The 450,582-nt window shown below is 70.2% G+C and carries 420 protein-coding genes, 2 tRNA genes, 1 pseudogene and 7 riboswitches (1 of these 430 only partly in view); of the genes and pseudogenes, 264 read left to right on the forward strand and 159 right to left on the reverse strand.

Annotated features, from left to right (window positions below; all coding sequences use genetic code 11):
• On the reverse strand, nt 1–110 hold a 110-nt coding region (locus BLT25_RS15610; protein ID WP_305367623.1), incomplete at its 3' end, for a superoxide dismutase [Ni].
• A gap of 54 nt (nt 111–164) precedes the next feature.
• Here BLT25_RS15610 and BLT25_RS15615 point away from each other — a divergent pair.
• The 4 genes from BLT25_RS15615 to BLT25_RS15630 all read left to right on the forward strand — a co-directional run bounded on the left by BLT25_RS15615 (nt 165) and on the right by BLT25_RS15630 (nt 4,702).
• Nucleotides 165–527 carry a S24 family peptidase gene (locus tag BLT25_RS15615; RefSeq protein ID WP_091047690.1) on the forward strand — a complete coding sequence of 121 codons (363 nt, stop codon included), beginning with the start codon at nt 165–167 and terminating at the stop codon, nt 525–527.
• A gap of 177 nt (nt 528–704) precedes the next feature.
• Nucleotides 705–1,898: an NAD(P)-dependent malic enzyme gene (locus BLT25_RS15620; protein WP_091047693.1), complete on the forward strand. Its 1,194-nt coding sequence runs from the start codon at nt 705–707 to the stop codon at nt 1,896–1,898.
• Nucleotides 1,899–2,019: 121 nt separating this feature from the next.
• Nucleotides 2,020–2,988, forward strand: coding sequence for a zinc-binding dehydrogenase (locus tag BLT25_RS15625; RefSeq protein ID WP_091047696.1), 969 nt, complete (start codon nt 2,020–2,022; stop codon nt 2,986–2,988).
• Between the two features lie 184 nt (nt 2,989–3,172).
• On the forward strand, nt 3,173–4,702 hold the full coding sequence (locus BLT25_RS15630; RefSeq protein WP_091047697.1) for an MDR family MFS transporter: 1,530 nt from the start codon (nt 3,173–3,175) through the stop codon (nt 4,700–4,702).
• Between the two features lie 4 nt (nt 4,703–4,706).
• Here BLT25_RS15630 and BLT25_RS15635 read toward each other — a convergent pair whose 3' ends face one another.
• Complete coding sequence (locus BLT25_RS15635) at nt 4,707–5,366, reverse strand: TetR family transcriptional regulator (RefSeq protein WP_091047700.1); 660 nt, start codon at nt 5,364–5,366, stop codon at nt 4,707–4,709.
• A 146-nt stretch (nt 5,367–5,512) separates the two neighbouring features.
• Between BLT25_RS15635 and BLT25_RS15640 the strand changes: the two genes are divergently transcribed.
• From BLT25_RS15640 to BLT25_RS15650, 3 genes are read left to right on the forward strand one after another with little or no spacing between them, the layout of a single operon-like run.
• Complete coding sequence (locus tag BLT25_RS15640) at nt 5,513–6,607, forward strand: flavin reductase family protein (RefSeq protein WP_091047702.1); 1,095 nt, start codon at nt 5,513–5,515, stop codon at nt 6,605–6,607.
• Between the two features lie 23 nt (nt 6,608–6,630).
• On the forward strand, nt 6,631–7,755 hold the full coding sequence (locus BLT25_RS15645; protein ID WP_091047704.1) for a fatty acid desaturase family protein: 1,125 nt from the start codon (nt 6,631–6,633) through the stop codon (nt 7,753–7,755).
• Complete coding sequence (locus BLT25_RS15650) at nt 7,752–7,985, forward strand: hypothetical protein (RefSeq protein ID WP_256328621.1); 234 nt, start codon at nt 7,752–7,754, stop codon at nt 7,983–7,985. Before BLT25_RS15645 ends, BLT25_RS15650 begins: the two co-directional genes overlap by 4 nt.
• 87 nt (nt 7,986–8,072) lie before the next feature.
• On the opposite strand, the gene BLT25_RS29935 is transcribed toward BLT25_RS15650, so the two are convergent.
• A complete protein-coding gene (locus BLT25_RS29935; protein ID WP_008362094.1) occupies nt 8,073–8,249 on the reverse strand; it encodes a DUF6104 family protein in 177 nt (58 codons plus the stop codon).
• A gap of 12 nt (nt 8,250–8,261) precedes the next feature.
• On the reverse strand, nt 8,262–8,948 hold the full coding sequence (locus BLT25_RS15660) for a TetR/AcrR family transcriptional regulator (protein WP_218131371.1): 687 nt from the start codon (nt 8,946–8,948) through the stop codon (nt 8,262–8,264).
• Nucleotides 8,949–9,034: 86 nt separating this feature from the next.
• Here BLT25_RS15660 and BLT25_RS15665 point away from each other — a divergent pair, with 86 nt between their 5' ends.
• A complete protein-coding gene (locus BLT25_RS15665; RefSeq protein ID WP_091047712.1) occupies nt 9,035–11,203 on the forward strand; it encodes an MMPL family transporter in 2,169 nt (722 codons plus the stop codon).
• A 166-nt stretch (nt 11,204–11,369) separates the two neighbouring features.
• Here BLT25_RS15665 and BLT25_RS15670 read toward each other — a convergent pair whose 3' ends face one another.
• Nucleotides 11,370–15,113 (reverse strand): multifunctional oxoglutarate decarboxylase/oxoglutarate dehydrogenase thiamine pyrophosphate-binding subunit/dihydrolipoyllysine-residue succinyltransferase subunit, encoded by a 3,744-nt coding sequence (locus BLT25_RS15670; protein WP_091047714.1) that lies wholly within the window; start codon nt 15,111–15,113, stop codon nt 11,370–11,372.
• A 220-nt stretch (nt 15,114–15,333) separates the two neighbouring features.
• On the opposite strand from BLT25_RS15670, the gene BLT25_RS15680 reads away from it, so the two are divergent.
• Complete coding sequence (locus BLT25_RS15680) at nt 15,334–16,011, forward strand: hypothetical protein (protein WP_143033771.1); 678 nt, start codon at nt 15,334–15,336, stop codon at nt 16,009–16,011.
• Entirely contained in the window at nt 16,008–16,955 is a 948-nt protein-coding gene (locus tag BLT25_RS15685) for an LCP family protein (RefSeq protein ID WP_091047722.1), read from the forward strand. The genes BLT25_RS15680 and BLT25_RS15685 overlap by 4 nt, the downstream gene beginning before the upstream one ends.
• Before the next feature lie 2 nt (nt 16,956–16,957).
• Here BLT25_RS15685 and BLT25_RS15690 read toward each other — a convergent pair whose 3' ends face one another.
• Nucleotides 16,958–17,806, reverse strand: a complete 849-nt coding sequence (locus BLT25_RS15690) for an alpha/beta fold hydrolase (RefSeq protein WP_091047724.1) — start codon at nt 17,804–17,806, stop codon at nt 16,958–16,960.
• 50 nt (nt 17,807–17,856) lie between these two features.
• On the opposite strand from BLT25_RS15690, the gene BLT25_RS15695 reads away from it, so the two are divergent.
• Complete coding sequence (locus tag BLT25_RS15695; RefSeq protein ID WP_091047727.1) at nt 17,857–18,621, forward strand: lysophospholipid acyltransferase family protein; 765 nt, start codon at nt 17,857–17,859, stop codon at nt 18,619–18,621.
• Nucleotides 18,622–18,628: 7 nt separating this feature from the next.
• On the opposite strand, the gene BLT25_RS15700 is transcribed toward BLT25_RS15695, so the two are convergent.
• From BLT25_RS15700 to BLT25_RS15710, 3 genes are all read right to left on the reverse strand, one after another.
• A complete protein-coding gene (locus BLT25_RS15700) occupies nt 18,629–18,913 on the reverse strand; it encodes a MazG-like family protein (protein ID WP_091047729.1) in 285 nt (94 codons plus the stop codon).
• Nucleotides 18,914–19,053: 140 nt separating this feature from the next.
• On the reverse strand, nt 19,054–19,401 hold the full coding sequence (locus tag BLT25_RS15705) for a VOC family protein (protein WP_091047732.1): 348 nt from the start codon (nt 19,399–19,401) through the stop codon (nt 19,054–19,056).
• A gap of 38 nt (nt 19,402–19,439) precedes the next feature.
• Nucleotides 19,440–20,111, reverse strand: coding sequence for an acetoacetate decarboxylase family protein (locus tag BLT25_RS15710; protein WP_091047735.1), 672 nt, complete (start codon nt 20,109–20,111; stop codon nt 19,440–19,442).
• Nucleotides 20,112–20,150: 39 nt separating this feature from the next.
• Between BLT25_RS15710 and BLT25_RS15715 the strand changes: the two genes are divergently transcribed.
• The 3 genes from BLT25_RS15715 to BLT25_RS15725 all read left to right on the forward strand — a co-directional run bounded on the left by BLT25_RS15715 (nt 20,151) and on the right by BLT25_RS15725 (nt 21,752).
• The gene (locus BLT25_RS15715; protein WP_091047739.1) at nt 20,151–20,357 is read left to right on the forward strand and encodes a DUF4287 domain-containing protein; all 207 of its coding nucleotides are present in this window, start codon (nt 20,151–20,153) and stop codon (nt 20,355–20,357) included.
• 178 nt (nt 20,358–20,535) lie between these two features.
• On the forward strand, nt 20,536–21,258 hold the full coding sequence (locus BLT25_RS15720; RefSeq protein ID WP_176883968.1) for a methyltransferase domain-containing protein: 723 nt from the start codon (nt 20,536–20,538) through the stop codon (nt 21,256–21,258).
• Nucleotides 21,255–21,752: a hypothetical protein gene (locus BLT25_RS15725; protein WP_091047744.1), complete on the forward strand. Its 498-nt coding sequence runs from the start codon at nt 21,255–21,257 to the stop codon at nt 21,750–21,752. The genes BLT25_RS15720 and BLT25_RS15725 overlap by 4 nt, the downstream gene beginning before the upstream one ends.
• A 43-nt stretch (nt 21,753–21,795) precedes the next feature.
• Here BLT25_RS15725 and BLT25_RS15730 read toward each other — a convergent pair whose 3' ends face one another.
• Together BLT25_RS15730 and BLT25_RS15735 are read right to left on the reverse strand one after the other, a co-directional pair.
• Nucleotides 21,796–22,464, reverse strand: coding sequence for an HAD family hydrolase (locus BLT25_RS15730; RefSeq protein ID WP_091047747.1), 669 nt, complete (start codon nt 22,462–22,464; stop codon nt 21,796–21,798).
• A gap of 91 nt (nt 22,465–22,555) precedes the next feature.
• Nucleotides 22,556–22,628, reverse strand: a tRNA-Arg gene (locus tag BLT25_RS15735).
• 86 nt (nt 22,629–22,714) lie between these two features.
• On the opposite strand from BLT25_RS15735, the gene argS reads away from it, so the two are divergent.
• Together argS and lysA are read left to right on the forward strand one after the other, a co-directional pair.
• Entirely contained in the window at nt 22,715–24,379 is a 1,665-nt protein-coding gene (argS, locus tag BLT25_RS15740; protein WP_176883970.1) for an arginine--tRNA ligase, read from the forward strand.
• Nucleotides 24,376–25,764, forward strand: a complete 1,389-nt coding sequence (gene lysA / locus BLT25_RS15745; RefSeq protein WP_091047751.1) for a diaminopimelate decarboxylase — start codon at nt 24,376–24,378, stop codon at nt 25,762–25,764. Before argS ends, lysA begins: the two co-directional genes overlap by 4 nt.
• Nucleotides 25,765–25,870: 106 nt before the next feature.
• On the opposite strand, the gene BLT25_RS15750 is transcribed toward lysA, so the two are convergent.
• Nucleotides 25,871–26,443 carry an ASCH domain-containing protein gene (locus BLT25_RS15750; protein WP_091047754.1) on the reverse strand — a complete coding sequence of 191 codons (573 nt, stop codon included), beginning with the start codon at nt 26,441–26,443 and terminating at the stop codon, nt 25,871–25,873.
• A gap of 81 nt (nt 26,444–26,524) precedes the next feature.
• On the opposite strand from BLT25_RS15750, the gene BLT25_RS15755 reads away from it, so the two are divergent.
• From BLT25_RS15755 to prfA, 8 genes are all read left to right on the forward strand, one after another.
• Nucleotides 26,525–27,187: a hypothetical protein gene (locus BLT25_RS15755; RefSeq protein WP_176883972.1), complete on the forward strand. Its 663-nt coding sequence runs from the start codon at nt 26,525–26,527 to the stop codon at nt 27,185–27,187.
• A gap of 69 nt (nt 27,188–27,256) precedes the next feature.
• Nucleotides 27,257–28,216: an alcohol dehydrogenase catalytic domain-containing protein gene (locus tag BLT25_RS15760; protein ID WP_091047759.1), complete on the forward strand. Its 960-nt coding sequence runs from the start codon at nt 27,257–27,259 to the stop codon at nt 28,214–28,216.
• 107 nt (nt 28,217–28,323) lie between these two features.
• A complete protein-coding gene (locus tag BLT25_RS15765) occupies nt 28,324–29,637 on the forward strand; it encodes a homoserine dehydrogenase (RefSeq protein ID WP_091047761.1) in 1,314 nt (437 codons plus the stop codon).
• The gene (gene thrC / locus BLT25_RS15770; RefSeq protein ID WP_091047764.1) at nt 29,637–30,704 is read left to right on the forward strand and encodes a threonine synthase; all 1,068 of its coding nucleotides are present in this window, start codon (nt 29,637–29,639) and stop codon (nt 30,702–30,704) included. The genes BLT25_RS15765 and thrC overlap by 1 nt, the downstream gene beginning before the upstream one ends.
• A gap of 3 nt (nt 30,705–30,707) precedes the next feature.
• The gene (gene thrB / locus BLT25_RS15775) at nt 30,708–31,610 is read left to right on the forward strand and encodes a homoserine kinase (protein WP_091047765.1); all 903 of its coding nucleotides are present in this window, start codon (nt 30,708–30,710) and stop codon (nt 31,608–31,610) included.
• Nucleotides 31,611–31,822: 212 nt separating this feature from the next.
• The gene (gene rho / locus BLT25_RS15780) at nt 31,823–33,601 is read left to right on the forward strand and encodes a transcription termination factor Rho (protein WP_305367622.1); all 1,779 of its coding nucleotides are present in this window, start codon (nt 31,823–31,825) and stop codon (nt 33,599–33,601) included.
• Between the two features lie 133 nt (nt 33,602–33,734).
• Nucleotides 33,735–33,947: a 50S ribosomal protein L31 gene (gene rpmE, locus BLT25_RS15785; RefSeq protein ID WP_008362128.1), complete on the forward strand. Its 213-nt coding sequence runs from the start codon at nt 33,735–33,737 to the stop codon at nt 33,945–33,947.
• Nucleotides 33,948–34,033: 86 nt separating this feature from the next.
• On the forward strand, nt 34,034–35,113 hold the full coding sequence (gene prfA / locus BLT25_RS15790; RefSeq protein WP_091047771.1) for a peptide chain release factor 1: 1,080 nt from the start codon (nt 34,034–34,036) through the stop codon (nt 35,111–35,113).
• A 67-nt stretch (nt 35,114–35,180) separates the two neighbouring features.
• Here the strand turns inward: prfA and BLT25_RS15795 are convergent, their stop codons facing one another.
• Nucleotides 35,181–36,158, reverse strand: coding sequence for a sunset domain-containing protein (locus BLT25_RS15795; RefSeq protein ID WP_091047772.1), 978 nt, complete (start codon nt 36,156–36,158; stop codon nt 35,181–35,183).
• A 175-nt stretch (nt 36,159–36,333) separates the two neighbouring features.
• Here BLT25_RS15795 and prmC point away from each other — a divergent pair, with 175 nt between their 5' ends.
• From prmC to BLT25_RS15870, 15 genes are all read left to right on the forward strand, one after another.
• Nucleotides 36,334–37,191 carry a peptide chain release factor N(5)-glutamine methyltransferase gene (prmC, locus tag BLT25_RS15800; RefSeq protein ID WP_091047775.1) on the forward strand — a complete coding sequence of 286 codons (858 nt, stop codon included), beginning with the start codon at nt 36,334–36,336 and terminating at the stop codon, nt 37,189–37,191.
• The gene (locus tag BLT25_RS15805; protein ID WP_371113343.1) at nt 37,188–37,919 is read left to right on the forward strand and encodes an L-threonylcarbamoyladenylate synthase; all 732 of its coding nucleotides are present in this window, start codon (nt 37,188–37,190) and stop codon (nt 37,917–37,919) included. Before prmC ends, BLT25_RS15805 begins: the two co-directional genes overlap by 4 nt.
• Complete coding sequence (locus BLT25_RS15810) at nt 37,919–39,094, forward strand: glycosyltransferase family 4 protein (RefSeq protein ID WP_091047778.1); 1,176 nt, start codon at nt 37,919–37,921, stop codon at nt 39,092–39,094. The genes BLT25_RS15805 and BLT25_RS15810 overlap by 1 nt, the downstream gene beginning before the upstream one ends.
• 162 nt (nt 39,095–39,256) lie before the next feature.
• On the forward strand, nt 39,257–39,625 hold the full coding sequence (locus BLT25_RS15815) for a hypothetical protein (protein WP_143033772.1): 369 nt from the start codon (nt 39,257–39,259) through the stop codon (nt 39,623–39,625).
• A gap of 113 nt (nt 39,626–39,738) precedes the next feature.
• Nucleotides 39,739–40,545, forward strand: a complete 807-nt coding sequence (atpB, locus tag BLT25_RS15820; protein ID WP_218131372.1) for a F0F1 ATP synthase subunit A — start codon at nt 39,739–39,741, stop codon at nt 40,543–40,545.
• 86 nt (nt 40,546–40,631) lie between these two features.
• Entirely contained in the window at nt 40,632–40,838 is a 207-nt protein-coding gene (locus tag BLT25_RS15825; RefSeq protein ID WP_091047785.1) for an ATP synthase F0 subunit C, read from the forward strand.
• A 26-nt stretch (nt 40,839–40,864) separates the two neighbouring features.
• The gene (locus tag BLT25_RS15830; RefSeq protein WP_091047787.1) at nt 40,865–41,401 is read left to right on the forward strand and encodes a F0F1 ATP synthase subunit B; all 537 of its coding nucleotides are present in this window, start codon (nt 40,865–40,867) and stop codon (nt 41,399–41,401) included.
• A complete protein-coding gene (locus tag BLT25_RS15835; protein ID WP_091047789.1) occupies nt 41,401–42,213 on the forward strand; it encodes a F0F1 ATP synthase subunit delta in 813 nt (270 codons plus the stop codon). Before BLT25_RS15830 ends, BLT25_RS15835 begins: the two co-directional genes overlap by 1 nt.
• A 79-nt stretch (nt 42,214–42,292) precedes the next feature.
• Nucleotides 42,293–43,933 carry a F0F1 ATP synthase subunit alpha gene (gene atpA, locus BLT25_RS15840; RefSeq protein ID WP_091047792.1) on the forward strand — a complete coding sequence of 547 codons (1,641 nt, stop codon included), beginning with the start codon at nt 42,293–42,295 and terminating at the stop codon, nt 43,931–43,933.
• A 3-nt stretch (nt 43,934–43,936) separates the two neighbouring features.
• On the forward strand, nt 43,937–44,863 hold the full coding sequence (locus tag BLT25_RS15845) for a F0F1 ATP synthase subunit gamma (RefSeq protein ID WP_091047793.1): 927 nt from the start codon (nt 43,937–43,939) through the stop codon (nt 44,861–44,863).
• 26 nt (nt 44,864–44,889) lie between these two features.
• Nucleotides 44,890–46,326, forward strand: coding sequence for a F0F1 ATP synthase subunit beta (gene atpD / locus BLT25_RS15850; RefSeq protein WP_091047796.1), 1,437 nt, complete (start codon nt 44,890–44,892; stop codon nt 46,324–46,326).
• On the forward strand, nt 46,326–46,718 hold the full coding sequence (locus BLT25_RS15855; protein WP_045547377.1) for a F0F1 ATP synthase subunit epsilon: 393 nt from the start codon (nt 46,326–46,328) through the stop codon (nt 46,716–46,718). The genes atpD and BLT25_RS15855 overlap by 1 nt, the downstream gene beginning before the upstream one ends.
• A gap of 51 nt (nt 46,719–46,769) precedes the next feature.
• Nucleotides 46,770–47,186: a DUF2550 domain-containing protein gene (locus BLT25_RS15860; RefSeq protein WP_256328622.1), complete on the forward strand. Its 417-nt coding sequence runs from the start codon at nt 46,770–46,772 to the stop codon at nt 47,184–47,186.
• 103 nt (nt 47,187–47,289) lie between these two features.
• The gene (locus BLT25_RS15865; RefSeq protein ID WP_091047800.1) at nt 47,290–47,910 is read left to right on the forward strand and encodes a DUF1707 and DUF4870 domain-containing protein; all 621 of its coding nucleotides are present in this window, start codon (nt 47,290–47,292) and stop codon (nt 47,908–47,910) included.
• Between the two features lie 43 nt (nt 47,911–47,953).
• Nucleotides 47,954–49,114 carry an MFS transporter gene (locus BLT25_RS15870; protein WP_256328623.1) on the forward strand — a complete coding sequence of 387 codons (1,161 nt, stop codon included), beginning with the start codon at nt 47,954–47,956 and terminating at the stop codon, nt 49,112–49,114.
• Nucleotides 49,115–49,203: 89 nt separating this feature from the next.
• Here BLT25_RS15870 and BLT25_RS15875 read toward each other — a convergent pair whose 3' ends face one another.
• Complete coding sequence (locus BLT25_RS15875; protein WP_176883975.1) at nt 49,204–52,374, reverse strand: DEAD/DEAH box helicase; 3,171 nt, start codon at nt 52,372–52,374, stop codon at nt 49,204–49,206.
• A 376-nt stretch (nt 52,375–52,750) separates the two neighbouring features.
• Between BLT25_RS15875 and BLT25_RS15880 the strand changes: the two genes are divergently transcribed.
• Nucleotides 52,751–53,746 (forward strand): helix-turn-helix domain-containing protein, encoded by a 996-nt coding sequence (locus tag BLT25_RS15880; protein ID WP_091047805.1) that lies wholly within the window; start codon nt 52,751–52,753, stop codon nt 53,744–53,746.
• A 21-nt stretch (nt 53,747–53,767) separates the two neighbouring features.
• Here BLT25_RS15880 and BLT25_RS15885 read toward each other — a convergent pair whose 3' ends face one another.
• The gene (locus BLT25_RS15885; RefSeq protein WP_045547381.1) at nt 53,768–54,340 is read right to left on the reverse strand and encodes a cob(I)yrinic acid a,c-diamide adenosyltransferase; all 573 of its coding nucleotides are present in this window, start codon (nt 54,338–54,340) and stop codon (nt 53,768–53,770) included.
• A gap of 197 nt (nt 54,341–54,537) precedes the next feature.
• Between BLT25_RS15885 and BLT25_RS15890 the strand changes: the two genes are divergently transcribed.
• From BLT25_RS15890 to BLT25_RS15915, 7 genes are all read left to right on the forward strand, one after another.
• Nucleotides 54,538–54,846 (forward strand): STAS domain-containing protein, encoded by a 309-nt coding sequence (locus BLT25_RS15890; protein ID WP_091047808.1) that lies wholly within the window; start codon nt 54,538–54,540, stop codon nt 54,844–54,846.
• A 91-nt stretch (nt 54,847–54,937) separates the two neighbouring features.
• Nucleotides 54,938–56,965 carry a protein meaA gene (locus tag BLT25_RS15895; protein WP_091047810.1) on the forward strand — a complete coding sequence of 676 codons (2,028 nt, stop codon included), beginning with the start codon at nt 54,938–54,940 and terminating at the stop codon, nt 56,963–56,965.
• Between the two features lie 123 nt (nt 56,966–57,088).
• Nucleotides 57,089–57,535, forward strand: coding sequence for a DUF6069 family protein (locus tag BLT25_RS15900; RefSeq protein WP_256328624.1), 447 nt, complete (start codon nt 57,089–57,091; stop codon nt 57,533–57,535).
• 120 nt (nt 57,536–57,655) lie between these two features.
• A complete protein-coding gene (locus BLT25_RS15905; RefSeq protein ID WP_091047815.1) occupies nt 57,656–58,555 on the forward strand; it encodes an NAD(P)/FAD-dependent oxidoreductase in 900 nt (299 codons plus the stop codon).
• Nucleotides 58,556–58,603: 48 nt separating this feature from the next.
• Complete coding sequence (locus tag BLT25_RS15910; protein ID WP_091047816.1) at nt 58,604–60,193, forward strand: phosphodiester glycosidase family protein; 1,590 nt, start codon at nt 58,604–58,606, stop codon at nt 60,191–60,193.
• Between the two features lie 32 nt (nt 60,194–60,225).
• Nucleotides 60,226–60,402 (forward strand): hypothetical protein, encoded by a 177-nt coding sequence (locus BLT25_RS29940; protein WP_008362162.1) that lies wholly within the window; start codon nt 60,226–60,228, stop codon nt 60,400–60,402.
• An 80-nt stretch (nt 60,403–60,482) separates the two neighbouring features.
• Nucleotides 60,483–62,315, forward strand: a complete 1,833-nt coding sequence (locus BLT25_RS15915; protein ID WP_091047819.1) for a bifunctional metallophosphatase/5'-nucleotidase — start codon at nt 60,483–60,485, stop codon at nt 62,313–62,315.
• Nucleotides 62,316–62,466: 151 nt separating this feature from the next.
• Here BLT25_RS15915 and BLT25_RS15920 read toward each other — a convergent pair whose 3' ends face one another.
• Nucleotides 62,467–62,715: a hypothetical protein gene (locus BLT25_RS15920; protein ID WP_143033774.1), complete on the reverse strand. Its 249-nt coding sequence runs from the start codon at nt 62,713–62,715 to the stop codon at nt 62,467–62,469.
• An 89-nt stretch (nt 62,716–62,804) separates the two neighbouring features.
• A complete protein-coding gene (gene nucS / locus BLT25_RS15925; protein ID WP_176883977.1) occupies nt 62,805–63,479 on the reverse strand; it encodes an endonuclease NucS in 675 nt (224 codons plus the stop codon).
• 88 nt (nt 63,480–63,567) lie between these two features.
• On the opposite strand from nucS, the gene BLT25_RS15930 reads away from it, so the two are divergent.
• Nucleotides 63,568–64,734 carry a 3-hydroxyacyl-CoA dehydrogenase family protein gene (locus BLT25_RS15930; RefSeq protein WP_256328625.1) on the forward strand — a complete coding sequence of 389 codons (1,167 nt, stop codon included), beginning with the start codon at nt 63,568–63,570 and terminating at the stop codon, nt 64,732–64,734.
• A gap of 124 nt (nt 64,735–64,858) precedes the next feature.
• Here the strand turns inward: BLT25_RS15930 and BLT25_RS15935 are convergent, their stop codons facing one another.
• On the reverse strand, nt 64,859–65,365 hold the full coding sequence (locus BLT25_RS15935; protein WP_091047829.1) for an SRPBCC family protein: 507 nt from the start codon (nt 65,363–65,365) through the stop codon (nt 64,859–64,861).
• Nucleotides 65,366–65,427: 62 nt separating this feature from the next.
• Here BLT25_RS15935 and BLT25_RS15940 point away from each other — a divergent pair, with 62 nt between their 5' ends.
• The 4 genes from BLT25_RS15940 (at nt 65,428) to BLT25_RS15955 (ending at nt 70,673) form a co-directional block, all read left to right on the forward strand.
• The gene (locus tag BLT25_RS15940; protein WP_091047832.1) at nt 65,428–67,206 is read left to right on the forward strand and encodes a 3-hydroxyacyl-CoA dehydrogenase family protein; all 1,779 of its coding nucleotides are present in this window, start codon (nt 65,428–65,430) and stop codon (nt 67,204–67,206) included.
• A 154-nt stretch (nt 67,207–67,360) separates the two neighbouring features.
• Entirely contained in the window at nt 67,361–68,149 is a 789-nt protein-coding gene (locus BLT25_RS15945; RefSeq protein ID WP_091047834.1) for a hypothetical protein, read from the forward strand.
• A gap of 17 nt (nt 68,150–68,166) precedes the next feature.
• Nucleotides 68,167–68,955: an alpha/beta fold hydrolase gene (locus BLT25_RS15950; protein WP_091047837.1), complete on the forward strand. Its 789-nt coding sequence runs from the start codon at nt 68,167–68,169 to the stop codon at nt 68,953–68,955.
• Between the two features lie 26 nt (nt 68,956–68,981).
• On the forward strand, nt 68,982–70,673 hold the full coding sequence (locus BLT25_RS15955; protein ID WP_091047840.1) for an NAD(P)/FAD-dependent oxidoreductase: 1,692 nt from the start codon (nt 68,982–68,984) through the stop codon (nt 70,671–70,673).
• Between the two features lie 22 nt (nt 70,674–70,695).
• Here BLT25_RS15955 and BLT25_RS15960 read toward each other — a convergent pair whose 3' ends face one another.
• Nucleotides 70,696–71,349, reverse strand: a complete 654-nt coding sequence (locus BLT25_RS15960; protein WP_091047843.1) for a TetR/AcrR family transcriptional regulator — start codon at nt 71,347–71,349, stop codon at nt 70,696–70,698.
• A 44-nt stretch (nt 71,350–71,393) separates the two neighbouring features.
• On the opposite strand from BLT25_RS15960, the gene BLT25_RS15965 reads away from it, so the two are divergent.
• Nucleotides 71,394–72,821, forward strand: coding sequence for a serine hydrolase domain-containing protein (locus tag BLT25_RS15965; RefSeq protein WP_091047844.1), 1,428 nt, complete (start codon nt 71,394–71,396; stop codon nt 72,819–72,821).
• Here BLT25_RS15965 and BLT25_RS15970 read toward each other — a convergent pair.
• Genes BLT25_RS15970 through BLT25_RS15980 form a run of 3 tightly spaced genes read right to left on the reverse strand, consistent with a single transcriptional unit; the run spans nt 72,745 to nt 75,747 of the window.
• Complete coding sequence (locus tag BLT25_RS15970; RefSeq protein ID WP_091047847.1) at nt 72,745–74,121, reverse strand: pyridoxal phosphate-dependent decarboxylase family protein; 1,377 nt, start codon at nt 74,119–74,121, stop codon at nt 72,745–72,747. The two genes, BLT25_RS15965 and BLT25_RS15970, sit on opposite strands and share 77 nt — an antisense overlap.
• A gap of 19 nt (nt 74,122–74,140) precedes the next feature.
• On the reverse strand, nt 74,141–74,803 hold the full coding sequence (locus BLT25_RS15975; RefSeq protein ID WP_091047850.1) for a response regulator: 663 nt from the start codon (nt 74,801–74,803) through the stop codon (nt 74,141–74,143).
• The gene (locus tag BLT25_RS15980) at nt 74,800–75,747 is read right to left on the reverse strand and encodes a sensor histidine kinase (protein WP_091047852.1); all 948 of its coding nucleotides are present in this window, start codon (nt 75,745–75,747) and stop codon (nt 74,800–74,802) included. The genes BLT25_RS15975 and BLT25_RS15980 overlap by 4 nt, the downstream gene beginning before the upstream one ends.
• Nucleotides 75,748–75,849: 102 nt before the next feature.
• Here BLT25_RS15980 and BLT25_RS15985 point away from each other — a divergent pair, with 102 nt between their 5' ends.
• Complete coding sequence (locus BLT25_RS15985) at nt 75,850–77,136, forward strand: ArsB/NhaD family transporter (protein WP_091047855.1); 1,287 nt, start codon at nt 75,850–75,852, stop codon at nt 77,134–77,136.
• Here BLT25_RS15985 and BLT25_RS15990 read toward each other — a convergent pair.
• Nucleotides 77,118–77,669, reverse strand: a complete 552-nt coding sequence (locus tag BLT25_RS15990; protein ID WP_091047857.1) for a CGNR zinc finger domain-containing protein — start codon at nt 77,667–77,669, stop codon at nt 77,118–77,120. The two genes, BLT25_RS15985 and BLT25_RS15990, sit on opposite strands and share 19 nt — an antisense overlap.
• A 38-nt stretch (nt 77,670–77,707) precedes the next feature.
• Here BLT25_RS15990 and BLT25_RS15995 point away from each other — a divergent pair, with 38 nt between their 5' ends.
• Nucleotides 77,708–78,670 carry an EamA family transporter gene (locus BLT25_RS15995; protein ID WP_091047859.1) on the forward strand — a complete coding sequence of 321 codons (963 nt, stop codon included), beginning with the start codon at nt 77,708–77,710 and terminating at the stop codon, nt 78,668–78,670.
• 55 nt (nt 78,671–78,725) lie between these two features.
• On the opposite strand, the gene BLT25_RS16000 is transcribed toward BLT25_RS15995, so the two are convergent.
• The 4 genes from BLT25_RS16000 to mce all read right to left on the reverse strand — a co-directional run bounded on the left by BLT25_RS16000 (nt 78,726) and on the right by mce (nt 83,333).
• Complete coding sequence (locus BLT25_RS16000; protein ID WP_091047861.1) at nt 78,726–79,922, reverse strand: AI-2E family transporter; 1,197 nt, start codon at nt 79,920–79,922, stop codon at nt 78,726–78,728.
• On the reverse strand, nt 79,919–81,088 hold the full coding sequence (locus BLT25_RS16005) for a coiled-coil domain-containing protein (protein WP_143033775.1): 1,170 nt from the start codon (nt 81,086–81,088) through the stop codon (nt 79,919–79,921). The genes BLT25_RS16000 and BLT25_RS16005 overlap by 4 nt, the downstream gene beginning before the upstream one ends.
• A 319-nt stretch (nt 81,089–81,407) precedes the next feature.
• The gene (gene ccrA, locus BLT25_RS16010; protein WP_091047866.1) at nt 81,408–82,748 is read right to left on the reverse strand and encodes a crotonyl-CoA carboxylase/reductase; all 1,341 of its coding nucleotides are present in this window, start codon (nt 82,746–82,748) and stop codon (nt 81,408–81,410) included.
• 135 nt (nt 82,749–82,883) lie between these two features.
• Entirely contained in the window at nt 82,884–83,333 is a 450-nt protein-coding gene (gene mce / locus BLT25_RS16015) for a methylmalonyl-CoA epimerase (protein ID WP_091047869.1), read from the reverse strand.
• 144 nt (nt 83,334–83,477) lie between these two features.
• On the opposite strand from mce, the gene BLT25_RS16020 reads away from it, so the two are divergent.
• From BLT25_RS16020 to BLT25_RS16035, 4 genes are all read left to right on the forward strand, one after another.
• Nucleotides 83,478–84,665, forward strand: a complete 1,188-nt coding sequence (locus tag BLT25_RS16020) for an acetyl-CoA C-acetyltransferase (RefSeq protein ID WP_091047871.1) — start codon at nt 83,478–83,480, stop codon at nt 84,663–84,665.
• Between the two features lie 12 nt (nt 84,666–84,677).
• A complete protein-coding gene (gene meaB / locus BLT25_RS16025) occupies nt 84,678–85,643 on the forward strand; it encodes a methylmalonyl Co-A mutase-associated GTPase MeaB (protein ID WP_176883980.1) in 966 nt (321 codons plus the stop codon).
• 99 nt (nt 85,644–85,742) lie between these two features.
• The gene (locus tag BLT25_RS16030) at nt 85,743–86,249 is read left to right on the forward strand and encodes a PH domain-containing protein (RefSeq protein ID WP_091047876.1); all 507 of its coding nucleotides are present in this window, start codon (nt 85,743–85,745) and stop codon (nt 86,247–86,249) included.
• Between the two features lie 23 nt (nt 86,250–86,272).
• Entirely contained in the window at nt 86,273–87,232 is a 960-nt protein-coding gene (locus BLT25_RS16035) for a co-chaperone YbbN (protein ID WP_091047879.1), read from the forward strand.
• On the opposite strand, the gene BLT25_RS16040 is transcribed toward BLT25_RS16035, so the two are convergent.
• Nucleotides 87,205–88,143: a LysR family transcriptional regulator gene (locus BLT25_RS16040; protein WP_091047882.1), complete on the reverse strand. Its 939-nt coding sequence runs from the start codon at nt 88,141–88,143 to the stop codon at nt 87,205–87,207. The two genes, BLT25_RS16035 and BLT25_RS16040, sit on opposite strands and share 28 nt — an antisense overlap.
• Before the next feature lie 73 nt (nt 88,144–88,216).
• Between BLT25_RS16040 and BLT25_RS16045 the strand changes: the two genes are divergently transcribed.
• The 3 genes from BLT25_RS16045 (at nt 88,217) to BLT25_RS16055 (ending at nt 95,883) form a co-directional block, all read left to right on the forward strand.
• Nucleotides 88,217–89,146: an EamA family transporter gene (locus BLT25_RS16045; protein WP_091047883.1), complete on the forward strand. Its 930-nt coding sequence runs from the start codon at nt 88,217–88,219 to the stop codon at nt 89,144–89,146.
• Nucleotides 89,147–89,284: 138 nt separating this feature from the next.
• A complete protein-coding gene (locus BLT25_RS16050; RefSeq protein ID WP_143033776.1) occupies nt 89,285–92,452 on the forward strand; it encodes a family 78 glycoside hydrolase catalytic domain in 3,168 nt (1,055 codons plus the stop codon).
• Nucleotides 92,453–92,466: 14 nt separating this feature from the next.
• Nucleotides 92,467–95,883 carry a glycosyl hydrolase gene (locus BLT25_RS16055; protein ID WP_091047889.1) on the forward strand — a complete coding sequence of 1,139 codons (3,417 nt, stop codon included), beginning with the start codon at nt 92,467–92,469 and terminating at the stop codon, nt 95,881–95,883.
• Between the two features lie 8 nt (nt 95,884–95,891).
• On the opposite strand, the gene BLT25_RS16060 is transcribed toward BLT25_RS16055, so the two are convergent.
• Entirely contained in the window at nt 95,892–96,635 is a 744-nt protein-coding gene (locus BLT25_RS16060; RefSeq protein WP_091047891.1) for an NUDIX domain-containing protein, read from the reverse strand.
• Between the two features lie 133 nt (nt 96,636–96,768).
• On the opposite strand from BLT25_RS16060, the gene BLT25_RS16065 reads away from it, so the two are divergent.
• Complete coding sequence (locus BLT25_RS16065; RefSeq protein WP_091047893.1) at nt 96,769–97,650, forward strand: RNA polymerase sigma-70 factor; 882 nt, start codon at nt 96,769–96,771, stop codon at nt 97,648–97,650.
• Between the two features lie 66 nt (nt 97,651–97,716).
• Nucleotides 97,717–98,907: an MFS transporter gene (locus BLT25_RS16070; protein WP_091047896.1), complete on the forward strand. Its 1,191-nt coding sequence runs from the start codon at nt 97,717–97,719 to the stop codon at nt 98,905–98,907.
• A 157-nt stretch (nt 98,908–99,064) separates the two neighbouring features.
• On the opposite strand, the gene BLT25_RS16075 is transcribed toward BLT25_RS16070, so the two are convergent.
• A complete protein-coding gene (locus tag BLT25_RS16075; RefSeq protein WP_091047898.1) occupies nt 99,065–100,108 on the reverse strand; it encodes an NAD(P)-dependent alcohol dehydrogenase in 1,044 nt (347 codons plus the stop codon).
• A gap of 352 nt (nt 100,109–100,460) precedes the next feature.
• The gene (locus BLT25_RS16080) at nt 100,461–103,874 is read right to left on the reverse strand and encodes a M36 family metallopeptidase (RefSeq protein WP_091047901.1); all 3,414 of its coding nucleotides are present in this window, start codon (nt 103,872–103,874) and stop codon (nt 100,461–100,463) included.
• 157 nt (nt 103,875–104,031) lie between these two features.
• On the opposite strand from BLT25_RS16080, the gene BLT25_RS16085 reads away from it, so the two are divergent.
• The 14 genes from BLT25_RS16085 (at nt 104,032) to BLT25_RS30720 (ending at nt 113,526) form a co-directional block, all read left to right on the forward strand.
• Nucleotides 104,032–104,811, forward strand: a complete 780-nt coding sequence (locus BLT25_RS16085; protein WP_091047904.1) for an enoyl-CoA hydratase/isomerase family protein — start codon at nt 104,032–104,034, stop codon at nt 104,809–104,811.
• Nucleotides 104,812–104,816: 5 nt separating this feature from the next.
• Nucleotides 104,817–105,152, forward strand: a complete 336-nt coding sequence (locus BLT25_RS16090; RefSeq protein ID WP_091048804.1) for a hypothetical protein — start codon at nt 104,817–104,819, stop codon at nt 105,150–105,152.
• 110 nt (nt 105,153–105,262) lie between these two features.
• Nucleotides 105,263–106,063 (forward strand): electron transfer flavoprotein subunit beta/FixA family protein, encoded by an 801-nt coding sequence (locus tag BLT25_RS16095; protein WP_091047906.1) that lies wholly within the window; start codon nt 105,263–105,265, stop codon nt 106,061–106,063.
• A 23-nt stretch (nt 106,064–106,086) separates the two neighbouring features.
• Nucleotides 106,087–107,040, forward strand: coding sequence for an electron transfer flavoprotein subunit alpha/FixB family protein (locus BLT25_RS16100; RefSeq protein WP_091047909.1), 954 nt, complete (start codon nt 106,087–106,089; stop codon nt 107,038–107,040).
• A gap of 133 nt (nt 107,041–107,173) precedes the next feature.
• Nucleotides 107,174–108,460 carry a phospholipase D-like domain-containing protein gene (locus BLT25_RS16105; protein WP_091047911.1) on the forward strand — a complete coding sequence of 429 codons (1,287 nt, stop codon included), beginning with the start codon at nt 107,174–107,176 and terminating at the stop codon, nt 108,458–108,460.
• Nucleotides 108,461–108,480: 20 nt separating this feature from the next.
• Nucleotides 108,481–109,386: a phosphotransferase family protein gene (locus tag BLT25_RS16110; protein ID WP_091047913.1), complete on the forward strand. Its 906-nt coding sequence runs from the start codon at nt 108,481–108,483 to the stop codon at nt 109,384–109,386.
• 51 nt (nt 109,387–109,437) lie between these two features.
• Nucleotides 109,438–109,851, forward strand: coding sequence for a hypothetical protein (locus BLT25_RS16115; protein ID WP_091047915.1), 414 nt, complete (start codon nt 109,438–109,440; stop codon nt 109,849–109,851).
• A 68-nt stretch (nt 109,852–109,919) separates the two neighbouring features.
• On the forward strand, nt 109,920–111,170 hold the full coding sequence (locus BLT25_RS16120; RefSeq protein WP_091047918.1) for a glutamate-5-semialdehyde dehydrogenase: 1,251 nt from the start codon (nt 109,920–109,922) through the stop codon (nt 111,168–111,170).
• 30 nt (nt 111,171–111,200) lie between these two features.
• Nucleotides 111,201–111,362, forward strand: a complete 162-nt coding sequence (locus BLT25_RS29945) for a hypothetical protein (protein WP_160027856.1) — start codon at nt 111,201–111,203, stop codon at nt 111,360–111,362.
• Nucleotides 111,363–111,373: 11 nt separating this feature from the next.
• Nucleotides 111,374–112,036 (forward strand): nicotinate-nucleotide adenylyltransferase, encoded by a 663-nt coding sequence (nadD, locus tag BLT25_RS16125; protein ID WP_091047919.1) that lies wholly within the window; start codon nt 111,374–111,376, stop codon nt 112,034–112,036.
• Nucleotides 112,033–112,407: a ribosome silencing factor gene (gene rsfS / locus BLT25_RS16130; protein ID WP_091047921.1), complete on the forward strand. Its 375-nt coding sequence runs from the start codon at nt 112,033–112,035 to the stop codon at nt 112,405–112,407. The genes nadD and rsfS overlap by 4 nt, the downstream gene beginning before the upstream one ends.
• Nucleotides 112,408–112,415: 8 nt before the next feature.
• Nucleotides 112,416–113,036: a histidine phosphatase family protein gene (locus BLT25_RS16135; protein ID WP_176883983.1), complete on the forward strand. Its 621-nt coding sequence runs from the start codon at nt 112,416–112,418 to the stop codon at nt 113,034–113,036.
• Between the two features lie 63 nt (nt 113,037–113,099).
• Nucleotides 113,100–113,172 (forward strand) — tRNA-Ala (locus BLT25_RS16140).
• A complete protein-coding gene (locus tag BLT25_RS30720) occupies nt 113,131–113,526 on the forward strand; it encodes a DUF255 domain-containing protein (protein ID WP_256328663.1) in 396 nt (131 codons plus the stop codon). The genes BLT25_RS16140 and BLT25_RS30720 overlap by 42 nt, the downstream gene beginning before the upstream one ends.
• Before the next feature lie 279 nt (nt 113,527–113,805).
• Here BLT25_RS30720 and BLT25_RS16150 read toward each other — a convergent pair whose 3' ends face one another.
• Entirely contained in the window at nt 113,806–114,798 is a 993-nt protein-coding gene (locus BLT25_RS16150) for a GlxA family transcriptional regulator (RefSeq protein ID WP_091047922.1), read from the reverse strand.
• Between the two features lie 70 nt (nt 114,799–114,868).
• On the opposite strand from BLT25_RS16150, the gene BLT25_RS29950 reads away from it, so the two are divergent.
• The 12 genes from BLT25_RS29950 (at nt 114,869) to BLT25_RS16205 (ending at nt 129,172) form a co-directional block, all read left to right on the forward strand.
• The gene (locus BLT25_RS29950) at nt 114,869–115,021 is read left to right on the forward strand and encodes a hypothetical protein (RefSeq protein ID WP_176883985.1); all 153 of its coding nucleotides are present in this window, start codon (nt 114,869–114,871) and stop codon (nt 115,019–115,021) included.
• Between the two features lie 460 nt (nt 115,022–115,481).
• Nucleotides 115,482–116,342, forward strand: coding sequence for an MlaE family ABC transporter permease (locus tag BLT25_RS16155; RefSeq protein WP_091047923.1), 861 nt, complete (start codon nt 115,482–115,484; stop codon nt 116,340–116,342).
• Nucleotides 116,339–117,190 carry an MlaE family ABC transporter permease gene (locus BLT25_RS16160; RefSeq protein WP_218131373.1) on the forward strand — a complete coding sequence of 284 codons (852 nt, stop codon included), beginning with the start codon at nt 116,339–116,341 and terminating at the stop codon, nt 117,188–117,190. Before BLT25_RS16155 ends, BLT25_RS16160 begins: the two co-directional genes overlap by 4 nt.
• A gap of 33 nt (nt 117,191–117,223) precedes the next feature.
• On the forward strand, nt 117,224–118,030 hold the full coding sequence (locus BLT25_RS16165) for an ABC transporter ATP-binding protein (RefSeq protein ID WP_091048810.1): 807 nt from the start codon (nt 117,224–117,226) through the stop codon (nt 118,028–118,030).
• A gap of 10 nt (nt 118,031–118,040) precedes the next feature.
• Complete coding sequence (locus BLT25_RS16170; protein ID WP_091047925.1) at nt 118,041–119,291, forward strand: MlaD family protein; 1,251 nt, start codon at nt 118,041–118,043, stop codon at nt 119,289–119,291.
• Nucleotides 119,291–120,736: an MlaD family protein gene (locus BLT25_RS16175; protein WP_091047926.1), complete on the forward strand. Its 1,446-nt coding sequence runs from the start codon at nt 119,291–119,293 to the stop codon at nt 120,734–120,736. Before BLT25_RS16170 ends, BLT25_RS16175 begins: the two co-directional genes overlap by 1 nt.
• Nucleotides 120,733–121,998: an MlaD family protein gene (locus BLT25_RS16180; protein ID WP_091047929.1), complete on the forward strand. Its 1,266-nt coding sequence runs from the start codon at nt 120,733–120,735 to the stop codon at nt 121,996–121,998. The genes BLT25_RS16175 and BLT25_RS16180 overlap by 4 nt, the downstream gene beginning before the upstream one ends.
• On the forward strand, nt 121,998–123,284 hold the full coding sequence (locus BLT25_RS16185) for an MlaD family protein (protein ID WP_143033777.1): 1,287 nt from the start codon (nt 121,998–122,000) through the stop codon (nt 123,282–123,284). The genes BLT25_RS16180 and BLT25_RS16185 overlap by 1 nt, the downstream gene beginning before the upstream one ends.
• A complete protein-coding gene (locus BLT25_RS16190) occupies nt 123,284–124,540 on the forward strand; it encodes an MlaD family protein (protein WP_091047933.1) in 1,257 nt (418 codons plus the stop codon). Before BLT25_RS16185 ends, BLT25_RS16190 begins: the two co-directional genes overlap by 1 nt.
• Nucleotides 124,537–125,859, forward strand: a complete 1,323-nt coding sequence (locus tag BLT25_RS16195; protein WP_218131375.1) for an MlaD family protein — start codon at nt 124,537–124,539, stop codon at nt 125,857–125,859. The genes BLT25_RS16190 and BLT25_RS16195 overlap by 4 nt, the downstream gene beginning before the upstream one ends.
• On the forward strand, nt 125,856–128,132 hold the full coding sequence (locus BLT25_RS16200) for an RND transporter family protein (protein ID WP_091047935.1): 2,277 nt from the start codon (nt 125,856–125,858) through the stop codon (nt 128,130–128,132). Before BLT25_RS16195 ends, BLT25_RS16200 begins: the two co-directional genes overlap by 4 nt.
• Nucleotides 128,129–129,172, forward strand: coding sequence for a peptidyl-prolyl cis-trans isomerase (locus BLT25_RS16205; protein ID WP_091047938.1), 1,044 nt, complete (start codon nt 128,129–128,131; stop codon nt 129,170–129,172). The genes BLT25_RS16200 and BLT25_RS16205 overlap by 4 nt, the downstream gene beginning before the upstream one ends.
• A gap of 19 nt (nt 129,173–129,191) precedes the next feature.
• Here the strand turns inward: BLT25_RS16205 and BLT25_RS16210 are convergent, their stop codons facing one another.
• Complete coding sequence (locus tag BLT25_RS16210) at nt 129,192–131,507, reverse strand: CoA transferase (RefSeq protein ID WP_091047941.1); 2,316 nt, start codon at nt 131,505–131,507, stop codon at nt 129,192–129,194.
• Between the two features lie 69 nt (nt 131,508–131,576).
• On the opposite strand from BLT25_RS16210, the gene BLT25_RS16215 reads away from it, so the two are divergent.
• Nucleotides 131,577–132,464, forward strand: a complete 888-nt coding sequence (locus BLT25_RS16215; protein WP_091047942.1) for an enoyl-CoA hydratase-related protein — start codon at nt 131,577–131,579, stop codon at nt 132,462–132,464.
• Nucleotides 132,465–132,522: 58 nt separating this feature from the next.
• On the opposite strand, the gene BLT25_RS16220 is transcribed toward BLT25_RS16215, so the two are convergent.
• Nucleotides 132,523–133,260 (reverse strand): SDR family NAD(P)-dependent oxidoreductase, encoded by a 738-nt coding sequence (locus BLT25_RS16220; protein ID WP_256328626.1) that lies wholly within the window; start codon nt 133,258–133,260, stop codon nt 132,523–132,525.
• A 110-nt stretch (nt 133,261–133,370) separates the two neighbouring features.
• Here BLT25_RS16220 and BLT25_RS16225 point away from each other — a divergent pair, with 110 nt between their 5' ends.
• The 17 genes from BLT25_RS16225 (at nt 133,371) to BLT25_RS16305 (ending at nt 151,415) form a co-directional block, all read left to right on the forward strand.
• Entirely contained in the window at nt 133,371–134,312 is a 942-nt protein-coding gene (locus BLT25_RS16225; RefSeq protein ID WP_091047948.1) for a PDR/VanB family oxidoreductase, read from the forward strand.
• A gap of 85 nt (nt 134,313–134,397) precedes the next feature.
• Nucleotides 134,398–135,915 (forward strand): class I adenylate-forming enzyme family protein, encoded by a 1,518-nt coding sequence (locus BLT25_RS16230; RefSeq protein ID WP_091047950.1) that lies wholly within the window; start codon nt 134,398–134,400, stop codon nt 135,913–135,915.
• Nucleotides 135,916–135,966: 51 nt separating this feature from the next.
• Nucleotides 135,967–136,773, forward strand: a complete 807-nt coding sequence (locus BLT25_RS16235) for a crotonase/enoyl-CoA hydratase family protein (RefSeq protein WP_091047953.1) — start codon at nt 135,967–135,969, stop codon at nt 136,771–136,773.
• 1 nt (nt 136,774) lies between these two features.
• Complete coding sequence (locus BLT25_RS16240; RefSeq protein WP_091047955.1) at nt 136,775–137,995, forward strand: NAD(P)/FAD-dependent oxidoreductase; 1,221 nt, start codon at nt 136,775–136,777, stop codon at nt 137,993–137,995.
• Between the two features lie 76 nt (nt 137,996–138,071).
• A complete protein-coding gene (locus BLT25_RS16245; protein ID WP_091047957.1) occupies nt 138,072–139,280 on the forward strand; it encodes an aromatic ring-hydroxylating oxygenase subunit alpha in 1,209 nt (402 codons plus the stop codon).
• Entirely contained in the window at nt 139,277–140,158 is an 882-nt protein-coding gene (locus BLT25_RS16250) for a GNAT family N-acetyltransferase (RefSeq protein ID WP_091047959.1), read from the forward strand. Before BLT25_RS16245 ends, BLT25_RS16250 begins: the two co-directional genes overlap by 4 nt.
• A 124-nt stretch (nt 140,159–140,282) precedes the next feature.
• Entirely contained in the window at nt 140,283–141,779 is a 1,497-nt protein-coding gene (locus tag BLT25_RS16255; protein ID WP_091047961.1) for an aldehyde dehydrogenase family protein, read from the forward strand.
• A gap of 2 nt (nt 141,780–141,781) precedes the next feature.
• Nucleotides 141,782–141,991 (forward strand): ferredoxin, encoded by a 210-nt coding sequence (locus tag BLT25_RS16260; protein ID WP_091047964.1) that lies wholly within the window; start codon nt 141,782–141,784, stop codon nt 141,989–141,991.
• A 25-nt stretch (nt 141,992–142,016) separates the two neighbouring features.
• A complete protein-coding gene (locus BLT25_RS16265; protein ID WP_091047966.1) occupies nt 142,017–143,234 on the forward strand; it encodes a cytochrome P450 in 1,218 nt (405 codons plus the stop codon).
• A gap of 46 nt (nt 143,235–143,280) precedes the next feature.
• Nucleotides 143,281–143,670 (forward strand): SCP2 sterol-binding domain-containing protein, encoded by a 390-nt coding sequence (locus BLT25_RS16270; RefSeq protein ID WP_091047968.1) that lies wholly within the window; start codon nt 143,281–143,283, stop codon nt 143,668–143,670.
• 12 nt (nt 143,671–143,682) lie between these two features.
• Nucleotides 143,683–144,801 carry an NDMA-dependent alcohol dehydrogenase gene (locus BLT25_RS16275; RefSeq protein WP_091047971.1) on the forward strand — a complete coding sequence of 373 codons (1,119 nt, stop codon included), beginning with the start codon at nt 143,683–143,685 and terminating at the stop codon, nt 144,799–144,801.
• Between the two features lie 9 nt (nt 144,802–144,810).
• Complete coding sequence (locus BLT25_RS16280; RefSeq protein WP_091047973.1) at nt 144,811–146,469, forward strand: FAD-dependent oxidoreductase; 1,659 nt, start codon at nt 144,811–144,813, stop codon at nt 146,467–146,469.
• Nucleotides 146,470–146,548: 79 nt separating this feature from the next.
• A complete protein-coding gene (locus BLT25_RS16285; RefSeq protein ID WP_091047976.1) occupies nt 146,549–148,033 on the forward strand; it encodes an acetyl-CoA acetyltransferase in 1,485 nt (494 codons plus the stop codon).
• 22 nt (nt 148,034–148,055) lie between these two features.
• Nucleotides 148,056–148,373, forward strand: a complete 318-nt coding sequence (locus BLT25_RS16290; RefSeq protein WP_091047978.1) for a hypothetical protein — start codon at nt 148,056–148,058, stop codon at nt 148,371–148,373.
• On the forward strand, nt 148,370–148,807 hold the full coding sequence (locus tag BLT25_RS16295; RefSeq protein WP_091047981.1) for a Zn-ribbon domain-containing OB-fold protein: 438 nt from the start codon (nt 148,370–148,372) through the stop codon (nt 148,805–148,807). The genes BLT25_RS16290 and BLT25_RS16295 overlap by 4 nt, the downstream gene beginning before the upstream one ends.
• A complete protein-coding gene (locus BLT25_RS16300; protein ID WP_091047984.1) occupies nt 148,804–149,979 on the forward strand; it encodes a thiolase C-terminal domain-containing protein in 1,176 nt (391 codons plus the stop codon). Before BLT25_RS16295 ends, BLT25_RS16300 begins: the two co-directional genes overlap by 4 nt.
• An 11-nt stretch (nt 149,980–149,990) precedes the next feature.
• On the forward strand, nt 149,991–151,415 hold the full coding sequence (locus BLT25_RS16305; protein ID WP_091047986.1) for an aldehyde dehydrogenase: 1,425 nt from the start codon (nt 149,991–149,993) through the stop codon (nt 151,413–151,415).
• A 51-nt stretch (nt 151,416–151,466) separates the two neighbouring features.
• On the opposite strand, the gene BLT25_RS16310 is transcribed toward BLT25_RS16305, so the two are convergent.
• Nucleotides 151,467–152,600 (reverse strand): acyl-CoA dehydrogenase family protein, encoded by a 1,134-nt coding sequence (locus BLT25_RS16310; protein ID WP_091048814.1) that lies wholly within the window; start codon nt 152,598–152,600, stop codon nt 151,467–151,469.
• Nucleotides 152,601–153,331: 731 nt separating this feature from the next.
• Between BLT25_RS16310 and BLT25_RS16315 the strand changes: the two genes are divergently transcribed.
• Nucleotides 153,332–154,606, forward strand: coding sequence for an HNH endonuclease signature motif containing protein (locus tag BLT25_RS16315; RefSeq protein WP_091047988.1), 1,275 nt, complete (start codon nt 153,332–153,334; stop codon nt 154,604–154,606).
• A gap of 270 nt (nt 154,607–154,876) precedes the next feature.
• On the opposite strand, the gene BLT25_RS29955 is transcribed toward BLT25_RS16315, so the two are convergent.
• Both BLT25_RS29955 and BLT25_RS16320 read right to left on the reverse strand, forming a co-directional pair.
• Nucleotides 154,877–155,047 (reverse strand): hypothetical protein, encoded by a 171-nt coding sequence (locus BLT25_RS29955; protein ID WP_176883986.1) that lies wholly within the window; start codon nt 155,045–155,047, stop codon nt 154,877–154,879.
• 180 nt (nt 155,048–155,227) lie between these two features.
• The gene (locus tag BLT25_RS16320; RefSeq protein ID WP_091047991.1) at nt 155,228–155,908 is read right to left on the reverse strand and encodes a TetR family transcriptional regulator; all 681 of its coding nucleotides are present in this window, start codon (nt 155,906–155,908) and stop codon (nt 155,228–155,230) included.
• Nucleotides 155,909–156,083: 175 nt separating this feature from the next.
• Here BLT25_RS16320 and BLT25_RS16325 point away from each other — a divergent pair, with 175 nt between their 5' ends.
• The 6 genes from BLT25_RS16325 to BLT25_RS16350 are packed head-to-tail and all read left to right on the forward strand — an operon-like array spanning nt 156,084 to nt 163,017.
• Entirely contained in the window at nt 156,084–157,259 is a 1,176-nt protein-coding gene (locus tag BLT25_RS16325; RefSeq protein WP_091047993.1) for a thiolase family protein, read from the forward strand.
• Nucleotides 157,260–157,301: 42 nt separating this feature from the next.
• On the forward strand, nt 157,302–158,069 hold the full coding sequence (locus BLT25_RS16330; RefSeq protein WP_091047996.1) for a 3-hydroxyacyl-CoA dehydrogenase: 768 nt from the start codon (nt 157,302–157,304) through the stop codon (nt 158,067–158,069).
• 1 nt (nt 158,070) lies between these two features.
• The gene (locus BLT25_RS16335; protein WP_218131376.1) at nt 158,071–158,742 is read left to right on the forward strand and encodes a hotdog domain-containing protein; all 672 of its coding nucleotides are present in this window, start codon (nt 158,071–158,073) and stop codon (nt 158,740–158,742) included.
• A gap of 35 nt (nt 158,743–158,777) precedes the next feature.
• Nucleotides 158,778–159,956, forward strand: coding sequence for an acyl-CoA dehydrogenase family protein (locus BLT25_RS16340; RefSeq protein WP_091047998.1), 1,179 nt, complete (start codon nt 158,778–158,780; stop codon nt 159,954–159,956).
• Nucleotides 159,953–161,035 (forward strand): phosphotransferase family protein, encoded by a 1,083-nt coding sequence (locus tag BLT25_RS16345; RefSeq protein WP_091048000.1) that lies wholly within the window; start codon nt 159,953–159,955, stop codon nt 161,033–161,035. The genes BLT25_RS16340 and BLT25_RS16345 overlap by 4 nt, the downstream gene beginning before the upstream one ends.
• A complete protein-coding gene (locus BLT25_RS16350; RefSeq protein ID WP_091048003.1) occupies nt 161,014–163,017 on the forward strand; it encodes an NADPH-dependent 2,4-dienoyl-CoA reductase in 2,004 nt (667 codons plus the stop codon). Before BLT25_RS16345 ends, BLT25_RS16350 begins: the two co-directional genes overlap by 22 nt.
• On the opposite strand, the gene mftR is transcribed toward BLT25_RS16350, so the two are convergent.
• The gene (gene mftR, locus BLT25_RS16355; RefSeq protein ID WP_256328627.1) at nt 163,018–163,626 is read right to left on the reverse strand and encodes a mycofactocin system transcriptional regulator; all 609 of its coding nucleotides are present in this window, start codon (nt 163,624–163,626) and stop codon (nt 163,018–163,020) included.
• A 126-nt stretch (nt 163,627–163,752) separates the two neighbouring features.
• Here mftR and mftA point away from each other — a divergent pair, with 126 nt between their 5' ends.
• The 9 genes from mftA to BLT25_RS16400 all read left to right on the forward strand — a co-directional run bounded on the left by mftA (nt 163,753) and on the right by BLT25_RS16400 (nt 172,161).
• Nucleotides 163,753–163,866 (forward strand): mycofactocin precursor MftA, encoded by a 114-nt coding sequence (mftA, locus tag BLT25_RS16360; protein ID WP_091048007.1) that lies wholly within the window; start codon nt 163,753–163,755, stop codon nt 163,864–163,866.
• Between the two features lie 2 nt (nt 163,867–163,868).
• Nucleotides 163,869–164,141 carry a mycofactocin biosynthesis chaperone MftB gene (gene mftB, locus BLT25_RS16365; protein WP_176883989.1) on the forward strand — a complete coding sequence of 91 codons (273 nt, stop codon included), beginning with the start codon at nt 163,869–163,871 and terminating at the stop codon, nt 164,139–164,141.
• A gap of 12 nt (nt 164,142–164,153) precedes the next feature.
• A complete protein-coding gene (mftC, locus tag BLT25_RS16370; protein ID WP_091048011.1) occupies nt 164,154–165,365 on the forward strand; it encodes a mycofactocin radical SAM maturase in 1,212 nt (403 codons plus the stop codon).
• A 28-nt stretch (nt 165,366–165,393) separates the two neighbouring features.
• A complete protein-coding gene (mftD, locus tag BLT25_RS16375) occupies nt 165,394–166,644 on the forward strand; it encodes a pre-mycofactocin synthase MftD (protein WP_091048013.1) in 1,251 nt (416 codons plus the stop codon).
• A gap of 2 nt (nt 166,645–166,646) precedes the next feature.
• A complete protein-coding gene (gene mftE, locus BLT25_RS16380) occupies nt 166,647–167,318 on the forward strand; it encodes a mycofactocin biosynthesis peptidyl-dipeptidase MftE (RefSeq protein ID WP_091048015.1) in 672 nt (223 codons plus the stop codon).
• The gene (locus BLT25_RS16385) at nt 167,315–168,124 is read left to right on the forward strand and encodes a mycofactocin-coupled SDR family oxidoreductase (protein WP_091048018.1); all 810 of its coding nucleotides are present in this window, start codon (nt 167,315–167,317) and stop codon (nt 168,122–168,124) included. The genes mftE and BLT25_RS16385 overlap by 4 nt, the downstream gene beginning before the upstream one ends.
• The gene (mftF, locus tag BLT25_RS16390) at nt 168,121–169,584 is read left to right on the forward strand and encodes a mycofactocin biosynthesis glycosyltransferase MftF (protein WP_091048019.1); all 1,464 of its coding nucleotides are present in this window, start codon (nt 168,121–168,123) and stop codon (nt 169,582–169,584) included. Before BLT25_RS16385 ends, mftF begins: the two co-directional genes overlap by 4 nt.
• Nucleotides 169,585–169,768: 184 nt before the next feature.
• Nucleotides 169,769–171,445, forward strand: coding sequence for an amidase (locus BLT25_RS16395; RefSeq protein WP_091048022.1), 1,677 nt, complete (start codon nt 169,769–169,771; stop codon nt 171,443–171,445).
• Nucleotides 171,442–172,161 (forward strand): gamma-glutamyl-gamma-aminobutyrate hydrolase family protein, encoded by a 720-nt coding sequence (locus BLT25_RS16400; RefSeq protein WP_091048026.1) that lies wholly within the window; start codon nt 171,442–171,444, stop codon nt 172,159–172,161. Before BLT25_RS16395 ends, BLT25_RS16400 begins: the two co-directional genes overlap by 4 nt.
• On the opposite strand, the gene BLT25_RS16405 is transcribed toward BLT25_RS16400, so the two are convergent.
• A complete protein-coding gene (locus tag BLT25_RS16405; RefSeq protein WP_091048027.1) occupies nt 172,158–172,664 on the reverse strand; it encodes a MarR family winged helix-turn-helix transcriptional regulator in 507 nt (168 codons plus the stop codon). The genes BLT25_RS16400 and BLT25_RS16405 overlap by 4 nt on opposite strands.
• Before the next feature lie 181 nt (nt 172,665–172,845).
• Here BLT25_RS16405 and BLT25_RS16410 point away from each other — a divergent pair, with 181 nt between their 5' ends.
• From BLT25_RS16410 to BLT25_RS16430, 5 genes are read left to right on the forward strand one after another with little or no spacing between them, the layout of a single operon-like run.
• Nucleotides 172,846–174,291 carry an APC family permease gene (locus BLT25_RS16410; RefSeq protein ID WP_091048030.1) on the forward strand — a complete coding sequence of 482 codons (1,446 nt, stop codon included), beginning with the start codon at nt 172,846–172,848 and terminating at the stop codon, nt 174,289–174,291.
• Nucleotides 174,292–174,322: 31 nt separating this feature from the next.
• Nucleotides 174,323–175,675, forward strand: a complete 1,353-nt coding sequence (locus BLT25_RS16415; RefSeq protein WP_091048031.1) for a glutamine synthetase family protein — start codon at nt 174,323–174,325, stop codon at nt 175,673–175,675.
• Nucleotides 175,676–175,700: 25 nt separating this feature from the next.
• Entirely contained in the window at nt 175,701–176,666 is a 966-nt protein-coding gene (locus tag BLT25_RS16420; RefSeq protein ID WP_256328629.1) for a PDR/VanB family oxidoreductase, read from the forward strand.
• Nucleotides 176,667–176,680: 14 nt separating this feature from the next.
• Complete coding sequence (locus tag BLT25_RS16425) at nt 176,681–177,703, forward strand: aromatic ring-hydroxylating oxygenase subunit alpha (RefSeq protein ID WP_091048034.1); 1,023 nt, start codon at nt 176,681–176,683, stop codon at nt 177,701–177,703.
• Between the two features lie 4 nt (nt 177,704–177,707).
• The gene (locus BLT25_RS16430; protein WP_091048036.1) at nt 177,708–178,598 is read left to right on the forward strand and encodes an LLM class flavin-dependent oxidoreductase; all 891 of its coding nucleotides are present in this window, start codon (nt 177,708–177,710) and stop codon (nt 178,596–178,598) included.
• Here BLT25_RS16430 and BLT25_RS16435 read toward each other — a convergent pair.
• Entirely contained in the window at nt 178,552–179,493 is a 942-nt protein-coding gene (locus tag BLT25_RS16435) for a LysR family transcriptional regulator (protein ID WP_143033778.1), read from the reverse strand. The genes BLT25_RS16430 and BLT25_RS16435 overlap by 47 nt on opposite strands.
• A gap of 111 nt (nt 179,494–179,604) precedes the next feature.
• On the opposite strand from BLT25_RS16435, the gene BLT25_RS16440 reads away from it, so the two are divergent.
• Nucleotides 179,605–180,693 carry a class I SAM-dependent methyltransferase gene (locus BLT25_RS16440; protein WP_091048041.1) on the forward strand — a complete coding sequence of 363 codons (1,089 nt, stop codon included), beginning with the start codon at nt 179,605–179,607 and terminating at the stop codon, nt 180,691–180,693.
• Between the two features lie 11 nt (nt 180,694–180,704).
• Here the strand turns inward: BLT25_RS16440 and BLT25_RS16445 are convergent, their stop codons facing one another.
• Nucleotides 180,705–181,973 carry a cytochrome P450 gene (locus tag BLT25_RS16445; RefSeq protein ID WP_256328631.1) on the reverse strand — a complete coding sequence of 423 codons (1,269 nt, stop codon included), beginning with the start codon at nt 181,971–181,973 and terminating at the stop codon, nt 180,705–180,707.
• A gap of 169 nt (nt 181,974–182,142) precedes the next feature.
• On the opposite strand from BLT25_RS16445, the gene BLT25_RS16450 reads away from it, so the two are divergent.
• From BLT25_RS16450 to BLT25_RS16495, 10 genes are all read left to right on the forward strand, one after another.
• Nucleotides 182,143–182,961 (forward strand): acetoacetate decarboxylase family protein, encoded by an 819-nt coding sequence (locus BLT25_RS16450; RefSeq protein ID WP_091048044.1) that lies wholly within the window; start codon nt 182,143–182,145, stop codon nt 182,959–182,961.
• Entirely contained in the window at nt 182,958–184,454 is a 1,497-nt protein-coding gene (locus tag BLT25_RS16455) for an aldehyde dehydrogenase family protein (RefSeq protein WP_091048045.1), read from the forward strand. The genes BLT25_RS16450 and BLT25_RS16455 overlap by 4 nt, the downstream gene beginning before the upstream one ends.
• Entirely contained in the window at nt 184,447–185,406 is a 960-nt protein-coding gene (locus BLT25_RS16460) for a DODA-type extradiol aromatic ring-opening family dioxygenase (RefSeq protein ID WP_091048048.1), read from the forward strand. Before BLT25_RS16455 ends, BLT25_RS16460 begins: the two co-directional genes overlap by 8 nt.
• A gap of 21 nt (nt 185,407–185,427) precedes the next feature.
• Entirely contained in the window at nt 185,428–186,288 is an 861-nt protein-coding gene (locus tag BLT25_RS16465; protein ID WP_091048049.1) for a fumarylacetoacetate hydrolase family protein, read from the forward strand.
• A 12-nt stretch (nt 186,289–186,300) separates the two neighbouring features.
• Nucleotides 186,301–187,233 (forward strand): TIGR03619 family F420-dependent LLM class oxidoreductase, encoded by a 933-nt coding sequence (locus tag BLT25_RS16470; protein ID WP_256328632.1) that lies wholly within the window; start codon nt 186,301–186,303, stop codon nt 187,231–187,233.
• Nucleotides 187,234–187,247: 14 nt separating this feature from the next.
• A complete protein-coding gene (locus BLT25_RS16475) occupies nt 187,248–187,955 on the forward strand; it encodes a type 1 glutamine amidotransferase (RefSeq protein ID WP_091048822.1) in 708 nt (235 codons plus the stop codon).
• Nucleotides 187,952–188,758: an SDR family NAD(P)-dependent oxidoreductase gene (locus tag BLT25_RS16480; RefSeq protein WP_091048054.1), complete on the forward strand. Its 807-nt coding sequence runs from the start codon at nt 187,952–187,954 to the stop codon at nt 188,756–188,758. Before BLT25_RS16475 ends, BLT25_RS16480 begins: the two co-directional genes overlap by 4 nt.
• On the forward strand, nt 188,758–190,101 hold the full coding sequence (locus tag BLT25_RS16485; protein WP_091048056.1) for an aldehyde dehydrogenase family protein: 1,344 nt from the start codon (nt 188,758–188,760) through the stop codon (nt 190,099–190,101). Before BLT25_RS16480 ends, BLT25_RS16485 begins: the two co-directional genes overlap by 1 nt.
• Nucleotides 190,102–190,287: 186 nt before the next feature.
• Nucleotides 190,288–191,190, forward strand: a complete 903-nt coding sequence (gene purU / locus BLT25_RS16490) for a formyltetrahydrofolate deformylase (protein ID WP_091048058.1) — start codon at nt 190,288–190,290, stop codon at nt 191,188–191,190.
• A 28-nt stretch (nt 191,191–191,218) separates the two neighbouring features.
• Nucleotides 191,219–193,723: a GcvT family protein gene (locus tag BLT25_RS16495; RefSeq protein ID WP_091048061.1), complete on the forward strand. Its 2,505-nt coding sequence runs from the start codon at nt 191,219–191,221 to the stop codon at nt 193,721–193,723.
• A gap of 68 nt (nt 193,724–193,791) precedes the next feature.
• On the opposite strand, the gene BLT25_RS16500 is transcribed toward BLT25_RS16495, so the two are convergent.
• A complete protein-coding gene (locus tag BLT25_RS16500; protein ID WP_091048062.1) occupies nt 193,792–194,490 on the reverse strand; it encodes a GntR family transcriptional regulator in 699 nt (232 codons plus the stop codon).
• A gap of 111 nt (nt 194,491–194,601) precedes the next feature.
• Between BLT25_RS16500 and glyA the strand changes: the two genes are divergently transcribed.
• From glyA to BLT25_RS16550, 10 genes are read left to right on the forward strand one after another with little or no spacing between them, the layout of a single operon-like run.
• Nucleotides 194,602–195,897 carry a serine hydroxymethyltransferase gene (glyA, locus tag BLT25_RS16505; RefSeq protein ID WP_091048065.1) on the forward strand — a complete coding sequence of 432 codons (1,296 nt, stop codon included), beginning with the start codon at nt 194,602–194,604 and terminating at the stop codon, nt 195,895–195,897.
• Entirely contained in the window at nt 195,897–197,114 is a 1,218-nt protein-coding gene (locus BLT25_RS16510; RefSeq protein ID WP_091048066.1) for a sarcosine oxidase subunit beta family protein, read from the forward strand. The genes glyA and BLT25_RS16510 overlap by 1 nt, the downstream gene beginning before the upstream one ends.
• 12 nt (nt 197,115–197,126) lie before the next feature.
• Complete coding sequence (locus BLT25_RS16515; protein ID WP_091048069.1) at nt 197,127–197,417, forward strand: sarcosine oxidase subunit delta; 291 nt, start codon at nt 197,127–197,129, stop codon at nt 197,415–197,417.
• Complete coding sequence (locus BLT25_RS30475; RefSeq protein ID WP_091048070.1) at nt 197,414–200,317, forward strand: 2Fe-2S iron-sulfur cluster-binding protein; 2,904 nt, start codon at nt 197,414–197,416, stop codon at nt 200,315–200,317. Before BLT25_RS16515 ends, BLT25_RS30475 begins: the two co-directional genes overlap by 4 nt.
• 4 nt (nt 200,318–200,321) lie before the next feature.
• On the forward strand, nt 200,322–200,942 hold the full coding sequence (locus BLT25_RS16525) for a sarcosine oxidase subunit gamma (RefSeq protein ID WP_256328633.1): 621 nt from the start codon (nt 200,322–200,324) through the stop codon (nt 200,940–200,942).
• A complete protein-coding gene (locus BLT25_RS16530) occupies nt 200,942–202,315 on the forward strand; it encodes an L-serine ammonia-lyase (protein ID WP_091048075.1) in 1,374 nt (457 codons plus the stop codon). The genes BLT25_RS16525 and BLT25_RS16530 overlap by 1 nt, the downstream gene beginning before the upstream one ends.
• 24 nt (nt 202,316–202,339) lie before the next feature.
• Complete coding sequence (locus tag BLT25_RS16535) at nt 202,340–203,227, forward strand: bifunctional methylenetetrahydrofolate dehydrogenase/methenyltetrahydrofolate cyclohydrolase (RefSeq protein WP_091048077.1); 888 nt, start codon at nt 202,340–202,342, stop codon at nt 203,225–203,227.
• Nucleotides 203,224–204,081 carry a dihydropteroate synthase gene (gene folP / locus BLT25_RS16540; protein WP_091048080.1) on the forward strand — a complete coding sequence of 286 codons (858 nt, stop codon included), beginning with the start codon at nt 203,224–203,226 and terminating at the stop codon, nt 204,079–204,081. The genes BLT25_RS16535 and folP overlap by 4 nt, the downstream gene beginning before the upstream one ends.
• Entirely contained in the window at nt 204,078–204,932 is an 855-nt protein-coding gene (locus BLT25_RS16545) for a methylenetetrahydrofolate reductase (RefSeq protein WP_091048082.1), read from the forward strand. The genes folP and BLT25_RS16545 overlap by 4 nt, the downstream gene beginning before the upstream one ends.
• Nucleotides 204,929–206,248, forward strand: coding sequence for a bifunctional folylpolyglutamate synthase/dihydrofolate synthase (locus tag BLT25_RS16550; RefSeq protein ID WP_256328634.1), 1,320 nt, complete (start codon nt 204,929–204,931; stop codon nt 206,246–206,248). The genes BLT25_RS16545 and BLT25_RS16550 overlap by 4 nt, the downstream gene beginning before the upstream one ends.
• 154 nt (nt 206,249–206,402) lie before the next feature.
• Here the strand turns inward: BLT25_RS16550 and fdhA are convergent, their stop codons facing one another.
• Nucleotides 206,403–207,614, reverse strand: a complete 1,212-nt coding sequence (gene fdhA, locus BLT25_RS16555) for a formaldehyde dehydrogenase, glutathione-independent (RefSeq protein ID WP_091048085.1) — start codon at nt 207,612–207,614, stop codon at nt 206,403–206,405.
• Nucleotides 207,615–207,853: 239 nt separating this feature from the next.
• Here fdhA and BLT25_RS16560 point away from each other — a divergent pair, with 239 nt between their 5' ends.
• From BLT25_RS16560 to BLT25_RS16570, 3 genes are all read left to right on the forward strand, one after another.
• On the forward strand, nt 207,854–208,636 hold the full coding sequence (locus BLT25_RS16560; RefSeq protein ID WP_091048087.1) for an IclR family transcriptional regulator: 783 nt from the start codon (nt 207,854–207,856) through the stop codon (nt 208,634–208,636).
• A gap of 265 nt (nt 208,637–208,901) precedes the next feature.
• Complete coding sequence (locus BLT25_RS16565) at nt 208,902–210,152, forward strand: aromatic ring-hydroxylating oxygenase subunit alpha (RefSeq protein ID WP_091048089.1); 1,251 nt, start codon at nt 208,902–208,904, stop codon at nt 210,150–210,152.
• 18 nt (nt 210,153–210,170) lie between these two features.
• Entirely contained in the window at nt 210,171–211,337 is a 1,167-nt protein-coding gene (locus BLT25_RS16570) for an FAD-binding oxidoreductase (protein ID WP_091048091.1), read from the forward strand.
• A gap of 54 nt (nt 211,338–211,391) precedes the next feature.
• Here the strand turns inward: BLT25_RS16570 and BLT25_RS16575 are convergent, their stop codons facing one another.
• The 3 genes from BLT25_RS16575 to BLT25_RS16585 all read right to left on the reverse strand — a co-directional run bounded on the left by BLT25_RS16575 (nt 211,392) and on the right by BLT25_RS16585 (nt 213,956).
• Nucleotides 211,392–212,066, reverse strand: a complete 675-nt coding sequence (locus BLT25_RS16575) for a GntR family transcriptional regulator (protein WP_091048826.1) — start codon at nt 212,064–212,066, stop codon at nt 211,392–211,394.
• Nucleotides 212,067–212,127: 61 nt separating this feature from the next.
• Nucleotides 212,128–213,366 (reverse strand): anthranilate synthase component I family protein, encoded by a 1,239-nt coding sequence (locus BLT25_RS16580; protein WP_091048093.1) that lies wholly within the window; start codon nt 213,364–213,366, stop codon nt 212,128–212,130.
• Nucleotides 213,363–213,956: an anthranilate synthase component II gene (locus tag BLT25_RS16585; RefSeq protein ID WP_091048095.1), complete on the reverse strand. Its 594-nt coding sequence runs from the start codon at nt 213,954–213,956 to the stop codon at nt 213,363–213,365. The genes BLT25_RS16580 and BLT25_RS16585 overlap by 4 nt, the downstream gene beginning before the upstream one ends.
• A 56-nt stretch (nt 213,957–214,012) precedes the next feature.
• Here BLT25_RS16585 and BLT25_RS16590 point away from each other — a divergent pair, with 56 nt between their 5' ends.
• From BLT25_RS16590 to BLT25_RS16605, 4 genes are all read left to right on the forward strand, one after another.
• A complete protein-coding gene (locus tag BLT25_RS16590) occupies nt 214,013–214,531 on the forward strand; it encodes a RidA family protein (RefSeq protein ID WP_091048097.1) in 519 nt (172 codons plus the stop codon).
• Nucleotides 214,532–214,713: 182 nt separating this feature from the next.
• Nucleotides 214,714–216,462 carry a BCCT family transporter gene (locus BLT25_RS16595; protein WP_091048100.1) on the forward strand — a complete coding sequence of 583 codons (1,749 nt, stop codon included), beginning with the start codon at nt 214,714–214,716 and terminating at the stop codon, nt 216,460–216,462.
• A 29-nt stretch (nt 216,463–216,491) separates the two neighbouring features.
• Nucleotides 216,492–218,801 (forward strand): FdhF/YdeP family oxidoreductase, encoded by a 2,310-nt coding sequence (locus tag BLT25_RS16600; RefSeq protein ID WP_091048829.1) that lies wholly within the window; start codon nt 216,492–216,494, stop codon nt 218,799–218,801.
• A gap of 90 nt (nt 218,802–218,891) precedes the next feature.
• Nucleotides 218,892–220,184: a hemolysin family protein gene (locus tag BLT25_RS16605; protein WP_091048102.1), complete on the forward strand. Its 1,293-nt coding sequence runs from the start codon at nt 218,892–218,894 to the stop codon at nt 220,182–220,184.
• Here BLT25_RS16605 and BLT25_RS16610 read toward each other — a convergent pair.
• Nucleotides 220,135–221,109: a 2-hydroxyacid dehydrogenase gene (locus BLT25_RS16610; RefSeq protein WP_091048104.1), complete on the reverse strand. Its 975-nt coding sequence runs from the start codon at nt 221,107–221,109 to the stop codon at nt 220,135–220,137. The genes BLT25_RS16605 and BLT25_RS16610 overlap by 50 nt on opposite strands.
• 25 nt (nt 221,110–221,134) lie before the next feature.
• Nucleotides 221,135–222,049, reverse strand: a complete 915-nt coding sequence (kdgD, locus tag BLT25_RS16615) for a 5-dehydro-4-deoxyglucarate dehydratase (protein ID WP_091048106.1) — start codon at nt 222,047–222,049, stop codon at nt 221,135–221,137.
• 212 nt (nt 222,050–222,261) lie between these two features.
• On the opposite strand from kdgD (BLT25_RS16615), the gene BLT25_RS16620 reads away from it, so the two are divergent.
• The 6 genes from BLT25_RS16620 to BLT25_RS16645 are packed head-to-tail and all read left to right on the forward strand — an operon-like array spanning nt 222,262 to nt 228,485.
• Nucleotides 222,262–223,815, forward strand: a complete 1,554-nt coding sequence (locus BLT25_RS16620) for an ABC transporter substrate-binding protein (RefSeq protein WP_091048832.1) — start codon at nt 222,262–222,264, stop codon at nt 223,813–223,815.
• A 31-nt stretch (nt 223,816–223,846) separates the two neighbouring features.
• On the forward strand, nt 223,847–224,776 hold the full coding sequence (locus BLT25_RS16625) for an ABC transporter permease (protein WP_091048109.1): 930 nt from the start codon (nt 223,847–223,849) through the stop codon (nt 224,774–224,776).
• Between the two features lie 13 nt (nt 224,777–224,789).
• A complete protein-coding gene (locus BLT25_RS16630; RefSeq protein WP_091048111.1) occupies nt 224,790–225,746 on the forward strand; it encodes an ABC transporter permease in 957 nt (318 codons plus the stop codon).
• Nucleotides 225,747–225,790: 44 nt separating this feature from the next.
• Complete coding sequence (locus BLT25_RS16635) at nt 225,791–226,750, forward strand: ABC transporter ATP-binding protein (RefSeq protein WP_091048834.1); 960 nt, start codon at nt 225,791–225,793, stop codon at nt 226,748–226,750.
• A complete protein-coding gene (locus BLT25_RS16640; protein WP_091048114.1) occupies nt 226,747–227,760 on the forward strand; it encodes an ABC transporter ATP-binding protein in 1,014 nt (337 codons plus the stop codon). Before BLT25_RS16635 ends, BLT25_RS16640 begins: the two co-directional genes overlap by 4 nt.
• The gene (locus BLT25_RS16645; protein ID WP_091048116.1) at nt 227,760–228,485 is read left to right on the forward strand and encodes a sulfite exporter TauE/SafE family protein; all 726 of its coding nucleotides are present in this window, start codon (nt 227,760–227,762) and stop codon (nt 228,483–228,485) included. Before BLT25_RS16640 ends, BLT25_RS16645 begins: the two co-directional genes overlap by 1 nt.
• Here the strand turns inward: BLT25_RS16645 and BLT25_RS16650 are convergent.
• The 5 genes from BLT25_RS16650 to BLT25_RS16670 form a co-directional block, all read right to left on the reverse strand.
• Complete coding sequence (locus tag BLT25_RS16650; protein ID WP_218131377.1) at nt 228,482–229,498, reverse strand: 2-hydroxyacid dehydrogenase; 1,017 nt, start codon at nt 229,496–229,498, stop codon at nt 228,482–228,484. The two genes, BLT25_RS16645 and BLT25_RS16650, sit on opposite strands and share 4 nt — an antisense overlap.
• Before the next feature lie 50 nt (nt 229,499–229,548).
• Nucleotides 229,549–230,361 (reverse strand): IclR family transcriptional regulator, encoded by an 813-nt coding sequence (locus tag BLT25_RS16655; RefSeq protein WP_091048119.1) that lies wholly within the window; start codon nt 230,359–230,361, stop codon nt 229,549–229,551.
• A 21-nt stretch (nt 230,362–230,382) separates the two neighbouring features.
• Entirely contained in the window at nt 230,383–231,321 is a 939-nt protein-coding gene (locus tag BLT25_RS16660; RefSeq protein ID WP_091048121.1) for an alpha/beta fold hydrolase, read from the reverse strand.
• A 112-nt stretch (nt 231,322–231,433) separates the two neighbouring features.
• Complete coding sequence (locus BLT25_RS16665) at nt 231,434–233,125, reverse strand: MSCRAMM family protein (protein ID WP_091048123.1); 1,692 nt, start codon at nt 233,123–233,125, stop codon at nt 231,434–231,436.
• A 288-nt stretch (nt 233,126–233,413) separates the two neighbouring features.
• Entirely contained in the window at nt 233,414–234,007 is a 594-nt protein-coding gene (locus BLT25_RS16670; protein WP_091048125.1) for a TetR/AcrR family transcriptional regulator, read from the reverse strand.
• A 94-nt stretch (nt 234,008–234,101) separates the two neighbouring features.
• On the opposite strand from BLT25_RS16670, the gene BLT25_RS16675 reads away from it, so the two are divergent.
• Nucleotides 234,102–234,584, forward strand: a complete 483-nt coding sequence (locus BLT25_RS16675; protein ID WP_091048127.1) for a DoxX family protein — start codon at nt 234,102–234,104, stop codon at nt 234,582–234,584.
• Here BLT25_RS16675 and BLT25_RS16680 read toward each other — a convergent pair.
• The 8 genes from BLT25_RS16680 to BLT25_RS16715 form a co-directional block, all read right to left on the reverse strand.
• Entirely contained in the window at nt 234,568–236,031 is a 1,464-nt protein-coding gene (locus BLT25_RS16680; protein WP_091048129.1) for an aldehyde dehydrogenase family protein, read from the reverse strand. The two genes, BLT25_RS16675 and BLT25_RS16680, sit on opposite strands and share 17 nt — an antisense overlap.
• Before the next feature lie 38 nt (nt 236,032–236,069).
• The gene (locus BLT25_RS16685) at nt 236,070–237,569 is read right to left on the reverse strand and encodes a GMC family oxidoreductase (RefSeq protein WP_091048131.1); all 1,500 of its coding nucleotides are present in this window, start codon (nt 237,567–237,569) and stop codon (nt 236,070–236,072) included.
• 144 nt (nt 237,570–237,713) lie between these two features.
• The gene (locus BLT25_RS16690) at nt 237,714–238,664 is read right to left on the reverse strand and encodes a PDR/VanB family oxidoreductase (protein ID WP_091048133.1); all 951 of its coding nucleotides are present in this window, start codon (nt 238,662–238,664) and stop codon (nt 237,714–237,716) included.
• Nucleotides 238,665–238,695: 31 nt separating this feature from the next.
• On the reverse strand, nt 238,696–239,442 hold the full coding sequence (locus tag BLT25_RS16695; RefSeq protein ID WP_091048135.1) for an SDR family NAD(P)-dependent oxidoreductase: 747 nt from the start codon (nt 239,440–239,442) through the stop codon (nt 238,696–238,698).
• Nucleotides 239,439–239,966, reverse strand: a complete 528-nt coding sequence (locus BLT25_RS16700) for an aromatic-ring-hydroxylating dioxygenase subunit beta (protein WP_091048138.1) — start codon at nt 239,964–239,966, stop codon at nt 239,439–239,441. The genes BLT25_RS16695 and BLT25_RS16700 overlap by 4 nt, the downstream gene beginning before the upstream one ends.
• On the reverse strand, nt 239,959–241,257 hold the full coding sequence (locus BLT25_RS16705) for an aromatic ring-hydroxylating oxygenase subunit alpha (RefSeq protein WP_091048140.1): 1,299 nt from the start codon (nt 241,255–241,257) through the stop codon (nt 239,959–239,961). The genes BLT25_RS16700 and BLT25_RS16705 overlap by 8 nt, the downstream gene beginning before the upstream one ends.
• Nucleotides 241,254–241,646 carry a hypothetical protein gene (locus BLT25_RS16710; protein ID WP_091048142.1) on the reverse strand — a complete coding sequence of 131 codons (393 nt, stop codon included), beginning with the start codon at nt 241,644–241,646 and terminating at the stop codon, nt 241,254–241,256. Before BLT25_RS16710 ends, BLT25_RS16705 begins: the two co-directional genes overlap by 4 nt.
• A gap of 28 nt (nt 241,647–241,674) precedes the next feature.
• On the reverse strand, nt 241,675–242,820 hold the full coding sequence (locus tag BLT25_RS16715) for an acyl-CoA dehydrogenase family protein (protein WP_091048144.1): 1,146 nt from the start codon (nt 242,818–242,820) through the stop codon (nt 241,675–241,677).
• A 176-nt stretch (nt 242,821–242,996) separates the two neighbouring features.
• Here BLT25_RS16715 and BLT25_RS16720 point away from each other — a divergent pair, with 176 nt between their 5' ends.
• The 5 genes from BLT25_RS16720 (at nt 242,997) to BLT25_RS16740 (ending at nt 247,302) form a co-directional block, all read left to right on the forward strand.
• Complete coding sequence (locus tag BLT25_RS16720) at nt 242,997–244,514, forward strand: PAS domain-containing sensor histidine kinase (protein ID WP_091048146.1); 1,518 nt, start codon at nt 242,997–242,999, stop codon at nt 244,512–244,514.
• Nucleotides 244,515–244,584: 70 nt separating this feature from the next.
• Nucleotides 244,585–245,109: a flavin reductase gene (locus BLT25_RS16725; RefSeq protein WP_091048149.1), complete on the forward strand. Its 525-nt coding sequence runs from the start codon at nt 244,585–244,587 to the stop codon at nt 245,107–245,109.
• Between the two features lie 14 nt (nt 245,110–245,123).
• Nucleotides 245,124–245,387, forward strand: a complete 264-nt coding sequence (locus tag BLT25_RS16730; protein ID WP_091048838.1) for a hypothetical protein — start codon at nt 245,124–245,126, stop codon at nt 245,385–245,387.
• Entirely contained in the window at nt 245,384–246,640 is a 1,257-nt protein-coding gene (locus BLT25_RS16735; RefSeq protein ID WP_218131378.1) for an amidase family protein, read from the forward strand. Before BLT25_RS16730 ends, BLT25_RS16735 begins: the two co-directional genes overlap by 4 nt.
• A gap of 17 nt (nt 246,641–246,657) precedes the next feature.
• Nucleotides 246,658–247,302 carry a response regulator transcription factor gene (locus tag BLT25_RS16740; RefSeq protein WP_091048153.1) on the forward strand — a complete coding sequence of 215 codons (645 nt, stop codon included), beginning with the start codon at nt 246,658–246,660 and terminating at the stop codon, nt 247,300–247,302.
• On the opposite strand, the gene BLT25_RS16745 is transcribed toward BLT25_RS16740, so the two are convergent.
• The 3 genes from BLT25_RS16745 to BLT25_RS16755 form a co-directional block, all read right to left on the reverse strand.
• Nucleotides 247,299–247,865 carry a nuclear transport factor 2 family protein gene (locus BLT25_RS16745; protein ID WP_091048154.1) on the reverse strand — a complete coding sequence of 189 codons (567 nt, stop codon included), beginning with the start codon at nt 247,863–247,865 and terminating at the stop codon, nt 247,299–247,301. The genes BLT25_RS16740 and BLT25_RS16745 overlap by 4 nt on opposite strands.
• Nucleotides 247,862–249,190, reverse strand: a complete 1,329-nt coding sequence (locus BLT25_RS16750; protein ID WP_091048157.1) for an MFS transporter — start codon at nt 249,188–249,190, stop codon at nt 247,862–247,864. The genes BLT25_RS16745 and BLT25_RS16750 overlap by 4 nt, the downstream gene beginning before the upstream one ends.
• A 108-nt stretch (nt 249,191–249,298) precedes the next feature.
• Entirely contained in the window at nt 249,299–250,606 is a 1,308-nt protein-coding gene (locus BLT25_RS16755) for an oxygenase MpaB family protein (protein ID WP_091048159.1), read from the reverse strand.
• Between the two features lie 61 nt (nt 250,607–250,667).
• Here BLT25_RS16755 and BLT25_RS16760 point away from each other — a divergent pair, with 61 nt between their 5' ends.
• The gene (locus BLT25_RS16760) at nt 250,668–251,270 is read left to right on the forward strand and encodes a TetR/AcrR family transcriptional regulator (RefSeq protein ID WP_218131379.1); all 603 of its coding nucleotides are present in this window, start codon (nt 250,668–250,670) and stop codon (nt 251,268–251,270) included.
• Nucleotides 251,271–251,290: 20 nt separating this feature from the next.
• Here the strand turns inward: BLT25_RS16760 and BLT25_RS30210 are convergent, their stop codons facing one another.
• From BLT25_RS30210 to BLT25_RS16815, 12 genes are all read right to left on the reverse strand, one after another.
• On the reverse strand, nt 251,291–251,995 hold the full coding sequence (locus BLT25_RS30210; RefSeq protein WP_218131380.1) for an MFS transporter: 705 nt from the start codon (nt 251,993–251,995) through the stop codon (nt 251,291–251,293).
• 24 nt (nt 251,996–252,019) lie between these two features.
• Nucleotides 252,020–252,613 carry an MFS transporter gene (locus BLT25_RS30215; protein ID WP_218131381.1) on the reverse strand — a complete coding sequence of 198 codons (594 nt, stop codon included), beginning with the start codon at nt 252,611–252,613 and terminating at the stop codon, nt 252,020–252,022.
• Between the two features lie 195 nt (nt 252,614–252,808).
• Nucleotides 252,809–253,261: a MaoC family dehydratase gene (locus tag BLT25_RS16770; protein WP_091048163.1), complete on the reverse strand. Its 453-nt coding sequence runs from the start codon at nt 253,259–253,261 to the stop codon at nt 252,809–252,811.
• Entirely contained in the window at nt 253,261–254,484 is a 1,224-nt protein-coding gene (locus BLT25_RS16775; protein ID WP_091048165.1) for an acetyl-CoA C-acetyltransferase, read from the reverse strand. The genes BLT25_RS16770 and BLT25_RS16775 overlap by 1 nt, the downstream gene beginning before the upstream one ends.
• A gap of 13 nt (nt 254,485–254,497) precedes the next feature.
• Nucleotides 254,498–255,346: an FAS1-like dehydratase domain-containing protein gene (locus tag BLT25_RS16780; RefSeq protein WP_218131382.1), complete on the reverse strand. Its 849-nt coding sequence runs from the start codon at nt 255,344–255,346 to the stop codon at nt 254,498–254,500.
• Between the two features lie 17 nt (nt 255,347–255,363).
• Nucleotides 255,364–256,101, reverse strand: a complete 738-nt coding sequence (gene fabG, locus BLT25_RS16785) for a 3-oxoacyl-ACP reductase FabG (protein WP_091048169.1) — start codon at nt 256,099–256,101, stop codon at nt 255,364–255,366.
• Nucleotide 256,102: 1 nt separating this feature from the next.
• On the reverse strand, nt 256,103–257,263 hold the full coding sequence (locus BLT25_RS16790; protein ID WP_091048172.1) for an acyl-CoA dehydrogenase family protein: 1,161 nt from the start codon (nt 257,261–257,263) through the stop codon (nt 256,103–256,105).
• A complete protein-coding gene (locus tag BLT25_RS16795; RefSeq protein WP_091048174.1) occupies nt 257,260–258,093 on the reverse strand; it encodes an HpcH/HpaI aldolase/citrate lyase family protein in 834 nt (277 codons plus the stop codon). Before BLT25_RS16795 ends, BLT25_RS16790 begins: the two co-directional genes overlap by 4 nt.
• Nucleotides 258,094–258,172: 79 nt before the next feature.
• Complete coding sequence (locus tag BLT25_RS16800; protein WP_091048176.1) at nt 258,173–259,432, reverse strand: CoA transferase; 1,260 nt, start codon at nt 259,430–259,432, stop codon at nt 258,173–258,175.
• Nucleotides 259,419–260,801 (reverse strand): MFS transporter, encoded by a 1,383-nt coding sequence (locus tag BLT25_RS16805; RefSeq protein ID WP_091048178.1) that lies wholly within the window; start codon nt 260,799–260,801, stop codon nt 259,419–259,421. The genes BLT25_RS16800 and BLT25_RS16805 overlap by 14 nt, the downstream gene beginning before the upstream one ends.
• A complete protein-coding gene (locus BLT25_RS16810; RefSeq protein WP_091048180.1) occupies nt 260,798–261,583 on the reverse strand; it encodes a CoA-transferase subunit beta in 786 nt (261 codons plus the stop codon). Before BLT25_RS16810 ends, BLT25_RS16805 begins: the two co-directional genes overlap by 4 nt.
• Entirely contained in the window at nt 261,580–262,524 is a 945-nt protein-coding gene (locus BLT25_RS16815; protein ID WP_091048183.1) for a CoA transferase subunit A, read from the reverse strand. The genes BLT25_RS16810 and BLT25_RS16815 overlap by 4 nt, the downstream gene beginning before the upstream one ends.
• 163 nt (nt 262,525–262,687) lie before the next feature.
• On the opposite strand from BLT25_RS16815, the gene BLT25_RS16820 reads away from it, so the two are divergent.
• Nucleotides 262,688–263,602: an acyl-CoA thioesterase gene (locus BLT25_RS16820; protein WP_218131383.1), complete on the forward strand. Its 915-nt coding sequence runs from the start codon at nt 262,688–262,690 to the stop codon at nt 263,600–263,602.
• Here BLT25_RS16820 and BLT25_RS16825 read toward each other — a convergent pair.
• Entirely contained in the window at nt 263,574–264,485 is a 912-nt protein-coding gene (locus BLT25_RS16825; RefSeq protein ID WP_091048188.1) for a LysR family transcriptional regulator, read from the reverse strand. The genes BLT25_RS16820 and BLT25_RS16825 overlap by 29 nt on opposite strands.
• A gap of 84 nt (nt 264,486–264,569) precedes the next feature.
• Between BLT25_RS16825 and BLT25_RS16830 the strand changes: the two genes are divergently transcribed.
• Genes BLT25_RS16830 through BLT25_RS16840 form a run of 3 tightly spaced genes read left to right on the forward strand, consistent with a single transcriptional unit; the run spans nt 264,570 to nt 267,752 of the window.
• Entirely contained in the window at nt 264,570–265,790 is a 1,221-nt protein-coding gene (locus BLT25_RS16830; protein ID WP_091048189.1) for a CaiB/BaiF CoA transferase family protein, read from the forward strand.
• 37 nt (nt 265,791–265,827) lie between these two features.
• On the forward strand, nt 265,828–266,976 hold the full coding sequence (locus BLT25_RS16835; RefSeq protein ID WP_091048192.1) for an acyl-CoA dehydrogenase family protein: 1,149 nt from the start codon (nt 265,828–265,830) through the stop codon (nt 266,974–266,976).
• The gene (locus BLT25_RS16840) at nt 266,973–267,752 is read left to right on the forward strand and encodes an enoyl-CoA hydratase/isomerase family protein (protein ID WP_091048193.1); all 780 of its coding nucleotides are present in this window, start codon (nt 266,973–266,975) and stop codon (nt 267,750–267,752) included. The genes BLT25_RS16835 and BLT25_RS16840 overlap by 4 nt, the downstream gene beginning before the upstream one ends.
• A 50-nt stretch (nt 267,753–267,802) precedes the next feature.
• Here the strand turns inward: BLT25_RS16840 and BLT25_RS16845 are convergent, their stop codons facing one another.
• Genes BLT25_RS16845 through BLT25_RS16860 form a run of 4 tightly spaced genes read right to left on the reverse strand, consistent with a single transcriptional unit; the run spans nt 267,803 to nt 272,130 of the window.
• A complete protein-coding gene (locus tag BLT25_RS16845; RefSeq protein ID WP_091048196.1) occupies nt 267,803–268,927 on the reverse strand; it encodes a glycosyltransferase in 1,125 nt (374 codons plus the stop codon).
• 52 nt (nt 268,928–268,979) lie between these two features.
• Nucleotides 268,980–270,056 (reverse strand): alcohol dehydrogenase catalytic domain-containing protein, encoded by a 1,077-nt coding sequence (locus tag BLT25_RS16850; RefSeq protein ID WP_091048198.1) that lies wholly within the window; start codon nt 270,054–270,056, stop codon nt 268,980–268,982.
• Entirely contained in the window at nt 270,053–270,526 is a 474-nt protein-coding gene (locus tag BLT25_RS16855) for a DUF4334 domain-containing protein (RefSeq protein ID WP_218131384.1), read from the reverse strand. Before BLT25_RS16855 ends, BLT25_RS16850 begins: the two co-directional genes overlap by 4 nt.
• Before the next feature lie 2 nt (nt 270,527–270,528).
• Entirely contained in the window at nt 270,529–272,130 is a 1,602-nt protein-coding gene (locus BLT25_RS16860; protein WP_091048203.1) for a succinic semialdehyde dehydrogenase, read from the reverse strand.
• Nucleotides 272,131–272,294: 164 nt separating this feature from the next.
• Here BLT25_RS16860 and BLT25_RS16865 point away from each other — a divergent pair, with 164 nt between their 5' ends.
• On the forward strand, nt 272,295–273,509 hold the full coding sequence (locus tag BLT25_RS16865) for an oxygenase MpaB family protein (RefSeq protein ID WP_091048205.1): 1,215 nt from the start codon (nt 272,295–272,297) through the stop codon (nt 273,507–273,509).
• Between the two features lie 4 nt (nt 273,510–273,513).
• Here BLT25_RS16865 and BLT25_RS16870 read toward each other — a convergent pair whose 3' ends face one another.
• From BLT25_RS16870 to BLT25_RS16880, 3 genes are read right to left on the reverse strand one after another with little or no spacing between them, the layout of a single operon-like run.
• Nucleotides 273,514–274,662 (reverse strand): TetR/AcrR family transcriptional regulator, encoded by a 1,149-nt coding sequence (locus BLT25_RS16870; RefSeq protein WP_218131385.1) that lies wholly within the window; start codon nt 274,660–274,662, stop codon nt 273,514–273,516.
• A 34-nt stretch (nt 274,663–274,696) separates the two neighbouring features.
• A complete protein-coding gene (locus BLT25_RS16875; RefSeq protein WP_091048209.1) occupies nt 274,697–275,641 on the reverse strand; it encodes an SDR family oxidoreductase in 945 nt (314 codons plus the stop codon).
• 59 nt (nt 275,642–275,700) lie between these two features.
• Complete coding sequence (locus BLT25_RS16880; RefSeq protein WP_218131386.1) at nt 275,701–276,036, reverse strand: hypothetical protein; 336 nt, start codon at nt 276,034–276,036, stop codon at nt 275,701–275,703.
• A 101-nt stretch (nt 276,037–276,137) separates the two neighbouring features.
• Between BLT25_RS16880 and BLT25_RS16885 the strand changes: the two genes are divergently transcribed.
• The 4 genes from BLT25_RS16885 to araA all read left to right on the forward strand — a co-directional run bounded on the left by BLT25_RS16885 (nt 276,138) and on the right by araA (nt 281,382).
• Entirely contained in the window at nt 276,138–277,154 is a 1,017-nt protein-coding gene (locus BLT25_RS16885) for a LacI family DNA-binding transcriptional regulator (RefSeq protein ID WP_091048210.1), read from the forward strand.
• A gap of 342 nt (nt 277,155–277,496) precedes the next feature.
• Nucleotides 277,497–279,134 carry a xylulokinase gene (locus BLT25_RS16890; protein ID WP_091048213.1) on the forward strand — a complete coding sequence of 546 codons (1,638 nt, stop codon included), beginning with the start codon at nt 277,497–277,499 and terminating at the stop codon, nt 279,132–279,134.
• Nucleotides 279,134–279,823 carry an L-ribulose-5-phosphate 4-epimerase gene (locus BLT25_RS16895; RefSeq protein WP_091048216.1) on the forward strand — a complete coding sequence of 230 codons (690 nt, stop codon included), beginning with the start codon at nt 279,134–279,136 and terminating at the stop codon, nt 279,821–279,823. The genes BLT25_RS16890 and BLT25_RS16895 overlap by 1 nt, the downstream gene beginning before the upstream one ends.
• 47 nt (nt 279,824–279,870) lie before the next feature.
• Nucleotides 279,871–281,382: an L-arabinose isomerase gene (araA, locus tag BLT25_RS16900; RefSeq protein ID WP_091048219.1), complete on the forward strand. Its 1,512-nt coding sequence runs from the start codon at nt 279,871–279,873 to the stop codon at nt 281,380–281,382.
• On the opposite strand, the gene BLT25_RS16905 is transcribed toward araA, so the two are convergent.
• The 3 genes from BLT25_RS16905 to BLT25_RS16915 all read right to left on the reverse strand — a co-directional run bounded on the left by BLT25_RS16905 (nt 281,370) and on the right by BLT25_RS16915 (nt 285,111).
• The gene (locus BLT25_RS16905; protein WP_091048222.1) at nt 281,370–282,350 is read right to left on the reverse strand and encodes an NAD-dependent epimerase/dehydratase family protein; all 981 of its coding nucleotides are present in this window, start codon (nt 282,348–282,350) and stop codon (nt 281,370–281,372) included. The two genes, araA and BLT25_RS16905, sit on opposite strands and share 13 nt — an antisense overlap.
• A gap of 77 nt (nt 282,351–282,427) precedes the next feature.
• A complete protein-coding gene (locus tag BLT25_RS16910; RefSeq protein WP_091048224.1) occupies nt 282,428–283,825 on the reverse strand; it encodes an FAD-binding oxidoreductase in 1,398 nt (465 codons plus the stop codon).
• Between the two features lie 38 nt (nt 283,826–283,863).
• A complete protein-coding gene (locus BLT25_RS16915; protein ID WP_091048226.1) occupies nt 283,864–285,111 on the reverse strand; it encodes an alpha-hydroxy acid oxidase in 1,248 nt (415 codons plus the stop codon).
• 76 nt (nt 285,112–285,187) lie between these two features.
• Here BLT25_RS16915 and BLT25_RS16920 point away from each other — a divergent pair, with 76 nt between their 5' ends.
• Nucleotides 285,188–286,309: an L-talarate/galactarate dehydratase gene (locus BLT25_RS16920; protein WP_091048228.1), complete on the forward strand. Its 1,122-nt coding sequence runs from the start codon at nt 285,188–285,190 to the stop codon at nt 286,307–286,309.
• Nucleotides 286,306–286,989, forward strand: a complete 684-nt coding sequence (locus BLT25_RS16925) for a FadR/GntR family transcriptional regulator (RefSeq protein ID WP_218131387.1) — start codon at nt 286,306–286,308, stop codon at nt 286,987–286,989. Before BLT25_RS16920 ends, BLT25_RS16925 begins: the two co-directional genes overlap by 4 nt.
• A 102-nt stretch (nt 286,990–287,091) precedes the next feature.
• Here the strand turns inward: BLT25_RS16925 and BLT25_RS16930 are convergent, their stop codons facing one another.
• From BLT25_RS16930 to BLT25_RS16975, 10 genes are all read right to left on the reverse strand, one after another.
• Entirely contained in the window at nt 287,092–287,916 is an 825-nt protein-coding gene (locus BLT25_RS16930) for an NAD-dependent epimerase/dehydratase family protein (RefSeq protein WP_091048230.1), read from the reverse strand.
• Nucleotides 287,913–288,962, reverse strand: coding sequence for a TRAP transporter substrate-binding protein (locus BLT25_RS16935; protein ID WP_091048233.1), 1,050 nt, complete (start codon nt 288,960–288,962; stop codon nt 287,913–287,915). The genes BLT25_RS16930 and BLT25_RS16935 overlap by 4 nt, the downstream gene beginning before the upstream one ends.
• A 39-nt stretch (nt 288,963–289,001) precedes the next feature.
• Entirely contained in the window at nt 289,002–290,297 is a 1,296-nt protein-coding gene (locus BLT25_RS16940; RefSeq protein ID WP_091048234.1) for a TRAP transporter large permease, read from the reverse strand.
• Between the two features lie 25 nt (nt 290,298–290,322).
• A complete protein-coding gene (locus BLT25_RS16945; protein WP_091048237.1) occupies nt 290,323–290,832 on the reverse strand; it encodes a TRAP transporter small permease in 510 nt (169 codons plus the stop codon).
• Nucleotide 290,833: 1 nt separating this feature from the next.
• Nucleotides 290,834–292,024, reverse strand: coding sequence for a hypothetical protein (locus tag BLT25_RS16950; RefSeq protein ID WP_091048240.1), 1,191 nt, complete (start codon nt 292,022–292,024; stop codon nt 290,834–290,836).
• 137 nt (nt 292,025–292,161) lie between these two features.
• Complete coding sequence (locus tag BLT25_RS16955) at nt 292,162–293,430, reverse strand: glucarate dehydratase family protein (protein ID WP_091048242.1); 1,269 nt, start codon at nt 293,428–293,430, stop codon at nt 292,162–292,164.
• Nucleotides 293,427–293,822 carry a universal stress protein gene (locus BLT25_RS16960; protein ID WP_091048245.1) on the reverse strand — a complete coding sequence of 132 codons (396 nt, stop codon included), beginning with the start codon at nt 293,820–293,822 and terminating at the stop codon, nt 293,427–293,429. The genes BLT25_RS16955 and BLT25_RS16960 overlap by 4 nt, the downstream gene beginning before the upstream one ends.
• Nucleotides 293,823–293,834: 12 nt before the next feature.
• Nucleotides 293,835–295,373, reverse strand: a complete 1,539-nt coding sequence (locus BLT25_RS16965; protein WP_091048247.1) for a tripartite tricarboxylate transporter permease — start codon at nt 295,371–295,373, stop codon at nt 293,835–293,837.
• Nucleotides 295,374–295,385: 12 nt separating this feature from the next.
• On the reverse strand, nt 295,386–295,916 hold the full coding sequence (locus tag BLT25_RS16970) for a tripartite tricarboxylate transporter TctB family protein (RefSeq protein ID WP_256328635.1): 531 nt from the start codon (nt 295,914–295,916) through the stop codon (nt 295,386–295,388).
• Nucleotides 295,917–295,945: 29 nt separating this feature from the next.
• Nucleotides 295,946–296,941 carry a tripartite tricarboxylate transporter substrate binding protein gene (locus tag BLT25_RS16975; protein WP_091048252.1) on the reverse strand — a complete coding sequence of 332 codons (996 nt, stop codon included), beginning with the start codon at nt 296,939–296,941 and terminating at the stop codon, nt 295,946–295,948.
• Between the two features lie 153 nt (nt 296,942–297,094).
• Between BLT25_RS16975 and BLT25_RS16980 the strand changes: the two genes are divergently transcribed.
• Nucleotides 297,095–298,006: a LysR family transcriptional regulator gene (locus tag BLT25_RS16980; RefSeq protein ID WP_091048846.1), complete on the forward strand. Its 912-nt coding sequence runs from the start codon at nt 297,095–297,097 to the stop codon at nt 298,004–298,006.
• A 536-nt stretch (nt 298,007–298,542) separates the two neighbouring features.
• Here BLT25_RS16980 and BLT25_RS16985 read toward each other — a convergent pair.
• A complete protein-coding gene (locus BLT25_RS16985; protein WP_091048254.1) occupies nt 298,543–299,817 on the reverse strand; it encodes an HNH endonuclease signature motif containing protein in 1,275 nt (424 codons plus the stop codon).
• 500 nt (nt 299,818–300,317) lie between these two features.
• On the opposite strand from BLT25_RS16985, the gene kdgD (BLT25_RS16990) reads away from it, so the two are divergent.
• Genes kdgD (BLT25_RS16990) through BLT25_RS17010 form a run of 5 tightly spaced genes read left to right on the forward strand, consistent with a single transcriptional unit; the run spans nt 300,318 to nt 305,797 of the window.
• Nucleotides 300,318–301,232: a 5-dehydro-4-deoxyglucarate dehydratase gene (gene kdgD / locus BLT25_RS16990; protein ID WP_091048256.1), complete on the forward strand. Its 915-nt coding sequence runs from the start codon at nt 300,318–300,320 to the stop codon at nt 301,230–301,232.
• 40 nt (nt 301,233–301,272) lie between these two features.
• Nucleotides 301,273–302,766 carry an aldehyde dehydrogenase (NADP(+)) gene (locus BLT25_RS16995; RefSeq protein WP_091048259.1) on the forward strand — a complete coding sequence of 498 codons (1,494 nt, stop codon included), beginning with the start codon at nt 301,273–301,275 and terminating at the stop codon, nt 302,764–302,766.
• The gene (locus BLT25_RS17000) at nt 302,763–304,091 is read left to right on the forward strand and encodes an enolase C-terminal domain-like protein (protein WP_091048261.1); all 1,329 of its coding nucleotides are present in this window, start codon (nt 302,763–302,765) and stop codon (nt 304,089–304,091) included. The genes BLT25_RS16995 and BLT25_RS17000 overlap by 4 nt, the downstream gene beginning before the upstream one ends.
• Before the next feature lie 28 nt (nt 304,092–304,119).
• Nucleotides 304,120–304,914, forward strand: a complete 795-nt coding sequence (locus BLT25_RS17005; RefSeq protein WP_091048264.1) for a sulfite exporter TauE/SafE family protein — start codon at nt 304,120–304,122, stop codon at nt 304,912–304,914.
• 58 nt (nt 304,915–304,972) lie between these two features.
• Nucleotides 304,973–305,797 (forward strand): ion transporter, encoded by an 825-nt coding sequence (locus BLT25_RS17010; protein WP_091048266.1) that lies wholly within the window; start codon nt 304,973–304,975, stop codon nt 305,795–305,797.
• Here the strand turns inward: BLT25_RS17010 and BLT25_RS17015 are convergent.
• Nucleotides 305,783–306,949 (reverse strand): ABC transporter substrate-binding protein, encoded by a 1,167-nt coding sequence (locus tag BLT25_RS17015; RefSeq protein ID WP_176883993.1) that lies wholly within the window; start codon nt 306,947–306,949, stop codon nt 305,783–305,785. The two genes, BLT25_RS17010 and BLT25_RS17015, sit on opposite strands and share 15 nt — an antisense overlap.
• Before the next feature lie 102 nt (nt 306,950–307,051).
• A riboswitch (cobalamin riboswitch) is annotated at nt 307,052–307,257 on the forward strand.
• A gap of 55 nt (nt 307,258–307,312) precedes the next feature.
• On the opposite strand from BLT25_RS17015, the pseudogene BLT25_RS30480 reads away from it, so the two are divergent.
• The 5 genes and pseudogenes from BLT25_RS30480 to bluB all read left to right on the forward strand — a co-directional run.
• Nucleotides 307,313–307,501 (forward strand): annotated as a pseudogene (locus BLT25_RS30480) (nitrite reductase); the annotation flags it as partial.
• A gap of 660 nt (nt 307,502–308,161) precedes the next feature.
• Entirely contained in the window at nt 308,162–308,815 is a 654-nt protein-coding gene (locus tag BLT25_RS29965; protein ID WP_218131401.1) for a precorrin-8X methylmutase, read from the forward strand.
• Entirely contained in the window at nt 308,812–310,362 is a 1,551-nt protein-coding gene (cobJ, locus tag BLT25_RS17025) for a precorrin-3B C(17)-methyltransferase (RefSeq protein WP_091048275.1), read from the forward strand. Before BLT25_RS29965 ends, cobJ begins: the two co-directional genes overlap by 4 nt.
• Nucleotides 310,359–311,111, forward strand: a complete 753-nt coding sequence (gene cobM / locus BLT25_RS17030; protein WP_091048849.1) for a precorrin-4 C(11)-methyltransferase — start codon at nt 310,359–310,361, stop codon at nt 311,109–311,111. The genes cobJ and cobM overlap by 4 nt, the downstream gene beginning before the upstream one ends.
• Nucleotides 311,111–311,737, forward strand: coding sequence for a 5,6-dimethylbenzimidazole synthase (gene bluB, locus BLT25_RS17035; RefSeq protein ID WP_091048277.1), 627 nt, complete (start codon nt 311,111–311,113; stop codon nt 311,735–311,737). The genes cobM and bluB overlap by 1 nt, the downstream gene beginning before the upstream one ends.
• A 190-nt stretch (nt 311,738–311,927) precedes the next feature.
• Here the strand turns inward: bluB and cbiE are convergent, their stop codons facing one another.
• The gene (gene cbiE, locus BLT25_RS17040; RefSeq protein WP_091048279.1) at nt 311,928–313,166 is read right to left on the reverse strand and encodes a precorrin-6y C5,15-methyltransferase (decarboxylating) subunit CbiE; all 1,239 of its coding nucleotides are present in this window, start codon (nt 313,164–313,166) and stop codon (nt 311,928–311,930) included.
• Between the two features lie 16 nt (nt 313,167–313,182).
• Nucleotides 313,183–313,324, forward strand: a riboswitch (cobalamin riboswitch).
• Between the two features lie 24 nt (nt 313,325–313,348).
• Here cbiE and BLT25_RS17045 point away from each other — a divergent pair.
• Genes BLT25_RS17045 through BLT25_RS17060 form a run of 4 tightly spaced genes read left to right on the forward strand, consistent with a single transcriptional unit; the run spans nt 313,349 to nt 319,633 of the window.
• Nucleotides 313,349–315,454 carry a VWA domain-containing protein gene (locus BLT25_RS17045; RefSeq protein WP_256328636.1) on the forward strand — a complete coding sequence of 702 codons (2,106 nt, stop codon included), beginning with the start codon at nt 313,349–313,351 and terminating at the stop codon, nt 315,452–315,454.
• Nucleotides 315,454–316,068 (forward strand): cob(I)yrinic acid a,c-diamide adenosyltransferase, encoded by a 615-nt coding sequence (gene cobO / locus BLT25_RS17050; RefSeq protein WP_091048282.1) that lies wholly within the window; start codon nt 315,454–315,456, stop codon nt 316,066–316,068. Before BLT25_RS17045 ends, cobO begins: the two co-directional genes overlap by 1 nt.
• Nucleotides 316,062–318,713, forward strand: coding sequence for a bifunctional hydrogenobyrinic acid a,c-diamide synthase/histidinol phosphate aminotransferase CobBC (locus tag BLT25_RS17055; RefSeq protein ID WP_091048284.1), 2,652 nt, complete (start codon nt 316,062–316,064; stop codon nt 318,711–318,713). Before cobO ends, BLT25_RS17055 begins: the two co-directional genes overlap by 7 nt.
• A complete protein-coding gene (locus BLT25_RS17060; RefSeq protein WP_091048286.1) occupies nt 318,710–319,633 on the forward strand; it encodes a cobalamin biosynthesis protein in 924 nt (307 codons plus the stop codon). Before BLT25_RS17055 ends, BLT25_RS17060 begins: the two co-directional genes overlap by 4 nt.
• Here BLT25_RS17060 and BLT25_RS17065 read toward each other — a convergent pair.
• The 3 genes from BLT25_RS17065 to BLT25_RS17075 all read right to left on the reverse strand — a co-directional run bounded on the left by BLT25_RS17065 (nt 319,621) and on the right by BLT25_RS17075 (nt 322,826).
• Entirely contained in the window at nt 319,621–319,980 is a 360-nt protein-coding gene (locus BLT25_RS17065) for a hypothetical protein (RefSeq protein WP_091048288.1), read from the reverse strand. The genes BLT25_RS17060 and BLT25_RS17065 overlap by 13 nt on opposite strands.
• A gap of 153 nt (nt 319,981–320,133) precedes the next feature.
• A complete protein-coding gene (locus BLT25_RS17070) occupies nt 320,134–321,828 on the reverse strand; it encodes a ribonucleotide reductase N-terminal alpha domain-containing protein (RefSeq protein WP_091048291.1) in 1,695 nt (564 codons plus the stop codon).
• Nucleotides 321,828–322,826 carry a ribonucleotide-diphosphate reductase subunit beta gene (locus BLT25_RS17075; RefSeq protein ID WP_091048293.1) on the reverse strand — a complete coding sequence of 333 codons (999 nt, stop codon included), beginning with the start codon at nt 322,824–322,826 and terminating at the stop codon, nt 321,828–321,830. The genes BLT25_RS17070 and BLT25_RS17075 overlap by 1 nt, the downstream gene beginning before the upstream one ends.
• 130 nt (nt 322,827–322,956) lie before the next feature.
• A riboswitch (cobalamin riboswitch) is annotated at nt 322,957–323,172 on the reverse strand.
• Nucleotides 323,173–323,261: 89 nt separating this feature from the next.
• A riboswitch (cobalamin riboswitch) is annotated at nt 323,262–323,445 on the forward strand.
• Between the two features lie 110 nt (nt 323,446–323,555).
• Between BLT25_RS17075 and BLT25_RS17080 the strand changes: the two genes are divergently transcribed.
• From BLT25_RS17080 to BLT25_RS17100, 5 genes are all read left to right on the forward strand, one after another.
• On the forward strand, nt 323,556–324,560 hold the full coding sequence (locus BLT25_RS17080; protein WP_256328665.1) for a FecCD family ABC transporter permease: 1,005 nt from the start codon (nt 323,556–323,558) through the stop codon (nt 324,558–324,560).
• A complete protein-coding gene (locus BLT25_RS17085) occupies nt 324,557–325,393 on the forward strand; it encodes an ABC transporter ATP-binding protein (RefSeq protein WP_091048297.1) in 837 nt (278 codons plus the stop codon). The genes BLT25_RS17080 and BLT25_RS17085 overlap by 4 nt, the downstream gene beginning before the upstream one ends.
• The gene (locus BLT25_RS17090; RefSeq protein WP_091048299.1) at nt 325,390–326,487 is read left to right on the forward strand and encodes an ABC transporter substrate-binding protein; all 1,098 of its coding nucleotides are present in this window, start codon (nt 325,390–325,392) and stop codon (nt 326,485–326,487) included. The genes BLT25_RS17085 and BLT25_RS17090 overlap by 4 nt, the downstream gene beginning before the upstream one ends.
• Nucleotides 326,488–326,518: 31 nt before the next feature.
• Nucleotides 326,519–326,584, forward strand: a riboswitch (cobalamin riboswitch).
• Nucleotides 326,585–326,640: 56 nt separating this feature from the next.
• Entirely contained in the window at nt 326,641–326,856 is a 216-nt protein-coding gene (locus BLT25_RS17095) for a CbtB domain-containing protein (protein WP_091048302.1), read from the forward strand.
• Complete coding sequence (locus BLT25_RS17100; protein WP_091048304.1) at nt 326,856–327,632, forward strand: CbtA family protein; 777 nt, start codon at nt 326,856–326,858, stop codon at nt 327,630–327,632. The genes BLT25_RS17095 and BLT25_RS17100 overlap by 1 nt, the downstream gene beginning before the upstream one ends.
• A 17-nt stretch (nt 327,633–327,649) precedes the next feature.
• Here BLT25_RS17100 and BLT25_RS17105 read toward each other — a convergent pair whose 3' ends face one another.
• The 6 genes from BLT25_RS17105 to BLT25_RS17130 all read right to left on the reverse strand — a co-directional run bounded on the left by BLT25_RS17105 (nt 327,650) and on the right by BLT25_RS17130 (nt 336,309).
• A complete protein-coding gene (locus BLT25_RS17105) occupies nt 327,650–328,300 on the reverse strand; it encodes a (2Fe-2S) ferredoxin domain-containing protein (protein WP_091048306.1) in 651 nt (216 codons plus the stop codon).
• A 50-nt stretch (nt 328,301–328,350) separates the two neighbouring features.
• On the reverse strand, nt 328,351–329,103 hold the full coding sequence (locus BLT25_RS17110; RefSeq protein WP_091048308.1) for a cobalt-precorrin-6A reductase: 753 nt from the start codon (nt 329,101–329,103) through the stop codon (nt 328,351–328,353).
• Complete coding sequence (locus BLT25_RS17115; RefSeq protein ID WP_256328637.1) at nt 329,100–330,827, reverse strand: cobyric acid synthase; 1,728 nt, start codon at nt 330,825–330,827, stop codon at nt 329,100–329,102. Before BLT25_RS17115 ends, BLT25_RS17110 begins: the two co-directional genes overlap by 4 nt.
• Nucleotides 330,824–331,609: a precorrin-6A synthase (deacetylating) gene (gene cobF / locus BLT25_RS17120; RefSeq protein ID WP_091048311.1), complete on the reverse strand. Its 786-nt coding sequence runs from the start codon at nt 331,607–331,609 to the stop codon at nt 330,824–330,826. The genes BLT25_RS17115 and cobF overlap by 4 nt, the downstream gene beginning before the upstream one ends.
• Entirely contained in the window at nt 331,606–335,244 is a 3,639-nt protein-coding gene (cobN, locus tag BLT25_RS17125; protein WP_091048313.1) for a cobaltochelatase subunit CobN, read from the reverse strand. The genes cobF and cobN overlap by 4 nt, the downstream gene beginning before the upstream one ends.
• A gap of 33 nt (nt 335,245–335,277) precedes the next feature.
• Nucleotides 335,278–335,395: riboswitch (cobalamin riboswitch) on the reverse strand.
• Nucleotides 335,395–336,309, reverse strand: coding sequence for a winged helix-turn-helix transcriptional regulator (locus BLT25_RS17130; protein WP_091048315.1), 915 nt, complete (start codon nt 336,307–336,309; stop codon nt 335,395–335,397). (Overlaps the previous riboswitch by 1 nt.)
• A 115-nt stretch (nt 336,310–336,424) precedes the next feature.
• Between BLT25_RS17130 and BLT25_RS17135 the strand changes: the two genes are divergently transcribed.
• Nucleotides 336,425–337,672 (forward strand): MFS transporter, encoded by a 1,248-nt coding sequence (locus BLT25_RS17135; protein WP_218131388.1) that lies wholly within the window; start codon nt 336,425–336,427, stop codon nt 337,670–337,672.
• A 4-nt stretch (nt 337,673–337,676) separates the two neighbouring features.
• Here BLT25_RS17135 and BLT25_RS17140 read toward each other — a convergent pair whose 3' ends face one another.
• Nucleotides 337,677–338,240 (reverse strand): GNAT family N-acetyltransferase, encoded by a 564-nt coding sequence (locus BLT25_RS17140; protein ID WP_091048320.1) that lies wholly within the window; start codon nt 338,238–338,240, stop codon nt 337,677–337,679.
• Nucleotides 338,241–338,297: 57 nt separating this feature from the next.
• Here BLT25_RS17140 and BLT25_RS17145 point away from each other — a divergent pair, with 57 nt between their 5' ends.
• Together BLT25_RS17145 and BLT25_RS17150 are read left to right on the forward strand one after the other, a co-directional pair.
• A complete protein-coding gene (locus BLT25_RS17145; protein WP_256328638.1) occupies nt 338,298–338,978 on the forward strand; it encodes an ArsR/SmtB family transcription factor in 681 nt (226 codons plus the stop codon).
• On the forward strand, nt 338,971–339,675 hold the full coding sequence (locus BLT25_RS17150; RefSeq protein ID WP_091048325.1) for an SRPBCC family protein: 705 nt from the start codon (nt 338,971–338,973) through the stop codon (nt 339,673–339,675). The genes BLT25_RS17145 and BLT25_RS17150 overlap by 8 nt, the downstream gene beginning before the upstream one ends.
• Here BLT25_RS17150 and BLT25_RS17155 read toward each other — a convergent pair.
• From BLT25_RS17155 to pcaH, 5 genes are all read right to left on the reverse strand, one after another.
• Complete coding sequence (locus BLT25_RS17155) at nt 339,657–341,090, reverse strand: phytoene desaturase family protein (protein WP_091048327.1); 1,434 nt, start codon at nt 341,088–341,090, stop codon at nt 339,657–339,659. The two genes, BLT25_RS17150 and BLT25_RS17155, sit on opposite strands and share 19 nt — an antisense overlap.
• A gap of 141 nt (nt 341,091–341,231) precedes the next feature.
• Nucleotides 341,232–342,383 (reverse strand): bifunctional 3-oxoadipate enol-lactonase/4-carboxymuconolactone decarboxylase PcaDC, encoded by a 1,152-nt coding sequence (locus tag BLT25_RS17160; RefSeq protein WP_091048329.1) that lies wholly within the window; start codon nt 342,381–342,383, stop codon nt 341,232–341,234.
• Nucleotides 342,380–343,639 (reverse strand): lyase family protein, encoded by a 1,260-nt coding sequence (locus BLT25_RS17165; protein WP_091048331.1) that lies wholly within the window; start codon nt 343,637–343,639, stop codon nt 342,380–342,382. Before BLT25_RS17165 ends, BLT25_RS17160 begins: the two co-directional genes overlap by 4 nt.
• An 8-nt stretch (nt 343,640–343,647) precedes the next feature.
• Nucleotides 343,648–344,199, reverse strand: a complete 552-nt coding sequence (gene pcaG / locus BLT25_RS17170) for a protocatechuate 3,4-dioxygenase subunit alpha (protein WP_091048333.1) — start codon at nt 344,197–344,199, stop codon at nt 343,648–343,650.
• Nucleotides 344,196–344,987, reverse strand: coding sequence for a protocatechuate 3,4-dioxygenase subunit beta (pcaH, locus tag BLT25_RS17175; protein WP_256328639.1), 792 nt, complete (start codon nt 344,985–344,987; stop codon nt 344,196–344,198). Before pcaH ends, pcaG begins: the two co-directional genes overlap by 4 nt.
• Before the next feature lie 96 nt (nt 344,988–345,083).
• Here pcaH and BLT25_RS17180 point away from each other — a divergent pair, with 96 nt between their 5' ends.
• The 3 genes from BLT25_RS17180 to BLT25_RS17190 all read left to right on the forward strand — a co-directional run bounded on the left by BLT25_RS17180 (nt 345,084) and on the right by BLT25_RS17190 (nt 347,834).
• A complete protein-coding gene (locus tag BLT25_RS17180; protein ID WP_091048338.1) occupies nt 345,084–345,827 on the forward strand; it encodes an IclR family transcriptional regulator in 744 nt (247 codons plus the stop codon).
• A gap of 160 nt (nt 345,828–345,987) precedes the next feature.
• Nucleotides 345,988–347,037, forward strand: coding sequence for a nicotinate-nucleotide--dimethylbenzimidazole phosphoribosyltransferase (gene cobT, locus BLT25_RS17185; protein ID WP_256328640.1), 1,050 nt, complete (start codon nt 345,988–345,990; stop codon nt 347,035–347,037).
• Between the two features lie 35 nt (nt 347,038–347,072).
• Nucleotides 347,073–347,834 carry an adenosylcobinamide-GDP ribazoletransferase gene (locus tag BLT25_RS17190; protein ID WP_091048341.1) on the forward strand — a complete coding sequence of 254 codons (762 nt, stop codon included), beginning with the start codon at nt 347,073–347,075 and terminating at the stop codon, nt 347,832–347,834.
• 165 nt (nt 347,835–347,999) lie between these two features.
• Here the strand turns inward: BLT25_RS17190 and cobU are convergent, their stop codons facing one another.
• A complete protein-coding gene (gene cobU, locus BLT25_RS17195) occupies nt 348,000–348,539 on the reverse strand; it encodes a bifunctional adenosylcobinamide kinase/adenosylcobinamide-phosphate guanylyltransferase (protein WP_091048343.1) in 540 nt (179 codons plus the stop codon).
• A 37-nt stretch (nt 348,540–348,576) separates the two neighbouring features.
• On the opposite strand from cobU, the gene BLT25_RS17200 reads away from it, so the two are divergent.
• Nucleotides 348,577–349,365 (forward strand): metallophosphoesterase family protein, encoded by a 789-nt coding sequence (locus tag BLT25_RS17200; protein WP_091048346.1) that lies wholly within the window; start codon nt 348,577–348,579, stop codon nt 349,363–349,365.
• 33 nt (nt 349,366–349,398) lie between these two features.
• On the opposite strand, the gene BLT25_RS17205 is transcribed toward BLT25_RS17200, so the two are convergent.
• The 7 genes from BLT25_RS17205 to BLT25_RS17235 form a co-directional block, all read right to left on the reverse strand.
• Nucleotides 349,399–350,160 (reverse strand): ABC transporter permease, encoded by a 762-nt coding sequence (locus BLT25_RS17205; protein WP_091048348.1) that lies wholly within the window; start codon nt 350,158–350,160, stop codon nt 349,399–349,401.
• The gene (locus tag BLT25_RS17210) at nt 350,157–350,942 is read right to left on the reverse strand and encodes an ABC transporter ATP-binding protein (protein WP_091048351.1); all 786 of its coding nucleotides are present in this window, start codon (nt 350,940–350,942) and stop codon (nt 350,157–350,159) included. Before BLT25_RS17210 ends, BLT25_RS17205 begins: the two co-directional genes overlap by 4 nt.
• Nucleotides 350,939–351,310, reverse strand: a complete 372-nt coding sequence (locus BLT25_RS17215; RefSeq protein ID WP_256328641.1) for a DUF1048 domain-containing protein — start codon at nt 351,308–351,310, stop codon at nt 350,939–350,941. The genes BLT25_RS17210 and BLT25_RS17215 overlap by 4 nt, the downstream gene beginning before the upstream one ends.
• A 2-nt stretch (nt 351,311–351,312) precedes the next feature.
• Entirely contained in the window at nt 351,313–351,642 is a 330-nt protein-coding gene (locus BLT25_RS17220) for a PadR family transcriptional regulator (RefSeq protein WP_091048355.1), read from the reverse strand.
• Between the two features lie 162 nt (nt 351,643–351,804).
• The gene (locus tag BLT25_RS17225) at nt 351,805–352,323 is read right to left on the reverse strand and encodes a hypothetical protein (RefSeq protein ID WP_091048357.1); all 519 of its coding nucleotides are present in this window, start codon (nt 352,321–352,323) and stop codon (nt 351,805–351,807) included.
• A 73-nt stretch (nt 352,324–352,396) separates the two neighbouring features.
• The gene (locus tag BLT25_RS17230; RefSeq protein ID WP_091048359.1) at nt 352,397–354,736 is read right to left on the reverse strand and encodes a WXG100 family type VII secretion target; all 2,340 of its coding nucleotides are present in this window, start codon (nt 354,734–354,736) and stop codon (nt 352,397–352,399) included.
• Nucleotides 354,736–355,044, reverse strand: coding sequence for a hypothetical protein (locus tag BLT25_RS17235; RefSeq protein WP_143033779.1), 309 nt, complete (start codon nt 355,042–355,044; stop codon nt 354,736–354,738). Before BLT25_RS17235 ends, BLT25_RS17230 begins: the two co-directional genes overlap by 1 nt.
• 234 nt (nt 355,045–355,278) lie before the next feature.
• Between BLT25_RS17235 and BLT25_RS17240 the strand changes: the two genes are divergently transcribed.
• Nucleotides 355,279–355,755 (forward strand): hypothetical protein, encoded by a 477-nt coding sequence (locus tag BLT25_RS17240; RefSeq protein WP_143033780.1) that lies wholly within the window; start codon nt 355,279–355,281, stop codon nt 355,753–355,755.
• A gap of 10 nt (nt 355,756–355,765) precedes the next feature.
• On the opposite strand, the gene BLT25_RS17245 is transcribed toward BLT25_RS17240, so the two are convergent.
• Entirely contained in the window at nt 355,766–356,785 is a 1,020-nt protein-coding gene (locus tag BLT25_RS17245; RefSeq protein ID WP_091048368.1) for an alpha/beta fold hydrolase, read from the reverse strand.
• A gap of 77 nt (nt 356,786–356,862) precedes the next feature.
• On the opposite strand from BLT25_RS17245, the gene BLT25_RS17250 reads away from it, so the two are divergent.
• Nucleotides 356,863–357,435 (forward strand): TetR/AcrR family transcriptional regulator, encoded by a 573-nt coding sequence (locus tag BLT25_RS17250; RefSeq protein ID WP_091048370.1) that lies wholly within the window; start codon nt 356,863–356,865, stop codon nt 357,433–357,435.
• Here BLT25_RS17250 and BLT25_RS17255 read toward each other — a convergent pair.
• Complete coding sequence (locus tag BLT25_RS17255) at nt 357,401–357,961, reverse strand: DUF6199 family natural product biosynthesis protein (RefSeq protein WP_143033781.1); 561 nt, start codon at nt 357,959–357,961, stop codon at nt 357,401–357,403. The two genes, BLT25_RS17250 and BLT25_RS17255, sit on opposite strands and share 35 nt — an antisense overlap.
• A gap of 36 nt (nt 357,962–357,997) precedes the next feature.
• On the opposite strand from BLT25_RS17255, the gene BLT25_RS17260 reads away from it, so the two are divergent.
• Nucleotides 357,998–358,483: a hypothetical protein gene (locus BLT25_RS17260; protein WP_091048377.1), complete on the forward strand. Its 486-nt coding sequence runs from the start codon at nt 357,998–358,000 to the stop codon at nt 358,481–358,483.
• Between the two features lie 10 nt (nt 358,484–358,493).
• Here BLT25_RS17260 and BLT25_RS17265 read toward each other — a convergent pair whose 3' ends face one another.
• Nucleotides 358,494–360,116: an alkaline phosphatase D family protein gene (locus BLT25_RS17265; protein WP_091048380.1), complete on the reverse strand. Its 1,623-nt coding sequence runs from the start codon at nt 360,114–360,116 to the stop codon at nt 358,494–358,496.
• Nucleotides 360,117–360,191: 75 nt separating this feature from the next.
• Complete coding sequence (locus tag BLT25_RS17270) at nt 360,192–361,076, reverse strand: oxygenase MpaB family protein (protein WP_091048383.1); 885 nt, start codon at nt 361,074–361,076, stop codon at nt 360,192–360,194.
• A gap of 75 nt (nt 361,077–361,151) precedes the next feature.
• Between BLT25_RS17270 and BLT25_RS17275 the strand changes: the two genes are divergently transcribed.
• Together BLT25_RS17275 and BLT25_RS17280 are read left to right on the forward strand one after the other, a co-directional pair.
• Nucleotides 361,152–362,246, forward strand: a complete 1,095-nt coding sequence (locus BLT25_RS17275) for a serpin family protein (RefSeq protein ID WP_091048385.1) — start codon at nt 361,152–361,154, stop codon at nt 362,244–362,246.
• 8 nt (nt 362,247–362,254) lie between these two features.
• Nucleotides 362,255–363,697: a protein kinase domain-containing protein gene (locus BLT25_RS17280; protein ID WP_091048387.1), complete on the forward strand. Its 1,443-nt coding sequence runs from the start codon at nt 362,255–362,257 to the stop codon at nt 363,695–363,697.
• A gap of 613 nt (nt 363,698–364,310) precedes the next feature.
• On the opposite strand, the gene BLT25_RS17285 is transcribed toward BLT25_RS17280, so the two are convergent.
• Nucleotides 364,311–365,585, reverse strand: coding sequence for an HNH endonuclease signature motif containing protein (locus BLT25_RS17285; protein ID WP_091048390.1), 1,275 nt, complete (start codon nt 365,583–365,585; stop codon nt 364,311–364,313).
• 472 nt (nt 365,586–366,057) lie between these two features.
• Between BLT25_RS17285 and BLT25_RS17290 the strand changes: the two genes are divergently transcribed.
• Nucleotides 366,058–367,245: an MFS transporter gene (locus BLT25_RS17290; protein WP_176883995.1), complete on the forward strand. Its 1,188-nt coding sequence runs from the start codon at nt 366,058–366,060 to the stop codon at nt 367,243–367,245.
• Here the strand turns inward: BLT25_RS17290 and BLT25_RS17295 are convergent.
• Both BLT25_RS17295 and BLT25_RS17300 read right to left on the reverse strand, forming a co-directional pair.
• Nucleotides 367,242–368,393, reverse strand: coding sequence for a glycerate kinase (locus BLT25_RS17295; protein WP_091048394.1), 1,152 nt, complete (start codon nt 368,391–368,393; stop codon nt 367,242–367,244). The genes BLT25_RS17290 and BLT25_RS17295 overlap by 4 nt on opposite strands.
• Complete coding sequence (locus tag BLT25_RS17300; protein ID WP_091048396.1) at nt 368,393–370,033, reverse strand: SLC13 family permease; 1,641 nt, start codon at nt 370,031–370,033, stop codon at nt 368,393–368,395. Before BLT25_RS17300 ends, BLT25_RS17295 begins: the two co-directional genes overlap by 1 nt.
• Before the next feature lie 112 nt (nt 370,034–370,145).
• Here BLT25_RS17300 and BLT25_RS17305 point away from each other — a divergent pair, with 112 nt between their 5' ends.
• The 7 genes from BLT25_RS17305 (at nt 370,146) to BLT25_RS17335 (ending at nt 380,284) form a co-directional block, all read left to right on the forward strand.
• Nucleotides 370,146–371,054 (forward strand): LysR family transcriptional regulator, encoded by a 909-nt coding sequence (locus tag BLT25_RS17305; RefSeq protein ID WP_091048398.1) that lies wholly within the window; start codon nt 370,146–370,148, stop codon nt 371,052–371,054.
• A 93-nt stretch (nt 371,055–371,147) separates the two neighbouring features.
• Nucleotides 371,148–372,230, forward strand: a complete 1,083-nt coding sequence (locus BLT25_RS17310; protein WP_091048400.1) for a tartrate dehydrogenase — start codon at nt 371,148–371,150, stop codon at nt 372,228–372,230.
• Between the two features lie 123 nt (nt 372,231–372,353).
• Nucleotides 372,354–372,785: a Fur family transcriptional regulator gene (locus BLT25_RS17315; RefSeq protein WP_091048403.1), complete on the forward strand. Its 432-nt coding sequence runs from the start codon at nt 372,354–372,356 to the stop codon at nt 372,783–372,785.
• Nucleotides 372,786–372,826: 41 nt separating this feature from the next.
• Nucleotides 372,827–374,977 carry a catalase/peroxidase HPI gene (gene katG, locus BLT25_RS17320; protein WP_091048404.1) on the forward strand — a complete coding sequence of 717 codons (2,151 nt, stop codon included), beginning with the start codon at nt 372,827–372,829 and terminating at the stop codon, nt 374,975–374,977.
• A 289-nt stretch (nt 374,978–375,266) separates the two neighbouring features.
• On the forward strand, nt 375,267–377,579 hold the full coding sequence (locus BLT25_RS17325; RefSeq protein WP_256328642.1) for a transglycosylase domain-containing protein: 2,313 nt from the start codon (nt 375,267–375,269) through the stop codon (nt 377,577–377,579).
• 73 nt (nt 377,580–377,652) lie between these two features.
• Nucleotides 377,653–377,766: riboswitch (SAM riboswitch) on the forward strand.
• Between the two features lie 45 nt (nt 377,767–377,811).
• A complete protein-coding gene (locus tag BLT25_RS17330) occupies nt 377,812–379,134 on the forward strand; it encodes an aminotransferase class V-fold PLP-dependent enzyme (protein WP_091048407.1) in 1,323 nt (440 codons plus the stop codon).
• 94 nt (nt 379,135–379,228) lie between these two features.
• Complete coding sequence (locus BLT25_RS17335; RefSeq protein ID WP_371113344.1) at nt 379,229–380,284, forward strand: lipoate-protein ligase small subunit; 1,056 nt, start codon at nt 379,229–379,231, stop codon at nt 380,282–380,284.
• Nucleotides 380,285–380,289: 5 nt separating this feature from the next.
• On the opposite strand, the gene BLT25_RS17340 is transcribed toward BLT25_RS17335, so the two are convergent.
• Nucleotides 380,290–381,114, reverse strand: coding sequence for an alpha/beta fold hydrolase (locus tag BLT25_RS17340; protein ID WP_091048411.1), 825 nt, complete (start codon nt 381,112–381,114; stop codon nt 380,290–380,292).
• Between the two features lie 178 nt (nt 381,115–381,292).
• On the opposite strand from BLT25_RS17340, the gene BLT25_RS17345 reads away from it, so the two are divergent.
• Nucleotides 381,293–382,123, forward strand: a complete 831-nt coding sequence (locus tag BLT25_RS17345; RefSeq protein WP_091048412.1) for an alpha/beta hydrolase — start codon at nt 381,293–381,295, stop codon at nt 382,121–382,123.
• A 9-nt stretch (nt 382,124–382,132) separates the two neighbouring features.
• A complete protein-coding gene (locus BLT25_RS17350; protein ID WP_091048415.1) occupies nt 382,133–382,936 on the forward strand; it encodes an MBL fold metallo-hydrolase in 804 nt (267 codons plus the stop codon).
• Here BLT25_RS17350 and BLT25_RS17355 read toward each other — a convergent pair.
• Nucleotides 382,933–385,677, reverse strand: a complete 2,745-nt coding sequence (locus BLT25_RS17355) for a helix-turn-helix transcriptional regulator (protein WP_091048417.1) — start codon at nt 385,675–385,677, stop codon at nt 382,933–382,935. The genes BLT25_RS17350 and BLT25_RS17355 overlap by 4 nt on opposite strands.
• A gap of 567 nt (nt 385,678–386,244) precedes the next feature.
• On the opposite strand from BLT25_RS17355, the gene leuS reads away from it, so the two are divergent.
• The 5 genes from leuS to holA all read left to right on the forward strand — a co-directional run bounded on the left by leuS (nt 386,245) and on the right by holA (nt 394,046).
• The gene (gene leuS, locus BLT25_RS17360; RefSeq protein ID WP_091048419.1) at nt 386,245–388,728 is read left to right on the forward strand and encodes a leucine--tRNA ligase; all 2,484 of its coding nucleotides are present in this window, start codon (nt 386,245–386,247) and stop codon (nt 388,726–388,728) included.
• A 51-nt stretch (nt 388,729–388,779) separates the two neighbouring features.
• A complete protein-coding gene (locus BLT25_RS17365; protein ID WP_091048422.1) occupies nt 388,780–389,640 on the forward strand; it encodes a DegV family protein in 861 nt (286 codons plus the stop codon).
• A gap of 127 nt (nt 389,641–389,767) precedes the next feature.
• A complete protein-coding gene (locus BLT25_RS30220; protein ID WP_091048424.1) occupies nt 389,768–390,655 on the forward strand; it encodes a helix-hairpin-helix domain-containing protein in 888 nt (295 codons plus the stop codon).
• On the forward strand, nt 390,652–392,940 hold the full coding sequence (locus tag BLT25_RS17375) for a ComEC/Rec2 family competence protein (RefSeq protein ID WP_091048427.1): 2,289 nt from the start codon (nt 390,652–390,654) through the stop codon (nt 392,938–392,940). Before BLT25_RS30220 ends, BLT25_RS17375 begins: the two co-directional genes overlap by 4 nt.
• Nucleotides 392,941–393,062: 122 nt before the next feature.
• The gene (gene holA, locus BLT25_RS17380) at nt 393,063–394,046 is read left to right on the forward strand and encodes a DNA polymerase III subunit delta (protein WP_091048429.1); all 984 of its coding nucleotides are present in this window, start codon (nt 393,063–393,065) and stop codon (nt 394,044–394,046) included.
• 210 nt (nt 394,047–394,256) lie between these two features.
• Here the strand turns inward: holA and rpsT are convergent, their stop codons facing one another.
• Nucleotides 394,257–394,517 (reverse strand): 30S ribosomal protein S20, encoded by a 261-nt coding sequence (rpsT, locus tag BLT25_RS17385; protein WP_091048431.1) that lies wholly within the window; start codon nt 394,515–394,517, stop codon nt 394,257–394,259.
• Nucleotides 394,518–394,826: 309 nt separating this feature from the next.
• Between rpsT and BLT25_RS17390 the strand changes: the two genes are divergently transcribed.
• Complete coding sequence (locus tag BLT25_RS17390; protein ID WP_091048434.1) at nt 394,827–396,686, forward strand: AMP-dependent synthetase/ligase; 1,860 nt, start codon at nt 394,827–394,829, stop codon at nt 396,684–396,686.
• Here BLT25_RS17390 and BLT25_RS17395 read toward each other — a convergent pair.
• From BLT25_RS17395 to BLT25_RS17430, 8 genes are all read right to left on the reverse strand, one after another.
• Entirely contained in the window at nt 396,671–397,624 is a 954-nt protein-coding gene (locus BLT25_RS17395) for a protein kinase family protein (RefSeq protein WP_091048435.1), read from the reverse strand. The two genes, BLT25_RS17390 and BLT25_RS17395, sit on opposite strands and share 16 nt — an antisense overlap.
• A 34-nt stretch (nt 397,625–397,658) precedes the next feature.
• Nucleotides 397,659–398,723: a WD40 repeat domain-containing protein gene (locus tag BLT25_RS17400; RefSeq protein WP_091048438.1), complete on the reverse strand. Its 1,065-nt coding sequence runs from the start codon at nt 398,721–398,723 to the stop codon at nt 397,659–397,661.
• A 15-nt stretch (nt 398,724–398,738) separates the two neighbouring features.
• Nucleotides 398,739–399,236: a DUF4919 domain-containing protein gene (locus tag BLT25_RS17405; RefSeq protein WP_091048440.1), complete on the reverse strand. Its 498-nt coding sequence runs from the start codon at nt 399,234–399,236 to the stop codon at nt 398,739–398,741.
• Nucleotides 399,233–400,303, reverse strand: coding sequence for a hypothetical protein (locus tag BLT25_RS17410; protein WP_091048443.1), 1,071 nt, complete (start codon nt 400,301–400,303; stop codon nt 399,233–399,235). Before BLT25_RS17410 ends, BLT25_RS17405 begins: the two co-directional genes overlap by 4 nt.
• Complete coding sequence (locus BLT25_RS17415) at nt 400,303–400,800, reverse strand: DUF4919 domain-containing protein (RefSeq protein ID WP_091048445.1); 498 nt, start codon at nt 400,798–400,800, stop codon at nt 400,303–400,305. The genes BLT25_RS17410 and BLT25_RS17415 overlap by 1 nt, the downstream gene beginning before the upstream one ends.
• Nucleotides 400,797–401,852, reverse strand: a complete 1,056-nt coding sequence (locus tag BLT25_RS17420) for a hypothetical protein (RefSeq protein WP_091048447.1) — start codon at nt 401,850–401,852, stop codon at nt 400,797–400,799. Before BLT25_RS17420 ends, BLT25_RS17415 begins: the two co-directional genes overlap by 4 nt.
• A complete protein-coding gene (locus BLT25_RS17425; protein ID WP_143033782.1) occupies nt 401,852–402,154 on the reverse strand; it encodes a hypothetical protein in 303 nt (100 codons plus the stop codon). The genes BLT25_RS17420 and BLT25_RS17425 overlap by 1 nt, the downstream gene beginning before the upstream one ends.
• Before the next feature lie 78 nt (nt 402,155–402,232).
• Complete coding sequence (locus BLT25_RS17430) at nt 402,233–403,804, reverse strand: alkaline phosphatase D family protein (protein WP_091048452.1); 1,572 nt, start codon at nt 403,802–403,804, stop codon at nt 402,233–402,235.
• A 188-nt stretch (nt 403,805–403,992) separates the two neighbouring features.
• Here BLT25_RS17430 and BLT25_RS17435 point away from each other — a divergent pair, with 188 nt between their 5' ends.
• On the forward strand, nt 403,993–404,436 hold the full coding sequence (locus tag BLT25_RS17435) for a hypothetical protein (protein WP_091048455.1): 444 nt from the start codon (nt 403,993–403,995) through the stop codon (nt 404,434–404,436).
• Here the strand turns inward: BLT25_RS17435 and BLT25_RS17440 are convergent.
• Nucleotides 404,409–405,653, reverse strand: coding sequence for an RNA polymerase sigma factor (locus BLT25_RS17440; RefSeq protein ID WP_091048458.1), 1,245 nt, complete (start codon nt 405,651–405,653; stop codon nt 404,409–404,411). The genes BLT25_RS17435 and BLT25_RS17440 overlap by 28 nt on opposite strands.
• A 24-nt stretch (nt 405,654–405,677) precedes the next feature.
• On the opposite strand from BLT25_RS17440, the gene BLT25_RS17445 reads away from it, so the two are divergent.
• The 5 genes from BLT25_RS17445 to BLT25_RS17465 all read left to right on the forward strand — a co-directional run bounded on the left by BLT25_RS17445 (nt 405,678) and on the right by BLT25_RS17465 (nt 411,021).
• Nucleotides 405,678–406,046 carry a YciI family protein gene (locus BLT25_RS17445; protein ID WP_091048460.1) on the forward strand — a complete coding sequence of 123 codons (369 nt, stop codon included), beginning with the start codon at nt 405,678–405,680 and terminating at the stop codon, nt 406,044–406,046.
• 61 nt (nt 406,047–406,107) lie between these two features.
• Nucleotides 406,108–407,019, forward strand: coding sequence for a glycoside hydrolase family 25 domain-containing protein (locus BLT25_RS17450; RefSeq protein WP_256328643.1), 912 nt, complete (start codon nt 406,108–406,110; stop codon nt 407,017–407,019).
• Nucleotides 407,020–407,080: 61 nt separating this feature from the next.
• Complete coding sequence (lepA, locus tag BLT25_RS17455) at nt 407,081–408,949, forward strand: translation elongation factor 4 (RefSeq protein ID WP_091048464.1); 1,869 nt, start codon at nt 407,081–407,083, stop codon at nt 408,947–408,949.
• 358 nt (nt 408,950–409,307) lie between these two features.
• Nucleotides 409,308–410,603: an HNH endonuclease gene (locus BLT25_RS17460; RefSeq protein ID WP_091048467.1), complete on the forward strand. Its 1,296-nt coding sequence runs from the start codon at nt 409,308–409,310 to the stop codon at nt 410,601–410,603.
• Between the two features lie 67 nt (nt 410,604–410,670).
• A complete protein-coding gene (locus BLT25_RS17465; RefSeq protein ID WP_091048470.1) occupies nt 410,671–411,021 on the forward strand; it encodes a hypothetical protein in 351 nt (116 codons plus the stop codon).
• Here BLT25_RS17465 and BLT25_RS17470 read toward each other — a convergent pair.
• Both BLT25_RS17470 and BLT25_RS17475 read right to left on the reverse strand, forming a co-directional pair.
• Nucleotides 411,008–411,589 (reverse strand): hypothetical protein, encoded by a 582-nt coding sequence (locus tag BLT25_RS17470; protein ID WP_143033783.1) that lies wholly within the window; start codon nt 411,587–411,589, stop codon nt 411,008–411,010. The genes BLT25_RS17465 and BLT25_RS17470 overlap by 14 nt on opposite strands.
• A gap of 45 nt (nt 411,590–411,634) precedes the next feature.
• On the reverse strand, nt 411,635–412,048 hold the full coding sequence (locus BLT25_RS17475) for a VOC family protein (RefSeq protein ID WP_091048475.1): 414 nt from the start codon (nt 412,046–412,048) through the stop codon (nt 411,635–411,637).
• A 100-nt stretch (nt 412,049–412,148) separates the two neighbouring features.
• On the opposite strand from BLT25_RS17475, the gene BLT25_RS17480 reads away from it, so the two are divergent.
• The 3 genes from BLT25_RS17480 to BLT25_RS17490 are packed head-to-tail and all read left to right on the forward strand — an operon-like array spanning nt 412,149 to nt 414,102.
• The gene (locus tag BLT25_RS17480; protein WP_256328644.1) at nt 412,149–413,093 is read left to right on the forward strand and encodes a helix-turn-helix transcriptional regulator; all 945 of its coding nucleotides are present in this window, start codon (nt 412,149–412,151) and stop codon (nt 413,091–413,093) included.
• Nucleotides 413,094–413,141: 48 nt separating this feature from the next.
• Nucleotides 413,142–413,618, forward strand: a complete 477-nt coding sequence (locus BLT25_RS17485) for a pyridoxamine 5'-phosphate oxidase family protein (RefSeq protein ID WP_091048480.1) — start codon at nt 413,142–413,144, stop codon at nt 413,616–413,618.
• A 31-nt stretch (nt 413,619–413,649) separates the two neighbouring features.
• The gene (locus BLT25_RS17490) at nt 413,650–414,102 is read left to right on the forward strand and encodes an NUDIX hydrolase (RefSeq protein ID WP_091048482.1); all 453 of its coding nucleotides are present in this window, start codon (nt 413,650–413,652) and stop codon (nt 414,100–414,102) included.
• Here the strand turns inward: BLT25_RS17490 and BLT25_RS17495 are convergent.
• Nucleotides 414,087–414,611, reverse strand: a complete 525-nt coding sequence (locus tag BLT25_RS17495; protein ID WP_256328645.1) for a cupin domain-containing protein — start codon at nt 414,609–414,611, stop codon at nt 414,087–414,089. The genes BLT25_RS17490 and BLT25_RS17495 overlap by 16 nt on opposite strands.
• Before the next feature lie 67 nt (nt 414,612–414,678).
• On the opposite strand from BLT25_RS17495, the gene BLT25_RS17500 reads away from it, so the two are divergent.
• Entirely contained in the window at nt 414,679–415,572 is an 894-nt protein-coding gene (locus tag BLT25_RS17500) for an aminoglycoside phosphotransferase family protein (protein ID WP_091048488.1), read from the forward strand.
• On the opposite strand, the gene BLT25_RS17505 is transcribed toward BLT25_RS17500, so the two are convergent.
• Both BLT25_RS17505 and BLT25_RS17510 read right to left on the reverse strand, forming a co-directional pair.
• The gene (locus tag BLT25_RS17505; protein WP_091048491.1) at nt 415,569–416,408 is read right to left on the reverse strand and encodes a hypothetical protein; all 840 of its coding nucleotides are present in this window, start codon (nt 416,406–416,408) and stop codon (nt 415,569–415,571) included. The two genes, BLT25_RS17500 and BLT25_RS17505, sit on opposite strands and share 4 nt — an antisense overlap.
• Entirely contained in the window at nt 416,405–416,896 is a 492-nt protein-coding gene (locus BLT25_RS17510) for a SigE family RNA polymerase sigma factor (protein WP_091048859.1), read from the reverse strand. The genes BLT25_RS17505 and BLT25_RS17510 overlap by 4 nt, the downstream gene beginning before the upstream one ends.
• An 87-nt stretch (nt 416,897–416,983) precedes the next feature.
• Between BLT25_RS17510 and BLT25_RS17515 the strand changes: the two genes are divergently transcribed.
• On the forward strand, nt 416,984–417,634 hold the full coding sequence (locus BLT25_RS17515; RefSeq protein ID WP_091048492.1) for an MOSC domain-containing protein: 651 nt from the start codon (nt 416,984–416,986) through the stop codon (nt 417,632–417,634).
• Here the strand turns inward: BLT25_RS17515 and BLT25_RS17520 are convergent.
• Both BLT25_RS17520 and BLT25_RS17525 read right to left on the reverse strand, forming a co-directional pair.
• Nucleotides 417,631–418,707: a hypothetical protein gene (locus BLT25_RS17520; RefSeq protein ID WP_091048496.1), complete on the reverse strand. Its 1,077-nt coding sequence runs from the start codon at nt 418,705–418,707 to the stop codon at nt 417,631–417,633. The two genes, BLT25_RS17515 and BLT25_RS17520, sit on opposite strands and share 4 nt — an antisense overlap.
• Entirely contained in the window at nt 418,704–419,201 is a 498-nt protein-coding gene (locus tag BLT25_RS17525) for a sigma-70 family RNA polymerase sigma factor (RefSeq protein ID WP_218131390.1), read from the reverse strand. Before BLT25_RS17525 ends, BLT25_RS17520 begins: the two co-directional genes overlap by 4 nt.
• 96 nt (nt 419,202–419,297) lie before the next feature.
• On the opposite strand from BLT25_RS17525, the gene BLT25_RS17530 reads away from it, so the two are divergent.
• Genes BLT25_RS17530 through BLT25_RS17555 form a run of 6 tightly spaced genes read left to right on the forward strand, consistent with a single transcriptional unit; the run spans nt 419,298 to nt 428,644 of the window.
• Nucleotides 419,298–419,810 carry an ArsR/SmtB family transcription factor gene (locus tag BLT25_RS17530; RefSeq protein ID WP_218131391.1) on the forward strand — a complete coding sequence of 171 codons (513 nt, stop codon included), beginning with the start codon at nt 419,298–419,300 and terminating at the stop codon, nt 419,808–419,810.
• Nucleotides 419,807–421,051, forward strand: a complete 1,245-nt coding sequence (locus BLT25_RS17535; RefSeq protein WP_091048502.1) for an MFS transporter — start codon at nt 419,807–419,809, stop codon at nt 421,049–421,051. The genes BLT25_RS17530 and BLT25_RS17535 overlap by 4 nt, the downstream gene beginning before the upstream one ends.
• Nucleotides 421,048–422,811 carry a serine hydrolase domain-containing protein gene (locus BLT25_RS17540; protein ID WP_091048504.1) on the forward strand — a complete coding sequence of 588 codons (1,764 nt, stop codon included), beginning with the start codon at nt 421,048–421,050 and terminating at the stop codon, nt 422,809–422,811. The genes BLT25_RS17535 and BLT25_RS17540 overlap by 4 nt, the downstream gene beginning before the upstream one ends.
• 53 nt (nt 422,812–422,864) lie before the next feature.
• Nucleotides 422,865–423,554, forward strand: coding sequence for a hypothetical protein (locus BLT25_RS17545; RefSeq protein ID WP_256328646.1), 690 nt, complete (start codon nt 422,865–422,867; stop codon nt 423,552–423,554).
• Nucleotides 423,551–425,077: a Y-family DNA polymerase gene (locus BLT25_RS17550; protein ID WP_091048509.1), complete on the forward strand. Its 1,527-nt coding sequence runs from the start codon at nt 423,551–423,553 to the stop codon at nt 425,075–425,077. The genes BLT25_RS17545 and BLT25_RS17550 overlap by 4 nt, the downstream gene beginning before the upstream one ends.
• A 12-nt stretch (nt 425,078–425,089) precedes the next feature.
• Nucleotides 425,090–428,644, forward strand: a complete 3,555-nt coding sequence (locus BLT25_RS17555) for an error-prone DNA polymerase (protein ID WP_256328647.1) — start codon at nt 425,090–425,092, stop codon at nt 428,642–428,644.
• 163 nt (nt 428,645–428,807) lie between these two features.
• Here the strand turns inward: BLT25_RS17555 and BLT25_RS17560 are convergent, their stop codons facing one another.
• A complete protein-coding gene (locus BLT25_RS17560; protein WP_256328648.1) occupies nt 428,808–429,491 on the reverse strand; it encodes a GNAT family N-acetyltransferase in 684 nt (227 codons plus the stop codon).
• A gap of 70 nt (nt 429,492–429,561) precedes the next feature.
• Between BLT25_RS17560 and hemW the strand changes: the two genes are divergently transcribed.
• Nucleotides 429,562–430,773: a radical SAM family heme chaperone HemW gene (gene hemW, locus BLT25_RS17565; RefSeq protein ID WP_091048514.1), complete on the forward strand. Its 1,212-nt coding sequence runs from the start codon at nt 429,562–429,564 to the stop codon at nt 430,771–430,773.
• An 89-nt stretch (nt 430,774–430,862) separates the two neighbouring features.
• Nucleotides 430,863–431,057 carry a PspC domain-containing protein gene (locus BLT25_RS17570; protein ID WP_091048517.1) on the forward strand — a complete coding sequence of 65 codons (195 nt, stop codon included), beginning with the start codon at nt 430,863–430,865 and terminating at the stop codon, nt 431,055–431,057.
• Between the two features lie 7 nt (nt 431,058–431,064).
• On the opposite strand, the gene BLT25_RS17575 is transcribed toward BLT25_RS17570, so the two are convergent.
• Both BLT25_RS17575 and BLT25_RS17580 read right to left on the reverse strand, forming a co-directional pair.
• Nucleotides 431,065–431,913 carry a DUF3097 domain-containing protein gene (locus tag BLT25_RS17575; RefSeq protein WP_091048519.1) on the reverse strand — a complete coding sequence of 283 codons (849 nt, stop codon included), beginning with the start codon at nt 431,911–431,913 and terminating at the stop codon, nt 431,065–431,067.
• A gap of 19 nt (nt 431,914–431,932) precedes the next feature.
• Entirely contained in the window at nt 431,933–432,205 is a 273-nt protein-coding gene (locus tag BLT25_RS17580; RefSeq protein WP_091048522.1) for a hypothetical protein, read from the reverse strand.
• A 197-nt stretch (nt 432,206–432,402) separates the two neighbouring features.
• Here BLT25_RS17580 and hrcA point away from each other — a divergent pair, with 197 nt between their 5' ends.
• From hrcA to BLT25_RS17625, 9 genes are all read left to right on the forward strand, one after another.
• Nucleotides 432,403–433,437, forward strand: coding sequence for a heat-inducible transcriptional repressor HrcA (gene hrcA, locus BLT25_RS17585; RefSeq protein WP_091048523.1), 1,035 nt, complete (start codon nt 432,403–432,405; stop codon nt 433,435–433,437).
• Between the two features lie 19 nt (nt 433,438–433,456).
• Nucleotides 433,457–434,650 carry a molecular chaperone DnaJ gene (dnaJ, locus tag BLT25_RS17590; RefSeq protein ID WP_091048526.1) on the forward strand — a complete coding sequence of 398 codons (1,194 nt, stop codon included), beginning with the start codon at nt 433,457–433,459 and terminating at the stop codon, nt 434,648–434,650.
• Nucleotides 434,651–434,668: 18 nt separating this feature from the next.
• Nucleotides 434,669–435,412, forward strand: coding sequence for a 16S rRNA (uracil(1498)-N(3))-methyltransferase (locus BLT25_RS17595; RefSeq protein ID WP_091048528.1), 744 nt, complete (start codon nt 434,669–434,671; stop codon nt 435,410–435,412).
• An 83-nt stretch (nt 435,413–435,495) separates the two neighbouring features.
• The gene (locus BLT25_RS17600) at nt 435,496–435,957 is read left to right on the forward strand and encodes a Gmad2 immunoglobulin-like domain-containing protein (RefSeq protein ID WP_091048529.1); all 462 of its coding nucleotides are present in this window, start codon (nt 435,496–435,498) and stop codon (nt 435,955–435,957) included.
• 15 nt (nt 435,958–435,972) lie between these two features.
• Entirely contained in the window at nt 435,973–437,025 is a 1,053-nt protein-coding gene (locus BLT25_RS17605) for a winged helix DNA-binding domain-containing protein (protein WP_091048532.1), read from the forward strand.
• Between the two features lie 91 nt (nt 437,026–437,116).
• A complete protein-coding gene (locus BLT25_RS17610) occupies nt 437,117–438,139 on the forward strand; it encodes a PhoH family protein (RefSeq protein WP_091048534.1) in 1,023 nt (340 codons plus the stop codon).
• Nucleotides 438,136–438,600, forward strand: a complete 465-nt coding sequence (ybeY, locus tag BLT25_RS17615) for an rRNA maturation RNase YbeY (protein ID WP_008363762.1) — start codon at nt 438,136–438,138, stop codon at nt 438,598–438,600. Before BLT25_RS17610 ends, ybeY begins: the two co-directional genes overlap by 4 nt.
• Before the next feature lie 17 nt (nt 438,601–438,617).
• Nucleotides 438,618–439,961: a hemolysin family protein gene (locus BLT25_RS17620; RefSeq protein WP_091048536.1), complete on the forward strand. Its 1,344-nt coding sequence runs from the start codon at nt 438,618–438,620 to the stop codon at nt 439,959–439,961.
• Nucleotides 439,945–440,280: a cytidine/deoxycytidylate deaminase family protein gene (locus BLT25_RS17625; protein WP_091048537.1), complete on the forward strand. Its 336-nt coding sequence runs from the start codon at nt 439,945–439,947 to the stop codon at nt 440,278–440,280. Before BLT25_RS17620 ends, BLT25_RS17625 begins: the two co-directional genes overlap by 17 nt.
• 24 nt (nt 440,281–440,304) lie before the next feature.
• Here BLT25_RS17625 and BLT25_RS17630 read toward each other — a convergent pair whose 3' ends face one another.
• Nucleotides 440,305–440,604 carry a hypothetical protein gene (locus BLT25_RS17630; protein WP_091048540.1) on the reverse strand — a complete coding sequence of 100 codons (300 nt, stop codon included), beginning with the start codon at nt 440,602–440,604 and terminating at the stop codon, nt 440,305–440,307.
• Nucleotides 440,605–440,726: 122 nt separating this feature from the next.
• On the opposite strand from BLT25_RS17630, the gene BLT25_RS17635 reads away from it, so the two are divergent.
• The 4 genes from BLT25_RS17635 (at nt 440,727) to BLT25_RS17650 (ending at nt 444,433) form a co-directional block, all read left to right on the forward strand.
• Nucleotides 440,727–442,118 carry an FAD-binding oxidoreductase gene (locus BLT25_RS17635; protein ID WP_091048541.1) on the forward strand — a complete coding sequence of 464 codons (1,392 nt, stop codon included), beginning with the start codon at nt 440,727–440,729 and terminating at the stop codon, nt 442,116–442,118.
• Entirely contained in the window at nt 442,115–443,419 is a 1,305-nt protein-coding gene (locus BLT25_RS17640; RefSeq protein ID WP_091048544.1) for a class I SAM-dependent methyltransferase, read from the forward strand. Before BLT25_RS17635 ends, BLT25_RS17640 begins: the two co-directional genes overlap by 4 nt.
• A 137-nt stretch (nt 443,420–443,556) precedes the next feature.
• A complete protein-coding gene (locus BLT25_RS17645; protein ID WP_091048547.1) occupies nt 443,557–444,093 on the forward strand; it encodes a pyridoxamine 5'-phosphate oxidase family protein in 537 nt (178 codons plus the stop codon).
• A 1-nt stretch (nt 444,094) separates the two neighbouring features.
• On the forward strand, nt 444,095–444,433 hold the full coding sequence (locus tag BLT25_RS17650; RefSeq protein ID WP_091048548.1) for a VOC family protein: 339 nt from the start codon (nt 444,095–444,097) through the stop codon (nt 444,431–444,433).
• Between the two features lie 10 nt (nt 444,434–444,443).
• Here BLT25_RS17650 and BLT25_RS17655 read toward each other — a convergent pair whose 3' ends face one another.
• Complete coding sequence (locus tag BLT25_RS17655; RefSeq protein WP_091048551.1) at nt 444,444–444,851, reverse strand: hypothetical protein; 408 nt, start codon at nt 444,849–444,851, stop codon at nt 444,444–444,446.
• Nucleotides 444,852–444,937: 86 nt separating this feature from the next.
• Between BLT25_RS17655 and BLT25_RS17660 the strand changes: the two genes are divergently transcribed.
• Genes BLT25_RS17660 through era form a run of 3 tightly spaced genes read left to right on the forward strand, consistent with a single transcriptional unit; the run spans nt 444,938 to nt 447,524 of the window.
• Nucleotides 444,938–445,738 carry a helix-turn-helix domain-containing protein gene (locus BLT25_RS17660; protein WP_091048552.1) on the forward strand — a complete coding sequence of 267 codons (801 nt, stop codon included), beginning with the start codon at nt 444,938–444,940 and terminating at the stop codon, nt 445,736–445,738.
• Nucleotides 445,739–445,788: 50 nt separating this feature from the next.
• Entirely contained in the window at nt 445,789–446,568 is a 780-nt protein-coding gene (locus tag BLT25_RS17665) for a siderophore-interacting protein (RefSeq protein ID WP_256328649.1), read from the forward strand.
• 11 nt (nt 446,569–446,579) lie between these two features.
• On the forward strand, nt 446,580–447,524 hold the full coding sequence (gene era, locus BLT25_RS17670) for a GTPase Era (protein WP_091048865.1): 945 nt from the start codon (nt 446,580–446,582) through the stop codon (nt 447,522–447,524).
• Nucleotides 447,525–447,656: 132 nt separating this feature from the next.
• Here era and BLT25_RS17675 read toward each other — a convergent pair whose 3' ends face one another.
• The 5 genes in view from BLT25_RS17675 to BLT25_RS17695 are tightly spaced (at most 59 nt apart) and all read right to left on the reverse strand, a layout consistent with a single transcriptional unit that may run on beyond the window.
• Nucleotides 447,657–448,502, reverse strand: a complete 846-nt coding sequence (locus BLT25_RS17675) for a septum formation family protein (protein WP_091048555.1) — start codon at nt 448,500–448,502, stop codon at nt 447,657–447,659.
• Between the two features lie 2 nt (nt 448,503–448,504).
• Nucleotides 448,505–449,338 carry a septum formation family protein gene (locus tag BLT25_RS17680; protein ID WP_176883999.1) on the reverse strand — a complete coding sequence of 278 codons (834 nt, stop codon included), beginning with the start codon at nt 449,336–449,338 and terminating at the stop codon, nt 448,505–448,507.
• A gap of 59 nt (nt 449,339–449,397) precedes the next feature.
• Nucleotides 449,398–449,886: a flavodoxin family protein gene (locus BLT25_RS17685; RefSeq protein ID WP_091048559.1), complete on the reverse strand. Its 489-nt coding sequence runs from the start codon at nt 449,884–449,886 to the stop codon at nt 449,398–449,400.
• Nucleotides 449,887–449,888: 2 nt separating this feature from the next.
• Entirely contained in the window at nt 449,889–450,497 is a 609-nt protein-coding gene (locus BLT25_RS17690) for a response regulator transcription factor (protein WP_091048562.1), read from the reverse strand.
• Nucleotides 450,494–450,582, reverse strand: the 3' portion of a protein-coding gene (locus BLT25_RS17695) for a sensor histidine kinase (protein WP_091048870.1). 1,036 nt of this gene lie beyond the right edge of the window; the window shows 89 of its 1,125 coding nt (coding positions 1,037–1,125); the start codon falls outside the window, past its right edge; the stop codon is at nt 450,494–450,496. Before BLT25_RS17695 ends, BLT25_RS17690 begins: the two co-directional genes overlap by 4 nt.

Genomic DNA, 450,582 nt, shown 5'->3' on the forward strand with positions numbered 1-450,582 from the left:
GCCTTGACGGACTCGGCCTCGATGCGGGCCTGGGCGGGGTCGTAGACGCCGCAGGGCAGGTCGCAGTGGGCCGAGACCTCGATGGTGGGAGCGAAAAGTCGCGCGAACATGCGGGTCCTCTCAAAGAGTGTTCATGTGTCCTACGGATTGCGACACTACTCCGCATGGAAGACATCGCGGCCAGGGCACCCCGACACAGCTGGGGGATGGCGAAGGTCGTAGGGGTCTCGATGGAGCCGACGCTGCGAGCGGGGGACCGGTTGTGGGTCTCCTACGGACGTACGCCGGTGCCCGGGTGCGTGGTCGTCGGACGGCTCGCCGACGGGGCGGTCGTGGTGAAGCGCGCGGTCGAGCGGCGTACGACCGTCTCCGGGCGCTCCGGGTGGTGGCTGCTCTCGGACAACCCGGCTGCTCCGGGGGTGATCGACTCCCGTCACCGGGGGCCGGTCGCGGACGCCGACGTGATCGGCGTCGTCGTGGCCCGACTGTGGCCGCGCCCACGCATCCTGGGGCAAGTCTCTGGATGAGGGCTCCAGATGAGGCCTTGGTCACCTTGTAGGAAACATCAACCGTTTCCTCCGGTAGCCTGTGGGAAACTGCCATCCGGGCATCACATCCCTGTAGATGGCGCCTTGCGCGGCTCCACCCCTCGGCTCGCGTTCGACCGCCCGACGTCCGAGTCCGTAGTTTCTGGAGGCCCCCCAATGACCGAGTCCACCCTGTCCACCGAGTCCACCGCCTATGACGGCGACCCGGTGTTCGAGCTTCACCGCGGCGGCAAGATGGCGATCGCCGCGACCGCATCGGTCTCCGACAGGGCATCGCTGTCGATGGCCTACACCCCCGGCGTCGCCCGGGTCTGCACCGCGATCGCCGAGAACCCGGAGCTGTCCCAGACCTACACCTGGGTGCCGAACACCGTCGCGGTCGTCACCGACGGCACCGCCGTGCTCGGTCTCGGTGACATCGGCCCGTCCGCCGCGATGCCGGTGATGGAGGGCAAGGCGGTGCTGTTCAAGGAGTTCGGCGGCGTCGACTCCATCCCGATCTGCCTGGACACCACCGACGTCGACGAGATCGTCGAGACCGTCATCCGGATGGCGCCCTCGTTCGGGGGGATCAACCTGGAGGACATCTCCGCGCCGCGCTGCTTCGAGATCGAGGACCGCCTCAAGGAGGCGCTCGACATCCCGGTCTTCCACGACGACCAGCACGGCACCGCCGTGGTCACGCTGGCTGCGCTGATGAACGCGCTGAAGCTGACCGGCCGCAACCCGGAGTCGACCCGCGTGGTCATCTCGGGTGCCGGCGCCGCCGGCGTCGCGGTCGCCAAGATCCTGCTCGAGTTCGGCATCAAGGACCTCGTCCTGCTCGACCGCAAGGGCGTCATCTCCTCGACCCGCTCGGACCTGACCGAGTCGAAGAAGGCGATCGCCGAGGTGACCGCGGACGTCACCGGCCGCTCGGGCTCGCTGGCCGACGCGCTGGCCGGCGCCGATGTCTACGTCGGCGTCTCCGGCGGCACCGTCCCCGAGGAGCTCGTCGCGACCATGGCGCCGCAGGGGATCGTCTTCGCGATGGCCAACCCGAACCCCGAGATCCACCCCGACGTGGCGCACAAGTACGCCAGCATCGTCGCCACCGGGCGCTCGGACTTCCCCAACCAGATCAACAACGTCCTCGCCTTCCCCGGCATCTTCCGGGGTGCGATCGACGTGCGCGCCTCCTCGATCACCGAGGGCATGAAGCTCGCCGCCGCGCAGGCGCTGGCCGCTCTGGTCGGTGACGAGCTGTCCGCGGACAAGATCATCCCCGAGCCGTTCGACCCGCGCGTCGGCCCCGCCGTCTCCGCTGCGGTCGCCGAGGCCGCTCGGATCGACGGGGTCGCTCGCGCCTGAGCGTTCCTTCGGCAGGGTATGCAGGCGAAGGCACACATCCCCGGCGGAGCTCCGCCGGGGATGTGTCCCGCGATCTGCACACCTTGATCGAGGACCCGCCCCGGTCGGTAGGGTCAAGCGCATGTTCGCTGCGTACGCCGAGAAGTTCTCATCCGACGATCCGATCTCCGGCCTCGTGCTGGGGGAGCGGCCCGATCCTGTCGCTCCGGACGGGTGGACGACGGTCACCGTCAAGGCGGCCTCGCTCAACCACCACGACCTGTGGTCGCTGCAGGGGGTCGGCCTCAAGGCCGAGGCGCTGCCGATGATCCTGGGCTGCGACGCGGCCGGGCTCGACGAGGACGGCAACGAGGTCGTGGTGCACTCGGTGGTCTCCTCGCCCGACTGGTCCGGCGACGAGACCCTCGACCCGAAGCGGTCGCTGCTCTCCGAGCGTCACCAGGGCACCTTCGCCGAGAAGGTCGTCGTGCCGCGACGTAACGTCGTGCCGAAGCCCGCCGGGATGTCGTTCGAGGAGGCCGCCTGCCTGCCGACGGCATGGCTGACCGCCTACCGGATGCTGTTCACCCAGGGCGGGCTCAAGGCCGGCGACTCGGTGCTGGTCCAGGGCGCCGGCGGTGGCGTCGCGACCGCGGCGATCACGCTCGCCCGGGCGGCCGGCCTGAAGGTCTACGCGACCTCGCGTGACGAGGCCAAGCAGAAGCGTGCCCTCGAGCTCGGTGCCCACGAGGCCCTGCCGTCGGGGGAGCGGCTGCCGGTCAAGGTCGACGCGGTGATCGAGACCGTCGGGCGCGCGACCTGGAAGCACTCGGTGCGCTCGCTGCGTCCGGGTGGAGCGATCATCATCAGCGGCACCACGTCGGGGGCGAACCTCGACGACGCGCTGCTGACCAACATCTTCTTCCTGCAGCTGAAGGTGATCGGCTCGACGATGGGCACCCGCAGCGAGCTGGCGAGCCTGGTCTCGCTGCTCGAGGCCACCGGCGCCCGCCCGCTGATCGACCGCACCATGCCGCTGACCGAGGCCAAGGCCGGCTTCGGGGCGATGCACGCCGGTGACCTCTTCGGGAAGGTTGTCTTCACGCTGTGACGCCGGCGGTGTGACGTACGGAATATCGTTCGACTCGCCCCGGTTCAGCAAGGGACCATTGAGTGTCACTGCCGGGGGGCTTGAAAGTTTCTCGTGGCGTGATGTCGAAATCGGCCCCGCCCGTTCGATCTATGTATGAGAGCGGGCGGCAACGGGCCCCTGCGTACGACCCGAGGAACTCGTCATGACTGCTGCCGTCACACCATCACACCGTCCGATCGACGGTGAGAAGCGGCGTACGCCTGCCGTCATCACCCTGCTCGTGCTGGCCACCTTCGTGGTGATCCTCAACGAGACGATCATGCTCAACGCGATCCCGAACCTGATGAACAGCTTCGGGGTCACCGAGCATGCCGCTCAGTGGGTCTCGACCGCGTTCATGCTCACCATGGCGTCGGTGATCCCGGTGACCGGCTGGTTCCTGCAGCGGGTGACGACCAGGACGGCGTACGCGACGGCCATGGCCGTCTTCATCGCCGGCACCCTGATCTCGGCGATCGCGCCGGTCTTCGGGATCCTGCTCGCCGGCCGGGTCATCCAGGCCGCGGGCACCGCGGTGATGATGCCGCTGCTGATGACCACGCTGATGACGGTGGTCGACGAGAGCGACCGGGGCCGGGTGATGGGCAACGTCACCATGGCGATCTCGGTCGCGCCGGCGCTCGGGCCGACCCTGTCCGGCCTGATCTTGGGCTTCGGCTCGTGGCGGCTGCTCTTCCTGCTGGTCCTGCCGATCGCCGTCGGCGTCGCCTGGTCCGGGCTGCGCCGGCTGGAGAACGTCAACGAGCCCGCGGAGTCCAGCGTGGACTGGGCCTCCGTGGTCATCGCGGCGCTCGGGTTCGGTTCGCTCGTCTACGGGCTGAGCCGCTTCGCCGAGGGTGAGGTCGGTCTTCCGCTGGCCATCGCGGCCTTCGGGGCTCTGCTGATCCTCGGGTTCGTGCTCCGTCAGCTCCGACTGCAGCGGGTCGGATCGCCGCTGCTGGATCTGCGCGCCTTCCTGCACCCCACCTTCACCAAGTCGCTGGTCCTGATGGCGGTCGCGTTCCTGGCGATGATGGGCTCGATGATCCTGCTGCCGCTCTACCTGCAGACCGTGCGCGGGCTCTCTCCCCTCTACACCGGTCTCCTGGTGATGCCCGGCGGTCTCGCCATGGGTCTCCTCGGGCCGACCGTGGGGCGGATCTTCGACAACTACGGCGGCCGGGTGCTCGTGATCCCGGGCTCAGTCGGCATCGTGGTCGCTCTCGCCGGGCTCTCGCAGATCTCGCTGACCACGCCCTACCTGCTCGTGCTGGTGCTGCACCTGGTCCTGATGGTCAGCCTGGCAGCTGCCTTCACCCCGGTCTTCACGTTGGGTCTCGGGTCGCTTCCCTCGCACCTCTACTCCCACGGCTCCTCGATCCTGGGCACGCTGCAGCAGGTCGCGGCCGCGTTCGGCACCGCCCTGGCGGTCACCGTGATGTCCGTACGCAGCGACCAGGTCATCGACGAGGTCGGTGCCGTCGCGGCCCAGGTGAGCGGTCTGCAGGCCGCGTTCCTGGTCAGCGCCGGGCTGGCTCTGATCGTGGTCGTGATGGCCGTGCTGCTGCCGGCTCGGGCCGAGGGACACGAGGAGACCGCTGCGGAGCCCGTCGAGGAGCCCGAGGCGGATCTCGACGCCGAGCTGGCCGAGCTGTGCGAGCACGGGCGCGAGCCCGCGGTGTGCGGCTGCTAGTCGGCTACGACTCCGAGCGCCACTGGTAGACACCGATCAGCAGCATCCTCAGCTGCGTGCGTACGGTGGCGACGATCTGCTCCTCCTGCTCGGGGCGGGTGGTGGAGAGGATCTGCTCCGCGGTCGCGACCAGGACGGTCACGAACAGCGACGAGAGCACGTGCAGGTCCTTGGCCGTCCAGGTGTCGGTGCCGGTCATCAGCGCGAGGTCGGTGGCGAGCTCGCGCTCGCAGAGCTCGATCTCTCGCCTGATGGCCTCGCGCACCGAACGTGGGCCGGCCACCCGCTCGCGGGCGATGAAGCCGAAGTGGTCGCGGCGCCGGTGGACGTGGTCGACGAGGGCATCGATCGAACCGTCGACAATGCGATGTCCTGAGCTTGTCGAAGGGTCCTGGTCGGCCCGCGCGTTGCGGCGTACGTCGCGGAAGAGGTCGCGCAGCGAGTCGAAGGACTCCTCGACCAGCGCCAGCCCGAGCGACTCGATGGAGTCGAAGTGGCGGTAGAACGCGGTCGGGACGATGCCGACCTGCTTGGCGACCTGGCGCAGCGACAGCGCCGTCAGCGAGCTGTCCGTGCATAGCTCCAGCGTCGCGTCCAGGATCGCTCGCCGGGTCCGGAGCTTGCGCTCCGCACGGCTCTCCGGCTCCGCACCCGTCTCGATCACCAGACCATCCTAGGCGCAGCGGTCGGTGGACCGTCAGGTGCACACCTGTACACCGTGATCTGGACCACGTCCGTGGCGTCTTGACGCGTGCAGTGATGACCCGCCATGGTTGTCGGTGTACAGATGTTCACTGAAAGGCGAAACACATGGCACTCGACCTCGGCGGCCGGATCCTCCGCTCCCGCACGGTTGCGGCGCTCGCCTCACCGCACGGCATCGACCGCTACCTGACCCAGATCGACCCGATGCTGGCCGCGCACGAGGTGCGCGCCCGCATCACCGACATCCACCCGGAGGTGAGCGCGCCTGGCGCGCCCCGGGTGGCGACCGTGACGCTCCAGCCCACCTCGACCTGGCGCGGCCACCGCGCCGGCCAGCACGTCAGTGTCGGCATCGACACGGGGGAGGGGCGGCGTACCACCCGCGTCTTCACCGTCTCCAACACCGAGGGCAAGCCGGGTGAGCCGCTCACGATCACGGTGCGCGCCCACGACGACGAGCACGCGACTCCCCACAGCATCTCCAAGTTCCTCACCGAGCGGGCCACCGTCGGCACCCTGGTCCACCTGTCCCAGGCCGAGGGCGACTTCGTCCTCCCCGACCGCGTGCCCGAGCACATCGTGCTGATCTCGGGTGGGTCCGGCATCACCCCGGTGATGTCGATGCTGCGCTCCCTGCAGCGGCGTACGCACCGGGGCATGGTCACCTTCCTGCACTGGGCGCCCAGCGCCGACCGTCAGATCTTCGCCGACGAGCTCGAGGAGATCCGTCGCCAGGGCCACGGCGTCGACCTGCACATCCTCCACACCGCCGACGGGGCGCCCTACCTCTCACCGGCGCTGCTCTCGAAGCTGGTCCCGGGATATCGGGACCTGCCGACCTGGGCCTGCGGGCCGGCGTCGCTCATCGAGGCGGCTCAGGCTGCCTACGTTGGCACCGAGTCGCTCCGCGTGGAGTACTTCAAGCCGCCCAAGAACGCCGGCGTGGCCGGCGGCGAGATGGAGTTCGCGCGCACCGGCAAGACCGTCGCCAACGACGGCGCCACAATCCTCGACCAGGCCGAGGCCGCGGGGCTGACCCCCGAGTCCGGCTGCCGGATGGGGATCTGCTTCTCCTGCACGACCAACAAGAGCTCCGGACGGGTCCGCAACGTCCTCACCGGCGAGACCTCCGAGCTCCCCGACGAACAGATCCGGATCTGCGTGAGCACGCCCGAGGGCGACTGCTCCGTGGACCTCTGACCCTTCCTCATTAGGAGACCCCCATGACCACCGTTGAGAACACCGGCAACCGCCGCCTCTCCGCCGAGGAGCTCGAAGCCTTCGGTGCCGAGATGGACGCCATCCGGCAGCGCATCGTCGCGGACCTGGGCGAGAAGGACTCGGCGTACATCTACGACATCGTCAAGAAGCAGCGCGCCTTCGAGCTCGCCGGCCGCGCGCTCTTCTATCTGCCCGTGATCGGCTGGGTTCCGGCCGTCGCCTGTCTGTCGATCTCCAAGATCCTCGACAACATGGAGATCGGGCACAACGTCATGCACGGCCAGTACGACTGGATGGGCGACCCCGACCTCAACTCGCGCATGTTCGAGTGGGACAACGTCTGCCCCTCCGACCAGTGGAAGTACTCCCACAACTACATCCACCACACCTTCACCAACGTCCTCGGCAAGGACCGCGACATCGGCTACGGCATCCTGCGGATGGACGAGGATCAGAAGTGGCACCCCTACTTCCTGGGCAACCCGATCTACGCGTTCCTGCTGATGATCTTCTTCGAGTGGGGCGTCGCGATGCACGACCTCGAGGTCGAGAACATCGTCGCCGGCAAGCGGAAGATGTCGGACAACGCCGAGCTGCACCGCGGCCTGATGAAGAAGGTCAAGCGCCAGGCGCTCAAGGACTATCTCCTCTTCCCGCTGCTCACCGGACCGCTGGCGCCGCTGACGTTCCTCGGCAACGGCGTGGCCAACCTGGTACGCAACATCTGGGCCTTCAACATCATCTTCTGCGGCCACTTCCCGGCCGGCGTCGCCTCCTTCTCCCAGGAGGAGTGCGAGGACGAGACCCAGGGCCACTGGTACTACCGCCAGCTCCTCGGCTCCGCCAACATCACCGGCGGGCGCATCTTCCACATCATGTCCGGGAACCTGTCCCACCAGATCGAGCACCATCTCTTCCCCGACCTCCCCGCCCGCCGTTACCCGGAGATCGCCGAGGAGGTCCGCGAGATCTGCGAGCGTTACGACCTGGCCTACAACACCGGCCCGCTGCACCAGCAGCTGTGGGGCGTCTTCAAGAAGATCTGCAAGTACGCCCTCCCCGACCGCAAGCGCCCCGTCGCCGACCGCGTCCAGGCCGCACCTGCTCTCGAAGAGGTCGCGGCATGACGCCTGACCAGCCACAATGGGTCGTCATGGAGCCCGAGCTGAGCAAGAACGAGATCCGCAAGGATGTCGCCCAGAGCGCCGTCGAGGTCACCGCGACCACCGTCGGTCAGGTAGCGGTCATCATCACCGGCGCCGTACGTGACGTGGCCGGTGCCATCGGCGGCATGGCCACCGAGCTCTTCGAGCTCCGCGCCGCGGCGAAGCGAGCCGAGAAAGACCTCGGCGAGTAGTCGCCCGCGTCGGCCGAGAAGTCACTGACGCCGGTCGAGTTGGCACGTACGTGCCAACTCGACCGGCGTCAGTGACTTCTCGGCTTGTCAGTCCTCGGGGTCGTCGAGGCGGGCCAGCCAGGTGGCGAGGCGCTCGATCGCCGTCTCGTGCTCGGGGTGGACGTCGACGAAGGCCTGGAGCTGCTCGGCCAGCCAGGCGAGGGTGACCTCCTCGTCGCCCCGACGGGTGACGAGCTCCTCGATGCCGCGGTCGGTGAAGTACATGGCCTCAGTCTTTCATTCTGCGTTCAGTGGGGCGTCGGAGGCCGGGCCTCCGGAGAGGCCGCGGACGACCATGCCGAGGGTGACGTTGATGAGCCGGTCGCGCTCGGGCACAGGGACGTGGCGGTAGGGGCCGTCGACGAAGAGGACCGACAGGCCGTGGACGGTGGACCAGGCGGCCGTCTCGGCATCGGGACGGAGCTCGGGCGCAAGCCAGCCGGCGTCGACCAGGTCGTCGAGAGCGGTCGTGAGGAAGGCGTACGGCGGGGCTTCCGCCAGGATCTGGGAGAGCTCCTCGGTCGGATGCCCGTCGTCCGTGGCGGGCCGGCAGAACGCGGTGCGGAACAGTCCGGGCTGGGCGAGGGCGAAGTGGACGTACCCCCGGCCGGCAGCCGCGAGACGCTGCACCGCGGCCTCGGCCGGGTGGGGTGCGGGGGTCTCGGCGGCCAGGAGCTCGAGGATCGTCGCGGTGAGACGGTCCATCGCCTCGTGCTTGGCGGCGTGGAGCAGGTCGGACTGGTTGGCGAAGTGGCGGTAGGTCGCGGTCGGGGTCACGCCGACGGCGCGGGCCGTGGCTCGGATGGTCACCGCGTCCGGGCCGCCCTCCTCGGCAAGCGTCGCGGCCGCATCGACCAGCGCGTTCCGGAGGTCGCCGTGGTGGTAGGGCCGGGCGCCCTCGTCCGAGCTCTCAGAGGATTTCACGGAATTCATGTTGACACCTGCCCACATCAAAGGGAAAGTTAACACCTGCAAAGTTTACGCCTGCCCACATTCATTCTGGAGGAATCGTGTTCCACCGACTCGGCACCCTCGTGGTGCGAAATCCGCGCCGGGTCCTGGTGATCGGCCTGGTCGCCCTCCTCGGCGCGATCTACCTGGCCACCTCGGCCTTCGGCAAGCTCGACGACGCCGGCTTCGACGACCCCGCCTCGGAGAGCAGCCGCGCGGCCACCGCGCTGGAGGAGGGCTTCGGCAACGGGGCCGGCTTCCTCCTGACCGTCAGTGCAGCGGACGGCGCGGTGACCGAAGGCACCGCTGCGAAAGACGCTCAGGTGCTCGTCGACCGCCTCCGAGCCGATGACGACCTGACCGACGTCGTCTCCTACCTCGATGCCCCCGGCCCCGGTATGACCTCGGAGGATGGCGCCCACGGACTGATCTCCGTCGGCGCCAAGAACCCCGACACGGTCGACGCCGCCGCGGTGATCGACCGCTACACCGACGAGACCGCGAACGACGGGGCCACGGTCCACGTCGGCGGCCAGCTCGCGACCTTCGAGGAGGTCGGCAGCCAGATCGGCGCCGACCTCGCCCTCGCCGAGGCGATCGCGATCCCGCTGATGATCGCGCTGCTGGTCCTCGCCTTCGGCAACGTCGTCGCCGCCATCGTCACGATCGGCGTCGGCGGGTTCGCCATCGCCGGCACCTTCGCCGAGCTCTCGGTGCTCGGCAACTTCACCGACGTCTCCATCTACGCCCTCAACCTGACGACCGGCCTCGGGCTCGGACTCGCGGTGGACTACGGCCTGCTGATGGTGGCGAGGGTCCGCGAGGAGCGAGCCGCCGGAGCGGAGCACGCCGACGCCGTCGTGCGCGCCGTGGAGACCGCCGGCCGCACGATCGTCTTCAGCGCCACCACGGTCGCCGTCTCGCTGGCCTCGCTGCTCGTCTTCCCGCTCTACTTCCTGCGTTCCTCGGCGTACGCCGGCATCGGGGTCATGGTGATCACGGCGGTGGTCGCGGTCGTGCTGCTCCCTGCCACGATCACCCTCCTGGGCGACCGGATCGATGCCCTCCGCGTCCCCGGCGTACGCGGTCTCCGTGGCGGCGCCGCCCCGTTCTGGACGCGGCTGGCCGGCTTCGTCACCAGACGGCCGTGGGTGGCGCTCCCGGTCGTGGCAGTCCTGCTCGCGATGGCCGCGCCGCTGGCCGCCATCGAGTTCGGCACCCCCGACGATCGGGTCCTCCCGGCATCGGCGGGGAGCCGTCAGGCCGGCGATCTGCTTCGCGAGGAGTTCGACGGCGACGGCACCAGCCCCATCCGCGTCGTGACCACCTCGAGCGTCGATGAGGAGAGCCTGGCGACGTACGCCGCCGATCTCTCCCGGGTCGACGACGTCGACCGTGTCGACACCCGCGTCGGGACGTACGTCGACGGTGCCCTCGCCTCGACGACACCCGCTCTCCCGCCCGGCGACGGCGCCGACGAGCTCGCCGTCGTCAACCAGCTCGACCGCCAGTCCGAGGAGGCGCGTGACCTGGTCCGTGACGTACGCGCCGTCCCCACCCCGGCCGGGACCGAGGCGCTCGTCGGTGGCGGCGCCGCGGAGCTGCTGGACTCCCTCGACGCGATCGGCGCCAAGCTCCCGTACGCCGTCGGCGGGCTCGCGATCGCGATGGTGGTGATCCTGTTCCTGTTCACCGGCAGCCTGATCCAGTCGCTACGGGCGCTGGTGCTCAACCTCATCGGCCTCGGCGCGACGGTCGGGACGACCGTGCTGATCTTCCAGGAGGGATTCGGTGCCGATCTCCTCGGCTTCACCGCCATGCCGCTCAACGTCTCGATGGTCGTCCTGCTGCTGGTGATCGCGTTCGGGCTGTCGATGGACTACGAGGTCTTCGTGCTCGGCCGGATCACCGAGATGCGCCGCCGCGGCCTGAGCAACGTCGATGCGGTGGTGCAGGGCCTGGCCCACACCGGTCGGATCGTCACCACGGCCGCCGCCCTGATCGCGACCAGCTTCTTCGCGTTCATGGTCAGCGACATCAGCTTCATGAAGTTCTTCGGCCTCGGGGTCGGGCTGGCGATCCTCATCGACGCGGTCCTGATCCGCGGCATCCTCCTCCCCGCAGCCATGCGGATGCTCGGGGAAGCTGCCTGGTGGGCGCCGCGCCCGTTGCGACGCCTGCACCGCAAGGTCGGGCTCAGCGAAGAGCCGGTCCCGGTCCCGGTCTGAGCCAGGACGTACGAAGCCCCCTCGGCCTTGTGGCCAAGGGGGCTTCGCGTGTGCTGATGTGTGGGTTTCGACTCGCGGTCACGGCCTCGCAAGCTCGGCCGTGCGCTCGCTCAACCCGCCATGCCGACGCGCAGCGCTCCTGCGTCGCGCTCCGCTGGCCAGGCGATCAGGCGAACGCGCGGTCGATGAGCTCCTTCTGCTCGACCGTGTGCCGCTTGATGGTGCCGACGGCAGTGGTGGAGGAAGCCGGGCGGGTGATCGGCTCGACCTCGCGGCCCAGCTCGGGAACCACGTTGAGGTAGTAGCTCGGCCATGGGCCCTGGTTGAAGGGCTCGTCCTGGACCCACTTGACCTGCGCGTTGGGGTACTTCGCGAGCTCGGTGGCCAGCTCCTCGGTCGGCCACGGGTAGAGCTGCTCGACGCGGACGATCGCGACGTCGTCGCGGTCCCGCTTCTTACGCTCGACCGTGAGGTCCCAGGTGAGGCGGCCGGAGACCAGCAGGACGGTGCTGACCTTCGAGGCGTCCGCCTCGGTGTCGGCGATGACCGGCTGGAACGAGCCCGAGGTGAAATCGGCCGGCTGGGAGGCGGCCTCCTTGCGGCGCAGCATCGACTTCGGGGTGAACACGATCAGCGGCCGGTGCTCGGCGCCGAGGGTGTGGGTACGAAGCAGGTGGAAGTAGGAGGCCGGCGAGGACGGCTGAGCCACGACCATGGCCTCGTCGGCACACAGCGTGAGGAACCGCTCGATGCGTGCCGAGGAGTGGTCGGCACCCTGGCCCTCGTAGCCGTGCGGCAGCAGCAGCACGACACCGGAGTCCTGGCCCCACTTGGTCTTGCCCGCGGAGATGTACTCGTCGATCACCGACTGGGCGCCGTTGACGAAGTCACCGAACTGCGCCTCCCACAGGACCAGCGAGTCCGGCCGGGCGACCGAGTAGCCGTACTCGAAGCCGAGAGCGGCGTACTCGGAGAGCAGCGAGTCGTAGACGTAGAACTTCGCCTGGTCCTCGGTGAGGTTGTTCAGCGGCGTCCACTCGTCGGCGTTCTTGCGGTCGATCATGGTCGCGAAGCGCTGCACGAAGGTGCCGCGACGCGAGTCCTGACCAGCCAGACGAACCGGGCGCCCGTCCATCAGGAGCGACCCGAACGCGAGCGTCTCGCCCGTGCCCCAGTCGATGCCGCCGTCGGTGATCTGGGTCGCGCGGCGCTGCAGCTGCGGCATCACCTTCGGGTGGACCGTGAAGCCCTCCGGCGGGGTGACGTACGAGTCCGCGATCCGCTTCAGCACGTCGTTGGTGATCGCGGTGACGGTCTCGCCGGCAGGCTTCTCGGGGTAGTCCGGGACGGTCTCCCAGGCCTGCGGCATCTTGTCGGCCTCGCGTACCTCGGTGAAGACCTGCTCCAGGCGCGCCTGGTAGGCGGCCAGCACCTGCTCAGCCTCGTCGATCGTGATGTCACCACGACCGATCAGCGACTCGGTGTAGAGCTTGCGGACCGAGCGCTTCTGCTCGATCAGGTCGTACATCATCGGCTGGGTGAACGACGGGTCGTCGCCCTCGTTGTGACCGCGGCGGCGGTAGCAGATGAGGTCGATGACGACGTCCTTGTTGAACGCCTGGCGGTATTCGAAGGCGAGCCGCGCGACGCGTACGCAGGCCTCCGGGTCGTCGCCGTTCACGTGGAAGATCGGCGCCTGGACCATCCGTGCGACGTCGGTGGCGTAGAGCGAGGAGCGCGAGGAGCCCGGCGAGGTGGTGAAGCCGACCTGGTTGTTGATGACCAGGTGGACGGTGCCACCGGTGCGGTAGCCACGCAGCTGGGACAGGTTGAGCGTCTCCGCGACCACACCCTGGCCGGCGAAGGCGGCGTCACCGTGGACCAGCAGCGGCAGGACCGGGAAGACCGCGCCCTGGTCGAGCACGTCCTGCTTGGCGCGGGCGATGCCCTCCAGGACCGGGTCGACGGTCTCGAGGTGGGACGGGTTCGCGGCGACGGAGACCTTGATCGTGTCGCCCAGGTCGGAGAGGAACTCGCCCTCGGCACCGAGGTGGTACTTCACGTCGCCGGAGCCCTGGACCGTGCGCGGGTCGATGTTGCCCTCGAACTCGCGGAAGATCTGGTTGTAGGACTTGCCGACGATGTTGGCGAGCACGTTGAGGCGGCCGCGGTGGGCCATGCCGATGGTGACCTCGTCCAGACCGGCCTCGGCGGCGGCCTCGCAGACCTCGTCGATGACCGGGATCGCGGTCTCGCCGCCCTCGAGGGAGAACCGCTTCTGGCCGACGAACTTGGTCTGCAGGAAGGTCTCGAAGGCCTCGGCCTCGTTGAGCTTCGACAGGATCCTGAGCTGCTCCTGGCGCGGGGTCTTGTCGTAGGGCCGCTCGACACGGTCCTGGATCCACTGGCGCTGCTCGGGGTCCTGGATGTGCATGTACTCGATGCCGGTGGTGCGGACGTAGGAGTCACGCAGGACACCGAGGATCTCGCGCAGCTTCATGAACGGCTTGCGGCCGCCGGCGAAGGAGCCGACCGGGAACTCGCGGTCGAGGTCCCACAGGGTCAGCCCGTGCGACTCGATCTGCAGGTCGGGGTGCGAACGCTGCTTGTACTCCAGCGGGTCGGTGTCGGCCATCATGTGACCACGCACGCGGTGGGCGTGGATGATCTCGCCGACCTTGACCTGCTTGGAGATCTGGTCGTCGTGGGTGGTGTCGATGTCCTGGTTCCAGCGGATCGGCTCGTAGGGGATCCGCAGCGACGCGAAGATCTCGTCGTAGAAGTCGTTCTCACCGAGCAGGAGCCGGTGGACCGTGGCCAGGAACTCGCCCGACTGCGCGCCCTGGATGACCCGGTGGTCGTACGTCGAGGTCATCGTCATGATCCGCGAGACCGCGCTCTTGGCCAGGGTGGCGTTGGAGGCGCCCTGGAACTCGGGCGGGTAGTCCATCGAGCCGACGCCGATGATCGCGGCCTGGCCCTGCATCAGCCGCGGCACCGAGTTGTTGGTGCCGATGCCGCCGACGTTGGTCAGGCTGACCGTGGTGCCGGAGTAGTCGGCCATGGACAGCTTGTTGTCCTTGGCCTTGCGGACGATGTCCTCGTACGCCGTCCAGAAGCCGGCGAAGTCCATCAGCTCGCAGCCCTTGATGGACGGCGCGACGAGCTGGCGGGTGCCGTCCTTCTTCTGCTGGTCGATGGCCAGACCGAGGTTGATGTGCGGCGGAGTCACCTGGGTCGGCTTGCCGTCGACCTCGGCGTAGGTGTTGTTCATCGCCGGCATCGCCTTGATCGCCTTGATGATGGCGTAGCCGATGAGGTGGGTGAAGGAGACCTTGCCACCGCGAGCGCGCTTGAGGTGATTGTTGATGACCGTGCGGTTGTCCCACAGCAGCTTGACCGGCATGTTGCGCACGGAGGTCGCGGTCGGCACCGAGAGCGACACGTCCATGTTCTTGGCCGTGGCGGCGGGGATGCCGCGCAGCGTGGTGTAGGTCGGCTCGTCGGTGACGGCGACGGCGGTCGGCTTCGGGGCGTCCTTGGGGGTGGGCGTCGCGGTGCCCTTGGCCGGCTCGGCGGCCTGCGCGGCCGGGCGCGGCTTCGCCTTGGGGGCCGGAGCTGCCTTGGCGGCCGGCGCCTCGGCGGAGGCGGGGGTGGTCGGCGCGGGCGCGGTGGCCGGCGCGGGGGAGACCGGAGCCTTGGCTGCAGGGGCGGCGGCCGCCGCCGGTGCCGCCGCGCCGTTCGGCGACGCGCCAGGCTGTCCGTTGGTCTCGAAGAACTTCACCCACACGGGGTCAACACTGCTGGGATCCTTCGTGTACTGGTCGTACATCTCCTCGACCAGCCACTCGTTGGCGCCGAATTCCGCTGGGATGTCGGCAGTGTTGGGGGACGGGGTGCCTGAGGACACGGCTTGATTCGCCTCTTCCGAATTTTCGCACTGTAAGAAATGGGTTGCCCACGGGCAAGGCTATCCCCACGAACACGCAAATGCCCGATGCAGGTTCTCCCTGTGGACAGGATGTAATCCGTCCCACATCTTGCGTTACCGACCGGGTGTACACGCAACCCGGGTCGGTATGCGTACAGTGGCCCGGTCCCGGAGCAGGTCTATGAGGCGGATTCCCCACATGACGAGCAGCAGTACGAGGCACCGCTGGCCAACCAGCCTGCGGGTCGCAACGGCACTCACGGCGGCGGCCCTGAGCAGCACCTTGGCGCTCACCGGATGCGGCGGCGAGCCCGACAAGCCGGCCGCCTCGCCGTCCCCGTCACCGACCCCCGCAGCCACGGTGAAGTCGGCCACGAAGCTCGTCCACGTGCAGGGCAGGTTCCCCAAGAGCCGGCACCAGGCGGTCGCCACCAATGTGGCCAAGGTCATCGACCGGTGGCTGCAGGCTGCGTACGTCGGGGGCGACTACCCGCGCGAGACCTCGACCTTCACCGCGAAGTCCTTCCCCGGTTTCTCGAAGGGCACGATCGCCCGGGCCGGCAAGCAGATGACCCTGATGAGCAACGCCACCATCGCTCCTCACATCGACGGGGTCGAGGTGGTCGCCAGCGACGTCCACGTCGATCTGCTGGCCAACAACAACTACCCGGTCGGCGCGGTCGCGCGGGTGCGGCTGGTCTACGACACCACAGGTGAACGTGAGTCGCGCCAGACCGTCCGCGGCACCCTCGACATGGTGCCGACCAAGACCTCCTGGGCCGTCTTCGGCTTCAACATCACCCGCGAGGAGAAGCTGGCACCGGACCCGTCTTCGGCGCCGTCCGCCTCGCCGAGCCCTTCGGGAGCGAAGTCATGAGCCGGATGACGACGTTCGTACGCCGCCGCCTGCTGACCACGCTGGCGCTGGGCGTGGTGCTCGCGCTGACCGCGGTCCTCGTGCCCGACGCCGAGGTCGCCGAGCCGCGCGCGGAGCTGATCGCGACCAAGTGGGCCAAGGGTCTCGACGTCGCCAAGTTCACCCGCAAGGGCGGCACGATCTGGGTCCTCGCCGTCGGCTCGGACGCCCGTCCCGGCCAGAAGGTCACCCGCACCCGTGGCGACGCGCTGCACCTGATCGGCTTCAACCCGTCCTCCGGCTACGCGACCGACATCAGCATCCCGCGCGACTCCTACGTCAACATTCCCGGCCACGGGCGCGACAAGATCAACTCGGCGCTGCTCTACGGGGGCCCGAAGCTGATGGGCCGCGCCGTCGGCGACCTCGTCGGCGTGCAGCCGCAGTACGTCTTCGTCACCTCCTTCTCCGGCATGAGCGACATGGTGATCGGGATCGGCGGCGTCGACGTCGACAACCCGCGTGCCTTCAGCGATCCGTACGTCGCCCGCTACGGCTTCAAGAAGGGCCGGATCCACATCAGCGGCCCGCACTCGGTCGACTTCGCGCGAGCCCGCAAGACGCTGCCCGGCGGTGACTTCGACCGCTCGGCCAACCAGTCCCGGGTGATCCGCGGCATCCACCGCAAGATCGTCGCCCGGCAGTACGACATCGGCTTCAAGGCCAAGGGCGTCTCGCTGGTGATGAAGAAGATGCACACCACCGGCCTCTCCGGCCGCGACCTCTACCAGCTCGCCAACGCGGTCGCCGCGATCAACCCGGGCAAGGTCCGCACCTGCGTCGTTCCCGGTGGGATCGGCAACGCCGGCGCCGCCAGCGTCGTCTTCCCCAACGTCGGGGCGGCCCGAGCGATGGGCAAGGACGCACGCAACGACGGCCGTCTCAACCGCGGCTGCCGGGGCTGAGGTCAAGGGTGCGCGGCGACGAAGTCGCGCACCAGCGGAGCGATCCGCTCGGGATGATCGGCGACCACCCAGTGTGAGCCGGCGACCTCGCGGACCGTCAGGTCCGCGACGTACGGCTGCGGGGCCTCGGTCGCCAGTGCCCGGCTGACGTAGACGTCACCGACCGGGGCGATGACCTGGACCGGGACGGTGACCGGCCGTGGCTGCGGTCGTCTCATCCGAGCGATGGCGTTGGCGCGGTAGAGCTCGAGGCCGTTGATCCGGTCGGCCTGGGTGCGGTCGACGGCGGACCCGCCGACGATCCGGTCGAGGACCCCCGAGCGCCAGGCGAGCTCGGGGAGCAACGGCGCCTGGAAGAGTCCGATGTAGGTCGACTCGGCGCCCTGCTTGAGGCGCTGGAGGACGCCGCGGGCGGTCCGCGAGGGCGTACGCAGCCACGCGCCGGTCTGGTCGAGGCTCGGCCCCGAGATCGAGGTGAACGATGCGATCCGCTCGGACGGTACGTTGCCGGCGACGGCCTCCCAGGTCTGGGTCGAGCCCCAGTCGTGGCCCAGCAGGTGCACCGGCGCCGACGGGCTGACCGCGTCGATGACGGACTGCAGGTCGGCGTTGAGCTGCTCGATCAGATAGCCCTCGCGTGTCGCCGGCGCCTGCGAGCTGCCGTGGCCGCGTACGTCGTAGGTCACCATCCGCAGCTCGCTGCCGAGGATCCTCACCAGCGGGAGCCAGACGCTGGCGTTGTCGGGGTAGCCGTGGACGCAGACCAGCGTCGGGCGGGTGTCGTCGGGAGACCCGAAGTCGGTGACGGCCAGTGCGAGCCCGTCGGTGGTCGCCACACGGAGGGTGCTCATGTGGCGAGGCTAGTCCGGCTGAGTTAAGGCCGACGTGACACGATTCGCCCATGGACATCAGCTATCCGGTCACGATCGCCGCTGCTCGCACCTGGTTCAAGCTCGGCGACATCAAGATCAACATGACCGGCGCGGAGCACATCCCCGAGTCGGGCGGTGCCCTGCTGGCGGTCAACCACCTCTCCTTCGTCGACTACATCATGGCCGGGTTCCCCGGGGCGGAGCGCGGCCGGCTGACCCGGTTCATCGCCAAGAAGGAGGTCTTCGACCACCCCGTCGGCGGCCCGGTGATGCGCTCGTTCCACCACATCCCGATCGACCGCAGCTACGGCGCGGCCGGGATGAAGAAGGCCGTCGAGTACCTCCAGAACGGTGAGATCGTCGGGATCTTCCCCGAGGCCACGATCTCGCGCTCGTTCATGATCAAGGACCTCAAGACCGGCACCGTACGCATCGCCGCCGACGCCGGGGTTCCGCTGATCCCCGTCGTGCTGTGGGGCACCCAGCGGATCATGACCAAGGGTCAGAAGGTCGACCTGTCGCGTCACAAGACGATCGGCATCGAGATCGGCCCGCCGCTGCCGGTGACCGGAGAGGACCCGGCCGCCGAGACCGCCGCGCTCCAGTCGCAGATGGAAGCCATGCTCGACAGGCTGATCAAGGCACACCCCGCCGACGAGCAGCCCCCGGGCTCGTGGTGGCTGCCGAAGGCGTACGGCGGCTCGGCGCCCACTCTCGAGGAGGCCGAGGCGATGTACGCCGAGGAGCGCAGGCTTCGCGCTCAGCGGAAGGCCGCGAAGCGGAAGAAGTCCTGAGCTCGCTCTAGGTCGGTGCGCCGGCGGTCATGTGCTCGGCCGTGGTCATCGCGGTGATCGCAACATCGAGGAGCTCGTCGACGACGTCGTCGTAGCTGTGGGTGTTGCCTGAGAAAGGGCTCAGTCGGGGGTTCTGTCCGGTGGCTCCGATGAGTGCGGAGATGGCCTCGCCGGCCTCTTCGCTCACCTTCGCAACTCTCCCCCAGAGAACGGCTTCCGCGTCGCGATCGCCCTGGGGCTCATCGAGCCACCGGGACAGATACGCGAGCAGAGCCGGCGTAGCGTCGGTCATGCGGTCGGAGTCTAGGGCGGTCCCGGTAATTCGGTCGAGCCTTAGGTTTCCGAGCCTGCGTCATCGCGAGGAACGAGCGATGGCGCAACGCGAGGAGGTCGAGCGAGCGAAGCGGGTCGAGACCTACCCTTCGAGCCCAGTTACTCAGCGGGCTGGTAGACCCCGAGCCGATTTCCGGACGGGTCGGTGAAGATGAACCGACGCCCGCCGGGGTAGTCGTAGGGCGCTTCTGTGATCGTGCCGCCGGCCTTCTCGACGGCCACGACAGCTGCCTCGAGGTCGTTCGTGCGGATCAACGGGAGCGGCGCGACGGGGGTCTCGGAGGCGTACATCCCGCCGTTCTCGTCCTTGCCGTCGGGCCCCGCGATCCCGGCGTACATCCCGCCGTAGTCGTTGAAGGACCAGCCGAAGGCGGACTCGTAGAAGGTGCGCGAGGTCGGGAGGTCGGTGACCGCGAGCTCGAGGTAGTCGATGTGGAGTGCATTCATGCCCATCGACGCTACTCGCGACCACCGACACTCAGGACTCAGCCGAAGGCGATCTCGAAGCCCTTGCCACGGAAGGAGCCGAGCTTGGTGGCGTCGCGGAGGTAGGCGAGCGGGCCGTCGGGGTCGAAGTTCCAGCTTCCGCGTGCGGGCAGGAGCTTGGCGCGGCCCTTCATGGTGAGCCAGGCGGTGTCGGGGTGCTCCTCGATGCCCGGCTGCTCCACGTTGCCCTGCATCGGGAGGCGCGGGGCGATCTGGGTGACATCGTTGAACTTGGCCGTCGCGATCGGGCCGTCGTCGTAGCTCGCCTCCCAGGTGTGGGTCGCCAGCGGTCCCTTGGTCGACGACCCTCCGCTGAACTTGGCCAGCCCCTTCGGGATCGCCCACAACGTACGGCCGCCGGCCACGGAGTCGGGGGAGTCCACCCAGATGTCGACGACGCTCACCGCCTTCTTCCCGTTGGAGGCGGTGATCACCCGTGCGGAGAGGAGCTCGTGGTAGGTCAGCGGGCTCGGCTCGGTGTAGTCGACCAGGGCGACGGCGTAGATGCCCTTCGGATGCTGCTCGTCGACGTCGTGAGCGAGCCGGTAGACCGAGAGCCACATCGATCCGTGCATGTTCCAGGGGGCTGGGGGATAGCTGGTCACGTGGGTCTCCCGAATTTCTGTTGTGGTCGTGTCGAAGCGGTCATGCTCGGTTCGACGCGTAGGCATGTGGCGATCGTCGCCACGATTTACCCAAGGAGACCAGAGATGACCGACCAGGTGAAGGGCCCCGCCGCCTACTTCCCGTCCATCGAGAAGAAGTACGGCCGCCCGATCGCGGAGTGGCAGCAGATCATCCGCGAGTGCGGGATCACCAAGCACATGCAGATCGTGGCCCACCTGAAGAGCGAGTACGACCTCGGGCACGGTCACGCCAACGCCCTCGTCGCTCACACGCTCGCCGAAGGTCTCTGACCGGGAGCCGACTGGGTACTCCGGGTGCGGCAGTTCGGGCATGAGGTTGACTTCGTCCATGCGCCCAGGCCCTTTGGAGATCACCGACCTGCTCTGGTCGGACTCAGGGGATCCGGTGCTTCGAGACGAGGCGGCCGAGCTACTGCGGTCTCGCGGGCAGAGGAGAGCGGCGCGGATCGTGGCACGGTTGCCCGAGCGAGACGGGGTGCTGGATGTGGCGGCGGTGGATGCCCTCGGGCTGAGGATCCACCGCGAGTTGCAGCGGTTGGGGGAGGAACTGCAGCTGGGGCGGCGGGTGGCGTCGGTGGTGGGTACGTTGCTTCCCACCGGTGACTCACCGGTGCGAGTGGTCGACGTGGGCTGCGGGCTCGGGCATGTCCTGCGGTCGATCGCCGCTCACGGGGATCTGCCCGAGCACGTCGAACTGGTCGGGGTCGACCTCAACCCCGTGCTCGTCTCCGAGGCCTCGCGACTCGCCACGATCGAGGGCGTCGGCTGCCGGTTCGTCTCCGGCGACGCGTTCGAGCCGGGGGTAGCGGTCGCGGACGGTGCCCGCACCGTGGTCGTGTCCAGCGGGCTCATGCACCATCTCGCCCCGGATGAGCTGTCCGGGTTCTTCGCCGCCCAGGCGCAGCTGGAGGTCTTCGCGTTCGCCCACTGGGACATCGCGCCGTGCCTGTGGTCGACCATGGGTGCCTGGATCTTCCATCAGGCGCGGATGCGTGAGCCGATCTCCCGCCACGACGGCGTGATGTCCGCACGTCGTGCCCATCCGGCCGAGACGTTGCTGGCGGCAGCGGAGCGAGGCGCGCCCGACTATGCGGTCGAGGTGCGTGAGGGATCGCGCTGGCACCCACGAGCGCTCGACGTGCTCCGCCCGCTCGTCGGGGTCCGCCGATGAGCCTGGCTGTTCTCGTCCTGCTGGGTGCTCTCGACGCCGTGTTCAGCGGGTTCCGCTCCGCGCAGGGTCGTAGCGGAATGGTCGACCACACCCGCGGGGATCGTGAGGGCATGGTGCGCGGCGCCGGCCTGTTCGTTCTGTTGTCGCTGCCCGCGCTCGCCGCTCTCGCGATCGACCTTCTGCGTAGGGGCGGCGGCATCGACGCGTACGGCTCGGCTGCCGACATCTTTCTCCTGTTCATTGCCCCGTTCGCAGCGATCGTCCTGCTCGCCCTGGCGACGTACGGACTGCTTCGCTGGGAGCTGAGATACCTCGCCTCCGCGGTCATTCTCGGCCCCTGCACGTTCCTGCGTCCGTACGTCGTGAGCGCAGCTGCCGTCGTCGCTGCCGTCATCGCGGGCGAGCCGGGCGTGGCGGTCACCGCGGCTCTCGCTGTCGTCGCGGTGCTCGCGGTGGAGCCGCTCCTCGACGCCCTCCAACGTCGCAGAACCTGAGGCTCCTGCTCTGCTGCCGCCGGCCTCGACGCCGGCCGAAGGATCAGAGGCGAACGCCGTGGGCTGCCAGCTGATCGCGGAGTGCGGCATGACTGGTGTGGTCGGCCGGCGCGTCGGTGCCCGCCACAGAGGCCTCGGCGTGGGACTCGAACGTCCAGTGGACGGCGGCCATGCCGATGGATCGGGCGGAGGCGACGTTGATCGCCTTGTCGTCGACGAAGACGATCTCGCGCGGATCGGCGCCGATGCGGGCGGCAGCGCGTCGGAAGAACTCCGGCTCGGGCTTGGCCACGCCGAGGTCGAAGGAGTAGCAACTCACGTCGAACAGGTCGTCGTAGCCGAGCGTGGTGCGCATGAACGTGCTGCGGTGCGGGGCCTGGTTGGTGCCGAGGTGCACTCCGTAGCCAGCTGCTCGCACCAGGCGTACGACATCGGCCGACTCGGGGTTGACCTCGACCCGGTTCCACACGGCGGAGTAGACGTCCTCGACCGGCGCGGTCGCGTCGTACTCCTCCAACAGGTCAGCGAGCATGGCGAGATAGTCGCCGTCCGCGCCGGCCTGCATCGGAGCCTCCTTCGCCCACGCGGCACGGAGGAACTCCTCGGCCCGGTCCCCGAGGAACGGCTCGGCGGCCGCGTACCAACCTCCGGGGAGGTGTTGGAGGACACCGTCGGCGTCGAAGATGACGTGGCGTGCTTCTGCTGTTTCCATGCTGCAGGCAGCGTGACATATCCACACGAATGCGCACCGCAGGTTCCGGTGAAAATGAGAGAAACCGCTGGTCACCCAGCGGTCTCATCTGTGCCCCCGGCAGGAATCGAACCTGCGGCCTACGGTACCGGAAACCGGCGCTCTATCCCCTGAGCTACGGAGGCGATGCACTGCGCGAGCAGTGCGAATGGAACCCTACAGGCTGGGACGGATAACGGTGAAACCGACTGGCGCTTATACGCTGGACCTCGTGACTCCTGAGCAGCTTTCCACCGCGGTCGTCGATGTCCTCACCGCGCTCGTCGACGAGGGTGCGATCACCCTTCCCGACGGCGTTCCGAGCACTGTCACGGTGGAGCGACCCCGGCAGAAGGGGCACGGCGACTACGCCACCAACGTGGCGCTGCAGCTGGCCAAGAAGGCGGGGATGAACCCGCGTGCGCTGGGGGAGCAGGTCGCCGAGAAGCTGAAGGCGACCGACGGGATCGCGGACGTCGAGATCGCCGGCCCGGGCTTCCTCAACATCTCCGTCGAGGCCGGCGCCCAGGGCAAGCTGGCGGGCGAGATCGTCGCCGCCGGGAAGGCCTACGGCAGCAACGAGGCCTTCGCCGGCCACAACATCAACCTGGAGTTCGTCTCGGCGAACCCGACCGGCCCGCTGCACCTCGGTGGTGTCCGCTGGGCCGCGGTCGGGGACGCGCTCGGTCGTGTCCTGGAGGCGTCCGGCGCCGAGGTCACCCGGGAGTACTACTTCAACGACCACGGCGGCCAGATCGACCGCTTTGCCCGGAGCCTGCTCGCCTGGGCCCAGGGCCAGCCGGTCCCGGAGGACGGCTACGGCGGTGCGTACATCGAGGAGATCGCCAAGCAGGTCCTCGCCAAGGAGCCGAACGCGCTCGAGAGCGACGACCCGCAGGAGGTCTTCCGCTCGATCGGCGTGGAGCTGATGTTCGCCGAGATCAAGCAGAGCCTGCACGACTTCAACGTCGACTTCGACGTCTACTTCCACGAGGACAACCTCCACAAGTCCGGGGCTGTGGAGCGCGCCATCGAGAAGCTCCGCGAGCTCGGCAACGTCTACGAGAAGGACGGCGCGATCTGGCTGGCGACCGAGAAGTTCGGTGACGACAAGGACCGTGTCGTCATCAAGGCCGACGGCAACGGGGCCTACTTCTCCGGCGACCTGGCCTACTACCTCGACAAGCGCGAGCGCGGCTTCGACCGGTGCTTCATCATGCTCGGCGCCGACCACCACGGCTACGTCGGCCGGATGATGGCGATGTGCGCCGCCTTCGGCGACACGCCCCACGAGAACCTCGAGATCCTGATCGGTCAGATGGTCAACCTCCTCAAGGACGGCCAGCCGATGCGGATGTCGAAGCGTGCCGGCACCGTGGTCACCATCGACGACATCGTCGAGGCGATCGGGGTGGACGCGGCCCGCTACGCGCTGGCCCGCTACTCCAGCGACTCCAACATCGACATCGACCTCGACCTGTGGGCCAAGGCCGACAGCGCCAACCCGGTCTACTACGTGCAGTACGTCCACGCGCGCACCTGCCGGATGATGGCCAACGCCGCCGACCTCGGCATGGCGATCGACCTCGACACCTTCGACCCGTCGCTGCTCGTCCACGAGCGCGAGGGCGAGCTGCTGCGTGCGCTGGCCGAGCTGCCACGTGTGGTCGCGACCGCCGCCGAGCTGCGCGAGCCGCACCGCGTCGCCCGCTACCTCGAGGACACCGCCGGGATCTTCCACCGCTGGTACGACGATGACGACTGCCGCATGCTCCCCAAGGGCGACGAGCCGGTGGCGCCCGTCAACCTGGCCCGGCTGGCGCTCGTCTCCGCCGCCCGCACCGTCTTCGCCAACGGCCTCGGCCTGCTCGGCGTCTCCGCCCCGGAGCGGATGTGAGCGGCCACGCCTCGCCGGGCTCGTTCACCGGCACGTCCCCGGTCTGGCTGAAGACCCCCGACGACGTCAACGCCCTCGTACCCGCGCTGTGGTCGGCGACTGCCGAGAAGGACGCGAGCGGCGTCCTCACTGTCGGTGGCGTCGCGGTGCCTGACCTGGTCGCGAACATCAACACACCTGCGTACGTCTTGGACGAGGCCGACTTCCGTGAGCGCGCCCGCGCGTTCCGCGACGCCTTCACGGGCTACGACGTCTACTACGCCGGCAAGGCGTTCCTGTGCACCGAGGTGGCGCGCTGGGTGGCGCAGGAGGGGCTCTGCCTCGACGTCTGCTCCAACGGCGAGCTCTCGGTCGCGTTGCGTGCCGAGGTGGACCCGGCCAGGATCGGCTACCACGGCAACAACAAGGCCCCGATGGAGCTGCGCCGGGCGATCGTCGCGGGCGTCGGGCGGATCATCGTCGACTCCTTCCACGAGGTCGAGCGGGTCGCCGAGATCGCCGCCGAGACCGGCATCACCGCCCGGGTGATGGTGCGGGTGACCGCCGGCGTCGAGGCCCACACCCACGAGTACATCGCCACCGCCCACGAGGACCAGAAGTTCGGCTTCTCGATCTCCTCGGGCGACGCCTTCGAGGCCGTACGCCGGCTGCTGGACGCTCCGAACGTCGAGATGCGCGGGCTGCACTCCCACATCGGGTCCCAGATCTTCGACTCCTCCGGGTTCGAGGTCGCCACACGACGGGTGCTGGCGCTGCAGGCCCGGATCCGTGACGAGCTCGGCACCGAGCTGCCCGAGATGGACCTCGGCGGCGGCTTCGGCATCGCCTACACGACCCAGGACGACCCCTCGACGCCCAAGGCCCTGGCCGAGGAGCTCACCGCGATCGTCGAGCACGAGTGCCGTGGCTTCGGCCTCGCGGTGCCGCACCTCTCGATCGAGCCGGGCCGCGCGATCGTCGGGCCCTCGATGTGCACCGTCTACACGGTCGGCACGGTCAAGGAGGTCGCCCTCGACGGCGGCGTCACCCGCACCTACGTGAGCGTCGACGGCGGGATGAGCGACAACATCCGCACCGCTCTCTACGACGCCGACTACTCCGCGACCCTCGCCGGCCGGTCCTCGTCCGCCGGGCCCGTGCTCGGCCGGGTCGTCGGCAAGCACTGCGAGGCCGGGGACATCGTGGTCAAGCACGAGTTCCTGCCCGCTGACATCGCCCCCGGCGACCTGATCGCGGTCCCCGGCACCGGTGCCTACGGCCGCTCGATGGCCTCCAACTACAACCACGCCCTGCGGCCCCCGGTCGTCGCCGTCCGCGACGGGGAGTCACGTGTCATCGTCCGGCGCGAGACCGAGGACGATCTGTTCGCCACGGATCTGGGCTGATCGGACGTGTTCCTTCGTCAAGGTATGCAGACGAAGGAACACATCCCCCGCTGAGCTCCGCACGGGATGTGAGCGCTGACCTGCATACCTTGACGAAGGAACAGCCTCACGCCCGCAGGGCCCGAAGCACCGCCCGCCCACGCGGCGAGAGGCGGTAGCCGACGGGGAGGGACTCGGTGAGGCCGAGCTCCTTGAGCCGGCGGATGTCGGCCTTGAACGGCTTCTTCTCCCGTCCGATCGAGGCCGCGATCGTCTCGGCGAGCTCGCCGGGGCGGGCCTCGATGAGCTCCAGGTGCTCGCGCGTCCACGGGCCGCGGCGGCTGCGTCGGTCCATGTCGGCCAGCTTCGCGATCAGCGCGTCGGTCTCCTTCCTCCCCGGGCGCTTCGCGCGCAGGGCGACGCGCTCGTCGTCGCCTCCGTAGCGCATCTCGATGCGGTAGACCTCGCCGTCCTTGCGGGACAGGAAGGCCAGCAGGTCCTCCAGGGTCGTGCCCGCCCGCCGGGCATCCTCCTCGGTCAGCGTGTCGCAGGACACCGGCGAGACGGAGACGAACTCGACCACGCCCATCCGGGTGCGCTGGCGGCCGCCGGCGACATGCATCGGACGTTTCCAGCGGCGGAAGGCGAGGTCGACCTCGCCGGTGCGGATGCGTTCGAGGTCGGCGTTGGGGAACAGCACGCACCCATCAAACCGCGTGGCGCAGGAAATTCGGTTTCGCCTTCCCGAAATCCCGTGGTCCGTGAGCCTACGATGGGGCGCATGCCGAGGGGGGTCTACTCAGAGAGACCGCTCGCGACGCCGTCCCAGGCGCCGCGAGCGTCTGTCGCCCGGCTGACGAAGGAGCGCCGCGACAGCGTGACCCGAGCGGCACAGACGTTCGGCTGGTCGGTGGTGACCGGCAAGGCCGCCGCGCAGCGGCCGGTGCGGTGGGAGGTGCTCGGGCCGGACGTACGTGCCGAACGCTGTGACCTCGTCGTCGACGGCACCTGCGACGGGATCCTCGTCGAGTACTGGCACGGCAAGGCGTCCCCCGGGAAAGGTCCCTGGCGGCCGGCGCGCTGGGTGGTGGTGCGGGTCCCCGCCCACCTGCCGAAGACGGCAGCGATGATCGGCCTCTCGCCCGGCTCGGGCAACGCCGGCACCGGCCGCGTGCCCACGCCGGTCTTCTTCCCGCCGGAGTTCCGTGCCAAGACCAACGTGACCACGCCCGACGGTGCCGTCATCGCCGCCGAGGAGGAGCACGCTCGCTCACTGTCCCGGTTCGCCAGCCACGTCGTCGACGAGCGGCTGTGGGTGGTGGCCCGCGACGACGCGATCACGGTCACCACCGACGTGGAGCCGGACGCGGAGGAGCTGCTCCGTCGCGTACGTCTGGCGCGCGATGTCGCCGTGGTGCTCCGGCCGATCGTGGAGCTCGCCTGAGGCTGAGCTCATCCAAGGCTTGGGGAAAGCCCTTGACCTCAAGTGAGCTTGAGCATGTTGACTCGAGACATGCGAGCGATCAGACAGCACGAGTTCGGCGGCCCGGAGGTCCTGCGCCTCGAGGAGGTGCCCGACCCGACACCAGGCCCGGGTCAGGTACGCATCAGGGTGGAGGCCGCGGGCATCCACCGACTCGACACCTCGATCCGAGCGGCCGACCTGCCACCGACGATGCCGCGACCGGAGCTCCCGATGACTCCCGGCCGCGAGGTCGCCGGCGTGGTCGACGAGGTCGGTGAGGGCGTCGACGCGACCTGGCTGGGCGCGAAGGTCGTCGCGCATCTCGGTCCGGGAAGCAGCGGCGGCTACGCCGAGCTCGCGGTCGCCGACGAGACCCAGCTCTATCTACGCCCCGACGGGCTCGAGTCGGCCGAGGCCGTGGCCGCGATCGGCACCGGTCGCACCTCGGCCGCGGTGCTCGAGGCCGCCCAGATCAGTCCCGACGACGTCGTCGTCGTCACCTCGGCGGCCGGTGGCATGGGCGCGATCCTGCTCCAGGGCATCCGCAACGCGGGCGCTCGCGCGGTCGGCCTCGCGGGCTCCGACGCCAAGCTCGAGATCGCCCGTGGCTTCGGCGCACAGACGGCGATCGACTACCGCACCGACGGCTGGTTGGAGAGGCTTCGCGCCGAGGAGCCCCGGATCACGGTCCTTCTCGACGGGCTCGGGGGTGAGGTACCCAGGCAGGTCTACGCCCACCTCGAACCGGAGGGGCGGATGGTCCGGTTCTCCGGCGACCAGGACGGCTACGAGGGCGCCGCGAAGATCGTCGACATCCTCGGCCCCTGGGTCCAGGGCCGGATCAAGGAGTTCGAGCAGGTCTCGCTCGAGGCCGCCGCGGACGGCACCCGCAGGCCGTACGTCGGATCGAGGTTCCCTCTTGCCGAGGCCTCGGCGGCCCATGCGGCCCTCGAGAGCCGTGAGACGACGGGGAAGGTCGTCCTGGTGACGCGGTCGAGCGGGTTGTGAAGCTGAGAGTGACCTATGGGCCACTCTCAGCTTCACAACTCCGCCCAGGTGTCCGCGCCTAGAGCGGAAGTCGGACCCTGGAGGCTGTCCCGGATACCCTTGGGCGCGTGAGCAGCAACAAGACGACCGCGCACGCCGTCGATCCCTTGGGCGTCGCCGTCCTCGGTTGCGGTGTGGTGGGGTCCCAGGTGGTCCGGCTCCTGCTCGAGGGCGACGCGGATCTCGCCGCCAGAGTGGGTGCGCCGCTGGAGATCAGGGGCGTGGCCGTACGTCGCCTCGACGCTCCTCGCGACGTCGAGGTGCCCGCCGAGCTGCTCACCACGGATGCCCATGGCCTGGTCGCCCGCGACGACGTCGACCTCGTGATCGAGGTGATCGGCGGCATCGAGCCGGCCCGCGGGCTCATCCTCGAGGCGCTGGAGAGCGGCGCCAGCGTCGTGACCGCCAACAAGGCCCTGCTCGCCGAGGACGGCCCGACGCTCTACGAGGCCGCCGAGAAGGCCGGCACCGACCTCTACTACGAGGCCGCCGTCGCCGGCGCGATCCCGATTCTCCGCCCCCTGCGCGACTCGCTGGTCGGCGACCACGTCACCAAGGTGATGGGCATCGTCAACGGCACCACCAACTACATCCTCGACAAGATGGACACCTACGGTGCCGGCTTCGAGGAGGCCCTCGCCGAGGCTCAGGAGCTGGGCTACGCCGAGGCCGACCCGACCGCCGACGTCGAGGGCTTCGACGCCGCCGCCAAAGCCGCCATCCTGGCGAGCCTCGCCTTCCACACCCGGGTGACCGCCAGCGACGTCTACCGCGAGGGCATCACCGAGGTGACCGCCGGCGACGTCGCCTCGGCCAAGGCCATGGGCAGCGTCGTCAAGCTGCTCGCGATCGCCGAGCTCGACGGCGACGACGTCTCAGCGAGAGTCCACCCGGTGATGATCCCGCGCACCCACGCGCTGGCGACCGTCCGCGGCGCCTACAACGCCGTCTTCGTCGAGTCCGCCTCGGCCGGCGACCTGATGTTCTACGGCCAGGGCGCCGGCGGCGACCCCACCGCGAGCGCCGTCCTGGGCGACCTGGTCACGATCGCCCGCAACAAGGTCCTCGGCACCCGTGGCTTCGGCGAGTCCGCCTACGCCGCCCGCGCGGTGCGCCCGATGGGCGAGACCGTCACCCGCTACCACGTCAGCCTCGACGTGGCCGACAAGGCCGGCGTGCTCGCCGCCGTCGCGACCGCCTTCTCCGAGCACGGCGTCTCGATCAAGGCCGTACGTCAAGAAGGCAGGGGAGAGGACGCCCAGCTCGTCGTCGTCTCCCACGAGGCCCCCGATGCCGCGCTCGCGGCGACCGTGCAGCACCTGCGCGAGATGGAGTTCGTCCGCGACGTCGCCTCGGTGATGCGCGTAGAAGGAGCAGTCTGATGACGACCAGTCAGTGGCGAGGCGTGATCGAGGAATACCGCACCCTCCTCGACATCCCCCAGGACACCCCGGCGGTGACGCTCGGCGAGGGTGGCACCCCGCTGGTCCACTCCGAGTGGCTCTCCGGGGCCACCAAGGGTGAGGTGTGGCTGAAGGTCGAGGGCCAGAACCCGACCGGCTCGTTCAAGGACCGCGGCATGACCGCGGCCATCTCGGTCGCCGTCCACGAGGGTGCCAAGGCGGTCGTCTGCGCCTCCACCGGCAACACGAGCGCCTCGATGGCCGCCTACGCCGCCAAGGCCGGGATCACCCCGGTCGTGCTCGTCCCCAACGGCAAGATCAGTGCCGCCAAGATGGCCCAGGCGCTGGTCCACGGCGCCGAGGTGGTCAAGGTACGCGGCAACTTCGACGACTGCCTCAAGCTCTCCCGCGCGCTCGCCGACAGCTACCCGGTCGCGCTGGTCAACTCCGTCAACCCGGTCCGCCTCGAGGGCCAGAAGACGGCGGCCTTCGAGGTCGTCGACCGTCTCGGTGACGCCCCCGACTACCACCTGATGCCCATCGGCAACGCCGGCAACCTGTCGGCCTATTGGCTCGGCTACGAGCAGTACGCTGCGGCCGGCCACGCCACCAAGACCCCGGTCATGCGCGCCTTCCAGGCCGAGGGCGCGGCCCCGCTCGTGCTCGGCCACCCGGTCGAGCACCCGGAGACCAAAGCGACCGCGATCCGCATCGGCAACCCGGCCTCGTGGCAGCTCGCCGAGGCCGCCGCCGAGAAGTCCGGTGGCCGTTTCCGCGCGCTCTCCGACGACCAGATCCTCTCCGCCCAGGCCCAGCTGGCCCGCAACGACGGCGTCTTCGTCGAGCCCGCCTCGGCCGCCGGCGTCGCCGGGCTCCTCGCCGACCTCGAGGCGGGGGAGACCTACGCCGGAGCCACCACGGTCATCACCGTGACCGGTCACGGGCTCAAGGACACCGCCACCGCGCTGGAGTTCTTCGGTGAGCTGCCCGAGATCATCATCGACGCCGACCTCGAGGCCGCGGCGGCCGCAGCCGGGCTCGCGTAGCTCATGACGTTCGTAGAAGGCCCCGTCACCGTCACCGTCCCGGCCACCTCCGCCAACCTCGGTCCCGGCTACGACTCGCTCGGGCTGGCGCTCGACCTGCGTGACGAGCTCACCGGCGAGGTCATCGAGGAGGGCCTGGAGGTCACCGTCGAGGGTGCGGGCGAGGGCACGGTCCCGCTCGATGAGTCGCACCTCGTCGTACGCTCGATGCGGGCCGCCTTCGAGATCATCGGCAAGCAGCCGGCCGGTCTGCGGCTGCACTGCCACAACCGGATCCCGCACGCGCGTGGGCTGGGCTCGTCCTCGGCCGCGATCATCGGCGGCCTCGTGCTCGCTCGTGCCCTGGTCGCCGGGGGAGAGCTGATCCTCGACGACGACACGCTCTTCCAGAAGGCCGCCGAGATCGAGGGTCACCCCGACAACGTCGCGCCCGCATTCCACGGCGGCTTCACGATCGCGGGTGACGATGACGGCTTCTTCGCCGTCCGCACCGCCGTCGACCCGAGGGTCAGCGTCGTCGTGTTCGTCCCCGCGACCGGCGTCGAGACCAAGGCTGCCCGCGGGCTGCTGCCCGAGACCGTCCCGCACTCCGACGCGGCGGCCGACGCGGGACGTACGGCCCTCCTGGTCGCGGCGCTGAGCGATGCGCCCGAACACCTGCACCGTGCCACCCGCGACTTCCTGCACCAGGAGTACCGACGACCCGCGATGCCGGAGTCGCTCGCCCTGGTCGACGAGCTGCGCGCCGACGGCGTCGCCGCGATCGTCTCCGGCGCCGGGCCCACGGTCCTGGCGTTCAGCAGCGGCGTCGAGTCGGCCGAGACGACCAAGCTCACCACCCGCTGTCCCGAGGGCTGGGCCTGCCATGCGCTGAGCGTCGACATGGACGGCGTACGCATCCTCTGACCCGCGTTCCGGGCCCCTGCTGTGAGGGGTGCCATGCGTGTTAGCCTGGGAATACATCCGTTGGGCCGTTCAGGCCTGCGGGCGTGCTATCCCCCTTTCGTGCCGTGCCACTTCGTTGGCGCGCATCGGTGCGTCAGGGGTTCTGACAAACGAGCCGTCGGCGTCGTACGCCGATCGGCGATACGTGGGAAAGGACTCACGTGACTGAAACCATGGAATCCACTGCGCCGGAGCCGAACGCAGCCCCGAAGAAGCGCGGTGGCCTTGGCGGAATGCTCCTCGCCGACCTCAAGGCGATGGCGAACGGAATGGGTATCAGCGGGGCGAACTCGATGAAGAAGGCCCAGCTGATCGAAGCGATCAAGGCTGCGCAGAGCAGCCGTGCGCAGTCGGCGCCGGCGGAGCGGGCCGAGAAGCCTGCCGCCGAGAAGCCCGTTGCTGAGAAGCCTGCCGCCGAGAAGCCTGCGGAGAAGACCGCAGAGAAGCCGGCCGAGACGGCCGAGAAGCCCGCGGAGAAGTCCGCCGAGGCTGCTGACGCCGGTAACGAGGGCGCCCAGCGCCCGCGTCGCCAGCGCAACCAGAACAAGAGCGGTGGTCAGGCCGGTCAGAGTGGCCAGTCCGGCCAGGGCGGTCAGGGTGGCCAGTCCGGTCAGCCCACCGGCGGTGGCCAGGGCAAGGGTCCGGTCAAGGCCGGGCAGCCCGCCGCCGAGAAGAAGAACGAGGACGCCCAGAAGGAGCGGTCGGCCGAATCGGCCGACGACGCGGGCGATGACGACGGCGAGGGTGGCAGCCGCCGCAACCGCCGCCGCCGTGGCCGCGATCGCGACCGCAACCGCCCGGGCCGCGGCGAGCCCGACACGACCGTCCTCGAGGACGACGTGCTCGTGCCCGCGGCAGGCATCCTGGACGTACTCGACAACTACGCCTTCGTCCGCACCTCCGGCTACCTGCCCGGACCCGACGACGTCTACCTCTCCCTGTCGCTGGTCAAGCGTCTCGGCCTGCGCCGTGGCGACGCGATCGTCGGTCAGGTGCGCCAGCCCCGTGAGGGCGAGCGCAAGGAGAAGTACAACCCGATGGTGCGCATCGACTCGGTCAACGGTGCCGACCCCGAGGTCGCCAAGCACCGCGTCGAGTTCGACAAGCTGGCGCCGGTCCACCCCGACCAGCGACTGCGCCTCGAAGGCGGTTCCGACCCGGTCACCGGCCGCGTCATCGACCTGATCTCGCCGATCGGCAAGGGCCAGCGCGGCCTGATCGCCTCGCCGTCGAAGGCGGGCAAGACGACCGTCCTGCAGGCGATCGCCGGCGCGATCACGGCCAACAACCCCGAGTGCCACCTGATGGTCGTGCTCGTCGACGAGCGCCCGGAGGAGGTCACCGACTTCGAGCGCAGCGTCAAGGGCGAGGTCATCGCCTCCACCTTCGACCGTCAGCCTGCCGACCACACCGTGGTGGCCGAGCTGGCGATCGAGCGGGCCAAGCGCCTGGTCGAGCTCGGCCACGACGTGGTCGTCCTGCTCGACGGGCTGACCCGCCTGGGCAAGGCGTACAACCTCTCCGTCCCGGCCTCGGGCCGCATCCTCGGTGGCGGCGTCGACTCCGCGGCGCTCTACCCGACCAAGCGGTTCTTCGGCGCGGCCCGCAACGTGGAGGACGGCGGCTCGCTGACCATCCTCGCCACGGCCGCGGTCGAGACCGGGTCGAAGACCGACGAGATCATCTTCGACGCGTTCAAGGACACCGCCAACTCCGAGCTGCGCCTGAGCGAGGAGTACGCGGAGGCCGGGATCTTCCCCGCCGTCGACGTCAGCGCCTCCGGCACCCGCCGCGACGACCTGCTCTTCGCCGGTGGCGAGGGCGACGCGGTGCGCAAGCTGCGTGCCTCGCTGGCCACGCTCGACGGTGCCAAGGCCGCCTCGGTGCTGGTCGACAAGGTCGCCGGTTCGGCCACCAACATGGTGCTCCTCAACGAGGTCGCCAAGAGCTGAGTGTGGTGTCCGCCTGGGGCCGTCGGGAATTATTGGCGGCCCCAGGCGTTCACATACACTGAATCCTCGGTGCCGGTTCACGTCCCGCAACCTGCGGCGGCGACCCGGAGCCCCATGTCTTGAGAGGAACCTCATGAAGTCCGACATCCACCCGACGTACGTCGAGACCCAGGTCACCTGCACCTGCGGCAACTCCTTCACGACCCGCAGCACCGTGGCCGAGGGCGCCATCCGCGCCGACGTGTGCTCCAACTGCCACCCGTTCTACACGGGCAAGCAGAAGATCCTCGACACCGGCGGTCGCGTGGCTCGCTTCGAGGCTCGCTTCGGCAAGCGCAACAAGTAGCTGCTTCCCAGCGCCGGCCCCCGCATCTGCGGGTGGCCGGCGCTGGTGTGTTTGGAGGGTTCACCGGCGTACGAAGCGAGGCGGAGATGTCACAGTTTGAAGCGGTCGAAGGACTCATCGACGAGCACGTCGGGCTGGAGAAACGGCTCGCCGAGCCGGAGACCCATGCCGACGCGCGCCTGGCGAAGAAGCTCAACCAGAGGTACGCCGAGCTGAGCTCGATCATCGACGCCTACCGCTCCTGGCAGCAGCTCGGTGACGACATCGAGGCCGCCCGCGAGCTGGCGGGGGAGGACGCCGCGTTCGCCGAGGAGGCCGAGGCGCTGGTGCCGCAGCGGGAGGAGGCCGAGGAGCGGCTGCGCCGTCTGCTCGTGCCCCGCGACCCGACCGACGACAAGGACGCCATCCTCGAGGTGAAGTCGGGGGAGGGCGGCGAGGAGTCGGCGCTGTTCGCCGGCGACCTGCTGCGGATGTACACCCGCTATGCCGAGCGTCAGGGCTGGAAGCTCGAGTTCCTCGACGCCAACGAGTCCGACCTCGGCGGCTACAAGTCGGTCACCGTGGCGGTGAAGGCGAAGGGGACCTCAGAGCCTGGCCGGGCGCCCTATGCGCTGCTCAAGTTCGAGGGCGGCGTGCACCGTGTCCAGCGGGTGCCGGTCACCGAGTCGCAGGGCCGCGTGCACACCTCGGCCGCCGGCGTCCTGGTGGTTCCCGAGGCCGAGCCCATCGATGTCGAGATCAACGACAACGACCTCCGCATCGACGTCTACCGCTCCTCTGGCCCCGGTGGCCAGTCGGTCAACACCACCGACTCGGCGGTCCGGATCACCCACGTCCCCACCGGCATCGTCGTCTCCATGCAGAACGAGAAGTCGCAGCTGCAGAACAAGGAGCAGGCCATGCGCGTGCTCCGCTCGCGCCTGCTCCAGGCAGCCCAGGACGCTGCCGACGCGGAGGCCTCCGACGCCCGCCGTTCCCAGGTGCGCACGGTCGACCGCTCCGAGCGCATCCGCACCTACAACTTCCCGGAGAACCGCATCTCCGACCACCGCACCGGCTACAAGTCCTACAACCTCGACCAGGTCCTCGACGGCGACCTGGAGCCGGTGATCGGGAGCGCGGTCGACGCCGACCTGGCTGCCCGTCTGGCCTCGCTCGACTCCTGAGCCGCTCAACGCCGAAGGGCGCAGTCACCAGGTGACTGCGCCCTTCGGTCGGCTCATCGGGGCGTGCTCAGGCGTTGGCCTTCTTCTTGAAGCCGATGACGAAGCCGGCGGCCTCGGCCGAGGACTCGCTGTCGAACCAGACCTCGGCCTGGGTCCGCTTGTAGGCCGTGCTGGCAGAGGTGTGGTAGCGCTTCGCGCCGTCCTTGCGGATGTTGCCCTTCACGACGTACGCCGGGTGCGGACTGGAGCCGTCCTCGAGCGGGTCGGCGCTGCCGGCGCCGTAGCCGCTCGCCGGCGGCAGCGGCTGGTCGGTCTCGACGGTGTCGGCCTTCTTGCTGCGGTCGTAGAAGTCGCTGCTCGCGCCCACGAACCCGGCCGCCTCGGCCGACTCCTCGGAGTCGAAGTAGACGGCTGCCTTCGTACGGCCGTAGTAGGGGCTCGCCGTCGTGTGGTACTTCTTCCCGCTGCTGCCCTTGATGTCGTACGCGGCATCCGGGCTGGTTCCGTCAGCAGCCGGAAGCACGGCGCCGGGGTAGGGAGCGCCGTTGGTCGCGGCGGGCGCCTCGGCCGCCGGGGTGGCCTCCGGCTCGGCCGGCACGGGAATCTCGTCAGCCGGAGCCTCGTCAGCCGGCGCCTCGGTCGTCTCGGGCTCAGCGGCGGCAGCGGCGGTGAGGCTCTCGGCCTCCGCGACGACAGCGGCGGTGTCCTCTTCGGTCACCTCGTCCGTGGCCTTCTCGGCGGCCTCGGCCTCGACGGAAGCCTCGGCGACCTCTTCGGCCGCGGGCTCCTCGGCCGCGGGCTCCTCGACTGCGGGAGTCTCCGCAGCGGGAGCCTCAGCAGCGGGCTCGGCCACGGACGTCTCGGCGGGGACGACGGCGGCCGGCTCGGCCTCGGCGGCCTCGGCGGCCTCGGAGGCCTCGGTGGCCGGGTGCTCCTTGTCCGCTCGATGTGCGGCCTTGGCGTCCTTGCGGATCGGACGTCCGAAGAAGAACCAGATCAGGAGGGCGAGGACGAGGATGAGTGCAAGCAGCAAGGGCCACTTCATGGGGTGATGTTTCCTTCCGGGGGATATCTCGGGTGTGGTGGTGGGGCAGCACAGCGCCCGCCGAGGTGTGCGGCCAGTCCCGCGTCCCCCGATATGACCGGAAGAACCGTTGAGGCGCCCGAACGTTACCCTCAGCGGGGTAAAGCATGACTAACACATTCAGGAGCAGTTGCCCATGACCGCCCCGCGCGCACTTCTGGCAAGTGCCCGAAAGCAGCTCGAAGAGGCCGGAGTCGAGAGCCCGGACGCCGATGCGGCCATCTTGTTGGCCCATGTCCTCGACACCGACCGCAACCGCCTCTTCCTCGTCGACGACGTGGCGGAGCATCACGAGAAGGCCTATGCGGACCTGCTCGCCCGCCGCGCGGAACGCGAGCCGTTGCAGCACCTGACCGGGGTTGCGTACTTCCGGCACGTCGAGCTCGCCGTCGGTCCCGGCGTCTTCGTGCCGCGGCCCGAGACCGAGCTGCTCGCCGGCTGGGCGATCGATCGGGCCACTGAGGTCGATCAGCCCGTCGTCGTCGACCTCTGCACCGGGTCGGGCGCGATCGCGAAGAGCATCGCCGACGAGGTCCCGGGCGCGCAGGTGCACGCGGTCGAGCTCTCCGAGGACGCCTATCCCTGGGCCGTACGCAACCTGACCGGCACCGGCGTGGACCTGCGGCAGGGCGACATGGCCGACGAGTTCACCGACCTGGACGGCAGGGTCGACGTGCTGGTCTGCAATCCGCCGTACATCCCGCTCGAAGCCTGGGAGTCGGTGGCGGCCGAGGCGCGCGACCACGACCCCGACCTTGCGCTCTTCTCGGGGCAGGACGGGCTGGACGCGATCCGCATCCTGGAACGGCGGGCCGCCGAGCTGCTCAGGCCCGGGGGAGTGGTCGGCTTCGAGCATGCCGACGAGCAGGGTCCGAACGCCGACAACGGCGGCGCTCCGGCGGTCTTCGCGGCCACCGGACGATGGCAGGACGTACGCGATCATCTCGATCTGGCAGGCCGTCCGCGCTTCACGACCGCACAACTGGCAACATGAGCACTGTGACTGAGCGCTACCCGATCGCGACCGAGGACGAGCAGACCGAGGCGGTCGATGCTGCTGTGGCCGCCCTTCAGGCCGGCGAGCTCGTGGTCGTACCGACCGACACGGTCTACGGCATCGCCGCCGACGCGTTCGACAAGGGCGCCGTGGCCGGTCTGCTCGCCGCCAAGGGCCGAGGCCGCTCGATGCCGCCACCTGTGCTGATCTCCAACGTCGCCACCCTGGACGCCCTCGCGACGCGGATCCCCGACTGGGCGCGCAGCCTCGTCGAGGAGCTGTGGCCCGGAGCCCTGACGGTCGTCTTCCACCAGCAGCCGTCGCTGCAGTGGGACCTGGGCGAGGCCCGCCAGACCGTGGCCGTACGCATCCCCGACTCCGACATCCTGCGCCGCATCATCGACCGGGTCGGGCCGCTGGCGACCAGCTCGGCCAACCGCACCACCAAGCCGGCCGCCACCAACGCGGACCAGGCCGACGAGATGCTCGGCAAGATGGTCAAGGCCATCATCGACGGCGGCGAGTCGCCCGTCGGCGAGGCGTCCACGATCGTCTCCGCCACCGGTGACGAACCGAAGGTTCTCCGGGAGGGTGCGATCAGCATCGACCGGATCAACGAGATCCTCGCCGAGCACGACGTCGCCATCCGTCGTCCGGGCGATCCGGACCCCGCCAACATGACCGAGACCGACATGCCCGCCACGGACGCCGACACAGAAGCCTGATGCGCGCCTACGTCCTCCTCTTCCTGGTCGCCGCCGTGGTGACCTACCTGCTCACCGTCGTCGCCCGCGAGTTCGCGACGCGCACGGGGGCCGTCGCGAAGGTCCGCGACCGTGACGTACACGCGGTTCCGGTCCCCTACATGGGCGGCGTGGCGATGCTGGGCGGCCTGGTCGCCGCCTATCTGGTCGCTCGCGAGCTGCCGTTCCTGGCCGACGCACCGGACTTCGTGCTGCAGGACACCGGCGTGGTGATCCTCGCCGGCGCGCTGATCTGCATCGTCGGTGTCGTCGACGACATCTTCGAGCTCGATGCGCTCACCAAGCTGGGCGGTCAGGTGCTGGCGACCGCGATCCTGGTGGGCTTCAACCTGCAGTACAGCCTGATCACGTTCCCCGACGGCACCCAGTTCTCCATCGACCCCGCCCAGGGCGCGCTGCTCACCGGGCTCGTCGTGATCACCGTGGTCAACGCGGTCAACTTCATCGACGGCCTCGATGGTCTGGCCGCGGGTGTGGTCGGCATCGGCGCGCTGGCGCTGTTCCTGTTCTGCTACCAGTTCACCCGGATCAACGACATCGGCCGCGCCTCGACAGCGGCCCTCCTGACCGTCGCGCTCGCCGGAGCCTGCGTCGGCTTCCTGATCCACAACTGGCATCCCGCCCGGCTGTTCATGGGTGACAGCGGCTCGATGCTGATCGGCCTGATCCTCGCCGCCAGTGCGGTCACCCTCTCGGGCTCCTACAACGCCGGCGGCCTGAACGTGAACGCCTTCGACGCCTCCACCGCGCTCCTGGTGACCTTCCTGCCGTTGCTGCTACCGCTGACGATCCTGGTGGTGCCGCTCGTCGACCTCGTGCTTGCCGTCGTACGCCGCACCCGCGCCGGCCGGTCCCCGTTCGCCGCGGACAAGAAGCACCTGCACCACCGCCTGCTGGAGATCGGCCACTCCCAGCGCCGTGCCGTCCTGATCATGTGGCTCTGGGCCGGCCTGATGTCCTTCGGCTCCGTCTTCGTGACCCTCTACCGCGGCCCCGTCGTCATCGTCGGCGTCATCGTCGCCACCGCCCTCATCGTGCTGCTCACCTTCGTCCTCCCAAAGATCCGCGGCGAGCGCACCGACAAGCTCCTCGAGGTCCCCGAGGACCTCACCCCGCTGGAGAACCAGCCCCGCTAGCGGTCCCTTGATCGATCAATTAGGGCACCCAAACACGCTTGTGATAGTTTTCACGAGCGTTCGGGATACGCTCCTGAACGCTTGAAATGCCCCCAGAGAGAACGGCCGCCGACGATGACGACCGCAACCAGCAAATCCAAGGTGCTGCGAGGTTCTGCCGCAGTGTCCGCAGTTGCTGTGCTCGCGGCCCTCGCGGTGGCCTTTGTTCTTGCCGGGACTGATGGTCTGACCGGTGCCGCGATCGGCTCGATCGCCACCGTTGTCGTGCTGGCGGTCGGGTCCTGGGCGATGTTCTGGGTCGCGGCGAAGTCGCCCGCCCTGTCGTTGCCCGCCGCTGTCGGTGTCTTCACTGTGTCAGGCATGGTTCTCTTCGTTGTCCTGCTGGTCGTTTCGCAGACCGGGGGAGACGCTGTCGTACGTTCGGCAGCCTTCTCGGTCATGGCGCTCACCGTCGCATGGACGACCACGTTTGCGTTCCTGGTGCGACGCGAGCGGATCCCGCTCTTCGACCTGCCCGGGGCAGACTCGTGACCCGCCAGTAGCGCCTGATATCGTCCGGGCCGTCGGGGGCGGCCGCCGGGATGATGCCCGAGCCTTTGAAGGCTCGCCACCCAGAATCGTAAGTTCAACAAACAGGAGACAGCGTGAAGTCGCTTGCCGCCACCGTTATGGCGTCGGAGTCGGGGCCTCATATCCCGGGGCCCGCGGACTTCTTCCTTCCGCCGATCGTCGGGTCCGGCGACTGGGCTCTGACCAAGGTGACCTTCCTGGTCCTGCTGTCCGTCGTGATCGGTTTCGGCTTCTTCTACGCCGCCTCCCGCAAGGCCGCCGTGGTTCCGAGCCGCCTGCAGTTCGCCGGTGAGTACGTCTACGGGATGGTCCGCAACTCCATCGCCCGCGACATCATCGGGTCGAAGGACTACATGAGGTTCGTGCCGTTCCTCTTCACGGTCTTCATCTTCATCATCATCAACAACTTCTACGGGATCATCCCGTTCGTCCAGTTCCCCACGATGTCGCACATCGGCTTCACCGTGGCGCTGGCCGCGATCACCTGGCTGGTCTACAACATCGTCGGTATCGCGAAGCACGGGTTCATCGGCTACCTCAAGCTCCAGACGGTGCCCAGCGGCGTCTCCGGGCCGATCCTTCTGATGATGGTCCCGCTGGAGTTCCTCTCCAACATCGTCGTCCGGCCGTTCACGCTGGCGATCCGTCTCTTCGCGACCATGTTCGCCGGCCACCTGCTGGTGGCGCTGTTCTCCATCGGTGGCGCCTGGCTGATCCTGCACTACGCCCCGACGTGGCAGGGCGTCGCCGCCGGTGTCTTCGCCTTCCTGCTGGGCATCTTCGTGTCCTTCCTGGACATGCTGATCATGTTCCTGCAGGCCTATGTCTTCACCCTGCTCTCGGCGATGTACATCGCCGGCGCAGTCGCGGACGAGCACTGATCCGTTCAGGCTCGGACTCAAACAGCTAATCCAACTCGACGTACAACAACTGACGCAGATCGCGTCACAACCGAAAGGAAATCCCCATGGAGGGACAGCTCGGAATCATCGGCCTCGGCCTCTCCGCCATCGGCCCGGGTGTCGGTGTCGGTCTGATCTTCGCCGCGTACGTCGCGGGTGTCGCCCGCCAGCCGGAGGCCCAGAGCCGCCTGCAGGCGATCGCGATTCTCGGCTTCGCGCTGTGTGAGCAGTTCTTCATCATCTCCTTGGCTCTCGCCTTCGTCCTTCGCTGACGTAGGGAACTACTGAAGGTTCCGACATGATCCTTACCCAGGTAACCGCTGCGGAGACCGAGATCAACCCGTTGGTCCCGCACGTCCCGGAGATCATCCTCGGTGTCATCGTCATCGCCATCCTCTTCGTGGGAGTCGCGAAGTTCATCGTTCCGAACTTCGAGAAGGCGTATGCCGATCGAACCGCGGCGATCGAAGGTGGCATCGAGAACGCCAACGCCAAGCAGGCCGAGGCTGACGCCAAGCTCGCCCAGCTGGAGGCCCAGCTGGCCGACGCTCGTCACGAGGCTGCCCGCATCCGCGAGCAGGCCCGTGAGGAGGGTGCCGCGATCAAGGCCGAGTTCCGCGCCGAGGCGCAGGCCGAGGCCGAGCGCATCGTCACCGCAGGCAAGGCGCAGGTCGAGGCCGAGCGCCAGGCGGCTGCTGCTTCGCTGAAGACCGAGGTCGGCTCGCTGGCCACCGGTCTCGCCGGTCGCATCGTCGGCGAGTCCCTCGACGACGACGAGCGTTCCAGCCGTGTGGTCGAGCGGTTCCTCGCTGACCTCGAGGCAGGGGTTCACTGATGGACTTCCGTGGAGCGTCGGCCGACGCAGTTGCCGCCCTGACCGAGGAGCTGAAGACCGCTGTCTCCGCCTCTCCTGAGGCGGCGGCGAAGGCGGCCGACACCCTCTTCGAGGTCTCCCAGACCTTCCGCGCCGAAGCAGCTCTGCGCCGCTTCGTCACCGACGCCTCGGTACCGGCAGAGGCCAAGACCGGCCTCGTCGGCGAGCTGTTCGGCGGGAAGGTCGACGCGACGGGCCTCGGTGTGGTCGAGTCGGCGGTCAAGCACCGCTGGACGCACGCCGGTGACCTGAGCGACGCGGTCGAGCGACTGAGCGAGATCGCCGCGGTTCGCAGCGCCGGCGACGAGGCCAAGCGCCTCGCCGACGAGCTGTTCGCGGTCCAGCAGGCCGTGCAGGAGACGCCGGAGCTGCGCGACGCGCTCTCCGACCCGGCTCGCACGACCGCTGACAAGGTCACGCTGGTCGACGACCTTCTCGGCGGCAAGGCGCTGGCGGCGACGGTCACCCTGACCAAGCAGGCGCTGGCCGGCACCTACCGCACGGCCACGGTCGCGCTGGGTGAATACCAGAAGGTCGCTGCCGCGGTCGCGGGCGAAGGCACCGCGGTCGTCCGCGTGGCTGCCCCGCTCTCGGAGGGTGACACCACCCGCCTGGCCGCGGCCCTCGCGCAGAAGTACGGCCGCAAGGTCCACCTGAACATCGTGGTCGACCCGGCCATCGTCGGCGGCATCAAGGTCTCGATCGGTGACGACGTCATCGACGGCACCATCTCCAGCCGCCTCGACGGGGCGCAGCGAGCACTCGCCGGCTGATCCGGCATCGCGGCCCCAACTGGCCGTATGACCCCTGTGTGACACAGACTTCGACGTAAGAACGAGAGAGAAGGCAGAGATGACGGAGCTCACCATCCGTCCCGACGAGATCAGGGACGCGCTGGCAAAGTACGTCGCGGACTACAAGCCCGAGGCGGCGAAGACCGAGGAGGTCGGCACTGTCGCGCGGACCGCTGACGGCATCGCCCAGGTCTCGGGCCTGCCCTCGGCCATGGCGAACGAGCTCCTCGAGTTCGAGGACGGGACCCTCGGTCTCGCCCTGAACCTCGAGACCCGCGAGATCGGTGTCGTCGTCCTGGGCGACTTCGACAAGATCGAGGAGGGCCAGTCGGTCCGACGTACGGGCGAGGTTCTCTCCGTCCCCGTCGGTGACGGCTACCTCGGCCGCGTCGTGGACCCGCTGGGCAACGCGATCGACGGCCTCGGCGACATCGAGACGGTCGGCCGTCGCGCCCTGGAGCTCCAGGCTCCCGGCGTGATGCAGCGCAAGTCGGTTCACGAGCCGCTCGCCACCGGCATCAAGGCGATCGACGCCATGACCCCGATCGGCCGTGGCCAGCGCCAGCTGATCATCGGTGACCGCGCGACCGGTAAGACCACGGTCGCCATCGACACGATCATCAACCAGAAGCAGAACTGGGACTCGGGCGACCCCGACAAGCAGGTTCGCTGCATCTACGTCGCCATCGGCCAGAAGGGCTCGACCATCGCCTCCGTGCGTGGCGCCCTCGAGGAGGCCGGCGCGCTGGAGTACACGACCATCGTGGCCGCTCCCGCGTCCGACTCCGCCGGCTTCAAGTACCTCGCCCCCTACACCGGCTCGGCCATCGGCCAGCACTGGATGTACGAGGGCAAGCACGTCCTGATCGTCTTCGACGACCTGACCAAGCAGGCCGAGGCCTACCGCGCCGTGTCGCTGCTGCTGCGCCGCCCGCCGGGCCGTGAGGCCTACCCGGGTGACGTCTTCTACCTGCACTCCCGGCTGCTGGAGCGCTGCGCGAAGCTCTCCGACGAGATGGGCGCGGGCTCGATGACCGGTCTGCCGATCATCGAGACCAAGGCCAACGACGTCTCGGCGTTCATCCCGACCAACGTCATCTCCATCACCGACGGTCAGATCTTCCTGCAGTCCGACCTGTTCGCGGCCAACCAGCGTCCGGCGATCGACGTCGGTGTCTCGGTCTCCCGCGTCGGTGGCGCGGCGATGACCAAGGCGCTCAAGGGCGTCACCGGCTCGCTCAAGGTCGACCTCGCGCAGTACCGCGCGATGGAGGCCTTCGCGATGTTCGCCTCCGACCTGGACGCGGCCTCTAAGCAGCAGCTGGCCCGCGGTCAGCGTCTGATGGCGCTGCTCAAGCAGCCGGCCTACTCGCCGTACCCGATCGACGAGATGACCGTCTCGCTGTGGCTGGGCACCACCGGCCGCCTGGACATCGTCCCGACCGCGGACGTGCTCAAGTTCGAGCAGGAGTTCCTCGACTACCTGCGACGCTCCCACGAGGGCGTCCTGGCCGCGATCCGTGAGTCCCTGAAGTTCGAGGACTCCACCGAGACCGCGCTCAACGACGCCTACAACGCCTTCCTCGACCAGTTCGAGACCTCGGACGGTGCCTCGGTCAAGCCGGGTTCCGCCAAGGAAGAGGCCCTCTCTGACGAGGACGTCGAGCAGGAGCAGATCGTCAAGCAGAAGCGGGGCTGACCCATGGCCGTGTCAGTGCGTGAACTCCGCGCGCGGATCAAGTCGACGGAGTCGATGAAGAAGATCACGCGCGCCATGGAGCTCATCGCTGCGTCCCGGATCATCAAGGCGCAGCAGCGGGCCAATGCGGCCGCGCCGTACGCCCGTGAGCTCACCCGCGCCGTCTCTGCGGTGGCGACCTACTCCAACGTGGACCACCCGCTGACCACCGAGCCGGAGGCGCCCACCCGCGCCGCCGTGCTGGTGGTCACCAGCGACCGTGGTCTGGCCGGCTCCTACTCCTCGAGCGTGCTCAAGGAGGCCGAGGGCCTGGTCGAGAAGCTCAAGGCCGAGGGCAAGGAGGTCGACCTCTACGTCACCGGACGCAAGGCGGAGGCCTTCTACAAGTTCCGCGGTCGCTCCGTGGCGCAGGCCTGGACCGGCTTCTCCGACCGACCGGACTTCGAGGCGGCCAAGGAGATCGGCGAGAAGCTGATCGAGGTCTTCGTCGAGGGCACCGAGGCCGAGAAGGCCGCCGCTCCCGGCGTCGACGAGGTCCACGTGGTCTACACGCGGTTCATCACCATGATGACGCAGAAGCCCACCGCCGTACGTCTTCTGCCTCTGGAGGTCGTGGAGGGCACCGAGGCTCCGGCCGAGGGCGAGGTCCTGCCGCTCTACGAGTTCGAGCCGTCGGCCGAGGCCGTGCTCGACTCGCTGCTCCCGCAGTACGTCGTGAGCCGGATCTGGTTCGCGCTGCTGCAGGCCGCCGCCTCCGAGCTGGCCCAGCGTCAGAAGGCGATGAAGTCGGCTACCGACAACGCCGACGAGCTCATCAAGAAGTTCACCCGGGTTGCCAACCAGGCTCGCCAGGCCGGCATCACCCAGGAGATCAGCGAGATCGTCGGTGGCGTGAACGCGCTCGCCGACGCCCAGGCTGCGAACGACTGAGAACCCACAGAAAGACTGACTAGAAAATGACCGCACAGGTTGACGAGAAGACCACGACGGGCCGCATCGCCCGCGTGATCGGCCCGGTCGTCGACGTGGAGTTCCCCGTCGACGCCATGCCGGACATCTACAACAAGCTCGAGGTCGAGGTCACCATCAGCGGTGAGACCTCCGTCCTGCCGCTCGAGGTTGCCCAGCACATCGGTGACGGCATGGTCCGCGCGATCTCGCTGAAGCCGACCGACGGCGTCGTCCGCGGTGCCACCGTGAGCGACACCGGCAACCCGATCACCGTGCCCGTGGGTGACGTCACCCTCGGCCACGTGTTCAACGCGACCGGCGACATCCTCGATGTCGACCCGGCCACGGTCGAGGTCAAGGAGCGCTGGGGCATCCACCGCAAGGCTCCGGCCTTCGACCAGCTCGAGTCCAAGACCCAGATGTTCGAGACGGGCATCAAGGTCATCGACCTCCTCACCCCCTACGTGACCGGTGGAAAGATCGGCCTCTTCGGTGGTGCGGGCGTCGGCAAGACCGTCCTCATCCAGGAGATGATCGCCCGAGTCGCCAAGAACCACGGTGGTGTCTCCGTGTTCGCCGGTGTCGGCGAGCGCACCCGTGAGGGCAACGACCTCATCCACGAGATGCAGGAGGCCGGCGTCTACGACAAGGTCGCCCTGACCTTCGGCCAGATGGACGAGCCGCCGGGCACGCGTCTTCGCGTGGCCCTCTCGGCGCTGACGATGGCGGAGTACTTCCGCGACGTCCAGGGCCAGGACGTGCTGCTGTTCATCGACAACATCTTCCGCTTCACCCAGGCGGGCTCCGAGGTCTCGACCCTGCTGGGCCGGATGCCTTCGGCCGTGGGCTACCAGCCCAACCTCGCCGACGAGATGGGTCTGCTCCAGGAGCGGATCACCTCGACGCGTGGTCACTCGATCACCTCGATGCAGGCGATCTACGTGCCGGCCGACGACTACACCGACCCGGCTCCGGCGACCACCTTCGCCCACCTCGACGCGACCACCGAGCTCTCCCGTGAGATCGCTTCGCTGGGTATCTACCCGGCGGTGGACCCGCTGACCTCGACGTCGCGAATCCTGGACCCGCAGTACATCGGTCAGGACCACTACGACTGCGCCGTGCGCGTCAAGCAGATCCTTCAGCGCAACAAGGAGCTGCAGGACATCATCGCGATCCTGGGTGTCGACGAGCTCTCCGAGGAAGACAAGATCATCGTCTCCCGCGCTCGCCGGATCCAGCGGTTCCTGTCGCAGAACACCTACGTGGCCAAGCAGTTCACCGGCATCGAGGGCTCGACGGTTCCGGTCAAGGACACCATCGAGGCGTTCAACAAGATCGCCGACGGTGAGTACGACCACGTCGCCGAGCAGGCGTTCTTCATGTGCGGTGGCCTCGACGACGTCGAGGCGAAGTGGGCCGAGATCCAGAAGAGCCTCTGATGACGGACGCACTTCAGGTGGAGCTCGTCGCTGCAGACCGTGTGGTCTGGAGCGGCGGGGCCACCATGGTCATCGCCCGAACGGTCGACGGTGATGTCGGTGTCCTGCGCGGTCACGCGCCGGTGCTGTCGGCACTCACCGAGGCGGTCGTGGAGATCACTCCGGAGGAGGGCACCGAGGTCATCGCGACCGTCGACGGTGGCTTCCTCTCGGTGGCCAACGACCGCGTCTCGATCCTGTCCGAGCACGTGCTGCTGGCGCACGAGATCGACCTCAGCCAGGCTGAGGTCGAGCTCGAGGAGGCCCGTCGCCTGCTCGGCACCAACAACGACGCCGAAAAGCGCATCCGGCGTGCCGAGGCACGCATCCGCGCTGTCGAGAAGGCCTCTTAGGGAAAGAGGGGCGATACCCGGATGGCATGGTGGGAGCTGCTGTTGGCCGTTGTGGCTGCATTGCTTCTGCTTGTCCTCGCCTATGGCATCGGGATCGCCGTACGCCGCCGTCTGCTCGCTCGCAACGGCGGCGTCTTCGAACTGAGCCACCGCGTCCGGGACACCAGTCCCGGACGCGGTTGGGTCATCGGCCTCGGCCGCTACTCCGGTGACGCTCAGCTGGAGTGGTTCCGGATCTTCTCGCTCTCGCCCAAGCCCAAACGGGTCTGGCGGCGCACCGAGATCACCTACATCTCCAGCCGGTCTCCTGAGGGGATCGAGGAGCTGGTCCTCTACCCCGAGAGCCTGATCGTGACCTGCGACGTCAAGGGCCAGCACATCGACCTCGCGATGGACCAGCAGACACTCATCGGCTTCCAGGCGTGGCTCGAGTCCCGCCCGATGCGGTCCACCTGGATCGTCTTCTGAGCGACTCCCTCCGACCGTCTCCGGCGCAACACCGGGGTCGGTCGGTTTGCTTTCGGGGGCTTCCCTGATTGTCCGGAGGGCGTCTGCGGCGGATCGTAGAGGTATGTCCTCAACTGCCCCGATCCCGACCCCGCCCACCCCGCCCACCCAGCCAGTCCCGTCGGCTCCGGTCGTCGGCGACGAGCTGCGCTGCACCGATGCCGATCGCGACCGTGTGGTCGACGTCCTCAAGTCCGCCTACGCCGACGGCCGGCTCGACCAGGCCGAGTTCGACGTCCGGTTCGACCTGACCATGAAGGCGAAGACGTACGCCACCCTGGAGCCGATCACCCGCGACCTGATCGCGCAGCCGACCCCGGCTCCGGCGCCGGCGAAGCCCGCCCGCGACCTGCTGCCGCCGCCGACCACCGAGGAGCGGCTCCTGGCTGCCCTCGCCCAGGCCACGACCTGGGTGCCGATCGTCGTCGGTCCCGCGATCCTCTACTACACCGTCGGCAAGCGTTCCGAGTTCGTGAAGCACCACGCCGCCGGCGCCCTCAACCTGCAGCTCACCCTGCTGGCGGTCACGATCGTGACCTTCGGGCTCGGTGGCGCGCTCTACGGGATCGCCTGGGTCCTGGCGACCGCCTTCGCGGTCGTCGCGCTCGCCGGCGCCCCGCTGCGTCAGCCGTGGGTGCTGCCGATCTTCGGGCGCGGTGGGCCGTACGAGAAGAAGCGGGACTGATCCCCGCACCTGGATGCGGCCCGAGGCGCACTAGCCTTTACCCGTGACGCCTCTCCGCCGTGCCCAGGCCGGATCGGTGGTGGCGTTCGCCACCAACGGTCTGCTGGCGGCGACCTTCATCTCCCGCATCCCCGCGCTCCGCGAGAGCCTCGGCCTGAACAACTCGGCCGTCGGCCTGATGCTGCTGGCGATGGGCATCGGCTCCGTTGCCGCTCTGCCACTCGCCGGGGGACTGGTGATGCGCTGGGGCGCCGCCCGGGTCGTACGCCGCTGCGCAGTGCTCTGTGTCGCCGCCCTGACCCTGGTGGCGATCTCCGGGAGCTGGCTGGAGCAGACGTGGCTGGTGGCGCTGTTCCTGGTCGCGTACGGCGTCGGCTATGGGGTCTGGGACGTCGCCATGAACGTCGAGGGGGCCGCGGTCGAGCGGCGCGGTGGCAAGACGCTGATGCCGCAGCTGCACGCGATGTGGAGCGTCGGCACCGTGCTCGGTGGGCTGCTGGGCATCGCCCTGGTGGGCACGCTGCCGACGGTGTGGCACATCGCCGGGGTCGCGGCCGTCGCGCTGGCCGTCTGCTGGTGGGGAACCCTGGGGTTCCTTCCGGCGGAGGCGCCCCCGGAGGGGCACTCGCCGCGGCGTGAGCTGATCGCCGCTTGGCGCTCGCCCCAGACGCTGCTGCTGGGGCTGATGGTGCTCGCCTTCGCCGCTGCCGAGGGGAGCGCCAACGACTGGGTGTCGCTGGCGATGATCGACGGCTACGACGTCAGCCACCGGGTCGGGGTCGCCTGCTATGCGGCGTTCGTCTTCTGCATGAGCCTTGCCCGCTTCGCGGGCGCGAAGGTGATCGACAGGATCGGTCGGCAGCCGGTCCTGATCGCCTCGGCGGCGCTGGCGGGGATCGGGATCGTGCTGACGGTGTTCGCCGGCACGTTCGGGCTCGCGCTGGCCGGGATCGTCCTGTGGGGCTTCGGCGCCGCCCTCGGCTTCCCTCTGGGGATCAGCATCGCAGCCGACGACGAGACCCGGGCCGCTGCTCGCGTCTCGGTCGTCTCCACGCTGGCCTACGGAGCCTTCCTCGGCTTCCCGCCGATCCTGGGCGCTGTGGGGGACCAGATCGGCACCCTGAGCGCGCTCCTGGTCGTCGCCGTCCTGATGGTGCCTGCGGCGGCGTTGGCGGCGACGGTGGCGCGGCGGCGACCCGTGTAACACGCTGTTCGTAGGACTATCCGGTCGTTCTGATAGGGCGAGTAGTCCTACGAACGACGTGTTACACGGGGAGGCCCATATCAACTCGGCTACACGAAGAGGGCGCGGATGTCGTCGGCGCCGATGGTGGAGCCCATGGCGCCTTCGCCGTCGACGACCTTCGCGAAGAGCTCGGCCTTGCGCTCCTTGAGCTCCATGACCTTCTCCTCGATCGTGTCGGTCGACACCAGCCGGTAGACCATGACGTGCTGGGTCTGGCCGATGCGGTGGGCTCGGTCGACGGCCTGGGCCTCGGCGGCGGGGTTCCACCAGGGGTCGAGCACGAAGACGTAGTCGGCCTCGGTGAGGGTCAGGCCGACGCCGCCGGCCTTCAGGGAGATCAGGAAGACCGGGGCGTCGCCGTCGCGGAAGCTCTCGATGACCGCACCACGGTCGCGCGTGCCGCCGTCGAGGTAGGCGGCGTCGATGCCGGCCTCGGCGAGCCGGGTGCGCGCCCGGCCGAGGAACGAGGTGAACTGGCTGAAGACCAGCGCCTTGTGGCCCTCGGCGGCGAGCTCCTCGATGTGGTCGACGAGGGTGTCGAGCTTGGCGGAGCCGACGTCGTCGTCCTCGGGGTCGACGAGACCGGGGTCGAGGGAGAGCTGTCGCAGCCTGGTCAGCGCGCTGAGGATCGCGACCCGGTTGTCGTTGAAGTCGTCGAGCAGGTGCAGGATCCGCTGCCGCTCCTTGGCCAGGTGGGCGTCGTAGATCTTGCGGTGGACCGGGTTGAGATCGACGCCGAGCACCTGCTCCTGCTTGGGCGGCAGGTCGTCGGCGACGAGCTCCTTCGTACGCCGCAGCAGGAACGGCCGCAGGCGGGTCCGGAACCGGCGCAGCGCGCCGTCGTCGCCCGACTTCTCCACGGGAGAGACCACCATGTCGCGGAACAGCCGCGGGCTGGGGTAGAGCCCCGGCGCCGTGATCGAGAGCAGCGCCCACAGCTCCATCAGCCGGTTCTCGAACGGTGTGCCCGTCACCGCGAGACGCCAGCGTGCGTCGATGCGGCGGGCAGCTGCGTACGTCTTGGACTGGTGGTTCTTGACCTGCTGGGCCTCGTCGAGGACGAGGCCGGCCCAGGGGCGCCCGGCGAAGGAGTCCTGCTCGAGCCGGAGGATGGCGTAGGTCGTGACGACGACATCCGCGCCCTCGCGGGCCTCGGCGACTGAGTCCATGCGCTTGCTCACCGTGCTCACCCGGAGGCCGGGGGTGTGGCGGCGGGCCTCCTGGACCCAGGCGGGTACGACGCTGGTGGGCGCCACCACGAGGTAGGGGGTGCGCGACTCCGGTTGTGTGTGCACGGCGTGGGAGATCGTGGCCAGCACCTGGAGCGTCTTGCCCAGACCCATGTCGTCGGCGAGGATCCCGCCGAGACCCTGCTCGTGCAGGAACGCCAGCCAGTGGAATCCGTCGAGCTGGTAGTGGCGCAGCTCGGTCGCCAGCCCGGTCGGCTCCGGCCGGGGGATCTCGCGAAGATCGCGCAGCGCCTGGGCGCGCTGGACCCATTCGGCGGCCTGCTGGTCGACCACGCCGAGCTCGGCGAGCTCGGCCCAGACGCCGAGGTCGTGCTTGCCGACCGCGATCCCGTCGCCGGTGCGCTCGTGGAGCTGTCCGGCGGCCTCGACGACGTTGCGCAGCCGGTCGAGCTCGGGGCGGTCGGTGGTGATGTAGGTGCCGCTGGGGAGGATCAGGTGGTCGTCGCCGCGGGTCAGCGCTCCGAGTACGTCGGGAAGCGGGACGGCCTCGGCGCCGATCCGGATCACGACCTGCAGGTCGAGCCAGTCCTGCCCGGCCACGGCAGCACCGTCGGGCGAGGTGATCTCGAAGGAGATCTCAGGGTCCTCGTCGGTCTCGCGGAAGTCGGGCCGCTCGACCTCGGTGACCTCGACGCCCTCGACCTCACGCAGCGCCGGCAGGTCGTGGATCGCGAGCGCGAGGGCATCGCCGTCGCGTACCTCCTGCTTGCGGAGCAACTCGGTGGAGACCTTGGCGCGCAGCACGGCCTCCTCGGCCGGGTCGCGGACCAGGCCGAGGTCCTCGCGGGAGTCCACCGGGTAGTGACGTACGCCGTAGGCCCAGGTCCAGCCGAGCGTGGCATGTGTCGAGCTGCGCCAGGTGACCGTCAGGGTCAGGCGGGGTGCGGGAGGCTCAGGGATGTCGAGGGAGCCGTCGGCCGAGCGCAGCGGCACCAGACGGGCCAGGGGGCCCAGCAGAGCGCTCAGCGTGCCGATCTCGGCCTCGGGGACGGTCAGCGGGTCCCGGGCGGTCACCAGCCGCTGCGCGTGGGTCGAGAGCGGTCCGGACAGATCAGCGAGATGGAGGACCCCGGCATCGAGCACGCCCACCGAGCGGGTCGGGCGACCGATCGGGAGCACCGTCGGGCCGGCGTAGACCCGGTCGGCGTGTGCCAGGCCGAAGCGGAGGACCGCCTCGCCGTCCTCGCGGCGCAGCTCGCCGGCGAGCGAGAGCGGCTCGTCGAAGACCACCACACCGCGTACGTTCTCGCCGGGCAGGACGGTCACACCGCCACGGATCGCGTCGCGGAGCAGGCTGACCGCGTGCTCGCCGAAGTCGGCGAGGCTGAGCGAGGAGCCGCGGGCGTAGAGCAGCCGGTCGGACCGCAGCTGGCGGGCCAGCTCCTGCAGGGGGAGCAGCTGGCTGCGGGGGAAGTCCTTGCCGGGCACCGCGTTGGGAATGTTGGCCCAGTCGGCACCGGTCTTCGCCCAGCGCTCGCGGTTGCCCATGCGCATCGGGCGCAGCTCGACGCTGGGGGAGCCGGCCACGGCCGACCGCGGGCTGTGCACGTCGATCTCGAGCGCCAGCGCGGGCAGGTCGTCCTCGGGCTTGTTGTCCTCGGCGAGCTGGCCCAGGAGCGTACGCAGCTCGGTCTCCCACGACGGACCCATCGGCGTCGCCGCGGTGCGGGAGCCGGCGAGGACGAGGCCGAGCGCGGCGCCGTGCTTGCAGTTGTTGTGCACGGGGCAGCTGCACGAGCTGGTCGCACTAACGACGCCGTTCCTGGAATCCAGGTTGAGGGTCACCCGGTAGGGCGCCGGGCTGGTGCCTCTGACCTCGGCTGCCGCGCGCAGAGCACTGCTGCCGATCTCGGTGACCCGGGGCTCACCGACCCGCCCCTGGGCGGCGTAGGCCTCGGCCCGCTCGATGGTCTGGGGGTCGAAGGTCTCGCGGAGCAGGTCGTTCGTGAGAGCTTCGAGCAAGGGCACCCGATCCATTCTTCCAGCATGAGGCGGGTTCTGCGACTTCGTGGACGCTCGTGGTGAGCAGCGTCTCGTTCGTTGCGGTGGCAGTGGTCTAGACCAGCGGCGCACCAGCAGGGGGTTGCCATGCATTCATCGGCGTGCATAGGCGCAAGCCCGACATCGGTCCCGGACAACCGGATCCGAACCGATAGCGACAACTTTGTCGCGGAAAAGTAAAGCCACCTCGATCCGAGCGGGGGGATCCGGACCGAGGTGGCGATGAATACTTTCGGCCAAGTTGCCGATGAATGCAAGTCGAACCGCCATGGCGGGAATATGACGTGTCGTATATCTGCCATGATGACTGTCGTTCGTTCCCCCGCCACGGAAGGCATCTCGGATGCTTGATGCGCTAGGTCTCGACAATCTCGAAGAGACGGTCTACCGCCAGCTGGTCGCCGCGCCGTCGGCCAACCTCGAAGAGCTGGCCGAGGCGGCCGACCTGGACGCCTATGCGGTCTCGGCGGTGCTGTCCGCGCTGGAGGGGAAGGGCTTGGTCGCTCGGGCCTCGGCGGGCCAGGACCGCTACGTCGCCTCCCCGCCGGCCGTGGCGCTCGGGGCGCTGCTCGTCCAGCGCCAGGACGAGCTACGTCGCGCGCAGGTGGAGATGACCGAGCTCGCCGGGCTCTATCGCGGCTCGGTCGCTCGCCGGGACGTCGCCGACGTCGTCGACGTCGTGCACGGCACCGAGGCGATCGCCCAGCGGTTCGCCCAGCTGCAGTACTCGGCCAAGAAGTGCATCCAGGCGCTGCAGAAGCCGCAGGCCGCGGTCGTCACCCGGGAGGACGCCGACGAGGCCGAGCGGGCCGCGCTCGAACGCGGGGTCAGGCACGACATCGTGCTCGAGCGTTCCGTCTTCGACACCCCCGGCATCTACGAGAGCATCGACTCCGGTCTCGAGATCGGGATCGAGCTGCGGGTGGTGCCGACGGTGCCGCTGCGTGCCTTCATCGTCGACCGGGAGATCGCGCTGATCCCGCTCATGCAGGGCTCGACTCCTTCGGGCGAGCACAACACGGTCCAGGACGCGCTGCTCCTCCACCCCAGTGGTCTTCTCGACGCGATCCTCGCCCTCTTCGACCTGATCTGGACCTCGGCTCCGAAGCTCGTCGCGACCCCCGAGGGCACGGTCGAGACGGCCGCCGACCGCCTCGAGCCGCTGGACACCAAGGTGCTCTCGCTGCTGCTCGCCGGCCTGACCGACGCCTCCATCGGGGCCCAGCTCGGGCTGTCGCTGCGTACGGTCCAGCGGCGGGTGCGCCAGATGATGGACCGCGCGCAGGTCGACACCCGCCTCCAGCTCGGCTACGAGGCGGGTCGTCGCGGGTGGCTGTGACATGTGCGCCCTTCGGGCGCGCTACCGCTCGCCGCCCGGAACCCACAGGACGTCGCCCTGCTCGCGGTTGGCGTGCCGGGCGAGGATGAAGAGCAGGTCGCTGAGGCGGTTGAGGTAGGTCAGGGCGAGCTTGTTCATCGTCTCGCCGTGGACCTCGTACGCAGCCCAGGCCGCCCGCTCCGCGCGGCGTACGACGGTGCGGGCCACGTGCAGGTGGGCCGCGGCCACGGTGCCGCCGGAGAGGATGAACGAGCGGAGCTTCTCCAGCGGCTCGTTGTAGTCGTCGCACCAGGCCTCGAGCCGGTCGATGTAGGCCTGCTCGACGCGGAGCGGGGGATACTCGGGGTCGGCGACGACCGGGGTGGAGAGGTCGGCGCCGACGTCGAAGAGATCGTTCTGGACGGTCGTGAGCACCTTCACGACGTCCTCGTCGATGCCGCCGTGAGCCAGCGCGACACCGATCGCCGCCCCGGCCTCGTCGGTCGTCGCGTACGCCTCCAGCCGTAGATCGGTCTTGGCGGTCAGGCTCATGTCGCCGAGCCGGGTCTCACCGGCGTCGCCGGTTCGGGTGTAGATGCGCGTCAGGTTGACCATGCGCTGAGCCTATGCGGACGGCCCATGTTCGGCGAAGATGGTCAAATGACAGAAAATAGTGACGGAAGTGACTAATGAGGCTGGTGAGGTGCAACCAATCGGATTCGCCACGCGTCATAGTGGGCGAGAGGGAGCGTCATGTGATGCGTAGGGCTTCTGTGTAGGGCAATCCACTTCCTGGGGGATGGAGGCAGGGCATGGAGATCTTGATCGACGGGCCGACGCTGGTGCTGAGCGGAGATTTCGACGTACGCAGCACCTGGATGGCACGCAGCGTGATCTACGACCATCTCGACTCGGTGGAGGGTGACGTCGTGCTCGACGTCTCCGGCGTGAACAGCGCCGATGTGACGGCGCTGAAGCTGCTCGCCGTCGCGACCCGGCAGGCCCATGCCGAGGGCCGCCGCCTCACCCTGCAGGGCTGCACTCCGGCGGTGCGCCGGATGCTCCACCTCTCCCGGCTCTATCGTGTTCTCGAGGTGGAGAACTCACCGCTCATCGCGTAGCGGGTGGTGGGTAAAGGAGTGGCCCGGTGAGTGACATCTTCCACACCGGGACCGGTTACTGATCGGTAACCGAGGGGCTAGCATGCCTCTTATGACGGACACCACGCCTTCCGAGCAGAGCCGCCCGGCGAAGGATCGCTCCTGGCTGATGCGGACGTACGCCGGCCACTCGACCGCCGAGGCGTCCAACGAGCTCTACCGCACCAACCTGGCCAAGGGCCAGACCGGTCTCTCGGTCGCCTTCGACCTGCCCACGCAGACGGGCTACGACCCCGACAGCGTCCTTGCTCGCGGCGAGGTCGGCAAGGTGGGCGTCCCGATCATGCACATGGGGGAGATGCGCAAGCTCTTCGACCAGATCCCGCTCACCGAGATGAACACCTCGATGACGATCAACGCGACCGCCATGTGGCTGCTCGCGATGTATCAGGTCGCCGCCGAGGAGCAGAACCCCGGGATGGACCCGGCCGAGGTGGCCGCCAAGCTGGCCGGCACCACCCAGAACGACATCATCAAGGAGTACCTCTCCCGGGGGACGTACGTCTTCCCGCCGGAGCACTCCCTGCGGCTGATCAGCGACATGATCTCCTACACGGTCCACCAGATCCCGAAGTGGAACCCGATCAACATCTGCAGCTACCACCTGCAGGAGGCCGGGGCGACGCCGGTGCAGGAGATCGCGTACGCGATGTGCACGGCCATCTCGGTCCTCGACCAGGTCAAGGCCTCCGGTCAGGTCTCCGAGGAGGACTTCGGCAAGGTCGTCGGCCGGATCTCGTTCTTCGTCAACGCGGGCGTGCGGTTCGTCGAGGAGATGTGCAAGATGCGCGCCTTCGTCGAGCTGTGGGACGAGATCACCCGTGAGCGCTACGGCGTCGAGGACCCGAAGATGCGCCGGTTCCGTTACGGCGTGCAGGTCAACTCCCTCGGCCTCACCGAGGCGCAGCCGGAGAACAACGTCCAGCGGATCGTGCTGGAGATGCTCGCAGTGACGCTGTCCAAGAACGCTCGGGCGCGTGCGGTGCAGCTGCCTGCCTGGAACGAGGCTCTCGGTCTGCCGCGTCCGTGGGACCAGCAGTGGTCGCTGCGCCTGCAGCAGGTGCTCGCCTACGAGTCCGACCTGCTGGAGTACGGCGACCTCTTCGACGGCTCGCCGGTCGTCGAAGCAAAGGTGGCCGAGCTCGTCGCGGGCGCCAAGGAGGAGATCGACCGGGTCCAGGCCATGGGCGGAGCGATCGCCGCGGTCGACACCGGCTACATGAAGTCGGAGCTGGTCTCCTCGCACGCGCGCCGTCGCGCCGCCATCGAGTCCGGTGAGGAGATCATCGTCGGCGTCAACAAGTTCACGACGACCGAGCCCTCGCCGCTGACCGCGGACCTGGACGCCGCGATCATGGTCGCCGACCCGCGCGCCGAGGAGGCCGCCAAGGCCTCCCTCGATGCGTGGAAGGCCGAGCGTGACGAGACGGCCGTCGCCGAGGCGCTGGCCGCGCTGGCCGCCGCCGCGAAGACCGACGCCAACCTGATGGCGGCGACGCTGGAAGCCGCCCGGGCGGGCGCGACCACGGGGGAGTGGGCCGGCACCCTGCGTGAGGTCTTCGGCGAGTTCCGGGCGCCCACCGGCGTCTCCGGCGCCGTCGGTGCCGCGGAGGCCGGAGCCGAGCTGTCGGCCGTACGCGACCGGGTCAAGGCCACCGGCGAGGAGCTCGGTGTCAAGCTGCGCATGCTCGTCGGCAAGCCGGGTCTGGACGGTCACTCCAACGGCGCCGAGCAGGTCGCCGTCCGGGCCCGTGACGCCGGCTTCGAGGTCATCTACCAGGGCATCCGGCTCACCCCGGAGCAGATCGTCGCCGCGGCGGTCGCCGAGGACGTACACGTCGTGGGGCTCTCCATCCTCTCCGGCTCGCACATGTCGCTCGTGCCGTCGGTGGTCGAGGGGCTGCGCGATGCGGGTCTGGGTGACGTACCCGTCATCGTCGGCGGCATCGTGCCCGAGTCCGACGCCAAGACGCTGATCGAGTCGGGGGTCGCGGCGGTCTACACGCCCAAGGACTTCAGCCTCACCGAGATCATGGCCGACATCGTCGAGGTCATCCGCAAGGCCAACGACCTCTCCTGAGTCGAGGATCGACACGGCTCCCTGAAAAAACTTCGGGAGTCGTGTCGATCCGGGTGCGTGGCCGTTCGTGACATGGGCAGAGGGAGGCGGACGGCGCCTCCCGCCACTCACGGGAGACCAGAGATGTCCACGATCACCACCGCCCAGCAGTCCACCCGCTCCACCCGCTCGACCCGCTCGACCGGAGACGCCCGTAAGCCTGTCTGGCTCCATGGCCTCGGTGCCACGGTCGTCGCCAGTGCGGTCGTCACCGTCCTCGCCGCTGCCGCCTCGGCGGCCGGGGTGAGCTTCGAGACCGCCAGCGGCACGATCCCGCTCGCCGGCTACGCCCAGCTGACCGCCCTCTTCTCGCTCATCGGGGTCGCGATGGCCGCGGTGATGGCCCGCGTGGCCCGCCGTCCGCGGCGTACGTTCGTGGTCACCACCGTCGTGCTGACCATCGCCTCGCTCATCCCTGATGTCACCTTCGGCTTCGATGTCGCCAGCGCGGCCGTCCTGATGGCGTTGCACGTGGTCGCTGCTGTCATCGTCATCCCGGTCCTGGCCCGGCGGCTGGCCGAGGAGCGGTGAGTTCGGCCTGGGGTCGAACGGGTCGTGTAACACGTCGTTCGTAGGACTACTCGCCCTATCTGATAGGGCGAGTAGTCCTGCGAACGACGTGTTACAGGGGTTCCCGGTAACGTGCGACGCATGCGGGTAACGGTGGTCGGAGCCGGAGTCATCGGGCTCTCGTGCGCGGTGCGGCTGCTGGAGGCAGGCCACGAGGTCGACGTGATCGGCCGGGAGCGGACGAGCGGGACCACCTCGGCGGTGGCCGGCGGGTTCTGGTTCCCCTACCTCGCCGAACCGCGCGACCGGGTGACGGCCTGGGCGACGGAGACCTTTCGCGAGCTCGCCCGGCTGGCCGAGGAGGAGCCGGAGGCAGGGGTACGCATGGTGCACGGCACCCAGCACAACCCCGAGGCCGACCTGTGGTGGGCCGAGCCGCTCACCGACCTGACCCTCACCGAGGACCGCGCGGAGTTCACCGTCCCGATCGCCGAGATGCCGGTCTACCTGCCCTGGCTCGAGCGGCGGGTCACCGAGGCGGGCGGCAGCATCACGACCGGGACCGTCGACGACCTGGCGAGTCTGGACGCCGACGTCGTGGTCAACGCGACCGGCCTCGGCTCGCGGGAGCTGGTCGGCGACACCAGCCTCTACCCGGTCCAGGGCCAGATCGTCGTCCTCGGGCCGGGCGCCGCCGAGGAGTGGCTGGAGGCCGATGGCGCCGACCCCTCCTATGTCTTCCCGCGCGGTGGCGACACCGTCGTCGGGGGTACGTCGGTGCCGCACGCCTGGGACCAGAGCCCGGACCCGCGTACGGCCGAGCGGATCCTGGCCGACGCCACCGCGGCCGTGCCGGAGATCGCGAACGCCGAGGTCAGGGCCCATCTGGTCGGCCTTCGCCCGGCCCGGCCCTCGGTCCGGCTGGAGCGCGAGGGGCGGGTCGTTCACTGCTACGGCCACGGCGGTGCCGGGGTGACGCTGAGCTGGGGCTGCGCCGCCGAGGTCGTGGAGCTCGTCTCCGGGCAACCGACGCAGCGCTGACGTACGGCGTTCAACGGGAGTTCAGCGGGCGCTCCTAGCCTCCCGCGCATGCCGAAGACCGCTCGCCTTCTCGCCAGTGGCGTCGCCCTGGCCGCCGTCGTCGCCGTCGTCCCGGGCGTCGCCCGCGCCGATGCGCCCGCCCACGCGCCCGCCCACTCCTGGACCGACCGGATCGAGTGGACATCGACCTCGCTCGCGGACGGGGTGACGCTGCGTACGGGCGTTCTCGATGACGTCGCCAGCGCTCCGTTCTGGACCGTCACCCTCCAGCATCCGGTGACCAGCTCGATCACCGGTGGCCCGGCCAATGCGGGCGTCGGCCCGCGCGGATGGGCCCAGGATACGGCTGACCGGCTGCGCGCGGCGGGCTACGAGCCGCGGCTCGACGACGTCCGCTGGCCGGACTACTCCGACACCCCCAGCGGACTGCAGGGCGTACGCGTGCGGACGGGGGAGTACGCGACGCAGGCCGAGGCTGGGGCCGCGGTCACGGCGCTCAAGGCGCTCGGCTTCCCGACCGCGGCGGCCGCATGGACCGGCTACGACGCGGACACCCCGGCCGACGCCCAGCAGATCCATGTCGCCGTCATCGACCAGCGGACGTACGACGGAGACGTCTACGGCACCCACCACGGAACGATCGCGCAGCGGCAGAAGCTGTCGGCCGTCGGTGGCGCCCTGGGCGCGACCGTGGCGGTCAACGGCGGGTTCTTCATCACCTCGGACGCCGACGGCTACCAAGGTGCCCCGGCGGGGATCGCGGTCTACGGCGGCCAGCTCGAGGCGATGGATGCCGGTTCGCGCACCGGCATCGTGCTCGGCAACGGGCCTGCGCGGATCACGCGCCTGAAGGCGAAGGTCGAGGTACGCAGCGGCGGATCCGTGCGGCCGGTCAACGGGATCAACCGCAAACCCGGCCTGATCCGCAACTGCGGCCGCCCGGGAGCCACGCCCACCACGGAGCCTCGTCAGGACGTGACCTGCCGGACCGACTCGGAGCTGGTGCTCTTCACGCCGCGGCTCGGCTCGGCGCTGCCTGCCGGCGAGGGCACCCAGGTCGTGCTCGACGCCGACGACCTAGTCACCGCCGTCGGCACCCGGGGCGGCACGGTGCCCGAGGGCGGCAGCGTGGTCCAGGGCATCGGTGCGGCCGGGGAGTGGCTCGCGGTCCACGCCACCGTCGGGAGCCGGCTGCCGGTGGCCGAGTCGGTCCGCGACGCCACGGGGCGCCGAGTCCCGCTGACCCCACGCACCTCGATCGTGAGTGCCGCCCCCAACCTCGTCACCGACGGGCGCACCGACATCGATGCGGCCGCGGAAGGTGTCATCGATCCCGCTGACCTGTCGTTCAACTACGCCTGGGCCGAGATCCGGCAGCCCCGCACGATGGCGGGCATCGACCGCCGCGGCCGGCTCCTGCTCGTGACCGTCGATGGTCGTCAGCCCGGTGTCTCCGAAGGCCTCACGGTCGCGGAGGAGGCGGTACTGATGAAGAGCCTGGGCGCCGAGGACGCGATGAACCTCGACGGCGGCGGCTCCACCGCCATCGCGACCGGCGGCACTCTCCTCAACCGCACCTCTGACGCGGCCGGTGAGCGGGCCGACGGGGACTTCATCGTGGCGGTTCCGGCGAAGTAAGGCTCCCCTAACCCTGCTGTTACCCTTCGAGCGTGGGTAAGAAGAGGAAGCCTCCCAAGACGGAGTGCTGCGTGTCGAAGTCGCGCTGCAAGCGGTGCCCGATCCGCATGCTCAAGGAAGGCACCCTGCCCGAGGGGATGACGGTCAAGAAGCGCCGTCTGGTGACTCTCGACGGCAAGCCGGTCAAGAAGAAGCATCTGGCTGCTTGACGGAAGGCGCCGCCAAGTTGCGCCCGAGGTGGTAGGAATTGCCTTGCATTCGATTACCTACTCGCGCAAGGACGTTACCGATGCCTCACGCCACCCGCCGCTCTGTCCTGTCCGGTGCAGCTGTCACAGGCGCCGCGGCGCTGAGCGCAGCCGGCTACGCCGCCCCTGCCCATGGTGCGAGCGGCGCAGGCAAGCCCGACACCGTCCGGCTGACCGTGCTCGGCACGACCGACCTGCACGGCAACGTCTTCAACTGGGACTACTACAAGAACGCCGAGTTCTCGAACAGCGCCGGCAACGAGATCGGTGTCGCCAAGGTCAAGACGCTGATCGACGCCGTCCGTGAGGAGCGCCGCGGCGAGCCGATCCTCACCATCGACGCCGGTGACACCATCCAGGGCACCCCGCTGGCCTACTACTACGCCCGGATCGACCCGATCACCGAGGGCGCGATCCACCCGATGGCGCGGGCGATGAACCTGGTCGGCTACGACGCCGCCGCGCTCGGCAACCACGAGTTCAACTACGGCATCGACACGATCCGGAAGTTCGAGGAGCAGGTGAACTTCCCGATGCTCGGCGCGAACGCGGTCGACCCGTCGACCAAGTTGCCGGTCTTCCCGCCCTACGTCATCAAGGAGTACCGCGTCGGCCGCGGTCGTCGCCTCAAGGTCGGCGTGCTCGGGCTCACCAACCCCGGCATCGCGATCTGGGACAAGGCCAACGTCGAGGGGAGGATGGAGTTCCCGGGGCTGGTCGAGCAGGCCAAGATCTTCGTACCCGAGCTCAAGAAGGCCGGCTGCGACCTGGTCATCATCAGCGCCCACTCCGGCGCCGACACCTCCAGCTCCTACGGTGACGACCTGCCCCCGGAGAACGCCGCCACCCTCGTCGCCGAGCAGGTGCCGGACGTCGACGCGATCCTCGTCGGCCACGCCCACCGGGAGATCACCGAGCGCTTCGTCGCCAACACCGAGACCGGCAAGCAGGTGCTGCTGACCGAGCCGCTCTACTGGGGCATGCGCGTCTCCGTGATGGACCTGGTCGTACGCCACGAGAAGCGTCACGGGCGGCCCCGCTGGGTCCTGGAGTCGGCGACCTCGCAGACGCTGAACTCCAACACCGTGGACCCCGACCCGGAGGTCTCGGCGGCTGTGCAGGAGCAGCACGATGTGGTGATCTCCTACGTCAACTCGGTCGTCGGCAGCTCGGCGGTGGAGATGCTGGCCGCGCGGGCGGTCGTCGAGGACGTACCCATCATCGACTTCGTCAACTTCGTCCAGGCCGATGCGGTCAAGGCCGCGTTGACGGGCTCGGACGCGGAGCTCCCCGTCATCTCGATCGCGGCGCCGTTCAGCCGCGCCGCGGCCTTCCCGGCGGGTGAGGTGACCGTACGCGACGTGGCCGGCCTCTACATCTACGACAACACCCTGATGGCGGTGCGCATCACCGGGGCCCAGCTCAAGGACTACCTCGAGTTCACCGCCCGCTACTTCAAGCAGGTCAGCGGCACCGGACCGTTCCCGATCGACGCCGTGACCAACGCGCCGACCGAGACCGCGCCCAACGGCACGCCCGACTACAACTTCGACACGATCGCCGGCCTGGACGCGGCCCTGACCTACGACATCGACATCGCAGGTTCGGTGGGGTCGCGGATCACCAGCCTCGCCTACGACGGCGTCGCGGTCACCGACGCCCAGGAGTTCGTGCTCGCGATCAACAACTACCGCCAGTCCGGCGGCGGCGGCTTCCCGCACGTCACCGACGCCACCGTGGTCTACAACCAGCAGGTCGAGATCCGGCAGCTGCTCATCGACTGGGTCACCGAGCACCAGGTCATCGACCCGGCCGCCTTCGCCTCGGTCGACTGGCGTCTCGTCTCCGGCGGCGAGCCCATCACGGTGCAGTAACTGCTGGTCGAAGGCCACTTCGTTCAGACCTCGGAGCCGCTAGGCGGAGGCGTGTCGAGACCAACACGGCCGCTGTCCCGGAAGACGGGATTGTGTTGGTCTCGACACGGACTCGCTGGCGCTCGTCCGGCTCGACCGACGCGTGGTCGTCTCAGCGGGGGTTGATCCAGTTGAGCAGCTGGCTCATCGAGATGAGCAGGTCGTCGAGCCGCCGCTCCACGCTGTCCAGGCGCGCGTTGACACTGTCGATCGCCGCGTCGGTGCGCTCCATCCGGCTCTTGATCGCATGGAACTCCGCCGTGTGCATCTGCTGCATCGTCAGGAGATCGATCATGATCGCCTCGACGTCGCTCACGGACAGGCGGCCCCCAACGCCATGCCCCGAGTAGTTCATGGACATGGCGTGAATCTTGTCACGCAGTTCCTACTCAAAGGTAAGAAAAAGTGTTTCCCCGACGTGAACTTGCCTGACCGTGCACCAACTGTTGGTCAGAAGAGTCTCTCGGTCGGATCGTCGAGGCCGCGCAGCGCGTCGTAGTCGACGATCGCGCAGGTGATGCCGCGGTCCTCGGCGAGCACGCGGGCCTGCGGCTTGATCGCCTGGGCGGCGAAGATGCCGCGTACGGGGGCCAGCAGCGGGTCGCGGTTGAGCAGCTCGAGATAGCGGGTCAGCTGCTCGACGCCGTCGATCTCACCACGTCGCTTGATCTCGACCGCGACCGACTTCCCCTCGGCGTCGCGGCACATCAGGTCGACCGGCCCGATCGCGGTCGGGTACTCGCGGCGTACGAGGGTCAGGCCCTCGCCCAGCGTCGCGGGGTGGTCGGCGAGGAGCTCCTGGAGGTGCTTCTCGACGCCGTCCTTCTGCAGGCCGGGGTCGATGCCGAGGTCGTGTGAGGACTCGTGGTGGATCTCCTCGATCAGGATGCGCAGGGTGTCGTCCGTCTTGGACGTCACCGTCCATTCGACGCGGCCGTCGTCGGACTTGCCCTCCGAGAGGGTGCAGGGCGGCGACATCCAGTTCAGGGGCTTGTAGGAGCCCCCGTCGGAGTGGACCAGCACCGATCCGTCGGCCTTGAGCATCAACACCCTGGTGGCCATCGGAAGGTGGGCGGTGAGCCGCCCCGCGTAGTCGACCTGGCAGGTGGCAACGACGAGTCTCACCGGGAGAACGTATCGCATGGCCCCGTGTGATCAGCGTCACGCCACCAGGGGTTACTCGCGGGTAATAAATTTGGCAGTCTTCCGTCGCATGACGGTTTCGACCCAGGGGTCCATCCACGACGTGCTCGTGCTGCCTTACCTCAACCACGCCATCCGCATGCTCGAGTCGGGCTACGCCACCGCCACCGACATCGACAACGCCATGCGCTTCGGCTGCGGCTACCCGAAGGGACCGCTGGCCACGGTCGACGAGATCGGCGCCTCCTCCGTACGCGACGCGCTGCTCGCCCGCTTCGAGGAGACCGGCGACAACCTGCACAAGCCCGCCGACCTGCTCATCAAGATCTCCGACGAGGCCGGGTCGTTCACCGGTGCGGCCGGGGAGGACGTACGCACTCCAGAGCTGCGCCACACGATCGAGAAGATCGGCGTGGTCGGCACCGGCACCATGGCCTCGGGCATCGTCCAGGTCTTCGCCCAGGCCGGGTACGACGTCGTCTTCGTCGGCCGCTCCCAGGAGAAGCTCGACGGGGTCGTCGCCGGCATCACCAAGTCGCTCGACAAGGCCATCGCGAAGGGCCGCTCGGACGAGGAGACCAAGGTCGCCGTGCTCGGCCGCCTGACTGGCAGCACCTCGCGCGAGGACCTCGCCGAGGCCGACCTGATCGTCGAGGGCATCGCCGAGGACCTCGACGTCAAGACCGAGCTCTTCAAGGACCTCGACCGGATCGCCAAGGCTGGCGCCATCCTGGCCACGACCACCAGCTCGATGCCGATCACCGAGCTCGCCAAGGTCACCGCGCGCCCCGGCGACGTCATCGGGATGCACTTCTTCAACCCCGCCCCGGTCATGAAGCTCGTCGAGGTCGTCACCACCGACCTCACCTCGCCCGAGGTCGACGAGACCGTGCGCGCGCTGTCGGCCGCGGTCAAGAAGGTCCCGGTCTCCTGCGGCGACCGCTCCGGCTTCATCGTCAACGCGCTGCTGTTCCCCTACCTCAACGACGCGGTCAAGCTGCACGAGTCCGGCGTCGCCATCGCCGAGATCGACGCCGCGATCAAGGAGACCGCGGGCTTCCCGATGGGCCCCTTCGAGCTCCTCGACGTCGTCGGCAACGACGTCTCCCTGGCCATCCAGTCCGAGCTCCGCAACGAGTTCGGCGAGCCCGGCTTCGACCCCGCCGCCCTGCTCGTCCAGAAGGTCCAGCAGGGCAAGCTCGGCCGCAAGACCGGCGAAGGCTTCCACACCTACTGATTCAGCCCAGGCCGAGAAGTCACGTACGTCGGCCGAGACGTCACCTAGGCGAATCGAGTCGGCACCTCGGTGCCGGCTCGATTCGCGCGCGTGACGCCTCGGCCGACGGGGGTGACGCCTCGGCTCAGGGTTGGGGGTAGCCGCGGCGTACGGCTCGTTCCAGGATCCCCAGGGTGGCGCGGATGGACTTCTGGTCGATGACCGGGAAGATCGGCTTCCACTCGGGGAGGGCGGTGGACCAGTCGCAGTAGGAGGTGACGCGGGTGTCGCCGGAGTCGAGCTGCTCGAGCTGATAGCCGAAGCGGTGGCCAATCGGGGGCTTGATGGTGCCGTCGATGGTCCATTCGATCGCCCGGTCGGGCTCGAACTCGGTGATGATCACGGTGACGTCGTACCGGCCCATCGGGTAGTCGCCGAGGGCTTCGCGGTCCATGTGGACGACGAACCGATCTCCGATCGCACCCATCCGCGATCCCTCCGCGGACTGGAGCATGCCGGAGGCGTCGATGGCGACGTGGCCGTCGGGGTCGACGAGGACGGCGAAGATGTCGGTGGGGGAGGCTGGGATGATCCGCTCGGCGTCGATGCGCTCGGCCTCGATGCGTTCGGCGGCCTGGGTCTGGTCTGTCACAGCGCCCGAATCTAGCGGCATCACCGGCGTGGCGGACCTCACCCCATGGCAGGATGCGGGGCATGAGTGAGCGCACGATCGAGACAGTCGGAGTCGTCGGCCTGGGCACCATGGGTGCCGGGATCGCGGAGGTGTTCGCCCGCAACGGGTTCACCGTGGTCGGGGTCGAGCGGGACGAGGAGGGCCTCGAGCGCGGCAAGGCTCACCTGGCGCACTCGACGGGACGCGCGGTCAAGCGCGGCAAGCTCAGCGAGGACGAGCAGGCAGAGCTGCTCGGTCGGATCTCCTTCGCCACCGACGCGACGGCGCTCAAGGACGTCGACATGGTCGTCGAGGCGGTCGTGGAGTCGCTGGAGCTGAAGAAGTCGATCCTCGCCACCCTCGACGAGATCGTGGCGCCCGAGACGATCCTGGCGACCAACACCTCCTCGCTGTCGGTGACCGAGATCTCGACCGCTTCCAAGCGTCCCGGCCGGGTCGTCGGCGTGCACTTCTTCAACCCGGCTCCGGTGCAGAAGTTCGTCGAGATCGTACGCACCGTGGTGACCGAGCCCGAGGTGCTCGAGGACGCTCGCGAGGTCGTCGGCAAGCTCGGCAAGTCGCCGGTGGTCTGCGGCGACCGGGCCGGGTTCATCGCCAACGCGCTGCTCTTCGGCTACCTGAATCACGCGGTCTCGATGTTCGAGGGCCACTACGCCACCCGCGAGGACATCGACACCGCGATGCGGCTGGGCTGCGGCTACCCGATGGGGCCGCTGGCGCTGCTGGACCTGATCGGGCTGGACACCTCCTACGAGATCCTCGACACGATGTACCGCCAGGGTCGCGACCGGCTGCACGCCCCCGCGCCGATCCTCAAGCAGATGGTCACCGCCGGGATGCTCGGGCGGAAGTCGGGCCGAGGCTTCTACACCTACGAGGCCGCCGACTCACCCGTCGTCGTCCCGGACGCGCTCACCCCGAGCGCCGACGCCACCCACGAGCTGCTCCGCCCCATCTCGAAGGTCGGCGTCGTCGGCACCGGGACGATGGCCTCGGGGATCGTCGAGGTCTTCGCCAAGGGCGGCTACGACGTGACGTACGTGGGCCGCAGCCAGGACAAGGTCGACGGTGTCGCCGCGCGGATCACCAAGAGCCTCGACAAGGCGATCGGGCGCGGCAAGCTGGAGGAGTCGGCGAAGCCGGAGATCCTCGGCCGGCTGACCGGCACGACCTCGCTGGACGACCTGGCCGACGTCGACATCGTCGTGGAGGCCATCGCCGAGGACCTGGCCATCAAGACCACGCTCTTCGAGAACCTCGACGACATCTGCAAGCAGGGCGCGATCCTGGCGACCACGACCTCGAGCCTGCCGGTCATCGAGCTGGCGAAGGTGACCAAGCGGCCCTCCGACGTCGTCGGGATGCACTTCTTCAACCCGGCGCCGGTGATGAAGCTGGTCGAGGTCGTCTCCACCGTAACCACGGACGAGGAGGTCGCCGAGACCGTCCGCGCCCTCTGCTCGCAGGTCGGCAAGTCGCCGGTCTCCTGCGGCGACCGCGCCGGGTTCATCGTCAACGCGCTGCTGTTCCCGTACCTCAACGACGCGGTCAAGATGCTCGAGGGGCACTACGCGACCGCCGACGACATCGACACCGCGATGAAGCTCGGCTGTGCGCTGCCGATGGGCCCGTTCGAGCTGCTCGACGTGGTCGGCAACGACGTCTCGCTGGCCATCGAGCGGGAGCTCTACCTGGAGTTCCGCGAGCCCGGCTTCGCGCCCGCGCCGCTGCTGGAGCACCTCGTCACTGCCGGCTATCTCGGCCGCAAGACGGGCAAGGGGTTCCGCGACTACAGCTGAGGCGTTCCTTCGCCGAGGCGGTGTCCTGAACCTTCGTCAAGGTATGCAGCTCAAGGCGCACATCCCGTGCGGAGTTCCGCGTGGGATGTGCGCCTTCGTCTGCATACCTTGACGAAGGAACACCCCCGACCACCCCGGCAGTACTCTGGGTGACGTGGGACTTCTGATCGCACTTCTCATCGTCGTCGCGGTGATCGGGACCGTGGTAGTGACCAGCAGGCGCTCGCAGGCGCGAGCGCTCGAAAAGCAGCGCGCCGATCTCGAACCGGTCAAGCAGCTCGCCTTCGAGGACGTGACCGCCTTCGGCGAAGAGCTGCAGAAGCTGGACCTGGACATGGCCGGCAAGGAGCTCGACGAGGGCGCCAACGCCGACTACCAGCGCGCGCTGGACGAATACGAGACGGCCAAACGCACCGTCGACAAGATGACCGCGCCCGAGGACGTCAAGCAGATCACCACGATCGTCGAGGACGGCCGCTATGCGATCGCGTGCGTCGAGGCGCGGGTAGCCGGCGAGCCGCTGCCGAAGCGTCGCCCGCCCTGCTTCTTCGACCCCCGCCACGGGCTCTCGACCGAGGACGTGGCCTGGGCGCCGCCGGGCGGCACCACCCGTGACGTACCCGCCTGTGCGCTCGACGCCGAGCGCGTCAAGGTCGGCGCGGAGCCTGACACCCGCAAGGTGATGGTCGGCAACGAGCGCGTCCCCTATTGGCAGGGTGGCCCGGCCTACCGGCCCTACGCCGCCGGCTACTTCGGCAGCTTCGGGCCGATGGACTGGATGTTCGCCGGGCTGATGTTCAGCGCGTTCGGCGGCTTCGACGCCTTCGGTGAGATCGGTGAGGGCATGGGCGACGCGATCGGTGGCCTCGGCGAGGGGATCGGTGACGCCTTCGGTGGCCTCGGTGAGGGCATCGGGGACATGTTCGACGGCTTCGACTTCTGAGTCTGTACGATCCCTCGGTGACTCTTCATACGCTCGAGCTCGGTGAGAGCGGCAGCCGCGTCGTCTTCCTGCACGGACTCTTCGGCCAGGGACGCAATTGGAACACCCTCGGCAAGCAGCTGGCCGACACGCATCGGGTCACGCTCATCGACCTGCCTCACCACGGCCGCTCCCCGCAGCCCGACAGCTTCGACTACCTCGAGGTGACCGCGGCTGTCGCCGAGCTGCTCTCTGCTGATGACGGGGCCGACGATCCCGCGACCGTGGTCGGCCACTCGATGGGCGGCAAGATCGCGATGCTGCTCGCGATCACCCGTCCGGAGCTGGTGGCGAAGCTCGTCGTGGCCGACATGTCCCCGGTCGTCTACGAGCGCGTCGGCGGCTTCAAGACGTACGTCGACGCCATGCAAGGCCTCGACCTGGACCGCATCACCCGCCGCGAGGAGGCCGATGCCGGGATGCAGGAGGCGGTCCCCGACCCGACGGTCCGCGGCTTCCTTCTGCAGAACCTGCGCCGCGACGGGGACAGCTGGCGCTGGGCGATGAACCTGGACGTCCTCGGCCGCGACCTCGACCGCATCGGCGCCTGGCCGACCGAGGAGCTGAAGGCGTACGAGCCGTACGACGGCCCCGTGCTGTGGGTGGCGGGTGAGCTGTCGAACTACGTCACCGACGAGTACGCGCCGGCGATGAAGGAGTGGTTCCCGCGCTACCGCAAGGTGACGATCAAGGGCGCCGGACACTGGGTCCACTCCGAGAAGCCGGAGACCTTCCTGGCCGCCCTGCGTCAGTTCGTCGGCGACTGAGACGCTCCGCGTCTACGCTGTGCGGCATGGAGCGCGACAAGCCCGTCATCGTGCTGGTCGGCAACGAGCATGCCGCCGTCATCGAGCAGGAGTTCAAGGCACGGTACGACCGTGACTACCGGATCGAGCCGGTGGTGGGTTTCGCTGCGGGTCTCGACCGGACACGCGCACTGGTGGCCGAGGGCGCGCAGATCGCGATGATCGCCGCCGAGCACGTGCTCGACGAGGGCACCTCGATCGAGTTCCTGCGCCAGGTGCCGGCCGTCGTGGCGACGGCGCGCCGTGTCGCGCTGGTCTCGTGGGAGGACTTCTCCGATGCTCTCGACGACCTGCGTGCCGCGGCGCTCGAGCGCGAGATGGACACCTACGTCCTCATCCCGCGCGGCCCGCGGGACGAGGAGTTCCACACGGCGCTGATCGAGCTGCTCTCGGAGTGGGGCTGGTCGGTGGGCAGGCCCCTGGTGACCGTGACCGACGTCGTGGCCGAGCCGGGCGACCGCGACGCGGCGGCGGTCCGGGACCTGCTGGAACGGATGGGCTTCCCGCATCGCTCGCTCGAGCCGGGTGACGACGAGGCCCAGGATCTCGTCGAGGCCGCGGGCCCGGGCGCGCGGCTGCCTCTGGTCCGTACCTTCACGGGTCGCGTGGTCTCCGGAGCGACGGCGGCGACGGCCGCCGAGGCCATCTACGGCGGGTTCGACGAGATCCCTGAAGGAGTGATCGCCGACGTCGCCATCGTGGGCGGCGGGCCGGCGGGCCTCGCGGCCGCCGTCTACGCGGCGTCGGAAGGCTTGGCGACGGTCGTCGTGGAGCGCGACGCGATCGGTGGCCAGGCAGGGTCGAGCTCGATGATCCGCAACTACCTCGGCTTCCCGCGCGGCATCTCGGGCATGCGCCTGGCCCAACGGTCCCGCATCCAGGCCAGCCGGTTCGGCGCGCGCTTCTTCACCGGGCGTCCGGCGACCGCGATCGAGCCCGGCCCGGTCGACGAACCCGAGCACCAGCACGTGCACGTGCGCGGCGCGCAGTTCTGCGCCCGTACGGTCGTGCTCGCGATGGGCGTGACCTATCGGCGGCTCGGGGTGCCCGCCGTGGACGACCTGGTGGGGGCGGGCGTCTACTACGGCGCCGCGACGTCGATGGCGCGCGAGATGCAGGGCCGCGACGTCTTCGTGATCGGCGGGGGCAACTCGGCCGGGCAGGCGGCCATCCACCTCGCCAAGTTCGCGAGCACGGTGACGATCCTGGTCCGGCGACACGACCTCGCGGAGACCATGTCGGCCTATCTGGTGCGTGAGATCGACGCGACGTCGAACATCGAGGTCCGGCCCCGCACCGTCGTCGCCGACGGCGGTGGCGACGGCCGGCTGGAGTGGCTGCGACTGGAGACCCTGGAGACCGGCGAGGACACCAAGACGTCCGCCGACGGCCTCTTCTGCTTGCTCGGCGCGGAACCCGACTGCTCGTGGCTGGCGGAGGGGGTGGCGCTCGACGAGGACGGGTTCGTCCTGACCGGCCGCGACGTGCCTCGCGACGCGTGGGTCGACGGGAACCCGCCGGCGAGTCTGGAGACGACGGTGCCGGGCGTCTTCGCCGTCGGAGACGTGCGCGCCGGGTCCATGAAGCGGGTCGCCTCCGCGAGCGGCGAGGGGGCATCGGTGCTCCCGCTGGTGCACGCCCACCTGGCGCAGCTGCGCGCCCGGGAGTTCGGCGCGTGAGCCCTGGGACGGTGGGCGAACCCTAGATGTGGCCCGCACTGATCGGCGGCTGAGACTCTCTCGCGCACGGGCCGCCGAACACGTCCGCCATCCGGGCGGCGATGGCGGCCCGCGCGCGACTCCGGGCACCGTCGTCCTGGTCGAGGAGCAGGCGCGCTGCGAGCCCCTGGGTCAGGGCGAACGACGCCTCCCCCTCGAGGACGCTGTCGATGTCGGGGGTGACCTCACCACACTCCATCCCATTCCCGACCGCCTGGGTGATCCGGTCGCGGAACCGCCGGTCGAAGGCACGCTGGTGCTCGGCCAGGGCCGGATTGTCGAGCGCGAGCCCCGCGAAGGCGTGCCGGAGATAGGTCTCGTCGCGGTGGGCGGGGCTCAGCGGAAGCAGCTCCAGCAACCCTGTGCCCAGCATGTGCTCGATGCGGGCGTGGTCGCGCTCTGCCCGGGCGATGGCCGCATCGACGCGAACCTCGATGTCGCTCAACAGGCGACTCAGGGTGTCCGCGAGCAGAGACTCCTTGGAGTCGTAGTAGTGCTGCACGAGACCGACGGAGACGCCCGCGGCTTTCGCGGTTCCGGCAACGGTCACCGAGCCGAGCCCGGAGGCGAGAGCGAGCTCGCGCACGCCTGTGGTGATCTGGGCACGTCGGCCGTCGTGGTCCGCGGTTCTGGGCATAAATCGAATGATAACAATATGGTGATACGGTTATTGTCGGCGGCATGGACATCTCTCGACTTCTGACAAGTGCTGTCGCCGCCCCTGTGGTTGTGATCAGCGTGATCGCCTCGCCGGCGTCGGCGGAGGATCCAGCGAAGGCGGACGCCGCTGTCGAGGCGTACGTCGAGGAGTGGCGCGAAGCCAACGGAGTGCCAGGTGCGGCAGTCGCGGTCGTCGACGGCGACGAGGTGCGGACCTACCTCTCTGGCGAGGACGGCGACGGTGACCCAGTCTCGACCGAGACCCCGTTCCTGGTGGGCTCGGTCGCCAAGACCTTCACCAGCGCGCTCGTTCTCGGCCTGGTCGAGGACGGCCGGATCCGGCTCGACGATCCGGTGAACCGGCATCTGACCTGGCTGGACGCGCCGACGATGACCGTACGCCAGCTGCTGACCCATACGACCGGCTACACCGCCGGTGACGGGCTCGCGGTCTCGGAGCGGTTCGACAACGAACCCGGTGCGCTGCGCCGGGCGGCCGCCGACCTCGAGCACCACGGCACGCCGGGGGAGTACGCCTACAACAGTGCCGACTACCTCGTCCTGGGGGCTCTGCTCGAGGAGATCACGGGCAGCTCGTTCGCGGCCGTCGCTCAGGAGGACCTCTTCGAGCCGCTCGGCATGACCGACACGGCCGCCGACGCGGACGGTGCCTCGACGCTCGCTCCGGGTCACCGCCACTGGTGGGCGTGGACGCGGTCCTACGACCCCGGCTTCGACGAGTCCGGTGCGCCTTACGGGTACGTCATCTCGACGCTCGACGACCTGGTCACGTACGCCCGCGCGCAGCTCGCGGGTCAGGTGCTGCCGCGCGGCATCGCGGGCGAGGCGTGGAGCATTCAGGAGGTCACCGGGCCGGGGAGGGGTTACGGCTACGGCTGGAGCATCGATGGTGGTGATCACCGTCGCGTCCACCACACCGGTGCCACCCCCGGCTACTTCGCCCACCTCTCCCTGATCCCGGGCGAGGATCGGGCCGTCGTCGTCCTGGCCAACTCCTACGCGGAGAAGCGTGCGCCGAGTCTGAGTGCGGCGGCCGCGGACATCGACGAGATCTTTGGCGGGGGGTCCGCGACGGTCAGGGCGGGCGACCCACTGCTGTCCGCGATGCCGTGGCTCCTGGCCGGGCTCCTCCCGATCGGCCTGATGCTCACGCTGGTCGCGCGCCACCTTCCGGCCTCGCCGCGGCTCAGATGGGTGTGCGCGGTGATAGCTGGGGCGGCCGCGGTGGGCCTGGCGCTGCTGCCGAGGCTGCTGGGCGGGACGCTCGGGTTCGCGATCAGCTGGCTGCCCGACCTCGCCATCGCTGTCGTGGCAGGCAGCGTGATGTTCCTGCTCGCGGCCGTATCGTGGGCTATCCGCCCGACAAGAGATGCCGGAACACCTCGACGATCCGGTCAGCATCCGCCTCGGACGTACGCCAGTTGCTGAACGCCAGCCGCAGGGCGGGCGTGCCGTGGTGGACGGTGGGGGTCAGGAAGGTCACCCCGGTCTCGGCGATGCGCCGGGCGAGGTCCGCGGGGTCGCCGGGGACCTTCAGGCAGACGATGTTGAGCCGGACCGGTGCGAGCAGCTCGACGCCGGTGATCTCGGCCAGCTGCTGCCCGACCCGGCGGGCGAGGGCGATGGTGCGCTCGACGATCTCGCGGTGACCGTCGCGGCCGTAGGCGCACAGGGTGAACCAGGCGGGCAGGGCGCGCAGCCGCCGTGAGCTCTCCGGGGTGAGATGGACGAAGTCGGGGTCCGTGCCGGGGACGCCGATGTAGGCCGAGGTGTTGCCGAAGACGCGGGCCTGAAGCTCATGGTGGCGGGAGAGCTGGAGGCCTGAGTCGTAGGGGACGTTGAGCCACTTGTGCAGGTCGACGCAGACCGAGTCGGCGCGGCCGAGACCTGCCACGAGGTGGGCGTGCGAGGGCGAGAGGGCTGCGAAGGCTCCGAAGGCGCCATCGACGTGCAGCCAGAACGGGAACTCCTCGCGGAGGTCGGCGATCGCGTCGAGGTCGTCGAAGTCGCCGGTGTTCACGGTGCCGGCATTGGCCACCACGATCGCGGGTCGGCCGTCCTGATCGCGCAGGGCGGCGCGCAACGCGTCGACGTCGATCGCGTCCCGGCCGGGGAGGAGCGCGACCGGGTGGAGGCTGTCCCTGCCCAGGCCGAGCACGGAGAGCGCCTTGGAGACGGTGGAGTGGGCAGCGCCCGACAGCACGACGACCGGACCGAGCGCCGCGACGCCCTGGGTCGAGACCGAGACGCCGAGCCGGTCCCCGATCCACTCGCGCGCCAGCGCCAGGCCGGTCAGGTTCGACATCGTCGCCCCGGTGACGAACGCGCCGGTGAAGTCGTCAGGTAGGTGGAGCAGGTCCCGGATCCAGCGCACCGACTCCCGCTCCAGAGAGCTGGCGGCGGAGTCCTGGACCGTGATCGTGTTCTGGTCGAAGACCGAGGTCAGCCAGTCGCCCGCGACCGCAGCCGGGGTCGCCCCGCCGGTGACGAAGCCCAGGTAGCGCGGGCCGGCACTCGCCGAGAGCCCCGGCGCCCAGCGGGTCTCGAAGCGGCGGAGGGCGGCCGCGCCGCCGATGCCCTGGGTCGGAAGCGGCTCGGCGTCCGCCGGCCGGGCCGTGGAGGTGACCGGCCGGTCGTCTAGTCCGCCGAGGATGTCGTGTGCGTAGTCCTGGACCGCGTCGAGGAGGTCGGGCATCCCGTCGAGGTCCGCGTAGAGCCGTGGGTCCATCCTTGGACGGTAAGGCATCTCAGGGCTCGATGAGACCTGCTCTGATGGCGTACCTGGTCACCTGGGTGCGATCGCGGAGTCCCAGCTTGGCGAGGATGTTCTCGCGGTGCCGCTCGACGGTCTTGTAGGAGATCGTCAGCTCGCGGGCGATCTCGCGGGTCGAGTGGCCCTCGGCGATGAGCTTGAGCACCTCGTCCTCGCGCTCGGTCAGCACCGTGCGCGGCAGGCTCTCGCCGCGGTTGAGACGGTCGAGGTAGTCGCGGACCAGCGCGCTCATCGCGCCGGGGTAGACGAAGGCCTGGCCGCTCATCGCGGTGCGGCACGCCTTGACCAGGTCCTCGTCGGCGACCGACTTGAGGACGTACCCGCTGGCACCGACCTTGAGCGCCTCGAAGAAGTACTGCTCGTTGTCGTGCATCGAGAGCATCAGCATCTTCGGAGGCGTACGCATCCGGGCGATCGTGCGCGCGGCCTGCAGCCCGGTCATCCGGGGCATGGCGACGTCGAGGATCACCAGATCGACCTCGACGTCGCGCAGCGCGGCGACGGCCTCGGCCCCGTCGGCGGCCTCGGCGACCACCTCGAGGTCCGGCTCGGCGTCGAGGATGAGGCGGACCCCGCGGCGGACCAGGGTGTGGTCGTCGGCCAGCAGGATCCGGATCTTCGCAGGCGTGGGAGTCACAGCGGCACCTCCAGGCGGACGGTGGTGCCGCGGCCGGGCGTGCTGGTCACGCTCAGGTCGGCACCGACGAGCAGGGCCCGCTCCCGCATGCCGCTGATCCCGGCACCGGCCACCAGGGCGGCGCTGCCGCGGCCGTCGTCGGAGACGGTGAGGACGACCTTGTCGCCGACCTTGCACAAGGAGAGCTCGGCGGTGGCGGCGTGGGCGTGGCGTACGACGTTGGTGAGCGCCTCCTGGGCGACCCGGTAGATCACCAGCTCGCGGTCCTGGGGCAGCTCGGGAAGCCCGCGGCCGATGGTGCGGCGTACGGTCGTACGGCCCAGGGCGCCGACGTCGGTGGCCAGCGAGGCCAGGGCGGCGTGCAGGCCGAGGTCCTCGAGCACGCCCGGCCGCAGCTGCCGGGCCACGCGGCGTACGTCGTCGATGCCGGTGCGCGCGGACTCGCGGACGGCGGCGAGCTCGGGGCGCACCGCCTCGGGCACCTGTCGCTCCAGCCCCTTGAGCCCCAGGAGTACGACGGTGAGCGACTGACCCACCTCGTCGTGGAGCTCCTGGGCGATCCGATGGCGCTCCGCCTCCTGCGCGGCGAGCGCCTTGGCGTTGCTGGTGCTCCGCTCGGTCTCCAGCCGGTCGAGCATCGCGTTGTAGCTGGCCACCAGACGGGCGCCCGCGCCCTTGCCCTCGGTCGTCAGGCGCTGGTCGGGGGAGAGGTGGTCGACCGAGTCCATGGTGCGGATCACGCGGTCGATCGGCGCCAGGCTGCGCAGCAGCAGGAGCGCGTTGAGGGTCGCCATCACGGCCAGCCCGACCGCCAGGATCACCGCCTCCGAGGCCAGGACGCGCTCCGAGACCCGGGCCGGGGACAGCGCCAGGACCAGGGTGCCGACGCAGAAGACCGTCCCGTTCGTCAGGCACACCCGCCAGTAGAGGGGTAGATGGCTCATACCGACAACCCTGACATGCTCTCTGGCCTGGACTTATGGGTGGCAGCACCCATTCGGATCCTGAGCGTGGTCGCGGAGAGTCGTTGGTATGGAGCTCAACGCATGATCGTGTACGCAGCGGTGGCCGTCTTCATCGTCACCTACGGCCTCATCGCCACCGAGCGCGTCCACCGCGTCGCCGCCGCCCTGGGTGGCGTCGCCGCGATGGTCGCGCTCGGGATCATCAACGCCGAGTCGGCCTTCTTCAGTCATGAGACCGGGGTCGACTGGGACGTCATCTTCCTGCTCTTCGGGATGATGGTGATCGTCGGTGTCCTCAAACAGACGGGCCTGTTCGAGTTCCTCGCGCTGTGGGCGGTCAAGCACTCCGGCGGCCGTCCGGCGCGGCTGGCGACGCTGCTGATCCTGGTCACCGCTGCGCTCTCGCCGATCCTCGACAACGTGACCACCGTGCTGCTCGTCACGCCGGTGACCCTGTCGGTCTGCGAGCGGCTGGGCCTACGCCCGATGCCCTACCTGATCTCACTCATCCTGGCCGCCAACGTCGGCGGCACCTCGACCCTGATCGCCGACCCGCCCAACATCATCGTGGCCAGCCGGGCCAACCTGACCTTCGACGACTTCCTGATCCACTCCCTGCCGCTGTGCCTGATCCTGCTGGTCGTGCTGATCGGTCTGGTCCGCGTGCTCTTCCGGCGTGAGTTCCGTGGCCGGGTCGATCTGGACGGCCTGATCGAGCCGCCCGCCTCGGCGATCCCGGACCGTGGGCTGCTCTACCGCTGCCTGGCCGTCCTGGCCCTGGTGATGCTCGCCTTCGGCCTGCACACCGAGCTCCACCTGGATCCGTCCATGGTCGCGATGCTCGGCGCCGGCGTGATGGTGGTCGTCTCCCGGACGCAGACCGAGGCGTTCCTCGAGGAGGTCGAGTGGTCGACGCTGGCCTTCTTCATGGCGCTGTTCGTGCTGGTCGGTGGCCTGGTCGAGGTCGGTGTGATCGGCTCGCTCGGGACGTACGCCGCCGAGCTGATGGGCGACAACGAGCTCGCCGGGGTGACCGGGCTGATGATCGGCTCGGCCGTCGTGGGCGGCTTCGTCGACAACATCCCCTACACCGCGGCGATGGTGCCGATCGTGGAGGAGATGGTCGCCTCGACGCCGTCCTCGGGCGCCGACAGCCCGCTGTGGTGGGCCCTCGTCTTCGGCGCCGACCTCGGTGGCAACACGACCGCCGTCGCCGCCGGCGCCAACGTGGTGGTGCTCGGCCTCGCTGCCAAGGCCGGCCATCCGATCAGCTTCTGGAAGTTCACCAGGTACGGCATCGTGGTGACGATCGTGACCCTCGCCGTCGCCTGGGTCTACGTCGCGCTGCGCTACTTCGTGCTCGCCTGACGTTCGCGATAGGCCGCGACCGCGTTGCGGTTGGTGCAGGTCGGCGAGCAGTAGCGCTTGGAGCGGTTGCGGGAGAGGTCGACGACCACGCCGGCACAACCGTCGTCGGCGCAGATCGAGAGCCGGGACAGCTCGCCCGCTCGGATGACGTCGACCATCGCCATCGCGGTCTCGACCGCGATCCGCGTGGCCAGCGGAGCATCGGGCTCGGTGGCGTGGATGTGCCAGTCGTAGGTCGTGTGGCGGACCAGCTGAGGTGTCGCGCGGTGCTCGGCGAGCATCTCGTTGGTCAGCCGCACGGCCTCGTCGCGCTCGGCGGTGAGCAGATCGCGCAGCCGGACGCGGAGGTCGCGGACCTCGTCGAGCTCGGCGCGGTCGCGGTCGTGCCGCCCCGTGAAGTCGTACGTCACGAAGAACTCGTCGAGGGCCGCCACGGTGGCCAGCTCGTCGACCGAGCCGGGGGAGAGCGCAAGGGTGTTCGCCAGCTCGGCTGCCGCCCGGAGGCTTACGTCCGTGTCATGGGTGAAAACCATGTTGACACATTACCGCGTCGGTGGGATTGTCATGTGCCATGACGACTTTGACCAATGACGAGGCGGTGCCGCAGAGCACGCAGAAGACGCCGCTGGTGGCTGCCGGACTGCTGATGGCGGTCGTCTCGGCGGTCACGTTCAGCCTCTCGGGGCCGCTGGGGCGTGGGCTCTTCGACACCGGCTGGTCGACGGGCGGGGTGCTCGTCTTCCGGGTCGGCATCGGTGCCGTCGTGCTGGCGCCCTTCGCGCTGCGCACGCTCGCCGGCAGGTGGAGGGGTGTCGCCACCAGTTGGCGGGTCGTGGTGGCGTACGCACTGCTGGCCATCGTGGTGCCGCAGTTCGCGTTCTTCTCGGCGGTGCAGTGGATGGCAGTCGGGCCGGCGCTCCTGCTGGAGTACATGGGGGTCGTGCTCGTCGTCGGCTGGATGTGGCTACGGCACGGCGAGCGGCCCTCGCGGCTGACGATGGTGGGCGCGCTGGTCGCGATCGCCGGGCTCGTGCTCGTCCTCGACCTGGTCAGCGGGGCGAACGTGCACCCGCTCGGCGTCCTGTGGGGCTCCGCGGCCGCCGTCGGACTGGCCGGCTACTACGTGCTCAACGCCCACTCCAGCACCACGCTGCCACCGCTCGCGCTGGCCTGGCTCGGCCTGACCGGCGCCACGGTCCTGCTCGCGCTGCTCTGCCTGATCGGGGCCATCCCGTTCGAGATGCATACCGCGCCGGTGGTCCTGGCGGGACTGGAGATGCCATGGTGGGGGCCGCTGATCGGCCTCGGTGTGCTGACCTGCTCGGTCGCGTACGCCACCGGCATCGCCGCCACCCGCACCCTCGGTTCGCGGCTCTCCTCCTTCGTGGGTCTCCTCGAGGTCGTCTCGGCCGTCGTCGTCGCCTGGCTGCTGCTCGGCGAGGCCCCCGGCCTCGTTCAGCTCATCGGCGGGCTGGTCGTGCTGGCCGGCATCATCGCGGTCCGGCAGGGAGAGCAGGCGACGGCCGTCTCCTGACAACGCGAAGCGCCGCACGCATCGGCTGCGTGCGGCGCTTCACAGGTGGTCGGGACTAGCGTTCGTCCTGTGCCCTGACGTAGACCTCGCGGACCAGCATCAGGATGGCGGCCGCTGTCGGGATCGCCAGCAGGGCGCCGACGACACCGAGGAGCGAGGCGCCGATGAGGGCCGCGATCACCGTGACCACGCCGGGGATGTCGACCGAGCGGGACATGACCCGCGGATAGACGACGTAGTTCTCGAACTGCTGGTAGGCGATGTAGAAGATCACCGCGATCAGGCCCGTCTTCAGGTCGGTCGTCGCGAAGGTGATCGCGCAGACGATGATCGCGCCGATGGTGGCCCCGATCATCGGGATCACGTCGGTGATCATGACGACGAAGGCCAAGGCGACAGCGTATTCGCCCATCCCGATGACGAAGAGCAGCACCAGGGTGGACAGACCGGCGCACAGTGCGACGATGAAGGCCCCGGAGACGTAGCCCCCGATGCCGTCGAAGACCCGGTCGCCGAGCTTGCCGACCCGCTCGCGGCGCGAGGCCGGAGCGAGGCGGTAGATGGCGTTCTTCGTCTGGTCGTAGGCGGCGATGAAGTAGAGCGTCAGGACAACGACGATGAAGCCCGTGACGAGCACGTTGATCACCGCCAGGCCCACGCCGAGCGCCCCACCGAAGGCACTGCTGACGAAGTCTCCGCTGGCGACGTAGTCCTGCACCTTGTCGAGGATCTGGTAGTCCTCGTTGAACTGCTGGATGCGCTGGTTGCGCTGGAGCTCGTCGATCCAGTCCGGGACGTTGGCCGAGATCTTGGCGACCTGGTCGCTGATCACCGGAACGAGCGCCACGAAGAAGAGCGTGAGAGCGCCCAGGACGCCGAGGATGACGCTCAGGACCGCCCACGGCCGCGAGAAGCCACGCCTCTGCAGGAACACCACCATCGGGTTGATCCCGGCGGCGATGAAGAGCGAGACCACTACCTGGAGGATCACGCTCCCCATCGTGGTGAGGAGGTTGCCCGCCGCGTAGGCCGTCAGCAGGCCGAGGCCCAGGAGCAGCCCGAACAGGTAGGGCGACTTCCGGTCGAACGGCGGTCCGGGCTTACCGAACCGCTTGTCCCGCTCGCTCTCCTCCTCCGGCTCCTCGAGGTCGATCGCGGCCTCGCTGTCGACCGTCACGTCGTCGCTGGAGTCGGTCTGGGCAGACGTCGTCTCAGGACCGTCGGCAGGACGGTCGGCAGCGGCGGCGCTCACCGGCTCTCGGTCGCAGTCTCGGGCTCGCGGATCGCGGTCTTCTCGGAAGGCTCGTCGTAGTCGTCGTAGTCCTCGTCGAGGTCGTCGTCGGAGCCGACCAGGGTGACGCTCTCGTCGACCTGGTCCACCAGCTCGCCGTCGACGATGTCCTCGTCCTCGGTGATCGGCTTCGGCGCCTCAAGCTCGGCCGGGTCCTCGGTCTTGCCGAACCCGGAGACCAGGTCGGTGAGCGAGGAGAGCTGAGCAGCGATCGCGTCGCGACGCTTGGTGAGACGGTCGACCTCGGCCTTGATGATCGCGTGGCCCTTCTCGGCCTCGACCGTCGCGGTGGAGGCGAGGTGGTCGGCCTCGGCACGAGCCTTGGACAGGATCGCCTCGGCGTCGCGGCGGGCGCGAGCGACGATCCCCTCGGACTCCTTGGCCAGCTCGGCGCGCTGGTCGGCGACGTGCTGGGCGGCGATCCGGGCCCGCTCCTCGGCGTCGGCGGCGCGGGTCTCGCCCTCGGTCACGATGCGAGCGGTCTCGGCCATCGCCTGGTCGTGGTGGTCGGCGGCCTCGCGGGCGAGACGCTCGCGCTCGACGGCGAGCATCCGCCGCGCCTCCTGGACCTCACGGTCGGCGCCGGCGCGGGCCTTCTCGACCTCGCGCTGGGTCGAGGTTCGCAGCTGGGTGACGTCCTGCTGCACGGCGAGCCGGACCTGGTCGGCCTCGCGCTTGGCGGCGGCGAGCAGCTCGTCGCTCTCGGCCTGCACCATCTTGCGGGCCTGCTGGACCTCCGCGGTCACCTTCTCACGGTGATCGTCGATCTCCTTGTAGTGCGTCGTACGCAGCGCCTCGATGTCACGCTGGGCCGACGCCTTGGTCGCGGCAGCCTCACGCTGGGCGGCCTCGCGGATGACCGCGGCCTCCTTCTCAGCAGACTCCTTGACCGCAGCGGCCTCCTCCTCGGCCAGCCGGAGCATCGCGCTCGCGCGACCACCCAGGGAGGCGTAGGACGGGGCCTCGTTGCCCTGGGTGGCAGCAGCCTTGAGGTCGGTGACCTTGCGCTCGAGCTCGGCGATGCGTCGCTGAGCGTTGCGCAGCGCCGACTGACCCTGGCCGTTGGCCTGGAGAAGCTGCTGCACCCGCGCGTTCACCGTGCCGGGGTCGTATCCGCCACGTCGCACGACCGGGAAGGCTGGGAGTGAGCCTGGAGCCGGTGGAGCCGAGTTGTGGCCGGAGCTGGGCGATCCGGAAGCGCCAGGAACCCGAGGGAGAACCTGTGTCTCCGTCGCGTCCTGGTCGGGCTTCTTCCGAGGCTCGGAAGCCTCGTTGAAGATGGATAGTCCCTCATTCGTCATTTGTGGCGGATTCCTCACACTTTAGGGGGGTTTGTGTCTTGCCCTCTGCTCCCAAAGGGCAAGACTACGGCCGGTCACCCCTCGCGCAAGGGGAGACCGGCCGTGAATCCAGTCTCAAATGGGCTATTTACCCGGGCCTGGTGTCTCAGATCCCGCGGAACAGGTTGATCTTGTCGATGTGGGCCGCGCGCTTCTCCTCGTCGAGGACGCCGAGGCCCTCCTCGGGGGAGAGGCAGAGTACGCCGACCTTGCCCTGGTGCTTGTTGTGGTGCACGTCGAGCGAGGCCTGGCCGACCTCCTCGAGGGTGTAGGTGCGCGAGAGGGTCGGGTGGATCTTGCCCTGCGCGATGAGGCGGTTGGCCTCCCACGACTCGCGGTAGTTCGCGAAGTGGCTGGAGATGATCCTCTTGAGGTTCATCCACAGGTAGCGGTTGTCGTACTCGTGCATGTAGCCCGAGGTCGACGCGCAGGTGGTGATGGTGCCGCCCTTACGGGTCACGTACACCGAGGCGCCGAAGGTCTCGCGGCCCGGGTGCTCGAAGACGATGTCGATGTCCTCGCCGCCGGTGAGGTCGCGGATGGCCTTGCCCAGCCGCTTCCACTCCTTCGGGTTCTGCTGGGTGCCGTCCTCGTTCCAGAACTTGAAGTCCATCTCGGAGCGGTTGATCACCATCTCGGCGCCCATGTTGCGCACGATCTTGGCCTTCTCCTCGTTGGAGACCACGCAGACCGGGTTGGCGCCGCCGTTGAGGGCGTACTGCGTCGCGAAGCCGCCGAGGCCGCCGGAGGCGCCCCAGATCAGGACGTTGTCGCCCTGCTTCATGTTGCCGCCGTTGGCGGAGACGAGCTGGCGGTAGGCGGTGCAGTTGACCAGGCCGGGGGAGGCAGCCTCCTCCCAGGTGAGGTGCTCGGGCTTGGGCATGAGCTGGTTGGCCTTGACCATCGCGACGTCGGCGAGGCCGCCGAAGTTGGTCTCGAAGCCCCAGATGCGCTGCGAGGGGTCCATCATCGTGTCGTTGTGGCCGTCGGGGGCCTCGAGCTCGACGCTCAGGCAGTGGGCGACGACGCGGTCGCCCGGCTTCCACTTGGTCACGCCCGCGCCCACGGCCAGCACGACGCCGGACAGGTCGGAGCCGACGATGTGGTAGTCGAGGTTGTGGCGGGCGCCGAGCTCGGACTCCTTGCCGTAGCGCTCCAGGAACCCGAAGGTGGAGACCGGCTCGAAGATCGAGGTCCACACGGTGTTGTAGTTGATCGCGGAGGCCATCACCGCGACGAAGGCCTCGCCCGGACCGAGCTCGGGCAGGGCGACGTCCTCGACGTGGAGGGACTTGCGCGGGTCCTTCTCCTTGGTCGCGACGCCCTCGAACATGTCGACCTCGTCCTTGTGGACGGTGGCGGCACGGTAGTGGTCGGGGATCTCGAGGTTCGCAAACTCCTCGCCGGGCGTATCGCCGGCGAGGATCGCGTCGAGGATGTGTTGCATGGTCGGCTCCTGCGTCGTCGTAGGGGTCGCGGTTGACTCTAGTTCGCTGGACATTACTGGTGAGTAACCGCAATGACCAGCCTGATGTGACACACGACTCTTGGATCGTTCATGTGCCCTGGTGGGCCCTGGGGGTCAGTGGGCGGAACTCGCGGCCGGCTCGACGAGCTCGACCAGGACGCCGCCGGCGTCCTTGGGGTGGATGAAGTTGATCCGCGAGTCGGCCGTGCCGCGTCGCGGTGCGTCGTAGAGAAGACGTACGCCGCGCTCCTTGAGGATCGCGGAGACCTGCTCCACGTCGGTGACCCGGTAGGCGAGCTGCTGCATGCCGGGGCCGTTGCGGTCGAGGAACTTGGCGATGGTGCTGTTCTCGTTGAGCGGGGCGAGCAGCTGGAGCTTGTTGTCGGAGTCGCCGATCGCGATCATCGCCTCCTCGACACCCTGCTCCTCGTTGGTCTCGCGGTGGGCGAGTTTCATGCCGAAGGTCGTCTCGTAGAAGTCGATCGCCGCATCCAGGTCGGCGACGGCGAGACCGACGTGGTCGATCTGGGTGAACAGGTGCGGAGGGATCTCTACCGATGTCATGGGCCTACTCTCCTTGAGCTCGGGTCCAACGGGCACAATGTGTGATGACAGCCACACCAAGCTGCAGTCAACACTCTTCCCACGGAGGTTACTAATAAGTAACCTCATGGGCGGATCAGCACCAGCAAACTTTTTGGAGGACCCATGTCCAACGTCATCGTCGCCGGGGCACGTACGCCGATCGGCCGCCTGCTCGGCGGGCTCAAGAGCCTGTCCGCGGCCGATCTGGGCGGCGTCGCCATCAAGGGCGCCCTCGAGAAGGCGGGTGTCTCGCCGGAGCAGGTCGACTACCTGATCATGGGCCAGGTCATCCAGGCCGGTGCCGGCCAGAACCCGGCACGCGCGGCCGGCATCGCCGGCGGGCTGCCGATGAACGTGCCTTCGCTCACCATCAACAAGGTCTGTCTCTCCGGCCTCAACACCATCGCGATGGCCGACCAGCTGATCCGTGCCGGGGAGGCCGAGGTCGTCGTCGCGGGTGGCATGGAGTCGATGACCAACGCGCCGCACCTGCTGCCGAAGTCGCGTGAGGGCTTCAAGTACGGGGACACCACGCTGGTCGACTCGATGGCCTACGACGCGCTCTACGACCAGCTCACCAAGCAGGCGATGGGCGGGCTCACCGAGCAGGTCAACGCCGAGGGTGTGAAGCTCACTCGCGAGGAGCAGGACGCCTTCGCCGCCACCTCGCACCAGCGCGCCGCCGCGGCCCAGAAGAACGGCGTCTTCGACGACGAGATCGTCCCGGTCTCGATCCCGCAGCGCAAGGGCGACCCGGTCGTGGTCAGCGCCGATGAGGGCGTACGCGGCGACACCACCGCCGAGTCGCTCGGCAAGCTCCGCCCGGCGTTCGCCAAGGAGGGCACCATCACCGCGGGGTCCGCCTCGCAGATCTCCGACGGTGCTGCCGCCGTCGTGGTCATGTCGAAGGAGAAGGCCGAGTCCCTGGGTCTGGAGTGGCTGGCGGAGATCGGCGCCCACGGTATGGTCGCCGGCCCCGACTCCTCGCTGCAGCTGCAGCCGGCCAACGCCACCGCCAAGGCCCTCGAGAAGGAGGGCATCACCGCCGCCGACCTCGACCTCGTCGAGTTCAACGAGGCGTTCGCCGCCGTCGGCATCGAGTCCACCAAGAAGCTAGGCCTCGACCCCGAGATCGTCAACGTCAACGGTGGCGCGATCGCCCTCGGCCACCCCGTCGGCATGTCCGGTACGCGTGTCGTGCTGCACCTCGCCCACGAGCTCAAGCGTCGTGGCGGTGGCACCGGTGCCGCCGCGCTGTGTGGCGGTGGCGGTCAGGGCGACGCCCTGATCGTGCGTGTTCCCAAGGCGTGAGCCATCGCTGATGTGAGCGACCTGGTCGCGCGCGCCCGGGGCGGTGAGCCCCGGGCGGTCGCGCGACTGGTGTCGTACGTCGAGAACGCCCCGGTCGGCGGGGGAGAGCGGCTCCGTGAGGTGATGGCCGCGCTCGCGCCTCACGGCGGGCACGCCCACATCGTGGGGCTCACCGGCGCGCCCGGGGTGGGGAAGTCGACCACCACCTCCGCGCTGGTCCGCGAGCTGCGCTCCGAGGGGCGCACCGTGGCGGTGCTGGCCGTCGACCCGTCCTCACCGTTCTCCGGTGGCGCGCTGCTCGGTGACCGGATCAGGATGACCGACCACGCCACCGACCCGGGTGTCTTCATCCGCTCGATGGCCTCCCGGGGCCACCTCGGCGGCCTGGCCTGGTCGGCCCCGCAGGCGATCCGGGTGCTCGACGCGGCGGGGTTCGACGTCGTGCTGGTCGAGACCGTCGGCGTCGGCCAGTCGGAGGTCGAGATCGCCGGGCTCGCCGACACCACCGTGGTGCTGCTCGCGCCGGGGATGGGTGACGGCATCCAGGCCGCGAAGGCCGGGATCCTGGAGATCGGCGACCTCTACGTCGTCAACAAGGCCGATCGCGACGGCGCGACCAAGGTCCAGCGCGACCTGCGCGGGATGCTGCGCCTGACCGACCGCACCCAGGGGGCCTGGACCCCGCCCGTCCTCACCGCCGTCGCCCAGGCCGGCAAGGGCCTGGCCGAGGTCGTCGGCGCGCTCGACGAGCACCGCGAGTGGCTGCGCTCCAGCGGGACGCTGGAGCTGCGGCGTACGCGCCGGGCCCGGGCCGAGGTCGAGGCCATCGCCGTCGAGACCCTGCGCGCGAGATGGTCGTCGGTGGGTTCGGCCGGCGACCTGGACGCCCTGGCGGCGGACGTGGTCAAAGGCGTACGCGACCCCTACGCCGCCGCGGACGTCCTCCTGGCCGAGGAATCGGTCGCTGAGGCCGAATAGTCGATTTTCGGCGTCAGGAACCGACTTCTCGGGGGAGGTTGTCCCGGCGTACGGCTTGTTTGTCGACTTCCGCACAGTGAGATCACTATCGTTGGTCGCGTGAACCTCTTCGGTGTCGACATCTCCAAGCACCTTCTGCGAGACGAAGGTGAGGTCGTCGTGGACGAGGTCACCCATCACTGGGTCTCCTACATCAAGCCGGTTGCCTTCGCGATCCTCGGGCTGGCGCTGATGATCGTGGCGGCGACGATCGACATGAACGTCGCCTGGATCCTGGTGCTGCTCGCCTTCGGGCTCGTCGGGTACGCATTCTGGCAAGCGCTCGTGATCAGCCGGGACCGGTTCGTGGTCACCAACATGCGCATCTTCCGCGTCCACGGTGTCCTCTCGAGCGAGCTGGCGACCATGCCGCTGGCGCGAGTCCTCGACATCACCGTGAAGCAGTCGTTCACCGGCCAGATCTTCAACTACGGCCACTTCGTCTTCGAGTCGGCCGCCCAGGAGCAGGGCCTCAACAACATCTACTTCGTCGGTCGGCCGAACGAGCGAGACCTGACCATCCAGCGAGTCGTCCAGCGTGCGGGCCTCCGTGGCAGCGTCGGTTAGACCGTCCTCATAGGATTGCCCCCATGACGCAGCAGCCGTTCTCCCGTCCCGGAGCCGTCGACCTCTCCGGGCTCGCCAGCACCACGCCCGCACAGGACGCCCCCTTCGGCGGTCCGGCCGATGCGGCTCCCGCTCAGGGGCGAAGTGCCGGCTCCTACACCGTCGAGGTCGACGAGCAGATCTTCCAGTCGGTGCTCGAGGCCTCGATGACCGCTCCGGTCGTCCTGGTCTTCTACTCGGCCTCCCGCGCTCCCGAGAGCGTCACCTATGCGGGCGACGTGTCGACGGTCGTGGAGGAGTACGACGGCCGCTTCCTGCTCGGCCTGGTCGACATCGACAAGAACCCGCAGATCGCGCAGGCGCTGCAGGTGCCCCAGGTGCCGCTGCTCTACATCCTGCTCGACGGCCGGCCGGTCACCCAGCCGATCCCGGGCGCGCTCAATCTCGAGGAGCTGCGTACGGTCTTCCAGCAGCTCGGCCAGCAGCTCACCACCCAGGGCATCGGCGGGCGGCACAAGCCCAACGCCCTCGGCGGTGCCGTGACGACCGAGGAAGGGGACGAGCCGGCGATGGATCCGCGCTACGCCCCGGCCCAGGACGCGCTGGAGCGCGGCGACATCGACGCCGCCGTGGCCGAGTACGAGAAGCTGATCGCCTCCAACCCCGCCGACTCCGAGGCCGCCGCCGGGCTGGCGATGGCCAAGGTGCTGCAGCGTACGCAGGGGGTCGACCTGCAAGCCGCCCGTGCCGCCGCCGCGGCCGCGCCCGACGACGTCGACGCCCAGACCCTCGTCGCCGACCTGGACCTGCTCGGTGGCCACGTGGAGGACTCCTTCCTCCGGCTGGTCGAGCTGGTGCGGCGTACGTCGGACGCCGAGCGCAACAAGGCGCGCGAGCACCTGCTGGGCCTCTTCGCCGCGGTCGGCAACGACGACGAGCGGGTGCTCAAGGGCCGTCAGTCGCTGGCCTCGGCCCTGTTCTGACCGGCCCTGTTCTCGGCGCCGTGCTGAGCCGCCAGCGCGGTCAGCACGGCGGTGACCGCCGGTGAGGCGGCCATCGTGCGCCGGTGCAGCGCGAGGATCTCGCGCGTGGGGACCGGGTCGACGACGCGTACGGCGACCAGGTCCTCACCGAGCGCCGCCCTGCCCATGCGGGGGACGAGCGCGATCCCGAGCCCGGCTCGCACCAGCGCCAGATGGCTGTCGAACTCCATCGAGACGTGCGCGATCCGGGGCAGCCCGCCGGTGCCGGCGTACATCCGGTTCAGCCACTGCCGGCAGATCGTGCCCTCCGGAGTCGCGATCCAGTCCTCGGTGACGAGGTCGTGCGGGGTCACCTTGGCGAGCTGGGCCAGCGGATGGTCGCGATGGGCGATCACGTCGGCGATGTCGCGGTGGAGCTCGGTGGTGACGAGATGGTCGGGGATGGACAGCGGCACGTCGCCCCAGGAGTGCACGACGCCGATCTCGCTGTGACCCGTCGCGACCAGGTCGACGGTGTCCCACGGCTCGCGTTCGGAGAGGGTGAGGGCGAGCTCGGGATGGGCGATGCGGAGCTCGCCCGCGACTGGCGCGACCAGTCCGCGCATCGCGGTCGAGAAGGCGGTCAGCCGCAGCCGCCCGGCCACGGTGGTCGCCTGCTCGTGCAGCCCGGACTCCAGCGACTCCATGTCGGCGAGCAGCCGCGACCCCTCATCGACCAGATGCCGGCCGGCGTGGGTGAGCATGACGCCGCGGCCGATCCGCTCCAGCAGAGGTACGCCGACCTGCCGCTCGAGCCGCTTGACCTGCTGCGACACGGCGCTGGGCGTGAAGCCCAGGGCGTCGGCGGCCGCGACCACCGAGCCGTGGGTGTCGATGGTGCGCAGGGCGACGAGCGAGGCGAGGTCGATCATGAAGAAATATTACGTCATCGAATGAAGAATCATTCGATGGTGCTTCATCGTCTTGGGGGTCATCGTTGATGGTGTGAACCGCCGTGACTCACTGCTCGCCGTCCTCGTCGCCGTCCTGTGGGGCTTCAACTTCGTCGTCATCGACTGGGGCCTCGAGACGCGCGAGGGGCATGCGGTGCCGCCGCTGCTGCTGCTCGCCGTGCGCTTCGTCCTGGTCGCGTTCCCGGCGGTCTTCCTGCTTCCGCGCCCGCAGGCGTCGTGGCGGGTGGTGGCGGCGGTCGGGATCTTCATGAGCCTGGGCCAGTTCGGGCTGCTCTACACGAGCATGGCCGCCGGGATGCCGCCCGGGCTGGCCGGCCTGGTGCTGCAGGCGCAGGTCGTGCTCACCATCGTCATCGCCGCCGGTGTGCTGCGCGAGCGGCCGACCCTCATGCAGGTGGTCGGCGTCGTCGCCGGCGCTCTGGGTCTGGTCGTGGTGGCGCTCGGGCGAGGCGGTCACGTACCCGTCGTCGCGCTGGTGCTGTGCCTGCTCGCCGCGCTGTCGTGGGCGATCGGCAACGTGATCTCCCGGGCGGCCAAGGTGCCCGGCGGACTCTCGTTGACGGTCTGGTCGGCCCTGGTCGTTCCGCTCCCGCTGCTGGCGCTCTCCCTGGTTCTCGACGGGCCGGAGGGGATCCGCGAAGGGGTGGCCGCCTTCGGCTGGGAGGCGCTCGTCTCCACGGTCTACACGGTGGTGCTGGCCTCGTTCGTCGGCTACGGGATCTTCAACTCGCTGCTCGCCCGGCACCCGGCGTCGTCGGTGGTGCCGTGGATCCTGCTGGTGCCGCCGGTCGCGATCGGCTCGGCGTGGCTGCTGCTCGGGGAGGTGCCGAGCGCCGGCGAGCTCGCCGGTGGCGCGCTCCTGGTGATCGGGGCGCTGGTCGCCCAGGGAGTCGTACGCCTGCCCCGGTCGTCCGGGGTCGGCGCGCCGCTCCCGGAGCTCGTCGAGAGCGAGCGTCGCTGACAGGCCCCGGACGTGGCCGCATGCGGCCAGTCTGCTGATGTGACTTCCGTCATAGATGTGACGTGAGACATACTCGACCTCCGTAGGAATTGAATCGTTTCAGGAGGTGCGATGAGAGCCCTGGTCAGCCTTGCGCTCGTGGCGTCAGCTATTGGTCTGATGCCGTCCGCGGCGGTGGCGAGCGGCCCGTCCGACGAGGTGGCCGCCCCGGTGCGGCTCAGCGTCGGAGGGGTGAGCGATCCGATCGGCATCGACGACCTGACCCCGGATCTGCAGTGGCGCAACGGCGTCGGGGTCGCCCGGCAGACGGCCTACCAGGTCCGCGTCGCCTCGACCCGCGGCCGCCTCGGCCGCCCCGACCTGTGGGACAGCGGCCGGGTCCGCTCGGCCTCGATGGCGACCTCCTACGCAGGCGACCGCCTCGGCTCCCGCGACGAGGCGCTGTGGCAGGTCCGCGTGTGGGACGCCGCCGGCCGCGTCAGCGAGTGGAGCAGGCCCGCCTCCTTCGAGATGGGTCTGCTCGACGAGTCCGACTGGCAGGGCGAGTGGATCACCGACCGACGTTGGGCGGAGCCGCTCCACCACGACGTCAGCATCGGCGCGCAGGAGACCCGCTACGTTCGCCTGACCGTGATCGACCTCGGCCGCCCCGGTGAGCCGCTCGACGACCCGGACTGGAAGCCGCGCCTCGAGCTCGGGGAGATCGAGGCCACCCTCGGCGCCGACGGTGCCAACCTGGCCGAGGGCGCCACCGTGACGGTCTCCGAGGAGAACTCCGAGCCGGGCGTGTGGGACCCCGCGTACCTGACCGACGGCAAGGTCACCACCGCGGACGACCCGCGCGGCTACCGCAGCGACTACCACCCCGAGACCGACGTCCAGGACCAGCCGATCGAGATCACGATCGATCTGGGCGAGTCGACGACGATCGACACGATCCGCCTCTACTCGCTGTGGGACGCGCCGAGCGAGTACGGCACCACGCCGAACTTCCCCCGCGACTTCCAGGCCTCCGTCTCCGCCGACGGCACGACGTTCACCAAGGTGGGGCCGCGCACCAAGGTCACCGCGATCTCCAACCTGCACACGGCCCCCGAGGCGCTGCCGGTGCTGGCCCAGGACTTCACCGCCCGCGGTGACGTCGCCTCCGCGCGCCTCTACGTCACCGGCGAGGGCGTCTACGACGCCTCGCTCAACGGACGACCGGTCTCGAAGGACCTGCTGCAGCCCGGCAACACCGAGCACAGCGTGCGGGTCCCGTATGCCACCTACGACGTCACCGGACTGCTCCGCAAGGGCAGCAACACCTGGGGGATCGAGCTCGGCAACGGGATCTACAACGTCTTCAACACCCCCGAGATCCCCAAGCGCTACATGAAGGCCGCCGCCGGGCACGGCGCCCCGCGGGCGATGGGGCAGCTCGAGATCACCTACCGTGACGGCCGGCGCCAGACGGTCGCGACCGGCTCCTCGTTCAAGTCGACCCTCGGCGAGGTGACCTTCTCGAACTGGTACGGCGGCGAGGACCACGACGCCCGGCGCGACCTCGGTGCCTGGAACGAGCCCGGCGCGAACCGTGCCGGCTGGCTCGACGCGGTCGACATCGGCGCCCCGGCGGGCGATCCGGAGCTGGTGGCTCAGCAGAGCCCGCCGATCCGCGAGGTCGACACCCTGGAGACCGTCGCCGTCAAGGAGCCGAAGGCGGGGACGTACGTCTTCGACCTCGGCACCAACTTCGCCGGTTGGCAGCAGCTGACGACCAGCGGACCGGCCGGGACCACGATCACGATGCGACCGGCCGAGAAGCTCAAGGCCGACGGCACCGTCGACCAGGGCAGCGTCGGCGGCGACATCCGGGACCGGTTCACCCTGGCCGGCACCGGCGAGGAGACGTTCACCCCGCGGTTCATGTATCACGGCTTCCGCTACCTCCAGGTCGAAGGCCTGACCACGCAGCCGACCACCGCGACGGTGAAGGGGCTGGTGCTGCGCGCCACCGACCGGGCGGTCGGCTCGTTCACCACCTCGGATGCCCAGATGACCGGGATCCACCGGATCATCGACCGCTCGGTGCAGTCGAACATGTACTCCGTCTTCACCGACTGCCCGCACCGCGAGAAGCTCGGCTGGCTCGACCAGACCAACCTGGTCTTCGACACCCTCGCCTACGGCTACGACGTCCAGGCGCACTACCGCAAGATGCTGCAGGACGTCGTCGACGCCCAGCGGGACAACGGGCTGATCCCGACCACGGCACCGGAGGACGCCCTCTTCGCCGGGGCCTTCCGGCACGACGCCAACTGGGGCGCGACCCTCGCGGTGTCGTCCTGGCAGATCTACCAGTGGTACGGCGACGACAGCGCCATGCGCGCCCACTGGCCGCAGATGGTCGAGTACGCCGACTACCTGGCCTCGATCGCGAACGGTGGCATCGTCTCCGGTGGCCTCGGTGACTGGATCACCCCGGCCTCGCCGGCCACACCGGCGCCGCTGACCCAGACCTGGGCCTACCACCGCATCCTCACCCACATGAGCCGGATCGCGGCCGCCCTCGGGCGCGACGGCGACGCGGCAGCGTACGAGAAGAAGGCCGGAGAGGTGGCGACCGCCTTCCAGGCGACCTTCTACCACCCGGAGACCGGCCTCTACGGCAACGGCGACCAGGCCAGCCAGGCCCTGGCGCTCCAGGGGAACCTGGTGCCGGCAGACCTGCGCGAGGGCGTGCTGGACAGGTTCGTGCAGCAGATCCGCGACGCCGACGACCACATCGTCGTCGGTGAGGTCGGCCTGTACGCCGCTGTCGACCTGCTCTCCCGGGAGCGGCTCGACGACGTGCTCCACGACTGGGTGCAGCGCAACGACGGGGTCAGCTACGGCAAGTTCCTCGCCGCCGGCGCGACCTCGCTGCCGGAGAGCTGGACCAGCTCCGGCGCCTCGCAGAACCACTACATGCTCGGCGCGATCGACGCCTGGTTCACCGGTGGGGTCGCCGGCATCACCCAGGCCGACGACTCGGTCGCCTGGAAGAAGGTCGTGATCGAGCCCGCGCTCGTCGGAGACGTCGCCTCCGCCTCGTCCTCCTACGACTCGGTCCGGGGCACGATCTCCAGCTCCTGGGTCCGGGCCGAGGGCACGGTCAGGCTCACCGCCACGATCCCGCCGAACACCACCGCGACCGTCCGGGTGCCCGTCACCGAGGGCCAGCGGGTCAGCGCGCCCCGAGGGGCCCGCAAGGTCACCTCGACCGTCTCCGGGTTCGCCGAGTTCGAGGTCGGGACCGGCACCTACACGTTCGTCTCCGAGTAAGGAAGTCAAGGACCATGATCAGACTCACCGGCATTCTCGCCGGCACCGTGGCCCTGGCGACGTCGCTCGCGCTCGGCACCGTACCCGCCGATCCCGCGGTGGCCACCCAGGCCTCGAACGAGGCCCAAGGCTTCGACCCGGCGTCCTTCGCCGACCCTCCGAAGGACAGCCGCCCGGCGTTCTACTGGTACTGGACGGGCAACGTGACCCCGGACGTCGTCGACGCGCAGATGGCGGAGATGCGTGACAAGGGCGTCTACGAGGCGGTCCTCTTCCCCTACGGCGGCGACAAGATGCAGCCGGCGTTCTTCACCGAGGCCTGGTTCGACATCGTCGAGCACGTCCTGCGGGAGGCGCAGCGCACCGGGATGCGGATCTGGCTGTTCAACGACAGCAACTTCCCCAGCGGCAAGGCGGGCGGCATCATCGCCAACGGCGGCACCGTCGGGGACAAGACGTACGAGCCGAGCCCCGAGCTGCGTCTCAAGGCGCTGCAGCGCTCGACCCGGGTCGTCGAGGGCCCGGCGACGATCGACCCGGCCGAGTCCAGCGGTCTCAGCGTCGAGGCCGGCCGGCTCGTCGTGGACGCGGCCATCCGCGAGGGCGCGCACCCGATCAGCTCGGGTGCGACCTGGGGCGACTACACCGCGACCGGGAAGGTCACGCTGACCGCCTCCGGCGCGCAGCTCGTCGTACGCGCCTCCGAGGACGGCAGTCGCGGCTACCTCGTCGACGTCGACGTGAAGGGCAAGGCGAGCGTCTGGCGTCTCGACGGCGGCTCGCGGACCCAGCTGACCACCGGCGTGAACACGCCGGGGTTCTCGCCGCGGCGGGAGCAGACGATCAGCGTCACCGTCTCCGGCGACCGGATCCAGCCGGTGATCAACAAGACCGTCCAGCCCGAGGCGGTCGACGCGACGTACGCCACGGGTGCTCCGGCGGTCAGTGCGGAGTTCGGCGGTGTCGGGATCGAGGACGCGGTCGAGGGCCTGCAGCGCGTGCAGTGGAACGACCTCAGCGTCACGGACCCGGCCGGGGCCGCACTGTGGTCCCAGACGTTCGAGGACAGCGAGGCGATCGGCGACTTCGGCGGTCCGCTGGTCAGGCTGGAGGACACGGTCGCGGCAGCGGCTCGTCCGACGGGATCGACCGACGGCGGCGACCTGGTCGAGCTCACCCCGAACCTCGAGGACGGCTCTTGGACGGTGCCGGCGGGGCGCTGGCAGGTGGACACCTTCGCGCACACGACCCTGGTCGACGACACCAGCGGCTACCACCGCGGCTATCTCAACCTGCTCGACCCCGACGCGACCGACCGGCTGCTCGAGGTGGTGCAGGGTGAGTACCTGCGGCGTTTCGGCTGGGCGATGGGCTCGGTGGTGCCGGGCTTCTGGGACGACGAGCCCTTCATCTCCTCGGCCGAGCCGTGGCCCTTCAAGCGGCTCGCCTGGTCCGACGGTCTCGCGGACCTGATCGAGGACGCGGGCGGGTCCCCGGGGGTCGCGTTCACCGCCGCCTCCGACCAGCTCGGCCGCACCGGTGAGCAGTACTCCGGGACGTACTGGCGCGCGGTCAACGACTCGTTCGCGACCAACTACTACCAGCGTCAGGCGACCTGGATGGGCAAGCACGGGCTGCAGCTGATCACCAACCCGCTGCTCGACGAGGAGGGCCCGCAGCAGCGGATGCACAGCACCGGCGACCTGACCAAGAACAACCAGTACGCCCAGGTTCCCGGCACCGACATGATCACCACCGACTACACGGCGGGCAAGCAGACCACCCTGATGCGCAACGCCGCCTCGGCGGCTCACCAGAGCGGTGCCGACCGCGCCCTGGTGGAGGTGTTCGGCAACTCCGGTTGGGGAGTCGCCCCGGAGTACATGCACGCCACGATCGGCGCCCTGGCCACCCGGGGAGCCAACTTCACCGCGCTGCACGCGATGTGGACCGACGAGAAGCAGGTCTACTTCGCACCCCCGTTCGGGCCCGCCAGCACCTACTGGGACGCGATGGGCGACGTCGATGCGTGGATCGGCCGGGTCATGGAGCTCGGCCGGGGGACCTCGCTCGCCGAGACCGCCCTGGTGCAGCCGCAGCGGGCCGCGGAGCAGACCCGCACCACCGATGCCGAGCACGGGCTCGACGACTCGCTCAGCTCGGCGGCGTTCGCCCTCGAGCGCGGCCAGGTCGACTTCGACCTGCTCAGCGACGGCTCGCTCTCGGGCGACCCGGGCACCCGCTTCCAGGCGCGTGCCGACGACGGCGAGCTGAAGGTCGGCAAGGCCCGCTACCGGATGCTGGTGCTGCCCACGACGCCGGTGCTCGACCTGGAGACGGCGAAGACCTTGAAGAAGTTCGTACGCGACGGCGGCCGCGTCGCCGCCGTCGGGGCGCTGCCGGAGCTCGAGGCCAATGGTCGCGACGCGGCGCTGGCGAAGGAGCTGCGGTCGCTGTTCGGTGCGGCCGCCGGCGGCTGGAAGCGGGTCGGTGACGGCCACGTCGCGGTCGTGTCCGACGTCGACGCGCTCGGTGGGCTGGCGGCCGGCGCCGGTGTCTCCGCCGCCGCGCTCAGCCCCGCCGCCCCGGCGGTGCGGGTGCTGCGTACCAGCCGGGACGGGGACGTCGCGTTCCTGGTCAACAACGAGAGCGACCAGGCGATCAGCACCTCGGCGACCCTTCCTGTCGACGGTGTGCCGGAGATCTGGGACCCGCGCGACGGCAGCACCGAGGTGGCCGCGACCTACGACGAGGGCGGGCGCGACGAGACCATCGTGCCGCTGCGGCTGGACCCCTACGAGACGCTCGCGATCGTCTTCCAGAAGGGCACCAGGGCAGGCGCGCACCTGGTCGGTGACCAGGTGGCGACGTCGGTGACCAGGCAGGGGAAGGCGCTCGAGGCGACCGTACTGCTCGACGAGCCCGGGACGACGGCGCTCATCGGCAAGGACGGGCCGCGGATCTACCGTGGCGAGGCCACGGTGACCGACCCGCTGGCACCGATCGCGCTGGACGGCCCATGGACGGTGAAGCTCGAGCGCGAGGGCGAGACGGAGCAGACCAGGCCGCTGGGATCGTGGACCACCATCGACCCCCGCTTCTCCGGGAGCGCCACCTACCGCACCTCCGTCGACGTCACCGCCGCCGACCTGGCCGGCCGGAGGATGAGGCTCGACCTCGGCGACGTGCGTGACATCGCGCAGGTCACCGTCAACGGGGTCGTGCTCCCGCGCGCGATGTGGCGGCCGTACGTCATCGATGCCACCGAGGCGCTCCGTGCCGGCACCAACACGATCGAGGTCCGGGTCACCAACACGCTGCTGAACCAGCGCGGCAAGGCCAACCAGGTCCCGCCGACCTCCGGCCTCCTCGGGCCGGTCAGCCTCCGTCCGCAGGCGGTGGTCGTCGCGGAGCTGAACCCGTCGAGGTGACGTAGGAGCTAGGGGCGGCCCGACTCGGTATAGGTCGGGCCGCCCTTCAGCGCTGCCAGGGCGGCCTCGACCCGGCGCGCGGTGAAGTCGGCGGCCCGCTCGCGGACCTCGTCGAGCGTGCAGAACGCCACCGAGCGGATCTCGCGCGGCTGGAGCGTGGTCTGCTCCACGATCGAGGCCGGGTGGACGCCGCCGTCGAAGACCAGGCAGACGGCGTCGTCCCAGCCGCCCCACGGCGGCAGCCAGTCGGTGAGGAGCAGGTTGCCGGCGGGGAGGACGAGGGCGAGCTCCTCCTCGATCTCGCGAGTGGTGGCCAGCTTCGGCGACTCACCGACCTCCACGATGCCGCCGGGCAGGTCCCAGTCCTTCTTGTAGGTCAGCTGGCACATCAGGACGCGCTCCTCGGCGTCGCGCACCAGCATCTGCCCGATCGCGCGCTTGCGTGGGAGAAACGAGTTGAGCAGCGCTCGGAAGCCCTCGGGAGCCTCCACCGGGGCGTCGCTCGCCACCCGGGCGTAGAGCATCCGGTCCTGGCCGCCCGCCACGCCCCGGAGCAGGCCCTCGCGGTGGAGCCCCGACCAGGTCGCGGTGCGCTGCTCGGTGACGTCGGCCGGGTCGACCAGCGCCTCCACCCGGTGATGGGTGAGCAGCGCGGCGGCCACCTCGCGGCGTACGACGTCGACGGCCTCGCCCGCGGCCCACTCGATCCGGGCAACGCCCTCCGCCACGGTCGTCGTCTCTGGCTCGCTCACGCGACAACCCTAGTGTCACAACCTGATAAGTGCCGGTGTCTGGATGGTGACGAGATGCAAGACACGAGACAGGAGCGAGGATGCCCAGCACGTTCAGGATCCCGGAGGCACCGGCGCCGGTAGGGTCGCGGTCATGAGTGACGAGGCCGCAACGGGAGTGTTCGTCGCTCACCGCAACCTGCTCTTCACGGTCGCCTACGAGATGCTCGGCTCGGCCGCCGATGCCGAGGACGTGCTCCAGGAGACCTGGCTGCGCTGGGCCGAGGTGCCGTTGGAGGAGGTGCGCGACCACCGCGCCTATCTGGTGCGGATCACGACCCGGCTCGCGCTCAACCGCATCCGGACGCTGTCGCGCCGCAAGGAGACGTACGTCGGTCCGTGGCTGCCCGAGCCGCTGCTGACCTCGCCGGACGTGGCCGAGGACGCCGAGCTCGCCGACTCGCTCTCGACCGCGGTGCTGCTGGTGCTGGAGACGCTCTCGCCGACCGAGCGGGCCGTCTTCGTGCTGCGCGAGGTCTTCGCGCTGGGCTACGACGAGATCGCGGATGCGGTCGACAAGTCGCCCGCCGCGGTGCGTCAGATCGCCCACCGGGCGCGTGCCCACGTCGCCGAGCGGCGGCCGCGCGAGTCGGTCTCGGCGGCCGAGGCGCGGCAGGCCCTGGAGCGGTTCCGCGACGCCGCGACCGGCGGAGACCTGCAGTCGCTGCTGGACGTGCTCGCCCCGGATGTCGTGCTCTTCTCCGACGGCGGCGGTGTGGTGCAGGCGGCCCGCAAGCCGATCCACGGCGCCGAGAAGGTGCTGCGGTTCTTCGCGGGGCTGGCGACGAAGTACGGCGTCCCCAGGTTCGAGCTCACCAGCGTCAACAGTGCCCCCGGGATGCTGCTCTACTTCGGCGAGGAGGTCGACGGCGTCGTCACCCTGCACGTCGAGGACGGCATGGTCACCGGCCTCTACTACGTGCGCAACCCCGCCAAGCTCAGCGGCGTCGCCGAAGAGGTCCACCTGGAACGCTGAGGCCGACGTCGGCGCCGACGCGGCGCGTGGGAGGGTGACGACCTACGTGCTGCTGGGAGGTTGTCGATGGAACAGCGGGTCGACGGGCGGCCGCTGCTCGCGGTGCTGATCACGCTCTGCGTGACCGTCACCGCGGCGTACGGCGTCCTCTACTACGCCTTCACCGTCCTGCAGCCGCAGATCGTCGACGCCACCGGGTGGTCGGCGGCCGCGATCACCACCGCGTTCTCCGCCGGCACGCTGGTGGGGGCCGTGGCGGGTATCCCGGTCGGGCGGGTCATCCAGCGCTTCGGGCCGCGGTGGGTGATGGCCGGGGCCAGCGCGCTGGGCGCGGCGTCGCTGCTCGTGGTCGCTGCTGCGCCCTCGTACTGGATCTTCGCGCTGGGCTGGCTGCTGGTCGGGCTCTCGACCGCGGGCACCTTCTACCCGCCGGCCTTCGCGGCGCTGACCCACTGGTTCGGTACCCGGCGGGTCGATGCGATCACGACGCTCACCCTCGCCGGTGGGTTCGCCTCGACGATCTTCGCGCCGCTCACCGATGCGCTGGCGGGGTGGGTGGAGTGGCGATGGACGTACGTGATCCTGGCCGTAGCCTTCCTGGTGCTGACGTTCGTGCCGAGCATCGTCGTGCTCGATCTCGCCTGGCAGCCGACCGCCCCGAGCCAGGACGGCCGACCCGTGCGGGACCGGGACGTGCTGCGGAGCAGCCGGTTCGTGCTGCTCACGATCGCGGGCACCCTGGTCTCGCTGGCCGTGTTCGCCTCGATCGTCCACCTGGTGCCGTTCCTCGTCGAGCACGGGCTGAGCGCGACCACCGCCGCCTGGGCGCTCGGGCTCAGTGGCGCCGGCCAGGTCGCAGGGCGTGCGTTCTACCCGATGCTGGCGCGGCGTTTCGGCGTCCGGGCGCGGATGATCGGAGGAGTGCTGTGGTTCGCGGTCTCCGTCGCGCTGCTTCCGCTGCTGCCCGCGGTCGGCTGGGTGATGATCGTCGTCGCGGTGCTCACCGGGACCGCCCGCGGGCTCTACACGCTCATCGCCGCCACCGTCGTCGGCGACGTGTGGGGCCCGGAGAGGTACGCCGCCCTCAACGGCGTCTACTCGGCTCCCGCCGGGGTCGCGGGCGCGCTCGCTCCTGCGGTGGGTGCCGCGCTCGCCACCGTGCTGGGCGGGTACGACGCGCTCTACTGGGTCCTTGCCGCGACCGTGCTCGTCGCCGCGTTGCTCGCCGGAGCTGCTCTGGCGTCGATGCCGGACTAGGGCGTGTCTCTCAAAGACACGGCGGCCGCGAGCGGCGTTTCGGGCCGATCTGGCAAGGCGGCGCTGCGAAGGCATCCTGGTGGCTGTCGAGCGGCGCCAACGCGGCCAGATCGGATGCGAAACGTCGCGTAGCGGGCGTGGATTTGGGAGACACGCCCTAGGGGACGACGACGGCGCGGCCGCGCAGCGTGCCCTCATGAAGTCGCCGGTACGCCTCCGGTGCCTCGTCCAGGGAGAACCGCTCCGTCTCCACGTGCACGAGCCCGGCGCGGGCCAGGTCGAGGACCTCCATCAGCTCCGAGCGCGAACCCCAGTAGGGACCCCGGATCACCGAGTCGTACGGCTTGGCGAGCATGCCGACCTGGGCGGTGGCGGAGCCGACGCCGACGATCACCAGGTCGCTCTCCACACCGATCACGGACGCGGCCAGGTCGACGGTCGGCTGGGCGCCCACGAAGTCGAAGACGGCGGTGACGCCGCGGGCGCCGACGACCTTGCGGATGTTGTCGGCGGCCGTCTTGTCGGACAGGAAGGCGTGATGCGCGCCGACGTCGGTGGCCAGGGCGAGCTTGTCCTCGCCGAGGTCGAGCGCGATCACGGTGGCGGGGGAGAGCGCCCGCAGCAGCTGGATCGCGACGTGGCCGAGGCCGCCGGCGCCGATCACGACGGCGGTCGAGCCGGCGACCAGCTTGGGCAGCGAGCCCTTGATGGCGTGGTAGGGCGTCAGGCCGGCGTCGGTGAGTGCCACGTTGGCGACCGGGTCGAGGTCGCCGAGCGGCAGCAGGTGGCGGGCGTCCGGCACGAGGACGTACTCGGCCATGGTCCCGTCGGTGCCGAGCCCTGGTGGGCTGATGTGGAGCTCGGCGGCACGCTCGCAGTAGTTCTCCTTGCCCTGCGCGCAGGGATAGCAGCGGCCGCAGCCCTGCGGCCCGTAGATCGCCACCGGCTCACCGTGCTCGATCCCGTGAGCGCCGTCGCCGAGTGCGTCGACGACCCCGACACCCTCGTGCCCGAGCGTCATCGGCAGCGGGTAGCCGAACGTGTTCCAGGCCTCCTCCGGCAGTCCCATCAGGAAGGAGTCGGAGTGGCAGGCGCCGGCCGCGGTGATCTTCACCCGCACCTGACCCGGTGCCGGCTCCGGCACCGGAACCTCGTTGATCTCCGGCGCAGCGCCGATCGTGACGTACCTCAGAGCCTTCATCGCACAGATCTCCAGACCGGCAGGACCCCCGCCCGCCGTCGGTTCAGTTCTACCCCGGGCGTACGCGACTGCGCCATCGCCACGCGTGCTCCCGCGCGATCGCGCTCGACGGCATGGGGGCGAGGACCCTCGCCTCGGATTCCGGGCGGGTGCTTCCGGATGCGCTGCTCGACGCCACTGTCCTGGTCATAGAAACCTGGTCATAGAAAGGCCCCGCTGGCGTCTCGGGTCACCAGCGGGGCAGTCACTACTGTGGCATGCCGGAGCCGCTTCGTCAGCAATTCTGCAAAAACTTGCAATGCAAAATGTTGGCGCGGGCGGGTTGCGGGTCTCTGCAACCCGCCCGGGTGGCCTACTGCCCGAAGACCTGCAGCTCGGCGGCGTGGACGATGGTGCCGCGGTCGGAGCCGGTCTTGCAGTCGGTCGTGGTGAGCGGGTCGGCGTCCTGCTCACCGGCGTAGCCGGCATAGCCCGTGCACTGGTTCTCCAAGGCCACCAGACGGACCGCCGCGGCGGAGGTGTCGGGGACGTCGAAGGTGCGCAGGTTGAGGTCGGGGGCGACCGGCCGCGGGCGCTTTCCGGGGAAGGCGTCGTCGGCCGAGGTGTAGAAGCGCTTCCAGGTCGCGCCGGCCGTGTCGCAGGCGGAGACGCACGCCTCCAGCGCGAACTTCCGCAGTGCGGTGAAGCGCGACCCCGAGTCGGCGTCGGTCTCGGTCGCCGGCGACAGGTAGGCACTGACCCCGACCGTCTTCACGGTGCGGGTCCCGCCGGCCAGGTCGACGGCGATCGAGGGCGTGGTGGCGTCCACGTCGTCCGCGGTCACCCCGCCCCAGTTGGTGCTCTCGGTGCCGTCGATCAGCGCGGCCGGGTTGCGCGAGCCCTCGGTCGAGGTGAGCACCTGGGCGCCGCTGGCTGCCGCGGCGAGGTTGGTCCCGGCCGCGAACGAGACGGTCTTGGTGATCTCGGCGGGGGAGACCGTGACCGTCTTGCGCTGGGCGCCTCCGGTGGCGGAGACGTAGAGGAGTTCGTACGTCCCCGGCACGAAGTGAGCCACCGACCCGAGAGCGGTGTCGGTGAGCGTGTCGGCGATCGGGGTGGCCCGCGCCTCGAAGCGACCGACGTAGACCTTCCCGGGCGCCGGCGCGGTGAAGGTGACCTTGACGTTGCGCGAGGCCGGCGAGGCGAAGCTCGGGGTCGGCTCGTCGCTGTCGGCGGTCGTGGTGGCGTACTGGCCCATGCCGCGGCGGGCGAAGGCATCGGCGATCACCTGGCGGTTGGCGCCGCCGAAGCGCATCTGGTCGGCGGCGAGGAAGGCGTCGCGGGCGTCCAGCATCGAGGTCGCACCCTGCTGGAGCAGGAACGAGTCGAAGACCAGCTGGATCCAACGGCGGTTGCCGGGGCACTTGTCAGCAGCCAGCGGAGAGGCTGTCGTCGTCCCGACCGAGCAGCGCCGCTGCAGGGCCTTGTCGGCGTAGGGGTAGGCGGCGTCGTACTTGTCGACCAGCGCCTTGCGGACCGACCACATCGTGCCGTTCCAGATCTCGCCGTCGGCGTGGACCTCGGGGCCGGTGGTGTCGAACCCGTAGTCGGAGAAGTTGAGCGGGTTCTTGTCGATCGCGAAGTCGCGGATCGCGGTCTCGGTGTTGCCGGTCGCGTAGGTGCCGACGGCCCACGGGGTGCCGCCGTTGTAGAGGTCGTGGGCGAACATGTGCTCGGCCCCGGCCAGGTCGCCCCACGACTCACCCATCGCGCCACCCTGCTCGGAGGTGATCCCGTCGTCGGGACCGCCGATCATCCGGTTGGAGATGGCGTGGGTGTACTCGTGGCCGACGATCCCGAAGTCCAGCGACCCGTCGGTGCAGGGTGCGTAGAAGGCGCCGGCAGCGGGCTGGAAGAGGTACTGGTTGGTGATCCCCGGCACCCCGTCCATCAGGGTCAGCTGGTTGGCGTTGTTGCGGCCGGTCAGCAGCCCGGTCTGCTCGATCACCTGCGAGTCGAGCGCGGCGGCCTGGGCGTTGCCGACCTCGGCGTCGAGGCCGCGGCCGCCACGGCCGAGGTTGTCGGTCTGCAGGTTGTAGTTCTCCTCGGTGAAGCCGAGGAAGTAGGACCAGTCGTGCATCCGGTTGTGGCTCGCGAACAGGTTGCCGACCACGTAGTTGACGTCGTTTCCGCCCGGGACCAGGTTGGTCGGGGCGCACCTGGCGTTGTTCCAGGCGTCGGTGAACTTCCCCGTGTAGTCACGCAACGGCGAGATCGGCGCCTGCTCGAGTCCACCTGCGGCCAGCGGGGAGAGCCAGCCCTCGTGGGTGTTGGCGTTGTTGCCGATGGTCGTCAGCGACGGCACCCCGACGGTCGTGTTGAGCAGCGTGTCCCATGGACCGGCGTTGGCCAGGCTCTTCAGCTCCGGCCCGGTGCACCCGGCCACCTTGGTCCAGCACGCGATCACGTCGTTGGCCGGGACCGCGGCGCCCCCGGTCGAGGCGGCGTCGGGGGTGCCGGGGAAGTAGGACCAGCGCGGGTTGCCGCCCGGCAGGCCACCGGTCTCCGCGCCGGCGTCGGAGGACGCGACGGTCACCGTGTAGCTGCCGAGGAGGAGCGAGTCGTCGAAGGGACAGACCTGGACCGCGTACGTCCCCGGGGCGATCTCGTCGGCGGTGTAGGTCGCGGCCTCGGGGCTGGTGAGCAGGTCACCCTCGACGAGCAGGGTCCCGTCGGGGGCGAAGAGCTTCACGGTGAAGTCGTCGGTCGGCAGGCCGATGGCGAGCGCGGCCAGGGTGCGGGTCTTGTCGTCGGAGATGTCGAAGGTGTGCTTCGGCCCGCAGGCGCCGAGCGCGGTGCCGGTGAACGGACCCTCGACGTCGTTCTCGTGGTCGACGTTGTCACGGCGCAGGAGCACCTCGCCGGTGACCGCGTCGACCAGCACCGTCTGCCCCAGCAGCGTGGCGGCGGCGGAGTCGACGACGGTGGCCTGGAAGACGGGGCGTACCCCCTCGCCGGGGACCGGCAGGGCACGCAGCCGCACCAGCTGGTCGGTCGCCAGGCCGGGGACGGTCAGCTTGGTCCAGTCGGTCAGCTTCGCCGCGAGGTCGGTGACGATCTCGCTGACAGCTCCGCCGGAGATCGGGCGCCCGGCCGAGGCCGCCGCCTTCAGCCACGCCTCGGTCGGGGTGAGCTCCGCCTCCGCGACCGAGCCGGTCACCTTGGACAGCGAGGAGGAGACGTAGGCGATGGCGCCGTCGGTCACGCCCACGGTGACCATCCCCTCGGTGGCGGCGGACAGACCGTCGTAGGTCTGCCGGAAGAGCACCGCATGACCGCCTCCGCCGGCCAGCAACTGGTCGCTGACGAGCTCGAGGTCGCCCATCTGGGCGGCGGTGAGCCCGAAGACCGCAGCGTTGTCGGCCAGGAATTCCCGGGCGGCGGCGACCGGGTCCGAGGAGCCGGCCGTGGCCAGCACGCCGTCGGCGGTGGTCAGCGAGGTCGGGGTCCCGTGGGCGTTCCAGCGGATGTCGACGGCCTCCAGGGCCCGGGCCGCGGACTCCTGGGCCGAGGTGGGCGGCACGCGGTCGCGTACGTCTTGGCCGGCATCGGCCTGGTGACCGAGCAGCCCGCCGGAGCGGGCTGTCTCGGCCGTGGCAGTGGCAGTGTCATCAGTAGTGGAGAGCGCGGCACCCGAGACCGGCGTCGCCAGTACGACAGCGCCGAGGGCGATGCTCAACGCGGCACCGAGGCTCACCCGGATGCGACTGGAACGTGTTTCGGTCATATGGGCCAAACGTCCCTTTACCGGCTCGGGTTACGCGATACACGCAACGCCTGTACCGCGAACCCGCAGACGAGAGACGGAGGGCACCCGATAGTGTTCCGGACACATGTAACCGGCTTCACAGGCAGGCCATCAACAGACAGGGGAGAGCGGCACGATGGGTGACTTCGTCAACCTCACCGTCGAGGACGGCATCGGCACGATCCGGCTCGACCGGCCGAAGATGAACGCGATCAGCTTCCAGGTGCAGGCCGAGCTGCTCGAGGTCGCGACCGAGGCGGCCGCCGACGACGACGTACGCGCCGTCGTGGTCTACGGCGGCGAGAGGCTCTTCGCCGCCGGCAACGACGTCAAGGAGATGGCCGGCCTCTCCTATTCGGAGATGGCCAAGCGGGTCGCGGGCGTACAGGCCGCGGTGACGGCCGTCGCCGAGATGCCCAAGCCGGTGGTGGCCGCGGTGACCGGCTACGCGCTGGGCGGCGGCTGCGAGCTGGCCCTCGCGGCCGACTTCCGCATCGCCGCCGACGACGCGACCTTCGGTCAGCCGGAGGTCCTGCTCGGCATCATCCCGGGTGCCGGTGGCACTCAGCGGCTGGCACGGCTGATCGGGCCGTCCAAGGCCAAGGATCTGATCTTCTCGGGCCGCTTCGTCAAGGCAGACGAGGCGCTTGCAATCGGCTTGGCCGACCGGCTCGTACCGGCGGCCTCGGTCTATGAGGAGGCGCTCGCGTGGGCGAGCCAGTTCAAGAAGGCGGCACCGTTCGCTCTGGCGGCGGCGAAGACGGCGATCGACAAGGGGCTCGGGGCGGACCTCGCCACCGGGCTGGCCATCGAGCAGCAGCAGTTCGCCGGCGTGTTCGCGACGCAGGACTCCCAGACCGGGATGGGATCGTTCCTGGAGAACGGCCCCGGCAAAGCCAACTTCGAAGGGAAGTGAAGCTCGTGTCCGACACCAAGACGTCCACCGGCCCGGGCATGGTCCACACCATCCGGTCCTACGCCGCCAGGGTGGTCTGGGTGATCGCGCTGCTCGCCGCGCTGGCGCTGGCGATCGGAGCGCTGATGATCGCGCTCAAGGCGAACCAGGACAACACCCTCGTGGCGTTCGTCCTCCACGTCGCCGACATCGCCGACCTGGGCCTGTTCTCGCGGGAGAACGGCATCAAGCAGTTCAGCGGTGAGGACGCCGAGATCAAGAACGCACTCTTCAACTGGGGCCTCGGTGCGCTGGCGTGGCTGATCGTCGGCCGCATCGTGGCCGGTGTGATCCGGCCCTGAGGCCATGTGACATTCTCAACGCGTAGGCACCTGTCATCGTATGTGACTGACGGGTAACATCGCTGGCGAACTACGACCATTCCAGGAGGGGCCGGCAAGGCCGCACCATCATGAACATTGTTGTGCTTGTGAAGTACGTGCCGGACGCGACCGCGGACCGGCAGTTCGAGGACGACTTCACCGTCGACCGCGTGAACGTCGACGGTCTGCTCTCCGAGCTCGATGAGTACGCGGTTGAGCAGTCGTTGCAGATCAAGGAGAAGCGCGAGGGTGAGGAGATCACCGTCACCGCGCTGACTGTTGGTCCCGAGGCGGCCGAGGCGGCTGTGCGCAAGGCGCTGCAGATGGGCGCCGACAAGGGCGTCCACGTCGTCGACGACGCGATCGCGGGCTCGGACTCCATCGCCACCTCGCTGGTGCTCGCGAAGGCGATCGAGAAGATCGGCGCCGAGACCAAGGTCGACCTCGTGGTCGGCGGTCTGGCCTCGACCGACGCCGGTATGAGCGTGGTCCCGGCGATGCTGGCCGAGCGTCTCGGTCTGCCGCAGGTCACCCTCGCTGCGGTCGTGGAGACCCAGGGCGACCAGGTCCGGATCAAGCGTGACGGCGATGTCGCGACCGAGGTCATCGGTGGCACGCTGCCGCTGGTCCTCTCGGTGACCGATCAGTCCGGTGAGGCCCGCTACCCGTCCTTCAAGGGCATCATGGCGGCCAAGAAGAAGCCGCTGGAGTCCTGGTCGCTGGGCGACCTGGGTGTCGAGGCCGCTCAGGTGGGTCTGGGTGCTGCCTACACCGAGGTTCTCGAGACGGCGGCGCGTCCGCCGCGTACCGCTGGTGAGATCGTCACCGACGAGGACGGCTCGGGCGCCAAGGCGCTGGCCGACTTCCTCGCGTCCAAGAAGTTCATCTGAGGCCGAGAAAGGATCTTTGAATCATGGCTGAAGTTCTCGTTCTCATCGACCACGTAGCTGGTCAGGTCAAGAAGCCGACCTACGAGCTGCTCACCCTGGCCGCCAAGCTCGGCGAGCCGTCCGCGGTCTACATCGGTGCTGCCGACGGTGCCGCTGGTGCCGCGGAGGCCGTCAAGGGCTACGGCGCCGAGAAGGTCTACGTCATCGACGACGCCCAGATCAAGGGCTACCTGGTCGCCCCGCGGGCCGAGGCGCTGGCGCAGCTGGCCGGCTCCGCCTCCCCGGCTGCGATCCTGCTGCCCTCCTCCGCGGAGAACAAGGAGGTCGCGGCCCGGCTGGCGATCAAGCTCGACTCCGGTCTGATCACCGACGCCGTCGACCTCGACGACTCCGGTGTGGCGACCCAGTCGGTCTTCGCCGGTAACTTCACGGTCAAGGGCAAGGTCACCAAGGGCACCCCGATCATCACGGTCAAGCCCAACTCGGCCGCTCCGGTCGAGAAGGCCGGCGCCGCTGCGGTGACCCCGTTCGAGGTGACCATCTCCGATGCCGCCAAGACCGCTCAGATCGTGGCCTCCCAGCCGCGTAAGGCCTCCGGTCGCCCGGAGCTGACCGAGGCCGCGATCGTAGTCTCGGGTGGTCGTGGCACCGGCGGCGACTTCTCCGCCGTCGAGGGTCTCGCCGACGCGCTCGGTGCCGCCGTTGGTGCCTCGCGTGCCGCGGTCGACTCCGGCTGGATGCCGCACACCTTCCAGGTCGGCCAGACCGGCAAGACCGTCTCCCCGCAGCTCTACGTGGCCAACGGGATCTCCGGTGCGATCCAGCACCGTGCCGGTATGCAGACCTCGAAGACCATCGTCGCGGTCAACAAGGACGAGGAGGCACCGATCTTCGAGCTCGTCGACTTCGGTGTCGTGGGCGACCTGCACACCGTCCTCCCGGCGGTCACCGAGGCCGTCAAGGCGGCTAAGGGCTGACCCTCTGAGCCTGGGACGTACGTCCCGAAAACCCGCCTCCGAGCACTGCTCGGAGGCGGGTTTCTTTCGGTTCGGCATCTAGTTCTCGGAATTGTCGTTGCGGGCCATACGTCGCTGGGTATAGTCCGGCCGCATGTGGGGGAATGTGCTGAGGTCGAGGAAGACCCGGAAGATCTCGATCGCTTCGGCTGTGGCCGGCTGCGTGGCGGCCCTGGTCGTTGCGACGATGTCCGTGGTCTCGACGCCCGCGACGGCGGCGACCTGGTCGCCACCGGCGGGTCCGTTCTTCAACAACCCGACCGGCGACGCGGCGCAGCGCAACTTCATCGTCCACCGGATCAACAACAGCGTCCGCTACGCGGCCAAGGGTTCCTACATCCGGTTCGTCACCTACAACCTGGACCGCGCCGACACCGTCGATCAGCTCATCGCCGCTCACAAGCGTGGTGTCCATGTGCAGATCCTGGTCAACCGGAAGATGTGGAGCAGCGGTGAGCGGAAGCTGGCCGCCCGCCTCGGCACCACGCGGTCCCGGCCGAGCTTCATCTACGGCTGCGCCGGTGCCTGCCGTGGCTATGACAAGGGCAACCTGCACATCAAGATCCACTCGTTCACCCAGGTCGGCACCAAGCGCAACGTCCTGATCAACAGCTCCGGCAACCTCGGTGGCGGTGCGGCCGGTTCGCAGTGGAACGACGCCCAGACGATCTACGCCAACGACAGCCTGTGGAAGACGTGGCTGCGGATGTTCAACGAGCTCAAGGCCGACCGGAAGGCCTCGCCGCGCTATGTGTCCTGGACCGGTGGCGGCACCTCGGTCGGCTTCCAGCGCCAGCTCCCGGGCACGACCAGCGACGAGATCTACGCCCGCAGCAGCGGTGACCGGGTGATCGACCGGCTCCGGCTGATCGGATGCCGGGCGCCGAGCGGCTACGGCACCAAGGGCAAGACGATCCTGCGGATCCACATGTACGCGTGGTACAGCCGCCGTGGCGAGCGCATCGCCGACGAGGTGGTCCGGCTGAAGAAGCGCGGCTGCGTGGTCCGGGTGATCGGCTCGGTGACCAGCGACGTGGTCTACCGCAAGCTGAAGGCGGTCGGCATCCCGGTGCGCGACGCCGCCTGGGACTGGGGCCAGAAGAAGTCGACCAGCGGCGACAACATCGTCTACGGCTCGCGCTGCTACTCCCACTACAAGTGGATGAGCGTCAACGGCCGCTTCGCGGACAAGGGCACCTTCAGCGTCTGGACCGGCTCGGAGAACTGGTCACCGCCGTCGTTCAGCAACGACGAGGTCACCTTCCGGTTCACCTCGAAGAGCTACTACCAGTCCTACACCTCCCGGTTCAACAAGATGTGGGACAGCCCGAGGGCGACCCACCGGGTCTACATCGAGCCGAAGAGCCGGCCCTGCGCCTGACCGTGCCCTAACCTCGCCGGGTGAGCTTTGGTGAACTCGGTGGGGGCCTTCGGCCGCTCGACGGCGGCTGGTCGGGCGAGACGTTTCTGGCGGAGGCCGGTGGGGAGAGGTCGGTCGTGCGGGTCTTCGCGGACCCACACCACCACCCGCAGGCCGCGGAGGTCCACGAGGCCCTGCACCGTCTGGTGCGAGGCCTCGTCCCGGTCCCGGACGTCTTGGAGGTACGCCGCGCCGACCCGGCCACGGGCACGCCGGCGCTGCTGGTGACCGAGTTCGTCGAGGGCGTACGCGGTGACCTGCTGCTGCCCGACCTCGACGAGGCGCAGCGAGATCGGCTCGGGCGTTGCCTCGGGGAGATCGCGGGCACCCTGGCCGGGATGCCGTTCCTGAGTGCCGGGACCTTCGCCGACAAGGACCTGCGGGTCGAGACGTTCGAGCTGGACCTGACCGAGTGGGTCGAGTCGTACGCCGAGCGTCTGGACTGGTCGCCGTCGGACCTGGAGGGGCTGCGGGACGTGGCCGCCGACGCCCAGGACCGGCTCTACACGGTCGCCCGGGTGAGCCTGGTGCACAGCGACCTCAACCCCAAGAACCTCATCCTCGACCCGGAGACGCTGCGGGTGCGCGCGGTGCTGGACTGGGAGTTCGCGCACGCCGGCTCACCGTTCGCCGACCTCGGCAACCTGCTGAGGTTCGACCGGGACCCGGCGTACGTCTCGGGGGTGCTGGCGGGCTACGTCGCGGTGCGTGGTGGCAACGCCACGGATGCCCTCGACCTGGCCAGGTCCGCGGACCTGGTGGCACTGGTCGAGCTCGGTGCTCGGCGTACCGCCAATCCGGTGGCCGCCCGGGCCCACGACCTCCTGCTCGCGATCGCCCGATCCGGGGATGTCCACACCGCCCCGGAGGGCGATGATCGCGGCTAGGATCGGAGCGCGCCGGACGGTGCCGGCGCAACCTGGGGGATGGTTGTGGGAGTGAGTGAGTTCGACGGGGCTCGGAGCCCCGCCGGAGGTTGGTGGCGTGGCTGGACGCCCTGGATCTCGGCGCTCGTGCTGTCTGCGCTGTTCGCAGCCGCGACGACGGGGATCGCGTTCGTGCGGAAGACGTATCAACCGCCGGTGGACTATCCGGCGATGGCCGACCCCGAGCCGACGGCGAGCGCGGCGGCCTCGCCCGCGCCTGCGAAGCAGGATCGCAGCGAGGCGCCGTCGACGCGGCCGACGGGCGCGGCCGCCGAGCCGACGCCGGTGAAGGCGCCTCGGAAGGTCCGGCCCTCGGCGTCCGGGTCGGCGAGTGGCGAGCCGATGGCGACGGCGGAGCCGTCCGAGAGCCCGTTCGACCCGCTCCGGGGTCTCGGTGTGCTGTTGGGCCTGGCCGAGGAGGACTGACCCGGCCGCGCGGTCCGTACGGCGAAAGGGTGGTGGCTGCCCACCCCGGACCGCCTAGGCTTTCTCACATGAGTGCAGAGGCAGTGATCCGTGAGGTGGCGGCGAAGGCACGAGAGGCGAGCTACGAGCTCGCGGTCGCCCCGCGCAGCGTGAAGGACGCGGCGCTGCACGCGATGGCCGACGCGCTCCTGGCGCGTGCCGACGAGGTGCTGGAGGCCAACGCGGCCGACGTCGCCCGTGCCGAGGCCTCGGGCAGCCCGGCCAACATCATCGACCGCCTCACCCTGACCCCGGAGCGTCTCGACGGCATCGCCGCTGCGCTCCGCGAGCTCGCCGCCCTCCCGGACCCCGTCGGTGACGTCGTACGCGGCAGCACCCTCGCCAACGGCCTCGAGCTGCGCCAGGTAAGGGTGCCGTTCGGCGTCGTCGGGATGATCTACGAGGCGCGCCCCAACGTGACCGTGGACGCGGCCGGGATCTGCCTGAAGTCCGGCAACGCGGCGCTCCTGCGCGGCTCCTCCAACATCGCCTCCAGCAACGTCGCGATCGCCGCCGTGCTCCGCGACGCCGTCGCCTCCGTCGGCCTCCCGGCCGACGTGATCCAGGTCGTGCCCGGGGAGGGCCACGACTCGGTCAAGGCGCTGATGCGGGCCCGAGGCCTGGTCGACGTGCTCATCCCGCGCGGTGGCGCCGGGCTGATCCGCAGCGTCGTCGAGGAGTCGACGGTGCCGGTCATCGAGACCGGGGTGGGCAACGTACACGTCTACGTCGACAAGGCTGCCGACCTCGAGAAGGCGGTCACGATCGTGGTCAACTCCAAGACCCAGCGCACCAGCGTGTGCAACTCCGCCGAGTCGCTGCTCGTGCACGCCGACATCGCCAAGGAGTTCCTGCCGATGGTGGTCCCCGCCCTGCAGGAGCGCGGGGTGCAGATCCAGGGCGACGAGGCCTTCTGCGCCTTCGACCTGGTCGAGCCCGCCACCGACGAGGACTACGCGGCCGAGTTCCTGGCGCTGAAGATCAGCGCCGCGGTCGTACCTTCCCTCGACGCCGCCATCGCCCACATCCGGCGCTGGTCGAGCGGCCACACCGAGGCGATCCTGACGGAGGACCTGGGTGCGGCCCGCCGGTTCACCGCAGCGGTCGACTCCGCGGCGGTCATGGTCAACGCCTCGACGCGGTTCACCGACGGTGGCGAGTTCGGCTTCGGCGCGGAGATCGGGATCTCTACCCAGAAGCTGCACGCCAGGGGCCCGATGGGGCTGCCCGAGATGACCTCGACGAAGTATGTGGTCACCGGGGACGGGCACGTGCGCTAGCAGCAGCAGCCACAAGGTAATCTGTGCGCCATGTCGAACTCTGTTGTGTCGAGTATCATCACCTCCGCTGAGCACGGGGCCGAGCACGGCACCTCTGGCATCGAGTGGGTCATCGGCGGCGGCGCCCTGGCGATCCTCGTCTTCGCTCTCCTGGTCCTGGTCTGGTTCGCCGGTGGCCGTGAGCACTCCTGAGCGCTGATCAGATGGGCAACGGGGGAGTGCCCGAACCAGGCCTCGAGGGCCTGAGCGGCAAGCGTCGCGTCGGGGTGATGGGTGGCACCTTCGATCCCATCCACCACGGCCACCTGGTGGCCGCCTCCGAGGTGCAGTCGTTCTTCGACCTCGACGAGGTCGTCTTCGTGCCGACCGGCGACCCGTGGCAGAAGGCCGACCGCGACGTGTCGCCGGCCGAGCACCGCTACCTGATGACGGTCATCGCGACCGCCGCCAACCCGCGCTTCACCGTGAGCCGGGTCGACATCGACCGGGCCGGCCGCACCTACACGCGCGACACGCTGCGCGACCTCGCCAAGGCGCTGCCCGACGCCGAGCTCTACTTCATCACCGGGGCCGACGCGCTCGCCGACATCTTCACCTGGCGCGACACCGACGAGCTCTTCGAGCTCGCCCAGTTCGTGGGGTGCACGCGCCCGGGCTACACCATGGATCCCGAGGTCATCGCGAAGATCCCCTCCGACCGCATCACCATGCTCGAGATCCCGGCGCTGGCGATCTCGTCCTCCGACTGCCGCGAGCGGCGTCACCGTGGCGAGCCGGTCTGGTATCTCGTCCCCGACGGCGTGGTGCAGTACATCGGCAAGCACGACCTCTACCGCAAGAATCCCTCAGACAAGGACCGCGTATGACCGCGACCGAGCACGCCATCGAGCTCACCATCACCGCCGCCCGGGCGGCCTCGGACAAGAAGGCCGGGCACATCCTGGCCTTCGACGTCAGCGACCAGCTGGCCATCACCGACGCCTTCGTGCTGGCCTCCGCCCCCAACGAGCGGCAGGTGCAGTCGATCGTCGACGAGGTCGAGCTGAAGCTGCGCGACCTCGGCTCCAAGCCGCTGCGCCGCGAGGGCCACAAGGAGGGACGCTGGGTGCTGCTCGACTACGGCGAGATCGTCGTGCACGTCCAGCACGAGGAGGAGCGCCAGTTCTACGCCCTCGAGCGGCTCTGGCGCGACTGCCCCTCGATCTCGCTGCCCGCCGACATCGTCTCCGAGGGCTGATCGCGCCCGTGACCCGTCGCATCGTCCTCCTCCGCCATGGCGTCACGCCCTGGAACGCCGACGGCCGCTACCAGGGCCAGACCGACATCGAGCTGGCCGAGACCGGCCACCAGCAGGCCAAAGCCGCCGCTCGTGCGATTGGGACGGCCTACGCCGTGACCCGCCTGGTCTCCTCGGACCTGATGCGGGCCCGCCAGACCGCTGCGTACGTCGCCGAGGAGACCGGCCTCGAGGCGGCGTACGACCCGAGGTTGCGCGAGGTCTGCGCGGGGGAGGCCGAGGGCATGAACCGCGCCGAGATCTTCGAGCGCTTCGGTGAGATGCCGGCCAGCTGGGAGCCCCACGGCGGGGAGTCCTGGCCCACGGTCGCGGCCCGCTTCAGCGGCGCGCTCCACGACGTCGCCGAGACCGTCGCGCCCGGCGAGACCGTCGTGGTCGTGGCTCACGGCGGCGCGATCCGGCAGGGCCTGGCCGCCTTCCTCGGCTGGGACCCGTCCGTCGTCACCACCCTCGCGCCGCTGACGAACTGCGCCTGGATCGAGCTCACCGCCAAGGAGTCCGCCCATGGACTCATTGCCTCGGCGCCCTGGCGACTCGCGACGTACGGAATGGGGGCCCCGATTTCGTGATCGGGAGAGCGTTCCGCTACTGTTCTTCTCGTTGCCCGGGTTGATCACCGGGACAACGCCAACGGGGGTGTGGCGCAGCTGGTAGCGCATCTGCATGGCATGCAGAGGGTCAGGGGTTCGAGTCCCCTCACCTCCACCGAAACACCAGATCAGGGCCGTGTTCCAGACCTTCTCAGAGGGCCAGGAACACGGCCCTGATCTCGTTGTTGGCGCGTTATTGGTTCCGGTTACGGAATCGCTGGCCAGATCCTGTTCAGGGGCGGGTTCGCATCGCCTGTTCACGTGCGTGCAAGGCTGGGGGAGTGGGCAACCGACTCGCCTCCGCGACCTCGCCCCACCTGCTGCAGCACGCTCAGACCCTGTGAGCTGGTGGGAGTGGGGGCCGGACACGTTCGAGGAGGCGCGGCGGCGGGGGATTCCTCTCCTCTTGAGCGTCGGCTATGCCGCCTGCCACTGGTGCCATGTGATGCTCGCGCCGCTCGGTGAGTGAGTGTGGACCCGGTTCACGCTCCGGAACATGGTATTCCGTGTCGTTCCGTGACGGCTGACCCCGCCTCATGCAGGGCCATACCTGTCCCGAATATGTGTCCTCGCGCCTTACCCTGAGCGGCAGCGAGCTAGCACCTCCCGGAGCGCGACATGCCTTCCGGATCCGAACTCCGTCTTCTACGAGTTGCGCCCGCGCGGGCGATTCTCGCCGCGAACTCCTACGTCGTCTTGGCGACCGCCGACGTCGACCAGGGTGCGTCGGTGTCCGTCGACACCGACCTCAGGGGATCGGACTCAACACCGGCCTGAGCGTCGCCCGGAAGGTGCGCCGACAGTCGGACGGTGAGATCCCGAACATCTTGGCGAACTGCTGCCGCATCGCCACGGCGCTGCCGAAGCCGCAATGGTGCGCGATCTCCTCGATGCTCAGGTCGGTCGACTCCAGCAGCTCCTGGGCGTGACGTACGCGTTCTCGCAGCAGCCACTGCAACGGAGTCGACCGGGTCTGCTCCTTGAACCTCCGGTTGAGGGTGCTCAGGCTCATCCCGGCGTGGGCGGCGATCTCGGCCAGCGTCGTCCTCTCCTCCAGTCGTTCCCGCAGCCACAGCAACGTGGTCTGCAGCGACCCGTGGTCGTCCGCGGGCTCGTCGTGCCGGATGTATGGCGCCTGCTCGCCGTCGCGCTGCATCGGTACCACCATGTGGCGGGCGACATCGGCGGCGACGGCGGCCCCGTGGTCGACCCGGACCAGGTGCAGGCACATGTCGATGCCGCTGGCGGCTCCGGCCGAGGTGATGACGTCGCCATGGTCGACGAAGAGCACATCGGCGTCGACCTCCACCCGGGGGTAGAGCACGGCGAGGTCGTGCGCGCGGGACCAGTGTGTGGCCGTACGTCGCCCGTCGAGCAACCCCGACGCCACGATGATCCGCGTGCCGAGCGATGCGATCCTGATGCCTCTGCGGTGGGCCTCGCCCAGCAGGCGCAGGGCCTCGGCGGACAGCTCCCGCGGCGTCCCGGTGGCCACGATCGTGTCCGCCTCCAGGGCTGCCTCCAGCGGGTGCGGCGGCGTGAACCGGTACATCTCGACATCGTCCACCCCGCAGACGGCCAGTTCGCTGCCGTCGCCACAGACCCGGACGTCGTACAACCGCGCACCGAACAGCTCGCCCGGTTCCTTGTCGCGTGAGTGCGCGGTACTGAACACCTGCAGCGGCATCGCCAGGTCCATGCTATGCACGCCGTCGAACGCGAGGACCGCGATCCGATGCATGACGATAATCTATCGAAGGTAGCCTTTTTCGTCACTGTTGTTTGCGTCGATCGCCCATCACGATCGACACATGCTGTTCGCAATCGCCCTGTCCGCCGTCGCAACTCTGGTCCTGCTGATCGCCGCGGGCTGGCTCACCGACGAGCTGCACGAGCGCCATGCGGCTGACTGGGCTCGCCGCGTCGCTGCAGCAAACGCTGAAGGAGTCGGTGCCCAGAAGTAGTCGGGATCTCCCGTGATGCCGGCTAGAGTCTGCTGCGCAGTCGCCCGCGGTTCAGGGCATCGGCCCAGGTCACAGACGTCGGCCGAGACTCCGCAAGGATTTCCGATGCGTCGAGAATCCGCACAACAGTGCAGGGGGTCAGGGGTTCGAGTCCCCTCACCTCCACCGAAACACCGCCTTGATCGCATTTGCGCGGCAGTGTCGAGTCCGGTCGTCTGTCGACGTCGACCCAGGGGCACATGCCTGCGGGCCCCGGCAGGATGGGAGCCGATGGAGTATCGCGAACGTAAAACTAATATCTATAGAAAAAAAACCTAAAGCCATACGGATTAACCCGTAACCTGCATCACATGACCTCGTTGAGTGTGATGCGCGTCGCACCTCGATGCGCCGGGCCGGAACCCGCCGTTGGCGGCCGTTCGGCCCGCCCTGCCAAGTTGCACGAGGAGCGCAGACAGGTATGAGCACAGGTGCTGCTGCCCCGCCGATCACCCGGCGTGGTCCTTACGCCAATCCGCTGTCCAACTCGCTCAAGTGGCTGCCGCCGAAGGTTCGGGGGCCGGTCATCGAGGCGGGCGGGATGGTCGACCTGCTCGTCAAGATCGTGAGGAGCGCGGTGCTGCATCCGCGCGGCTACTGGGTCGACGTCGCGGACGACATGTATCAGACCCTGAAGCAGGCCTCGCTTCCCATCGCCGCGGCGATCTTCGGGTTCCTCATCTTCATGTCGATCCTGACCGTCCAGTTCTTCGCGATGGCGGGAGCCACCCAGCTCTTCGGCCCGCTGCTCCTGCTGCAGGCGATGCGTACCTTCACGATGTGGATCGTCTCCATGGTGGTGGCGGGCGTGATCGGATCGGCGCTGACCGCCGACATCGGGGCCCGCAAGGTTCGCGAGGAGATCGACGCCATGGAGGTCATGGGCGTCGACCCGATCCGCGACCTCGCCGTCCCGCGAGTGGTCTCGCTGACGCTGCTCACGACCCTGATCTCGGTGCCGTCGATCATCGTCACGATCGTCTCGATGCAGGTCGGCGCCAACTACGTCGCCGGCCAGTCCAGCGCCGACTTCCACAGCAACCTGTTCGCCAACGTCTCGCCGGTGCAGGTGCTGGCCGTGGTCGCCAACTGCTTCCTGGTCGGTCTGCTGATCGGCACGATCTGCTGCTACAAGGGGCTCAACGCCTCCGGCGGTGCGATCGGTCTCGGTCGCGCCGTCAACCAGGCGGTGGTGCTCTCCTTCGTGGGGGTCTGGGTGCTGCAGCTCGCCTTCAACGCGCTGCTGCTCGGCCTCTTCCCGAACCTGGGGAACTTCCGATGACCGCCGCCGAGCCCGTACGTCCGGTCGCGCCGGTCGCGCCCGTCGCCACCCGGCGCCGCCGACCGGCCGCGCCGCCGAAGGGCCGCCTGGACGGGGTGGGGGAGTTCGTCGGCTTCGTCGGCAAGGTCTTCGCCGAGATCCCGGTCGCGATCCGTCTCTACCCCTCCGAGATCGTGCGGCACGCCAGCGCCATCGTCCGCGAGAACAGCCTGGTGATCCTGGCGATGCTCTTCATGATGGGCGCGGTCATGGGCCTGACCGCCAACTTCCTCTTCGCCAGCATCGGCATCGACTCCTACATCGCCGCCGTGAACTCGGTCGCCGGCGTACGCGGGATCATCCAGGTCGTCTTCGGTTGGATGGTCGCGGCGAAGATCGGCTGCGGCATCGTCGCCGAGGTCGGCGCGATGCGGATCTCGGAGGAGATCGACGCGATGGAGGTCATGGGCATCCGGTCGATCCCCTACCTCGTCAGCACCCGGGTGATCGCGGGGGCCATCACCATGCCGCTGATCTTCGTCACCTCGATGGTGGTCAACTTCTTCGCCGGGTTCCTCTTCAACGTACAGCTGCTGCAGACCGTGAGTCCGGGCGGATTCCAGTACTACCTGTTCCTGTTCCAGAACCCGCGCGACTTCATCCTCGCGGTCATCTGGGGAACGGTCCTGGGCGTCGTGATCCTCACCGTCGCGTCCTACTTCGGCTACACCGCCAAGGGCGGCCCGGTCGGCGTCGGCCTCAACACGGCGCGGTCGATGCTCGTCAACCTCGTCCTCGTCAGCCTCATCGGCATGGCGCTGGTCCAGCTCTTCTACGGCAACACCCCCAACGCACCGATCGGCAACTAGATGACTGGCGCGCCACGTCCACGGGAGGAAATGATGACCGCGAATCTCACGGTTCCGCACACAGGCTTCGAGCAGCAGCCGAACAGTCCGCACAGCATCGAGCTGGTCGGCGTCCGCAAGTCGTTCGGCTCCGGCAACATCCTCGATGGCATCGATCTGACATTCGTCCACAACGCCATCACCACGGTCCTCGGCCCGTCCGGCACCGGCAAGAGCGTGCTGCTCAAGCACATCGTCGGCCTGCTCGAGCCCGATGCCGGTGAGGTACGCGTCTTCGGCAGCGACATCTGGGGCGTCTCCGAGCACGAGCGCTACGAGCTGCGCAAGCGGTTCGGCGTGCTGTTCCAGGACGGTGCGCTCTTCGGGTCGATGAACATCTACGACAACATCGCCTTCCCGCTGCGCAAGCACACCAACCTCTCCGAGGCCGAGATCCGGGACACCGTGATGTTCCACCTCAAGGAGGTCGGCCTCGAGGCCGCCGTCGACAAGGCGCCGAACGAGATCTCCGGCGGTATGCGCAAGCGCGCCGGTTTCGCCCGCGCGCTGGTGATGCGGCCCGACGTGGTGCTCTTCGACGAGCCCGACTCGGGTCTGGACCCGGTCCGCACCAAGCTGCTCGGGCGGCTGATCCAGAAGGTCCACCGCCAGCACGGCGGCACCTACATCGTGATCACGCACGACATCCCGACCGCCCAGGAGGTCAGCGACCACGTGGCGGTGCTGTGGAAGGGGCAGATCGTGCACTCGGGCACCGCCGAGGAGACCTTCGCCTCGCAGGACCCGTTCGTACGCCAGTTCCTGGCCGGAGCCGCCGACGGCCCGCTCGGGATGGACTGAGGGGACGACGATGACAGCGATCCTTCAACGAGTCGGCGCCAAGGGTGTGATCGCCCTGGTGATCGTCGGCTCCCTCCTGACCTGGGGCGCGGTGAAGCTCACCGACGGGCCCGACTACAGCCTCACCCTGCTGATGCCCTCGGCCGGCTCGGCCTTCGAGGACGGCAGTGTCATGATCAACGGCCAGCGCGTCGGCCACGTCACCGACGTCGGCGTCCGCGACGGCCAGGCCGAGGTCAAGGTCGCCATCGAGGACGAGTACGCCCCGCTCCGCGCCGGCACCACGGCCCGGGTCAAGTGGGCCTCGGTGCTCGGCACCCGGATGATCGAGCTCGTCCCCGGCGCGAAGACCAACCCGGAGATGCCCTCGGGGCACCTGGTCACCGGCAACGCCGAGGCGGTCGACGTCGACGAGCTGCTCGCCACCCTCGACGCACCCACGCGCAAGCAGCTGCAGACCCTGGTCGCCCAGCTCAACAAGACCCTCGCCGGAACCAAGCCCGACCTGCGTACGACCCTCGCCAAGGCCGGGCCGACGGTGAAGGCCATCGCCGACCTGCTCAGCGCGATCGCTCAGGATGGGCCGGCGCTGAAGAAGATCATCACCGAGCTGCACGGGGTGACGTCCAACGTCTCCGCCAACGACGCCGAGCTCGCGGCGAGCATCAGGAACCTCGACACGCTCACCCGGCAGATCGCCGGCCGTCAGGCCGAGCTCTCCGCGAGCATCGAGAAGCTGCCCGAGACGATCGACTCGGCCACCACCGCGCTCGAGGCGGTGCCGGAGCCGGTCGACTCCACCCGGAAGGTGCTCCGCACGCTGCGGCCCTCGACCGACCGGCTCCCGGCGATCGCCAAGCAGGCCAACCCGGTGCTCGCCGACGTACGTCCCGCCCTGGCGATGCTGCCCGGCACGCTGAAGGACGCTCAGGAGCTGCTGCAGTACACCCCCGGCCTCGTCAACGACGCCAACGCCATCCTGCCGACCGCGACCAGCGCCCTGGAGCAGGCCGACCCGATGGTCTCCTACCTGCGGCCCTACACGCCGGAGCTGGTCGGCTGGCTCAGCAACTGGAACGGGGTCTTCGGCAGCCGGGACGCCTCGGGCCACTACGCCCGCGCGCTCATCACCGCCTCGGCGAGCAGCTTCGACCAGAACCCCGGCGTCATGCCGCCGGGCATGAAACAGGACGCACGGCCGCTGCCGGGCTCGATCGCCGGCCAGCCGTGGACCGATGCAGAAGGGGACGGGATCAACTGATGCTCATCTCGAAAGTCACCGTCATCTCCGCCACCATCGTGGTCGGCTCGGCGACGGCCGTCACCGGCACCAACCTGATGGCGTCCTCCCCGAGCACGACCGAGCTGGTCGGCTACTTCGAGGACGCCAGCCCGCTCGAGGTCGGCAACGAGGTCCGCACCTCCGGCGTCCAGGTCGGCAAGGTCAAGTCGATCAAGCTCGAGAAGGGGGTCGCCCGGGTCACCCTCGACCTCGACGAGGACGTGCTCCCGGTCCACGAGGACGCGAAGCTGCTGATCCAGCCGATCAACGCGCTCGGCGAGAACTACGTATCCATCGAGCCGGGCAAGGAGTCCTCGCCCTACCTGAGGAACAACACGGTCCCGCTGAAGCAGACCGACTCGGCCGTCAACCTCCAAGACGTCCTGGACACCCTCGACGACCCGACCTCGACCGCACTCGCGGCGCTGGTCAGCACGCTGGGCGAGGGCACCATGAACGGCGGCGGCCAGAAGATGGCCGACGCACTCAAGGCGCTCACGCCGCTGATGGAGAACCTCGACCAGGTCGGCGCCATCCTGGAGAGCCAGAACAAGGTGCTCACCGACCTGGTCGCCAAGGCCGACCCGGTTGCCGCCTCCCTGACCGGCGAGAACGGCAAGCAGCTCGACCAGCTGATCTCGCGTGCCCGGGAGACCCTCGACGCCCTGGCCGACGAACAGACCGCGCTCGAGGCGACCATCGCCGAGCTGCCCGCCACACTCCAGGAGGCCCAGCGCACGCTGACCTCCCTCGAGACGGTCTCCGAGACCGTCACCCCGACCCTGAAGAAGGCCCGCCCGGTCACCCGCGACCTGGCCGAGATCGCCGACGAGATCAACCGGTTCTCGCCCTACGCCGACCCCGCCTTCAACTCCTTCGGGCCGCTCTTCGCCGAGCTCGACGCCCTGCTGAAGAGGATCAAGCCGATCACCGAGGACCTGCGCGCCTCCGGCGACAACCTGCGTACGACCGCCTCGGACCTGCGCCCCGTGGGCGACGAGCTCCTCGACGAGCACCTGGGCGACCTGATGTCGTTCGTCACCAAGTGGGCGCTGAGCACCAACTCGCGCGACGGGCTGAGCCACTACTTCCGCGGTCTGGTCCACGTCACCCCCGAGGCGCTCAACTCGCTCGTCGGCGCGGAGGTGCTGCCCAACATCGGCACCCTCGGCGGGCAGGGCTCCGGGCCCACCCACGAGGGCGAGGACACCGACCTCGACGGGCCGCTCGTCGGCGACCTCGTCGACCCGCTGAACGGCATCAGCGGCGGGATCACCGGCTCCGCCGACGACCTCAACGGTGCCGTCGGTGGGCTGACCGGAGGCAAGGGCAACTCACCGAGCAACGACCCCGACAGTGCGACCGGACTCACCTCGTCGCAGGAGCAGAACCTTCTCGACCAGCTCATCGGAGGCCACTCATGAGCGCACGACTGCACCGACAAGACGCCCGTCGACTCCTCATCGGGATCGTCGCGATCGCCGCCGGCGGTGTCATCGCCTACGTCGGCACCCTCGTCCAGGGCGGCGGTGCGCTGCCGCTGAAGGACCACACCGAGGTCTCGGCGTACTTCGACGACGTCGGCACCCTGAAGCCGCAGCAGAACGTCACCCAGAACGGCATCCGCGTCGGCGTCGTCACCGGCATCTCCTACGAGAACGACCGGGCGCTGGTGAAGATGCGCCTGGACGGGGACCGCGACCTGTACGCCGACGCGACCGCCGCGGTCGGCAACGCCTCGGTCCTGGGCCGCAAGTTCGTCTCCCTCGATCCCGGCACGGCCAGCTCCGGCCTGCTCGGCGGGAAGCCGATCGCCGCCGAGCGGACCACGAGCTCGACCGACCTCAACACCGTGCTCTCCGCTCTGCCGCCCAAGGCCCGTGAAGGTCTGCAGGTCGGACTGCGCGAGGTCGGCGGGGGAGTCTCCGGCCACCAGAAGGATCTCTACAGCGCCCTCCAGGTCGCGCCCGGAATGCTGGACGACGCGACGGTCGTGCTCGACACCGCGTCCGACCCGAAGACCGACCTCGACGGTCTACTCGTGACCGGCGACCGGCTCGTCTCCCACATCCACGGGCACGAGCGGCAGATCCAGACCCTCGTCACCACCACCGACACGACCCTCGGCGCGGTCAACACCGACGACACCGAGCCGCTCCGCCAGACGGTGGCGCAGGCCCCGGCGACGCTGGTGACCGCCCGCCAGGGTCTGGCCGAGATCAACCCGGCCCTCGACGACACCGCCGATGCGGTCACCGAGCTTCGTCCCGGCGTCGACGACCTGGTCGAGTCGGTGCCGAACCTGCGCGACTTCCTGGTCGAGGCACCCCCGGTCGCGGTCACCGTGAAGAAGTTCGCCGAGGGATCCGCCGAGCCGGTCGGGACGCTGGTTCCGGCCGTCACCAAGGCCGAGCCGACCGTCGGCCGGGCCCGCAAGACGCTCGGCAAGACCGCACCGACGCTCGAGGTGCTCAGCCCGTACGCCCCGGACGCAGGCACCCTGTTCTGCGAGAACGACCTGCTCAGCGGCAACTACGGCCCGGACAAGCACTACTTCAGCGCGATGCTCGTCTTCCCCGGCGTCTACGTCGCCAGCCAGCCCGACCCGCTCGCGAACGTCGACCCGTACTCCGGTCCGGGCAAGGCGTTCTCCCACGGTCTGAAGTACGGAAAGGGGAAGTGCTGATGTCCGCGCTCACTCGGCGGGCGGTGATCCTCATCGCCGTCCTCGTCGTCGTCCTCACCGGCCTGGCGTTCAAGACCCAGCTCTCGCTGCTGCTCCGGTCGGGTGACACCATCCACGCCACCTTCGACCAGAACTACGGCCTGGTCTCCGGCAAGACGAAGGTGAAGGTCGCCGGCCTGCAGGTCGGCGTCGTCTCCGACGTACGCCAGGACGCCGACGGCACCACCCATGTCGACATGAAGATCGACGACGGCGTCAAGGAGCGGCTCGGGTCGACCCCGAGCGCCCGGGTGGAGCCGCTGACCGTCCTCGGTGGCCAGTACTCGCTGAACCTGGTGCCAGGCGGAGCGGGGGAGTACGCCGAGAAGGCGATCCCGAAGAGCCGCACCCACGTCCCGGTGGAGCTCGACGCGATCCTCGCCGCACTGCCGTCCGAGACCAGGAAGGACCTCCAGGGCACCATCAAGGAGGCCGGTGCGACCCTGTCGAACAAGAACCAGAAGTCGATCCGGTCCTTCGCCCACCAGGCACCGCAGGTGCTCGACCCCTCGACGAAGCTGGTCACCGCCGTCCAGGGCACCCGGCCGCACCGCGACCTGCCCGAGCTGGTCGGCAACGTGGAGAGCCTCGCGGCCACCCTCAACGAGCAGGACGCCGCGCTCGCCCGCAGCCTGGTGAACCTGAACACCACGACGACCACCCTCGCCGACCACAGCGACGATCTCTCCGCCACGATCGCGGGTCTGCCGACGGCCCTGGACGAGACCAAGGCCGCCACCGACCAGCTCACGCCGACGCTGCACCAGCTCGACCGCACCGCGACCGGCCTGCAGCCAACCGCGGAGGAGGTCGGCCCGCTGGTCAGGACCCTCGAGCCGATGCTCGAGGACACCAGGCCGGTCGCGGCCAAGCTGCCCGGGCTGCTCGAGGACGCCCAGCCGCTGGTCCAGGACCTGATCCCGACGGCCCGGACCACCAAGCCGATCCTGAAGGACATCAAGGGCCCGGTGATCGAGCGTGTCGACGGCCCCGTCCTGGAGTCCCTGGGCAGCACCTACCGGGGCACCGGACCGTTCAAGGACACCGGTGGCGGGGTCCAGTCGGACAACAAGTTCTACCAGGAGCTCGCCTACATGGTGACCAACCTCGACCGGGCCTCGATGACCCAGGACGCGCAGGGCAGCCTGCTCAACTTCCAGGCCGGCGTCAGCGCCGGCAGCGTCGCCCCGCTCAACCTGGACGACGCCCTCGCCCAGCTGATCCCCGAGCTGAAAGGTGAAAACTGATGGTGAGCCTCAGCACCCTCGCCGACCGGATCCGGAACACGCCGGGGCTCAAGCGCGACTCGATCGCGGTCGCCCTCGCGCTCGTCGCCGGCCTGGCCGCCACCGTCTACGTGCTCAGCAACCAGCACATCACGCTGCCGTGGCAGGACCGCCAGTCGGTCGCGATCGAGTTCACCGCGGCCCCCGGCGTACGTCCCGAGGCGGTGCAGGAGGTCCGGATCGCCGGGGTGCCGGTCGGCCGGATCACCGCGGCCGACCCGACCGAGTCCGGCACCGCCGAGGTCACCGTGGAGTTCGAGAAGGAGCAGCGGATCTACGGCAACGCCACCGCGATCCTGCGCACGAAGGCGCCGCTCAACGTGATGTACATCGAGCTCGACCCGGGCGGCCCGCCCGCGAGCCTGCTCGAGGACGGCGGGACGCTCCCGGTCGCGCAGACCAAGCGCGCCGTCCAGCCCTATGAGGTGCTCGACAAGCTCGACGCCCGCACGCGAGCGGCGCTGACCACCATGATCGACCAGACGCAGATCGGTCTGAAGGATGCGCCGACCACGCTCCCTGCAGGTCTGGACGCGACCACAGCGACCATGAAGCAGTGGGAGCCGGTCATCAACGCGCTCAACGAGCGGCGTGCGAACCTCTCCCAGCTGGTCACCTCGCTGACCACCATCTCGGAGTCCGTCGGCCACGACCGGCAGCGCCTCACCGAGCTGACCACCTCGATGGACAAGACGCTGAGCGCCGTGGCCAAGCGTGACAAGCAGCTCTCGGCGTCGCTGGACACGCTGCCCGGGTTCACCGAGCAGCTGTCCGGATCCATGGGCGAGGTCAACGACCTCACCGGTCAGCTCGACCCGACCCTGAAGGACCTCGACAAGGCCTCCGACACTCTCCCCGAGGCGGTCGAGAACCTCGACGGCACCGTCGGTTCCGTCCACCACTTCATCAACGGCGCCGCTCCCGTCGTCGACCGGGCCGGGCCCGTGGTCGACGACCTGCGTCCCTTCGTCGCCGACGCCAACCCGGCGCTGGCCGACCTGAAGCCGGTCGTCGGCTACCTGCCCCAGGCCACCAAGGAGCTGGTGCCCTGGATGGACGACCTGGCCGCCTTCACCTACCAGACCTCGTCCTCGTTCAGCCTCTACGACGCCAACGGCGGCATGGGCCGAGCCAACCTCCACGTCGACCTGACCAACCCCACCGGCGGCCTCGCCGACGAGGGCGTCGACCAAGGCAAGAAGGGAGACACCCCATGAGTGTCACGATGCGTTCGACCCCGACCGCCGGCTCCCGGTTCCGGCCGCGTACGTCGGTCGTGGTGATCCTGGCCATCTCGCTGCTGTGCGTCCTCGGCTTCGGCTACCTGTGGAAGGGGTCCGGCGGCACGCTCCCGGGCGGCGACGGCTCCTACCAGGTCTCCTTCGAGTCGGCCGACCTGAAGAACCTGCAGGAGGCCGGCGAGGTCCGGGTCGCCGGTGTCATCGTCGGCCGGGTCGCCTCCACGAAGGTCGAGGGACGCACCGCGCGCGTCGTGCTGGACCTCGACGACGAGGTGGCTCCGCTGCACCAGGGGGCCACCGTCCGGGTCGGCGTCAAGTCCGTCATCGGCCAGTCCTTCGTGGACGTGAAGGACGGCAACGGCGCCGAGATCGCTGACGGGACCACGCTGTCCCCGAAGTCGGTCGTCGCGGCCACCGACATCGACGAGGTCGTGCGTACGTTCACGCCGCAGACCCGTAAGCAGCTCGCCGCGGCCCTCACCGACCTCGGCGCCACCACCGACGGCACCCAGCAGAGCCTCTCGCAGGTGATGGAGGGGCTGGGTCAGATCGGCGGCACCGGCTACACCGCGGTCGACGCGCTCGCGGCGCAGAACGACGACCTGCAGTCCCTGGTGCAGGAGACCAACGCGATCCTGGCGGCGGCCGACACCAACCGCGGCGCGATCGTCTCGGTCATCGACAACACCCAGCAGATCACCCGGGCGACCGCCGGGCAGCAGGAGGCGCTGGCCGCCACGGTGCAGCGGCTGCCGGGGCTGATGAGCAGTGCGCGCACCGCGACCAGCTCGCTCGGTGAGCTCTCCGGCGACCTCAGCCCGGTCGTACGGTCCCTGGACCAGGCGGCGCCCGACCTCAACGCGGCGCTGGTCAACCTGCCCTCGGTCACCGCCAGCCTCGAGGCGCTGCTGCCCTACATGAACGGGGCGCTGAAGATCGCGCCGGAGACCGTGAACCAGCTGCCCGCGCTCTCGCGCAACCTGATCGCGATCACGCCCTACCTCGACCTGCTGCTGCGCAACATCAACCCGATGCTGACCTACATCGAGCCGTACGCCAATGACATCGGCTCCTTCTTCGGCAACTTCGGTGGCGCGTTCGACATCCCGCTCGAGAACGGGGTCGCGCCGGCGCGGTTGGCCACGATCTTCAACGAGTACTCCGTCCGAGGGAACCCGCTGAACCTGCAGACGATCAACCCGCTGCACTGGAACAACCCCTACCCGGCTCCGGGGCAGGCGGGCGACCCGGCACCGTTCACGGGCAAGGCTCCTCGGGTCGAGGAGAACAAGTGACCTGGAGGTCCGCGCTGCTGGTGCTCTTCGTCCTCGCGGCGGTGGGGCTGGGTATCTCGCGCGTGGAGGTCGACACCAAGGTCGACTCGTTCGTGCCCGCCGGTGACAGCGCGGACCGCCAGCTGCGGGCCTACCAGGACACGTTCGGCGGCGACGCCGTCGTCGTGGAGATGAAGGGCACCACCCAGCTCGGGCTGGTCCTGGACCCGACCGAGCTGGTGCGCCTGATCCGCCTCGAGGGGACGCTGGCAGGCCTGGCCGACGTGCACAGCGTCTATGGCCCCGGCACCGTCCTCAACCAGACCGCGGGATCCGTCAAGGGGATGCTGGCCCAGGTCGCCGGTGCGCGTGACCAGATCCGCAACGTGGCCGAGGCCAGGGCGCGGCGAGAGAACAAGAGCAGGGCCGAGGTCACCGCCGCCGGCGACGCCGCGCTCCTGCCCTTCGACCGCCGCTACGGCAAGCTGCTCGCCGAGGCGCTGCCGGTCGGCCTCCCCACCGTTCAGAACCAGAGGTTCGTCGCCTCGGTGCTGATGGACCGAGCCGGCAACCCGCGCCCCGAGTGGCGGTTCCTGGTGCCCACCGCCAAGTCGGCGACACTGCTGATCCGGCCCGAGCCCGGCCTGGACCAGGAACAGACCCGCCGCCTGGTGGCACAGGTCCGCAAGGCCGTACGCGACTCCGGGCTGAGCATCGAGCGCCCGGTCGTCTCCGGCGTTCCCGTCGTCGTCTCCGGCGTCGCCGATCGTGCGCACACCGAGATCCTCCGTCTCGGCGCGGTCGCGCTCGGTGCGGTCGCGCTGGTGCTCGTCTGCTCGGGCTGGAGCAGGCGGCGCCGCGACAGTCTCCTACCGCTCGGCTGTGCGCTTCTCGGCACCGCCACGACGGCCGCCGTCTTCGGCCTGCTCGGGGTGCCGCTCTCGCTCGGGGCCGCCGCGTTCCTGCCGGTGCTGCTCGGTGTCGGCAGCGACTTCCCGCTCTACCTGCTGCAGTCCGAGCGCGTCCGCGGGGTGCTGGTCACCGCGGGTGCCGCGGCCGCGGCCTTCGCCAGCCTCGCGCTGACCCCGCTGCCGTTCGTACGCGAGTTCGGCCTCGCCCTCGCGCTGGGCCTGGTGCTGACCGTGGGCTGGGCCCTGGTGCTGCGCCTGATGATCGGACGGATCGAGCCGCGAGCCGAGGCGGGCCGGGGTGAGGCGCGTCGCGGGCCGAGCCTGCCGCCCAAGGCGGTCCAGGGCGTCATGGTCGTGCTCGCGGCGGTCGCCGTCGCGGGCTGGGTGCTGTTGCCCGGGATGCGGATCCAGTCCAGTCCGGAAGAGCTCGCCAAGGGCGTACCCGAGCTGGCCGACGCCGCTCGCATCGAGCAGACGCTGGGCTTCTCCGGTGAGCTCGACATCGTGCTGCGTGGCAAGAACCTCGCCTCGCCCGAGGCGATCGCCTGGTCGCAGGAGGCGCAGAGCCTCGTCGTACGCGAGCACGCCGATCAGATGCGGCCGCTGCTGACCTACAGCCAGCTGCTCGCGTTCCTCGGGGGAGGCGCCACCGCGGCCCAGGTCAGCGCGGGCACCGAGGTCCTTCCCGACTACCTCACCGAGGCCGTGCTTGCGAGGAATCACCAGGCCGCTGTCTCCACCTACGGCATCACGCTCGACGACGTACGTGCCCAGCGCCGGCTCATCGAGTCATTGCGTCAAGAGCTGCCGGACCCGCCGAAGGGCTACCGGGTCGAGATCGTCGGCCTGCCGGTGCTCGCCGCCGACGGCCTGAGCGCGATGGAGGACGCCCGCTACACCGTCAACGCGGTCGGCATCCTCGTCGCCGCGCTCCTGGTCGGGCTCGGGCTGCGCTCGTGGCGGGCCGGCGTACGCGTCCTGGCCACCGCCCTGCTCGCCGCCGGCTGGCTCTTCGCCGCCGTCAGGCTCGCGGGCATCGACCTGAGTCCGCTCACGCTGGCCATCGGCGCGCTGGTGACGGTCACCTCCTGCGAGTTCGTCACCATGCTGGGCGAACGGCTGGGTGAACGACCGTTGCTCTCCTCGGCCGGGCGCACCGTCCTGACCGCGGCCGTCGCGGGCGCCGTCGGCTATCTCGCGCTGGGGCTCTCCGGCCTCACCGTGCTCCGCGACTTCGGGCTCCTGCTCGCCGCCGGCGTCGTCAGCTCGTACGCCGCGGCGCATCTGGTGGCCCGGGTGCTCCGCGCTCCCGAGTCCCGTCCATCGGGGACGGAAACGCCCGATACCCCACCCACACGAGAACTCCAGGAGGTCAGCGCATGACCCAGCTCGCCATCAAACCTCTCCACCTACGCTCGATGATCCCGTCCTGGTGGCCGCGACTGCTCGCCGTGGTCGTGGCGGTCGCCGTCGTCGGTGCGGGCGCGTTCCTGGCCGTGCAACGAGCCAACGCGCTTCCGTCCGACGCTGCGATGCAGGTCGGCGACCGGACCGTGAAGATCTCCGAGCTCGACAAGCGGGTCAAGGTGCTCGGCGGTCTCTACAACGTCAAGCAGCCCACAGAGGGGGCCAAGAAGGCCTCCTTCCGTCGCGACGCCGCCAAGTCGATGGCGGTCAGCCTCATCCTGGAGCGCGCGGCGAAGAAGAAGGACATCACGGTCACCCGCACCCAGGCGCAGCAGCAGCTGGACAAGGTGATCGAGTCGCAGATGCTCGGTGACCAGAAGACCTACGAGCAGTTCCTGGCCACCGCGGGGGTCACCGAGACCGAGGTGCTCTCCGAGATCACTCGCGTCATCGCGACCAGCCGCCTCTACTCCGAGATCACCGCGAGCGTCCCCGAGGTCACCCAGGCAGAGGTCCAGAGCTACTACGAGGACCACAAGACCGAGATGGTCACGCCGGAGCAGCGCGCGATCAGCAACATCGTGGTCGCCACCGAGGCGGAGGCGGACCAGGTGCTCGCCGAGCTCGGCAAGGGCACGGCGTTCGCAACGGTCGCCCGGAGCAGCTCGCGCGACTCCAGCACCGCCGCCAAGGGCGGCAGCCTCGGCGCCGTCCAGGCCTCCCAGCTCGAGGACACCTACGCCAAGAGCGCCTTCGCGGCCTCGCGCGGCAAGGCGTTCGGCCCGGTCCAGACGAGCAACGGCTGGAACGTCGGCCTCGTCACCGAGATCACCGAGCCGATCCCGGTCAGCCTCGACCAGGCCGCCCAGACCCTCACCCAGACCCTGACCACCCAGGCTCAGACCAAGGCCTGGAACAAGTGGCTCGGCCGCCAGATCAAGGCCGCCGAGGTCGAGTACGCCGACGACTACCGCCCCAAGGACCCGGACGCTCCGCCGAGCACCCCGGCCGGCTGAGGGCCGGGGCGCCCGGCGCTCAGGGCACGAAGACGACCTCGCGGTCCAACAGGTCCGCGAGGTCGTCTTCGTCGAGACCCAGCAGGTCCCGGCAGATCGACTCGGTGTCGGCGCCCGCCAGCGGGGCCGGGCCGAGCGTCGGCACCTCGAGCCGCTCGTACGCCGACGCCGCGTCCTCCGCCGGGAGGGTCTGCTCCAGGAGCGGGTGGCTCAGGGTCGTGTAGGTCCCGCGATGGGCCAGCTGCGGGTCGTCGAGGAGCTCGGGCAGCCGGAGCATCGGCGCCGCCGGCAGGCCGCGGCGCTGGAGCTCCTCGCCGACCTCGGCGGGGGAGCGAACGGCGGTCCACGCGCTCACCGCGTCGGCGAGGTCCTGCTCGCCGGCCGCCACCGCCTCGCGCAGCAGCTCGACCTCGGCCGGGTCGCGCGCGTCGATGACGCACCACTCGTCGTCGCCCGCGCAGGCGAAGACGCCTCCGAAGACCTCCCGGCCCCGGTTGCCGACCGCCGAGGCCGACCCGGGCCGCAGGCTCTCCAGCAGGGCCAGGTCGGCGAGCTGGTGCAGGACCACGTCGGACTGGGCCATCTGCAGGTGGCGCCCGCGGCCGTCGCGGCTCCGGGCGAGCAGCGCGGCCGCCACCGAGAGAGCTCCGAGGCGGGCGGCGACATGGTCTGGGAAGACCGTCACCCCGTCCCAGGACGCGGTGTCGCCGGCGGCGTACTTCCACAGGCTGGTCACCCCGCAGGCGGCCCGCACCAGCGGTCCGTAGCCCAGGCGCTGCGCCCACGGCCCCTCGGCGCTGAAGGCCGAGCTCTCCAGGACGATGATGCCCGGGTTGGTGGCGGCCAACGTCGTGAACCCGATGCCGAGGGAGTCGAGGGTGCCGGGCTTGAAGTTGGAGAGCACCACGTCGCTGCGCCGGGCGAGCTCGATGAAGATCCGCTTGCCCTCCTCGGTGCGCAGGTCCAGCCCGAGGCTGCGCTTGCCGCGGTTCCCCCACGCGAACGAGGCGTTCATCGCCTCGCCGTTCCGGGTCTGGCGCAGCCCGTCGGGGTAGCTGCGGCTCTCGACCTTGATCACCTCGGCGCCGAGATCGGCGAAGGCCCGTCCCGCCTCGGCACCGAACACGATGACGCCGAGATCGAGGACCCGGAGGCCGGCGAAGGGAGCCCCGCTCGTGGCCGGGACCGGATGGACGGGCCCCTCGCGCGGGGCCCACGCACCGGCCGAGGCGGTCTGCGTCGGCAGCCCCGGACTCGGCGTCCGGAGCCCGAGCAGGTGTCCGTCGGCGGCCAGGTAGCCGACCGGCACGGTCGCCGTCAGCCCGGGAGCCACCTCCGTGCGCGAGACGGTTCCGGCCTTGGTGAAGTGGTCCGCGGCCAGCGCCTCCCCGAGCGAGAGCACTTGGGCGAGCGGGATACCGCGCCTGGCCGCCTCATCGACCAGCTCGGCCGCGGTGCGGTCGGCGAAGAGCGCCTCGATGAGCGGCTCGAGACGGTCGGAGGCCGCCACCCGGGCGGTGATCGAGTCGTAGCTGGGGTCGGCGAACTCGGCCGGCTCGCCGAGCCAGCCGAACATGCCGCGCCACTGGCGCTTGGCGAGCAGGCACAGACGTACGAACCCGTCCGCGCAGCGGTAGATCGGGTAGGAGTCGGCCGGCGGACGGCCGCGCCGGAACTTCCCCGACCGCCCGGCCGCGGCCGATCCCTGCACGCCGAACGCCGGGTCGAGCCCGGTCGCCACCGCCTCGTGATGGGACAGGTCGATGGTCTGCCCGAGCCCGGTCCGTGTCCGCTGGGTGTGGGCGACGATGGCCAGCCACGCGGCCTGGGTGGTCGCGGTGGCGGTCGCGAGCTGCTCGGGCGGAACCAGCGGCGGCGCGCCCGGCCTGCCGGAGCGCGACATCGCCCCGCCGAGGGCGAGCAGCGTACGTCCGGTCGCCTGCCAGTCGCGTCGCGGACCGGTGAGGCCGAAGGGTGAGGAGATCACCGCGACCAGCCCCGGACGGGTCTCCCGCAGCTGGGCCAGCCCGATGGCGTCGGCCGTGGTGGGGGAGACGAAGACGATGTCCGCCTCCGCGACCAGCGCGCGGGCGTCCGCCCTGCCCTCGGGTGTAGCGAGGTCGGCGACCAGTGCCGACTTGTTCGCGTTGCGAACGCAGTAGGGCAGCGAGTGGCCGTCCACCACAGGTTCTTCGGTCCGGGTCCGGGCGCCCTGCGGGGGTTCGAGCTTGAGCGTCTCGGCGCCGAGATCCGCCAGCAGGCGGGCCGCGGCCTCTCCGACGGCGTCTCCCAGATCGGCGACGCGGACTCCGGTCAAGAGCAGTTCAGCAGCCATGGTGTTTCCTCCTGGTTTCAGATTAACCTAACGCCATACGGTTTATCTGCCAATGTCAGGAGCTTTGAGATGACTGCTGGTCCCGTGGTCGACTACCAGGTCGAGGGCAGGGTGGCGACCATCGCCCTCGATCGCCCCGCGCAGGGCAACGCGATGACGCTGCGCCTGTGCAGTGAGCTCGTCGACGCGATCGACCGGGCCGAGGCTGACGACGAGGTCGCGGTGGTCGTGCTGACCGGGAGGGGCCGCAACTTCTGTGTCGGTGCCGACTTGGACGAGGGGTTCCACCATGGTGACCGCGAGCCCTCGCCCGAGCATGCCACGTTCGTCGAGCGCTTCGGTGACGTCGACGGCGTACCCCGGGATGCCGGCGGTGTCGTCACCCTCCGGATGGCTGCGATGCTCAAGCCGGTCGTGGCCGCGGTCAACGGTGCCGCCGTCGGGGGCGGGGCATCGATGATCCTGCCCGCCGACATCCGGGTGGTGGGGGAGTCGACCCGGGTCGGCTTCGTCTACACCCGGCGCGGGATGATCGTCGAGTCGGCCGCGAGCTGGTTCCTGCCGCGGCTCGTCGGCACCGCCCGCGCCACCGAGTGGGTCCTCACCGGCCGCCTGCTGCCCGCCGGCGAGGTGGTCGCCGGCGGTCTGGCGGGGCGGGTCGTCCCAGACTCGGACCTCCTCGACACCGCGTACGCCATCGCCACCGAGATCGCCGAGCGGGCCTCGACCGTGGGGATCTCCCTGTCCAAGCAGCTGCTGTGGAGCATGTGGGCCGCGCCGAGCCCGTGGGAGGCCCACCGGATCGAGTCGCGCGGCGTCTACGAGCTGCCCGGCCTCGGCGACGTCGGCGAGGGTGTCGCCGCCTTCCTCGAGAAGCGCGACCCGGCCTTCCCGCTCCGGGTGCCTCGTGACTATCCCGCCTACGGTCCGCGGTGGCCGGATCCCGCTGAGAGCTGACCCCCGATCGCCGAGTCGGCGCGTCATAACGCGCCGACTCGGCGTCTGTGGCGGTTGGTCAGTAGGAGGTGAGGCCGCCGTCGACGCTGAGCGTCGTGCCGGTGACGTACGTCGAGGCCGGGCTGACCAGGAAGAGCATCGCGGTGTCGAGCTCGTGCTGCTCCCCGAACCGTCCGAGCATGCTCTGCTCGGCGACCATCTCGCGGAGCAGCTCTCCCTCGCCGGCGGTCATCTCGGAGTCGAAGTAGCCGGGGCACAATGCGTTGACCCTGATCCCGCGCCGAGAGGACCACTCACCCGCGAGATCGCGGGTCAGGCCGATGACGCCCGCCTTGCTGGCGGCGTAAGCGGCCTGAGGGAAGCGCGGCGCGACCTGCCCGAGCACGCTGGCCACGTTGACGATGGAGCCACCGTTCTCCATCCGGGCGGCGCACGCCTGGGCCATCCAGAAGGTGCCGTTGAGGTTGACGTCGATCAGCTGGCGGAAGCCCTCGGGTGTCTCCTTGAGCGCGGTGACGGCTGAGCCGAGACCGGCGTTGTTGACCAGGCCGTCGATGCCGCCGAACGCCGAGAGCGCGACGTCGGCGACGCGGGCGCAGTCGTCGGGGTCGGCGACGTCGGCGACCGCGATCGCCGGCTCCTGGCCGATCTCCCGCACCTCTTCTGCGAGGGCTTCGAGCCGGTCCTTCCGTCGGGCCGCGATCACCACGTTCGCCCCTGCGTGGGCGAGGGCGCGGGCGAAGCCTGCTCCCAGGCCGCTGCTGGCACCGGTCACCACCACGGTGCGGCCGTCCATGCGGAAAAGGTCGAGCGGGTTCATTGCCACCTCCGGGCGTCAAGTATGTATGGTGCTTCCCAAACCTAACATCATTAGATAAAGTGCTGCCAGGGAAGAGGTGAGGCGTGATGACCGAGGAAGCCAGAAGGGTCCGGGTGGCCGAGAGGCGGGACCTGGCCGACGGCGTCGTCGGCCTCGTGCTGGAGCCGCTCGCCGGGGAGCTCCCGGCATGGGAGCCGGGGTCGCACGTCGATGTCCTACCTGACGGTGGCGAGGTCCGGCAGTACAGCCTGTGCGGCCCGATCGGCGCCCGCGATCGTTATCGCGTCGCGGTGCTACGGGTCGAGGACGGCCGCGGCGGTTCGGTGCGCATCCACGACAAGCTCGCCGAGGGAGACGAGCTCGATCTCCGCGGCCCGCGCAACCACTTCCGCCTCGAGCCGGCCGACCGCCACCTCTTCATCGCGGGCGGCATCGGCATCACCCCGATCCTGCCGATGATGGCGGCCGCGACGGCCGCCGGCTCCGACTGGGGCTTGGTCTACGGCGGCCGCTCGCGCGGGTCGATGGCGTTCCTCGACGACCTCGAGGCGTACGGGGACCGGGTCGATCTGTGGCCCCAGGACGAACGCGGGCTGCTGGACCTGCCGGCGGTCCTCGGTGAGCCGGTGGAGGGCCGGCGCGTCTACAGCTGCGGTCCGGAGCCGCTGCTGGCCGCGGTCGAGCAGGAGATGCGTACGCGGCCGGGAGAGACCCTGCACATCGAGCGCTTCGCGCCGAAGGAGCCGGTCGAGACCGGTGGGGCCGCGTTCGAGGTCGAGGTCTCCTCGACCGGCGCGCGGGTCGCGGTCGCCGAGGACGAGAGCATCATCGACGCTCTGGCCGGTATCGGGATCGAGGTCGACTTCTCCTGTCGCGAGGGCACCTGCGGGACCTGCGAGACCGGGGTCCTCGGCGGCGTACCCGACCATCGCGACTCCGTGCTCAGCGACGACGAGCGGGCTGCGAACGACTGCATGATGATCTGCGTCGGCCGCTGCCGTACGGGCCCGCTCATTCTTGACCTCTGAATCGCTCTCGGGGCATTGACAGTGACGCACGTCACGGGTTACAAATCTGTTATCTACAGCCAATAGGTTTATTGAAGGAGATGCCATGAGCGCCACCATCGGTTCTGCACTTGCGTGGTGGGCGCGGACACAGCCGCACGCACCAGCCTTCGTCTTCGAGGACGAGACGCTCGACTACGCGACCGTCGAGCACTGGTCGAGCCGGTTCGCGCTCCGCCTCCAGGCCGAGGGTGTCCGGCCGGGGGACCGGGTGGGCCTGATGGCCCCCAACGACGTCCCGTGGCCGATCGCGGCCTTCGGGATCCTGAAGGCCGGCGCCGTCCTGGTGCCGCTCAACAGCCGGTTCACCGCCGCCGAGCTGCGCAAGGTGCTCGATGACGCCGGCGCGACAGCCGTGGTGACCGACGACTCGCTCGTCGCCACCGCCACCGAGGCCGGTGCGAGCGGGTCCCCGGTCACCGTCGTCCCCTTCGCCGACCTGACCGCGCTGCGCGAGGGCGACCCCGAGACCTTCCGCATCGACCGCGGCGAGGAGGACCCGATCTCGGTCATCTTCACCAGCGGCTCCACCGGGCGCTCCAAGGGCGTCGTCCTGACCAACCGCACGCTCCTCAACATCGTCTTCGAGGCCAGCCTGGTCGAGCAGGGCTTCCACCGCGGCTCGACCGCGCTCCTGGTGCTGCCGCTGGCGTTCACGCCGGGCCTGGTGTGGGGCATGCTGATGTCGACAGTGCTCGGCGGAAAGCTCGTGATCGAGAAGCAGCTGGTGCCCTCGCGGGCGGTCCAGCTCATCGAGGAGCACAGCGTCGAGGCCATCTTCGGCGTACCGCTGATCTACCAGGCGATCGCCGGAGCCCCGGAGTTCGCCGATGCCGACCTGTCCTCCCTCTCGACCGCCGTCGTCGGCGGTGCGGCCGTGCCGGGCGCCCTCCTGGAGGCGTGGGCGAAGAAGGACGTCGCGCTGCGCCAGATCTACGGCATGACCGAGGCCGGTGGCATCGCCACCTCGACCCCGGTCAGCGAGTTCCGCGACCACCCCGACAGCTGCGGCGCCGGCCACATCTTCACCGAGGTCGCCGTGATGACCGCTGCCGGCGAGCTCGCCGCTCCCGGCGAGACCGGCGAGCTGGTGATCAAGGGGCCGGGCGTCACCCCCGGCTACTGGGAGTCGCCGGACATCAACGCGCAGGTCTTCCGGGACGGCTGGCTGCACTCCGGCGACCTCGGGGTCTGCGACGAGGACGGCCGGATCAGGTTCGTCGACCGGCTCAAGGACCTGATCATCACCGGCGGCATCAACGTCTCGCCGGTCGAGCTCGAGCAGGTCCTGGCCGCGATCCCAGGGGTCGGAGAGGTCGCCGTGATCGCGGCCACCGACCCGAAGTTCGGCGAGACGCCGGCGGCGATCATCCAGGCGTCCGGCGACCTCACCGAGGAGGACGTGATCCGGGAGGCCTCGAAGGTGCTGGCCGACTTCAAGGTGCCCCGCTACGTCGTGCTCCGTGACGAGCCGCTGCCGCGGCTGCCCAGCGGAAAGATCTCCAAGACCGACATCCGCACCGAGTACGCCGACCTGGTCGAGCACTACCAGAAGGTCCGCTGACCCGCCCCGCATGACGATGCCCGACGACGTACGACGAGAAGGAAGCCATCCATGAGCACTGCCCAGGTCGAAGCCGACAACCAGATCGTCACCCTCGAGCGCAGAGGCCACGTGGCAGTGGCGACCATCCGGCGCGCGGAGGCGATGAACGCGGTCAACTCGGCGGTCTCGGTCGGCCTCGGCACGGCTCTGGCCGAGGCCGATGCGGACGAGGACGTACGCGTGCTCGTGGTCACCGGAACCGGGCGGGCCTTCTGCGCCGGCGCGGACCTCAAGGCGCTCTCGCGGGGCGAGCGGGTCGACGACCCCGACCACCCGGAGTGGGGTTTCGCCGGCTACGTACGTCACTACGTCTCGATCCCGACGATCGCGGCGGTCAACGGGTTCGCGTTGGGCGGGGGCACCGAGATCGTGCTCGCCTCCGACCTCGCCGTGATCGACGAGGGGGCCAAGCTCGGCCTGCCGGAGGTCAAGCGTGGCCTGATGGCCGCGGCCGGCGGCGTGATCCGTACGCAGCGGCAGGTGCCGCTCAAGCACGCCCTCGAGATCGCGCTCACCGGCGACCCGGTGAGCGCGGAGCGGGCCGTCGAGCTCGGCCTGGCCAACCGGGTCGCGCCCGCCGGCACCGCCCTCGAGGTCGCCCTGGAGCTCGCCGACCGCATCGCGGCGAACGCGCCGCTGTCGGTGGCAGCGACCAAGGAGGCCGTGCACCGCACGCTGGCGGCAGGCTCCGACTGGGACCAGGAGCCCTGGGACATCAACGACCGGGAGATGGCCAAGATCATGCGCTCGGAGGACTTCAGAGAAGGCACCAAGGCGTTCGCGGAGAGACGCGATCCCGAGTGGAAGGGTCGCTGACATGGCCGACCTCGAGCTGGTCGACGGGATCCGCCGGCTCGTCATCGTGGGCGCGTCCCTGGGGGCCGCCCGCGTCGTGGAGGAGGCCCGCCGGATCGGCTTCGACGGCGAGATCACCGTGATCGGCGAGGAGCCGCACGGACCTTATGACCGCCCGCCGCTCACCAAGGAGTTCCTCGCAGGGGAGGAGGAACCGGGGCCGTTCTGGCACCTGCCCGACCCCGAGTCGCAGGGGGTCACGCTCCACACCGGCACGAAGGCGCTCTCGCTGGACTCCCGCAACCGGCGGGTGCGCACCGACAAGTGGGACATCGACTACGACGCGCTGGTGATCGCCGTCGGCGCACAGCCGCGACCGCTCGACGTCGAGGGTGCCCAGCTCGACGGGGTCACCACGCTGCGTACGCTCGATCAGGCCCGCGCCATCCGCGAGGCCCTCGAGCCCGGCGCCCGTGTGGTCGTGGTCGGGGCCGGGTTCATCGGCGGCGAGGTCGCCTCCAGTGCCCGGGCTCGTGGTGCCGAGGTGACGCTGGTCGAGGCCCGGGAGCTTCCGCTGGTGGACGCGGTGGGCTCGTTGGTCGCCGAGCGGCTCGCCTACCTGCACCGGCAGTACGACGTCGACCTCCTCACGCACACCAAGGTGCGCCAGATCCGCGGCCACGGCCGGGCGGAGAAGGTGTCCCTCAGCGACGGCACCACGGTGCCGGCCGACCTGGTGATCGTCGGCATCGGCGTCGAGCCAGCCACCGGATGGCTGCGCGGCTCCGGGGTCGCGATCAGCGACGGCGTGGCCTGCTCTCCGTACCTGGAGAGCACGGTTCCCGGCGTCTACGCCGTCGGCGACGTCGCCCGCTGGGTCAACCCGTGGAACGGGCGCTCGACCCGGATGGAGCACTGGACCTCGACCGGCGAGCAGGCCGAGTTCGTGGTCCGCAACGCGCTCACCACCGACCGCCGCCCGTGCAGCATCACCCCCTACTTCTGGTCGGAGTGGTACGGCCACAAGCTCCAGCTCCTCGGCGAGCCCGCCGACCAGGTCGAGCTCATCGGCAACGGCGGCGCCACCGACCCGTTCCTCGCCCAGTACCGCTACGACGGCCAGCTGGTCGGCGCCTTCGGGTTCGACCGCACCGGGCCGCTCATGAAGCTGCGAACGGCCGTCGCCGAACGGCTCTCGTGGCAGTCGATGCTGCGCCGGCCCGAGGGCACCGCACGGACCTGACCCGCTGCGCCGGACCGGCCGGCGGCGTACACTCATCACTCGAAATACCTAAAAACATTAGTTAAGAGGAGGCGTCATGACGGACGACGTCAGCATCGACCGCGAGGCGCGGATCAGACGGGCGCTGGACCACCTACGCAACGACACCACCGACCAGTTCGAGAAGGTCGAGCCGTTCGAGGCGCACGAGTTCACCGACCCCGACCTGGCTGCGCGGGAGCGCGACCTGATCTTCGGCCGGGTGCCGACGATCGTCGCCCACGGGTCCGAGATCCCGAAGACGTACGACTTCAAGACCGTGCGGCTGCCGCGCAACAACATCATCATCACCCGGCAGCGCGACGGGGGAGTCAAGGCCCTGGTCAACCTCTGTCGCCACCGTGGCGGCCTCCTGGAGGGTGACCCGTGCGGCAAGCGCAGGCTCTTCTCATGCCCCTATCACCGCTGGTCCTACGACATCGACGGCACGCTGCGCACCATCACGCGGGACACGACCGTCGGTGACCTCGACCAGGCCGAGTACGGCCTCGTCGAGCTCCCGGCCGAGGAGCGCCACGGCTTCGTCTGGGTCGTCGACAACGCCGATGCGGAGATCGACGTCGCCTCCTGGCTGGGTCCGGAGATGGACGGGATCCTGGCCGGCTACGACCTCGGCGGCCTCGGCTGCATCCGGGCCGAGGGCTTCGAGGAGCCGGTGAACTGGAAGGTGATGCAGGACGCCTTCCTCGACGGCTACCACATCCAGTACGCCCACCCGAACTCCGCCGCGAAGTACATCCACACCAACGTGATGGTCTTCGAGGACTTCGATCGGCACTGCCGTTTCATCGCCCCCCGCAAGAGCATCGACCGCTGGCTGGAGGAGGAGCCCGGCGACCGCAGCCTCGTGGAGGACGTCACCGAGACCCACTTCCTCGGACCGAACAGCACCCTGCTCAAGCAGCCCGACCACTTCCAGCTGCTCACCTTCCGCCCGCACCCGACCTCGCCGACGCACTCGGTCATGGAGATGCGCCTGATCGTGCCGTCCGCGGACGAGGCCGGCATCACCCAGGAGCGCTGGGAGTACCTGTGGGAGAAGAACTGGCAGATCCTCCTCGCGGTGCTCCATGCCGAGGACTTCCCGGTGCTGCGCGACTCCCAGAGCGCCATGGGCAGCGCTGACGCGGGCTCGATGGTGCTCGGTCGCAACGAGGTCGCCAATCAGGTGTTCCGGCGCCTGCTCAAGCGCCTCCTGGCCGAGACCTCCGAGACGGATGAGACGGACGAGACGGGCGAGGCATGATCACCTACACGTGGCGCACGACGCTGGCCGACAACGAGGTGAAGGATGTCGAGAGCCTGCTCGAGGAGGCGGTCGAGTACGACGCCGAGGCGGGCTTCTCGACAGCCACCCCGACCACGGCGGGTCGCGGGGAGGTCCGCCACCTGCTGGTCTCGATCGCGCCGCCCGGCGAGCGCGGCAGCGTCGCGCTCGACCGGCTGCCGGACGTACCCGTCGTGGCGTACCTGCGGCTCGATGTGCGCGGGGAGGTCGCCGACGTCCAGCTCGTGGTGCGTCCCGAGTTCCGCTCCCACGGTATCGCCACGCTGCTGGCCGAGCTCCTCGACGAGCAGCCGACCGGCTGGTCCTCCGTCGAGGGCGTACGCCGCCTGCGGGCGTGGGCGCACGGCGCCCATCCCGCCGCGGAGCGGATGGCGCGTCGGTTCGGCGCCCGCGTCGACCATGCGCTCTTCAAGACCCTGCGCTTCATCGGCGGGTCCCGCCCCTTCGCCGGCGACGATGTGGGCGCTGCCGTCGAGCCCGCCCCCGACGGGCCGGCGGAGATGGTCGAGGGGCACCTGGCCGGCATCGCACCTGGCGAGCGGGAGGTGCTCGCGCGCGGACGGACCCGCCTGGCCACCCCTGCCGGAAGCGTCCTCGTCGGCGTCGACGAGAAGGATCCGGCGCGACAGCCGGCGTGTATCGCGCTCGACCCCGCAGGCGTGCCTGCCGGCGACGTCCGGGCGCTGCTGACGACCGCGCTCCTGCGGGTACAGGCCGACGGCGCCCGGGTCGCCCAGATGTATGTCGACGCCCTCTCCGAGGCCTTCGTGGGTGCCTCCCGTGGGCTCGGATTCCAGCACGACCAGTCGGACGTGCTCTATCTCAGGCCCCTCTGAGAACTGGCCGCCACGCCGTGTGCGGGGTAGGGCATTGACCGCGTAAACCTAATTGTATAAGTTTTGCGACTGTGAGGGGCGCCACACCGGCCCTCTCGTGCAGCAAGTGAACGAAGGACATGTGATGCGTGCATTCCAGAACTTGATCGGCGGCGAGTGGATCGACGCCGAGGGCGTGATCCCTGCCGACGACCCGTCCACGGGCGAGGTCTACGGGCTGGTCCCGGACTCCGACGCCGCCACCGTCGACGCCGCCGTCCGGGCCGCACGAACCGCCTTCGACGGCCCCTGGGCCCGGATGTCGGTGACGGACCGCGCCGAGGCGCTGCGCCGCCTGGCCGGTGTGCTGGAGAAGCGGTTCGACACCCTGGTCGAGGAGCTCATCATGGACACCGGCGCGACCGCCCGATTCGCGCCGATGCTGCAGGTGGGCGCCCCCCTGGCCCATCTGCGCGACTTCGCCGAGATGGCCCACCACCTGGAGACGCCGGAGTCGTTCCCGCTCCAGGCGGGGCCGGCGCTGGGTCAGTGGGAGCTGCACCGCGAGCCGGTCGGCGTGGTCGGGGCGTTCACGCCGTACAACTTCCCGCTCTTCATGACCGTCTGGAAGGTCGCCCCCGCGCTGCTCGCCGGCAACACGGTCGTCCTCAAGCCCTCGCCGCTGACCCCGATCGGCCCCGAGGCCCTCGCCGCCGCCAGCCTGGAGGCCGGCATCCCGGCCGGCGTGATCAACCTGGTCCACGGCGACCGGATCGCCGGCGAGGCGCTGGTCGCCCACCCCGACGTCGACCTGGTCAGCTTCACCGGCAGCACCGCGGTCGGCACCCAGGTGATGGCCTCGGCGGCGGCCACCGCCAAGGACGTCATCCTCGAGCTCGGTGGCAAGTCGGCCGGCCTGGTGCTGCCCGACGCCGACGCCGAGCTGGCCGTACGCGGCATGCTCTTCTCCAGCATGATGCACGCTGGTCAGGCCTGCGTCGCGCTGACTCGGATGCTGGTGCCGGACTCCCGCTACGACGAGTTCGTCGACCTGCTCGAGCAGCGCGCCAAGGTCCTGACCGTCGGCCACGCGGCCGAGTTCACCACCGATGTCGGCCCGGTCATCTCGGACGCGGCCCGCATCAAGGTCGAGAAGTTCGTCGCCGCCGGACTGGAGGCGGGCGCCCGGGCGATCGTCGGTGGCGAGGCCCCCGTGGGGGTGCCCGCCGGCGGCCACTACGTCAGCCCGACCGTCCTGGTCGACCTCGACAACGACAACCCGGCCGCGCACGAGGAGATCTTCGGGCCGGTGCTCTCGGTGATCCGCTACTCCGATGTCGAGGACGGGATCCGGATCGCCAACGACACTCGCTACGGCCTCGCCGCCGCGGTGTGGGGCACCGACCTGGTGCGGGCCCGCGAGGTCGCCCTGCGGATGAAGGGCGGGCTCACCTGGATCAACGACGCGGCCCAGGCCGACGTCACCAAGACTCCGCTCGCCGGACGTGGGATGAGCGGCGTCGGCCAGGAGAACGGCCGTGACGGCCTCCTGTCCTACACCAAGGTCCGCAGCCTCTACACGGCACTGGACACCGACATCGACCTGCGCGCCTACGGCGTCGTGGGCAGCGAGTGGGAGTGAGCATGAGCCAGGCATCGATCGACCGCACGATCTGCAAGGGCCACGGCCGCTGCTACATGCTGGCGCCCGCCGTCTTCGACGCCGATGACGAAGGCTTCGGCGTCGTCATCGACGAGGCCACGACGCCCGGCGATGTCGCCGCCCTCGAACGTGCCGTCAACAACTGTCCGGAGCGCGCGATCGCGTTCGCGTCCTCCGCAGCCACGCACTAGCCACCCGGAAGAAGGAGAGACCGTCATGAGCGAGCTCAAGGACGCCGAGAGCCCGGAGATCCAGACCGACTTCGACATCCACTCACCCGACATCGCCGACACCGTCTACGACGTGTACGCCGAGATGCGCGGCAAGTGCCCCGTCGCCCACAGCTCGCACTACGGCGGGCACTGGGTCGCGACGAAGTACGACAACATCCAGGAGGTTCTGAAGAACCCCACCGTCTTCTCCAGCGAGTCGGTCAACGTGCCCGGCACGATCGGGCAGGACGGGCCGATGATCCCGATCGAGGTCGACCCGCCCGACCACGGGATCTACCGCAAGCTGATCAACCCGCTCTTCTCGCCGAAGCGGATGGCCGCGCTGGAGCCGCAGATCCGCGACATCGCGAACGAGCTCATCGACGAGATGCTGGAGAACAAGCAGGTCGACTTCATCCAGGCGTTCGCCAAGGAGTTCCCGAGCCGGGTCTTCCTGGCGCTGATGGGCTGGAACCTCGAGGACAGTGCCCAGTTCAACCACTGGGCCGACACCATCGTGCTGGGGGAGCCCGGTGCCAGCGAGGAGCGCTCCACCGAGGTGCGGATGGCGGCCGCCATGGAGGTCTACGCCTACTTCGGCGAGATGATCGACGAGCGCGCCGAGTCCGGCGACGCCGAGGACATCACCCAGATCCTCATCAACGGCACCTTCGAGGACCGCGAGCTGACCCAGTTCGAGGTGCTCAACATCCTGTTCCTCTTCCTCATCGGCGGCCTGCACACGGTGCAGGGACAGCTGGCCCACTCGGTCATCTACCTGGCCGAGCACCCCGAGGTACGCAAGCAGCTCGTCGACGACCCCGGGCTGGTGCCCACCGCGGTCGAGGAGATGCTGCGCTGGGAGTCGGCGGTCTGCCCCGCCCGGGTCGTCAAGGAGGACTACGTCCTCGACGGCGTACAGCTGAAGGCGGGCGACAAGATCCTGATCCCGTTCGGCGCCGCCAACCACGACACCAGCGTCTACCCCGACGCCGACGTGGTCGACCTGACCCGCGACCCCAACCCGCATCTCGCCTTCGGAGCCGGCAACCACCGTTGCGTCGGCTCGCACCTGGCGCGGCTCGAGCTGCGCGTCGCCTTCGAGGAGCTGCACCGGCGGATCCCGGACTACCGCCTCGACCCCGACAACCCGCCGGAGCGTCACCTGAGCCAGGTCAAGGGCGTGGTCTCGCTCCCGCTCTTCCTCGGCGAGTCGATCTGACCCGTCGTACCCGCAATCTCGCATCCCAACCAAAGGAGTACCCAAGATGACCGTCAAGTTCGGAACCGTGGAGTTCTACCAGGCGATGGGCGATGCCCTCAACAACGACCCGGTCTGGGCCGACAAGGGCAAGAACATCGACTTCGACATGGCCTACAAGTACGAGGCGCCGCTCGAGGGCCAGTTCTTCGTCAGCTTCGACAAGGGCCAGGTGACCAGCGTCCGCGACGCCTCCCAGGAGGATCTCGACAACGCCGACTTCCTGATCAGCGGCTCCAGCGACACCTGGAAGGGCTGCTTCGACGGCAGCATCAACCCGACGGTCGCGATGACCCGGGGCAAGCTGCGCGTGCGCGGCAAGATGGCGCAGATGCTCAAGAACATGCCTGCGTTCATGTACATCCAGGAAACCATGGCGAAGATCGACTTCGAGTGAGGATCTGAGCAGATGAAGTCACGAGCAGCAGTTCTTCTCGACGGCCCCGGCAAGTGGGACGTCATCGAGGTCGAGGTCGACGAGCCCAAGGAGTTCGAGGTCCTGGTGCGGTTCTCGCACGCGGGCCTGTGCCACTCCGACGACCACTACGCCCAGGGCGACGTCCCCGCGATGGCCTACCCGTTCGCGGGTGGCCACGAGGGTGCCGGCGTCGTGGAGAAGGTCGGTCCCGGCGTACGCGATCTCGAGGTCGGCGACCACGTGGTCGCCGCCTTCATCCCCGGCTGCGGTCGCTGCACCTGGTGTGCGCGCGGCATGCAGAACCTGTGCGACAACGGCGCCTACATGATGCTGGGCACTCAGCTCGACGGCACCTTCCGCCTGCACACCGAGGACGGTCAAGACGTCGGCCAGTGCTCGCTGGTCTCGACGTTCTCGGAGTACTCGATCCTGCCCGAGTGGGGCGCGATCAAGATCGACAAGGACATCCCGCTCGAGATCGCCGCCCTGGTCGGCTGCGGTGTGCCGACGGGCTGGGGCTCCTCGGTCAACGCGGCCCAGGTCCGCCCCGGCGACGTCGTCGTCATCATGGGGATCGGCGGCATCGGGATCAACGCCGTCCAGGGCGCCAAGTTCGCCGGGGCGTCGCACATCCTCGCCGTCGACCCGGTCGAGTTCCACCGCGAGAAGGCGCTCGAGCTCGGTGCGACCGAGGCGTTCGTCAACATCGCCCAGGCCACCGACCGCGCCCAGCAGCTCACCAACGGGCAGGGCGCCGCCTCGGCGATCGTCACCGTCGGTGTCGCCAACGGCGAGCACGTCGCGGAGGCCTTCGCGGCGACCCGCAAGGCGGGCACCATCGTGCTCACCAGCATGTGCAACGTCACCGAGTACGGCATCCCGGTGAGCCTGTTCGAGCTGGCGATGTACCAGAAGCGGATCCAGGGCTCCCTGTTCGGGATGATGCAGCCCACCCGCGCCGTGCCGGACATCCTCCAGCTGTGGCGGGAGGATCACATCAAGCTCGAGGAGCTGATCACCCGCCGCTACGCCCTGGAGGAGATCAACCAGGGCTACGAGGACATGCACGCCGGGATCAACCTCCGCGGCGTCATCGACTTCAAGGCCTGACGAGGCGACATGACCCACGTCGTCACCCGAGCCTGCTGCAACGACGCCAGCTGCGTACCGGTCTGTCCGGTCAACTGCATCCACCCGACACCGGACGAGCCGGACTACGGCACCGCCGAGATGCTCTACATCGACCCCGATGCGTGCATCGACTGCGGTGCCTGCGTCGAGGCGTGCCCGGTCGGAGCGATCAGCGCCGACTACGACCTCGCCGCCGACCAGGAGCCGTACGAACGGATCAACGCCTCCTGGTTCGACGGCGACGGGCGGCGTGACTATGCGCAGGAGCCCGTCCCTTCCCGGCCCACCACGTGGGCCGGGCGGAGCGGGGAGCAGCTTCGGGTGGCGATCGTGGGATCCGGTCCAGCGGCGTCGTACGCGGCCGAGGAGCTGCTCTCGCGGCGCGGCCTCGACGTCGCCGTGGACATGTACGAACGGCTGCCGATCCCGGGCGGACTCGTCCGCTTCGGGGTCGCACCCGACCACCAGGACACCAAGCAGACCTCGGTCGCGTTCGCCCGGACGCTGAAGCGCAAGGGACTGCGGCTCTTCCTCAACACCGAGGTCGGCCGCGACATCACCGTCGACGAGCTGCGCGCGAGCTACCACGCCGTGATCGTCGCCGTCGGCGCCCTGGACGACAGGCGCCTCGGCATCCCGGGGGAGGACCTCCCCGGCAGCCACTCGGCGACCGAGCTGGTCGGCTGGTACAACGGCCATCCCGACTTCGCCCACCGCACCTTCGACCTCTCCAGCGAGCGTGCCGTCGTCGTGGGCAACGGCAACGTCGCCCTCGACGTCGCCCGGATCCTCGCCTCGGACCCGGAGCGGCTCGCGGGCACCGACATCGCCGACCACGCACTCGCGCAGCTGCGGGAGAGCAACGTCCGCGAGGTCGTCGTGGTCGGCCGCCGCGGACCGCAGGAGGCCGCGTTCACCACCAAGGAGCTGCTCGGCCTGATCCAGACGCCCGGGATCGACGTCGTCGTACGCAGCGAGGAGCTCACCCCGGCAGAGGCGGAGCCGGGGTCGGCCGCCGCCGAGAAGCAGCGCCTGCTGCAGGAGCTCTGTTCCCGGCCCCTGACCGAGCCCCGGCGGGTGGTGCTGCGCTTCCTGGCCTCGCCCGAGGCCGTCCTCGGCGACGACTGGGTGGCGGGCATCCGGCTGCAGGCCAACCGGCTCGAGGCGGATGCGTCCGGCGTGGTCCGCCCGGTGCCGACCGGCGATCTGGAGGAGCTCGCCTGCGGCCTGGTCTTCCGCTCGATCGGCTACCGCGGGTCAGCGGTGCCGGGTGTCCCCTTCGACGAGGTACGCGCCGTGGTGCCCAATACCGGCGGCCGCGTCCACGAGGCCGGGGAGCCCGTGCCGGGCCTGTTCGTGACCGGCTGGATCAAGCGCGGCCCGAGCGGGGTCATCGGCACCAACAAGCAGTGCGCCCGGGAGACCGTGGCCCACCTGCTGGCGGACTTCGACGCCGGCACCCTGCCTGCGCCGCAGCAGGCGTCCGACGACATCGAGTCGCGGCTGCCCGGCCACGTCGGGCTCGAGGGCTGGCGGCAGATCGACACCTACGAGACCGGCGCCGGCCGGGCGGCCCGACGCCCGCGGGTGAAGCTGGTCGACATCGAGGAGATGCTCACCGTGGCACGGTCAGGAGCTGGTGCATGAGCGAGCGCGAGCGAGCGAACATCGGTCCTTGCATGCCGCCGCGTCCGTATTCTGGCGCTTGCGCTACGGAGGCGGCGGCATGAGTCTGGACCCACGTACTCCCGTGCTCGTCGGCGGCGGGCAGCTCAACCAGCGTCCGGAGACCCTTGCCGAGGCCGAGGAGCCGGTCGACATGATCGCTCGTGCGGCCCGGCTCGCGGCCGCGGACGCGGGCGCGGCCGAGCTGGTCGAGCGGATCGACTCGGTCCGCGTCGTCGGGATGCTCTCGTGGCGCTACCGCGACCCGGGACTGCTCGTGGCCCAGCGGCTGGGGGCCTGGGTACGGCACACCGTCTACACCGGCAACGGCGGCAGCCATCCGCAGGCGCTGGTCAACGACGCCGCCGAGGACATCGCCGCCGGCCGCTGCGACGTCGTGCTGGTCGGCGGTGCCGAGGCGTGGCGGACGCGGATAGCGCTCAAGGCCTGCGGCGAGCGCCCGGACTGGACCCGGCAGGACGAGTCCGTGCCGGTTCCCGAGACCCGGCCCGACGTGCCCATGAAGGACCCGAGCGAGGTCGTGGCGGGGCTCGACCGCCCGGCGTACGTCTATCCGCTCTTCGAGCAGGCGATCCGGATCGCCTCGGGGCGAGGTGTCGACGAGCACCGCTCCGCGATCGCGGGGCTGTGGGCGAGGTTCAACGAGGTCGCGGTCGGCAACCCCGATGCCTGGGTGCGGCGGCGCTGCACCGCCGAGGAGATCGCCACCGTCTCGCCGGCCAACCGGATGATCTCCTCGCCCTACACGAAGCTGATGAACTCCAACAACAGCGTCGAGCAGGCGGCCGCGGTCCTGGTCTGCTCGGTCGAGGCGGCGCGACGCCACGGCGTCCCCGAGGACCGGTGGGTCTTCCTCCGTTCCGGGAGCGAAGCCTCCGACACCGCCCAGATCGCGGCGCGGCCTCGGCTCGACGCCTCGCCGGCGATCGCGGCTTCCGCGCGGACCGCACTGGACCTCGCCGGCCTCGCCCTCGAGGACCTGGGTCCGGTCGACCTCTACTCCTGCTTCCCCTCCGCGGTGCAGGTCGCGGCGAACGCGGTCGGGCTTCCGCTCGACGACCCCGGCCGCCCGCTGACCGTCACCGGCGGCCTCACCTTCGCCGGTGGACCGTGGAACAACTACAGCACCCACGCCATCGCCACGATGCTGCGCGAGGTGCGCCGCACCCAGCGCCCCGGGCTGGTCACCGCCAACAGCGGCTACCTGACCAAGCACGCCGTCGGCGTCTACGCGCCGACTCCCGGGGACGGGTTCCGCCGGGCCTCGGCGCAGGCCGAGGCGGATGCGGTCGCGCCCACCCCGGTTGCCTCGGACTACACCGGGCCCGCCGAGCTGGAGGCCTGGACCGTCGCCCACGACCGCGACGGCCGGCCGGCGACGGCGATGGCGGCGCTGCGTACGCCCGGAGGCGGCCGGACGCTGGCGCGCTCGGAGGCACCCGAGATCGCCGCGCGTCTCGTCACCGAGGACCTGGCCGGGACCAAGCTCGACGTCTCGGCAGACGCCACTTTCGACCTTCCCTGAAACCCCTACCGAGGAGAGCCTCATGACCGCATCCACTCCCGACTTCGAGGCGACCTACCGCCGGCACGTCGACGGCGTCGTCGCCGGCGACATGAAGTCCGTGCTCGCCGACATGGCCCCGGGCTCGGTCCCGTCGGTGTTCGAAGGGGTCCGCGTCCCGGGTGCCCAGGTCGACGCCGCCGAGATCCGCTCCGCCCGCGTGGACGGCGAGCGGGGGATCGGCGAGGCGGTCTACACCACCCCGGAGGGAACCATCGGCCTGCGCTCCGGCTGGGGGCTCGTCGACGGCGCCTGGAAGGCCGACTCGCTGGAGAACTTCGACCCGGCGAGCCAGGCATGACCGCTGCCACGACCGAGATCCTCCCGACCGGCCCCGCCCCCGACGACGGCGACCGCCCCTTCTGGGAGGGGCTCCGCGAGGACCGGCTCCTGCTCCCGCAGTGCGGCGCCTGCGGCCAGCGCCGCGCGCTCGGCCGGGCCATGTGCCCCGGCTGCTGGTCCTTCCGGACCGAGTGGTCCCCGGTCACACCAGCGGGCACCGTGCACACCTGGGTACGCAGCGCCCGCGCGTTCATGAGCGAGCTCGACGTCCCGGTCCCGTACGTCACGGTCCTGGTGCAGCTCGACGACGTCCCGGTGCGACTGCTGGGCATCCTCCTCGGCGAGGACCCGCGCCCGGCGATCGGTGATCGGGTCACGGGCGTGATCCAGCAGCCTGTGAACGCCGAGTGGCCGGTGCTCCGCTGGCGCTTCGCGGGGGAGGGGGAGCGATGAGCCTGCGCGGAACCACGGCGATCGTGGGGGTCGCCGACATCCACCACCCACGAGGCAAGGCACCGGTCGGCGAGCGCGAGCTCGTCCTCCAGGCGATCCTGGAGGCGTGCGCCGATGCGGGCATCTCGCCGCGTGACATCGACGGGTTCACCTCCTACGCCGGAGGCGACAACAGCGGGCCCGTGCTCGCCGCCGACCTGGGCGTGCGCGAGCTGCGCTGGTCGAGCATGGTCTGGGGCGGGGGAGGAGGCGGCGCTGCGGCCGCCATCGGCGCTGCGGCCGCCGCCGTCGCCACCGGCCAGGCCGAGTGCGTCGTCGCCTTCCGCGGGATGTCCCAGCGTGAGACCGGTCGCCTCGGCTACGCGAAGTACTACTTCGACAACAACTACCTGCCGCACGGTGTCGCCACCCCGGCCCACGTGTGCGCACTGCGTACGCAGCGGATGCTGGAGCACGACGGCGTGCCCCGCTCGGCGATGCGCAACCTCGTCCTGGCCGCCTACCAGCACGCCCAGAACAACCCGGGCGCCGCGGGCTACGGCAAGCCGCTCGACGAGGCCGGCTACGACGCCTCGCCCTTCATCGTCGAGCCGTTCCACCTCTTCGACTGCTCGCGCGAGAACGACGGCGCGGTCGCGCTCATCGTGGTCTCGGCCGAGCGCGCTCGCGCGCTGGGCCGCCCCGCGGCGTACGTCCTGGGGGCGGCGCAAGGGGCTCCGGGCGGCTACTCGGCGCAGAACGAGAACGACGAGCCCTACACCTCGGCGGGCTTCGCCGACTCCTCCTCCGGGACCGGCGTCGCCTCGCGGCTGTGGGCGCAGGCCCGGGTGAAGCCGGCCGAGGTCGACGTCGTCCAGGTCTATGAGAACTTCAGCGGCCCCGCGGTCGCCTCCCTGATCGACCACGGACTCTGCCCGCCCGGACCGGCGGCCGCCGAGGTGATGACCCTCGAGAACCTCACCGCTCCCGGCGGCTCGCTGCCGGTGAACACCTCCGGCGGCAACATCGCCGACTCGTTCGTCAACGGCATGGGCCTGGCCGTGGAGGCCGTCCGGCAGATCCGCGGGACCTCGACCAACCAGGTCGACCGAGCCGACACCTCGCTGTTCATCGGCGGGCCGATGGCACCGCTGGTCAGCTCGGTCCTCCTCGGCAGCGAACAGACCCTCTAAAGGAGCCCTTGATGTACGACCGCCCCCGACTCTTCATCGACGGAGACTGGACCGACCCGGCGAAGGGAACGACCTACGAGGTGATCGAGGCCGCCACCGGCGAGCCCTTCGCCACCACGGCAATGGCCACCGCCGAGGACGTCGACGCCGCCGTCGCCGCGGCGCGTGCGGCTCTGTCCGGTCCGTGGAGCCGGATGACGCAGTCTGAGCGGGCCCAGCTCCTCGGCGCCTTCGCCGCCGCGCTCGGTGCCCGCCGCAAGGAGACGGCAGCCCTGGTCACCCGGGAGAACGGCATGCCGATCTCCCTCTCGCACGTCGTCAACGGCATCGCTCCCGGCTTCATCACCGGCTACTACGCCGAGCTGGCGGCCTCGCTGAGCCTCGAGGAGACCCGGCCCAGCCCGACCGGCGGGAACACCCTGGTGGTCCGCGAGCCGGTCGGCGTGGTCGCCGCGGTGACCCCGTGGAACTATCCGCAGCCGCTCGCGGTGATGAAGATCGCCCCGGCGCTCGCGGCCGGATGCACGGTCGTGCTCAAGCCGGCGCCCGAGACCGCCCTGGACGCCTTCGTCTTCGCCGACGCCGCCGCGGAGGTCGGGCTGCCGCCGGGCGTGCTCAACGTACTTCCGGGTGACCGTGACGCCGGGGCCCACCTCGTCGAGCATCCCGGCGTCGACAAGGTCGCCTTCACCGGCTCCACCGGCGCCGGCCGGGTGATCGGCTCGACCGCCGGCCGGCTGCTGCGCCCGGCCACGCTCGAGCTCGGCGGCAAGTCCGTCTCGCTCGTCGCCGAGGACGCCGACCTCGAGCTGGTCTCCGCCAAGCTGCTGGAGGTCTCGCTGCCCAACAACGGCCAGACCTGCCACGCCGCCACCCGGATCCTGGCTCCGCGCAGCCGCTATGCCGAGGTGGTCGAGGCGGTCACCTCGACCGTGGCTGCGTTGACGGTCGGGGACCCGCTGGACGGGGCGACCCAGGTCGGCCCGCTCGTCTCACAGCCCCAGCAGCAGCGGGTCGCCGACTACATCCGGCAGGGCCGCGACCTCGCCCGCCTCACCACCGGCGGCGGCGTCCCCGACCGCCCGGGCTGGTACGTCGAGCCGACCGTCTTCGCCGACGTCGACAACGACTGCGTCATCGCCCAGGAGGAGATCTTCGGGCCGGTGCTGGTGATCACGCCGTACGCCGACGAGGACGAGGCGATCGCCCTGGCCAACGACTCCGACTACGGGCTCGGGGGAGTCGTGTGGAGCGCGGACGAGGAGCACGGCCTCGCCCTGGCGCGCCGGATCAGCAGCGGCACCGTGGGCGTCAACCACTACGAGCTGCACATCAACGCGCCCTTCGGTGGCGTCCGCTCCAGCGGCCTGGGCCGCGAGCTCGGTCCCGAGGGGCTGGAGCCGTACCTGGTCGCCAAGTCGATCTACCGCCGCTGAGCCGGCTCTCTGCTGGTCGAGCCTCCCAAGGCCCGACCAGCAGATCTGTTTTCAGCGCAGCAGGTCCTTGGCGACGATGTCGGTCATGATCTCGTTCGCGCCGCCGTAGATCCGCTGCACGCGCGCATCGACGAACGCCCGCGCGACCGGATACTCCAGCATGTAGCCGTAGCCACCGTGTAGCTGCACGCCGGCGTCGATGACCTCGTGCTGCAGGTCGGTGGCCCACGCCTTGGCCTTGGCCGCATCGACCGGCGAGAGGGTGCCGGCGTTCCACTCGCGTACGCAGCGGTCGATGTAGGCCCGGGAGACCTCGATCGCCGTGCGCAGGTGCGCCAGCTTGTGCGCGGGCACCTGGAAGTCGGCGATCCGGCGCCCGAAGGCGGTCCGCTCCTTGACGTAGTCGACCGTCCAGCCGAGCACCGCCTCGGCCGAGGCCTGCCCGGCGATGGCGATGCCGAGCCGCTCCAGCGGCAGGCTCTGCTTCAGGTACGCCAGTCCCTGACCGACCTCGCCGAGCAGGTTGTCCGCGGGCACGTGCACCTGGTCGAAGGAGAGCTCGGCGGTGTCCTGGGCGCGGAGCCCGACCTTGTCGAGCTTGCGGCCGCGGGTGAATCCGGGGGTGCCGTCCTCGACGACGAAGAGGCTGAAGGACTCCCCGGTGCGCGCGAAGACGATGACCAGGTCGGCCAAGATGCCGGAGGTGATGAACGTCTTGGAGCCGTTGATCAGCCAGCCGTCGCCGTCCGGCACCGCGCTCGTGGTGATCCCGCGCAGGTCGCTGCCCGCGCCCGGCTCGGTCATCGCGATCGCGCCGATCGTCTCGCCGGTCACGAACCCCGGCAGCCAGCGCTTGGCCTGCTCCGGCGTCGCGTGCCGCAGCAGGTAGTTCAGCACGATGTCGTCGTTGGTCGAGAAGCCCGACTGCAGCGAGCTGGCACCCACGCGGGCGATCTCGAGCTGCAGGATCATCCGGTAGCGGTAGTCCGTCTCACCCGGCCCACCGAACTCCTCCGGAACGGCCAGACCGAGAAGCCCCTGCCGGCCCGCGGCCAGCCAGGTCTCCCGGTCGATCTCGCGTTGCTCGTCCCAGCGCTCGAGGTTCGGCTCGACCTCGCGGGAGACGAACTCCCGGACCACCTCCCGGAACTCCTCGTGGTCCGCCTCGAACAGGTCGCTCTCCATGTCCATCCCCTTCCAGTAAATCTATCGACAGTAGGTTATTGGAAGACGGGTGTCTTCGCCAGGGGGTCACCCTTCCTTGCCGTGCGGCAACCATCCCGAGTTGGCGCGTTGTGCGTCAGGCGGCGTCGAGTCGGCGCGTCTGTCCCGCCGTGGGGTGTCGAGTCGGCGCATCTGTCCCGCCGTCGGGTGTCGAGTCGGCGTGTGTGTCTCGGTGTGGGGTGCTGAGCTTGTCTGGGCCTGGCCCCTCGCTGGTCGAGCCGCGAGCGCCAGCGAGCGTGTCGAGACCAACACGGTCGGGTTCCGGGTCTGGTCGGGGTGTTTCGACCTTGTTGAGTTCGTTCTGGCAGTTGTCGGGGACTGCTTCTTCGGGGGGACGTGGGCCGCCGACCCTTTCCTGGAGGGTGTTCTCGATCTGGTCCGGCGTCAAGGACGCCCTTCGGCCCGCCGGCTTCGCCGGCCGCTTCGCGGTCCTGGACTCCGGACCAGATCGAGAAAAGACTTGGCTGGCTATCGGGGCGGCGGCCCGGGTGTGGCGCGGAGGGGCTCTTGCTGGGACCAGTGGGGCTTGCGGGGGTGGAGGGGTGGCCCTTCGGGCCACTTACCATCCACAGAAGCGACGTCGTTCGCTCACCGCGAAAATAGCATCTGACCTGCACCTATAGGTGGCTAGGTATCCCCTTGCGGGCGTAGAATCAGACTCATCACGACACACCTCTGAGGGGAGGGAAGCGATGAGTCTCGAGCACGACGTCGACCACTGGGGAACCAACCCCGGTGATGCGATCGACACCGCTCTCGCTGCCATCGAGTCCTCCCTCCACGACCTGCTCGCCAGTGATCCCGCCTATTGGCGGACCTCGACGAAGAAGGACCTGCTGGCCCGGTTAGAGACCATCCAGGCACAGCAGGCCGCATTGAAGCTCCGAGTGCTCGCCTCGTCTGGCGATATCGCCCAGGAGACCGGGGACAAGGACGCCTCTGCCTGGATGCGCGCCGAGCTCCTCCTCGACAAGGCGGTAGCCAGGTCGCAGATCAAACTTGCCACCCAGGTCGCCACGTACGAGCTCGTCGCCGATGGCCTCGCCCAGGGTGTCGTCTCCCCCGACAAGGCCCGGGTCATCACGAAGGCCCTCGACAAGATCGAAGCCGACCCGCTCGCCAGCACCGAAGACCTGGCCCTGGCCGAGAAACTCCTGGTCGACTACGCCGGTCGGCTGACCGCGAACGAACTCCGCATCGTCGGGAAACGCGTCCTGGCCGAGATCGACCCGGCCCGGTTCGAAGGCGCCGAAGCCAAGGCACTCCTCGCCGAAGAGGAACGGGCCCAGCAGAAGACCGCGCTCCGGGTGTGGGACAACCACGACGGGACCGTCGGGTTCGACGGGGTGCTCCCGGCCTCGATCGGGATGAGGTTCAAGCGGCTGGTCGAGGCCTACGCCCAGCCCCGCAAACAGCAGCTCGTCGAGAAGGGCGCGGCGTTGCCGCCGTGGGAACGGCTGATGGGCCAGGGCTTCGCGCGGTTGTTGGAGGCCCTCGACCCCGCCGCGCTGCCCCGGCACGGCGGCGATGCCACCACCCTCAATGTGGTGATCTCCCTCGAGGAGCTCCGCAAAGACCTCGGCACCGCGACCCTGGGCTACGACGAGACCAACGGCACCACCATCACCGCCGCGGAGGCCCGGCGGATGGCGTGCAACGCCACCATCATCCCCTGGGTGCTCGGCGGAGAGGGTGAGGTCCTCGACGCCGGCCGAGCCAGTCGGTTCTTCCAGCCGATCCAGCGCAAGGCACTCCGGCTGCAGGCCAAGTGCTGCCAAGCCGAAGGCTGTGACATGCCACCGGAATGGTGCGACGCCCACCACCTGGATCCGTGGGCCGCCGGCGGCAAGACCAACCTGAAGGACGGCGCACTGCTCTGTCTCCATCATCACCGCCTGGCCCACGCCCCGGCGTACGTCCATGAGCGACTACCGGATGGCACGATCCGGTTCACCCGCCGACCGTAGAAAATGTGCTGCACGGGCAGATCTTGCCGACCCGCGTAGCGTCGCGCTTGGCGACAGACCACCTCGAGTCGGCGCGCACCGCGTCCTCGAGCGGGCCGATCAGCTGGACACGGGTGTGGTCGCGGGGAACTGTCCAGGACGACTACGCCGAACTGCTGCGCCAGCATGTGGATAACACTGAGTTTCGGATGGCGCTCGATGTGCTCAAGCGACCTGACGGTCGAAGGCACGGTGGCCGATTGGACCGGCCACGATCACAGGGCCCGGGGTTCAGCCGCAGCCGGAGGTCCCCGTGCCGGCGCCATCGGTGTCTATGCCCCACTCGCACAGCCACCCGTCGTGGCCGCCGGTTGATTCGAGGACGATGAGGGATGCGGCGAGGAAGGCCAGGCCTACGGAAAGGCCCACCACCCATGCGACCACTTTGATGAGGGTCTTCATGTGTGCAGTCTTTGTCGGCATCTCGCGAGCGTGCCGAATCGGCTGATGCAGTGCCCGATCTGGGGCACGGGGCTTCAGGCGCTCGCGATCGTGGGTGCAGCGTTGCGCCTGCAGGTTGGGTCGGCTGTCGTGGGCACGGGTCGTTGTCACCCGGGGAGCACGGTCGCCGGCTCCGAGGGGTCAGGCGGTCTGGGCGAAGTCGGGGTTCGAGGCGGGGGCGTCGGTGCCGGCGGCGGAGTCGATGCTGCCGAAGTGGGCGATGCCGAGGAGGTAGCTGCGTACGGTGTGCTCGAAGATCTGCTTGGTGTTGAGCTGGTTCGCGGCGCTGGCGGCGGTCAGGGCCGGGAAGCGCTCGGGGTCGGCGTGCTCGAAGCGGACCCGGGCGCGCGAGGGCGGCCGCATGGCCTCGGCGATCGCGGCACCGAGCGAGACCTTCTCCAGGCCGTCGAGGATCTGCACGTGCAGGTCGACCGGCACCCTGCACTCGCTCAGGTAGGTGGCGGCCTGCTCGTACATCTCGGTGAGCAGGTCGCGCGGCATGAACCGGAGCAGGATCGGGGCGGCGTTGCGGTGTCGCAGCACCGAGGCGCGGAAGTTCAGGGCGAGCTGGGTGAACCACTCCGCCCAGTCGTTCTGGCTGGGCTTGCGGGGCAGCGGGGTCTTGGCGACGATTGCGTGGGCCACTGCGGCGAGGATCTCGTCCTTGTCGCTGAAGTGGTGGTAGAGCGAGGGTGCCTTGACGTTGAGCTCGCGGGCCAGCCTCGGCAGGCTCAGGGCATCGATGCCGTCTCCGTCGATGATCTCCAGGGCGGCCTTGATGGTCGCCTCTCGACTGATCAGCGGTGTGCTCGGTCGTGCCATGGTGCCCTCCTCGGTCCTGCGGTCCTTCGATAACCGCATCACTTTAGATTCTTGCATGTCTTTACCGAATCGCCGACGGCTAGGGCGTGATTTGCTGGTTGCGCTCTTGTAAACCTAATGACAGAAGGTTTAGTGTGATCGCGATCCCATAGCTGTGAACATCAGGAGAGCCCCTATGACCAACGCCGTGATCGTCGACATCGCCAGGACAGCCTCGGGCAAGGGGAAGCCGGGGGGTGCGCTCTCCGGTGTCCACCCCGCCGACCTCTTCGCGACCGTCATCCGGGCACTGGTCGAGCGGAACGACCTCGACCCGGCCCTGGTCGAGGACGTCATCGGCGGTTGCGTGGTTCAGTACGGCGACCAGTCGCTCAACATCACCCGCACCGCCTTGCTCGCCGCGGGGCTCCCGATCGAGGTCCCCGGCACCACCATCGACAGGCAGTGCGGCTCCTCCCAGCAGGCCGCGCACTTTGCCGCCCAGGGCGTGATCGCCGGGGCGTACGACATCGTCATCGCGGGCGGCGTGGAGTCGATGAGCCGGGCGCCGATGGGCAGCTCGGTCGGCACCGGCGAACCCTTCGGTCCGCTGGCCGCGCGCTTCCCGAGCCTGCCCAACCAGGGCATCGGCGCCGAGCTCATCGCCGCGCGCTGGAAGATCGACCGCGACCAGATCGACGCCTACTCCGCCGAGTCGCACCGCCGTGCCGCGGCGACCGCGCTCTCCGGCAGCTTCGGTCCCGAGGTCGTCCCGGTGACGCTGCCCGACGGCAGCAGCCACGTCGTCGACGAGACCGTACGGCCCGCCACGACCGCCGACGGGCTCGGCGGGCTCAAGCCCTCGTTCTACAGCGAGGAGATGGCCGCCCGCTATCCCGAGATCGGCTGGCACATCACGCCGGGCAACTCCTCGCCGCTGACCGACGGTGCCTCGGCCGCGCTCATCATGAGCGAGGAGAGGGCCGCCGAGCTCGGCCTCACCCCGCGAGCGCGCTTCCACACCTTCGCGGTCTCCGGCTCCGACCCCGAGATCATGCTCACCGGCCCGATCCCGGCCACCCACAAGGCGCTGAAGAAGTCCGGCCTGAGCATCGACGACATCGACGCGTACGAGGTCAACGAGGCCTTCGCGCCCGTCCCGCTGGCGTGGGCGCAGGAGTTCGGCGCGGACCCGGTGCGGCTCAACCCGCGCGGTGGCGCCATCGCCCTCGGCCACCCGCTGGGCGGCTCCGGAACCCGCCTGATGACCACCCTCCTCAACCACCTCGAGGAGACCGGCGGCCGCTACGGCCTGCAGACGATGTGCGAGGGCGGCGGGATGGCCAACGCGACCATCATCGAGCGCCTCTGACCCCCTGCATCCCCCCGGCCTGAACCACTGGAAGGAAACAGCATGAACATCACCGGCAAGTCCGCCCTCGTCACGGGCGGCGCCTCCGGCCTCGGCCTCGCCACCGTACGCAGGCTCCACTCCGCAGGGGCACACGTCGTGATCCTCGACCTGCCCGGCAGCGACGGCAAGCAGGTCGCCGCCGACCTCGGTGAGCGCGCCGTCTTCGTGCCGGCCGACGTCACCGACGAGGAGCAGGTGCAGGCCGCCGTCGACGCCGCCGTCGCGGAGGCGCCGCTGGCCGTGACCGTGAACTGCGCGGGCATCGGCAACGCGATCCGGGTCGTCGGGAAGGACGGCTCGCCGTTCCCGCTGTCCGACTTCACCAAGGTGGTCAACGTCAACCTGGTCGGCACCTTCAACGTCCTGCGGCTCGCGGCCGCCGCGATGGTGGCCGGTACGGAGATCGACGGCGAGGAGCGCGGCGTGGTCGTCAACACCGCCTCGGTCGCCGCCTTCGACGGCCAGATCGGCCAGACGGCGTACTCGGCCTCCAAGGGCGGCATCGTCGGGATGACCCTGCCCATCGCCCGCGACCTGGCCAACCACCGGATCCGGGTCAACACCATCGCGCCCGGCCTGTTCCACACGCCGCTGTTCAACGCGCTGCCGGAGGAGGCCATCGACTCTCTCGGCGCCCAGGTGCCGCACCCCAGCAGGCTCGGCAAGCCGGAGGAGTACGCCGCCCTGGTCGGCCACATCGTCGAGAACCCGATGCTCAACGGCGAGGTGATCCGGCTGGACGGCGCGATCCGGATGGCGCCGCGCTGAGGTGGGCGGCGAAGCTGACGCCACGGTGACCGGCCACGCCGAACCCTGGGAGACCCGGATCGGCGTGCCCGAGTCGTTCACCGGGTCCACGCCCGGGACGGAGTCCGAGCTCCCGGGCGGGGAGGCGTGGGGACCGCTCGTCGAGGCGCTGCGTGGGTTCCTCGACGACCTCGCGGGCTCGCTGCCCGGTCAGGAGCGCGTCGCCGCGCTCACCCGCCAGATCGAGGAGTGGTCGGCGGACCTGCGGCAGGACCAGGTGCCCGAGATGCGCCAGGCCTTCGGCCATCGGGTCGATTTGCACGGCCGCGGTCAGGTGATGGCCCCCGCGTTCGTGCTCACCGACCGCGGCCAGGACAGCGTCGAGGGAACCGTGACCTTCGGACGCTATTTCCTCGGCGGTCACGGCGCCGTCCACGGGGGAGCGGTCGCGCTCCTCTTCGACGAGGTGCTCGGACGTCTCTCCGACACCTCCTCGCGACCGCCGGGGCGCACCGCCGGCCTGACGGTGAACTTTCGGGCGGTGACCCAGGTCGGCAAGCCGCTCACCGTCCGGGCCCGGTTCGAGGAGGAGTCCGGTCGCAAGCGCTACCTGGTGGGTGAGATCTGGGACGGCGACGTCCTCTGCGCCGACGCCCGCGCGCTCTTCCTCGGCCTGCGGGCCGGCCAGGACTGAGCAGCCATGAATCAGACTCAACCAAGGAGCATGTGATGACCGATGTGGCCGCGATCGCGGAGACCACACGAAAGCTGGTCGAGACCCACGTCCTGCCGGTGGAGGACGAGCACGACGGCGACGTCGAGGCCGCAGGCGGTGAGAGCCTGCGGGCCCGGCTGCAGGCCGAGGCCCGCGCCGCTGGGGTCTTCGCGCCGCATGCTCCGGTGGCGTACGACGGGCTGGGGCTCGGCATGGTCGATCGCGCCCCGGTCTTCGAGGCCGCCGGGCGCGGGCTGTTCGGCCCGATGGCGCTCAACATCAACGCGCCCGACGAGGGCAACATCCACCTGCTCGCCCACGTCGCCGACGAGTGGCAGCAGGAGTGGTTCCTGGCTCCGCTGGCCCGGGGCGAGGTGCGCTCCGCCTTCGCGATGACCGAGCCCTCCCCGGGTGCCGGTGCCGACCCCTCGGCGTTGACCACCCGGGCCGAGCGGATCTCGACGGGATGGCGGCTCAACGGGCACAAGTGGTTCATCACCGGAGCCGACGGGGCCGCCTTCCACATCGTGATGGCGCGTACGTCGGGAGAGCCCGGAGACACGGGCGGGGCGACCATGTTCCTGGTGCCCGCGGACGCCCCCGGCGTCGACCTGGTGCGCCACGTCGGCACCCAGGACCTCTCCATGCTGGGCGGGCACTGCGAGATCACCTACACCGACGTCGAGGTCGGCGAGGACGCGGTGCTGGGTGAGGTCGACGAGGGCTTCCGCTACGCCCAGGTGCGCCTGGGGCCGGCCCGGATGACCCACGTGATGCGCTGGACCGGTGCCGCCACACGTGCCCACGAGACGGCGGTACGTCACGTTGCCGGCCGTCGCGCGTTCGGGTCCCGGCTCGCCGAGCAGGGGATGGTGCAGCAGATGATCGCCGACAACGAGATCGACCTGGCCGCCACCAGGGCGCTGCTCCTGGCGGCGTGCCGTGAGCTCGACGACGGTGGTCGCGCGTCGGAGTCGACCTCGATCGCCAAGACCTTCGCCGCCGAGGCGCTCTGCCGGGTCGCCGACCGGGCGGTGCAGATGTGCGGTGGCCTGGGCGTCTCCCGCGATCTTCCGGTCGCCCGGATCGCCCGTGAGCTCCGGCCGTTCCGGATCTACGACGGTCCCTCCGAGGTGCACCGCTGGTCGATCGCCCGCCGCGCGGTGCGCCGGATCGCGGGAGCCGGGTCATGACGTCCGTGCTCACCGACTTCGAGCTGGGCGCGGTGCGCACGCGGATGCTGGCCGCCGGCGCCGAGGTCGGCCCCCGGCTGGAGGGCAGCCTCATCTCCGGCGGCCGCTCCAACCTGACCGTCCTCCTCCGCGACGGCGTACGCCGCTGGGTGCTGCGCACGCCTCCGCGACACGGCCGCACGCCGTCGGCGCACGACGTCGGCCGTGAGTTCCGGGTCACCAGGGGCCTGGCCGGCACCGACGTGCCGGTTGCGGCTCCGGTGGTCTTCTGCGACGACGAGGCGCTCCTGGGTGGCCCGTTCTCGGTGTGGGAGTTCGTCGACGGGGTGACCGTCCAGTCCCGCGACCAGCTCGAGGCGCTGGACCAGCCGGTCCTCGACGGGATCACCGACGCCCTGGTCGAGACCCTGGCCGCCCTGCACCGGGTGGACCAGGTCGCGGTCGGGCTGGAGCGTCTGGGCCGCCCCGATGCGTACGTCAGCCGTCAGATCGCCCGCTGGTCGGGCCAGTGGGAGCTGGTCGCCGCGCCCGGCGCCGAGGTGCGCGACGCCGCGGACGAGGTGCGCGCACTGCTCGTCGAGCGGGTTCCCGAGCAGCGGCACACCTCGATCGTCCACGGCGACTACCGCATCGACAACGCGCTGCTCGACCTGACCGGCGCCACGCCGAGGGTCGCGGCCGTCGTCGACTGGGAGCTCTCCACGATCGGGGATCCGGTCGCCGACGTCGCCACCATGTGCGCCTACCGGCACCCCGCCTTCGACCACGTCCTCGGCTTCCCGACGGCATGGACCAGCCCGCGGCTGCCCGACCCCGACGCCCTCGCCCGCCGCTACGAGCGCGCCGGCGGGGTCGAGCTCGACCACTGGCCGCTCCATCTCGGACTGGCCTACTACAAGATCGCCGTCATCGCCGCAGGCATCGACTACCGCTGGCTGGCCGAGGGCGCGCCGGAGGACGGCAACGACACCGCAGGATCCGCGGTCGGCCCGTTCCTGGAGGCGGCGCTGACCACCCTGACCGCCGACCGGCCGACCCCGCCGACACGAGGAGCACGATGTCCTTCGACCACCTGCTGAGCCCCCTGCGTCTCGGCACCCTGGACCTGCCCAACCGCGTCGTGATGGGCTCGATGCACACCGGGCTCGAGGATGCCGACGACGACGTCCCGCGCCTGGCCGGCTACTTCGCCGAGCGTGCCCGTGGCGGCGCCGGGCTGATCATCACCGGCGCCTACGCCGTCAACGCCGAGGGCCGTCTCGAGGAGGGCGCCGGCGACATCGCCACCGACGACCGGATCGACGCCCACCGCCCGATCACCGACGCGGTGCACGCCGAGGGCGGCCGGATCGCGCTGCAGCTCATCCATGCCGGCCGCTACGGCCGGCATGCCGCGAGCGTCGGTGCCTCGTCGATGAAGAGCCCGATCAACCCGTTCCAGCCGCGCGCGCTGACCACGGAGCAGGTCTGGCAGGTCGTGGACGACTTCGCCGCGGCCGCGGTGCGGGCTCGCGCCGCCGGCTACGACGCGGTCGAGATCATGGCCTCCGAGGGCTACCTGATCAACCAGTTCCTGGCGCCGCGTACCAACGACCGCACCGACGAGTGGGGCGGCTCCGCGTTCGCACGGATGCGGCTGCCGGTCGAGATCGTGCGCCGCATCCGGGCCGCGCTCGGGCCCGACTTCCCGATCGTCTACCGGATCTCGCTGCTCGACCTGGTCGACGGCGGCCAGACCTGGCAGGAGACCGTCGAGCTCGCCCAGGCTCTCCAGGCCGAGGGCGTGACCGCCTTCAACACCGGCATCGGCTGGCACGAAGCCCGGATCCCGACGATCATCACCCAGGTGCCACGGGGTGCGTGGCTGCGCTACACCCGGCTGCTGAAGGCCGCGGTGGACGTACCGGTGTGCGCCTCCAACCGGATCAACACCCCGCAGCTCGCCGACGACGCCGTCGCGAACGGCGACGCGGACCTGGTCGCGATGGCCCGGCCGCTGCTGGCCGACCCCGCCTTCGTGGCCAAGGCCGCCTCCGGGCGGGCCGATGAGATCAACACCTGCATCGCCTGCAACCAGGCCTGCCTCGACCACGGCTTCTCCGGCCTGGAGACCTCCTGCCTGGTGAACCCGCGCGCCTGTCGGGAGACGGTGTGGACCATCCGGCCCGCGACGAGACGCCGCAGCGTCGCGGTCGTCGGCGCAGGTCCGGCGGGCCTCGCCGCCGCGGTGACCGCGGCCGAGCGCGGGCTCGCGGCCACCCTCTTCGAGCGGGAGCAGGAGGTCGGCGGCCAGTTCCGGCTGGCGATGGAGGTGCCCGGCAAGGAGGACTTCGCCGACACGCTGCGCTACTTCCGCCGTCGTCTGGAGGTGCTCGACGTCGACGTACGCCTCAGCACGACCGCGGAGCCGGCCGATCTCGAGGGCTTCGACGAGATCGTCGTCGCCACCGGGGTCAGGCCGCGGCTCCCGCAGATCCCCGGGATCGACCACACCAAGGTCGCGAGCTACGCCGACGTGCTCGCCGGACGGGTGACGCCGGGCGAGCGGGTGGCCGTGGTGGGTGCCGGTGGCATCGGCGTCGACGTGTCCCACTGGCTCACCCACGACCCGAAGGAGGACCTCGACGGCTGGCTCGCGCGCTGGGGCGTCGACCCCACCCTGACCCGGCCCGGCGGGCTGACCGAGCCACGGCCGCACGACCCCTCGCGCAGGGTCACCCTGCTGCAGCGCAAGGCGACCGCGATCGGCAAGGGCCTGGGGAAGACCTCGGGCTGGGCGCACCGTGCGGTGCTCGGCCAGGCGGGCGTCAGGCTCGTCCCGGGTGCGTCCTACGAGCGCATCGACGACCACGGCCTCCACGTCGTCGTCGACGGGGTGTCGCGCACCATCGAGGCCGACACCGTCGTGGTCTGCGCCGGCCAGGAGTCGGTGCGCGACCTCTACGAAGCGCTGGTCGCCGCCGGGCGTACGCCGCACCTGATCGGTGGCGCGGAGCTGGCCGCCGAGCTGGACGCGAAGCGTGCGATCGCCCAGGGCACCTCCGTCGCGGCGGCGCTGTAGTCAGCCGGCGAGGTAGGAGCGCAGATGAGCCATCGTGGCGTCGAGCAGCTGGGGGAGCGAGGCGCTCTCGTCGGCCAACCAGGCCTGGTAGGCGGTCAGCGCGAGCGCCAGCGAGACCTGGCCGACGGTCTGGGGGAGCAGGTCGTCGGGCCGGGTGCCGGTGCGCTCGGCGACGTACTCGGCGATGACCTCGCGCCAGCTGGCGTAGCGGAGGACGGAGTGGGCCTGCAGTGCCGGCGTGGTCAGGATCAGGCGCATCCGGTCGCGGTGGCTGGGGCTGGCGTCGGTGGGGAAGTCGTTGAACGCGAGTACGCCCCGGTGGACCGCTTCGTGGAGCTGGAGCTCGGTGGGCGTGGCGCGCAGGATCTCGCGGAAGCCGTCGAGGGTGCGGTCGAACTGGCCCCAGGGGATGTCGTTCTTGGAGGGGTAGTAGCGGGTGATGGTGCGCCGGCCGACCCCGATCGCCTCGCCGATGTCGTCGAGGGTGGTGGCCTCGAAGCCCCGGGTCACGAAGAGCTGGAAGGCGGCCTGCTCGATCTCCGCGTGCGAGGTCGCGGCGGGGCGTCCGCGCAGCGAGCGCCGCGTCGTGGGGGCGGGGCTGGTGGGCACCTGCCGCAATCTACCGCAGCGGTCCGGGCAAAAGAATCGCTTGTTCCCGCGGACCCCTATCTTTTTGACCCTGAGTGTCATTAATGTGTTGTGAGTCACGTTCAACCGAGATGAAGGAGAGCTGTCATGAACCCTGAGGAGACAAACCAGGTCGTGGACGAGGCCCCGACCGAGGCTGTGCTGACCGAGGAGTCGCTGATCGAGGAGGTCTCGATCGACGGCATGTGCGGCGTCTACTGATCATGGCTGCCGTGAGCCTGGACAGCGCGTGGACGCTGTCGCCGTCGGTCGCGCTGCGACCGGAGCCCTTCGGGGCGCTGGCCTACCACTTCGGGAACCGGAAGCTGACCTTCCTCAAGCGTCCCGAGCTGGTGGCGGTGGTGCGCGCCCTGGGGTCGCACCCGGACGTGCGCGGTGCGCTCGTGGCATCGGGAGTGCCGGAGGGCCAGCACGCTGCGTACGTCGCTGCGCTCTCCGGCCTGGCCCGGACCGACATGATCCGACCTGCTGAGTAGAGGAGCGAGACGATGAAGCTGGTGGAGAACTTCGAGCTCGGCCTGGATGCGCCGATCTGCCTGACCTGGGAGCTGACCTACGCGTGCAACCTGGAGTGCGCGCACTGCCTCTCGAGCAGCGGCCGGCGCGACCCGCGCGAGCTGAGCACCGAGCAGTGCGAGGCGGTGATCGACGAGCTGCAGCGGATGCAGGTCTTCTACGTGAACATCGGCGGCGGCGAGCCGACCGTACGTCCCGACTTCTGGCACCTGGTCGAGTACGCCGTCGCCCACGACGTCGGGGTGAAGTTCTCCACCAACGGCGTCCGGCTCACCCCGGAGCGGGCGCGGTGGCTGGCGGGCAGCGACTACGTGGACGTACAGATCTCGCTCGACGGAGCCACCGCCGAGGTCAACGACCGGGTGCGGGGGACCGGGTCCTACGACACCGCGATCACCGCGCTGCGCAACCTGCACGACGCCGGGTTCCGCGACGCCAAGCTCAGCGTGGTCTGCACCCGGGAGAACATCGGGCAGCTCGACGACTTCAAGGCGATCGCCGACCGCTTCGGGGCGACGCTGCGGCTGACCCGGCTGCGTCCCTCCGGTCGCGGCGCGGACGTGTGGGACGAGCTCCATCCGCTTCCCGAGCAGCAGCGGGAGCTCTACGAGTGGCTCCTCGCCCATGGCGACGGCGTGCTCACCGGCGACTCCTTCTTCCATCTGGCCGCCTTCGGCCCCGAGGACGGGAGCGGCGCGCTGCCGGGTCTGAACCTGTGCGGTGCCGGCCGGGTGGTGTGCCTGATCGACCCGATCGGCGACGTCTACGCCTGTCCGTTCGCGATCCACGACCAGTTCTTGGCCGGCAACCTGCTCGCCGACGGCGGCTTCGACCGCGTGTGGAAGACCTCGGCGCTCTTCCAGGAGCTCCGTGAGCCGCAGACCGGTGGCGCCTGTTCCGGCTGTGCCCACTACGACTCCTGCCGCGGTGGCTGCATGGCCGCGAAGTTCTTCACCGGCCTGCCGCTGGACGGGCCGGACCCGGAGTGTGTCCAGGGGTACGGCGAGTCCGCCCTCGCCGGCGAGCGGACCATCCCCGCGGTCGGCCAGGACCACTCCCGCAGCGCCCCCAGCCGCAACGCACCGGTGCTGCTGACGCTCTCCCGGCGACGTCCGGACTCCGACCTCGCCCCACCGGTGAGTGCGTGCGCGGAGTCGCCGCTTGCCGGTTTCGCACCCAACTGACCCCTGACGAGCAGAAACGAGACAGCAGATGTCCTGGAAGAACCCCTGGAAGCAGAATCCGTGGTTCGAGTCCGTCGCGGTGGCGCAGGAGCGCGCCCGCAAACGGCTGCCGAAGCCGGTGTACGCCGCGCTGCTGGCCGGCTCCGAGCGCGGCCAGACGATCGCTGACAACCAGCAGGCGTTCGCCGACCTCGGGCTCGCGCCGCACGTGGCCGGCCATCACGACAAGCGCGAGCTGTCGACCACGGTGCTGGGCCAGGAGATCGGGTTCCCGGTGATCATCTCGCCCACCGGCGTACAGGCCGTCCATCCCGACGGTGAGGTCGCGGTCGCGCGGGCGGCGGCGGCCCGGGGGACGGTGATGGGCCTGTCCAACTTCGCCTCGAAGTCGGTCGAGGAGGTCGTCGAGGCCAACGCGGCGACGTTCTTCCAGATGTACTGGACCGGCGACCGGGACGTGATGATCCGGCGGATGCGCCGGGCCCACGCGGCCGGGGCGAAGGCGCTGATCGCCACCCTCGACTGGTCCTTCTCGATGGGCCGCGACTGGGGCAGCCCGGAGATCCCGGAGAAGGTCGACCTCTCCGCGATGCTCAGGTTCGCGCCGCAGGTGATGAGTCGGGGCAGGTGGCTGGCGGCGTACGCCCGCAGCGGCGGCATCCCCGACCTGACCGCACCCAACCTGGCACCGATCGCCGACGACGGCAGCCTGGGGGAGCCGCCCACGTTCTTCGGTGCCTACTACGAGTGGATGACCACGCCGCCGCCGTCGTGGGACGACGTGGCCTGGATGGTGCGTACGTGGAAGGAGCTGAGCGCGGACGCTTCTGGGGCAGGCAAGCCGTTCATGCTCAAGGGCGTCTGCCGGGTCGACGACGCGCTGCGCTCGGTAGATGCGGGCGTGGACGCGATCTCGGTCTCCAACCACGGCGGCAACAACCTCGACGGCACCCCGGCCACCATCCGGGTGCTGCCCCCGATCGCCACCGCGGTCGGTGACCAGATCGAGGTGCTCCTCGACGGTGGCGTACGCCGCGGCTCCGACGTCGCCAAGGCGCTCGCGCTGGGCGCCCGCGCGGTGATGGTCGGGCGTGCCTACCTGTGGGGCCTGGGCGCCAACGGCCAGGCGGGCGTCGAGAACGTCCTCGACATCCTCCGCAACGGCCTCGACTCCGCCGTCCTCGGCATGGGCAAGGCCTCCATCCACGAGCTCACCCCGGCCGACCTGGTGATCCCCGACGGCTTCGAGCTCGCCCTCGGCCACCGAGCAGCGGACTGACCGTGAGCCTCGCCGACCGCCCGTGGCCGGAGATCGTGCCCGGCGGCACCGTCCTGGTGCCGCTGGGCTCCACCGAGCAGCACGGACCGCACCTGCCGCTCGACGTCGACACGGTGATCGCGACCGCGGTGGCCGACGAGCTCGCCCCGCTCATCGGCGCCTCCGTCGCGCCGGCGGTGCCGATCGGTGCCAGCGGGGAGCACCAGTCCTTCCCCGGCACCATCTCGATCGGCACCGACGCGCTGACCTCCCTGATCGTCGAGCTCGGCCGGTCCCTGACCACCTGGGCCTCACGGGTGGTCTTCGTCAACGCGCACGGCGGCAACCTCGACGCGCTCGGTGCCGGGGTCAGAACCCTTCGGGCCGAGGGCCGCGACGTCGACTGGGTGCCGTGCCAGGTGCCGTACGCCGATCCGCACGCCGGCCTCACCGAGACCTCGCTGATGCTGCACCTGGCTCCCACGCGGGTCCGGCTGCGGAACGCCGCCCCCGGCAACACCCGTCCGCTGCGTGAGCTGCTGTCCCAGATGCGGGCCGGGGGAGTGGAGGCGGTCTCGGCCAACGGAGTCCTCGGCGACCCCACGGGTGCCAGCGCGGAGATCGGGAAGCGGATCCTCGCCGAGATGGTCTTCGCCGCCTACGACCGTCTTCAGATCGGCGCGGCCACCCGATGAGACCCGGCGCGACCGCAGCCGAGGCGACGACCCGAGTGGCGCTGGTGACCGGCGCGGCCCGCGGGATCGGCGCCGCCACCGTCCGCGGCCTGGTGGCCGAGGGCGTACGCGTCGTCGCGCTCGACTGGTGCGCCGGCGAGGACTCACCGGCCCGCTACCCGCAGGCCACGAAGGCGGACCTCGACACCCTCGTCGCCTCGCTCCCGGCCGGCTGGGTCGAACCGGTCGTCGGGGACGTACGCGACCCGGCGGTGCTGACCGCCGCGGTCGGCACCGCGAGCCGGAGGTGGGGACGGCTCGACATCGCGGTGGCGGCCGCCGCCGTGATCGCCGGCGGACGACCGCTGTGGGAGGACACCTCGCTCGACCTGCAGTGGCAGATCGACGTCGTCGGGGTCTGGAACACCGCGGCGGCAGCCGTCCCGGAGATGCTCGCCGGCCCCGACCCCAGCGGGTGCCGGTTCGTCGCGATCGCCTCCGCCGCGGGCTCGCACGGGCTGTTCCATCTCGCCGCCTACAACGCCGCCAAGCACGCCGTGGTCGGCCTGGTGAAGGGCCTGGCCGCCGACCTCGCCGGGACCGGGGTCACCGCGTGTGCCGTCTCACCGGGCTCGACCGACACCGCGATGCTGGCCGCGACCGCCGGCCTCTACTCGGTCGGTCCTGACGACCTCGCCGGACACCAGCTCCTGCGCCGCCCGCTCACCCCCGACGAGGTCGCGGCCACCGTCGTCCACGCCTGCTCCCGTGCGGGTGCCGCGCTCAACGGATCGGACGTCGCGGCCGACGGAGGCTTCGGCGGATGACGCTGCTGCCGGACGGTTTCACGGTGCGGGTCCGCGATGACGTACGACTCCTCCCGACACCCGAGGGTGGGTTGTCGCTGGTCGGCGGATCTCCGTTGCGGTCCATGCGCCTGGCGCCCGCCGCGGCCGGGCGCGTGGTCGACAGGCGGGTGCAGGTCCGCGACGCGGCCACCGACCTCGTCGCCCGACGACTGCTCGACGGTAACCTCGCCGACCCCGACGACCTGACGCCGGTCGCCCCGGCCGAGCTCACCGTCGTCGTCCCGGCCCACGATCGCCCCGAGCACCTCGACCGCTGTCTGGCCGCCCTGAGCGGGCTCGGCGTGATCGTCGTCGACGACGCCTCCCGTGACCCGGCCGCTGTCGCGGAGGTCGTACGTCGCCACGGCGCCACCCTCATCGCGCTGGCCGAGAACCGCGGACCCGCCGGCGCCCGCAACGCCGGCCTCGCCGGGGTCGCCACGGCCTACGTCGCCTTCGTCGACTCCGACGTGAGCGCCGACCCGGCGATGCTCGCGCAGCTGGCCGGCCAGCTCGCGGACCCTCGGGTCGCGCTGGCGGGGCCGCTGGTGCGGGGGCACACCGACAAGGTTCGGCCGTCGTGGTTCGAACGGCACGACGTTGCCGCCTCCTCCCTCTCCCTCGGCGCGAGGGCCTGCTCGGTCCGCTCGGGTGCGGCCGTCGGGTGGCTGCCGTCGGCCTGCCTGGTCGCCCGCACGACGACGATGAGGGAGGTCGGCGGCTTCGCCGCCGACCTCCGCGTCGGCGAGGACGTCGACCTGGTCTGGCGACTGGTCGAGGCCGGCCACGTCGTCCGCTACCAGCCCGATCTCGAAGCGCTGCACGAGGTCCGCGGCACAGTCCGCGGCTGGCTCGGCCGCAAGCTCGTCTACGGTTCCGGCGGCGCCGAGCTCGGCCGCCGCCACGGGGACGCGATCGCCCCGGCCGTACTCTCCCCGGCCATGGCCGCCGCCGGCGCCGCGATCCTCGCCTGCCGCTGGTGGTCGGCACCCGCGGCGCTCGCCTCGCTGGTCTGGGGCAGCCGCGTCGTCTCGGATGCTCTCCCCGACATCCCCGGCCGCCGTGGCCTCGCCTCCCGCCTCGCCGCGCGAGGACTCGGCTGGTCGCTGCGCCAGGAGTCAGCCCTCCTGCTGCGCCACTGGTGGCCGCTCACGCTGGTCGCCTGTCTGTTCAGCCGCACCGTGCGCCGCATGGTCCTCGCCGCGCTCGTCGTCGACACCGCCGTCGCCTTCTGTGAGACCGACGTCCGGCCCACGACCCTCCTCGGCCGCCGCCTCGACGACCTCGCCTACGGCGCCGGGCTCTGGCTCGGCGCCGCGCGGGCCAGGTCCGTTCGATGCCTCACCCCGCGCCTGGTGCGCCAGGGTGCCCGACAGCGGAGACGTTCGACGTCCGTTCCGGCTCAGCCGACGATGCCGAAGTCCCAGATCCTGCGGTAGACCGTGGCGCGGGCGACGTCGTTCGCGGTCCGGATGTTCGCGAACTGAGGCTGTCCCGGTCTCTCGTGCGGCTGTCCGCGGATCTGTGGACCTCCTCTTGCGGAGTGGCGTGATTCACAATACGTTCGGTCCCGAACGAGATCGTTCGTATCTGAATGACTTCCTATGTCGAGAGGACGTTGCCATGGCGTCTCCATTTTCCTCGGATGTCGGCACCCCGGGTTCCGAAGGACACGCCCAGCTGTCGCGGCGGTCGCTGGTTGCCGGTGCGTCCGCGGTGGGGGCGCTCATCGGCGTCGCGCCCGCCGCGGGGGCGGCGCCATCCGCGCCGAGCGTAGTGTGGCCCAGCGTGAAGCGGCCGGCGGACCTGAGCCGGATCGTCGCCTGGAGCGCGGCGGAGCTCTCCGTGGCGATCCGGCGCCGAACGGTCACCTGTGTCGAGGTGATGTCGGCGTACCTCGACCGGATCGAAGCGGTGAACCCGAAGGTCAACGCGATCGTCGCCCTGCGGCCACGCGCCGAGCTCCTGGAGGAGGCGGCAGGGAAGGACCGACTGCTGGCGGCGGGGACGTACCAGGGCTGGATGCACGGGTTCCCCCAGGCTGCCAAGGATCTCGCCAACGTCAAGGGCATGCCGACCTCGCTCGGCTTCTTCGGGCAACCCGGGGTGCCGGCCGCCTCGCCGGCGACGGCGGACGCGCTCGTAGTCGAGCGGATGAGGTCGGCGGGTGCGATCTTCATCGGCAAGACCAACACCCCCGAGTTCGGTCTGGGCTCGCATACCTACAACAACGTCTTCGGCACCACGTTCAACGCCTACGACCAGAGCAGGTCCGCGGGCGGCAGCAGCGGCGGCGCGGCCGTCGCGGTCGCCCTCCGGATGCTCCCCGTCGCCGACGGCAGCGACTTCTTCGGCTCCCTGCGCAACCCGCCGGGCTGGAACAACGTGCTCGGCCTGCGCCCGTCGTACGGCCGGGTGCCGGGAGTCGGCAACGAGCAGTTCGTGCAGCAGGGCGGGACCGAGGGTCCGATCGCGCGCACCGCCACCGACCTCGCCCTCTTTCTCGACACCCTCGCCGGGTACGACGTCCGGGCACCGCTGTCGATCGAGCGGGACGTCGAGCTCCGGCAGCCCGGCAAGCCGGGCAAGGTGTCGATGCGCGGGCACCGGGTGGCCTGGATGGCCGACCTCGGCGGCTACCTGCCCATGGACCCCGAAGTTCTCGAGGTGACCGGCGCGGCCGTCCACCGGATGCGGGGGATGGGCATCGAGGTCGACAAGGTCGACGCGCTCCCGACCGCTCCGGGGTTCGCGGGCAACGCCGACCTGTGGCCAACCTGGCTGGTCTTCCGGCACTGGCTGATCGGCGGCATCCTCAAGCCGCTCCACGACAACCCGCAGCTGCGGGAGAAGATGAAGCCCGAGGCGATCTACGAGGTCGAGGGGCTGCTCACCGGTGCCGACGGCAACCCCGCCATCTCCGGCATCGACGCGTGGAACGGGTCGGTGAAGCGTACGGCGATGTATCAGGCCTTCCGGCAGCTCTTCGAGACCTACGACTACGTCGTCCTCCCGACCGCGCAGATCTTCCCGTTCGACGCCGAGGAGACCTGGCCGAAGCAGATCCACGGCACGGCGATGTCGTCCTACCACCGCTGGATGGAGGTGACCGCGATCGGCACCCTGCTGGGGGCGCCCACGCTCGCGGTTCCGGGCGGGTTCAGCGGCGACGGCCTGCCGATCGGTCTCCAGGTCATCGGCCGCAACCACGACGACGCAGGTGTGCTCGACTTCGCCGCCGCGTGGGAGCGCGAGACGCGCTTCGTCGAGGACCACCTGCCACCCCTCATCGCCCGATGAGCCGCCGGCCGCTGATCGCGATCCCGGCGCGGTTCTCGGCGTCGGCCTCGGCGCTGCGCTACGGCGCCGACGTCACCGCGCGCGCCCTCCTCGACGCGGTGTACGCCGCCGGCGGCGAGCCGCTCGTCGTGCACCCGGTCGCGCCGGGTGCCGAGGTCGACGACACCGAGGTGGCTGCCCGGCTCTGGTACGCCGACGGCGTGCTGCTCCCGGGCGGCGGCGACCTCGCCGCCCGGTGGGCGGGCCAGGAGGCGCACGCGACGGAGTACGACGTCGACGAGGAGCAGGACGCCTTCGACCTGGCCGTCGCCCGGCACGCGCTCGGCTCGGGCCTTCCGCTGTTCGCGATCTGCCGCGGCAACCAGGTGGTGAACGTCGCGCTCGGTGGCGATCTGATCCAGGACCTGGGGGAGCGTACTCACCGGCACGTCGTCCACGAGATCGCGGTCGAGCCGGACGCCCTGCTGGCCGGCATCGTCGGGACGACGCCCAGGATCTCCTGCTTCCATCACCAGGGGATCGGGCGCCCCGGCGAGGGCATGCGTGCCGTGGCGCACTCGGCCGACGGTGTCATCGAGGCGGTCGAGCTCGCGTCCTCGCGCGGCTGGTACCTGGGTGTGCAGTGGCATCCGGAGGACACCGCGGCCACCGACCCGGCCCAGGCCGGGCTGTTCCGCGCCCTGGTCGACGCGGCCCGGGATCGCGCGATCTCCTAGGGGCTGTTCTGGCCCTCGGCTGCGTTGACGACGTCGCGCAGGGTCTTGGTCAGGGTGCTGACCCTGCGCTCGGCCAGCTGGCTGATGATCTCGGACTCGACCGCGTTGAACTCGGGGTAGATCCGCTCCATCAGCTCGGTGCCTTCGCTGGTGAGCCGCAGGCGGACCAGACGGCGGTCCTTCTCGTCGCCCTCGCGGGCGATCATGCCGCGGCCCTCGAGCGTCCTCACGACCCCGGTGAGGGTCGCCTTGGAGATGTCGGCGGACTCGGCGACGTGCCGGGTCTCCATGCCGTCCCAGATCCACACCACCCACAGGACCACGAAGCCCGTCCAGGTCATGTCGTGCTTGCGCAGCACCCGGTTGGTGAGCTCGCTGCGGACCGCGTTTGCGGCACGGAACAGGTTGGACAAGGCATTGGCGGCGGCGAAGTCCAGCGGCAGATTGCCCACGTGGTCCTTCATGGCGCGCTCGGTCTCCTCGAGCGTGTGGTGATCCGGCATGAGGTCAGCCTAATCAGCGCACCCGTCGATGTGATCGTTAGGAAACAAACATTTTCCTCAAAACATCGCCTTGGGGGATGGTGTGCTGGGTCACATTGGGATTATCGTACGGATCCGAACGATCCGGCGACGAGTGCCGGTGACCGCCGGCTCCGGTTGGCGCGAAAGCGAAGGAGTCCCCGTGTCGGACACCGTCAACACCACATTGCGCAAGAACGCGATCGGGGTCGGAGCCATCGTGTTCCTGGTCCTCGCCGCTGTGGCGCCGCTCACCGGAATGGTGGTCGTCGCCTCCCTGGCCATCGCGTTCGGCAACGGGGGAGGGGCGCCGTTCTCGTTCCTGGCGGTCGCCGCCGTCCTCCTGATGTTCGCCATCGGCTACGGCAAGATGTCGAGCCAGCTGGTCAACGCGGGCGGTTTCTACGCCTTCGTGGTCAAGGGGCTCGGGCGCCCGGCGGGCCTGGCCGCCGGCTACATCGCGACCATCGGCTACAACTTCTTCGTCGTCGGGACGATCGGCACCAGCGGCTTCTTCATGATGGTGCTGATCGACTTCCTCTTCGGCATCAGCCTGAACTGGTTCCTGTGGGGCGCCGCGTCGATGGTCGTGGCCTACCTGATGGCGGTCAGAGGCATCGACTTCAGCTCGAAGGTGCTGGGGGTGTCACTGGTCCTGGAGACCGCGATCCTGGTGATCTTCGACGTCGCGGTGCTGGTCAAGACCGGATACGACATCTCCGCCTTCTCCGCCGACGCGATCACCTCGGGCTCGCTGTCGATCGGCCTGCTGCTCGCCGCCACCGGCTTCCTCGGCTTCGAGGCCACGTCGCTGTTCAGCGAGGAGGCCAAGAACCCGCTCAAGACGATCCCCCGGGCGACCTACCTGGCGATCACCATCATCGGCCTGCTGCTCGCCGTCACCACGTGGGCCGTGGTCAGCGCCACCGGGGTCGCGCAGGCGCAGCAGACGAGCATCGACCACCTCGAGGCCGGTGACCTCGTCTTCAGCCTCGGCGCGGAGTACCTCGGCGAGTTCATGATGAAGGTGATGATGGTGCTGCTGCTGGTCAGCCTCTTCGCGGCGATGCTCGCCTTCCACAACTCGGCCACCCGCTACCTGTTCTCGCTCGGACGTGCCGGCGTCCTGCCCAAGGCGCTCTCCCGCACCAATGCGGCCGGATCGCCCGTCGTCGCCGGGACCCTGCAGGCCGGCTTCGCGCTGCTGGTCGCCGCCGCGTTCCGAATCGCCGGCCTGGACCCGATCCTGCAGGTGGTGCCCGCGATGCTCGGCTTCGGCACCCTCGCCATCGTCGTGCTGCAGGCGCTCGCCGCGCTCTCGATCGTCGTGCACTTCCGGCGTACGGGCGACCCGCGCATCTGGAGCACGCTCGTCGCGCCCGCGATCGGATTCGTCGGGCTCTCGTTCATCGTCGTGATGGCCGTGACCCACTTCGACGTCGTGGCCGGCTCCACCGAGAGGGCCATCACGAGCCTGCCGTGGCTGCTCGTGCTCGCTCTGGTCATCGGCGTCGGGCAGGCGTTGTATCTGCGGAACAGCCGGCCCGATGCGTACGACGGCCTCAACACCGACCTCGAGCGGTTCGACACCGCCGCCTCCATCCACTGACCCAGAACTGACGCAGAAGAAGGACTCCTCGATGGGACACTTTGACGAAGACGCCCTGCGCGAGCTGGCCGCCCAGCTCCGGGCCGACGACATCGACATCGTCCGGATCGGCTACAGCGACCTGATCGGCACCGAGCGCGGCCGCGACATCCTGGTCGACCGTTTCGACCGTACGGTCGGGGACGGCGTCGCGTTCTGCCGCTCCGTCTACGGCACCTCGCCGATGGGCGACGTGGTCGACATCGCCGGCGGGCTCTCGGCGGGACTGCCCGACATCGTCGCCTTCCCCGACGTCGCCACGGCGCGGAAGGTGCCGTGGGAGCCCGGCGTCGCGCACGTCATCGCCGACGTCTACAACCCCGACGGTACGCCCTCGGAGGAGAGCCCGCGGATGGTCCTCAAGCGGGTGGTGCAGCAGTTCTCCGAGCTCGGCATGACCCCGGTCGCCGGACCCGAGCTCGAGTTCTACGTCGTCGAGAAGGACGACACCGCGGTCAACGGCTACCGCCGCTACGGTGAGGCCACCGGCAACGTCTACGTGTCCGGCCTCAAGGGCGATCCGGAGAACCTGCTGCTGTCCTCGCTGCGCGAGCTGGCGGCGTACGACATCGACGTGGTCGCCGCCAACCACGAGTTCTCCAGCGGCCAGTTCGAGATCAACCTGTGGCACTCCGAGGCGCTCGACGCCGCCGACCGGGCCTTCCGGTTCAAGACCGCGGTCAAGGAGCTGGCCCGGCGCCGGGGCAAGATGGCGACCTTCATGGCGAAGCCGTTCAACGACGAGGGCGGTTCGGGCTTCCATCTCCACTTCTCCACGCTCGACGACGACGGCAGGCCGCTGTTCGACGACCCGGAGGGGGAGGACGGGCTCTCGAAGATCGCCCGCTCGGCGATCGCCGGTGTCCTGGCGCACGCGCCGGCGCTGGCCGCGATCAACAACCCGACCATCAACTCCTACAAGCGGTTCGGCCCCGACACGCTCGCGCCGTGGCTGGTCGACTGGGGCCTGGACAACCGCAGCGCGATGGTGCGCATCCCGCCGGAGCGCGGCCGGGCCTCACGGATGGAGCTGCGCCTCGGCGATGCCTCGGCGAACCCCTACCTCGCGATCGCCGGCCTGCTCGCGGCGGCGTACCTCGGCATCCGCGACGGCCTCGAGCCGCCCGCCAAGCTCGAGGGCTACGGCTACGACCTCGCCAAGGCGGACCGGCTGCCCGAGGACCTCTCGGCCGCGCTCGGTGCGCTCGAGGAGGACAAGGACCTCGCCGAGATCCTCGGGCCGGAGTTCGTCTCGACGTTCGTCGCCTACAAGCGCAACGAGCTGGAGCGCTTCGGCCAGTACGTGACCGACTGGGAGTTCCGGGAGTACGCCTACCACCTGTGAGGTGGCCGGCGGGAGGAGATATCAAGTGACGACGCAGCCCATCGTCCGCGAGTTCGAGGCGGACCTGACCATCGTCGAGGCGGTCGAGTCGGCCACCGACGTACTGACCCTGACCCTCGCGGCGGCCGACGGCTCGGCGCTGCCGCCGTGGACACCCGGTGCGCATGTGGACCTCGTCCTCGGCGACGGGCTGGTGCGGCAGTACTCCCTGTGCGGGAGCCCGTCCGACAGCGGCCGCTGGCGCGTCGGGGTGCTCCGCACCCCGGACAGCCGGGGCGGCTCCAAGGCGGTGCACGAGCTCGGGACAGGGAGCGTGGTCCGCGTCCGGGGGCCGCGCAACCACTTCCCGATGGTCGCCTCGCCGCGCTACCTCTTCATCGCCGGCGGCATCGGGATCACCCCGATGCTGCCGATGATCGCCGAGGCCGAGGCCTCCGGTGCCGACTGGCGCCTCGTCTACGGCGGCCGCTCGCGCTCCTCGATGGCCTTCGTGGACGAGCTCGCCGGGTACGGTGACAAGGTGACCCTGCTGCCGCAGGACGAGGCGGGCTTCCCCGATCTCGACGCCCTGCTGGGGGCGCCGGAGCCGGGGACGCTGGTCTACACCTGCGGCCCCACCGGCCTGCTGGACGCGGTCGAGGCCGGATGCGCGTCGTGGCCGTCGGGGAGCCTCCACCTGGAGCGGTTCGCCGCCAAGGCCGCCGAGCCGGACGCGGGCGGCGACAGCGAGTTCGAGCTGGTCCTCCAGCGCTCGGGTCTCACCCTGACCGTGCCGGCCGACAGGTCGGTCTTCGAGGTGTGCCGGGACGCCGGGGTCAGTGTCGTCGGGTCCTGCCTCGAGGGGGTCTGCGGCACCTGCGAGACCGAGATCGTCGAGGGCGAGGTCGACCACCGTGACTCGATCCTCAACGACGAGGAGAAGGAGTCCAACGAGTTCATGATGATCTGCGTCTCCCGGTGCCGGACCGACCGGCTGACCCTGGACCTGTGAGGAGGTACGCCGCCATGAGAGACCACGGCACCACCGGCTACCCGCACAACGCCTGGTACGCCCTCGCCGCCTCCACCGAGGTCGGCACCACGCCCTTCGGCACCCGCGCCCTCGGTACGCCGATCGTGCTCTTCCGCACGGGCGACGGCTCCGTCGTCGCCCTCGGTGACCGAGACGCGCACCGGCCCTACCCGCTCAGCCTGGGCAGGGTCGAGGGCGACACGATCGTCTCCGGCTACTCCGGGTTCGCCTACGACCGCACCGGTGCCTGCGTGCGGGTCCCGTCGCAGGCCCAGGTCCCCTACGGCGCGCAGGTGCCCGCCTACCCGGTCATGGAGGAGGGCGGGCTCGTCTGGGTCTGGCTCGGCGAGCGGTCGTTGGCCGAGCGCCGTCCGCCCGTCGCGACCCCGTGGCTCACCGATCCGGCCTGGGAGACCTTCGGTGGGCAGTGGGAGACCGCTGCCGACGTACGCCTGCTGCACGACAACTTCGCCGACATCACCCATGTCGCGGTCGTCGACCCCGTCATCTCACCCCCGGCACTCACCGGCGTCGCGCCGGCGCTCGAGGTCGAGATCACCGAGACGACGGTGCACTTCCACCGCGACTGGCCCGCGGCGCCGATGCCGGAGTGGCAGGCCAAGCTCACCGACGTGCCGCCCGGCGCCGCCTTCCCGCAGCGCGAGGAGGGCGCCTTCCTGGCGCCGGGGCTGTGGACCGACCGCTGGGACGTCCAGGTGCCCGAGGAGCAGGGTGGGCCGCAGACGTTCTGGTTCACCCATGCCGTGACCCCCGTCGACGGCGGCACCACGCGCCACATCTGGCGGGTGAGCCGCAACTTCGCCTCCGCTCCGGAGGTGACCGACATGATCCGGCCGATCTTCGAGTCCTACTACCTGAAGGTCCGCGAGATCCTCGAGACCATGCAGCGCGTCATCGACCGCGACGGCTACGGCGAGGACGTCAACGTCGCCGCCGACGCCGCTGCCCTGCAGGTCCGCAAGATCCTGCGCCGCCTGGTGGCCGACGAGGGCTGAGCCGATGGAGTACGGCGCGCACCTGCCGCTGCTCGAGCCGCTGGACCGGCCGGGCGGCGCGTGGGACGTGGCCGGACTGACGAGCTATGCACGAACGGCGCTGGAGCTCGGTTTCCGGGCGCTGGCCGCCAACGACCACCTGCACTTCCCACGGCCATGGCTCGACGGGATCGTCGCGCTGGCCGGTGTGCTCGAGGCCAGCGGCGACCTCACCCTCGCCACCACCGTCGCGCTGCCCGCGATCCGTGGACCCGCGGCGCTCGCGAAGGCAGCCGCCGCCCTGGACGTCCTGTCCGGAGGGCGGCTCGTGCTCGGCGTGGGCCCCGGCTCCTCGCCGACGGACCATGCCCTGGCCGGGCTGGAGTACGAGGACCGCTGGGCGGCCTTCGAGGCCTCGGTGCGCGCACTCCGGGCGCATCTGGGTCGGTCACCGGGCACTGGGGTGCCGGTGCTCGAGCCCCGGCCGGTGCGTCCGGACGGACCGCCGATCTGGATCGGAAGCTGGGGATCGCCGGCCGGGCTGCGCCGAGTCGCCCGCCTGGGCGACGGCTGGCTGGCTTCCGCCTACAACACGACGCCCGCGCAGGTCGCGTCCGGCCGGGCGGCGCACGGACTTCCCTGCGCGGTCGCGACGATGTGGACCTTCGTGACCGACGATGCGGGCGAGGAAGCGCGGTGGCTGGGCCGACTGGCCGCGCTGCTCCGCCGCACGGAGGACGACCTGCGTGGCCGGGTCCTCGTCGGCCCGCCCGGGAGGTGCGCGGCACTGCTGCGTGCGTACGCCGAGGCCGGCACGGACCTGCTGTTCGTGTGGCCCGTGGCCGACCACGAGCGTCAGCTCGAGCGCGTCATGCGTGAGGTCGTCCCTCTCGTGGGCGTCGCCGGCCCCGGGTGAGGTCGAGGAGGATCCCGGTCATCGCGGTGACCGGCGGCGGCACGGGCTCGCCAGGCGGGTGGGCGATGCCGATGCGGCGTACCGGAGCGTCGGTGGCCAGGTCGCGCACCACGACCCCGGGCGAGGGGAAGGACGCGGCGAGCCCGGGCACCACCCCGACACCGAGTCCGGCGGCCACGAACGCCTGCACGGCGCGGTGGTCGTCCGTGGTGAGCAGGGTGCGCGGCTCGAAGCCCGCGACCCGGCACCCGTGCAGCAGGATCCGGAACCAGGCGCTGCCCGGCCGTCCGCCGATCCAGACCTCGTCGGAGAGGTCGGCCAGGGACAGCGGCGTCGTGCGCCGCGCCAGCCGGTGGCCGTCGGGGAGCAGCACCCGGTAGGGATCGTCGAACAGCGGCACCGTCGCCAGCCGGCCGAGGGTGTCGTCGGGCGCCGTCGGGTTCTCGTAGACGACGGCGAGATCGAGCTCGCCCGCGGCGAGCCGAGGGAGCAGGTCCTGCATGTGGTCGTCCACCACGGTGAGCACCAGGTCGGGAGCGGCCGCACGCAGGCTCCGCACCGCCTCGGGGACGAAGGTCGTCAGCGCCGTCGGGAAGCTGCCCAGCCGGAGCCGTCCGGCCCGCCGGCCGCTGATCGCGGCGAGCGCCTGCTCCGCACCTTCCAGCTGGGCCATGATCGCTCGGCCGTGCCGGACCAGCACGGCGCCGGCCTCGGTGAGCTCGACCGGTCGGGTTCCCCGGTCGACGAGCGGCAGCCCGGCCTCGCGCTCGAGCGCCGCGACGTGCTGGCTGACCGCGGACTGGGTCAGGCCCAGCGCCCGCGCCGCAGCCGAGAACGAACCCTGGGCGGCAACCTCGCACAGGACGCGTACGCCTCTCACCTGGCCTATCAGCATCACTAATACCTCGTTAGGAACCTCCGTTGATCCTAATGCCGCGCGGTCCTAGCGTCAGGGCACCTTCCGAGCGGACCGACCGGTCGGAGGAGAAACCTGAGGGGGAGCATCATGAGCACCAGCCAGATCGACACCGGGGAGATCGACACCGGGGATATCGACACCGACAAGCTGATGGCGTTCGTCTTCCGCGCCGTCGGGGAGGTCGGGGCGACCCTCAACTGCGCGCTGGTGCGCATGGGGGACGAGCTCGGCTACTACCGCGACCTCGCCGAGCACGGTCCGACCACGCCCGAGGAGCTCGCCGCCCGGACGGAGACCGGGCTGCCGTACGCCCGGGAGTGGCTCAGCGCGCAGGCAGCCGGGGAGTTCGTCACCTTCGACGCCGCCACCGAACGCTTCACTCTGCCGCCCGAGCACGCCGTCGCGCTGACCGACGAGACCAGTCCTGCGTACCTGCCGGGCTTCTTCCAGATCGCCCTCGGCACGGCTCGCGACTCGCACCGGGTCATCGACGCCGCCCGGAGCGCCACCGGTCTCGGCTGGCACGAGCACAACGGCGACGTGCACGAGGGCTGCGAGCGGTTCTTCCGCCCGGGCTACGCCGCGAACCTCGTCCCGGCCTGGCTCCCGGCGCTCGACGGCGTCGTCGAGAAGCTCGAGGCGGGGGCGCCGGTCGCCGATGTCGGCTGCGGCCACGGCGCCTCCACCGTGCTGATGGCGACGGCCTTCCCGCGTTCGGTCTTCACCGGCTCGGACTACCACGCGGACTCGGTCGCCACCGCCCGGGAGCGTGCCGCCGTCGGCGGTCACCTCACCTTCGAGGTGGCCTCGGCGACGGAGTTCTCCGGCGACGGCTACGAGCTGGTGACCATGTTCGACTGCCTGCACGACATGGGCGACCCGGTGGGAGCCGCCCGCCACGTACGCAGCGCCGTCGCCCCCGACGGCACCTGGATGATCGTCGAGCCGGCCGCCGGTGACCACCTCGAGGACAACCTGAACCCGGTCGGCCGGGCCTACTACGGCTTCTCCACCCTCCTGTGCACGCCCGCCTCGCTGTCCCAGCCGGTCGGTGCCGCCCTCGGTACCCAGGCGGGGCCCACCCGGATCCGGGACGTCGTGACCGCAGCCGGGTTCACCAGGTTCCGGATCGCAGCGCAGACGCCGTTCAACAACGTCTACGAGGTGCGCCCCTGAACCGGCCGCGCTCAGTCGTTGGTGGTGACCTTGACCGGGAGGGTCTTGATCCCGTTGACGAAGTTGCTGCGGACGCGGCGTACCTCGCCGTTGAGCTCGATCGTCCTCAGCCGGGGGATGAGCTCCTCGAACATCAGCCGGATCTCCATCCGGGCGAGGTTGTTGCCCATGCACAGGTGCGGGCTGCCCTTGCCGAAGGTGACGTGGTCGATGTTGCGACGGGTGACGTCGAAGTCGTAGGGGCGCTCGAAGACGTCCTCGTCGCGGTTGCCGGAGGCGAACCACATGACGACCTTGTCGCCCTCCTTGATCTCCTGGCCGCCGAGCTCGACGTCGCGGGTGGCGGTGCGACGGAAGTGGTAGACGGGTGAGGCCCAGCGCAGGAACTCCTCGACCGCGTCCGGGATGAGCGACGGGTCGGCCTGGAGCTTGGCGAGCTGCTCGGGGTGCTCGAGGAGGGCGAGCATCGAGTGGGTGATCGTGTGCCGGGTGGTCTCGTTGCCGGCGACCACGAGGAGCAGGAAGTACGAGTCGTACTCGGAGGCCGACATGGCCTGGCCGTCCTCGGGGATCTTGTTGACGAGCTGACTGACCAGGTCGTTGCCGTCGCCGCCCCTGCGGTCCGCGGCGAGCTCGCGGCCGTAGTCGAAGACCTCCTGCGAGACGGGGGAGCGGAACGGCAGGTGCTTGTACTTCTCGCTCTCCGGGTCCGAGATCAGGATCTTCGCGTGCTCCGGGTCGGTGAAGCCGATGATCTCGTTGCCCCAGTCGATGAGCTGGCCCGTCTTCTCCTGAGGTACGTCGAGCAGCCGGGCCAGCACCTGGATCGGGAAGTCCGCGCTGACGTCGGCGACGAAGTCGAACTCGCCCTTGGCGAGCGCCGCGTCGACGGTCGCGCGGGTGATGTCACGCAGCAGCGCCTCGTAGTTGCGCATCAGGTTGGGCCGGCTGAACTCGCGCGAGATCAGCTTGCGCAGCGCGCGGTGGCGGACGCCGTCCATCTCGAGGATGGAGCGGCGCTCCTCCTGCAGGTCCTCGTCCACCTCCTCGAGGTTGACGAAGTTGGTCGAGGTGAAGGTCTCCGGGTCCTTGTCGACGGCACAGATGTCGGCGTGGCGGGTCACGGCCCAGAAGCCGCTGCCACCGTCGGTCTCACGCTGGAAGTGGACCGGGGACTCCTTGCGAAGAGTGTCGAGCATGCCCCAGGCCTCGGGGCCCGTGAAGCGGTCGAGATCGACGAGGTCGACATCGGCCAATGGGACGTAGGGCGGCTTGTCCACGGCTGGTCTCCATCCGTTCGGTGCGTTGCGGGGCAGCGCTTCTCCATAGATCGTTTGGATCCGAACAATATCTCCGGACAAGTTTGCTGGCAAGGGTGGTCTTTCGGTCCGGCTGTGACTATCGTACGGATCCGAACGATCTTTCTTCTCGACCTGAATCTGAGGCCCGATGAACAACACGAAGGGGTTCTTCTACCCCCGCACCGCGACTGGTCAGTCGTCCGTGATCCCGTCGCCGCCGTGGTACTACTCCGGCGACCTCCTCACGGTCGAGTACCGCACCGATCCGGCTCGCGTCGCCGAGCTCCTGCCTGAGCCGCTCGAGCTCGCCCCGGAGGATCCGGGTGCGGTGGCGCTGATCTGGGCCGACTGGCAGTCCTGCTCCGGCAGCCGTGAGGAGCTGCTCGACCCGGTGCGCTCGCAGTACAAGGAGGCGTTCGTCGTCGTCCGCTGCTCTTTCGAGGGCGTCACCTACTCCCGCTGCGTCTACATCTGGGTCGACAAGGACTTCGCGATCGCCCGCGGCATGCACCAGGGCTATCCCAAGAAGCTCGGCTCGATGTGGCAGACCCGGCCGCACCCCTTCGCCCACGCCGCCCCGCAGGTCGCCGCGGGCGGTGTCTTCGGCGCCACCCTCGCCGCCGGCGACCGCCGCTTGGCACAGGCCGTGCTCACGCTGCGCGAGGAGTCGCCCACCAACGGCTTCGTCAACGGCCACCCGATGGCCCACCACCGCGTCTACCCGGGCATCGCGAAGGACAGCCCGGATGCGTACGTCGAGCTGATCGCCTCCGGCGCGAGCTCCTTCGAGGCCGGGCCGGCCTGGACCGGCGACGTCGAGCTCGAGCTCTTCGAGTCCCCGACCGAGGAGCTCCACCGCCTCCCGGTCCAGGAGATCATCGGCGGCTACTACCGCCAGGTCGGCGTGGTCTGGGACGGCGGCAGCTCGCTCGCCGACCTCACCCCCGCGAAGGAGGCGGTCCGATGAGTTCAGACATCGCCGTGGTCGAGGGTGTCGAGGTCGACACCCGCCACTGGATCGGTGGCCGGCGGGTCGCCTCCGCCGCCACGTTCACCGACGTCTCGCCGATCGACGAGACCCCGCTCGCCGAGGTCCACGCCGGCACGGCGGCCGAGGTCGACGCCGCGGTCGCCGCGGCGCGGGCGGCCTTCCCCGCGTGGGCGGCCCTGTCGGTCAAGGAGCGCAGCGACATCCTGCGGGCCGTCGCCGACGGCATCGAGGCACGGATCGAGGACCTCTCCGTCGTCGAGACCCGCGACAACGGCTCGTTGCTGCGCTCGCACCGCCGCGGCGTCATGCCGCGCGTCGCGATGAACTTCCGCTCCTTCGCCGACTTCGCCGAGCACCAGCTCGGCCACCCCGACATGGAGGTGCCGGGCCGCGGCCACCGCGAGCGGATCACGTACGACCCGGCCGGCGTGGTCGCGATCATCACGCCCTGGAACGCGCCGCTCATGCTCGCCAGCTGGCGGATCGGTCCCGCGCTCGCCGCCGGCAACACCGTCGTCGTCAAGCCGCCGGAGTGGGCGCCGCTGACCGCGAGCCTGCTGGCCGACATCATGGCCGAGGCCGGCGTACCCGCCGGTGTGTTCAACGTCGTGCAGGGCACCGGCGTCGACGCAGGTGCACCGCTCACCGCGCACCCGGACATCAACCGGCTCGCCTTCACCGGGTCCGTCCCGACCGCCGGGGTCATCTCGAAGTCCACGGCGGCCAACATCGTGCCGTTGTCCTACGAGCTCGGGGGCAAGTCGCCGCTGATCGTCTTCGAGGACGCCGACCTCGACCTCGCGGTCGAGCTGGCGGTCGAGCAGTTCGACAACGCCGGCCAGGTCTGCCTCAAGGCGGCCCGGATGATCGTGCACTCCTCACTGGTCGAGGAGTTCACCGAGCGGGTCGTCGCGGGCGCCGCGCAGCTGGTCCAGGGCGACCCGCGCGAGGAGTCCACCGACGTCTCCGCCCTGGTCTCCCGGCGCCACTTCGAGCAGATCTCCGGGTTCGTCGAACGTGCCGTCGCCGACGGTGCCCGCCCCCTGCTCGGCGGCGGTCCCAACCGCGAGCTCGGCGGGCTCTACTTCCGGCCGACGATCCTCGTCGGCGCCGCCCCCGACGCGGAGATCATGACCGAGGAGGTCTTCGGTCCGGTCGTCACCATCGAGCCCTTCGACACCGAGGCGGAGGCGGTCGCCAAGGCCAACGACACCCGGTTCGGACTCGCCGCGACACTGGCCACCGGTGACCCGGAGCGTGCCGAGCGGGTCTCGAAGCAGCTGCGCGCCGGCACGGTCTGGGTCAACTGCTTCTTCGTCCGCGACCTCAACGCGCCGTTCGGCGGCAGCGGCCGCTCCGGGATCGGCCGCGAGGGCGGCATCTGGTCCTTCGACTTCTACACCGACATCAAGAACAGCGTCTTCTCGCCCACCGGCTGGGCGGGGCAGGGAGGTGGATCCGATGGGTGAGGTCGTCGGCGCGGGACTGATCGCGCACGTCCCCACGATCGTGCTGCCGGAGGAGGTCCGGCGAGAGCTCAACAACGGCGAGGACTCGACCCTGGTCTCGGGGCTGCAGCAGCTGCGGCGCGAGGTCTTCGACGTCGTCGACTACGACACGGTCGTCGTCCTCGACTCGCACTGGGCCACGACCGTCGAGTGGGTCGTGACGGCGCAGGACCGCCGCAGCGGGCTGTTCACCTCCGAGGAGCTGCCCCGCGGGATGTCCCGCCGGCACTACGACTTCCCCGGAGACCCCGAGCTGGCCCACCTGATCGCGAGCAGGGCTCCCGAGCACAGCACCTGGATCACCGCGATCGACGACCACTCGCTGCCGATCTTCTACGCGACCACCAACGTGTGGGAGTTCCTCGGCCAGGGCCTGCCCGACAAGAAGTGGATCTCGATCGGCGTCTGCCAGACCGCCGACGGGGAGGACGCCCTACGCCTGGGCCGGGCCCTCGGCGCGGCGATCGCCGAGTCGGACCGCAAGGTCCTCCTCATCGCGAGCGGCGCCATGTCGCACACGTTCTGGCCGCTGCGGAAGCTGCGCGACCACGAGGCGGCCGGCGTCGAGCACATCTTCACCCCCGAGGCCGCCGCGGCCGATGCCGAGCGCATCGACTGGTTCAAGCAGGGCGACCACGCCCAGGTGCTCGACACGATGGACGAGTTCTACCGGTTCAGGCCGGAGGCACGGTTCCAGCACTACCTGATGATGATCGGAGCCCTCGGCGAGGTCGACTGCACCGCACCGGGCCGCCAGTACGGCGAGTACGAGAACTCCGTGGGCACCGGCCAGGTGCACCTGTGGTTCGACCGACCCGAGGGTGGCTTCCCGGCCGCCCGCCCGACCCCGACCGACCCCGACTTCGTACGCCAGACCACTGCCCCGGGATCCGACATCCCGGCCGCCGGCTGAGCCCCGAGAGGAACCACCGAGATGACCACCGAACACCGCCGGATCCTCCTCGACGGCAACGCGGTCGACGTACGCCGTGAGGGTGAGAGCCTCGTCGCCGGCGACGGCCGCAGCGTCGCGATCGCAGACGCCACCCACCTGCCACCGGTCACGCCGAGCAAGATCGTCTGCGTCCACCTGAACTACTCCTCGCGGGTCGAGGAGATGCTGACGACGCTGCCGCCGGCACCGACGTACTTCCACAAGCCGGTCTCCGCGCTCAACGCCCACGACTCCGCCGTGGTCCGGCCGCAGGGCTGCAAGTGGCTCAACTACGAGGGCGAGATCGCGATCGTCATCGGGAGGACCGCGCGCAACATCTCGCCGGAGGAGGCGGGGGACTACATCCGCGGCTACTCCGTCGGCAACGATTACGGCCTGCACGACTTCCGTGACACCGACTCCGGCTCGATGCTGCGGGTCAAGGGCGCCGACACGCTGTGCCCGATCGGCCCCGGCATCGTCGAGGGCTGGGACTTCCACGACAAGCGGATCCGCACGATCGTCAACGGTGAGGTGCGCCAGGACGGCAACACCGACGAGATGAAGTGGGACATGCACTACCTCGTCGCCGACATCGCGCGCACGATCACCCTGCAGCCCGGCGACATCCTGATGTCCGGCACCCCGGCGATCTCGCGCACGGTCTACCCCGGCGACGTCGTCGAGGTCGAGGTCGAGGGGCTCGGCACCCTGCGCAACCACATCGTCGAGGGTCCCACCCCGATCCGCAGCGACGTCGGCGCCCAGCCGACCGAGAGCGAGGAGGTGCTCTCGACCGCCCAGGGTGGCGACTGGGAGTTCCGCGGCATCCGCAAGCCCGACCTGTCGAACACCCACTGAGGCGTCCTCCTGATGCCTGCTCCCCGGATGCTGATGATCCTCAGCGAGAACTGGACGATCACCGACGGCCGCAACCTGAACGACCTGGTCACCTGGTCCCGGATCGCCGAGGACACCGGCTTCGACTCGGTGATGATCTCCGAGCACGTCGTCCTCGGCCCCGACGCCAGCGACCTGGGCGTGATGGGCAACCCCCGTGACTACGCCATGCCCGGCAACCAGGACCCGCTGATGCCGTGGCCGAGCTCGCTGATGGTGTTCTCCGCGATCGCGAGCGTCACCGAGCGGATCCGGCTCGTCGGCGCCGCGGTGCTGGCCCCGCTGCGCCATCCGCTGATGCTGGCCCGCGAGCTGGGCACCCTCGACCTGATCTCGCGGGGCCGCCTGGTCGTCCAGCCCAGCGTGAGCTGGAGCAAGGACGAGTACGCCGCGCTCGACGTGCCGTTCCGCGAGCGCGGCAGGATCCTCGACGAGCAGCTCGAGGTGATGGATCTGGTCTTCAGGCAGTCGCCGGCCACCCACCACGGCCGTTACTTCGACTTCGAGGACATCTACCTCGAGCCGAAGGCCTTCCGCCCGGACGGGCCGCGGATGTGGTTCGGTGGTCAGCGCGCCCACGGCGCGGTCGTCGAGCGGCTGGTGAGGTACGGCCACGGGTTCCACCCGCTCGGGCGACCGAGCGCCGCGGACCTGCGGGTGATCCGGGACGCCATGGCGGCGGCCGGCCGGGACATGGCCGAGCTCGAGATGGTGGGTGGGGTGCGCTACCGCTTCCCCGACGACCACTCCCTGGCGGACCTGGGGGAGTCGATGGACTCCATCCCGGAGCAGCTCGAGCAGGGGTTCACCACGATGTGCATCAAGCCGTCGATGTACATCGACGACAAGTCCCAGATGGAGGCGTTCTGCAAGGACGTCATGAAGCGTGCGGAGGCGATGGCCTGATGACGACGGACCTGATGACGACAGAGACGAAGCGGCTGCTGCTCCTCGGACACGACTACCTGGCGGCAGGAGGGATCGAGGCGCGGTTCGCCGAGCGTGGCTACCAGCTCGAGAGGGTCCAGGTGATCCCGCCCGACCGCTTCGAGGACCCGGGCGTGGACGTCGACTTCCCGGACCCGCGCGACTACGACGCGGTCCTCGTGCTCGGTGCCCGATGGAGCGTCTACAGCGACCAGGTCGCCTCCTGGGTGAAGCCCGAGCTCGAGCTGCTGGGTACGGCGGACGAGGCCGGCGTACCGGTCTTCGGGATCTGCTTCGGCGGCCAGATGCTGGCCCAGGCACACGGCGGGGAGGTCGTCGCGTCGCCGGCGCCGGAGATCGGTCCGCAGGTCGTGGCTGGGATCCCGGCTGTCGCCGGGATCTGGACGCAGTGGCACCACGACCGGTTCGTCCCGCCGCCCGACGCGACGGTCGTCGGTGCCAACGCCGCGGCCCCGCAGGCGTTCGTGCTCCGGCGCAACCTCGCCGTGCAGTTCCATCCCGAGGTGGACGCGGACAGCGTCCGCGGTTGGGTCGAGGACGGCGGCGCCGAAGACGCCAGGGGCCGCGGGCTCGACCCCGAGGTGCTCCTGGAGCACGTCGCGTCCCTCGACGCCGACGTACGGGTCCGGGCGGCCGCGCTCGTCGACTACTTCCTCGACCAGGTGGCATCGAGCCGATGAGCAGGGTCGTCCTCGTCACCGGCGGAGGCACGGGCATCGGCGCCGCGGTCGCCCGGCTGCTCGCCCGGGGTGGCGACCGGGTCGTGATCTGTGGTCGCCGGGAGGCGCCGCTGCGCGCGGTCGCCGAGGAGACCGGCGCCCAGGTGATCGTCGCGGACGTGAGCAAGCCCGAGGGCATCGCGCGGGTCGTCGACGGCACGATCGCGACGTACGGCCGGCTCGACGGCCTCGTCGTCAACCACGGGATCATCCACGTCGGCCGGGTCGACGAGGTCACCCCCGAGCAGTGGGACGAGACACTGCGGGTCAACCTCACCTCGCCGTTCCTGCTGGTCCGGGAGGCGCTCCCGCACCTGCTGGCCGCCCGCGGCGCGCTCGTCGCGGTGTCCTCGGTCGCGGCGCTGAGGGCCAGCGACGGGATGGCGGCCTACTCCGCCAGCAAGGCCGGGCTGCTGCTGCTCACCCAGTCGCTCGCCGTCGACCACGGCCGCGACGGCCTGCGTGCCAACGCCGTGTGCCCGGGCTGGACCGAGACCGAGATGGGTGACATGGAGATGGCCGAGCTCGGTGCCGCACGCGGCGTCAGCGCCGACGAGGCGTACCGGCTCGCCACCGCGATCGTCCCGCAGCGCCGGGCTGCCCATCCCGACGAGGTCGCCGCCACGGTCGGCTGGCTGCTCTCCGACGCGGCGTCGTACGTCAACGGCGTCGTCCTGCCCGTCGACGGCGGTTCCTCCGTCGTCGACCCCGGCACCATCGCCCTCGACCCACGCGTGTCGATCGACCTGAACCAGGAGCCCTGATGACCGAGTACGCCGTCCGCAACCCCGCCACCGGAGAGCTGGTCGAGACCTATCCGACCGCCACCGACGCCGACGTGGCCGCGGCGGTCGCCGCCGCGACCGCCGCCTACGACACCTGGGGTCGCACCTCCACCGTCGCCGACCGCGCCGCGCTGCTGGCCCGCGTCGCGGAGCTGCACCGCGAGCGCCGCGACGAGCTCGCCACGGCGATCCACGAGGAGATGGGCAAGCCGCTGGCGAGCGCGGCCGGTGAGGTCGTCTTCTCCGCGTCGATCTACGACTTCTACGCCGAGCGCGCCGAGCGGTTCCTGGCCGACGAGGCGATCGACCTGCTGGGTGGCGAGGGCACTGCGGTCGTCCGGCGCAGCTCGGTCGGCCCGCTGCTCGGGATCATGCCGTGGAACTACCCGGTCTACCAGGTCGCCCGCTTCGCCGGCCCGAACCTGGTCACCGGCAACACGATCGTGCTCAAGCACGCGCCGCAGTGCCCGCGCTCGGCCGCCCTGCAGGAGCAGATCTTCCGCGACGCGGGCTTCCCCGACGGCGCCTACGTCAACCTCTACGCCACCAACGAGCAGATCGCCGACGTGATCGCGGATCCGCGCATCCAGGGGGTCTCGCTGACCGGCTCCGAGCGTGCCGGCGCCGCGGTCGCCGAGATCGCCGGTCGTCACCTCAAGAAGTGCGTGCTCGAGCTCGGTGGCTCGGACCCGTTCGTGCTGCTCTCCGCCGACGACCTCGACGCCACCGTCGAAGCCGCCGCGAACGCCCGGCTCTCCAACGCCGGCCAGGCGTGCAACGCGGGCAAGCGGTTCGTGGTCGTCGACGAGCTCTACGACGCGTTCATCGAGCGGTTCACCGCGCGCATCCTGGAGTCCGGCGCCAGCCTGGCGCTGTCCTCGGTCGCGGCGGCCGACGGGCTGGCCGCGCAGGTCGATGCGGCGGTGGCGGCGGGCGCCACCCTGGCGACCGAAGGCGAGCGGTCGGGCGCCTTCTTCCCCGCGGGCGTGCTCACCGAGGTCACGACCGAGAACCCGGCCTACCATCAGGAGCTCTTCGGCCCGGTCGCGATGGTCTTCCGGGCCGCCGACGAGGCGGACGCGGTCCGGATCGCCAACGACACCCCCTACGGCCTGGGCTCCTACGTCTACACGACCGACCCCGAGCAGGCCGCCCGCGTCGCGGACGCGCTCGACACCGGCATGGTCTTCGTCAACGCGGTCGGTGCCGAGGCGGCCGAGCTCCCGTTCGGCGGCGTCAAGCGGTCGGGGTTCGGCCGCGAGCTCGGTCGCTACGGCATCGAGGAGTTCGTCAACAAGAAGATGATCAGAACGGTCCGCTGACCGTCACGGCGCGCAGTCCGCTCCACAGACCGGCTCGCTCGTGCCTCGGCGCGGGGGAGCCGGTCTTCTGCATCTGAGGCGACCAGCCGTTCGGGACGTACAGACCCTTGACGGCGCTCTGAGAGCCGTTCTACGATCATTCTGATATATGAGTTGTGTATCATTACCGGCAATCAGGAGCCCAGCATGACCATCAGTCCGCCAAGCTCGACCGCTGTTGCGTCCGTGGCGACCGTCCCGACGGCGACGACCAACGTCCTCACGCTCTCCTGCCAGGAGCGCCCGGGGATCATGCAGGCGGTCACGAGCTTCCTGTACGACCGCGGCTTCGACATCCTCGAGCACCAGCAGCACGACGACCGGATGGGAGAGCTGTTCTTCCTCCGGACCGAGTTCGCCGCTGCCGACGGCGCCGACGTCGATGAGCTCACCGCCGCGTTCGGGCCGATCGCGGACCGGTTCGGGATGTCGTTCACGTTCCACGACGAGCGCAAGCCGCGGCTGCTGGTGATGGTCTCCAAGTTCGGGCACTGCCTCAACGACCTCATCTTCCGGTGGCGCGGGGGGACCCTGGACGCCGAGATCGCGGTCGTCGCCTCCAACCACGAGGACCTCCGCCCGATGGCGGAGGCGGCGGGCCTGGAGTTCATCCACATTCCGATCACGCCGGAGACCAAGCCGCAGGCCGAGCAGCGCATGCTCGACCTGGTCGATGAGTACGACATCGACCTGGTCGTCCTCGCCCGCTACATGCAGATCCTGTCCGACGGCCTCTGCCGCCAGCTCGAGGGACGCGCGATCAACATCCACCACTCGTTCCTGCCCGGCTTCAAGGGCGCCAAGCCCTACCACCAGGCGCACGCGCGGGGCGTGAAGCTCGTCGGCGCCACCGCCCACTACGTCACCGCCGACCTCGATGAGGGCCCGATCATCGAGCAGGAGGTCAACCGGGTCGACCACACCTACACCCCGCAGGCCCTGGCTCACGTCGGCCAGGACGCCGAGTGCCTCGCGCTCTCGCGCGCCGTCCGCTGGCACTGCGAGCACCGCGTCCTCATGCACGGCTCCAGCACCGTCGTCTTCCGCTGACCACCAACCCGAACCTCAGGAGTTGCTCATGCCATCCTCCCGCAGCACCGTTTCGCCCCGCACAGTCATCATCGGCGCCGGCATCGTCGGCACGAACCTCGCGGACGAACTCGTGTCCCGCGGGTGGTCCGACATCACGGTCGTCGAGCAGGGCCCGCTCAACCTGCCCGGCGGCTCGACCTCGCACGCTCCCGGTCTCGTCTTCCAGATCAACCCCTCCAAGACGATGACCCTGTTCGCCAAGTACACCGTCGAGAAGTTCATGGGCCTGGAGAAGGACGGCTTGAGCTGCTTCAACCAGGTCGGTGGTCTCGAGGTCGCGACCACCGAGGCCCGCGTCGCCGAGCTCTACCGCAAGCTCGGCTACGCGAAGTCCTGGGGGATCGACGCCCGGGTCGTCGGTCCCGCCGAGTGCAAGGACCTCTACCCGCACATCGACGAGTCGCAGGTCCTCGCGGGCCTGCACATCCCCACCGACGGCTTGGCCCGAGCGGCCCGTGCCGTCGACCTGCTCATCGAGCGTACGCGGGCGGCCGGCGTCACCTACCTCGAGCACACCACGGTCACCGGTGTCCTCCAGGAGGGCGGCCACGTCACCGGCGTGGAGACCACCGCGGGAGTCGTCGAGGCCGACATCGTCGTCTCCTGCGCCGGGTTCTGGGGCGTCGAGGTGGGGAAGCTGGCAGGCACCGACGTGCCGCTCCTCCCGCTGGCCCACCAGTTCATCAAGACCACGCCCGTCCCGGTCCTCGCCGGCAAGCACGAGCAGCCCGACGGGGCGACCCTGCCGATCCTGCGCCACCAGGACCAGGACCTCTACTTCCGCGAGTGGGGCGAGGGCTACGGGATCGGCTCCTACGCCCACAAGCCGATGCCGTACGTCGCCTCCGACCTCGGCCCGACCCCGGAGCACGTCGACCACGACAACATGCCATCGCGCCTCGACTTCACGCCGGAGGACTTCGAGGGCCCCTGGGACGAGTGCCGCAAGCTGCTCCCGTGCCTGCAGGAGGCGGAGATCGCGGAGTCGTCGTTCAACGGCATCTTCTCGTTCACGCCCGACGGCGGGTCGCTCGTCGGTGAGTCCCGCGACGTCGACGGCTTCTGGGTCGCCGAGGCGGTGTGGGTCACCCACTCCGCCGGCGTCGCCCGCGCGGTGGCCGAGGTGCTGACCACCGGACGCTCCGAGTACGACCTCGCCGACTGCGAGCTCAACCGCTTCGAGGAGACGCAGCTGGCCCCGGCGTACGTCAGCGAGACCTCGCAGCAGAACTTCGTCGAGATCTACGACATCCTGCACCCGCTGCAGCCCAAGGAGTCGCCGCGCGACATCCGGGTCAGCCCGTTCCACGCCCGCCAGGTCGAGCTCGGCGCCTTCTTCCTCGAGGCCGGGACCTGGGAGCGCCCGCACTGGTACGAGGCCAACGCGGCCCTGCTGGACCAGCTGCCCGAGGAGTGGAAGTCGCCGACGCGCGATGACTGGTCGGCCCGCTACCACTCGCCGATCGCGGCCGTCGAGGCGTGGAAGACCCGCACCGCCGTCGCCATGTACGACATGACTCCGCTGCGCCGCCTCGAGGTCTCCGGCCCCGGTGCCGAGACGCTGCTGCAGCGGCTCACCACCGGCGACGTGGCCAAGAAGCCCGGCGCGGTGACGTACACCCTGTTCCTCGACGAGGAGGGCGGGATCAAGAGCGACATCACCGTCGCCCGGCTCGAGGACGAGCTCTACCAGGTCGGTGCCAACGGCACGGTCGACCTGGCGTACCTGCGCCGGGAGGCCCGCAAGCTGCGCGCCGAGGACCCGTCGCTGGCCGCCCACGTCCGCGACACCACCGGCGGCACCTGCTGCATCGGCCTGTGGGGGCCGCTGGCCAGGGACCTGATCGCGAAGGTCAGCACCGACGACTTCACCAACGACGGGCTCAAGTACTTCCGCGGCAAGCGGGCCACGATCGGTGGGATCCCGGTCACGGCCCTGCGGCTGTCCTACGTCGGCGAGCTCGGCTGGGAGATCTACGCCTCCGCCGAGAACGGCCAGAAGCTGTGGGACGTCCTGTGGAACGCCGGCCAGGAGCACGGCGTCGTCGCCGCCGGCCGGGCCGCGTTCGGCGCGCTCCGGCTGGAGAAGGGCTACCGGTCCTGGGGCGCCGACATGACCACCGAGCACGACCCGTACGAGGCCGGTGTCGGGTTCGCGGTGAAGTCCGCCAAGGAGGATTTCGTGGGCAAGGCGGCGCTCGAGGGCCGCTCGGTGGAGACCTCGGCCCGCCGCCTGCGCTGCCTCACCATCGACGACGGCAAGTCCATGGTGCTCGGCAAGGAGCCCGTGCTGTCGGGCGAGACCGCGGTCGGCTACGTCACCAGCGCGGCGTACGGGTTCACGATCGGCAAGCCGATCGCCTACGCCTACCTGCCGGCGGAGATCGGTGAGGGCGACCAGGTCGAGATCGAGTACTTCGGTCAGCGGATCGCGGCCACGGTCACTCCGGAGCCGCTCTTCGACCCGACCATGAGCCGTCTGCGCGGCTGAGACCTCGGGTGTGGATCGGGCGCCGGCCGGGTGGGCCGGCGCCCGATCGCATATTTCGAACGACGCGGTCAGAGGACGCGGCGGACCTCGGTGGCGAAGCTGTCGATGTGCTCGCGGGTCAGCCGCTCGGCGCGCTCGGCGTCGCCGTCGGCGATCGCGTCCAGGAGCTGGGCGTGCTCACAGATGTGGGAGGCCAGGTCGGGGAGCTTGTCGACGACCAGGCACCAGATCCGCGTCGCCAGGTTGTCGTACCTGATCAGTACGTCCTCGAGGTGCTTGTTGCCGGTCGCTTGGTAGATCATCCGATGCACCGACATGTCGAGGCGCATCAGCGTGGACCGGTCCTCGCCGGTCGCGTCGAGCCGGCGCACCCGCTCGGCCATGGCCCGCAGCTCGGCCCGCATCGGCTCGGTGGCGGCGCTCGCCGCCCGGTTCGCGGCGAACGGCTCGAGCTGCTGGCGCAGGTCGGAGATCGCGCCCAGCTCGGTCACGTCGACGGCCGTCGCGAACGTGCCCCGGCGCGGGTAGGAGACGACCAGATGATCGGTCTCCAGGCGCTTGAGGGCCTCGCGCACCGGGGTGCGACCGAACCCGAGGGACTCCGCGAGCCTGCCGTCGTTGATCGGCTCGCCCGGCCTGATGTCGAGCATGATCAGCCGGTCCCGGATGCGCTCATAGGCCGCGTACGCCAGCGAGGTCACGGGGTTGATCGCTGGGCTGATTCCTGGGCCGCTCGCCGTCCGGACGGGTGTCTGAACGTCGGTCATTCGATGTCACCGCTTTCTGATCTGGACCGTTGACAGCGGTCTTCGCTACCAAGCATACTGGTCATCCAGAACTGATATATCAATCGTACTTCAAGAGTTTGGGAGTTCATCGTGGTTGACGTCCTGACCGCCTCGCTCGCGGACCTCGATCCCGAGGTCCGCGAGCAGATCGATGCCGAGCTGAGCCGCCAGCAGACGACGCTGGAGATGATCGCCTCGGAGAACTTCGCTCCCGCCGCCGTCATGGAGGCTCAGGGATCGGTTCTCACCAACAAGTACGCCGAGGGCTACCCCGGCCGCCGCTACTACGGCGGCTGCGAGCACGTCGACGTCATCGAGCAGCTCGCGATCGACCGCCTCAAGGCGCTCTTCTCCGCGGAGTACGCCAACGTGCAGCCGCACTCGGGCGCCCAGGCCAACGCCGCCGCGATGTTCGCCCTCCTCGAGCCCGGCGACACCATCCTCGGCCTCTCGCTGGCCCACGGCGGCCACCTGACCCACGGGATGAAGATCAACTTCTCCGGCCGCCTCTACCAGGTCGTTCCCTACGAGGTGAGCCGCGAGGACTTCCTGATCGACATGGCCGAGGTCGAGCGTCTCGCCCTCGAGCACCGGCCCAAGCTGATCGTCGCCGGCTGGTCCGCCTACCCCCGCCAGCTCGACTTCGCGGAGTTCCGCCGGATCGCCGACCTGGTCGGCGCGCGCCTCATGGTCGACATGGCCCACTTCGCCGGCCTGGTCGCGACCGGCCTGCACCCGAACCCGGTGCCCTTCGCCGACGTCGTCACCTCGACCACGCACAAGACCCTCGGCGGCCCGCGCGGCGGCGTCATCCTCAGCAACGACCCCGCCATCGCCAAGAAGATCAACTCCTCGGTCTTCCCGGGCCAGCAGGGTGGGCCGCTCGAGCACGTCATCGCCGGCAAGGCGGTCGCTTTCAAGGTCGCCGCGGAGCCCGAGTTCCGCGAGCGCCAGGAGCGTACGCTGCGGGGTGCCCGCATCATCGCCGAGCGGCTGCTCGCCGACGACGTCGCGGCCGCGGGGGTCACGGTGGTCAGCGGCGGCACGGACGTCCACCTCGTGCTGGTCGACCTGCGCGACTCCGAGCTCAACGGTCAGGACGGCGAGGACCGCCTCCACCGCATCGGCATCACCGTGAACCGCAACGCGGTCCCGTTCGACCCGCGCCCGCCGATGGTCTCCTCCGGCCTGCGGATCGGCACGCCCGCGCTCGCCACGCGCGGGTTCGGCGACACCGACTTCAGCGAGGTGGCCGACATCATCGCGGCCGCGCTGAAGGACGACTTCACCGAGGAGACGGCCGACGCACTGCGCGCCCGGGTCACGAACCTCGCCGAGAAGCACCCGCTCTACCCCCACCTCCTCGAGTCGAACGGAGCCGAGTGATGGCAGACCTGCTCCCCGAGCACCCCGACTTCCTCTGGCGCAACCCGGAGCCCAAGTCGTCCTACGACGTCGTCATCATCGGCGGCGGCGGGCACGGCCTGGCGACGGCCTACTACCTGGCCAAGAACCACGGCATCACCAACGTCGCCGTCCTCGAGCGCGGCTGGCTCGCGGGCGGCAACATGGCGCGGAACACGACGATCATCCGGTCCAACTACCTGTGGGACGAGTCGGCGGCGATCTACGAGCACTCCCTCAAGCAGTGGGAGGTGCTCCCCGACGAGCTCGACTACGACTTCCTCTTCAGCCAGCGCGGCGTGCTCAACCTGGCTCACACGCTGCAGGACGTACGCGACTCGGTGCGGCGCTGCGAGGCCAACCGCCTCAACGGGGTCGACGCGGAGTGGCTCGACGCCGACCAGGTGAAGGAGGTCTGCCCGATCATCAACACCAGCGACGACATCCGCTACCCGGTCCTCGGCGCGACCTACCAGCCGCGCGCGGGCATCGCCAAGCACGACCACGTCGCCTGGGCGTTCGCCCGCAAGGCCGACGAGCTCGGTGTCGACCTGATCCAGGACTGCGAGGTGACCGGGATCGTCAAGGACGGCAACCGGGTGGTCGGCGTGCAGACGAGCCGCGGCACGATCTCGGCCGGCAAGGTCGCACTGTGCGCGGCGGGTCACTCCAGCGTCCTCGCCGAGATGGCCGGTTTCGACCTGCCGATCCAGTCGCACCCGCTCCAGGCGCTCGTCTCCGAGCTCCACCAGCCCGTCCACCCGACCGTGGTGATGTCGAACCACGTCCACGTCTACGTCTCCCAGGCCCACAAGGGCGAGCTGGTCATGGGCGCGGGTGTCGACGCCTACAACGGCTACGGCCAGCGCGGCGGGTTCCACGTGATCGAGGAGCAGATGGCCGCGGCCGTCGAGCTCTTCCCGATCTTCGCCCGTGCGCACCTGCTGCGGACCTGGGGCGGCATCGTCGACGTCACGCCGGACGCCTCCCCGGTGGTGAGCAAGACACCGATCGACCAGCTCTACGTGAACTGCGGCTGGGGCACCGGCGGCTTCAAGGGAACTCCCGGGGCCGGCTGGACGATGGCGCACACGATCGCCCACGACGAGCCCCACGAGTACAACGCACCGTTCGCTCTCGAGCGATTCAGCACCGGTGCCCTCATCGATGAGCACGGCGCCGCCGCCGTGGCCCACTGAAAGGAGCCGACGATGATCCTCATCAGCTGCCCCGACTGCGGCGCCCGCGACGAGACCGAGTTCCACTACGGCGGTCAGGCCCACGTCCCCTACCCGGAGGACCCGAGCACCCTCAGCGACGAGGAGTGGGGTCGCTACCTCTTCTACCGCGAGAACACCAAGGGCATCTTCGCCGAGCGCTGGGTCCACAGCTCCGGCTGCCGCAAGTGGTTCAACGTCCTTCGCGACACCGTCACCTACCGCATCGCCGCCGTCTACCGGAACGGCGAGCCACGCCCCACCCTGGATGGAGACTCGCAGTGAACACGACGTCCCACCGCCTCACGGACGGCGGCCGCATCGACCGATCGACCCGTCTCGCCTTCAGCGTCGACGGCCAGGAGTACGCCGGCCACGCCGGTGACACCCTCGCCTCGGCACTGATCGCCAACGGCGTGCTCGAGTGCGGTCCCTCGCTCTACCGGCAGCGCCCCCGTGGCGTACTCGCCGCCGGGCTCGAGGAGTCCAACGCGCTGGTCAAGGTCCGGCGTCCCGGCGACTCGGTCGACGAGTCGATGCTCCCGGCCACGACCGTCGAGCTCGTCGACGGGCTCCGGGCCGACTACCTCAGCGGCCTCGGCGATCTCGACCCCGGCAACGACACCGCGGTCTACGACAAGAAGTACGTCCACACCGACGTCCTCGTCATCGGCGCCGGCCCCGCCGGGCTCGCCGCGGCGCGCACCGCCGCCGCCACCGGCGCCCGGGTGATCATCGTCGACGACCAGCCCGAGCTCGGCGGGTCCCTCCTCTCCACCCGAGCCCTCACGATCGACGGCGTCGACAGCGACACCTGGCTGCGCGATGTCACCGAGGAGCTCGCGGCAGCCGCCGAGGTCACGGTCCTTACCCGGACCAACGCCTTCGGCAGCTACGACGCCAACTACGTGATCGCCCTCGAGAGCCGGCTGGACCACCTCGACGCGTCCGCCAAGGAGGCCCTCGCCGGTCTGTCGCGACAGCGGCTGTGGCACATCCGGGCCCAGCAGGTCGTCGTCGCCACCGGTGCGCACGAGCGCCCGCTCGTGTTCGGCAACAACGACCGCCCCGGCGTCATGCTCGCCTCCGCGGTCCGCACCTACCTGAACCGCTACGGCGTGGCCGCGGGCTCCGACGTCCTGCTCGCCACCACGAACGACAGCGCCTACGAGGTCGCCGCCGACCTGTCCGCCGCCGGAGTCCGGGTGGCGGCCGTCGTCGACGCCCGCGGCGAGCGGTCCGAGGCCGCCCGTCGTGCCGAGGAGGCCGGCATCGAGGTCGTCCTCGGCTCCGCCGTCCTCGACACCGCCGGGGACCCGCGGGTCACCTCCGCGACGGTGTCTGCGATCGACGCCGGTGGCGCCGCGGTCGGCGAGCGGCGACAGATCGCCTGCGACGTCGTCGCCGTCGCCGGCGGCTGGAGCCCCGTGGTCCACCTGCACAGCCAGCGGCAGGGCAAGGTCCGCTGGGACGAGGACCTGGCCGGGTTCGTCCCGGCCGGCGATGTCGCCGGCCAGCAGGTCGTGGGGTCCGCCCGCGGCAGCTACACCCTCGACGCGTGCCTCGCCGAAGGACGGCATGCAGCGGCGACGGCGCTGCTCGCCACGGGCTTCGCCGGCGAGGCCCCGGCCGGGCCGCTCCCGGCAGCGACGGGTGACGGCACGACCCGCGCTCTGTGGCTCGCCGCCGAGGAGGGCGTACCGCTGGACGACCTGGTCGACCACTTCGTCGACTTCCAGCGCGACCAGACCGTGCACGACGTGCTCCGGGCGACCGGCGCCGGCATGCGCAGCGTCGAGCACATCAAGCGCTACACCTCGATCAGCACCGCCAACGACCAGGGCAAGACCTCAGGGGTCAACGCCATCGGGGTCATCGCGGCCGCCCTCAACGACGGGCGCAGCCCCGGTGAGATCGGCACGACGACGTACCGGGCGCCGTACGCTCCGATCCCGTTCGTCGCGCTCGCCGGTCGCGAGCGGGGCGACCTCTTCGACCCCGCCCGGCTGACCTCGATCCACCCCTGGCACGTCGCGCAGGGTGCCGAGATGGAGATCGTCGGCCAGTGGCTGCGGCCGTGGTACTACCCGCAGGCCGGCGAGTCGCTCGACGAGGCCGTGCTCCGCGAGTGCGCCGCGGTCCGCGAGTCCGTCGGCATGATGGACGCGACCACCCTGGGCAAGATCGAGGTGTGGGGGAGCGAGGCCGGTGAGTTCCTCAACCGGATCTACACCAACGCCTTCAAGAAGCTCGCCCCCGGATCCGCCCGCTACGGCGTCATGTGCACGCCCGACGGGATGATGTTCGACGACGGCGTCACGCTCCGCATCGACGAGGGCCGCTACTTCATGACGACGACCACCGGCGGGGCCGCCAAGGTCCTCGACTGGCTCGAGGAGTGGCACCAGACCGAGTGGCCGACCATGGACGTCAGCTTCACCTCGGTCACCGAGCAGTGGGCCACCGTCGCCGTCGTCGGCCCGAAGTCACGTGAGGTGATCGCCCGGATCGCCCCGGACCTCGACGTCAGCAACGACGCGTTCGGTTTCATGACGTTCCGGGAGACGACGCTCGCCTCGGGCATCCCGGCGCGGGTGTGCCGGATCTCCTTCTCCGGCGAGCTCGCCTTCGAGGTCAACGTCGAGACCTGGTTCGGTCAGCAGGTGTGGGAGGAGATCCACGCCGCCGGCCAGGACTGGGACATCACCCCGTACGGCACCGAGACCATGCACGTCCTCCGCGCGGAGAAGGGCTACCCGATCGTCGGTCAGGACACCGACGGGACGGTCACGCCCCAGGACGCGGGCATGGAGTGGATCGTCTCCAAGGCGAAGGACTTCGTCGGCAAGCGGTCCTACCAGCGGGCCGACACCTCCCGCACCGACCGCAAGCACCTCGTCTCGGTGCTGCCCGTCGACAAGTCCTTCAGGTTGCCCGAGGGCACCCAGCTGGTCGAGGCCGGTACGCCGATCACCCCTGCCGAGGGACCGGTCCCGATGCTCGGGCACGTGACCTCGAGCTACCACAGCGCCGCGCTAGGACGCTCGTTCGCGCTGGCACTCATCAAGGATGGCCGCAACCGCATCGGCCAGACCCTCGTCGCGCCGGTCGGGGACCGACTGGTCGACGTCGTCGTCGCTGAAACCGTCCTCTACGACCCGGAAGGAACCCGTCGCGATGGTTGAGACCATGATCGAACCGATCGACAAGAAGACCTCGGATCTGCGCGTCAGCCCAGCCCAGCACCTGCACGGCGACTTCCTCGTCGCCGGTGTCACGGGAGCCTTCGGGGTGCGGGTGCGCGAGGAGCAGTTCCTCACCATGGTGAGCCTGCGGGTGCCGGTCGGCTCGGCCGACAGGGACCGCCTGGCCCAGATCCTCGGCGCCGAGCTCCCCGCCCGCTGCGGTGAGGTCGCCACCGGCCACGACGTGGTCGTGATGTGGCTCTCGCCCGACGAGTACCTGGTCATCTCGCAGAGCGTGGCCGGCTCGACCTTGGCCTCCTACCTGCGCGCGGGCGTGTCCGAGGGTGCTGCCGCGGTCGTCGACCTCTCGGCCAACCGCACCACCCTCCGGCTCGAGGGCCCCTCGGCGCAGGCGGTCCTGGAGAAGGGCTGCCCGCTCGACCTGCACCCGAGGACCTTCGCCACCGGCACGGCGTTCGCCACCAACATCGGTCGTGTCCCGGTGCTGCTGTGGAAGGTCGACACCGACTCCTACCGGATCCTGCCGCGGGCGTCGTACGCTGACTACCTGGGCCGCTGGCTGATCGACGCCATGGCCGAGTTCAAGGTGCTGGGATCCGGCTGATGGCTCTGAGCGTGTTCGACATGTTCTCCGTCGGCATCGGGCCGTCGTCCTCCCATACGGTCGGCCCGATGCGAGCGGCGGTGCAGTTCACCGACGCACTCAAGGCTGGTTCGAGGCTCGACGCCGTCGCCCGGGTCCAGGTGGAGCTGTTCGGCTCCCTCGGTGCCACCGGCCACGGGCACGGCTCCGACAAGGCGGTCATCCTCGGTCTCGAGGGCAACCGGCCCGAGACCGTCGACACGGACAACGCCGACGCCCGGGTGGCCGAGGTCCGTGCCTCCCGGCGGCTGCGGCTCGCCGGCGCCCGAGACATCGAGCTCGACGCCGACGACGTCGTCATGCACCGCACCCGCACCCTCCCCGCCCACCCGAACGGCATGGTCTTCCGGGCCTTCGGTGCCACGGGGGAGGTGCTCCAGGAGAGCACCTACTACTCGGTCGGCGGCGGCTTCGTCGTGGACGAGGACGCAGCCGGCGCCGACCGGATCGTCGAGGACGCGACCCCGATCCCGTACCCGTTCACCACCGGCGCGGAGCTGCTCGCGGTCTGCGCCGAGTCGGGCAAGCGGATCAGCGACGTCATGATGGCCAACGAGCTGGCGTGGCGTACGGAGGACGAGGTGCGCCACGAGCTGCTGCACATCTGGTCGGTCATGCAGGAGTGCGTGCACAACGGGTGCACCCGCGTCGAACCCACGCTCCCCGGCGGACTGAAGGTCCCTCGTCGAGCCCCCGGCCTGTACGCCCATCTGCACGCCTCCACGGACGAGACCGACCCGCTCCGGGCGATGGACTGGGTCAACCTCTTCGCGCTGGCCGTCAACGAGGAGAACGCCTCGGGTGGCCGGATCGTGACCGCTCCGACCAACGGCGCCGCGGGCATCGTCCCGGCCGTGCTCCACTACTACGAGAAGTTCGTGCCCAGCGCCGACGAGGACGGGATCGTGAGGTTCCTGCTCGCCGCCGCGGCGATCGGGATCCTGTTCAAGATCAACGCGTCGATCTCCGGAGCCGAGGTCGGCTGCCAGGGCGAGGTCGGCTCGGCCTGCGCGATGGCAGCCGGCGCCCTGTGCGAGGTGCTCGGTGGCACCCCGGAGCAGGTCGAGAACGCGGCCGAGATCGGGATCGAGCACAACCTCGGGCTCACCTGCGACCCCGTCGGCGGGCTGGTGCAGATCCCCTGCATCGAGCGCAACGCCATCGCCAGCAACAAGGCCATCAATGCCGCCCGCATCGCCGCCCGCGGCGACGGCAGCCACCGGGTCTCCCTCGACGCCGCGATCAAGACCATGCGCGAGACCGGGGCCGACATGAAGATCAAGTACAAGGAGACCTCCCGCGGAGGCCTCGCCGTCAACGTCATCGAATGCTGACGGTCCCGCGAGAAGGAGAAGTGGATGACCACCACCGCAGCAAGGATCGACGGCAAGCGCGTCGCCGCTGATCTGAAGGCCGGGCTCGCCGTGCGGGTGAAGGCACTGCACGAGGCCGGGATCGACCCCGGTCTCGGCACCATCCTCGTCGGCGCCGACCCCGGCTCCCACTCCTACGTCGCGGGCAAGCACCGCGACTGTGCGGAGGTCGGCATCGCCTCGATCCGGATCGAGCTCCCCGCCAGTGCCTCGCAGGCCGAGATCGAGGCCGCGGTGCGGCAGCTCAACGACGACCCGGCCTGCACCGGCTTCATCGTCCAGCTGCCGCTGCCGCCCCATGTCGACACCCACCGGGTCCTGGAGCTCATCGACCCGGACAAGGACGCCGACGGTCTCCACCCCACCAACCTCGGCAAGCTCGTGCTCGGCACCCCGGCGCCGCTGCCGTGCACGCCGCGCGGGATCATCGAGCTGCTGCGGCAGCACGACGTGCCGATCACCGGCCAGCGGTTCTGCATCATCGGCTGCGGCCTGACCGTGGGCAGGCCGCTCGGGCTCATGCTCACCCGTCCCACCGAGCACGCCACCGTCACGCTGTGCAATATCGAGACCCGTGACGTCGCCGCCCACGCCCGGGCCTCGGACGTCATCGTCGCCGCGGCGGGCGTCGCCCACCTGGTCAAGCCCGACTGGGTCAGCCCGGGGGCCACCGTCCTCTCCGTCGGCATCACCCGCACCATCGAGGGCATCCTCGGCGACGTCGACCCGAACGTGGACGTCGTCGCTGGGAAGATGACCGGTGCCACCGGTGGCGTCGGACCGATGACCCGCGCCATGCTGCTGACCAACATCGTCGAGATCGCCGAACAGCAGCTGGCTGCCAGGGAGGCGACCGCCGGGGCGCTGACATGACCGCTCGTTGCCAGGTGATGGGCATCATCAACGTCACCCCCGACTCCTTCTCCGACGGCGGCAGGTTCCTCGAGGTCGATGCCGCGGTACGCCGGGGGTTCGAGCTCATGCGTGACGGCGCCGACCTCCTCGACGTCGGCGGCGAGTCCACCCGCCCCGGCGCCCAGCGGGTCAGCGAGGCCGACGAGCTCGCCCGCGTGGTCCCGGTGGTCGAGGCACTGTCCCGGGGCGGCTTCCCGGTCTCGGTCGACACCATGCGCGCCTCGGTCGCCCAGCGCGCCGTCGAGGCCGGTGCCGTCATCGTCAACGACGTCTCCGGCGGCCTCGCCGACCCCGGGATGCTGCCGTTCCTCGCCGAGGCGGACGTCACCTGCGTACTCATGCACTGGCGGGCGCACTCCACCCGGATGGACGACTACTGCTTCTACGACTCGGTCGTCGACGACGTCTGCACCGAGCTGCGTGACCGGGTCGACTCCGCGCTCGCCGCAGGCGTACGCCCCGAGCGCATCATCCTCGATCCCGGCCTGGGATTCGCGAAGACCGCCGCCCAGTCCTGGGAGCTGCTCTCGGCGCTCCCGGCGCTGCACGGTCTCGGATTCCCGCTCCTCGTCGGAGCCTCCCGCAAGCGGTTCCTCGCCGAGGCGGCGGCGTACGGAAGGCGTGAGTCGGACGTCCCGGCCGACCGGGACGAGGCATCGGACGCGGTGGCGGCCATCGCCGCGGCGGAAGGCGCCTGGGGCGTACGCGTCCACTCGGTCTCCGGCGCCGCGGCCGCCTCCCGGGTGGCAGCGCGCCTGCGTGGACCGACGGTGGCGGTGGATCTGGTCGGCGCCCGGGCAGCGAAGCGATGAGCCGTCGCTCCGATGCCGCGGTCGTACGTCGCCTGCTGCTCGCGGCTCGCTACGAGGTCCTGCCCACCGCGAGGATCGAGGAGGTCGTCACCACCTCCCTCCCCGTAGGCCGGACCGTCACCGTGACCGCCTCCCCGGCCAAGGGCCTGGAGGCGACCGTGGACCTGTCGATCCGGCTCGCGGAGCACGGCTACGACGTCGTGCCTCACCTCGCCGCGCGGATGGTCTCGAGCCGGGCCGAGCTCGCCGAGATCACCGCTCGGCTCAAGGCGGCCGGCATCGGGAAGATCTTCGTGCCGGCAGGTGACGCGGAGCGACCGGGTGAGTTCCCCGGCGCGCTGGAGCTCCTCGAGGCGCTCGTCGACCTCGGTGACCCGTTCGGCCACGTCGGGGTCGCCGGCTACCCGGAGGACCATCCGACGATCATCCACGACCGCCTGGTCCAGGCGATGTGGGACAAGCGCCACCACGCGACCGAGATCGTCAGCAACCTCACCTTCGACCCCGCCGCCCTCACCGACTGGGTACGCCGCGTGCGCGCCCGAGGCGTCACGACCCCGATCCTCGTCGGGCTGCCGGGCCCGGTCGAGCGCGCCAAGCTCCTCACCATGGCGACCAAGATCGGGGTGGGGGAGTCGACGAGGTTCCTCGCCAAGAACACGGGCATGTTCGCGCGGATCGCCGCGCCCGGTGGGTTCTCGCCGGAGCGGTTCCTCACCCGGGCGGCCCCGGACCTGGACGGGCCGGAGGCCGTGGTATCCGGCCTGCATCTGTTCACCTTCAACCAGGTCGTCGAGACCGAGGCCTGGCGCCGCGACCTGCTGACCCGACTGGGCGGAGACCCACAGTGACGACCATCGACTTCGACCTCGACGTCGCCGAGGTGGAGCAGCGGCTCCTCGCCCGCTGGCCCGAGACCAGGATCGCCCCGTCCCTGGAGCGCATCCGGGCGGTGACGGATGCGCTCGGCCGGCCGCAGCACGGCTACCGGTCGATCCACATCACCGGGACCAACGGCAAGACGAGCACCGCTCGGATGGTGGAGGCGATCCTGCTCGAGCTGGGCTCGAGCGTCGGCAGGTTCACCAGTCCTCATCTGGCCGACATCCGGGAGCGGATCAGCATCGGCGGCCGGCCGATCTCGCCCGACGGCTTCCTCCGGGCCTACCGGGACGTCGCACCGGCGGCCGAGGCCGTGGACCGGGAGAGTCCCACGCCGCTGTCGTTCTTCGAGATGACCGTCGCCATGGCCTACCGGGCTTTCTCGACCGCCGGCATCGACGTGGCGGCGGTCGAGGTCGGCATGGGCGGGATGTGGGACGCGACCAACGTCATCGACGCCCCGGTCGCCGCGATCCTCCCCATCGGCCTCGACCACGTCGACCAGCTGGGCCCGACCAGGCTCGACATCGCCGCGGAGAAGGCCGGGATCATCAAGCCCGGAGCGCTGGCCGTGACGGCCAGGCAGACCCCCGAGGTGGAGCAGCTCCTGCGGGCGCACGCCGACGCGCATCTCGCCAGGCTCCTGGTCGCGGGGCGCGACTTCGGGCTGGGCGGCCGGCGAGCGTCCGGCGCGGGCCAGATCATCTCGGTGAACGGCCTCGCGGGTCACTACCCCGAGGTGCCGCTGTCCCTGCACGGCCGGCATCAGGCGCACAACGCCGTGCTCGCCGTCGCGAGCGTCGAGGCCCTCCTGGAAGAGGCGATCCCGCTGGACGTACTGCGTCGGGCGCTGGGTTCGGCCCGGTCGCCGGGCCGGCTGGAGGTGCTGCCCGGAACCACCGCCGTGATCCTCGACGCCGCCCACAACCCCGACGGCGCCCGGGCCCTGGCGGCCGGCCTCTCCGACCTCGGCCCGCGTCCGACCGTCGCCGTGCTCGCCGCGATGGGCGACAAGGACCTCGCCGGCATGCTCGCCGCGCTCGAGCCCGTCGTGACCACGATGATCTGCACCCGGAACAGCAGCCCGCGGTCGCTGTCGTCCCGGGAGACCGCCGCCGCTGCGCGAGCGGTCCTCGGTGCGGACCGCGTCGTGGAGGTCGGCGACCTCGCCGACGCGCTCGTCGAGGCGACCGCGGCGGCCTCGACCCTCTCCACGGAGGCCCAGGTGCTGGTCACCGGCTCCGTCGTCACCGTGGGGGAGGCCCGCCGCCTGCTGGGCCTGTGACCGGCGGCTCGACCACGGCTGGTCGAGCCGCCGGAGCCGCTATGCGAAGGCGTGTCGAGACCAAGACAGTCCCCTCGGCGCTCGGGTCGGCTGTGTTGGTCTCGAGCCGGAGTCGCTCGTTCCTCACGACTCCGGCTCGACCGGCGAGTGCGGCTCAGCGCACCATGCCGTGCGGGTCGATGACGTACTTGGTCGCCGCACCCTTGTCGAACGCGGCGTAGCTCTCCGGAGCCTCGTCGAGGCTGATCGCCTTGGCGTTGACGGCGTCGGCGATGTGGGCCTTGTCGGCGAGGATCAGGTTCATCAGCTGGCGGTTGTACTGCTTGACCGGGCACTGACCGGTCACGAAGGTGTGCGACTTGGCCCAGCCGAGGCCGAGTCGCACACCGATCTGCCCCTGCTTGGCGGCGTCGTCGACGGCGCCCGGGTCGCCGGTGACGTACAGGCCGGGGATGCCGAGGGAGGCGCCCGCACGCGCGACGTCCATGATGTCGTTGAGGACGGTCGCAGGCTGCTCGGCGGCGTCGCGGCCGTGGCCACGGGCCTCGAACCCGACCGCGTCGATCGCCGCATCCACCTCCGGCTCGCCGAGGATGTCCGCGATGATGTCGGCCAGCGAGTCACCGGAGGACAGGTCCGCGGTCTCGCAGCCGAAGCTCGCGGCCTGCTTCAGCCGGTCCGCGTTCATGTCGCCGACGATGACGGTCGCGGCCCCGAGCAGCTGGGCCGAGTACGCCGCGGCGAGCCCGACCGGGCCCGCACCCGCCACGTAGACGGTGGACCCGGTGGTGACCCCCGCGGTGTAGGCGCCGTGGTAGCCGGTCGGGAAGATGTCGGAGAGCATCGTCAGGTCGAGGATCTTCTCCAGGGCCTGGTCCCGGTCGGGGAACTTCAGCAGGTTGAAGTCGGCGAACGGCACCATGACGTACTCCGCCTGGCCACCGATCCAGCCGCCCATGTCGACGTAGCCGTACGCCGCGCCGGCCCGTGCCGGGTTCACGTTGAGGCAGATGCCGGTCTTGCCCTCGTTGCACATGCGACAACGGCCGCAGGCGATGTTGAACGGGACCGAGCAGATGTCTCCGATCTCGTGGAAGAGGACGTCGTCGCCGATCTCGACGATCTCACCGGTGATCTCGTGACCGAGCGTCTGACCCACGGGTGCGGTCGTCCGGCCACGGACCATGTGCTGGTCGCTGCCGCAGATGTTGCTGGTCACGAGCTTGAGGATCACCGCGTGCGGCGCGGCGCGCTTGATGCCCAGGCCGCTGACGACGTCCTGGGGGAGCTCCAGCTTCGGGTACTCGATGGACTCGACGGCCACCTCGCCCGGCCCCTTGTAGACGACGACTCTGTTGTCTGCCATGGCGTCTCTTCTTCCTGCCCCCGGATGGGGGCGTCCGGCGTGATCAGGTTGCAGGGATGTTTCTCATAGCGAAACAAGAGCGCTATATGAAACAAACTAGACCGTCGACGGTGCCCGCATCAAGACCCTGGTCCGACTGATTTCAGGCCCTGTGCCGCGGTGCCTGGTTGCGCATGCCGCGCCGGACCGGCGGTAGGCGGCGGCGAGGAGAATCTGCGTGGGAGGCATACTGTTTCAGCATGAGCAACACGAGCGAAACACGGAGCACGACCGTTCACTCGGTCGACCGGGCCATCTCCATCCTCCAGGTGCTCGCCCGTCGGGGGGCTGTCGGCGTCACGCCGATCTCCGAGGAGCTGGGGGTGCACAAGTCCACGGTCTTCCGGTTGCTGGCGACGCTCGAGGCTCGTGGGCTGGTGGAGCAGAACAGCAGTCGCGGGCACTATCAGCTCGGCTATGGCGTCATCCAGCTGGCTGCGGGCGCGACCCGCAAGCACGACATCTCGGTCACGAGCCGGCCGATCTGCATGGCGCTGGCCGATGCGGTCGGCGAGACGGTCAACATCGTCATCAACGACGGCGAGGAGGCCATCACCATCGACCAGGTGATCGGGAGTGCCGAGATCACCTCGGTGAACTGGGTCGGTCAGCGGAGCCCCTTGCACACGACCGCGTCCGGCAAGGTCTTCCTGGCGAACATGCCGCCCGAGGACCGTCGGCGGATCCTGGAGGGTGGCCTGGAGTCCTACACCGAGGAGACGGTGGTCGACCCCGAGAAGCTCGAGGCGCAGCTCGCCGAGGTCCGCGAGCTGGGATATGCCTTCTCGGTCGACGAGCACGAGATCGGTCTGACGGGGGTGGCCGCGCCGATCCGTTCGCTGGGTGGCGGGGTGATCGCCGCCGTGGTGGCGTCGGGTCCGTCGTTCCGCATCACTGCCGAGAAGGCGCCCGAGCTGGCCGAGCACGTGCTCGCGGCGGCCGCGGCGATCTCCGAGCGGAACGGCTTCCCCAAGGCCGAGTGAACCGTGCCCGCCGAGGCGACGGCTCGGCACGTCGAGGGGCCCGCATGCCTGGTGCATGCGGGCCCCTCGCGTACGTCGTGACGCGGATGTAAATCCTCTGAGGGAATCCAGAGGACCCGTTGACAGCGTCTCGATGTGCACGCCAGAATCGTGTTGCGTTCTGCGCAGCAGTTTTGCAGAGTGAAACAACCGCCGTCTGGCGGACCGCCGTATCTGAACCCGGAATCTGCCCGGTTTGAGCGTGGGAGACATCAACGTGACGCGAATGAGCATCGAAACGACGCCTGTGGATCTGGCGTCCCTGGCGGACAGGCGAGCAACCGGCTACAGCCTGGAGGCGCCCTTCTACACCAGCTCGGAGATCTACGACCAGGATCTCGACGTCATCTTCGGCCAGCACTGGATCTTCGCTGTCGCCGAGGCGGAGATCCCGGATCCCGGTGACTACGTCACCATCGATGTGGGCGCCCACTCGGTCATCGTCGTTCGCGACGACGACGAGAACGTCCGTGCCTTCCGGAACGTGTGCCGGCACCGCGGGTCGCGACTGCTCGAGTCGGCCTGCGGGTCGATCGGCAACATCGTGTGTCCCTACCACCAGTGGACCTACCGGGTCGACGGCAGCCTCATCTTCGCCGAGTCGCAGGCGGACACGTTCGAGTACGACAAGTTCGGGCTCAAGCCGGTCAACGTCCGTGCCGTCGGCGGGCTGGTCTTCCTCTGCCTCTCCGACGAGGCGCCGGCCGACTTCGACGAGGTCAGCGAGTTCCTCGAGCCCTACCTCAAGCCCTACTCGCTCGCCTCGGCGAAGGTCGCCCATCAGACCGACATCGTCGAGGAGGGCAACTGGAAGCTGGTGATGGAGAACAACCGGGAGTGTCACCACTGCGACGCCTCCCACCCGGAGCTGGTGACGGCGTACTTCCCGATCAGCCGCTACGAGGCCAAGAATGTCCCGCCGCGCATGCAGTCGACCTTCGAGCGCTACCAGGTGGCGCAGGCGGAGCTCGAGAAGGCACGCGACGCCATCGGCTTCCCCCACGAGGAGCGTTGCGAGCTCGAGGGCCGTACGACGGGGTTCCAGCTCTCCCACCTCCCGCTCGACGGCGCGGGCGCGTCGTTCGGTCCGGACGGGCAGCAGCTCTGCGCGAAGCTCATGGGTTCCATCGAGGACCCGCGGTTCGGCGACCTGTCGCTGCACATGCAGCCCAACTCGTGGTTCCACTTCCTCGGTGACCACGCCGTCGTCTTCTCGGTGATCCCGCTCGCCGTCGACCGGACGCTGGTGCGGACGACCTGGCTGGTGAACCCGGAGGCTGTCGAGGGCGTCGACTACTCGGTCGAGTCGCTCACCTCCGTGTGGCGTGCCACCAACGACCAGGACCGAGTCCTGGTCGAGGGCACGCAGCGAGGAGTGGCGGACCCGGGCTACGTCCCCGGACCCTACTCCGTCGTCGAGGGTGAGGTCGATGCCTTCATCACCTGGTACGTCCAACGCGTCCGAGCCAACGCCTAGCCGCAGGTCGGAGGAGACATGACGATCTTGGAGACCGACATCCCGGCGGTGTCGGAGCCGAACTCGTTCGGCCTGCAGAACGGCCGCCCGGCCCCCGTCCGCAGCAAGCGGATGCTGGAGCCCTGCTGGGCCGAGAGCGACGTGATGGACCTGGTGTGCAGCCAGGTTCTGGCCGTCACCCATGACGTGAAGACCTTCGTCTTCACGACCCCCGAGCGACGTCCCTTCGACTTCGAGGCCGGACAGTTCATCACCATCCGGGTCGAGATCGACGGCGAGCTGATGACTCGTTGCTACACGATCGCCTCACCGCCGACCAGGCCCGACCGACTGGCCATCACGGTCAAGCGGGTCCCCGACGGCGTCGTGTCGAACTGGCTCCACGACAACCTCGAGCCCGGGGCGTGGATCTCGATGCACGCCCCGGCGGGTGCCTTCGTCCTGCCGGAGGAGGACGCACCGAAGTACCTGTTCCTCTCGGCGGGAAGCGGTATCACCCCGGTGCTCTCGATGACGCGGACCTTGTACGACCTCGGGTCCGAGGCGGACATCGTCTTCGTCCACAGCGCGCGTACGCCGGCAGACATCATCTACCGCGGTGAGCTGGAGGCGATGGCACGCCTGATGCCCAACCTGCGGGTGGTGGAGATCTGTGAGGGCGATGCCCCGACCGAGCGCTGGATGGGGCTGCAGGGACGCATCTCCAAGCCGGTGCTCGAGATCCTGGCCCCTGACCTCGGCGAGCGGGAGACGTTCATCTGCGGTCCCGCGGGCTACATGGCCGCGGCGAAGTCGCTGCTCGAAGAGCTCGACTACGACATGGGGAGGTATCACGAGGAGAGCTTCGACTTCGGCGCTCCCGAGGTGCCCGCCCCGAGTGCCGCGCCGCCGATCGAGCAGGACTCCGAGGAGGAGGCCGCGGCCGGGTTCTCGGTCGAGTTCGCGCGCAGCGGGCGGATGATCACGTGCGGTCCGGACGAGACCATCCTGGAGGCGGCGATGGCCGCCGGTATGCGGCCGATGGCCGCCTGCGGTCAGGGCATGTGCGGGACCTGCAAGGTGTCGATGCTCTCCGGAGAGGTCGACATGAAGCACAACGGCGGCATCCGGCCCAAGGAGATCGCCAACCAGAAGGTCCTGATCTGCTGCTCCAAGCCTCTGGGTGACATCCAGCTGGACTGCTGAAGCGTACGCAGCATGGGTGGCTGTCAGGTCGTGGACCTGGCAGCCACCCGGGCGTCAGAGCACCTGACGGATCTCGCTCTCGAAGCCGCCGATGTGCGCGAGGGTGAGCTCCTCGGCCCGGTCGGCGTCGCCGTCGGCGACGGCGGTGAGGAGCTGGGCCTGCTCGACGACGTGGTGGGCCAGGTCGGGGAGCCGGTCGATCACCATCCACCAGATCCTGATGGCCAGGTTGTCGTACCTGATCAGGATGTCCTCCAGGTGGGCGTTGCCGCTCGAGCGGTAGATCAGCCCGTGCGCGGCCTTGTCGACCTGCATCAGCGAGGTGCGGTCTCCGTCGACGAGCTTGCCCTCGCCGATCTGGGCCGCGAGGGCGCGCATCTGCTCGCGTTGCTCAGCGGTCGCGCGCTCGGCGGCCGCGCGTGAGGCGTACGGCGCGAGCTGGCGGCGGATCTCGGCGATCGCGCTGAGCTCGGTCGCGTCGATCGTCGTCGCGAAGGTGCCGCGACGAGGGAAGGAGTGGACCAGGTGGTCGGCCTCGAGGCGCTTGATCGCTTCGCGGACGGGCGTGCGGCCCATGCCGATGGCCGCGGCGATCTGGCCGTCGTTGATCGGCGCCCCCGGCCGGATGTCGAGCATCACCAGGCGCTCGCGGATGTACTGGTAGGCCTGCTCGGCGAGTGAGCCGGCGGGGGGACTCGCCGTCGTTGCCAGGATCTCGTCAACCGTCATCGAGTCGTGCCCCACTTGTCTGTTCCGGCCTGAGCGCTTTTTACCATCTTAGACTGATACATCAGTGGCCGGGCAACGGCGTGCCGAACACCCGCAGCAGCCGCTCGGCCTTCCAGCCCGACTCGGCGTACTCGTCGTGCGCGGTCGAGTGGACGGTGATCCCGCCTCCCGTGCCGAGCTCCCAGGTGCCGTCGCCGGGGGTGGTGAGGCTTCTGATCACGACACCGAGATCCGCCCGGCCGTCGGGCGCGATCCATCCGAAGGCGCCCGAGTAGACGCCGCGCGGGCTCGTCTCGACGCTGCGGATGATCTCCATGGTCCGCAGCTTCGGCGCGCCGGTCATCGAGCCGGCGGGGAAGAGGGCGCGCAGGGCCTCGAGGCCGGTGACGCCGTCACGCAGCCGGCCGCGCACGGTCGTCACGAGCTGGTGGACCGATGCGTACGACTCGACCGCCATCAGTGAGGGGACCGTCACCGATCCGGGCTCGCACACCATCGCCAGATCGTTGCGGAGCAGGTCGACGATCATCAGGTTCTCGGCGCGGAACCTCGGGTTCGACGCCAGGTCCCGGCGCAGCTCGTCGTCCTCCTCGGGGCAGGTCGCGCGCGGGGTGGTGCCCTTGATCGGCCGGGTCTCGATCATCCGGTCCCGGTCGATCGTGGCGTACCGCTCGGGTGAAGAGCTGAGCAGCCGGACGTCGTGGTGCTGGATGAAGCCTGCGTAAGGGGCGGGGTTGAGCTCGCGCAGGCGCAGGTAGGCGAGGGCCGGGTCGACGTCGTCGCGCACCTGGACCCGGTGAGTCAGGTTCACCTCGTACGTGTTGCCGGCCCTCAGCGCTCGCTGCACCTGGTCGAAGGCTCGCGTGTAGGCGGCTGGGGTCTCGGCGACCGATCGCGTCGCTCGGTGTCGTACGGCGCCCGGGGCCGCCGACCGGTCGAAGCCCGTCGTGCGCCGGGTCCGCATCCAGACCGCGTCGGGCATCGCGGGGTCGTCCGTGCGGCTCTTCCGGGCCGGGAGGTCCGGGCGGCACGCGTAGCCGAAGAAGCCGACCCAGATCTCGTCCGGGGGCGTACGGGCGAGCTCGTCCTCGAGGACGGCGAAGATGTCGGTGCCGACCGGGCGGACCTCCTCACCGCGGTGTCGGAGGACCTCGCCGCGGGTGGCGTCGTAGGTGAGGGAGACGTCATCGTCGCGCAGTGCCCCCATGATCGAGCGCCGGGTGTTCCCGGGTCCGGCGTCCAGCCAGAAGCAGCGCGGGCGGGTGCTCGCCATCTCGACGAACCGCTCCTCGGTCCTCATGCCGTCGCCGCGAGGAAGTTCGCGACCAGTGCAGCTCCGTGCTCGCTCAGGATCGACTCGGGATGGAACTGCACGCCCAGGTGAGGCAGTGATCGGTGACGTACGGCCATCACCACCGGCTCGCCGTCGCCGGCTTCGGTCTCGGCGATGACCTCGAGCTCGGGCGGGATGCTCGTCGCGGCGAGCGAGTGATAGCGAACCGCCGAGAACGAGGACGGTACGCCGGTGAACAGCGGGTCGCCGCGATGCCGGACCCGCGCGACGTCGCCGTGCGCGGGCGGGATCCGGTCGACGCGCCCGCCGTAGGTGGTCACGACGCCCTGCATGCCGAGACACACGCCGAGCACCGGGACCGTCCCCGCGCGGAGAACCTCGCCGCCGACGGCGAAGTCGCCGGGGTTCGCCGGATGCCCGGGGCCGGGGGAGAGTACGACGTGGTCGAACCCGAGCACATGGGCCGCTGTCGTCGTGTCGTGCTGGACCACGGTCGGGAGCGCTCCGGTGACGCCGGCGATCAGGTGCACGAGGTTCCAGGTGTAGGAGTCGTGGTGGTCGACGACGACGATCCGCGGAAGGACGGTGTGGGTCACGGGCCACCTCCAGAAGACACTGTCGACAACTAGTATATCAGTGCTAGGGTCCCACCATGTCGGAGCGTGCGAACCGGGTGGTGCGGCTGCTGGGCCCACGGAGATCGAACACGGCCGTGCCGCCGCCGGCCGCGGTGCTGGCCGAGCTCGGCCTGCCTGTCGGTGAGGTCGTACCGCCGGTGACGGCCCATGTGCCGGCGGTTCGCGCGGGGGCGTTCGTCTTCACCTCGGGGCAGCTGCCGATCCGGGAGGGCGAGCTTCTCGCCACCGGCAGCGTCGGCGACACCCTCGGTGTCGCCGATGGCCAGGCCTGTGCGCAGTGGTGCGTGCTCAACGCGCTCGCCGCGATCAAGTCCGAGATCGGGGATCTCGCTCAGGTGAAGCGTGTCGTCAAGGTCGTGGTCTACGTCGCCTCGGGCGCGCTCTTCACCGATCAGGCCCTTGTCGCCAACGGTGCCTCGGAGCTCCTCGGCCGGCTGTTCGGCGACATCGGGCAGCACGCGCGCTCTGCGATCGGCGTCTCGGCGCTGCCGATGGATGCGCCGGTCGAGCTCGAGCTCGTCGTTGAGATCTGACCCTTGCCCGCGTGATGCATCACATATAAGGTAACTGGTATATCAGTGTCTGGCTGTGTAGCGCCCCACCGAAGTGCCGCCGCCCGGAGCCCTCTGTGGCACCGACAGATGCTGCTCATCCCAAGAGCCCTCGATCGGAGTGCGTCATGAGATCACCCACAGGTAGCGGAGACCTTTCGCCGGTGGCGTCGCCACGCCACAGGTCCGAGAGCCAGAACGGGAGCCCGACCCATCCGGCCCTCGACTGTCCTCCCGAGGAGACGGCCAAGAACACCGGGGGTCTCGATCGCGTCGTCTTCGGCGTGACCGCGGTCATCGCGGTCGGCTTCCTGGTCTGGGGATTCGTCAGCACGGATTCGCTGGCGTCGGTCTCGGGGAAGTCGCTGTCGTGGGTGATGGACAACCTCGGGTGGCTCTTCGTCACCGCCGCGTCGACCTTCGTCGGCTTCGTGCTGTGGCTGGCTTTCGGCAAGTTCGGCAACATCCCGCTCGGCCGGGACGGCGAGGAGCCCGAGTTCCGCACGGTCTCGTGGGTCACCATGATGTTCAGCGCCGGCATGGGGATCGGGCTGATCTTCTACGGCGTCAGCGAGCCGATCAGCCACTACATCGCACCTCCTCCGGGCTCGGTGGGTGACGGCCAGTCCGAGAAGATCCAGACGGCCATGGCCACGACCCTGTTCCACTGGGGGATCCACCCGTGGGCGATCTACGCCCTGGTCGGGCTCGCGATCGCCTACAGCGTCTTCCGCAAGGGGCGCGGCCTGCTGATCAGCTCGGTGTTCGAGCCGCTCCTCGGGCGGCACGCGCACGGCGCTGGCGGCAAGGTCATCGACATGCTCGCGATCTTCGCGACGCTCTTCGGGTCGGCCGCATCGCTGGGTCTCGGCGCCCTCCAGATCCGCAGCGGGCTCGAGATCGTCGGTGGGCTCGGTCAGACCGGCAACGGCATCCTGGTCGCGATCATCGCGGTGCTCACCGTCGCGTTCGTCTTCTCGGCGGTCTCGGGCGTGGCCAAGGGGATCCAGTGGCTCTCGAACATCAACATGGTGCTCGCCGTCGGGCTGGCCCTGTTCGTCTTCCTGGCCGGTCCCACGGTGTTCATCCTCAGCCTGGTCCCGACGACCGTCGGGTCCTACTTCCAAGACGTCGCGATGATGTCGGCGCGCACCTCGGCCGAGGGATCCGAGACCGCCTCCTGGCTGTCGAGCTGGACCGTCTTCTACTGGGCCTGGTGGCTCTCCTGGACCCCGTTCGTCGGCATGTTCATCGCCCGGATCTCGCGCGGGCGGACCATCCGCCAGTTCGTGATCGGGGTGCTGCTCGTACCGTCGCTGGTGAGCCTGGCCTGGTTCGCCATCTTCGGCGGAGCAGCCATCGACCTGCAGCTGAACGGGGTGGACATCGCCGGAGCGGGTGGCGTGGAGACCCAGCTGTTCACCACGCTGGAGTCCTTCCCGCTCGCGACGGTGGCGAGCGTGGTGGTCATGATCCTGGTCGCGCTCTTCTTCGTCTCGGGTGCCGACGCGGCCTCGATCGTCATGGCCACGCTCTCCGAGCGCGGCTCCATCGAGCCGGCGCGGCCGACCGTGATCTTCTGGGGTGTCGCCACCGGCGCGGTCGCCGCGGTCATGCTCCTGGTCGGCGGCTCCGACGCGTTGAGCGGGCTGCAGACCATCACCATCGTCGCCGCGGTCCCGTTCGTGTTGGTCATGGTCGCGCTGTGCGTCTCGCTGGTGAAGGACCTACGCGAAGACCCGCTCGTCGTACGTGCCCAGTACGCTTCCAAGGCCGTCGAGCAGGCCGTCGTCTACGGGGTCTCGGAGCACGGTGACGACTTCGTCATCAGGGTCTCCCGCGATCCCGACGCGCCCGCCGATGAGTCGGCGGACGAGGACGAGGACGAGGAGCTGCCCAGGTCGGCCAGCTAGTACGAGTCGCGCGAAAGGGAACAGGTGTGGTGAAGCGAGACGCGAACGGCGCGTACTCCGTGGAGGAACCGGTGGAGGCGCTCAGCGTCACCGAGCCGAAGACCTGGGCCGCCGGTGTACCGGCAGTCCGGAAGGCGATGGAGTACGCGCTGACGCAGACGTCGGTGCGGCGTACGGCGCTGACACTGCTGAACCTCAACCAGGCCGACGGGATGGACTGCCCGGGGTGTGCCTGGCCGGAGCCGGGTCACCGGCACAAGAACGAGTACTGCGAGAACGGCGCGAAGCACATCGCCGACGAGGCGACCACGCGTCGGGTGACGCGGGAGTTCTTCGCGCAGCACTCGGTCGCCGAGCTCGACGGGAAGTCGGACTACTGGCTCAACCAGCAGGGCCGGCTGACCGAGCCGATGGTCAAGCGGCCGGGTGCCACCCACTACGAGCCGATCAGCTGGGAGGACGCGTTCGAGACCATCGGTCGTGAGCTCAACGGCCTGGACTCTCCCGACGAGTCGATGTTCTACGTCTCGGGCAGGCTCAACAACGAGGCCGCGTTCCTGCTGCAGCTCTTCGCTCGCGCGTACGGCACCAACAACCTTCCCGACTGCTCGAACATGTGTCACGAGTCGAGCGGCTCGGCGCTCAACGAGACGCTGGGGATCGGCAAGGGCAGCGTCCAGCTCGAGGACATCTACAACGCGGACCTGGTGTTCGTGGTCGGCCAGAACCCGGGCACGAACCACCCGCGGATGCTGTCGGCGCTGGAGGAGACGAAGCAGCGCGGCGGCAGGGTGATCGCGGTCAACACGCTGCCCGAGGCGGGACTGATGCGGTTCAAGAACCCGCAGAAGGCCCGGGGCGTGGTGGGCCGCGGCACCCAGATCGCGGACCAGTTCCTGCAGATCAGGCCCGGCGGTGACCTGGCGCTGTTCCAGATGCTCAACCGGCGTCTGCTCGAGTCCGACCGGGACGCGGGTGGCGGTGTCCTGGACTGGGAGTACATCGCGGAGTACACGACCGGCTTCTACGCCTTCGCCGAGCAGGCCCGCGCGATCACCTGGGAGACGGCGCTCGAGGCGACCGGCCTGACCCGCGAGGAGATCGAGGCGGTCCACGAGCAGGTGCTGGCCAGCCGTTCGGTCATCGTCTGCTGGGCGATGGGACTGACCCAGCACAAGCACGGGGTGCCGACGATCCGAGAGGTCGTCAACTTCCTCATGCTGCGGGGCAACATCGGCAAGCCCGGGGCGGGGGTGTGCCCGGTCCGCGGCCACTCCAACGTGCAGGGCGACCGGACGATGGGCATCTGGGAGAAGATGCCCGACTCCTTCCTCGACGCGCTCGGTGCCGAGTTCGGGTTCGAGCCGCCGCGAAAGCACGGGTACGACTCGGTCGACGGTGTCCGGGCGATGCGGGACGGGAGGGCGAAGGTCTTCGTGGGCGTCGCCGGCAACTTCGTCCGGGCGATCTCGGACAGCGATGTCGCCGAGGCCGCGCTGCGGAACTGCCGGCTGACGGTGCAGGTCTCCACCAAGCTCAACCGCTCCCACACGGTGGTCGGGGATACCGCGCTGATCCTGCCCACGCTGGGCCGCAGCGACGTCGACGTCCAGGCGAGCGGCGAGCAGTTCGTCACCGTCGAGGACTCGATGAGCTCGGTGCACGCCACCCGCGGCAAGCTCCCACCTGCATCGCCGGACCTGCTCAGCGAGGTCGCGATCGTCTCCCGCCTCGCACAGGCCACGATCGGTGACCGCCACCGCATCCGGTGGGCCGACTTCGAGGCGGACTATGGCCGGGTCCGTGACCGGATCGCCCGGGTGGTGCCGGGGTTCGAGGACTTCAACGAGCGGATCAAGGAGCCGACCGGGTTCGTCCTGCCCAACCCGGTCAACTCCGGCGTCTACCGCACCCCGAGCGGCAAGGCCGTCTTCACCCGCAACGACCTGACCTGGCTGGAGGCCCCGCCGGGTCACCTGATCCTGCAGACGCTGCGCTCCCACGACCAGTGGAACACCATCCCGTACGCCATGGACGACCGCTACCGCGGCATCCACCACGCCCGTCGCATCGTGATGGTCAACCCGGCCGACATCGACGAGCTGGGGCTGGCCGACGGCGACCGCGTCGACATCATCGGCGTCTGGGAGGACGGCGTCGAGCGGCGCGCGCCCGGGTTCACCCTGGTCGCCTACCCGGCGAGCCGTGGGTCGGCCGCTGCATACTATCCGGAGACCAACGTCCTGGTTCCGCTCGACAGCGTCGCCGAGGGCAGCAACACCCCGACGTCGAAGGGGGTCGTGGTTCGCCTGGCGGTCGCCGGAGCGAAGTCGGACTGACGCGGTCTCTGGCTGTAGATTCGTACCTGTGAAGAGGCCTCGAAGTTCCAACCGCCCACCCTGGATCGCAATGAAGGGTGGGCGGGCCTGATGGACAGCCAGACATTCCTCAGCATGGGACTGGTGCTGGTCTTCGTGCTGGTCGGCGGCGTCTTCGCCGCGACCGAGCTGGCGTTGGTGTCGTTGCGGGAGAGCCAGCTGGCCGCGATGGAGCGGCAGGGGCCTCGCGGTGCGCGGGTGGCGGAGGTCGCCCGCGACCCCAACCGCTTCCTGGCCGCGGTGCAGATCGGTGTGACCGTCGCGGGGTTCCTCTCCGCGGCCTACGGCGGGTCGACGATCGCTCCTGACGTGGCGCCCTACCTCGAGCGCCTCGGGATGGGGGAGGCGCTCGCCGAGACTACGGCGCTGATCGTGCTGACCCTGTTCATCGCCTACCTCTCGCTGGTGCTCGGTGAGCTGGTGCCCAAGCGGCTGGCGCTGCAGAAGTCCGCCGGCATCTCCTTGGCCGTCGCGCCCGTGCTGGACAGGTTCGCCAGCGTGATGCGACCGGTGATCTGGCTGCTCTCGGTCTCCACCGATGCCGTCGTACGCCTGCTCGGCGGCGACCCGAAGGCCTCGGCCGAGCAGGTCTCGGAGGAGGAGCTGCGCCAGATGGTCTCCACCAACCAGGACCTCGAGGAAGAGGAGCGCCGGATCCTCCGCGACGTCTTCGCCACCACCGAGACGACGCTGAAGGAGGTGATGCGCCCGCGTGGCGACGTCACCTTCATGCCTGCCTCGATGCCGCTTCCCGCGGCCGCGGAGAAGGTGCGCGACCTGCCCTACTCCCGCTACCCGGTGACCGGCGCGGGTTTCGACGACATCCTCGGTTTCCTGCACGTACGCGACCTGCTCGGTGTCACCTCGACCGACGAGCGCACGATCCGCGACGTCGCTCGTCCGGTGCTCGCCCTGCCGGGGAGCAAGCGGGTGATCCCGTCGGTCGCCACGATGCGCGAGGGCGGCACCCACCTGGCGATGGTCGTGGACGAGTACGGCGGCACCGACGGCATCGTGACCCTCGAGGACCTCGTCGAGGAGATGATCGGCGACATCCGCGACGAGTACGACCACGGCGAGGCCCGCATCCGCGACCACGGCGACCTGTCCCGGATCGACGGCGCGATGACGATCGAGGACTTCGCGGACACCACCGGCATCGAGCTCGAGGACGGCGGCTACGAGACCGTCGCCGGCTATCTCATCTCGCGGCTCGGCCACATCCCGCAGGTCGGGGAGGTGCTGGTCCTTCCGGGCGGCACCCTCGAGGTGGCCGCCCGGAACGGCAACCGGGTCACCGAGATCGCGCTGCGCCCCGAGGACCGACCTCCGGCACCGGAGTGAGGACCGTGCCGTCGGCGAGCCAGCGGTCCAGGTTGTCGAGGGTCAGCTGCTCCATGGCGGCACGGGTCTCGACGGTGCCGCTGGCCAGGTGGGGGAGGAGGACCACGTTGTCGAGGTCCATCAGCTCGGCGGGGACCGTGGGCTCCTCGGCGTAGACGTCGAGCCCGGCACCGGCGAGGCCGCCCTCGAGCAGCAGCTCGACCAGCGCCTCCTGGTCCACGACGGAGCCACGCGCGATGTTGATCAGGTAGCCGTCGGGTCCCAGCGCCTCGAGCACCTTGCGGTCGACGAGGTGCTGCGTACCGCTGCCGCCGGAGGTGGCGAGGACCAGGATGTCGACGTCGGCGGCGAGCTGTGCGGGGGAGGCGGCATAGGTGTAGGGGGAGCCGGGGACCTCGCTGCGGGAGTGGTAGGAGATCGGGCAGCCGAACGCCTCGAAGCGGGTCGCGATCGCCTGGCCGATCCGGCCCAGGCCCAGGATGCCGACCCGCTTGCCGGACACCTTGCGGGTCAGGGGGTAGGTGACGACCTCGGGCCAGTCGCCGCGGCGTACGAACCGGTCGGCGGCGCTGAGGCCGCGCAGGGTGTCGATGGCGAGGCCGAGTGCGGTGTCGGCGACGCAGTCGGTCAGCACGTCAGGGGTGTTCGAGACCAGCACCCCACGCGCGGCGGCGCCCTCGACGTCGGTGGTGTCGTAGCCGACGCCGAAGTTGATGACGGCGCCGAGCGCGGGCAGCTGCGCCATCAGCTCCGCCGGTACGCCGGTGCGGCCGGTGGTCACCACGGCACCGATCGAGGGGCCGTGCTCGGCGAGGAACGCGGCCCGGGTGTCGTCGGCCGGCAGGACCAGGGAGTCGTAGCGGTCGGTGAGGGTCGCGGCCAGCGACGGCTTGAGCGGTCCTACCTGGAGGATGCGGCGGGTCACGGTTCTCCTGTCGTTCGGGTGGCCGTCAGATGACGGTCTTGACGAGGGCGGTCAGCTCCGCCAGCTCCGGCTCGGTGAGGTCGGTCAGCGGGGGACGTACGGGGCCTGCCGGACGGCCGGCCGCGGTGAGCCCGGCCTTGACGATCGAGACGCCGTAGCCGGCCCCGCGGTCGCGGATCGCGATGTAGGGGACGACGAAGTCGCGGAGCCGGGCGAGCACCTCGTCGCGGTCGCGGTTGCGTACGGCGTCGTAGAACTCGACCGCCCACTGCGGCGCGAAGTTGAAGATCGCCGAGGAGTACGTGCTGACGCCGAGCTCCAGATAGGGGAGGGCGTACGTCTCGGCGGTGGGTAGACCGCCGACGTAGAGCAGGCGGTCGCCGAGGCGGGCGTTGAGCGTGGCCAGCAGGTCGATGTCACACACGCCGTCCTTGAAGCCGATGAGGTTGGGGAACTCCTCGGCGAGACGGACGACGGTGTCGGCGTCGTAGCGGGCGTTGGCACGGTGGTAGACGATCACGCCGAGCGAGGTGGCGGAGCAGACGCGGGCGACGTGCTCGTACAGGCCGCGACCGGGCAGCTCGGTGAGGTAGGGCGGCAGCAGCAGGATGCCGTCGGCGCCATCGGCCTCGGCGCGCTGCGCCATCGCGACGGCCTGGGAGGTGCCGTAGCCGGCCGCGCCCATCACCGGGGTGCCGTCACCGACCTCCTCGACCGTGGCCCGCAGGACCCGGGACACCTCGTCGTGGGTGAGCGAGAAGAACTCGCCTGTGCCGCCGGCGGCGAAGAGGCCGGCGACCTCGAAGCCGTCGAGGTGCTGCAGGTGCGCGCGGTAGCCGTCCTCGTCGAAGGCGTAGTCGGCGGTCGCGTGCGTCACCGGGAATGACAGCAGGCCGGCGCCGAGGGCGTCACGAAGCTCGGTGGGGGAGTAGCGGCCCATGGGGTCTCCTCAGGGGTTTCGACGACGTCGGAGATCCCGAGGCTAGGTAGCGATCGTGATACGCGTCCAACATCGTCGCTGCATCGCTCGATGCCCTATGGGCATTGCCTGACGTGCTTGACGTCACACAAAACTCGCTCGTACGGTTCATCCACGAATGACAACGACGTCCACATATGCAGACGTCGCCGATCGACTGGAGGAACAGTCGCATGAACTTTCGTCCCTCGCTGCGGTCCCGTTTCGGACTCGCAAGCGCCTCGCTCATGGCTGCCTCGCTCACCCTCTCGGCGTGCGGTGTCGCCAACTCCGACAGTGCCGGCGCCGCCGGCGACACGGTCCGGATCGTGCTCCCGCAGGAGCCGCCGACCCTCGAACCGTGCGATGCCAACCTGACCTCGACGGGCGTCGTCGTGCGCTCCAACATCACCGAGCCGCTGGTCGAGCGCGACCCCGCCTCCGGTGAGCTTCAGCCGCTGCTCGCCACGGAGTGGGAGCAGACCGAGCCCACCAAGTGGACCTTCACCCTGCGTGAGGGCGTGAAGTTCTCCGACGGCTCCGCCTTCGACGCCGAGGCCGCCGCGCACTCGATCGACCGCGCGGTCAACGGCACCTTCGGCTGCAACGTCGAGGGGTACGTCTTCGGTGACGACGATCTCCAGGTCAAGGCCGTCGACGCCACCCACCTCGAGGTGGTCACCGCCGAGGCCGACCCGATCCTTCCGCTGCGCCTCTCCTTCATCGAGGTCGTGCCCGCCTCGACCAGCGACACCGCCAAGGTGCGCGAGCCGATCGGCACCGGTCCCTACAAGATCGAGGACTGGCAGAACGGCACCAAGCTGACCCTCGCGGTCAACGACACCTACTGGGGTGAGGCTCCCGCCTTCAAGACCGCGGAGTACCAGTGGCGTGAGGAGGGCAGCGTACGCGCCGCGATGATCACCAACAACGAGGCCGACATCGCCACCGGCCTCGCGCCCGAGGACCTCTCCGGCGACGCCGCGGTCCGCTACCCGAACAACGAGACCACCGCGCTGCGGTCGACCGGGACGTACGCCCCGCTCGACGACATCCGGGTGCGCCAGGCGATCAACTACGCGATCGACCGCGAGTCCATCGTCGACAGCCTCTTCGAGGGCTACGCCGAGGTCGCCTCGCAGCTCGTGCCCGAGGGCGTCGTGGGCCACAACGCCGACCTGGAGCCGTGGCCGTACGACCCGGAGAAGGCCAAGTCGCTCATCGCCGAGGCGAAGGCCGACGGGGTGCCGACCGACACCAAGATCCGGCTGATCTCCCGCAACGGCCTCTTCCCCAAGGTCGGCGAGACCGTCGAGGTCGTCCAGAAGGCGCTCGAGGACATCGGACTCAACGTCTCGATCGAGATGATGGACACCGCCGCGTCGGTCGAGTACCAGTCCCGGCCGTACCCGAAGAACACCGGGCCGTACATCATCCTCGTCCAGCACGGCAACCAGGCCGGTGACGCCCAGTTCTCCGTCGACCAGTACATGCTCAGCGACGGCGCCCAGTCGACCTTCGGTACGCCGGAGTTCGACGCCCAGATCGGGGCCGCCGACAAGGCCGAGGGCGATGACCGCCAGACCGCGTTCGCCGGCATCTTCGCCGACGAGCCGGAGAAGGTCTCGCAGTTCGCCTACATCGCGCACATGACCGGGATCATCGGCGAGTCGGACAACGTCGAGTACGAGCCCAACTCGGCGACCGGCGACGAGATGCGCGTGACCGAGATGAAGCCGGCCAAGTGATCCCGGCCGCGACTCACCCAGGAGGTCACCGATGGTGACGTTCCTCCGCAAGCGGGCCCTCACCTCGCTGCTGCCGCTCGTCGTGGTGCTGCTCGGGGTGTTCTTCCTGGCCCGCCTCACCGGCGACCCGGCCAGTCTGTACCTGCCGGAGAACGCCACCGAGGCCCAGAAGGAGACCTTCCGCGCTGTCAACGGCCTCGACCTGCCGGTCTGGCAGCAGCTGGTCGACTACCTCCAGGGCATCCTCCGCCTCGACTTCGGCACCTCGCTGAGCACGGGTGAGTCCGCGGCCGCGATGGCGTTGCGGGCCTTCCCCGCGACGCTCCAGCTGGCGATCACCACGATGCTGATCGCGGTCGTCCTCGCTGTCGTGATCGGCTCGTGGGCTGCGTACCGACCGAACTCGCTGGCCGACCGGTTCGCGTCGTTCCTCTCGATGACCGCCGCGAGCGTCCCCGACTTCTGGCTCGCCATCATGGGTGTCTGGGTCTTCGCGGTGATGCTCGGAGTGCTGCCGACCTCGGGTGTCGATGCCGGGCTGCTGTCCTGGGTGCTGCCGATCGCGACCCTGCTGCTGCGCCCCGTCGGCGTGCTCACCCAGGTGGTGCGGGGCGCGATGGTGGCGGCCCTGTCGGCGCCGTACGTCCGGCTGGCGCGCAGCAAGGGTGCCGACAGCCGTCGGGTCGTCGCGCACCACGCCCTGCGCAACGCCGCCGCCCCGGCGCTGACCGTGGCCGGCGACCTGGCGGTCGGGCTGGTCAACGGTGCCGTGGTCGTGGAGTCGATCTTCGGCTGGCCCGGCATCGGCAAGCTGATGATCGACTCGATCACCGGCCGCGACTTCGCCATCCTGCAGGCGGCCGTGCTGCTCACCGCAGTGACGATCTTCCTGCTCAACATCGCCATCGACATCTGCTACGCCCTGCTCGACGCCCGTGTGCGCGACAAGGCGATGGTGTGAGGGAGGAGAACTGATGAGCACCAGCTACTGGCGGATGCTGCTGCGCGACAAGGTCGCGACCGTGGCCGCCGTGATCCTCTGCTTCATCCTGCTCGTGGCGGTCTTCGGGCCGGTCCTGCTCGGCAGCGAGGCCAACGCCCAGGACCTGACCCGAGGCAACAAGGCGCCGCTCGAGCTCGACGGCTGGCTCTACGTCCTCGGCACGGACTCGCTCGGGCGCAGCGTCCTGGCCCGGATCGTCGTCGCGACCCGGACCACCCTCGGCGTCGCCATCCCCGCGGTGCTGATCTCGCTGGTCGTGGGCTCGGTGATCGGCATGTGGGCCGGCTACCACCGCGGTTGGCGCGAGACCCTCGTGATGCGGATCGCCGATGTGATCCTGAGCTTCCCGTCGCTGCTGATGGCGGTCGTCGTGCTCTACGTCTACTCGCCCAGCCCGCGCAACATCGTGATCGTCCTGGCGATCACCCGCATCCCGATCTACCTGCGCACCGCGCGGGCGGAGTCGGCCGAGCTGCAGAGCCGGGTCTTCGTCGACGCGGCCCGTACGTTCGGGGCGGGGAGCTTCAGCATCATCCGACGCCACGTCTTCCCGATCGTGCTGCCGACGCTGCTGACGGTCGCCACCCTCGACTTCTGCTACGTCATGCTCGCCGAGTCGTCGCTGAGCTTCCTCGGCATCGGTATCCAGGCACCCGACGTCAGCTGGGGTCTGATGGTGGCCCAGGGGCAGAACTACCTGCAGACCGCCTGGTGGCTCTCGTTCTTCCCCGGCCTGGCCATCGTGATCGCGACGGTGTCCGCCGCCGTGCTCGCGGCCTGGGTGCGGCTGGCCACCGATCCCGCTCAGCGGTGGCGGCTCACCGTCCCGAGGCGGCAGCGTCGCCGCGCCACCCAGACCGCAGCCCCGACCGTCACCCCGACCGTCACCCCGACCGTCACCGAGACCGTTACGGAGGACGCCCAGTGAACAGCGCTCTGACCGAGAAGGCCGTCGCCCTCGACGTCGACGGCATGAGCGTCGACATCCGCACACCGCGCGGTGTCGTCCGAGCCGTCGACAAGGTGACCTTCCAGGCGCGCCGGGGCGAGACCCTGGCGCTGCTCGGGGAGTCGGGATGCGGCAAGTCGATGACCGCCACCGCGGTCGTCGGCCTGCTGGAGCCGGTCGCCGACGTGACCGAGGGTGCCGTCCGCATCACCGGCGACGGCGGCACCACCGATCTGCGGTCGGCCTCGGCGAGGCGCCGGCGCGACATCGCCGGCAAGGAGCTGGCGATCGTCTTCCAGGACGCCCTCACCGCGCTCAACCGCGTCTACACCGTGGGTACGCAGCTGGCCGAGCCGTTCCGGATCCACCGCGGCATGTCCAAGAAGGCCGCCCGCAAGGAGGCCATCGAGCTGATGCGCCGGGTCGGCATCCCAGAGCCGGAGACCCGGGTCGACTCCTATCCGCACCAGTTCTCGGGCGGTATGCGGCAGCGGCTGCTGATCGCGATCGGCGTGGCGCTCTCGCCGGCCGTGCTGCTCGCCGACGAGCCGACCACCGCGCTCGATGTCACGGTCCAGGCCCAGATCATGAGCCTGCTCAAGGACCTCCGCGAGGAGCGCGACATGGCGGTCGTGCTGATCACCCACGACCTCGCCCTGGTCTTCGAGCAGGCCGACCGGGTCGTGGTGATGTACGCCGGCAACGTGGTCGAGCAGGGCCTGGTCGAGGAGGTCTTCGGTGCCCCGAAGCACCCCTACACCGCGGGTCTGCTGGAGTCGGTTCCCGTGCACGCCGAGCGTGGCGCCGAGCTCAGGTCGATCGGCGGCTCGCCGCCCGAGCTGGCCGCGATCCCGGCCGGCTGCGTCTACCAGGACCGCTGCCCGATCGCCCGCGACCGCTGCCGTGAGGAGCGGCCCGCGGCCCGCGAGGTCGCCCCCGGCCACCTGTCCGCCTGCCACTTCCCCGACGAGGTGAACCGATGAGCGATGCACCCCTTCTCGAGGTCCGGGACCTCACCAAGATCTTCCCGGTGCGCCATGCCGGCAAGCGCAAGGAGCTGCGCGCCCTCGACGGCGTCACCCTCGACCTGCACCGGGGCGAGACCCTCGGCCTCGTGGGGGAGTCCGGCTGTGGCAAGTCCACGCTGGCCCGCACGCTGCTGATGCTGGAGACCCCCGACGGCGGCTCCGTACGCTTCGACGGGGTCGACCCGACCACGACCAGGGGCGCCGAGCTGCTGGCGTTCCGGCGCCGGGTGCAGATGGTGTTCCAGGACCCGTTTGCCTCGCTCAACGCCCGGATGTCGGCCGGTGACATCGTGAGCGAGCCGTGGCGTACGCACACCGGCCTCCACAAGACCTCGCGTGAGCGGGCGGCCCGGGTGCGGGAGCTGCTGGACCTCGTCGGGCTGCGGCCGGGCGACGCAGGGAAGTATCCGCAGGAGTTCTCCGGTGGTCAGCGGCAGCGCCTCGGGATCGCCCGCGCGCTCGCGCTCAACCCGGACGTGATCGTCTGCGACGAGCCGGTCTCCGCGCTCGACCTCTCGGTGCAGGCACAGGTGCTCAACCTGCTCAACGACCTGCAGCAGGAGCTCGGGGTGGCGTACCTGTTCATCTCGCACGACCTCTCGGTGGTGCGGCACGTGGCCGACCGGGTCGTGGTGATGTACCTCGGCCGGATCGTCGAGCAGGGTGAGACCGAGTCGACGTTCGAGCGGCCTCAGCATCCCTACACCGGGGCGCTGCTGTCGGCGGCGCCCTCGCTCGACCACGAGCGCCGGCGCGAGCAGATCATCCTGTCCGGCGAGATCCCCTCGCCGCTCAACCCGCCGTCCGGCTGCCGGTTCCGGACCCGCTGCTGGAAGGCGACCGACGAGTGCGCCACCGCGCTCCCGCCACTCGCCATCGATCCGGTCGACGGCGCTCACACGGCCGAGTGCTTCCATCCACTGGGGGCGGAGGAGCAGGAGCTGGCCGCGGCCCAGGTGGGCTGATGGGGCTCTCGCTCGGGTCCTTCGCGCTGGTCGCCGTCGCCGTCGTCCTGGCCTCGGCGCTCCAGGCCTCCATCGGCTTCGGGATGGGCATGCTCGCCGCCCCGGTCGTCGCCCTCGTCGATCCCGGGCTGCTGCCCGGCACGCTGGTGATGCTCGCCTTCGTGGTGACGGTCATGGTCGTCGTCACCGAACGGCAGCACATCGACCTCGGCGGCACCGGCTGGGCGCTGTTCGGCCGGGTACCGGGGACGATCGCCGGAGCGCTGCTCGTCGCGGCGCTGCCCGAGCGGGGTCTCGCGCTGATGCTGGCCGGCGTCGTGCTGCTCGGTGTCGCGCTCAACTCGCTCGGCTGGCAGCCGCGGCCGGTGCGCCGCAACCTCGTCACCGCGGGTGCGGCCTCGGGGCTGCTCGGCACCGCCACCTCGATCGGCGGGCCGCCGATGGCGCTGGTCTGGCAGCAGAAGCACGGCGCCGGGCTGCGCAGCTCGATGAGCACGTTCTTCCTGGTCGGCTCGGCCCTCTCGTTCCTCGCGCTGGCCGCCACCGGGTCCGTCGAACAGCGCACCCTGCTGGTCACCGCGGCGCTGGTGCCCGCCCCGTTCCTCGGCTGGGGGCTGTCGCTGCTGCTCAACAAGGTGATGTCGCCGGTGCGGCTGCGGCGTACGGCGATCGGGGTCTCGATCTTCGGTGCCGTCGTGCTGGTGGTCGACCAGCTCCTGGCCTAGGGCCTCCTCACCGGGTTGCGCAGCGGCCGGCCCTCGGCCAGGGCGTCGACGTTGTCGGTGATGTCCTGCGCACGCTGGGCGAACACCTCGGCGGTGTGGCCCGACTGGTGCGGGGTCAGCACGACGTTGGGCAGCTTGGTGAAGTCGAGGTGCGAGGGCGGCGGAGCGTCCGGGTCGCGGGGGTTGCGCCACCACACGTCGATCCCGGCGCCGGCGATCGTGCCGGCGGTGAGCGCGTCGTGCAGCGCCTGCTCGTCGACCACCGGACCTCGGGCGACGTTGATCAGCACGGCGCTGGACCGCATCGCGGCCAGGGCGGCGGCGTCGATGAGCCCGCGGGTCTCCTCGCTCATCGGCACGGTCACGACGACCACGTCGGAGGCGGCCAGCAGCTCGTGCAGGGCGGAGTCGGGGCCGACCCAGTCCAGCTCGACGCCCTCGGGCACAGGCGCGTCGGGGTTGCGGCGTACGGCTCGGACCTTCATGCCCATCGCGGAGCCGAGCCGGGCCACGCTGGAGCCGATCTCGCCGAAGCCGACGATGCCGAGCGTGCGGCCCGCGAGCACGCCGCCGAAGGGGTAGCCGCCGGACACGATCGCGTTGCTCCACACGCCGCGGCGCATGTCGGCCTCGGACCGCAGGACGCCGCGCAGCAGCATCATCGACACCATCATCACGTGCTCGGCGATGGAGCGGCCGTGATGGTAGGTGTTGGCCAGCCGTACGTCATCGGGCAGCGCCTCGAGCGGGATCTTGTCGACGCCGGCACCGGTGACGTGGACCAGCCTGAGCCGGGGCATCGAGGCCAGCAGCTCCGGCGTCGCCGGGGTGGCCGAGGAGCAGACCAGCACGTCGGTGGTCGGGGCGACCTCGGCGAACCGGGGGTCGTCTCCCCACGCGAACGTCCACCGGTGGGGGGAGTCGCCGTTGCGGGTCAGGACATCGGTGAACCTGGCCATGATCGGCTCGGTCACGAGCACGTTCAGCGGCGTGGACGGGGGAGTGGAGGGCACCCACTCATTCTGTCAGCGTCTACATCTGTGGACAAGGTCTCCATATGAAGTCACGACCAGGAAAGGGAGTTGCGGATCGGCCCCACCACACGGACGATCCGGTCCGCCGCCTGGCGCAGCGCGGCGATCACCTCGGCCTCGCGCTCGGGGGTGAGCCGGGCGATCGGGATGGAGGCGCTGATCGCGTCCGAGACCGCCTCGTCGTAGTCCAGCGCGACCGCGATGCAGCGCAGCCCGAGGGTGTTCTCCTCGTTGTCGACCGCGTAGCCGCGCAGGCGGGTCGCCTCGAGCTCGGCGGTGAGCGCGCCGCGGTCGGTGAACGTGTGCGGGGTGAGCGGCGTGAGCTCGGCCGGCAGGTGGTCGTCGACCTCCTTCTCGGGCTGCGCGGCCAGGACCGCCTTGCCCAGGGAGGTGGAGTAGGCCGGGAGCCTGCGGCCGACACGGCTGTAGGGACGTAGGTATTGCGAGGACTCGCGGGTGGCGAGGTAGACCACGTCGGTGCCGTCGAGACGGCCGAAGTGGAAGGTCTCGTCGAGCTGCTCGCGGAGCTCGACGAGGAACGGGGTCACTTGCGGGAGATAGGGGTCGGTGTCGAGGTAGCTGGTGCCGGCGAGCAGGGCCCGGATGCCGATGCCGTAGAGCGTGCCGGTCGCATCGCTGCGTACCCAGCCGTGCTTGGCGAGCGTTCGGAGCAGGGCGTGCAGGCTGCTGCGGGGGACCCCGAGCGCCTCGCTCAGCTCGCGCAGCCGCACCGGCCGGTTCTGGCGGGCGGCGAGGAACTCCAGGATCTCCACCGTGCGGGCGGCGGACTTCACCTCGCGTACCCCTCCGGTGGTGGCGTCGGGCGCGGCAGCGTCGTTCATGTCCGCAGGGTAATGCGCGGGTCAGATGCCCGTCCACGTATGAAGATCGTCTTCCGGCTCGGGGCCGGTGCGCAGCCGCCTCTGCCACGCATCGTGGTCCCAGGTGGCGGGTGCGGTGCTGCGTACGAACTGCTCCACGGTCATCACGAACCGGCCGGGGTCGGACCGGAACGGGAAGTGGCCGGCGCCGTGGAACACGTCGAGGGATGCGTACGGCATCGCCAACCGCGCCTGCCCGGCATGTCGGAAGGGGACGACTCCATCGCGGTCGCCCCAGATCATGAGCGTCGGGATGTTCTCGACCAGGTAGCTACGGTCGAGCATCGTGACGACCTGGCCGTGCCAGTCGACGACGGCGCGCAGGGTCCGGGCGAAGGCCTGTCGGGAGCGGGCGTCGGGCAGAGCGTCGATGATCCGGATCAGATCTGTGGCGTCGACGCCGAGGTCGTGATCCAGGCGGCGTAGCAGAGCGAGAGAGGCGGACAACCCGGTCCGCGAGATCGGCAGCCGCAGCAGCTGGAGCAGCTCCGGCGCCAGCGGCAGGGTCGCGAGCCGCAGCCAGGTCGAGACACCCCGCCCGGAGCCGCCGTTGGAGACCAGCACGACCCGCTCGACCAGATGCGGGTACTGGTAGGCGAGCTGCATCGCGACGCCGCCGCCGAGCGAATGGCCGACGAGGGTGACCCGTTCCACGTCCAGCACGGCCAGCAGGTCGCGCATGCCGTTGGCGAACCCGCCGATCGAGTAGTCGGCACGTGGCTTGTCGGAATCGCCGTGCCCGAGCAGGTCGGGGGCGATGACCAGGTGGTTCTCGGCGAACAGCGGCAGCACGTCGTCCCACGTGCGCGAGCTGTCGCCGATGCCGTGGATGAACATGATCGCGGAGCCTTCGCCGCCGGTGCGAAAGGCGCGCTTGTATCCGTGGATCACCCGTGACTGCTGCGCTATCGCCCGCGCCATGACTGCACGCTAGCCGCCATCGGTTTCGGGCATGTTGCGGCGGTGCCGCGACGGCGCAGGACGGGGCCGCCCGGTGAACCGGGCGGCCCCTGTGGTTGGGCGGAGTGGGGGATCAGGGATCGATCACGATCGTGCAGGTGACGGTCCGCGTGGGCGAGTCGAGCTCGATGCCCTCGTGGGTCACCGTGTCGTCCCATCCGGGGGCGGTGCCGGTGTCCGGCGTGGTGCCGGTGTTCTCGCAGGTCATCGACGTCAGGCTGGTCTCGCCCGAGCCGCCGTCACGGAAGTTGACCTGGATGTCGGCCAACGGCGGGTTGGTGAAGGTCGCGACGGCTGCGCCGGTCGGCTGGTTGTCGCCGCAGTTGGTCCCGGTGATGACCGTGACCGTCTGCGCGCCACCCGGTGCGTCGCCGTAGCCCGGCGGGGGCGACGTCTCGGTGACGTCGTAGTCGCCGAGCGAGAGGCCGGAGACGCAGACCTCGCCGATGTCGGGATCCTCGTCGCCGGTGCCGTTGTCAGTCACGCTGGCGCCGTCGTAGGCGAAGACCGCTCCGGCGTTGGTGACCGCTCCACCCTTGGTGCTGTTCTTCAGGATCTTCAGCGCCCCGAGCTGGAGCTCATTGGTGTAGGTGCAGTCGAGTACGTCGGTGTCCTCGTTGATCGCGAACGTCACCGTCGCGCCGTTGATGCTCGGTGTGACTCCTGTGCTGGCATCGCAGTTCACGCTGACGAAGTCCCAGTCGGGCGGGATCACGTCCTCGACGACGGTGTAGCCGGTGCCGAAGAGCACGGTCTTGCCGTAGTCCTTGACCCCGTCATCCTGGAGCGTGAACGTGTTCGCGGAGGTGGGATCGGTGCTGAACGCCTTGGTGTAGCCGAAGTTGGTGGCGTTGGGGTCCTCGTCCGGGAGCGTCTGCTTGCGGATGATCACCTGACCGCAGTTCTGCAGGTTGATCCCGACCGGTGCCACGAAGTCCTTCAGCTGTGAGGTGAAGGAGTCCGAGGACCGGCTCTTCAGCATCGCGCTGCCGAACGATGTGCACCTGTTCGGCTGGAACAGGAGCCGCAGATCGAGTTGCGCCTCACCGAAGGTCCGTGCCTGCTTCGAGCCGGAGGCGATCAGCCCATCGGAGTCCGCGGCGGGGATCGGCGAGGAGTTGATGGTACCGGCCGCGCACGGGGCGCCACCGCAGGTGGCGGAGGGGACGTCCAGGTCCGTGGTCGGACCCCAGGCGGTGCCGGTCCATCGGCGTGCGGAGATGTCCGCACGGGAGCCGCCCTGGTCGATGGCGTACTCGATGAGCAGGTCGCCGGCGGTGCGGACGACATTGGGTCCGGAGGCGCACTTGGTGCTGGACTGGTTGAACTCGAAGTCCATCAGCGTGGTGCCGCTCGGGTCGCTCACCCGGCTCCAGGCGAGGTTGAGGAACCCGGGGTGCGTTCCGGTGCCGGCTTCCCGGTAGACGTGGAAGCTCAGCAGGTCGCTCTTGTTCGGCGGGATCGAGTCGGTCACCTCGCCGGGACAGGAGGTGTCCTCCTTGACGCCTCCGGCGTAGGAGTTGTCGCCGGTGCCGTTGACCTTGTCGGTGGCCCGGATCTCGGAGACGTTGGCCCAGTCGAGCGAGGGGGCCGGGTCGTCGACCTTGAGGTTGGCGTCGACGTCGATCTCGAAGTTGCTGCCGGCGAGGCTGGCCTCGGGATGAGACGCAGCGGCACCGGAGGCGACGAGCGTCGTGGCGACGAGGGCGGTGGCGCTCAGCGCCGCCAACCTCTTGAAGAGCCTCGGGTTGGTGGCGCGAGGCATGAGTGGGCTCGGTATCGAGCGCATGGCGTGTCCCCTTTCAGAGACCTCGCGGTCGCTGTCTACGTGGGAGGGCGGGGCCCGCTACCCAGATGCGGTGCTCCGTCGGCGCGCGTGGCTGCGGCCTGGACGGATGTTGTCTTCAGCGGGGGCGGGGGCATCGGTCTTGGGGCGGCCCGACGCCCGGTCCTCGTTATCTGATCGTTATCCCGTCGGGGGTATTCGCGCATGCCGAAGATCGGGTATTCCGTCGGCGAATGACGCCGCGGGTCGCGAGCATGCCGCCGTGGATCAGTGCTCGCGGGGCGAGGCGGCTCCGTTCGGTTCGCGGAACATCATCGAGGCGGCACCGCGGACGAGTGCTGCGACCTCGTCGGGGGAGTCGGCCTCGATGGCACCGCTCGCCGCGAGCATCGCGAAGCCGTGCACGAGGGCCCAGGCGCCGAGTTCGGTCACCTCGGAGGAGACCTGGTCGGCATAGGTCGTGGCGACGCGGGCGGAGCCGCTCAGGCTGGACCAGGTCCGCTCGCGTGGCTCGGCGACGGAGGGGTCCTCGGCGTCGTAGAGCTCGGGTCGGAACATGACCTCGAAGTGGGCGCGGTGCTGCAGCCCGAAGCGAACGTACGCGACGCCCAGCTCGGCCATCGACCCCGACGACACGGTCTCGAGCTCCTCGGCGAGCATCGTGAAGCCCTCGGCCGCGAGGGCGGTGAAGACGCCTTCCTTGCTGCCGAAGTGGTGCGCCGGCCCCGCGTGCGAGACCCCGGCCCGGCGGGCGAGGTCGCGGAGGCTGAGGGCCGAGGGCCCGGACTCGGAGATCGCCTCGACGGCGGCGTCGAGGACGGCGCGACGCAGCGCGCCGTGGTGGTAACGGTCCGCGGGCATGGGGCGAGTCTAGGGGCGATATCTAGGCATTGACAAGATCGACCCTGCCGAGCCAGTCTTGTCACTGTCAAGTTCTGGGAGGAAGGGGAATCACATGGCTCCGTTGCTGATCCTGTCGGTCGTCACCGCCGTCGTCCTGCTCACCGGTGCGGGTGGCTCCAGGTCGTGGGCGCACGCCCTGCGCTACGGGCTCGCCGCGATGTTCACGGCCACCGGCGCCGCCCATTTCGTGGGGATGCGGGACGAGCTGATCGCGATGGTGCCGCCGGCGCTGCCCGAGCCCGGGCTGCTGGTGACGGTCACCGGCGTGCTCGAGCTCCTGGGTGCCGTCGGGCTGGTGTGGCGGCGTACGACCCGAGCGGCGGCGATCGCGCTCGGGCTGATGCTGATCGCGATGTTCCCCGCGAACGTGTACGCCGCGACCCACGGCCTCGCCACCGAGTGGCTCGACCACCTGGTGCCGCGCACGATCCTGCAGATCGTGTTCCTCGCCGCCGCCGTGGTCGTCGCCCGTGGTCATCACGCGCCGGCGACCACGGCCGCGACGGTCCATGGAGGTCTCAGAGCACCACGGTGACGGTCTTGCTCTCGGTGTTGGCGAGGATCCCGTCGTAGCCGCACTCGCGGCCGACGCCCGACGACTTCAGGCCGCCCCAGGGCAGCTGGGGCATCAGCGGGGACCAGCCGTTGACCCCGATGGCCCCGGCCTGGAGTCCCGCCGACATCGTGTGGGCGCGGGCGAGGTCCCGGGTGTAGATCGTGCCGGCCAGGCCGTAGTCGGTGTCGTTGGCCAGGGCGAGCGCCTCCTCGTCGGAGTCGAACGGGATGACGGTGGCGACCGGTCCGAAGATCTCCTCGCGAGCGATCGTCATCTCGTTGGTGCCGGCGAAGACGGTCGGTTCGACGAAGAAGCCCGCCTCCCCGAAGGCCTTGCCGCCGGCGACCAGCTTCGCGCCCTCCGACGAGCCCTTCCGTACGTAGCCGAGGACCCGGTCACGCTGGGTCGCGCTGACGAGCGGGCCGAGCGTGGTCTCCGGGGCGAACGGGTCACCGAGCACCTGAGACGAGGCCGCGCCGCCGAGGCCGTCCAGCACGGCGTCGTACAGGGAGCGGTGGACGAACACCCGGCTGCCGGCGGCGCAGGTCTGGCCGGAGTTCGCGAAGACGCCCATGCCGATCGACGGGAACACCAGGTCCAGGTCGGCGTCCTCGCAGACGATCTGCGCGGACTTGCCGCCCAGCTCGAGAGTGGTGCGCTTGAAGGTGTCGGCGGTGACCTTCTGGATCTCCCGGCCGACCTCGGTCGACCCGGTGAAGCTGACCTTGTGCACACCCCGGTGCCGGACCAGGGCAGCCCCGGTGACCGACCCCTCGCCGGGCAGCACCTGGACGACGCCTGCCGGGAAGCCGGCCTCCACGACCAGCCGCGCCAGGTGGAGGATCGAGAGCGAGGCGTCCTCGGCCGGCTTGATGATGACCGTGTTTCCGCAGGCCAGGGCGGGGGCGAGCTTCCAGCCGAGGATCATCAGCGGCGCGTTCCAGGGCACGATCGCGGCGATCACCCCGACGGGCTGACGCAGGGTGTAGGCGTGGGTCGGACGACCGAAGTAGCCGTCGTTGCCGATCTGCTCGCCGTTGATCTTGTCCGCCCAGCCCGCGTAGTAGCGCAGCGTGGCGACCAGGTTGGGCACGAACAGCATCTGCGCCAGCCCGTTCGGGACGCCCATGTCGAGCGAGTCGAGGTCGGCCAGGACGGACGCGTCACGCTCGACGAGATCGGCCAGCCGATGGATCAGGGCGGCCTTCCCGGACGGGGGTACGCCGGCCCAGTCCCCGTGCAGGGCGGACGTCGCCGCGGCGACCGCCCGGTCGACGTCCTCGGCCGAGGCCGCGGAGATCTCGGCCAGCGTGGCCCCGGTCGTCGGGTTGAGCGAGGTGAAGGTGCCGCCGGTCCCGGCGACGAAGGAGTCCCCGAGGAGGAGGTCGGTCGTGAGGTCGTGGGCGAGGTCGGGCGTGGTGGTCATGTGCGTGCTCCTGGTACGTACGGGGGATGGTGGCCGCGTCAGCGGCCGAGGATGATGTCGGCGGCACGTTCGGCGATCATCGCCGTCGGTGCGTTGGTGTTGCCGGTGGTGACCGCGGGCATCACGGAGGCGTCGGCCACCATGAGTCCCTCGACGCCGACGACGGCGAGATCCGGGGAGACGACGGCGTCGGCGTCCGTGCCCATCCGGCAGGTGCCCACCTGGTGGTGGTAGGTCTGTACGGAGCGCCGCACCCAGGCCTCGATGGCCTCGTCGCTGTCGTCGGTGCCGGGTCCGGGCTGGACCTCGTAGGCGCCCCACTCCTCGGCGAGCGGACCGGTCGCCGCGACCTGGCGGACCTGGCGTACGGAGGCGACCAGGGCGGCGACGTCGCGAGGGTCGCTGAGCACGCCGTAGTCGATGAGCGGCTCGACCTCCGGGTCGGTGCTCGCGATCGACACGGTTCCGGTGCTCCGGGGCCGGATCAGGGCCGCGTGCAGGGTGAAGCCGGACGGTGGACCGGTCATCTCCGGGTCGTAGTAGAACGGGATGGAGAAGTTGATCGGCTGGGTGTCGGGGACCGGCAGCGCCGGATCCGACTTCCAGAACCAGTGGGTCTGGGTGACCGGCTGCAAGGGCTGGGGCGGGTCGATCTCGCGCCTCTCGGTGCCGAAGATGACCGGGACCAGCCAGTGGTCCTGGAGGTTCGCGCCCACACCCGGCAGGTCGGCGAGGACCGGGATGCCCAGCGCCTCGAGATCCTTCGCCGGACCGATGCCGCTGCGCAGCAGCACCCCGGGTGAGGCGAGCGCTCCCGCCGCGAGGACGATCCGATCCGCCTCGATCGTGCGGCGCTCGCCGTCGATGAGGACGACGGCGCCGGTGGCACGACCGTCGGTGACGACGACGCGGTCGACGAGCGCACCGGTCAGGAGCGTGAGGTTCGGGTGGTCGAGCACGTCACGCACGTACGCCGCCCACGTCGAGAGGCGCTTGCCGTCACGCAGGTTCAGCTGCATCCGGGAGACGCCGTCCTGGTCACCGGTGTTGTAGTCCTCCACGAGCGGGAGGCCGGTGGCGACCGCGGAGTCGATGATCGCCTGCTGGATGGGGGAGAGGTCCGGCGTCACGCGGTCCATGAAGCCCTCGCCGGTCTCGAGGTTCGTCTCGATCCGGTCGAAGACCGGCCTCACCTCGTCCCAGGCCCAGCCCTTGTTGCCGGCTTCGGCCCAGCCGTCGTAGTCCCAGGCGGTGCCGCGCACCCAGATCGTGCCGTTGAGCTGGCCCGAGCCGCCGACGACCTTGCCGCGCGGGGACATGATCCGCCGGTCCCGGGCGTGCGTCTGGGGCGTACTGGACCAGCCCCAGTTCTCCGGGCCGCCCCACAGCTCGCCGACGCGGGAGAGGTCGTGGACGGCCGGGTTGGTGTCCATCCCGCCGGCCTCGACGAGGGTGACCCGGAGACCCGCGTCCAGCAGCCGGCGGGTCAGGACGGAGCCGGCGGTGCCCGCTCCGAGGATGAGAATGTCGGTGGTCAACTGCCGGCTCCTGTCACATGAACGGATGGGGGTCCGAGAGAGGTGCTGCGGTGCGCAGGATCACGCTAGAAGTGGTGCTCGAGGGCTCACTATGGGGACAAGGTGCAGCGGGCTAAGGGTTTCCCCGACCCCGGCGCCCGTACCTCAGTAGAGCTCGATCAGCAGGCGGTCGCTGGTGGCGCGTGAGACGCAGAGGGCCAGCTGGCTCTCCCGGTCGGTGGCGGTGAGGCAGTTGTCGCGGTGGTCGACGGTGCCCTCCAGCAGGCCGGAGACGCAGGATCCGCAGACGCCTTCCTCGCAGGACTTGAAGACCTCGACGCCGTTGTCCTCGAGCACGCCGAGGATGGAGCGGTCCGTCGGGACCTCGAAGGTCTCGCCGGTGTCGAGCTCGACGGTGAACGCGCGGTCCTCGCTGGTGTCGACCTCGGCGGCGACGAAGTTCTCCAGGTGCACCCGGGCCTCGCCGACCGCCTCTGCGAACGTGGCGACGACCTGGTCCATGAAGCCCTGCGGGCCACAGGTGTAGACGTGGCTGCGGGCGGTGAGCCCGGGGACGACCGTGGCGAGGACCTCCGGGTGCCGGTCCCTCGGCACACCGAGGTGGATCCGGACCCGGTCGCGGAACTCGGCGCGGCCCTCCAGGAGGCCGACGAACGCGGCCTCCTCGCGGGAGCGGGCGAAGTAGTGGAGCTCGAACTCAGCGCCACGGCTGTGCAGGTCGTACGCCATCGAGAGCAGCGGCGTGATGCCGATGCCGCCCGCGACGAGGACGTGCCGGTCGGCGTCGTCGGCGACCGCGAGCAGGTTGCGCGGCTTGCTCACCTTGAGGTGGTCACCGACCCGGACCTCGTGGATCGCCGCCGAGCCGCCCCGCGACGCGGGCTCCCGCTTGACCGCGATGAGGATCGACTCGGGATCGTCCGGCGGCATGCACAACGAGTACTGGCGGAGCATGCCGGTCGGTCCGACCACGTCGATGTGCGAGCCCGCCGGATAGGGCTTGAGGGCCTGGCCGTCGGCCCGCACCATCCGCAGGGTGCGGATGTCCGGTGCCTCCTCGGCGATGTCGACGACACGGAAGACGATGTTCGTCATCGGGTGCTCCTGATGGTGTTCGGTGTGCGGGTCAGCGGAGGTGGAGACCGCCGTTGGCGTCCCAGCAGGCGCCGGTGACGGACGCGGCGTCCGGTGAGGCGAGGAGGGCGACCATGTCGGCGATGAAGCGCATGCTCCCGAGGCGGCCGACCGGGATACCGGCCACGAGCCCGTCGAGCCCGTCGCCGAGGAGCTCGCGGACCATCGGGCTGTCCTGGGGACCGGGGGAGACCGCGTTGACCGTGACCCCGCGAGCCGCGAGCTCCCGGGCGAAGACCTTCGTCGCGGACAGCACCGCGCCCTTGGAGGAGGCGTAGTGCCCGCCGGTGGCGGTGCCGCCGTTCTGGCCGGCCAGCGAGGCGATGTTCACGATCCGGCCGTAGCCGGTCTCGGCCATCGCGGTCCCGAAGACCTGGCAGGCGTAGAAGGTGCCGTTGAGGTTGACCCGCATGACCTGGTCCAGCTCGTCCGGGGTGATCTCGAGCAGCGGCCGCGCCTGGGTGCGGGCGGCGTTGTTGACGAGGACCTCGACGCTGCCGAGATCGGCCACGACCGCGGCGTACAGCTTCTCGACGGCCGTCCGCTCGCCGACGTCCACGGTGTAGGCCCGCGCGTCTGGTCCTTGCGCGGCGAGCTCGGCGGCGAGCTCGGTCGCCGCCTCGGCCGAGATGTCGGCGATCGCGACCCGGTGCCCGCCGGCGTGCAGCCGGCGGGCGATCTCGCGGCCGAGACCGGTCGCCCCGCCGGTGACGACGGCGACCGGTGCCTGGGCGCTCACAGCAGGAACCCGGCCGCGGGGACCGCGTCGTCGGCGTCGACGAGGCGGACGACCTTGCGGACGATCCGGTCCTCCTCGGGGGTCGCGCCGAGCCGGATCACGTGGTCCACCTCGCCGGCCCACAGGTCGTGGCTGCCGCGCTTGTACGCGACCAGGACCTGGGCGGCGCGCAGCGACACCTCCTCGTCGGAGACGGCGGCCGGCACGAAGCGGGAGACCGTGCGTACGGTCGTGGCGGCGTCGACGGCCGCGATGGCGAAGCCCTCGGTCATCCGGGCCACGCGCAGCCGCCGCATCCGGGCGTCGTCGTAGACCATGTTCAAGATGTCGTCGAAGGACTCGGCGTCGCGGTCGATCGGGATGACGTAGACCGCGTCGTCGCTGTAGAGCGCCTGCCAGGTCTCGTAGTCCTTGGCGTCGAGGACGGCGGCCTCGCGCCAGACCAGCTCGATCGCGCGGACCACCCGCGGGTCGGCCACGGACAGCACCGGGGCGGGCATGGTCACAGCAACGGTCTCAGTCATCGCTCATCATCTGCTTCCACTGCTGGTACGCGGCACGCATGCCGGTCTCGTCGGTCACGTGGCTGGTGGGCCAGCCCTGGTCGGACGGCTTCTCGCGGCCCAGGCCGCGGTTGACCATGATCGGCATCTCGGGTGCGCCCTGGGCGCCGCGCTGGACGCGGTCCCAGCCCTCGGAGTCGTCCGGGGTGCCGAAGCCGAAGGGGCCCTGGAAGTGCTCGTGGGCGCGCAGCCGCTCCCGGTTGACCGGGTCCACGATCTCGGCCGGGCCGTCGGGGCCGAGGGCGACGTGCTCGACGTAGGTCTCGTTCACGCTGATCGGCCGGAGCACGCGGAGGAAGGAGATCGACATCGACACGTTCGGGAACAGGTTGAGGTTGAACCCGGTGCCGTGCACCGCCCGGACCAGCCGGCGGATCTCGGCCTCCTCGACCCCGCGCTCACGGAGGTCGGCGACCAGCGGGTCGAACCGGGGCTGCAGCGGCTCGCTGCCGTCGTCGGTCTCCAGGTCGGAGTGCTCGGGCACCATCTGCATCACCGAGTGGCCGTTGCCGAGGTCGTGCGTGACCGCCGTCGGGTCGGTCATGAACGACATCATCTCGGCGGTCTCGGCGTCGACCGAGGCCATCCAGGAGCGGTGCACGATCGGGAAGTGGTAGCCGTCGGTGGTGTTCTCGAGCTGGATCTTCCAGTTGCCCTTGAACTTGAACTGGTGGGTGCCGATCACCTTGATCGGGTAGCCGCCGCCCTGCGCCATGAACCGGTCGATCCAGAGCTTCACGTCGCCGAGGAAGTCCTCGAGCGGCTCGATGTCCAGGGCGTTCGTCGCGAAGACCATCCCGCCGTAGGACTCGGTGCGCAGCTTCTTCAGGCCGAGCCCGGACTTGTCCATCACGCCCTCGTAGCCCTCGGGGTACGGGATGCCGCGCAGCTGGCCGTCGAGGCCGTAGGACCACGCGTGGTAGGGGCAGGTGAAGCCGTTGGCGTGGCCGGAGCGCTGCTCGCACAGCGAGGCACCGCGGTGCCGGCAGCGGTTGACCATCGTGTGGATGTTGCCCTTGCGGTCGCGGGTCACGATGACCGGCTGCCTGCCGACGTACGTCGACTTGAAGCTGCCGGCCTTCGGCAGCTCGGACTCGTGGGCGACCCAGACCCAGGTGCTCTCGAAGACCTTCGTCATCTCCTGCTCGAAGATCTCCGGGTCGGTGTACATCCGCCCGGCGACCCGGTCCTCGAGCACCAGGTCGGCAGGGGGCAGGTCGTGAACGGTCTCGGCCGTGAAGTCGGTGGTCATCGGGCTGCGTCCTTCGTGGGGTCCTCGTACTCGCGTGGGGTGAGGGCGCGGCCGATCCGCGCCTCGATCTTGGCGAACTTCCAGAGCTTCCAGGGGCTCGTGCCGACGGTGATGGTCCGCAGCAGGCCGCAGGCCTCCTTGACCGTCTCCTGGGCGTCGACGTCGCAGAGCAGGTAGCAGGTCCAGGGCCAGCCGTCGGAGGGGCCGACCATGTGGGAGTCGTCGTCGATGTCGCCGATGAAGTCGACCCCGGGCAGCGCCTTGATGCCGTCCATCAGGCCGACGAACGCGGTCCAGACGTCGCCGGGCTCGACCCCGCCCTCGGGCAGGTCGAAGAAGTTCTGGTTGATGCCGATGCAGAACAGGACGCGGAGCGGCGGTGTGCTCACGGGCGGTCTCCTCTCGGGTAGGGGTGGCTCACTGGAAGCCGGGGACGGTGGGCGGCTGGCCCATCAGCACGGCGCCGGCGGCGTCGTACATCGCGGGGCCGAGGAACGCGTGCTGTTGGGGGACCAGGGCGTCACCGAGCAGCCACTGCAGGGGATGGCCCGTGCTGATCGCCCCGGTGCCGGACAGGTGGATCACCTGGTTCACGACCTCGGCCGCCGTCTTCGCGAGGTGCGTCGCGGAGAGCCGCAGCTGGGCGTTCTGCCGGCTCGTGGCCGGGTCGCCGGCGAGGACGGTCTGCCAGGTCTCCTCGCTGACCTCGAAGAAGTACGCCCGGGCGGAGCGCAGGTTCGCCTCCGCCTCCGCCAGACCGATCCGGTAGTAGGCGCGGTCGGCCAGCTTCGGCGCTCCGGTGACGCCGGTACGTCCGGCCCCGACCTCGGTGGCGAAGTCGAGGGCGGACCGGGCGACGCCGGCGCCGACGACGGCGAGCACCTGGGCGGCGTACGCGAGGGTGGGGTAGCGGTAGAGCGGCTCGTCCACGGTCGGCTCGCCCCCGCGGATGAAGGTCCACTCGCGCGGCACCTCGACATGGTCGACGGCGAGGTCGAACGAGCCGGTGCCCTTCATCCCGACGACGTCCCACTCCTGCACGATCTCGACCTGGTCGGGCCGCAGCAGGGCGGTACGCGGCTTCCCGGCCGTCGAGTCGTCGCCGGGGATGCCGACGCCGAGGATGTCGGCGCCCATGCAGCCACTGGCGAACTTCCAGCGGCCGTTGACCAGGAAGCCGGCCTCGGTCGGCTCGGCGTGCTGGACGGGGAACAGCCCGCCGGCGAAGCACACGTCCGGGCCGTCGGCGTAGAGCTCGGCCTGGGTCTCGAGCGGAAGAGCGGCGAGGTAGACCAGCGCCGAGCCGAAGCTCGCGACCCAGCCGGTGGAGCCGTCCACCGCCGCGATCCGCTCGATCCGCCTCAGGAACTCCGCGGGCGGCAGCGGATCGCCGCCGAACCGCTTCGGCGTCGAGGCGCGGTAGATACCGGTCTCCTTGAGCCGGGCCACGAAGTTCGGCGACACATAGCGCTGGTCGCGGAACTCCTGCCGGCGGCTGGTGAGCTCCACCAGGACGTCCTCGAGCGGGACCGTCGCTGGACGGCTCTCCTGGGTCTGGACCATCGGTTGCTCCTCATCGATCGGGTCTGCCCCCGACGCTAGGTTCGGGCCCGGGCAGCGTCGATTGGTCAATGCCTGCGGTGCCGGGGGATTCCCTCCCAGGGGCGTAGGGGATTTCTTCAGCACTCCCGTGAGGCGGGGGCTGCCGCAGACCGCGGCGCGCTCCTACGCTGGCCGGTATGCAGGTCGACTCCGCGGCACCCGAGCTGGTGACCGAAGACTTCGTCGCGATGATGGACGCCTCCAGCATGTGCGTGCTGATCCACGACGCCGGAACGAAGAACATCCTGTGGGCCAACCGCGCGGCCTGCGACATGCTCGAGTTCACCGTCGCCGAGATGCGGCCGCTCAAGGCCAACCACATGAGCAGCTCGGCGCAGCAGTACGACCGGGTTCTCGGCCGGGCCTGGCTCCAGGACGCCGTCGAGCTCGGGTCCAGCCGGATCGAGTGGCACTACCGGTCCCGGTCCGGGCGGATCATCCCGACCGACGCCATCGCCGTCCGGGTCGAGCTCGCCCAGGGGCCGGCGGTCATGGTGCAGTTCCGCGACATCGCCCGGGAGCAGGAGGTCGAGCGCGAGCTCAGGCTGACCACCTCCTACGTCGACGCGCTGGCGCGTCACACCTCGACGGTCGCGTTCATGCTGGACGAGGTGGGCGCCGTCCGCTTCGCCACCGACACGGCGCTCGGCTACATCGGTCTGACCGGTGACGACGACCCGCCGGCGGGACATCCGCTGACGACGTACGGACGGCTGCGGCGAGGTGGTCTGCCGGTGTCGTGGGAGGACACCGCGGCGGGTGCGGCGCCGGTCGGGCCGGTCCAGCTCGAGCTGCTCGGTGACGGCGCGAGCGCCATCTGGCTGGAGGGGAGCATCGAGCGGCTGCGCGTCCAGGAGGTCGACGCCTACCTGATGATCCTGCACGACGTCTCCGAGCGGGTCCGCGGCGAGGCGCGGCGTGAGCTCGAGCTGCGCCACGAGAACTACCTCGCCCGCTACAACGCGATGGGCGACATGGCCATGGCGATCGCGCACGAGCTCGGCCAGCCGCTGGCGGCGGCCGGCAACTTCATCGCCGGGATCCGTGGTCGCGCGAGCTCGCTGGCCCAGGCGGGGGAGCTGCCGCAGCGTTTCGCCGACCAGGTGGCGTACGGCCTGGACAGCGCCGCCCGGCAGATCGACCGCGCGACCGGGATCGTCAGCGCGCTGCGCTCGTTCGTCGGCCACCTCGAGCAGGTCGAGCAGGTCGTCGACCTCAACGAGGTGGTCCGCGAGTGCCTCTACTTCATCCGGCTCCGGGCGGCCGCGAGCGACGTGGACCTGCAGGTCGAGCTGGGCGACGCACCCGTTCTCGTCCGCTGCGAGCAGGTGCTCACCGGACAGGTGGTGATGAACCTGTGCTTCAACGCGATCGACGAGATGACCGCCTGCGACCGCGACGTACGCCGGATCGAGGTCACCGTGCGGACCACCGACGGGATGGGAGTGGTCACCGTGGACGACCACGGCCGGGGCTTCGTGCGCGACCCGTTCGCCGAGTCGTTCACCAGCAAGGAGGCGGGCAGCGGGATCGGCCTCGCGCTGAGCCACCGGATCATCACCCGCCAGCACGGCAGCATCTGGGCCGAGCACCGTGACGCCGGCGGGTCCCGCTTCGGCTTCGCGCTGCCCCTGGCCGAGGAGCCGGGCACCTAGGGGAAATCCTCAGCGGGCGGGGTGGAACTCTCGATATCTCGGCGCCGTGAGCCCGGCATAACGTCGAGACATGTCCGACGAGCTCACCACGAACCAGCGTGAATTCCGCGCCGCCATGGCGAACCTGTCGGCCGCCGTGAACGTCGTCACCACCGACGGCGTCAGCGGGCGGGCCGGGATAACCGTCAGTGCGGTGTGCTCGGTGACCGACACACCGCCGACGCTGCTGGTGTGTGTCAACCAGTCCAGCTACACCCACGACATCTTCCGTACGAACCGCCGGGTCGCCATCAACGTCCTGGGCCGTCAGCACGAGGAGCTCGCGATGCACTTCGCGGGCGCGACCGCGCTCTCGATGGAGGAGCGGTTCGCGCTCCCGGCCTGGGACCACGACCGCCACGGTGTGCCGGTGCTCGAGGATGCGGCGGCCGTCCTGGTCGGCCGCGTCGGGGCCGAGTTCACCCAGGGCACCCACACGGTGCTCTTCGTCGAGGTCGACCACGTCAGCGTGCACGACGAGGCCGGCGCGCTGCTCTACTTCCAGCGCGGCTTCCACCGGATCACACCCGCGACGCCGGTTGCGGCGAGCGCCTGAGGCAGGGGACGCAGATGAGCGAGCGTACGACGCTGATGTGCTACAACGACACGCACGGCTACGGCTGGCGCCACGTCGACCTCTTCGTCCACGACGCCGAGGGCCGTGAGCTCAACTGGGTCCACTGGCAGGTCCCGGCCGACGGCCCCGACGCCGCCGACGACGTCACCGCGCAGATCGAGCCGTCGTTGCGGCGTACCTCGGGGTGGCGGCACGCGGTGAGCGCCAGCGGCATGGACTACTGGGAGGCCGACGCGACCTGGGAGGACGAGGCGTGAGCGCGGCCCCGTGGTCACTGCGCGCGCTGGTCGAGGACCTGCGAGCCGGGCGGACCACGACCGGCGCGGTCTGGGCCAGGTTCCGCGAGCGGGTGGCGGAGACCGATCCTGCGTTGCGAGCCTGGGTGGCTCTCGCCGACCCGCCCCCGGCGCCCGGACCCGGACCGCTCGGCGGCATCCCGCTCGGCGTCAAGGACATCATCGACGTGGCCGGGCTGCCGACCCGCTGCGGTGCCGCGGTACGTTCCGACGCCTCGCCCGCGCAGGCGGATGCGGCGATCGTCTCGGCCTGGCGTGCCGCCGGCGCGCTCCCGGCGGGGAAGACCGTGACCACCGAGTTCGCCTTCTTCGCGCCCGGCCCGACCGCCAACCCCGCGGCGCCGGGACACACCCCGGGCGGTTCCTCGAGCGGATCGGCGGCCGCCGTCGCGTCCGGCCAGGTGCCGTTGGCGCTCGGCTCGCAGACCGCCGGCTCGGTGACCAGGCCCGCCGCCTACTGCGGCGTCGCGTCGCTGGTCATGAGCCACGGCCGGTTCCCGGTCGCCGGGGTCACCGGCCTGAGCCCGAGCCTGGACAGCCACGGCGTCATCGCCTGCTCGGTCTCCGACCTCGCCCTCGCCTGGTCGGCGCTCACCGGCGCCCCGGACCTGGGCGCTCTCGGAGGTCCGCCCCGGATCCTGCTCTGGGCCGCCGACCCGCTCGACGTCGTCGAGGAGCCCATGCGGGCCGCGCTCGCCGCGGCGGTCGAGCGGCTGCGTACGGCCGGGGCGACCGTGGACACCTTCCCCGAGGAGCGGCTCGTCGCCGACGTGACCCGCGCCCACCCGGTCGTGATGGCCTTCGAGGCCGCCCGCGAGCGTGCCGCGGAGCTGGCCAGGGCCGGGGAGATCAGCGATCAGCTCGCCCTGCTGCTCCGCACCGGGGACGCCACGTCTCTGGTGGACTACCGGGCCGCTTCCGAGGTCGTCGACGTCGGCGAGGAGACGGTCGCCCGGCTGCTGTCGTCCTACGACGTCATCCTCGGCCCGGCCGCTCCCGGGCCAGCGCCGCGCGGGCTCGACGCCACCGGCGACCCGGTGCTCAGCCGCGCCTGGCAGGCCATGGGCCTGCCGACCGTGACCGTCCCGGGACTGGCCGACGACCACGGGCTGCCGCTCGGTGTCCAGCTGATCGGCCCCGGCCGCGGCGAGACCGACCTGATCGGCCATGCTGCGTGGGTGGAACGACACCTGACCGGATCGGTCCGGTCCTAGAGTGAGGGTGGTGCCCCATGAACCCGTCCGACTCCGCACAGCCCGATGACCCGGTGGCTCCGGTGGTCCACATCGTCGATGACGACGAGGACCTCCGGCAGTCGCTGGTCTTCCTGTTCGAGAGCGTCGGCATCACCGCCTTCATCTACCCGGACGCACCCACGTTCCTCGACGAGATGGACCCGGAGGAGCCGAGCGTCGTCATCGTCGACGTACGGATGCCCGGGCTGAGCGGGTTCCAGCTGCAGGAGCAGCTGGTCGCGCGGGAGTATCCCGCGCCCGTGATCTTCTGCTCGGCCCACGGCGACATCCCGATGTCGGTGCGCGCCCTGCGCCAGGGTGCGGTGGACTTCCTGGAGAAGCCCTACGAGCCGCAGAAGATGCTCGAGGTCGTCCAGGAGCACCTGGCTGTCGCGGCTCGGCGCTTCGCCGAGGACCGGTGCCGCCGTGCCGTCTCCGCCCGGATCGACTCCCTCACCCCGCGAGAGCGCGAGGTGCTCCGCCTCGTCGTCGCCGGGCTCCCGAGCCAGCACATCGCGCGTCAGCTCGGGACCAGCGTCAAGACGGTGGACGTGCACCGCGCCCGGATCAAGGCGAAGACCGAGGCCGAGAGCCTGGGCACCCTCGTCCGGGACGTCCTGCAGTACCGCGTCACGGTCTAGTCCCGCTCGGGCGGATCCATCAGCACCGACGTCGACGGGTACGCCGAGGCGAAGCCGTCGGGCAGCGGCGCCACGAACACGTTCTCGGTGCGCGTGCGCGTGATCAGCCAGCGACCCTCACCCTCGCGCCGGAAGGCGTTGTCGAGCCGGCTCGAGCGCAGCAGCGCGGTGCCGTCGGCGTACAGCCAGGGCTGCATGTGGATCCACTGCCCCTCGGCGTGGTCGCCGTCGACGTGGAGCTGCTCCGAGGTCAGGTAGTGGGCGTTCAGCACCAGGGCAGGGGTCCGCTCGGGCGACCAGAACCGCTCGAAGTGGGCCCGGATCTGGTCATGACCCTCCGCCCGGCCGAACTGGCCGTCGTAGTACTCCCCGACGCCCTCCCAGACGGCGTCATGGGCGTAGAGATCCATGACGAGATCGATGCGCCGGGCATCGTCGGACACGCCCGCCTCGGGGCAGGGGGTGTCGCACAGGAACATGTAGCGGGCCTGGAGGCGGCGGATCTCCGCCTCCGCCTCCAGGACCGCCACCCGGCGCCGCAGCGCCTCCAGCTCGTCGGTCATCGACCTGTCCTCGTCCGGACCGGCGCGGTCTCGGGGAGCACCAGCAGGCACACGACGGTCACGGCCATCCCGGCGGCCAGGTAGTAGCCGACGGAGGAGGCCTGGCCGGTCCATTCGATGAGCCGGTTGGCGATCGAGGGGGAGAGACCGCCACCCAGCACCGCACCGACCTGGTAGGCGAGCCCGGCACCGGACTGGCGCTGCTCCGGTGTGAACAGCTCGGTGAGGTAGGTGATGAGCGGACCGAACAGGAAGCCGGTCAGCAGGAAGCCACCGGCGATGGCGAGCGCCCACGAGGCCAGCGTCCCCTGCTGGGCGATGGGGAAGAGGACCAGCATGTACGCCAGGACGGCCACCGCACCGGCGAGCATCACCGGCTTGCGTCCGAGACGGTCCGAGAGCCTGGCCCCGGCCACGACGGTGACGGCGTGCAGGGCGAGACCGGGCAGCGTGCACCACAGGACGGACTTGATCTCGAGGCCGAGTCCCTGCGGGGCGGGGGAGGCGGCGTAGGAGAGCATGAAGCCGGCCAGGACGAACATCACCGCGTTGAGTCCCATGTTGGCGCCGGCGGCCAGCAGCAGGCGGCGCCAGTTGTCGCGCAGGACGTTCCAGATCGGGATCCGGGCGATCTGCTGAGCCGTCTGCTCGGAGGCCAGCTCCTGGAACACCGGCGACTCCTCGAGCGCACGCCGGGCCCAGATGCCCACCAGGAGGACCAGGGCCCCGGCGAGGAACGGGATGCGCCAGCCCCAGCTCTGCACGGCGCTGGCCGGCAGGTAGAAGACGAGCACGAACGCGAGGTTCGCGAGGAGCGCGCCGAGGGGCGAGCCGAGCGCCACGAAGGCGCCGTACGCGGCTCGCTGGGTGATCGGGGCGTGCTCGACGGCCAGCACGGAGGCGCCGCCGAGCTCGCCACCGCGGGAGAACCCGTGCACCATCCGCAGCACGATCAGCAGGACCGGCGCGGCGACCCCGATCGAGGCGTACGAGGGGAGCAGGCCCATCAGGACGGTGGCGCCGCCCATCAGGTAGAAGGTGATGAGCATGGCCTTCCGCCGGCCGTGGCGGTCGCCGACCCAGCCCATCACGACGGCGCCGAGCGGCGCGACGACGTAGCCGAGGGTGTAGGTCGCCAGGCTCATGAACGAGGCGAACCAGGGATCGGTGTCCCCGGAGAAGAAGACGGCCGGGAAGACCAGCGCCGAGGCGACGGTGTAGATCGAGAAGTCGAAGAACTCCAGCGATGTCCCGGCGCCGGCGCCGATGGCCAGTCGTCTGGTCTGGGCAGGGGTGGTGCGTTCCGGTGCCGTGGTGTCGGTCATGCGGTCTCCTGGTGTGGTGTGGACCACAGCACACTAGGAATCGCGCAGGTCGACCGACCATTGGAGGAGTCTCGCCCCGTGGTGAGGGAATCCCTTACGCGGCCCCTCTCAGCCGGCCATCGTGCCGTGAGCCTCGGTCATCGCCTCGTCGACCCCGTACGCCGTCAGCCGCTTGCGCAGCACCCGGAGGGTGTAGGCGTCGAACGGCGCGTGGAGCCGGCCGGAGCAGGCGCGGGTGACCAGGACGTAGCGGCCGAGGACGAAGGGCGCGGTCGCGGCGACGAGGGCGCGGTCGAGCAGGGCGAGATCGACGCCCATCGTCCCGCTGCCGCGGCCGAACGCCTGGGTGAAGAAGGTCCGGCTCCAGGCGAGCTCGACACGGTCGGCGACCCGGTCGTAGGGCGTCCGTCCCGGGCGGAGATAGGCCGCGAGCGTGGAGCGCACCAGCTCTCCGCAGGTGGCGTCGTCGAAGTCGTGCCGCAGCGTCGCCGCCCGGGCGTGGAAGACCCGGACGATGCCCTCGGGGTCGGCGGGCAGGAGGTCCTCGGGCAGCCCCATGAGGAAGCAGCGATAGCGGACGAACTCGTGGATCGCGCGCTCGCGGGCGGTCCACTCGGTGCGGCCCTGGCGCACCGCGGCCGTGGCCAGGATGTAGATCGGGATCATGCCGGCGGGCATCTGGTCGACCTGCGGGACGGGGACGCCGAAGACCTGCTGGTCCCACTTCGCCGACCGCTTGAGCGCGTTGTAGCGGACGACGGAGTGCATCAGGCGTACGTGTGCGGTGGTCTCGAAGCCGACGCCGAAGCGGTCGAGGGCGCCCGGCAGGGTGGTGACGGCGAAGAAGCTGCTCGTCTCGATGACGCGCCGCGCGGCCCGCTTGTCGGAGAGCGCGCCGGTCAGCGCCATCGGCAGCGCGGCGTAGGTGTTGATGAAGGTGGCGAGGAACGCGCCGCGGATGATGAACGGCGCGAACAGCGCCGCGCTGACCCGGGAGTGCCGCGCGCCCTCCTCGACCAGGTCCATGTCGAGCCAGTCCGGCACGACCTCCATGGACGCGATGAACGTGCGCAGCTCCTCGGGTGCGTCCGGGACGGCGTCGACGCCCTCGCGACACGCGGTGGACAGCATCCGGATCAGGCCCTTCATGCCGTGGTCGTCGACCAGGGCGGCGTACGGGTCGGCGACGACGTCGCCGAGCATCGTCGCGGAGCGCATCAGCTCGACGACCTTCTCGTCGGCGAGCAGGCCGGCGCGGTCGTCGACGCCCCGGGGCAGCGAGGACCTCACGTCCGGGTCGGTGGTGAAGCGGTAGGGCGTCGCGGACAGGTCGACGTCGCCGTACATGTGCGGCTGGAGGACGGCCTGGGAGCGGACCCGCTCGGCCAGCTCGGGGTAGTGGAGCGTCGTCGTCATCACCCTCAACTTTCAGTCTGTTAGTTCCTATCTGACAGGTTGAAAGTTAGGCTGTCAAGCAATGAGTTCCGCAGTCACCCGCAAGCGCATGACCGGCCAGGATCGCCGCGAGCAGATCCTCGACGTCCTGCTCACGATCGTCGACGCCGAGGGGTTCCACGCCGCCACGCCCAACCGGGTCGCGGAGGAGGCCGGGGTGACCCGGCCCGTGCTCTACCAGCAGTTCGGCGACATGGCCGGGCTCTACGTCGCCCTCGTCGACCGAGAGTTCGCCCGCGCCGGGGAGCAGTTCGCCGCCGGGGTCGCCGCGCTGGACCTCTCGGACCCGTCGACCGTCTTCGTGGGGACCTTCCGGGTGGCGCTCGACTCGCTCGCGACCTCGCGCGCGACCTGGCGGCTGTTCCTGTTCCCGCCGCAGGGGGCGCCGCCGGCCCTGCATGCCCGGCTCGAGGAGTCCGAGGCCGTCGTGCGAGCCTTCCTCCGGCGGGGGCTGGAGTCGGTCTTCCCGAGCACCCCCGACCCGGAGATGGTGGCCCGTCTGCTGCACGCGTCGGGACGGGAGCTGCTCAGGATGCGGCTCGAGGATCCGGCCGAGGCGACCGAGGAACGCCTGATCGCCCTCGTCGAGCACCAGGTGGGGCTCCGCCTCGCGGCGCTCGACTGAGGGCGATCAGGCGTCAGGGGTCAGTGCGTGGCGGAAACCGTCGCGGGCTCGTCGGCCGCCGCCTCGGCGGTCTTCCGGCCGAGCAGCGCGCGGGAGCAGAACAGCGAGATCAGGGTGGTCACGACACCGAAGGCGACCGGCACCACGATGCTGCCGGAGGTGTCGAGGAGCCACTGCAGGATCATCGGCGTCGTCCCGCACAGCGCCCCGGAGAGGCCGTACGTCACCGAGATCCCGGTGTAGCGGACCCGGGCCGGGAACGCCTGGGCGAGCATGCCGGCCATGATCGCGTAGAACATCACGTCGGGGATGGTGGCCAGCACCGCGCCGATCATCGCCAGCGTCCAGTTCCCGGTGCCCATCAGCACGAACATCAGCGCGAGCGCGGGCACCTCGAGGGCGAGCAGGAAGGTGACCAGGGTGCGCGGGTTCCAGCGGGTGGCGAGCACCGCACCGAACGGCTGCACGAAGAACTGCACGAGGCTGGCGATCAGGATGATGGTCAGGAAGGAGTCCTTCCCGAAGCCGAGGTGGGTGGTGGCCCAGGAGAGCGCGAAGGTGTCGCGGGCGTAGACGACCACGAAGACGCACAGGATGCCGAAGACGCCGAGGGTCAGCTCGCGGGAGTTGCTGCGGAACAGCTCGATCACCGGGACCCGGACCACCTCGTTGCGCTCATGGAGGTCCTTCATCGCCGGGGACTCCTCGAGGCTGAGCCTGATCACGAGGCCGACCACGACCAGCGCGGCCTATGCCAGGAACGGCAGTCGCCAGGCCCATTCGAGAAGGGCGTCGTCGGGGAGCAGGCCGGTGACGGCGAGGAAGCTGAGGGTGGCCAGGATCCGGCCGGCGGGGGAGCCCTGCTGGGCGAAGGCGCCGAACAGGAAGCCGCGGTCGGGGCGGGTGTGCTCGGTCGCGATCAGCACCGCGCCGCCCCACTCGCCGCCGACGGCGAGGCCCTGCAGCAGCCGGAGGATGATCAGCAGCACCGGCGCCGCGGCGCCGATCGCGGCGTGCGTGGGGAGCAGGCCGACGCCGACGGTGGTCACGCCCATGAGCAGCAGGGTCAGGATCAGGGAGCGCTTGCGGCCGATCCGGTCACCGAGGTGGCCGAAGACCACACCGCCGAGCGGCCGGGTCAGGAACCCGACGGCGAACGTCGCGAAGGAGAGCAGGGTCGCGACCGCGGGCTCGGCGTTGCTGAAGAACAGCGGCCCGAAGACCAGAGCGGACGCGGTGCCGTAGATGTAGAAGTCGTACCACTCGATGGTGGTGCCGACGAACGCGGCGATTCCCGCCTTGCGGGCCATCCGTTCGTCGGGGACGCGCGTTGACTGGGTCATGGGGACTGCTCCTCCGGGGATTGTGTGTCGTCACGCACCGGAATGCTGTGTGACCGCGTTCACACTAGGAACGATCGCCATTGCACGTCCAACACCAAATGTAGATGGCATTGATATCACCCTTGAGCCCAATGTGTTCCGGGCATGCCAAGGCCGCCGATCGTCCACAGGGACGATCGGCGGCCTCGTGAGGGGTCAGGGAAGGACCAGCGTGATGCTCTCCGCGACGCAGACCGGTCGCTCGGCGCCTTCGGCCTCGACGGTCCAGGCGACCAGCACCTGGGTCCCGGCCGGGACCGCCCGGACCTCCTTGATCCGTGGCGTGGCCCGGATCTTGGTGCCGACCGCGACCGGTGCGGGGAACCGCACCTTCTCGAGCCCGTAATTGAGCCGGGCCGAGCCGGCCGCGATCGTGTAGAGCTCGGTGGAGAAGCCCGGCAGCATCGACAGGGTGAGGTAGCCGTGCGCGATCGTGCCGCCGAACGAGGAGGCGGTGGCGCGCTCGACGTCGACGTGGATCCACTGCTGGTCACCGGTGAGCTCCGCGAAGCGGTCCACGCGGTCCTGGGTGATCTGCACCCAGTCCGTGGTGCCGAGCTCCTCGCCGACAGCGGCCTCGATCGCCGCGATCGAGGTGAACGTACGCATCACACCACCCGCTCGAAGACGGCGGCGAGGCCCTGGCCGCCGCCGATGCACATGGTCTCGAGGCCGTAGCGGGCCTCGCGGCGGTGCAGCTCGCGGGCGAGCGTGCCGAGCATGCGGACACCGGTGGCACCGACCGGGTGACCCAGCGAGATGCCGGATCCGTGGACGTTGGTGCGCTCGAGGTCCTCGTCGGTGAACTTCCACTCGCGCATCACCGCCAGCGCCTGGGCGGCGAAGGCCTCGTTGAGCTCGATGACGTCGATGTCGGCCATCGTCAGGCCGGCCTTGGCGAGGGCCGCCTCCGTGGCGGGGACCGGGCCGATGCCCATCACGTCGGGACGTACGCCGGCAGCGGCCCAGGACACGAGCCGGACCAGCGGCCGCAGGCCGAGCTGCTCGGCCGTCTCGGCGGTGGTGACCAGGCACATCGCGGCGGCGTCGTTCTGGCCGCTGGCGTTGCCGGCGGTGACGGTCGCCTCCGGGTCGGAGGAGCCGAGGATCGGCCGCAGCCTGGCGAGCGACTCCATCGTGGTGTCGGCGCGGGGGTGCTCGTCGGTGTCGACGACGACATCGCCCTTCCGCGACGGCACGGTGACCGGCACGATCTCGTCGGCGAAGACGCCGCTCTGCTGGGCGGCGACGGCGCGCTGGTGGGAGCTGACGGCGAGCCGGTCCTGCTCCTCGCGGCCGATGGCGTACTCCCGGCGCAGGTTCTCGGCGGTCTCGAGCATGCCGCCCGGCACCGGGTGGAACCGGCCGCCGGGGGTCTGGCGGCCACGGGTGAGGCCGTCGTGGATCTGCACGCCGCTGCGCGCGCCGCCCCAGCGCATGTCGAGGGAGTAGAAGGCGACGTTGCTCATCGACTCCGCGCCGCCGGCGACCACGATCTCGCTGGCGCCGGAGGCCACCTGCATCACCGCGTTGGCGACGGCCTGCAGCCCGGAGCCGCAGCGACGGTCGACCTGCTGGCCGCCGACGGTGACCGGGAGCCCGGCGTCGAGGCCGACCACGCGGCCGATGGCCGGTGCCTCGGCGTTGGGGTAGCAGTGACCGAGGATGACGTCGTCGATCCGCTCCGGGGCGATGCCGGTGCGGTCGAGCAGGCCCTGCAGGGCGGTGACGCCGAGGTCGACCGGGCTCAGGTCCTTGAAGACGCCGCCGTAGCGGCCGATCGGGGTGCGGACGGGCTCGCAGATGACCACGTCGCGGGAGGTGTCGTTCATGGGTGGGTGCCTTTCAGGGGGTTGCGGTCGCCAGCTCGGCCCTCAGGCCGGCCAGCGCGGTGCCGTCGGGGCGCCGCAGCGCCACCTCGGCGGTGTCGGGGGCAGGTCGGTCGATGCTCACGAGGGCAGGGTCTCCGCAGAACAGCGGAGCGGTGTTGCGATGCCTCAGGAGGCGTACGGCCCGGTCGGGGTGGGCCAGCCGGATCGCCTCGGCGAGGACCAGGGTCGAGAGCGGGCCGTGCACGACGAGGCCCGGATAGCCCTCGACCCGGGTGGCGTAGGGCCAGTCGTAGTGGATCCGGTGCGGGTTGGCGCTCGCCGCGCTGAACCGCATCATCAGCGTCGGGTCGGTGACGAAGCGCCAACCGTCGTCCTCGGCCACCAGCGGTGGCCCGGCGGGGTCGACGACTGCGGGCTCGGGGTCCGGGAACGACGAGGGCGCCGGTGCCGCGTCGCGGTAGATCAGGTCCTGCCGTTCCTCCACGAGCAGGTCCTCGCGCTCGGCGTCGACCAGGCGGGTGAGCACCTTGACGACCGCCAGCCGGCCGCTGCGGCCGTCCTTCTCCTCGACGGAGACGACCTCGGACTCGCGGACGACCTCGGCACCGACCCGGAGGTCGCCGTGGAACGTCACCTCGCCGCCGGCGAACATCCGCCGCGGCAGGTCGATCGGTGGCAGGAAGTCCCCGCGGCGTGGGTGACCGTCGACGCCGATGACCGACGACACCGGCCAGCGCGGGAGCGCGACCCAGTGCCACAGCGGCGGGAGTACGTCCCCGGCGACCGGCACCGGAGTGCCGCTGTCGAGCAGCGCGCCGAGGGCGGCGACCGGACCCGCCTCGAGGGTCTCGGTCGTCGTCACCCGCCGCGGCCGCCAGCTCACATGAACCTTCCGCCGGTCACCTCGGCGACCGTGCCGGTCATGTACGAGGAGAGCGAGGAGGCGTAGAACAGCGCGACGTTGGCGATCTCGGCCGGCTCGCCGGCGCGGCCCATCGGGATCTCGGCCATCTTCTCGTCCCAGATCCGCTGCGGCATCGCCTCGGTCATCGCGGAGCGGATCAGCCCGGGCTGGATCGCGTTGACGCGGACGCCGTGGTGGGCCATCTCCTTGGCGGCGGCCTTGGTCAGCCCGACGATGCCGGCCTTCGCGGCGGAGTAGTTGGTCTGCCCGACCATCCCGACCTTGCCGGAGATGGAGGAGATGTTCACGATCGCGCCGGACTTCTGCTCGCGCATCCGGGCGGCGGCGAGCCGGGTGCCGTGCCAGCAGCCCTTCAGGTGCACGGCGATGACCTGGTCGAACTGGTCCTCGGTCATCTTCCGCATGGTCGCGTCGCGGGTGATGCCGGCGTTGTTGACGACGATGTCGAGCGAGCCGTACGTCGCGACCGCGGTCTCGAGAGCGCGCTCCACGTCCTCGGCGCTGACCACGTCGCAGGCCACGCCGGTGGCCACGTCCGGGCCCAGCTCCTTGGCGGCGGCCTCGGCGGCGGCGCCGTCGAGATCGGCGAGCACCACCCGGGCCCCCTCCGCCACGAAGCGCTCGGCGACGGCGAGGCCGATGCCCTGCGCGCCTCCGGTGATGACCGCGGTCCGGTTCTCGAGAAGTGCCATGTCAGTTCTTTCCCTTCTGGTCGCGCGCCACCAGCTGGGCGGCGATCACGTTGCGCTGGATCTCGTTGGTGCCCTCGCCGACGATCATCAGCGGGGCGTCGCGGAAGTAGCGCTCAACGTCGTACTCCTTGGAGTAGCCGTAGCCGCCGTGCACCCGCACCGCGTCGAGAGCGACCTGCATGGCCGCCTCCGAGGCGAAGAGCTTGGCCATCCCGGCCTCCATGTCGGCGCGGTCGCCGGCGTCGAGCCGCTCGGCCGCGTCGAGGGTCATCAGCCGGGCGGCGCGCATCTTGGTGCCCATCTCGGCGAGCAGGTTGCCGACCGACTGGTGCTTCCAGATCGGCTTGCCGAAGCTCTCCCGGGTCTGGGCGTAGGAGAGCGCGTCGTCGAGCGCGGCCTGGCCGACGCCGACGGCGCGGGCGGCGACCTGGATCCGGCCGACCTCGAGGCCGCGCATCATGTGGCCCCAGCCGAGGTGGGGTGTGCCGCCGAGGACGGCGGTCGCCGGGACGCGCATCTTGTCGAAGGTGAGCTCGCAGGCCTCGACGCCGCGGTAGCCGAGCTTGGGGATCTTGCCCGAGACGGTGAGCCCGTCGCCGGGTTCGACCAGCACCACGCTCATGCCCCGGTGGGCGGGCTTCGCGGAACGGTCGGTGATGCAGAGCAGCCCGATCAGGCCGGCGTGCTGGGCATTGGAGATCCAGGTCTTCGAGCCGGTGATGAGGAGATCGTCGCCCTCGGCGTCGGCGAAGGTACGCATGCCCTGCAGGTCGCTGCCGCCGGACGGCTCGGTCAGCGCCATCGTGGCGCGCAGGCTGCCGTCGGCCATCCTCGGCAGGTAGTCCTGCTGTTGCTGCGGGGTGCCGAAGTGGCGGACCAGGTAGCTGATCACCGAGTGTCCGCCGATCGCGCCGGCCAGGCTCATCCAGCCACGGGCGAGCTCCTCGGTCACCCGCGCGAAGCAGGCCGTGCTCACGTCGACGCCGCCGTGCTCGGCGGGCACCAGGAGGCCGAAGAAGCCGAGCTTCTTCATCTCCTCGATGAGCTCTGTGGGATAGATGTCGTCCGCCTCGAACTCGCGCACCCGGGGGCGTACGCGCTCGTCGACGAAGTCGGCGACGAGCCGGACCATGTCCTGCTCGTCGGGGGTCAGGCTGCTCATCTGGCTTCTCCTGGGTTGGGTCGGGTGAGGGAGACGATGCGGCGGGCGCGGGCGACGACGGGGGCGTCGACCATCCGGCCGTCGACGAGGGCGACACCGTCCTCGGTCGCGGCGGCCAGGACGCGCTCGGCCCAGGCGACCTCGTCGGGGGTGGGGGCCAGTGCGGTGGCGGTGGGAGCCACCTGGCCGGGGTGGATGCAGAGCTTGCCGGCGAACCCGAGAGCCGCGGCCGCGGTGACGTCGGCGGTCAGCCGCTCGTGGTCGCGTACGTCCCCGGTGACGCCGTCGATCGGTCCGGCCAGGCCGCCGATCGCGGAGGCGAGCACCAGGTTCCCCCGCGCCGGCGCGAGGGCGGGTGCGTGGTCGGGATCGACGCCGAGCTCGGCGGCCAGGTCGTAGCTGCCGAAGGCGAGGCGTACGACCCCGGGGGAGCGGGCCAGGTCGATGGCTCGCGCGATGCCGAGCGCGGTCTCGACCAGCGCCACGATCGCGGAACCCTCGGGGAGCGCGGCCAGGACGGCCGCCACGATCTCGGGGCTGTCGGCCTTCGGCAGCACCACGGTCGTCGGAGCGTCCAGGGCCGCCAACGCGGCGATGTCGGCGTCGTGCCAGGCGGAGCCGGCGGCGTTGACGCGCACGGCCACGGTGACCTCGGCCCGGGGGAGCCAGTCGATGACGTGGCCGCGGGCCGCGTCCTTGGACGCCGGGGCCACCGCGTCCTCGAGATCGAGGACGACCACGTCGGGTCCGGCGGCGGCCGCCTTGGCGAACCGCTCCGGTCGGTCGCCGGGTACGAACAGCCAGGTGCGTGCGGTCTCTGCGGTGCTCATCGGGCGACCTCCGTAGCGCGAGCGCCAGAATACGGACGTCGCCCGATGAATGACCTGATGATCACTCGCTGGCGCTCGCTCATCGGACCACCATCTCGCGGGTGCCGATGACACCGCGACCGATCAGGTCGTCCAGTCTGTCGTTGGGCAGCCCGAGAACGCCGGCGAGCACCTCGCCGGTGTCCTGTCCGACGGCGGGCGCCGGCCGGGGCGCGCTCCGCCGGCCGTCGACGGTGATCGGCGCGCCCGGGGCGAGCAGCTCGCCGACGCCGGGCTGGGTGATCGTCGAGAACAGCGGGTGCTCGCGCAGCAGCCGGGCGTCGTCGGCGGCGAGGTCGCGGAAGCTGCGGTAGGGCGACCACAGGATCCGGGTCTGTGCGAGAGCCTTCGTGACGTACGCCGTCTCGTGCTGCTCGAACCAGGCGGCGACCAGGCCGCCGAGCACCGTGCGGTGCCGGAACCGGGCTCCCTCGTCGGAGAGGTCGGCGTCGAGCGCGCGGGCGAGCGCAGTCACCGCCTCGCCGAGGCCGGTGATGCCCAGCAGGTCCGACCACTGCCGCGGGGTGAGGGCCACCAGCATGAAGCGGTCGCCGTCCGCGGTCGTGAAGTCGCGGCCGAAGGTGCCGTAGACGTGGTTGCCGATCGAGCCGCGCTCGCCGGCCGGCCGCAGCTGGGCCTCGGCGAGGTAGCCGAGGTTGCCGGCGACCGCGAGGGCGACGTCCTCCAGCGCGACCCGCACCTCGGCGCCCTCGCCGGTGACCGTACGCCGGCGCTCGGCTGCCAGCAGGCCGGTCGCGAGGTGGAGTCCGGCTGCGAGGTCCCAGGCCGGGACCACGCCGTTCACCGGTGCTGCATGCTCCTCCGGGCCGGTCACGAGCGGGAAACCGGTGCCGGCCTGGACGGTGTAGTCGACGGCGGTCCCGCCGTCGTGGCGGCCGGTGAGGAGCACGTGGATGACGTCGTCGCGACGAGCGCGCAGCGCGGCGTACCCGAGCTCGGTCCAGCGCTCGGTGTTGGTGACCACGATGCCGCCGGACGGGCCGCCTGAGACGACGAGGTCGGCGACCAGCTGCCGGCCCTCGGGCTGGGTGCAGTCGACGGCGATCGCCTTCTTGCCCGGGTTGAGCCCGTTCCAGTAGAGGCTGGCGCCGCCGTCGCTGAGCGGCCAGCGAGTGCGGTCGGGTGCGCCCTCGAGCGGCTCGACGCGGATCACCTCGGCGCCGAGCTGCGCCAGGGTGGTGCCGCACAGCGGCGTCGCCACGAAGCTCGACACCTCGACGACTCTCAGGCCCGCGAGCGGGCCGGCGAGCGGCGTGGGAGCGGGGTCAGCGGTGGTCATGGAACACCCTTTCTGCAACGGGCTGGGAGGGGGCGGCAGGGCCGGGACCGGCCATCGCCCAGGTCAGGGCGACCGCGGCGACCGGCACGCCGTAGACGAGCGAGAGATTTCCGGTCGGGTAGGCGATCGCGACCCAGGAGTAGCCGATGGCGAGGCCGGTGAAGCGGAGCATGTTGTGGATCCCGAGCGCGACCCCGTCGGCGGCCGCCGGCGAGGTCATCAAGCCGAGCGCCGAGGTCGCCTGGACGACACCGATCGCAGCCCCGGTCAGCACCAGCGCGGCCACGGTGAGCCCGACGACCGTGCCGGACCCGGAGGCGGTCGCGGCCAGCGGCAGCGCGAGCAGGCCGAGCGCGAGCAGCACCAGCCCGCCGCGCAGGGTGCGCCGGGCGGTGAACCGTTCGGTGATCCGGGAGGAGAGCGGTGCGGCGAGCGTCATCGCCAGGGCCAGCGCGAGCATGGTGATGCCGATGTGTCCCGGACCCAGGCCGAGGTCACGGCCCAGGTGCAGGGGAGTGGCGACGATCGCCACGCCGAGGCAGCCCATCACCGTGCCGGCGGCCAACGTGCTCGCGACGAACCTGCGCTCGGTGAGCAGGCCGGGCGGTACGAACGGCCCGGCGCTGGTGCGCCCGAGCCGGCTGTGCACGACCAGGACGAGCACGCCCACGGCCGCCATCGCGGCCGCCACCGCGACCTCGCCGTGCTGCCCCAGCCAGCTGACGGCGCCGACGAGGGCACCGACCCCGACCAGGAGCGTCGCCATGCCACTGACGTGGAGCGGGGCGTCGGACGGCGGGACGTCCGGGACGACGGTCAGGCACAGCACCAGCAGCACTGCGCTGAGCGAGGCATGGGTGAGGAACACCCACCGCCAGCCGAGCGTGTCGGCGACCAGACCGCCCAGCGGCGGGCCGAGCGCCTGGCCGACGCCGATCGCGGCCGCCCAGGCGGCCATCACCCTGGCCCGGTTGCCGGCCCAGTGCCGGCCGAGCACCTGCTGGATCGCGGGCGGCACCGCCGAGCAGGCGATCCCCTGCAGGGCGCGCATCACGACCAGGAACGCGAGCCCCTGGCTGAACGCGGCACCCGCCTGCGCCGCCACCATCAGCAGCAGCGACCCGGCGAGCACCCATCGGGAGCCGAACCGCTGGCACATCCAGCCCGAGATCGGGGCGAAGACGACCATCGCCAGGGTGAAGGCGCTGACCGCGAATACGATCCCGCGCGGCGAGGCCCCGATCGCGTGCGCGATCACGTTGATCGGCGCGCTGATGATCGTGCTCGACAGGGTGCCGAGCGTGGAGCACGCCAGCAGGGCGACGTACGCCGCCCGGCGGGGTTCGTACGTGAGGGTGGACGGGCTCATCGGAGGTAGAGCCGCACCGTGTCGATCTCGTCGCGGAGCAGCCTGACCTCCTCGACGGTGGGCCGGTCGGTCTCGCGTACGTCCTCGGCGACCGGGATGTCCCACCCGGTCGCGGCGCGGACGTCGTCGACGGTGAGGCCGGGGTGGACCTCGCTGATCTCGAGCTCGCCGAGCTTGTCGGGGCGGCGCAGCACCGCCATCGGGGTGATGACGGTCGAGACCCCGTGGCCGGGAGGCACCATCCGCGGGTCCTCCTGATGTGCCCGCACCGGGCTGGGCGAGGTGCAGAAGTCGAGCTCCGCCGGAAGGGCGCCGGGGTCGTGGCGACGCAGCACGACGACGCACTCGCCGGCGTTCGGCATGATCTCGGCCGCTCCGCCGGCGCCGGGGAGCCGGACGGTCGGCTTGTCCCAGTCGCCGATGAAGCTGGTGTTGAGGCTGCCCCAGCGGTCCACCTGGGCCGCGCCGAGGAAGCCGACGTCGACGTGGCCGCGCTGGAGCACGTAGCCGAACAGCGCGGGCATGCTCAGCACCGCGGCGGCCCCGGAGACCAGCACCGAGTCGGCGATGCCCTCCGCCAGGCCCTCCGGCTGCGCGCCGCAGATCCCCGACTCGTAGACCAGCTCGACGTCGGGGTTCACGGTGCGCCGGGCCAGGTCGACGGCGAGCGTCGGCAGGCCGACGCCCGCGAAGACCCGGTGCTTGCCGACCAGCTGCCGGGCGGCGACCGCGGCCAGGAACTCGGTGCTGGCCGGAGCCACGTCGGAGAGCGGCGTACTCATGATGCCTCCTGGGCGGCCACCCGGCGGCGGCCGAAATCGACGGGCTGCGAGGGTCGGGGAGCGACCCCGAGCCCGGCCCAGCGCTCTGCGCCGAGCTTGTCGAGATACGCCTCCCGGTCGGGGACACCGTGCACCCACTCCTCGAGCCAGCCGAGCACCGCCTCCCGGTCGCGGCTGATCGGCGTCCACTCCCGGTAGAAGGCGTTGTCACGGTCGTAGTGGCCCTGCGTGTAGGACGGATGGGCGCCGCCGGGGCACTCCACCACCGCGGTGACCGCGTGCGAGGGCAGCACGGTGCGGTTCGGGTCGGAGCGGACCACGTCCTCCTCGACGATCTCCTCGACGGTCACGATCACGGTCTCGGCCGCGTACGCCGCCTCCTGCTGGGCCCCGACGATGCCCCACATCTGGACGTTGCCGGAGCGGTCGGCGCGCTGGGCGTGGAGGATCGTCACGTCCGGGCGCAGCGGTGGCACGACGTAGATGTCGGGTCCGCCGTAGGGATCGGCGACCTTGCGGATCAGTGGGTTGAGCTTCGGCAGATCGCTGCCGGCGTACGAGCGGAGCGGGAAGAACGGCAGCCCGGAGGCGCCCGCCTGGTAACGGCAGACCATGCCGTAGTGGCTGTACTCCTCGACCTCGAGCGGCTTCGGGTCGGCGTTCTCCACCCGCCGCCGGACCTCGTGCAGGGAGCCCGCCGAGCCACTGGCGAAGAACGAGGCCACGAGCTTCGAGACGCAGCCGGCGGCGATCATCTGGTCGGCCAGCAGGTCGGGGGTCATCCGGCAGAACGTCAGGTCCCGACGGCCCTGGCGGATGATCTCGTGGCCTGCGGCGAACGGGATCAGGTGGCCGAAGCCCTCCAGGGCGACCGTCATGCCGTCCCGTACGTGGGCGGCCACCGCCGAGGTGAGATCGGTGACCTTGTCGGGCGTGGCCATGGGTGCTCCTCGGAGGCGGGCAGGGGGTGGTCAGTGGTCCCAGCCTGCCGCCAGCCGCGTGCCTAACTCCAATACTTCTTCCGCCGCTCACTGTTGACGGATGAGTATGAATAGTTCGAGACAGATATCGAAAGTGATGACAAACGACGGCACAATGAGCCGGGTGGACCCTGCCTCTCCTGCCGCTGACACCCGCGCCGCCGTGACCCTCGACGAGCTGCTCGACCTCCTCGACCTGAGCTGCGTCGGCGAGCCGACCGGCCGGGTCAGTCATTGGATCGGGCAACCTCAGCAGCATCCCGCCGGCAGGCTCTTCGGCGGCCTCCTCCTGGCTCAGGCGCTGGTCGCCGCCGGCCGTGGGATCCGGACCGACCAGCGGATCATCAGCCTGCAGGCCGACTTCGTCGGCGGAGTGCCGACGGACCGGCCGCTGCACTGGGAGGTCACGGTCGTCTCGGACGCACCGTCGCTGGCGACCCGGCGCAGCCGGCTGCTCGACGACACCGGGGAGGAGCTGTTCGGCGCGGTCACGCGCTGGGCGACGGTCCGTGACGACCTGCCCTCCTACAGCTCCGCCCGGCGGGCGCCTGCGCCCGACCCCGAGACGCTGCCGGACCACGCCGACAGGTTCGGCTCCGACGAGCGGATCCCGCCGTGGTGGCGGCTCCGGCGACCGATCCACTTCCGGCACGCGGTGGCCCCGCCGTACGTCACCCTCGCCGAGCCGAACGACCGGCAGACCACCTTCTTCCGGGCGACCGGCCCGCTGCCTGACGACGCGGTCCTCCGGGCGGCGCTGGTCGCCTACGTGAGTGACATGAGCATCCTCGAGGCGTCGTTCCTGGCGCTCGGTTCAGCACGGCACAAGCCGGGGGCCCGGATCCTCAGCCTGACCCACGCGCTGACGTTCCATGCCGCCGCCGATCTGACCGAGTGGCATCAGTTCGACTGCCGGGTGGAGTCGATCGCCCACGGGCGTGCTCACGGCGTCGGCGAGCTGTTCGACGCGGCCGGTCGCCACGTCGCCACCGCGTCGCAGGTGGGGCTGGTCAAGACTCCGACGGCAGATCGGGAGTAGGCAGCGCCTCCTCCGAGGCGCGCAGCACCGCGTGCAGCGCCGGGCTCCGGTCCTCCTGCCGCCAGGCGAGCTGCTGGAACGTGGGGCGATCACACTCGGTCACCCGGACCACCTCGATGCCGGTCTGCACGACGTTGGCGAGCGCGGTGTCGAGCGTGAACGTGATGCCGACGCCCGCCGCGACCAGCGCGACCGCGGTCCAGCTGTCCGGCGCGGTCTGCACGATGTTGGGCACGAAGCCGGCCTGGGAGGCCGTCTCGATGAAGGCGTCGCGCACGCTGGAGCCCGGGTCGGCGGGCAGCGCGACGAACGGCTCGTCGCGGCACTCCGCCATGCTGACCTGCTCGCGGCCGGCGAGGCGGTGGCCGGCGGGAACGGCGAGCACGTAGTGCTCGACGGCGATCACGCGGTGCGCGAGTCCCTGGGGCTCGATCCGCCACCGGGCGATCGCCAGGTCGAGCTCGCCGTCCTGCAGCGAGCGCAGCGCCTCGTAGTTGTAGGTGGTGCTCTGCAGGATGAGCTCGATCCCGGGATGCTGCTCGCGCACGATTCGGCCGAGCTGTCCCACCAGCACGTGGGAGGAGGGGCCGGCGAACCCGATCCGGACCCGTCCGGTCTCGCCCCGGCCGGCCGAACGCACCGCCCGGCGCGCGGTGCGCATGCCCTCGAGGACGTCCTGTGCGGGTCGCACCAGGGCCTCGCCGGCCGAGGTCAGCCGGACGCTCCGGGTGGTGCGGTCGAACAGCTGGGTGCCGAGGTCGCGCTCGAGCTGCTTGATGGTGCGGCTCAGCGGCGGCTGGGCGATGTGCAGCCGCTCGGCCGCTCGGCCGAAGTGCAGCTCCTCGGCGACGGCCAGGAACGCTTCGAGGTGGTGCAGGTCCATAAGGACAACTGTTGCATCAGTTGGAACAATCAGCCAAGCATTAGGTATTGGACGGGCATAAGAAGTCAGGCCATGCTTTTCTGCATGACCACCGACCTGCTGCCGCTGGACGGCATCACCGTGGTCGCCCTCGAGCAGGCCGTCGCGGCCCCGCTCGCCACCCGCCACCTCGCGGACCTCGGTGCCCGCGTGATCAAGCTGGAGCGGGTGGGCGAGGGTGACTTCGCCCGCAACTACGACCACGCGGTGCACGGCCTCGCCTCGCACTTCGTCTGGCTCAACCGCGGAAAGGAGTCGGTGGCGCTCGACCTGAAGTCGCCCGAGGGCGCCGAGCTCGCCCGCCGGCTGGTCGCGCGTGCCGACGTGTTCCTGCAGAACGCCGCGCCCGGTGCCGCCGAGCGCCTTGGGCTCGGCGCGGCGGAGCTCGCCGAACGGCACCCCCGGCTCGTCGTCGCCGGCATCTCGGGCTACGGCACCGGCGGCCCGCTGCGGGACCGCAAGGCGTACGACATGCTGATCCAGGCCGAGTCAGGGCTGATCTCGGTCACCGGCACCCCGGAGACGGCGACCAAGACCGGCGTCCCCAGCTCCGACATCGCCGCCGGGCTCTACACGAGCCAGGCGATCGTCGCGGCCCTGTTCCGCCGTGAGCGCACCGGAAAGGGCGGCATCGTCGACGTGTCGATGTTCGACGCGACCGTCGAGTGGCTCGGACACCCGATGTACATGCAGATGTACGGCGGCCGGCAGATCCCCCGGATGGGGCTCAGCCACGCCTCGATCGCGCCGTACGATGCCTACCCGACCGCCGACGGGGAGATCCTGATCGGCGTCCAGAACGACCGCGGCTGGCGGGCGCTGGTGACCGACGTCTTCGAGCGGCCCGATCTCGCCGACCATCCCCGGCTGGCCACCAACCCGCTGCGGGTCGAGCACCGCGAGGAGTGCGACGCGGTCGTCGCCGAGCACACCCGCGGCTTCGCCACCGCCGACCTCGACGCCCGGCTCGCCGCCGCCGGCGTGCCCGCCGCCCAGATCAACGACATGTCCGGTCTGGTCGACCACCCGCAGCTCACCGGCCGCGACCGGTGGCGCGAGGTCGACACCCCCTCGGGGCCGGTCCGTGGTGTCCTGCCGCCGATGACGTTCCGTGACGTCGAGCTGCCGATGGGCGCGATCCCCGAGCTCGGTGCCCACACCGATGCCGTGCTCACCGAGCTCGGCCTCGACGACGGCAGCATCGACCGGATGGCCGCCGCCGGCGTGGTCGGCCGGCCCACCGACGTACCCGTCCCCATGCCCTGACCCAGCCCTGACCCCCTCGCACGAAGGAGCAGCACCCATGGAGCCCGACGAGTTCACCTCGATCCTCGACGCCGTCCGCGCGTTCGTCCGCAAGGAGGTCGTCACGGCCGAGGACGAGATCGAGGAGACCGACCAGATCCCCGACCGGATCCGGCAGCAGGCCGCGGCCATGGGGTTGTTCGGCTACGCCATCCCCGAGGAGTACGGCGGTCTCGGCTTCACCATGTCGGAGGAGGTCCGGCTGGCGATGGAGCTCGGCTGGACGACGCCGTCTTTCCGCTCGATGTTCGGCACCAACAACGGGATCGCCGGCCAGGTGCTGGTCAACTGCGGCACCGAGCGGCAGAAGCAGCGCTACCTGCCCGGGCTGGCGAGCGGCGAGCTGGTGGCCTCGTTCGCGCTCACCGAGCCCGAGGCCGGCTCCGACCCGAGCGGCCTGCGCACCCGCGCCGTCCGCGAGGGCGACGAGTACGTCATCAGCGGGCAGAAGCGCTTCATCACCAACGCGATCTGGGCCGACCTGCTCATGGTCTTCGCCCGCACCGGCGACCTCGCCGAAGGCGCCAAGAACATCTCGGTGTTCGTGGTGCCGACCGACACCCCCGGCGTCACCGTCGGACCGCGGGACCACAAGATGGGCCAGCGCGGCGCCGTGACCTCCGAGATCTTCTTCGACGGTGCCCGGGTGCCCGCCGAGAACCTGGTCGGCGAGGTCGAGGGCGAAGGCTTCTCCGCGGCGATGCGCTCGCTGGCCAAGGGCCGGCTGCACATCGCGGCGCTGACCGTCGGGCTCGCGGACCGGCTGATCGAGGAGAGCCTGCGTCACGCCACGACCAACGGCCAGGGCGGCCAGAAGCTGTCGGAGTTCCAGCTGATCCAGGCGATGCTCGCCGAGAGCCGGACCGAGGCGTACGCCGGTCGCGCGATGGTCCTCGAGGCCGCCCGCAGCTGGGACGACGGCAGCGACCGGCGGACGGCACCCTCGATGTGCAAGCTGTTCTGCACCGAGGCGGTCGACCGGATCGCCGACCGGGCGGTCCAGATCCACGGCGGCCTCGGCTACATGCGCGAGGTGCCGGTCGAGCGGTTCTACCGCGACGCGCGGCTGTTCCGGCTCTACGAGGGCACCAGCGAGATCCAGAAGCTGATCATCGCCAAGCAGATGGTCAAGGAGTTCCAGGGATGAGCTCGGGGGAGCGCACCGGGGCTGTCCGGGTCGAGGACCGTGGCCACGTCCGGATCCTCACCCTCGACCGACCCGAGCGCCGCAACGCGCTCGACCTCGCGGACCGCCTGGACCTGCTCACCGCGCTCCGGGCCGCCGAGCACGAGGCGCGTGCCGTCGTCCTGACCGGCGCGGGCTCGGTGTTCTCCGCGGGCGGCGACATCCGGTCGATGTCGCAGGACCGCGACGTCGCCCGGCAGCGGCTCGAGGTCGTCAACGCCGTCGTACGCCAGCTGGTCACCGGCGACCTGCCGATCGTCGCGGCGGTCGAGGGCGGCGCGTACGGCCTCGGCCTCGCCCTGGCCGCCGCCTGCGACCTGGTGGTCGCCGGCCGCTCGGCGACCTTCTCGACGTCCTTCGGGAAGATCGGGCTCGGCCCCGACACCGGTCTTGCCTACACGCTCCCGCGGCGCGTCGGGCAGGGGAGGGCGCGCGAGCTGCTCCTGACCGTACGCACCTTCGACGCGGTCGAGGCCGAGCGGATCGGAGCGGTCGAGACCGTCGTCGAGGACGGCACCGCCCTCGACCACGCCGTCGAGCTGGCCTCGCGACTGGCCGACCTCTCCGCGCCGATGGTGACCGGCACCCGGCGCCTCCTCGACCAGGCCGACCAGAGCCTCGACGGCGTACTCGAGGCGGAGGCCGACCTCCAGGTCGAGCTGCTCGCGGGCCGGCAGTTCGCCGAGGGCCGGACGGCCTTCCTCGAGCGCCGCCGCCCCGACTTCATCGGCGCCTGAGAGCAGGTCGTCCGCCCGGCCGATCCGCGCACGTACTCGGTCGTCGAGGGTCAGGCCGCGCCGCTGAGCAGCAGCTCCGCGGCCCTCGCGGCTCCGTCGACCTGTGCCTCGGCGGCCATCGCGGTCGTCCGCGCGCGGACCTCGGGCGTCAGGGCGGCGCCGAGAGCGGTGGTGAGCGACTCGAGCGTCGGTGCGGCGCCGTCGTGAGCGATCCCGAGGCCGAGCTCGGCGACCCGCCCGGACCAGTACGCCTGGTCGCCGGCCTGCGGCACCACCACCTGCGGGGCACCGGCCCGGTAGGCCGTGGTCGTGGTGCCCGCGCCACCGTGGTGGACGACGGCGGCGACCCGGCCGAAGAGGCGCTGGTGGTTGACCTCGCCGATGACGAAGCAGTCGTCACGACCGTCGATGACGTCCAGTCCCGCCCAGCCGCGCCCGATGACCACGCGCCGGCCGTGGGCGCGGATGGCCTCGATCGCGACGCGTACGCCCTCCTCGCCGACCGTGCGCATGCTGCCGAATCCGACATAGACGGGCTCCGCGCCGTCGTCGAGGAACCCCGTCAGATCCTCGGGGAGCGGGCGGTCGTCCGAGAGCGTCCAGGCGCCGGTCTGGGTCACCTCGAAGCGGGAGGTTCCGTGCCACGGACCGAGGACCGGATCGGCCGCGAGGAGCGGGTGCGTGGTGAACATGAACTCGCTGACATCCTCGACCGGCGAGAGCCCGATCGAGGCCCGGTGAGCGTCGAGCGGCTCCTTGAACAGCTCGGTGAAGCCGCGCCCGTCCAGGCCGCCGACGACGTCGGGGCAGAACAGGACGTAGTGGTAGGGGACGCCCAGCCTCTCGGCGACCGAGGGCGCGACGAACTGCGACATCGCGGTGGCCACGACCACGTCACAGCCCTCAGCGGCCTCGGCCACCGTGTCGTACTGCGCCGTGATGAAGTCGGTCACCCGCTGATGACGCTCCTCGGCCGTCGGCGGCCGCTCCCACGACCGCCACGGCTTCAGGAACGGCACGTGCGCCACACCTTCCCGCTCCAGCAGGTCGACGAACTCCCCGTCCGGCGGCGCGCACATGCTGACCTCCGCGCCCCTGCGCCGCAGCTCGACCGCGAGCGCCACCATCGGCTCGACGTCTCCCCGCGACCCGTACGTGGACAACAGCACGCGCATCCATGGCTCCGTTCCGTGGGTCCGTTTCGTGGCTCCGGGCCACGCCCGAGAATCAGGGCAGCATAACGGGCTTGAGCACCCTCCCGGCGCGTTGCTCGGCGACCGCGGCATCCCACTCCGCGAGGGGGAAGGTGGTGACCAGGCGGTCGAGCGGGAGGGTGCCGGCGGCGTGGCGGCGGAGCAGGTCGGGGATGAGCTCGCCGGGCACCGCGTCACCCTCCACGCAGCCGCGGAGGGTGAGTCCGCGCAGCATGAGGCGGCGTACGTCGATCTCGGCTCGCGCCCGGCCCAGACCGACCACGGCCAGGGTGCCGAGCGGGTCCAGGAGGCCGAGGACGCGGTCGACCACCTCGGGGCGGCCCGAGGTGTCGAGGGCGTGGCTGATCCCGGGATCGGCCAGCTCGTCGAAGGACTCATAGGCCTTGGCGCCGAACGACCCGACCAGCTCGCGCCGGGAGGCCAACGGCTCCACGACGATCACCTCGACGCCTTCGGAACGTGCCGTGAGCACGGCCGCTGCGCCCACACCACCGGCTCCGACGACCAGCAGCCGGTCGCCGGCGCCGGGCCGGAGCACGTTGAGCACCGCGCCCGCACCGGTCAGGAAGCCACAGCCGAGCGGGGCCGCGACCTCGGGTGCCACGTCCCCGACGGGTACGCAGGCACTGGCCGCCACGAGCGCGTGGCTCGCGAACGACGACTGCCCGAAGAACGAGGCGAAGACCGGGTGGCCGTCCACGGTGACCGTGGCGCTGCCGTCGGGGCGGCGCCCGGCGTTGTTGAGGCGCTGGGACTGCTCGCAGTAGGCCGGAGCGCCACCGAGGCAGCGCTCGCAGGAGCCGCAGGAGCGGAAGGAGAGCACCACGCGCTCGCCGACGCGGACGCCGGCGACCTCGGCGACCGACGAGCCGACCTGCTCGACGATGCCGCACCCCTCGTGCCCGAGCACGGCTGGAGTGGTGCCGAGCGCAGCCCGGGTGGCGAGGTCGGTGTGGCACAGGCCGACCGCCTCGATCCGGACGAGCACCTCGTCGTCGCGAGGCGCATCCAGCCGTGCGGCCACCAGCTCGGCCGGGGTGTCGACGCCGTGGGTGAGCAGCACCTGGGCGGTCGTCCCGCGCGCGCTCATGCGCGCTCCAGCCCGAAGTAGAAGTGCCGCCCGGCCGGGTCGAGCACCACGGACGGCTTGCCGTTCATGATCCCCATCAGGGTGTCGCCGTCGACGCGCTTGAAGTGGTCGAGGACCGGCATCCCGTCGTAGACCATGGTCGCGGTGACCTCGCCACGGAACTCGACGTTCCACAGGCTCGCCTCGCCCCGACCGGACTTGAGGTCGGAGTAGAGAGAGCCGTCCTCGGCCCGGCAGATGAGGGGCTTGGCGTCGTCCAGGGCGTCGAACCGCTTGCCGTGCCAGCTGCTCGTGGCCAGCGTCTTCTCGATCGGGTGCCCGGTCGAGAACGCGAAGCCGCGCCAGGAGCCGAGGATCGCCGAGGCGGCGACGGTGTCGAGGCCCGCCCAGACCTTGTCGAGCTCGGCCGGGTCGACGAGGCCCTCGACCGCGCGGAGCTCGTTGAAACGTACGGCTGTCTGCAGGGTCACCATCATCGGACTCCGATCTTGCGCATGAGCGTCAGCTGCTTGTTGGTCGACTCGACGAAGGACTCGGCCTTGCCGGGCGCGGCGCCGAGCGGGATCACCCGCTGGATCGCGACCGTCTGCGACTCGGTGAACTTCCGGATGCCCTCGGCTCCGTGGCGGCGGCCGAGGCCGCTCTCGCCCATGCCGCCCATCCCGGCCTCGATGCTGCCGGCCGCGGCCGCGGCGCCGTCGTTGACGTTGACGGACCCGGCGCGGATCTGCGGCGCCATCCGGGCTGCCGCAGAGGTGTCGCGGGACCAGATCGAGGCCGACAGGCCGTAACAGCCTTCGTTGGCGAGCGCGATCGCCTCCTCGTCGGTACGGAACGGATAGAGCGCGACGACCGGACCGAAGGTCTCCTCGGCATAGACGCGCATCTCCGGGGTGACCCCCTCCAGGACCGTCGGCTCGAAGCAGAGCGGCCCCAGATCGGGCCGGACCTTTCCGCCGGTGAGCACGGTCGCGCCGTGGGCCACGGCATCCTCCACGTGGGCGGTGACCGCGTCGAGCTGACGTTGCGAGATCAGCGGTCCGAGTTCGACGGAGAAGTCGAGGGCCTGCCCGATCCGCTGCTCCGAGGTCGCCGCGACGAAGCCGTCGCGGAAGGACTCATAGACCGACTCGTGCACGTAGATCCGCTCGATGCTGATGCACATCTGCCCCGTGTTGGCGTACGCGGCCGCGACCGCCCCGGCCACGGCCTTGTCGACGTCGGCATCCGCGCGCACGATGAGCGGATTCTTGCCGCCCAGCTCGAGCGAGGCCCCGACCAGCCGGCGCCCGGCCTGCTCGGCGACGGTCCGCCCGGTCGCGGTGGACCCGGTGAAGCAGACGAAGTCGGCCTCCTCGACCAGCGCCGTGCCGACCGGCACGCCCTCGCCGACGACGATCTGCCACACGTCGGCGGGCAGCCCCGCCTCGGCCAGCAGGGCGTGGGTCCACAGCATGGTGAGCGAGGTCTGCGGGTCCGCCTTGGAGACGACCGCGTTGCCGGCCAGGAGCGCCGGGAGCACGTCGCCGACGCCGAGGTAGAGCGGGTAGTTCCACGGCGAGATGATCCCGACGACGCCCTTGGGGACGCGCACCTCGGTCACCTTCGTCAGCAGCGGGACCATGCCGCGTACCCGGTTGTCGGCGAGGTAGCGGCGCGCGCGACGGGCGTAGTGTCGCGCGATCGTGGCGACCTGGGCGATCTCCTGCCAGGCATGGAAGCGGGACTTGCCGGTCTCCCACTGGATCAGGTCCAGGACCTGGTCCTGACGCTCGACGAGGAGGTCGTGGAAGGCGATCACGACCTGGCACCGCCGGGACAGCGCCAGGCCGGCCCACGACCGCTGCGCGACCCGCCCGCGGGAGACGGCCTCGGTGACGTCGAGGACCGACGAGCTCGGCACCGAGGCGGTCGGCAGCAGGTCATAGGGCGCCAGGGCGACCACGTCGGGCGATGGTTCGCCGGCACCGCTGCAGACCCGGGCGCGCAGGTCGTCGAGGACGGGTTCGGTCAGCCACTCGGGCCGGAACACCGACCCGGTGACAGGTTCGGCGTGGTCTTCTCTGGTCGTCATGGCAGCCCATTTCTAATCTTGGTTCACAAATTTGCCCGGCCGTCGCGATGAGGGGACGAGAGCCATTGCGTGACGTCCGTCACTGGCCGTATGTTAATCAGGAATCACATTCGCGTCGACCCCTAAAGGCCGAGCGAATCCCTCCAAAGGTGGAAGGTAAGTCAATGGGAGATCTCAGTCGTAGAGGGTTCATCTCGCTGGGTGCAGCGCTCGGTTTCGTGGGTGTGGCCGAAGGCGTCGCTCCGTCGTGGAGCTGGGCGTCGACAGGGTCGATCGCCGGCTCGGCCACGTATGCCGACCCGCAGTGGGTCTGGGACGACCGGATCGACGCGATCATGAAGTCGGTGCTCGACAACGGTCAGGTGTCCGCGGTCAACACCGCGATCCGCCCGTGGGTCGACAACAGCGACCCGTTGCCGACCGGCCTGCCCGCGGACCTCACCGCCTACCTGCAGGACGTCAACCAGCTGCCCGAGTGGGCCGACATGGACAAGCTGACGCTGGCCGCGGACTTCAACCGCCGCAAGGACACCTACCTGTTCGCGCTCTACAGCGTCGGCAGCGGGATCATGAGCACCGTCATCCCGCGCGAGGCCAAGTCGGTCTACTGGTCCAAGGGTGGCGCCGACATGCAGGACCGCGCCGCCAAGACCTTCACCTTCGGCTACGACTTGGCGCAGCTGCACGCCTTCGAGCCTCAGGGTCAGTTCATCGTCACGGCCAACAAGACCCGGATGGTGCACGCAGCCGTACGCCACCTGCTGCCGCAGCTTCCGCAGTGGCGCGAGGGCGCCACCGAGAACGACCAGATCCCGATCAGCAACGGCGACATCCTGGTCACCTTCCACAGCCTCGGCACCTTCGTGCACAAGAAGTTCAAGGAGTGGCGCATCCCGATGACCGCCGCCGAGGAGGAGGCGTTCCTGCACTCCTGGCAGGTCGCCATCTCGCTGCTCGGCGTCCAGGACCGGTTCATCCCGCAGACCTGGGCGGATGCGCACGCTCAGGCGGCGCAGGTGCTCACCCCGATCCTCGCGCCCACCGCGGAAGGCAACAGCCTCGCCGAGACGCTTCTCGGCCTGACCGCCCAGGTCGACCTGGGCGTCACCCGTGGGTTCCTCAACGAGTTCGTCCGCTACACGCTCGGCGACCAGGTCTCCAACTGGCTGGGCCTGCGTCGCGACTACGTCTCGGCCGCGCTGATCAAGACCGCCTGGCCCGCCTACATCGCGTTCCGTGAGGGCACGATCAACGTCCTGCCGGGCTCCTACTACATGTTCGACCAGTTCGTCAGGGCGCTCGCGATGGCCTTCCTCAACGGCGGTGAGTCGGGCCAGACCACCCCGATCGAGATCCCCGACATGAACCGTCCTTCCTGAGGTCTCAGAGGCCGAGCGCGTGCATCAGGAGGGCGGTGACCCTCTCCTCGTTGCCGTCCTGCCAGTGGAGCAGCCGGCCGGACTCGGCGACCACGCCGAGTCCGGCATGGACCTCGACCCTCGCCGCGCGCGGGTCCAGGTCGTCCCGCGCGGCGACCAGGTGGTCCTCCCAGAGGGCGACGTGCTCACGCTGGGCCCGGATCAGCTGCGTACGCAGCGGCTCGGGGAGCCCGGCGATCTCGGCCGTGCCGACCTGGGTGAGCAGGTGGTGACGGAAGCTGTAGCCGACGTACGCCCGAGCCAGGGCCGCGACCGCGCCGGTCGCGTCACCCGGATCGCGCAGGGCCTCGCGGACCGACTGGTCGAGCATCGTCGCCGCCTGCAGGCACGCCGCCGCGAGGATGTCGACCTTGCTCGGGTAGTGCCGGTAGAGCGCCGACGGCGCCACTCCGACGACCTCGGCGATGTGTCCGAGGGTGACGTTCGCGAAGCCGTCGCGCGCGAAGAGCGGGATCGCGGCGGCGAGGATCTCGGCGCTGCGGGTGCGGGAGGCCGGCGGTTCCTCGACCGGTTCCGCCCGCGTCGGGTCGGTCCGCGGGAGCGACCCGACATCGGTGCCGATGACCCGGAGCGCGACCTCGGTCAGCAGGCCGACCAGTCGGCGCCTGGCCATGGTGGCGTGATGGGTGGTGATCGAGCCGATCGCTCCCAGTGCCGCGACGGCCCGGAGCCGGTCGTCGGCGGACGGGTTCGGGCCTCCGCCGGCTGCCGCCACGACTCGCCGTACGACCCGGTCGACCTTGACCCGGATCTCGCCGAGGTCCTCGGCGCCCAGATAGCGCGACTCCCAGCGGTAGATGCCGCCGTAGCTGCGATGGTCGACGGTGAGCTCGGCGATCGTACGCAGCACCCGCTCGAGATCCGCGTCGTCGGGGAGGTCGGACACGGCCTCGAGCAGGTGGTCGATGAGCAGGTTCGCGCAGTCACGGAACAGGTCGTACTTGCCAGGGAAGTGCCGGTAGAGGGCCGCCGCCGTGATCCCGACGTCAGCGGCGATCTGCTCCATCGACGCGGCGTGGTAGCCGCGCTCGCTGAAGACCTTGCCCGCCGCCTCGACGATCAGCTGGCGCCGGTTGCGCGGTCGCGTGCTCACGCGCCGAGTCAACCATGCCGGAGACGTACGCCGGTCAGCTGGTCGGGAGCGCGGTCCTGGTGAGTCTCTCGGAGACCTCCCAGAGCCTTGCCGCGTCCTCGGGACTGCGCAGCGGCCGGTAGAGCGCCTGCTCGGCGGGCGGGCCACCGAGGTGCCCGGGCCCGCTGGGGCCGTACATCCGGCCACCGGTCGCCTCGGGCGAGGTCGCGGCCAGCAGTGCGGGAAGGGCGGCGGTCTCGGGGGTGCCCAGGAGGATCCCGCGGGCGGAGAGCCAGCGGATCATGCGTACGGAGAGGGTGTCGGTCGTACGTCCGATCTCGGGTCGTGCGGCCAGCAGGTTGGTCGGGGCGACGCCGGGGTGGGAGAGGTTGCTGGTGATTCCCCAGTCGCCGGCGCGGCTGCGTCGGTCCAGCTCCAGCCCGAACAGGCCGACGGCGATCTTGGACTGGCTGTAGGCCCTCATGTCGTCGTAGCCGTCCTCCCAGCTGGGGTCCTCCCAGTTCACGTTCCCGCGCCGCGCGGCCACGCTCACCTGGGACGTCACCCGGGCGCGCCCGGCTCGCAGCAGCGGCAGGGTCCGGGCGACGAGGGCGAAGTGGCCGAGATGGTTGGTGCCGAGCTGGAGCTCGAACCCGTCGGCGGTCGTCTGCCTCTCCGGCGGCGTCATCACGCCGGCGTTGTTGATCATCAGGTGGAACGGCTGGTCCTCGCCCAGCAGCGTCTCGGCGAGCGCCGCCACCGAGGACAGCGAGGAGAGGTCTAGGTCGCGCAGCGAGATCCTGGCCTCCGGGACGTGCCCGCGGATCGTGGCCAGCGCCTTCTCACCCTTGCTCGGGTTGCGTACGGGCAGCACCACCTCCGCCCCCGCGGCCGCCAGCCGCGTCGCCATCACCAGCCCCATCCCGTCGCTGGCCCCCGTCACCAGGGCTCGCTTGCCGGACAGGTCGGGGATCGTGATGTCGATGGGTCGACGGGGCATCGGTCTGCTCCTCGTTGGTGGATCCGGGGTCGGATCCATCCTCCGAGGACGTCGAGGTTCTATCCAGGGTCTCTCGATCCCAGCCTGGCCTCCACGTCGTCGAAGTAGCGGGAGAGGAAGACCGCCATCAGAGCGCCGCCGACCACCTGCGGGACCTTGGAGCCTTTCGTACGGGAGCCGGCCGCGAGCAGCGCGCTGCCGGCGGCGAGGTTGACGGCTCCCCAGGCGACGTTCTCGGTGGGGGAGGAGGGGCCGACGCCGGGCGGGTTCGCGAACGGCGTCGGGAACCGCTGCCCGGTCACGCCCTTGACCGTGTGCGGGATCGCGTTGACCAGCAGGGCCCCGGCCGCGAAGCGGGCCGCCGTTCGGACCGTGGAACGAATGAGTTGAGGCACGTCAGGTGAGGCTAGTCACTCGACACAAGATCCGGTGCGGAGTCGGCGTTGGCGGCAGGCCGCTGCGAGACGGGGGCGCGGATGCCTCTTAGGATCACAGCATGGTCCCGCCTGAGTCGAAGAACGCGCCGAGCATGGCAGATGTCGCGGCCCGGGCAGGGGTCTCCCACCAGACCGTGTCCCGGGTGGTCAACGGCTCCGACGCCGTACGCGGCGAGACCCGCGACCGGGTGCTGGCGGCGATCGACGAGATGGGCTATCGACGCAACAAGTCGGCGCGGGCGCTGGTGACGCGGCGCTCCGGACGCCTGGGTCTGCTCTACTCCCAGCCGCACCTCTACGGGCCGGGCACGCTGGCCGCCTCGGTGCACCAGGCCGGTCAGAAGGCCGGTTACGACGTCATCCTGAGCCCGGTGCCACACCTCGAGGCGACCTCGGCGGAGCGGGCGATCGAGGCGCTCCTCGACGACGCGGTCGAGGCCGTGCTCCTCGGCGTCTCGCACCAGTCGTTCGAGGACCTGGTCGGCCAGCTCGCGTCCGTGGTCGAGGTCGTGATGATCCACAGCGACCCGCCGGCGGGGGTGCGCTCGGTCGGGATCGACCAGCACGCCGGCGCCGTGCTGGCCACGCAGTACCTGCTCGACCTCGGCCACCGCAACATCGCCCACGTCGCCGGTCCGGTCGGCTGGATCGACGCCCGGCAGCGCCGGGAGGGGTGGCTGGCCGCGCTCCGGGAGGCCGGCGCGCAACCGGGCCCCGAGATCTTCGGTGACTGGTCGAGCAGGAGCGGCTACGAGGCCGGGGCCGTGATCGCCAGGGACCCCTCGGTCACCGCGGTCTTCGCCGCCAACGACTCGATGGCCCTCGGGGTGATCCGCGCGCTGCACGAGGCCGGCCGCCGGGTACCCCAGGACGTGAGCGTCGTCGGCTTCGACGACGTCCCGGACGCCGCCTACCTCTGGCCCCCGCTGACCACGGTCCGCCAGGACTTCGCCTCGCTCGGCGAGCTCGCGGTCGAGGTGGCCACGAAAGCCATCGCCGAGGGGACCGTCGAAACCCCCGCTCTGCTCGAGCCGGAGCTGGTCGTCCGGGCCTCCGCTGCCGAGAACCCCAGCTAACAGCCGAGGCGTCACGTACGCCGGCCGAGACGTCAGCTGGGTCGGCCGAGTCGTCACGTACGTCGGTCGAGTCGTCAGTCAGGTCGGCCGAGTCGTCAGTCAGGTCGGCCGAGTCGTCGATTGGGTCGGCCGAGTCGTCACGTACGTCGGTCGAGCTGTCGGTTAGGTCGATCGAGACGTCACTCAGGTCGGCCGAGACGGCGCGACGGTGCCAACTCGGCCGACGGGGCTGACGCCTCGACCAGGGTCTGCGGGGAACCCAGCGGTAACCCGCTCGTCATATGTTAGCGTTCACATCGCCTCGAACCCCACCCCGAGCCGTCGGGCAGAAACGGAGCCGTGATGACGCAGCGAACAGGCCGCCTGCCTGACCTCGGAGAGACCGCGCTCGGCATCGAGCTGGGCTCCACCACCATCAAGGCGTGCCTGATCGGGCCCGACCACGCGACCGTCGCCACCGGCTCCCATCTGTGGGAGAACGAGCTCGTCGACGGCCTGTGGACCTACTCGCTCGAAGCGGTCTGGGCGGGCGTGCAGGGCGCGGTCGCCGCCCTCGGTGACGAGGTCGAGCGCCGCTACGGCCGTCGCCCGGACACCTTCGGGTCGATCGGGGTCTCGGCGATGATGCACGGCTACCTCGCCTTCGACGAGGCCGGCGAGCTGCTGGTGCCCTTCCGTACCTGGCGCAACACCAACACCGCCGTCGCCGCCGCCGAGCTGTCGGAGATCTTCGGCACCAACATCCCGTTGCGCTGGTCGGTCGCCCATCTCTACCAGGCGATCCTCGACGACGAGCCCCACCTGCCGAAGATCGCCTCGCTGACCACGCTCGCGGGCTACGTCCACCGCGCGCTCACCGGACGCCATGTGCTCGGCGTCGGCGACGCCTCCGGCGTCTTCCCCATCGACCCGGCCACCGGAACCTACGACCAGCGGATGCTCGAGCAGCTCGGTCACCTGGCCGCCGCCAAGCGCCCCGGTCTGCGGGTCGAGGGGCTGCTCCCGCAGGTCCTCCCGGCAGGCGCCGACGCCGGTCGCCTCACCCCCGAGGGCGCTGCGCTGCTCGATCCCACCAGCACGCTCCGGCCCGGTGTCCCGCTGTGTCCGCCCGAGGGCGACGCCGGCACCGGGATGGTCGCCACCAACTCGGTCGCCAAGCGCACCGGGAACGTCAGCGCCGGCACCTCGATCTTCGCGATGGTCGTCCTCGAGAACCCGCTGGCCACCGTCCACCACGCGATCGACATCGTCACCACCCCGGCCGGCGACCCGGTCGCGATGGTGCACTGCAACAACGGCGCCAGCGAGCTCGACGCCTGGGCCGGGGTCTTCGGTGAGTTCGCGGCCGCGCTCGGTCACCCCTGCGAGCCCGACGCCGTCTTCGGGGCCCTACTCACCGCGGCACTGAAGGGCTCGCCCGACGGCGGCGGCCTGCTGGCCTTCAACTACCTGGCCGGCGAGCCGATCACCGGCCTCGACGAGGGCCGCCCGCTGTTCGTACGCACCCCCGGCAGCCGCCTCGACCTCGCCGGGTTCGCGCGCGCCCAGGTCTACGGCGTCTTCGGCACCCTCGCGCTCGGCATGCGCGTCCTCGCCGACCAGGGCGTCGAGATCGACGCGATGTTCGCCCACGGTGGCCTGTTCCGCACCGCGGGCGTCGCCCAGCGGCTGCTCGCCGCGGCGATCGGTGCCCCGGTCGCGGTCGGTCGCACCGCCGGCGAGGGCGGTGCCTGGGGGATCGCGGTCCTCGCCGCGTACGCCCGGGCGACGGCGGACGGGAACGAGCCGAGCCTGAGCGCCTACCTCGCCGAGCGCGTCTTCGGCGACATCGACCTCGAGGTCGTCGAACCCGACGCCGCCGACCTCGCCGGGTTCCGGACCTACCTCGAGCGCTACGAGGCCGGCCTGGACATCGAGCGCGCCGCCGTGGCCGCGCTCGCCCCCGCCACCGCAGACAACACCGCAGAAGGAGACCAGTGATGATCGGCGTACCCACCGCTCTTCGCGCAGCCGTCGACGCAGCCAAGGAGCGCGTCGCCGCGCTGCACGCCGAGCTGCCCCGCTGGGAGCTGGTCGTGTGGACCGCCGGCAACGTCTCCGAGCGGGTGCCCAACCCGGACGGCGAGGACCTGCTGGTCATCAAGCCCTCCGGCGTCGCCTACGAGGACATCACCGCCGAAGCGATGGTTGTGTGCGACCTGGCCGGCAACCTCGTCGAGGGCGAGCGGTCGCCGTCCTCGGACACGGCTGCCCATGCGTACGTCTATGCCAACATGCCCGAGGTCGGTGGGGTGGTCCACACCCACTCCACCTACGCCACCGCCTGGGCCGCCCGCGGGGAGGAGATCCCCTGTGTGCTCACGATGATGGCCGACGAGTTCGGCGGACCGATCCCGGTCGGCCCGTTCGCGATCATCGGCGACGACTCGATCGGGCACGGCATCGTCGAGACGCTGCGCGAGTCGCGCAGCCCCGCGGTGCTGATGCGGAACCACGGTCCCTTCACCATCGGCAAGGACGGTCGCGCCGCGGTCAAGGCCGCGGTGATGTGCGAGGAGGTCGCCCGCACGGTGCACATCGCCCGCCAGCTCGGCCAGCCGCTCCCGATCGACCAGGGCCACGTCGACGCGCTCTACGACCGCTACCAGAACGTCTACGGCCAGCACTGAGCTGCGCCGCCCCCGAACCACATCCAGCATCGGAAGGACCCCCACACATGAGCAAGCCCTACGCGGACCGCGAGGTCTGGTTCTTCACCGGAAGCCAGGACCTCTACGGCGAGGAGACCCTTCGCCAGGTCGCCGAGCAGTCCCAGGAGGTCGCCCACGCCCTGGACGCCTCCGGCGACGTACCGGCGAAGGTCGTGTGGAAGCCCGTCCTGAAGGACTCAGCGGCCATCCGCCGGGCGATGCTCGAGGCCAACTCCGACGACAACGTCCTCGGCGTGATCACCTGGATGCACACCTTCAGCCCGGCCAAGATGTGGATCGCCGGTCTCGACACCCTGCAGAAGCCGCTGCTGCACCTGCACACCCAGGCCAACGTCGAGCTCCCCTGGTCGGAGATCGACATGGACTTCATGAACCTCAACCAGGCCGCCCACGGCGACCGGGAGTACGCCTACATCGCCACCCGCCTCGGCGTCGCCCGCACCACCGTCGTCGGCCACGTCTCCAACCCGGCGGTCACCCGCCGTGTCGGCACCTGGGTCCGCGGTGCCGCCGGCTGGGCCGCCACCCACGGCCTCAACCTCGTTCGTTTCGGCGACAACATGCGCAACGTCGCGGTCACCGAGGGCGACAAGACCGAGGCCGAGCTCCGCTTCGGCGTCTCGGTCAACACCTGGGGCGTCAACGACCTGGTGGCGGCCGTCGAGGCCGTCGACGAGGCGGCCGTGGACGCGCTGGTCGCCGAGTACGAGGACCTCTACGACGTCGTTCCCGAGCTCCGCCGAGGCGGCGAGCGCCACGACTCGCTGCGCTACGCCGCCCGCCAGGAGATCGCCATGGAGGCGTTCCTGGCGGAGCGCGACGCGAAGGCGTTCACCACCAACTTCGAGGACCTCGGCGGCCTGCGTCAGCTCCCCGGCATCGCCGTGCAGCGGCTGATGAGCAAGGGCTACGGCTTCGGTGCCGAGGGCGACTGGAAGACCGCGGTCCTGGTGCGGGCCGCGAAGGTCATGGGCGAGGGGCTGCCCGGTGGCGCCTCCCTGATGGAGGACTACACCTACGACCTCACCCCGGGTGCGGAGGTCGTCCTCGGCGCCCACATGCTCGAGGTCTGCCCCTCGCTGACCACCTCCACCCCGCGCGTCGAGATCCACCCGCTCGGCATCGGCGACCGCGAGGACCCGGTCCGGATGGTCTTCGACGCCGACACCACCGAGGGCGCCGTGGTCGTCTCGCTGGCCGACATGCGCGACCGCTTCCGGCTGACCGCCAACGTGGTCGACGTGGTCCCCCCGACGCAGGCGCTTCCCAACCTGCCGGTAGCGCGTGCCGTCTGGGCCCCGCGCCCCGACTTCGCGACCTCGGCCGAGGCCTGGCTGACCGCCGGCGGCGCGCACCACACGGTGATGTCGACCGCCGCCGGGATCGAGGCCTTCGAGGTCTTCGCCAACATCGCCCGCACCGAGCTGCTGGTCATCGACGAGTCCACCACCCGCCGCGGCTTCGCCGACCAGGTGCGCTGGAACCAGGTGTTCTACCGGGTCGCTCAGGGCCTCTGACGCCATAGGTCGAGGAGCTCGGCCTCGCGGGTGGGCGACATGCCGGTGACGTACGCATCGGGGGAGGCCCGCAGCCAGGCGAGGGTGTCGCGGGCGGTCTCGGCGATCGGGCGGGTGGTGAGGCCGGCTGCCGTGGCCGGGGTGGTGTCGTGGGCGAGCATCCCGTCGTACTCGGGGCGGGGGAGCCACAGCGGGATCGAGCCGGGGCCCGACCAGGGGTCGACGTCGTTGGCCTGGAGGAAGTCCTGGGGGAGCCAGCTCCAGGTCGGGACGGTGCCGACGCCGCTCGCGGTCTCGGCCAACAAGGTGCTGATCGGCATCGACGGACCGGTGGCGTCGAAGGTGCCGTCCACCCGGGCGGTGGCGCAGTGGAGGATCCAGTCCGCCAGGTCGCGTACGTCGATGACCTGGGTGCTGTCCTCGGGCGAGCCGGGAGCGAGGATCTCGCCGCCGGCGTTCAGGCGCCGCGGCCAGTAGGAGAACCGGCCGCTGGGGTCCCCCGGGCCCACGATCAGGCCGGGGCGAACGACGGTGGCTGAGGCTGCACCCGCGCGGACGAGCTCCTCGCAGGCGACCTTCATCGAGCCGTACGCATCGGGGTCGTCGTCCTCGATGTCGTCCGTCGCCGGAGCGAGGACAGGGAGCGAGTCCGGAGTGCCGCCGGGGGTGCCGTGGTCGGCGTACACACTGATGGTCGAGACGAAGACCCAGTGGGCCTCGCTGAAGGCGGCGACGGCGGAGCGAACCCACGAGGGGATCCTGGCCACGTCGACGACCGCGTCGAACTTCGCAGTCGTCAGGGCGGAGGGAGGTGTCTCGGTGCGGTCCCACGGCACCAGCTCCGCGCCCGCCGGGACGGTTCCCGACCACCCGCGCGCCGCGCAGACCACCTCGTGACCGCTGCGTACTGCCGACTCCGCCACTGCGCGGGAGAGGAAGACCGTGCCGCCGAGCACCAGGATTCGCATGCGGACACGCAATCACCCGCGAGCGCTACGCGGCAAGCGGTTCTGCTTCAGGCAGATCCTGGAGACCGGACGACTCATCACAGCACCTTGCGAGGGTTCATGACCCCGTCGGGGTCGATCGCCTGCTTCACGGCTCGCAGGAGGTCGACCTCGACACCCGTCTTGTACGCAGCGGCGGCATCCCTCTTGAGCGCACCGATCCCGTGCTCGGCGGAGATGCTGCCGCCGAGCGCCGTGACGGCGTCATAGACGATCCGGGTCAGCGCGCTCGCCCGAGCGCGTAGCGCCGCGTCGTCGCCGACCGGGGCGGAGATGTTGTAGTGCAGGTTGCCGTCCCCGATGTGTCCGTACGTCACCAGCCGCAGCCCCGGCAGCGCGGCGAGCAACGCCGGGCCGACCTCGGAGACGAACCGGGGTAGGTCCGTGATCGGCAGGGTGACGTCGTGCTTGAGGGTCGCCCCCTCGCTCTTCTGGGCCTCGGAGACCCCTTCGCGCAGCGCCCAGAGCGACTCGCGCTGGGCGGGGCTGCCGGCGATCACGGCATCGACGAGCAGCCCCTGCTCGGCAGCGGCGCCGAGGGCCGACTCGAGCCGCTCGTCGACGTCGGCGGAGGTGCCGGCGAGCTCGACGAGCCCGTACCACTCGTGCCGGTCCCCGAACGGGTCGCGCACGCCCGGCAGGTGGGCGAGGACCAGGTCGACGGCCTGGCGGCCGAGGAGCTCCCAGGTGGTCAGCTGCCCGCCACCGTGCTCGCGGAGCAGAGGAAGCAGCTCGGTCGCCGCCTCGACCGATTCCAGTGCCACGAAGGCCGTCGCCCGGCGCGGCGTCGCGGGCAGCAGCCGCAGCACGGCCGCGGTGACCACGCCGAGAGTGCCCTCCGAGCCGATGAAGAGCTGCTTGAGGTCGTAGCCGGTGTTGTCCTTGCGCAGCGGTCGCAGCCCGTCCCAGACGCGGCCGTCGGGGAGCACCACCTCGAGCCCGAGCACCAGCTCGCGCATCATCCCGTAGCGCAGCACCGCGGTGCCGCCGGCGTTGGTCGCGATCGTGCCGCCGATGGTGCACGAGCCCTCCGAGCCGAGCGAGAGCGGGAAGAGCCGCCCGGCGGCCGCGGCGGCCTCCTGCACGGTCGCCAAGGGCGTTCCGGCCTCGACGACGAGCGTGTCGGCGACCGGGTCGACCTCGCGGACCCGCCGCATCCGGCCGAGCGAGAGCACGACCTGGTCGCCGCCGGAGTCCGGTACGCCACCGCCGACGAGGCCGGTGTTGCCGCCCTGCGGGACGACACCGACGCCCGCCTCCGCGCACAGCCGGACCGCCGTCGCCACCTCGGCAGTCGAGCCCGGGCGCACCACCGCGAGGGCGGTGCCGGTGAAGCTGCCGGTCCAGTCGGTGACGTACGCCGCCATGTCGGCCGGATCGGTCAGCACCGCGTTATCGCCGAGTGCGGCGCGCAGGTCGTGGATGAGGTCGGTCACGGGGTTCTCCTTCGGAGAGCGGGGAAGGTGGGGCGCGGTCATGCCGACCGCAGGCGTACGTGCTCGGGGCCGATCGTGGCGATGTCGGGGGTGCCGAGCAGACACATCGCCCGTCGCAGCTCCTCGACCAACAGGCTCAGGGTGGCGTCGACGCCCTGTTGCCCGGCGACCATCAGGCCGTAGAGGTAGGGCCGGCCGATCACCACGCCACGGGCGCCGAGACCGAGCGCGGCCGCGATGTCGCCACCGGAGCGGACGCCGGAGTCGACGTAGACCTCGGTCCGGTCGCCGACCGCGTCGACCACCGCCGGCAGCAGCTCCAGCGGCACCGGTGCCCGGTCGAGCTGGCGGCCGCCGTGGTTGGAGAGCACCACCGCGTCGGCGCCCGCGTCCACGCACGCCACCGCGTCGGCGACCGAGAGCACGCCCTTGACCACGACCGGGCCGTCCCAGTGTTCCTTGAGCCAGCCGATGTCGGTGGGCCGGATCGCCTGCTCGCGCAGCTCGTTGGACATACCCCAGCGACCGTGGTGCGACCCCTCGGGGAACGTCGCGAACCGCAGCGGCTCGGTGGTGAGGATGTCGGCGACCCAGCCGGGATGGCGGGCCATGCCCGCGAACGTACGCAGGCTCAGCTGGGGCGGGATCGCGAACCCGTTGAGCTTGTCCTTGCGCTTCATCCCGGTCACGGTCGTGTCGATGGTCAGCATCAGCGCCTCGTAGCCCTGCGAGGCCGCCTCGGCGAGGTGCTCGAGCGTCACCGCCCGGTCCTTCATCAGATAGACCTGGAACCAGTTGCGGCCCTGCGGCGCCGCGTCCGCGACGTCGGTGATCGAGGTCGTCGCGTACGTCGAGAGCGTGTAGGGCAGCCCCGCCGCGGCCGCCGCCGCGGCGACCGCCCGCTCCCCGGTGTGGTGGCTGAGCCGGGTATAGCCGGTCGGCGCGAGCACGATGGGCGCCGCCGCGGGCCGCCCGAGGATCGAGGTACGCACCTCCGGCTCGCCCACCTGGCTGAAGGCCGTGGGCCGCAGCTCCACGCGGTCGAAGGCCGCCCGGTTCCGGCGCATCGCGTGCTCGCCGTCCGAGCCGCCGTAGACGTAGTCCCAGACCGCGGTCGGCACTCGGCGCCGGGCGGCCAGCTCCAGATCGTCGACGCTGAGACAGCGGGCCAGCCGGCGGTCGGCCGCCCGCCATCGGAAGGGGCGCGGCCGCAGGAAAGGCGCGAGATCGCGCCATCGGGGGACCTGCCGCCGGACGACCTGCTGGACCACCTCGGAATCGGGCACGCTCTGGACTCCTCGCCACTCATCGGATAAGTTCTGAACTTGTCATACAACTTAGCCCATCGAGGAGCATCCCGCCATGGCCGCCGACCGCATCACGTCACTGACCCTCTCCCACGTCGTACTCCCGCTCGAGAACCCGGTCAGCGACGCCAAGGTGCTCACCGGGCGGCAGAAGCCGCTCACCGAGACCGTGCTGCTCTTCGTCGAGGTGACGACCGAGCAGGGCTTCGAGGGCATGGGCTTCAGCTACTCCAAGCGCGCCGGTGGCCCGGCGCAGTACGCCCACCTCAAGGAGATCGCCGAGGTTGCCATCGGCCAGGACCCCTCCGACATCGCCAAGATCTACGAGTCGCTGATGTGGGCCGGTGCCTCCGTCGGCCGCAGCGGCGTGGCGACCCAGGCCGTGGCCGCTCTCGACGTGGCGCTCTACGACCTCAAGGCCCGTCGTGCCGGCCTTCCGCTGGCCAAGCTCCTCGGCGCCCACCGCGACTCCTGCCGCGTCTACAACACCTCCGGCGGCTTCCTCCAGGCCAGCGTCGAGGAGATCAAGGAGAAGGCCACCGCGTCGCTCGAGGCCGGGATCGGCGGCATCAAGATCAAGGTCGGCCAGCCCGACTGGGCCGAGGACCTGCGCCGTGTCGCCGCCCTGCGCGAGCACCTCGGCGACACCCCGTTCATGGTCGACGCCAACCAGCAGTGGGACCGCGCCCGCGCCCGCCGGATGTGCCGCGAGCTCGAGCAGTTCGACCTGATCTGGATCGAGGAGCCGCTCGACGCCTGGGACGCCGTCGGCCATGCCGACCTGTCGCGTACGTTCGACACCCCGATCGCGACCGGCGAGATGCTGACCTCGGTGCCCGAGCACATGGCGCTGATCGACGCCGGCTACCGCGGCATCGTGCAGCCCGACGCGCCGCGCATCGGCGGGATCACGCCGTTCCTGAAGTTCGCCACCCTCGCGGCCCACGCCGGCCTGGCGCTCGCGCCGCACTACGCGATGGAGATCCACCTGCACCTGGCCGCGGCCTACCCGACCGAGCCGTGGGTCGAGCACTTCGAGTGGCTCAACCCGCTCTTCGAGGAGCGCATCGACATCCACGACGGCCAGATGTGGGTGCCGGACCGCCCGGGACTCGGCTTCACGCTCAGCGACCAGATGCGCAAGCTCACCGTGGAGACGGCTAAGTTCAAGGCATGACCATCAGCGCTGGGCTCGCCGACCGCGTGGTCTCCGGAGTCAAGGACCAGATCCTGGCCGGGGACCTCGCTCCGGGCGCGAAGCTGCCCTCGGAGTCCGACCTGGTCGCGGCCTACGGGGTGTCACGGACGGTGGCGCGGGAGGCGGTCACCCGCCTGCGTGCAGAGGGTCTGGTCGAGACGTTCCAGGGGCGCGGCTCCTTCGTCCTGGCAGTGCCGGCGCCCTCGCCGTTCGCGCTGGAGTCCTCCGCGATCCGCACCCAGCACGACGTGCTCGACATGGTCGACTTCCGGCTCGGCGTGGAGTGTGAGGCGGCGGCCCTGGCCGCCGCCCACCTCGACGAGCAGGGATCGCGCGCCATCGAGAAGGCGCTCGCGGCGCTGGCTGCGGCGGATCCCGACGGCGCCGTGGAGGCCGACTTCGCCTTCCATCGCGCCGTCGCGGCCGCGACCGGCAACCGCTTCTACCTCGACCTGATGGACTCGCTGGGCCCGATGATGATCATGCTGCCCCGCACCCGGCTCGGCGACGCCTACTCGCCCAGCGATGCGCTCCACGTCGAGCGGGTGCAGCGCGAGCACGACAACGTCGCGGCCGCGATCCTCGCCGGTGACGCCGACACCGCCCGGGCCGCGATGCGGGTGCACCTGGGCAGCACCCGCCGGCGTCTGCGGCAGTGACCACGTCCGGAGCCACCGCCCCGACCGACACTGCCTCCTGACCCCTGGGAAAAGGAGAACGGGTGGCCCGGCGACAGCCGGACCACCCGTTCCCCATGGGGTCTATTTCTGTTGGTGCTCACCCAGCGGGGTGAAGCAGAACTTCCCTCCGGCCAGGCGCTCCTCGGGGCCCTGCGGGCCGTCGTCGATCGCCTCGCCGAGCAGCTCGGCGGCGAAGATCTCGGAGTCGTCCTGCGGGTGGTAGCCGATCGCCTCACCGGCCTCCAGCGACCACCAGCGCCGGGTGTTGCGGGAGATGCCCCACACCACCCGGAAGCCGGGCTCGGGAGTGGCCAGGCACGCCTCGAGGAGCCGGGCGCCGTCGTCGGGTGACATCCACGTCCACAGCGAGCGGCGGTCCCAGGGCTTCTCGAAGCACGAGCCGATCCGCAGCGCGGTCACGTCGATGCCGTATCGGTCGTGGAAGAGGCTGCCGAGCGCCTCCATCGCGACCTTGCTGACCCCGTAGTAGGTGTCCGGTCGCGGGAAGGCGTCGGCGGCAAGTCCCACGTCGGGTACGTCGTCGAGATCGTAGAAGCCGGCGGCGTGGTTGCTCGAGGCGAGCACCACGCGCGCCACCCCGGCGTCCCGGGCGGCCTCCATGACCACCCGGGTGCCGTCGATGTTCGCCGAGAGGATGTCGGCCCACGGCCCCTCGACGCTGATGCCGCCCAGATGGATGATCGCCGCGACGCCCTCGCAGGCGGCGCGCATCGCCGCCTCGTCGGTCACCGACGCCTCGATGACCTCGACGGCCTCGCCCTCGGCGGGGTCCTCGGGACGTACGACGTCGAGGAGGCGAAGCAACCGGCCCTCGCGAGCCAGGCGGGCGCGCATCAGCCTCCCGACGACGCCGTCGGCCCCGGTGATCAGGACGACATCGCTCATGCGGTCCGCAGCTCCTCGACGGCGGCGATGTACTCGCCCAGGTCCGAGCCGTGCTTGTCGATGACGGACCGGGTCGCCTCGCGCCAGGGAGCCAGGTCGCTGATCTCGTTGATCGTGACGCCCTCGCCGCGCAGCTTCTCCAGGTCGGCCTCGACCTGGGCGTCCCACTTCTCACGCTGGAACGGGGCGGCCTCGTCGGCGGCCTTCTGCAGCGCCTCCTGGTCCTTGGCCTCGAGCCCGTCCCAGGTGTCCTTGTTGATGAGGAGCACCTCGGCGACGCGCATGTGCCGGTCCAGGGTGTAGTTCTTCGCGACCTCGTAGTGGGACGCGGAGTAGTAGGACGGCTCGTTGTTCTCGGCGCCGTCGAGCAGCCCGCTCTGCAGCGAGCTGTAGACCTCGCCGTAGTCCATCGGGGTGGGGGAGCCGCCGAGAGCCTTGACGAAGTCGATCTGCACCTGCGACTCCTGGACCCGGATCTTGAGCCCCTTGACGTCGCCCGGGGCCTTGATCGCCTTCTGGGAGGTGTAGAAGCTGCGGGCGCCCGGGTCGAAGTAGCCCAGGCCCTTGAAGCCGGCGCCATCGGCCTCGCCGAGCAGCTTCTTGCCGCTCTCGCTCTCCAGGAACCGCCACAGGTGGTCGGCGTCGTCGAAGAGGTACGGCAGGCTGAACAGCCCCATCGCGGGCACGAACTCGCCCATCGGCGCCGAGCTGATCCGGGTCATCTCGATCGAGCCCATCTGCACCTGCTCGATGGCGTCGGACTCCTCGCCGAGCTGGGCGTTGGGGTAGACCTGGATCTTGATCCGGCCCTCGCTGTACTTCTCGGCCAGCTCGGCGAACTTCTTGTCGCCCAGCGTGGTCGGGTAGTCGTCGGGGTGGGTCTCGGCCAGCTTGAAGGTCTTCGAGCCATCGCCTCCGCCGCTGCCGCGGAGGGACCCGCCGCCACACGCACTGAGGGCCAGGCCGCCGGCGACCGCTGCGGCACCGAAGGCGCCTGCCTTGAAGAGGGAGCGCCGGGCAACCGGCGTGGGGGTTGAGGTGTTCACGGTTGGTTCCTTTCCAGAGGGGGAGCTACGTGGCCCGACCTATTGGCCCAGCGCATCGGGGAGTGCGAGCGAGAAGAATGGGACGTACGTGATCAGCAGCAGGACGATGAGCATCGGGATGATGAAGAGACCGACCATCTTCATGACCTTCTCGATGGACGTACGTCCGATGGCGCAGCCGACGAAGAGGACGTTGCCGACCGGCGGGGTGATCAGGCCGATGGCGAGGTTGAAGACGAGCATGATCCCGAACTGGACCGGGTCCATGCCGAGCCCCGTGGCGACCGGCAGCAGGATCGGCGTCATGATCACGATGAGCGGGGCCATGTCCATGATCGCGCCGAGCACGAGCAGCAGCAGGTTGATCAGCAGCAGCACCACGACGATGTTGTCGGAGATGCCGAGGAGAGCGTCGGTGGCCAGCGCCGGCACCTGCAGGAAGGCCAGGAAGTAGCCGAAGGCACCCGCCGCCGCGATGATGAACAGGACCACGCCGAGGGTGCGCAGGCTGCTCTGCAGGATCGGGATCATCGCCTTGAGCGGCAGGTCCCGGTAGACGAAGAAGGTCAGGATGAAGGCGTACAGGCAGGCGATCGCCGCCGACTCGGTCGCGGTGAAGATGCCGCTGAGGATGCCGCCCAGGATGATCACCGGCATCAGCAGGCTGAGCAGTCCCTCGGCGACGATCTTCGGTACGTCCTCGAGCGGGACCAGCTCCTCCTTCGGGTAGCCGCGCTTGACCGCCACGATGTAGGCCATCACCATCAGCGACGCACCGAGCAGGAGCCCCGGGATCACGCCCGCGGTGAACAGGGCGCCGATCGAGACGCCGCCCGCGGCCATCGAGTAGATGATCAGGTTGTGGCTCGGCGGGATCATGACCGCCTGGGTGGCGCCGGAGACGGTGACGGCGACCGCGTAGTCGGTGTCGTAGCCGCGCTTCTTCATCATCGGGATCGTCACCGACCCGATCGCGGAGACGTCTGCGACCGAGGAGCCGGACAGGGCACCGAAGAAGGTGCTTGCGCCGATGTTGACCATCCCGAGGCCGCCGCGGACCCAGCCGACGAGCAGCCCGGCCAGGGCGATCAGGCGGCGCGAGATGCCGCCCGTGCCCATGATCTCGCCACCGAGGATGAAGAACGGGATGGCCAGCAGGGCGAAGGTGTCGAGACCGGCGACCATCCGCTGGCCGACGGTGGTCAGCGGAAGGCCGATGTAGAGCGCCTCGAAGATGGCGGCCAGCGCGAGAGCCAGGGCGACCGGGACGCGGAGCAGGACGAGGACGGCGAAGCCACCCAGCAAGATGGCGATGGCAAGTGGATCGATAGGCATGGGGAGTCCTTCGGCTTGCGGCGGCTCAGCCGATCTCGGCTGCATCGTCAGGCTCGGCGTACCGCTGGGTACTGATGCCGAAGACCTGGAGGACGGTGTAGAGGATGGTCATGGCTCCGGCGACCGGCATCATCAGGTAGAGGACGCTGCGGGGGAGCCCGGTGCCGGGCAGGGTCGCCGTCTGGGCGTCGATGACGAACTGGGTTCCCTGGACGATCAGGAAGAGCCCGAACCCCAGCAGCAGCACCTGGACGAACCGGTCGATCACCGACCGGAGCGTCACCGGGAACTTGTCCACCACGAAGGTGACCGCGATGTGGGCGCCCTCGCGGAAGCCGATCGCGGCACCGAGGAAGCCGATCCAGACCAGCAGGATGCGGGCCGTCTCCTCGCTCCAGCTGGGGGAGTTGCTCAGCAGCTCACGGCTGAACACCTGCCACAGCACGATGAGCAGCGTGGCGACCAGGCACAGGATGCAGAAGGCCTCGAAGACCGTGTCGACCGCGCGCCAGGCGCGCTTGAAGGTTGTGCTCATCTCATTCCGTCCTCGTCGCGGCGGTGGTGGGGACCTGGGTCGCCTCGGCGAGCAGGTGCTGCCTGTCCGCGCCCGCCAAGCCGAGGTGGTAGAGGTGGATCTGGTCGATCCCGGCGTCGACCAGCGCCCGCACATGGACACCGAAGGTGTCCTCGGTGGTCGGCGGGAGAACCGTGACGTACGCGGCGGCCGCTGCCTTGCCCGAGACCGCCTCGATGAGCCGGCGCCCGGTCTCCACCGAGGCCGCGGTGGTCGGCCAGCAGAAGGAGACGACCAGGTCGACGTCGTCGGCCGTGGTCGGGGTCAGGCCCGGGCTGGCGCCGGTGGCCCAGGGGTCGGGCTGGGCGTGCAGGCCGATCTCGGTGATTTCGGGGGCGGCCTCGCGGACGGCCGCGATCACCCGGTGGCGGAGCTCGTCGGCGGCGGCGTGACGGGAGGCGAGGATCGCATCCAACGCGGTCGGGTCCACGGTGGCTCCGGACGGTGCCGCGCCGGTCGCCTCACGCAGGGCGGCGACGGTGGCCTCCGGGTCGAGCCCGCGGGCGGTCCAGTCCTCGCGGCAGGCCCGGCAGCAGCAGATCGAGAGCAGCTCCTGGGTGGCCTCGTCGTAGGCGCCGTCGGTCTTCTCGTGGTGTCCGCCATGACCGAACCCGAGGTGGCCGCAGGCCTCCAGGATCGCCGCGGAGACCGGGGTGTCGCGGACGGCCTCGGCGGCCAGGGTCTCCGCGTAGCGGCGGACGTCCTCGTGGCGGGCGCACAGGGCGTAGGGGTAGGGCTCGCCCCAACAGTTGAGGACCGCTAGGTCCGGGTTGGCCTCGCCCAGGATCGTGGAGTGGGTCAGCACGATCCAGGCGGCGACCTCGATCCCGGCCGCGGCGAGGATCGCTGCGGCCTCGCCGAACGGGTCGCCCGCGGCGACCCAGGTCGCCGCGGGCGGCACGAGTCGCGCGCCGGCCCAGGCCTCGGGGCGCACCGGGCGGTAGAGCGCCGCGCTGCGGGCCTCGACGATCCGGTGCTCGGGGTGGAGCGGGGTCGCGGCCCGGGTGGTGTGGTAGGCCGCGGCGAGGGCGACCTTCGTGACCCCGAGGGCCCGGGCGCGATCGGCGAACGCAGGATTGCCGATCACGTCCCAGGGGTAGGCGTAGGCGACGACCGGGACGGTGCCGGTCCTGCCCGAGTCGGTCTCAGTCACCGGTGTCTGCTCCTGCCAGCCAGGGGTGTGGGGCGGAGCCGAGTGTGGCCCCGGTCACAGGAGACTGTCAGGATGCGCGATTCGTGTCCAAGGCACTTATCGCATCAGGCGATACCTCATGGGTATCGCCTGATCGGTCACCAGCGTGAGGTGTTCGGTGTGAAGTCCGGCTCGAAGGTACGCATGTAGACGGTGTCCTCGCGGCGACGCACACCGCAGCTGAGGTACTGCTCGTGCAGCTCGCCGAGGAGATCGCGGTCGAGCTCCACGCCGAGGCCCGGACCTGTCGGCACCGCGATCGCGCCGTCGCTGAAGTCGAGCACCCCGGGGCGTACGACGTCCTGGGTCTTCCACGGGTAGTGGGTGTCGCAGGCGTACGTCAGGTTCGGGGTCGCGGCGGCCAGGTGGACCATCGCGGCCAAGGAGACGCCGAGGTGGGAGTTGCTGTGCATCGACAGGCCCATCCCGAAGGTGTCGGTGATGCCGCCCAGCAGCGCCGACTGGCGCAGCCCGCCCCACAGGTGATGGTCGGAGAGCACGATCTGGACCGCATCGGCCGCGATCGCCGGCTTGAGGTGCTCGAAGGCGATCACGCACATGTTGGTGGCCAGAGGTACGTCGGTGCGGGCCGAGACCTGCGCCATCCCCTCGATCCCGGGGGTGGGGTCCTCGAGATACTCCACGACGCCGGCCAGCCGCTCGGCGACCTTGACCGAGGTCTCCGGCGTCCAGGCGCCGTTGGGGTCCAACCGCAGCGGGAGGTCGGGGAAGGCGTCGCGGAGCGCCTCGATCGCGGCGCACTCCTCGTCGGGGTGGAAGACCCCGCCCTTCAGCTTGAGCGAGCCGAAGCCCCAGCCGTCGACCAGGCGCTTGGCCTGCGCGACGATCTGCTCGGGGTTCAGTGCCTCGCCCCACGCGTCGTCCGGCTGGCCGGGGTGGCCGGCCCACTTGTAGAACATGTAGCCGCTGAACGGCACCCGGTCGCGCACCGCGCCGCCGAGCAGGTCGCTTACCGGACGGCCTGCCTCGCGGGCGACCAGGTCGAGGCAGGCGACCTCGAAGGGGGAGTAGACGGTGTCGACCGCGGAGGAGACGTCGAGCATGCCGCCGAAGGAGGCACCCGCGCCGCCGGTCTCCTTGCCGAGTACGTCGACGACGAGCCGGCGCAGGCCGTGGGTGTCGTAGGGGTCCCGTCCGGGCAGGGCGGCGGCGACGGCGTCGAGGCGGGCGAGGTGGGTCTCGTCGGCGTACGTCTCCCCGAGGCCGACCAGGCCGGTGTCGGTGTGCAGCTCGACGATCGCGCGCAGGGCCCACGGCTGGTGGACGCCGACCACGTTGAGCAGCGGCGGGTCGGCGAACGCGACCGGCGTGACGACGACCTTCGAGATCCGGCTCGTCCCGCTCATGCGGTCGGCTTCACGGCGAGGACCGGCACACCGGCGTCGAGCAGGATGCGCTGGGCGTCGCTGCCCAGCAGCGCCTTGCCGACCGGCGAGCGGCGGCGCAGCCCGATCACGATCAGCCGGGCGCCGGTCGAGGCGACCAGACCGTCGAACGTCTCCACGACGTCGGCGCCGTGCGTGGTGTGGTCGACGCGAGCGCTCACCCCGGCCTCGGCGGCACGGGCGACGAGCTTCGCGGCCGCGGCCTCGTCGACGAGGTCGGTGTCCACGGTCGCGCCCCGGCGCGGGCTGTTGACGATGACGACGTCGTCGCCGCGGGCTGCCGCCTCGGCCAGGCCGGCCTCGAGGGCGGCCTCACCTACCGGTGTGGGTACGTAGCCGATCAGGATGGTCATGGTGTGCCTCTCTCAGCGGGTCGGGGTGTCGACGTTGTCGCGCTCGGCCGGGGCCTCGGCGACGGTGGCGGCCTTGCGCCGGCCCAGCATCGCCTTGGCGGCGGGCCAGAGGGCGACCAGCACGAAGGCGGCCAGGATGGTGCCCGAGATCGGGCGGGTGAAGAACCCGGTCGGGTCACCGTCGAAGATCAGCATCGAGCGGCGTACCCCGTCCTCCACGATCGAGCCCAGGACGAAGGCGAGCACCATCGGTCCGGGCTCGAAGCCCACCTTCTTCATCAGGTAGCCGATCAGGCCGAAGACGATCATCACGAAGATGTCGAAGGTGGAGTTGTTGATCGTGTAGACGCCCAGGATCGTGATCAGCGCGGTGATCGGGGCCAGGATCGCCGGCCGCACCCGCAGGATGCGTACGAAGATGCCGACCAGCGGGATGCTCAGGACGAGCAGGATCAGGTTGCCGATGTACATCGAGTTGATGACGCCCCAGAACAGGTCGGGGCGCTCCTCGACCAGCTGCGGACCGGGCGAGATGCCGAGGATGAGCAGGGCACCGAAGAGCATCGCCATCGACGCGTTGGCCGGGATGCCGAGGGTCAGCAGGGGGATGAACGAGGAGGTCGCGGCGGCGTTGTTGGCGGTCTCGGGAGCCGCGACGCCCTCGATGGCACCGCGCCCGAAGCGCTCGGGGTGCTTCGAGATCCGCTTCTCAGTGGCGTACGCCGCCAGGGAGGACATCACCGCGCCGCCACCGGGCAGCACACCCAGGACGAAGCCGATCACCGAGCCGCGGCCGATCGCGCCCGAGGACTGCTTGAGGTCCTTGCGGGAGGGCCAGATGTTGGCCACGGCGGCGGGTACGTGGGGCTTGCCGTGCCGCTCCTCGAGGTTGTAGAGGATCTCGCCGACGCCGAAGAGACCCATCGCGACGACCACGAAGTCGATGCCCTCGGTCAGCTGCAGGCTGCCGAAGGTGAAGCGCTCGGCGCCGCTGAAGCTGTCCCGGCCGATCGTGGCCAGCAGGAGGCCGAACGCGGCGGCGATCATGGCCTTGAGCTTGTTGCCGTTGCCGATGGTGGCGACGAGCAGGACACCGAGCAGGGCCAGGGCTGCGTACTCCGGGTCACCGAAGTTGAGCGCCCAGCCGGCGATCAGCGGCGCCACCAGGGTCAGGCCCAGGATGGAGACGGTCGCGCCGACGAAGGAGCCGATCGCCGCAATGCCGAGAGCGGTGCCGGCCTTGCCCTGCTTGGCGAGGGCGAAGCCGTCGAAGACGGTGACGACCGATGAGGCCTCACCCGGGAGCCGGAGCAGCACCGAGGTGATCGTGCCTCCGTACTGGGCGCCGTAGTAGATGCCCGCCAGCATGATGATCGCCGAGACCGGGTCGATGCTGTAGGTGATCGGCAGCAGGATGGCGATCGTGGCCGCCGGCCCGAGGCCGGGGAGTACGCCGATCAGCATGCCGATGAGCACGCCGATCAGGCAGTAGAGCAGGTTCTGCGGTTCGGTGACGAGCCCGAAGCCGTCGAGGAATGCGTTGACGTCCACTGGGGGCTCCGCTCAGAACAGGTGGGGCAGCGGGATGCGCAGCCCGTAGAGGAACAGGAAGTAGAACGCGGCGACCGTGACACCTGCGGTGATGATCGTGCTGCGCCAGGACTCGCCGCCGAGGAACCTCAGCCAGACGACGCACAGCAGCAGGGAGGGGATCTCGAAGCCGATCACGGGCATCAGCAGCGCCAGTACGATGAAGGTCAGGAGGCCGACCGCGGGCAGCACGCTGGAGCGGGTGAACTTCTCGCTGTCGGTCAGCCCGCGGCCGACGACGAGCAGCGCCACGGCCATCAGGGTGATGGCGATGCTGACCACGAACGGCCACAGGCCGGGTCCGGGCTGGCGCAGGGAGCCCAGGCCGTAGCCGTAGGCGAGGACCGCGCCGCCGATGCCGACGACGAGAGCGACGAGCGCACCCACCACCTGGTAGACCGGTCCGCCGGCCGGAGGTCGTTCCTCCTCCAGCTCATGGGCCACCTCGGCCTGGATCTCGGCCAGGATGTCCTGGTCGGGAGATGGGGTACGTTCGTCGCTCATCGTCATGCCTTCGTCGTGTGGGGCGGGAGTCAGCTCGCGCCGAGGTTGAGACCGTACTGCTCGACCAGATCGGCGAACCGCTTCTTGTCCGCCTCGAGCTGGGTCACGACCTCGTCGCCGGAGATCTCCATCGGGGTGAGGCTGTTCTGCTTGTTGAAGGCCTGGTACTCCTCGGTCTTGAACGTCGCCTGCATCGCCTCGGCGATGGCGTCCTTGACGTTGTCCGGGGTGCCCTTCGGGACGGTCATGAAGCGGTACTGCGCGACCTCGACGTCGAGGCCCTGCTCCTTGGCGGTCGGGACGTCCGGCAGGTAGTCGACCCGCTCGGGACCGAAGACGCTCAGCGGGGTCAGCTTGCCGGACTCGATGTTCTCGATCGCCTCGCCGACCTGGATGCAGGCGGTGTCGACCTGGTTGCCGAGCACCGCGGTCAGGGCCGGGGCGCCGCCGTCGAACGGAACGGCCTCGGCGTCGACGCCGGCCGAGCCGTACGTCAGGCCGCAGGAGAGCTGCGCGCCCGTGCCGACGCCGGTGGTGCCGTAGGTGACCTTCTTCTTCGCGGCCTTGATGTCGTCGAGCGTCTTGAAGCCGCTCTTCGGGCCGGTGACCATGACGTAGTCGTCGCGGGAGACACCCTGGACGACGTCGAAGTCGCCGAGGTCGGTGGCCTCGTCCGCGCTGACCGCCAGCGGCGTGATGGCGAACAGGGAGGCGTTCTGGATCGCGATGGTCTGGCCGTCGGCCTCGGCCTTGGCGACCTTGTTGGCGGCGAGCGCGCCGTTGGCGCCCTCCTGGTTGATCACGGGGAAGGAAGCACCGAGCTCGTCGGAGAGGCCCTTGGAGACCGCCCGGCTGATCAGGTCGCTGGAGCCGCCGGCCGAGGCACCGACGTACATCTCGACGTTGCCGGCGGGATACTCCTCGCCGTCCCCGCTGCCGCCGGTGGTGTTGGAGACTCCGCAGGCGGAGAGGGCCAGGGCCGCGACGCCGGCGGTCGCGGCGAGAAGGTGGGTGGTCGTACGCATCGTTGCTCCTAGGTCCTGGTGGCCGGGCTGGTTCGTGGCAGGGGATGGCCCGACGTCGTGTGACCACCGACACTAAGAGTCTTAGCGATACCGGTCCAAGCCCGTTTCGGCATAGAGTGTTCCACCTGGTGCATCGTGGTCTACTCTGGCCTGATGATCACGCTCGACCAGGTGCGCTCTTTCGTGGCGGTCGCCGAGGAGCTTCACTTCGGCCGGGCCGCCGAGCGGCTTCGGATGACGCAGCCGCCGCTGTCGCGACAGATCCAGAAGCTGGAGAAGGCCGTCGGTGCGCAGCTGCTCGAGCGGGACAATCGCCGGGTCGCTCTCACCGGTGCGGGAGCGGCGTTCCTCGACGAGGCGTACCGGATGCTCAACCTGGTCGAGAGCGCCGGCGACCTGGCCCGTCGGGTGGATGCGGGTGCGGCCGGCGTCGTCCGGCTCGGCTTCACCGCGGTCTCGGCGATCTCGATCCTGGGGCCTCTGCTGCGCCGCCTCACCGTCGAGCTCCCGGATGTCGAGGTGCGGCTCTCCGAGCGGGTCACCCTGGCGCAGGTCGACGGCATCCGCCACGGCGAGATCGACATCGGCCTGGCCCGCCCGCCCTTCGACACCGAGCTGCTCTCCTCGAGGGTCATCTCCCGGGAGCCGCTGATGGCGGTGCTCCCGCAGGGCCACCCCCTGGCCGAGATCGACCGACCGCTGACCCCTGAGGACTTCGAGGGCCAGCCCGTCATCGGCTACCACCCGCAGCAGTCCCGCTACTTCCACGAGCTCTCCGTACGCTTCCTGGCCAACGCCCACCCCCGCATCGAGCAGCGCGTGCACCAGGTCCTCACCGCCATGCTCCTGGTCTCCGCCGAGCGTGGTGTCGGCTTCGTCCCGGTCTCGGCCAGCTCGCTGCAGGTCGAAGGCGTCGTCTTCCGTCCGATCGAGCACGGCGGCGGCGACACCCGTCTCGACAAGGACCCGGAGCGGCCCGTTGAGCTTCACGCCATCTGGGCTCGAGGGTCTGTCAGTCCGGTCGTACGGCGGGTTCTCGACGCGATCATCGAGATGAATCGCTAGGGGACTGGCCGCCGACCCGTTACGGATGGTGTTCTCGACGGCTCCCGGAGTCAAGGACGGCCTGCGGCCGCCGGCTTCGCCGGTCGCCTGCGGCGATCCTTGACACCGGGATCCGTCGAGAATTTTGGCTGGCTATCGGGTCGGCGGCGGGGTGTGGCGCGGGGTCCTTTGGCTGCGTACGGGCTTGGGAGCTGGGGCCGGCGCGTCCTCGAGGAGGAAGGTCTCCTGGTGCTTTTACAAGACGATGACATCTTGTGAAAGCTTCACAAGCGGGCCAGGGATATGGGCGTCGACGACGCCGGTAGCCGGCGGCTCGCGTGGGCGGACGGGCAGGGTCATGAGCTGTCGACGAGTACACCGCCCGGCAGGACTGCCAGATGCAGCGGGCCAGACCAGGCCCGCACACTCCGCGAAGACCCCGGACCTGGCCGCCGCATCGCAGCGGCGGCAAGACACGACACTGCGCGAGAACTCAGATCAGCGAGCACAGCATGGGCTCAGACGAAGACACGCACGGCAGCGCAGGCCGCCCCGGATCAGCAGCCAGTCAGGGCGCGCCGAGTGAACCGGATCCGGCCGTCCGGTAGTCGCTCATATCCGTAGTTGGGGTCGTGGATCCGGCGATGGTCGCTTGCGCATAGCAAGACCATGTTCGCCAGATTCGTGAGGCCGCCTGCGGACCACGGCTTCAGGTGATGGGCCTCGGTCCAGGCTGCTGGTGCGTCGCAGTCTTCGGCCTGACAACACTTGTCTCTGAGCCGGAGTGCTCGGTGTTGGACCGGATACGCCAACCGGGCGGTACGACCTAAGTCGAGGATCTCGGAGTCGGTGCCCAACACCACCGGGACCAGGTCCGCGTTGCACGCCATCCGGCGGGCCTCCGCGGCGGTGATCTTCTCCCCGTCGAAGCCCAGGGCGGCGGTGCCGAGGTCCTTGCGGAGATCCTCCACGCTCATGGTGACGAACACCGTCGTCGCGTGGCCACCATGCCGGGGCAACTGGTCGACGTCGTAGGTCTCGACCACCCGAGCGAAGGCTTGGCCCAGGAGCCGGTCGTAGGGTGCTTTGCGGCCTTTGTCCTCGGCCGAGAGCTTCCGGGGCTGGGCCAGGGAGTCCAGCAGGGTGCGGAGCCGCAGCCCGACCGCACGCGAGACCCGGGCGTGGATGTCGATGGTGCCGTCGCCGTTGTCGCGTGACTGGAAGAAGGTGCGCCGTTGGGCGTGCTCCTCTTCCCGCTGGAGTGCTTTGGCCTCGGCGGCCTCGAATCGCTCCGGGTCGATCTCCGCGAGGATCCGTTTGCCGACGATCTTCAACTCGTTCGCCGTCAACCGAGTCGCATAGTCGACCAGCAGCTTCTCGGCGAGGATCAGGTCCTCGACGCTGGCGGCCGGGTCGTTCTCGATGGCGTCGAGGGCCTGGGTGATCACCCGGGCCTTGTCCTGGGACACCACACCCTCGGCCAGGCCGTAGGCCACGAGGTCGTACTTGGTCACCGCGGCCGCGAGCTTCACCTGCGAGCGGGCGACTGCCTTGTCCACGAGGAGCTCGGTCCGCATCCACCCGGAGGCGTCCTTCGCACCCGTCTCCTCGGCGATATCGCCGGCCGTGGCGAGCACCCGCAGCTTCAGGGCGGCCTGTTGGGCTTGGAGCTTCTCCAACCGCTCCAGCAGGTCCTTCTTCTGCCCGGTGCGCCAATAGACAGGGTCGGAGGCGAGGAGTTCTTCGAGGGCGGTCTCGATGGCGGCCAAGGCAGCCTCGATCGCATCACCGGGGTTGGTGCCCCAGGGGTCGATGTCGCGGCCGAGACTCATCGCTGCCCTCTCCTTCAGAGGTGTGCTGTGATGGGTCTGATTCTACGCTTTTTGCGCCGGTCCGACCATCTATTTTCCCTAATCAGACCCAGTTTTCGCGGCGAGCGAACGACGTCGCTTCTGTGGATGATAAGTGGCCCGAAGGGCCACCCTCACACCCATCAACCTCACCCCTCCCGAAGCAGGATTCCGCTGCGCCACACTCGGGCCGCCGCCCCGATAGCCAGCCAAATCTTTTCTCGATCTGGTCCGGAGTCCAGGACCGCCGAAGGCGGCCGGCGAAGCCGGCGCCCGAAGGGCGTCCTTGACGCCGGACCAGATCGAGAACACCCTCCAAGCAAGGGTCGGCGGCCCACACCAGCAAAGAAGAACCTCCCAATGTGATGCCCCCAAAGCATCACTAGATTCAAATTCGGGCTTGGACAAGCATCATCGAACGTTCATAACGTGATGGTCACCACCTTCCCCCTCCGCAACCCACCACCTGAAGGACGTGACTCGTGACCGAGTACAGCCCGACCGACCTGGCCGCCCAGCTCAAGAGCGGGCTCCTCTCGTTCCCGGTCACCCATTTCAACGAGGACCTCGAGTTCGACGAGGCGGGCTACCGCAAGCACCTGAGCTGGCAGGCCGAGTTCCCCGTCGCGGGTCTCTTCGCCGCGGGCGGCACGGGCGAGGGCTTCTCGCTGAACCCGGAGGAGACCGACCAAGTCGTACGGGCCGCTGTCGACGAGGTCGCGGGGGCCGTGCCGGTGCTGGCGCCGGCGACGGGCAGCACCGCCAACGCGGTGGCGCAGGCGAAGGCGGCCGAGGCCGCGGGTGCCGACGGGATCCTGCTGATGCCGCCGTACCTCACCGAGGCGGGTCAGGCCGGTCTGGTCGAGCACGCGAGCCGGGTCTGCGAGGCCACCGGCCTCGGGGTCATCGTCTACAGCCGCGCCAACGCGGTGCTGCGTGACGAGGCCGTGGCACAGCTGGCCGAGCGCAACCCCACTCTGATCGGCTTCAAGGACGGCATCGGCAACATCGAGCAGATGACCCGCACCTACGCCCGGGTCGGTGACCGGCTCATCTACATCGGCGGCCTGCCGACGGCGGAGACCTTCGCGCTGCCGCTGCTCCAGCTCGGCGTGAGCACCTACTCCTCGGCGCTGTTCAACTTCGCGCCGAAGTGGGCGATCGAGTTCTACGATGCCGTTCGTGCCCAGGACCGCGACGAGGTCTACCGTCGTCTCAACGAGTTCGTGATCCCCTACCTCGACATCCGTGACCGTACCGCCGGCTACGCCGTGTCGATCGTCAAGGCCGGCCTGGCCGCGATCGGCCGACCCGCCGGTCCGGTACGCCCGCCGCTGACGGACCTGCGCGAGGACGAGGTCGCCGAGCTGCGTGACCTGATCGCCAAGATCTCCTGACCCGACCTGCCCCACGAGACCGACCCGATAGGAAGGGAACATGAGCTACCGCTCGATCATCGCCGGAGCCGACTCCGAGCAGGCTGACGTCACCGCAGCCACCAGTGCTGCGGCAGAGGCCTTCGCCGGCTACCGCGCCACCTCCCCCGAAGCCCGGGCGGACTTCCTCGAAGCCGTCGCCGCCGAGATCGAGGGGGCCCGCGCCGAGATCGTCGAGGCGGCCGTCGCCGAGTCGCACCTGCCCGAGGGCCGGATCAGCGGCGAGGTCGGCCGCACCACCGGCCAGCTCCGGATGTTCGCCGGTGTCGTGCGACGCGGCGACCACCTGGGCGTACGCATCGACCCGGCGCTCCCGGACCGGACCCCGCTCCCGCGGGCCGACATCCGTCAGCGCCAGATCGCGCTGGGTCCGGTGGCGGTCTTCGGGGCCAGCAACTTCCCGCTCGCCTTCTCCACCGCCGGCGGCGACACCGCCTCGGCGCTGGCCGCGGGCTGCCCCGTGGTGGTCAAGGGCCACCCGGCGCACCCGCTCACCGGCTACCTGGTCGCGCAGGCCATCACCCGCGCGGTCGAGAAGGCGGGCCTGCACGCCGGCACCTTCTCCTTCCTCCTCGACACCGACTTCAAGGGCGGCATCGAGCTCGGCCAGGCCCTGGTCGTCGACCCGCGGATCAAGGCCGTCGGCTTCACCGGCTCCCGCGGCGGCGGGCTGGCGATCGCCGCGGCCGCGGCGGCCCGGCCCGAGCCGATCCCGGTCTACGCCGAGATGTCCTCGATCAACCCGGTCGTCGTCCTCCCCGGCGCGCTCGAGGGTGACGTCGACGCGCTCGCCACGGCGTACGTCGGCTCGCTGACCCTCGGCTCCGGCCAGTTCTGCACCAACCCCGGCCTGCTCTTCCTCCCGAAGAGCGACGCGGGTGACGCCTTCCTGGCCGCTGCCGGCCGCGCCACGGCCGAGGCCGTCGGCGCGACCATGCTCACGACCGGGATCGCCAAGGCCTACGAGGCGGGCACCGAGAAGCTCCGCGCCACCGACGGTGTCACCGTCGTCGGCGAGGGCACCGCCGGGGAGACCGACGCCCCCGCGCCCCAGATCGTCGAGGCCGCCCGCCTGGCCGGCGTGACCGACGAGGTCTTCGGCGCATCCGGCGTCGTGGTCCGCTTCGACTCGGTCGAGGAACTGCTGCCCAGCCTGGCCTCTCTCGAGGGCCAGCTCACCGCGACCGTCCACGCCACCGACTCCGACAACGAGGCGGCCGTGCAGGTCGTCTCCGCCCTCGAGGTCAAGGCCGGCCGCATCCTCTTCAACGGCTGGCCCACGGGCGTCGAGGTGGGCCACGCGATGGTCCACGGCGGCCCGTTCCCGGCCACCTCCGACTCCCGCACCACCTCGGTCGGCAGCCTCGCGATCGAGCGCTTCCAGCGCCCGGTCGCCTACCAGGACGTACCTGCCGCCCTCCTCCCGGAGGCCGTACGCGACGACAACCCGTGGCACCTCGCCCGCCGGATCGACGGCGAGCTGCAGCTGCCATGACCGCCATCACGACTATCGCCAAGGTCGAGGTCGTCCCCGTAGCGGGCCACGACTCGATGCTGCTCAACCTCAGCGGCGCGCACGCGCCGTTCTTCACCCGCAACATCGCGATCCTCACCGACTCCGAGGGCCGCGAGGGTGTCGGCGAGGTCCCGGGCGGCGAGCCGATCCGCCGCACCATCGAGGAGGCCGCCGAGCTGCTCGTCGGGCAGCCGGTCACCCGCTACCGCACCCTGCTGCGCCAGGTCGCGGAGCGCTTCGCCGACCGCGACGCGGGCGGTCGCGGGGCCCAGACCTTCGACCTGCGTACGACCGTCCACGCCGTCACCGCGCTGGAGTCCGCCCTCCTCGATCTCGCAGGTCAGGCGCAGGGTGTTCCGGTCGCCGAGCTGCTCGGCGACGGGCAGCAGCGCGACTCGGTGCCGATGCTCGGCTACCTCTTCTACGTCGGCGACCCCGACAAGACCGACCTGCCCTACCTGCGCGAGCCGGATGCCACCGACGAGTGGGACCGCGTCCGCAGGGAGGTCGCGCTGACCCCCGAGGCGGTCGTACGTCTCGCCGAGGCCGCCCAGGCCCGCTACGGCTTCGCCGACTTCAAGCTCAAGGGCGGCGTCCTCGCCGGTGAGGAGGAGGTCGCCGCGGTGACCGCCCTCCATGAGCGGTTCCCCGACGCCCGGATCACCCTCGACCCCAACGGCGGCTGGCTGCTCGCCGACGCCGTCCGGCTGCTCCAGGGCAAGGACGACGTGCTCGCGTACGCCGAGGACCCCTGCGGCGCCGAGGGCGGCTACTCGGGGCGCGAGATCATGGCCGAGTTCAAGCGTGCCACCGGGCTGCGTACCGCGACCAACATGATCGCCACCGACTGGCGCCAGATGTCCCACGCGATCCGCACCAACGCCGTCGACATCCCGCTGGCCGACCCGCACTTCTGGACCATGTCCGGCTCGGTCCGCGTCGCCCAGATGTGCCACGACTTCGGGCTGACCTGGGGCTCCCACTCCAACAACCACTTCGACGTCTCGCTGGCCATGTTCACCCAGGTCGGCGCCGCCGCACCGGGGGAGATCACCGCGCTGGACACCCACTGGATCTGGCAGGACGGCCAGGGCCTGACCGAGTCGCCGCTGGAGATCCGTGACGGTGCGGTGCAGGTTCCGACCGCTCCAGGGCTCGGGATCCGGCTCGACCGCGAGCGGGTCGCGGCCGCGCACGAGCTCTACCTCGAGCACGGGCTCGGCGTACGTGACGACGGCGTCGCCATGCAGTACCTGGTGCCGGGGTGGACCTTCGACCCCAAGCGCCCGTGCCTGGTCCGGTGAGCGCGGAGGCAGCGCGAGTGTCGGCCCGGTGAGCGCCGAGCTCGCCTGGCTCCTGCTCGCCGGGGTCGGCGCGGGTCTGACCGGCTCGGTGGCCGGTCTGGCCTCGCTGGTCAGCTACCCCTCCCTGCTGGCCGCGGGGCTGCCGCCGGTCGTCGCCAACGTCACCAACACGGTGGCCATGTTCGGCGTCACCGGCGGCACCGTCGCGGGGTCGCGGCGCGAGCTGCGCGGCCAGGGCAGGAGGATCGCCTGGCTGGCCCTGGCCTCCTTCCTCGGCGGGGCGGTCGGCGCTGCCCTGCTGCTCACCACGCCGGCCGAGGCGTTCGAGACGGTGGTGCCCTGGCTCGTCGGCGCCGGGGCGGTGCTCCTGCTGCTCCGCGACCGGATCCGGGCCTGGGCAGCGGCGCGCGCAGCCGCGCGGCCACCACGGCAGGACTCCCCGGCAGGCGCCGAGGAGCGACGTACCTTGGCCCGCGGGTTCGGCTGGGGCGTCATCGTGTTCGTGCTCGGCATCTACGGCGGCTACTTCGGTGCCGGCGTCGGGATCATCGCGCTGGCCGTGCTCGTGCTCGAGCGCACCGAGGCCCTCGCCATCACCAACGCGGTCAAGAACGTCGCCACCGGCGTGGCCAACGGCACCGCCGCGATCGCGTACGTCTTCTTCGCCCCCGTGGACTGGCCGGCCGCGATCGCGCTCGGAGCAGGTGCCGTGATCGGCGGCTTCCTGGGGCCGGCGATCGTCCGGGTCGCCCCCGAGCGGCCGCTGCGCTGGCTGGTCGGTCTCGCCGGCCTCGGCCTGGCCGTGCACCTCGCGACAGCCTGAGACCTCGGCCCGATAGGCTCCGGCCCGCTGTCACGGGTCACAGGAGGACGAAGCGAACATGGGTTCGAGCATCACGACAGCGCGCGCCCGGGTGCGTGCGCTGGTCGACGACGACACCTTCCAGAAGGTCATCATCGGGGTGATCATCCTCAACGCGGTGGTCCTCGGCGTGGAGACGATGGTCCCCGAACATCTCGCCCACGAGCTGGCGCTGCTCGACAGCGTGCTCCTCGGGGTCTTCGTCATCGAGCTGGTGCTGCGGCTGGTGGCGTACGGTCCCAGGTTCTTCCTCGACCCGTGGAACATCTTCGACACCGTGATCGTCGCGATCGCGCTGGTGCCGGCGACCGGCCCGATGTCGGTGCTGCGGGCGCTGCGGATCCTGCGCGTGCTGCGCCTGGTCAACTCGGTCCCGTCCATGCGCCGGGTCGTCGACGGCCTGATCGCGGCGATGCCGGGGATGGGCTCGGTCGCGGCGCTGCTGGTGCTGATGATGTACGTCGCGGTGGTCATCTCGACCAACCTCTACGGCTCGATCGCGCCGGAGTACTTCGGCGACCTCGGCACCAGTGCGTTCACGCTGTTCCAGACCATGACCGGGGAGGCGTGGCCCGACATCGCCCGCGAGGTGATGGCCGAGGACCCCTCCGCCTGGATCTTCTTCGTGGTCTTCATCCTGGTGATGACCTTCGCGGTCCTCAACCTCTTCCTCGCCGTGGTCGTCTCCGGCATGGAGAGCGTCGAGTCCCTCGCCGAGCACGAGGAGGAGTCCGACGCCGAGATGATGGCCATCCTCACCTCGTTGCGCGAGGATCTCACCGCCGTACGTGAGGAGCTGGCCGCGACCCGGGCCGAGCTGCGGTCGGAGTCAGCTGCCCGTTGAGGTGATCTCCTGCAGGACCATGTTGCGGGGGCCGTCGGCAGTGCCCCTGACCACCCGCAGGAAGTAGGGCTGGTCGGGGTTGTGGTTCGGGTCGAAGGACCAGTTCCCGCGGGGGCTGACGATGGTGCCGACCGACCCGAGGGAGTCGGCGATCTCGTTGCGGTCGACGTCGTCGGAGAGGCCGAGCGCCTTGTCGAGCGCGGCCGCGGCGTCGTAGGCCTGCACCGAGTAGACCGTCGGGGTGGCGTCGTACGCCTTGCGGTAGTCCTTCACGAAGGCGTCGTTCATCAGCGAGTCCATCGTGTCGCTGTAGTGCAGCGCGGTCCGCACACCGGATGCCGCGCCGCCCAGCGCGGACAGCACGTCGCCCTCGGTGAGGAACCCCGGGCCGTAGAGCCGGGTGCTCCTGGCCAGCCCGGACTCGCGGTACTGCTTCACGAACGCCTCCGCCTCCTTCCCGGCATAGGCGGCGAAGATCGCGTCCGCGCCGGACTCCTCCACCTTCTCGAAGAGCCCCGACCACTCCTCGGTCACGCCCGCCGGGGTGTAGCTCTGACCCGCCACGTTGCTGCCGGACGCCTCGAGGGAGATCATGAAGCTGTCGGAGAACTCGTGACCGGCCGCGTCGTCGGAGCCGATGACGTACGCCGAGCCCCGGTCGGTCCCCTGGGCGACCGCCTTCCCGAGCGCGCTGCCCAGACCCGCGTTGGTCGAGGACGTACGCCACAGGTAGTCGGAGCCGTCGGCGAACCCGTCGGCGCCGGCGCCGGTCACGATCAGCGGCGTCTCGCTGTTCTTCGCGACGTCCTTGGCCGCCAGCGCCGTCTCCGAGCTCACCACCCCGACGACCGCCTGGACCTCGTCGTCCTGGATCAGCCTGGTCACCGCGGCGACGCCGATCTCGGTCCGGTCGCCCTCGTCGGCCTCGACGACGTCGATCAGCCGGCCGCCGAGCTTCCCGCCGTGCTGGTCGAGGTAGAGGTCGAAGCCCCGGGCCATGTCTGTGCCGATCGACTTGTGGACGCCGGAGGTCGGCACCACCAGACCGATCGAGACCTTCGACTCCGAGGTCGAGGCACAGGCCGTCAGGCTGAGTGCGAGCGCCGAGACCGGCGCGAGAACGAGCAGCTGCCGATGAACCGAGCCGGTCACGGGAGACTCCATCTGTGGGGGTGGCGTCGGGAGGTTCCGAGTAGGCGAACCCTGGCACAACCGCGGCCGGAGGGCGAGCAATTCGGTGCCGTGTCCGCAAGTGGGTAGTCTCGCCCTGCCAGTCGTACTCCATGCCTGATGGGGTCAGGGAACCCGGTGAAAGTCCGGGACTGACGCGCAGCGGTGAGGATGACGGGCGGGGCACGCACTCCTTCCGGGGAGGGCAGTCACTGGAGCCTGGCTCCGGGAAGGCGCTCCGCTCCGATCGATTCCGAGTCCGAAGACCTGCTGGCTCTGGCGGCACCCGCCGCCAGGTCACCACGTGCCCCGCGCAAGGGCACATGACGCAGAGCAGGTGTCCTGATGTCGCGAGTCCGAACCGACCGGTGCCCCGGAGTCGGTCGTCCGTGGGCGGCGGAGGACGGCCTGCTGGTGCGGCTGCGCCTGATCGGCGGGTCCGTCTCCTCCGCCGCGCTGCTCTCGCTGATCTCCGTGGCGGAGACCTACGGCGACGGGCGGATCCACCTCACCGGCCGCGCCAACCTGCAGGTGCGCGGCCTGCCGAGCGTCGACGGCGGCCAGTCTGGAAGCAGCCTGCCGGGCGAGGTGCTCTCTGCGCTGAAGGCGACGGGTCTGGTGCCGGCGCAGACCCACGAGCTCGTACGCAACGTGATGGTCTCCCCGCAGAGCGGGCTCGCCGGAGGGCGGGTCGACCTGCGCGGCGTCGCGGCGTCGCTGGACCGGCTGCTGTGCGCCTCGCCGCGGCTGGCCGCGTTGCCGGGTCGGTTCCTCTTCGTGCTCGACGACGGTCGCGGCGACCTGGTCTCGCGCGAGTGTGACCTCGGGCTGGTGGCGCTCTCCGCGGCCGAGGGTCAGCTCCGGGTCGGTGACTCGTGGGGGCCGGTCGTGCCGCTCGCTGAGGCCGCGTCCCGGTTGGTCTCGCTCGCTACCCAGTTCTTGGACGTACGCGGCGAGGGACCGTCGGCGGCCTGGCACGTCGCCGAGCTCGACGCTCCTCTGGTCGAGCCGGTCGCGGCCGACGCCAGGGTGCCGGTCGCGGCCACCGAGCTGGAGTTCGGTGAGGTGCCCGGTGGCGAGCACGTCGGCTTTGCCGAGGGGGTCCTGGACCGGGCGGCGGTCACGGCGCTGGCCGAGCGGGCGCCGGCGGTCGTGGTGACGCCGTGGCGCGGCGTACTCGTGCCCTCGCCGCAGGTGCGCCCGACCCGGCACTACGACTACATCGACCAGGGGCCGGCGATCTACGTCGACTCCTTCGCGACCATCCGGTGTGAGTCCGACCTCTCCGCGGTCCCGGCCGACGCCGAGCGGCTCGCGGTGCGGATGATCCACGGCAGCGGGCAGGTCGACCTCGCCGCCGACCTGGTCATCCACCCCGGCCTGGTGAAGGCCGCGCGGGGCGCGCTGGAGGCCGGGGCACCGATCCTGTGCGACGCGACGATGGTCGCCACCGGGGTCACGCGTAGCCGGCTCCCGCGCGAGAACGAGGTGCTCTGCATGCTCGGTGACGACCGGGTCCCGGCGCTGGCCCGGATGTGGGGGACGACCCGCACCGCCGCCGCGCTGTCCCTGTGGGAGCCCTACCTCGAGGGTGCGGTGGTCGCCATCGGCAACGCCCCGACGGCACTCTTCCATCTGCTCGAGATGATCCTCGACGGCGGTCCGCGGCCGGCCGCGATCGTCGGCTGCCCGGTCGGCTTCATCGGCGCGGCCGAGTCCAAGGAGGCGCTCGCCTCCTTCGCTGCAGATCACGGGATCGACATCCCCTACGTCACCGTCCGGGGCCGCCGTGGCGGCTCCGCGATGACCTCCTCCGCCCTCAACGCACTCGCCCAGGAGCAGGAATGAGCACCTCGAGTCCTGGGCGGTTCACCGTCGTCGGCATCGGCCCGGGCGACCCCGAGCTGATCACCCTCAAGGCCGCCCGGCTGATCGGCGCGGCTCCCGTGATCGCCTACCACGCCGGGGTGCGCAAGCAGTCGCACGCTCGCCGCATCGCGTCGTCGCTGATCCCCGCGGACGCGGTGGAGGAGGAGCTGCGCTACCCGGTCACCACCGGGACCACCTCGCACCCCGGCGGCTATGTCGGGGCGATGGCCGAGTTCTACGAGTCCTGCGCGGTCCGGCTCTCCGCTCACCTCGACGCCGGCCGCGACGTCGTCCTGCTCGCCGAGGGCGACCCGCTCTTCTACGGCTCCTCGATGTATCTCCACGACCGGTTCAAGGAGGTCTACGAGACCTCCGTCGTCCCGGGCGTGCCTGCCTTCGCAGCCGCCACCGCCGCGGTCTCCACGCCGCTGGTGCGCCAGACCGATGTGCTCACGGTGCTGCCGGGAACGCTGCCCGAGCCCGAGCTCGCCCGTCGGCTGGCCGACACCGAGGCGGCGATCATCATGAAGCTCGGCCGGACCTTCCCCGCGGTCCGTTCCGCGCTCGCGGCTGCCGGGCGGCTCGAGGGTGCCTGGTACGTCGAGCGTGCCTCGCAGCCCGAGGAGCGCTGGCTGCCGGTGGCCGACGTCGACCCGTCCTCCGTGCCGTACTTCTCCCTCATCGTGGTGCCGGGAGACACGGCTCCTGCACCTGCCGCGGCCCGGCTGCGGCAAGAGCTACCCGCGGTCGAGCCTGTCGAGGTGGCGCGCGGGGGCGTCTCGACAGACTCGACCGGCGGGGAGGTCCTGGTCGTCGGGCTCGGGCCGGGCCCCGACGGGTGGCTGACACCCGAGGTCAGCTCGGCGCTGGCCGAGGTCGGACACGTCGTCGGCTACGCGCCGTACGTCAACCGGGTGCCGCAACGTGAAGGCCTGCGGCGGCACGCGTCGGGCAACACGGTCGAGGTCGACCGGGCCCGGCACGCACTGGAGCTGGCGGTCGCGGGGGAGCGGGTCGCCGTGGTCTCCGGCGGTGATGCCGGTGTCTTCGGGATGGCGTCCGCCGTGTTCGAGGCTGCCGAGGATCCGGCCTACGCCGGCGTACGCGTCCGGGTCCTGCCCGGGGTCAGCGCCGTCCAGGCGGTGGCCGCGCGGGCGGGCGCCCCAGTGGGGGCCGACTTCGCGGTGATGTCCCTCTCCGACCGGCTCAAGCCGTGGTCCGTCGTCGAGGACCGGCTGCGCGCGGTCGCGGCCGCCGATCTCGTGCTGGCCATCTACAACCCGGCCTCGCGCTCGCGCACCGAGCAGATCGGCCGGGCTCGCGACGTACTCCTGGAGCAGCGCAAGCCGGACACCGTGGTCGTGGTCGGACGCGACGTCGGGCGGGCCGAGGAGTCGCTGACCGTGACCACTCTCGGTGACCTCGACCCCGGGACCATCGACATGAAGTGCCTGGTGATCGTGGGGGCGAGCTCGACCCGGGCGACCGCGGCCGGGCAGGTCTGGACGCCGAGGTACGTGCGGTGACCGGCCGGCAGAGCGTTCACTTCGTCGGTGCCGGCCCCGGCGCGGCAGACCTGCTGACCGTACGCGCGACGAGGCTGCTCGAGGCTGCCGACGTGGTGCTCTACCCCGGCACCTACCTGGACCCTGAGGTGCTGGGGCACTGCAGCCCCGCGGCCGAGCTGGTCGACACCCAGAAGCTCGATCTGGACCAGATCGTCGGCGAGATCGTCGCCGCCCACCGGGGCGGCAAGCAGGTCGTACGCCTCGTCTCCGGCGACCCGTCGGTCTACTCGGCGGTCGCGGAGCAGACCCGGCGGCTCGATGCCGCCGGGGTGCCCTGGGACGTCACGCCGGGCGTGCCCGCCTACGCGGCGGCAGCAGCGCTCGTGGGACGGGAGCTGACCGTCCCGCTGGTGGCGCAGTCGGTCGTCCTCACCCGGACGCAGGCCCGGTCGACGGCCATGCCGGAGGGGGAATCCCTGGCCGCGTACGCCGCGACCGGCGCCACGCTCGTCCTCCACCTGGCGATCCGGCGCACCCGCGAGCTGATGGCCGAGCTGTTGCCCTACTACGGCCCGGAGTGCCCGGTCGTGGTCGTCTACCGCGCCAGCCAGCCCGAGGAGCGGGTGCTGCGCGGGACGGTGGCGACGATCGCCGACGCGGTCGAGGACGCGGGGCTGCGGCAGGCCGCCGTCATCCTCGCCGGACCCGCGCTGGCCCGCGACGGGGGCGAGTCGTTCCTCTACGACGCGGCTCGGGTGCGTGCCTGATGGATCTCTATGACGCGATCAACCGCCGCCGAGACACGCGTGCGGAGTTCACCGGGGAACCGGTCGATCCTGCCGTGCTCGAGCGGGTCCTCTCGGCCGCCCACGCCGCCCCGAGTGTCGGGATGTCGCAGCCGTGGGACTTCGTGCTGGTGCGCTCGCCGGAGACCCTGTCGGCCTTCCGTGACCACGTTGCCACCGAGCGGGACGTGTTCGCGTCCTCGCTCTCCGGAGAGCGGGCCGCGACGTTCTCCCGGATCAAGATCGAGGGCATCTGCGAGTCCGGACTCGGGGTGGTCGTCGGCTACGACCCGACCCGCGGCGGGTCGCAGGTCCTCGGACGGCACGCCATCGCCGACGCCGGGCTCTACTCGACCGTCCTCGCGATCCAGAACCTCTGGCTCGCCGCCACCGCCGAGGGTCTCGGCGTCGGCTGGGTCAGCTTCTACCGCGAGGAGTTCCTGCGATCGCTCATCGGGCTTCCGTCGCACGTACGGCCGGTGGCGTGGCTCTGTGTCGGTGCCGTCGACGGCGTGCCTGAGGTGCCGGATCTGGAGCGGTTCGGGTGGAGGCATCGGTCGGAGCTGTCTTCGGTGGTTCATGAGGAGAGGTATCTCTCGGGGCGCTGATGTTGTTTGTGGTTGGCGTTTGCCGCGGAGTTTCGAGTTGAGCACGGGCTTGGGACTGCGGGTCACCCGTTCCGGCAATCGGGTCGTGTGGTTGGTGGAAAGAATTTTTCTTCCACGCGGTGCCCGCTACGCGGTAGCGGACCGGGAGGCGAACGAAAATTCGTTCGCCGCCGATGACTCCAGTCGGGATCTATTTGGTAGGGGAAGGAATTTTCTTTCCCCTGTTGGCGCTGTCGGTGGGGACGACGAAGGACCACTGCGTCACCGACCGTGCGGGAGTCCAGCCGGTGAACGTGCCGATCGGGGCGGAGGTCTCCACCGAGATCCGGGTGAGTTCACCGCCGTGCTGCTGGTAGGCGGTGGCCAGAAGCTGCTCGGTCTCCAGCGTCACACCGTGGACGACGAGCCGGCCACCGGTGCGGAGGGCGGCCAGGCAGGTGTCGACCACTCCTGGTCGGGTGGCGCCGCCGCCGATGAAGATCGCGTCGGGCGCCGGGAGGTTGCGCAACGCATCGGGGGCGCGGCCCTGGACGACGGCAAGGCCGGGTACGCCGAGGCGGGTCGCGTTGCGGGCGATCCGGGCGGCGCGCTCGGGGGAGGCCTCGATGGCGGTCGTGGTGCAGGACGGGTGCGCCCGCATCCACTCGATACCGACCGAGCCGGCACCGGCGCCGACGTCCCACAGGTGCGCGCCGGGGGTGGGGGCCAGGCGGGCCAGGGCCGAGGCCCGCAGGTCGCGCTTGGTCAGCTGGCCGTCGTTCTCGAAGACGTCGTCGGGAAGGCCGGCGGCCCAGCCGAGGAGGGATGCGCCGAGGCACTCGATCGCCACGATGTTGAGCCGCGGCGACTCCGCGTCCCACGCGGAGGCGGTCGCGGTCCGTGCGCTCTCGGTCTCCGCGCCGAGCTCGCCCAGGACGGTCATCGTCGAGGCCCCGAAACCGGCCCCGACCAGGAGATTCGCGATCGAGGCAGGAGTCGACCCGTCCGACGAGAGCGCCAGGATCCGCCGGCCGGGTGCGAGCTCGCGGGCGACCAGTGACACGTCGCGGCCGACGAGGCTGACGACCACGCACGACTCGGCCGGCCAGCCCATCCGGGCGCGGGCGAGGGCGACGGAGGAGACGGCCGGCTCGATGCGTACGTTCCCCCGACCGAGCAGCGAGATCAGGGTCGTCCCGATGCCGGAGACCAGCGGGTCGCCGGAGGCCAGAGCGACGACGGGGGAGTCGCCCGGCAGCGACTCGAGGAGCGCCGGGAGCCCCTCGCGCAGCGGCGACGGCCAGGGTTCGCGCCGCTGGCCGGGGACATCCGGGACGAGGTCGAGATGACGCTTGCCACCGAGGAGGACGGCCGACTCCCGGATCAGCTGCTGGTGACGTACGGGAATCTCGTCCCAACCTCCGGCACCGATGCCCACCACGACGATCATGAGGCCAGACGCTACAGTGACCGCACAGGCGCGAGGTGCCCCGACTGGGGAGAATCTGGGAAGCCGGTGAGAATCCGGCACAGGCCCGCTGCGGTGAATCGAGCCCCATCACGGGGACTCGACAAGTCCGAAGACCGGCCCCGCGTCCATCCAATCAACGCGATAGGGAGCGGGAGCCTCTCATGCCGGTGCACTACCCATTTTCTGCCGTCCTCGGCTGCCAGGCGGACGACCTCGACGACATGGGCCTCGCGCTCGTGCTCACCACCATCTCGCCGGAGATCGGCGGAGTCCTGGTCCGTGGTGAGAAGGGGACTGCGAAGTCGACGGCCGTACGCGGTCTGGCGGCCGTGCTGCCCTCGATCTCGGTCTACGCCGGGGACCGGTTCTCGATCGACCCCGCCGACCCCTCCGCGGAGTCGCCGGACGGTCCCTTCGGGTCCGCCGCCGTCGTGGAGAGCCGGCCGGTCCGGCTGGTCGAGCTCCCGGTGGGGGCCACCGAGGACCGCGTCGTCGGCTCGCTCCATCTGGAGAGCGCGCTGTCGCGCGGCGCGGTCGAGTTCGAGCCCGGGCTGCTCGCGCGGGCCCACCGCGGCCTGCTCTACGTCGACGAGGTCAACCTGCTCCACGACCACCTCGTCGACCTGCTGCTGGACGCGGCGGCGATGGGCCGGGTCAGCGTCGAGCGGGACGGAGTCTCGGTCGAGCACGCCGCCCGGTTCGTACTGATCGGCACCATGAACCCCGAGGAGGGCGAGCTGCGCCCGCAGCTGCTGGACCGCTTCGGGCTCACCGTCGAGGTCGCCGCGCCCCGGGATCCGGCGCTGCGCGCCGAGGTCGTACGCCGCCGGATGGCCTTCGACCTGGATGCTCCCGGGTTCGTCGAGCGCTATCTGGCCGCCGAGCGCGACCTGACCGCACGGGTCTCCACCGCGCGCGCCCTCGTCGGGAAGGTCCGGCTCACCGCACCGGGGCTGCTCAAGATCGCCGAGGTCTGTGCGGCGTTCGAGGTCGACGGACTGCGCGCCGACATCGTCACCGCCCGCACCGCGGTCGCGCACGCGGCCTGGGCCGGGCGCTCCGAGGTCACCCGCGCCGACATCCGCCGTGCCGCCCTGCTGGCCCTCCCGCACCGCCGCCGCCGCAACCCCTTCGACGCCCCCGGGCTCGACGAGGACCTGCTCGACCGCATCCTCGGCGACGAGGAGCTTCCGCCGGAGCCGCCGGAGGGCGGGGACTCGGATGAAGGTGGCGCTGACGACTCTGTTGGTCTCACTGAGCCAGATTCCGCTGGGCCTCCGCCTAGCGGCTCCGACGGCTCGACCGACGGGGACAGCTCGACCGACGCGGAACCCCCGTCGGTCGAGCCCCCGTCGGTCGAGCCCGCGAGCGACGATTCTTCGCTGGTTGAGCCCGCGAGCGCAGCGAGCGGTGTCGAAACCAACACGGTCACCGCCGCAGGCGCCGCCTACCGCCCTCGCCTGCTGACCGTGACCGGCCTGGGCACGGGCCGCACCGGCGGCCGGAGCAAGGCGATCGGCAGCAGCGGCCGCCGGATCGGCGCCAGCCTCAGCACCCGCGGCTCGCTCCACCTCGTCGAGACGCTCAAGGCGGCCGCGGGCAAGCAGAGCGCTCGCCCGCGTACCTCGGCGAAGGTCGAGCTGCGGATCGAGGACCTCCGCACCGCGGTCCGTGAGGGCCGCGAGGCCAACCTGGTGCTCTTCTGCGTGGACGCCTCCGGGTCGATGGCCGCGCGCAAGCGGATGGCGCAGGTCAAGGCCGCGGTTCTCTCGCTGTTGCTCGACGCCTACCGGCGCCGCGACAAGGTCGGGATGATCACGTTCCGGGGCGAGGGTGCCGAGCTCGTGCTGCCCCCGACGGGGTCGGTCGACCTCGCTGCGGCACGTCTGGACGAGGTGCCCGCCGGAGGACGTACGCCCCTGGCCGAAGGCCTCCTCGAGGCCGCCCGCGTGCTCCAGCGCGAGCACCTGCGCGACCCCGATCTGCGGCCGCTGCTGGTGGTCGTCACCGACGGTCGCGCCAACTCGAAGGCCCACGGCAAGGATGCAGTGCGACGATCGCAGCAGGCCGCCGCGTACGTCGCCGGTCTGGGGGTCACGACGGTCGTCATCGACTCCGAGAGCGGGCCGATGCGGCTCGGGCTGGCCCGTCAGCTGGCCGTTCACCTCGGGGCCGAGCACGTGCCGGTGGCCGAGGTCAACGCCGAGGCGCTGACGTCGGCCGTCCACGGGTTCACCGGAACCACCATGGGAAGGGGCGCTGCCTGATGCCCAAGGGACAGCCGCTGAACGTACCCGACGACGGGCTCACCACCCGCCAGCGCCGCAACCGGCCGCTGGTGATGGTCCACACCGGACCGGGCAAGGGGAAGTCGACCGCCGCCTTCGGGCTCGCACTGCGCGGCTGGAACCAGGGCTGGCGGATCGGGGTCTTCCAGTTCGTGAAGTCGGCCAAGTGGCGCATCGGCGAGCAGACCGTGCTCGAGCGCCTCGGGAAGCTGCACGAGGAGACCGGCGAGGGCGGGCCGGTCGACTGGCACAAGATGGGCTCCGGCTGGTCCTGGAGCCGCAAGCAGGGTGACGCCGAGGACCACGCCGCGGCCGCCGCCGAGGGCTGGGCCGAGATCAAGCGGTGCCTGGCCGCGGAGACGTACGACCTGCTGGTCCTCGACGAGTTCACCTACCCGATCAAGTGGGGCTGGGTCGACGCCGCCGAGGTCGCCTCCGTGCTCTCCGAGCGACCGGGGCGCCAGCACGTCGTGATCACCGGCCGCGACGCCGACCCCGCCGTGCTCGAGGTGGCGGACCTGGTCACCGAGATGACCAAGATCAAGCACCCGATGGACGCCGGCCAGAAGGGCCAGCGGGGCATCGAATGGTGACCCTGCCCCGGCTGGTGGTCGCTGCTCCCTCGACGGGTTCGGGGAAGACGACCATCGCCACCGGGCTGATGGCGGCGCTGCGTGCTTCCGGGATGACGGTGAGCGGTCACAAGGTCGGGCCGGACTACATCGACCCGGGCTACCACGCGCTCGCCACCGGTCGTCCGGGGCGCAACCTCGACCCCCACCTCGTGGGTGTCGAGCGGGTCGTGCCGCTGCTGCTCCATGGTGCTGCTGGGGCGGACGTGGCGGTCATCGAGGGTGTCATGGGCCTCTACGACGGCCGCCTCGGCACCGACGGCTTCGCCTCCACCGCCCACGTGTCCTCGTTGACGTCCTCGCCGGTCGTCCTGGTCCTCGACGTCGCCCGGATGTCCCGCTCCGCCGCCGCGATCGCCGCCGGGATGGCGACCTTCGACCCGTCCGTACGCATCGGGGGAGTCGTCCTCAACCGCTGCTCCCCGGGGCGCAACGCCGAGGAGATCCGGCGAGCGCTGGAGCAGGCCGGGCTGCCGGTGCTCGGTCTCCTGCCGCGCGATGAGTCGCTCGCGACCCCGTCGCGCCATCTGGGCCTCGTCCCGGTCGCCGAGCGTGACGAGTCGGTCGCGCTGATCGAGCGGCTGGGGGAGCAGGTCGCTGCTCACCTGGATCTGTCGGCGCTGATGGATGTAGCCAGCTCGGCGCCTGCGCTCGAGGGAGAGGCGTGGGACCCGGCCAAGGCGTTGCGCGAAGACGACCGTGTTGGTCTCGACACGGCGTCGATCGTTCCTCACGACGCCGGCTCGACCGACGTTCCCACCGCTGGTCGAGCCGCCGGAGCCGCTAGGCGGAGGCGTGTCGAGCGTCGTATCGAGCCTGTCGAGATGACCAACACGGTCGCTCGCCCGGTCGTCGCTTTCGCGGGCGGCCGCGCGTTCACGTTCCGCTACCCCGAGACCGAGGAGCTCCTGGAGGCGGCAGGCTGCGACGTACGCTCATTCGACCCGCTCACCGATCCCACACTTCCCGAGGGGACGAGCGGGATCTACCTCGGCGGGGGCTTCCCGGAGATGTACGCCGCCGACCTCGCCGCCAACCACAGCCTGCTCCGCGACCTTCGCGCCGCAGTCGAGGCTGGAGTGCCGACGGTCGCCGAGTGCGCCGGGCTGCTCTACCTGGCCGAGTCCCTCGACGGCGTACCTATGGCCGGAGCCATCCCCACCCACGCCGCGATGAGCGAGCGCCTCACCCTGCGCTACCCGGTCGCGACGGCGGTCTCCGACTCCATCCTCACTCGCGCAGGCGAGCAGGTCACCGGCCACGAGTTCCACCGCACCACCACCTCACCCCCCGCCGGGACCCAGGCTGCGTGGACCGTCGACGGTGCCGCGACGGGCTTCGCCGGCCGGACCCTGCACGCTGCCTATCTCCACGTCCACTGGGCCGGGCACCCGCACTTGGCACGCCGCTTCGCCGACGCCGCGCATTCGTTCACCCCCGTCGGTCGAGCCGACGTCGTGAGGGACGAACGACGTCGTGTCGAGACCAACACGGTCCCCTCGAGCGCGACAGGGGACCGTGTTGGTCTCGACACGCCTCCGCCTAGCGGCTCCGGCGGCTCGACCAGCGGGGTGGGCGGCTCTGTCAGCGGGGTCGCGGATCCGCTGCGGCACCACGGGGACGTCGAGGTGGGGGAGGGGCTGCTCGACTTCGCGGTGAACGTCTACCCGGGTCCCCGACCGGAGTGGCTGGACCGGACGCTCCACGAGTCGCTGGCCCCGGCCGCCTACCCCGACGAGGAACCGGCGCGGGCGGCGCTGGCGAAGCACCATGGGCGTGACCGCGACGAGGTGCTCCCGACGGCGGGGGCGGCGGAGGCGTTCACGCTCGTGGCGCGAGCCAGGCAGTGGCGCAAGCCTGTCGTCGTCCATCCGCAGTTCACCGAGCCCCACGCGGCGCTCGAGCAGGCCGGCCACCGAGTGACCGAGGTCCGTCTCCGTCACGAGGACGGCTTCAGCCTCGACCCGGCCGCGGTGCCCGAGGACGCGGACCTGGTCGTCGTCGGCAACCCGACCAACCCCACCGGCGTACTCCACCCGACCTCCACCCTCCGCGCCCTCCTCCGCCCCGGCCGATTGGTCGTGGTCGACGAGGCGTTCATGGATGCCGTCCCCGGCGAGCCGGAGACCTTGACCGGCGAGCGCACCGAGGGCCTGCTGGTCATCCGGAGCCTGACGAAGCACTGGTCGATCCCCGGCGTACGCGCCGGCTACGTCGTCGGCGACGCCGCCGCGATCAGCGACCTGGAGGCGGTGCGTACCCCGTGGTCGGTCTCGGCCACCGCGGCTGCCGCGATGCTCGCCTGCGCGACCGAGCGGGCGAGCGCCGAGGCCCGTGAGCGCGCCGAGCGGATCTCCACCTGGCGCGACCATCTCGAGACCGGCCTACGCGACCAGCAGATCGAGTACGTCCCCTCGGCCGCCTCCTTCGTCCTGGCCCGCCCGGGCGCCGGGGTCCGTGAGGCCCTGCGCGAGGAAGGCATCGCCGTACGCCGCGCCGACACCTTCCCCGGCCTCGGCTCGGACTGGGTACGGATCGCAGTACGCCCCGAGGACCCGACCGATCAGCTCCTGGCGGCGCTGCGCCAGACCCGGGAGCCCTCGTGAGCCCCCGGGCGATCGGGCTCCTCACCGGCTTCGCGCTGGACCGCCTGCTCGGAGACCCGCGGCGCTACCACCCGGTCGCCGGCTTCGGCACGGTCGCGATGAAGGCCGAGCGGGCCTGGTACGCGGACGACCGAGCCCGCGGCGTCCTCCACTCCGCGACCCTGGTCGGGGGTGCGGTGGTCCTCGGCGCCGCCGCGGAGCGCCTCGCCCCAGGACGGATCGGGACGGCGCTCGTGACCGCGGCCGCGACCTGGGCGGTCCTCGGCGGCCGCTCCCTGGAGCGCGAGGCGATGGCCGTCCATGACCATCTCGACCGCGGGGACCTCCCAGCGGCACGGCAGCGGCTGACCCATCTGGTCGGCCGCGACACCAGCGAGCTCGGCGCCGACGAGGTCTCCCGTGCCGTCGTGGAGAGCGTCGCCGAGAACACCTCCGACGCGGTGGTCGCACCGCTGGTGTGGGGCGCCGTCGCAGGTGTCCCCGGACTGCTCGGCTACCGAGCCGCCAACACCCTGGACGCCATGGTCGGCCACCACAACGAGCGCTACGAGCGCTTCGGCTGGGCCAGCGCCCGCCTCGACGACCTGCTCAACCTGCCCGGCTCCCGCCTGTCCGGCCTCCTCGCGGTCGCCGCGTCCCCGAGCGGCGCGGCCGACGCCGTACGTGCCTGGCGCCGCGACGCCGCCGAGCACCCCAGCCCCAACGCTGGCGTCGTCGAGGCCACCTTCGCCGGCTCGCTCGGGGTCCGGCTGGGCGGCACCAACACCTACTACGGCAACCGCGTCGAGCACCGCGCGGTCATGGGCGACGGCCGCGCGACCGAGCCGGCCGACATCCCCCGGGCCACCCGGCTGGCGCGGAAGATCGGGATCGGCGCGGCCCTGGTCGCTGCCGCGTACGCCGTCGTTCAGCGCTCCTGACGGAAGGCCCGGGCCAGGACCGCCGGCGGGGCATCGGCGATGCCCGGTCCGCCGGCGCGGGCCCATTGGGCCAGGGCGTCGGCGACCCTGGCGCTGCCGGTCCGGGCGACCCAGACCGGCCGGGCCCCGCGCCGGCGTCCCTCCGGGGAGGGGCCGACCACCACGACGTCGGCTCGCTCGCAGGGGCCGAGGCAGTCGGCGACACGTACCGTCGCCGACTCCCCGGCCGCACTGTTCAGCGTCGTGAGCACGGCCGCATGGTCCACCCCGGGCGACTTCCGCTCGCTCCCGCAGCAGCATCCGCGGCAGACCGTCAGGGTCGGCCGACCGGCGGCCGGGTCGGTCATCCTCGGCCTCCTCAGCCCTCGCAGGCTTCGCAGTCGGGGCCGTTCTCGATGGCACAGACCTGGGCGTCGGTCCAGTCGTCCCAGGTCAGGTCGTCGATGGCGTCGGTGGTCGGGTTCTCGTTCATGGTCGTACCTCTCGTCGAGAAAACGGGTTCAGCGGGACTGCTTGCTGGCCTGGATGCCGGCCCGCGAGCGCAGGTAGTAGAGGCTCTTGATGTTCGGGTCGAGCAGCGCGAGCTTGTGGATCTTGCTGATGTACTGAGGCGTCGCGTCGGCCTGGAAGAACAGGTTGAGCGACTGCGCCTGGTCGATGTAGACCTGTCGGTCCGAGGCCCGGGCGAGCAGGACCTCCTGGTCGATCTCGTAGCCGGTCTTGAAGACGTCCTTCTCGTGGTCGTCGAGCCAGTCCACATGAGCCACGGACCCACCGTTGTCGATGATGTCGGAGATGTGCGCCTGGTCGTAGACGCCACGCTCCTTCATCACCTCGACGAGGTTCTGGTTGGCCCGCGGCATCTCACCGGCCGAGGTGGTCTGGTTCCAGACGTTGGCGACGTACGGCTCGATGCCCTGGCTGGTGCCGCCGACGATCACCGCGGTGCTCATCGTCGGCGCGATCGCCATCAGGTGGGAGTTGCGCCGCCCGACGCACCACTCCGGGATGCCCGCGACCGAGCCCATCCACCGCGACGCGGCGTCGGCCGCTGCGGAGATGTGCTCGAAGATGTCGGTGTTGAGCGCCGCGGCCTTGTCGGACTCGAACGGCACCCGCTGCTTCTGCAGGTAGTCGTGGTAGCCCATCACACCCAGGCCCAGGCTGCGGGCCTTCTCGGTGTAGCGCACCGCCCGCTCCAGGCCGCGGATCGTACGCGCCTTGCGCAGGAACGCCTCGGCGACCGAGTCGAGGAAGACGGTCGCGACGTACGCGGTGTCCTGGTCCTTCCACTCGTCGTAGGTCGACAGGTTCAGCGAGGAGAGCACGCAGGTGTAGGAGTGGTCCTCGTCGGAGAAGAGGGTGATCTCCGAGCACAGGTTGGAGGCCTTGTTCTCCAGCCCGTTGGCCTTGTACGACTCGGTCTGGGCCGCATTGACGGTGTCGACCTTCCAGATGTAGCCCTTGCCGAGCACCACCCGGATCTTCAGCACCCGCTGGTAGCGCTCCAGAGCATCCCTGTCGCCGGCCAGCATCCGGTCGATGAACGCCTGGCTGAAGATCCAGCCGACGTTCTTGTTGGCCGGCTCGCGGAAGATCAGATCGGCGAGCTCGAAGAAGTCCGGGTGGTCCACCGGCAGGTAGCCCGCCCAGGAGCCGCGGCGGGTGGCGCCCTGGCTGATCTGGTTGGTCATCTCCACGAAGTTGCAGAAGACCGGGACCACGCCGTTGGCCTTGCCGTTGTCGCTGAACTTCGCGCCGCGCGGCCGGACGTCGCCGAGGTACGCCGAGGTGCCGAACCCGTTCTGCGACAGGATCGCGGCCTCCTTGAGGGTCTCGTAGAAGCCCCACACCGAGTCCTCCACGTAGGAGCCCTCGCACGAGACCGGCAGGCCGCGGTCGGTGCCGAGGTTGGAGAGCACCGGCGTCGACGGCGAGAGCCAGCCGTTCCAGATCGCCTCGAAGAACTTCTCGGTCCACGAGGTGCCGTCCTCACGGGCGTACATCTCGTCGGCCAGCTCGCCGGCGGTGGCGGCGATCGTCTCGTAGCGTTCGCGGACGCTCTGGCCCTCCACGGTGTACTTCGCCTTGAACATCGCGTAGCCCGCGGTGGTCATGAAGACGGGCACGACGCCCTCGGCCTGCAGCGCCTTGCGCTCGGCGGAGAGCGCCTCCCAGTTGCTGTTGCTGCCCATCAGAACTCAAACTCCGTCTCGCCGATGTTGCGGTTGTATTCGTTGCCGGTGACCTGGAAGAAGTCGTGGAACTGGGTGCCGTTGATGCCGCTGTAGAACCACTCGGCGATCGGGTTGTCCTCGACCCCGAACAGCGGCTCCATCCGCATGTTCTCCAGCGTCATGTCGACCCGGGACTTCACGAAGGCCTCCAGGTCGGCCTGGTCGATGCCGGTGATGGGCCCGTGGGCGAAGAGCATCTCCACGATCCGGGCCTCGTGGGCGTAGAGGTGCTCGGCGACGCCGCGGACGCGCTCGAACAGGTCGGAGCGCTCGGCCTCGAACTTGTCGGCCGGCACGGTGGCGGCGTACTCGTCCAGCGTGGTGTTGAACAGCCAGGCGCCGCCGGTGGCGTGCAGGTTCTCGTCGCGGGCGGAGAAGTTGATGCCGCTGATCACGTTCTGCAGCAGGTTCTTCCCGCCGGACTGGAAGTGCTTGAGGAAGGCGAAGTTGGAGTAGAGGACGCAGTTCTCCATCAGCGTGAAGACGCTCAGCGCGTAGAGCAGGTCCTCGTCGGCGATGGCCTCCCACACGAAGGCGATCCGCTCGGCCAGCACCGGGTCGTTCTTGTAGGAGTCGTAGAACTCCTCGGTGTCGATCATCAGGGTCTTGTTGAGCTTCGCGTAGAACGGCGCGTGCATGTTCAGCTCGGCGAACGAGAAGGCGTTGGTCATCATCTGGACCTCGGGCCGCGGGAAGGAGTGGAAGAGCCGGTCGCCCCACACCTCGCCGCCCAGGATCAGCTCGTAGATGGTGAACAGCTTCAGCGTCGTCTTGACCGCGGCCTGCTCGGCGTCGGTCATGTTGACCAGGAAGTCCTGCTTGTCGTTCTCGACCGGGATCTCCTCGGCCGTCCAGAAGATGCTCCGCTGCTTCTTGGCCAGGTCCTCGGCCATCGGATAGTCGAAGACGTACGCCGACTTCTCCGTGCGGATCGGTAGACCCTCGGTGTCGATCATCTTCTCTCGTGCCCCCTTCGCCCGCGGGCCTCGCGGCCCGCTCGGATGTCTCGTGCATCCGTTCCGGGGGCAGGAGAGGACAGCGTCGTACGCGCTCGATCCCCTGACCTTCCCTCGAGGTCGCGGACCCCACCATGAGGTGGGCACTGGCAGGTCTTCGGACTCGTGGGCTTCGTGCTCGGTCCTAGTGGCCGTCGCTTCCCAGGGGCATGGCTTGCTCCCAGTGCTTCGTGACGGCGGTCGTTCCCACTCACCGCTGCGGGGCAGTCCCGGACTCACACCGGGTTCCCTCTTGCCTCTCCCGCCCCGTCGCCGAGGAAGGAGAACCAGCTGCGAGGACCACTATATGCGGGAATTACACCAATGCAACTTCCTAGATCTTGTGCTTCGCTGTGTCGTCGGAAACATCCCCGGCACCGGTTCTACGACCCGTGCTAGCCTCGGCGCCGAGTCGAACGCATCCTGATGGATGCCAGGGAACTCCGGTGAGAATCCGGGACTGGCGCGCAGCGGTGAGGGCGACGGCGATGCCAGCAAGCCACTGGGGACGTGTCCCTGGGAAGGCGGCCTCGCCGGGTGAACCCGAGTCCGAAAACCTGTCGGCTCAGATGTACGTCACGGCCCTCGCGACCAGGGTCCAGAGGACCTGAGAGGCCGACCGCCGTGGAAGACCGTGCCCGTGCTCGCGCCCGCGATCGCGCCGGGAGACGACGCGTCCCGTTCCTACCGCTGGTGGCGGGGCTGCTGCTCGCCTCGGCGCTGAGCGTGGTGGCGTCCCTGGCGTTCGGGTCCGAGCACATCCCGCTCGCCGATGTGGTTGCGACGGTGACCGACCGGCTCGAGGGGGAGACCCCCGGGAGATGGGACGTGATCGTGTGGGAGCTGCGGCTGCCCCGCGCGCTGATGGCGCTCGTCGTGGGCGCCGGGCTGGCCGTCGCCGGCGCCGGCATGCAGACCCTGGTGCGCAACCCGCTGGCCGACCCGTTCCTGCTCGGCATCAGCTCCGGCGCAGCAGTGGGGGCGACGGCTGCGATCACCACCGGCGCCCTGGTCGGCTTCGGGATCTACGCGGTCTCGACCGGTGCCCTGCTCGGGGCGATCGGGGCAGCGCTGCTGGTCTGGCTGGTGGCGACCGCGCAGGGCGGACTGACCCCGATCCGGCTGGTGCTCTCCGGGGTGGTGCTCTCCTCGGGGCTCTCCGCGATCTCCTCCTTCCTGGTCTTCGCCAGCGACGACCCGCGGGCCGCCAACTCGGTGATGTTCTGGATGCTCGGCAGTGTCGGCGGCGCCAGCTGGGAGAAGCTGTGGGTGCCCGCGGTCGTCGGCCTCGTGCTCGCCGCCGGGATGCTGGCGTTGCACCGTTGGCTGGACGCGCTCGCCGCCGGGCCGGAGACCGCGGCGGCGCTCGGTGTGAACGTCGTGGCGCTGCGCGGCGCCCTGTTCGTCGGCCTCTCCGTGCTGGTCGGCGTGCTGGTCGCGGTGAGCGGCGGGATCGGGTTCGTCGGCCTGATCGTGCCGCACGCCGCCAGGCTGCTCGTCGGGGCTCGGCACCGGGTGGTGCTCCCGGTCGCGGCACTGGGTGGCGGGCTCTTCCTGCTGTGGGTCGACGTGCTCGCGCGGATGGTGGCCCGACCGCAGGAGATCCCGTTGGGGGTGGTCACCGGCGTTGTCGGTGCACCGCTCTTCCTGCTGCTGATGGGCCGCAGCCGCTATCGGTTCGGCGGCGAGCGATGAGCACCGGTCCGGTGCTGCGGCTGCGCGGGGTCGGGGCCCGTCTGGGTGAGCGTGAGGTGCTGCGCGACATCGACCTCGACGTACCTGCGGGGACCAGCCTCGGGATCGTGGGCGTGAACGGGGTGGGGAAGTCGACGCTGCTGCGCATCCTCGCCGGCGTACTGCGTCCGAGCGTGGGGCAGGCCCAGCTCGCCGACGACTCCGGTCGGCTCCAGGAGACCTCCCGGATCGGCTCGCGCGAACGCGCCCGCCGGCTGGCGTACGTCCCCCAGGAGGAGGTCGCCTCCGCCGAGCTGCTCGTCGGGGAGATGGTGGCGCTGGGCCGGGTGCCGCGCACCCGGCCGTGGTCGCGAGGTGGTCGTCAGGAGCGCGAGATCGTCCGGGCGGCGCTCGACGCCGTCGGCCTGGCCGACCGTATCGACGACCCCTGCGACCGCCTCTCCGGCGGCGAGCGGCGCCGGGCGGTGCTCGCTCGCGGCCTCGCCCAGGAGAGCCCGGTGATGCTCCTGGACGAGCCCACGAACCATCTCGACGTCGCCTGGCAGCTGCGGCTGCTGCAGACCGTCGCCGACCGGGCCGAGACCCTGGTCGCGACGATCCACGACCTCGACCTGGCGCTCCGTACCTTCGACCAGCTGGCGGTTCTGGGTCGGCCCCCGGGCAGCGACCCCGAGGCGGGTCCGGCGACCGTCGTCGCCCACGGCCCGCCTGCCGAGGTGCTCGACGCGATCAGCGTCGATCTCCACTTCGGCGTCGGCTCCGTCCAGGTGCCCCACCCGCACCTCGATCAGGCACATCTCCTCATCCACCCCCGGAAGGACCACTCGGCATGATCTCTCTCCCGACCATCCCCGTACGTCGCGGCGTCCTCGCCTGCCTCGCCGCGCTCGCGCTCGGCTCGACGATCCTCACGGCCTGCGGGACGGAGGAGACCGCCGCCGGCACCGCCGGGCAGGGCGCGATCACCGTCGAGAACTGTGGCGAGAAGGTGACCGTGGATGCGCCGGTCACCGAGCTCTACGCCTACGACGGCGGGATCATCTCCATCGCCCTGGCCGTCGGCGCCCGCGACGAGCTCGTCGCGGTCACCGGCATCGCCCGGGATCAGGAGCTGCTCGAGCTGGCCTACCCGAAGGACCGGGTCGATGAGCTGACGGTCGTCGGCGACGACTACCCGACCCTCGAGACCGTCCTCGCTCTCAAGCCGCAGATGATGTTCGCCGGCTGGAACTACGGGTTCAGCGAGTCGCGCAACCTGATCCCGGAGACCGTCGAGGAGCACGGCATCGAGACCTACCTGCTCAGTGAGTCCTGCCGCCAGGAGGACGGCGACCGCGGCACGATGGAGGCCTGGACGGCGCTGCGTACCGACCTGCTCAACATCGGTCGGCTGACCGGCCATGGCGCGGAGGCGAAGAGGGTCGCGGCCGACATCGACGCGCGCCGCGAGGCCCTGGAGAACGCGCCCAGGCCTGCGAAGGCGCCGACCGCGTTCCTCTTCGACTCCGGCACCGACGCGATCTTCACCTCCGGCTCCTTCGGCGCTCCGCAGGCCATCTTCGACACCGCTGGGGTGACCAACGCGACCGCCGACGTGGAGGACACCTGGACCGAGGTCGGCTGGGAGCGTCTCGCTGCCGCCGACCCCGACGTCATCTACTTCGTGGACTACCCCGGCCAGTCCTACGAGGAGAAGGTCAAGGTCCTCCAGGCCCACCCGGCCTCGCGCGACCTGACCGCTGTCAAGGAGCAGCGGTTCGTGAACCTGCCGTACGCGATGTGGGTCTCCGGTCCGATCAACATCGACGCCGCCGAGTGGGTCCGCCGCTCGCTCGAGCACTTCGGGCTCGCGCCCGAGTCCGGGATCGAGCCGAGGCTCGACATCGCCGATCTCACCAACCTCGTCGGCAACCAGTGGCTCCGCTGAGATCCCGCTATAGTGCACGCAACGGACATGAGGAAGCCGGTGGAACTCCGGCACAGTCGCGCTACTGTGACACCGCCTCGCGGCGGTGGAGTCAGACCCGAGTGTCCGTCCAACCCCAACGAACAGGGACGCAGGTATCCCTGAGGAGGACATATGTCTCAGCACGCTGTGGCACCCGTCGCCGGCGCCGCTCTGCCCACCATCCCGCTCCGTGAGCTCGCCCCTTGGGCGCTCTTCTTCGGTCTGCTCGGTCTTCTGGTGCTCTTCTTCATCAGCGCCGACCAGGGCGCCGTCTCGATCCCGTCCGGCACGCTCGTCCACGAGTGGGTCCACGACGGTCGTCACCTGCTCGGCTACCCCTGCCACTGATGAGTGCGCGTGCATTTCTCGTACGCGGCCTGCTAGCTGGACTCCTCGCCGGAGTCGCCACCTTCCTGGTGGCGTACTCCGTCGGTGAGCCGCAGGTCGGTGCTGCCATCGCGCTGGAGGCCGGTGCCGACGGGCACTCGCACTCCCATGCGGCCGAGGAGGCCGAGGGCGGTGAGGAAGAGGCCGCCGAGGTCTCCCGCACCAACCAGAGCACCTGGGGGCTGCTGACCGGCACCCTGGCCGTCGGCGTCGCGCTCGGGGGCATCCTCGGGCTGGTCGCCGCGGGCACGATGGGTCGTCTCGGACGGCTCACGCCGGGACAGTCGACCGCGCTCGTCACCCTGATCGGGTTCGTCGCGGTCGCGCTGGTGCCCTTCCTCAAGTACCCGGCGACCCCACCGGCGGTCGGCAGCGGAGACACCATCGGAGTCCGCACCGCGGTCTACTTCGCCTTCCAGGCGCTCTCGGTCGTTGCGGCGGTGGTCGTGACGTACGCCGCCGTGCGGCTGCGCGGGAGGCTCGGCACCTATGCGGCCGTGGTCGGCGCGATCGCTGCCTACCTGGTCGTCATGGTCGTCGCCGGGGAGCTGTTCACGACGGTCAACGAGGTCGGGGACTTCCCGGCCGACACGTTGTGGTTCTTCCGCCGGGCCTCACTGATCACGCTCGCCACGATGTGGGGCGTGCTCGGGGTGGCGCTGACCGGCCTGGTGATCAGGCTGTACGCGGCGGAGCGCGCCGTCGCGGAGCGAAAGGCCCTTGCCGCGAGCCTGTGAGCAGGCCACGAGAAGGTTCAGCAGCGGGGGAGGCGGTAGGCCTCCACGGGGCGGCCGTCGGCCAGGTGCTCACGCACGATCACCCGGGCGGCGGCCGCTTCCACGTTGCCGTACCAGACATCGTCGGGCTGGACGCTGAGCACCGGCGCCTGATTGCACGGGAACTGGCAGCCGGTGTGGGTGATCAGCAGGTCGTCGTCGCCGAGACCGGCCTCCATCGCACCCAGGATCACGGCCCTGGCGGTCTCCTCCGAGCCCTTCGCGGTGCAGCGCGGGCCGCGGCAGATCAGGACCTGGCGTACGTGGTCCGGGACCCGCTCCCAGGCGGGCGAGGTGAGTCCGGGCTCGGTGCCGGTGATCGGCCGGGGGTCATGGAACGTGAGGTGGTCGCGGGTGGTGGCCAGGCGGGGCGCGACCTGGATCTCGGGGCGGTCTCCGGAGCGTTCACGCCACCAGTGCGCAGCGATCCGGCGGAGCCAGGAGTGGCCAGGGGCGAGCGGGCCGAGGCTGACGCCGACCAGGGTGATCGTGGCGGCGCCCTCATCGGCGAGCCGGGTCAGCTCGCGGGAGAGCGACGGGTCGCCCATCTGCAGGAAGGCGAGGTCGGCGGCGTGCTCGTCGGCCCAAGCGCGCAGGTCATCGCGCCGGTCGACGTCGGTCACGGACATACCCACGAGGATTCTCGCCTGTGACAGAGGATCCGACCTTGTGAAGTCGTTCACGAGGTCGGATCCTCGGTCCTAGCGCCCGCCGACCGCAGCACCCAGGACACCGCGTCGTCGACGTCGTTGACCGTCGTGACCTCCCCGGGCCCACTGGGGCGCCGCACCACGACCACCGCGAGCCCCAGCTCAGCAGCTGCCTCCATCTTCGGCCACGTGTAGCTGCCGCCGGAGTCCTTGGTGATGAGCACGTCGCTGCGATGCTCTCGCATCAGCGCCAGCTCGCCGTCGAGGTCGTACGGCCCGCGGCTGGTCAGCAGCGTCCAGGGCTCGGGTAGATCGAGCTCCGGCCGGTCGACGACGCGGGCGAGTGCCGCGTGCCCGGCCAGTGCCGGGACGAACCGGGCGAGCTCCTGGCGGCCGACCGTGATGAACGGACGTTCCCCCAGCTCAGCGGCAAGCTCGGCGGCCTGGTCGTGGGTGTCGACGTAGGCCCAGGACGGGTCCGCCGGCCAGCCCGGCCGCTCCAGCCTGAGCAGGGGGTGGCCGGTCTGCGCACAGGCCACCACCGCGTTGGCCGACATCCCGCGCGCGAACGGATGCGTAGCGTCGACCACGGCATCGAACTGGTCGAGAGCCCCCCTCAGGCCCTCGACCCCACCGAACCCCCCGATCCGGACCTTCCCCGCCGGCAGCCGCGGCCGCGCCACCCGCCCGGCCAGCGAGGACGTGACATCCACCCCCGCCTCGACCAGCCGCGCCGCCAGATCCCGCGCCTCCCCGGTCCCGCCCAGGATCAGAAGCCTCATCGGATGATCCCCCCGCTGGTCGAGCCGCCCCCGCTGGTCGAGCCGCCCCCGCTGGTCGAGCCGCCCCCGCTGGTCGAGCCGCCTCCGCTGGTCGAGCCGCCCCCGCTGGTCGAGCCGCCTCCGCTGGTCGAGCCGACGCCCCCGCTGGTCGAGCCGCCGGAGCCGCTAGGCGGAGGCGTGTCGAGACCAACACGGTCCGCTGCCGCGCTCGAGGGCACTGTGTTGGTCTCGACACGACGTCGTTCGTCCCTCACGACGTCGGCTCGACCAGCGTTCCCCTGAGCGAGGTCGAGCAGGGCGTCGAGGTCGAGGTGCTCCTCGACGAGGTCACCGATCAGGTCGAGCCGGCGCTCACGGGCAGCCGGGAAGGAGACCTCGGACGGGGCCCGGTCGAGCGTCGCCTCGAGGAAGGCGCCGCGCAGGGCATCCCCCTCCAGACTGCCGTGCCACATCGTGCCGAAGACCTGTCCGGCTCGCGCGCCGCCCAGGAACTCGGTGACTCCGTCGCCGCGGGTGATCCGGCCGTGGTGGATCTCGTAGCCGCTCGCCTCGACCCCGAGCGCGGACCCGGTGGGCAGGCGGAGGTTCTTGATGGGGGTGAAGTCGGTGCGTACGTCGAGCAGTCCCAGCCCCTCGACCTCCGTCACGGACCCCTCTACCCCGTCGGGATCGGCGATCACGCCGCCGAGCATCTGGAAGCCACCGCAGATCCCGAGGAGCGGGCGGCCGCGGCGTACGTGCTCGACGATCGCGACGTCGAGGCCACGCGAGCGGAGCCAGGCCAGGTCGCTGATCGTGGACCGGGTGCCGGGCAGGACTACCAGGTCGGCATCGGCGACGTCAGCAGGCGAGGAGGCGAAGACGACGTCGAGGTCCGGTTCGAGGCCGAGCGCGTCGACGTCGGTGAAGTTGGAGATCCGGGGGAGGCGTACGACCGCTACCTTGCGGGTGGCACCGGCCTCCGCACGCCGCCCGTCGAGGTCGAGCGCGTCCTCGGAGTCGAGCCACAGCGACGGCTCCCAGGGCAGCACGCCGAAGACGGGACGCTCGGTGAGCGACTCCAGCGACTCGAGCCCGGGCTTCAACAACCCGAGATCACCGCGGAACTTGTTGATCACAAAACCGCTGATCAGAGCCTGGTCCTCGGGCTCGAGGAGGGCCAGGGTGCCGTACATCGCCGCGAACACCCCGCCCCGGTCGATGTCGCCGACGACCACGGTCGGCAGCCCGGCGTGCCGTGCCAGCCCCATGTTGACGTAGTCCCCGGCCCGCAGGTTGATCTCCGCCGGGCTGCCCGCTCCCTCCGCGACGATCACGTCGAAGCGAGAGGCGAGATCGTCGTACGCGGCATGGGCCGCGGTCGCCAGATGCCGGCGCCCCGCCTCCCAGTCGTGCGAGGACACCTCGCCCGCGGGATGCCCCATCAGCACGACGTGGCTGCGGCGGTCGGAGCCGGGCTTGAGCAGCACCGGGTTCATCGCCGGCTCCGGGGTGACCTGCGCGGCGCGGGCCTGCACCCACTGGGCTCGGCCGATCTCGGCCGTCGCCCCGTCATCGACTCCGGTGGTCGAGCTTGTCGAGACCACCATCGAGTTGTTGGACATGTTCTGGGCCTTGTAGGGCGCCACCTTGACGCCGCGGCGGGCGAACGCCCGGCACAGCCCGGTCGTCACGACCGACTTGCCGGCATCCGAGGTGGTGCCGGCGACCAGCAGCCCGCTCATGCTTTCGGTGCCCGCAGGAGGTAGATGTCCATGACCCACCCCGACGTCTCTCGCAACCGTGCCCGAGCCGACTCGATCGCCGGGAGCACCTCGCCGACCACCCCCGCGACCAGCTCCTCCTCACGGGTGCCGAGGTTTCCGCCCCACCAGATCCGCCAGTCCTCGAGCCCGGGGAGGTCGACGACCCGGTTGAGCATCACCACGAGGTTGTCGTGCCCGGCCTCGACGGCATCGAGCACCGCGCGGCCGGTGGTGACGTAGAGCGGGCGCCCGACGTCGTGGAGCACCAGGCGGTGGCGCGCGGCCAGCAGCTGCACCGAGGAGATCCCGGGGATCACGTCGACCTCGACGTCGAGCTGCGCGGTGATCTGGTCGACGACCCGGATCGTGGAGTCGTAGAAGGCCGGATCACCCCAGACCAGGAAGCCGACGTCGCCGGGGTTCTCGGCCAGCACGGCGAGGTAGCGATCGACCCGGGCGCGGTGCCAGTCGGCGACGGCCTTCCGGTACTCCGCGTCGGTCCCGGTGAACTCCTCGCGACGCTCGCGGGGAGCGTCGTCGACCTTCACCACTCGCGCGGGAGCGGTCAGGTGGCGGTCGAGCAGCTCCTCGCGGGCCCGCACCAGCGGATCCGGCATCCCGCCCTTGGCCGTCCCCGACTTGTCGGTGACCAGGAAGTAGTCGACCGACCGCATCGCGGTCACGGCCTCGAGGGTGACCTGGTCGGGGTCACCGGGGCCGACCCCGATGATCTTGATCCGACGCTTGCCAGAAGAACTCATTCCTCCTCCAGATCACCTTCGATGTCGAGATAGATCTCCTGCATGGCCGCGACGACCTCGGGGTCGGGCTCGGCCCACAGCCCCCGCTCGGCCGCCTCGTGCAGCCGCTCCACGATCCCGCGCAGCGCCCACGGGTTCGAGGATCGCATGAACTCCTGGTTGGTCTCGTCCAGGACGTACTCGCGGGCGAGCTTCTCGTACATCCAGTCCTGCACCACGCCGGCGGTCGCGTCGAAGCCGAAGAGGTAGTCGACGGTCGCGGCCAGCTCGAAGGCGCCCTTGTAGCCGTGGCGCTGCATCGCCGAGATCCAGCGCGGGTTGACCACGCGGGCCCGGAAGACGCGGTTGGTCTCCTCCTGCAGCGTGCGGGTCTTGATGGCGTCGGGGGAGGTGGAGTCGCCGACGTACGCCTTCGGCTCGCTGCCGGTCAGCGCGCGGACGGTGGCGACCATGCCGCCGTGGTACTGGAAGTAGTCGTCGGAGTCGGCGATGTCGTGCTCGGCGGAGTCGACGTTCTTGGCGGCGACCTTGATCCGGCGGTAGTTGGCGCGCATGTCGTCGGCCGCCGGGGCGCCGTCGAGGTCGCGGCCGTAGGCGAAACCGCCCCACGCCGTGTAGACCTCGGCGAGGTCCTGGTCGGAGCGCCAGTTGCCCGCCTCGATGACCTGCAGGATCCCGGCACCGTACGAACCCGGCTTGGAGCCGAAGATCCGGGACGTCGCGCGGCGCTGGTCGCCGTGGTCGGCGAGGTCCTCGAGGGTGTGCGCGCGGACGAAGTTGTCCTCGGCCGGCTCGTCGAGGTCGGCCACCATCCGGACCGCGTCGTCGAGCATCGAGACGACGTGCGGGAACGCGTCGCGGAAGAACCCGGAGATGCGTACGGTCACGTCGATCCGGGGCCGCCCGAGCTCCTCGAGCGAGATGACGTCGAGGTGGGTGATGCGGCGGGAGGCCTCGTCCCACTCCGGTCGCACCCCGAGCAGCGCGAGCACCTCGGCGACGTCGTCGCCGGAGGTACGCATCGCGGACGTGCCCCACACCGAGAGCCCGACCGAGGTCGGGTAGTCGCCGGTCTCGTCCAGGTAGCGCTGCAGCAGCGAGTCGGCCATCGCCTGCCCGGTCTGCCACGCCAGCCGCGACGGCACCGCGCGCGGGTCGACGGTGTAGAAGTTGCGTCCGGTGGGAAGTACGTTGACGAGCCCCCGCAGCGGCGAGCCCGACGGTCCCGCGGGGACGAAGCCGCCGTCCAGCGCGTGCAGGACGGCGGACAGCTCGTCGGTCGTCCCGTTCAGCCGCGGCACCACCTGCTCGGCGGCGAAGACGAGCACCTGCTGCACGGCGGGGTCGTCGTGGAGCGTCTCGGCGACCGCCGGGTCCCAGCCGGCCGCGTCCATCCGCTCCACCAGGCCGCGAGCCTGGGTCTCGATCTCGTCGACGGCCCGGGTGTCGGCGCCCTCCTTGAGCCCGAGCGCCGCCCGCAGCCCGGGCACGGCGCCTCCGACGCCGCCCCACACCTGCGCGGCGCGCAGGATCGAGAGCACCAGGTTGACCCGTGCCTCACCTTCCGGCGCGGCGCCGAGCACGTGCAGCCCGTCGCGGATCTGGGCGTCCTTGATCTCGCAGAGCCAGCCGTCGATGTGGAGCATGAAGTCGTCGAAGTCGTCGTCCTCGGGCCGCTCCTCCATGCCGAGGTCACGGTGGAGCTCGGCGGCCTTCATCAGCTGCCAGATCTCGCCGCGGATGGCGGGCAGCTTGGCCGGGTCCATGGAGGAGATCCGGTCGTACTCCTCCATCAGCCCTTCCAGCCGCGCGATGTCGCCGTAGGACTCAGCGCGCGCCATCGGCGGCACCAGGTGGTCGATGATCGTGGCGTGCGCACGGCGCTTCGCCTGGGCGCCCTCGCCGGGGTCGTTGACCAGGAACGGGTAGATCAGCGGCATGTTGCCGATGGCCGCATCCGGGCCGCAGGACGCCGAGAGCGCGGCGTTCTTGCCGGGCAGCCACTCCATCGAGCCATGCTTGCCGAGGTGCACGACGGCGTCGGCCCGGAAGCCGTTCTCCAGCCAGCGGTAGGCACCCAGGTAGTGGTGGCTGGGGGGAAGGTCCGGGTCGTGATAGATCGCGACCGGGTTCTCGCCGAACCCGCGCGGAGGCTGGATCAGGATGACGATGTTGCCCGCCTGGAGCGTGGCCAGGACGAGCTCGCCCTCGTCGTTGACGAACAGGTTGCCCGGCGGCGGCCCCCAGGTCTCGACCATCTGTTCCCGCAGGTCAGCAGGGAGATCCTCGGTCCAGGCGTCGTAGTCGGCCTTCGAGATCCGGACGTGGGCGTCGGTCAGCTGCGCGTTGGTCAGCCACTCCTCGTCCTGACCTCCGGCGGCGATCAGCGCGTGGATCAGCGCGTCGCCGGCAGCGGTGTCGGAGCCCTCTTCAGTCGAGCCAGCGTCGAGGATGCGTACGACCTCGTTGTCGGTGCCCAGGTCATAGCCCTCCTCGCGGAGCCGGCGCAGCATCCGGATCGCGGAGACCGGGGTGTCGAGGCCGACCGCGTTGCCGATGCGGGCGTGCTTGGTCGGGTAGGCCGACAGGACCAGGGCGAGGCGCTTGTCCTGGTTGGGCGTGTGCCGCAGGCGGGCGTGATTGACCGCGATCCTGGCCACTCGTGCCGTGCGCTCGGGATCGGCGACGTAGTGGGGGAGACCCTGCTCGTCGAGCTCCTTGAACGAGAACGGCGCGGTGATGATCCGCCCGTCGAACTCGGGGATCGCGATCTGGTTGGCCGAGTCGAGGGGCGTGACGCCGTCGTCGGAGGCCTCCCACTCCGCGCGTGAGCTGGTCAGGCACAGGCCCTGGAGCACCGGGATGTCGAGCGCCGCCATCCGCTCCACGTCCCAGGCCTCGTCCTCGCCGCCGGCGCTCGCCGAGGCGGGCACCGAGCCGCCGGCCGCGAGCACGGTCACGATCAGCGCGTCCAGGGTGCCGAGCGCCTCGTAGAGGTCGTCGGGGGCGGAGCGCAGGGAGCCCGCGAAGACGGGTACGCCGGTGGCCGTGCCGGTCGCGTCGATGGCGTCGGCCAGCGCGTGCGCGAACGCGGTGTTCCCGCTGGTCTCGTGGGCGCGGTAGTAGAGGACCCCGATCCGCGCCTTCCCGCTGGTCGAGCCGCCGGAGCCGCTAGGCGGAGGCGTGTCGAGTCCAACACGGTCGGCGAACCCCCAGGCCGGCACGATGGCAGGCGGCTCGAACCCGAACCCGGTCAGCAGGACCGTGTCGGAGAGGAACGCGTGCAGCTGGGCGAGGTTCGCCGGACCACCCTCGGCGAGATAGCGGTGGGCCTCGGCGGCGACGCCCATCGGGACGGTCGAGTGCTCCATCAGCTCGGCGCTCGGCTGCTGCTCGCCGCCGAGGACCACCACGGGGGTGCCGCGCTCCTTGACCGCGCTCAGCCCGTCCCACAGGTCGGTCGGCGAGCCGAGGAGCCGGAACACGACCAGATCGGCCTCGGCGACGACGGACTCGAGGTCGCTCGCCCGCGACGGGTTCGCCCAGGTGTAGTCGGCGCCGCTGGCACGGGCCGAGAGGAGGTCGGTGTCCGAGGTGGACAGAAGGGCGATGCGTACGCGTGCAGAGTCGGCCATGCCGAGTTCCTCCTAGGGGTTCTCGCCCCGTCGATCGGTCGGATAGCCCGCGGCCAGTGTCTGGCTGTGTCCGTGCCGGGCACGGACAACACAGTGGCGGAACCGCCCCGGACTCTCACCGGGTTCCTGCACCACGAGCGTGCTCGCAGCCTACCTCCTGGGCTGCTGCGTCCTCGGGCCGGTGGCGTCGGTGGCGGAAGTTCGTTCGTTGAGAACAGTGAGCATGTCTTCGACTGATCCGCCCGGGTCGGTGATCGGGGCCTGGACGTGCCGCACGACGCCGGCCGGGTCCAGGAGGAGCGAGACCCTCTTGAGCCGGTCAGTGCCGCCGGCGCGGAAGACCGGCAGCCGATAGGCGCCCGCGGCAACCCCGTCGGCGTCGGAGGCGAGGTCGTACGGCAGGTCTGCATGTTCCGCGAACGCGGCCAGCTGGTCGGGGCGCTGGGTGCTCACCCCGACCACGCGGGCGCCGAGCGTCGTGAAGTCGGAGTAGTGCTCGGCGTACGTCTGGCACTCCAGCGTGCAGCCCCGGGTCCCGGGGATATCGCCCCAGCCCGGGGGGTAGCCGTGGCTCTTCGGCGCATAGGCACCGGGGAAGAAGAAGGCGACGGTCCAGGTGTCCTCGCCGGTCAGGTGGAGGCGGGTGTCGCGGTGCGACGTGATCTCGACGTCCGGCGGCGTCGTGCCGAGCAGGTCCTCGAGGCGGCGCTCCTCGTCCGGTCCGGCGGTCGCGGTCAGGGTGCCATCGCCCATGACGTACCGCGTTCCCCACTCCTGGAGAGCGACCAGGACGGGCAGTAGCCCGCGGCCGCGCCCGGTCAGCTGGTAGTCGTAGCGCAGCGGGCGGTCGGTGTAGGCGTGCTTGGCCAGGACGCCGTCGGCGACGAGCGAGTTGAGCCGCTCGGTGAGCGCGCGACGGCTGAGCCCGAGCTCACGGACCAGGCCGTCGAACCGGGTCACCCCGGCGGCGCACTCGCGCACGATCAGCAGGCTCTGCCAGTCGCCGATGATTCCGAGCGCCTGCGCGATCCCGCAGTCGGCGTCGGTGAGGTCGTCGCGGCGCATCGGCGTCTCCTTGATCGGTCGGGCAATTCGGGTGGCGGTCTCGGCGCTTACATGGTTGCATATAGTTCCAATTTGGAACTCACTCGGAAGGGCTCGGATGGAAGAGGTACGCCGCGTGGCGCGGTCATTCTGGCTTTACTGGTCCGCCGGCACCCTGAGTGGCGTAGGGACCGCGGTCACTGCGGTCGCATTGCCGCTGACCGCGGTGACGGTGCTGGGGGCGAGCGCGTTCGAGATGGGGCTGCTCGCGGCGGCCGGGTATCTCTCCTGGATTCTCATCGGCCTGCCCGCGGGTGCGATCGTGCAGCGACTCCCGTTGCGCCGCGTACAGGTCCTCGCGGATCTCGCGCGCGCCGCCGCGATCCTCAGTGTTCCGTTGGTGTGGTGGGCAGGCGGCCTCACGCTGGTTCAGCTGCTGGTCGTCGCACTCGCGGTCAACTTCGCCGAGGTTCTCTTCTTCGCCGCGAACACGACGTTCCTGCCGAGCGTGGTCCCGAAAGAGCAGCTGACCAGCCGGAACAGCCTCATCTCCGGCACTCACGCCGCGACCCAGCTGGGTGGGCCGTCGCTCGGCGGTGTGCTTGTCCAGGTGATTGGCGCCGTCCCCGCGCTGTTCGTCGATGCTCTCTCGTACTTCGGCTCAGCGATCCTGCTGCAACGGCTTCCCGAGCGTCGTCAGCCCCAGGGCGACACCTCGGAGTCGATCGCATCGATGGTGGCCGAGGGTTGGCGGTTCGTGACCCGGCACCCGGTGATGGCGCCGGCCACATGGTGGGCCTGTGTGGTCAACTTCGTGTGCGGCGTTCAGCTCGCGTTGTTCGCCTACTACCTGGTCCACGAGCTCGACACCCCGCCCGGTCTCGTCGGCGTCCTGCTCGCCTCCGAGGGCATCGGCTCGCTCGTCTTCGCCGCGATCACACCCTGGCTGGTTCGTCGATTCGGCTCCGCCAGGGTGCTGATGTTCGAGGGCCTGCTCGGTGCGGTCGGGGCGGCGGTGATCCCGCTCGGCAGCGGCTGGGCCGGCTGGGTCTGCTTCGCTGCCGGAAACCTGCTCTTCGCCGGCAGCGTCGTGCCGGGCAGCGTGGTCACCCGGACCTACCGGCAGGTCGCCAGCCCGCCGGAGCTGCTCTCACGCGTGATGGCGACCGTGCGGTTCGTGTCGTGGGGAGTCATTCCGGTCGGCAGCCTCGTGGCCGGCCTGAGTGCGGAGCTGATCGGTCCCCGTCTCACGCTCCTCGTATCCGCAGCGGTGCTCCTGCTCGGGCCGGTCGTTCTCTGGGGGAGCCCGATCCGGACGCTGCGCAACCTCGAGGACTTCGAGGAACCGGGAGCGAAGGTCGGCCTGTCCGTCGCTGACAGGTGAGGTCCTATCTGCTCTGCTCGGACACCAACCAGGCCTCGCGGGTGATCTCGTACTCGACCTCGCCGTCGGCGTGCCCGGCGAGCGGTTCCTCGAAGGTCTCGTGGAAGGCGCGTACGAAGCTCATCCCGACCGAGACCATGGTCGCGCGGGACGCCTCGTTGACGGCCATCGTCTGCGCGATCACCCGATCGATCCCGAGGTCCTCGAACCCGTGGCGGAGCAGCTCGAGCGAGCCCTCCTTCGCGTAACCCTTGCGCCAGTGGCGCTGCGGGAGCCGGTAGCCGAGCTCGGCGGCATCGGTGCGCGGCGGGCTGTCGGGCGGCTCGAACATGTAGAGCCCGACGGCCTCACCGGCGACGTAGCCGATCCACTTGCCCTGCCCCTCCGTCTCCTTCGCCACCCGGATCCACTTGTGCATCCGCTCCTCGGTCTCCGCTGGCGTGAGCGCGCGGGTGAACAGATGGCGCAGCACCACCGGGTCGGAGTTGAGGTCGACCAGGAACGGCAGATGCTCCTCGGACAGCGGGACCAGGTCGAGGCGCTCGGTGCGCAGTCGGGCTTGCGGCATGCGTGCGACGTTAGCCAGGACGTACGTCGATGGCACCTGGTTTCTGGGGTGGTCCGGGTGCTGGCCAATCTCGTGACTCAATTGACAAATCAGTTTGTCAATTGCATCCTGAACCGTGTGAGCAACGGGATCATCTATGTCGACGAGCCGGACCGGGTGGCCGCGGCGCTGTCGCCCATTCGTCGGCAGCTGCTCGGTCACCTGCAGGAGCCCACCTCGGCCACCCGGCTCGCCGCCGTGCTCGAGCTGCCTCGCCAGCGGGTGAACTACCACCTACGGGCCCTCGAATCAGCCGGACTGGTGGAGCTGGTCGAGGAGCGGCAGCGCCGCGGATTCGTGGAGCGGATCGTCCGTGCGAAGCCGGGTGCGATCGTGGTCGACCCATCAGTGATGGACCGCGGATCCGCGTCTGCTGAGAGCGACGGGCGGATCATGGACCAGTTCGCCGCCGACCACCTGGTCGGGGTCGCGGCAGCCACAGTGCGGGATGTGGCCCGTATGCAGGTCAAGGCAGACGACCAGGGCAAGCGCCTGCTCACGTTCACGATCGAGGCCGCCGTGCGCTTCGCTGACGCCGCCGACGTACACAGATTCACCGAGGAGCTGACCGAAGCGCTGCGGCGTACGGCCGAAAGCTTCGACAGCCCGACCGGCCGTCAGTACCGCGTGGTCATCGGCGGGTATCCCGCCCCGGCCGCGGTGACCGAACCGTCCGAACAGGAGCAGAGTGATGAATGACATTCAGCGCGTCGAGACGCCGCGGATCGAGGTCACCGCGTCGGCCTCGGCCGATGCCGCGTGGGAGGCGCTTCGGGATCCGGCCGCCATCCGACAGTGGCACGGCTGGGACACGGAGGAGATCGAGGCCGAGATCGACTCGATCTACTTCACCGACGTCGTCGAGGAGGCCGACCGGCGCACGCTGGTCGCCAACGGCGGCGACAGGTTCGACATCCAGCCGGACGGCGACGGTGTCCGAATCACGCTGACCCGCGCGCCGTTGTCCGGCAACCCCGACTGGGACGCGTACTACGACGATGTCACCGAGGGTTGGACGTCGTTCATGCATCAGCTTCGGTTCGCGCTCGAGCGCCGGCCCGGCATGACCCGCCGCACGCTGTTCTTCGCCGATCGCGGCACCTACTCGGGCACCGTCATCGAGCGGCTCGGCCTCGACGCCGTCGCCGGGCAGCCCCGGGGCAGCCGCTACACAGCGACGATCGCCGGCGAGGACGTGGCCGGCGAGGTGTGGTTCCGCTCGACCCGCCAGCTGGGCGTGACGGTCGACGCATGGGGCGAGGGCCTGCTGGTGATCGCCGACACGGCCAGTACGTCGATGGCCATCCTCAGCACGTACGGCCTCGAGGGCGCCAACTTCGGGCAGCTCGACACGAGGTGGGCCGGCTGGTGGGCCGATCACCGCGCCGGGGAGTGAGCCCCAGCCAGGTGGCGCAGGGCGCGGTGGGCGGCGTGGTAGCCGCACATGCCGTGGACGCCGGCACCGGGCGGGGTGGCGGCGGAGCAGAGGAACATCCCGGGGATCCCGGTGTCGTAGCCGGCGAGGGTGGGCCGGACGATGAGCTGGCGCAGGGTGTTGGCGCCGGTGGAGATGTCGCCGCCGACGTAGTTGAGGTTGTACGCCGCGTAGTCGGCCGGTGCGGTGACGTGCGTCGCCACGATCCGGTCGCGGAAGCCGGGGGCGAAGCGCTCGATCTGGGCCAGCACCGCGTCGGTGGCGTCGCCCTCATAGGCGTGCGGGACCTGCGCGTAGGCCCAGACGGGGTTGAGATCTCCCGCCGAGCGGGACGGGTCGGCGACGTACTGCTGACCGAGCAGCACGAACGGGCGCTCGGGCATCCGGCCTGCTGCGATCTCCCGCTCGCTGGTCGCGATCTCGCTGATCGTCCCGCCGAGATGGACGGTCCCGGCGCGGCCGACCTCGGGATCGCGCCACGGGATCGGTCCGCGGACCGCCAGGTCGAGCTTGTACGCCGCTGGGCCGTGCTGCCACCTCCGCATCGCCCGACGTGGCCGCTGGGGGAGGGCGGCGCCGGCGATGTCGGCGAAGCCGCCGGGGCTGGTGTCGAACAAGGTGACATCGGCGTCGGGAAGATCAGCGAGGTTGCTGACGGTGGTGCCGGTGACGACGGTGCCGCCCAGTTCCTCGAGCCGCTCTGCCATGGCGAGGGTGATCGCGTGGGAGCCGCCCTCGGCGACCGGCCACCCGAGGCGATGCCCGCCGACCACCAGCATGGTGCCCACGGCGGCCGTGCCCGGGCGGTCCAGCGGCCGGAACGCATGCGCCGCGCACCCGGCGAAGAGAGCCTTCGCCGCCTCCTCGCGGAAGGCCTGCGCGAGCACGGCGGCCGGTGGAAGGGCGCGCATCCCGAAGCCGGCCAGGCGGAACGGGTGCCGGGGGAGTCGCACGATCGGACCGAGGACGTGGTCCGAGATCGCGTCCCAGCCGCGGACGACCGGGCCGAAGAGCTGCTCCCAGCGCCGGCCGTCGACGCCCAGACCCGCGGCTGTCGTCTCGAGAGAGCGGTGCAGGAGCGCGGCCGTGCCCGTGTCGAGCGGATGGGCGAGCTCGATCTCGGGAAAGCGCCAGGTCAGGCCGTATTTCTCCAGCTCGAGACAGCGCAGGAACGGCGAGGCCAGGCCGAGTGGATGGATCGCCGAGCAGATGTCGTGGCGCAGCCCGGGCAGGGTCAGCTCGGCGGTGCGCGTCCCGCCGCCGACGGTCTCCGCGGCCTCGAGGACCGTGACCCTCACGCCCCGCTGCGCGAGCACGATCGCGGCCGCCAGACCATTGGGCCCGGCGCCTACGACGGTCGCGGACTGTGGCTTCATGGCCAAGTTCTTACGCCGGTCGAGCCGCGAGCGCCAGCGAGCGTGTCGAGACCAACACGGTCGACTCGAGCGGCGATGAGACCGTGTTGGTCTCGACACGCCTCCGCCTAGCGGCTCCGGCGGCTCGACCAGCGGGACCCGTCATTCGTTCAGGACCCGGTTGGCGACGGCGAAGGCGGTGTTGGCGGCGGGTACGCCGACGTAGATCGAGGTCTGCAGGAGCACCTCGATGATCTCCTCGCGGGTCAGCCCGTTGGTGAGCGCGGCGCGGAGGTGGAACTCGAGCTCCTCGAAGTGGCGTCCGGCAACCAGGGCGGTGAGCACGCCGATCGAGCGGTCCCGGCGGGCGAGGCCGGGGCGGGTCCAGATCGTGCCCCAGGCGTAGCGCGTGATCAGGTCCTGGTAGTCGCGGTTGACGTCGGTGATCGCGGCGGTGGCCCGGTCGACGTGGTCGTCGCCGAGCACCTGGCGGCGTACGTTCATCCCGGCCGCGTAGCCCGGGTCCGAGGCCGTCACATGGGAGGTGATCAGGGTGGAGACGGCATGCGGCGCCTCGGCAGGGGCGAGGTGGCCGACGGCGTCGAGGCTGACGAGCCGACCGTTGCGCACCCCGACGGCGATCTCCTCGAGCGAGGCCGGCGGCGTCGGGGCGTCGTCGACGCCCGCGATCGCCAGGACCGGTGCGGCGATCTCGGCGAGCCGGCCGCGGACGTCGTACGCCGCCAGCGCCTCGCAGACCAGCGCATAGCTCTCCGCGTCGGCGTCGCGCAGCGAGTGGAGCAGGGCGCCGCCCCGGGCGGGCTCGCGCTCGAGGAAGCCGGGGGCGAACCAGCGCTGGGTCGAGCCGGCGATCTGTGAGGCGGTGCCGGCCTTGCGGACCGTCGCTGCCCGGTCGTTCCAGCCCTCGGGCTCGCCGATCTTGGCGCCGGTGTTGGTGAGCACCGCGGCGCTCACCCGGGTGGGTGCGTCGAGCAGGAGCTGGAGGCCGACGGCTCCGCCGACCGAGTCGCCGGCGTAGGCGAAGGTGCCGTGGCGCTCGCCGCGGTCGGCGAGGACGCGGTCGACGCATGCGAGCACGCCCGCCGCGAGGTCGGCCATGGAGAACACCTCGCCGGCCGGCGCGCCGTGGCCGTGGCCCGGAAGCTCCCAGCCGATGACGTGGAAGCTGTCCGCGAGCAGCTCGGCGGTGGCGTCCCAGAGTGCGGTCACCGAGGTGCCGAGGGACGGACCGACCACCAGGATCGGCTTGCTCGGGTCTCCGGCCAGCTCGACGGGGGTGATCCTCGGGGTCATGGCAGGTCCTTCCAGACTTCGTGGGCACGGGTGAGGGTGGCGTCGATGAGGGCGCCGGTGGCCCCCAGGTAGTCGTCGAGACCGGTCGCGGCACCGGAGCCGGCCAGGATCTCGCCTCCCACGAACCCGGTCAGGGACCGCTGCTCGGCCAGCAGGTCAGCACCCGCCGCCTCGGCGGTGGCGCGCATCCGGGCCGCGTCGACGCGGAGCCCGGCGAGGAGCTCGGTGGTCTGCGAGGCGGCGACGGCGCTGCGGCGGGCGAGGGTCGACAAGGTCTCCCACTCGACGTGCCAGGCGCCGTCGGGGCGCTCGTCGACGTAGCTCGCCGCCGCGGTGTGGAGGGTCGCGGCCAGCGGGGGAGCGGCGAGCGCGTGGCGGCGGATGAGGACCGAGAGCACCGGGTTGGACTTGTGCGGCATCGTCGAGGATCCGCCGCGTCCCTCGCCGGCCGGCTCGGCGAGCTCGCCGATCTCCGGGCGGGTCAACAGGGTGGTGTCGGTGGCGATCCGGCCCCATGTGTCGGCCGCGGTGACCAGTGCGTCGGCGGCCGCGGTCAGCGGGGCGCGGTTGGTGTGCCAGGGGGCTCGCGAGGACAGTCCGAGGGTCGTCGCCGCGGTCGTGGCCGCCTCGTGGGCGGCGGCGACGGGATCGTCGAGACCGCGGAGCCGGGCCAGGCCGACGACCGCCGCCAGGGTGCCGGCCGCGCCGCCGATCTGGGCGGGCAGCGACGTACGCGTCCGGCGGAGGGACTCGGCGGCATCGCTCAGGCCGGAGAGCCAGGTCGCGGCCTTGAGCCCGAAGGTGATCGGCACCGCGTGCTGGGTCAGGGTGCGTCCGGACATCACCGTGGCGCGGTGGTCCCGGGCAAGACCGACCAGCGAACCGGCCTGCGCGGCGAGCTCGTCCTCGACCCGGTCGAGCACGTCGGCGAGGCAGAGTACGAGCGCGGTGTCGACCACGTCCTGGCTGGTCAGGCCCTTGTGGAGCCACCGGGCGGCCTCACCGTCGAGCCTTCCGCGCAGCAGCTTGACGAGGCCGATGACGGGGTTGCCCCCGGCCTCGGCACCCTCGGCAAGCCCCGGGACGTCGTCGGCGGAGACCAGGTCGGCCAGCGGCGTACGCGCTTCCGCCGGGGCGATCCCGGAGGAAGCGACGGCGGCCAGCCAGGCCTCCTCGACCCGCACCATCGCGGCGAGGTAGGCGGCCTCGGAGAAGAGGTTCCCGGCGCGCTCCTCGCCGGGCCACAGCAGCGACATTCGACTCCTCAGCCGTAGGTGAGAAAGGTGGTCTCGCGGTCGCCCTGGAGGTGGACGTCGAACCGCAACCCCGTCGCGTCCGCAGTTGCCACCAGCGTCGCACGCTCGTCCTCGGAGAGCGAGACCAGCAGTGGGTCGCCGGCGTTGGCGGGGTGCCCGGGCAGGTAGATCCGGGTGTGCAGCTTGTCGAGCAGGCCGCGGGCGAACACGGTGAGAGCGAAGAATGGCGCCGCGCCGTCCTTGGCCGCCCCAGGGAGCACCGTCGAGAACGTGTAGTGGCCGTTCAGGTCGGTGTCGGCGCGGCCCCAGCCGGTGAAGGTCCAGCCGTCGCGGTGCAGCGACCCCTCGGCCTGCGGGATGTCGCCATCGGCGTCGGTCTGCCAGATCTCGAGCAGGGCGTCGGGGATGGGGTTCCCGGCACCGTCGTAGACCCGGCCGTGCAGCCGGATCGAGCCGGCGCTGCCCGGCGGGACGAGGTCGGCGTCGCCCTCGTAGGGGAGTGCGTAGCCGAAGAACGGGCCGATCGTCTGGCCCGGGGTCGGCCGGTCGGGGGTGCTCACAGGTCGCCCTCCTCGGGCTCGGTCCAGGTGCGGCTCGGGCCGGTCAGGACGATGTCCCAGTTGTAGCCCATCGAGTACTCGGGGGTGGAGAGGTCGTGGTCGTACCTCGCCACGAGAGCATCACGATCCTTCTGCGAGGTGATCGACTGGTAGATCGGGTCGAGCGCGAAGAGCGGGTCGCTGGGGAAGTACATCTGCGTGATCAGCCGCTGCGTGAACGCACGCCCGAAGAGGGAGAAGTGGATGTGCGCCGGCCGCCAGGCGTTGATGTGGTTGCCCCACGGGTACGGGCCGGGCTTGATCGTCTGAAACCGGTAGCGCCCCTCGGAGTCGGTGAGGCAACGGCCGACGCCGGTGAAGTTGGGGTCGAGCGGCGCCGGGTGCTGCTCGCGCTTGTGGATGTAGCGGCCGGCGGAGTTCGCCTGCCAGATCTCGACGAGCTGGTTGCGCACGGGGCGCCCCTCGCCGTCGGTCACGCGGCCGCTGACCGTGATCCGCTCGCCGATCGGCTCGTTGCTGCCGGCGATGGTCAGGTCGGCCTCGAGCGGGTCCACGTCGGAGTTGCCGAAGCACGGGGCCCACAGCTCGATGGTCTCGGGGTCGGCGTGGCGCGGGTCCTTGGTGGGGTGGCGCAGGATGCTGGATCGGTAGGGCGGGTAGTCCAGCAAGGGCTGACGTACGTTCTGACCCTCGGCGTCTGCCTCGATGCTGAGCTTCTCGAGCTCGGCGATCTCGGCCGAGAGGTCGGCTTGAGTCTCGACTGATTGTTTCGTGGTGGGCGCTGTCACGTTCCGAACGCTAGGTGGCGGAGGCGTACGATGAAAGCACGGACTTCCGCTGAGCGAAAGGGCCGATGGACTCTGTGGAAAGCGGGGGCGGGTCATATGGCAGGTGGTAGCGGAGGTCGCACGGTCGCCTCGCGCGTCCTCGGTCTCGTCGGCGCCTTCGATGCCGGCCATCGCCGACTCACGCTCAGCGAGCTCGCGGCTCGCGCGGACCTCTCCCTCCCGACCGCCCACCGCCTGGTCGCCGAGCTGGTCGAGTGGGGTGCTCTGGTGCGCGAGGAGGACGGGACGTACGTCGTCGGCCGCCGGCTGTGGGACGCCGGCCTGCTCGCGCCGGTCGCCACCGACCTGCGCTCGGTCGCGGCCCCGTTCCTCCACGACCTCTACGGGGCGACGCTCGAGACGGTCCATCTGGCCGTCCGCGAGGACGACCACGTGCTCTACCTCGAGACGCTGCGCGGCACCCGCAACGTACCCATCGTCTCCTCGGTCGGCTCGCGCCTGCCGATGTACTCCACCGGCGTCGGCAAGGTGCTCCTGGCCCATGCGCCTGAGGACGTACGCAACCGGGTGCTGGCCGGCCCGCTCAGACCGTTCACCCGCCACACCATCACCACCCCCGGCCTGCTGCGGCGCCAGCTCGACCGGGTGGTCACCGAGGGCTACGCGACCACCGCCGAGGAGATGACTCTCGGCGCCTGCTCGGTCTCGGTCCCGATCACCACCGGCTCCGGCGTCGTCGGCGCCCTCGGCATCGTCGTCTCCGACCTCCGCCGCAACCGCCTCCGCCTGGTCTCCGCCCTCAAAGTCTCAGCCCAAGGCGTCTCCCGCGCCCTCCCCTGACCCTGCTGGTCGAGCCGCCGGAGCCGCTAGGCGGAGGCGTGTCGAGACCAACACGGTCCCGTCGGCGCTCGATGGCGCCGTGTTGGTTTCGACACGCTCGCTGGCGCTCACGGCTCAACCAGCGGGAGCGGGCGGTGCCGGGGTGGGGTACCTTGCGCTGGTGACGATCCAGACCCCGAACGACGACGTACGCCGCGCAGCCGCCGGGCGCCTCGGAGCACTCGCGACGCCTCCCGGAGCCCTGGGACGGCTGGGAGAGCTGGCGGTCTGGGTGGCCGCGTGCCAGGGCGAGGTGCCGCCGCGGCCGGTCGAGAACGTACGCCTGGTGATCTTCGCCGGGGACCACGGTGTCGCCCAGCACGGGGTCTCGGCGTTCCCGCCGGCGATCACGGGCGCGATGGTGCGTACGTTCCTGGGCGGCCGGGCCGGGGTCAGCGCGCTCGCCAAGGCGCACGGCGTCCAGGTCCGGGTGCTCGACCTCGGTGTCGACGAGGAGTTCGCGGACCTCGACGCGGCGACCCGGGAGGCGCTGACCGCGCACAAGATCCGGCGGGGGAGCGGCGCGATCCACCTCGAGGACGCGCTGAGCGCCGAGGAGACCACGGCCGCGCTGGAGGCCGGCGCCGCGGTGGCCCGCGAGGAGATCGCGGCCGGTGCGCAGCTCCTGATCAGCGGCGACATGGGCATCGGCAACACCACGCCCGCTGCCGCGATGGTGGCCGCTGGGCTCGGGCTGCCCGCGAGCGAGGTCACCGGTCGCGGCACCGGCATCGGCGACGACGCGCTGCGTCTGAAGTCCGACGTGATCGACGCCGCCCTCGCCCGTGCCGGCGAGCGCACCGCTGACCCGATCCAGACCCTCGCCGCGCTCGGCAGCGCCGACCTCGCCGCGACCACCGGCTACCTCCTCGAGGCCGCCCGTGAGGGCACCCCGGTGCTTCTCGACGGCCTGATGAGCGTCGCCTGCGCCCTCACCGCCGACCGGATCGAGCCCGGCGCCGCGGCCTGGTTCGCCGCCGGCCACCGCTCCACCGAACCCGCCCAGTCGATGGCTCTGGAGAAGCTCGGCCTGGTGCCGCTCCTCGACCTCGACCTGCGGCTCGGCGAGGGCTCCGGCGCGGTCGCCGCCGTCCCGGTCGTACGCAGCGCCGTCGCCCTCCTGCGCGACGTCGCCCTGCTCTCCGAGCTCGCGCCGGGAGACCCTGCCTGATGCTCGTTCCGCCGAAGCGGAGCCCGAGGCAATTGATGAGGGACGCCTGGCGTCTCGCGGTCGGCACGCTGACCGCGGTGCCCGTGCCTCCTCCCGAGCACGTCGACCGCCGTCGCGCCGCGGTGGCGATGGCGGTCGCACCCCTGGCCGCGCTGCCGCTCGCGCTGGGTGCCGGCGCTATCGCACTCCTGGGGCAGCTCGCCGGGCTACCGCACCTGGTCACCGCCCTGCTCGCGATCGGCGTCGTGGTCGTCGGCAACCGGGCGCTCCACCTCGACGGCCTCGCCGACACGGTCGACGGGATGGCCGCATCCTACGACCGCGAGCGCTCGCTGGCGGTCATGAAGACCGGCACCTCCGGCCCGGCCGGCGTCACCGCGATCGTCCTGGTCCTCGGACTCCAGGTGGCCGGGCTGGCCTCGGTGCTGGGAGGGGAGATCGTACGTTCCTCGGTGCTCGTCGCTGTCGCCGTCTGCGCCTCGCGCGCGGCGCTGTCGCTGTGCTGCACCCGCGGGATCGTGCCGGCGCGTGAGGACGGTCTCGGGCGTACGTTCACCCAGACCCTGCCACCCCTCGTCACCGTTCTCGTCTGGGCCGTCGTCGCAGCCGCGCTCGCCGGCGCCGGCGCCTGGGCCGGTCTGCCGTGGTGGAGGGGAGCCCTCGCCGTCGCTCTCGCCGCGGCCGTCGTCGGCGCGCTCGTCCTGCGGGCGATCCGGCGGTTCGGGGGAGTGACCGGCGACGTCTTCGGCGCGGCCGTCGAGGCGGCGCTGGCAGCGGTCTTCGTCTCCCTGGCCTGACCCCTCCGCTGGTCGAGCCGGAATCGTGAGGAACGAACGAATCCGTGTCGAGACCAACACGGTGTCCTCTGCGCTCGTCGGGACCGTGTTGGTCATCTCGACAAGCTCGATACACCGCTCGACACGCTCGGCCGCAGGCGGCCTCGCGCTCGACCGACGGGGTGGCTAGAGCTTCAGCACTCGTCCGGCGATGACGAGGTGCACCTCGTCGCAGGCCGCGGCCAGCCGCTGGTTGACCAGCCCGAGCAGGTCGCGGAAGAGGCGGCCCGAGCGATGGGCCGGCACGACCCCGAGGCCGACCTCGTTGGTCACCAGCACCACGTCGCCGTCGTCCCGGCCGAGGACCGCGGCCGCGTCGTCGACCAGCGCCGAGACCGCAGCGGTCGCCTCCTCCGAGGTGGCCTCCCACAGCCCGCGCGAGTCCATGACGGCGGTGAGCCAGGTGCCCAGGCAGTCGACCATCACCGCGTCGCCCGCGGCCAGCCCATCGGCCAGCGCCCCCGCGAGATCCCGCGACTCAACCGTCCGCCAGCGCTCCGGCCGCCGAGCCCGATGCGAGGCCAGCCGCGCGGCCCAGTCGGGATCCGGCTCCTCCTCGAGCGTCGGCCCCGGCGCGACGTACGCCACCGACGGCGCGGCCGCGATCAGCGACTCGGCGTGCCGGGACTTCCCCGACCGCACCCCACCCGTCACCAGAATCCTCACCGGGCCAGTCTCCCAGTCATCGCATAGCCTGCGACCCATGACCCCAGAGCGCATCGCGCTGATCTCGGACGTACACGGCAATCTCACCGCCCTCGAAGCCGTCCTCGCGGACATCGAGGCACGTGGGATCACCAGGATCTTCAACCTCGGCGACTACGTCGGCAAGGGCCCGCGGGGCCGCGAGGTCGCCGAGATCTGCCGGGAGCGGTGCGAGGTCAACATCCTCGGCAACTGGGAGGACTTCCTGCTCGCCCCCGAGCCCGACTTCGGCCGCGAGTCGGTCGGGCTGATGTGGTGGCGGCTGCAGGCGTGGGAGCAGGCCGAGTGGCTGCGTACGCTCCCGTTCTCTCACGACTTCCTCATCAGCGGGCGGAGGGTCAGGCTCTTCCACGCCTCCGAGGAGACCGTCCACCGCCGGGTCAGGTTCGACCACGACGAGCAGGAGTTCCTCGGCCTGTTCCAGAACACCGAGGCCACCGGCTTCGACCGGCCCGAGCCCGACATGGTCGGCTACGCGGACACCCACGACCCCTACTACGAGACCGACCGGGACCGGCGCACCGTCTTCAACACCGGCAGCGTCGGCAACTGCATGAGCGACCCGACCCCGGTCTACGTCATCCTCGAGGGTGTGATGGACAGCGACCAGGAGGCGCCGTTCGGCATCCAGTGGGTCCGGGTTCCCTACGACGCGGAGGCCGAGATCGCGTTCGCCGCTGAGGAAGGCATGCCCGAGCTCGAGGAGTACACCTACGAGCTGCGGACGGGCTTCTACCGGGGCAACCTCAGGGACGGCGAGCAGCCGACCTACCACCGCGAGGGGTAGATCGGCTCTTCGCCGCTCCTGAACGTGGAGCCGTCAACTGATCTTGCGCCGGTAGACAGCCATGGCGGCGACGTACGAGGCGACCAGGATGCCCACGCACCAGGCCAGCGCGACCCAGATGTCGTCACCGACCGGCTGCCCCGCGAAGAGCGCCTGGATGGTGTTGACGATCGAGGTGACCGGCTGGTTCTCGGCGAAGGCGCGCACCGGCCCGGGCATCGTCTCCGTCGGCGCGAACGCCGAGCTGATGAACGGCAGGAAGATCAGCGGGTAGGAGAACCCGGTGGCCCCCTCCATGGTCTGTGCCGCCAGCCCGGGGATGACCGCGAGCCAGGTCAGCGCCAGGGTGAGCAGCGCCAGGATCCCGGCGACCGCGAGCCAGGCGCCCAGGTCCGCCGAGGTGCGGAACCCCATCACGAAGGCAACACCGAGGATGATCACCATGGTCAGCATGTTGGCCACCATCGAGGTCCCGACATGCGCCCACAGCACCGCCGAGCGGGCGATCGGCATCGACTGGAACCGCTCGAAGATCCCGCTCTTCATGTCGGTGAAGAGCCGAAGTGCGGTGTACGCGATGCCCGAGGCGATCGCCATGACCATGATGCCGGGGAGCACATAGTTGACGTAGTTGTCGGTGCCGGTCCGGATCGCGCCGCCCAGCACGTAGACGAAGAGCAGCATCATCGCGATCGGCGTGAGCGCGGTGGTGATGATCGTGTCAGGGCTGCGGGTGATGTGTCGCAGCGAGCGCCCCAGCAGGGTGCCGGCGTCGGCGAATGCGTGCTTGGTCATGACTGTCCTCCTTGATGGGTGCCTGCTTGGGTGGAGCCGGTGAGGGAAAGGAAAATTTCTTCCAGCGACGGCTGCTTCTCGACGTACTCGACCTTCGCCGGCGGCAGCATCGCCTTGAGCTCGGCGAGGGTGCCGTTGGCGATGATCGTCCCGCCGTGCAGGATGGCGATCCGGTCGGCGAGCTGCTCCGCCTCCTCCAGGTACTGCGTGGTGAGCAGGACTGTCGTGCCCTGCGCGGTCAGCTCGCGAACGACCCGCCACACCTCCAGCCGCGCCTCCGGGTCCAGCCCGGTGGTCGGCTCGTCCAGGAAGATCACCGACGGCGAGCCGATCAGCGACATGGCGATGTCCAGCCTCCGCCGCATACCACCGGAATACGTCGCGACCTTCCGGCCGCCCGCCTCGACCAGGTCGAAGCGCTTCAGCAGCCCGTCGGCCACGTCGCCGGGGGAGGGGAGATGGCGAAGCTTCGCGACCAGGATCAGGTTCTCCCGCCCGGTCAGGATCTCGTCGACCGCCGCGAACTGGCCGGTCAGCGAGATCGCCTCCCGCACCCGCTGCGCCTCCTCGACGACCGATGCATCCTCGACCAGCGCCGCGCCGGCGTCCGGTTTCAGGAGCGTCGAGAGGATGCGTACGGCCGTGGTCTTTCCGGCCCCGTTGGACCCGAGCAGCGCGAAGATCGTGCCCCGCGCCACCTCGAAGTCCACGCCCCGCAGGACCTGGTTGTCCTTGTAGGACTTCTCCAGTCCCCGTACGGAGATGGAAGCTGTCGCGCTCATGACTCGTCCTCCTTGTTGATGGTGTCGATGGCATCGTTGAGCCGGGCGCGCTCCTTGTTGATCCAGGCGCCCTCGGAGTAGTTCCTGGCGAACTCCTCGGCGAACTCGACCGGGTCGTCGCCGACGATCGCGCTGACCGGGGTGCCGTCGGCGGCGCCCTGCTCGAAGAGCTCGAGGAGGTCCTCGGCCATCGCGGTCACGATCGCGCCGTCGGCGATGCCGGCGGAGTACATCAGGTAGCGCTCGACCGCGTCGTGCGCCTTGCGGTGGCTCTCGGGGAGCTGCTGCTTGCGGGCCTTGAGCTGACGCCAGCGCTTCTTCAGCGCGAGCTCGCCGACGACGGCCTCGAACATTGATCGGATCGACATGCTTACTTCCCTTCCGTACGGAGGTTCTCCAGCCGGTCGGCCAGGAACCCCCAGGTGGTCCAGAACTCTTCGAGATACTTCTCGCCATCCGTGTTGAGCGAGTAGACCTTCCGCGGCGGCCCCTTCTCGGACGGCCGCTTCTCGACGTCCACCAGTCCGTTCTTCTCGATCCGGACCAGCAGCGCGTAGACCGTGCCCTCGGCGATCTCGTTGAACCCCTGGCTCCGCAGCCAGGTCGTGATCTCGTATCCGTACGCCGGGTTGCCAGTCAGGAACGCCAGCACGATCCCCTCCAGCGTCCCTTTGAGCATCTCGGTCATCTGCTTGCCCATCGGGCACCTCCTTCACTACTCAGTGTTGCTGACTACCAGTACATAGTAGCGCTGAGTAGTGATCGAAGGTCAAGTCCTTATCGCAAGCGGAAATGCCAGCGGCGCTGGTTCGACGGCCTCAACCGTCGTACCAGCGCCGCTGGTCCGTTTAGCGCGGTGCGTTCAGCTCTTGGTGTCCACGTCGGCGGCTCGCTCGAGCGCCGTGGCGAGTAGGTCCGCCACATCCACCGATGCCTCGCCATCCCCGCTGTGCGTCACCCCGACGCCGACCAGGCGTCCGTCCTCCGCCTCGGCGAACGCGACGCTGCCGACTTCGGCCGGATTCGACGACTTGCTCGTGAACGTGAATCCCACGGCCCCGTCGGGCAGCCCGCTGATCGGCTCCATCGTCGCCTCGCCATAGTCGCCCTGGTCGGCATCTGCCGAGCAGTCGTCAACGGCCTCCTCGATGGCGGCGATCATCGACCCCGCGTCTGGGTAGTACCCGCCCCCAGGAACGAACACGGTGGCACCCACGACATCTCCGTTCACGAGCGCGTACTGCTCGCCGGTCGTCCCGTCGTCAGCGGTCGACAGCTTCGTCTCCAGAGATCCGAGTGCATCACACCAGCCGGTTCCCGGCGCTCCCTTGCTCCCATCCGAGGTCTTCTCAATCTCCGGAAGGGCGTCGGCGTCGAGCAAGGTCGGCTCGGCGCCGCAGGCCGTCAGGAGCAGTGAAGCAGCACACAACAGTGCCGCCAGACCACGCGTAGGACTACTTGTAGTACTCCAGGAAGGCATTCTTGTACGTCCCTTCGAAGTCGCCGCTGGTCACGTACTCGTTCAGGTAGTTCATCGCCTCGTGAGCGTAGCGATCTGTGTCCTCTGCCGGGACGTCGGACATGCTGATGACCTTCCCGTCCTTCATGAACGTCTCGTCGGACTGCGGAATGTCGATCACGCCTGCCCGCTCGAGCGCGAAGAGCGCGTTGAGCTCGACACGGTTGATGCCCTCGGAAGCACGGACATTCGCGTTGTCGGTGGCCGCAGCCGCCTCGTTGGCGAACTTCTCGCCGGCTGCGTCCGTGCCGAGGTCGATCGCCTGACCGACGCCGTACTCGATCACCTTGCTGCCGAGCTCACCGACCTGCTCGGCGCCCGGGAGGGGCACCATCCCGGCCACCTCGCTCGTCAGATCGATGAACGCCTGACGCTGGGCGTCCCGGTCCTTCGCGCCATCGATCTCGACCTCACCGACGGCATGCTCGGCGAAGCCCTGGAGGTGGCCGCCGCGCTCGAGAACGTCGCGCAGCTCGGTGCGCAGGCCCGGGTCGTTGGGGTTCTGTGCCAGCTCGGCAGCGATGTTGTTGATCTGGGTCTGCTGGAAGGTTCCCACGCCCTCGGCGATGCTGGTCATCCCGTCCTGCGTGCTCATGGAGACCTTCATCATGTTCTCGAGGTCGCCTGCGTAGAACTTCGGGTAGGGATCCATCTTGCCGTAGTGGTCGAGCGAGAACGGTTCGGTTCCAGGTTCGCCCGAGTGGTCGGGGTTGTGGAGGGCAGCGTCGATTCCGGGGGTGTAGAACTTCATCAGCTCTGCCACATGGGGCGAAGCGGCCTTGGCGTCCTCCGCGTTGAAACCCTCGTTGTCGGTCACGTCGTGGAAGAACTTCGACACGAGGGCCGTCGTCTCCTGCGGGTGCTCCTTGAGAAGGTCCTGGTCGGTGCCGATGCCCTCGGCCAGCTCCGAGATGCCGGCGTAGCCGTCCGCCTGCCAGGTGCGCTTGTCGAAGTAGAACTCCTGGCGCTCGCCCCCGTGCTCACCTGTGAAGAACTCGAGGCCCTGCTCCGGGTGATCGCCGAGGTTGCCCATGATGGCGGCCATCGGGTCGTCGCCCCAGCCGCCGTCGTTGCCGGTGTCGAGCGGGCTGTGGCCGGTGTGCCCGTACCAGTTCTGGGCGCCCATCGGCCCGTCGGCCCGCTCGAAGCGGTCGAGCTCCTCGGCCGCTCCGAGGACGAGGTTGCCGTTGAGGTCGTGGTCCTTCATCAGGTAGGTGAGGACCGAGGCGCCACCGGTGCCGCCCCAGTTCGGGTAGCGATCCCGAAGGGCGTCCTGCTCATCGTCGGAGAGGTAGACCCCCGAGGGTCCGGCGTACTTCACGATGTCGTGGCCGAACTGTTCGGCCGGGAAACCGGGGTCGTTCGAGGCCGATGCGAGACCACTTCGAAGGTTGGACGCGAGTGTGTTGATAGAGCCGGAATCCGGCATCTGCATACGCAGATATTCCTCGATCCTCGCCATGCTGGCGACGGTGCCGTCCGCCCCGAGGTCTTTGTAGAGCCCGGCGGCAACGGTCGTGTCGTCGGTGTATGCGCTCAGCATGGAGTTGAGACGGTCGGCCTCTTCCTTGCTGAGCTTGTAGTCGTCGTCGTTGAGCGTGCTGTCGAGGCGGTCGCTGATCTCCTTGCCGAGGCGCGTCTGGACGTCGTCGGGCAGTGCGTCGACGTAGCCGTCGTACTTGCCGGGGTCGCTGAGCATCTTGTCGATGAGCTCGTCCTCGGGCAGGTTGCGCAGCTCGGGCGGGAGGCTTGCCTGCTCGATCGTGCCCTCGCCGCCGTCGTAGTCGCCCTTGGTGGCGTGGTTGAGCACGGCCGCCAGTTCGGTCTCGGCGGTCTCGGCGTCGGTCAGCGCATCCTGGATGGTCTGCGCGAGCTGCTGCATGGTGCCCTTGTCCTTGTCCGGGTCCTTCTCGTCCGGACTCGGGTCGGTGATCTGTACGCCGCCGGAGAAGCTGACCTTCCAGCCTCGGCCGATCGCGTCGTCGTAGGCGTGCTTGGCGTTGTCCTTGGCCTTCTTGATCGAGGCACCGGCCTCGTCGAGGCCGTTGATGACCTGCGAGAGCGGGGCGGCGATGTCGTTGAGGTCGGCGACCAGGCGGCGGTGGCGGTTCTCGGCGCGGGTGCTCGCCTCGCCGACCCAGGTGTCGGGGACCTTGCCGGCGTCCATCTCGTCCTGCTGGTCCTGGAAGCTCTTGCGGGCGGTGTTGAGCTGGTCCGCGGCCGTGTCGAGATCTTCGGGCTTCCAGCTCTGCAGCGTCTCGTACGTGACGGCCATCAGTCTCTTCCGATCATTGCTTCGCGGTAGCGCGCCTGCTGCGCTGTGATGGTGTCGGCCTCCACGATCGCGTCGGCGTCGGCGACCGTGGTGGTCTGGTGGTCGCGAGCGTCCTTGACCCACTTGTCCTTGTCGCTCTTCCACTCCGTCTTGAGGCCGTTCGCGGCGCCGACGACGGTGCTGCCCGGCAGCGCCGCGGCAACCTTGCCCATGGGGCCTTCGAGATCGAGGCCGGCGACGGCTTCGGCCGCGGTCCCGATGGAACGGGCCGCGGTCTTCACCTGCGGCGCCACGATTTCGACGTTCACGAGAGGGTCCCCCAAGACGATCGGAGCTGTTGGTATCTATCTCCTACCCCAAATTCCGGGTTTCAAACACAGATAGCCGAGAAATCTTGTCACAGGCCGAACCTGCGTCCGGACACGCCCCGGCTGCTCTGGATCTGCCCGTTGACGCCCTCCTGGTGGGATAGCGTCTCGGGCCAGACGAGGCCGTCCAGACCCACGGTGGTGGACGCGAACAACGTGATGGGGAAGGGCGCGATGTCACAACACAACGAGGCCGCAGGCACAGGACCGGCGTGGTCGCCGACGAGTCCGGCCGGCCCTGCTGGTGGTCCGCGAGGCGGCGCCTGGTTCGGTCCCACCGGACTCGCCCTCGGAGCGGGGATGCTGGTGATCGTCGCCCTGGTCCGCGTGATCGTCGGCTTCCCGAAGGTCAGTCAGAGTTACTACCAGGCCCTCTACAGCTTCGAGAGCGCTCCCGTCGTCTGGATCGTCCTCGGGCTCCTGATGATCGCCTCGATCGTCCCGATCGCCTTCGCGGTCGTCCTCGGCCACGTCGGCGTGAGCCGGGCGAAGGCGACCGGAACCAGCGCCGCCGTCTCCGGCATCGCGCTCGGGATCGGCTACACGCTGGTCGTCTTCTGGGTCGTACGCCTCGTCAACGCGATCGCGAACGCGGCCGAGTTCAACGGCGGATTCAGGATGTTCATCGAGTACGTCGGGCTCTGGGCGTAGGGCTCGGGGCTCAACGTACGTCGGCCCAGAAGCTCTCCAGCTCGGCATCCAGCTCGGAGGCCACCTGCATCGGAAGCGAGTGGGTGGTCTTCGGCCAGACCTTGACGGTCGCGCCGGGGACCTGTTCGGCCTTCTCTGCGGCGTCCTCGCCGCCGGCCAGCGACTTGTCGCTCGCGATGGCGACGTAGACCGGCATCGACAGGGAACGCATCTGATCGTCGGTCAGGCGCGAGGGGGTCGGGAGGCTGCCGGAGTCGAAGTGGGTCGTGCCGGCGGCGATCATCCTGGCCATCGGGTCCTCGGGATCGACCTCGTCGTCCTCGACGCCTCCGATCCGGTTCAGCGCGTGATCGCGCCAGGAGTCGGGCAGGAAGGGGAGCGCGGCCACCGCCGACCAGCCGATCGCCCAGACCGGCAGCATGCCGAACGTCATGATCGGCTCGAGCAGGGTCAGGCTGGCCAGCCGGTCCGGGTAGCGCACCGCTACGGCCGCAGCGAGGCCGCCGCCCTGCGAGTGACCGACCAGGTGGATCCGGTCGAGCTCGAGACCGTCCAGCGCCTCCTCGACCCACCGGGCGTTGTCGTCCATGCCGCGCAGCGGCAGGCTCTGCTCGGAGAGCCCGCTGTCGCCGATCGCGTCGAAGGCGTAGACGGTGCGGTGCTCGGCGAAGTCACGCAGGTTCTCTCCCCACATCGGTACGCCGCTGGCCCGTCCTGGCACGAGCACGACCGGGACGTCGTCGACCGGGTCAGGGTTCACCCAGGCGTACGCGCGGACCGTGCCGAAGGTGGTCTCCACATCGTGCGTCTCGGTCGGCTTCGGCAGCGCGGCGAAGGCCGCGTCGTACGCCTCGATGTAGGCCTGGCGGCCCGCCGGGCTGCGGAAGTGGCCGACGCCGGGGCCGCTCGTGCCGAGCACCATCACCAGGCACCCGGTCGAGGCGACCGCGATGACGGCGAGGAGCAGCACCGGCCAGCGCCGGCGCTTCCTGCGCGATTCGGAGTCTGCATGCTCGATGTCCCCATCCATGGCGTCCTCACGTTCCCGATAACGATGCGATCGCACTGTAACCTGTTGCGATGCGACTGTATTGCTAACCTGGCGCCATGCCAAGAGCCGTCGACCACGAACAGCGCCGGTTCGAGATCGTCGCCGGGCTCTGGCAGATCGTCGCGGAGCAGGGGATCGAGGGCGTCAGTCTGAGGACCGTCGCCGCCCGGGCAGGCGTCTCGATGGGTCGCGTACAGCACTACTTCGGCACCAAGGACGCGCTGGTGATCGCAGGCATCGACCTGCTCGTCAAGCAGGCCGTCGTGGGCTACGAGGCGACCGTCGGCAGTCCGCCCCGGGACCGCCTCCTCCACCTCTTGCTCCAGCAGATCCCCGCCACCGAAGCGGGCCGGATCGGCGTCACGGTCTGGTACGCCTACGTCGCCAAGGCGATGACCCACGCCGCCGTGCGCGAGATCCTCGCCGAGGCCACCCGTGTCGGTGTCGAGGAGTGCACCCGCCACGTCCAGGAGGCCGACGGCCTCGGAGAGGTCGAGGCCCGCGCACGTGCCATCGAGCTGCTCTCGCTCTCCGACGGCCTCACCCTTCGAGTTCTGATCGGCGACATCACCGCTGATGAGGCCGAGTCCTCGATCAGGGCATACAGCTCGCGCCTTCCGGGGTCATGATGAAGAGGATGCGGCCGCGGGCGCCGGGGTATTCGGCTTCGCCGCCGCGCACCGTGACCACCTCGCCGTTCGCGCGGGGCTCGATCTCCACCGATGCGCCCTCCGTACCTGCCAGGGAGCGCAGCGCATCAGGGTTGGCGACCTTGTCCTCGGCGTTCCACTCCACGGCCTGCTCGAACTTCGGCTTCAGGCGTCGGCACTCCTCCTGGGTGCGCGCCCGCGCTTCGTCCTCCTTCTCCTGTGCCCGCCCGAAGCCTTCGGCGATGGGGTCTGGGCTCGCGGTGCCGGTCGGGGAGTCGTCCGGCTCCGAGGTACCTCCCGGGCCGCCGAAGGCGAGGATCGCAGCGAAGACGAGGCAGGCGATGCCGACGAGCGCGGATCCGAAGCGGGTCACGCCGAGGTAGAGGTCGGAGGGCTCGGCGTCGCGGAACTTCCAGCCCTCCTCGAGGAAGAAGCCGACGTCCGGCCGTGCGGCGATGAAGAACGACCACGCGGCCCCGAGAACAAGGATGATCGCGAGCAGCATCACGGGGTATGTATATCCCGGCGTCAGGCGTCCCGGATGTGGTTGGGTTCCTCCGTGGTCATCGTCACCAGCATCGTCGCCGTGGTCGGAACCCTGCTCGGATCGGTGGTGACGCACTACTTCCAGCGTCGCAACCGGGCTGACACGGAACGCTTCGAGCGCAGCGAGCGGCTGCGGCAGGAGCGGCTCAGCGGCTATACGACGTTCGGCGGGGCGCTGGTCAACCTGCGCCGTGCGCACATGGACCGTTGGTATGCGGTCAACGACCGCCGTGAGGGTGTCGACACCGAGGCGCTGCGCTACGAGACGTACCGGCTGTACACGACCGCGCAGGAGGCACTGTTCCGCGTCCAGCTCGTCACCGAGCCCGGCGAGCTGGTCGAGCTGGGGAGGGCCGCGATCGAAGCCACGGCCGACCTCAAGCCCAACCTCTCGCACAAGGACTTCGACGGTGCCCGCGAGACGTCCCGCCGGCGCATCTTCGAGTTCATGGAGACGGCGCGGCGGTACGTCGGCGGCTAGGAGAGGGCAGCTACGCCGGCACGAGGCCGGGCCTGCCGGACTCGGTGAAGAACCGCCCGCCGACGGTCAGAGGAGCGTCGGGGGTGGAGACCTGGGCGACGTTCTTGTAGGTGATCTCCGCGCCGTCACGCCCCAGGGAGACCGTCGTGTAGCCCCGCAGGCCGTTGTAGAACTTCATGTGCGGATTGCGCTCCAGGTACGCCGCCCAGTTCGCGGGGTGCTCGGCGCCGTTGCCGCCCGAGGTGATGGAGGTCGTCACGACCTCGGTCCCCAGCACCCGCGAGGACGGGTCGTCGAAGTCGTCGTGGATGTCGAGGCCGTAGTGGACGTGCACATCGCCGGTCAGCACCATCAGGTTCGACTGCTCGGACGCCTTCCAGCCCTCGAGAATCCGGCGCCGGGAAGCGGGGTAGCCGTCCCAGGAGTCCATCGAGCGGGTGCCGTCGCCGGACGGGTTGTCGCGGCGCGAGAAGGTGACCTGCTGCGGGACGACGTTCCAAAGCGCTGAGGAGCGGCGCCAGCCGTTGATCAGCCACTGCTCCTGCTCGTTCCCGGGCAGCGTCATCGACTCGGCCTCGGACTCCGCCGACGGCACCTTCCAGCCGTCGCCGTTGGCCTGGTTGGTGCGGTACTGGCGGGTGTCGAGGATGTCGAACTGCGCCAGCCGGCCCCACTGCAGCCGCCGGTATAGCCTCAGGTCGGGACCGGACGGCTGCTGCGGGAGCCGCAGCGGCTGGTTCTCCCAGTAGGCGCGGTAGGCGGCGGCGCGGCGTACGAGGAACTCCTCCGGTGGCACCGAGTTCTCCGGGGTGTCGCCGGCGTAGTTGTTCTCGGTCTCGTGGTCGTCCCAGGTGACGATGAACGGGTGCGCCAGGTGGGCGGCGATCTGGTCCGGATCGGACTTGTACAGCCCGTAGCGGGCCCGGTAGTCGTCCAGCGTCACGGTCTCGTGGTTGAGGTGTGCCGGCAGCGGCTCGGTGTAGCCGCGCGTCCCGGCGGCGGCGTTCACGGCGTACTCGTAGAGGTAGTCACCCAGGTGGAAGACCGCGTCCACGTCCTCGCCGGCGAGATGCTTGTACGCGGTGTAGTAGCCCTGGTCGTAGCGCTGGCAGGAGGCGAGGGCGAAGGTCAGCGACGACACCGCGGCCCCGACGGCAGGGGCGGTGCGGGTCCGGCCGACCGGGCTGATCCACTGGCCGACCCGGAAGCGGTAGAAGTACTCGGTCGCCGCGTCCAGACCGCGGACCTCGGCATGTACGGAGTGGTTGAACTCGGCGTGCGCGGCCGCCTTGCCGCGGCGTACGACGCGTCTGAAGGCGGCGTCACGGGCCACCTCCCAGCCGACGTCGAAGCGCGCGGGCGGCATCCCGCCGGTGGGCTCGAGCGGGAGCGGTGCGAGCCGGGTCCACAGCAGCACCGAGTCGGGCAGCGGGTCGCCCGAGGCGACGGCGAGGGTGAACGGGTCCGAGGTGATCGCGCTGGGGGAGGCCGCCGGCGCGGCGAAGGCTCCCGTACGCGGCAGGCCGGTGGTGAAGGCCAACGCGGTCGCGGCGGCCGAGACGGTCAGGAAACGGCGGCGGTCGAGGCCGCGGAGGGCGCCGCGGAGATCAGGAGTGTTGCTGGGGGCAGGCATGGACGTGCTCCTGTCGATATGGGGGTTATCGACATCAGCGAAGCGGTGCCCGGTAAAGGCGGGGTGACGGGCGGGCTAAGCGGTCTCGGCCGTCCGGTGCACGGGGCACCCCGGTGCGAAGGTGCCGAGGTCCTCGGTGTTGAACCCGTGCGGGTAGCTCTTGATGCGGGGCATGTCCCGGACGTACGCGGGCTTCCGCCGTGCCGGCAGCAGCGCGACGAAGCGCGCCCGGGCCTTCAGCGCCCCACGGGACAGCGCCCGCGCGAGCCGGCCGGGCTCGGGGTAGTCGAAGGCCTCGAGCAGGTGCGGCTCCATCAGCGACAGCGAGAAGATCCGGATGATCGGCGCCAACGGCCGCGGATAGAACGTGGTCAGCAGCTCGAGGGTGGAGTCGGCGACGGCGCGGCCGCCCTCGTCGTAGGCGAAGTGCTCGGCCTCGTAGGAGTCGAGGAGCTGCTCGAAGTCCTCATAGGTCGCCGGGATGTCCTTGATCCCCATCCGCTTCCCGAGCGCCTGGTAGTAGCGCAGCGCGGCGAGCTGCTCGTCGGGGGTCGACTGCCGCCAGCCGAACTCCTGGTTCCAGCGCCGGGGGATCACCACGAACGTGGAGAGGACGTAGACCATGTCGTCGTTGGAGATGTCGTACATCCGGTGCATCTGGTTGATCCGCCGCACCGCTGCCCGGCCACGGGGGCTGTCCAGGTCATCGATCGCCGCGTCCTCCAGGAGCAGGGCGGTGTCGTCGTAGCGCTTCTGGGTGTTCTCGGTGAACTGGTGCGTGTCGGCCAGCAGCCGGCCGATCGAGGGCACCGCGTAGGTCCGGAACAGCGCGAAGCTGAGCGCCTGGGTCGTGTCCCACGGGAACTCGTAGAGCCCCAGACGCCTCGAGATCTCCTGGAACTCGGTCTCCGGGTCAAGCCCGGCTGTGCGCGCCCGCCTCCGATAATTCAGCTTGGCCATGGTGCCTCCTAGTTCGATACATAACCGTATCGTGATTTGAGGCCGTGTGGTGGATGTCACCGTAATGTCTTCTGCATGGAGAAGTCGGGAACGCAGACGCCCCTGTCCCTCGCCGCCGCCCAGGCGGTCCGAACCTACGCCGCCACCACCCGCTCCGCCCTCGGGTCCGCCGAGTCCCCGGTGATCTCGTACGCCGGCCTGTGGCTGCTCCTCGCCTCGCTGGCGCCCGCGGCGGAGACCGAGACGGACGAGGTCCTGGGGTTGAACCGGGCCGACGCGCGGGCCGCGGCGCTGGCGCTGCTGGAGGCGCCGCACCCCACGATCGGGGCCGCGGTCGCCGGCTGGCTGCGCCCCGGTGTCTCGCTGACCAAGGGACTTCCGGTCGTGCTCGACCCGCTCCCGGGACAGGCGGGGCTCGACGCCTGGGCCGACGAGCACACCCGCGGTCTCATCAAGGAGTTCCCGCTCGAGATCGACGCCCAGACGCTGATCGTGCTCGCCTCGGCGCTGGTGGTGACGCCGCGCTGGAGCGAGCGGCTGGGGGAGGACGACGAGGGGCTGCTGCTGCTCGAGAGCGGCTTCCAGGCAGTGGTGGAGACCGACGCCGCCGGCCTGGTCGCGATCGCCTGTCCGCCCAGTGAGGACGGCATCTCGGTCTACTCGGTGATCGCCGCTGACGGTGTCGCCGCTGCCGATGTGTGGCAGGCCAGCGAGGAGGTCGTCCGGAGGATCGACGCGGGGGAGGTGCGCAACCACGCCTTCGAGGCGCAGGGCGCCGGCCACGCCTGGACGGTCCAGGAGGTCACCGTCTTCGGTGGCGCGACGGCCGACCGCTGGCGCAGCCACCTGCCGGAGTGGAGCTTGGAGGACCGTCACGACCTCTCGGCCGCGCCGGGCGTCGCCGAGATCGCCCGCGGCGTGATGGCCGCGGTCGAGGAGGAGACGGAGGCCGTCTGCGTCCAGAAGGCGGTCGCGTCCTACGACCGTGAGGGGTTCAAGGCGGCCGCGGTGACCGGGATGATGGTCCGGGCCGCCGCCGCGGCACCGCGCGAGACGAAGGTGCGGCAGATCGACCTGAGGTTCGACCGTCCGCACGCGGTGGTCGCGATCGCACGCGGGGGAGCGTGGGAGGGCATCCCGCTCTTCGGCTCGTGGGTGACCCCGGCATAATTTCCGTCATGGACGAGCTTCCCCCGATCGCCGGCCGCTACCGGCTCCTCACCCTGCTCGGAGCCGGCGGCATGGGCGAGGTCTGGCGGGCGCGTGACACCGTCCTCGACCGCGATGTCGCGGTCAAGCTGCTGCGCGATGTGGACGACCCCACGATGGCCGAGCGGTTCCGCCGTGAGTCGCTCTCGACCGCCCGGGTCGTCCACGACGACGTGGTCAAGATCTTCGACGCGGGCAGCGACGACAACGACGTCTTCCTGGTGATGGAGCTGCTGCCCGGACCGACCCTGGCCGAGCCGATCAAGCAGCGCGGCGCGATGCCGGTCGAGATGGCCGTCGAATACACCCGCCAGGTCGCCGGTGCGCTCGGTGCCGCCCACCGGGCCGGTGTGGTGCACCGCGACATCAAGCCGGCCAACCTCATGTTCGACGGTGAAGGCCGCCTGACCGTGCTCGACTTCGGCATCGCGTACGCCATGACGGGGGTCGACGCCGGGCTGACCCAGACGGGCCATGTGATCGGGAGCCCGTCCTACCTCTCGCCCGAGCAGGCCGCCGGCGACCCGGTCGGGCCGCCCGCCGACGTCTATTCGCTGGGCTGCGTGCTCTTCGAGATGCTCACCGGCAAGGCGCCCTACTCGGCACCGCACCCGGTCAAGATCCTGCACATGCACCTGAGCGAGCCGGTGCCGCGCATCACCGACTTCCGGGCGGTGCCCCCGCCGCTGGCGCGGCTGGTCACCCGGATGCTCGACAAGAACCCCGCCGCCCGGCCCTCGATGGACCAGGTCGGCCACGAGCTCGGCTATGTCCTCAACGGTGCCGACCCCGATGCCACCGACCGGCTCTCCGCCGGACAGGCGCCGATGCCGACCCAGGCGATGCCCCAGCGGCCGCTCGACGAGCCGATGGGGCTGGCCAGCTCCCGCACCGGTGTCATGCCCCGTCCCAGCACCCCGCCTCCGGTCCGTGGTCCGCGGCCCAGGTCGCTGCGGAAGTTCCCGACCGGCCGCCTTCTCGGCGCGGTGGCGATCGTGATCGCGTGCGTCTTCGCCGCCTCCTGGCTGGCCGCCTACGAGCCCGCGCCCGCCGAGGCCGACCAGCCGTCCCAGGGCTCCAACGGCTCCGACAGCACGGACAACAACGCCGACAACAGCGACAACACCGACAACTCCGCTGATGAGACGGTCGACAAGTCGGACAACAAGACTCTCAACCGCCTCGACAAGCTCGACCGCTGGCGCGAGAACCTGGAGAGCTGGAACGTCATCGACGGGGGTCAGTCCCAGGAGTGGGAGGACCAGATCCAGCAGATCCGTGACCTCGTCGAGAAGGGCGAGAGCGCCAAGCGCGAGATGCGGGAGCTCCGCGAGGAGTTCGACAGTCTCGGCAAGGGTGACGGCAAGGACGGCGAGAAGATCCTCGACGGGCTGCTCAAGCAGGGCCAGTAAGCGTCTTCGAACTCGGGTCGTGCTTCCCTACTGCTCTTGCTTCGGGGTGCTGTTTGCCGCCGACCCGTTACGGAGGGTGTTCTCGACGGATCCCGGAGTCAAGGACGGCCTGCGGCCGCCGGCTTCGCCGGCCGCTTCGCGGTCCTTGACACCGGTCTCCGTCGAGAATTTTGGCTGGCTATCGGGTCGGCGGCAGGGTCTGGCGCAGCGGATTCAGTTTGATCCGGGCTTGGGATCGTGGACTGGTCGTGCGCCGGCGGATCGTGTCTCGTGGGTGCCTACGGCAGTGGGCGCGATCTTGTGAATCCTTCACAAGGTCGCCGTCGCTCTGGCCGGGTCGGGTTCGGCAAGTCGGGTCATCAGTTCCCCACTGATCCGAAGAGAGTTTCCCGCGGGCGCAGATCTTCCCCACTCTCCGGAGCGTGGGCCACCGTCACTGCAGCGGGGAAGCGTCCCCGCGAGCGGGGACACGTGAGCGTGGAGTCCGGAAGCTGACCGGAACGCTCATTGCGCACCAGGACGGGCGGCTTCAGCAAGAGCTGAGCCCGGTCGACGGTTGTAGTCGTCAGGCCCGAGGGGCTGGGCCCGGTGGTGTGGTTCCTCGCCCATCCGGTTAGGGGCGGCGGGTGAACCTGATGGTGCCGTCCGGTAGTCGCTCATGAACGTACGCCGCGTTGTGGGCCAGCCGGTGATGATGCGGGCACAACAACGCCCCATCTTTCAGATCTGTCTTTCCGCCGGCGGCCCACTGGTCGAGGTGGTGGGCGTCGCACCATTCGGGTGGCATGTCGCAGCCTTCGGCTTGGCAGCATTTCTGCTGGAGCCGCATCGCTTTGCGTTGGATGGGTTGGAAGAACCTGCTGCCCCGGCCTGCGTCGAGGACCTCGCTGTCGCCGCCGAGGACCCAGGGGATGATGGTGGCGTTGCACGCCATTCGACGGGCCTCGGCCGCGCTGATGGTGGTGCCGTTGGTCTCGTCATAGCCCAGGGTGGCGATGCCGATCTCCTTGCGGAGCTCCTCGAGGGAGATGACCACGTTGATGGTGGTCGCGTCACCGCCGTGGCGGGGCAGGGCGGCCGGGTCGACGGTCTCGAGCAGGCGGGCGAACCCTTGGCCCATCAGTCGTTCCCACGGCGGCAGCGGGGCGCCCTTGGCGACCAGCTGTTGTTTGCGGGGCTGGGCGTAGGCCTCGACGAGTCGTTTGAACCGCATCCCGATCGAGGTCGGGAGCACTCCGTCGAACCCGACGGTGCCGTCGTGGTTGTCCCACACCCGCAACGCGGTCTTCTGCTGAGCACGCTCCTCTTCAGCCAACAACGCCTTGGCTTCGGCGTCCTCGAACCGGGCCGGGTCGATCTCGCGCAGGATCCGTCGTCCGACGATGCGGAGCTCGTTGGCGGTCAACCGGGTGGCGTAGTCAACGAGCAGCTTCTCCGCCAACACCAGGTCCTCACTACTGGCGACCGGGTCGGCCTCGATCTTGTCGAGTGCCTGGGTGATCACCCGGGCCTTGTCCTGGGACACGACTCCCTCGGCGAGGCCGTCGGCCACGAGGTCGTACTTGGTCACCGCTGCCGCGAGTTTCACCTGGGAGCGAGCCACGCCCTTGTCGACCAACAGCTCGGTCCGCATCCACCTCGAGACGTCCTTAGCGCCGGTCTCTTCGGCGATGTCGCCGGCAGTCGCGAGCACCCTTAGTTTCAGGGCGGCTTGTTGGGCCTGGAGTTTCTCCAGCCGTGCCAGCAGGTCTTTCTTCTGGCACGTGCGCCAGTAGGCGGGGTCGGTGGAGAGGAGTTCGTGGAGCGCTGTCTCGATGGCGGCAAGGGCAGCGTCGATCGCGTCGCCGGGGTTGGTGCCCCACAGGTCGATCGAGCGGCCGAGACTCATCGCTGCCCTCTCCTTCAGAGGTGTGCTGTGATGGGTCCGATTCTACGCTTTCATCGCCTACCTGGCCATCTATTTTCCCTGTTCAAACACTGTTTTCGCGGTGAGCAAACGGCATCGGTCCTGTGGATGGTAAGTGGCCCGAAGGGCCACCCTTCACCCCATCAACCCCACGCATCCGAAGCTAGATTCACTCCGCGCCACACCCGGGCCGCCGCCCCGATAGCCAGCCAAATCTTTTCTCGATCTGGTCCGGAGTCCAGGACCGCCGAAGGCGGCCGGCGAAGCCGGCGCCCGAAGGGCGTCCTTGACGCCGGGCCGGATCGAGAAGACCCTCAAAACAGGGTCGGCGGCCCACCCCAACCCCGAAAACACAGTCCCTACAAATCTCGACAAGCTCGACCACCGGAAACAGATGCGCCACCACCCCCCGAAGGTGCAGACTTCGCGCAACCCGAACGCGAAGGACGTACCGATGACCCGACTCCAGCTGGCCCGGATGGCGGTCTTCGTCGCCTTCGCGGTCCAGGGACTGACCTTCGCCTCGCTGATCACCAGGCTCGAGTCGATCGCGACGAAGCTCGACCTCAGCGCGGGCGACGTCTTCGTCGTGCTCGGCATCACCACCGCGGTCGGGGCGGTCGGCAGCGTCGTCGCAGGTCACCTCGCCACCAGGATCGGCAGTGCCGCGACGCTCTCGCTGATGCTCGGCGGGGCGTCGCTGGCCGCGGTCGCGCCGGCCTTCGCGCCGACGTTCGTGACCCTGCTGGTCCTCAACGGCGTCTACGGCTTCTTCCTCGGCGGTGTCGACGCCTCGATGAACATGCAGGGCACGGCCACCCAGGACGCGTACGCCCGCCCGTTGATGAACGGCTTCCACGCGATGTGGAGCGCGGCGGCCGTCCTCGGCGCCGTCTATGCGACCGTGACGATCGCCCTCGGCGTACCTCTGGGTCTGGACATGATCCCCATCGCCGTCATCGGTCTGGCCGCCAACCTCGCCACGTTCCGGTTCCTGCTGCCACCGGAGGCGGTCGACGCTGCCGAGCATCGAGCCAGCAGTACGCAGCGCCCCAAGGTCCAGCTGCCGTGGCTGCCCCTCCTCCTCGTCGCGGTGCCGACGTTCGCGATGTGGTTCATCGACTCGGCGGCCTCCGCGTGGGGAGGGATCTACGTCGTCGACGGACTGGGCGCAGCGGCGGCTGTCGCGCCGGCGATCTATGCCGCCTACCAGCTGGTCCTCCTGGCCGTACGCCTCCCCGGCGACCGCCTCGTCGCCCGGTTCGGTCCCGAGCGGGTGATCCGCACAGGCGGCATCGTCGGCGTCGGCGCCCTGGTGCTGATCGTCGTCGCGCCGCACTGGAGCGTCGCGGCCGTCGGGTTCGCAGTGCTCGGCGGCAGCCTGGCGATGGTCCCGCCGCAGTCCTTCGTCGCCGCCGCCCACATCTCCCCGGACAACGCCGAGGAGGCGATCGCCCGGGTCAACCTGGCCAACTACGCCGGCTATCTCGCCGCCGCCTCCCTGATCGCCGCGGTCGCCGAGGTCTTCGGCGAGCGCTCGATGTTCCTCGTCCCGCTGGCGATCTCGGTCCTGATCCCGCTGATGGCCGGCCGCTTCGCGACCCGGCCGGAGACGGTGCCCGAGCCCGACGCGGTCTCCTAGTCGAGGCTGGGTGCGCGCTCGCAGCGATCTCGGGCAAGGCGAGCCACCTGGCCTCCGGTGCGGCGCAGCAGTTCGGGGGCATACCGGACGCATCTGTCCGGGTCGGGGTCGAGCGAGATCAGGTCGAGGACCGTCATCAGCCCACCCCCTGCCGCCTGAGCAGGCGACAGGCAGTTGCGTCCCACGACCGCGATGACCGGTACGCCCAGGGAGCCGGCGAGCCGGGCGACGCCTAACGGACCTTTCCCGGCGAGGCTCTGGACGTCCAGGCTGCCCTCGCCCACGACGACCAGGTCGGCGAGGCTGATCTGCTCCTCGAGGCCGATCAAGTCAGCGACCACGTCGATGCCTGGCCGGAAGGTCGCCCCGAGGGCGAGCAGCGCGAAGCCCGTCCCCCCGGCGGCGCCGGCACCCGGCACGCTCGAGAGGCCGGCACGGGTCGGTCCACAAACCGCCCGGGCGAAGGCGTCCAGTCCGGCCTCGGCCACGAGCAGGTCATTGCTGCGAAGACCTTTCTGCGGGCCGAAGACGTGAGCCGCCCCCTCAGGGCCGAGCAGGGGGTTGGTGACGTCGCAGGCGGCGACGATGCGTACCCCCGCCAACCTGGCCCGCGCCGCGCTCAGGTCGATGGTGGTCGTGCTGCCGAGGTGTCGGGCCCCGCGGCCCACGGACTCACCGTTGCGATCGAGGATCATTCCCCCGAGGGCCTGGAGGACGCCGGCGCCTCCGTCGGTGCTTGCGCTGCCGCCGAGCCCGACGATCACCTCGGTGGCACCCGCGTCCACCGCGGCTGCGATGATCTGGCCGAGACCGTAGGTGGAGGCCGCCCACGGAGCCAGGCGCCCCGCCGGAAGGCGTTGCAGCCCGCAGGACTCGGCGAGCTCGATGACGGCCCGGGCACCGTCCACAGCGTAGGTGGCTTCGACCGGCAACCCGGTCGGCCCCTCCACCGTCGCCCTGCGGGCAGACCATCCCGCGGCCAAGGCCGCCGCCACGGTCCCCTCGCCGCCATCGGCGATGGGGGAGCGGCGTACGAGGATCCGGGGGTCCTCGTCCCGGATCCCCTCGGCCAGATGGTGGGCGACATCGGCGGCGTCGAGCGAGCCTTTGAACTTGTCCGGCGCCAAGAGGATGGTCGGATGCGTCATCAGCCTGCGATTCCGGTCAGCGTGGCCATGACGGGAACACAAGCGATGATGGCGAGGGCGCCGAGGATGTCGAAGCAGAGTCCGGACCGGATCATCTTGGTGATAGGTACGCACCCGGATCCGTACACGATGGCGTTCTGAGGTGTGGAGACCGGAAGCATGAACCCGAACGAGGCGCCGAAGGTGGCCGCGATCGCCGGGATCATGGGATCGACACCTGCTGCCGCCGCAAGCGGGATGATGATGGGCACGACGACCGCGGCCGATGCGGTGTTGCTGGTCGTCTCGGAGACGAGGATCGCCAGGAAGACGCCGAACGCGGTGATGGCCAGCGAGCTGCCGATCCCGAGACCGCCGAACGCGGCGTTGCCGATGGTCTCGGCCAGTCCGGTCGCCTGGAGCATGGCACCGAAGATGATGCCCGTTCCGAACAGGATGATGGTGCCCCAGTCGATCTTCGTCGCGTCGCTCCAGCTCATCGTGGCCTCACGGCGGGTCCAGTTGACCGGCAGGATGAAGAGGAGGGCGGCTCCGATCACCGCGACGACCCCTTCGTTGAGCCGGTCGTCGACCAGGGCGTACGCCGCCGACTCGCTGCCGGCGACGAGACCGACGACGGCGGGGACGAGCCACAGCGTGACCGTCACGCCGAAGGCGATGACCGTGTTGATCTCGGCCCGGCTCATCCGACCCTGCTCACGCCGGCGTTCGCGGATGAACTCCTCGACGCCGTCGATGTGACGCACCTCGGGGCGGTTGATCAGCAACAGGATGACGGCGAGCACCACGAACATGGCCAGGCACATGGGCACCGCGGTGCCCGTCCACTGGGCGAACGAGATCCGCTCTCCGGTGGCTTCCTCGATCAGGCCGCGGCCGATCAGGTTGGGTGGCGCGCCGACGGGTGTGAGGAGGCCGCCGACACTCGCGCTGTAGGCGAGCATGAGCATCAGGGCAGTGCCGACGCGCAGGCGCATCGGGTCGAAGTCGGACTTCACCACACCGCGGTCCTGCATCAGGCGTCCGACGACCGCGAGGATGCCAAGTGCCGTCGGCATGAGCATCGCGACCGTGGCGGTGTTCGACACGAAGGCCGACAGCAGACACGTCACGCCACCGAAGGCGAGGATGATCCGGAACGTCGACTTGCCCACGCCCGGGAGCCCGAGAACCAGGAATGCGATGCGCTGTGCGACTCCGTGCTTGAGCATGGCCTGAGCCAGGATGAACGCACCGATGAAGGTGAAGACCGTCGTCGACCCGAACGGTGCCAGGACCTCATCGGATGGTGCGACTCCCAGCAGGATGATCGCGGACACCCCGATGAGTCCGCCGATGGGAATCGGGACCGGTTCACAGATCCACAACACGATGACTCCGAGGAGCACCGCAGCCAGCGTCTGCTGAGTGGAGTCGAGGCCCAGCGGCAGCAGGGCGAAGACGACTGAGACGAGCGGCGCCAGGAACCAGCCTGCGGTCTGGCGCCCCTTCTCGAACCGTTCCTCGGCGGGTGAGAGCCTCTGCTCGGACAGACTGCGGAAGGTCTTGCCGCCGAGGAGCACCTTCTCGACGTCGGTGCGCCCGGAGCTCGAGTTCGGAGGGGTCGGATCGCTGGTGCGTGGCATCGATACGGAAGCCATGGGGTTCTCCTTCGGCTCAGGTTTCGATCACCATGGCAACGTGACGCGCGTCACGTCCAAGACCGATACTCTCTGACATACATAGGCAGCGCCTATCAACGGAGGCCACCACTTGGATGCACGACAGCTCGGCTACTTTCTCGCGATCGTCGACCACGGCGGCTTCGGTCGGGCGGCCGAACATCTCCACATCGCCCAGCCGTCGTTGTCGCAGGCGATGGCGGGACTCGAACGAGAGCTGAAGATCAAGCTCTTCGTCCGGGCGGGCAGGGGAGTGGTGCTCACCGATGCCGGGGAACAGCTGGTCGGGCCTGCGCGCCGAGTGATCCGCGATCTCGACGACGCCAGGGACGTCGTACGTTCGGCGCGGCAGCTGCGCCGGGGCCGGGTGGACCTGGTGACGATGCCGTCACCGGGCATCGAGCCCCTCACCACGATCATGTCGGCGTTCTCGCGGGAGTGGCCGGCGATGACTGTCAACGTGGCTGGGGTCTTCACACCCGAGGAGGTCGTGGAGACCGTGGTCTCCGGGGTCGCCGAGATCGGGTTCCTGGGCTCATCGGCCAAGCCCTACACGGCCGACCTCACGGTGCGACACATCGAGGACCAGCCGCTCGTGCTCATCTCGCCGCCTGGTTCCGGGCTCCCTGCCGGTGACGCGGTCGAACGCTCGCAGCTGACCGGACTGCGCTTGGTCGTCTCCCAGCGCGGCAGCCTGATGCGTCAGCTCGTCGACGACGTCCTCGCCAGCGGCGCCGACGCTCACCTCGTCGCCGAGGTCGCTCACCGCACCTCGATCCTGCCCTTGGTCATGTCGGGGCTCGGGCATGCGGTGATGCCGTCCTCGTGGAACTCGATCGCCACCCATGTGGGTGCGGAGGTCCGCCGGATCGAGCCCAGTTCCGTGCTCCGGGTCTCGGCGGTGTGGAGGCAGGACGTGCTCACGCCGGGTGCGGCCGCGTTTCTGGAGGTGCTCGACAAGCACCTGGACGCCGAAGACAGCGCTGAGGTCGACTCATAGGCGAGCCCTATGTAGGAGATCGGACACCGGTCTTGGACGCCGCGGCGGCGGCGCGGGTTGACTCGAGACACGTTCACCAGCACGGAGGTTCCGATGAGTCAGACCACACGTTTCCGCATCGCCTCGATCCCGGCCGACGGGGTCGGCATCGAGGTCGTCACGGCCGGCCTGAAGGTGCTCGACGCGCTTGCGTCGGCATCGCACGGCGCCTTCGCCTTCGATGTCGACGAGTTCCCCTGGGGCTCGGACTACTACGCCAAGACCGGCAAGATGATCGACGACGACGGCCCCGACCGGATCAAGGACCACGACGCGATCTACTTCGGCGCCGTCGGCTGGGAGAACGTGCCCGACCACATCAGCCTCTGGGGACTGCGGCTGCGGCTGTGCCAGGGCTTCGACCAATGGGCCAACGTACGTCCTGTCCACTTCCTCCCTGGCATCACGAGCCCGCTGCGCAAGGCCGACGACACCGAGCTCGACTGGGTCGTCGTCCGGGAGAACTCCGAGGGCGAGTACGCCGGTTTCGGCGGTCGCAACTTCGGCGGTCGCGACGGCCGCGGCGAGATCGCCACGCAGTCCGCCGTCTTCACCGAGGTCGGCTGTGAGCGGATAATGCGCTACGCCTTCGACCTCGCCCGCACCCGCGGCAACAAGAAGGTCTCGAGCGTCACCAAGAGCAACGCCCAGCAGTACGGCATGGTGCTCTGGGACGACGTCTTCAAGCGGGTCGCCGTCGACTATCCCGACGTCGAGACCGAGAGCGTGCTGGTCGACGCGATGTCGGCGAAGTTCGTCCTCAAGCCTGAGGACCTCTCGGTGGTCGTCGCCTCCAACCTCAACGCCGACATCCTCTCCGACCTCGGCAGTGCGCTGGCCGGCAGCCTCGGACTCGCTGCCAGTGCGAACCTCAACCCCGAGCGACGCTTCCCCAGCATGTTCGAGCCCGTCCACGGATCCGCCCCCGACATCGCGGGGCAGGGCATCTGCAACCCCGTCGGTGCCATCGGCAGTGCCGGGCTGATGCTCGACCATCTCGGGCTCGCCGATGAGGCCAAGCGCATCCAGCGTGCCATCGAGCGCACCTGTGCGTCCGGGATCCTGACGCCGGACGTGGGCGGCACGGCCACCACCCAGGACGTCACCAGCGCGATCATCGACAACCTCGCCGACTGACGTAGCGCCTCGACCGCGACCCGAAACTGCTCCCCGTCCATGGCGGGGAGCAGTTCGGCGTACGGGGTCAGAATTTTCCATCCGTTTCTTGACTCATTCAAGAATTGGCGTAGGCTCAGGGCTGTGGGGAACGCGGACTACGAACAGCTGCTGAGAGGTGCCTCCCTGCGCGTCACTCGCCCGCGAGTGGCCGTCCTGGGAGCCGTCACCGAGAACGCGCACGCCGATACCGAGACCATCCTCGGCGCGGTGCGCGAGCGGCTTCCGGACGTCTCCCATCAAGCCGTCTACGACTCCCTCGCCGCCCTCTCGGCGGCCGGGATCGTACGCCGCATCCAGCCGTCCGGCTCGGTGGCTCGTTATGAGACCCGGGTCGGGGACAACCACCACCACGTGGTCTGCCGCTCCTGCGGGAACATCGCCGACGTCGACTGCGCCGTCGGCCATGCGCCTTGCTTGACGGCATCAGACGACAACGGCTTCGTCGTCGACGAGGCCGAGGTCATCTACTGGGGCACCTGTCCGCAGTGCCAGGCCGCCCAGGGCAAGAACTGAGCAGCGCAGCAAATGATCCGAACAAGAAGGACTGGAACCTGATGTCTGAAGAGTCCGTGAGCAAGTGCCCGGTCATGAACGCCGGCCGCGTTCACCCGACCGTCGGCAGCGCCAACCAGGAATGGTGGCCCAACAAGCTCAACCTGAAGATCTTGGCCAAGCATCACCCCGCGGCCAACCCGGTCGACCCCGACTTCGACTACAAGACGGCCTTCGAGGCTCTCGACCTGGACGCCGTCAAGGCTGACATCGCCGCGGTCCTGACCGACTCCAAGGACTGGTGGCCGGCCGACTTCGGCAACTACGGCCCGTTCATGATCCGCCTCGCGTGGCACGCCGCGGGCACCTACCGCAGCCACGACGGCCGCGGTGGCGCCGGCAGTGGTCAGCAGCGCTTCGCGCCGCTCAACTCCTGGCCCGACAACGTCTCCCTCGACAAGGGCCGCCGCCTGCTGTGGCCGGTCAAGGCGAAGTACGGCCAGGCGCTCTCCTGGGCCGACCTGTTCGTGCTGGTCGGCAACGTCGCGCTGGAGACCATGGGTCTGAAGACCTTCGGCTACTCCGGTGGTCGCGAGGACGTGTGGGAGGCCGACGACGACGTCTACTGGGGTCCGGAGAAGGTCTGGCTCGACGACGAGCGCTACACCGGCGAGCGCGACCTGCAGGCGCCGCTGGCCGCTGTCCAGATGGGTCTGATCTACGTCAACCCGGAGGGCCCCAACGGCCAGCCCGACCCGCTGAAGTCCGCGGTGGACATCAAGGAGACCTTCCGCCGCATGGGGATGGACTCCGAGGAGACCGTCGCCCTGATCGCCGGCGGCCACACCTTCGGCAAGACCCACGGTGCCCACACCGACGACCTGATCGGCCCCGACCCGGAGGCCGCGCCCCTGGAGAACCAGGGCATCGGCTGGAAGAACGGCCACGGCACCGGTGTCGGCGCCGACGCGGTCACCTCGGGCCTCGAGGTCACCTGGACCTACCACCCGACCCGTTGGGACAACGAGTTCTTCCACATCCTCTACGCCTACGACTGGGAGCTCACCGAGTCCCCGGCCGGCGCCAAGCAGTGGAAGCCGAAGAACAACGGCGGCGCCGACCTGGTGCCCGAGGCCTTCGGTGACGGCAAGCGCGAGCCGCGCATGCTCACCTCCGACCTCGCCCTGCGCGTCGACCCGGAGTTCGACGAGATCTCGCGCCGTTTCAAGGACGACCAGGACCTCTTCGCCGACGCCTTCGCCCGCGCGTGGTTCAAGCTGACCCACCGCGACATGGGCCCGAAGAGCCGCTACGCCGGCGCCGAGGTCCCGGCCGAGGACTTCGACTGGCAGGACCCGCTCCCCACCGGTTCCGCCGCCACCGACGACGCCTCGATCGCTGCGGCCAAGAAGGCGATCGCCGAGTCCGGCCTGACCGCTCAGCAGCTCGTCTCCACCGCCTGGAAGGCCGCTGCGACCTTCCGCAGCTCCGACAAGCGCGGTGGCGCCAACGGTGGTCGCATCCGCCTCGAGCCGCAGGTGTCCTGGAAGGTCAACCAGCCCGACGAGCTCAAGCCGATCCTCGCGAAGTTCGAGGAGATCGCGGCTGCGACCGGCGTCTCCTTCGCCGACGTACTCGTCCTCGCCGGTGGCGTGGGTGTCGAGCAGGCCGCGAAGGCGGCCGGCTACGAGGTGACCGTGCCGTTCACGGCCGGCCGCGTCGACGCCACCCAGGAGCAGACCTCCGAGGAGAACTTCGCCTGGCTCGAGCCGGTGGCCGACGGCTTCCGCAACTACGACTCCGGGTTCCTCAACCTGCCCTCCGAGTTCCTGTTCATCGACCGCGCCAACCTCCTGGGCCTCTCCGCCCCGGAGGCGACCGTCCTCACCGGCGGCCTCCGCGTGATCGGTAACAACTGGGACGGCTCCGACCTCGGTGTCTTCACCAAGACCCCGGGCGCGCTGACGAACGACTTCTTCGTCAACCTGCTCGACTACGACCAGCAGTGGACCCCGTCCGCCGACGAGTCGACCTACACCAGCACCAACGGCTGGACCGGTTCGCGCGTCGACCTGGTCTTCGGCGCCAACTCCGAGCTCCGCGCCGTCGCCGAGCTCTACGCCGGCTCCGACGCCAAGGAGAAGTTCGTCAACGACTTCGTCAAGGCGTGGGTCAAGGTCATGGACAACGACCGCTTCGACCTGAAGAAGTGACCTGAGGGCCGTACGTCACGGCGTACGCCTGACACGGAGGCCGGCTCCCCAAGGGGTCGGCCTCCGTTGTCATACCCACCCGGGTAGGATCAACGGCCGCCGCAATCAGTCGCCTAGGTCAGGTGGAGCAATGGAACACCGGAGCGCCGAGCCTCCGAAGGGTCCGACCGGCCCGCCGCCGTCGTGGCGACCGCCTCCGCCGCCTGCCGCACAGGCTCCTCGGGTCGTGCCGGAGCCGCCTCGGGCGTCCAGCCGACCGGGTGCGCGTCGGGCGGATCCCAAGCCGTCCGTGGCCCGCGACTGGCTCGCCAAGCTCGAGCCGGCCACGGCCTGGGCGGTCGAGAAGTGGGCCAAACGGAGCGACGGATCCGGGAGCACCAGGTCCGAGGGCGCCGGCGCTCGTCCACCGGCCACGACCTGGCGCCGCTGGGGGAAGGTCACGGCGAAGGTGGTGCTGGTCGGGTTCTTGGCCATCGCCCTGATCGGCTCGGTCGCGGCCATCGTGTCCTACAACCGGATCGCGGTGCCGGACCCGAACGCCGCCTTCGAGGTCGAGTCGTCCTTCGTCTACTACAACAACGCCAAGACCGAGCTCGGCCGTTACCAAGATGGTGACCAGAACCGGATCAAGCTCGACTCCGACGAGATCCCCGATCTGGTCAAGCACGCCGTGGTCGCTGCGGAGGACCGTACGTTCTACGAGAACAGCGGCGTAGACCTCAAGGGCATCGTCCGCACCGCCTTCACCAACACCACCGAGGGCACCTCCGGCGGTGCGTCCACGATCACCCAGCAGTACGTCAAGAACTACTACCTCAGCTCCGAGTACTCCTACTCGCGCAAGCTGAAGGAAGCGGTCATCGCCCTGAAGCTGACCCGGCAGAAGAGCAAGGACCAGATCCTCACCGACTATCTCAACACGATCTACTTCAACCGCGGCGCCTACGGCATCGAGGCGGCCGCGAAGGCCTACTTCGCGAAGCCCACCAAGGACCTCTCCCTGCAGGAGACTGCGGCGCTGGCGGCGATCCTCAACAACCCGGCCGGCTTCGACCCGGCCAGCAGCACCTTCCGCGGCGAGGAGAAGCTGCTCGGCCGCTACCAGTACGTCCTCTCCGGCATGGTCGACCTCGGCTACCTGAAGCAGGCCGACGCCGACAAGGTGATGGAGAAGCTGCCGAAGTTCCCCACGAAGACCGTGCCGAGCCGGCTCGGCGGCCAGCGTGGCCACGCGCTCACCATGATCAAGGCCGAGCTGCTCGGCCTGAAGGGCGCCGACGGCAAGCCGCTGTTCACCGAGGAGGAGATCGACAGCGGTGGTCTGCGGATCACCTCCACCCTGTCGACGAAGGTGATGAAGGCGTCGGCCTCGGCGGCCAAGACCGTGAAGCCGAAGAACCGGAAGGCGTACGTCAAGGGCGACCCGGACCAGAAGAACGCCCTGCACGTGGCGACCGCCTCGGTCGACGTCGGGTCCGGTGCGCTGCTCGGCTTCTACGGTGGCCAGGACTACCTCGACAGCCAGCACAACTGGGCCGCGACCGGTGGCCACGCCGGATCGACGATGAAGCCCTTCGCCACCGCCGCGGCGATCGCGAAGGGCTACTCGCTGAAGTCGACGTGGGCGGGTGACTCGCCGTTCACGACCTACACCGGGCAAGAGGTGGTCAACGAGGGTGAGCAGGCCGGGATCGCGGACGGGATGGACTACGGCCAGCACATCACCATGCTCAAGGCGATGGAGCAGTCGGTGAACACGGCCTACATCGACATGACCGAGTCGATGGGTGGCCCCGAGGAGGGCCGCAAGGCGATCTACGACACCGCGGTCGCCGCGGGGGTCGCGCCGGCGAAGGCGAACCCGAAGTTCCCGGGGATCCCCAGCACCACCACCGACTTCGACCACAAGACCGACGACCGGATCGCGCTCGGCCGTGCCAACGTCAGCCCGATCAACATGGCCAACGCCTACGCCACGATCGCCGACGGCGGCTACCGCCACGACGTGCACGTGGTGAAGAAGGTCCGCGACCGCGCCGGCAACGTCCTCTACAGCTGGAACGGCCGCAAGAACGCCCGGCACGCGATCTCCGAGGACGTCGCCGCCGACGTGACGTACGCGATGCAGGGCGTGGTGCAGAGCGGTTCCGGCCAGAAGGCGCAGAGCATCGGCCGGCCGGTGGCCGGCAAGACCGGCACCGGCACCTGCACCACCGCGCAGTACGTCTGCTCGTCCTGGTTCGTCGGGTTCACCCCGCAGATCGCCACCGCCGTGCGTTACTCGCGCGGCAACGGCGAGGGCAAGCTCGACGGCGGCTGGATGCCGTCCTACTTCGGCGCCGACTATCCCACCGAGACCTGGGCGGCCATCATGGCGGATGCCATGGAGGGTAAGGAGGTCGAGAACTTCCCCGAACCCGTCTACGTCGACGGCCAGGATCCCGAGTCCGGTCACGAGGAGGAGCTGATCGCTCCGCCTGCTCCGCCCGCACCGCCGGAGGAGGACGACGGCGAGAAGTGCGACCCGGTCTCGGAGTTCTTCGGCACGTGCGACAACGGGAATGGCAACGGCAACGGAAACCCCTGGGAGGGGCGTCCGTGATCTGAGACGCGTGCCCACCGATCGAGATGACGAGTTGGTGGGCGTGTCCGGTCTCGGGCAGGATCTTCGCGAAGGTCACGACTGCCAGCGCGAAGCCCCGGCTTGCTGGCGGGCAACCCTCCCACGCGGTGGGGTGCTCCGGGTGACGACCAGGCCCTCGCCGAGGTGGCGCGGGCAAGCGCGTGCTTCGCCGGGCAGCCCTGGGGGAGCCATGACCCCGAAGGGTGCCCCCATGTCCCTGCTTCCGCTCGTCGGCTCGAAGACTCAGGTCCCGCTGCTGGACGGAACGACCACGACGTACGCCAACCTCGACGTGGCCGCGTCGGCGCCGGCGCTGCAGAGCGTGGCCGACCGGGTGGCCGAGGTCCTGCCCTGGTACGCCTCGGTGCATCGTGGCGCCGGCTATCTGTCCCAGGTCTCGACCGCCCTCTACGAGGAGTCGCGCGCGACCATCGGCGCCTATGTCGGCGCCCGCGAGGACGACGTCACCGTCATCACCCGCAACACCACCGACTCGGTGAACCTGCTGGCCGGCTGCGTACCCGGCCGGGTGCTCGTCCTCGACATCGAGCACCACGCCAACCTCGTCCCGTGGCGCCGCGTCGAGGCCGGCGTCACCGTGGTCGCCGGCCGGGACACCCTCGCCGGCACCATCGACGCCCTCGCCGGCGAGCTGGCCCGGGACAGCTTCGCCCTGGTCGCGATCACCGGCGCCTCCAACGTCACCGGCGAGGCGCTGCCGGTCGGCGAGATCGTCACCCTGGCCCACGCCCACGGTGCCCGGGTCCTCGTCGACGGCGCCCAGCTGCTCGCCCACCGGCACTTCTCGCTGGCCGCGACCGGCGCCGACTACGTCGCCTTCTCCGGCCACAAGCTCTACGCGCCCTACGGCGCCGGCGCCCTGGCCGGGCGTCGCGACTGGCTCGACGTCGGCACCCCCTACCTCGCCGGGGGAGGGGCGGTCGACGACGTCGAGGTGGGGGAGACCACCTGGCAGCCGGCGCCCGCACGCCACGAGGGCGGCTCGCCCAACGTCATCGGCGCCGCCGCGCTGGCCGTGGCCTGTACGACTCTCGGCGGTCTCCCGGCCGCCGACCTGGACCGCCACGAGGCGTCACTGAGGGGACGCCTCGTGGCCGGCCTGTCCGCGCTCGACGGAGTCGAGGTGATCCGGTTGTGGCCCGACTCCGACGAGCCGGTCGGGGTCGTCACCTTCACCGTCGACGGCATCGAGCCCGGCCATGTCGCGGCCTACCTCTCGGCCGAGCACGGTCTGGGCGTACGCGACGGCCGCTTCTGCGCCCAGCCGCTCCTCAAGCGCCTCGGGCTCACCGCCGGCGCGGTCCGCGCGAGCATCGGCATCGGCACCTCGCTCGCCGACGTGGACCGGCTGGTGGCCGGCGTACGGTCCCTGCTCGCCGGTCACGTCCGGGGTGACTACGTCCTCATCGACGGGGCCTGGACGCTGGCCGAGGACCCCCGCCCGCTCGTCGGCCCCGCCGGACTGACCCGCCTGGCCGACACCGCCGGCTCCTGCGGCGCCACGGTTGGTTGAGCCGCCGGAGCCGCTAGGCGGAGGCGTGTCGAAACCAACACAGCCGTCAACCGGGAGCCGGGATGGATCCCGCGTCCGAGCGCGTTAAGACACTGTGAGCGAACGAGTGCATGGCGAGCGGAAGGTACGCGGCGGCAAGCTGGTCGTCGTCGATGCGACGGTCTCCGCTGACACGATCGACGATGTGGTCCTCTCGGGCGACTTCTTCCTGGAACCCGACGAGGCGCTGGGGTGGCTGACCGCGGCGCTGGAGGGGCAATCTGTCGACGTGTCCCTCGACCAGCTGACCGCGGACCTGGACGCCGCGGCCCGCGATGCCGATCTGGTCGGCTTCGGGACCCGCGACATCGCCCTGACGGTGCTGCGCGCACTGGGCAGGGCCACGACCTGGGACGACCTCGACCTCGAGATCGTCGAGACCGGGCCGCTGGAGCCGCAGATGCAGATGGCCCTCGACGAGGTCATCGTCCGCCAGGTCGCCGAGGGCCGCCGAGCCCCCAACCTGAGGTTCTGGGACTGGGCGAGCAGCGCGGTCGTGATCGGCAGCTACCAGTCGATCTCCAACGAGGTCGACGAGGCCGCCGCCGAGCGGCACGGCATCGAGGTCGTACGCCGCATCTCCGGTGGCGGCGCGATGTTCGTCGAGCCGGGCAACACGATCACCTACAGCCTCGCCGTCCCCGACACGCTCGTGGCCGGCATGTCCTTCCAGGAGTCGTACGCCTTCCTCGACGAGTGGGTGCTGCGCGGCCTGCGCAGCGTCGGCATCGAGGCCGCCTACGCCGGTCTGAACGACATCGCCTCGCCGGTCGGCAAGATCGCCGGCGCCGCCCAGAAACGGATCCCGGGCGGCGTCCTGCACCACGTCACGATGGCCTACGACATCGACGCCGACAAGATGCTCGAGGTGCTCCGGATCGGCCGGGAGAAGATGTCCGACAAGGGCACCCGGAGCGCGGCCAAGCGGGTCGACCCGATCCGTTCCCAGACCGGGCTGAGCCGCGAGAAGGTCATCGACGCGCTGCTGACGGAGTTCGAGCAGAGCTTCGGCGCGGCGTACGTCGGCCTCGACCAGGCCACGATCGAGGAGGCCGCGGCGCTGGTCGAGAGCAAGCACGGGACCCCGGCCTGGCGCGCGAGGGTGCCGTAGGCCGCTCAGCGATCGATGAAGGCCAGCAGGTCGGCGTGCAGGCGATCGCGATCGGTGTCCGGAAGGGCATGGCTGGAACCCTCGTAGACCTTCAGCTCCGCGCCGTCGATCAGCTCGACCGAGCGGCGGCCCCCGACCTCGATCGGCACGATCTGGTCGTCGTCACCGTGCACGACCAGCGTCGGCACGTCGATCTTGGCCAGGTCGGGCCGGAAGTCGGTGGCGGAGAAGGCCGCGATGCACTCGTAGGCGCCACGGTGCCCGGAGGCCATGCCCTGGAGCCAGAAGGCGTCGCGGAAGCCCTGCGGGACGTCGCCATTCCGGTTGTGCCCGAAGAACGGTCCGTCGGCCAGGTCGCGGTAGAGCTGGGCCCGGTTGGCCAGCTCCCCGGCCCGGATCTCGTCGAAGACCTCGACGGGTAGCCCGTCGGGGTTGTCGTCGGTCCGCAGCATGAGCGGCGGCACCGCCGAGACCAGGGCGAGCCCGGCGACGCGGCCGGTGCCGTGCCGCCCGACGTACCGGACGATCTCGCCGCCGCCCGTCGAGTGCCCGACGAGGGTGAGGTCGCGCAGGTCGAGCGCGTCGATCATGCAGGCGAGGTCGTCGGCGTAGGTGTCCATCTCGTTGCCGGACCAGGTCTGGCTGGAGCGGCCGTGGCCCCGGCGGTCGTGGGCGACGGCTCGGTGGCCGTGCTGCGCGAGGAAGAGCGCGGTGGCCTCCCAGGCGTCGGAGTTGAGCGGCCAGCCGTGGCTGAGCAGCACGGGGCTTCCGCTGACGCCCCAGTCCTTGTAGAAGATCTGGGCGCCGTCGTCGGCGGTGATGTAAGGCATCGGCTTCCTCCCACGGTCGGTTGGGATCTGTCCTGACGAGCCTCACGCAGCGCCCAGGCCCGGCGGACCACGTGGACCGCGTAGTCCCGCGGGACTACGCGTCGTACGTGGTCCGGACGCATCGCGCCTCGATGGACGATCGGAGCGTCTCAGCCCAGCATCAGAGAGGGAACCTGACATGAGCACCCCGGACACCATCGTCCTGATCCACGGCTTCTGGGTCACACCCCGGTCGTGGGAACACTGGAAGGCCCGGTACGAGGCCAAGGGCTTCACCGTGCACACCCCCGCCTACCCCGGATTCGAGGTCGAGGTCGAGGCCCTCCGTGAAGACCCGACACCGATCGCGGACCTCACCCTGGAGGCGATCGTCTCCCACCTGGAGGCCTTCCTCGACACGCTCGACACCGCACCGATCATCATGGGCCACTCGGCCGGCGGAGCGTTCACGCAGGTCGTGATGGACCACGGCTACGGCGCCGCGGGCGTCGTCCTCAACTCCGCCCCGACCGAGGGCGTCCGGGCCACGCCGTGGAGCCAGCTGCGCTCGGTCTTCCCGGTGCTCAAGAACCCGGCCAACCATCACCGCGCCGTCGGTTTCGACGCCGAGCAGTGGACGTACGCCTTCACGAACACCTACACCGAGGAGGAGTCGGCGGCCTTCTACGAGCGCTACCACATCCCGGCTTCGGGCCGGGTCCTGTTCGACTCCGTGCTGGCGAACTTCCAGCCTGGTCACCAGGGTGCCTGGGTCGACTTCAAGAACGCCGACCGCGCGCCGCTGCTGTTCCTGTCCGGGTCCGAGGACCACATCATGCCGCCGTCGGTGCAGGCCTCGAACGTCAAGCACTACCAGGGCGACGGAACCGTCACCGAGCACGAGACGTACGAGGGCCGGCCGCATCTGATGGTGGCCGGTCCGGGGTGGGAGGGGATCGCCGACCACGCGCTGGAGTGGGCGCTCTCCCACGCCGGGCAGCGGGACACCACCGAGCCCACCGACTCCTGAGCCCGCGCGATGGACCTCACCCTCACGCACGTCGGAGGACCGACGACGCTCCTCGAGGTCGCCGGGTGGAGGATCCTGACCGACCCGACCTTCGACGCCCCCGGCCGGACGTACAGGTTCGGCTGGGGTACGTCCTCCCGGAAGACCGCGGGCCCTGCGGTCCTCGCCACCGAGATCGGCCCCGTCGACGCCGTCCTGCTCACCCACGACCATCACGCCGACAACCTCGACGACGCCGGCCGGGCGCTGCTGCCGGGTGCCGGGGTCGTGGCCACCACCGCCTCGGGCGCGGTCAGGCTCTCCAGGTCGGGCCTGGTCCGGGCGGTCAGGGGTCTGCGGCCATGGCAGAGCACGGAGCTGCACGCGCCGGGCCGCCCGAGGGTCACGGTGACCGCGACTCCCGCGCGTCATGGTTTCCTCGGCAGTCGACCGATCGTCGGCGACGTCATCGGCTTCTCGCTGACCTGGGAGGGGCAGCAGCACGGAGCCGTCTGGATCTCGGGGGACACCGTGCTCTACGGCGGTCTCCGCGAGGTCGCGACCCGGGTCGACGTCGGGACCGCGGTCCTGCACCTGGGACGTGTCGGATTCCCGGTGACCGGCCCGCTCGCGTACACGATGGGCGGGCGGGACGCGGTCGAGCTGTGCGGGCTGCTCGACCCGGTCACGGTGGTGCCGGTGCACTACGAGGGCTGGTCGCACTTCCGTCAGGGGAAGGGCCGGATCCTTGCCGACCTGGCCGATGCTCCGCCCGGGATCGCAGACCGCTTCCGCTGGCCGACGCCGGGCGTGCCGCTCCGGCTGCCGGTCTAGGCGTTCAGTCGGTCGGCCAGCTGCCGGCGCGAGGAGATGCCGAGCTTCTGGAAGACCTTCCGCAGGTGGTAGTCGACGGTGTTCGGGCTGATGAACAGGTTGGCGGCGATCTCGGCGTTGGTACGCCCGGACGCGGCCAGGCGCGCGATCGTGTGCTCCTGGGTGGTGAGCTCCAGTGGCGGGTTCGCCTCGGCGTCCACATCGTCGGCCCGGGCGCCGAGAACCTCGAGCTCGGCGAGCACTCGCGGGACGAAGATCTCGGCGCCGCTGTGGCGCAGGTGCTGCAGCGCGAGGCGGAGCTGCTCGGCCGCCTCGCGACGGCGCCGGACGCGACGGAGCCATTCGCCGTAGAGCAGGTACGACCGGCCGAGCTCGGTCTCGGCCAGCGTCTTGTGCAGGGCCGCGACCGAGGCGAGGTAGTGGGCCTCGGCCTCGTCGTCCGGGCTCACCAGGGCGAGCGCCCGCTCGGCGGCTCCCTCGCACCAGGGCATGCCGTTCACCGCCGCCCGGCTCGCCAGGTCCTGAGCGACCCGCTGTGCAACGTCCGGGTGGCCGGAGCGTACGGCTGACTCGACGAAGTCGGCGTACCAGATCGGGGTCACCTGGAGGAACGGGTCCTCGACCAGCGGTCGGTGGCGCTGGTAGGCGTCCTGGTAGCGCCGGTCCGCGAGGTCACGCGCGACCAGCCCCTCGATCCCCGAGGACCAGACCCCGCCGAACCCGATCGCACCGGCCCCGTCGGCCACGGCCGTCACCAGGTCGCGTGGCTCTCCTGTCCAGGCCATCACCGCGACGTTGGGCACGTTCGCCTCCTCGTAGCCCATCGCACCGCGTACCTCTCTGTGCATCTCCACGCAGCGGCCGGCCCGGTGCAGGGAGCCGCCGTAGACCTCGGAGAGGGCCATGATCCACAGCAGCGTGTCGAGCACGAGCAGGGCGCCTCGGTCGCGTGCGGCCCGTGCGGCGCGGTCGAGGCCGGCGGCTCGGCTCCCGTCGTCCCACAGGTAGCCGCCGAGGCCGGCGATCACGCTGCCGAAGTACATGATCTCGTCGTCGGGCAGGGCGAGCACCGCGTCGAACGCCGCGCGGACCTTCGGGTGCGCGGTGTCGTACGGCTCCAGGATCAAGGCGGCCAGTCCGCGCAGCACGACCGACCATCGGCCGTCCAGGTCCGCGCCGGCGAGCATCCGCCGGCCCAGCTCGGCCTGCGTCACGCCGGTCATGAGGCGGTCGGCGCTCGAACATCGGTCGAAGGCCCGGAGCAGGGCGTCCTGCTCGCGTACGTCATCGATTCCGTGGAAGAGATCGGCGGCCCGCAGGTGGTCGGCCGAACCGCTCATCACCCCGTCCCGTTCGGCGTGCAGCAGCGCCAGCGCGCTGCGGATGATCAGCGCACGGCCACGGATGACCGCGCCGGCGGACTCCTCGTCGAGGTCGTCGACGAGCCGCTGCGTCAGGTGCGTGGCGCCGACGGCCAGGGCCGCCTCCGCGGCGCCGATCTGCCGCGCGGCACGTGCCTCTCCCGGCGGGCTCAGCTCAGCGGCACGGGCGAGCAGACGCGCGCACGAGACAAGACCGCCGCGGCGGGCGGCCAGGTCCGCGGTCAGGTCCAACCGGGCGGCGACCTCCTCGTCGGTCCCGACGACGGCCCGGGCCGCGTGCCAGGCTTCCGCCTCGGTCAGGTTCGCCCGGTCGGCCGCGTGCGCGAGGGCACTGTGGACCCGGCGTCGTTCGACGCCCGAGGCCGCGTTGTAGACCGCCGAGCGCACCAGGGGATGGCGGAACCGTACGCTCGGGGTGAGCTGGACGAGCCCGGCGACCTCGGCGCGGTCGGCGTCCTCGAGGGTGAGGCCGAGCTCCGCGCCCGCGGCGGCGAGCAGGTCGATGTTGCCGGTCGAGTCCGCCGCGGCCAGCAGCGCCCAGGTCTGGACCGCCCGGTCGGCCTGGCGAGCCCGGCGTACGTAGTGGGCCTCCAGGTGGCGACCGACGGGGACGGGCTCACCGGCCATGCCCAGGTCCGGCAGCTCGTGGACCAGCGACTCGCCGGCGAGGTCGATCAGGGCGAGCGGGTTGCCGCCGGTGGCCTGGGCGATCGCCAGGGCCACCGAGGGCGGGAGGGGTTCCGCCGCCGCCCGGTTCAGCAGCCGCACGGCGGCATCGGTGTCCAGGCCGGTCAGCGCGAGCTGGGGTACGCCACCGAGATGCTCGGCCAGGCCGGCCTCGTCACGTCCGGCGAAAATGACCGCGACCCGCTCCACCGCGATCCTGCGAGCCACGAACGCCAGCGCGTCCAGGCTCTCCGGGTCGAGCAGATGGGCGTCGTCGATCGTGCAGACGATGCCGTGCCCGTTGCTCGCGGCGGCCAGCAGCCCGAGGACCCCGAGGCCGACCAGGTAGCGGTCGGGCGGCGGTCCGTCCGCCTCGCCCGAGGCGACGAGCAGGGCGCGGCGCTGCTGCTCGGGGAGCAGCTCGCACTCGGCGTGCAGCGACGTCACCAGCCGCTGGACCGCAGCGAACGCCATGTCGGACTCGGACTCGTAGCCGTCGAGCCTGACCACCCGGACGCTGGTGCCCGTGGTGGCCGCGGTGAGCAGAGCGGACTTGCCCATGCCCGGTTCGCCGAGCACGGCGATCGCCCCGCCCTTTCCGTTCCGCGTACGGCTCAGCAGTCTGGCCAGGCGTACCTGCTCCGGGTCTCGGCCGACGAGGGCGGCCTGGCGCTGCTCGGGGGCGCTCTGCACGAGGACGACGGTAGCTACCGGGGAGGGTATGTCGCATGACCCAAATGGACGAGTCCCGGGTGGTGTGCCGGCTCGACGCGGCGCATGCGAAAGCCCCTACGACCGGGTCGTAGGGGCTTCGAAGTTTGGACTCCGCTGCTCGGAGCGTTCCTTGGATGAGATGGGGGGGTCCTCATTCACGACCGACATCACGAGCAGCGGAGCGCCGCCAGTTTGGCACGCTCAGATACGCCGTCGCAATAGGTGAAGGCCCCTCCGGCGGTATTTTCTGTCGGTCGATCTGCAGGGCGGAACTCATGAGGTATCGAAAGTGCCTTTCTAGAGGATTTCGACCCTGTCATCGGCGCCGGGCGCGGGAGTATGGCGGACTGCGAATGACGATGGCGGCGGCGGTCGGCTACCCTGGACACATGCAGATGTCTGTCCTGCTTCTTAGGCAGCCGCGCTGACCCTGAGGGACACACCCCGGTCACGCGGCTACCCCTCCATGTGAGGGGCCCTTCTTATTTGTGGGGATCGTTCCAGAAGCAGTCTTGACGCACGACACTCGACAAGGACGAAAGACCAATGACGCAGGAGCAGGCCGAGCAGGCGACGTACGACGTCACCGAGCTGCAGGACAAGTGGCGCCCCATCTGGGAGAAGCTGGAGCCGTTCAAGGCGGGCCAGCGCGAGGGGGCCGAGAAGCGCTACGCGCTCACGATGTTCCCCTACCCCTCCGGCGACCTGCACATGGGTCACGCCGAGGTGACCGCCCTGCACGACGTGTTGGCCCGCTACTGGTGGCTGAAGGGCTACGACGTCCTGAACCCGATCGGCTGGGACTCCTTCGGCCTGCCCGCCGAGAACGCCGCGATCAAGCGCAACGAGAACCCCGCCGGCTGGACCTACGCCAACATCGAGACCCAGGCGGAGTCGTTCAAGCGCTACGGCATCTCCTTCGACTGGTCGCGCCGTCTGCACACCTCCGACCCGGAGTACTACAAGTGGACGCAGTGGATCTTCCTGAAGCTGTACGAGGCGGGCCTGGCCTACCGCAAGAAGTCCCCGGTCAACTGGTGCCCCAACGACCAGACCGTGCTGGCCAACGAGCAGGTCGTCAACGGCGAGTGCGAGCGTTGCGGCGCGGTGGTCACCAAGCGTGACCTGACGCAGTGGTACTTCCGCACGACTGCCTATGCGGAGGAGCTGTACAACGGCCTGGACCAGCTGCAGGACACCTGGATCGGCAAGGTCGTCAACATGCAGCGCAACTGGATCGGCCGGTCCGAGGGCGCGCACGTCGACTTCGAGATCTCGCTGACCTCTGGCGAGAAGCGGACGGTGACGGTCTTCACGACCCGTCCCGACACGCTGTACGGCGCGACCTTCATGGTCGTCGCCGCCGATGCCGACCTGGCCAAGGAGATCGTGGCTCCGGAGCAGGCCGCTGCGCTGGAGGGCTACCTGGAGGACGTACGCAAGGCCTCCGACATCGACCGGCTGGCGACCGACCGTCCCAAGACCGGTGTCGACCTGGGCGTGACCGCGACCAACCCCGTCAACGGCGAGCAGATCCCGGTCTGGGCGGCCGACTACGTGCTGGCCGACTACGGCACCGGCGCGGTGATGGCCGTTCCGGCCCACGACCAGCGCGACCTGGACTTCGCCAAGGCGTTCTCGCTGCCGGTGCGCCGCGTCGTGGACGTGCCGGGCGCGGACAACCCCGAGGAGACGTACGTCGCGACCGCGGGTGACGGTGCGTACGTGAACTCCCCGGAGCTGGAGGGCGTGGCCGACAAGGCGAGCGGCATCCACAAGATCATCGAGAAGCTGGAGGCCGAGGGCCACGGCAAGGGCACGATCAACTACCGGCTGCGCGACTGGCTGCTGTCGCGGCAGCGCTACTGGGGCGCGCCGATCCCGATCGTGCACTGCCCGGTCGACGGTGAGGTGGCGGTGCCGGACGACCAGCTGCCGGTGCAGCTGCCCGATCTGGCCGGAGCCGACCTGAAGCCGAAGGGTGTCTCGCCGCTGGCGGCGGCCTCGGAGTGGGTCAACGTGTCGTGCCCGAAGTGTGGCGGCCCGGCCACGCGCGACTCGGACACGATGGACACCTTCGTGGACTCGTCGTGGTACTTCCTGCGCTACCTGTCGCCGACGGACGAGACCCAGGCGTTCTCCTCCGAGCTGGCCAGCGAGTGGGGTCCGGTCGACTTCTACCTGGGCGGCGACGAGCATGCCGTGCTGCACCTGATGTACGCCCGCTTCTTCACCAAGGCGCTGCGCGACATCGGCCTGATCGACTGGGACGAGCCGTTCTCGGCCTACCTGTCGCAGGGCAAGGTGATCAACGGCGGCAAGAAGATGTCGAAGTCGCTGGGCAACGGCGTGAACCTGTCGGACGTGCTGGAGGAGTTCGGCGTCGACGCGACCCGGCTGACCCTGGTCTTCGCCTCCCCGCCGGAGGACAACATCGACTGGGCCGACGTCTCGCCGGCGGGTTCGGTGAAGTTCCTGCAGCGGGCCTGGCGTCTGGCCGGGGACGTGACGTCTTCGCCGGGTGTGGATCTGTCTGGTGGGGACGTGGCGCTGCGGCGTACGACCCACAAGACCATCGCCGAGGCCGAGCAGCTGATCGAGTCCTACCGGTTCAACGTGGTCGTGGCCCGCGTGATGGAGCTGGTCAACGCGACCCGGAAGGCGATCGACTCGGGTTGTGGTCCGGCCGATCCTGCCGTACGTGAGGCTGCGGAGACGGTCGCGATCCTGCTCTCGCTGGTCGCGCCGTACACCGCCGAGGAGATGTGGGAGCGTCTCGGGCACGAGCCGACGGTCGCGCGGGTCGCGTGGCCGACGCCTCTGCCCGAGCTGCTCGTGGAGGACGTGGTGACCGCCGTCGTGCAGATCAAGGGCAAGGTGCGTGCGCGCCTGGAGGTCTCGCCCTCGATCTCCGAGGCCGACCTGGAGGCCGCTGCGCTGGCCGACCCGACGATCGCGGCCGCGATCGAGGGCCAGAGCGTGCGCAAGGTCATCGTCCGCGCGCCGAAGCTGGTCAACATCGTCGTCTGATCGGCTCGGCTCGCGCTGTCGACGCGATGGCTCGATCTGTAGGCTTCTGACATGGCCCGGGTAGCGATCGTGACCGACTCGACCGCGATGCTTCCATCCGATCTCGGGGATGCCGCGGAGCTGATCACATCGGTGCCGTTGCAGGTGATCGTGGATGGGACGTCGTACGACGACGGGGTCGAGGAGACCTCGCCCGAAGCGCTGCTGACGGCGTTGGCGGCGCACAAGACGGTGACGACCTCACGGCCCTCGCCGGCACTGCTGGCGGAGGCCTACGCGAAGCTCGCGGCGCAGGGCTTCGACGAGATCGTCTCCATCCACCTCTCGGCGGAGCTGAGCGCGACGTGCGAGTCCTCGATGCTCGCGGCGCGCGAGGTTCCGGTGCCGGTCGTCACGGTCGACACGCGGCTGGTCGGGCCCGGGGTCGGGTTCGCGGTGCTGGCCGCTGCTGAGGTCGCCGGTCGCGGCGGGAGTGCTGCCGAGGCGCGCGAGGCCGCGCTGGCGCGGGTTGCCGCGACACGTTCCTACTTCTACGTCGACACGCTCGAGTATCTGCGCCGCGGCGGGCGGATCGGGGCCGCGGCGGCCCTGCTCGGGACTGCGCTGGCGGTCAAGCCGCTGCTCACGATCGAGGACGGGCGGGTCGTGCCGCACGAGCGGGTGCGTACCGCTGAGCGGGCGATCGCGCGGCTGCAGGCGCTCGGGGTCGAGGCCGGTGAGGACGTCGACGGGGTCGAGGTCGTCGTCGCCCATCTGGGCAGCCCGGACCGGGCCGGTGCGATGGCCTCGGGGCTATGTGGGGAGCTGGACGGCAAGATCAACGGCGACGTACGTGTCGGGGAGCTGGGTGCGGTGCTCGGTGCGCATGTCGGGCCGGGGTGCGTGGCGGTCGTCGTGGGGCCTCGGCTCTGATTCTGGGCCTGATTCTGGGCCTGATTCTGGGCCGGTTGCCGTCCACAGGGACGGTTGAGGATCGGGTTCTCCACAGGCGCTGAGAACGCGCTCGGAAGTGTCGGCGCGGGCGCATAGCTTCGGCGTCATGCGGACCCGACCGACCTCTGATCACGCCGATGCCGTCGCCCGGCGGCTGGAGCAGCTGCGCGCCGAGATCGACCCGCCGGGGGAGGAGGACGAGGGCGAGGAGGACTGGCAGCCGCCGTGGTGGGACGGGCCGAGAGCGACCGACACCGCGGAGCTGGATCCGTTGGTGCCGGTCCCGGGACGCCACGCGTCTCGGCGTCAGGTGGTGATCTCGCCCGACGCGGTGCTTCCGGAGCCGTTGCGTGGGAAGGTCAGCCTCGGTCCCTGGCATCTCGTCGTCGTCACGCTGGTGCTGGTCGTCGGTCTGGCGGTGGCGTGCTGGTGGATGATCCGCGCCGATCCGGAGGTGGTGCCGGCCGCCCGCGCCTCGCCCTCGGCCTCCCCGCTGGTCGCGCTGCCGACCGGCTCGGCCGCGCCCGGGAGCGTGGGCGCTGCGCCGTCGGGCGGAGCATCGGCCGGGACGGTGACGGTCGACGTGGAGGGCAAGGTGCCCAAGCCCGGCATCGTCGTGCTGCCGGTGGGCTCGCGGGTGGTGGATGCCGTCGAGGCTGCCGGTGGGGCCTCCCACAAGCAGCTTGCCGGGCTCAACCTCGCTGCGGTGCTCAGCGACGGTCAGCACATCGTCGTGGGGGCGCCGAACGGGGGAGGTGTCGCGGTGCCCGGCTCCGGTGCCCCGGCGGCTGGTGCGCCCGGGGCGGGGGTGAGCCTCAACACCGCCTCCATGGAGGAGCTGGAGACGTTGCCCGGGGTGGGACCGGTGACGGCGCAGGCGATCATCGACTGGCGCACCACCAACGGCGCGTTCACCTCCGTCGACGAGCTGCTCGAGGTCGACGGGATCGGGCCGAAGACCTACGACACGTTGGCACCGCTGGTGACGTTGTGAAGGACCTGCGACTGCCGTTTCTCGGGGCCGGTGCGTGGGCGGGGGCGTTGGCCGGGCCGGTCGTGGTGGCCGGCGGACGGTCCGGGGTGGTTCTGCTGGTGGTGCTCGCTGTCGTCGTCGGCATCGGCGGTGGATGGGCCGTTCGGCAGCGTCGCCCGACGGCGCTGGCGCTGGTGCTGATGATCGCTGGGACCGCGGTCGTCGCGGGCCTGCACGCGGCCCGGGTCAGCGACAACCCGGTGGCGGACCTGGCCGAGCGCGAGGCGCAGGTGCGGGTGATCGCCACGGTCACGACCGACCCGAAGGAGGTACGCGGTCAGCACGCGACGTACCAGCTCCGGCGCGCCAGCGTGCGGGAGATCAGGGGCCGTGGGGTGGTCTACCGCCTGCGTACGCCGGTGGTCGTGCTCGGCGACGACGCCTGGGCGGACATCCCGCTGGGGGCGACGGTGTCGACGAACGGACGCCTGGCGAGGAGCGACTCGCACGAGGAGTCAGCTCTGCTGATCGCCGGTGAGCCGCGGGTCGTCTCCGGTCCGGGGTTCTGGTGGCGAGCCTCCGAGACGCTGCGTGGCTCGATCCGGGACGCGGTGGCACACCGGCCGCCCGACCAGGCAGCGCTGGTCCCGGCGCTGGTCGACGGCGACGACACAGGCCTCTCCGACGACCTCGCGGACGACTTCCGCACGACCGGACTCACCCACCTGCTCGCGGTCTCGGGCACCAACCTGACCCTGGTGGTGGGGTTTCTGCTCATCGTGGCCCGCTGGGCCGGGGTGCGGGGGAGAGGGCTGTACGCCGTCGGCGTACTCGGCATCCTCGGGTTCATCGTGCTCGCCCGCACCGAGCCGAGCGTGGTGCGGGCCGCCGCGATGGGTGCGGTCGGGCTTCTGGCGATGACGCACAACGGACGCCAGCGAGCGCTGCGCGGGCTCGGTGCGGCGGTGATCGGGCTGCTGCTGATCGACCCGGGACTGGCGAGGTCGATCGGGTTCACCCTCTCGGTCCTGGCAACGGCCGGCATCCTGCTCTTCGGGCCGCCGTGGCGCGACGCCCTGAGGCGGTGGATGCCGCAGTGGTGCGCGGAGGCGATCGCGGTCCCGGCCGCGGCGCAGCTGGCATGCACTCCGGTGGTCGCCGCCATCTCCGGCCAGGTCAGCCTCGTCGCAGTGCTCGCCAACCTGCTCGTCGAGCCCGCTGTCGCTCCCGCGACGGTGCTTGGGCTCCTGGGAGGTCTGCTCGGGCTGGTCTGGGATCCGCTCGGCATGGTCGCCGGCACGATCGCGACCTGGTGCGTCGCCTGGATCATCGCGGTGGCTCGCTTCGGTGCCGGGCTGCCGACCGCGGAGGTCGGCTGGGCGACCGGGCCGCCCGCTCTGGCGGCGCTAGTGGTCCTCTGTGCCGCGATCGCCTTCCTGGCGCCTCGGATCCTGCGGCACCCGGTCACCGGCGTGGCCGGGTGCCTGGTGCTGCTCGCGGTCGCGCTGGTGCGGCTGCCGAGCCCGGACTGGCCGCCGCCGGGGTGGGTGCTCGTGATGTGCGACGTGGGACAAGGAGACGCCCTGGTGGTGCGCACCGGGTCGGGCAGCGCCGTCGTCGTGGACGCCGGCCCCGATCCGGACCTCGTCGACGACTGTCTCGACCGCCTCGAGATCGAGGAGGTTCCGCTCGCCGTGATCACCCACTTCCACGCCGACCACGTCAACGGCGTCGAGGGCGTCTTCGCCGGTCGGCAGGTCCGTGAGCTGTGGACCTCACGGCTCCAGGACCCGCCCGAGGGCGTGCGGGTTCTCGGGGAGGCCGCCGGTGCGGCCGGGGTGGTCCCGGTCCCGGCTCCCTACGCGGCCACGACCACCATCGGCGAGGTGCGGATCCAGGTGCTCTGGCCGACGAGCGAGTCCGACACCCGCGGCCCCGGGGACGGCTCCACCGCCAACGACGCGAGCGTGGTCCTCCTCGTCGAGTCCCGCGGCCTGCGTCTGCTGCTGACCGGCGACATCGAGCCGGAGGGACAGGACCAGCTCGCCGACGACCTGGCCGAGCTCGACATCGACGTGCTCAAGGTGCCCCACCACGGCTCTCGCTACCAGGACCTCGACTGGCTGCGTACGCTGCGGGCGCAGGTCGCGCTCACTTCGGTCGGTGCCGGCAACGACTACGGCCATCCCGCCACAGCCACGGTCGAGGGGCTCGAGGAGAGCGGCACCGAGGTCTACCGCACCGATCGCGACGGCTCGGTCGCGGTCGTCGAGTCGGGAGGTGAGGTGGCCGTGGTGACGCGATAGTGTCTCGACCCGCTTCACGGCTTCGCAGGCTCAGCCGCTGCGCTCGCTCGACCTCCTCCCGTTTGCCCGGCGCAAGCGCCGGGCAAGGCTCGGATGTCGGTGCTGTGTGGGAGGGTTTGAGCATGGCACGCACCGCCTCCGCTCCGAGTCCCACCGGCAACCTGTCTGCCGCCGACGTCATGGGTCGGGTGACGCTGGTGACCGGCAAGGAGGAGTTCCTGGGGGAACGTACGGTCGCGTCGGCGAAGGCCGCGGTCAAGGCCTACGACGCCGAGGCGGAGGTCTCCGAGGCAACCGCCGCCGACCTGACGCTGGCGACGCTCGGCGAGCTGAGCGCACCGTCGCTCTTCTCGAGCATCCGCTGCGTGGTGGTGCGCAACCTGGAGAACCTGCCAGACGAGTCGGTCGCGGGCCTGGTGGAGTATGCCGGGATGCCGTCGGAGGAGGTAGCGCTCGTCCTCGTCCACGGCGGTGGGCAGAAGGGCAGCGGCACCCTCGCCAAGCTCCGCAAGCTCCCGAAGGTGACCGAGCACAAGTCCGTCGAGCTGAAGGGGCGCGAATTCGGCAGCTTCGTGAAGGCCGAGCTGCGGCTGCACGGAGCGACCCTCGACGAGGAGGGCGCCGAGTTCCTGATCCAGGCCGTCGGCCAGGATCTCCGCGCCCTGTCCGCCGCGGCGAGTCAGCTCGCCAACGACAACGAGGCGAAGCGACTGGGCCTCGAGCACGTGAAGCAGTACTTCGGCGGCCGCGCCGAGGTGAAGAACTACGTGATCGCTGATGCGATCATCTCCGGAGACCGGGTCAAGGCCCTCGAGGAGATCCGCTGGGCCCTCGACACCGGCTCCTCCCCGGTCTACGTCCTCTCCGCCGTGGCCGGCCAGCTGCGCACCGTCGCCAACCACGTCGCCGGCATCCGAGACAGCGGCACCCCGCCCTGGAAGCAGAAGTCCATCGCCGGCCTGGCCCGCGGATGGTCCCGCGAAGGCATCGGCGAGGCCCTCCGCTCGGTCGCCCGAGCCGACGCCGACCTCAAGGGTGCCGCCAGCGACCCGGCGTACACGCTTGAGCGTCTCGTCCTCACCATCGCCGCCCTCCGCCAGCGCTGACCCCGCCGAGGCGTCACCCCGGTCGGCCGAGGCGTCACCCCGGTCGGCCGAGACGGCAGTGAGATGCCTTCTCGGCCGACGTACGTGACGTCTCGACCAGCGCGAGCGACACCTCGGCCGACGCAAGTGACGTCTCGACCGACGTACGTGACTTCTCGGCAAATGCGAAAGCCCCCGTCGCGGAGGACGGGGGCTTCGGTGGGGCTTACCTCAGAGGGAGGAAGCCTTCTTGGCGATCGCCGACTTGCGGTTGGCGGCCTGGTTCTTGTGGATGACGCCCTTGGAGACGGCCTTGTCGAGCTTCTTGGTGGCGACCTTGGCGGTCTCGACCGCAGCATCCTTCTCGCCGGCCTCGGCGGCGGCGTGGAACTTGCGGATGACGGTCTTGAGCTCGCTCTTGACGGCCTTGTTGCGCTCGTGCGCCTTCTCGTTCTGCTTGTTGCGCTTGATCTGCGACTTGATGTTCGCCATGGGTGAATGATCTCCAGTGCTTCGACGTGTGGTGGTGCGAGCTCTCAATCCGGCCCCTCGGGGAAATGAGAGGGGAGAGGCCTACGCGAACACGCTTGCGGTCAAGATTACAGACTCGCGTGGTTTGGCCTCAAATCGCCGTACCTCACCTAGCTACTCCGGGGTAGGCTGTCGTGATCTCGGTCACGAGATTTCCGGCGGAACCCCCTGTTGCGGCTCGGCTCCAGCGTCTAGGGTCCCCCGCGCGGTCCCTCTCGTGCTTACCGCCCACCGTTCACCCCCACGCACACACTGCAGGCCAGGAGAATCATGCCGACCCAGTCCGCGACCGATCTCGCATTCCTCGACGAGATGCCGGCGAACTTCGCCCTTCACTTCCTCAACCGGGTCAAGGCCACCCCGAATGCGGAGGCGTTCCGCTATCCCGTGGTCGGCTCGACGACCGATGCAGGCGGGGAGGAGTGGAAGTCGCTGACCTGGAAGGAGGCCAGCGACCTGGCCAGCCGCCTCGCCGCGGGCCTGGTCTCGCTCGGCCTCGAGCTCGAGCAGCGGGTCGGCATCGCCTCGACCACCCGCTACGAGTGGATCATCGCCGACCTCGCGGTGATGCTCGCCGGCGGCGCCACCACGACGGTCTACCCGACGACCAACGTCGAGGACACCGCCTACATCCTCGGCGACGCCGGGTGCCGCTTCGTCTTCGCCGAGGACGACGGCCAGCTCGCCAAGATCGCCGAGAAGGCCGCCGACCTGCCCGAGATCGTCAAGGTCATCACCTTCGACGGGGCCACCGACGGTGAGCGGGTCATCGGCCTGGACGACCTGGCCGCGATCGGCGACAAGTACCTCGCCGACCACCCGGACGTGATCGAGGAGACCGCCGCCAAGATCACCCCGGACCACCTGGCCACGCTGGTCTACACCTCGGGCACCACCGGCCGGCCGAAGGGCGTGCGCCTGCTCCACCGCGCGTGGGTCTACGAGGGCGAGGCCGTCCGGGTGCAGGGCGACGTGCTCGGCCCCGACGACCTGCAGTTCCTGTGGCTGCCGATGTCCCACGTGTTCGGCAAGGTGCTGCTCTCGATCCAGATCGCCTGCGGCTTCCCGACCGCGATCGACGGCCGGATGGACAAGATCGTCGACAACCTGGCGATCGTGAAGCCGACCTTCATGGGCGCGGCCCCGCGCATCTTCGAGAAGGTCCACGCCAAGATCACGATGATGGTCGAGAACGACGGTGGCGTGAAGAAGAAGCTCTTCGACGCCGCCTTCGCCAACGGCATCGCCCGCGACCGGCTGCAGCGCGAGGGCAAGTCCGTGCCGACCACCATGGCTCTCAAGCACGCGGTGCTCGACAAGCTCGTGCTCGGCAAGGTCCGTGACCGGTTCGGTGGGCGCGTACGTTTCTTCATCTCCGGCTCCGCCCCGCTCAACCGCGACATCGCCGAGTGGTTCCGCGCCGCCGGGATCCTGATCATGGAGGGCTACGGCTCGACGGAGAACGCCGCGGGCGCGGCCGTCGGCACTCTGACGGAGAACAAGCTCGGCACCGTCGGCAAGGCGTTCCCGGGCAGCGAGGTGAAGATCGGCGAGAACGACGAGCTGCTCATCCGCGGCCCGCACGTGATGCCGGGCTACCACAACCTGCCCGAGGAGACCGCCAAGGCGCTCGACGCCGAGGGCTGGTACCACACCGGTGACAAGGCCTCGATCGACGAAGAGGGTTACATCACCATCACCGGCCGGATCAAGGAGCTCTTCAAGACCTCGGGCGGCAAGTACGTCGCGCCGCCGGCGATCGAGTCGAAGTTCGCCGCGCTGTGCCCCTACACCAGCCAGTTCCTCGTCTTCGGTGCCAACCGCAACTTCGTCAGCGCGCTGATCGCGCTCGACCCCGAGGCGATCGGCGCCTGGGGCGCGGCCAACGGGCTGGAGGGGAAGTCCTACGAGGAGATCGTCACCTCGCCGCAGGTCCGCGAGCTGATCGGCGGCTACGTCGACGAGCTCAACGCGAGCCTCAACCGCTGGGAGACCATCAAGAAGTGGGAGATCCTCGAGCACGACCTGACCGTCGAGGGCGGTGAGCTGACCCCGTCGCTGAAGGTGAAGCGCAACGTCGTCGAGGCGAAGGAGCAGGCGCGGATCGACGCGTTCTACGCCGGATCCTGAGCCTCCTGGTCCCAGCCCTGGCGCTCAGCCAGCCAGTCCAGACACACCTCGCCCTGCCACCGCTGCATCCTGCGGAGGTGGGGCGAGGTCGTCTTGACCGGCTGGTCGGCGGCGGCCAGGAAGTAGCCGGCGAAGAGGGCCAGCACGGAGTCGATGGCCTCCGGTGCGGCCTGCGACAGCAGCGGATGGGTGGCCAGGAACGACTCGGCGTCGAGGCCGTCGCCGCGCGGCCCGACCAGCAGCAGGAGCGAGTCGATCCACGCGGCGCCGAGGACCGGCCAGGTCCACTCGACCAGCAGGACGCCACCGTCGGGTCGGATGCGGACGGTGTCGTCGCGTACGTCCAGATGGACCAGCGTCTCGCCGGCGGTGTGCTCCGCGAAACCCGCGGCCAGGGAGGCCGCCTGGTCGGCATGCGGGTAGCCGCCTACCCGGTCCCACAGCCCCGGGTAGGCGGCGTGCTCCTCGGCGAAGGTCGGCCAGCCCATGCCCGGTGCGGGGGTGAGCGCGGCGGCGGTCTCGACCAGCGCCTGCGCGACGAGCTCGAGATCGGCGGCGGTCCACGGCCTCGAGGGCAGCCGCGCCTCGACGTGCTCGAAGGCCAGGACGACCCACTCGCCGTCGTCGAACCACTTCAGCTTCGGGGCGGGGACCCAACCGGCGAGCTTCTTCAGCTTCGCGGCCTCCTCGCGGTAGAGCGCCGCGGAGTCGCGTTGGGCCTTCGCGGAGGCCGCCTTCACGAAGTGCTGGGAGCCGTCCTGGCAGGTCAGCACTGAGGCGAACCCCGGCGTGAACCCGGCGCCCTGTGACTCCGCCGAGACCACGGACCCGCCGCCGAGCCGCTTCTCGATCGAGGACCGCAGGAACGGGGGCAGATGTGCCCACTCGAGGCGGCGGGCGGTCTGTCCGTGCGGGATGTTCGTCGGGATCGCGGTCACGACGAACATCCTTGTGTACGCCGCCCCGGACGCGCTACTGAGACATCGGTGGCTGGTCGAACTCCCCGGCGGTCTTGCCGGTGTCCACGTCCCAGGCGGCCACGCCGGCCTCGGGCGAGGCGGTGTAGAGGGTCGTGCCGTCGGGGCTGAAGATGACGTTCGACCCTACGGGCGCAGTTCGGGTGACGTCACGGGTCGCGCCTGCACCGCCAAGCGCTCTGGGCGCCCAGAGCTGCAGCCGGGTCTCATCGATCTGCGGGCCGTCGCCACCGTTGCCCGCTGCGGCGAGCGAGCGAGAGTCCGGAGAGAACGCGATCGCGGCGGCGTCGAAACCGGGGAGGCTCTCCACCGCCTTGAACGTCTTGGCGTCCCAGATGGTGGGAGATCCGCTGGTGGTCACCCCGGCGATCCAGCGCCCGTCCGGGCTCCAGACCGGGTCGGCGCCGCCCGCGGCCGCGACGGTGCCGACCTCGTCGCCCGACTCGGCCTCGAGGACCGAGACGCTGTCGCCGGAGGCAACCGCCACCAGGTCGCCGTCGGGGCTGAACGAGATCGATCCGATCCCGTTGTCGAGATCGGTGCTCGCCACCTCGTCGCCGTCCTCGACCGACCAGATGATCAGGTCACCCTCGAGCCCGGCGCCGGCCACGAGCCGACCGTCGGGGCTGAACGCGATCTCGCCGACCGGGCTCGCGTCGGTGACCTTCGGGTTCGGCAGACCTTCGAGCCGCTGGACCTCCTCGTCGCCGTCGACCTCGACCAGCGCGATGTCCGAGCAGCCGACCTTCCTCGCGACCAGCGTGAGGTCGGAGGTGATGGCTGCATAGCCGGTCTCGGAGACCGTCTCGTACGCACCGCCGGCGGCGCCCCAGCGGCAGGTGCCGTCGGTGCAGCTGGCCACGATCTGCTGCCCGTCGGTGGCCAGCGAGCCGGCCACGAGCCGGCTCGGCATGACCGCGGCGGCCAGGCTGATCGGGGTCGTCCCGAGCGAGGAGATGTCGCAGCCGTCCCGGTCGGGGTCGCCGGCGCACCCGGCCAGGAGCGCGGCGGCGAGCACGCCGACGATCGGGACGCTGAGGACGTACGTTCGGGGTTTCATCGGTCCTTCTCGGGATCAGGCGAACGAGGTGGCGTCGAAGTGGACGACGGTGCCGTCGGTGCAGGTGAGGCGGTCGAGTCGACGGCCTCCGGTCTCGACGAGGTCCTGGCGGTCGCGGACCTTGTCGAGTGCTCGGAGCATGTCGTACTCGTCGTTGATACGCAGCACCGACCACGGATGTTGCTCGCTGCCGTCGCCGGTGGAGCGGATGCTGCGCAGCGCGGCCCGCGCGACCTGGCGCTCGCGCGCCGCGGCCCGATCATCCCCGGATCCCGCCAGCGCGGTGGCCATCCGCAGATGCGCCGAGGGGCTGAAGATCGCCCCCGGCATGGCCCGCTTCAGCTCGGCGGCGGTTGCGGCGTACGACCCCGCGGCGAGCAGCCTGTCGACCGAGTCGAGGTCGAGGTCGGGGGTGAAGCCTGCCGAGCCGCGGACCGCGCGGCGAAGCGGCCCGAGCGTCTCGGGGCCGGGATCGTCGAGGTAGGCGGTGACCAGATCGGCGTACGTCGTCATCGCGACTCCTCCAGGATCCGGTTGAACTCCTCCTCGGTGAGGTTGTTCAGGTAGTCGCGGCCGGCGTTGCGGGCATCCTTCTCGACGGGCTGGTTGTAGTACTCGTCGAACGTGGCGCCGTTGTCGGTGCTCTTGTAGTCGTCGAAGTTCTCCTCCCACTCCTCGGCCTGTTGCTCGGTGATCCCGTCGGCCTTGTGCTCGTCGAACGGGTCGTCCTCCCACCAGAACTGCCAGTCGTTCTTGTCGTCGATGGCCTCGTGCTGGCGGCCGTGACGGACCTCGTGGGCGACGGTGTTGATCAGCTGGCCGGGATCGTCGAGCACGTTGGGGTTGAGCGCCATCGTGGGCTCTTCGTCGTTCCAGTAGCCGTAGGTGATGCTGCCGTCGTCCCAGGTGTCGTTGCCCAGGTCGCTCCAGTCGATGGTGGGCATGTCGACGCCGCTCTCCGCGGCGATCTTCTTGACCATCTCCTCCAGCACGGCCTTGCGCTCCTCGATACTGAGCGTCTCCCACTTCTCCGCGATGGCCGGGTCGATTCTGCCGTACTCGTCGCCCTGCTCGTCGATCCCGGTCGGCAGGCCGCGCGCGAGGATGGCGTCGACGCCGACCGCCTTGGCGAGGGCCTTCTCGATCTCGTCGGCGAGCTCCTGGGCGATGGTCTGGCGGCTGTTGCCCCACTCCTCCGCCTCGAAACGGCTCTTGAACGTCGGTGGGGTGGCGGTGCTGGTCACCGAGCCGTCGTCGCCGACGGTGAACTCCTGGGTCTTGGCCCGGTCCAGGATGCCCTGGACGAGGCGCTCGATGGCCTCGACCTCGGGCTCGGCGGTGTAGAGCGCCTTCTGCATCCCCTGCTTGGCGGTGATGTGGCTGCCGAGGTCCTTGACCAGGGTGTCGCGGTGGCCTCGGGCGGCGTCGGCGGCGGCGCCGGTCCAGGACTTGGCCACGCCGTTGGCCTCGAGCTCGTCGCGGCTGGTCTCCAGGTTGCGGAGGTCGGCCTTCAGCCCGTCGCCGGCGTCACCGAGCGGCGCTGCCTTCCAGGTCTTGACCTGGCCGAACGTGATCGCCATCAGACGAGGGCGGTCGCGTCGAAGTGAGCGAAGGTCCCGTCGGTGCAGGTGTGGCGGTCGATACGCCGACCGTCGGCCTCCAGAAGATCCTGGCGGCCGGGCACCTTGTTGAGGGCGCGGAGCAGGTCGTACTCGTCGCTGATCCGCAGCACCGTCCAGGGGTGCTCCTCGGTGCCGTCGCCGGTCGCCCGGATGCTCCGCAGCGCGGCGCTGGCCACCTGACGCTCGCGGGCCGCGGAGCGCTCCTCACCGGAGCGCTCCAGCGCGGTCGCCAGCCGCAGGTGGGCCGACGGGCTGAAGATCGCGCCAGGCATGAGGGCCCGCAGCGCGGTCGCGGCCTCGGCGTAGGCGCCCTCGGCGAGCAGCTTGTCGACCGCACGCAGGTCGAGGTCGACGGTGAAGTTGGCGGAGTTGCGGACCGCGCGGCGCAGCGGTGCCAGCGTCTCGGGACCGGGGTCGTCGAGGTAGGCGGTGACCAGATCGGCGTACGTCGTCATTTCGACTCCTTCAGGAGGCGGTCGAGCTCAGCGGGCGTCAGGTTGTCGAGGTATTCGCGGCCGGACTTGCGGGCATCGGCCTCGACGGGCTGGTTGTAGTACTCCTCGTAGGTGTCGCCGTTGTCCGTGCTCTTGTAGTCGTCGAAGTTGTCTTCCCACTCCTCGGCCTGCTTCTCGGTGATGCCGTCCTCCTCGTGCATGTCGAAGGGGTCGTCCTCCCACCAGAACTGGAAGTCGTTGTTGTCGTCGATCGCCTCGTACTGCCGGGCATGGCGCATCTCGTGAGCCACGGTGTGCAGGATGTCGGGATTGTCGACATTGCCCGGATTGAGGTGCACGGTGTGGTCGTCCTCGCTCCAGTAGCCGTTGGTGCTGCCCTGCGCGTCCCAGACGATGTCCTCGACATCGACGCCGTACTCCTCGGCGAGCTCCTCGATCTTCTGGTCGATGATCGCCTTGCGCTCGGCATCGGTGAGCTGCGCCCACCGCTCGGCGGTCTCGGGGGACGCCATGCCGCGCTCGTCACGGGTGTGATCGAGATCCTTGTCGGTGCCGGTCGGGATGCCGTCGGTGAGGATCTGGTCCACGCCGGCCGCCTTGGCGAGGGTGTCGGTGATGTCGTCGGCGAGCTCCTGGGCGATGGTCTGGCGGCTGTTGCCCCACTCCTCCGCCTCGTAGCGGTTGTGGAAGGTGGGCGGCGTGGCGGTGCTGGTCACCGAGCCGTCGTCGCCGACGGTGAACTCCTGGGTCTTGGCCCGGTCCAGGATGCCCTGGACGAGACGCTCGATTGCCTCGACCTCGGGTTCGGCGGCATAGAGCGCCTTCTGCATCTGCTGCTTGCCGGTGATGTGGCCGCTCAGCTGTGTGACCAGGCTGTCCCGGTGGCCCCTGGCCGCGTCGGCGGCGGCGCCGGTCCAGGACTTGGCCACGCCGTTGGCCTCGAGCTCGTCGCGGCTGGTCTCCAGCTTGCGGAGGTCGGCCTTGAGCCCGTCGCCGGCGTCACCGAGCGGCGCGGCCTTCCAGGTCTTGACCTGGCCGAACGTGATCGCCATCAGTTGGGGCCCATGACCTTTCCGCCCTTCTGGCCGGCCGCGGCGTCGGCGGCCTCGAACTCGTTGAGCGCCTTCTGCATCTCCGCGGCGAGCTTCTGCGAGCTGTCGGCCGCGGCCTTGGTCTCATCGGTCCAGCGGTTGCCGAGATCGGACATGTAGCCGACCGACTCCGCCCCGGGGACCGCAGCGCCCGCCTTGGTCAGATGGCCGGCGGAATCGGCTTTGCGTACGGCGCTCTCGGCGTCCGTGGCGATGCCGATGGATGCCTTCATGTCCTTGGGGACGACATGAATTTCGCTCATGGTCTGCTGGTCCTCCTGGGCCCGAACGGGAGACGGCTAGGGCGTGTCCTCGCTGAGGCACGCCCTAGCCCGGAGACCCTAACGGAAACTCGGGTCCAGCGTCTTCGTAAAAAGAGCACCGCCGTCGATGTCCCGGAGGGTAACGGTGAGCTGCTGCGTACGTGCGTCGATCTCGACCTCGCCGAAGAACTGGAAGCCGTCGGCGGGCGAGGCGTTGGCCGCCGGGGGAGCGGCCACGAACTCGGCGGTCGGACCGAAGGTGGGGTCCAGCTTGTTCGGGCCGAAGGCGCCGGCGTTGAGCGGGCCGGAGACGAACTCCCAGAACGGGTCGAAGTCCTGGTACGCCGCCCGGTCGGGGGAGTAGGAGTGGGCGGCCGTGTAGTGGACGTCGGCGGTCAGCCAGACGTGGTTGCGGATGCCGAGGCGCTTGAGCCCGGTCAGGACCTTGGCGATGTCGAGCTCGCGGCCGAGCGGGGCACCGGCGTCGCCCTGGGCGAGGCCCTCCTGCAGGGTGCCGTCGGGGACGACCAGGCCGATCGGCAGGTCGGCGGCGATGACCTTCCAGGTGGCGCGGGAGGCGGCGAGCTCGCGCAGCAGCCAGCGGGTCTGGCGCTCGCCGAGGACACCGCCGTCGGCGCTCGTCTCGGCGTTGGTCGTGTTGGCGTCCTTGTGGGTGCGCATGTCGAGGACGAAGAGGTCCATCAGCGGTCCGTAGGAGAGCTTGCGGTAGATCCGGCCGTCGGGGTCGGGGGAGGCGTCGCCGACGGGGATGTACTCGTGGAAGGCCTGCTTGGCGCGGGCCGCGAGGACGTCCACGCGGCGCTCGGTGTAGCGGCCGTCGTCGGGGAGGATCTCGCCGGGGTACCAGTTGTTGGTGACCTCGTGGTCGTCCCACTGCGCCACGATCGGCGTCTGGGCGAGGAAGGCGCGCCAGTTGTCGGCGAGCAGGTTGTAGGCGTACTGCCCGCGGAACTCGGTCAGCGTCTCGGCGACCTTGTCCTTCTCCTCGGTGACGATGTTGTTCCAGATCCGGCCGTCGGGGAGGGTCACGGTCGAGGTGAGCGGGCCGTCGGCGTAGACGTTGTCGCCGGAGCTCAGGAAGAAGTCGGCCTCGCGCGCCGCCATCGCGGGTGCGATCCGGAAGCCACCGAAGTCGGGGTTGGCGCCCCAGCCCTGCCCGGCGATGTCGCCGGACCACAGGAACCGGATGTCCTGGCGGCGTGCCGGTGCGGTACGCAGTCGGCCCAGCTCCCAGGCGCTGCCGCGGCGCGGGTCGGCGGCGTCGACGGCACGGATCCGGTAGAAGTAGTCGCGCCCCGCCTCGAGGCCGTTGACCTTCAGCTCCCCGGTGAAGTCGCTCCTCGCAGTCACCACCGGACCGTTGACCGGGCGGGCGCGGCGGAAGGACTCGTCGGCCGAGATCTCCGCGACCAGGCGCGAGGCCTTGTCCGCGCGGCTCCACAGGATGCCGCCGCGGGCGCCGACGTCGCCGGACTGGACTCCGTGGGTGAGGGTCGGTCGGTTGCCGCGGACGAAGGCGGGGGCGGAGGCGGGGGCGGCGTGGGCGGTCGCCGCGGTCGTGGGGATGACGAGTCCGGCACCGGCGGCGGCACCGAGGCCGAGGACGGAGCGGCGGTTGAGTGGGGTCATGGACCAAACCTGCCGATCCCGGCGGAACGACCGGTGAGTTCCGCGGGTCGTGTCGGTGAACACGTACGCGAAGGGTGCCGTCCCCGGGTGAAAGAAAAGTTTCTTTCACCCGGATGTCGAGATCCTCGGGCGAGCTCCGAGAGAGGGGTGAAGGCCGGAGAAGCCGGCCGCACACGAGGAGCGACATCATGAACGACGAGTACGCCATGCCCGCACTGCCCGCACCGAGCCCCGGCGTCCGCGCCCTGGACCGGCTGATCGGCACCTGGAAGGTGACCGGCGGGGCAGAAGGCGAGGTGACCTACCGCTGGATGGAAGGCGGCTACTTCCTGCTGCAGGACGTACGCCTGGAGCAGTTCGGCCAGGTCACGACCGGGATCGAGGTGATCGGCAACCTGCGCCCCTTCGGTGAGGAGCCGAGCGCGGACGTGCACTCGCGCTACTACGACAACACCGGCGCCACCCTCGACTACGTCTACGAGCTCGACGGTGACCAGCTCACCATCTGGGGCGGGGAGAAGGGGTCACCGGTGAAGTTCGTCGGCACCTTCGACCAGACCGGCGACGTGATGACCGGCGAGTGGGACTACGCCGGCCAGGGCGGCTACGAGTCGACGATGACGCGGGCCTGATCCGCGCGCCGGAGCAGGTAGTCGCGCTCGGCCTCGTTGGCGGTCAGCTCCGCAGCCGCTCGGAACTGGGCGGCGGCGGACGGGTCGCGCCGCTGGTCCAGCAGGTGCGCACGCACCGCCAGGACCCGCTGCGCGGTCAGTGGATCGCCGGCGAGGCCGTGCTCGGCGTCGAGTTCGTCCAGCAGCTGCAGGCCCACCACCGGGCCGAACGCGTGAGCCGCCGCGACGACGCGGCCCAGGCGGACCGGTGCGGTCGGCAGCGTACGTTCCAGCAGGAGGTAGAGGCCGAGGATCTCGTGCCAGTCGGTGTCCGCGGCCGACGTCGCGTGGGCATGCACCGCGGCGATCGCCGCCTGGAGCCGGAACGGGCCCGGATCACCGGCGCCCCACACCTCCTCCAGTACGGCCAGCCCCTCCTCGATCAGCGCGCGATCCCACCGGGAGCGGTCCTGCTCGGCCAGCGGCACCAGGCCGAGGTAGGGGTCGGTGCGGGCCGGCCGCCGTGCCTCGGTGAGCAGCATCAGCGCCAGCAGGCCGGCGACCTCGGGCTCGCCCGGAGCGATCCGGGCGAGCATCCGGGTCAGCCGGATCGACTCGTGCGCCAAGTCGACCCGTCCCAGCTCGGCGCCGGCGGTGGCGGTGTAGCCCTCGTTGAAGACGAGGTACAGCACCTCGAGCGCGGCGCCGATCCGATCCGCGCGTTCGGTCTCTCCGGGCGGCGTGAACCGGGCGCCGGCCTTGCGCAGCGTCTGCTTCGCCCGACTGATCCGGGTGCCCATGGTGTTCTCGGGGACGCCGTACGCATGGGCGATCTCGGCCGTCGTCAGCCCGCCCACGGCGCGCAGCGTGAGCGCCACCTGCCCGGTCCGCGACAGCGCCGGATGACAGCACAGCAGCAACAGCGCCAGGCTGTCGTCGGTCTCCGCCGCCGGACCGGCAGGCGTGACCACCTCGGCGATCCCGATCTGGAGCTCGCGGCGGTGGGCCGCCTGCTCGGAGCGGAGCAGATCCACCATCCGCCGGTAGCCGACCCTGGTCAGCCAGGAACGCGGGTTCTCCGGAACGCCGTCGCGCGCCCACTGGATGCTGGCGTCCAGCAGCGCCTCCTGGACGGCGTCCTCGGCGGCCTCGAACCGGCCGAAGCGGCGGACCAGGGCGCTGAGGACGTACGGCGCCTCGGTCCGCAGGAGCTCCTCCACAGCCGCTGGTCCGGTCATGTTCGAAGAGACTAGTTTCGGGACATGAAATACCTGATGCTGGGCTACACGCCCGCCGACGCGTGGGACCCCTCCGAGACGGCCTCCGAGGAAGCGCTCACGGCGTTCGCGGAGTACCAGAGGTTCGAGCAGGAGCTGATCGCCAGCGGCGAGCTCGTCAGCACCGAAGGTCTGGGGCACCCGGCGGTGTCGGTCACGGTCCGGCCGGGCGAGAACGGTCCGGTCGCGACCGACGGCCCGTTCGCCGAGCTGAAGGAGGTGATGGCCAGCTTCGCGGTCATCGACGTGGCCAGCCAGGAGCGCGCCATCGACATCGTCTCGCGGATCGTCGCGGTCCTCGGGGAGCCGATCGAGATCCGGCCGGTGATGGGGGACGACTTCGCGCAGGCATGACCCGGTGTGACCCGCTGGGATACGGGTGGCAGTATCTGCGGTGATGTGGGCTAGAAGGAACATGTTCGCCGCTGTGCTGCTGCTTCTGGTGGCGCCGGTGCTGGTCGGCTGCGCCGGGGAGCCCCCGGCCGAGGCGGAGTCCCGCTCGCCGTCGATGCCCGCGAGCATGGCGCCCGACGCGTCGGGGAGCGCGCCACCGCGCGCGCCGGAGTCGCTCGAGATCCCGTCCGTCCCGCCCGCCGACGATCGCGGGATCGTCGAGGGCGGTGACATGAGCTGGCCGCAGTGTCCCGAGGGGATGGGCATCAAGGAGCGTCGGACGCTGGGGCTGCCGATGCCGCTCGACTCGGCGGAGTACGTCGTCATCGGCCTCACCAACGGGCCGGCGTTCACCCCCAACCCGTGCCTGGCCTCGCAGGTCGAGTGGGCGAAGACGAACAAGGTGATGACCTCGGCCTATGCGGTCACCTCCTACCCCCGTGACGCCACGATCCGTCAGTACGGCGGCGAGGGGCCCGGCGACCCGGACACGGAGATCGGCCGGCTGACCAACGTCGGCTATCAGCAGGCGGTGTGGAATCTCGAGCAGATGGAGCGCGCCGGTCTGGAGTCGCCCTCGGTCTGGGTCGACGTCGAGCCGGTCGCGGTCTGGGAGTGGTCCGACGACATCGAGGCCAACCAGGCGGTGGTCAAGGGCGCCCTGGCCGGCTATCAGGACGCTGGGAAGCGGGTCGGGGTCTACTCGATCGAGGGCCTGTGGACGCCGATCGTCGGCGACCTGCAGCTGCAGCTGCCCGAGTGGCGCCCGGCGGGCGAGGCATCGCGGGCTGCCGCCCTGGAGCGGTGCGGTGGCGAGTGGATGTTCCAGGGCGGTGCGGCGGTGATGGTGCAGTGGCTCGAGGACGGCCGCGACCGCAACGTGACCTGCCCGGGCGAGTCGGTGCAGCTGCCGCTTTGGTTCCATCAGTACTGAGCGTGGGACACTAGGCGGTGACGTACCCGCCCCCGTTCTAGAGCATCTACGAAAGCAGCCTGTGACTCACTCCGCGCCACAGCCCGGCTCCACTGATCCGGCGATCATCCGCAACTTCTGCATCATCGCCCACATCGACCACGGCAAGTCGACGCTGGCCGACCGGATGCTGCAGCTGACCGGTGTGGTCGACGAGCGCGCCGCGCGGGCGCAGTACCTCGACCGGATGGACATCGAGCGCGAGCGCGGGATCACGATCAAGTCCCAGGCCGTGCGGATGCCGTGGACGGTCACCGAGGGCGACGACGCCGACAAGACGTTCGTGCTGAACATGATCGACACCCCGGGGCACGTCGACTTCACCTACGAGGTGTCGCGGTCGCTGCAGGCGTGCGAGGCGGCGATCCTGCTCGTCGATGCGGCGCAGGGCATCGAGGCGCAGACCCTGGCCAACCTCTACCTGGCGATGGGTGCCGACCTGCACATCATCCCGGTGCTCAACAAGATCGACCTGCCCTCGGCGAACGTGGAGAAGTACGCCCTGGAGCTGGCCAACCTCGTCGGCTGCGAGCCGGAGGACGTGCTCAAGGTCTCGGCCAAGACCGGGCTCGGCGTCGAGGACCTGCTCAACCACATCGTCTCCGAGACGCCGCCGCCGGTCGGCGACCCGGACGCCCCGGCGCGGGCACTGATCTTCGACTCCGTCTACGACACCTACCGCGGCGTGGTGACCTACGTCCGGGTCTTCGACGGCAAGCTGACCCACCGCGACAAGATCAAGATGATGTCGACCGGTGCGGTCCACGAGATGCTCGAGCTCGGCGTGATCAGCCCGGAGCCGGTCAAGGCCGACCACATCGGGGTCGGCGAGACCGGCTACCTGATCACCGGCGTGAAGGACGTACGTCAGTCGCGTGTCGGTGACACCGTCACCGGCAACAACCGCCCGGCCAAGGAGATGCTCGGCGGCTACTCCCACCCCAACCCGATGGTCTTCGCGGGGCTCTACCCGATCGACGGCGACCAGTACCCGGTGCTGCGCGAGGCGCTCGACAAGCTCCAGCTCAACGACGCGGCGCTGACGTACGAGCCGGAGACCTCGGGCGCGCTCGGCTTCGGCTTCCGCGTCGGGTTCCTCGGCCTGCTGCACATGGAGATCACCCGCGACCGCCTCGAGCGCGAGTTCAACCTCGACCTCATCTCGACGGCTCCCAACGTGGTCTACGACGTGATCATGGAGGACGGCTCCGAGCACATCGTCACCAACCCCTCGGAGTTCCCCGAGGGCAAGATCCGCGAGGTGCGCGAGCCGGTCGTCAACGCCACGATCCTCTCGCCGTCCGACTACATCGGCACGATCATGGAGCTGTGCCAGAAGAAGCGCGGCACCCTCGGCGGCATGGACTACCTCTCCGAGGACCGCGTCGAGATGCGCTACGTCCTTCCCATGGGCGAGATCGCCTTCGACTTCTTCGACCAGCTCAAGTCCTCGACCAAGGGGTACGCCTCGCTGAACTACGAGTTCAGCGGCGACCAGGCGGCTGACCTGGTCAAGGTCGACATCCTGCTCCAGGGCGAGCCCGTCGACGCGTTCTCCGCGATCGTCCACCGCGAGGCCGCCTACGGCTACGGCGTGATGATGGCCGGCAAGCTCAAGGAGCTCATCCCGCGCCAGCAGTTCGAGGTGCCCATCCAGGCCGCCATCGGCGCCCGCGTCATCGCCCGCGAGACCATCCGCGCCATCCGCAAGGACGTCCTCGCCAAGTGCTACGGCGGCGACATCTCGCGTAAGCGCAAGCTGCTGGAGAAGCAGAAGGAGGGCAAGAAGCGGATGAAGATGGTCGGCCGCGTCGAGGTCCCCCAGGAGGCCTTCGTGGCCGCGCTCTCCACCACCCAGCCTTCCACCGACAAGTCCGCCGGGAAGAAGTAAATCTTCGCTGGTCGAGCCGCCGGAGCCGCTAGGCGGAGGCGTGTCGAGACCAACACGGTTCTCTTGCTCGGGAGAGCTCGCTTTGGTGACTGTGGTTTCGTTTCAGGTTCGCCGCCGACCCTTGCTTTGAGTGTTTCTCGATCGCGCGCCGCGTCAAGGACGCCCTTCGGGCGCCGCTATCGCGGTGGCCTTCGGCCATCCTTGACCCGGCACCCGATCGAGAAAGATTTCGCCTATATCGGGGCGGCGGCGAGAGTGTGGCGCGGAGTTCACGTGTCTTGTTCGCTGAACGCATAACTGTCATCTGAACAGCACAAATAGGTCGCGCTGTTCTCATCGATCGCATATAATGGCGGCTATGTACGAGACCATCGACCACCTCCTCGACGGGCCACCTCCGGGTGCGTCCGAGGGTGAGTTGGTTGACTGGATCAGTCGGCTCGAAGCAATGAAGTGCACCGCTGAGGCCGTGCAGGCAGAGGCAGCGGTACGTCTGGAGGAAGCCGCCCGCGAGCGCCAGGCCGAGGCTGGGGTTCCCGCCCGGAAGCTTGGTGAAGGGGTGGCTTCCCAGGTTGCGTTGGCGCGGCGGGTCTCGCCCGAGAAGGGCGCCAAACTCCTAGGTCTGGCGAAGATCATGATCGCGGAGATGCCGCACACCTTCGCGTTGATGAAGGCCGGGCTGTTCTCCCAATGGCAGGCCACCATCCTGGCCCGTGAGACCGCCTGCCTCTCCCTCGATGACCGCAAGGTCATCGACTACCAGCTCTGCGCCGCCGGCCCGGACGGGGAGCCGGCTCGAGCGGTGTCGATGGGGCTGCGGCAGCTCGAGAACGCCGCCAAGAAACTCGCCATCACCCTCGACCAAGCATCCGTCGTCGCCCGCGCCGCCAACGCGGCGAAGGACCGTCGGGTCAGCCTCCGGCCGGCACCCGACACCATGACCTGGCTCGGCGCGCTGCTCCCGGTCAAAGACGGGGTCGCCGTCTTCGCCGCCCTGGACCAGGCCGCCAAGACAGCTGCGGCCGCCGGTGACGAACGGACCCGGGGTCAGGTCATGGCCGACACCCTCATCGACCGGATCACCGGCCGCGAGGCCGCCGGGGTGAGGCCTCGGGTCGAGGTCAAGATCGTAATGAGCGCCGACTCCCTCACCAACGACGCCGACCAGCCCGCCGTGGTCGAGGGCTACGGACCCGTCCCCGCCGCCTGGGCCCGCGACGCACTCGCCGATGCCGAGGTGTTCGTCCGGCGTCTGTTCACCGACCCGGCCGGTCAACTGGTCGCCATGGAATCCCGCTCACGCAGAGCACCCGACGGGCTGGCCGAGTTCATCACCACCCGCGACAGCGGGATCTGCCGCACCAACGGGTGTGATGCCCCGATCCGCAACATCGACCACATCCAACGCCACACCGACGGCGGCGAAACCAGCGCCCAGAATCTGCAGGGCCTGTGCGAACGATGCAACCAAGCCAAGGAAGCCCCCGGCTGGCAAGCGAGACCAGGACCCGACGGCAGCATCATCACCATCACACCCACAGGCCACACCTACATCAGCCCACCACCCGACACCTGGGCACCGGACCCACCACCGCTGTCGCCGGCGGAGCTCAGGCTGCGCCGCGTACTCCTCACTCATGCGCTCGCGGCCTGAGTCGCTACGCCTTACGCTCGATGGTGGAGAGCCTTTCCCGGGGGCGATAAAGACGGGAGGGGACGCAATGGGATCCGATGAGGAGCGCTCGGGCGCACGTGGCTGGGTGTGGTGGTACGGGCTGTTCCTCGGCTGTCTGCTGCTCGCGGCGGGAGTGGCAGAGACCGTTCGGGTCGTACGCAGCGGAGACGGCGGTCTTGCCTTCTGGTTCGGCACGCTCGTCGGTGGGGGCGTGCTAGTCCTGATCGGCACGCTGCTGCTGCCGCGCAGGCCTCGGACGGGGTTCTTGCTCACGGCGATCGGATGTGTCGCGGGGATGCTCCCGACCATGTGGACCTTGATCGTGCCCGTGATGCTCGTGGTGCTGATCGTCGTGAGCGGCAGCCGGGCCATGGCGCGCCCGGTCAGGAACGGATGAGCTCGATGCTGTCGAGGACGGCGTCGAGGTCGTCGAGCCGCTGCTCGATGTCGTCGGGGTTCTGCCAGAACACGCGGATGCCGTTGGCCTGAACGTGGACGCAGTCGGCAGGCATGCCGTCGGAGTAGGACCACCAGCTGAGCCGCTCGCCCTCCAGGTCGCCGAAGGTGTCGGTCGAGGCGTCGTAGGTGACGTCCTTGACTTCGTCGTCACCGCCTATGTCCTCGTACTCCTTCAGCTCGTCGTTCAGGTCCGCGAGCGACTCCTTCTCGCCGATCTCGACGCTGAAGAAGCGCTCCTCGGACGTACGCCAGGTGCACTGGCCGTCGGGGGTCTGGTCGCTCGGGTCGGTTGACTCCGGCTCGAACTCCTTCGGCACGTCCAGCTTCACGATCACCTGCTTCCCGCCGACCACCCCCAGGCACTCGGCCGCCGTGAACCCCTCCGGCGTCGAGGTCGAGGATGCCGAGAACGGCGTCGGTGCGTCCGTGGTCACCGGCCCCACGCCGACCCCGCACGCCGAGGTCGCAGCGATCAGGACGATCAAGGGTGCAGCCCGAAGATGCATGCCGGACAGTCCATCACAGCGGGCGGCGAGCGGCCGCGCCACCGGTTATCGGTCGGCCTGCATCGCCAGGTAGTGCGGGCTGTGCATCAGTCCGATCACGTTGCCGAACGGGTCGGCGACGGTGGCGATCTCCCAGCCGGGTTCGCCTAGCGGTCGCGGGTCAGCGAGCCCGGACGCGCCGAGGGCGAGCAGGTGGTCGTACGTCTTCTGCACGTCGTCGACGTGCCAGTGCATGATCGCGCCGGCGGGGTTGGCTGAGGAGTAGCCCTGCGGTGCGTAGCGGCGGTCGAGGAGGCCGAGCTCGTCCTGGCTGTCGCCGATGCGGAACTCGACGTACGCCGGGTGCTCGGCGTCGGGGCGGACGAAGTAGGGCTCGACGCCGAGGAGTTCCTGGTACCAGGCGGCGGCCGCCTTCACGTCGTCGACGAGGTAGTTGATCGTGGTGAATCCGCGGAACATGTGCGCTTCCTTTCGTGGTGGTGTCACCCATGCTTCCGCTCAAAGTGCTCACCTGATGAGCACTTTGTGTGGCAATCTCAGATCTGTGCGAGCTGAGCGGATGATCGCCACGCTCCTGCTGCTGCAGGCGCGAGGTCGGGTGACGGCGGCGGAGCTCGCCGCCGAGCTGGAGATATCGGTCGCGACCGCCCGCCGCGATCTCGAGGCGCTGTCGTCGGCCGGCGTGCCGGTCTACCCGCAGCCGGGCAGGGGCGGGGGATGGTCTCTGGTCGGGGGCGCACGCACTGACCTGAGCGGATTGACCGGTCCCGAGTCGCAGGCCCTGTTCACGCTCGTCGGGCCGGGTGCGAGCGCGTCGCCCGAGGCGCAGCAGGCCGTGCGCAAGCTGCTCCGGGCGCTGCCGAGCCCGTTCCGGGCAGATGCGGCCGCTGCCGCGGAGGCGGTGCGACTCGATGCCGGTTCCTGGGGTGAGCAGCGTCGCTCGCGGCCCGAGGTCGTCGACGTCGTGCAGCAGGCGGTGATCGACCGTCGTCAGGTGCGTGTGGACTACACCAACCGCACCGGTCAGGTCAGCACCGTCCTGCTCGATCCGCTGGGCCTGGTCGCCAAGGACGACCTCTGGTACCTGCTCGCCACTCGCGAGGAAGGCCCGGACGTACGCACCTACCGGATGGACCGGGTCGCCTCGGTCGAGGTGACCGCACAGCCGGCGAATCGGCCCGAAGGCTTCGACCTTGCCCGGGAGTGGCAGCGGGTGGTGTCGTACGTCGAGGAGCGGCGGGCTCGGGTGCGGGCCACGGTGCTTGTGCGGCGTCGGCACCTGTGGGTCCTGCGCGACCATTTCGGCACCTACCTGGACGTGATCGGCGACGCGCCTGCGATCGGCGACGAGGAGCGGATCGAGGTGACCCTGGCCGCCCACACCGCCCGGTCCCTCGCCGAGCAGCTGGCCGGATGGGGATCGATGGTCGAGGTCATCGGGCCTGAGGACGTGCGCCGCGAGCTGGCTCGCATCGGGGCCGAGCTGGCTGTCGCGTACGGCTGAGCAATTTCGGTCGGGCGCAGTGTCGCGGGCGGTGGTTGAGTGAGGCACATGCGTAGAGAACAGATTCGGTTTCCGGAGGGATACGGCACGCCGAGCGAGCTGCTGGCGTGGGAGGACGTACGTCAGCGGCTGGTCGAGGCGAAGCAGTTCTGGTTCGCGTTCGAGAGGCCGGGGCGGAGTCCGCACGTGACGCCGCTGGACGGGATCTGGTTCGAGGACAAGCTGGTCTACGGCGGCAGCCCGGAGACGTTGCACCGGCGGCTCGCGGCCGAGCATCCGAAGGTGACGGTGAACCTGCCGGATCCGTGGAAGCTGGTCGTCGTCGAGGGCGAGGTGCGGACGACGCCCTTCGCCCCCGCGACAGCCGAGGAGATCGCGGGGCTGCTGAACGCGAAGTATCCCGAGTACGGCGAGAACGTCTTCGAGGCCAAGCACTACATCGACGGCGCGCCGGCGGTGCATCCGCGGCGGATCCGGGCCTGGACCTCGTTCCCCAAGGACGCGACCGCCTTCGTCTTCGACTGACTTCGGGTCGGTCCGCGCTAGTCTCGCGGTGATGCACTTCACCGACTACGACACCCGGGTCGCGGCGTACGCCGTCATCGTCGACGACGCGGGGCGGATCTTGCTGAGCTGGTTCAACGGCAACCATCGCAACGACCCGGGGTGGACGCTGCCGGGTGGTGGCGTCGACTACGGCGAGCAGATGCCCGCCGCGGTCGTGCGCGAGGTGAAGGAGGAGACCGGCTACGACGTCGAGGTCGGGGCTCCGTTGACGACCGACGTGTACGTGGTGCCGTTCGACCCCGGTCGCCGGCCCTACCAGTCCACCCGGGTGGTCTTCGAGGCCCGGATCGTCGGGGGCGAGCTGGGGACGCTGGAGATCGACGGAACCACCGACTTCGCCGGATGGGTCGGGCTGGACGACCCCGCGATCGGAGCCGAGTCCACCAGCCCCATCGTCCGGATGGGGATCGAGGCCCTGAAGGTCGCTCAGTCGACCCAGTAGTTGTCGTGGAGCTTGTAGAACTCGGCCATCTCGTCCGGACCGAGCTCGGTGCCCTCGGCCAGCTCGCGTAGCCCCTCGAAGTAGCCCTCCCGCGGCGCGCCCGGGGTGAAGTGGAGCAGCATCGAGGCGGGCTCGTCGGTGGCGTTGCGGAAGCCGTGCAGGCCGCCGACCGGCACGTGCACGAAGTCGCCGGCGCCTGCCGGGATCCACTCCTCGCCGTTGTAGATCTTGACGGTGCCGGTGAGGATGTAGAACGACTCGGCGACGGCACGGTGGAAGTGCGGCCCCGGGCCGGTCTCGTTGGGTCCGAAGTGCCAGCGGTAGAGCCCGTAGTCGCCCGCGGTCGTCGCTCCGGTCGCGAGATAGTCGACCTTCACGCCGTTCGGATAGGTGAGGTCGGGCGGGGCGGTGTCGGGCCGGTGGAACGCCGAGATCTCACCGGCCTCGCCGTCGTAGCGCTCGGGCGGGTAGGGAACACCTCGGGTCCCCATCGACTCTGGAAGTGACATGGCCCAAACCTGCCGCACCGGCTCCGGGTTGGGAAGCGGATTAGGGCGCAGCCCTAGGGTTGGGGCCGTGACGCTCGTCCCGGACTCCTTCCTGGCTCTTGCCGTCAACGGGGCTTCCTGGGCGGCATGGCTCGACGAGCTCCCGGCGCTGCTGCGCGACCTCGTCGAGGAGTGGTCGCTGACCGTCGACGGGCCTGCCACCCACGGCAGCTGCGCGGTCGTGCTCCCCGTGCGCACCGCGGACGGCGAGGCCGCGGTGATGAAGGTCTGCTGGCCCCACTGGGAGGCCGAGCACGAGGCGCTGGCGCTGCAGACCTGGGGCGGTCGGGGTGCCGTACGCCTGCTCCGGGCGGACCCGAAGCGGTTCGCGCTGCTGCTCGAACGGTTGCACCCCGAGGACCTCACGGAGATGTGGGATGTGCAGGCGTGCGAGATCGTGGGCGGGTCCTACCGGCGGCTGCACGTCCCGGCTCCGCCGCAGCTGCGTACGTTGTCGGCGCAGGCCGCCCGCTGGGCGAGCGAGCTGGGGGACAAGAGCCGACGGCTCCCGGTGCCGCCGCGGATGGTCGAGCAGGCCCGGTCGATCGCCCGCGACTTCGCCGCCGACGAGGCGACCGACGGGACGCTGATCCACACCGATCTCCACTACGAGAACGTTCTGCGGGCCGATCGTGAGGAGTGGCTGGTGATCGACCCGAAGCCCCTCTCCGGCGACCCGCACTACGAGCTCGCGCCCATGCTGTGGAACCGCTTCGACGAGTACGCCGGACGGTTCCGGGACGGCGTACGCGACCGCTTCTTCGCCCTCGTCGACGCCGCCGACCTCGACGAGGACCGCGCCCGCGCGTGGGTGGTCCTGCGGCTGATGGTCAACGTCAAGGACGAGGTGGAGGACAACCAGGCTCCCGACAAGGAGTGGATCACCGCGATGGTCTCGGTGACCAAGGCGGTCCAGGACTAATAGATCGGCCAGGTCTCGCTCGGGACCGGTGTGGTCCCGGCGACCAGTTTCCCGTCGGCGTCGTAGGCCGCATAGCCGACGCTGTCATGCCTCTTCTTCACTCCCTCCGCGCTGAACCAGGCAACGGCGATTCCGCTGTTGACGGCGCCGTCGACGTGCTTGCCGCCGATGAAGAACTTCACGGAGACAGCCTCGGCGGGAACGGGCGACATGAAGCCGATCCAGTTCGTGGTCCACGAGGTGCTGGAGTTCTCTGACAGCTCCATGCCGGGATAGGGCTTGATGCGGGACGCCGCCCCGACGACGCCCTCGGCCTTCGGCAAGCTGGAATCGGTCGTGTAGCCGCGGCAGTCGATGAGGTAGTCGCCGGTCAGGAAGTACGCGCGCAGCTCGTTGTCGTGATCTGGCCCGAAGTCGTTGCGCCTCTCCGCGAAGATCGGATGGACCTGATCGGGATCCAACGTGTCCGGCATCCCCGGATCCATGCTGGCTTCGGTCGCCACATCCTGCGCGGCTCCGATGAGGCACCTGCGCTTGATCGTCGCCAGTTCGGCATCGGTCACGTTGGCCGGCTTCCCGGTCCAGGTCAGTACCTGGTCGGGATGTCGAGGGCCGGAGCTCTGGTCGGCCGGGCTCACGTCGATGGCCAGCGGGCCGCGCCCGCTGATGGAGAGGACGAGTCCGGTCACCACGAGGCACACGGCTGTGGTGGTGGCGATCAGCAGTGCCGTACGTCGCCGGCGGAGCCGGTCACCACGGACCCGGATCTCGGCGAGCGAGCGGTCGAGGGTGAGGTCGCCGCTGGTGCGCAGCGCGCCTTCGAGGTCGAGGTTCATGAGGGCGCTCCTTCGGTGGCGAGGGCTGCTCGCAGCGTGGCGAGCGCGTGGTGAAGGTGAGCCGAGACGGTGCCCGGCGAGATGTCGAGCGCGACCGACGTGGTCACGGTGTCGAGGTCGAGGATGTAGCGCAGCGCCACCACCTCGCGCTGCCGCTTGGGCAGGCGGCGGATGGCGGCGATGAGATCGTGACGGCCGTCGAGGTCGGGATGCTCGCTGCGTACGTCATCAGGCGGACCGACCTCGCGGCGCCGCTTGCGCCACCAGGAGATGTCGGCGTTGACGGCGGTGCGCACGACCCAGGCCGCCGGAGAGCGGTGATTGCGGACGGTGCGCCATTGTGCCCAGGCGCGGGCGAAGGCTTCGGCCACCGCGTCTTCGGCACGCCCAGGGTCGATCCCGGACGCGACCGCTGCCCGGAGGCAGCGGTCCTTGTGGGATGCGTAGAACGCACCGAACTCGTCGAAGCTCACGTCCCGTTGACGCATCAGCACCCGGATCCCTTTAGCCGCTCTTGACGATTCTTGCCGGAAACCCGTTCGACGCTCCCGCGGAGAGGAGGGGAGAATCGCTCCGTGCCCATCGTACGAAGCGTGAACATCGGTCAGTCCCAGCCCGCCGAGTGGGCGGAGGTGGGTGCCACCTCGATGGAGAAGCTCGCCACGCCCGAGCCGGTCACGGTCGGTGCGGAGGGCATCGTCACCGACACCCAGACCGACCGCCGCCACCACGGTGGCGCGGAGCAGGCGGTCTACGCCTTCGCCCGCGAGGACCTCGACGCGTGGGGCACGCGCCTGGGCGCGACCTTCCGCGACGGCCAGTTCGCCGAGAACCTCACCACCGAGGGGATCGACATCAACGCGGCGCTCGTGGGGGAGCAGTGGCGGATCGGGACGGTGCTGCTGCAGGTCTGCAGCGTGCGTACGCCGTGCAACGACTTCAAGAACTGGATGGGCGTCTCCGGCTACGACAACGCCCAGTGGGTCAAGCGGTTCACCGCTGAGGGGCGCCCCGGGCCCTACCTGCGGGTCCTCGAGGAGGGCACCCTGCAGGCCGGCGACGAGATCGTCGTCGTCCACCGCCCCGACCACGACATCACCGTCTCGACCCTGTTCCGGGCTCTCACCACCGACCGCAGCCTGCTCCCGAGCCTCATCGGTATCGACGGGCTCGGGAACAAGCCGCGTGCCGCGGCGGAGAGGTACGTCGCGGCCAAGCCGCGCTAAGGCCCGCAGGGCTCTCCGGTGCAGCCCCTCAGATAGAGACCCTCGGGGGAGCGGCCCTGGATCTGGAGCTTGTTCAGCTGATCCGTGGTGAGCTTCCCGGTCGGGATCAGCGCGACTGCCACGTTGTCCTCGGTGATGGTGGCGTCGAACCGCTGCTCGCCGACCCAGAACCAGGCGGACTCCACCTTCTCGTTGCCGAGCGATCGGGTCACCCGGATGCCGTCCGCGGTCTCGGTCCACTCGGTCTTCGGCCGTGCCCGCTTCGTCTCACCCGGTTCCGGATGAACCAAGTTTCCGTCGGCGTCGTAGGCGCGGAAGTCTGCCGACTCGACGTCGACCTGGTGATCGATCCAGGCGACCGCCACACCGTTGACGATGGTCGCCGGGATCTCCTCCCCGCTCGAGATGAACACGACCTTGGCGACGTCCATCTCCTTGGGGAGGGGAAGGCGGAACTGCGTTCCTTCGCCGACGCCGCCACGGTAGAAGTCCTCCCAGGGCCCGGTCGCCGCGAAGGCGCCCCAGACCTGGGGCAGGCCGAAGGCCCCCGCGAGGTCGGGCTCGCTGTCAGCGCTCGGGCTGGCATCGAGCACCGTCGAGCAGGTCACCTCGTAGTCGCGGCCGTCGAAGATCGCCATCGCGGTCGAACCACGCTTCTCGGCGAGGAACGGCCGGGTGCCTTCCGGGATCTGCTCGACCTCGTCGGGGTTGATGGCATTGTTCGCGTCGGGTGCGTCCGCGTACAGGGACTTCACGTCGGCCCAGGCCGTCATCAGGCACCGATCGCTCAGCACGTCGAGCTCCTCGGGAGTGAGGTTGGTCGGGTTGCCGGACCAGTCGACCGGAGTGTTGCGCGCGGGCGGCTCCGGGGTCGCGATGTCCGAGTCGATCAGCCGATCGGGGATCGTGACGTACGCTCCGATCCCGCCGAGCGCGACGGCGGCGACGGTGGCGACCACCTTCGAGCCTCGGCGGCGGCGACGGATCCGGTCGCCTCGGCGCAGGATCTCGGTGGCCGGGAGGTCCAGCGTCTGGCGACTGCTGTTGCGCAGCAGGGTCTCGATGTCGGTCATGACAACATCCCTTCGGGGTCGGTCAGCTGCAGCCGCAAGGTCTTGAGGGCGTGGTGGAGCGTGGCCGAGACGGTGCCGCGAGCGACTCCCAGCTCGCGGGCGGTGGTCTCGGCATCGAGGTCGAGGAAGTAGCGCAGTGCGACCACCTGGCGTTGCCGCGGCGGCAGCCGGCGTACGGCCTCCAACAGGTCGTGGTCGAAACCCGGGTCGTCATGGGGGAGCGGCTCGGGGGCGTCGGGCACGGTCAGCTCGCGGCGGCGCTTGCGCCACCAGGAGATGTCGGCATTGATCGCGGTGCGGACCACCCACGCCGCGGGGGAGCTGCTCAGCCTGACCGTCGGCCAGCGTGACCAGGCGCGGGCAAAGGCCTCGGCGATCGCCTCTTCGGCACGCCCCGGATCCATGCCCCCGGCGATCGCGGCGCGCAGGCAGCGGTCCTTGGCACCGACGTAGAAGTCGGAGAACTCTTCTCGGCTCACGCCTGAGTGACGCACACGCCCCATTATCGGTTTAGGCGCGAGCCGAATAACTGTTTGACGGTTCTGTCCGGTCTCACCAGACTCACCCCCAAACAACTCTTGGGAGGTTCGGTGGACGAGGAGATCTCGCGGCTGCGGGCGGCCGGGCACCCGCTGCGGCTCCGGATGCTGTCACTGCTGACGGGCGCGGAGCTGTCGGCGGCGGAGGTGGCGCGCGAGCTCGACCTGACCCACGCCAACGCCTCCTACCATCTCCGGCTGCTCGAGAGCGCCGGGCTGCTCGAGGTCGCGGGCGAGGAGCGGATCCGAGGTGGGGTCGCGAAGCGATATCGCTACGCCTGGCGCAGCGAAACCGCCGAGGGGCCGCCGTCCAGGGAGGACGACGAGGTCCACACCCGCGCGATCGCCGAGGAGCTCGTCCGCCGCCGCCGTCTGCGGGCGGATGGTCCCGCCATCATCTCGGACGCGGAGATGTGGGTCGATCCCGACATCTGGCAGCGGGTCCACGATCTCGTCCAAGAGGCCAGCGGACTGCTCCACGAGAACGCCCGCCCGCCGCGTACGGAGGGCACGATCCACGTGAACCTGACCGCTTCCGCGTTCGTGATGGGTGAGGACCAGTGAGCATCAAGGAGAGCCTCTTCGTCCTCAAGGAGCGCGACTTCGGGTGGTTCTTCGCCTCCCGGTTCGTGAACCTCGCCGGATCGTCGATGTCGCACGTGGCGCTCGCGTTCGCGGTGCTGGAGGTGACCGACTCGGCCTCGGCGCTGGGGTATGTGGTCGCCGCGCACACCATCCCGATGGTCGTGTTCCTGCTGGTCGGAGGGGTGATCGCCGACCGGTTCCCGCGACGGCTCGTGCTCCAGCTGAGCAACGTGGCCTCGGCGCTGACCCAGGCGGCCGCGGCGGCGCTGGTCATCACCGGGCACGCCGAGATCTGGCACCTCGTCGTCCTGGAGGCGATGAACGGCACCACCATGGCGATGGCGTTCCCGGCGATGCAGGGGATGGTGCCCCAGCTGGTGGCGAAGAAGGATCTGCAGCCGGCCAACCTGCTGCTCTCGATGTCGCGCGGGAGCCTGACGATCCTGGGCCCCTCGGTCGCGGCGGCTCTCGTGGTCGGCGTCGGTGCCGGCTGGGCGCTGGCGGTCGACGCGCTGACCTGGCTGCTCGCGGCGATCTTCCTGCTCCCGGTGCGGATCCCGCCGCGCCCGGCGGACGCGGAGAAGACCTCGGCCATCGAGGACCTGCGGGCGGGGTGGACGTACTTCCGGAGCACCACGTGGCTGTGGGTCGTGGTGGTCGCCTTCATGATCCTCAACGCGATCCAGTCCGGCGGGCTGAACGTGCTGGGCCCCGCGTACGCGAAGTCCTCCTCGCTCGGCGTCGAGGGCTGGGGCCTGGCCAACTCCGCGCTCGCGGCCGGGATGCTCATCATGACCATCCTGCTGATGCGGGCCACGATCCGGCGGCCGCTGCGCGCGGGGATGTTCGGGATCATGGCGTTCTCGCTGCCCTTCTTCGCCCTCGCGCTGTGGCCGGAGACGGTGCCGCTGATGGTGACGATGGCGATCGCCGGCGCCGGGATCGAGATCTTCAGCCTCGGCTGGAGCCTCGCCATGCAGGAGAACGTCCCGGGCGAGATGCTCTCCCGCGCCTACTCCTACGACGCGCTCGGCTCGTTCCTCGCGATGCCGGTCGGGCAGCTGCTCTACGGGCCGCTGGCGGGCTGGTTCGGGGAGCGGCCGGTCTTCCTGGCCAGCGGCGTGCTCTACGCCGCGGTCTGCCTTGCCGCGCTTGCGGTGCCCTCGGTGGTTAGGCTGCAACGCGTCGAGCAACCTGCCACCGAAGGAACGCCCGTATGAGCCTGAACACCTCCGCCGTCGACTCGCTCTTCCAGGAACGTTTCGAGGAGAACCTGACCCCGGGGCTGGCCTACGGGGTCGTACGCGGCTCCGAGCTGCTCCACTCCGGCGCGTTCGGAGCGGTCCGGGACGGTGGCCCCGCACCGACCGCGGAGAGCGTCTTCCGGATCGCGTCGATGTCGAAGTCGTTCACGGCGGCCGCGGTGCTGCTGCTGCGCGACCGCGGGCTGGTCGACCTGGACGAGGCGATCGCGCAGTACGTACCCGAGCTCGTCGACCAGGCGCCCTACTCCGCCGACTCGCCGGCGGTGACGCTGCGGCTGCTGCTCTCGATGTCGGCCGGGCTGCCGACCGACGACCCGTGGGGCGACCGGCAGGAGTCATTGTCCTACGACGACTTCGGGACGTTCCTCGACGGAGGCTTCTCGACCGGGCAGGAGCCGGGGGTCGGGTTCGAGTACTCCAACCTCGGCTATGCGCTGCTCGGGCGCGCGATCGAGAACGTCGTGGGTGGTTCCTCTCCTGAGGGTGCCAACCGGGACTTCGTCGAGCACGAGCTGCTGGCGCCGCTGGGGATGACCTCCTCGGCGTACTCGCCCGATGCGGTGCCGAATCTGGTGCCGGGTCATGTGCCGCCGCTGCACCCCGCGTGGGCGGGGGACCGGTTGTCGGGTCCGCGGACCTGGACGGAGGCGGCGCCGGTGGCGTCGGGGTCGTTCGCGGCGATGGGCGGCATGCACTCCTCGGTCGCCGACCTGGCGCGCTGGGTCGGTGGGTTCGTGTCGGCCTTCTCGGCTGGGGTCGACGGGCACCCGCTGTCGAAGGCGTCGCGGCGGGAGATGCAGCAGCTGCATCGGTTCGGATCGGTCTCGTCCTCGCTGGAGCTCTCGGGGCCCGAGGCGGGGATCGGGGCGATCGCCGTCGGCTACGGCTACGGCCTCATGGTCGACCACGACAGCCGGCTCGGGCAGTTCGTCCATCACTCCGGGGGCTACCCCGGCTACGGCTCGCGGATGGTCTGGCACCCCGCCTCCGGTCTCGGTGTGATCACGCTGTCCAACAGCACGTACGCAGGTGCCGGGGCGACCGCGATGGCCGCGCTGCGTTCGCTGGTGTCGGAGGAGCTCGCCGGCGGTGGTCCGCACCGGTTCTCGACGGTGGTCAAGGGCCTGCGTCCGCGGCTCGACTCGGCGCTGGAAGCCGCGGTCGAGCGGCTGCGTACGTTCGACCCGGAGGGCGCCGAGGTCTTCGCGCTGCCGTCGCTGTTCGCCGACAACGTCGAGCTCGACGCCCCCGACGCCGGACGGCGCGCCCAGATCACCCAGGCGCGCGCGAAGGTCGGGCTGCCGCTCGGCGGTGCGCCCTACGGCTACTTCGGGCGTGCGATGGGTGTCGCGCTGGCCGTGGTGCCGGCCGAGAAGGGCCGCTACGACATCGAGGTCATGCTCTCCCCGGAGGCCGAGCCGCGCATCCAGACCCTGCGGATCAACGCCGTCCCCGACGCCCACGGGGGTCTCGTCGCCGCCGCCCGAGCCGCCCTCGAGGAGAACTCCCCGGTCATCGCCGCCCTCCGGGCCTTCGGCGTACCCGAGCTGATCACGACGCCCTTGTCCGGTGACGGTTCCTCCAAGGCCGACTTCCTCGTCGTCGCCGGCGCGACCTACTGGAAGATCGCGGTGGGCGCGAAGACCGTCGTCTCGGCCTTCCCCGCCTCCGACCACCCCCGCCTCACCTACCTCGCCTCCGCTCTCCGCGGCTGACGCTCTGCCGAGGCGGCCTTGCTCTGTTCGAACAAATGTTCGATACTCATTGAGTGGGAGTGGTAGCGGGGATTGAGCGACACCAGAAGCTGGCTCAGATCGAGCAGCTCCGGTCGAAGGTGCGACGGCTGGAGCAGAAGCCGGGCATGGGCGCGGAGCTGGCGACGCACGAGGCGCTGGGTGGGGTGGTGCAGCTGCGGGCCGGAGGGACGTACGCGGCCGACTCGCTGGCGCTGGCGATGCTGCTGCTGGCGGGGCCGTCGGGAGCAGGGGAGTGGACCGCCGTCGTCGGGGTCGAGGACTTCGGCGTCGAGGCGGCGGCCGAGGCCGGGGTCGACCTGGAGCGGACCATCCTGGTGCCGCGGCCCAAGGACTCCTGGCTGGAGGCGACCGCGGCCCTGGTCGATGTGACCACGCTGGTCCTCGTCCGGCCGACAGGACGGGTGACCCCGAGCGTCGCCGAGAAGATCGGCGCCCGGCTGCGCACCCGCGGCGCCGCGCTGGTCGCGCTGGGGGAGTGGCCGAGAGCGGACGTACGTCTGCGGGCGACCGAGCCGCGCTGGGTCGGGCTGGGCAACGGCGACGGCCATCTCCGGGCGAGAAGGATGGTGGTCGAGGCGGTGCGCGGGACGGCTCCGCCGCGGCGTACGGCGCTCTGGTTCCCGGCCGAGGACGGCGGTCTGCGGCGCGTCCTCGAACCCGTCACAGACATTGCTGACCTGCGGAAACAGGAGTCCGCATGAGTCGCACGCTGGTGGTCTGGTGCGCCGACTGGCCGGTCGCCGCGGCGCTGGGCGATGCCGGTCTGCCGCGGCATCTGCCGGCGGCGGTCTTCGCGCAGAACCGGGTCCAGGCCTACAACCAGGCGGCGCGCGAGTTCGGGGTCAAGCGCGGGATGCGGCGCCGGGACGCCCAGTCGCGCTGCCCGGAGGTGCAGGTGCTCGCCGCCGACGAGGCCCGTGACGCGCGAGTCTTCGAGGAGGTGCTGGTGCGCCTGGAGGAGCTGCGCCCCGGTGTCATGCCGCTGCGTCCCGGGCTGGTCGCGCTGCGCTCGCCCGCACGCTTCTACGGCGGCGAGGCCGAGGCCGGCGCGGCGATCGCCGAGTGCGTGGTCGGGCTCGGGATCTGGGACGTACGGATCGGCATCGCCGATGAGCTCTTCACCGCCGAGCAGGCCGCGCGGAGCGCCGGGCTGCAGGAGACGTACGCGGTCCCGGCGGACGGTGGCTCCACCGCTTTCCTGCGCGCCCTGCCGGTCCATGTCCTCGAGGACGCGAACGCGGTCAGCCTGTTGCAGCGGCTCGGCCTGACCACGCTCGGCGGCCTCGCCGACCTGCCCGGGGCCGACGTCAAGGCGCGCTTCGGTGCGCAGGCCGCCTGGGTCCGCCAGGTGATCCACGGTGAGGGAGCGCGGCCGGTGTCCGGGCGTACGCCACCGCCCGAGCTCGCCACCGAGGTCGCCTTCGAGCCGCCGCTCGACTCCGCCGAGGCGGTCTGCTTCTCGGCCCGGCAGGCGGCGGAGGGCTTCGTGAAGGGCCTGGCGACGCGACAGGAGGTCTGCACCGAGGTGCGGATCGAGGTCGCGATGGAGGACGTCGCGGACTCCTGCCGCACCTGGGCGCACCCGCGCTGGTTCTCCTCCGTCGACCTCATCGACCGGCTGCACTGGCAGCTGGCCGGGGCGGCCTCGGGTGGCCGAGGTGGAGGCGTCACGGGAGTGCGCTTCGTCCCCGAGGTCGCCGTCTCCGAGGCGGTCCACGCCGACGGTCTCTGGGGCGGCACGAACGAGCGCGTCGATCGCGGCATCGCCCGGGTGCAGGGCCTGCTCGGCCACGAGGCCGTCGTCGCCCCGGTGCTCCAGGGTGGCCGGACCCCACGCGACCGGCAGGCGTACGTCCCCTGGGGCAACCGCCCCAGCACCCTCCGCGACCGCGCGCTGCCGTGGCCCGGCTCGATCCCGCCGCCGGCGCCCGCCCGGGTGCTCGCCGATCCGTGGCCGGCGGAGGTCTGCGACCAGGCCGGGCGGCAGGTGGTGGTGCTCCCGCGCGGTGGTGTCTCCGCCGACCCCGCCCGCTACCGGCCCTCGGCAGGCCAGCCCTGGCAGCGGGTCGCCTCCTGGGCCGGTCCGTGGCCGGTCACCGAGGCGTGGTGGGAGCCCGACGGCGGAAGGCGGGTCGCCCGCTTCCAGCTCGTCGGGGTCGACGGCCGCGCCTGGCTGGCCACCTTCGACACCGACCACTGGCTCACCGAAGCCAGCTACGACTGATGGGTTCGACCGATGGGCTGGAACAACCCCGAGATCCCCTGGAAGGAGCTGGAGCGGCGGCTCTCCGGCCGCCCGCCCACCGATCCGTACGGCGACGCGCCGATCTCGCGCCGCAAGAAGCGGCTGACCGATGAGGAGGTGTCGTGGCCGGAAGGGCCGGTGGTTCCGTACGCCGAGCTCCACGCCCACTCCGACTTCTCCTTCCTCGACGGAGCGAGCTCCCCGTCGGCGCTGGTCACCGAGGCGATCCGGCAGGGGCTGCACGGGATCGCGATCACCGACCATGACGGGTTCTACGGGGCCCCAGCGTTCGCCGAGGCGGCACAGAAGCTCGCTCCTGTCGGTCGAGGGCCACTTCGTTCAGACCCTCGCGCCAGCGAGCGTGTCGAGACCAACACAGTCCCCTCGAGTGCGACAGACGACCGTGTTGGTCTCGACACGCCTCCGCCTAGCGGCTCCGGCGGCTCGACCAGCGGGGGGCGGCGGTTGCTCACGGTCTACGGCGCCGAGCTGTCTCTGGGCCTGACCAAACCGCAGAACGGGATCGCCGACCCCGAGGGCAGCCATCTCCTCGTGCTCGCCCGCGGAGTCGAGGGCTACCGGCAGCTGGCCGGCGCGATCACCGAGGCGCAGCTGCGCGGTGATGAGAAGGGGCGGCCGGCCTACGACCTCGACGAGCTCGCCGACCGGGCCCGCGCCGGCAACTGGCTGATCCTGACCGGGTGTCGCAAAGGTGAGGTGCGCCAGGCTCTCACGACCACCGGCCCGATCGCCGCGGCCCGGGCGCTGCGGGGTCTCGTCGATCGGTTCGGGAAGGACAACGTCGTCGTCGAGCTGACCGACCGCGGCCATCCGACCGACTCCTACGACAACGACCTGCTCGCCGGCATCGCCCGCGAGGCAGGGCTGCCCACGGTCGCCACCAACAACGTCCACTACGCCACGCCCGACCGGCACCGGGTGGCCGACGCGCTCGCGGCGGTCCGCGCGCGCCGCACCCTGAGCGACATCGCCGGCTGGCTGCCGGCGGGCCCGGTGGCGTACGTCAGGTCGGGTGAGGAGATGGAGCAGCTCTTCCGGCGCTATCCCGGCGCGGTGGCACGCAGCGTCGAGATCGCCGAGGAGTGCGCCTTCGACCTGCGCAAGGCCACCCCGAAGCTGCCCAAGCGCGGGATCCCCGAGGGCGAGACCGCCGCGAGCCGGCTGCGCCATCTGACCGAGGAGGGTTTCGAGGAGCGCTATGCGAAGCCGTACGCCGCCGACCCGGAGTTCGTCGAGGAGGCCCGCGAGCGCGTGGAGCACGAGCTCGAGGTCATCGAGCGCAAGGACTTCCCTGGCTACTTCGTGATCGTGCACGACATCGTCGAGTTCGCCCGGAGCGAGAAGATCCTCTGCCAGGGGCGAGGATCGGCGGCCGCGTCCGCGGTCTGCTACGCGCTCGGGATCACCGCGATCGACCCGGTCTTCTACAAGCTGCCGTTCGAACGGTTCATCTCCGAGCACCGGGAGGAGGAGCCCGACATCGACGTCGACTTCGACTCCGACAAGCGCGAGACGGTGATCCAGTGGGTCTACGACACCTACGGCCGGCGCAACGCCGCGCAGGTCGCGAACATCGTCGGCTATCGGCCGAAGATGGCGGTCAGAGACGCGGCCAAGGCGCTCGGCCACAGTCCCGGCCAGCAGGACGCCTGGTCCAAGCACCTCGGCTACTCCCGCGTCGAGGCGCCGGACGACGTCGGCATCCCAGCTCCGGTCCTCGCGCTGGCCGAGGAGATCCACGGAGCCCCGCGCCATCTCGGCATCCACTCCGGCGGCATGGTGCTGACCGAGGAGCCGATCGGCGAGGTCGTACCCATCGAGCGCGCCCGCATGGAGAAACGCACCGTGATCCAGTGGGACAAGGACGCCGCCGAATACATGGGGCTGGTGAAGTTCGACCTGCTCGGGCTCGGGATGCTGGCGGCGCTCGACCACATGATGCATCTGGCTCTCGAGCATCTGGGTGAGGAGTGGACCCTGGCGACCATCCCCAAGGAGGAGCCGGCGGTCTACGACATGCTCTGCCGGGCTGACTCGATCGGCGTCTTCCAGGTCGAGTCGCGCGCGCAGATCGGCACCCTGCCGCGCCTGCAGCCGCGCTGCTTCTACGACCTGGCCATCGAGATCGCGCTCATCCGGCCTGGGCCGGTGCAGGGCGGGGCGGTCCATCCCTACGTACGTCGGGCCACCGGACGCGAGGAGGTCACCTACGCCCACCCGTTGTTGAAGCCGGTGCTGAAGCGGACCCGTGGGGTTCCGCTGTTCCAGGAGCAGCTCATGGAGATGGGTCGTGTCCTGGGCGACTTCGACCACGACGACGCCGATCTGCTGCGCCGGGCGATGGGCTCGAAGCGTGGTCTCGAGCGGATCGACTCGCTCAAGGAGCAGCTCTATGAGGGCATGCGAGCCAAGGGGATGGCCGAGGAGACCGCGGAGGCGGTCTACACCCAGATCCTCTCCTTCGCGAACTTCGGCTTCGCCGAGTCCCACGCGCTGAGCTTCGCCAAGCTCGTCTACGCCTCCTCATGGTTCAAGCTCCACTACCCGGCCGCCTTCCTGGCCGGCCTGCTCCGCGCGCAGCCGATGGGCTTCTACTCACCGCAGTCGCTGACCCAGGACGCCCGCCGCCACGGAGTGGAGGTACGCCGCCCCGACCTCGTCCTCAGCCAGGCTGCCGCAGACCTGGAGCCGCTCGACGTCGACGTGTCGGCCACCGGGAAGGACGACTGCCGGCTGGACGGGACCCAGACCCCGTGGGTGCCCGGCACCCCCGACCCGACCCCGGAGCACCGGCGTGACGGCAACTTCGCGGTGCGGCTGGGCCTGGATTCCGTACGCGGCATCGGCAAGGACGTCGCCGAGCGGATCGTGAAGGCCCGTGAGGAGGCACCGTTCAAGGACTCCCTCGACCTCTCCCGTCGCGCCGGACTGGAACGAGCCCAGCTTGAGGCACTGGCGACCGCTGGATGTTTGGAGGTGTTCACATCGAGTCGTCGCCAGGCGCTGTGGCAGGCGGGGTGGACCGAGACCGAGGACCAGCTCGAGGGGGTGCGGTTCACCGCCGAGACCCCCGTGCTGCCCGGCCTCGACCCGGTCGAGGAGACCCTGGCCGACCTGTGGGCAACCGGCGTGACCCCCGGCAGCCACCCCTTCGCCCATCTCCGCGCCGGCCTGACCGCGGCGGGGCTCCCGAAGATCAGCGACCTCCCCACCGCGGAGCCCGGTCGACGCATCACCATCGCCGGTCTGATCACCCACCGTCAGCGCCCCGGGACCGCAGGCGGCGTCACCTTCATCAACCTCGAGGACGAGACCGGCATGCTCAACGTCGTCTGCTCCGCCGGCCTGTGGAGGAAGCACCGCAAGATCGCCGTCTCCACCTCCGTCATGCTCATCCGCGGCATCCTCGAGCGCAACGACGGGGTCACCAACCTGGTCGCCGACCGCCTCGCCCCGCTCGAGGAGATCCACCCCGAGGCCGCCAGGGCCATCGCCGCCCGCCACCGCTCCCGCGACTTCCACTGACCGCCGAGACGTCGGCCAGGTCGGCCGAGACGTCACGTACGTCGGCCGAGACGTCAGTTAGGTCGGCCGAGACGTCAGTTCGTTGACGCTTCGGCCGACCGGAGCGACGTCTCGGCCGACGTACGTGACGCTTCGGCCGGCGGGGGTGACGCCTCGGCAAGGGTCAGAGGGGTGCGCGGAAGAGCTCGAAGGTCGTACGCCGCCGCTCCTCGAACCCGAGACCGAGGTAGACCGAGATGGCGCCGGTGTTGGCGACCGAGGCGTGCATGAGGGCACGGGAGCCGCGGGCGTGGATGTCGGCGGTGACGGCGCGGACGAGGCGGCCGGCGAGGCCGCGGCCACGGGCCTCGGGCGCGGTGCAGACGGCGCTGATCTCGATCCATCCGCCCGGGTGCATCCGCTGGCCGGCCATCGCGACGAGGCGGCCCTCGTCGCGCAGCCCGAGATACGTACCCATCGTGTGGGTCGCCTTCTCGAACGGCCCCGGCTCGGTGCGGGCGACGAGGTCGAGCATCTCGGGTACGTCGGAGGCTCCGAGCACGACCGCCTCGGGATCGGGTGCCGCGGCGACCCGGGACGTCTCGACGAGCTGGACCCCCTCGCCACCGCCGACCATCTCCCACCCCTCGCTGCAGACCCCGGCCGCGCCGGTGATCAGCGCGGTGCCACCGGGCCCGACGGCCGCGGCGAGATCCCGCCACGCCTGCGGCGAACCGGGGTCGGAGACCGCGGCGAACGGCGAGATGTCGGGACGGTAGCGACGGGCGAGCCCGGAGCCCTCGGCGAGCGAGGCATGGGGGCCGGTCAGCGAGTGCCAGGCCGGGTTGTCGAGAACATCGTCGAGCACTCCGAGATCTTCGCACCCCCGCTCCAGGCACGGTTAACCCTTTTCGACAGGTGGATCCGATAATGGACGGGTGCCTTCCGCTCTGCCTCCCGGCGACCCCGCCCCCACCGACGGGTCGCTGCCGGCCGAATCGCTGAGCACGCTGGGGGAGAAGGGACTGGGCTTCTACGTCCACGTCCCGTTCTGCACGGTCAGATGCGGCTACTGCGACTTCAACACCTACACCGCGCTCGAGCTCGGAGAAGGCGTGAGCCGGCAGACGTACGCCGACCAGGCCATCGAGGAGGTCAGGCTGGCCCGTCGCGTACTGGGCGAGCGTGACAAGCAGGTCGACACGATCTTCTTCGGCGGCGGCACGCCGACCCTCCTCCCGGCCCAGGACCTGACGGGCATCCTGACCGCTATCAAGGACGAGTTCGGCCTCGCCGACGACGTCGAGGTAACCACCGAGGCCAACCCCGACTCCGTCGACCTGGACTACCTGCGCACCCTGCGCGAGGGCGGCTTCACCCGGCTCAGCTTCGGCATGCAGTCGGCCGTCCCGCACGTCCTGAAGACCCTCGACCGCACCCACGACCCCGAGCGGGTCCCCCTGGTCGTGGAGTGGGCCCGCGAGGCCGGCTTCGAGCAGGTCTCCCTCGACCTCATCTACGGCACCCCGGGTGAGTCGGTCGACGACTGGCGGACCAGCCTGGAAGCCGCGCTGGCCAGCGACCCCGACCACATCTCGGCCTACTCCCTCATCGTCGAGGACGGCACCGCGCTCGCCCGCCGAGTGAGGAGGGGCGAGGTCGAGATGCCCGACGAGGACGACCTCGCCGACAAGTACGAGCTGGCCGACGCCACCCTCCGCAAGCACGGCCTGACCTGGTACGAGGTCTCCAACTGGGCCACCGACGAGTCCCAGCGATGCCGCCACAACATGCTCTACTGGCAGGGCGGCGACTGGTGGGGCGTCGGCCCCGGCGCCCACAGCCACGTCGGCGGCACCCGGTGGTGGAACGTCAAGCACCCCAAGGCGTACGCGGACCGGATCAACAGCAACCAGAGCCCGGCCCACGCGCGCGAGATCCTCGCCGAGGAGGACCGCCGCGTCGAGCGTGTCCTGCTCGAGCTCAGACTCGCCGACGGCCTCCCGACAGACGCCCTCGACGACGAGGGACGCGCCGCTCTTCCGGAGCAGGTACACCGCGGCCTGGTCACCGTCGCCGACGACACGATCCTCCTCACCGAGACCGGCAGGCTCCTCGCCGACGCCGTGGTCCGAGACCTGCTCCCCTGAGCATCCCTGAGTCCGGGACCTTGGTCCTGACCGAAGGATCAGGGGTGATCCTGATTGGTAAAGCGCGCCCGACAGGAGAGAGTGGAGCTATGGCAACCACAACTCTTTCCCGTCCCAGCAACGACAAATGGATCGCCGGCGTCTGCGGCGGTCTCGGCGCCCGTTTCGGCATCAACTCCAACCTGATCCGACTGGCGTTCGTCATCTCCTGCCTGCTCCCCGGACCGCAGTTCATCGTCTACATCGTGCTGTGGATCATCATGCCGAAGAAGTCGTCGTACTGACGGAGCCTCAGGCGGGCTCGGTGACGAAGTCGATGAGCTCCTCGACCCGCCCGAGCAGGGCGGGCTCCAGGTCACCGAACGAGTTCACCCGCCCGAGGATGTGCTTCCACGCGCGAGCGATGTCGGCCTGATCGCGGTGGGGCCAGCCCAGGTGCTGGCAGATGCCCTTCTTCCACTCGATCGAGCGCGGAACGTTCGGCCAGGCCTCGAGCCCGAGCCGGGCCGGCTTGACCGCCTGCCACACGTCGATGAACGGGTGCCCGACGATCAGCACGTGCTCGCCGACCTTGGAGCGCCGGATCGACTCCGCGATCCGGGCCTCCTTGGAGCCCTTGACCAGGTGGTCGACGAGCACCCCGACCCGCCGCTCGCGGCCGGGGCGGAAGTCGACCAGGTGGTCGGCGAGGTCGTCGACGCCGCCGAGATACTCGACGACCACACCCTCGATCCGCAGGTCGTCGCCCCAGATCTTCTCGACCAGCTCGGCGTCGTGACGCCCTTCGACGAAGATCCGCGACTCGCGGGCCACCCTGGCCTTGACGTCGGAGACGGCCACCGAACCCGAGGCGGTCCGGGTCGGCTTCGCCGGTGCCGTCCGGGTCACCGGGGGAGTGAGGATCACCGGCTTGCCCTCGAGCCAGAACCCAGGCCCCAGCGGGAACGTACGCCGCTTGCCGTGCCGGTCCTCGAGGGTCAGCGTGTGCAGGTCGCGGTCGATGCGTACGATCTCGCCGACGAAGTCGGTCTCGATCTCCTCGACCACCGCACCCAGCTCCGCCGGGGTCTCGACGGCGCGCCCGTGCTTGGGCTTCTTCCAGTCGCCGGCCAGGACGTCGGAGCCGTAGCGATCGCTCATCCGGAGAACGGTAGTGGAGTCAGCGGCGAGAACCGGTGAGCACGCGCCCGAGCTGCTCGAGAACCTCGTCCGGCGTGGCCGCGGTCTGCGGGAACCGGAAGGTCACGTGGTGGCCGCCGTCGAGGGTGATCCAGGAGACGTCGACGCTCTCGGCGGTGAGGTCGGAGAGGCGTACGCCGACGATGTGGCGCGGTCGCAGCCCGAGCCGTGCCGAGAGCGAGCGGCACAGGTCCGCCTGGTGCTCGTCGTTGGCGTGGGCCGTGATGCGGACCAGCAGATCGTCGGCGATCATAGGACTCTCCAGTGGGGCGGAAGCAGTGCAGCGAATGGCTCTAAGGTCAGCCTAACCTAAGGCTATCTCGATGGCGAGAGAAGTAACCCGTTCCACAGAGTGGAGCGGCCACCGGAAACTGGTTCCTGTGCCGTGAACCGGTAGGATTGGCACTCGCACGGAATGAGTGCCAGGCAGCCAGGACGATAGGAGGGCAGATGCAGAACGAACGCAGGCTCTCCGTCCTCCGGGCGATCGTCGAGGACTATGTGAAGACCGAGGAGCCGGTCGGCTCCAAGGCGCTCGTGGAGCGTCACGGTCTGGGTGTCTCCCCGGCGACGGTACGCAACGACATGGCCGCGCTGGAGGAGGAGGGCTACATCACCGCCCCCCACACCAGCGCCGGCCGGGTGCCCACCGACAAGGGCTACCGGCTCTTCGTCGACCGGCTGACCACGGTCAAGCCGATGACCGCGGCCGAGAAGCGGGCGATCGCCGGCTTCCTCGAGGGCGCGGTCGACCTCGACGACGTCGTCAGCCGCTCGACCAGGCTGCTCTCCCAGCTGACCCGTCAGGTCGCGGTGGTGCAATACCCGACGCTGAGCCGCTCGACCGTCCGCCACGTCGAGCTGGTCGCACTGGCCCCGACCCGGCTCCTGCTCGTGCTCATCCTCAGCACCGGCCGGGTCGAGCAGCGACTGCTCGAGGTGGCCGAAGAGGTCTCCGAGGAGACCCTGGCCACGCTGCGCGCGCGGATCAACACCGCGGTCACAGGTGCCGTCATCGCCGAGGCCGGGGAGGCGCTGCGCACGATCGCCCAGCCGGCCGATGCGCCCGTCGACGCCCCGCGGGACCCGCTCGCGGCCGCCGTGGCGGAGGCCCTGATCGAGGCGATGAACGACCACCGCTCCGACGAGCGGATCTCGATCGGCGGCACCAGCAACCTGGCCCGCTTCGGCGACAGCTTCGACACCGCCGTACGCCCTCTCCTGGAGGCCCTGGAGGAGCACGTCGTCCTGCTCAAGCTGATGGGCGAGGCGACCGCGGGTGGGCTGGTCACGGTGCGGATCGGCGCCGAGGGCCCCTACCAGGAGCTGTCGCAGACCAGCGTGGTCGCGACCGGCTACGGACCTGGCGACGAGGCGCTGGCCACGCTCGGCGTGGTCGGGCCGACCCGGATGGACTACCCCGGATCCATGGCGGCGGTGCGCGCGGTGGCGCGCTACCTCTCCCGGATCCTCGACGAGGCTTAAGAAAGAGCAACGAACTTCGATGGCAGGAAGACCGACGTTGGACCCCTACGAGCTCCTCGGTGTCGACAAGGACGCCGACGACGCAACGATCAAGAAGGCCTACCGGAAGCTGGCGCGCCAGTACCACCCGGACGTCAACCCCGACGCCGAGTCGCAGGAGAAGTTCAAGGAGATCTCCCACGCCTACGAGGTGCTGAGCGACCCGCAGAAGCGGGCCGCGTACGACCGCGGTGGCGACCCGTTCGCGGGCGGTTTCGGCGCACAGGGCGCGGGCTTCTCGTTCACCGACATCATGGACGCCTTCTTCGGCGGCGCCGGTGCCGGCACCGGAGGCGCCGGGCGTGGCCCCCGTCCGCGCGTACGCCGCGGGCAGGACGCCCTGATCCGCCTCGACATCGACCTGGCCGAGGCCGCCTTCGGCGTCACCCGCGACCTCAAGGTCGACACCGCGGTCGTCTGCGACACCTGTGGTGGCGAGGGGGCCGCGGAAGGCTCCCACCCGGTCCCGTGCGAGACCTGCCACGGCCAGGGCGAGGTCGCGGTCGTGCAGCGCTCCTTCCTGGGTGAGATCCGTACGCTGCGCCCGTGCTCGGCCTGCAACGGCTTCGGCACCGTCATCCCCGACCCGTGCCGCGACTGCAGCGGCGAGGGCCGGGTGCGCTCCCACCGCACCCTGACCGTCAAGATCCCGCCGGGCGTCGACGACGGCACCCGGGTGCAGCTCGCCGAGCAGGGCGAGATCGGCCCCGGCGGCGGCCCCGCCGGCGACCTCTACGTCGAGATCCACGTCGCCAAGCACGCCACCTTCACGCGGAGGGGCAACGACCTGCACTGCACCGCGAAGGTGCCGATGACCGCGGCGGCGCTCGGCACCACGCTCAACCTGCCGACGCTGGAGGCCGACCTCGTCGGCGAGGGCGTCGACCAGATCGACCCCGAGGACGCCTCGATCCACATCGACCTCAAGCCCGGCACCCAGTCCGGCACCGACCACGTCCTGCGTGGCCGCGGCGTGCCCGGTCTGCGGGGCGGTCGCGGCGACCTGATCGTCACCATCAACGTGGAGACCCCGACCAAGCTCGACCTCGAGCAGGAGGCGCTGCTGCGCCAGCTCGCCGAGCTGCGCGGTGAGGAGTCCGTCCAGGGCCAGCTCAAGGCGGCCCACAAGGGCGGCGTCTTCTCCTGGTTCAAGGACACCCTCAACGGGCACTGAGACAAGCGCGGAGCTGACATGACCCTTCCCGTTCACCTCGTCGAGTCGCTCGTCGGCACCCGTGTCGGCGACGACGTCGAGGTGAGCGGCGACGAGGGCCACCACGCGGTCGTCGTACGCCGCCTCCGGGTGGGCGAGGAGGTCGTGCTCACCGACGGCGCCGGCGAGGGCGTCACCGGCACGATCACGCAGACCACCAAGAAGTCGATGACCGTACGCGTCGAGGAGGTCATCCTCGGCGACGCGCCGCCCGAGCCCGCGCTGACGGTCGTCCAGGCGCTCCCCAAGGGCGACCGCGGCGAGCTCGCCGTCGAGATGCTCACCGAGATCGGCGCCGCCAGCATCGTCCCGTGGGCAGCGACCCGCTCGGTCGCGGTCTGGAAGGGCGAGCGCGCGGTCAAGTCCCTCGCCCGCTGGCGAGCCACCGCTCGGGAGGCAGCCAAGCAGTCGCGCCGACTGTGGCACCCCGAGGTCGAGGCGCTGGCCACCACCGAGGCCGTCGTGGCCAAGATCGAGGCGGCCGACGTCGCCGTCGTGCTCCACGAGGAGGGCACCCTCCCGCTCGGGGCCGTTCCCGTCATCGACGAGGGCACCATCCTCGTCGTGGTAGGCCCCGAGGGCGGCCTCACGGACGACGAGATCGCCCAGTTCGAGAAGGCCGGCGCCACCACCATCCGTCTCGGCGCCGAGGTCCTGCGCACCTCCACCGCCGGCGTCGCCGCCGCTGCCGCCCTGCTGGCCCGCACCCGCCGCTGGGACTGACCGGCCGACTGACCGGCCGACTGACCGCCGACTGCTCGGCGTGGTGGGTTCGTCCTTCGGTGGCGCCGGGTGAGTATGGAGGCATGAGGAGCACACGTACGCGTCCGGCGGGCGCCATCATCGCTCTTGCTCTCTGCGGCGTACTGGCCGGCGGGTGCGGCAGCGACGATGCCGTCGCCGAGGACCCCGAGGTGTCGACCCAGCCGTCCGAGGAGCCGTCGACGCTGCCACGGACCTCCGGTCTGATCACGCTGGCGGCGCCGGCCGAGGGTGCGACGGTGTCGGAGAGCTTCGAGGCCTCGGGCACGGCGAACTCGAACGAGGCGAACGTGCCGTGGGAGGTCCGCGACACCACGGGCGAGACCGTGCTCGAGGGGTTCGCGACGGCCGAGGGCTGGATGGACAAGCTCTACCCGTGGACGACCACGGTCGACGTCTCCGAGCTCGAGCCCGGGACGTACCTCTTCATCGCCCGCACCGATGACACCTCCGACGGCGAGGGGAAGCCTTCTGAAGAGGTTGGCGCCCGGATCACCGTCGAGTAGGACATCATCGCTACCGTGATCCTCACCGAACGGCAGCTCAACCGGACCCTCCTGCTCCGCCAGCACCTGCTGTCGCGGGCTTCTCTCACCCCGGCCGAGATGATCGAGCATCTGGTCGGCCTGCAGGCGCAGGAGACGTCGCCGCCGTTCTTCGCGCTGGCCGCCCGGCTGGAGTCGTTCGACCCCTACGCGCTCAGCGCACAGCTCGAGTCGAGCGCGCTGGTCCGGCTCTCCTCGCTGCGGTCCACGATCCACATGCACACCGCCGCCGATGCGGCGCTGATCAGGGCCTGGACCCAGCCGGTCCACGACTTCTACACCCAGAGGGTCGAGATCGTCCGCCCGGCGGCGCAGCTGGAGGGCTTCGTGGAGGCGGCCGAGGACGTACTCGCTCTCGGGGCGCTGCCCAACGCGGCCCTCGAGGCCGGTCTGGTCGAGCACTTCCCGGGCGTCCCGGCCAAGGCGCTCGGCCTGCGGGCGCGCAACGAACTGCCGCTGGTCCAGCTGCCGCCGCGAGGCCTGTGGAAGGGGTCGGGCGGGCTCGTCTACGACCTGCTCCCGCGCTGGACGGGCGTGCCCCCGGTGACCGTGGACGATGTCGTCCCGACGCTCGCGCCGCAGATCGTACGTCGCTATCTGCTCGCCTTCGGGCCGGCGACTGCCGCAGACATCACCACGTGGTCGTCGTTGACCCGGCTGGGCCCGGTGATCAAGCGGATCGAGGGGCTGGTGACCTACCGCGACGAGGCCGGCAAGACCCTCTACGACGTCCCCGACGCTCCGCTCGCCACGGGCGAGGAGCACGCCCCGGTGCGGCTGCTGGGGCGGTTCGACAACGTCTGGCTCTCGCACGCCGATCGGGAGCGGATCACCGCCAAGGGGACCCGGAAGGAATGGGGCATCGGGGGCGGCGGCGCGGTCATGATCGCCGGCGGCCATCTGGTCGGTCTCTGGAAGCCGGTCGACGGCAAGGTCGAGGTCGTCAAGCTGCTCCGCGATCTCACTCCCGACGAGCGCGACGAGCTCGCCGAGGAGACGTCCCGTGTCGAATCCCTGCTGTCGAGCTGAGCCCGGAACTATCCAGTAGGAGCGGGGCGGCGCGCCCGCGTACCATGGACATCACCAGCGCCACGACGAGAAAGGGCCCGCCCGGGCATCCATGACCGATCGAGAACCAAGTCCGCTTCCGAACCAGACCGCTACGACCAAACACACCGTGGTCGTGCCGAACAGCGTCGACATGGTGACCGTCCTCGGCCCGGCCGATGAGCACCTCGGGATCATCGAGGCCCACTTCGACGCCGACGTGCACGTGCGCGGCAACCGGATCACCCTCCACGGCGCCCCCAGCGAGATCGCGATGATCGAGCGGGTCCTGGAGGAGCTGGTCCAGATCATCCGCACCGGCCAGGGCGTGAGCGGCGAGACGGTCGAGCGGGTCATCGGCATGCTCCAGGCCGACACGACGGAGAAGCCGGCCGACGTGCTGAGCCTCAACATCCTCTCCAACCGCGGCCGGAGCATCCGTCCCAAGACGCTCAACCAGAAGCGCTACGTCGACGCGATCGACAAGCACACGATCACCTTCGGCATCGGCCCGGCCGGCACCGGCAAGACCTATCTGGCGGTCGCCAAGGCGGTCCAGGCGCTGCAGTCCAAGCAGGTCAACCGGATCATCTTGAGCCGGCCGGCGGTGGAGGCCGGTGAGAAGCTCGGCTTCCTGCCCGGCACGCTGACCGAGAAGATCGACCCCTACCTGCGCCCGCTCTACGACGCGCTGCACGACATGATGGACCCGGAGATGATCCCCAAGCTGATGGCGTCGGGGACCATCGAGGTGGCGCCGCTCGCGTTCCTGCGCGGACGAAGCCTCAACGACTCCTTCATCATCCTCGACGAGGCGCAGAACACCACGCCCGAGCAGATGAAGATGTTCCTGACCCGCCTCGGCTTCGGCTCCAAGATCGTGGTCACCGGCGACGTCACCCAGACCGACCTCCCCTCGGGGCAGAAGTCGGGGCTGCGGGTCGTCGAGGGCATCCTCGATGACGTCAAGGACATCAGCTTCAACAACCTGACCAGCCACGACGTCGTGCGCCACCGACTGGTCGCCAAGATCGTCGCCGCCTACGAGGAGCACGACATGCAGAGCCAGGGCCGGGCCTCCGGAGAGGTTCGATGAGCACCGAGATCATCAACGAGTCCGAGCAGGAGATCGACGTCGAGCACGTCGCCAAGCTCGCTCGTTTCCTGCTCGAGCAGCTGCGCGTGCACCCGCAGGCCGACCTGCGGATCAAGTTCGGCGACGAGGCAACGATCACCGAGCTCAACGAGCGCTACTTCGACACCGAGGGTCCGACCGACGTGCTGTCCTTCCCCGGTGACGAGCTCCTTCCCGGCCGCCTCGACGAGGAGCCGGAAGAGGGCGATCTGGGCGACATCATCATCGCCCCGACGATCGCGGCCAAGCAGGGCGAGGCAGCCGGCCACGGCACCGTGGCGGAGATCGAGCTGCTGACCACCCACGGTATTCTCCACCTGCTCGGCTACGACCACGTGGACCCCGACGAGCACGCCGAGATGTTCGGGCTGCAGGCCAAGCTGCTCAAGGCCTGGGGCTCTTCGGCCACCGCACCCGAGTAGGAGCACCACCACCACCCATGGACGATGCGAGGCTGCTGATCGCAGCCGCAGTTCTGGTCCTGATCGCCGGCATCTTCTCGGCCGCCGACGCGGCGCTCAGCGCCTTCTCCCGCGCCCGGGCCGCGGAGCTGGTCTCCGAGGGCCGTGCCGGCGCCAAGCGCCTGGTCGCGGTGGTCGGCGACCCCGCCCGCTACGTCAACACGGTCCTGCTGCTCAGGATGCTGTGCGAGATCGGCGCGACCGTCCTGGTCGCGCTGTGGGCCTATGACCTCTACCAGGGCCGCTGGTGGCCGACGGTGCTCACCACGACCGGGACGATGACAGTGGTCTCCTTCGTCGTCATCGGCGTCGGTCCCCGCACGCTGGGGCGTCAGCACCACGAGGGCATCGCCCTCGCGGTCGCCGGCCCGATCGGCGCGATCACCGCCATCCTCGGCCCGATCCCGAGCCTGCTGATCATGCTCGGTAACGCGCTCACTCCCGGCAAGGGCTTCCGCAAGGGCCCGTTCTCGACGGAGACCGAGCTGCGCGAGCTGGTCGACATCGCCGAGGCCTCCGACCTGATCGAGGCCGACGAGCGCCGGATGATCCACTCGGTCTTCGAGCTCGGCGACACCCGTGCCCGCGAGGTGATGGTCCCGCGAGGCGACATCGTCTTCCTCGAGCGGCGCAAGACCCTGCGCCAAGCGCTGTCGCTGTTCCTGCGCTCGGGCTACTCCCGGATGCCGGTGATCGACGACAGCCTCGACGACATCATCGGGATGGTCTACCTCAAGGACGTCGTCGCGCGTGACTTCGAGGCGCCGGAGGTCGAGACCACCCAGCGGGTCGAGTCGCTGATGCGCAAGCCGACCTGGGTCCCCGACTCCAAGCCGGTCGACGAGCTGCTGGCCGAGATGCAGCAGCACCGCCAGCACATCGCGGTCGTCGTCGACGAATACGGCGGCACCGCCGGCCTGATCACCATCGAGGACATCCTCGAGGAGATCGTCGGCGAGATCACCGACGAGTACGACATCGAGGACCGCGAGCCCCTCCACCTCGGCGACGGCTCCTGGCGGGTGCCCTCCCGCTTCCTGGTCAGCGACCTCGAGGAGCTCATCGGTGTCGCCGTCGAGGAGGACGACGTCGACTCCGTACGCGGTCTGATGGCCAAGCATCTCGGCCTCGTGCCGATCCCCGGCTCCGAGGTCGAGGCCCACGGCCTCTGCTTCGTGGCCGAGGAGGCCGCCGGCCGGCGGAACAAGATCGGTACCGTACGGATCAGCGCCGTCGTCCCGGCCGAGACCGAGGCCGACCACGAGGACGAGCAGAGCGAGAAGACGGACAGGAAGAAAGAGGCCCATGCCCGAGCAGAGTGAGCCCTCCGCGGAGGACCGCAAGCTGGTCACCCTGGCCCGCGCGACGCGTGCCCGCACCGGCGCGACCGAAGGAGCAGCCGTACGCGACCTCGACGGCCGCACCTACGCCGCCGCCACCGTGGACCTGCCCTCGCTCCAGGTCTCCGCGATCGGTGTCTGTGTGGCGATGGCGGTGGCCTCCGGCTCCAAGGGCCTCGAGGCCGTGGTCGTGCTCGGCGAGGCCGAGGAGGCCTCCGCGAACGACCTCTCGATCGTCAAGGAGTTCGCGGGCGAGGACGTCCCGGTCCTCGTCGGCGATCCGCGCGGCAACCTCCGCTGAGCTGCTACGGCTGCCGCGGGCCGCTCAGCGAGCGGCTCGGTGGCCGCCGGTCCCACCGGCCCCGCCGGACTCGGCGAGGAGCGGAAGGGTGCCGAGCTCGATCGTGACGTGGATCCCGTCCTCGTCGCGGTAGGCGGTCAGACCGTTCATGGTCGCCATGTCGACGCCCTTCTCACGCATGTGCACGACGATCTGGTCGATCGCCAGCGCGAGCCGGGCCTGGGACACGGACTTGTTACGCCACTTGACCTGGTTCTCGGTGAAGTACGGGGTTGCCTTCTCGGCGAGCGTGGAGACAGCGTCACGATGGGCAGCACTGGACATGGGGACCCTCCAGGGTGCACGAGATGGGGGCGCTCGACGGGAGCAGTCGGCGCTGGTGACTGTAAGCGACCGAACACGAAAATCGAAACCCGAGATCCCAGGGCGAGAGTAAAGTGCGTGGAGTGACGGGTGAGACTGGTTGGCAACGACACACCGAGGCCGTCGAGCGGCTGACGGCTTCCTACGCGAGGATCCCTGACGGCGCTCCGGTCAGACTGGCCAAACGCACCACCAACCTCTTCCGGGCCCGGGCGGCGACCGATGCTCCGGGTCTCGACGTCTCCGGCCTGGGCGGCGTGATCGAGGTCGATGCCGAGGCGGGCACCGCCGACGTACAGGGGATGTGCACCTACGAGGACCTCGTCGACGCCACCTTGGCGCACGGGATGATCCCGTACGTCGTCCCGCAGCTGCGCACGATCACGCTCGGTGGCGCGGTGACCGGGATGGGCATCGAGTCCACCTCGTTCCGCAACGGCATGCCGCACGAGTCGGTGCTGGAGATGGACATCCTGACCGGGTCGGGCGAGATCGTCACCACGAGGCCGGGCGAGGATCTGTTCGACACCTTCCCCAACTCCTACGGCTCGCTCGGCTACGCCACCCGGCTCAAGATCAAGCTGGAGAAGGTGCCGGGATACGTCGCGCTGCGGCACGTACGCTTCGACGACCTCGGCCTGCTCACCAAGACGATCGCGCAGATCACCGAGACCAGGACGTACGAAGGGGAGCGGGTCGACGGGCTCGACGGTGTCGCGTTCGAGCCGGGGGAGTACTACCTGACCCTCGCGACCTGGACCGAGGGGGCCACGCGGCCCCCCAGCGACTACGGCGGCCAGCAGATCTACTACCGCTCGATCCAGCAGCGTGCCGCGTCCGGCTCCGGGACCGATCTGCTGACGACCTACGACTACCTGTGGCGCTGGGACACCGACTGGTTCTGGTGCTCGGGCGCCTTCGGTGCGCAGAACAAGTACCTCCGCAGGGTGTGGCCGCGCCGGCTGCGGCGCTCGGACGTCTACATGAAGCTCGTCGGGCTGGACCGAAGGTTCGGGATCGCCGACAAGCTCGACGCCCGTGCCGGCCGGCTCCTGCGGGAACGTGTGATCCAGGACATTGAGGTCCCGGTCGAGAACCTTCCGGCGTTCCTGGAGTGGTTCGACGCCGAGATCGGGATGCGGCCGGTGTGGCTGTGCCCGCTGGTGTCCCGGGGGACGAACACAGGAGGGAAATGGCCGACCTACCCGCTCGAGGCGGGCCGGACGTACGTCAACGTCGGTTTCTGGGGCACGGTCCACGTCGGCCCCGGGGCCGTCAACGCCCCCAAGAACCGTGCGATCGAGGATCAGGTCCACGAGCTCGGCGGGCATAAATCGCTCTACTCCGAGGCGTTCTACGACAAGGATGTCTTCAACGCTCTCTATGACGGGGACAACCTCGCTGCCGTGAAGGCGAGGTATGACCCCGGCAACCGGTTGACCGATCTGTACAGCAAGGCGGTGAAGAGACTGTGAACCATATTGCAGAGACCATCAACGAACTCTTCGACGGTGGGCTGCCGATCAAGCTCACCGCGTACGACGGCAGCGTCGCCGGCGACACGGACTCACCCTTCGGGATGGAGATCCTCAACCCGCGCGGGCTCGCGTTCCTGCTGACCGCGCCGGGCGATCTGGGGCTGGCTCGTGCCTACGTCAGCGGTGACATGGCCCTGAACGGCATCCACCCGGGCGATCCTTACCCGCTCCTGGACCTGATCCTGGACAAGACCGACTTCAAGCGGCCCAGCCCTCGGGAGACGGTCGACATGGTGCGCGCCCTGGGGGTGAAGAACTTCGTCCCGCCCAAGCCACCGCCGCAGGAGCACCTGCCCGCGTGGCGGCAGCGGGCCGAGAACGTACGCCACCTCTCCGGTCGCGCGATCAGCGCGCTGCCGTGGACGCGGCACTCGCACGAGCGCGACGCCGACGCGATCCACCACCACTACGACGTCTCCAACACCTTCTACGAGTACGTCCTCGGCCCGTCGATGACCTACACCTGTGCGCTCTACCCGACCGATGACGCCACGCTCGAGGAGGCGCAGACGGCCAAGTACGACCTGATCTGCCGCAAGCTCGGTCTCGAGCCCGGGATGCGCCTGCTCGACATCGGCTGCGGCTGGGGCGGGATGGTGCGTCACGCGGCCAAGCACTACGGGGTCAAGGCGCTCGGCGTCACGCTCTCGCGCGAGCAGGCCAACTGGGCCCAGAAGGCGATCAAGGGCGATCGTCTCGACGACGTCGCCGAGGTGCGCTTCTCCGACTACCGCGACGTGGTCGAGGGGGACTTCGACGCGGTCAGCTCCATCGGTCTCACCGAGCACATCGGCGTGGCCAACTACCCGGCCTACTTCGGCTTCATCAAGAGCAAGCTGCGTGACGGGGGCCGGCTGCTCAACCACTGCATCACCCGTCCCGACAACGTCTCGCGGGCGAACGCGGGGGCGTTCATCGACCGCTATGTGTTCCCCGACGGCGAGCTGATCGGGTCGGGCACCATCGTGTCCGCGATCGAGAACACCGACCTCGAGGTGCAGCACCACGAGAACATCCGGGTCCACTACGCCAAGACCCTCACGGCGTGGAACGACAACCTCCGCGACAACTGGGACGCCTGCGTCAACGAGGTCGGCCTCGGCACCGCGAAGGTCTGGGGCATCTACATGGCCGGTTCCCGGATCGGCTTCGAGCGCAACAACATCCAGCTCCACCACGTGCTCGCCACCAAGACGGTCGACGGGCACTCGGGATACCCGTTGAGGCACACCTTCTGAGCGAGTGGGCGAAAGTGGCAGCTCAGACCGCGTTCTGATCGCCACTTTCGCCCACTTGTTTGTGTCACGGTGTCGGAATCGGGCCTTCCTGTTCGTGGAGCAGGTGAAACGTCCTGTTCCAGTCGAAGGAGCCAGTCATGGAGACCTACAACCTCGCGGAGATGTACGCCGCCCCGCCGATGTCCTGGGAGGAGGTGACCGCTCGCCTCGACCAGGGCTTCAACCAGGGCCCCGGGTCGCAGGAGGGCGAGCCCGGGCGCTACACGACCTGGGTGAGCACGATCAACGCCGACGGCGGCCCGCACGTGAACGCCGTCGGCGCGGTCTGGCTCGACAACAGCTTCTACCTGGTCACCGGGCCGGGGACGCGGCGTGGCCGCAACCTCGCCCGCGATCCCCGCTGCGCGCTGTCGCTCACGGTGCGCGAGTTCGACCTGGTCGTGGAGGGCCGCGCGTCGCGGGTCCTCGGCGACGAGCTCGAGCACGTGGCCAAGCACTACCACGACGACGAGGGCTGGCCGGCCGAGGTCGACGAGTCCGGCGAGGCCGTCACGGCACCTTTCAACGCGCAGAGCGCCGGCCCGGCGCCCTGGCACGTCTTCCGCATCGACGCGACCTCCGCCCACGCGGTCGCGACCGTCGAGCCCTACGGCGCGACCCGCTGGAGGTTCTGAGATGACCGACCTGTTCGCCGGACTCCCGGTCGCGGACCTGGCGCGAGCGGCCAGCTGGTACGAGGCGCTGCTCGGTGGTCCGCCGGCCTTCTATCCCAACGACGTCGAGGCCGTCTTCGAGGTGGTCGAGCACGGATACGTGTACATCGAGGTGAAGCCCGAGCACGCCGGCCGTGGCTTCCTCACCCTCTTCGTCGAGGACCTGGACGCCCGCCTCGCTGCGATCGCCGAGCGCGGCCTGCGGCCGGAGTCGCAGGAGACGTACGGAAACGGGGTCCGCAAGACCATCTTCCGCGACCCCGACGGCAACGAGATCGGGCTCGGGGGTGGCTCCGCCTGATCGGGAGAGGTCAGGCCTCCTCGTGGTGGGCGTCGGGATCGAAGCCCTCGGGGGCGCGATCGATGAACGCGGTGATCGCGGCGATCCGTCCGGACCGGTCCAGATCGAGGACGTCGGTGCCCTCGGCGAACGAGCCCTCCTCCTTGAGGATCTCCCAGCGCACCCGGACGTGCTCGTGGTGTGCATCGGGCTCGGTGCGGGCCACGAAGGTGTAGGCACCGACGCCCTCGGCGAACTGGCGGGTGAAGTCGATCAGCGCCTCGAGGCCGGTGGACTCGCCGATCGGCGTGGAGCGAGCGACGTCGGAGGCGAACAGGGTGTCGCCGAGGGCGCGCTGCTCGTCGGCGGGGAGGTTCCAGAACGAGACGTACGCCTCGGCGGTGGCGGCAGGTGAACGGGGTGTGGTTTCAGTCGTCATGGCCACGACGATCCGCCTCCGAGCGCGCTGTGTCGATTACCTCCCGGGTAGTTGCCGCGCCGCGCTCGGCCCGGCAGCCTGGGCGCATGACAACGGCCCAGCTGAGCGTCGGAGACCTGCTTCGTGACTGGCGCGAGCGGCGCCGTCGCTCGCAGCTCGAGGTGGCGATCGCGGCCGAGGTGTCGGCGCGCCACCTCAGCTTCATCGAGACCGGCCGGTCGGGTCCGAGCCGGACGATGATCGAGCGGCTCTGCGAGGAGCTCGAGGTGCCGCTGCGTGAGCGCAACCGGCTCTATCTCGCGGCAGGGTTCGCGCCCGTCCACCAGGAGCGGCCGCTCGACGATCTCGGGTTCGCCAGGTCCGCGGTCGAGGCGGTGCTCACCGCCCACGAGCCCTATCCGGCCTGTGCGGTCGACGTCCGCTGGGACATGGTGGCGACCAACCGGCCCATGGACCTCTTCCTGGCTCCGCTGCCGGACGCGCTGCGGCAGCCGCGGCTCAACATGCTGCGCGCGACGCTGCACCCCGACGGTCTGGCGGCGCAGGTGCGCAACTACCCCCAGTGGCGGGCTCACGTCGTGCGCCGCATCCGTCGGCAGCTCGACCGCACCGCGGCCGACGGGCTGGCCGAGCTCCTCGAGGAGGTGGAGGGCTTTCCGGCGGCGGTCGGAGCCGGCGTGGAGGCGCCGGCGGTCACCGCGAGCGACGGTGCCTTGCCGGTGCTGCCGCTGCTGCTGCGTACGAGCCTCGGCGACCTCTCCTTCCTCTACGTCCTCTCCGTGATCGGCGCGCCTCGCGACGTGACGGTCGACGAGATCGCGGTCGAGGCGATGTTCCCGGCCGACGACGCGACTCGGGAGGCTCTCCTCGCCATCAGCCATGAGTGAGTGTGCCGCTGATGCGGGCGGGCCGCGTCTGCGCGGATAACCTTGAGGCGATGAGTGTCAAGGCCCAGCAGTACGCCGCGGAGGTGCTTCGGCGCGAGCAGATCACGCCCCACCTCGTACGCCTGGTGCTCGGTGGTCCCGGCCTGGCCGGGTTCGAGTCCACCGGGATCCCCGACGAGTGGGTCGGCCTGACCGTGCCGGGGCAGTTCCAGTCGCGCTACTACACCGTGCGGTCGTGGCAGGGTGGCGAGCTGACCCTCGACGTCGTCGTCCACGACGTCGGTCTGGTGACCGAGTGGGCCACCCGCCTCGACCCGGTCGGGCAGACGGTCACGATCACCGAGCCCAAGGGCTCCTACGCGGCGCCCGAGGGCGCCCGGTGGCTGCTGCTGGTCGGCGACCTGACCGCGATGCCGGCCATGGCGCGGATCGCCGAGACCACCACGCTGCCGACGCGGATCTGGGCGGAGACCCCTGACGACCTGCCCGGATATCTCCCGGAGAGCGCCGAGGTCACCTGGTCCGAGCCGCCCTCGGAGACCTCCTCCGACCTGGCGGCGGCCGTGGAGAAGATCGACTGGCCCGAGGGCGACGGCTACTTCTGGATGGCCGGTGAGTCCAGCCAGATGCGGGCGATCCGCAAGCATCTGATGCGGGAGCGGAAGCTCGACTCCCACGCCTACGACGTGATGGGCTACTGGCGCGGTGGCGGCCAGAAGCGGCAGCCGCGCTCGGTCGATCCCGGACCGGTGTGGCGTGAGGGCAAGGCCCAGGGGCTCACCGACGAGCAGATCTGGCAGCGATACGACGAGCAACAGGAGCAACAGTGACCGAGCCGGAGATCCAGCCAAGCCCGGCGCCGCCAGCACAAGAATTCCGGAGCGGCTTCGTGTCGTTCGTCGGACGCCCCAACGCGGGCAAGTCGACCCTGACCAACGCGCTGGTCGGCACCAAGGTGGCGATCACCTCCGACAAGCCGCAGACCACCCGCACCGTGGTCAAGGGCATCGTCCATCGGCCCGACGGCCAGCTGATCCTCGTCGACACCCCCGGCATCCACCGGCCGCGCACACTGCTCGGCGAGCGCCTCAACGACCTCGTCGAGGCCACCTGGACCGAGGTCGACGTGGTCGCGATCTGCTTCCCGTGCAACGAGAAGATCGGCCCCGGTGACCGCCGGATCGCGGAGAACGCCAACAAGCTCAAGAAGGGCATCAAGCGGGTCGCGGTCGCCACCAAGACCGACCTCGCCACCCCCGAGCAGATCGGCGAGCACCTGATGTCGATCCAGACCCTCGGGGTCGAGCTCGGGATCGAGTGGTCCGAGATCGTCCCGGTCTCCAGCGTCGGCGGCGACCAGGTCGACCTCCTCGGTGACCTGCTGATCAAGCTCCTCCCCGAGGGACCGCCGCTCTACCCCGACGGCGAGCTCACCGACTCTCCCGAGGAGATCATCGTCGCCGAGCTCATCCGCGAGGCAGCCCTGGAAGGCGTACGCGACGAGCTTCCGCACTCCATCGCCGTCGTCGTCGAGGAGATGCGCCTGCGCGAGGACCGCCCGGAGAACAAGCCGCTGATGGACATCCACGCCTTCCTCTACGTCGAGCGCGACTCCCAGAAGGGCATCGTGATCGGCCACAAGGGCTCACGGCTCAAGGACGTCGGGCAGCGCGCGCGCCTGCAGATCAAGGAACTGCTCGGCATGCCGGTCTACCTCGACCTGCACGTCAAGATCGCCAAGGACTGGCAGCGGGATCCGCGGCAGTTGCGCAAGCTCGGGTTCTGAACTACAGCGCGCTTACGCATCCGTTCAGACGTCATTGCGCCTTACGTCGGGCTTTCGCCGAGTCGGCGCAATCCGGTCCTCGCTTCGCTCCGGTCCGTTTGCGCCGACTCGGCGTTTCCCGGCTTCGCTTCGCTACGCCGGGGCCCAACAGATGCCGTAGGTCTGGCCGCCCTCCCACTGCTCGGCGCTGGGGAACTCCCAGGACCATTCGTACTTGAGCGGGTCGTCGGCGACCTCGGCGGCCGCGGCCTTGCAGTCCTCGGCGCCGGCGCTGTTGACCTTCGCCTCGCCGGGGTACTTCCCGGAGCCGAGGTCGATGACCGACAGTGCTCGCCAGGTGTGCTTGAGGGAGCACGGGACGCGCTTGAAGGACTCGGACTTCGGTGAGGCCGTGCCGCACATCCGGAACGGCTCGGCGGTCTCGGAGTCGCCCAGGACGCCCTTCATGTTGCCCTTGAGGGTCATCAGCGCCTTGGGGCCGGCGATGCCGATGACGTCGCAGCGGAACCAGTTGGCGCCGGCCTCGGACTCCTCGATGGTCGGGGTGAACCAGACCGGACGCAGCATCGAGAGCCGCAGGTCGTCGGCGTCACCACCGAGATACTTCGTCACCTTCCGGGGGCACGCCTCCGCGACCTGGGCCGCGACCTGCTCGGAGTCGACCGCGACGAGATGGCCGTCGACGACGTTCTTCAGCCGGCCCACGGCGTACGTCTGGGTGGTGTGCTTGCCCTTGCAGGAGATCGCGGTGCCGCCGGCGGTCGGGGCCAGCGCCTCCTCGTAGGTGAGGTTGTAGCAGGCCCCCTCCTTCGGGGACGGAGCCGCCGACGCCGAGGCGGACGGAGGCGCCGAGGAGGGAGACGGAGCCGACTTCGGCTCGCCGCCACCGCAACCGGCGAGGGCCATGGCCCCCACGACGACAAGAGCCCCCCACAACGGCGCCGATCGCTTCGGGCTCCGCTTCAGCGTGTCTGGCATGCTCACTCCTCGCTCACCGCCCAGCAGACCGCCCAGCGGTTGCCGGCGTTCCACTCCTTCTCTCCAAACCATGTGTACCCGTAGTCGAAGCTTTCCGGGTAGCCCAACCAGGCCTGGACCGAGCCCTTGCAGTACTGCGAGGCCTTCTTCTTGGACTCCGCGACGCCGAGGAACTTGGTCTTGTCCTCGCCCAGCTTGATGGTCGTGACCGCACGCATCTGGTGCGGCTCGGAGCAGGGGACCTTCGCGGAGGCGACCGTCTTGCCCTGCGCGCACACCATCCAACGGTCCTCGATGTCCTCGATGTTCTTGACCTTGAGGAGGTTGCGGGTGGTGGTCGGCAGGTCGACGTACTCGGCACCCTGTTGGCCGCCACCGACCACGTCGCAGCGGATCCAGCGTGCGCCCTCGTCCCAGGCCTTCTCCGAGGGTCCGAAGTAGACGTGGGAGAGCATCGAGCGCATCAGCAGGGACTGGTTGGTGCCGACGTACTTCTCCAGCAGCTTGCGGCACTGGCTGAAGGCCCACTCGTTGACCTTCTCGTCGCCGTACTCGGCGTCCTTGAACTCGTCCGGGAGCGGTCCGGCGCCGAAGGTCTCGGCGTTGTGCGGCTCGTCGCAGGCGACGTACTTGTCGAAGTTGTAGGCCTCGGCGACGTCCTCGTGGGTGAGGTTGCGGCACTTGCCGACCTCGGGCAGCTCGGTCGAGTCCACCTGCTTCGGGTCCTCGCCCTTGGCAGCCGCCCGATCACCGCCGCACCCGCTGAGCGCGAGGACGGCGAGCACCACGATCAGGAGCGACAAGGATGTCGTACGTCTGGGGGTATGGCCGATCACGGGGATCGACTCTACTTGCGAATCCATGAGCAGGCCGAAAGCACAGCGGGAAGCACAGTTCAGTCGAGGACGGCGGCCAGCGTGGCTCCCAGCTCGTACGCCGCCTCGACGTGGGTGTCCTCGACGTCTCCCAGGACGTCGAGGATGTCGTAGGCCTGAGCCCATCCGAGGGCACCGACGATGGACTGCACCGAGCGGATCGCGCCGGTGGTGTCGTAGCGGCCGTGGACGTAGAGGCCGTAGGGCCGCTTGCTGGTCTCGGACGCTGATTCGCCGGCTGCCCCGGACGGGTCGAGCGCGCCACCGACGGCCAGGAAGGTCGAGTCGAAGAAGTGCTTGAGCGCCCCCGACATGTAGCCGAAGTTGGCGCTCGTGCCGAGCACGTAGCCATCGGCGGCCAGGACGTCCTCGGCGCTCGCCTCCAGGGCGGGACGTACGACGACCTCGACCCCCTCGATCTCGGGGTCGTTGGCGCCGGAGACCACCGCGTCGGTCAGGCGCCGCAGCGACCGGGTGGGGGAGTGGTGGACGATCAGCAGCCGGGCCATGGTCACAGCCAACCATTGTTGTCGGCGGTGAGCACGGCCTCGGTGCGGTTGGCGGCGCCGGTCTTGCCGATCGCCGCGGAGAGGTGGTTGCGCACGGTGCCCTCGGAGAGCACGAGCCGGGCCGCGATCGTGGCTACCGGAGAACCGTCCCGGGCGGCGCGGAGCACCTCGGTCTCGCGCTGGCTCAACGGTGACTCGCCGGCCACCAGCGAGTCGGTGGCGAGCTGCGGATCGACGACGCGCAGCCCCTGGTGCACGCGGCGTACGGCGTCGGCGAGCTGGGCCGCCGGGGTGTCCTTGACGACGAAGCCGGAGGCACCGGCCTGCAGCGCCCGGCGCAGGTAGCCCGGCCGGCCGAACGTGGTCACGATCAGCACTCGTGTCGCCGGGGTGGTGCGGCGCACCTCGGCGGTCGCCGCGATGCCGTCGAGCCCGGGCATCTCCACATCCAGCAGCGCGACGTCCGGATGGTGCTCCAGCACGGCCGGCACGACCTCGGACCCGCTGCCGACCTCGGCGACGACCTCGAGGTCGGGCTCGAGGCCGAGGAGGGCCGAGAGGGCGCCGCGGACGAGCGCCTGGTCGTCGGCGAGGAGCAGCCTGATCGTCACGAGGTGACCTCTCTGTCAGCGGACATGACCAGCTCGAACCCGGATCCCGTACGCGTCGTCAGCACGGCACCCATGGCGCCGGCCC

Origin of the sequence: Nocardioides sp. YR527 (assembly GCF_900101045.1) — a bacterium.
In the GTDB taxonomy this organism is placed as follows: domain Bacteria; phylum Actinomycetota; class Actinomycetes; order Propionibacteriales; family Nocardioidaceae; genus Nocardioides.

Coding starts and splice junctions, on each gene's coding strand:
- BLT25_RS16775 (WP_091048165.1), bottom strand. CDS start 254,484: ATGAACGACACCTCCCGCGACGTGGTCATCTGCGAGCCCGTCCGCACC.
- fabG (WP_091048169.1), bottom strand. CDS start 256,101: ATGGCACTTCTCGAGAACCGGACCGCGGTCATCACCGGAGGCGCGCAG.
- BLT25_RS16545 (WP_091048082.1), top strand. CDS start 204,078: ATGAGCCGTCGCTCCGATGCCGCGGTCGTACGTCGCCTGCTGCTCGCG.
- BLT25_RS16180 (WP_091047929.1), top strand. CDS start 120,733: ATGAGCGCACGACTGCACCGACAAGACGCCCGTCGACTCCTCATCGGG.
- BLT25_RS16340 (WP_091047998.1), top strand. CDS start 158,778: ATGACCGATGTGGCCGCGATCGCGGAGACCACACGAAAGCTGGTCGAG.
- BLT25_RS16190 (WP_091047933.1), top strand. CDS start 123,284: ATGGTGAGCCTCAGCACCCTCGCCGACCGGATCCGGAACACGCCGGGG.
- BLT25_RS17210 (WP_091048351.1), bottom strand. CDS start 350,942: ATGAGCGCGACAGCTTCCATCTCCGTACGGGGACTGGAGAAGTCCTAC.
- BLT25_RS17445 (WP_091048460.1), top strand. CDS start 405,678: ATGAAATACCTGATGCTGGGCTACACGCCCGCCGACGCGTGGGACCCC.
- BLT25_RS16690 (WP_091048133.1), bottom strand. CDS start 238,664: ATGACGAACATCGTCTTCCGTGTCGTCGACATCGCCGAGGAGGCACCG.
- BLT25_RS16670 (WP_091048125.1), bottom strand. CDS start 234,007: ATGCCCGCGGACCGTTACCACCACGGCGCGCTGCGTCGCGCCGTCCTC.
- BLT25_RS16625 (WP_091048109.1), top strand. CDS start 223,847: ATGGTGACGTTCCTCCGCAAGCGGGCCCTCACCTCGCTGCTGCCGCTC.
- BLT25_RS16035 (WP_091047879.1), top strand. CDS start 86,273: ATGACGCAGCAGCCGTTCTCCCGTCCCGGAGCCGTCGACCTCTCCGGG.
- BLT25_RS15965 (WP_091047844.1), top strand. CDS start 71,394: ATGGACATCTCTCGACTTCTGACAAGTGCTGTCGCCGCCCCTGTGGTT.
- BLT25_RS15715 (WP_091047739.1), top strand. CDS start 20,151: ATGACCGACCAGGTGAAGGGCCCCGCCGCCTACTTCCCGTCCATCGAG.
- BLT25_RS16080 (WP_091047901.1), bottom strand. CDS start 103,874: ATGACCGAAACACGTTCCAGTCGCATCCGGGTGAGCCTCGGTGCCGCG.
- BLT25_RS17580 (WP_091048522.1), bottom strand. CDS start 432,205: ATGATCGCCGACGATCTGCTGGTCCGCATCACGGCCCACGCCAACGAC.
- BLT25_RS16905 (WP_091048222.1), bottom strand. CDS start 282,350: ATGCGAATCCTGGTGCTCGGCGGCACGGTCTTCCTCTCCCGCGCAGTG.
- BLT25_RS17610 (WP_091048534.1), top strand. CDS start 437,117: ATGACCGATCGAGAACCAAGTCCGCTTCCGAACCAGACCGCTACGACC.
- BLT25_RS15650 (WP_256328621.1), top strand. CDS start 7,752: ATGACGCCTGACCAGCCACAATGGGTCGTCATGGAGCCCGAGCTGAGC.
- BLT25_RS16160 (WP_218131373.1), top strand. CDS start 116,339: ATGACCGCCGCCGAGCCCGTACGTCCGGTCGCGCCGGTCGCGCCCGTC.
- BLT25_RS17070 (WP_091048291.1), bottom strand. CDS start 321,828: ATGGGCAGCAACAGCAACTGGGAGGCGCTCTCCGCCGAGCGCAAGGCG.
- BLT25_RS29950 (WP_176883985.1), top strand. CDS start 114,869: ATGCTGTTCGCAATCGCCCTGTCCGCCGTCGCAACTCTGGTCCTGCTG.
- BLT25_RS16930 (WP_091048230.1), bottom strand. CDS start 287,916: ATGAGCGATGTCGTCCTGATCACCGGGGCCGACGGCGTCGTCGGGAGG.
- BLT25_RS17155 (WP_091048327.1), bottom strand. CDS start 341,090: ATGAAGCCACAGTCCGCGACCGTCGTAGGCGCCGGGCCCAATGGTCTG.
- BLT25_RS16210 (WP_091047941.1), bottom strand. CDS start 131,507: ATGGCTGCTGAACTGCTCTTGACCGGAGTCCGCGTCGCCGATCTGGGA.
- BLT25_RS17205 (WP_091048348.1), bottom strand. CDS start 350,160: ATGACCAAGCACGCATTCGCCGACGCCGGCACCCTGCTGGGGCGCTCG.
- BLT25_RS15985 (WP_091047855.1), top strand. CDS start 75,850: ATGATCGTGTACGCAGCGGTGGCCGTCTTCATCGTCACCTACGGCCTC.
- BLT25_RS17475 (WP_091048475.1), bottom strand. CDS start 412,048: ATGTTCCGCGGATTCACCACGATCAACTACCTCGTCGACGACGTGAAG.
- BLT25_RS15900 (WP_256328624.1), top strand. CDS start 57,089: ATGTCCACGATCACCACCGCCCAGCAGTCCACCCGCTCCACCCGCTCG.
- purU (WP_091048058.1), top strand. CDS start 190,288: ATGACCATCAGTCCGCCAAGCTCGACCGCTGTTGCGTCCGTGGCGACC.
- BLT25_RS17425 (WP_143033782.1), bottom strand. CDS start 402,154: ATGAGCGAAATTCATGTCGTCCCCAAGGACATGAAGGCATCCATCGGC.
- BLT25_RS17280 (WP_091048387.1), top strand. CDS start 362,255: ATGGACGAGCTTCCCCCGATCGCCGGCCGCTACCGGCTCCTCACCCTG.
- BLT25_RS16535 (WP_091048077.1), top strand. CDS start 202,340: ATGACCACCACCGCAGCAAGGATCGACGGCAAGCGCGTCGCCGCTGAT.
- araA (WP_091048219.1), top strand. CDS start 279,871: ATGAGCAAGCCCTACGCGGACCGCGAGGTCTGGTTCTTCACCGGAAGC.
- BLT25_RS17400 (WP_091048438.1), bottom strand. CDS start 398,723: ATGAAACCCCGAACGTACGTCCTCAGCGTCCCGATCGTCGGCGTGCTC.
- BLT25_RS29945 (WP_160027856.1), top strand. CDS start 111,201: ATGTCGAACTCTGTTGTGTCGAGTATCATCACCTCCGCTGAGCACGGG.
- BLT25_RS16805 (WP_091048178.1), bottom strand. CDS start 260,801: ATGAGCCCGTCCACCCTCACGTACGAACCCCGCCGGGCGGCGTACGTC.
- BLT25_RS16810 (WP_091048180.1), bottom strand. CDS start 261,583: ATGAGTACGCCGCTCTCCGACGTGGCTCCGGCCAGCACCGAGTTCCTG.
- ybeY (WP_008363762.1), top strand. CDS start 438,136: ATGAGCACCGAGATCATCAACGAGTCCGAGCAGGAGATCGACGTCGAG.
- ccrA (WP_091047866.1), bottom strand. CDS start 82,748: ATGCAACACATCCTCGACGCGATCCTCGCCGGCGATACGCCCGGCGAG.
- BLT25_RS17365 (WP_091048422.1), top strand. CDS start 388,780: ATGGCCCGGGTAGCGATCGTGACCGACTCGACCGCGATGCTTCCATCC.
- BLT25_RS15980 (WP_091047852.1), bottom strand. CDS start 75,747: ATGAGCCATCTACCCCTCTACTGGCGGGTGTGCCTGACGAACGGGACG.
- BLT25_RS15895 (WP_091047810.1), top strand. CDS start 54,938: ATGACGGACACCACGCCTTCCGAGCAGAGCCGCCCGGCGAAGGATCGC.
- BLT25_RS16300 (WP_091047984.1), top strand. CDS start 148,804: ATGAGCCTGCGCGGAACCACGGCGATCGTGGGGGTCGCCGACATCCAC.
- atpA (WP_091047792.1), top strand. CDS start 42,293: ATGACGGAGCTCACCATCCGTCCCGACGAGATCAGGGACGCGCTGGCA.
- BLT25_RS16120 (WP_091047918.1), top strand. CDS start 109,920: ATGAGTGCAGAGGCAGTGATCCGTGAGGTGGCGGCGAAGGCACGAGAG.
- BLT25_RS16185 (WP_143033777.1), top strand. CDS start 121,998: ATGTCCGCGCTCACTCGGCGGGCGGTGATCCTCATCGCCGTCCTCGTC.
- BLT25_RS16310 (WP_091048814.1), bottom strand. CDS start 152,600: ATGGAGAGCGACCTGTTCGAGGCGGACCACGAGGAGTTCCGGGAGGTG.
- BLT25_RS16845 (WP_091048196.1), bottom strand. CDS start 268,927: ATGCGCGTGCTGTTGTCCACGTACGGGTCGCGGGGAGACGTCGAGCCG.
- BLT25_RS16575 (WP_091048826.1), bottom strand. CDS start 212,066: ATGACGGTTGACGAGATCCTGGCAACGACGGCGAGTCCCCCCGCCGGC.
- BLT25_RS16560 (WP_091048087.1), top strand. CDS start 207,854: ATGAGCAACACGAGCGAAACACGGAGCACGACCGTTCACTCGGTCGAC.
- BLT25_RS16525 (WP_256328633.1), top strand. CDS start 200,322: ATGATCGAACCGATCGACAAGAAGACCTCGGATCTGCGCGTCAGCCCA.
- BLT25_RS17165 (WP_091048331.1), bottom strand. CDS start 343,639: ATGTCGCTGCTGTGGCCCGGCGAGGAGCGCGCCGGGAACCTCTTCTCC.
- BLT25_RS15690 (WP_091047724.1), bottom strand. CDS start 17,806: ATGAGCACCCTCCGTGTGGCGACCACCGACGGGCTCGCACTGGCCGTC.
- BLT25_RS16265 (WP_091047966.1), top strand. CDS start 142,017: ATGAGCGAGCTCAAGGACGCCGAGAGCCCGGAGATCCAGACCGACTTC.
- BLT25_RS16795 (WP_091048174.1), bottom strand. CDS start 258,093: ATGAGCACCGCAGAGACCGCACGCACCTGGCTGTTCGTACCCGGCGAC.
- BLT25_RS15810 (WP_091047778.1), top strand. CDS start 37,919: ATGCGCGCCTACGTCCTCCTCTTCCTGGTCGCCGCCGTGGTGACCTAC.
- mftF (WP_091048019.1), top strand. CDS start 168,121: ATGACGCTGCTGCCGGACGGTTTCACGGTGCGGGTCCGCGATGACGTA.
- BLT25_RS16700 (WP_091048138.1), bottom strand. CDS start 239,966: ATGACTGAGACCGTTGCTGTGACCATGCCCGCCCCGGTGCTGTCCGTG.
- BLT25_RS17510 (WP_091048859.1), bottom strand. CDS start 416,896: ATGCGTCAACGGGACGTGAGCTTCGACGAGTTCGGTGCGTTCTACGCA.
- BLT25_RS16590 (WP_091048097.1), top strand. CDS start 214,013: ATGTCGGAGCGTGCGAACCGGGTGGTGCGGCTGCTGGGCCCACGGAGA.
- BLT25_RS15865 (WP_091047800.1), top strand. CDS start 47,290: ATGTCCTCAACTGCCCCGATCCCGACCCCGCCCACCCCGCCCACCCAG.
- BLT25_RS30215 (WP_218131381.1), bottom strand. CDS start 252,613: ATGACCCAGTCAACGCGCGTCCCCGACGAACGGATGGCCCGCAAGGCG.
- BLT25_RS17260 (WP_091048377.1), top strand. CDS start 357,998: ATGTGGTTGGGTTCCTCCGTGGTCATCGTCACCAGCATCGTCGCCGTG.
- BLT25_RS16605 (WP_091048102.1), top strand. CDS start 218,892: ATGGACAGCCAGACATTCCTCAGCATGGGACTGGTGCTGGTCTTCGTG.
- BLT25_RS17010 (WP_091048266.1), top strand. CDS start 304,973: ATGGGTTCGAGCATCACGACAGCGCGCGCCCGGGTGCGTGCGCTGGTC.
- BLT25_RS17045 (WP_256328636.1), top strand. CDS start 313,349: ATGCCGGTGCACTACCCATTTTCTGCCGTCCTCGGCTGCCAGGCGGAC.
- BLT25_RS15835 (WP_091047789.1), top strand. CDS start 41,401: ATGGACTTCCGTGGAGCGTCGGCCGACGCAGTTGCCGCCCTGACCGAG.
- BLT25_RS16890 (WP_091048213.1), top strand. CDS start 277,497: ATGACGCAGCGAACAGGCCGCCTGCCTGACCTCGGAGAGACCGCGCTC.
- BLT25_RS17130 (WP_091048315.1), bottom strand. CDS start 336,309: ATGCGCCGCGACGACCTCACCGACGCCGACTGCGGGATCGCGCAGGCG.
- BLT25_RS17495 (WP_256328645.1), bottom strand. CDS start 414,611: ATGTCACTTCCAGAGTCGATGGGGACCCGAGGTGTTCCCTACCCGCCC.
- BLT25_RS17330 (WP_091048407.1), top strand. CDS start 377,812: ATGTCCCTGCTTCCGCTCGTCGGCTCGAAGACTCAGGTCCCGCTGCTG.
- BLT25_RS16450 (WP_091048044.1), top strand. CDS start 182,143: ATGAACAACACGAAGGGGTTCTTCTACCCCCGCACCGCGACTGGTCAG.
- BLT25_RS30220 (WP_091048424.1), top strand. CDS start 389,768: ATGCGGACCCGACCGACCTCTGATCACGCCGATGCCGTCGCCCGGCGG.
- BLT25_RS16800 (WP_091048176.1), bottom strand. CDS start 259,432: ATGACCACCGCTGACCCCGCTCCCACGCCGCTCGCCGGCCCGCTCGCG.
- BLT25_RS16415 (WP_091048031.1), top strand. CDS start 174,323: ATGGGACACTTTGACGAAGACGCCCTGCGCGAGCTGGCCGCCCAGCTC.
- BLT25_RS15645 (WP_091047704.1), top strand. CDS start 6,631: ATGACCACCGTTGAGAACACCGGCAACCGCCGCCTCTCCGCCGAGGAG.
- kdgD (WP_091048106.1), bottom strand. CDS start 222,049: ATGGGCCGCTACTCCCCCACCGAGCTTCGTGACGCCCTCGGCGCCGGC.
- BLT25_RS17095 (WP_091048302.1), top strand. CDS start 326,641: ATGTCTCAGCACGCTGTGGCACCCGTCGCCGGCGCCGCTCTGCCCACC.
- BLT25_RS17200 (WP_091048346.1), top strand. CDS start 348,577: ATGACCCCAGAGCGCATCGCGCTGATCTCGGACGTACACGGCAATCTC.
- BLT25_RS17625 (WP_091048537.1), top strand. CDS start 439,945: ATGCCCGAGCAGAGTGAGCCCTCCGCGGAGGACCGCAAGCTGGTCACC.
- hrcA (WP_091048523.1), top strand. CDS start 432,403: ATGCAGAACGAACGCAGGCTCTCCGTCCTCCGGGCGATCGTCGAGGAC.
- BLT25_RS16680 (WP_091048129.1), bottom strand. CDS start 236,031: ATGACCACCACGCCCGACCTCGCCCACGACCTCACGACCGACCTCCTC.
- BLT25_RS16495 (WP_091048061.1), top strand. CDS start 191,219: ATGCCATCCTCCCGCAGCACCGTTTCGCCCCGCACAGTCATCATCGGC.
- BLT25_RS17650 (WP_091048548.1), top strand. CDS start 444,095: ATGACCGACCTGTTCGCCGGACTCCCGGTCGCGGACCTGGCGCGAGCG.
- BLT25_RS17685 (WP_091048559.1), bottom strand. CDS start 449,886: ATGGCCCGGCTGCTGATCGTCCACCACTCCCCCACCCGGTCGCTGCGG.
- BLT25_RS17520 (WP_091048496.1), bottom strand. CDS start 418,707: ATGACCGACATCGAGACCCTGCTGCGCAACAGCAGTCGCCAGACGCTG.
- BLT25_RS16280 (WP_091047973.1), top strand. CDS start 144,811: ATGACCCACGTCGTCACCCGAGCCTGCTGCAACGACGCCAGCTGCGTA.
- BLT25_RS16105 (WP_091047911.1), top strand. CDS start 107,174: ATGTGGGGGAATGTGCTGAGGTCGAGGAAGACCCGGAAGATCTCGATC.
- BLT25_RS16790 (WP_091048172.1), bottom strand. CDS start 257,263: ATGAGCAGCCTGACCCCCGACGAGCAGGACATGGTCCGGCTCGTCGCC.
- atpD (WP_091047796.1), top strand. CDS start 44,890: ATGACCGCACAGGTTGACGAGAAGACCACGACGGGCCGCATCGCCCGC.
- BLT25_RS29935 (WP_008362094.1), bottom strand. CDS start 8,249: ATGTACTTCACCGACCGCGGCATCGAGGAGCTCGTCACCCGTCGGGGC.
- BLT25_RS17230 (WP_091048359.1), bottom strand. CDS start 354,736: ATGGCCGTCACGTACGAGACGCTGCAGAGCTGGAAGCCCGAAGATCTC.
- BLT25_RS15760 (WP_091047759.1), top strand. CDS start 27,257: ATGCGAGCGATCAGACAGCACGAGTTCGGCGGCCCGGAGGTCCTGCGC.
- BLT25_RS15955 (WP_091047840.1), top strand. CDS start 68,982: ATGGAGCGCGACAAGCCCGTCATCGTGCTGGTCGGCAACGAGCATGCC.
- BLT25_RS30720 (WP_256328663.1), top strand. CDS start 113,131: ATGGCATGCAGAGGGTCAGGGGTTCGAGTCCCCTCACCTCCACCGAAA.
- BLT25_RS17240 (WP_143033780.1), top strand. CDS start 355,279: ATGTCACAACACAACGAGGCCGCAGGCACAGGACCGGCGTGGTCGCCG.
- BLT25_RS17310 (WP_091048400.1), top strand. CDS start 371,148: ATGAGTCAGACCACACGTTTCCGCATCGCCTCGATCCCGGCCGACGGG.
- BLT25_RS16320 (WP_091047991.1), bottom strand. CDS start 155,908: ATGGCACGACCGAGCACACCGCTGATCAGTCGAGAGGCGACCATCAAG.
- BLT25_RS17390 (WP_091048434.1), top strand. CDS start 394,827: ATGCCGACCCAGTCCGCGACCGATCTCGCATTCCTCGACGAGATGCCG.
- BLT25_RS16385 (WP_091048018.1), top strand. CDS start 167,315: ATGAGACCCGGCGCGACCGCAGCCGAGGCGACGACCCGAGTGGCGCTG.
- BLT25_RS17550 (WP_091048509.1), top strand. CDS start 423,551: ATGAGTCGCACGCTGGTGGTCTGGTGCGCCGACTGGCCGGTCGCCGCG.
- BLT25_RS16245 (WP_091047957.1), top strand. CDS start 138,072: ATGACGGACGACGTCAGCATCGACCGCGAGGCGCGGATCAGACGGGCG.
- BLT25_RS16350 (WP_091048003.1), top strand. CDS start 161,014: ATGTCCTTCGACCACCTGCTGAGCCCCCTGCGTCTCGGCACCCTGGAC.
- BLT25_RS16920 (WP_091048228.1), top strand. CDS start 285,188: ATGGCCGCCGACCGCATCACGTCACTGACCCTCTCCCACGTCGTACTC.
- BLT25_RS17570 (WP_091048517.1), top strand. CDS start 430,863: ATGGCAACCACAACTCTTTCCCGTCCCAGCAACGACAAATGGATCGCC.
- BLT25_RS16255 (WP_091047961.1), top strand. CDS start 140,283: ATGCGTGCATTCCAGAACTTGATCGGCGGCGAGTGGATCGACGCCGAG.
- BLT25_RS17085 (WP_091048297.1), top strand. CDS start 324,557: ATGAGCACCGGTCCGGTGCTGCGGCTGCGCGGGGTCGGGGCCCGTCTG.
- BLT25_RS16425 (WP_091048034.1), top strand. CDS start 176,681: ATGAGAGACCACGGCACCACCGGCTACCCGCACAACGCCTGGTACGCC.
- BLT25_RS17420 (WP_091048447.1), bottom strand. CDS start 401,852: ATGGCGATCACGTTCGGCCAGGTCAAGACCTGGAAGGCCGCGCCGCTC.
- BLT25_RS17450 (WP_256328643.1), top strand. CDS start 406,108: ATGTTCGCCGCTGTGCTGCTGCTTCTGGTGGCGCCGGTGCTGGTCGGC.
- mce (WP_091047869.1), bottom strand. CDS start 83,333: ATGACATCGGTAGAGATCCCTCCGCACCTGTTCACCCAGATCGACCAC.
- BLT25_RS15725 (WP_091047744.1), top strand. CDS start 21,255: ATGAGCCTGGCTGTTCTCGTCCTGCTGGGTGCTCTCGACGCCGTGTTC.
- BLT25_RS15640 (WP_091047702.1), top strand. CDS start 5,513: ATGGCACTCGACCTCGGCGGCCGGATCCTCCGCTCCCGCACGGTTGCG.
- BLT25_RS15970 (WP_091047847.1), bottom strand. CDS start 74,121: ATGGACCCACGGCTCTACGCGGACCTCGACGGGATGCCCGACCTCCTC.
- BLT25_RS15825 (WP_091047785.1), top strand. CDS start 40,632: ATGGAGGGACAGCTCGGAATCATCGGCCTCGGCCTCTCCGCCATCGGC.
- prmC (WP_091047775.1), top strand. CDS start 36,334: ATGACCGCCCCGCGCGCACTTCTGGCAAGTGCCCGAAAGCAGCTCGAA.
- BLT25_RS17220 (WP_091048355.1), bottom strand. CDS start 351,642: ATGGGCAAGCAGATGACCGAGATGCTCAAAGGGACGCTGGAGGGGATC.
- thrB (WP_091047765.1), top strand. CDS start 30,708: ATGACGTTCGTAGAAGGCCCCGTCACCGTCACCGTCCCGGCCACCTCC.
- mftC (WP_091048011.1), top strand. CDS start 164,154: ATGAAGCTGGTGGAGAACTTCGAGCTCGGCCTGGATGCGCCGATCTGC.
- BLT25_RS16640 (WP_091048114.1), top strand. CDS start 226,747: ATGAGCGATGCACCCCTTCTCGAGGTCCGGGACCTCACCAAGATCTTC.
- BLT25_RS15685 (WP_091047722.1), top strand. CDS start 16,008: ATGAGCCGGATGACGACGTTCGTACGCCGCCGCCTGCTGACCACGCTG.
- BLT25_RS16940 (WP_091048234.1), bottom strand. CDS start 290,297: ATGCCTATCGATCCACTTGCCATCGCCATCTTGCTGGGTGGCTTCGCC.
- BLT25_RS16925 (WP_218131387.1), top strand. CDS start 286,306: ATGACCATCAGCGCTGGGCTCGCCGACCGCGTGGTCTCCGGAGTCAAG.
- BLT25_RS15855 (WP_045547377.1), top strand. CDS start 46,326: ATGACGGACGCACTTCAGGTGGAGCTCGTCGCTGCAGACCGTGTGGTC.
- BLT25_RS16325 (WP_091047993.1), top strand. CDS start 156,084: ATGACCAACGCCGTGATCGTCGACATCGCCAGGACAGCCTCGGGCAAG.
- BLT25_RS17115 (WP_256328637.1), bottom strand. CDS start 330,827: ATGAGCGGGCTGCTGGTCGCCGGCACCACCTCGGATGCCGGCAAGTCG.
- BLT25_RS15930 (WP_256328625.1), top strand. CDS start 63,568: ATGACGGTTTCGACCCAGGGGTCCATCCACGACGTGCTCGTGCTGCCT.
- BLT25_RS15960 (WP_091047843.1), bottom strand. CDS start 71,349: ATGCCCAGAACCGCGGACCACGACGGCCGACGTGCCCAGATCACCACA.
- BLT25_RS16865 (WP_091048205.1), top strand. CDS start 272,295: ATGGGAGATCTCAGTCGTAGAGGGTTCATCTCGCTGGGTGCAGCGCTC.
- BLT25_RS16755 (WP_091048159.1), bottom strand. CDS start 250,606: ATGACGACGACGCTCCACTACCCCGAGCTGGCCGAGCGGGTCCGCTCC.
- BLT25_RS16980 (WP_091048846.1), top strand. CDS start 297,095: ATGATCACGCTCGACCAGGTGCGCTCTTTCGTGGCGGTCGCCGAGGAG.
- BLT25_RS16750 (WP_091048157.1), bottom strand. CDS start 249,190: ATGACCGACACCACGGCACCGGAACGCACCACCCCTGCCCAGACCAGA.
- BLT25_RS16290 (WP_091047978.1), top strand. CDS start 148,056: ATGACCGCATCCACTCCCGACTTCGAGGCGACCTACCGCCGGCACGTC.
- BLT25_RS17410 (WP_091048443.1), bottom strand. CDS start 400,303: ATGGCGATCACGTTCGGCCAGGTCAAGACCTGGAAGGCAGCGCCGCTC.
- BLT25_RS16220 (WP_256328626.1), bottom strand. CDS start 133,260: ATGGACGGCCGCACCGTGGTGGTGACCGGTGCCAGCAGCGGCCTGGGA.
- BLT25_RS15615 (WP_091047690.1), top strand. CDS start 165: ATGGAAGACATCGCGGCCAGGGCACCCCGACACAGCTGGGGGATGGCG.
- dnaJ (WP_091048526.1), top strand. CDS start 433,457: ATGGCAGGAAGACCGACGTTGGACCCCTACGAGCTCCTCGGTGTCGAC.
- BLT25_RS17270 (WP_091048383.1), bottom strand. CDS start 361,076: ATGGCCAAGCTGAATTATCGGAGGCGGGCGCGCACAGCCGGGCTTGAC.
- BLT25_RS17055 (WP_091048284.1), top strand. CDS start 316,062: ATGGTGACCCTGCCCCGGCTGGTGGTCGCTGCTCCCTCGACGGGTTCG.
- BLT25_RS16885 (WP_091048210.1), top strand. CDS start 276,138: ATGGTCCCGCCTGAGTCGAAGAACGCGCCGAGCATGGCAGATGTCGCG.
- BLT25_RS16485 (WP_091048056.1), top strand. CDS start 188,758: ATGACCGAGTACGCCGTCCGCAACCCCGCCACCGGAGAGCTGGTCGAG.
- BLT25_RS17645 (WP_091048547.1), top strand. CDS start 443,557: ATGGAGACCTACAACCTCGCGGAGATGTACGCCGCCCCGCCGATGTCC.
- BLT25_RS16895 (WP_091048216.1), top strand. CDS start 279,134: ATGATCGGCGTACCCACCGCTCTTCGCGCAGCCGTCGACGCAGCCAAG.
- BLT25_RS16715 (WP_091048144.1), bottom strand. CDS start 242,820: ATGGTCCAGACCCAGGAGAGCCGTCCAGCGACGGTCCCGCTCGAGGAC.
- BLT25_RS16720 (WP_091048146.1), top strand. CDS start 242,997: ATGCAGGTCGACTCCGCGGCACCCGAGCTGGTGACCGAAGACTTCGTC.
- BLT25_RS16675 (WP_091048127.1), top strand. CDS start 234,102: ATGGCTCCGTTGCTGATCCTGTCGGTCGTCACCGCCGTCGTCCTGCTC.
- cbiE (WP_091048279.1), bottom strand. CDS start 313,166: ATGATCGTCGTGGTGGGCATCGGTGCCGGAGGTTGGGACGAGATTCCC.
- BLT25_RS17150 (WP_091048325.1), top strand. CDS start 338,971: ATGAATGACATTCAGCGCGTCGAGACGCCGCGGATCGAGGTCACCGCG.
- nadD (WP_091047919.1), top strand. CDS start 111,374: ATGGGCAACGGGGGAGTGCCCGAACCAGGCCTCGAGGGCCTGAGCGGC.
- BLT25_RS16960 (WP_091048245.1), bottom strand. CDS start 293,822: ATGACCATCCTGATCGGCTACGTACCCACACCGGTAGGTGAGGCCGCC.
- BLT25_RS17620 (WP_091048536.1), top strand. CDS start 438,618: ATGGACGATGCGAGGCTGCTGATCGCAGCCGCAGTTCTGGTCCTGATC.
- BLT25_RS17215 (WP_256328641.1), bottom strand. CDS start 351,310: ATGTCGATCCGATCAATGTTCGAGGCCGTCGTCGGCGAGCTCGCGCTG.
- BLT25_RS16225 (WP_091047948.1), top strand. CDS start 133,371: ATGACCGAGGAAGCCAGAAGGGTCCGGGTGGCCGAGAGGCGGGACCTG.
- BLT25_RS17250 (WP_091048370.1), top strand. CDS start 356,863: ATGCCAAGAGCCGTCGACCACGAACAGCGCCGGTTCGAGATCGTCGCC.
- BLT25_RS15695 (WP_091047727.1), top strand. CDS start 17,857: ATGGACATCAGCTATCCGGTCACGATCGCCGCTGCTCGCACCTGGTTC.
- BLT25_RS16730 (WP_091048838.1), top strand. CDS start 245,124: ATGAGCGAGCGTACGACGCTGATGTGCTACAACGACACGCACGGCTAC.
- BLT25_RS17300 (WP_091048396.1), bottom strand. CDS start 370,033: ATGGCTTCCGTATCGATGCCACGCACCAGCGATCCGACCCCTCCGAAC.
- BLT25_RS16275 (WP_091047971.1), top strand. CDS start 143,683: ATGAAGTCACGAGCAGCAGTTCTTCTCGACGGCCCCGGCAAGTGGGAC.
- BLT25_RS16175 (WP_091047926.1), top strand. CDS start 119,291: ATGCTCATCTCGAAAGTCACCGTCATCTCCGCCACCATCGTGGTCGGC.
- BLT25_RS16455 (WP_091048045.1), top strand. CDS start 182,958: ATGAGTTCAGACATCGCCGTGGTCGAGGGTGTCGAGGTCGACACCCGC.
- BLT25_RS16315 (WP_091047988.1), top strand. CDS start 153,332: ATGAGTCTCGAGCACGACGTCGACCACTGGGGAACCAACCCCGGTGAT.
- BLT25_RS16475 (WP_091048822.1), top strand. CDS start 187,248: ATGACGACAGAGACGAAGCGGCTGCTGCTCCTCGGACACGACTACCTG.
- BLT25_RS16830 (WP_091048189.1), top strand. CDS start 264,570: ATGACCACCGACCTGCTGCCGCTGGACGGCATCACCGTGGTCGCCCTC.
- BLT25_RS16570 (WP_091048091.1), top strand. CDS start 210,171: ATGACGATCTTGGAGACCGACATCCCGGCGGTGTCGGAGCCGAACTCG.
- BLT25_RS16270 (WP_091047968.1), top strand. CDS start 143,281: ATGACCGTCAAGTTCGGAACCGTGGAGTTCTACCAGGCGATGGGCGAT.
- BLT25_RS15805 (WP_371113343.1), top strand. CDS start 37,188: ATGAGCACTGTGACTGAGCGCTACCCGATCGCGACCGAGGACGAGCAG.
- BLT25_RS17350 (WP_091048415.1), top strand. CDS start 382,133: ATGGACCTCACCCTCACGCACGTCGGAGGACCGACGACGCTCCTCGAG.
- BLT25_RS15915 (WP_091047819.1), top strand. CDS start 60,483: ATGCCTCACGCCACCCGCCGCTCTGTCCTGTCCGGTGCAGCTGTCACA.
- BLT25_RS16985 (WP_091048254.1), bottom strand. CDS start 299,817: ATGAGTCTCGGCCGCGACATCGACCCCTGGGGCACCAACCCCGGTGAT.
- BLT25_RS16580 (WP_091048093.1), bottom strand. CDS start 213,366: ATGAGGACCGAGGAGCGGTTCGTCGAGATGGCGAGCACCCGCCCGCGC.
- BLT25_RS16660 (WP_091048121.1), bottom strand. CDS start 231,321: ATGGCGCGGGCGATAGCGCAGCAGTCACGGGTGATCCACGGATACAAG.
- BLT25_RS16330 (WP_091047996.1), top strand. CDS start 157,302: ATGAACATCACCGGCAAGTCCGCCCTCGTCACGGGCGGCGCCTCCGGC.
- BLT25_RS16500 (WP_091048062.1), bottom strand. CDS start 194,490: ATGACCGACGTTCAGACACCCGTCCGGACGGCGAGCGGCCCAGGAATC.
- BLT25_RS15680 (WP_143033771.1), top strand. CDS start 15,334: ATGACGAGCAGCAGTACGAGGCACCGCTGGCCAACCAGCCTGCGGGTC.
- BLT25_RS15700 (WP_091047729.1), bottom strand. CDS start 18,913: ATGACCGACGCTACGCCGGCTCTGCTCGCGTATCTGTCCCGGTGGCTC.
- BLT25_RS16285 (WP_091047976.1), top strand. CDS start 146,549: ATGAGTCTGGACCCACGTACTCCCGTGCTCGTCGGCGGCGGGCAGCTC.
- mftB (WP_176883989.1), top strand. CDS start 163,869: ATGGCTGCCGTGAGCCTGGACAGCGCGTGGACGCTGTCGCCGTCGGTC.
- folP (WP_091048080.1), top strand. CDS start 203,224: ATGACCGCTCGTTGCCAGGTGATGGGCATCATCAACGTCACCCCCGAC.
- BLT25_RS17285 (WP_091048390.1), bottom strand. CDS start 365,585: ATGAGTCTCGGCCGCTCGATCGACCTGTGGGGCACCAACCCCGGCGAC.
- rpmE (WP_008362128.1), top strand. CDS start 33,735: ATGAAGTCCGACATCCACCCGACGTACGTCGAGACCCAGGTCACCTGC.
- rpsT (WP_091048431.1), bottom strand. CDS start 394,517: ATGGCGAACATCAAGTCGCAGATCAAGCGCAACAAGCAGAACGAGAAG.
- BLT25_RS17075 (WP_091048293.1), bottom strand. CDS start 322,826: ATGATCGACACCGAGGGTCTACCGATCCGCACGGAGAAGTCGGCGTAC.
- BLT25_RS16645 (WP_091048116.1), top strand. CDS start 227,760: ATGGGGCTCTCGCTCGGGTCCTTCGCGCTGGTCGCCGTCGCCGTCGTC.
- thrC (WP_091047764.1), top strand. CDS start 29,637: ATGACGACCAGTCAGTGGCGAGGCGTGATCGAGGAATACCGCACCCTC.
- BLT25_RS15710 (WP_091047735.1), bottom strand. CDS start 20,111: ATGCCTACGCGTCGAACCGAGCATGACCGCTTCGACACGACCACAACA.
- BLT25_RS16155 (WP_091047923.1), top strand. CDS start 115,482: ATGAGCACAGGTGCTGCTGCCCCGCCGATCACCCGGCGTGGTCCTTAC.
- BLT25_RS17655 (WP_091048551.1), bottom strand. CDS start 444,851: ATGACGACTGAAACCACACCCCGTTCACCTGCCGCCACCGCCGAGGCG.
- BLT25_RS17065 (WP_091048288.1), bottom strand. CDS start 319,980: ATGACCGACCCGGCCGCCGGTCGGCCGACCCTGACGGTCTGCCGCGGA.
- BLT25_RS17295 (WP_091048394.1), bottom strand. CDS start 368,393: ATGACGCATCCGACCATCCTCTTGGCGCCGGACAAGTTCAAAGGCTCG.
- BLT25_RS17660 (WP_091048552.1), top strand. CDS start 444,938: ATGACAACGGCCCAGCTGAGCGTCGGAGACCTGCTTCGTGACTGGCGC.
- BLT25_RS17275 (WP_091048385.1), top strand. CDS start 361,152: ATGGAGAAGTCGGGAACGCAGACGCCCCTGTCCCTCGCCGCCGCCCAG.
- BLT25_RS16705 (WP_091048140.1), bottom strand. CDS start 241,257: ATGACCACCGACTTCACGGCCGAGACCGTTCACGACCTGCCCCCTGCC.
- BLT25_RS16230 (WP_091047950.1), top strand. CDS start 134,398: ATGAGCGCCACCATCGGTTCTGCACTTGCGTGGTGGGCGCGGACACAG.
- BLT25_RS17595 (WP_091048528.1), top strand. CDS start 434,669: ATGACCCTTCCCGTTCACCTCGTCGAGTCGCTCGTCGGCACCCGTGTC.
- BLT25_RS17470 (WP_143033783.1), bottom strand. CDS start 411,589: ATGCATCTTCGGGCTGCACCCTTGATCGTCCTGATCGCTGCGACCTCG.
- BLT25_RS15830 (WP_091047787.1), top strand. CDS start 40,865: ATGATCCTTACCCAGGTAACCGCTGCGGAGACCGAGATCAACCCGTTG.
- BLT25_RS16955 (WP_091048242.1), bottom strand. CDS start 293,430: ATGAGCGGGACGAGCCGGATCTCGAAGGTCGTCGTCACGCCGGTCGCG.
- BLT25_RS15910 (WP_091047816.1), top strand. CDS start 58,604: ATGCCGAAGACCGCTCGCCTTCTCGCCAGTGGCGTCGCCCTGGCCGCC.
- BLT25_RS16470 (WP_256328632.1), top strand. CDS start 186,301: ATGCCTGCTCCCCGGATGCTGATGATCCTCAGCGAGAACTGGACGATC.
- BLT25_RS16860 (WP_091048203.1), bottom strand. CDS start 272,130: ATGACGACCAGAGAAGACCACGCCGAACCTGTCACCGGGTCGGTGTTC.
- BLT25_RS17675 (WP_091048555.1), bottom strand. CDS start 448,502: ATGCCAGACACGCTGAAGCGGAGCCCGAAGCGATCGGCGCCGTTGTGG.
- fdhA (WP_091048085.1), bottom strand. CDS start 207,614: ATGGCAGACAACAGAGTCGTCGTCTACAAGGGGCCGGGCGAGGTGGCC.
- BLT25_RS15620 (WP_091047693.1), top strand. CDS start 705: ATGACCGAGTCCACCCTGTCCACCGAGTCCACCGCCTATGACGGCGAC.
- BLT25_RS16055 (WP_091047889.1), top strand. CDS start 92,467: ATGATCAGACTCACCGGCATTCTCGCCGGCACCGTGGCCCTGGCGACG.
- BLT25_RS15630 (WP_091047697.1), top strand. CDS start 3,173: ATGACTGCTGCCGTCACACCATCACACCGTCCGATCGACGGTGAGAAG.
- BLT25_RS16085 (WP_091047904.1), top strand. CDS start 104,032: ATGGGTGACTTCGTCAACCTCACCGTCGAGGACGGCATCGGCACGATC.
- BLT25_RS17665 (WP_256328649.1), top strand. CDS start 445,789: ATGAGTGTCAAGGCCCAGCAGTACGCCGCGGAGGTGCTTCGGCGCGAG.
- BLT25_RS16825 (WP_091048188.1), bottom strand. CDS start 264,485: ATGGACCTGCACCACCTCGAAGCGTTCCTGGCCGTCGCCGAGGAGCTG.
- BLT25_RS16020 (WP_091047871.1), top strand. CDS start 83,478: ATGTCCAACGTCATCGTCGCCGGGGCACGTACGCCGATCGGCCGCCTG.
- BLT25_RS16725 (WP_091048149.1), top strand. CDS start 244,585: ATGTCCGACGAGCTCACCACGAACCAGCGTGAATTCCGCGCCGCCATG.
- BLT25_RS17460 (WP_091048467.1), top strand. CDS start 409,308: ATGTACGAGACCATCGACCACCTCCTCGACGGGCCACCTCCGGGTGCG.
- BLT25_RS17340 (WP_091048411.1), bottom strand. CDS start 381,114: ATGCCTTACATCACCGCCGACGACGGCGCCCAGATCTTCTACAAGGAC.
- BLT25_RS16070 (WP_091047896.1), top strand. CDS start 97,717: ATGGAACAGCGGGTCGACGGGCGGCCGCTGCTCGCGGTGCTGATCACG.
- BLT25_RS17540 (WP_091048504.1), top strand. CDS start 421,048: ATGAGCCTGAACACCTCCGCCGTCGACTCGCTCTTCCAGGAACGTTTC.
- BLT25_RS17180 (WP_091048338.1), top strand. CDS start 345,084: ATGGCAGGTGGTAGCGGAGGTCGCACGGTCGCCTCGCGCGTCCTCGGT.
- BLT25_RS16250 (WP_091047959.1), top strand. CDS start 139,277: ATGATCACCTACACGTGGCGCACGACGCTGGCCGACAACGAGGTGAAG.
- BLT25_RS16510 (WP_091048066.1), top strand. CDS start 195,897: ATGGCAGACCTGCTCCCCGAGCACCCCGACTTCCTCTGGCGCAACCCG.
- BLT25_RS16400 (WP_091048026.1), top strand. CDS start 171,442: ATGAGCCGCCGGCCGCTGATCGCGATCCCGGCGCGGTTCTCGGCGTCG.
- BLT25_RS15755 (WP_176883972.1), top strand. CDS start 26,525: ATGCCGAGGGGGGTCTACTCAGAGAGACCGCTCGCGACGCCGTCCCAG.
- BLT25_RS16405 (WP_091048027.1), bottom strand. CDS start 172,664: ATGCCGGATCACCACACGCTCGAGGAGACCGAGCGCGCCATGAAGGAC.
- BLT25_RS16100 (WP_091047909.1), top strand. CDS start 106,087: ATGGCTGAAGTTCTCGTTCTCATCGACCACGTAGCTGGTCAGGTCAAG.
- BLT25_RS16665 (WP_091048123.1), bottom strand. CDS start 233,125: ATGCCTCGCGCCACCAACCCGAGGCTCTTCAAGAGGTTGGCGGCGCTG.
- BLT25_RS16065 (WP_091047893.1), top strand. CDS start 96,769: ATGAGTGACGAGGCCGCAACGGGAGTGTTCGTCGCTCACCGCAACCTG.
- BLT25_RS16635 (WP_091048834.1), top strand. CDS start 225,791: ATGAGCGTCGACATCCGCACACCGCGCGGTGTCGTCCGAGCCGTCGAC.
- BLT25_RS17160 (WP_091048329.1), bottom strand. CDS start 342,383: ATGACCCCGAGGATCACCCCCGTCGAGCTGGCCGGAGACCCGAGCAAG.
- BLT25_RS17415 (WP_091048445.1), bottom strand. CDS start 400,800: ATGACGACGTACGCCGATCTGGTCACCGCCTACCTCGACGACCCCGGT.
- BLT25_RS16515 (WP_091048069.1), top strand. CDS start 197,127: ATGATCCTCATCAGCTGCCCCGACTGCGGCGCCCGCGACGAGACCGAG.
- prfA (WP_091047771.1), top strand. CDS start 34,034: ATGTCACAGTTTGAAGCGGTCGAAGGACTCATCGACGAGCACGTCGGG.
- BLT25_RS16395 (WP_091048022.1), top strand. CDS start 169,769: ATGGCGTCTCCATTTTCCTCGGATGTCGGCACCCCGGGTTCCGAAGGA.
- BLT25_RS16440 (WP_091048041.1), top strand. CDS start 179,605: ATGAGCACCAGCCAGATCGACACCGGGGAGATCGACACCGGGGATATC.
- BLT25_RS16655 (WP_091048119.1), bottom strand. CDS start 230,361: ATGAACGACGCTGCCGCGCCCGACGCCACCACCGGAGGGGTACGCGAG.
- BLT25_RS16745 (WP_091048154.1), bottom strand. CDS start 247,865: ATGACCGACGAGCTGGAGGCGCTGCGGCGCCGGGTGGCGGTCCTGGAG.
- BLT25_RS16770 (WP_091048163.1), bottom strand. CDS start 253,261: ATGCGTACGTTCACCTCGATCGCGGCGATCGAGGCCGCTGTCGGCGAG.
- BLT25_RS16630 (WP_091048111.1), top strand. CDS start 224,790: ATGAGCACCAGCTACTGGCGGATGCTGCTGCGCGACAAGGTCGCGACC.
- BLT25_RS17290 (WP_176883995.1), top strand. CDS start 366,058: ATGACCCGACTCCAGCTGGCCCGGATGGCGGTCTTCGTCGCCTTCGCG.
- BLT25_RS16195 (WP_218131375.1), top strand. CDS start 124,537: ATGAGTGTCACGATGCGTTCGACCCCGACCGCCGGCTCCCGGTTCCGG.
- BLT25_RS16165 (WP_091048810.1), top strand. CDS start 117,224: ATGACCGCGAATCTCACGGTTCCGCACACAGGCTTCGAGCAGCAGCCG.
- BLT25_RS17345 (WP_091048412.1), top strand. CDS start 381,293: ATGAGCACCCCGGACACCATCGTCCTGATCCACGGCTTCTGGGTCACA.
- BLT25_RS16095 (WP_091047906.1), top strand. CDS start 105,263: ATGAACATTGTTGTGCTTGTGAAGTACGTGCCGGACGCGACCGCGGAC.
- cobJ (WP_091048275.1), top strand. CDS start 308,812: ATGAGCACCTCGAGTCCTGGGCGGTTCACCGTCGTCGGCATCGGCCCG.
- BLT25_RS17480 (WP_256328644.1), top strand. CDS start 412,149: ATGATCGCCACGCTCCTGCTGCTGCAGGCGCGAGGTCGGGTGACGGCG.
- BLT25_RS17485 (WP_091048480.1), top strand. CDS start 413,142: ATGCGTAGAGAACAGATTCGGTTTCCGGAGGGATACGGCACGCCGAGC.
- BLT25_RS15940 (WP_091047832.1), top strand. CDS start 65,428: ATGAGTGAGCGCACGATCGAGACAGTCGGAGTCGTCGGCCTGGGCACC.
- cobN (WP_091048313.1), bottom strand. CDS start 335,244: ATGGCCGACTCTGCACGCGTACGCATCGCCCTTCTGTCCACCTCGGAC.
- BLT25_RS16760 (WP_218131379.1), top strand. CDS start 250,668: ATGAGTTCCGCAGTCACCCGCAAGCGCATGACCGGCCAGGATCGCCGC.
- BLT25_RS15625 (WP_091047696.1), top strand. CDS start 2,020: ATGTTCGCTGCGTACGCCGAGAAGTTCTCATCCGACGATCCGATCTCC.
- BLT25_RS16975 (WP_091048252.1), bottom strand. CDS start 296,941: ATGCGTACGACCACCCACCTTCTCGCCGCGACCGCCGGCGTCGCGGCC.
- BLT25_RS15920 (WP_143033774.1), bottom strand. CDS start 62,715: ATGTCCATGAACTACTCGGGGCATGGCGTTGGGGGCCGCCTGTCCGTG.
- BLT25_RS15730 (WP_091047747.1), bottom strand. CDS start 22,464: ATGGAAACAGCAGAAGCACGCCACGTCATCTTCGACGCCGACGGTGTC.
- BLT25_RS16480 (WP_091048054.1), top strand. CDS start 187,952: ATGAGCAGGGTCGTCCTCGTCACCGGCGGAGGCACGGGCATCGGCGCC.
- holA (WP_091048429.1), top strand. CDS start 393,063: ATGGCACGCACCGCCTCCGCTCCGAGTCCCACCGGCAACCTGTCTGCC.
- BLT25_RS17110 (WP_091048308.1), bottom strand. CDS start 329,103: ATGAGGCTTCTGATCCTGGGCGGGACCGGGGAGGCGCGGGATCTGGCG.
- BLT25_RS16305 (WP_091047986.1), top strand. CDS start 149,991: ATGTACGACCGCCCCCGACTCTTCATCGACGGAGACTGGACCGACCCG.
- BLT25_RS15795 (WP_091047772.1), bottom strand. CDS start 36,158: ATGAAGTGGCCCTTGCTGCTTGCACTCATCCTCGTCCTCGCCCTCCTG.
- rsfS (WP_091047921.1), top strand. CDS start 112,033: ATGACCGCGACCGAGCACGCCATCGAGCTCACCATCACCGCCGCCCGG.
- BLT25_RS17190 (WP_091048341.1), top strand. CDS start 347,073: ATGAGGGACGCCTGGCGTCTCGCGGTCGGCACGCTGACCGCGGTGCCC.
- mftA (WP_091048007.1), top strand. CDS start 163,753: ATGAACCCTGAGGAGACAAACCAGGTCGTGGACGAGGCCCCGACCGAG.
- rho (WP_305367622.1), top strand. CDS start 31,823: ATGGAATCCACTGCGCCGGAGCCGAACGCAGCCCCGAAGAAGCGCGGT.
- BLT25_RS16850 (WP_091048198.1), bottom strand. CDS start 270,056: ATGAGCGCGCGCGGGACGACCGCCCAGGTGCTGCTCACCCACGGCGTC.
- BLT25_RS16260 (WP_091047964.1), top strand. CDS start 141,782: ATGAGCCAGGCATCGATCGACCGCACGATCTGCAAGGGCCACGGCCGC.
- BLT25_RS17265 (WP_091048380.1), bottom strand. CDS start 360,116: ATGCCTGCCCCCAGCAACACTCCTGATCTCCGCGGCGCCCTCCGCGGC.
- BLT25_RS15845 (WP_091047793.1), top strand. CDS start 43,937: ATGGCCGTGTCAGTGCGTGAACTCCGCGCGCGGATCAAGTCGACGGAG.
- BLT25_RS17090 (WP_091048299.1), top strand. CDS start 325,390: ATGATCTCTCTCCCGACCATCCCCGTACGTCGCGGCGTCCTCGCCTGC.
- BLT25_RS17405 (WP_091048440.1), bottom strand. CDS start 399,236: ATGACGACGTACGCCGATCTGGTCACCGCCTACCTCGACGATCCCGGC.
- BLT25_RS15890 (WP_091047808.1), top strand. CDS start 54,538: ATGGAGATCTTGATCGACGGGCCGACGCTGGTGCTGAGCGGAGATTTC.
- BLT25_RS17555 (WP_256328647.1), top strand. CDS start 425,090: ATGGGCTGGAACAACCCCGAGATCCCCTGGAAGGAGCTGGAGCGGCGG.
- BLT25_RS15990 (WP_091047857.1), bottom strand. CDS start 77,669: ATGGTTTTCACCCATGACACGGACGTAAGCCTCCGGGCGGCAGCCGAG.
- BLT25_RS16815 (WP_091048183.1), bottom strand. CDS start 262,524: ATGGCCACGCCCGACAAGGTCACCGATCTCACCTCGGCGGTGGCCGCC.
- BLT25_RS17575 (WP_091048519.1), bottom strand. CDS start 431,913: ATGAGCGATCGCTACGGCTCCGACGTCCTGGCCGGCGACTGGAAGAAG.
- BLT25_RS16235 (WP_091047953.1), top strand. CDS start 135,967: ATGAGCACTGCCCAGGTCGAAGCCGACAACCAGATCGTCACCCTCGAG.
- BLT25_RS16740 (WP_091048153.1), top strand. CDS start 246,658: ATGAACCCGTCCGACTCCGCACAGCCCGATGACCCGGTGGCTCCGGTG.
- BLT25_RS16170 (WP_091047925.1), top strand. CDS start 118,041: ATGACAGCGATCCTTCAACGAGTCGGCGCCAAGGGTGTGATCGCCCTG.
- cobO (WP_091048282.1), top strand. CDS start 315,454: ATGCCCAAGGGACAGCCGCTGAACGTACCCGACGACGGGCTCACCACC.
- BLT25_RS15905 (WP_091047815.1), top strand. CDS start 57,656: ATGCGGGTAACGGTGGTCGGAGCCGGAGTCATCGGGCTCTCGTGCGCG.
- BLT25_RS16620 (WP_091048832.1), top strand. CDS start 222,262: ATGAACTTTCGTCCCTCGCTGCGGTCCCGTTTCGGACTCGCAAGCGCC.
- BLT25_RS16835 (WP_091048192.1), top strand. CDS start 265,828: ATGGAGCCCGACGAGTTCACCTCGATCCTCGACGCCGTCCGCGCGTTC.
- BLT25_RS29955 (WP_176883986.1), bottom strand. CDS start 155,047: ATGAAGACCCTCATCAAAGTGGTCGCATGGGTGGTGGGCCTTTCCGTA.
- BLT25_RS16150 (WP_091047922.1), bottom strand. CDS start 114,798: ATGCATCGGATCGCGGTCCTCGCGTTCGACGGCGTGCATAGCATGGAC.
- BLT25_RS17600 (WP_091048529.1), top strand. CDS start 435,496: ATGAGGAGCACACGTACGCGTCCGGCGGGCGCCATCATCGCTCTTGCT.
- BLT25_RS16945 (WP_091048237.1), bottom strand. CDS start 290,832: ATGAGCACAACCTTCAAGCGCGCCTGGCGCGCGGTCGACACGGTCTTC.
- BLT25_RS16460 (WP_091048048.1), top strand. CDS start 184,447: ATGGGTGAGGTCGTCGGCGCGGGACTGATCGCGCACGTCCCCACGATC.
- BLT25_RS17255 (WP_143033781.1), bottom strand. CDS start 357,961: ATGCTGCTCGCGATCATCCTTGTTCTCGGGGCCGCGTGGTCGTTCTTC.
- BLT25_RS16995 (WP_091048259.1), top strand. CDS start 301,273: ATGAGCTACCGCTCGATCATCGCCGGAGCCGACTCCGAGCAGGCTGAC.
- BLT25_RS16345 (WP_091048000.1), top strand. CDS start 159,953: ATGACGTCCGTGCTCACCGACTTCGAGCTGGGCGCGGTGCGCACGCGG.
- BLT25_RS15995 (WP_091047859.1), top strand. CDS start 77,708: ATGACGACTTTGACCAATGACGAGGCGGTGCCGCAGAGCACGCAGAAG.
- BLT25_RS16040 (WP_091047882.1), bottom strand. CDS start 88,143: ATGATCGACCTCGCCTCGCTCGTCGCCCTGCGCACCATCGACACCCAC.
- BLT25_RS16565 (WP_091048089.1), top strand. CDS start 208,902: ATGAGCATCGAAACGACGCCTGTGGATCTGGCGTCCCTGGCGGACAGG.
- BLT25_RS16970 (WP_256328635.1), bottom strand. CDS start 295,916: ATGAGCGACGAACGTACCCCATCTCCCGACCAGGACATCCTGGCCGAG.
- BLT25_RS16465 (WP_091048049.1), top strand. CDS start 185,428: ATGACCACCGAACACCGCCGGATCCTCCTCGACGGCAACGCGGTCGAC.
- BLT25_RS17440 (WP_091048458.1), bottom strand. CDS start 405,653: ATGACCGGACCAGCGGCTGTGGAGGAGCTCCTGCGGACCGAGGCGCCG.
- BLT25_RS16430 (WP_091048036.1), top strand. CDS start 177,708: ATGGAGTACGGCGCGCACCTGCCGCTGCTCGAGCCGCTGGACCGGCCG.
- BLT25_RS16530 (WP_091048075.1), top strand. CDS start 200,942: ATGGCTCTGAGCGTGTTCGACATGTTCTCCGTCGGCATCGGGCCGTCG.
- BLT25_RS17505 (WP_091048491.1), bottom strand. CDS start 416,408: ATGAACCTCGACCTCGAAGGCGCGCTGCGCACCAGCGGCGACCTCACC.
- BLT25_RS16215 (WP_091047942.1), top strand. CDS start 131,577: ATGACTGCTGGTCCCGTGGTCGACTACCAGGTCGAGGGCAGGGTGGCG.
- BLT25_RS16435 (WP_143033778.1), bottom strand. CDS start 179,493: ATGCTGATAGGCCAGGTGAGAGGCGTACGCGTCCTGTGCGAGGTTGCC.
- BLT25_RS16875 (WP_091048209.1), bottom strand. CDS start 275,641: ATGCCCCGTCGACCCATCGACATCACGATCCCCGACCTGTCCGGCAAG.
- BLT25_RS16075 (WP_091047898.1), bottom strand. CDS start 100,108: ATGAAGGCTCTGAGGTACGTCACGATCGGCGCTGCGCCGGAGATCAAC.
- BLT25_RS17000 (WP_091048261.1), top strand. CDS start 302,763: ATGACCGCCATCACGACTATCGCCAAGGTCGAGGTCGTCCCCGTAGCG.
- BLT25_RS16840 (WP_091048193.1), top strand. CDS start 266,973: ATGAGCTCGGGGGAGCGCACCGGGGCTGTCCGGGTCGAGGACCGTGGC.
- BLT25_RS17105 (WP_091048306.1), bottom strand. CDS start 328,300: ATGTCCGTGACCGACGTCGACCGGCGCGATGACCTGCGCGCTTGGGCC.
- mftD (WP_091048013.1), top strand. CDS start 165,394: ATGTCCTGGAAGAACCCCTGGAAGCAGAATCCGTGGTTCGAGTCCGTC.
- BLT25_RS17435 (WP_091048455.1), top strand. CDS start 403,993: ATGAACGACGAGTACGCCATGCCCGCACTGCCCGCACCGAGCCCCGGC.
- BLT25_RS16295 (WP_091047981.1), top strand. CDS start 148,370: ATGACCGCTGCCACGACCGAGATCCTCCCGACCGGCCCCGCCCCCGAC.
- BLT25_RS17430 (WP_091048452.1), bottom strand. CDS start 403,804: ATGACCCCACTCAACCGCCGCTCCGTCCTCGGCCTCGGTGCCGCCGCC.
- BLT25_RS17245 (WP_091048368.1), bottom strand. CDS start 356,785: ATGGATGGGGACATCGAGCATGCAGACTCCGAATCGCGCAGGAAGCGC.
- BLT25_RS17490 (WP_091048482.1), top strand. CDS start 413,650: ATGCACTTCACCGACTACGACACCCGGGTCGCGGCGTACGCCGTCATC.
- BLT25_RS15880 (WP_091047805.1), top strand. CDS start 52,751: ATGCTTGATGCGCTAGGTCTCGACAATCTCGAAGAGACGGTCTACCGC.
- katG (WP_091048404.1), top strand. CDS start 372,827: ATGTCTGAAGAGTCCGTGAGCAAGTGCCCGGTCATGAACGCCGGCCGC.
- BLT25_RS17465 (WP_091048470.1), top strand. CDS start 410,671: ATGGGATCCGATGAGGAGCGCTCGGGCGCACGTGGCTGGGTGTGGTGG.
- cobF (WP_091048311.1), bottom strand. CDS start 331,609: ATGAGTTCTTCTGGCAAGCGTCGGATCAAGATCATCGGGGTCGGCCCC.
- BLT25_RS17630 (WP_091048540.1), bottom strand. CDS start 440,604: ATGTCCAGTGCTGCCCATCGTGACGCTGTCTCCACGCTCGCCGAGAAG.
- BLT25_RS16240 (WP_091047955.1), top strand. CDS start 136,775: ATGGCCGACCTCGAGCTGGTCGACGGGATCCGCCGGCTCGTCATCGTG.
- bluB (WP_091048277.1), top strand. CDS start 311,111: ATGGATCTCTATGACGCGATCAACCGCCGCCGAGACACGCGTGCGGAG.
- BLT25_RS16205 (WP_091047938.1), top strand. CDS start 128,129: ATGACCCAGCTCGCCATCAAACCTCTCCACCTACGCTCGATGATCCCG.
- BLT25_RS17140 (WP_091048320.1), bottom strand. CDS start 338,240: ATGCCGCAAGCCCGACTGCGCACCGAGCGCCTCGACCTGGTCCCGCTG.
- BLT25_RS15705 (WP_091047732.1), bottom strand. CDS start 19,401: ATGAATGCACTCCACATCGACTACCTCGAGCTCGCGGTCACCGACCTC.
- BLT25_RS15885 (WP_045547381.1), bottom strand. CDS start 54,340: ATGGTCAACCTGACGCGCATCTACACCCGAACCGGCGACGCCGGTGAG.
- BLT25_RS17100 (WP_091048304.1), top strand. CDS start 326,856: ATGAGTGCGCGTGCATTTCTCGTACGCGGCCTGCTAGCTGGACTCCTC.
- leuS (WP_091048419.1), top strand. CDS start 386,245: ATGACGCAGGAGCAGGCCGAGCAGGCGACGTACGACGTCACCGAGCTG.